The organism is uncultured Sphingomonas sp. (genome assembly GCF_913062585.1).
Classification (GTDB): domain Bacteria; phylum Pseudomonadota; class Alphaproteobacteria; order Sphingomonadales; family Sphingomonadaceae; genus Sphingomonas.
This window is the reverse complement of sequence record NZ_CAJXWX010000001.1, coordinates 1-379476: the sequence shown is the minus strand read 5'-3', so window position 1 is coordinate 379476 and position 379476 is coordinate 1. Positions and strand designations below refer to the sequence as shown.

347 protein-coding genes, 3 tRNA genes, 6 pseudogenes, 2 riboswitches and 1 other annotated feature are annotated in these 379476 nt (G+C 67.5%); of the genes and pseudogenes, 177 read left to right on the top strand and 179 right to left on the bottom strand.

All coding sequences use genetic code 11. The features are described 5' to 3' along the window. Together QZ546_RS01770 and sucC are read right to left on the bottom strand one after the other, a co-directional pair. Positions 1-116: pseudogene (locus QZ546_RS01770) on the bottom strand (electron transfer flavoprotein subunit beta/FixA family protein); the annotation flags it as partial. Positions 117-268: 152 nt separating this feature from the next. Next, positions 269-1468 (bottom strand): ADP-forming succinate--CoA ligase subunit beta, encoded by a 1200-nt coding sequence (gene sucC / locus QZ546_RS01765; RefSeq protein WP_294233692.1) that lies wholly within the window; start codon positions 1466-1468, stop codon positions 269-271. Positions 1469-1645: 177 nt separating this feature from the next. Between sucC and QZ546_RS01760 the strand changes: the two genes are divergently transcribed. Both QZ546_RS01760 and QZ546_RS01755 read left to right on the top strand, forming a co-directional pair. Further along, entirely contained in the window at positions 1646-2194 is a 549-nt protein-coding gene (locus QZ546_RS01760) for a sterol desaturase family protein (RefSeq protein ID WP_294233689.1), read from the top strand. 27 nt (positions 2195-2221) lie between these two features. After that, entirely contained in the window at positions 2222-2554 is a 333-nt protein-coding gene (locus QZ546_RS01755) for a pilus assembly protein PilZ (RefSeq protein WP_294233688.1), read from the top strand. A gap of 15 nt (positions 2555-2569) precedes the next feature. Here QZ546_RS01755 and QZ546_RS01750 read toward each other — a convergent pair whose 3' ends face one another. Together QZ546_RS01750 and QZ546_RS01745 are read right to left on the bottom strand one after the other, a co-directional pair. After that, positions 2570-3022: a hypothetical protein gene (locus QZ546_RS01750; protein WP_294233685.1), complete on the bottom strand. Its 453-nt coding sequence runs from the start codon at positions 3020-3022 to the stop codon at positions 2570-2572. Positions 3023-3088: 66 nt separating this feature from the next. Continuing rightward, entirely contained in the window at positions 3089-4024 is a 936-nt protein-coding gene (locus tag QZ546_RS01745; protein ID WP_294233682.1) for a ribose-phosphate pyrophosphokinase, read from the bottom strand. Between the two features lie 97 nt (positions 4025-4121). On the opposite strand from QZ546_RS01745, the gene gltX reads away from it, so the two are divergent. The 4 genes from gltX to QZ546_RS01725 all read left to right on the top strand — a co-directional run bounded on the left by gltX (position 4122) and on the right by QZ546_RS01725 (position 7207). After that, positions 4122-5447 carry a glutamate--tRNA ligase gene (gene gltX, locus QZ546_RS01740; protein ID WP_294233679.1) on the top strand — a complete coding sequence of 442 codons (1326 nt, stop codon included), beginning with the start codon at positions 4122-4124 and terminating at the stop codon, positions 5445-5447. A gap of 87 nt (positions 5448-5534) precedes the next feature. Next, positions 5535-6431: a tetratricopeptide repeat protein gene (locus tag QZ546_RS01735; protein WP_294233739.1), complete on the top strand. Its 897-nt coding sequence runs from the start codon at positions 5535-5537 to the stop codon at positions 6429-6431. A 6-nt stretch (positions 6432-6437) separates the two neighbouring features. Then, positions 6438-7043, top strand: a complete 606-nt coding sequence (locus QZ546_RS01730) for an LON peptidase substrate-binding domain-containing protein (RefSeq protein WP_294233675.1) — start codon at positions 6438-6440, stop codon at positions 7041-7043. Further along, a complete protein-coding gene (locus QZ546_RS01725; protein WP_230483936.1) occupies positions 7040-7207 on the top strand; it encodes a Trm112 family protein in 168 nt (55 codons plus the stop codon). The genes QZ546_RS01730 and QZ546_RS01725 overlap by 4 nt, the downstream gene beginning before the upstream one ends. A gap of 120 nt (positions 7208-7327) precedes the next feature. On the opposite strand, the gene QZ546_RS01720 is transcribed toward QZ546_RS01725, so the two are convergent. Genes QZ546_RS01720 through QZ546_RS01710 form a run of 3 tightly spaced genes read right to left on the bottom strand, consistent with a single transcriptional unit; the run spans position 7328 to position 9521 of the window. Further along, the gene (locus QZ546_RS01720) at positions 7328-7891 is read right to left on the bottom strand and encodes an MAPEG family protein (protein ID WP_294233668.1); all 564 of its coding nucleotides are present in this window, start codon (positions 7889-7891) and stop codon (positions 7328-7330) included. After that, complete coding sequence (locus QZ546_RS01715; protein ID WP_294233664.1) at positions 7875-8288, bottom strand: VOC family protein; 414 nt, start codon at positions 8286-8288, stop codon at positions 7875-7877. The genes QZ546_RS01720 and QZ546_RS01715 overlap by 17 nt, the downstream gene beginning before the upstream one ends. A gap of 18 nt (positions 8289-8306) precedes the next feature. Then, a complete protein-coding gene (locus QZ546_RS01710; protein ID WP_294233662.1) occupies positions 8307-9521 on the bottom strand; it encodes a UbiH/UbiF/VisC/COQ6 family ubiquinone biosynthesis hydroxylase in 1215 nt (404 codons plus the stop codon). A 138-nt stretch (positions 9522-9659) separates the two neighbouring features. Here QZ546_RS01710 and QZ546_RS01705 point away from each other — a divergent pair, with 138 nt between their 5' ends. Continuing rightward, positions 9660-11975, top strand: coding sequence for a DNA translocase FtsK (locus QZ546_RS01705; RefSeq protein ID WP_294233659.1), 2316 nt, complete (start codon positions 9660-9662; stop codon positions 11973-11975). A 164-nt stretch (positions 11976-12139) separates the two neighbouring features. On the opposite strand, the gene QZ546_RS01700 is transcribed toward QZ546_RS01705, so the two are convergent. The 7 genes from QZ546_RS01700 to QZ546_RS01670 all read right to left on the bottom strand — a co-directional run bounded on the left by QZ546_RS01700 (position 12140) and on the right by QZ546_RS01670 (position 17406). Then, entirely contained in the window at positions 12140-12898 is a 759-nt protein-coding gene (locus tag QZ546_RS01700) for a hypothetical protein (RefSeq protein ID WP_294233656.1), read from the bottom strand. Positions 12899-12959: 61 nt separating this feature from the next. Beyond that, positions 12960-13565, bottom strand: a complete 606-nt coding sequence (locus tag QZ546_RS01695) for a response regulator (RefSeq protein ID WP_294233653.1) — start codon at positions 13563-13565, stop codon at positions 12960-12962. Further along, positions 13565-15142, bottom strand: a complete 1578-nt coding sequence (locus QZ546_RS01690) for an MASE1 domain-containing protein (RefSeq protein ID WP_294233649.1) — start codon at positions 15140-15142, stop codon at positions 13565-13567. The genes QZ546_RS01695 and QZ546_RS01690 overlap by 1 nt, the downstream gene beginning before the upstream one ends. A gap of 135 nt (positions 15143-15277) precedes the next feature. Further along, positions 15278-15901, bottom strand: a complete 624-nt coding sequence (locus QZ546_RS01685; protein ID WP_294233647.1) for a MarC family protein — start codon at positions 15899-15901, stop codon at positions 15278-15280. Positions 15902-15905: 4 nt separating this feature from the next. Next, positions 15906-16796 (bottom strand): bifunctional methylenetetrahydrofolate dehydrogenase/methenyltetrahydrofolate cyclohydrolase FolD, encoded by an 891-nt coding sequence (gene folD / locus QZ546_RS01680; RefSeq protein ID WP_294233644.1) that lies wholly within the window; start codon positions 16794-16796, stop codon positions 15906-15908. Beyond that, the gene (locus QZ546_RS01675) at positions 16793-17095 is read right to left on the bottom strand and encodes a DUF167 family protein (RefSeq protein ID WP_294233641.1); all 303 of its coding nucleotides are present in this window, start codon (positions 17093-17095) and stop codon (positions 16793-16795) included. Before QZ546_RS01675 ends, folD begins: the two co-directional genes overlap by 4 nt. Next, a complete protein-coding gene (locus tag QZ546_RS01670; protein WP_294233639.1) occupies positions 17095-17406 on the bottom strand; it encodes a YggT family protein in 312 nt (103 codons plus the stop codon). The genes QZ546_RS01675 and QZ546_RS01670 overlap by 1 nt, the downstream gene beginning before the upstream one ends. A 130-nt stretch (positions 17407-17536) precedes the next feature. On the opposite strand from QZ546_RS01670, the gene QZ546_RS01665 reads away from it, so the two are divergent. Further along, complete coding sequence (locus tag QZ546_RS01665) at positions 17537-19372, top strand: AsmA family protein (RefSeq protein WP_294233636.1); 1836 nt, start codon at positions 17537-17539, stop codon at positions 19370-19372. Positions 19373-19525: 153 nt separating this feature from the next. Here the strand turns inward: QZ546_RS01665 and QZ546_RS01660 are convergent, their stop codons facing one another. Continuing rightward, positions 19526-20503 carry an NAD(P)H-dependent glycerol-3-phosphate dehydrogenase gene (locus tag QZ546_RS01660; protein WP_294233634.1) on the bottom strand — a complete coding sequence of 326 codons (978 nt, stop codon included), beginning with the start codon at positions 20501-20503 and terminating at the stop codon, positions 19526-19528. Beyond that, positions 20500-21525, bottom strand: coding sequence for a tRNA (adenosine(37)-N6)-threonylcarbamoyltransferase complex transferase subunit TsaD (tsaD, locus tag QZ546_RS01655; RefSeq protein WP_294233631.1), 1026 nt, complete (start codon positions 21523-21525; stop codon positions 20500-20502). Before tsaD ends, QZ546_RS01660 begins: the two co-directional genes overlap by 4 nt. A gap of 66 nt (positions 21526-21591) precedes the next feature. On the opposite strand from tsaD, the gene hemC reads away from it, so the two are divergent. From hemC to QZ546_RS01640, 3 genes are read left to right on the top strand one after another with little or no spacing between them, the layout of a single operon-like run. After that, the gene (gene hemC, locus QZ546_RS01650) at positions 21592-22503 is read left to right on the top strand and encodes a hydroxymethylbilane synthase (protein WP_294233628.1); all 912 of its coding nucleotides are present in this window, start codon (positions 21592-21594) and stop codon (positions 22501-22503) included. Positions 22504-22508: 5 nt separating this feature from the next. Further along, on the top strand, positions 22509-23192 hold the full coding sequence (locus QZ546_RS01645; RefSeq protein WP_294233624.1) for a uroporphyrinogen-III synthase: 684 nt from the start codon (positions 22509-22511) through the stop codon (positions 23190-23192). Next, positions 23189-24145 (top strand): hypothetical protein, encoded by a 957-nt coding sequence (locus tag QZ546_RS01640; RefSeq protein WP_294233621.1) that lies wholly within the window; start codon positions 23189-23191, stop codon positions 24143-24145. The genes QZ546_RS01645 and QZ546_RS01640 overlap by 4 nt, the downstream gene beginning before the upstream one ends. Positions 24146-24167: 22 nt before the next feature. Here QZ546_RS01640 and QZ546_RS01635 read toward each other — a convergent pair whose 3' ends face one another. Beyond that, entirely contained in the window at positions 24168-25937 is a 1770-nt protein-coding gene (locus tag QZ546_RS01635; RefSeq protein ID WP_294233618.1) for an AcrB/AcrD/AcrF family protein, read from the bottom strand. Between the two features lie 74 nt (positions 25938-26011). Between QZ546_RS01635 and QZ546_RS01630 the strand changes: the two genes are divergently transcribed. The 7 genes from QZ546_RS01630 to QZ546_RS01600 all read left to right on the top strand — a co-directional run bounded on the left by QZ546_RS01630 (position 26012) and on the right by QZ546_RS01600 (position 34651). Further along, positions 26012-26440: a GtrA family protein gene (locus QZ546_RS01630; RefSeq protein WP_294233615.1), complete on the top strand. Its 429-nt coding sequence runs from the start codon at positions 26012-26014 to the stop codon at positions 26438-26440. Between the two features lie 4 nt (positions 26441-26444). Then, positions 26445-27173 (top strand): class I SAM-dependent methyltransferase, encoded by a 729-nt coding sequence (locus QZ546_RS01625; protein ID WP_294233612.1) that lies wholly within the window; start codon positions 26445-26447, stop codon positions 27171-27173. A gap of 160 nt (positions 27174-27333) precedes the next feature. Then, positions 27334-28443, top strand: coding sequence for an 8-amino-7-oxononanoate synthase (locus QZ546_RS01620; RefSeq protein ID WP_294233608.1), 1110 nt, complete (start codon positions 27334-27336; stop codon positions 28441-28443). Further along, positions 28440-29060: a dethiobiotin synthase gene (bioD, locus tag QZ546_RS01615; protein ID WP_294233606.1), complete on the top strand. Its 621-nt coding sequence runs from the start codon at positions 28440-28442 to the stop codon at positions 29058-29060. Before QZ546_RS01620 ends, bioD begins: the two co-directional genes overlap by 4 nt. After that, positions 29057-30304, top strand: a complete 1248-nt coding sequence (locus QZ546_RS01610) for an adenosylmethionine--8-amino-7-oxononanoate transaminase (protein ID WP_294233603.1) — start codon at positions 29057-29059, stop codon at positions 30302-30304. The genes bioD and QZ546_RS01610 overlap by 4 nt, the downstream gene beginning before the upstream one ends. Positions 30305-30404: 100 nt before the next feature. After that, complete coding sequence (locus QZ546_RS01605; RefSeq protein WP_294233600.1) at positions 30405-33851, top strand: LamG-like jellyroll fold domain-containing protein; 3447 nt, start codon at positions 30405-30407, stop codon at positions 33849-33851. Then, the gene (locus tag QZ546_RS01600; protein ID WP_294233599.1) at positions 33848-34651 is read left to right on the top strand and encodes an SGNH/GDSL hydrolase family protein; all 804 of its coding nucleotides are present in this window, start codon (positions 33848-33850) and stop codon (positions 34649-34651) included. Before QZ546_RS01605 ends, QZ546_RS01600 begins: the two co-directional genes overlap by 4 nt. Positions 34652-34760: 109 nt before the next feature. On the opposite strand, the gene QZ546_RS01595 is transcribed toward QZ546_RS01600, so the two are convergent. Then, positions 34761-35177 (bottom strand): PaaI family thioesterase, encoded by a 417-nt coding sequence (locus tag QZ546_RS01595; RefSeq protein WP_294233597.1) that lies wholly within the window; start codon positions 35175-35177, stop codon positions 34761-34763. Beyond that, complete coding sequence (locus tag QZ546_RS01590; protein ID WP_294233594.1) at positions 35174-35584, bottom strand: PaaI family thioesterase; 411 nt, start codon at positions 35582-35584, stop codon at positions 35174-35176. The genes QZ546_RS01595 and QZ546_RS01590 overlap by 4 nt, the downstream gene beginning before the upstream one ends. Positions 35585-35644: 60 nt before the next feature. Between QZ546_RS01590 and QZ546_RS01585 the strand changes: the two genes are divergently transcribed. Continuing rightward, positions 35645-36427 carry a crotonase/enoyl-CoA hydratase family protein gene (locus QZ546_RS01585; protein WP_294233591.1) on the top strand — a complete coding sequence of 261 codons (783 nt, stop codon included), beginning with the start codon at positions 35645-35647 and terminating at the stop codon, positions 36425-36427. 217 nt (positions 36428-36644) lie between these two features. Here the strand turns inward: QZ546_RS01585 and QZ546_RS01580 are convergent, their stop codons facing one another. Beyond that, on the bottom strand, positions 36645-37100 hold the full coding sequence (locus tag QZ546_RS01580) for a peptidylprolyl isomerase (RefSeq protein WP_056436311.1): 456 nt from the start codon (positions 37098-37100) through the stop codon (positions 36645-36647). 189 nt (positions 37101-37289) lie between these two features. On the opposite strand from QZ546_RS01580, the gene mgtE reads away from it, so the two are divergent. From mgtE to QZ546_RS01560, 4 genes are all read left to right on the top strand, one after another. After that, complete coding sequence (gene mgtE / locus QZ546_RS01575; RefSeq protein WP_294233736.1) at positions 37290-38645, top strand: magnesium transporter; 1356 nt, start codon at positions 37290-37292, stop codon at positions 38643-38645. A gap of 109 nt (positions 38646-38754) precedes the next feature. After that, on the top strand, positions 38755-39669 hold the full coding sequence (locus QZ546_RS01570) for a sulfite exporter TauE/SafE family protein (protein ID WP_294233585.1): 915 nt from the start codon (positions 38755-38757) through the stop codon (positions 39667-39669). Then, positions 39666-40430, top strand: coding sequence for a TIGR02186 family protein (locus QZ546_RS01565; RefSeq protein ID WP_294233580.1), 765 nt, complete (start codon positions 39666-39668; stop codon positions 40428-40430). Before QZ546_RS01570 ends, QZ546_RS01565 begins: the two co-directional genes overlap by 4 nt. A 72-nt stretch (positions 40431-40502) precedes the next feature. Beyond that, a complete protein-coding gene (locus tag QZ546_RS01560; protein WP_294233577.1) occupies positions 40503-42146 on the top strand; it encodes a DUF87 domain-containing protein in 1644 nt (547 codons plus the stop codon). Positions 42147-42258: 112 nt separating this feature from the next. On the opposite strand, the gene QZ546_RS01555 is transcribed toward QZ546_RS01560, so the two are convergent. Beyond that, the gene (locus QZ546_RS01555) at positions 42259-43731 is read right to left on the bottom strand and encodes a peptidoglycan DD-metalloendopeptidase family protein (protein WP_294233572.1); all 1473 of its coding nucleotides are present in this window, start codon (positions 43729-43731) and stop codon (positions 42259-42261) included. A 224-nt stretch (positions 43732-43955) separates the two neighbouring features. Between QZ546_RS01555 and QZ546_RS01550 the strand changes: the two genes are divergently transcribed. From QZ546_RS01550 to QZ546_RS01525, 6 genes are all read left to right on the top strand, one after another. Next, the gene (locus QZ546_RS01550) at positions 43956-46448 is read left to right on the top strand and encodes a helicase-related protein (RefSeq protein WP_294233569.1); all 2493 of its coding nucleotides are present in this window, start codon (positions 43956-43958) and stop codon (positions 46446-46448) included. Positions 46449-46656: 208 nt separating this feature from the next. Next, positions 46657-46992, top strand: coding sequence for a S4 domain-containing protein (locus QZ546_RS01545; RefSeq protein WP_294233566.1), 336 nt, complete (start codon positions 46657-46659; stop codon positions 46990-46992). A gap of 29 nt (positions 46993-47021) precedes the next feature. After that, positions 47022-47363, top strand: a complete 342-nt coding sequence (gene fdxA, locus QZ546_RS01540; RefSeq protein WP_125959090.1) for a ferredoxin FdxA — start codon at positions 47022-47024, stop codon at positions 47361-47363. A 345-nt stretch (positions 47364-47708) separates the two neighbouring features. Then, a complete protein-coding gene (locus tag QZ546_RS01535; RefSeq protein WP_042486954.1) occupies positions 47709-48242 on the top strand; it encodes a CarD family transcriptional regulator in 534 nt (177 codons plus the stop codon). Positions 48243-48354: 112 nt separating this feature from the next. After that, entirely contained in the window at positions 48355-49098 is a 744-nt protein-coding gene (locus QZ546_RS01530) for a head GIN domain-containing protein (protein ID WP_294233553.1), read from the top strand. Between the two features lie 42 nt (positions 49099-49140). Continuing rightward, positions 49141-49836, top strand: coding sequence for a DUF2807 domain-containing protein (locus tag QZ546_RS01525; protein WP_294233550.1), 696 nt, complete (start codon positions 49141-49143; stop codon positions 49834-49836). Positions 49837-49840: 4 nt separating this feature from the next. Here QZ546_RS01525 and QZ546_RS01520 read toward each other — a convergent pair whose 3' ends face one another. Then, the gene (locus QZ546_RS01520; protein WP_294233546.1) at positions 49841-50788 is read right to left on the bottom strand and encodes an alpha/beta fold hydrolase; all 948 of its coding nucleotides are present in this window, start codon (positions 50786-50788) and stop codon (positions 49841-49843) included. Positions 50789-50908: 120 nt separating this feature from the next. Between QZ546_RS01520 and QZ546_RS01515 the strand changes: the two genes are divergently transcribed. Beyond that, positions 50909-53266, top strand: coding sequence for a membrane-bound PQQ-dependent dehydrogenase, glucose/quinate/shikimate family (locus QZ546_RS01515; protein WP_294233543.1), 2358 nt, complete (start codon positions 50909-50911; stop codon positions 53264-53266). A 175-nt stretch (positions 53267-53441) separates the two neighbouring features. Here the strand turns inward: QZ546_RS01515 and QZ546_RS01510 are convergent, their stop codons facing one another. The 4 genes from QZ546_RS01510 to QZ546_RS01495 form a co-directional block, all read right to left on the bottom strand. After that, positions 53442-54791, bottom strand: a complete 1350-nt coding sequence (locus QZ546_RS01510; RefSeq protein ID WP_294233540.1) for a family 43 glycosylhydrolase — start codon at positions 54789-54791, stop codon at positions 53442-53444. Next, positions 54791-56356 (bottom strand): alpha-L-arabinofuranosidase C-terminal domain-containing protein, encoded by a 1566-nt coding sequence (locus tag QZ546_RS01505; RefSeq protein ID WP_294233537.1) that lies wholly within the window; start codon positions 56354-56356, stop codon positions 54791-54793. The genes QZ546_RS01510 and QZ546_RS01505 overlap by 1 nt, the downstream gene beginning before the upstream one ends. 92 nt (positions 56357-56448) lie before the next feature. Then, positions 56449-57960, bottom strand: a complete 1512-nt coding sequence (locus tag QZ546_RS01500) for a tryptophan halogenase family protein (protein WP_294233534.1) — start codon at positions 57958-57960, stop codon at positions 56449-56451. 81 nt (positions 57961-58041) lie between these two features. Continuing rightward, entirely contained in the window at positions 58042-60855 is a 2814-nt protein-coding gene (locus QZ546_RS01495; protein WP_294233532.1) for a TonB-dependent receptor, read from the bottom strand. Positions 60856-61097: 242 nt separating this feature from the next. On the opposite strand from QZ546_RS01495, the gene QZ546_RS01490 reads away from it, so the two are divergent. Then, positions 61098-62603, top strand: a complete 1506-nt coding sequence (locus QZ546_RS01490; RefSeq protein ID WP_294233529.1) for a glycoside hydrolase — start codon at positions 61098-61100, stop codon at positions 62601-62603. 122 nt (positions 62604-62725) lie between these two features. Here QZ546_RS01490 and QZ546_RS01485 read toward each other — a convergent pair whose 3' ends face one another. From QZ546_RS01485 to QZ546_RS01435, 11 genes are all read right to left on the bottom strand, one after another. Further along, the gene (locus QZ546_RS01485; RefSeq protein ID WP_294233732.1) at positions 62726-63214 is read right to left on the bottom strand and encodes an MmcB family DNA repair protein; all 489 of its coding nucleotides are present in this window, start codon (positions 63212-63214) and stop codon (positions 62726-62728) included. A 58-nt stretch (positions 63215-63272) separates the two neighbouring features. Next, on the bottom strand, positions 63273-63896 hold the full coding sequence (locus tag QZ546_RS01480) for a cell wall hydrolase (protein ID WP_294233525.1): 624 nt from the start codon (positions 63894-63896) through the stop codon (positions 63273-63275). A 192-nt stretch (positions 63897-64088) separates the two neighbouring features. Continuing rightward, a complete protein-coding gene (locus QZ546_RS01475) occupies positions 64089-64415 on the bottom strand; it encodes a DUF1491 family protein (protein WP_294233523.1) in 327 nt (108 codons plus the stop codon). 4 nt (positions 64416-64419) lie between these two features. Continuing rightward, entirely contained in the window at positions 64420-64878 is a 459-nt protein-coding gene (locus tag QZ546_RS01470) for a PaaI family thioesterase (RefSeq protein WP_294233520.1), read from the bottom strand. After that, positions 64862-65332, bottom strand: coding sequence for a PTS sugar transporter subunit IIA (locus QZ546_RS01465; RefSeq protein WP_294233518.1), 471 nt, complete (start codon positions 65330-65332; stop codon positions 64862-64864). Before QZ546_RS01465 ends, QZ546_RS01470 begins: the two co-directional genes overlap by 17 nt. A gap of 65 nt (positions 65333-65397) precedes the next feature. Further along, positions 65398-65988, bottom strand: coding sequence for a ribosome-associated translation inhibitor RaiA (raiA, locus tag QZ546_RS01460; protein WP_294233516.1), 591 nt, complete (start codon positions 65986-65988; stop codon positions 65398-65400). 55 nt (positions 65989-66043) lie between these two features. Beyond that, on the bottom strand, positions 66044-66739 hold the full coding sequence (dnaQ, locus tag QZ546_RS01455) for a DNA polymerase III subunit epsilon (RefSeq protein ID WP_294233513.1): 696 nt from the start codon (positions 66737-66739) through the stop codon (positions 66044-66046). Positions 66740-66746: 7 nt separating this feature from the next. Then, positions 66747-67340, bottom strand: a complete 594-nt coding sequence (gene coaE / locus QZ546_RS01450; RefSeq protein WP_294233509.1) for a dephospho-CoA kinase — start codon at positions 67338-67340, stop codon at positions 66747-66749. Beyond that, the gene (gene aroE / locus QZ546_RS01445) at positions 67337-68149 is read right to left on the bottom strand and encodes a shikimate dehydrogenase (RefSeq protein ID WP_294233506.1); all 813 of its coding nucleotides are present in this window, start codon (positions 68147-68149) and stop codon (positions 67337-67339) included. The genes coaE and aroE overlap by 4 nt, the downstream gene beginning before the upstream one ends. After that, on the bottom strand, positions 68149-68736 hold the full coding sequence (locus tag QZ546_RS01440; protein ID WP_294233503.1) for a nucleoside triphosphate pyrophosphatase: 588 nt from the start codon (positions 68734-68736) through the stop codon (positions 68149-68151). Before QZ546_RS01440 ends, aroE begins: the two co-directional genes overlap by 1 nt. Then, positions 68733-69548, bottom strand: coding sequence for a pyruvate, water dikinase regulatory protein (locus tag QZ546_RS01435; protein WP_294233501.1), 816 nt, complete (start codon positions 69546-69548; stop codon positions 68733-68735). Before QZ546_RS01435 ends, QZ546_RS01440 begins: the two co-directional genes overlap by 4 nt. A 318-nt stretch (positions 69549-69866) precedes the next feature. On the opposite strand from QZ546_RS01435, the gene hemE reads away from it, so the two are divergent. The 3 genes from hemE to rho all read left to right on the top strand — a co-directional run bounded on the left by hemE (position 69867) and on the right by rho (position 72912). Continuing rightward, positions 69867-70889, top strand: a complete 1023-nt coding sequence (gene hemE / locus QZ546_RS01430) for a uroporphyrinogen decarboxylase (protein WP_294233729.1) — start codon at positions 69867-69869, stop codon at positions 70887-70889. Next, positions 70886-71347, top strand: coding sequence for a CopD family protein (locus QZ546_RS01425; protein ID WP_294233498.1), 462 nt, complete (start codon positions 70886-70888; stop codon positions 71345-71347). The genes hemE and QZ546_RS01425 overlap by 4 nt, the downstream gene beginning before the upstream one ends. Positions 71348-71655: 308 nt before the next feature. After that, positions 71656-72912, top strand: coding sequence for a transcription termination factor Rho (rho, locus tag QZ546_RS01420; protein ID WP_042486922.1), 1257 nt, complete (start codon positions 71656-71658; stop codon positions 72910-72912). Positions 72913-73257: 345 nt separating this feature from the next. Here the strand turns inward: rho and QZ546_RS01415 are convergent, their stop codons facing one another. Further along, a complete protein-coding gene (locus QZ546_RS01415; RefSeq protein WP_294233494.1) occupies positions 73258-73746 on the bottom strand; it encodes an outer membrane protein assembly factor BamE in 489 nt (162 codons plus the stop codon). Positions 73747-73890: 144 nt separating this feature from the next. Between QZ546_RS01415 and QZ546_RS01410 the strand changes: the two genes are divergently transcribed. Together QZ546_RS01410 and QZ546_RS01405 are read left to right on the top strand one after the other, a co-directional pair. Then, complete coding sequence (locus tag QZ546_RS01410) at positions 73891-74424, top strand: ubiquinol-cytochrome C chaperone family protein (protein WP_294233491.1); 534 nt, start codon at positions 73891-73893, stop codon at positions 74422-74424. Further along, positions 74421-74945: a DUF177 domain-containing protein gene (locus tag QZ546_RS01405; RefSeq protein WP_294233488.1), complete on the top strand. Its 525-nt coding sequence runs from the start codon at positions 74421-74423 to the stop codon at positions 74943-74945. The genes QZ546_RS01410 and QZ546_RS01405 overlap by 4 nt, the downstream gene beginning before the upstream one ends. Before the next feature lie 272 nt (positions 74946-75217). Here QZ546_RS01405 and QZ546_RS01400 read toward each other — a convergent pair whose 3' ends face one another. Then, positions 75218-75751, bottom strand: coding sequence for a histidine phosphatase family protein (locus QZ546_RS01400; protein WP_294233486.1), 534 nt, complete (start codon positions 75749-75751; stop codon positions 75218-75220). Continuing rightward, entirely contained in the window at positions 75748-78483 is a 2736-nt protein-coding gene (locus QZ546_RS01395; RefSeq protein ID WP_294233483.1) for an ATP-dependent DNA helicase, read from the bottom strand. The genes QZ546_RS01400 and QZ546_RS01395 overlap by 4 nt, the downstream gene beginning before the upstream one ends. 316 nt (positions 78484-78799) lie before the next feature. Here QZ546_RS01395 and QZ546_RS01390 point away from each other — a divergent pair, with 316 nt between their 5' ends. Continuing rightward, a complete protein-coding gene (locus tag QZ546_RS01390) occupies positions 78800-80374 on the top strand; it encodes a lysine--tRNA ligase (protein ID WP_294233481.1) in 1575 nt (524 codons plus the stop codon). 107 nt (positions 80375-80481) lie between these two features. On the opposite strand, the gene QZ546_RS01385 is transcribed toward QZ546_RS01390, so the two are convergent. Further along, a complete protein-coding gene (locus tag QZ546_RS01385) occupies positions 80482-81183 on the bottom strand; it encodes a dienelactone hydrolase family protein (protein ID WP_294233478.1) in 702 nt (233 codons plus the stop codon). Between the two features lie 69 nt (positions 81184-81252). On the opposite strand from QZ546_RS01385, the gene QZ546_RS01380 reads away from it, so the two are divergent. From QZ546_RS01380 to QZ546_RS01355, 6 genes are all read left to right on the top strand, one after another. Next, complete coding sequence (locus tag QZ546_RS01380) at positions 81253-81477, top strand: DUF6489 family protein (protein ID WP_230481610.1); 225 nt, start codon at positions 81253-81255, stop codon at positions 81475-81477. Between the two features lie 8 nt (positions 81478-81485). Beyond that, positions 81486-82772: a tRNA uridine-5-carboxymethylaminomethyl(34) synthesis GTPase MnmE gene (gene mnmE, locus QZ546_RS01375; protein WP_294233468.1), complete on the top strand. Its 1287-nt coding sequence runs from the start codon at positions 81486-81488 to the stop codon at positions 82770-82772. An 82-nt stretch (positions 82773-82854) separates the two neighbouring features. After that, positions 82855-84690 carry a tRNA uridine-5-carboxymethylaminomethyl(34) synthesis enzyme MnmG gene (mnmG, locus tag QZ546_RS01370; protein WP_294233464.1) on the top strand — a complete coding sequence of 612 codons (1836 nt, stop codon included), beginning with the start codon at positions 82855-82857 and terminating at the stop codon, positions 84688-84690. Beyond that, positions 84687-85301: a 16S rRNA (guanine(527)-N(7))-methyltransferase RsmG gene (gene rsmG, locus QZ546_RS01365; RefSeq protein ID WP_294233461.1), complete on the top strand. Its 615-nt coding sequence runs from the start codon at positions 84687-84689 to the stop codon at positions 85299-85301. Before mnmG ends, rsmG begins: the two co-directional genes overlap by 4 nt. After that, entirely contained in the window at positions 85298-86092 is a 795-nt protein-coding gene (locus tag QZ546_RS01360) for an AAA family ATPase (RefSeq protein WP_294233457.1), read from the top strand. Before rsmG ends, QZ546_RS01360 begins: the two co-directional genes overlap by 4 nt. A gap of 8 nt (positions 86093-86100) precedes the next feature. After that, complete coding sequence (locus tag QZ546_RS01355) at positions 86101-87009, top strand: ParB/RepB/Spo0J family partition protein (protein ID WP_294233454.1); 909 nt, start codon at positions 86101-86103, stop codon at positions 87007-87009. A 154-nt stretch (positions 87010-87163) separates the two neighbouring features. Here the strand turns inward: QZ546_RS01355 and holA are convergent, their stop codons facing one another. The 4 genes from holA to QZ546_RS01335 are packed head-to-tail and all read right to left on the bottom strand — an operon-like array spanning position 87164 to position 91673. Further along, complete coding sequence (gene holA / locus QZ546_RS01350; RefSeq protein WP_294233451.1) at positions 87164-88183, bottom strand: DNA polymerase III subunit delta; 1020 nt, start codon at positions 88181-88183, stop codon at positions 87164-87166. A gap of 13 nt (positions 88184-88196) precedes the next feature. Then, positions 88197-88727, bottom strand: coding sequence for an LPS assembly lipoprotein LptE (gene lptE / locus QZ546_RS01345; protein WP_294233446.1), 531 nt, complete (start codon positions 88725-88727; stop codon positions 88197-88199). Beyond that, positions 88724-91225 carry a leucine--tRNA ligase gene (leuS, locus tag QZ546_RS01340; protein WP_294233443.1) on the bottom strand — a complete coding sequence of 834 codons (2502 nt, stop codon included), beginning with the start codon at positions 91223-91225 and terminating at the stop codon, positions 88724-88726. The genes lptE and leuS overlap by 4 nt, the downstream gene beginning before the upstream one ends. Before the next feature lie 13 nt (positions 91226-91238). Next, on the bottom strand, positions 91239-91673 hold the full coding sequence (locus QZ546_RS01335; RefSeq protein ID WP_294233439.1) for a DUF3576 domain-containing protein: 435 nt from the start codon (positions 91671-91673) through the stop codon (positions 91239-91241). Positions 91674-91893: 220 nt separating this feature from the next. On the opposite strand from QZ546_RS01335, the gene QZ546_RS01330 reads away from it, so the two are divergent. Beyond that, a complete protein-coding gene (locus QZ546_RS01330; protein ID WP_294233436.1) occupies positions 91894-92601 on the top strand; it encodes a hypothetical protein in 708 nt (235 codons plus the stop codon). Between the two features lie 237 nt (positions 92602-92838). Here QZ546_RS01330 and QZ546_RS01325 read toward each other — a convergent pair whose 3' ends face one another. Further along, entirely contained in the window at positions 92839-93378 is a 540-nt protein-coding gene (locus QZ546_RS01325) for a thiamine phosphate synthase (RefSeq protein ID WP_294233433.1), read from the bottom strand. A 22-nt stretch (positions 93379-93400) separates the two neighbouring features. Here QZ546_RS01325 and QZ546_RS01320 point away from each other — a divergent pair, with 22 nt between their 5' ends. Beyond that, a complete protein-coding gene (locus QZ546_RS01320) occupies positions 93401-94060 on the top strand; it encodes a YggS family pyridoxal phosphate-dependent enzyme (RefSeq protein WP_294233431.1) in 660 nt (219 codons plus the stop codon). Beyond that, positions 94057-94725 carry an HAD family phosphatase gene (locus QZ546_RS01315; RefSeq protein ID WP_294233428.1) on the top strand — a complete coding sequence of 223 codons (669 nt, stop codon included), beginning with the start codon at positions 94057-94059 and terminating at the stop codon, positions 94723-94725. Before QZ546_RS01320 ends, QZ546_RS01315 begins: the two co-directional genes overlap by 4 nt. A gap of 117 nt (positions 94726-94842) precedes the next feature. Here QZ546_RS01315 and ribA read toward each other — a convergent pair whose 3' ends face one another. From ribA to QZ546_RS01280, 7 genes are all read right to left on the bottom strand, one after another. Beyond that, on the bottom strand, positions 94843-95892 hold the full coding sequence (ribA, locus tag QZ546_RS01310) for a GTP cyclohydrolase II (RefSeq protein ID WP_294233425.1): 1050 nt from the start codon (positions 95890-95892) through the stop codon (positions 94843-94845). Next, the gene (locus QZ546_RS01305) at positions 95889-96671 is read right to left on the bottom strand and encodes an exodeoxyribonuclease III (protein WP_294233422.1); all 783 of its coding nucleotides are present in this window, start codon (positions 96669-96671) and stop codon (positions 95889-95891) included. The genes ribA and QZ546_RS01305 overlap by 4 nt, the downstream gene beginning before the upstream one ends. A gap of 396 nt (positions 96672-97067) precedes the next feature. After that, positions 97068-97700 (bottom strand): outer membrane lipoprotein carrier protein LolA, encoded by a 633-nt coding sequence (locus QZ546_RS01300; protein WP_294233419.1) that lies wholly within the window; start codon positions 97698-97700, stop codon positions 97068-97070. 67 nt (positions 97701-97767) lie between these two features. After that, entirely contained in the window at positions 97768-99171 is a 1404-nt protein-coding gene (locus QZ546_RS01295) for a carbohydrate porin (protein ID WP_294233416.1), read from the bottom strand. 261 nt (positions 99172-99432) lie between these two features. Next, positions 99433-99894 (bottom strand): peptide-methionine (R)-S-oxide reductase MsrB, encoded by a 462-nt coding sequence (gene msrB / locus QZ546_RS01290; protein ID WP_294233414.1) that lies wholly within the window; start codon positions 99892-99894, stop codon positions 99433-99435. Positions 99895-99911: 17 nt separating this feature from the next. After that, the gene (locus tag QZ546_RS01285) at positions 99912-100559 is read right to left on the bottom strand and encodes a DsbA family oxidoreductase (RefSeq protein WP_294233411.1); all 648 of its coding nucleotides are present in this window, start codon (positions 100557-100559) and stop codon (positions 99912-99914) included. Between the two features lie 79 nt (positions 100560-100638). Next, positions 100639-100842: a hypothetical protein gene (locus QZ546_RS01280; RefSeq protein ID WP_294233408.1), complete on the bottom strand. Its 204-nt coding sequence runs from the start codon at positions 100840-100842 to the stop codon at positions 100639-100641. A gap of 191 nt (positions 100843-101033) precedes the next feature. On the opposite strand from QZ546_RS01280, the gene QZ546_RS01275 reads away from it, so the two are divergent. Next, positions 101034-101783, top strand: a complete 750-nt coding sequence (locus QZ546_RS01275) for an SDR family NAD(P)-dependent oxidoreductase (protein ID WP_294233405.1) — start codon at positions 101034-101036, stop codon at positions 101781-101783. Here QZ546_RS01275 and QZ546_RS01270 read toward each other — a convergent pair whose 3' ends face one another. Then, positions 101784-102266 (bottom strand): GNAT family N-acetyltransferase, encoded by a 483-nt coding sequence (locus QZ546_RS01270; protein WP_294233402.1) that lies wholly within the window; start codon positions 102264-102266, stop codon positions 101784-101786. Positions 102267-102363: 97 nt separating this feature from the next. Between QZ546_RS01270 and QZ546_RS01265 the strand changes: the two genes are divergently transcribed. Beyond that, the gene (locus tag QZ546_RS01265) at positions 102364-103077 is read left to right on the top strand and encodes a hypothetical protein (protein WP_294233399.1); all 714 of its coding nucleotides are present in this window, start codon (positions 102364-102366) and stop codon (positions 103075-103077) included. 186 nt (positions 103078-103263) lie between these two features. Here QZ546_RS01265 and QZ546_RS01260 read toward each other — a convergent pair. Next, positions 103264-103338 (bottom strand) — tRNA-Gly (locus QZ546_RS01260). Positions 103339-103469: 131 nt separating this feature from the next. On the opposite strand from QZ546_RS01260, the gene QZ546_RS01255 reads away from it, so the two are divergent. The 4 genes from QZ546_RS01255 to clpS all read left to right on the top strand — a co-directional run bounded on the left by QZ546_RS01255 (position 103470) and on the right by clpS (position 109649). Then, a complete protein-coding gene (locus tag QZ546_RS01255) occupies positions 103470-104243 on the top strand; it encodes a hypothetical protein (protein ID WP_294233396.1) in 774 nt (257 codons plus the stop codon). Beyond that, complete coding sequence (locus QZ546_RS01250) at positions 104134-105687, top strand: DNA polymerase Y family protein (RefSeq protein ID WP_294233393.1); 1554 nt, start codon at positions 104134-104136, stop codon at positions 105685-105687. The genes QZ546_RS01255 and QZ546_RS01250 overlap by 110 nt, the downstream gene beginning before the upstream one ends. A 161-nt stretch (positions 105688-105848) precedes the next feature. Next, on the top strand, positions 105849-109142 hold the full coding sequence (locus QZ546_RS01245) for an error-prone DNA polymerase (protein ID WP_294233390.1): 3294 nt from the start codon (positions 105849-105851) through the stop codon (positions 109140-109142). Positions 109143-109304: 162 nt separating this feature from the next. Then, positions 109305-109649 (top strand): ATP-dependent Clp protease adapter ClpS, encoded by a 345-nt coding sequence (gene clpS / locus QZ546_RS01240; RefSeq protein WP_294233726.1) that lies wholly within the window; start codon positions 109305-109307, stop codon positions 109647-109649. Between the two features lie 41 nt (positions 109650-109690). Here clpS and QZ546_RS01235 read toward each other — a convergent pair whose 3' ends face one another. Continuing rightward, positions 109691-110635, bottom strand: coding sequence for an NAD(P)/FAD-dependent oxidoreductase (locus tag QZ546_RS01235; protein WP_294233388.1), 945 nt, complete (start codon positions 110633-110635; stop codon positions 109691-109693). A 314-nt stretch (positions 110636-110949) separates the two neighbouring features. Between QZ546_RS01235 and katG the strand changes: the two genes are divergently transcribed. Together katG and QZ546_RS01225 are read left to right on the top strand one after the other, a co-directional pair. Beyond that, a complete protein-coding gene (gene katG, locus QZ546_RS01230) occupies positions 110950-113211 on the top strand; it encodes a catalase/peroxidase HPI (RefSeq protein ID WP_294233382.1) in 2262 nt (753 codons plus the stop codon). A 50-nt stretch (positions 113212-113261) separates the two neighbouring features. Beyond that, positions 113262-113618 carry a thiol-disulfide oxidoreductase DCC family protein gene (locus QZ546_RS01225; RefSeq protein WP_294233379.1) on the top strand — a complete coding sequence of 119 codons (357 nt, stop codon included), beginning with the start codon at positions 113262-113264 and terminating at the stop codon, positions 113616-113618. On the opposite strand, the gene QZ546_RS01220 is transcribed toward QZ546_RS01225, so the two are convergent. Continuing rightward, on the bottom strand, positions 113615-114388 hold the full coding sequence (locus QZ546_RS01220) for a Crp/Fnr family transcriptional regulator (protein ID WP_294233377.1): 774 nt from the start codon (positions 114386-114388) through the stop codon (positions 113615-113617). The genes QZ546_RS01225 and QZ546_RS01220 overlap by 4 nt on opposite strands. A gap of 124 nt (positions 114389-114512) precedes the next feature. Here QZ546_RS01220 and murA point away from each other — a divergent pair, with 124 nt between their 5' ends. Next, a complete protein-coding gene (murA, locus tag QZ546_RS01215; protein WP_294233373.1) occupies positions 114513-115793 on the top strand; it encodes a UDP-N-acetylglucosamine 1-carboxyvinyltransferase in 1281 nt (426 codons plus the stop codon). Between the two features lie 142 nt (positions 115794-115935). Here murA and QZ546_RS01210 read toward each other — a convergent pair whose 3' ends face one another. After that, positions 115936-116733, bottom strand: a complete 798-nt coding sequence (locus tag QZ546_RS01210; protein ID WP_294233370.1) for a LytTR family DNA-binding domain-containing protein — start codon at positions 116731-116733, stop codon at positions 115936-115938. 139 nt (positions 116734-116872) lie between these two features. On the opposite strand from QZ546_RS01210, the gene QZ546_RS01205 reads away from it, so the two are divergent. Then, positions 116873-117400 (top strand): DUF2306 domain-containing protein, encoded by a 528-nt coding sequence (locus tag QZ546_RS01205; protein ID WP_294233368.1) that lies wholly within the window; start codon positions 116873-116875, stop codon positions 117398-117400. 147 nt (positions 117401-117547) lie between these two features. Here the strand turns inward: QZ546_RS01205 and QZ546_RS01200 are convergent, their stop codons facing one another. Together QZ546_RS01200 and QZ546_RS01195 are read right to left on the bottom strand one after the other, a co-directional pair. Then, complete coding sequence (locus QZ546_RS01200) at positions 117548-119140, bottom strand: cisplatin damage response ATP-dependent DNA ligase (protein WP_294233366.1); 1593 nt, start codon at positions 119138-119140, stop codon at positions 117548-117550. A gap of 7 nt (positions 119141-119147) precedes the next feature. Continuing rightward, positions 119148-119333: a DUF1328 domain-containing protein gene (locus QZ546_RS01195; protein ID WP_058715250.1), complete on the bottom strand. Its 186-nt coding sequence runs from the start codon at positions 119331-119333 to the stop codon at positions 119148-119150. Between the two features lie 182 nt (positions 119334-119515). Here QZ546_RS01195 and QZ546_RS01190 point away from each other — a divergent pair, with 182 nt between their 5' ends. After that, a complete protein-coding gene (locus QZ546_RS01190) occupies positions 119516-120247 on the top strand; it encodes a Crp/Fnr family transcriptional regulator (protein WP_294233363.1) in 732 nt (243 codons plus the stop codon). A gap of 58 nt (positions 120248-120305) precedes the next feature. Here the strand turns inward: QZ546_RS01190 and QZ546_RS01185 are convergent, their stop codons facing one another. From QZ546_RS01185 to QZ546_RS01175, 3 genes are all read right to left on the bottom strand, one after another. Beyond that, on the bottom strand, positions 120306-120803 hold the full coding sequence (locus QZ546_RS01185) for a DNA starvation/stationary phase protection protein (RefSeq protein WP_294233360.1): 498 nt from the start codon (positions 120801-120803) through the stop codon (positions 120306-120308). Positions 120804-120907: 104 nt separating this feature from the next. Continuing rightward, positions 120908-121477: a hypothetical protein gene (locus tag QZ546_RS01180; RefSeq protein ID WP_294233357.1), complete on the bottom strand. Its 570-nt coding sequence runs from the start codon at positions 121475-121477 to the stop codon at positions 120908-120910. After that, positions 121477-121827, bottom strand: a complete 351-nt coding sequence (locus tag QZ546_RS01175; RefSeq protein WP_294233352.1) for a hypothetical protein — start codon at positions 121825-121827, stop codon at positions 121477-121479. The genes QZ546_RS01180 and QZ546_RS01175 overlap by 1 nt, the downstream gene beginning before the upstream one ends. 194 nt (positions 121828-122021) lie before the next feature. On the opposite strand from QZ546_RS01175, the gene rpmG reads away from it, so the two are divergent. After that, on the top strand, positions 122022-122189 hold the full coding sequence (gene rpmG, locus QZ546_RS01170) for a 50S ribosomal protein L33 (protein WP_294233349.1): 168 nt from the start codon (positions 122022-122024) through the stop codon (positions 122187-122189). Between the two features lie 234 nt (positions 122190-122423). Here the strand turns inward: rpmG and QZ546_RS01165 are convergent, their stop codons facing one another. Continuing rightward, positions 122424-123314: a LysR substrate-binding domain-containing protein gene (locus QZ546_RS01165; protein ID WP_294233346.1), complete on the bottom strand. Its 891-nt coding sequence runs from the start codon at positions 123312-123314 to the stop codon at positions 122424-122426. 261 nt (positions 123315-123575) lie between these two features. Here QZ546_RS01165 and QZ546_RS01160 point away from each other — a divergent pair, with 261 nt between their 5' ends. Both QZ546_RS01160 and QZ546_RS01155 read left to right on the top strand, forming a co-directional pair. After that, a complete protein-coding gene (locus QZ546_RS01160) occupies positions 123576-125867 on the top strand; it encodes a CDC48 family AAA ATPase (RefSeq protein ID WP_294233343.1) in 2292 nt (763 codons plus the stop codon). Positions 125868-126382: 515 nt separating this feature from the next. Next, entirely contained in the window at positions 126383-126997 is a 615-nt protein-coding gene (locus QZ546_RS01155) for a methyltransferase domain-containing protein (protein WP_294233341.1), read from the top strand. A 135-nt stretch (positions 126998-127132) separates the two neighbouring features. On the opposite strand, the gene QZ546_RS01150 is transcribed toward QZ546_RS01155, so the two are convergent. Further along, the gene (locus QZ546_RS01150; protein WP_294233723.1) at positions 127133-128320 is read right to left on the bottom strand and encodes a phosphatidylserine/phosphatidylglycerophosphate/cardiolipin synthase family protein; all 1188 of its coding nucleotides are present in this window, start codon (positions 128318-128320) and stop codon (positions 127133-127135) included. Between the two features lie 148 nt (positions 128321-128468). On the opposite strand from QZ546_RS01150, the gene rpoZ reads away from it, so the two are divergent. Then, a complete protein-coding gene (gene rpoZ, locus QZ546_RS01145; RefSeq protein WP_042486773.1) occupies positions 128469-128813 on the top strand; it encodes a DNA-directed RNA polymerase subunit omega in 345 nt (114 codons plus the stop codon). A 78-nt stretch (positions 128814-128891) separates the two neighbouring features. On the opposite strand, the gene QZ546_RS01140 is transcribed toward rpoZ, so the two are convergent. Continuing rightward, entirely contained in the window at positions 128892-129206 is a 315-nt protein-coding gene (locus tag QZ546_RS01140) for a hypothetical protein (protein ID WP_294233334.1), read from the bottom strand. 58 nt (positions 129207-129264) lie between these two features. After that, positions 129265-129882 (bottom strand): hypothetical protein, encoded by a 618-nt coding sequence (locus QZ546_RS01135; RefSeq protein WP_294233331.1) that lies wholly within the window; start codon positions 129880-129882, stop codon positions 129265-129267. Between the two features lie 33 nt (positions 129883-129915). Between QZ546_RS01135 and QZ546_RS01130 the strand changes: the two genes are divergently transcribed. Beyond that, entirely contained in the window at positions 129916-130944 is a 1029-nt protein-coding gene (locus QZ546_RS01130; protein ID WP_294233328.1) for a hypothetical protein, read from the top strand. A 103-nt stretch (positions 130945-131047) separates the two neighbouring features. Then, a complete protein-coding gene (locus tag QZ546_RS01125) occupies positions 131048-131218 on the top strand; it encodes a hypothetical protein (RefSeq protein WP_294233325.1) in 171 nt (56 codons plus the stop codon). A gap of 196 nt (positions 131219-131414) precedes the next feature. On the opposite strand, the gene QZ546_RS01120 is transcribed toward QZ546_RS01125, so the two are convergent. Then, positions 131415-132812: a M20/M25/M40 family metallo-hydrolase gene (locus QZ546_RS01120; RefSeq protein WP_294233322.1), complete on the bottom strand. Its 1398-nt coding sequence runs from the start codon at positions 132810-132812 to the stop codon at positions 131415-131417. A gap of 146 nt (positions 132813-132958) precedes the next feature. Between QZ546_RS01120 and QZ546_RS01115 the strand changes: the two genes are divergently transcribed. Together QZ546_RS01115 and argB are read left to right on the top strand one after the other, a co-directional pair. Continuing rightward, on the top strand, positions 132959-133612 hold the full coding sequence (locus QZ546_RS01115) for a queuosine precursor transporter (protein ID WP_294233319.1): 654 nt from the start codon (positions 132959-132961) through the stop codon (positions 133610-133612). Positions 133613-133675: 63 nt separating this feature from the next. Further along, positions 133676-134575, top strand: coding sequence for an acetylglutamate kinase (argB, locus tag QZ546_RS01110; protein ID WP_294233317.1), 900 nt, complete (start codon positions 133676-133678; stop codon positions 134573-134575). Positions 134576-134635: 60 nt separating this feature from the next. On the opposite strand, the gene QZ546_RS01105 is transcribed toward argB, so the two are convergent. Beyond that, positions 134636-134797: a DUF1674 domain-containing protein gene (locus tag QZ546_RS01105; protein WP_294233314.1), complete on the bottom strand. Its 162-nt coding sequence runs from the start codon at positions 134795-134797 to the stop codon at positions 134636-134638. A gap of 170 nt (positions 134798-134967) precedes the next feature. Here QZ546_RS01105 and QZ546_RS01100 point away from each other — a divergent pair, with 170 nt between their 5' ends. The 4 genes from QZ546_RS01100 (at position 134968) to purH (ending at position 140541) form a co-directional block, all read left to right on the top strand. Continuing rightward, complete coding sequence (locus tag QZ546_RS01100; protein WP_294233720.1) at positions 134968-136209, top strand: transcription antitermination factor NusB; 1242 nt, start codon at positions 134968-134970, stop codon at positions 136207-136209. Positions 136210-136242: 33 nt separating this feature from the next. Then, positions 136243-136899 (top strand): ribulose-phosphate 3-epimerase, encoded by a 657-nt coding sequence (rpe, locus tag QZ546_RS01095; RefSeq protein WP_294233311.1) that lies wholly within the window; start codon positions 136243-136245, stop codon positions 136897-136899. 17 nt (positions 136900-136916) lie between these two features. Beyond that, the gene (locus QZ546_RS01090) at positions 136917-138659 is read left to right on the top strand and encodes a heparinase II/III family protein (RefSeq protein ID WP_294233715.1); all 1743 of its coding nucleotides are present in this window, start codon (positions 136917-136919) and stop codon (positions 138657-138659) included. Between the two features lie 262 nt (positions 138660-138921). Further along, positions 138922-140541, top strand: a complete 1620-nt coding sequence (gene purH / locus QZ546_RS01085) for a bifunctional phosphoribosylaminoimidazolecarboxamide formyltransferase/IMP cyclohydrolase (RefSeq protein WP_294233310.1) — start codon at positions 138922-138924, stop codon at positions 140539-140541. Between the two features lie 52 nt (positions 140542-140593). On the opposite strand, the gene QZ546_RS01080 is transcribed toward purH, so the two are convergent. Further along, positions 140594-141463 carry a 3-hydroxyacyl-CoA dehydrogenase NAD-binding domain-containing protein gene (locus QZ546_RS01080; protein WP_294233307.1) on the bottom strand — a complete coding sequence of 290 codons (870 nt, stop codon included), beginning with the start codon at positions 141461-141463 and terminating at the stop codon, positions 140594-140596. A 90-nt stretch (positions 141464-141553) separates the two neighbouring features. On the opposite strand from QZ546_RS01080, the gene QZ546_RS01075 reads away from it, so the two are divergent. Further along, positions 141554-142582, top strand: coding sequence for a DUF1176 domain-containing protein (locus tag QZ546_RS01075; protein ID WP_294233305.1), 1029 nt, complete (start codon positions 141554-141556; stop codon positions 142580-142582). A 20-nt stretch (positions 142583-142602) separates the two neighbouring features. Continuing rightward, positions 142603-143223, top strand: a complete 621-nt coding sequence (locus QZ546_RS01070; protein WP_294233302.1) for a YbhB/YbcL family Raf kinase inhibitor-like protein — start codon at positions 142603-142605, stop codon at positions 143221-143223. A gap of 357 nt (positions 143224-143580) precedes the next feature. Here the strand turns inward: QZ546_RS01070 and QZ546_RS01065 are convergent, their stop codons facing one another. After that, positions 143581-144648, bottom strand: coding sequence for a diguanylate cyclase (locus tag QZ546_RS01065; RefSeq protein WP_294233299.1), 1068 nt, complete (start codon positions 144646-144648; stop codon positions 143581-143583). Between the two features lie 22 nt (positions 144649-144670). Next, the gene (locus QZ546_RS01060) at positions 144671-145207 is read right to left on the bottom strand and encodes a peroxiredoxin (RefSeq protein WP_294233297.1); all 537 of its coding nucleotides are present in this window, start codon (positions 145205-145207) and stop codon (positions 144671-144673) included. Between the two features lie 94 nt (positions 145208-145301). Here QZ546_RS01060 and QZ546_RS01055 point away from each other — a divergent pair, with 94 nt between their 5' ends. After that, positions 145302-146123, top strand: coding sequence for an inositol monophosphatase family protein (locus tag QZ546_RS01055; RefSeq protein ID WP_294233294.1), 822 nt, complete (start codon positions 145302-145304; stop codon positions 146121-146123). A 509-nt stretch (positions 146124-146632) separates the two neighbouring features. Here QZ546_RS01055 and QZ546_RS01050 read toward each other — a convergent pair. Continuing rightward, positions 146633-148749 (bottom strand): annotated as a pseudogene (locus QZ546_RS01050) (AsmA family protein). Between the two features lie 166 nt (positions 148750-148915). On the opposite strand from QZ546_RS01050, the gene rpmI reads away from it, so the two are divergent. Then, on the top strand, positions 148916-149119 hold the full coding sequence (gene rpmI, locus QZ546_RS01045; protein ID WP_007406658.1) for a 50S ribosomal protein L35: 204 nt from the start codon (positions 148916-148918) through the stop codon (positions 149117-149119). 21 nt (positions 149120-149140) lie between these two features. Further along, positions 149141-149506 carry a 50S ribosomal protein L20 gene (rplT, locus tag QZ546_RS01040; protein ID WP_042488147.1) on the top strand — a complete coding sequence of 122 codons (366 nt, stop codon included), beginning with the start codon at positions 149141-149143 and terminating at the stop codon, positions 149504-149506. Between the two features lie 220 nt (positions 149507-149726). On the opposite strand, the gene QZ546_RS01035 is transcribed toward rplT, so the two are convergent. The 4 genes from QZ546_RS01035 to QZ546_RS01020 all read right to left on the bottom strand — a co-directional run bounded on the left by QZ546_RS01035 (position 149727) and on the right by QZ546_RS01020 (position 153365). Further along, a complete protein-coding gene (locus tag QZ546_RS01035; protein ID WP_294233291.1) occupies positions 149727-151868 on the bottom strand; it encodes a TonB-dependent siderophore receptor in 2142 nt (713 codons plus the stop codon). 90 nt (positions 151869-151958) lie between these two features. Next, on the bottom strand, positions 151959-152411 hold the full coding sequence (locus QZ546_RS01030) for a nuclear transport factor 2 family protein (RefSeq protein WP_294233288.1): 453 nt from the start codon (positions 152409-152411) through the stop codon (positions 151959-151961). 25 nt (positions 152412-152436) lie between these two features. Beyond that, a complete protein-coding gene (locus QZ546_RS01025) occupies positions 152437-153069 on the bottom strand; it encodes a hypothetical protein (protein WP_294233286.1) in 633 nt (210 codons plus the stop codon). Further along, a complete protein-coding gene (locus tag QZ546_RS01020; RefSeq protein ID WP_294233284.1) occupies positions 153066-153365 on the bottom strand; it encodes a PadR family transcriptional regulator in 300 nt (99 codons plus the stop codon). Before QZ546_RS01020 ends, QZ546_RS01025 begins: the two co-directional genes overlap by 4 nt. Before the next feature lie 94 nt (positions 153366-153459). Here QZ546_RS01020 and QZ546_RS01015 point away from each other — a divergent pair, with 94 nt between their 5' ends. After that, the gene (locus QZ546_RS01015) at positions 153460-154293 is read left to right on the top strand and encodes a hypothetical protein (RefSeq protein ID WP_294233281.1); all 834 of its coding nucleotides are present in this window, start codon (positions 153460-153462) and stop codon (positions 154291-154293) included. 94 nt (positions 154294-154387) lie between these two features. Continuing rightward, on the top strand, positions 154388-154792 hold the full coding sequence (locus QZ546_RS01010) for a DUF1489 domain-containing protein (RefSeq protein ID WP_294233278.1): 405 nt from the start codon (positions 154388-154390) through the stop codon (positions 154790-154792). A gap of 140 nt (positions 154793-154932) precedes the next feature. Here the strand turns inward: QZ546_RS01010 and QZ546_RS01005 are convergent, their stop codons facing one another. Continuing rightward, entirely contained in the window at positions 154933-155547 is a 615-nt protein-coding gene (locus QZ546_RS01005) for an ankyrin repeat domain-containing protein (protein WP_294233274.1), read from the bottom strand. A gap of 81 nt (positions 155548-155628) precedes the next feature. Here QZ546_RS01005 and QZ546_RS01000 point away from each other — a divergent pair, with 81 nt between their 5' ends. From QZ546_RS01000 to QZ546_RS00990, 3 genes are read left to right on the top strand one after another with little or no spacing between them, the layout of a single operon-like run. Next, positions 155629-156231 (top strand): SCO family protein, encoded by a 603-nt coding sequence (locus tag QZ546_RS01000; RefSeq protein ID WP_294233271.1) that lies wholly within the window; start codon positions 155629-155631, stop codon positions 156229-156231. Further along, positions 156231-156659 carry a YcgN family cysteine cluster protein gene (locus QZ546_RS00995; protein WP_294233268.1) on the top strand — a complete coding sequence of 143 codons (429 nt, stop codon included), beginning with the start codon at positions 156231-156233 and terminating at the stop codon, positions 156657-156659. The genes QZ546_RS01000 and QZ546_RS00995 overlap by 1 nt, the downstream gene beginning before the upstream one ends. Further along, a complete protein-coding gene (locus QZ546_RS00990; protein WP_294233265.1) occupies positions 156656-157324 on the top strand; it encodes a M48 family metallopeptidase in 669 nt (222 codons plus the stop codon). Before QZ546_RS00995 ends, QZ546_RS00990 begins: the two co-directional genes overlap by 4 nt. On the opposite strand, the gene QZ546_RS00985 is transcribed toward QZ546_RS00990, so the two are convergent. Beyond that, a complete protein-coding gene (locus tag QZ546_RS00985) occupies positions 157300-159492 on the bottom strand; it encodes a transglycosylase domain-containing protein (RefSeq protein WP_294233262.1) in 2193 nt (730 codons plus the stop codon). The genes QZ546_RS00990 and QZ546_RS00985 overlap by 25 nt on opposite strands. A gap of 197 nt (positions 159493-159689) precedes the next feature. Here QZ546_RS00985 and QZ546_RS00980 point away from each other — a divergent pair, with 197 nt between their 5' ends. Next, a complete protein-coding gene (locus QZ546_RS00980) occupies positions 159690-160280 on the top strand; it encodes a PilZ domain-containing protein (protein WP_294233259.1) in 591 nt (196 codons plus the stop codon). Between the two features lie 67 nt (positions 160281-160347). On the opposite strand, the gene QZ546_RS00975 is transcribed toward QZ546_RS00980, so the two are convergent. Next, positions 160348-160434 (bottom strand) — tRNA-Leu (locus tag QZ546_RS00975). Positions 160435-160573: 139 nt separating this feature from the next. On the opposite strand from QZ546_RS00975, the gene QZ546_RS00970 reads away from it, so the two are divergent. Next, complete coding sequence (locus tag QZ546_RS00970) at positions 160574-161971, top strand: MATE family efflux transporter (protein WP_294233257.1); 1398 nt, start codon at positions 160574-160576, stop codon at positions 161969-161971. A 114-nt stretch (positions 161972-162085) separates the two neighbouring features. Here QZ546_RS00970 and QZ546_RS00965 read toward each other — a convergent pair whose 3' ends face one another. Next, a complete protein-coding gene (locus QZ546_RS00965) occupies positions 162086-162811 on the bottom strand; it encodes a zinc-ribbon domain-containing protein (protein WP_294233254.1) in 726 nt (241 codons plus the stop codon). Positions 162812-162963: 152 nt separating this feature from the next. Here QZ546_RS00965 and ftsE point away from each other — a divergent pair, with 152 nt between their 5' ends. Genes ftsE through QZ546_RS00945 form a run of 4 tightly spaced genes read left to right on the top strand, consistent with a single transcriptional unit; the run spans position 162964 to position 165842 of the window. Beyond that, positions 162964-163713: a cell division ATP-binding protein FtsE gene (ftsE, locus tag QZ546_RS00960; protein ID WP_294233251.1), complete on the top strand. Its 750-nt coding sequence runs from the start codon at positions 162964-162966 to the stop codon at positions 163711-163713. After that, the gene (locus QZ546_RS00955; RefSeq protein WP_294233247.1) at positions 163710-164615 is read left to right on the top strand and encodes an FtsX-like permease family protein; all 906 of its coding nucleotides are present in this window, start codon (positions 163710-163712) and stop codon (positions 164613-164615) included. Before ftsE ends, QZ546_RS00955 begins: the two co-directional genes overlap by 4 nt. Before the next feature lie 58 nt (positions 164616-164673). Next, positions 164674-165150 (top strand): YdcF family protein, encoded by a 477-nt coding sequence (locus QZ546_RS00950; RefSeq protein ID WP_294233713.1) that lies wholly within the window; start codon positions 164674-164676, stop codon positions 165148-165150. Then, on the top strand, positions 165147-165842 hold the full coding sequence (locus QZ546_RS00945; protein WP_294233244.1) for a 1-acyl-sn-glycerol-3-phosphate acyltransferase: 696 nt from the start codon (positions 165147-165149) through the stop codon (positions 165840-165842). The genes QZ546_RS00950 and QZ546_RS00945 overlap by 4 nt, the downstream gene beginning before the upstream one ends. Before the next feature lie 105 nt (positions 165843-165947). Here the strand turns inward: QZ546_RS00945 and QZ546_RS00940 are convergent, their stop codons facing one another. Both QZ546_RS00940 and hisC read right to left on the bottom strand, forming a co-directional pair. Then, positions 165948-166859 (bottom strand): prephenate/arogenate dehydrogenase family protein, encoded by a 912-nt coding sequence (locus QZ546_RS00940; protein WP_294233240.1) that lies wholly within the window; start codon positions 166857-166859, stop codon positions 165948-165950. Continuing rightward, positions 166859-167977 (bottom strand): histidinol-phosphate transaminase, encoded by a 1119-nt coding sequence (gene hisC, locus QZ546_RS00935; protein ID WP_294233237.1) that lies wholly within the window; start codon positions 167975-167977, stop codon positions 166859-166861. Before hisC ends, QZ546_RS00940 begins: the two co-directional genes overlap by 1 nt. 63 nt (positions 167978-168040) lie before the next feature. Between hisC and QZ546_RS00930 the strand changes: the two genes are divergently transcribed. The 3 genes from QZ546_RS00930 to QZ546_RS00920 all read left to right on the top strand — a co-directional run bounded on the left by QZ546_RS00930 (position 168041) and on the right by QZ546_RS00920 (position 170264). Then, positions 168041-169201: a homoserine O-acetyltransferase gene (locus tag QZ546_RS00930; protein ID WP_294233235.1), complete on the top strand. Its 1161-nt coding sequence runs from the start codon at positions 168041-168043 to the stop codon at positions 169199-169201. After that, the gene (gene metW, locus QZ546_RS00925) at positions 169198-169791 is read left to right on the top strand and encodes a methionine biosynthesis protein MetW (RefSeq protein WP_294233232.1); all 594 of its coding nucleotides are present in this window, start codon (positions 169198-169200) and stop codon (positions 169789-169791) included. The genes QZ546_RS00930 and metW overlap by 4 nt, the downstream gene beginning before the upstream one ends. A 68-nt stretch (positions 169792-169859) precedes the next feature. After that, positions 169860-170264 carry a response regulator gene (locus QZ546_RS00920; protein ID WP_294233229.1) on the top strand — a complete coding sequence of 135 codons (405 nt, stop codon included), beginning with the start codon at positions 169860-169862 and terminating at the stop codon, positions 170262-170264. Between the two features lie 33 nt (positions 170265-170297). Here QZ546_RS00920 and QZ546_RS00915 read toward each other — a convergent pair whose 3' ends face one another. The 6 genes from QZ546_RS00915 to QZ546_RS00890 all read right to left on the bottom strand — a co-directional run bounded on the left by QZ546_RS00915 (position 170298) and on the right by QZ546_RS00890 (position 176496). After that, a complete protein-coding gene (locus tag QZ546_RS00915) occupies positions 170298-171899 on the bottom strand; it encodes a PAS domain-containing protein (protein ID WP_294233225.1) in 1602 nt (533 codons plus the stop codon). Between the two features lie 28 nt (positions 171900-171927). After that, positions 171928-172509 carry a single-stranded DNA-binding protein gene (ssb, locus tag QZ546_RS00910; RefSeq protein ID WP_294233222.1) on the bottom strand — a complete coding sequence of 194 codons (582 nt, stop codon included), beginning with the start codon at positions 172507-172509 and terminating at the stop codon, positions 171928-171930. Positions 172510-172529: 20 nt separating this feature from the next. Beyond that, positions 172530-174389 (bottom strand): ferrous iron transporter B, encoded by a 1860-nt coding sequence (locus QZ546_RS00905; RefSeq protein WP_294233220.1) that lies wholly within the window; start codon positions 174387-174389, stop codon positions 172530-172532. 16 nt (positions 174390-174405) lie between these two features. After that, on the bottom strand, positions 174406-174651 hold the full coding sequence (locus QZ546_RS00900) for a FeoA family protein (protein WP_294233711.1): 246 nt from the start codon (positions 174649-174651) through the stop codon (positions 174406-174408). Between the two features lie 229 nt (positions 174652-174880). Beyond that, positions 174881-175555 (bottom strand): COQ9 family protein, encoded by a 675-nt coding sequence (locus tag QZ546_RS00895; protein ID WP_294233215.1) that lies wholly within the window; start codon positions 175553-175555, stop codon positions 174881-174883. A 5-nt stretch (positions 175556-175560) separates the two neighbouring features. Continuing rightward, complete coding sequence (locus QZ546_RS00890) at positions 175561-176496, bottom strand: DMT family transporter (RefSeq protein ID WP_294233213.1); 936 nt, start codon at positions 176494-176496, stop codon at positions 175561-175563. A 101-nt stretch (positions 176497-176597) separates the two neighbouring features. Here QZ546_RS00890 and QZ546_RS00885 point away from each other — a divergent pair, with 101 nt between their 5' ends. Next, the gene (locus tag QZ546_RS00885) at positions 176598-177692 is read left to right on the top strand and encodes an alkene reductase (protein WP_294233210.1); all 1095 of its coding nucleotides are present in this window, start codon (positions 176598-176600) and stop codon (positions 177690-177692) included. Between the two features lie 278 nt (positions 177693-177970). Here the strand turns inward: QZ546_RS00885 and QZ546_RS00880 are convergent, their stop codons facing one another. From QZ546_RS00880 to QZ546_RS00840, 9 genes are all read right to left on the bottom strand, one after another. Next, entirely contained in the window at positions 177971-178411 is a 441-nt protein-coding gene (locus QZ546_RS00880; protein WP_294233207.1) for a hypothetical protein, read from the bottom strand. Continuing rightward, the gene (locus tag QZ546_RS00875) at positions 178408-178956 is read right to left on the bottom strand and encodes a GNAT family N-acetyltransferase (protein WP_294233203.1); all 549 of its coding nucleotides are present in this window, start codon (positions 178954-178956) and stop codon (positions 178408-178410) included. Before QZ546_RS00875 ends, QZ546_RS00880 begins: the two co-directional genes overlap by 4 nt. Continuing rightward, positions 178953-179372 (bottom strand): 6,7-dimethyl-8-ribityllumazine synthase, encoded by a 420-nt coding sequence (ribH, locus tag QZ546_RS00870; protein WP_184106267.1) that lies wholly within the window; start codon positions 179370-179372, stop codon positions 178953-178955. Before ribH ends, QZ546_RS00875 begins: the two co-directional genes overlap by 4 nt. Continuing rightward, entirely contained in the window at positions 179372-180523 is a 1152-nt protein-coding gene (ribB, locus tag QZ546_RS00865) for a 3,4-dihydroxy-2-butanone-4-phosphate synthase (protein ID WP_294233196.1), read from the bottom strand. Before ribB ends, ribH begins: the two co-directional genes overlap by 1 nt. After that, positions 180513-181115, bottom strand: coding sequence for a riboflavin synthase (locus tag QZ546_RS00860; RefSeq protein ID WP_294233193.1), 603 nt, complete (start codon positions 181113-181115; stop codon positions 180513-180515). The genes ribB and QZ546_RS00860 overlap by 11 nt, the downstream gene beginning before the upstream one ends. Position 181116: 1 nt before the next feature. Further along, positions 181117-182058, bottom strand: coding sequence for a bifunctional diaminohydroxyphosphoribosylaminopyrimidine deaminase/5-amino-6-(5-phosphoribosylamino)uracil reductase RibD (gene ribD, locus QZ546_RS00855; RefSeq protein ID WP_294233708.1), 942 nt, complete (start codon positions 182056-182058; stop codon positions 181117-181119). 14 nt (positions 182059-182072) lie between these two features. Further along, positions 182073-182420 (bottom strand): hypothetical protein, encoded by a 348-nt coding sequence (locus QZ546_RS00850; protein WP_294233190.1) that lies wholly within the window; start codon positions 182418-182420, stop codon positions 182073-182075. Positions 182421-182798: 378 nt separating this feature from the next. Next, positions 182799-183677, bottom strand: coding sequence for a phasin family protein (locus QZ546_RS00845; RefSeq protein WP_294233187.1), 879 nt, complete (start codon positions 183675-183677; stop codon positions 182799-182801). A gap of 84 nt (positions 183678-183761) precedes the next feature. Next, on the bottom strand, positions 183762-185489 hold the full coding sequence (locus QZ546_RS00840) for a class I poly(R)-hydroxyalkanoic acid synthase (RefSeq protein WP_294233184.1): 1728 nt from the start codon (positions 185487-185489) through the stop codon (positions 183762-183764). Positions 185490-185610: 121 nt separating this feature from the next. Here QZ546_RS00840 and QZ546_RS00835 point away from each other — a divergent pair, with 121 nt between their 5' ends. Next, a complete protein-coding gene (locus QZ546_RS00835) occupies positions 185611-186822 on the top strand; it encodes an LL-diaminopimelate aminotransferase (RefSeq protein WP_294233182.1) in 1212 nt (403 codons plus the stop codon). A 61-nt stretch (positions 186823-186883) separates the two neighbouring features. Here QZ546_RS00835 and QZ546_RS00830 read toward each other — a convergent pair whose 3' ends face one another. Then, positions 186884-188029 (bottom strand): GGDEF domain-containing protein, encoded by a 1146-nt coding sequence (locus QZ546_RS00830; protein ID WP_294233179.1) that lies wholly within the window; start codon positions 188027-188029, stop codon positions 186884-186886. A gap of 272 nt (positions 188030-188301) precedes the next feature. Between QZ546_RS00830 and pheS the strand changes: the two genes are divergently transcribed. From pheS to QZ546_RS00805, 5 genes are all read left to right on the top strand, one after another. Further along, the gene (gene pheS, locus QZ546_RS00825) at positions 188302-189378 is read left to right on the top strand and encodes a phenylalanine--tRNA ligase subunit alpha (RefSeq protein ID WP_294233705.1); all 1077 of its coding nucleotides are present in this window, start codon (positions 188302-188304) and stop codon (positions 189376-189378) included. After that, complete coding sequence (gene pheT, locus QZ546_RS00820; RefSeq protein ID WP_294233177.1) at positions 189375-191738, top strand: phenylalanine--tRNA ligase subunit beta; 2364 nt, start codon at positions 189375-189377, stop codon at positions 191736-191738. The genes pheS and pheT overlap by 4 nt, the downstream gene beginning before the upstream one ends. Further along, positions 191731-192612: an aldose 1-epimerase family protein gene (locus QZ546_RS00815; protein WP_294233175.1), complete on the top strand. Its 882-nt coding sequence runs from the start codon at positions 191731-191733 to the stop codon at positions 192610-192612. Before pheT ends, QZ546_RS00815 begins: the two co-directional genes overlap by 8 nt. Before the next feature lie 175 nt (positions 192613-192787). After that, a complete protein-coding gene (locus tag QZ546_RS00810) occupies positions 192788-194314 on the top strand; it encodes a peptide chain release factor 3 (protein WP_294233172.1) in 1527 nt (508 codons plus the stop codon). 59 nt (positions 194315-194373) lie between these two features. Further along, complete coding sequence (locus QZ546_RS00805; RefSeq protein ID WP_294233169.1) at positions 194374-194886, top strand: hypothetical protein; 513 nt, start codon at positions 194374-194376, stop codon at positions 194884-194886. Between the two features lie 113 nt (positions 194887-194999). Here the strand turns inward: QZ546_RS00805 and QZ546_RS00800 are convergent, their stop codons facing one another. The 5 genes from QZ546_RS00800 to rpmF all read right to left on the bottom strand — a co-directional run bounded on the left by QZ546_RS00800 (position 195000) and on the right by rpmF (position 197949). Further along, on the bottom strand, positions 195000-195365 hold the full coding sequence (locus tag QZ546_RS00800) for a MerR family transcriptional regulator (protein ID WP_294233166.1): 366 nt from the start codon (positions 195363-195365) through the stop codon (positions 195000-195002). Continuing rightward, entirely contained in the window at positions 195349-195648 is a 300-nt protein-coding gene (locus tag QZ546_RS00795; protein WP_294233163.1) for an integration host factor subunit alpha, read from the bottom strand. The genes QZ546_RS00800 and QZ546_RS00795 overlap by 17 nt, the downstream gene beginning before the upstream one ends. Before the next feature lie 90 nt (positions 195649-195738). Then, positions 195739-196707, bottom strand: a complete 969-nt coding sequence (locus QZ546_RS00790) for a beta-ketoacyl-ACP synthase III (protein WP_294233160.1) — start codon at positions 196705-196707, stop codon at positions 195739-195741. Then, positions 196704-197732: a phosphate acyltransferase PlsX gene (gene plsX / locus QZ546_RS00785; protein WP_294233157.1), complete on the bottom strand. Its 1029-nt coding sequence runs from the start codon at positions 197730-197732 to the stop codon at positions 196704-196706. The genes QZ546_RS00790 and plsX overlap by 4 nt, the downstream gene beginning before the upstream one ends. Positions 197733-197769: 37 nt before the next feature. After that, positions 197770-197949: a 50S ribosomal protein L32 gene (rpmF, locus tag QZ546_RS00780; protein WP_042488281.1), complete on the bottom strand. Its 180-nt coding sequence runs from the start codon at positions 197947-197949 to the stop codon at positions 197770-197772. Between the two features lie 206 nt (positions 197950-198155). Here rpmF and QZ546_RS00775 point away from each other — a divergent pair, with 206 nt between their 5' ends. Together QZ546_RS00775 and QZ546_RS00770 are read left to right on the top strand one after the other, a co-directional pair. Further along, a complete protein-coding gene (locus QZ546_RS00775; protein ID WP_294233154.1) occupies positions 198156-198590 on the top strand; it encodes an MAPEG family protein in 435 nt (144 codons plus the stop codon). Beyond that, complete coding sequence (locus tag QZ546_RS00770) at positions 198590-200230, top strand: M28 family metallopeptidase (protein ID WP_294233152.1); 1641 nt, start codon at positions 198590-198592, stop codon at positions 200228-200230. The genes QZ546_RS00775 and QZ546_RS00770 overlap by 1 nt, the downstream gene beginning before the upstream one ends. 177 nt (positions 200231-200407) lie before the next feature. Here QZ546_RS00770 and QZ546_RS00765 read toward each other — a convergent pair whose 3' ends face one another. Continuing rightward, positions 200408-201082, bottom strand: a complete 675-nt coding sequence (locus QZ546_RS00765; RefSeq protein ID WP_294233150.1) for an MBL fold metallo-hydrolase — start codon at positions 201080-201082, stop codon at positions 200408-200410. A gap of 82 nt (positions 201083-201164) precedes the next feature. Here QZ546_RS00765 and pabB point away from each other — a divergent pair, with 82 nt between their 5' ends. The 3 genes from pabB to msrA all read left to right on the top strand — a co-directional run bounded on the left by pabB (position 201165) and on the right by msrA (position 205366). Further along, positions 201165-202913, top strand: coding sequence for an aminodeoxychorismate synthase component I (gene pabB, locus QZ546_RS00760; protein WP_294233146.1), 1749 nt, complete (start codon positions 201165-201167; stop codon positions 202911-202913). 54 nt (positions 202914-202967) lie between these two features. Then, on the top strand, positions 202968-204167 hold the full coding sequence (locus QZ546_RS00755) for a pyridoxal phosphate-dependent aminotransferase (RefSeq protein WP_294233142.1): 1200 nt from the start codon (positions 202968-202970) through the stop codon (positions 204165-204167). A 533-nt stretch (positions 204168-204700) separates the two neighbouring features. After that, positions 204701-205366: a peptide-methionine (S)-S-oxide reductase MsrA gene (msrA, locus tag QZ546_RS00750; RefSeq protein ID WP_294233139.1), complete on the top strand. Its 666-nt coding sequence runs from the start codon at positions 204701-204703 to the stop codon at positions 205364-205366. A gap of 129 nt (positions 205367-205495) precedes the next feature. Here the strand turns inward: msrA and pdeM are convergent, their stop codons facing one another. Next, a complete protein-coding gene (pdeM, locus tag QZ546_RS00745; protein ID WP_294233136.1) occupies positions 205496-206158 on the bottom strand; it encodes a ligase-associated DNA damage response endonuclease PdeM in 663 nt (220 codons plus the stop codon). Between the two features lie 125 nt (positions 206159-206283). On the opposite strand from pdeM, the gene QZ546_RS00740 reads away from it, so the two are divergent. Continuing rightward, positions 206284-208266, top strand: coding sequence for a potassium transporter Kup (locus QZ546_RS00740; protein ID WP_294233133.1), 1983 nt, complete (start codon positions 206284-206286; stop codon positions 208264-208266). 76 nt (positions 208267-208342) lie between these two features. Here the strand turns inward: QZ546_RS00740 and QZ546_RS00735 are convergent, their stop codons facing one another. Both QZ546_RS00735 and QZ546_RS00730 read right to left on the bottom strand, forming a co-directional pair. Then, positions 208343-208609, bottom strand: a complete 267-nt coding sequence (locus QZ546_RS00735) for a hypothetical protein (RefSeq protein ID WP_294233130.1) — start codon at positions 208607-208609, stop codon at positions 208343-208345. Between the two features lie 201 nt (positions 208610-208810). Further along, entirely contained in the window at positions 208811-210175 is a 1365-nt protein-coding gene (locus QZ546_RS00730; RefSeq protein WP_294233127.1) for a DEAD/DEAH box helicase, read from the bottom strand. 277 nt (positions 210176-210452) lie between these two features. On the opposite strand from QZ546_RS00730, the gene QZ546_RS00725 reads away from it, so the two are divergent. Next, positions 210453-211454 (top strand): fumarylacetoacetate hydrolase family protein, encoded by a 1002-nt coding sequence (locus QZ546_RS00725; RefSeq protein ID WP_294233124.1) that lies wholly within the window; start codon positions 210453-210455, stop codon positions 211452-211454. A gap of 155 nt (positions 211455-211609) precedes the next feature. Here the strand turns inward: QZ546_RS00725 and QZ546_RS00720 are convergent, their stop codons facing one another. After that, positions 211610-211918, bottom strand: a complete 309-nt coding sequence (locus tag QZ546_RS00720; RefSeq protein WP_294233702.1) for a 4a-hydroxytetrahydrobiopterin dehydratase — start codon at positions 211916-211918, stop codon at positions 211610-211612. A gap of 38 nt (positions 211919-211956) precedes the next feature. On the opposite strand from QZ546_RS00720, the gene QZ546_RS00715 reads away from it, so the two are divergent. Genes QZ546_RS00715 through QZ546_RS00700 form a run of 4 tightly spaced genes read left to right on the top strand, consistent with a single transcriptional unit; the run spans position 211957 to position 214337 of the window. Continuing rightward, positions 211957-212364, top strand: a complete 408-nt coding sequence (locus QZ546_RS00715) for a metallopeptidase family protein (RefSeq protein WP_294233122.1) — start codon at positions 211957-211959, stop codon at positions 212362-212364. Continuing rightward, entirely contained in the window at positions 212361-212945 is a 585-nt protein-coding gene (gene ccmA / locus QZ546_RS00710) for a heme ABC exporter ATP-binding protein CcmA (RefSeq protein ID WP_294233120.1), read from the top strand. The genes QZ546_RS00715 and ccmA overlap by 4 nt, the downstream gene beginning before the upstream one ends. Beyond that, positions 212942-213580 (top strand): heme exporter protein CcmB, encoded by a 639-nt coding sequence (locus tag QZ546_RS00705; RefSeq protein WP_294233117.1) that lies wholly within the window; start codon positions 212942-212944, stop codon positions 213578-213580. Before ccmA ends, QZ546_RS00705 begins: the two co-directional genes overlap by 4 nt. A gap of 4 nt (positions 213581-213584) precedes the next feature. After that, on the top strand, positions 213585-214337 hold the full coding sequence (locus QZ546_RS00700; RefSeq protein ID WP_294233115.1) for a methyltransferase: 753 nt from the start codon (positions 213585-213587) through the stop codon (positions 214335-214337). An 85-nt stretch (positions 214338-214422) separates the two neighbouring features. On the opposite strand, the gene QZ546_RS00695 is transcribed toward QZ546_RS00700, so the two are convergent. From QZ546_RS00695 to coxB, 13 genes are all read right to left on the bottom strand, one after another. Continuing rightward, complete coding sequence (locus tag QZ546_RS00695) at positions 214423-215292, bottom strand: class I SAM-dependent methyltransferase (RefSeq protein ID WP_294233112.1); 870 nt, start codon at positions 215290-215292, stop codon at positions 214423-214425. A 9-nt stretch (positions 215293-215301) separates the two neighbouring features. Beyond that, on the bottom strand, positions 215302-216690 hold the full coding sequence (thrC, locus tag QZ546_RS00690; RefSeq protein WP_294233110.1) for a threonine synthase: 1389 nt from the start codon (positions 216688-216690) through the stop codon (positions 215302-215304). A 13-nt stretch (positions 216691-216703) separates the two neighbouring features. Then, positions 216704-217315: an SURF1 family cytochrome oxidase biogenesis protein gene (locus QZ546_RS00685; RefSeq protein ID WP_294233107.1), complete on the bottom strand. Its 612-nt coding sequence runs from the start codon at positions 217313-217315 to the stop codon at positions 216704-216706. Beyond that, the gene (locus QZ546_RS00680) at positions 217312-217719 is read right to left on the bottom strand and encodes a DUF983 domain-containing protein (protein WP_294233104.1); all 408 of its coding nucleotides are present in this window, start codon (positions 217717-217719) and stop codon (positions 217312-217314) included. The genes QZ546_RS00685 and QZ546_RS00680 overlap by 4 nt, the downstream gene beginning before the upstream one ends. Continuing rightward, the gene (locus QZ546_RS00675; RefSeq protein WP_294233101.1) at positions 217712-218623 is read right to left on the bottom strand and encodes a cytochrome c oxidase subunit 3; all 912 of its coding nucleotides are present in this window, start codon (positions 218621-218623) and stop codon (positions 217712-217714) included. Before QZ546_RS00675 ends, QZ546_RS00680 begins: the two co-directional genes overlap by 8 nt. A 39-nt stretch (positions 218624-218662) precedes the next feature. Further along, entirely contained in the window at positions 218663-219202 is a 540-nt protein-coding gene (locus QZ546_RS00670; RefSeq protein ID WP_294233098.1) for a cytochrome c oxidase assembly protein, read from the bottom strand. Continuing rightward, positions 219199-219336: a hypothetical protein gene (locus tag QZ546_RS00665; RefSeq protein ID WP_167345464.1), complete on the bottom strand. Its 138-nt coding sequence runs from the start codon at positions 219334-219336 to the stop codon at positions 219199-219201. The genes QZ546_RS00670 and QZ546_RS00665 overlap by 4 nt, the downstream gene beginning before the upstream one ends. After that, on the bottom strand, positions 219333-220232 hold the full coding sequence (locus tag QZ546_RS00660) for a heme o synthase (protein ID WP_294233087.1): 900 nt from the start codon (positions 220230-220232) through the stop codon (positions 219333-219335). The genes QZ546_RS00665 and QZ546_RS00660 overlap by 4 nt, the downstream gene beginning before the upstream one ends. Positions 220233-220487: 255 nt before the next feature. Next, positions 220488-221552 carry an NAD(P)-dependent alcohol dehydrogenase gene (locus QZ546_RS00655; protein WP_294233084.1) on the bottom strand — a complete coding sequence of 355 codons (1065 nt, stop codon included), beginning with the start codon at positions 221550-221552 and terminating at the stop codon, positions 220488-220490. Between the two features lie 161 nt (positions 221553-221713). Continuing rightward, positions 221714-223132 (bottom strand): DUF1501 domain-containing protein, encoded by a 1419-nt coding sequence (locus QZ546_RS00650; protein ID WP_294233081.1) that lies wholly within the window; start codon positions 223130-223132, stop codon positions 221714-221716. Beyond that, on the bottom strand, positions 223132-224862 hold the full coding sequence (locus QZ546_RS00645; RefSeq protein ID WP_294233078.1) for a DUF1800 domain-containing protein: 1731 nt from the start codon (positions 224860-224862) through the stop codon (positions 223132-223134). The genes QZ546_RS00650 and QZ546_RS00645 overlap by 1 nt, the downstream gene beginning before the upstream one ends. A gap of 204 nt (positions 224863-225066) precedes the next feature. Further along, positions 225067-226740, bottom strand: a complete 1674-nt coding sequence (ctaD, locus tag QZ546_RS00640; RefSeq protein WP_294233076.1) for a cytochrome c oxidase subunit I — start codon at positions 226738-226740, stop codon at positions 225067-225069. Between the two features lie 3 nt (positions 226741-226743). After that, a complete protein-coding gene (gene coxB, locus QZ546_RS00635) occupies positions 226744-227910 on the bottom strand; it encodes a cytochrome c oxidase subunit II (protein WP_294233074.1) in 1167 nt (388 codons plus the stop codon). A gap of 239 nt (positions 227911-228149) precedes the next feature. Here coxB and pyrE point away from each other — a divergent pair, with 239 nt between their 5' ends. From pyrE to QZ546_RS00610, 5 genes are all read left to right on the top strand, one after another. Next, a complete protein-coding gene (pyrE, locus tag QZ546_RS00630; protein ID WP_294233071.1) occupies positions 228150-228734 on the top strand; it encodes an orotate phosphoribosyltransferase in 585 nt (194 codons plus the stop codon). Beyond that, a complete protein-coding gene (locus QZ546_RS00625) occupies positions 228731-229459 on the top strand; it encodes a pyridoxine 5'-phosphate synthase (protein WP_294233068.1) in 729 nt (242 codons plus the stop codon). The genes pyrE and QZ546_RS00625 overlap by 4 nt, the downstream gene beginning before the upstream one ends. A gap of 133 nt (positions 229460-229592) precedes the next feature. Beyond that, complete coding sequence (gene acpS, locus QZ546_RS00620; protein ID WP_294233065.1) at positions 229593-230003, top strand: holo-ACP synthase; 411 nt, start codon at positions 229593-229595, stop codon at positions 230001-230003. After that, on the top strand, positions 230000-230968 hold the full coding sequence (gene lepB, locus QZ546_RS00615) for a signal peptidase I (protein WP_294233062.1): 969 nt from the start codon (positions 230000-230002) through the stop codon (positions 230966-230968). The genes acpS and lepB overlap by 4 nt, the downstream gene beginning before the upstream one ends. Beyond that, complete coding sequence (locus QZ546_RS00610) at positions 230965-232050, top strand: AI-2E family transporter (RefSeq protein ID WP_294233059.1); 1086 nt, start codon at positions 230965-230967, stop codon at positions 232048-232050. Before lepB ends, QZ546_RS00610 begins: the two co-directional genes overlap by 4 nt. On the opposite strand, the gene QZ546_RS00605 is transcribed toward QZ546_RS00610, so the two are convergent. Beyond that, the gene (locus QZ546_RS00605; RefSeq protein WP_294233055.1) at positions 231979-233154 is read right to left on the bottom strand and encodes a glycosyltransferase; all 1176 of its coding nucleotides are present in this window, start codon (positions 233152-233154) and stop codon (positions 231979-231981) included. The two genes, QZ546_RS00610 and QZ546_RS00605, sit on opposite strands and share 72 nt — an antisense overlap. A 210-nt stretch (positions 233155-233364) precedes the next feature. Here QZ546_RS00605 and QZ546_RS00600 point away from each other — a divergent pair, with 210 nt between their 5' ends. From QZ546_RS00600 to QZ546_RS00590, 3 genes are read left to right on the top strand one after another with little or no spacing between them, the layout of a single operon-like run. After that, positions 233365-234309: a hypothetical protein gene (locus QZ546_RS00600; protein WP_294233053.1), complete on the top strand. Its 945-nt coding sequence runs from the start codon at positions 233365-233367 to the stop codon at positions 234307-234309. Next, entirely contained in the window at positions 234306-234836 is a 531-nt protein-coding gene (locus QZ546_RS00595) for a DUF2141 domain-containing protein (RefSeq protein ID WP_294233050.1), read from the top strand. The genes QZ546_RS00600 and QZ546_RS00595 overlap by 4 nt, the downstream gene beginning before the upstream one ends. A 10-nt stretch (positions 234837-234846) precedes the next feature. Continuing rightward, on the top strand, positions 234847-236031 hold the full coding sequence (locus tag QZ546_RS00590; protein ID WP_294233047.1) for a glycosyltransferase: 1185 nt from the start codon (positions 234847-234849) through the stop codon (positions 236029-236031). A 134-nt stretch (positions 236032-236165) separates the two neighbouring features. On the opposite strand, the gene QZ546_RS00585 is transcribed toward QZ546_RS00590, so the two are convergent. The 3 genes from QZ546_RS00585 to ubiG form a co-directional block, all read right to left on the bottom strand. Then, positions 236166-236903, bottom strand: coding sequence for a polysaccharide deacetylase family protein (locus QZ546_RS00585; protein WP_294233044.1), 738 nt, complete (start codon positions 236901-236903; stop codon positions 236166-236168). Continuing rightward, positions 236900-238348, bottom strand: a complete 1449-nt coding sequence (locus QZ546_RS00580) for a hypothetical protein (protein WP_294233042.1) — start codon at positions 238346-238348, stop codon at positions 236900-236902. Before QZ546_RS00580 ends, QZ546_RS00585 begins: the two co-directional genes overlap by 4 nt. 460 nt (positions 238349-238808) lie before the next feature. Beyond that, positions 238809-239546 (bottom strand): bifunctional 2-polyprenyl-6-hydroxyphenol methylase/3-demethylubiquinol 3-O-methyltransferase UbiG, encoded by a 738-nt coding sequence (ubiG, locus tag QZ546_RS00575; protein WP_294233039.1) that lies wholly within the window; start codon positions 239544-239546, stop codon positions 238809-238811. Between the two features lie 54 nt (positions 239547-239600). Here ubiG and QZ546_RS00570 point away from each other — a divergent pair, with 54 nt between their 5' ends. The 3 genes from QZ546_RS00570 (at position 239601) to QZ546_RS00560 (ending at position 243226) form a co-directional block, all read left to right on the top strand. Further along, complete coding sequence (locus tag QZ546_RS00570) at positions 239601-240851, top strand: aspartate kinase (protein WP_294233037.1); 1251 nt, start codon at positions 239601-239603, stop codon at positions 240849-240851. Between the two features lie 350 nt (positions 240852-241201). Then, positions 241202-242188 (top strand): nitronate monooxygenase, encoded by a 987-nt coding sequence (locus tag QZ546_RS00565; protein WP_294233700.1) that lies wholly within the window; start codon positions 241202-241204, stop codon positions 242186-242188. 240 nt (positions 242189-242428) lie between these two features. Continuing rightward, a complete protein-coding gene (locus tag QZ546_RS00560) occupies positions 242429-243226 on the top strand; it encodes a hypothetical protein (protein WP_294233035.1) in 798 nt (265 codons plus the stop codon). Between the two features lie 3 nt (positions 243227-243229). Here the strand turns inward: QZ546_RS00560 and QZ546_RS00555 are convergent, their stop codons facing one another. Continuing rightward, the gene (locus tag QZ546_RS00555; RefSeq protein ID WP_042486613.1) at positions 243230-243436 is read right to left on the bottom strand and encodes a helix-turn-helix domain-containing protein; all 207 of its coding nucleotides are present in this window, start codon (positions 243434-243436) and stop codon (positions 243230-243232) included. Further along, positions 243433-243858, bottom strand: coding sequence for a hypothetical protein (locus QZ546_RS00550; protein WP_294233028.1), 426 nt, complete (start codon positions 243856-243858; stop codon positions 243433-243435). Before QZ546_RS00550 ends, QZ546_RS00555 begins: the two co-directional genes overlap by 4 nt. A gap of 95 nt (positions 243859-243953) precedes the next feature. Here QZ546_RS00550 and QZ546_RS00545 point away from each other — a divergent pair, with 95 nt between their 5' ends. The 7 genes from QZ546_RS00545 to pal all read left to right on the top strand — a co-directional run bounded on the left by QZ546_RS00545 (position 243954) and on the right by pal (position 248993). Next, a complete protein-coding gene (locus tag QZ546_RS00545; RefSeq protein ID WP_294233025.1) occupies positions 243954-244424 on the top strand; it encodes a YbgC/FadM family acyl-CoA thioesterase in 471 nt (156 codons plus the stop codon). Beyond that, on the top strand, positions 244421-245113 hold the full coding sequence (gene tolQ / locus QZ546_RS00540; protein WP_294233023.1) for a protein TolQ: 693 nt from the start codon (positions 244421-244423) through the stop codon (positions 245111-245113). The genes QZ546_RS00545 and tolQ overlap by 4 nt, the downstream gene beginning before the upstream one ends. Positions 245114-245126: 13 nt before the next feature. Next, positions 245127-245585: a protein TolR gene (tolR, locus tag QZ546_RS00535; RefSeq protein WP_294233020.1), complete on the top strand. Its 459-nt coding sequence runs from the start codon at positions 245127-245129 to the stop codon at positions 245583-245585. After that, positions 245585-246589, top strand: a complete 1005-nt coding sequence (locus QZ546_RS00530; protein ID WP_294233018.1) for a cell envelope integrity protein TolA — start codon at positions 245585-245587, stop codon at positions 246587-246589. Before tolR ends, QZ546_RS00530 begins: the two co-directional genes overlap by 1 nt. Before the next feature lie 74 nt (positions 246590-246663). After that, entirely contained in the window at positions 246664-246975 is a 312-nt protein-coding gene (locus QZ546_RS00525; protein ID WP_294233015.1) for a hypothetical protein, read from the top strand. Between the two features lie 11 nt (positions 246976-246986). Continuing rightward, the gene (tolB, locus tag QZ546_RS00520; RefSeq protein ID WP_294233012.1) at positions 246987-248411 is read left to right on the top strand and encodes a Tol-Pal system beta propeller repeat protein TolB; all 1425 of its coding nucleotides are present in this window, start codon (positions 246987-246989) and stop codon (positions 248409-248411) included. 57 nt (positions 248412-248468) lie between these two features. Further along, positions 248469-248993 carry a peptidoglycan-associated lipoprotein Pal gene (pal, locus tag QZ546_RS00515; protein ID WP_294233007.1) on the top strand — a complete coding sequence of 175 codons (525 nt, stop codon included), beginning with the start codon at positions 248469-248471 and terminating at the stop codon, positions 248991-248993. Positions 248994-249268: 275 nt separating this feature from the next. Here pal and QZ546_RS00510 read toward each other — a convergent pair whose 3' ends face one another. The 3 genes from QZ546_RS00510 to QZ546_RS00500 are packed head-to-tail and all read right to left on the bottom strand — an operon-like array spanning position 249269 to position 252285. Further along, a complete protein-coding gene (locus QZ546_RS00510) occupies positions 249269-250129 on the bottom strand; it encodes a S1/P1 nuclease (protein WP_294233004.1) in 861 nt (286 codons plus the stop codon). An 11-nt stretch (positions 250130-250140) separates the two neighbouring features. Beyond that, positions 250141-251067, bottom strand: coding sequence for an isoaspartyl peptidase/L-asparaginase family protein (locus QZ546_RS00505; RefSeq protein WP_294233001.1), 927 nt, complete (start codon positions 251065-251067; stop codon positions 250141-250143). 42 nt (positions 251068-251109) lie between these two features. Further along, entirely contained in the window at positions 251110-252285 is a 1176-nt protein-coding gene (locus QZ546_RS00500; RefSeq protein WP_294232998.1) for an acyltransferase, read from the bottom strand. Positions 252286-252348: 63 nt separating this feature from the next. On the opposite strand from QZ546_RS00500, the gene ispG reads away from it, so the two are divergent. Continuing rightward, positions 252349-253476, top strand: a complete 1128-nt coding sequence (gene ispG, locus QZ546_RS00495) for a flavodoxin-dependent (E)-4-hydroxy-3-methylbut-2-enyl-diphosphate synthase (protein WP_294232995.1) — start codon at positions 252349-252351, stop codon at positions 253474-253476. Positions 253477-253873: 397 nt separating this feature from the next. On the opposite strand, the gene QZ546_RS00490 is transcribed toward ispG, so the two are convergent. Further along, positions 253874-254182, bottom strand: coding sequence for a hypothetical protein (locus QZ546_RS00490; protein WP_294232993.1), 309 nt, complete (start codon positions 254180-254182; stop codon positions 253874-253876). A gap of 90 nt (positions 254183-254272) precedes the next feature. Further along, a riboswitch (cobalamin riboswitch) is annotated at positions 254273-254494 on the top strand. 174 nt (positions 254495-254668) lie between these two features. Between QZ546_RS00490 and QZ546_RS00485 the strand changes: the two genes are divergently transcribed. The 5 genes from QZ546_RS00485 (at position 254669) to QZ546_RS00465 (ending at position 260447) form a co-directional block, all read left to right on the top strand. Then, positions 254669-256831 (top strand): TonB-dependent receptor, encoded by a 2163-nt coding sequence (locus QZ546_RS00485; RefSeq protein ID WP_294232990.1) that lies wholly within the window; start codon positions 254669-254671, stop codon positions 256829-256831. Between the two features lie 19 nt (positions 256832-256850). Further along, entirely contained in the window at positions 256851-258242 is a 1392-nt protein-coding gene (locus QZ546_RS00480) for a hypothetical protein (RefSeq protein WP_294232987.1), read from the top strand. 52 nt (positions 258243-258294) lie between these two features. After that, entirely contained in the window at positions 258295-258966 is a 672-nt protein-coding gene (locus tag QZ546_RS00475; protein ID WP_294232985.1) for a glutathione S-transferase family protein, read from the top strand. Continuing rightward, the gene (locus QZ546_RS00470) at positions 258953-259312 is read left to right on the top strand and encodes a tRNA-binding protein (RefSeq protein ID WP_294232982.1); all 360 of its coding nucleotides are present in this window, start codon (positions 258953-258955) and stop codon (positions 259310-259312) included. The genes QZ546_RS00475 and QZ546_RS00470 overlap by 14 nt, the downstream gene beginning before the upstream one ends. A gap of 208 nt (positions 259313-259520) precedes the next feature. Further along, positions 259521-260447 carry an alpha/beta hydrolase gene (locus QZ546_RS00465; protein ID WP_294232979.1) on the top strand — a complete coding sequence of 309 codons (927 nt, stop codon included), beginning with the start codon at positions 259521-259523 and terminating at the stop codon, positions 260445-260447. Between the two features lie 130 nt (positions 260448-260577). Here the strand turns inward: QZ546_RS00465 and pepN are convergent, their stop codons facing one another. Beyond that, positions 260578-263181, bottom strand: a complete 2604-nt coding sequence (pepN, locus tag QZ546_RS00460; protein WP_294232972.1) for an aminopeptidase N — start codon at positions 263179-263181, stop codon at positions 260578-260580. Positions 263182-263321: 140 nt separating this feature from the next. On the opposite strand from pepN, the gene QZ546_RS00455 reads away from it, so the two are divergent. Both QZ546_RS00455 and QZ546_RS00450 read left to right on the top strand, forming a co-directional pair. Then, positions 263322-265034, top strand: a complete 1713-nt coding sequence (locus QZ546_RS00455; RefSeq protein WP_294232969.1) for a M28 family metallopeptidase — start codon at positions 263322-263324, stop codon at positions 265032-265034. A 342-nt stretch (positions 265035-265376) separates the two neighbouring features. After that, positions 265377-266216 (top strand): NAD(P)-dependent oxidoreductase, encoded by an 840-nt coding sequence (locus tag QZ546_RS00450; protein WP_294232967.1) that lies wholly within the window; start codon positions 265377-265379, stop codon positions 266214-266216. Here QZ546_RS00450 and QZ546_RS00445 read toward each other — a convergent pair. From QZ546_RS00445 to QZ546_RS00425, 5 genes are all read right to left on the bottom strand, one after another. Then, positions 266126-267046: an EamA family transporter gene (locus tag QZ546_RS00445; protein WP_294232963.1), complete on the bottom strand. Its 921-nt coding sequence runs from the start codon at positions 267044-267046 to the stop codon at positions 266126-266128. The two genes, QZ546_RS00450 and QZ546_RS00445, sit on opposite strands and share 91 nt — an antisense overlap. Beyond that, complete coding sequence (locus tag QZ546_RS00440; protein WP_294232960.1) at positions 267043-268044, bottom strand: low specificity L-threonine aldolase; 1002 nt, start codon at positions 268042-268044, stop codon at positions 267043-267045. The genes QZ546_RS00445 and QZ546_RS00440 overlap by 4 nt, the downstream gene beginning before the upstream one ends. 275 nt (positions 268045-268319) lie before the next feature. After that, positions 268320-270437 carry a transglycosylase domain-containing protein gene (locus QZ546_RS00435; protein WP_294232957.1) on the bottom strand — a complete coding sequence of 706 codons (2118 nt, stop codon included), beginning with the start codon at positions 270435-270437 and terminating at the stop codon, positions 268320-268322. A 73-nt stretch (positions 270438-270510) separates the two neighbouring features. Beyond that, positions 270511-271803, bottom strand: a complete 1293-nt coding sequence (locus tag QZ546_RS00430) for a dicarboxylate/amino acid:cation symporter (RefSeq protein WP_294232952.1) — start codon at positions 271801-271803, stop codon at positions 270511-270513. Positions 271804-271892: 89 nt separating this feature from the next. Beyond that, a complete protein-coding gene (locus tag QZ546_RS00425; RefSeq protein WP_294232949.1) occupies positions 271893-272171 on the bottom strand; it encodes a hypothetical protein in 279 nt (92 codons plus the stop codon). A 131-nt stretch (positions 272172-272302) separates the two neighbouring features. Here QZ546_RS00425 and QZ546_RS00420 point away from each other — a divergent pair, with 131 nt between their 5' ends. The 5 genes from QZ546_RS00420 (at position 272303) to QZ546_RS00400 (ending at position 280751) form a co-directional block, all read left to right on the top strand. Then, entirely contained in the window at positions 272303-272977 is a 675-nt protein-coding gene (locus tag QZ546_RS00420) for a response regulator transcription factor (RefSeq protein WP_294233697.1), read from the top strand. Next, positions 272967-274310, top strand: a complete 1344-nt coding sequence (locus QZ546_RS00415) for an ATP-binding protein (protein WP_294232946.1) — start codon at positions 272967-272969, stop codon at positions 274308-274310. The genes QZ546_RS00420 and QZ546_RS00415 overlap by 11 nt, the downstream gene beginning before the upstream one ends. Positions 274311-274743: 433 nt before the next feature. Further along, a complete protein-coding gene (locus QZ546_RS00410; protein ID WP_294232943.1) occupies positions 274744-277977 on the top strand; it encodes an efflux RND transporter permease subunit in 3234 nt (1077 codons plus the stop codon). Further along, positions 277970-279145 carry an efflux RND transporter periplasmic adaptor subunit gene (locus QZ546_RS00405; protein ID WP_294232940.1) on the top strand — a complete coding sequence of 392 codons (1176 nt, stop codon included), beginning with the start codon at positions 277970-277972 and terminating at the stop codon, positions 279143-279145. Before QZ546_RS00410 ends, QZ546_RS00405 begins: the two co-directional genes overlap by 8 nt. A 169-nt stretch (positions 279146-279314) precedes the next feature. Further along, positions 279315-280751, top strand: a complete 1437-nt coding sequence (locus QZ546_RS00400; protein WP_294232937.1) for an efflux transporter outer membrane subunit — start codon at positions 279315-279317, stop codon at positions 280749-280751. A gap of 165 nt (positions 280752-280916) precedes the next feature. On the opposite strand, the gene QZ546_RS00395 is transcribed toward QZ546_RS00400, so the two are convergent. Next, positions 280917-280991: transfer RNA gene (locus QZ546_RS00395), tRNA-Thr, on the bottom strand. A gap of 85 nt (positions 280992-281076) precedes the next feature. Between QZ546_RS00395 and QZ546_RS00390 the strand changes: the two genes are divergently transcribed. Further along, on the top strand, positions 281077-281220 hold the full coding sequence (locus QZ546_RS00390) for a hypothetical protein (protein ID WP_294232934.1): 144 nt from the start codon (positions 281077-281079) through the stop codon (positions 281218-281220). Here the strand turns inward: QZ546_RS00390 and QZ546_RS00385 are convergent. Beyond that, positions 281217-281672, bottom strand: coding sequence for a DUF3429 domain-containing protein (locus QZ546_RS00385; RefSeq protein ID WP_294232931.1), 456 nt, complete (start codon positions 281670-281672; stop codon positions 281217-281219). The genes QZ546_RS00390 and QZ546_RS00385 overlap by 4 nt on opposite strands. 94 nt (positions 281673-281766) lie before the next feature. After that, entirely contained in the window at positions 281767-282765 is a 999-nt protein-coding gene (locus QZ546_RS00380; protein WP_294232928.1) for a YXWGXW repeat-containing protein, read from the bottom strand. A gap of 527 nt (positions 282766-283292) precedes the next feature. Between QZ546_RS00380 and QZ546_RS00375 the strand changes: the two genes are divergently transcribed. Further along, on the top strand, positions 283293-286238 hold the full coding sequence (locus QZ546_RS00375; protein ID WP_294232925.1) for a TonB-dependent receptor: 2946 nt from the start codon (positions 283293-283295) through the stop codon (positions 286236-286238). A 136-nt stretch (positions 286239-286374) separates the two neighbouring features. Here QZ546_RS00375 and QZ546_RS00370 read toward each other — a convergent pair whose 3' ends face one another. Beyond that, positions 286375-289506: a TonB-dependent receptor gene (locus QZ546_RS00370; protein WP_294232923.1), complete on the bottom strand. Its 3132-nt coding sequence runs from the start codon at positions 289504-289506 to the stop codon at positions 286375-286377. A gap of 715 nt (positions 289507-290221) precedes the next feature. Next, positions 290222-292315, bottom strand: a complete 2094-nt coding sequence (locus tag QZ546_RS00365; RefSeq protein ID WP_294232920.1) for an alpha-glucuronidase family glycosyl hydrolase — start codon at positions 292313-292315, stop codon at positions 290222-290224. 192 nt (positions 292316-292507) lie between these two features. Here QZ546_RS00365 and manD point away from each other — a divergent pair, with 192 nt between their 5' ends. From manD to QZ546_RS00345, 4 genes and pseudogenes are all read left to right on the top strand, one after another. Next, positions 292508-293719 (top strand): D-mannonate dehydratase ManD, encoded by a 1212-nt coding sequence (manD, locus tag QZ546_RS00360; RefSeq protein WP_294232915.1) that lies wholly within the window; start codon positions 292508-292510, stop codon positions 293717-293719. A 251-nt stretch (positions 293720-293970) separates the two neighbouring features. Further along, positions 293971-295272: pseudogene (locus QZ546_RS00355) on the top strand (MFS transporter). A gap of 326 nt (positions 295273-295598) precedes the next feature. Next, positions 295599-298343 (top strand): TonB-dependent receptor, encoded by a 2745-nt coding sequence (locus QZ546_RS00350; RefSeq protein WP_294232912.1) that lies wholly within the window; start codon positions 295599-295601, stop codon positions 298341-298343. A 169-nt stretch (positions 298344-298512) separates the two neighbouring features. Next, positions 298513-300702 (top strand): hypothetical protein, encoded by a 2190-nt coding sequence (locus QZ546_RS00345; protein WP_294232909.1) that lies wholly within the window; start codon positions 298513-298515, stop codon positions 300700-300702. Positions 300703-300706: 4 nt separating this feature from the next. Here the strand turns inward: QZ546_RS00345 and QZ546_RS00340 are convergent, their stop codons facing one another. Together QZ546_RS00340 and QZ546_RS00335 are read right to left on the bottom strand one after the other, a co-directional pair. After that, entirely contained in the window at positions 300707-303874 is a 3168-nt protein-coding gene (locus QZ546_RS00340; RefSeq protein WP_294232906.1) for a CusA/CzcA family heavy metal efflux RND transporter, read from the bottom strand. Continuing rightward, the gene (locus QZ546_RS00335; RefSeq protein ID WP_294232903.1) at positions 303871-305121 is read right to left on the bottom strand and encodes a TolC family protein; all 1251 of its coding nucleotides are present in this window, start codon (positions 305119-305121) and stop codon (positions 303871-303873) included. Before QZ546_RS00335 ends, QZ546_RS00340 begins: the two co-directional genes overlap by 4 nt. A gap of 175 nt (positions 305122-305296) precedes the next feature. On the opposite strand from QZ546_RS00335, the gene QZ546_RS00330 reads away from it, so the two are divergent. Genes QZ546_RS00330 through QZ546_RS00320 form a run of 3 tightly spaced genes read left to right on the top strand, consistent with a single transcriptional unit; the run spans position 305297 to position 307588 of the window. Next, positions 305297-305971 (top strand): response regulator transcription factor, encoded by a 675-nt coding sequence (locus QZ546_RS00330; RefSeq protein ID WP_294232899.1) that lies wholly within the window; start codon positions 305297-305299, stop codon positions 305969-305971. Then, entirely contained in the window at positions 305952-307337 is a 1386-nt protein-coding gene (locus tag QZ546_RS00325; protein WP_294232896.1) for a HAMP domain-containing sensor histidine kinase, read from the top strand. The genes QZ546_RS00330 and QZ546_RS00325 overlap by 20 nt, the downstream gene beginning before the upstream one ends. Then, positions 307334-307588, top strand: coding sequence for a hypothetical protein (locus QZ546_RS00320; RefSeq protein ID WP_294232893.1), 255 nt, complete (start codon positions 307334-307336; stop codon positions 307586-307588). The genes QZ546_RS00325 and QZ546_RS00320 overlap by 4 nt, the downstream gene beginning before the upstream one ends. Here QZ546_RS00320 and QZ546_RS00315 read toward each other — a convergent pair. Together QZ546_RS00315 and QZ546_RS00310 are read right to left on the bottom strand one after the other, a co-directional pair. Further along, the gene (locus QZ546_RS00315; RefSeq protein ID WP_294232890.1) at positions 307557-308069 is read right to left on the bottom strand and encodes an isoprenylcysteine carboxylmethyltransferase family protein; all 513 of its coding nucleotides are present in this window, start codon (positions 308067-308069) and stop codon (positions 307557-307559) included. The two genes, QZ546_RS00320 and QZ546_RS00315, sit on opposite strands and share 32 nt — an antisense overlap. Further along, positions 308066-309118, bottom strand: a complete 1053-nt coding sequence (locus QZ546_RS00310) for a type III polyketide synthase (protein ID WP_294232887.1) — start codon at positions 309116-309118, stop codon at positions 308066-308068. The genes QZ546_RS00315 and QZ546_RS00310 overlap by 4 nt, the downstream gene beginning before the upstream one ends. 103 nt (positions 309119-309221) lie before the next feature. On the opposite strand from QZ546_RS00310, the gene QZ546_RS00305 reads away from it, so the two are divergent. Then, positions 309222-310766, top strand: coding sequence for a DHA2 family efflux MFS transporter permease subunit (locus QZ546_RS00305; protein ID WP_294232884.1), 1545 nt, complete (start codon positions 309222-309224; stop codon positions 310764-310766). 10 nt (positions 310767-310776) lie between these two features. Here QZ546_RS00305 and QZ546_RS00300 read toward each other — a convergent pair whose 3' ends face one another. Continuing rightward, positions 310777-312315 carry a GMC family oxidoreductase gene (locus QZ546_RS00300; protein ID WP_294232881.1) on the bottom strand — a complete coding sequence of 513 codons (1539 nt, stop codon included), beginning with the start codon at positions 312313-312315 and terminating at the stop codon, positions 310777-310779. Next, positions 312312-313661: an alpha/beta hydrolase gene (locus QZ546_RS00295; protein ID WP_294232878.1), complete on the bottom strand. Its 1350-nt coding sequence runs from the start codon at positions 313659-313661 to the stop codon at positions 312312-312314. The genes QZ546_RS00300 and QZ546_RS00295 overlap by 4 nt, the downstream gene beginning before the upstream one ends. 195 nt (positions 313662-313856) lie before the next feature. Here QZ546_RS00295 and QZ546_RS00290 point away from each other — a divergent pair, with 195 nt between their 5' ends. Continuing rightward, complete coding sequence (locus QZ546_RS00290) at positions 313857-314426, top strand: DNA starvation/stationary phase protection protein (protein WP_294232876.1); 570 nt, start codon at positions 313857-313859, stop codon at positions 314424-314426. Positions 314427-314455: 29 nt separating this feature from the next. Beyond that, positions 314456-315958, top strand: coding sequence for an FAD-dependent oxidoreductase (locus QZ546_RS00285; RefSeq protein ID WP_294232873.1), 1503 nt, complete (start codon positions 314456-314458; stop codon positions 315956-315958). Between the two features lie 7 nt (positions 315959-315965). Here the strand turns inward: QZ546_RS00285 and QZ546_RS00280 are convergent, their stop codons facing one another. Further along, positions 315966-318128, bottom strand: coding sequence for a penicillin acylase family protein (locus tag QZ546_RS00280; RefSeq protein WP_294232871.1), 2163 nt, complete (start codon positions 318126-318128; stop codon positions 315966-315968). Positions 318129-318242: 114 nt separating this feature from the next. Continuing rightward, positions 318243-318298: a sequence feature (sul1 is cis-regulatory element that is thought to sense ions involved in sulfur or methionine metabolism; They are found in Alphaproteobacteria), on the top strand. Between the two features lie 61 nt (positions 318299-318359). Between QZ546_RS00280 and QZ546_RS00275 the strand changes: the two genes are divergently transcribed. After that, complete coding sequence (locus QZ546_RS00275) at positions 318360-319862, top strand: SulP family inorganic anion transporter (protein WP_294232868.1); 1503 nt, start codon at positions 318360-318362, stop codon at positions 319860-319862. On the opposite strand, the gene QZ546_RS00270 is transcribed toward QZ546_RS00275, so the two are convergent. From QZ546_RS00270 to QZ546_RS00255, 4 genes are all read right to left on the bottom strand, one after another. Further along, positions 319859-322258: a TonB-dependent receptor gene (locus QZ546_RS00270; protein WP_294232866.1), complete on the bottom strand. Its 2400-nt coding sequence runs from the start codon at positions 322256-322258 to the stop codon at positions 319859-319861. The two genes, QZ546_RS00275 and QZ546_RS00270, sit on opposite strands and share 4 nt — an antisense overlap. 173 nt (positions 322259-322431) lie before the next feature. Further along, entirely contained in the window at positions 322432-323922 is a 1491-nt protein-coding gene (locus QZ546_RS00265; protein ID WP_294232861.1) for an efflux transporter outer membrane subunit, read from the bottom strand. A 3-nt stretch (positions 323923-323925) separates the two neighbouring features. After that, a complete protein-coding gene (locus tag QZ546_RS00260) occupies positions 323926-327126 on the bottom strand; it encodes an efflux RND transporter permease subunit (RefSeq protein WP_294232857.1) in 3201 nt (1066 codons plus the stop codon). A 6-nt stretch (positions 327127-327132) separates the two neighbouring features. Further along, the gene (locus QZ546_RS00255) at positions 327133-328326 is read right to left on the bottom strand and encodes an efflux RND transporter periplasmic adaptor subunit (protein WP_294232854.1); all 1194 of its coding nucleotides are present in this window, start codon (positions 328324-328326) and stop codon (positions 327133-327135) included. Between the two features lie 101 nt (positions 328327-328427). On the opposite strand from QZ546_RS00255, the gene QZ546_RS00250 reads away from it, so the two are divergent. Beyond that, positions 328428-329021 carry a TetR/AcrR family transcriptional regulator gene (locus QZ546_RS00250; RefSeq protein ID WP_294232850.1) on the top strand — a complete coding sequence of 198 codons (594 nt, stop codon included), beginning with the start codon at positions 328428-328430 and terminating at the stop codon, positions 329019-329021. A gap of 42 nt (positions 329022-329063) precedes the next feature. Here QZ546_RS00250 and QZ546_RS00245 read toward each other — a convergent pair whose 3' ends face one another. Beyond that, positions 329064-329921, bottom strand: coding sequence for a serine hydrolase (locus QZ546_RS00245; RefSeq protein ID WP_294232847.1), 858 nt, complete (start codon positions 329919-329921; stop codon positions 329064-329066). Positions 329922-330181: 260 nt separating this feature from the next. On the opposite strand from QZ546_RS00245, the gene QZ546_RS00240 reads away from it, so the two are divergent. Then, positions 330182-332017 carry a sodium:proton antiporter gene (locus QZ546_RS00240; protein WP_294232845.1) on the top strand — a complete coding sequence of 612 codons (1836 nt, stop codon included), beginning with the start codon at positions 330182-330184 and terminating at the stop codon, positions 332015-332017. Then, the gene (locus QZ546_RS00235; protein WP_294232842.1) at positions 332014-332640 is read left to right on the top strand and encodes an OmpA family protein; all 627 of its coding nucleotides are present in this window, start codon (positions 332014-332016) and stop codon (positions 332638-332640) included. The genes QZ546_RS00240 and QZ546_RS00235 overlap by 4 nt, the downstream gene beginning before the upstream one ends. Before the next feature lie 63 nt (positions 332641-332703). Here the strand turns inward: QZ546_RS00235 and QZ546_RS00230 are convergent, their stop codons facing one another. After that, positions 332704-333246 (bottom strand): hypothetical protein, encoded by a 543-nt coding sequence (locus tag QZ546_RS00230; RefSeq protein WP_294232838.1) that lies wholly within the window; start codon positions 333244-333246, stop codon positions 332704-332706. Positions 333247-333404: 158 nt separating this feature from the next. Between QZ546_RS00230 and QZ546_RS00225 the strand changes: the two genes are divergently transcribed. Further along, positions 333405-333782 carry a glyoxalase/bleomycin resistance/extradiol dioxygenase family protein gene (locus QZ546_RS00225; protein ID WP_294232835.1) on the top strand — a complete coding sequence of 126 codons (378 nt, stop codon included), beginning with the start codon at positions 333405-333407 and terminating at the stop codon, positions 333780-333782. A gap of 63 nt (positions 333783-333845) precedes the next feature. Here QZ546_RS00225 and QZ546_RS00220 read toward each other — a convergent pair whose 3' ends face one another. Continuing rightward, positions 333846-334766, bottom strand: a complete 921-nt coding sequence (locus QZ546_RS00220; RefSeq protein WP_294232831.1) for a LysR family transcriptional regulator — start codon at positions 334764-334766, stop codon at positions 333846-333848. A gap of 129 nt (positions 334767-334895) precedes the next feature. Between QZ546_RS00220 and QZ546_RS00215 the strand changes: the two genes are divergently transcribed. Then, positions 334896-335609 carry an SDR family oxidoreductase gene (locus QZ546_RS00215; protein WP_294232828.1) on the top strand — a complete coding sequence of 238 codons (714 nt, stop codon included), beginning with the start codon at positions 334896-334898 and terminating at the stop codon, positions 335607-335609. Between the two features lie 256 nt (positions 335610-335865). Here QZ546_RS00215 and QZ546_RS00210 read toward each other — a convergent pair whose 3' ends face one another. Both QZ546_RS00210 and QZ546_RS00205 read right to left on the bottom strand, forming a co-directional pair. After that, positions 335866-336162, bottom strand: coding sequence for a putative quinol monooxygenase (locus QZ546_RS00210; RefSeq protein WP_294232826.1), 297 nt, complete (start codon positions 336160-336162; stop codon positions 335866-335868). 71 nt (positions 336163-336233) lie between these two features. Beyond that, the gene (locus tag QZ546_RS00205; protein ID WP_294232824.1) at positions 336234-337028 is read right to left on the bottom strand and encodes a type 1 glutamine amidotransferase domain-containing protein; all 795 of its coding nucleotides are present in this window, start codon (positions 337026-337028) and stop codon (positions 336234-336236) included. A gap of 113 nt (positions 337029-337141) precedes the next feature. Between QZ546_RS00205 and QZ546_RS00200 the strand changes: the two genes are divergently transcribed. Further along, positions 337142-338056, top strand: coding sequence for a LysR family transcriptional regulator (locus QZ546_RS00200; protein WP_294232822.1), 915 nt, complete (start codon positions 337142-337144; stop codon positions 338054-338056). A 51-nt stretch (positions 338057-338107) separates the two neighbouring features. Here the strand turns inward: QZ546_RS00200 and QZ546_RS00195 are convergent, their stop codons facing one another. Beyond that, positions 338108-338290 (bottom strand): hypothetical protein, encoded by a 183-nt coding sequence (locus QZ546_RS00195; RefSeq protein WP_294232820.1) that lies wholly within the window; start codon positions 338288-338290, stop codon positions 338108-338110. Between the two features lie 119 nt (positions 338291-338409). On the opposite strand from QZ546_RS00195, the gene QZ546_RS00190 reads away from it, so the two are divergent. From QZ546_RS00190 to QZ546_RS00180, 3 genes are all read left to right on the top strand, one after another. Next, positions 338410-338691 (top strand): DUF427 domain-containing protein, encoded by a 282-nt coding sequence (locus QZ546_RS00190; protein WP_294232818.1) that lies wholly within the window; start codon positions 338410-338412, stop codon positions 338689-338691. A gap of 99 nt (positions 338692-338790) precedes the next feature. Then, complete coding sequence (locus tag QZ546_RS00185) at positions 338791-339351, top strand: sigma-70 family RNA polymerase sigma factor (protein ID WP_294232816.1); 561 nt, start codon at positions 338791-338793, stop codon at positions 339349-339351. Further along, complete coding sequence (locus tag QZ546_RS00180; protein ID WP_294232813.1) at positions 339341-340012, top strand: anti-sigma factor; 672 nt, start codon at positions 339341-339343, stop codon at positions 340010-340012. The genes QZ546_RS00185 and QZ546_RS00180 overlap by 11 nt, the downstream gene beginning before the upstream one ends. A gap of 34 nt (positions 340013-340046) precedes the next feature. On the opposite strand, the gene QZ546_RS00175 is transcribed toward QZ546_RS00180, so the two are convergent. Next, positions 340047-340994, bottom strand: coding sequence for an NAD-dependent epimerase/dehydratase family protein (locus QZ546_RS00175; RefSeq protein ID WP_294232810.1), 948 nt, complete (start codon positions 340992-340994; stop codon positions 340047-340049). 88 nt (positions 340995-341082) lie between these two features. Here QZ546_RS00175 and QZ546_RS00170 point away from each other — a divergent pair, with 88 nt between their 5' ends. Further along, positions 341083-341985, top strand: a complete 903-nt coding sequence (locus tag QZ546_RS00170) for a LysR family transcriptional regulator (protein ID WP_294232807.1) — start codon at positions 341083-341085, stop codon at positions 341983-341985. A 12-nt stretch (positions 341986-341997) separates the two neighbouring features. Here QZ546_RS00170 and QZ546_RS00165 read toward each other — a convergent pair whose 3' ends face one another. Next, complete coding sequence (locus QZ546_RS00165; protein WP_294232804.1) at positions 341998-343086, bottom strand: LuxR C-terminal-related transcriptional regulator; 1089 nt, start codon at positions 343084-343086, stop codon at positions 341998-342000. Positions 343087-343218: 132 nt separating this feature from the next. Here QZ546_RS00165 and QZ546_RS00160 point away from each other — a divergent pair, with 132 nt between their 5' ends. From QZ546_RS00160 to QZ546_RS00155, 3 genes and pseudogenes are all read left to right on the top strand, one after another. After that, positions 343219-343791, top strand: coding sequence for a hypothetical protein (locus QZ546_RS00160; protein WP_294232802.1), 573 nt, complete (start codon positions 343219-343221; stop codon positions 343789-343791). Beyond that, a pseudogene (locus tag QZ546_RS17645) lies at positions 343788-344045 on the top strand (alcohol dehydrogenase catalytic domain-containing protein); the annotation flags it as partial. The gene QZ546_RS00160 and the pseudogene QZ546_RS17645, both read left to right, overlap by 4 nt. A gap of 14 nt (positions 344046-344059) precedes the next feature. Continuing rightward, positions 344060-344947: a zinc-binding dehydrogenase gene (locus QZ546_RS00155; protein ID WP_294232799.1), complete on the top strand. Its 888-nt coding sequence runs from the start codon at positions 344060-344062 to the stop codon at positions 344945-344947. A gap of 59 nt (positions 344948-345006) precedes the next feature. Here the strand turns inward: QZ546_RS00155 and QZ546_RS00150 are convergent, their stop codons facing one another. The 3 genes from QZ546_RS00150 to adh all read right to left on the bottom strand — a co-directional run bounded on the left by QZ546_RS00150 (position 345007) and on the right by adh (position 349187). Next, entirely contained in the window at positions 345007-346521 is a 1515-nt protein-coding gene (locus tag QZ546_RS00150; RefSeq protein ID WP_294232796.1) for an acetyl-CoA hydrolase/transferase family protein, read from the bottom strand. Between the two features lie 50 nt (positions 346522-346571). Next, positions 346572-347606, bottom strand: a complete 1035-nt coding sequence (gene adhP / locus QZ546_RS00145) for an alcohol dehydrogenase AdhP (RefSeq protein ID WP_294232793.1) — start codon at positions 347604-347606, stop codon at positions 346572-346574. A gap of 69 nt (positions 347607-347675) precedes the next feature. After that, a complete protein-coding gene (adh, locus tag QZ546_RS00140) occupies positions 347676-349187 on the bottom strand; it encodes an aldehyde dehydrogenase (RefSeq protein WP_294232790.1) in 1512 nt (503 codons plus the stop codon). 187 nt (positions 349188-349374) lie between these two features. Here adh and QZ546_RS00135 point away from each other — a divergent pair, with 187 nt between their 5' ends. Both QZ546_RS00135 and QZ546_RS00130 read left to right on the top strand, forming a co-directional pair. Next, positions 349375-350412 carry a GAF domain-containing protein gene (locus tag QZ546_RS00135; RefSeq protein ID WP_294232787.1) on the top strand — a complete coding sequence of 346 codons (1038 nt, stop codon included), beginning with the start codon at positions 349375-349377 and terminating at the stop codon, positions 350410-350412. Positions 350413-350496: 84 nt separating this feature from the next. Then, entirely contained in the window at positions 350497-351033 is a 537-nt protein-coding gene (locus tag QZ546_RS00130) for a hypothetical protein (protein WP_294232783.1), read from the top strand. Here the strand turns inward: QZ546_RS00130 and QZ546_RS00125 are convergent. The 4 genes from QZ546_RS00125 to QZ546_RS00110 are packed head-to-tail and all read right to left on the bottom strand — an operon-like array spanning position 351030 to position 354651. Beyond that, positions 351030-351740: a Crp/Fnr family transcriptional regulator gene (locus QZ546_RS00125; protein ID WP_294233694.1), complete on the bottom strand. Its 711-nt coding sequence runs from the start codon at positions 351738-351740 to the stop codon at positions 351030-351032. The two genes, QZ546_RS00130 and QZ546_RS00125, sit on opposite strands and share 4 nt — an antisense overlap. A gap of 57 nt (positions 351741-351797) precedes the next feature. Beyond that, a complete protein-coding gene (gene cydX / locus QZ546_RS00120; RefSeq protein WP_294232780.1) occupies positions 351798-351914 on the bottom strand; it encodes a cytochrome bd-I oxidase subunit CydX in 117 nt (38 codons plus the stop codon). A 15-nt stretch (positions 351915-351929) separates the two neighbouring features. Beyond that, the gene (cydB, locus tag QZ546_RS00115) at positions 351930-353069 is read right to left on the bottom strand and encodes a cytochrome d ubiquinol oxidase subunit II (RefSeq protein WP_294232777.1); all 1140 of its coding nucleotides are present in this window, start codon (positions 353067-353069) and stop codon (positions 351930-351932) included. Between the two features lie 13 nt (positions 353070-353082). Beyond that, positions 353083-354651: a cytochrome ubiquinol oxidase subunit I gene (locus tag QZ546_RS00110; RefSeq protein WP_294232774.1), complete on the bottom strand. Its 1569-nt coding sequence runs from the start codon at positions 354649-354651 to the stop codon at positions 353083-353085. Positions 354652-354775: 124 nt separating this feature from the next. Here QZ546_RS00110 and cydD point away from each other — a divergent pair, with 124 nt between their 5' ends. Next, on the top strand, positions 354776-356407 hold the full coding sequence (cydD, locus tag QZ546_RS00105) for a thiol reductant ABC exporter subunit CydD (RefSeq protein ID WP_294232771.1): 1632 nt from the start codon (positions 354776-354778) through the stop codon (positions 356405-356407). Continuing rightward, positions 356404-358002, top strand: a complete 1599-nt coding sequence (locus tag QZ546_RS00100; RefSeq protein WP_294232768.1) for an amino acid ABC transporter ATP-binding/permease protein — start codon at positions 356404-356406, stop codon at positions 358000-358002. The genes cydD and QZ546_RS00100 overlap by 4 nt, the downstream gene beginning before the upstream one ends. Here QZ546_RS00100 and QZ546_RS00095 read toward each other — a convergent pair. Beyond that, positions 357999-358685 carry a Crp/Fnr family transcriptional regulator gene (locus QZ546_RS00095; RefSeq protein ID WP_294232765.1) on the bottom strand — a complete coding sequence of 229 codons (687 nt, stop codon included), beginning with the start codon at positions 358683-358685 and terminating at the stop codon, positions 357999-358001. The genes QZ546_RS00100 and QZ546_RS00095 overlap by 4 nt on opposite strands. Next, positions 358675-359997 (bottom strand): oxygen-independent coproporphyrinogen III oxidase, encoded by a 1323-nt coding sequence (gene hemN / locus QZ546_RS00090; RefSeq protein ID WP_294232762.1) that lies wholly within the window; start codon positions 359995-359997, stop codon positions 358675-358677. The genes QZ546_RS00095 and hemN overlap by 11 nt, the downstream gene beginning before the upstream one ends. Positions 359998-360126: 129 nt before the next feature. Here hemN and QZ546_RS00085 point away from each other — a divergent pair, with 129 nt between their 5' ends. Together QZ546_RS00085 and QZ546_RS00080 are read left to right on the top strand one after the other, a co-directional pair. After that, positions 360127-360828, top strand: a complete 702-nt coding sequence (locus QZ546_RS00085) for an OmpW family outer membrane protein (protein WP_294232759.1) — start codon at positions 360127-360129, stop codon at positions 360826-360828. A gap of 204 nt (positions 360829-361032) precedes the next feature. Continuing rightward, the gene (locus QZ546_RS00080; RefSeq protein WP_294232756.1) at positions 361033-362421 is read left to right on the top strand and encodes a DUF2254 domain-containing protein; all 1389 of its coding nucleotides are present in this window, start codon (positions 361033-361035) and stop codon (positions 362419-362421) included. Here QZ546_RS00080 and nhaA read toward each other — a convergent pair. Beyond that, the gene (nhaA, locus tag QZ546_RS00075; RefSeq protein WP_294232753.1) at positions 362324-363544 is read right to left on the bottom strand and encodes a Na+/H+ antiporter NhaA; all 1221 of its coding nucleotides are present in this window, start codon (positions 363542-363544) and stop codon (positions 362324-362326) included. The two genes, QZ546_RS00080 and nhaA, sit on opposite strands and share 98 nt — an antisense overlap. A gap of 263 nt (positions 363545-363807) precedes the next feature. On the opposite strand from nhaA, the gene QZ546_RS00070 reads away from it, so the two are divergent. Beyond that, entirely contained in the window at positions 363808-364365 is a 558-nt protein-coding gene (locus QZ546_RS00070; protein WP_294232751.1) for a DUF305 domain-containing protein, read from the top strand. Here the strand turns inward: QZ546_RS00070 and QZ546_RS00065 are convergent. Both QZ546_RS00065 and QZ546_RS00060 read right to left on the bottom strand, forming a co-directional pair. Further along, a complete protein-coding gene (locus QZ546_RS00065) occupies positions 364362-364754 on the bottom strand; it encodes a response regulator (RefSeq protein WP_294232749.1) in 393 nt (130 codons plus the stop codon). The two genes, QZ546_RS00070 and QZ546_RS00065, sit on opposite strands and share 4 nt — an antisense overlap. Further along, positions 364744-368325: an ATP-binding protein gene (locus QZ546_RS00060; RefSeq protein ID WP_294232747.1), complete on the bottom strand. Its 3582-nt coding sequence runs from the start codon at positions 368323-368325 to the stop codon at positions 364744-364746. The genes QZ546_RS00065 and QZ546_RS00060 overlap by 11 nt, the downstream gene beginning before the upstream one ends. 882 nt (positions 368326-369207) lie before the next feature. Between QZ546_RS00060 and QZ546_RS00055 the strand changes: the two genes are divergently transcribed. Genes QZ546_RS00055 through QZ546_RS00045 form a run of 3 tightly spaced genes read left to right on the top strand, consistent with a single transcriptional unit; the run spans position 369208 to position 370891 of the window. Further along, positions 369208-369765, top strand: coding sequence for a hypothetical protein (locus QZ546_RS00055; protein WP_294232745.1), 558 nt, complete (start codon positions 369208-369210; stop codon positions 369763-369765). Further along, positions 369747-370478, top strand: a complete 732-nt coding sequence (locus QZ546_RS00050) for a hypothetical protein (RefSeq protein ID WP_294232743.1) — start codon at positions 369747-369749, stop codon at positions 370476-370478. The genes QZ546_RS00055 and QZ546_RS00050 overlap by 19 nt, the downstream gene beginning before the upstream one ends. Further along, positions 370475-370891, top strand: a complete 417-nt coding sequence (locus QZ546_RS00045) for a hypothetical protein (protein ID WP_294232741.1) — start codon at positions 370475-370477, stop codon at positions 370889-370891. The genes QZ546_RS00050 and QZ546_RS00045 overlap by 4 nt, the downstream gene beginning before the upstream one ends. A gap of 157 nt (positions 370892-371048) precedes the next feature. On the opposite strand, the gene QZ546_RS00040 is transcribed toward QZ546_RS00045, so the two are convergent. The 5 genes and pseudogenes from QZ546_RS00040 to QZ546_RS00025 all read right to left on the bottom strand — a co-directional run bounded on the left by QZ546_RS00040 (position 371049) and on the right by QZ546_RS00025 (position 375421). Further along, positions 371049-373028 carry an EAL domain-containing protein gene (locus tag QZ546_RS00040; protein ID WP_294232739.1) on the bottom strand — a complete coding sequence of 660 codons (1980 nt, stop codon included), beginning with the start codon at positions 373026-373028 and terminating at the stop codon, positions 371049-371051. 138 nt (positions 373029-373166) lie between these two features. Then, positions 373167-373448: pseudogene (locus tag QZ546_RS00035) on the bottom strand (IS3 family transposase); the annotation flags it as partial. Between the two features lie 189 nt (positions 373449-373637). Continuing rightward, a pseudogene (locus QZ546_RS17640) lies at positions 373638-373802 on the bottom strand (DUF6538 domain-containing protein); the annotation flags it as partial. Positions 373803-374003: 201 nt separating this feature from the next. Beyond that, the gene (locus tag QZ546_RS00030) at positions 374004-374315 is read right to left on the bottom strand and encodes a hypothetical protein (RefSeq protein ID WP_294232737.1); all 312 of its coding nucleotides are present in this window, start codon (positions 374313-374315) and stop codon (positions 374004-374006) included. Then, on the bottom strand, positions 374312-375421 hold the full coding sequence (locus QZ546_RS00025; RefSeq protein ID WP_294232735.1) for a hypothetical protein: 1110 nt from the start codon (positions 375419-375421) through the stop codon (positions 374312-374314). The genes QZ546_RS00030 and QZ546_RS00025 overlap by 4 nt, the downstream gene beginning before the upstream one ends. A 271-nt stretch (positions 375422-375692) precedes the next feature. Between QZ546_RS00025 and QZ546_RS00020 the strand changes: the two genes are divergently transcribed. The 4 genes from QZ546_RS00020 (at position 375693) to QZ546_RS00005 (ending at position 379337) form a co-directional block, all read left to right on the top strand. Further along, the gene (locus QZ546_RS00020) at positions 375693-377045 is read left to right on the top strand and encodes a nucleotidyltransferase domain-containing protein (RefSeq protein ID WP_294232733.1); all 1353 of its coding nucleotides are present in this window, start codon (positions 375693-375695) and stop codon (positions 377043-377045) included. A gap of 72 nt (positions 377046-377117) precedes the next feature. Continuing rightward, on the top strand, positions 377118-377453 hold the full coding sequence (locus QZ546_RS00015) for a hypothetical protein (RefSeq protein ID WP_294232730.1): 336 nt from the start codon (positions 377118-377120) through the stop codon (positions 377451-377453). A gap of 648 nt (positions 377454-378101) precedes the next feature. Further along, positions 378102-378455, top strand: coding sequence for a hypothetical protein (locus QZ546_RS00010; RefSeq protein ID WP_294232727.1), 354 nt, complete (start codon positions 378102-378104; stop codon positions 378453-378455). 150 nt (positions 378456-378605) lie between these two features. Further along, positions 378606-378687: riboswitch (ZMP/ZTP riboswitch) on the top strand. Positions 378688-378704: 17 nt separating this feature from the next. Continuing rightward, the gene (locus QZ546_RS00005) at positions 378705-379337 is read left to right on the top strand and encodes a LysE family translocator (protein ID WP_294232725.1); all 633 of its coding nucleotides are present in this window, start codon (positions 378705-378707) and stop codon (positions 379335-379337) included. The last annotated feature ends 139 nt before the right edge of the window (positions 379338-379476 follow it).

The window sequence follows — 379476 nt, the reverse complement described above, 5'->3', positions numbered from 1 at the left end:
TCGAACGGGTTCATCGACATCTTCACGTTCGCCAGATCGACGCCCGTCCCGTCCGCCTTCACCCGCGGCTTCACATTGTAATCCAACACCCGCTTCACGGGCACGACGATCTTCATCGCGGTTCCTTCCCGGCTGGATAGCCTATCATGCCGCCGTCTTTGGCGGCGTTGCGATCGCATCGCAAGAGTTCAACCGGACCAACGAGAAAGGGGCCCGGACGTTTCCGCCCGAGCCCCTTCTATCGGTCCGTCAGGGCCGAAGGTGCGGTTTAGGCGACCTTCTGAACCTCGGCGACGATCTTCTTGGCGGCGTCGCCCAGATCGTTGGCGGGGACGATGGCGAGACCCGAATTGGCGAGGATTTCCTTGCCCTTCTCGACATTCGTGCCCTCGAGGCGGACGACCAGCGGAACCTGCAGGTTCACTTCCTTCGCCGCCGCGACGATGCCGTCGGCGATGATGTCGCAGCGCATGATGCCGCCGAAGATGTTGACCAGGATGCCCTTCACGGCGGGATCGCTCAGGATGATCTTGAACGCCGCGGTGACCTTCTCCTTGTTCGCGCCGCCGCCGACGTCGAGGAAGTTGGCCGGGAACATGCCGTTCAGCTTGATGATGTCCATCGTCGCCATGGCGAGGCCGGCGCCGTTGACCATGCAGCCGATGTCACCGTCGAGCTTGATGTAGGCCAGGTCGTACTTCGACGCCTCCAGCTCCATCGCGTCCTCTTCGGTGGTGTCGCGCAGTTCCATCAGGTCCTTGTGACGGAACATGGCGTTGCCGTCGAAGCCGACCTTGGCGTCGAGGACCATCAGCTTGCCGTCCTCGGTGACGGCGAGCGGATTGATCTCGATCTGCTCGGCATCGGTGCCCAGGAAGGCGGCGTACAGCTTCGACGCGACGTTCGCGGCCTGCTTGGCGAGGTCGCCGGTCAGATCCAGCGCGGCGGCGACGGCGCGGCCGTGATGCGGCATGAAGCCGGTCGCGGTGTCGATGTCGATCGAGTGGATCTTCTCGGGCGTGTCATGCGCCACGGTCTCGATGTCCATGCCGCCTTCGGTCGAAGCGACCATCGAGACACGGCCGGTCGCGCGGTTGACGAGCAGCGCGAGGTAGAATTCCTTGGCGATGTCGACGCCATCGGTCACGTACAGGCGGTTGACCTGCTTGCCCGCTTCGCCGGTCTGGATGGTGACCAGCGTGTTGCCCAGCATGTCGGTGGCGGCAGCGCGGACTTCCTCAGCGGTCTTGGCCAGGCGGACACCGCCCTTGGCGTCGGGGCCGAGTTCCTTGAACTTGCCCTTGCCGCGGCCGCCCGCATGGATCTGCGCCTTGACGACGTAGAGCGGTCCGGGGAGCTTGGACGACGCCTCGACGGCCTCCTCGACGGTCATCGCGGCGAAGCCGGCGGGGACGGGCACGCCGAACTTGGCGAGCAATTCCTTGGCCTGATATTCGTGGATGTTCATGCGCTAGCCTTCCGCCTCTCGGGTGGTTCTAGGGAAATTGGTTGCGGCTAAAGCACAGGCGGGCGGACAAATCCAGCCCGAAACACCTTTAATGCAAATGCATCGCAAATGCGATTTATCGCTCGTCGAGTCGTGCGATGACAGCGATGAAGGGAATCGCGAGCAAAATCATCGCATATGCGTTATGACGCCGTCATGCATTGGGCTTTCGGCATTCTCCTGTTCCTCGGCACCGTGATCTTCATGGAGGGATTCGCCTATGCGGCGCATCGCTGGATCATGCATGGGCCGGGCTGGTTCCTGCACGAAAGCCATCACCGCCCGCGCACCGGCAACTGGGAGCTGAACGACCTGTATGCGGCGATCTTCGCGGTGCCGTCCTTCGTGATGATCCTGGGCGGCGCGCAGCTGGGCTGGTGGAGCGGCTTTACCTGGATCGGCGCGGGGATCGCCGCATACGGCGCCATTTATTTTGGCTTTCATGATGTTATCGTCCATCGGCGCCTGCCGAGTCGGTACCTGCCCAAGTCGGATTACATGAAGCGGATCATCCAGGCGCACCGGCTGCACCATGTGGTCGAGACCAAGCATGGTACGGTCAGCTTCGGCTTCCTGGTCGCGCCCCGACCCGAAGCGCTGAAGGCCGAGTTGAAGCGTCGCGCGCATGCCGGGGTCCGTCGCCCGGCCGGCGTTCGGGAAGAGCAAGAGGCGTTGGAGGAAAAGTAACCTTCTCTGGGATACAGGGGGTGCGCTATGGATAAACCGGTCTTCACACCGCCATTCGAGCCGGTCGCCGGCCAGGACCTCCGCCGCTCGATGCGCCATGCGGTGCGGATGCGCGCGCATCTGCGCGACAAGGAGCAGACGCGCTTCGAGATCGACGTGGTCGACCTGTCGCCAGAGGGTTTCCGCGCCGAAACCAGCTTCACGCTATGGCCGGGCACGATCGTCTGGCTGACGGTGCCGGGCCTCGCCCCGCTGGAGGCGGTGATCGCGTGGCGCGACCGGTTCAAATATGGCTGCGCCTTCTCCAAGCCGCTGCATCCGGCCGTGTTCGAGCATATCGTCGGTTTGGGGAATCGCTGAGGGCCTTTCCCGCCCTCAAGGATTGCGTGGCGCGGATTGCGCTGGGCGCTCCTCGATCCACTGGGTATCCGGCTGCGGTGCCGCAGCGTCAGCGTCCCGTTCAACAGGCAGAGCCACGGGCGCACCCGCAAGGATGATCGGTACGACCGGCGGAGCCGGTAACGGCTTCGCATGCGCCTTGACCGCTTTGCCCCCTGTCTGCCGATGCGTTGCGGGCGGACGTTCCACCGCCATCGCAGCCGTAGCGCTCAACCCCAGGGCCATCGCCGCCAGCGCGGGGCGTAATACCGTGTAGCGAACACAGAGATCGCCCTTGTGCGACTCGACCAAGTGCCGCCGCGCCTCGTCCGTCATCGCCGTCAGATCGTGCACGACCTTGTCGCACAGCGTGCATTTGCCCGCCGACACGATGTCATCCAGATCGCCCGGATAGGGACAGGGGCTTTCGATCTTAGGAAACAGGGCCATGCGCACCGAACTCCTACGGCGGCCTGGCGAGTGGCGAAGGCCGTATCCGACCTTCGCCTGATAGCATCAATCGAACAGGCTCGACACGCTCGTTTCGTCCGCGATGCGCTTGATCGCCTCGCCAAGCAGCGGCGCGATCGGCAAGTGGCGGATTTTGCCCGTGGTGCCGATCGACTCGTGGTTGCCGATCGAGTCGGTGATGACCAGCTCGCGCAGTTCCGAGCCATCGACTCGCGCCACCGCACCGCCCGACAGCACGCCGTGGGTGACATAGGCGACCACGTCCTCGGCCCCCGCCTGGCGCAGCGCAGCGGCGGCGTTGCACAGCGTGCCCGCCGAGTCGACGATGTCGTCGATCAGGATGCAGAAGCGCCCCTCGACGTCGCCGATGATGTTCATCACCTCCGACTCGCCGGCGCGCTCGCGACGCTTGTCGACGATGGCGAGCGGCGCGTTGTTGAGGCGCTTGGCGAGCTGGCGCGCGCGGACCACGCCGCCCACGTCGGGCGAGACGACCATGAGGTTGTCGTTCTTGAAGCGCGCCAAGATGTCCGCCGACATGACCGGCGCGGCATAGAGATTGTCGGTCGGGATATCGAAGAAGCCCTGGATCTGACCGGCATGGAGGTCGACCGACAGGACGCGGTCGGCGCCCGCGACGGTGATCAGATTGGCGACCAGCTTGGCCGAGATCGGCGTGCGCGGTCCCGGCTTTCGGTCCTGACGCGCATAGCCGAAATAGGGGATGACGGCGGTGATGCGGCTGGCCGACGCACGCTTCAGCGCGTCGATCATGATCAGCAGTTCCATGAGGTTGTCGTTGACCGGATAGCCGGTCGACTGGATCACGAACACGTCCTCGCCGCGCACATTCTCCTGAATCTCGACGAAGATTTCCTCATCGGCGAAACGGCGCACCAGCGCTTCCGTCAGCGGCACCTCCAGATAGGAGGAGATCGCCTTCGCCAGCGGCAGGTTGGAATTGCCGGTCATCAATTTCATGGTCGTACCCGTCCCCGCAGACAGCTCGTGGTCGCGGCCCCTTTAATCGCGCTGTCACAATAGCGCAAAGGTGATTCCCCGATTATGGGCAGGCACCATGACCGTGACCCGTTTCGCTCCCTCGCCCACCGGGCGGCTGCATGTCGGCAATATCCGCACCGCGCTGCACAACTGGATGTATGCACAGAGCACCGGCGGGCGCTTCCTGCTGCGCATCGACGACACCGATGCCGAGCGGAGTGAGGAACGCTATGTCGCGGCGATCCAGGCGGATCTGGCCTGGCTGGGGCTGAACCCCGATGCCGAGGTGCGCCAGTCCGAGCGTTTTGCGCTGTACGAGGCGCGGTTCGCCGAGCTGGTCGCCGGGGGCCATGTGTACCCCGCCTATGAGAGTGCGCAGGAACTCGACCTGAAGCGCAAGATCCAGCTCGGGCGTGGCCTGCCGCCGGTCTATGACCGTGCGGCACTCGCCCTGACCGACGCGGATCGCGCCAAGCTGGAGGGTGAGGGTGTTCGCCCGCACTGGCGGTTCAAGCTCGACCACGGCGCGGCGATCGAATGGGACGATGCGGTGCGCGGGCCCCAGCGCTTCGATCCCGCGACGATGAGCGATCCGGTGATCCGCCGTGCCGACGGGACATGGCTCTACATGCTCCCCTCGGTCATCGACGATATCGACATGGGCGTGACCCAGGTGGTGCGTGGCGAGGATCATGTTTCCAACACCGCGCTCCAGATTCAGATGTTCCAGGCGCTGGGGGCCGAACTGCCGCGCTTCGCCCATGCCGCGCTCCTGACCGGCAATGAGGGCAAGCTGTCCAAGCGACTCGGCTCGCTGGGCGTCGATCACTTTCGCGAAATCGGCATCGAGCCGCAGGCGGTGCGGGCGCTCCTCGCGCGGATCGGGACCAGCGACCCGGTCGAGCCGGTCGCCGATATGGCCCCGCTGATCGCCGGGTTCGATTTCACGCGCTTCGGCCGTGCGCCTGCGCGCTTCGACGAGGGCGAGCTGGCGCAGTTGAACGCGCGTATCCTCCACCAGACGCCCTATGCGGCGGTCGCCGACCGGCTGCCGACCGGCATGGGCGAAGCGGAATGGGAGGCGGTGCGGCCCAACCTCAACACCGTCGCCGAGGCCGCCGACTGGTGGCAGGTGATCGAGGGGCCGGTCGAGGCGCCCGAACCCGCCGAGGAGGACCGCGCCTATCTGGCGGAGGCCGCCGAGGTCGCAGGCCAGATCGACTGGAGCAGCGACCCATGGCACGCACTGACCGCCGCGCTGAAGGAGGCGACGGGGCGCAAGGGCAAGACGCTCTTCCTGCCGCTACGTCTGGCGCTGACCGGCCGCGCACAGGGGCCGGACATGGCCGCGCTGCTGCCGCTGATCGGGCGCGACCGCACGATCGCGCGGCTGAACGGCTGATTTACGCCGCCACCTTTCATTCGCGCACCCCTTCGCCCACATAGGGCCGAGCAACACGTAAAGGAGCGTCTTTTGGCCACGTTGGGAATGTCGCCCGCCGACAAGGAAGCCGTCACCGCCTTCCGCCGCGATGTCGTCGAGCCGTCGATGACCAAGCTGGTCATCCTCGACTTCTGGGCGGAATGGTGCGGGCCGTGCAAGGCGCTGGGCCCGACGCTGGAGAAGGTGGCGGAGGCCTATGCCGACAAGGGCGTCGTGCTGGCCAAGATCGACACCGACAAGAACCAGTTCATCGCCAACCAATTCCAGATCCGCTCGATCCCGACCGTCTATGCGATGTTCCAGGGGCAGCTGGTCGCCGACCTGACCAGCGCGCGCACCGAAAGCGCGCTGCGCGCGACGCTGGACCAGCTGCTCAAGCAGTTGCCGATCCAGTCGGAGGCGACGGACGCGGCGGCCGAGCTGGAACCGCTGATCACGATGGGCGAGGAAGTGCTGGAGGCCGGTGACGCCGAGCGTGCGGTGTCGATCTTCCAGCAGCTGCTCGACATGGCACCCGAGCATCCGGCCGTGCTGTCGGGCCATATCCGCGCGCTGCTGGGTGCGGGTCGGATCGAGGAAGCGGAAGCCGCAACCGAGGCACTGCCCCAGGGCCTGGCCAACGACCCCGCCATCCACCGCGCGATCGCGGCCGTGACGCTGGCGCGGTCCGCTCCGCCTGCGGCGGACTATGCCGGTCTGGCGGCCGAGGTCGCGGCAAACCCCGACGATCACGAAAAGCGCTTCGCCCTGGCCAATGCGCAGATGGCAGCGGGCGACCGGGACGGGGCGGCGGACAATCTGCTCCACATCGTCGCGGCCGATCGCAGCTGGAACGAGGATGCCGCACGCCAGCAGCTGCTCAAGCTGTTCGAGGTCGTCGGCATGACCGATCCCTGGGTGTCGCAGCAGCGGCGGCGCCTGTCCGCCATCCTGTTCGGATAACGCCCCATGGCGCGGCTCTCGATCTTTCCGCTGGCGGGTGCGATCCTCTTTCCGGGGATGCCCTTGCCGCTGCACATCTTCGAGCCGCGCTACCGGGCGCTCGTCTCCGACGCGATGGCGCGCGATCGGCGGATCGGCATGGTCCAGCCCTCGGGCGAGGGCGATACGCCCAGCCTCTACCAGATGGGCTGTGTCGGCCGCATCGCCGAGGTCGAGGCGATGGAGGATGGCCGCTACAACCTGGTGCTCGAGGGCGTGTCGCTGTTCCGCATCGTCCGCGAGCTGGAGGTGACGACGCCCTTCCGCCAGGTCGAGGCGGAACTGCTGCCGGTGGTGGACGAGGATTTGTTGTCGCTGGGTCGCCGCGCCTCGTTGGAGCAGGAATCGCGCCGCTTCGCCGAGTTGCAGGGCTATGCCGTCGACTGGGACGCGGTCGGGCGGCTGGATGACGAAAGCCTGGTCAACGGCATCGCCCAGATCGCGCCCTTCGACGTAGCGGCGAAACAGGCGCTGCTGGAGGCGGCGGACCTGGAGCAGCGGGCGGAACTGATCATCCAGCTGATGCAATTTTTCGGTCGCCATGACGGCGAGGATCGGGTGACGCTGCAATGAGCCTGGACCCGTGGTTGTTGGAACGGCTGGTGTGCCCGGTCACGCGGACGCCGTTGCGCTACGACGAGGCTGCCCAGGAACTGGTGTCGGAGGCGGCGGGGCTGGCCTATCCGATCCGGGACGGCGTGCCGGTGATGCTGGTCGAGGAAGCGCGGGAAATCTGATTCCCACTCTGCCCCCAACCTCCGTTCGCACTGAGCGAAGTCGAAGTGCACGTTCCGCGCTCACCGCGAAGGTTTCCCGTGGCCTTCGACTTCGCTCAGGCGGAATGGAGGGTGGGTTAGTCAGATGAGTCTGCCGACCAACGCCACCAGCACGATGACCAGCGCCGCCACGCTCGAATAAAAGGTCAGCGCAAACCCGAACGCCCGTGCCGCCGCACCGCGCGCGTAACTTGTCCAGAACAGCGTCCGCCCCACCGAAAACAACGCCGCCAGCGCTGGGATTATCACCCCCGACCCCTCGACCACCCAGGCGAGCGCCAGATAGGCCGGGATCGCCAGCACCACCTGTTCCAGCGTATTGCGCAGCACCGCATTGCCAACCGCGACTCGCGGCGAATCGGGACTGCCGCTCGCCGCCCCGTCGATATCGGCGGGCGAGTCGAAGCGCAGGGCTGCGACATGGCCGATCGCCGCCGCCAGCCACAAAGCGGCGACCGTCGCCGCCGCCACGGCGCGCAGCACCCGGTCGGTCGCGGACAGGGGATGGCCCAGGCTCCAGCTGACCAGCAGGGTCAACAGCACGACCGCCAGCGCGGCGGCCATGCCACGGGCTACGCCGGTCTGGCGGCGGTCGCGGATCGGGTGGCGGACGGGTCGGGTGGGATGGTCAGGCCCAGGGATCATAGCTGCCGAAACTCCAGACATGGCCTTCCGGATCCCGCACGGCATAGCCGCGCCCGCCGTAAGGCTTGTCCTCGGGCTCGGCGATGATCGTCGCACCGGCGGCGCGTGCTTGGTCGGCATGGGCGTCGACATCGGCGACGACCAGATACAGGTCCATCGTCACGCCGCCCGCCTGGCTCGGGGTCTTCGATCCCGCGACGGCGGCATGGGGCGTGAACAACGCGCTCGACACCATCACCATGCGGTCCCGCCACACCAGTTGGGCATGATGGATGATGGCCGGATCGTCGGGATCGGCAAAGACCGCCTGCCGCGCGAAACCGAAGGCGGTGCAGAGAAATTCGATGACGCGCGGGGCATCCTCGTACCGGAGGCAGGGAATGATCTCGTGCCGCATCGAATCGCTCCTGATCGGTTACACCATCACGCCTTGCAACAGGCGGGGCAGCTGCCCGGTCTCGCCGCGCGCCTCGGCCATGAAGCGGTTCTTCAGCGGCGGGATATGGTCGATCGCGCTGATGCCCAGCCGCCGGATGGCGCTGGCGGTCTTGCCGGGCACGCTGAAGATGCGGTTGAAGCCGTCGGTCGCCACCGACACCATCAGCGTGTCGAGCCCGCGCCACTGCTGATAACGCTGGAGCAAGGCGGCATCGCCCAGGTCCATGCCGGTCCGCTTGCCCTCGACAAGCACCTCGACCAGTGCGGCAACGTCTCGGTAGCCCAGGTTCACACCCTGGCCCGCGATCGGGTGGATACCATGCGCCGAATCGCCGACCAGCACCAGCCGCTCAGCCGTCATCGTCGCGGCGCGGTGGAAGCCCAGCGGATAGGCGGAGCGCGGGCTTACATGGGACAGCGTGCCCAGGAATCCGCCCATGCTCTTCTCAGCCTCGGCCAGGAAGGCGCGGTCAGACAGTTTCAGCATGGCATCGCCGTCCCGCCCCGAGACCGACCAGACGATCGCCGAGCGGTGCCCGATCTCGTCATCGGGCAGCGGGAGGAGGGCGAAGGGGCCGCTGGGATAGAAGATCTCGAACGCGATATTCTCGTGCGGGACTTCGTGGTGGAAGGCGCTGATGATCGCCTTATGGTCGTAGGACCAGCGCGCGACCTTGATCCCGGCGGCGTCGCGCGTCGGCGACTGGCGGCCTTCCGCTGCGACCAGCAGCGGCGCGCGGACGGTGGAGCCGTCGCTCAAGGTCGCGGTGACGCCCGCAGGACCCCGCTCGACCGAAATCGCGCGCGTCTGCATCCTGAGGTCGATCAGTGCGGCCTCGTTCGCCGCTTCGTGGATCGCACGGCGGAGCAGCTTGTTCTCGAACATCGTGCCCAGCGCGCCGTCATCGGCGTCGGGGATGAAGTCGAGCTTGCCCGGCTCCAGCCCGTCGCTGACCCGGATATGCCGAATCTCGCAGCCCTTGCCCGCCAGCTTCGCGCCGATGCCGATCGCGTCGAGCATCCGCCAGCTGGCCGAGGCGACCGCCGAGGCGCGCCCGTCGAAGCCGGGGGCCAGGACCACCGCCGGATCGGCGGGATCGACGATGATCGAAGACAGGCCATGCGCGGCCAGACCGACACCCAGAGTCGCGCCGACCAGGCCGCCGCCGAGGATGATGACGTCGCTATTCATGCCCATGCTCCTAGACCTTCCCGGGCCGCCGAACAATGCGGGGATGGCCCCCGCGCCTTGACGTAGGAACCGCCAGAGGGGATGATATTTCCTGGGAATTTTCCCGGTTTTCTACGATATTCCTGAAGGACAAGACCCATGGCCAGCCGCGCGCAGCCGGTTTTATGGCGCGAGACGGTGAAGGCGGGCGCGGTGCGCAGCGGGGCGCTGGTCGCCGCGCTCGTCCTGTTCGCCGCAACGCTGATGCTGGTATTGGCGCTCGCCAGCTACCGGGCGAGCGATCCGGCGCTCAACACCGCCTCGGGCACGGCGCCGGCCAACTGGATGGGCCATCCCGGCGCCTGGATCGCCGATATCGCGCTGACCCTGTTCGGGCCCGCCGTCGCGCTGATCCTGCCGATCGGGCCGATCATCGGCACCCGGCTGTGGCGCGACCGCCCGGCCGGGCGCTGGGTGCGGATGCTGCGCCAGGCGGTGATCGGCGTCGCGATGATGGCCTGCGCGCTGTCCTTCGTATCCGACTCGGCGGTACTGGCGCTGCCCGCCGGTTGGGGCGGGGTGATCGGCCTGTCGGTCGTGAATTTCGTCCGCTGGGTACTGGGCTTTACCGGCCAGGCGGCGGTCGTCACCTGGGGCTCGGCGGCGATCGGGCTGGGCCTGGGCGTAGGCGGCGCGCTGATCTGGGGCCGCAGCCTGGAACTCGACATCGCCGAGCGCGGCCTGGCCCGCCTGCGCCGCCGCCGCGCCGATGCCGAGGATGGCGAGGCGCTGCCCTGGGACGACGAGGATGAGGCGCTGTATGTCGAAGACGAGGAGGATGAGGAGCCGCTGACCCTGGCGCGCAAGGCGGTGCCGGTGCGCGAGGAACGCCCCGCCCCCGTCATCGCCGACCGCCAGATCGCCCCCGCGCCCGCCCGGCCCAAGGCGGCGGCCGACCGCGACGCGCCGTACCAGCTGCCCAGCCTCGACCTGCTGACGCCTGCGCCGCCGACGCCCGCGGGCACGATCGACAAGGCGGGGCTGGAGCGCAATGCGCGCCTGCTGGAGAATGTACTCGACGATTTCCGCGTCCAGGGTGCGATCGTCGAGGTCCGCCCCGGCCCGGTCGTCACCATGTACGAACTGGAGCCTGCGCCCGGCATCAAGGCCAACCGCGTCATCGCGCTGGCCGACGATATCGCGCGCAACATGTCGGCGATCTCGGCGCGCGTCGCGGTGATTCCGGGGCGCAACGTCATCGGCATCGAACTGCCCAACGCCAAGCGCGAGATGGTGTCGCTGTACGAACTCGCCGCGTCGCAGAGCTTTGCCGACCAGGCCGCGCAGCTGCCGATCATCCTGGGCAAGAATATCGCGGGCGATCCCGTCGTCGCCGACCTGGCGCCCATGCCGCACCTGCTGGTCGCGGGGACCACCGGCTCGGGTAAGTCGGTCGGCCTCAACGGCATGATCCTGTCGCTGCTCTATCGCCTGACGCCCGAGCAGTGCCGGATGATCATGATCGACCCCAAGATGCTCGAACTGTCGATGTATGACGACATTCCGCACCTGTTGTCGCCGGTGGTCACCGATCCGGCCAAGGCGGTCCGCGCGCTGAAATGGGCGGTCGAGACGATGGAGGACCGGTACCGCCAGATGTCCTCGGTCGGCGTGCGCAGTCTCGCCAGCTTCAACGACAAGGTCCGCGCGGCCAAGGCCAAGGGCCAGCCGCTCGGCCGCAAGGTCCAGACGGGTTATCATCCCGAGACCGGCCAGCCGGTCTATGAGGAGGAAAAGCTCGAATACGAACCGCTGCCCCAGATCGTCGTGATCGTCGACGAGCTGGCCGACCTGATGATGACGGCGGGCAAGGAAGTCGAATTCCTGATCCAGCGGCTGGCGCAAAAGGCGCGTGCGGCGGGCATCCACCTGATCATGGCGACGCAGCGCCCGTCGGTCGACGTCATCACCGGCGTCATCAAGGCGAATTTGCCGACACGCATCAGCTTCCACGTCACCTCCAAGATCGACAGCCGCACCATCCTGGGCGAGCAGGGCGCCGAGCAGTTGCTGGGGCGCGGCGACATGCTTTACATGCCCGGCGGCAAGGGCATCGTGCGCGTCCATGGCCCCTTCGTCTCGGACGACGAGGTGCACCGGGTGGCCGATCACTGGCGGTCGCAGGGACAGCCCGATTATATCTCCTCCGTCACCGAGGAACCGGCGGAAAGCTTCGCGCTCGACGGTGCGCCCACGGGCGAGGATTCGGCCGAGGACCAACAATATCGCGCGGCGATCCAGCTGGTGTGCGAGAGTCAGAAGGCCTCCACCTCCTGGCTCCAGCGTCAGTTGCGCATCGGCTACAACTCGGCGGCGCGGCTGATCGAGCGGATGGAGACCGACGGCATCGTCGGGCGACCGGACCATGTCGGCCGGCGCGAGGTGCTGCGCGATACCGAAGGGCATCCGATCTAGGCGGACGGCGGAGCGTGCACTTCGACTTCGCTCAGTGCGAGCGGAGGTTGGGATATGCTCCCCTACTCCGCTCGGCCTGAGCGAAGTCGAAGGCCAAGGGACTCCGGCACCCCAATCGCACGGCGTCCATTTCGACTGTGCTCAGGCTGAACCACGCTTTGGGACTATCCCGCCACCGGCTTCAGCGTCGCCGAGTCGATATGCCAGCGCAGCTGGTCCGCGCTCGCACCCGGCACGTCGTTGACCCGCCGCACCACATATTGCCCGGCAAAGCGCTGCTGCCGCCCGTCGTTCAGCTGTGCGTCGACGGTTACGGGGATCGTCGCATAGATGGAGCCCGCCGCCCCTTCGCTGGGCGGCATCGGACCGATCGTCACGCGGGTCGCACGGGTGTCGGCAAAGCCCTTCTGAAAATCGGCGAATCGCTGGCCCGGGCGGCCGTCCGGTCCCCATTGCGTCCAGGCGGTGGCATAGTCGTGTGCGTTGATCGCCGAATAATAACGTCGCACCACGGCCGCCGCCGCCGCATCGCTTTTGGGATCGACCGCGCAGCCGGGCGTGCTCGCCGCCGCGTCGCCGATCAGCGCACAGCTCCGGGCGATCTCGTCCTCGATGATCGCGCAGCTATTGGCCGCGTTGCATGGCGGGTGGGTGGCGGGCGAGACCGAGGTGCAGGTCTTTACCAGCTTCTGCGCCGCCGCTTGGCCACGCTCGGTCGAGCAGGACAATATTCCTTCGGGAGCGGCCGAAACCCGCGGCTTGGACGGTGCGGACGCGGCCGTGTTCGTTTCGGCCATCGCCGTGCCGGAGTCGTTCGTCGACACCGACGTCGCGGACGAATCATTGCGCGACGTGCCCCCGCCCCCACAGGCGGCCAGCGGCAGGAACAGGATGCCAAGCGACAGGGCGCCAAGGGGCTTCACGGGCGATCTCCGACAGATGGGACGGCATCAACGCCGCTGGCCCGATTCAGGCTCCCGGCCGTCAGCGCGACAGGGCGATCAGCTGGGCCACGCTCTGCGTCCGGGTCTTGTGGAATACGGCGGCGCGGTGGTCCTCGATCGTCTTGGGCGACAGGCCGAGCAGCCCGGCCATCGCCTTGTTGCCATGACCCTGGACCATCAGGTCGAACACCTGGCGTTCGCGCGGCGACAGATCGCCCAGCCTTATGGCGGCGGCGCGCGCGGCGGTCGACCAGGCGATCCCCTCCCCCAGCGAGGCGCAGAGCCGATCCTCGTCGATCGGCTTGTCGAGATAGTCGATGCCGCCATGCCGTCGCACCGCATCGACGGCATCCGCCGCACTGGGCCAGGCGGTCATGAACAGGATCGCGACATGCCGGTCGAGCGCGCGCAGCCGTTCGGCAAAGCCGAACCCGTGCCAGTCGCCCATCATCACGTCGCTGACCACCGCATGGGCCGCCTCGCCCGGATAGGCGGCGAGGAGCGCGGCCGGATCGTCGAAGGCGCGGACGACGAAACCCCGCCGCCCCAGCATCCGCGCCACCGCCGCCGCCAGGTCGCTATCGTCGTCCAGGACATGGACGGTGCCGGGTGCGGCGGGTTCGGGAACGGGCAGGCGGTGGGGCATCAGCGGGACTCGATCAGGGGCAGCGACAGGGTGGCGTGGACCAGCGCATCCTCGCGCCGCTCGCGGGTCAGGACGCCGCCATGCGCCTCGACGATGGCGCGTGCGACATGGGTGCCGATGCCCATGCCGCCATCCTTCGGCCCCGCTCGGTCGCGGGGCGCGGGGTTGACGACACGGATCACGGCGCGGTCGCCGGATGCGGTGACGGAGAGCGACACGGTGGTTGGGCCGAGGCCCGAGTCTGGGGCGGCCTGCACCGCCTGGATCGCGTTGCGGACCAGGTTCATCACCGCCTGTGCCAGCTCCACCTCCTGCGCCATCACGGTCCAGCCGGGATCGACCGGCGCAACGGTCAGCGTCACCCCCGCCTCGCGCGCCTCGCCCCGCGCCAGCCCCGCGACCATCTCGACCAGCGTGGCGAGCGCCAGCGGCTGGGGCTCGTCCAACGCGTGACCGCCGAAGCGGCGCAACCGGCGGATCAGGGTGGCGAGATGCTCCGCCTTGCGGTCGATCAGCGCGGCGCCATCGGCAATGGCGTCGCCGCGCGGCGCGGTCAGCGCGCGCAGGTGCCGTGCCTCGATCGCCAGGGTGGAGAGCGGCTGGCTGATCTCATGGATGATCGCCACCGACATGGCGCGCAGCGTCTTCAGCCGCTCGGCCTGGAACAACAGCCGGTCGCGCCGCTCCAGCGAGGCGCGCGCGGCGGCTTGCGCATCGGCGAAGCTGCCCGCCAGATACCCCGCGACGACGATGGTCGCCAGCGCCAGATGCCGCTGCAGCCGCTCGGGCGTGTCCATCGCCCCGGCGGTGTCGGGCAGGACGAGCAGCACGACGATCAGCAGCGCGACCCAAGCCATGGTGCGGCCGAAGCGCAGTCCGATCCAGGCGACGGCGACCAGCACCGGCGCGGGCTGAATCCCCAGATCGGCCTCGCTCAATAATTGGGTCAGACCCAACCCGAGCGCCAGGACCAGCGCCGCCTCGACCAGTGCGGCCGGGCTGGGGCGTGGACGGTGCCAGCGGTCCCGCCCGGTCATCAGGTCGGCGATCCACAATAAGGGCGGCGCGACGAACAGCGCGCCCAGCAGGTCGCCGACCGTGAAGGCGGCCAGCGACAGGATCACGTCGTGGCGATTGGCGACACCGGTCAGCTCCGGACTGGTCAGCGCCTGCGGGACCGAGGCGAGGGCCGCCGCCAGCGGCGCGAGGACACAGGCCAGGCCGAACGGCATCGGCGCGGCGAACAGCCCGGCACGGCGCCGGGCGGCCAGCCAGCGGATCGCCGCCACCGTCGCGCCGTACGCCAGGACGGGACGGACGATCCCCCACAGCACGACCGGCCAGGGCGCGGCATCGAGCAGCGTGGGAAACTGGATCAGGTCGACCAGCACCTCGACCAGGGCAATCATCGGCGTCAGCCGCGCGCCCGACCGCCAGAGCAAGGCAAGCCGCAACCCGGCGGCGGGGAACCACAGCGAATAGAAGCCGCTGCCGCCCCACATCGCGGCCATGCGGTGCGCGACGGCAAAACCGACCGCATAGAGCAGCAAGGCCGCCCCGTCCCGCCGGGTCGGCAAGCCCCTCCGCCAGGCCGAAACGCGGCCGAAGCCCGGGGGAAGCGCGGAGATCATCGCCCGCTGTCCTAGCCGTGTCGGAACGCGACGGCATCCGGGATTTTCCCGGATGGACGGGATCGCTTCGGCGGCGTGGGATCAGCGCAGGCTGACCGTCACGCCGTCGATCACGAACTGCACCGCCAGCGCGGCGAGCAGCACGCCCAGCACGCGGGTGATCACCGCCTCGATTTTCGCGCCCAGCAGCCGCATCAGCGGCCCCGCCGCCAGCAACGCCGCCAGGGTCAGCGCCAGGATCGTCACCATCGCCGCCAGCACCACGATCGAGGCCTGGAGCCCCGAATTGCGGCTCATCAACAGCATGACGGTCGCGATCGAGCCGGGCCCCGCGATCATTGGCATCGCCATGGGGAAGATCGAGACGTCCTCCGCCTCGTGCGGATCGTCGGCGACCTTGGCCGCGCGGTCCTCGCGCCGCTGGGTGCGCTTCTCGAACACCATCTCCAGCGCGATCAGGAACAGCATGATGCCGCCCGCGATGCGGAACGCCGCCATCTCGATGCCCAGGCCGTGCAGCAACGCCTCGCCGAACAGCGCGAAGACGAACAGGATGACCGAGGCGACCATGACCGCGCGGATCGCCATCGCCCGGCGATGCTGCGGCGTCGCGCCCGCCGAGAGGCCCGCATAGATCGGCGCGCAGCCCGGCGGGTCGATCACTACGAAGAAGGTGATCAGCGAGGAGATATAGAGTTCGAGCACCGCCTTACAGCGCCGTCTGGTCGATCGCGACGCCCTCGCGCCGCCCCGCCGAGACGAGCGTGTTGCGCAGCAGGACCGCGATCGTCATCGGCCCGACGCCGCCCGGCACCGGCGTGATCGCACCCGCACGCGTCGCCGCCGCGTCATATTCGACATCGCCGACCAGGCCGGTCTCGGTGCGGTTGATGCCGACGTCGATGACGCTGGCGCCCGGCTTGATCCACTCGCCCTTGACCAGGCCGGGCACGCCCACCGCCGCGACGACGATATCGGCGCGGCCGACCACCTCGGCCAGGTTGCGGGTGCGGCTGTGCGCCACGGTCACGGTGCAGCTCTCGCCGAGCAGCAGCTGCGCCATCGGCTTGCCGACGATGTTGGAGCGGCCGACGACGACGGCGTCCATGCCCGACAGGCTGGGGTGGATGCTCTTCAGCAGCATCAGGCAGCCGAGCGGGGTGCAGGGCACGAAGCCCTCGCTGCCCGTCGCGAGCCGTCCGGCGTTGACGGGGTGGAAGCCGTCGACATCCTTGTCCGGGTCGATCGCCTGGATCACCGCCTGCGCGTCGATCTGGCCCGGCAGCGGCAGCTGGACGAGGATGCCGTCGACGGTCGGATCGGCGTTGAGCTGCTCGACGAGTGCCAGCAGCGTTGCCTGGTCGGTATCGGCGGGCAGGCGATGCTCGATGCTCTCCATGCCCGCCTCGCGCGTCGCCTTGCCCTTGGAGCGGACATAGACGCTGGAGGCGGGGTCCTCGCCGACCAGTACGACCGCCAGGCCCGGCGCGCGGCCTGCCTGTTCGCGGAAGGTCGCAACCTGGGTGGCGATGCGGGTGCGGAGGCCGGCGGCGAACGCCTTGCCGTCGATGATCGTGGCGCTGAAGGTCTTTGGGGTCATGGTGCACCGCCATAAAGCGCCTGCGCGATGCGCGCCAGTATGTGCGGGTCGCCGGCGATATGCAGGCGCTTCAATCGTGCGGTTTCGCCCGCAACGATCGTCACAGCCCGCTTGGGCACGCCGAAATGCTTCGCGACTAGCGGCAACAGCGCCGCATTGGCCGCGCCGTCGACGGGCGGGGCGGACAGGCGCGCGGCAAAGTGGTCCTCCGTCCCGGCGGTCAGCGCATCGCGGCCGCCGCGCGGCGTGACCCGGACCGCGATCCGGATCCCGTCATCGCAGGGACCCCAGGCGGGCATCAGCCGGCGACGACCGCGCCCCCGTACACGGCATTGGCGATCGCGGTGTCGAGGACCTTGTCCAGGATGATGACGGCCAGCAGCACGACCATGGGCGACAGGTCGAGCGCGCCGAAATCGGGCAGGATGCGCCGGATCGGGCGATAGAGCGGATCGGTCATCTTCTGCAGCGCATACCAGACCGAACGGATGAAATCGTTCGACGTGTTGATGACGTTGAAGGCGATCAGCCAGGACAGGATCGCCTGCACGATGATGATCCACCAGACGACATCGAGAAGGATTTTGAGGATCTGAAGGATGAGGATCAACGCCGGACGCTCCTGATGGCCATGGCCCACTATCTAGGGCGCGGCGGCCCCCGGGGCAATAATCGTGCGCGGCGGTCCTGACGCAGGCGGAACGATAGCCAGGGTCGCGCGTCGCCCATTCATGATACAGGTGAAGGGATGGCCGCGCCGGGCGCGCATCGTGGCGGGGCTTCTGATCGGGCTGCCGTTGCTGCTCGTGCTGGTTCTGGCGGTCTTTCCCTGGGGCGTGCTGCGCGGCGCGGTGGTGCGCGAGGCGACCGAGCGGTTCGGGCGGCCGGTGACGATCGGGTCGGTCCACCGGGTCGACGGCATCGGCTTCCACCCGACCATCGCGGTCGAGGGCCTGCGCATTCCCCAGGCCGATTGGGCGGGCAGCGGTGATTTCGCCCGCATCGCACGCGCGGACATCCGCTTCTCGGTCTGGCCGCTGCTGCGCGGCACCTTCGTGCCCGAGGACATCCGCGTCTCCGGCCTGCGCCTGGCCATGGTCCGTGACAAGCAGGGCCGCACCAACTGGTCGCGCCCCGGCGCACCCGAGCAGGGCGGCAGTTCGACCGATCTCCAGGGCCTGACCGTGACCGACGGCGTCGTCAGCTACCGCGACGCCAAGGAGGATCGCGAGGCGGTGATGCGCGTCGCCGCCGACCCGGATCGCGGCGTGCGGGCCGAGGGCGAGGGCAGGATACGCGGCGCGCCCGTCCGCATCGCCTTTACGGGCGCTACCGTGAAGCCCGGCCCTTGGCCCTTCACGGCGACGATCACGGGCGACCGGCTGACCATGAAGGCGGTCGGCATGATGGACCGGCCGCTCGACACCGATGCGATGACGCTGGACCTGAGCGCCCAGGCCGACGACCTGAAGCGGATCGACGCGGTGATCGAGGCCGGGCTGTTCCAGACGCGCCCCGTCGACCTGACCGCGCATGTCCGCCACGATCCGACCCGCTGGACGATCACCGACCTGAAGGGGCGCATCGGCCGCTCCGATCTGGCCGGGCGGCTGACCGTCGACAAGAAGGACGGGCGCACCCTGCTGGACGGTGATGTGACCGCGCGCCAGCTCGATTTCGATGACCTGTCCTCGGCGCAGGGCCGCGCCGAGGCTGCCGCGCTCGAACGGCGGATAGGATCCCGCTTGGTGCCCAACACCCGGATCGACATCGGCAAGATCGACACGACCGATGGCACGATCCGCTTCCGGGTCGGACAGGTGGTGAGCGCGCAAGGGCCCTCGACCATCACCGGCCTGTCGGGGCGGATGACGATGGATCATCAGCGGCTGACCATCGGCAACATCCGGCTGGCCCTGCGCGAAGGGGCGGTCACGGGGCAGGCGGTAATCGACCAGCGCGGCGGCGCGAAAGTGCCGACCCTGTCGCTCGACCTGCGGCTGGGCGGGGCGAGCGTGCTGTCGCTGTCGGGCGAGACGCGGATCACCGGCCGGGTGGCGGCGCGGGCCAGGCTGATCGGCACCGGCGAGACGGTGCGCGCGGCCGTCGGGCGGTCGAACGGGCGCATCGGGCTGGTCGTTGCCAATGGGACGCTGCCCGATCGCTATGCGGTGGCGCTGGGCTTCGATGCGGGCGCGGCCTTCATGGGCGATAGCGGCCGGGCGACTTTGCGCTGCCTGGTGGTGGGCGTGGCCATGCGCGGCGGCACGGGCCGTGCCGATCCGCTGATCCTCGATACCTCGCGCAGTCGGCTGGACGGGACGGGGACCGTGAGTTTTCCCGACGAAAGGCTGGCGCTGCGGCTGACCGGCGCGCCGAAACAGGGCGCGACGCTGCGGCTGGACGGTGCGGCGACGGTCGGGGGGACGCTGGAGAAGCCCGATTTGGTCATCCCGAAACAGGTGAAGTCGGTCGGCAATATCTTCAAATCGATCGGCCGGGCGATCACCGGCGACACCGGGCCCCGGGCGCAGAATGCGGCCTGCGGGGCGCTGGCGCGACAGGTGTTGCGGTAATCCCGGCGCCCCTCCCCACCCTCCGTTCAGCCTGAGCGAAGTCGAAGGCCACGCTGTCACGGCTGCCAAGAGGGCATCTTTGCAGCCGGATCCCCTTGGCCTTCGACTTCGCTCAGGCTGAAAGGGGGAAAGGTCGCGGAACGGGGGGAGGGGTTAGTGTCCTTCCGCCTTGAGCGGCCGCGCCAGCAAGGCCCCGATCACCTCGCCCACCGCCGCACCATCCAGCAAGCGGCACACCGCCTCGCACACCGGCATATCGACCCCCGCCTCGGCCGCCGCCTGGCGCAGCACCGGCGCGGTGAACGCCCCCTCGGCCACCGTCCGCCGATCAGCCAGCAATTCCGCCGCCGACCGCCCCTGCCCCAGCCCGACGCCCAGCGAGAAATTGCGCGACGCGGTCGAGGAACAGGTCAGTACCAGATCGCCCAGCCCCGACAGACCCGCCAGCGTCTCCGCCCGGCCGCCGCGTGCGAGGCCGAAGCGCGTCATCTCCGCAAAGCCGCGCGCGATCAGCGCCGCACGTGCATTCTGGCCCAGCCCCGCGCCCTCGACCACGCCGCAACCGATGGCGAGCACGTTCTTGATCGCGCCGCCAATCTCCGCGCCCGTGACGTCGTCGGTGGCATAGGGCCGGAAATGCGGCGCGGCGATCCGCGCGGACAGGCTCTTGCGCAAGCCCGCATCCTCGCAGGCCAGCGTCACCGCCGTCGGCAGCCCCGCCGCCACCTCATGCGCGAAGGTCGGGCCCGACAGCACCGCGATCGGCGCGTCCGGATGGATCGCGCGCGCGACTTCGCCGACCAGCCGCCGCGTCCCCGCCTCGATCCCCTTGGAGCACAGGACCAGCGGCTTGGTCCCCACCGGCATCGTCGCCAGCACCGCACCCACCGCTTGCGCAGGCGTCACGACCAGCAGCGCATCCATCTCGGCCATCGCCGCCGGATCGCTCACCGCCTCGATGGCGGGCGACAGCGCGATGTTCGGCAGATAGAGGGGGTTGGCATGGGTAGTGTTGATCGCCTCGGCCACCGCCGGGTCGCGCGCCCAGATTCGCACCGGCCGGTCGCCATAGGCCGCCACCTGCGCCAGCGCGGTGCCCCAGGCGCCCGCACCGATCACCCCGATCCTCATGCCTTCACCCCCGCGCCGCGCACGGCCTCCGCCGCCGGGTCGAGCGGCCAGCGCGCCCGCGCTGGCGTATCGAGCGGATCGGTCAGCCCCTCGCGGAACCGCTCGATGCCCGCCCAGGCGATCATCGCGGCATTGTCCGTGCACAGCCACAGCGGCGGCGCGACGAAGCGCAGGCCGTGCTCGGCGGCGAGCGCCTCCAGCGCGCCCCGGATCACGCCATTAGCCGCGACACCGCCCGCGACGACCAAAGCCGTCACCGGCGGCACCTCCGCCAGCGCACGGCGGGTGCGGTCGAGCAGACAGTCGACCACCGCCTGCTGGAAGGAGGCGGCAATGTCCTCGGACCGGTGATGGCCGACCGCGCGCGCCACCGCCGACTTCAGGCCCGCGAAGGAGAAATGCGGCTCGGCCGCGCCCTTCAGCGGGCGGGGCAGTGGCACCGCATAAGGATCGCCGTCCCGCGCCGCCGCCTCGACGCGCGGCCCGCCGGGATAGCCCAGGCCGAGCAGCTTGGCGGTCTTGTCGAACGCCTCGCCCGCCGCATCGTCGATCGTCGTCGCCATCCGGCGATAGCGCCCGACCCCCTCGACCAGCAGCAGCTGGCAATGCCCGCCGGAGACCAGCAGCAGCAGATAGGGATAGGCCAGCTCGCGATCCGACAGACGCGGCGACAGGGCATGGCCTTCCAGATGGTTGACCGCGATCAGCGGCTTGCCCGCCGCATGGGCGAGCGCCTTGCCGGTGACGAGCCCGACCATCACCCCGCCGATCAGCCCGGGCCCCGCCGTCGCGGCGATGGCGTCGACATCGGCCAGCGTCACGCCCGCATCGGCAAAGGCGGCGGCGACCAGCGGCTCCATCGCCTCGACATGCGCGCGCGCGGCGATTTCGGGGACGACGCCGCCGAATGGCGCGTGCGCCGCCTCTTGCCCCAGCAGACGATGCGCCAGCACGCGGCCGTCATCGGTGACGAGCGCGGCGGCCGTCTCGTCGCACGAGGATTCCAGTCCCAGGATCAGCATGGCCCACCCCATAGTCCTTCGCAGGACGGTTGTCGAAGGGGTGCCATTTACGGCAAAGACCGGGCCATGGTTCGTTTCCGGCTCGGTACGCGCGGCTCGCCGCTGGCCCTCACCCAGGCGCATATGGTGCGCGCGGCGCTGGCGGTCGCACAGGGGTGGGACCAGGACGCGGTCCAGATCGTCCCCATCAAGACCACCGGCGACCGGGTACAGGACCGCGCGCTGGCCGAGATCGGCGGCAAGGCGCTGTGGACCAAGGAGCTGGACCGCGCGCTTTACGATGGCGAGATCGACGCCTCGGTCCATTCGATGAAGGATGTCGAGACGATCCGCCCAGACTGGCTGCATATCGCCGCGATGCTGCCGCGTGCCGATGTCCGCGACCGGCTGATCGGGGCGGAGACGATCGCCGAACTGCGTCCCGGCGCGGTGATCGGCACCAGCAGCCCGCGCCGCCGCGCGCAGTTGCTGTCGCATCGCCCCGACCTGACCATCACCTTGCTGCGCGGCAATGTCGACACGCGCCTTGCCGCCGTGGCGAATGGCGATGTCGACGCGACCCTGCTCGCCGCCGCCGGGCTGGACCGGCTGGGCCGCGATGTCGGCCATGCGGTGCCGACCGACCAGATGCTGCCCGCCCCGTCGCAGGGCGCGGTGGGGATCGAGACGCGCGCCGACGACGACGCCGCGACCATGCTGGTCGCCTCGATCGACCATGCCGAGACTCATGCCTGCGTGATGGCCGAGCGCGCGCTGCTCGCCGCCCTGGCCGCCGATTGCCACAGCCCGGTCGCCGCGCTCGCCTCGCTGGCGGGCGAGATGCTGACCCTGCGCGCCGAACTCCTGGCCGAGGACGGATCGGCGCGGGTCGGCGGCTGGGTCGAGGGGGCGCTGGGCGAGGAATTGGGGCCGCGCCTGGCCATCGAACTGCTCGACCGCGCGCCGCCCGAGGTGCGCCGCCTGTTCGCAGGCGGCTGAGCGCCATGGCGGTCGTCGTCGTCCGGCCCGAACCCGGTCATGCCGCGACGATCGCCGCCTTGCGCACCGCCGGGCTGGAGGCCCGCTCGCTACCCTTTTTCGCGACCCGCGCGGTGGACTGGACGCCGCCCGACCCCGCCACCATCGACGCGCTGCTCTTCACCAGTGCGCAAGCGCTGCGGCTGGCCGGACCGGGGCTCGAAACGCTGAGCGCCAGGCCGGTGGTCGCGGTCGGCCCCGCCACCGCCGATGCCGCGCGGGCGGCGGGGCTGTCGGTCGTGCTGACCGGGACCAAGGACGCCGCCGCCGTCGTCGCCCAGGCCCGCGCCATGGGCCTGACCCGGCTGCTCCACCTCGCCGGGCGGGAGCGGGTGGAGACGGGCGCGGCGGTGCGGACCGTCTATGCCGCCGATCCACTGCCGGTATCGGCCGAGGCGGTCGCCACGCTGGCGGGCGACATCGTGCTTCTCCACTCCGCCCGCGCGGCGCGGCGGCTGGCCGAGCTGGTCGATGCGTCCCCCGCCCCGCGCGCATCCATCGCGCTGGTCGCGATCAGCGCCAAGGTCGCCGAGGCGGCGGGGCCGGGCTGGGCCGCGCTCGCCATCGCCAACCTGCCCCGGGACGCCGCGATGGTCGCCGCCGCGCGGGCGTTGACCCGGACAGCCGCCACGGGGATAAGCGGCGCATGAGTGATTTCGCGCCGATCGACCGACCGCCCCCGCGCGGCCCCCGTACGGGCGCCATCATCGCGCTGTTCCTGATCGCCTTCGTCGCGGGCTTGCTGCTGATGGCCTATGCGATGCGCCACTGGTCCTGGTTCGGCGGTACGACCACCCCATCCCATGCCGTGACGGCGGCCAAGACCGGGGGCACGCCCGCCCCCGCCAACGACGCCGCACGGGTGGCCGCCGATCCGGTTTCGCTGGCGACGCGCGAAGCCGCCTTGGCGGCGCAGCTGGCCGCGCTGGAGACGCGGCTGGCGACCATCACCACCGACGCGACGACGGCCGGCACGCAGGCGAACCGGGCCGAATCGATGCTGGTCGCCGCCGCCACCCGGCGCGCGATCGAGCGGGGCCAGCCGCTGGGCTACCTGGAGGAACAGCTGAAGACCCGGTTCGGCGCCACCGCGCCGGGCGCGGTCTCGGTACTGATCGCGACGTCGCGGCAGCCGGTGACGCTGGAGACGCTGCGCAAGGACCTGGACGATCTGGAGCCCCATCTGGTCGTCAACGACAGCGACGGCTGGTGGGAAGGGATGCGCCAGGAACTGGGCCGCCTGATCGTGATCCGCGAGCGGAGCGCACCGTCCTCCGACCCGACCGAGCGGCTGAACCGGGTCCACAAGCTGCTCGACAGCGGCATGGTGGAGGCCGCACGGGCCGAAGTCGCCCGCCTGCCCGGCGCCGCCGCCGCACAGGCCTGGCAGCATGATGCCCAGCGTTATGCCCTGGCCCACCGCGCGCTCGACGTGATCGAGAACAGCGCGCTGATCGCCTCGATAGCGCCGCCGCCGATCGTGACGACACCGATGTCGAGCAGCGCTCCGGCGACGTCGACCGAGGGCCAGACGGCTCAGGGCCCGGCCACACCGGCGACCACCGCCTCCCCGGCTACCCCCGCCTCCGCGCCCACGATCTGACGGCGCGCAGAGGCTGCCCGGATCAACGGATCCGGTACAGCCTGAGCGGCGAGCCGTTGGGCAAGGGTAGCGGGGTCAGCCAGTCCGGCACCCAGCCATGCGCCAGCCGGTCGTAGAATCCGCCCGGCGCCCGCGCGCGGTAATTGGTCGACTCGGCCATGTCGGGGCAGATCAGCAGCAGGGTCGCGCCATGGCGCTTCATGATTGCCCGCGCCTGTGCTTCATTGCCCTGGAAGGCGTGCTGCACGTCCAGGATCGCATCGCCATTGCGGTGATAGGGCCCCGCGATCGCATCGTGATGCGTCGTCACGATCAGCCGCGGCCCCAGATCGACAAAGGTGAAGACGACCGCCTTGGGATAGGCATTGACCCGCGTCAGCACCGAGGTGCGCACGCACTGCCCGGTCGCATGGTTGACCCGGTTGGCATAGGCGGTCGGCTGCGCGGCGGGCAGGTATTTCACGATCCAGGCGGTCGCGATCCCCGTCGGCACCAGCACCGCCAGTACGATCGCGGGCACGCGCAGCAGCGGCGAGCGCAGGCGCAGCAGCCAGGGCAGAACCATCCACAGCAGCGCTGCGATGCCGGGCACCGCCAGCATCTGTGCCGCCGGGGCCGCGCGCGCCTGCCACAACAGCATCAGCCCGGCAAAGACGGTGAACAGCGCCACCGCGCTCCACCCGATGGTCCGCCGCCGCCATGCCGCGACGATCGCCCCGATCGCGCCCAGCACCGGCATGACCGCCATGGGGAGCGCCACGCGCAGAGGATGCTTGAAGATCGGCTTGGCCTCGCGGACATTGTTCAGCCAGTTGCGCTGCAGCTCGGGGCTGACCTGTTCGGGACGGGTCAGGCATTGCGGGAACAGGCTGGCAAAGCCGCCCGCGATCACCGCGCCCGCGACCAGGGCCATGGTCAGCCGCGCGCCCCGCGACGCGGGGTTGACCCGGGCAAGCAGGAACAGCAGCGCCCCCGCCACCACCGTCACCGACAGCCAGACCGGGGTCAGCGCGTCGCAGCGCATCGCGTAATTGGCGTTGGAGGCAAAGGCCGCGAAGCCCGCCGCGCTGCCGCCGCCCAGAGTCAGGGCATAGACCGCCAGCCGCTCGGCCTCGTGGTCGTCCCAGACCCAGCGCAGCGTCAGGATCGCCCCCGCCATTGCCGAATAGGGCAGCATCTCCAGCCCGATCGCCAGCGACACCGCGCTCGCCAGGCCGACCAGCGCGCCGCCGCGCTTCGCCTCCGGATCGCACAGCCCGGCGACGGTGACCGCCAGCATGGCCAGCTGCCACCCGTGATGGTCGATGCGCATCGGCATATACATCAGCAGCGTCGCCTGCGCACACAGCAGCAGCGCGATGCCCAGCGGCCAACTCAGGACGCCGATCAGCCGCCGCATCGTGACCGCCAGCGCGGTCATGGTGATCGACAGCGGGATCAGCGGCGCCAGGCCGCAGGCGAGTCGCTCGGCCCAGGCCGGGGTGGTGAACAGGCGGAAGAACAGGATCAGGCCCGCGATCGGCAGGTCGACGATGCGGCTCCAATGGATGTCGAACCCGACCGGCGGGTTCATCCGATATTGGCGCAGATCATACCAGCCCTGGCCCGCCATCCAGGCGCGCACCTGCATCAGGCGCATATTGTCGTCGGTGTCGCCCAGCGACCACCAGCGGATCTGGCCCCAGCGGTCATACATGTACCAGGCGGCGATCGCGGCCCATGCCACCAGCACCCAGCGTTGCCAGTTCCGGTCGATCTCGCGCTGCAGACGTTCCAAAGACGCTTCCCTCATACCCGCCCGCAGCTTAAGGCGCAGGACTTGGGGCCCGCTCTATCGCGGGCGGCGCAAAGGGCAAGGTCGGGGGTATGGCGACTCTTCAGCACCAGATCGATCGATGGCGGTCCAGTGGCGTGCTGGGCCAGATCATCCGGTTCGGCATTGCGGGCGGGTTGTCGACGGTCGTCTATTCGGCGGTCTATCTGCCGCTGACCGCCTGGGTGCTGCCGCACGACAAGGCAGTCTTTGCGGTGCCGCCAGCCTTTCTGGTCGCGGTGATCGTCGGCTTTTTCCTGCACAGCGCATGGAGCTTTCGCGGGCACGGCACCCGCGATTCCAGCGGCCGGCAGCATCTGAAATTCCTCGTCGTCCAGGGTTTCGGCCTGGCCCTCAACGCGCTGTTCACCTGGCTGACGACCGGTGTCCTGCATCAACAACCCTGGGTCGCGCTGATCCCGGTGGTCACGATCACGCCGATCGCGACCTTCGCGCTCAACCGCCAATGGGTCTTCGGATAAGTTCATGGACCGTATCGTTTACGACCGCATGGCCGCGCACGACTCCACCCATTGGTGGTACCGCGCCCGCCGCGACATCCTGGCCGATTACCTGACCCGCTATGGCAAGCTGCCGGGGGACGCGCGCATCCTGGAGATCGGCTGCGGCACCGGGCACAACCTGCCCATGCTGGCGAGCTTCGGCACGGTCGACGCGATCGAGATCGACCCGGCCGCGCGCGAGATCGCGTCGCAGCGGCTGGGCAAGCCGGTCCAGGCCGCGCCACTGCCCGACCTGCCGGGCATCGAGCGGGGCGCCTATGACCTGATCGCCGTGCTCGACGTGGTCGAGCATATCGAGGACGATGTGGCCGCACTGGCCGCGATGAAGTCCTGCCTGAAGCCGGGCGGTAAGATCCTGATTGCGGTGCCCGCGCATCAGTGGATGTGGTCGGCGCATGACGTGGTGAACCATCACCATCGCCGCTATTCCAAGGGGACGCTGGTGTCGGCGATCCAGAAGGCGGGTCTGGCCCCGCGCAAGCTGACCTATTTCAATTCGCTGCTCTTCCCGCTGGCGGCGGCGGCCCGCATCGCCGGGCGGCTGACGGGGCGCGACGACAGCGACGACTCGCCCCCGCCTGCGCCGCTCAACAAGGCGTTCGAGGCGATCTTCCGGCTGGAGCGGCATCTGGTCGGCCGCGCGCCGATGACGCCGGGGGTGTCGATCGTGACTTTGGCGGAGCCTGTTTGACGGCTGGTGGGGGCGTGGCCTTCGACTTCGCTCAGGCTGAACGGACGTTGTAAAAGAACCAAAGTCCCACACCCCCGTTCAGCCTGAGCGAAGTCGAAGGCCACGGGAATCCCTCACAAATATGGTTCCGCTCGCCCGCCGGTCTGGCTAGGGAAGCCCCATGCTGGACTTTCATCGCGCCGATCTGGCCCGACTGGCCGCGCGGGACCGACTGCGGGTGCTGGCCCCGATGGCGGGTAAGGACTTCGCTTCCAACGATTATCTCGGGCTGGCGAGCCACCCGCGCCTCGCCGCCGCGATCGCCGAGGCCGTCGGCCAAGGCGTCCCCGTCGGCTCGGGCGGATCGCGGCTGCTGCGCGGCAATCACCCGGAGCATGAGGCGCTGGAGGCCGAGGCCGCGGCGTTCTTCGGGGCGGAGGCGAGCCTGTATTTCTCCTCAGGCTATACCGCCAATGTCGCGATCCTGGCGACGCTGCCGCAACGCGGCGACCTGATCGTCCATGACGCGCTGGTCCATGCCAGTATGCATGAGGGGATGAGGCTGTCGCGCGCGCAGAGCGTGGCGGCGGCGCATAACGATCCGGGCGCGGTCGCGCAGGCGATCCGCGCCTGGCGCGACGGCGGCGGCAAGGGCACGCCCTGGATCGCGGTCGAGAGCCTCTATTCGATGGACGGCGACACCGCGCCGCTGGCCGATCTGTACGCGGTGGCCGAGCAGCACGATGCGATGCTGATCGTCGACGAGGCCCATGCCACCGGCGTCTTCGGAACGCGCGGCCAGGGTCTGGCAACGCCCGGCGAGCGGGTCGTCACCCTCCATACCTGCGGCAAGGCGATGGGGTGCGAAGGCGCGCTGGTCGCGGGGCCGGCCATCGTCCGCGACTATCTGGTCAATCGCGGGCGGGGGTTCATCTTCTCGACCGCGCCCTCGCCGCTGATGGCGCGCGGCGTGCGCGAGGCCTTGCGCATCCTGGCCGACGAGCCCGAGCGACGCATCGCGCTCCACGAGCGTATCGCGCTGGCGGGCGAGCAACTGGCGAAGCATGGCGCGCTGGCGCAAGGCACGCCGATCATGCCGCTGATCCTGCGCGACAATGGCCGCACCATGCGCGCGGCCGCGGCGTTGCAGGCACGCAGCTTCGACATACGCGGCATCCGCCCGCCGACCGTGCCGGTGGGTTCGGCGCGGCTGCGGCTGTCGATCACATTGAATGTCGAGGCGGCGGACATCTTCGCGCTCGACCAGGCATTGCAGGAGGTTCTGGCATGAGCGCCGTCATCGTCACCGGCACCGATACCGAGATCGGCAAGACCGTCTTCTCCGCCGCGCTGACCGGTGCGCTGGGCGCGCATTATTGGAAACCCGTCCAGGCGGGCACCGACGAGGACGGGCATGGCGATGCCGAGACGGTGGCGCGGCTCAGCGGCCGTCCGGTCCTGCCCTCGGCCTATCGGTTGAAGACGCCGTGCTCGCCGCATCGCGCCGCCGAGATCGACGGGGTTGAGATCGCGATGGACCGCCTCGCCCTGCCGCAGGTCGACGGGCCCTTGGTCGCCGAGGGGGCGGGGGGCGTGCTGGTGCCCGTGACCCGGCAGCTGCGGTTCGCCGACCTGTTCGCGCATTGGGGCCGCCCGGTGGTGCTGGTCGCGCGAACCGGGCTGGGTACGATCAACCACAGCCTGTTGTCGATCGAGGCGTTGCGTGCGCGCGGCGTGCCGATCCTGGGCGTCGCCTTTGTCGGTGAAGGCGTCGAGGATAGCGAGGCGACGATCGCCGCGATCGGTGGGGTGAAGCGGCTCGGCCGCCTGCCACGCCTTGCCGACCTGACCCGCGAGACGCTGGCCCAGGCCTTCGCCGCCAATTTCGACGTCGCGGATTTCCGATGACCTCGCCGGTCTGGCATCCCTTCACCCAGCATGGCCTGGGCGAGCCGATCCCGATGGTCGCCACCGCCAGCGGCGCGGTGCTGACCACGGTGGATGGGCGGCAGGTGATCGATGCCATCTCCAGCTGGTGGGTGACGACCCACGGCCACAACCATCCGCGCATCAGCGCCGCCATCGCCGAGCAGGCAGGAAAGCTCGATCAGATCATCTTCGCGGGCTGGACCCATGAACCCGCCGAGACGGTCGCCGCCGAGCTGGTGCGGATCACCCCGCCCGACCTGACGCGGGTCTTCTTCTCCGACTCCGGGTCCACGGCGGTCGAGGTCGCGCTGAAGATGGCGCTGGGATATTGGCTCAACCGGGGCGAGCCACGGCACCGCATCCTCGTCCTCGAGCACAGCTATCATGGCGACACGATCGGCGCCATGTCGGTCGGCGCGCGGGGGGTCTATAACCGCGCCTATGCGCCGCTGCTGTTCGACGTCGGCACCATTCCCTTTCCCAGCGATGTGCAGGCCACGCTCGACGCGCTGGAGGCGGAATGCCGGGCAGGCGCGGCGGCGTTCATCGTCGAGCCGTTGGTGCTGGGGGCGGGCGGGATGCTGCTCTACACCCCCGAGACGCTGGCGGCGATGCGCGAGATCTGTACCGCCCACGGGGTACTCTTCATCGCCGACGAGGTGATGACCGGATGGGGCCGCACCGGCACGCTCTTCGCCTGCGACCAGGCGGGGGTGGTGCCCGACATTCTGTGTCTCTCCAAGGGGCTGACCGGCGGTGCGGTGCCGCTGGCGGTGACGCTGGCGACCGAGCCGATCTTTCAGGCGCACTGGTCGGAGAGTGATCGATCGAAACAGTTCTTCCACTCCTCCAGCTACACCGCGAACCCCATCGCCTGCGCGGCGGCGGCGGCCAATCTGGCGATCTGGCGCGAGGAGCCGGTGCAGGCGCGCATCGACGCATTGGCAGCCGCGCAGGCGACGCATCTGGCAGCCATTGCCGGCGAGCCGGCAGTCCACAGCCCCCGCCAGCTGGGCACCATCGCCGCGTTCGAGCTGGGCGCGGGGCAAGACTATCTCTCGGGCCTCGCCCCCCGGCTGCTCGCGCATTTCCGCGAGCGCGACCTGCTCGTCCGGCCGATGGGCAACACCATCTATGTCATGCCGCCTTATTCGATCACTCCGACGCAGCTCGGTAAAGTCTGGAGCGGCATCGGCGAGGCGATCGATCGTTTCGGGGCATAACCCTTATTCCTCCCCTGCAAGGGGAGGAACATATGCCGCGCCCTTTGACTTTACGGCTTTTCATTTGCTTTATCCGGCAGCAATTCAAAAGGGAGCAGGCATGAGCGTGGCGGCGGCAAGAGCGATCGGGGCTCTGGCATCGATGACGGCGCTATGCTGGAGCCTTGGCGTCTCCGCGCAGACCGCGCCCCAGGCGCAACCCGCCACGCCGCTCGGCCCGATCAACGCGGACCTGCCGCCGGGCGGCGATTCCTATACCCGCGCGATCCTCCAGACGCCGGTCGTCGCGTCCAACTGGACGCTGTCCGCCTGGGTGCAGCCCCGAGATGTCGCGGGCAAGGGCACGACGATGCTGATCGGTGGCTTCGGCGATCCCCGGACGGGTCCGCGCCGCTATCTGGCCTTGGTCGACGGCCAGCCCGCGCTCGTCACCGAAGCGGGCGTGGTGCAGGGCGGCGGCGATGCCGATCGCAACAAATGGACCCATATCGCGGCCAGCTATGACGGCAAGGTCGTCCGGCTGTTCGTGAACGGACGGCAGGTGGTGCAGCGCGGCCTGACGCTGGAGCCCGTGATCGGCACCGCGACTTTGGCGCCGCGCAGCTACCAGCCGATCTTTGCGGGCAAGATCATCGACTTCCGCATGGTGCGTGAGGTGGTCGACCCGCTGGCCATCCGCGTCGCCGCGCGCCGCGCACCCGACCCGGCGAAGCTGGCGCTCCAGACCGGCAGCCCCAGTTGGCCCTATCAGACCCGCCAGATGCAGGGCCAGACCGCGCCGCAGGACGCCTGGACCCTGCCCCAGTCCAAGGCCCCGATCCCGACCAGCGGCACCGCCAAGCCCGAGCCGAAGGACCCCGCGCTCGTCTCCACCGCGACCGGCCAATGGGCGGTGAATGGCTGGCGGCTGATCGAGGCGGCGAAGGTCGGCCCCGGCGGCGCGGACCTGTCGCAGGGCAATTTCGACGCGAGCAAATGGTATGCGGCGACCGTGCCGGGCACGGTACTGACCACGCTCGTCGATCGCGGCGTCTATCCCGATCCGGCGGTCGGGCTGAACAACCTGTCGATCCCCGAGACGCTGGCGCGGCAGGATTACTGGTACCGCACCGAGTTCGACACGCCTCCGCAAGCTGCCGGACGGCAGATGTGGCTGACCTTCAACGGCGTGAACTACTCGGCCGAGGTCTGGGTCAATGGTCGGTTGGCGGGGACGATGAAGGGCGCGTTCATTCGCGGCCGCTTCCCCGTGACGCTGGCCGCCGGGCGCAACGCCATTGCCGTGCGCGTCTCGCCGCCGCCGCACCCAGGCCTGGCGCATGAGGAATCGATGACGGCGGGCGTCGGCGAGAATGGCGGCGTCCAGATGCTCGACGGCCCGACCTTCGTCGCGACCGAGGGCTGGGACTGGATCCCCTCGGTCCGCGACCGCAATACCGGGCTGTGGCAAGGCGTGACGCTGGCCGCGACCGGCCCGGCGGTGATCGGCGACCCGCAGGTCGTGACCACGCTGCCCAAGCCCGACAATTCCGTCGCCGATGTCGAGATCGCGGTGCCCGTCACCAATAACGGCCAGGCGCCGGTGACGACGACGATCCGCGCGGTGTTCGACGATGTGGTCGTCGAAAAGCCGGTGACGGTCGCGCCGGGCCAGACGATCCGCGCCGTCCTGTCGCCGTCCGAATTTCCGCAGCTGTCGGTCAAGAACCCGCGCCTGTGGTGGCCGAACGGCTATGGCGACCCGGCGTTGCACAATCTGGCGCTGACGGCGGCGGTCGACGGCGCGCTGTCGGATTCCAAGGCGCTCCGCTTCGGGATGCGGCAGGTGACCTATGACCTGTCGCTGTTCGACGATGACGGCTATCTGGAACGGGTGACGCTGGACCTCAACCGCGTGCGCGGCAGCCAGCGGATCATCGACACCAGCCATAAGGGCATTCGCAAGACGGCGAATGGCTGGGCGATGAGCTTCACGCCCGGCGGCAACCAGTCGGCGGCGGTGGCGAAGCTCACCGACGATCCGCGCCTGGCCCCCTATCTCGTCCTGCGGGTCAATGGCGTGCGCATCGCGGCGCGCGGCGGCAATATCGGCATGGACGACTATATGAAGCGCGTCGACCGCGCGCATCTGGAGCCGTTCTTCCGCCTCCACCGCGACGCACATCTGAACATCATTCGCAACTGGGTGGGCCAGAATACGGAGGAGAGCTTCTTCGACCTGGCCGACGAATATGGCCTGATGGTCCTGTCCGACTTCTGGGAGTCGACCCAGGATTACAATATGGAGGCTGAGGATCCGCAACTCTTCCTCGCCAATGCGACGGACGTCGTCCGCCGGTTCCGCAACCATCCCTCGATCGTCGCCTGGTTCGGCCGGAACGAGGGCGTGCCGCAGCCGATCCTCAACACCGGGCTCGACACCCTGTTGCGCGCCGAGGACGGGACGCGGCTCTATATGCCCTCGTCCAACGCGGTGAACCTGCAGGGCTCGGGGCCGTATAACTGGCGGCCGCCGGTCGAATATTTCACGACCCATGCCAAGGGCTTCTCGGTCGAGGTCGGCACGCCCTCGCTGCCGACGCTGGAGGCGTGGAAGCGCGCCATTCCGGCCGAGGCGGATCGCTGGCCGATCGGCGATGTCTGGGCCTATCACGACTGGCACCAGACCGGGAACGGCGCGGTCAAGAGCTTCACCGATGCGCTGGAAAAGCGTTTCGGCGCGCCGACGGGCCTCGAGGATTTCGAGCGCAAGGCGCAGATGATGGAGTATGAATCCTATCGCGCCATCTTCGAGGGGATGAATGCCGGGCTCTGGACGGAAAACTCCGGCCGGATGCTGTGGATGACGCAGCCCGCCTGGCCGTCCTCGGCCTGGCAGATCTTCTCCTCCGACTATGACACGCACGCCGCCTTTTACGGGGTGAAAAAGGCCGCCGAGCCGATCCATGTCCAGATGAACCTGCCCGACCACCGCGTCGTGCTGGTCAACAACACCCGCGACGCGCTGAAGGGCGTGCAGGTGCGCGCGAAGATCGTCGGGCTGGACGGTCGGAGCGAAGGCGAGCAGGAGGCGAAGGTCGCCGCGAACGGTGAGGCGGTGACGCCGGTCCTTTCGCTGGACCTCGCCTCCGCGATGAAGCGCGGGCCGGTACTCGTCCGGCTGGAGGCGAGCGATGCGGGCGGGCAGCTGCTGTCGACCAACAGCTATTGGCAGGCGGCGGACGACGCGGGCTATCGCGCGCTGACCATGATGGGCGCGGCGACGATCACCGCGAATACCAGCCTGGAGGGCCAGGGCGAGGAGACGACCGCCAATATCACGCTCACCAACAGCGGCTCGGTCCCCGCCATCGAGACCAAGCTGACCGTGATGAACGCCGACGGCACCCAGGTGCTGCCCGCTTATTTCAGCGACAATTACGTCACCCTGCTGCCCGGAGAGACCCGCGTGATCGAGATTCGCTTCCCCAGTGCCAAGGCGAACAAGCCGACCGTCGCGATCCGCGGCTGGAACGTCACCGCCACAAGCGCGGAGCTGCGCCCGTGAGCCGCCTGGCCCTGACCGCACTGGTCGCGCTGACCCTCGCCACGCCCGCCATCGCCCAGACGCAGGCGCCGCAGAAGGAAACCGACGCGCAACGCTGGACCCGCGAATGGGAGGAGCGGTTGCACAACGACTTCGGCTATCTGGCGCGTTATCGCGAGGCGAATGCCGCGCTGACGCCGATACCGGGCAAGCCTCGCATCGTCTTCATGGGCGACTCGATCACCGAGGGCTGGGTCGGCAAGATGCCGCAATTCTTCACCCCCGGCCGGGTGGGGCGCGGGATCAGCGGGCAGACGACGTCGCAAATGCTGCTGCGCTTTCGCCAGGACGTGATCGACCTGAAGCCCGCCGTCGTCCAGATCATGGCGGGCACCAACGACATTGCGGGCAATACCGGCCCGACGACCGACGCGCAGGTCGAGGGCAATATCATGTCGATGGTCGAGCTGGCCCAGGCGCATGGCATCCGGGTGATCCTGGCCTCCATCCCGCCCGCCGATCATTTCGAGTGGAAGCCGGGCCTGCCCACCGCACCACGCATCGCGACGCTGAATGCCTGGTTGAAGGATTATGCCAAACGAGTCGGCGCGACCTATGCCGATTACTGGTCGGTCCTGCATGTCGGCGACGCGCTGAACCCCGCTTATGGCACCGACGGGGTGCATCCCAATGCGGCGGGCTATGCCGCAATGGCGCCGGTCGCCGATGCCGCCATCAAGCGGGCTTTGGCGAAGCCTCAGGACCGATCGGCATTCCATCATTCCTCCCCTGGAAGGGGAGGTGGCAGGCCAAAGGCCTGACGGAGGGGTGTCCCGGTGGCAGCTTGGGACCAAATATCACGACCGGGGACACCCCTCCACCATGCGTCGCATGGTCCCCCTCCCCTTGCAGGGGAGGAATGAGGGCCGCCTATCCACGCAGGACTCGGTAGTTCAGATGGGCGGTCGCGATCGGGCGGTCGCGATCCTCCTGCCAAGCGACCGCCTCGACATTGGCGGTGCGCTGGCCCAGGCGCAGGATGGTGCCGACCGCGTGGGTCGCGTGCTGGTCGCGGCCGGTGCGCAGGTAATCGGTGGTGATCGTCACCGGCTTGATCCGCCCGCCGCCCTCCTGCGCCAGGCGGTGGGTCAGCGCCGCGATCCCGGCGACCTCCAGCAGCCCGGCGATCGCCCCGCCCTGGAGCAGCCCCGGCCAGCCCATGACATGGTCGCCGAACGGCAAGACCAGTTGCGGATGCCCCTCGACCCAGTCGATCGAACAGCCCAGCCACTGCGCATAGGGCGGCAGGACCATCGCCTGGCCGATCGCGGTGCGGGGCGCGCTCATGCTCTCATCCCGATAAAGGTGCCCGCGACATGCGCGACCGGATCGTCGGGATCGCCGTCATGCGCGATGCCCCGGACAAAGGCGACGCTGCGCGTGATCCGATAGCATTCGCCGCGCCCGATCACCGTCCGCTCGGGCAAAGCGGGGCGGAGATAGTCGACGCGCAGGTCGAGCGTCACATGCGCCTCGAACACGCCCCGCTTCAGCCAGACCGCGACGCTGGTCGCCATGTCCATCATCGCGACGATCGGCCCCGACGCGATGACGCCGCTCGCCGGATCGCCGATCAGCCTTGGGTCATAGGGCAGCGCCAGTTCCGCCCAGTCTTCGCCATGCGCCCGGTATCCGATGCCCAGATGCCGCCCATGCCCGCCGCCCAGGCCGCCCATCGCGACGAAGCGTTCCATATCGAACCCCATAGGCCGATGGTCTACACGAGGCGACGAGAAGCGCAAAAGGAGAGCGGCATGGAAGGTCGGGTGACGATCGCGATGACGGAGGGCGTCGCCGATGTCCGGCTGGCGCGTGGCGAAAAGCTGAACGCGATCGACCGCGCGATGTTCGGTGCGCTGGCGGAGGCGATCGACATGCTGCGCGCGCGGGCGGACGTGCGCGCGGTGGTCCTGTCGGGCGAGGGGGACGGATTCTGCTCCGGCCTGGACATGGCGGCGATGGCGGGGGGCGATCTGGCCGGGCTGGACCTGGGCGTCCGCAGCCATGGCCCGGCCAATCTGGTGCAGCAGGTCGCCTGGGGCTGGCGGACGCTGCCGGTGCCGGTGATCGCGGCGGTACACGGTGTGGCGTTCGGCGGGGGGACGCAGATCATGGCGGGCGCCGATATCCGGTTGGCGCATCCCGCCACCCGTTTTGCGATTCGCGAGGTGCATTGGGGGATCGTGCCCGACATGGGCGGCTTTGCGCTGTGGGGCGGGGTGCGGCAGGATGTGCTTCGTGAATGGGTGTATACCGCGCGCGAATTCGGTGCGGCGGAGGCGCAGGCGGCGGGGTTCGTGACGCGGCTTGTCGAAGATCCGCGGGGCGAAGCTTTGGCTTTGGCGCGAAAGATCGCCGGGCGGAGTCCCGATGCGGTGAGAAGCGCCAAGCGATTGTTCGGCGCGATGGGGTGCGAACCGGCGGAAATATTGGCGATGGAGAGCGCCGAGCAACTGGCGCTCATGCGGGGTGCGAACCACCGCGAGGCGGTGCGGGCGAACATGGAGCGGCGTCCGCCCGTATTCCGGGACGTTTGAGGAATGCCAGACCTTTCCCCAGACTCTAGCCCCTCTCCCGGCAGGGGGAGGGGTTGGGGAGGGGCAAGGGCCACGAGGATTGATCTCTGTGAGACCCCGTGCCCTCCCCCATCCCCTCCCGTTTACGGGAGGGGCGTGTTGTTTGGCGGCCGGCAGGAACGACAAAAAAAGGGGAGCCCCTGTCGAGGCTCCCCCCTTCTCTCGGCTATCGCGAAAATTACTCCGCGGTCGCCTTCAAAATCTTGCCCGGGTTACGCGGCGGCTCGCCCTTGGGCAGCGCGTCGACATGCTCCATGCCGCTCTCGACCTGGCCCCAGACCGTGTACTGACGGTCCAGGAAGCGCGCATCGTCGAAGCAGATGAAGAACTGCGAATTGGCCGAGTTCGGATCGTTGGTCCGCGCCATCGAACAGGTGCCACGGACGTGCGGCTCGGCGTTGAACTCCTGCTTCAGATTGGGCTTGTCCGAACCCGACATGCCGGTGCCGGTGGGATCGCCGCCCTGCGCCATGAAGCCGGGGATCACGCGGTGGAACACGACGCCGTCGTAAAAGCCTTCATTGGCAAGCCCGCCGATACGCGCGACATGCTCGGGCGCCAGGTCGGGACGCAGCGTGATGACGACATCGCCGCTCTCGAGCGTCAGGGTCAGCTTGGAAAAAGTCTCGGCCATAAGGGTCTTCCTTCGTTGATGGGCTCGCAGGTAGGCGTTCACGCGCCCGCTGGCAAATGACTCTGCCTCGCTATAGAGGCGTGACAGCACGTTCATGACCGACCGCGGGAGGCCGAGATCAGCGACACCGAACTCCCCGAACTCGAAACCGAGACGCGCCTTTCAGAAAACCCGGCGCCCGAAACCCAGCTGGACGAGGACGACCGGCTGAAGCCCGAATATGTGAGCAGCGTGCTCGACGCGCTGGAGGCGGGCGACGACGAGGGCGCGCGGGCGCTGGTCGAGCCGCTGCACCCCGCCGACATCGCCGACCTGTTCGAGCTGGTCGGCGACGAGGAACGCGTCAACCTGGCCCGCGCGGTCACGGACCTGCTGAACGGCGACGTCTTCGCCGAGATGAACGACTATGTGCGCGAGCAGCTGATCCAGGCGCTCGAACCGCATGAAGTCGCCGACATCGCCTCCGAACTCGATACCGACGACGCCGTCGCCATCATCGAGGACATGGACGAGGACGAGCAGCGCGCGGTGCTGCGTGCGCTCGATCCCGACGACCGCGCCGCGATCGAGGAGGCGCTATCCTTCCCCGAGGAGTCCGCCGGCCGCCTGATGCAGCGCGAGCTGATCGCGGTGCCCGAACATTGGACGGTCGCCCAGACGATCCAGTTCCTGCGCGACGATGACGAGCTGACCACCGATTTCTGGGAAATCTTCGTCGTCGATCCCGGTCACCGGCCGATCGGGACATGCCAGCTGTCCTGGATTCTCCGTGCGCCGGGCGGAATCGCGATCGGCGACGTGATGAAGCGCGAACAGACGCTGATTCCGGTCGACATGGACCAGGAAGAGGTCGCGCTGCGCTTCCAGAAATACGCATTGATCTCGGCCGCCGTCGTGGACGCGAGCGGGCGGCTGGTCGGCATGATCACCGTCGACGACATCGTCCACATCATCCAGCAGGAGGCGGGCGAGGACGTGCTTCGCCTGTCGGGTGCGGGCGAGGGCGACATCAACGAGCCGATCCTCGACAGCTATAAGAGCCGCGTCCGCTGGCTGCTCGCCAACCTGATCACCGCGATGGTCGCCTCCTCGGTGATCGCCGCGTTCGAGGGCACGATCGCGCGGATGGTGGCGCTCGCCACGCTGATGCCGATCGTGGCGGGGGTCGGCGGCAATGCGGGGACCCAGACGCTGGCGGTGACGGTGCGCGCGCTGGCGACCAACCAGCTGACCCGGTCGAACACGGCGCGTGCGATCATGCGCGAGATTCGCGTGGCTATGATGAACGGCATGACGGTCGCGGCGGTGATCGGCGTGGGTGTCAGCCTGGTCTTCGCTAATCCCGCGCTGGGGATGGTGATCGCGGCGGCGATGATGACCAATATCCTGGTCGCGGGGCTTGCGGGCGTACTGGTGCCGGTGACGCTCGACCGGTTCGACGCAGATCCGGCGGTGGCGTCCTCGGTGTTCGTCACGATGACGACCGATTCGATCGGCTTCCTGGCGTTTCTGGGCCTGGCGACGGCGGCGGGGCTGACCGGTTAGGTCCTCGCCGCCAAGCAACGGCGCGGGACGAAGGGCGATCAGGCCCCGACCCGGCGATTTCCAGGCCGTCGACACTGTTCGGAAAGGCTCATGCGGCTATAACGCGGCCGTGGACCTGTATCTTCCGATCGCCAACCTGTCGGTCAACGCGCTCGTCATCATCGCGCTGGGGGCGGGCGTGGGCCTGTTGTCGGGGATGTTCGGGGTCGGCGGCGGGTTTCTGACCACGCCGCTCCTGATCGTTTACGGCATCCCGCCGACCGTCGCCGCCGCCTCCGCCGCCAGCCAGGTGACGGGCGCCAGCGTGTCGGGCGTGTTCGCGCATTTCCGGCGCGGCGGGGTGGATGTGAAGATGGGCGGCGTGCTGGTCGCGGGCGGCGTCGTGGGGTCGTTCGCGGGCGCCTGGATCTTCAAGCTGCTCCAGGCGAGCGGCCAGATCGATACGGTCATCGCCATCGTCTATGTGCTGATGCTCGGCTGGATCGGATCGGTCATGGCGCGTGAGGCGACCAGCGCGATCATCGCGCAGCGCCGTGGCGTACCGCAGCGCGCGGCGCGGCGGCGGCACCATCCGCTGGTCGCGGCCCTGCCCTTCCGCACCCGCTTCTATGCCTCGGGCCTGTATATCTCGCCGCTGGCGCCGCTGATGCTGGGCTTTTTCGTCGGCATCCTGACCATATTGCTGGGCGTGGGCGGCGGGTTCATTCTGGTGCCCGCCATGATCTATATCCTGGGCATGGCGACCAATGTCGTGCTCGGCACCTCGCTGTTCCAGACACTGTTCGTCACCGCCGCCGCGACGATGGTCCATGCGACCACGACCAAGGCGGTCGACATCGTGCTCGCCGGGCTGCTCCTGGTCGGATCGGTGACGGGCGCACAGCTGGGGGCGAAGTTCGCGACCAATGTGAAGCCCGAATATCTGCGCCTCGCGCTCGCCGTCATCGTGCTGCTGGTGGGGCTTCGCATCCTGCTCGGCCTCGTCTGGCGGCCCGAGGAAATCTTCACGGTGCAGCCGCTGTGAAGCGTGCCGCCATCACGCTGGCGCTGTTCTCGCCGCTGCTGATGGCGCAGGCCAAGCCGGTGCTGGTGCCCGACGTATCGCAGCGCGACATCCAGATCGCCTATAGCTTCACCGGCGCCGAACTCCTGCTGTTCGGTGCGATCCTCTACCCCGGCGGCCGCCCGCCGCAGGATGACAAGCCGACCGACATCGTCGTCGTCGTGAAAGGCCCGACCCAGTCGATCCTGATCCGCGAGAAGGAGAAGATCGCCGGTCTCTGGGTCAATGCCGGGCGGCTGCGATACCAGTCGGCGCCGTCCTTCTATGCCATCGCCTCGTCACGGCCCATCGAGCGGATCGTCGACGATCGCACCCGCGCCATCTATGAACTGGGGCTCGACAGCCTGCAGCTCTCGCCTGCCTCCAACGCCCCCGCCGATGTCCAGGCGCGGTTCCAGGCCGGGCTGGTCGACCAGCGTCGCCGCAGCGGCCTGTATGTCGAGGCGCCGCGTGCGGTCGAGATCACCGACGACGTCCTCTACCGCGCGCGCGTGACCATCCCGGCGCGCGTGCCGGTGGGCCGCTTCACCGCCGAGACCTTCCTGATCCGCGACGGTCGCGTGCTGGCGGCGGCGGTGCGCGATATCGACATCCGCAAATCGGGGTTCGAGCGGTTCGTCGCCCGCGCCGCCGACCGCGCCGCCATACCCTATGGCCTGACCGCGGTGGCGCTTTCCATCCTGCTCGGCTGGACCGCCGGGTGGATCGCGCGGCGGGTCTGACGCGCCGATACCGCATCTTAAGGATCGGCGCGCTAGGATGACCGCCTCTCCCCGACCCTACGGTATTTCCTCATGTTCTCGCCCTCTCCTGCCGTCGAAACACATGGTCACGCGCTCGACACGCCCGTCATCGGCTGGCTGCTGGGCATCGGCGGATCGTCGGGACGCATCGTGCTCGACCGCGAAGCGGTGGCCGCGCTGTCCGCCCATCCCGACCCGGTGCTGGCGGCGGCGGGACAGGTGGCGATGCCGGTCAAGATCAAGCGCGACGACCGCTGGATCGTGGGGTCGATCCGCTCGCTGTCGCTCGATCCATCGAGCGATGCCGCCGCGATCGCGACCGAGATCGACCTGATGGGCGAAGGTATGCGCCATGCCGAGACGGGCGATCTTTACGGCTTCCGGCGCGGCGTCACCGCCTATCCGATGCCGGGCGCGACCGTGCATGCGATCACCACGGCCGAGCTGGCGGGCATCCATGGCAATCGCGACATGGCGACGGTCCGGATCGGCACCGTCCACCCGGCGCGCACCGTGCCCGCGACCCTGGCGGTCGACGCGCTGCTGGGCCGGCATTTCGCGATGCTGGGTTCGACCGGCACCGGCAAGTCGACCGCAACGGCGATGATCCTGCACCGCATCTGCGAGCTGGCGCCGCTGGGTCACATCGTGATGATCGACCCGCATGGCGAATATGCCACCGCCTTTCGCGACACGGGCGAGATCCACAATGTCGACAATCTGCGGATGCCCTATTGGCTGATGAATTTCGAGGAGCATTGCGAGATCCTGCTCTCGGCCAGCCCCGCCGATCAGGCGACGGATGCCGATGTGCTCGCCAAATGCCTGCTCGCCGCGCGGATGCGCAGCCGCGCCGCCGCCGACCTGCCGCGCGTCACCGTCGACACGCCCATCCCCTATCTGCTGTCCGACCTGACCAGCCTGCTGACCGCCGAGATGAGCAAGCTGGAGCGGGCGGGCGACACCGGCCCCTATCTGCGGATCAAGTCCAAGATCGAGGAGATCAAGGGCGATCCCCGCTATGCCTTCATGTTCTCGGGCATGTTGGTCGCCGATACCATGGCGTCGTTCCTGGGCCGCATCCTGCGGATGCCCGGCGACGGGCGGCCGATCTCGATCATCGACGTGTCGGGCGTGCCGTCGGACGTGACCAGCGTCGTCGTAGCGATGCTGGCGCGGATGATCTTCGATCATGCCATCTGGTCGCCGCCCGCCGATCGCCGCCCGGTGCTGATGGTCTGCGAAGAGGCGCACCGCTACATCCCGGCCAAGGCGGAACAGGATTCGGCGGTCGGTCGCATCCTGTCGCGCATCGCCAAGGAGGGGCGCAAATATGGCGTCTCGCTGGGCCTCGTCACCCAGCGGCCGTCCGACCTGGCCGAGGGGGTGCTGTCGCAATGCGGCACGATCATCGCGATGCGGTTGAACAACGAGCGCGACCAGGCGATGGTCCGATCGGCCATGCCCGAGGGCGGGCGCGGGCTGCTCGACATCCTTTCGGCGCTGCGCAACCGCGAGGCGATCCTGTGCGGCGAGGGCGTAATGTTCCCGATGCGCGCGAGCTTCGACAATCTGGAAGAGGGCAAGCGCCCCGCCTCCAACGACATGAAGATCACCGGCATCTGGGCCCGCCCGGCCGGCGGCGCGGGGGTGCTGGGCGAAACCGTATCCCGCTGGCGCGCGGCGGGGAAATGATCCCCTTACCAAAGCGCCGTTCAGCCTGAGCGAAGTCGAAGGCCAAGGGGATCACCTGGCCAAGCGCGGAACATGCACTTCGACTTCGCTCAGTGCGAACGGAGGGTGGGATTCAGACGCCCGGCTTCACCGCCAGCAGCGCCTGCACCTCGCGCTTGAAGCTGCGCAGCTTGGCCCCCGACAGCACCGCGACGCTCGACAGGTTCAGGGTGCGCGGGTTCACCACCGCGCCGTTCTTCCACACTTCCCAATGGAGGTGCGGGCCGGTCGACATGCCGGTCGAGCCGACATAGCCGATCACCTGGCCCTGCCGGACATGCGCGCCCGAGCGGACCGCGAAGCGGCTCATATGGCCGTAGCCGCTGGCCAGGCCGCCCGAATGCGCCAGCTTGATGAAATTGCCGTACCCGCCCGAGCGGCCCGCGAACTGGACGACGCCGTCCATGATCGCATGGATCGGCGCACCATAAGGCGCACCGATATCGGTCCCCTTGTGCATCCGCATGAAGCCCAGGATCGGGTGCATCCGCTTGCCATAGGAAGAGGTGATGCGCCCCGCGACCGGCATGGCCATGGCCCCGCGCCGCTCGGTCTGGCCGTTGACGTCGTACCATTGGCCGTCATCGCTGTCGGACAGGCGGGCCAGCTGCGTCTTGCGACCGCCATGGTCCAGCCCGACGAACAGCAGCTTGCCCAGCCGCGTCTCGCCGGTCGCCGCGCGTTCGCGCTCGATGATGAGGTCGAAACTGTCCGAGCGCTTTACGTCGCGGCCCACCGACATATGCGCCGATAGCGCCTTGATATAGCCTTCGACCGCCTTGGCCGGAGCACCCGCCGCGCGGATCGAGCGATAGAGGCTCGACCCGACCAGACCCTGCAGGCGCAGCGGCGTACGGTCGATCGCGATCGGCGCCTGCGTCATCTCCAGCCCCTGCGGCGTGCGGGTCAGGGTGACGGCCAGGTCGAAGCGCGCGCGCAGCTTCAGGCTCTCCAGCGGGCGCGCGACCCGCTGACTGGGGCGCCGCCCCAGCGTCAGCGCGACGCGGGTGCCCGAGGCGATCGCCTCGTCCCCCGCCGCCTGCTCGACCAGATCGGCCGCCGCCCGCGCCTGGTCCCTGGCCACGCCGGCGCGTTGCAGCACGCGCGCCAGCCGGTCGCCCGCACCGACCGTCGCCGACAGTTCGACCATCGGCCGCTCGGGCGCTTCGGCGAGATGCGTAACGAGTTCGTTCGCCGCCATGCGCCGCCCGGTATCGGCGCCCAGCGCCAGCGGCGCGATGGTTTGCGCACGCGCATTCTTCCACACCTCGCCGGTCAGCGGTGCGGGCGAGGCGGCGGGGATGGCGCGGTGAAAGCCCGGCGCCATCGCGATCGTCGCGGCGCACAGCGCCGAACAGGTCGCCAGCCCGCGCCACCAGTCGCGGCTGCCTATCCGGTGGCCCAGATCGGGCACCCAATCGATCTCGTGCGCCGCCTCGCGCCAACGCGCCCAGCGGCCGATGGGCAGGAGCGGCGGATGCGCCGCCGGCGAGCGCGCAGCGGTGCCGCCGGTCAGGATCAGGGCTTCGTCGGTAGCAAGGAACATGGGTTGGGGCGGCGTCCGTGAAATCGTCGATCAGCGTCGCCGATCTCCCCCCCGGCGCACAGGATTTTCGCCTGTCGCCCATAGCCTGCAAAGTCAAAGGGGGCGGCCGCCCGATCACCCCATGCTGCGGCCAGACGTGGCCGGACCGGGCCGAATGTCGCGCATGTCCCGCCATCTTGTTTCAGGCCGTTGCAACCGCGCCGGCAAAGCCCGATGTAGGGGATATGACCAGCCGCGTATCGGGCGCCGTGACGGCCGTTCTCGGGCCGACCAACACCGGCAAGACGCACCTCGCGATCGAGCGTATGTGCGCGCATAGCAGCGGTATCATCGGCTTTCCCCTCCGCCTGCTGGCGCGCGAGGTCTATGACCGGGTCGTCGCGCTGAAGGGCGCGAACCAGGTGGCGCTGGTGACGGGTGAGGAAAAGATCGTTCCCCCCGACGCCCGCTGGTTCCTGTGCACCGCTGAATCCATGCCGGACCGCGACGTGGCCTTCGTCGCGCTGGACGAAGCGCAGCTGGGCGCCGATCCCGAACGCGGTCATGTCTTTACCGATCGGTTGCTCCATGCGCGCGGGCGCGAGGAAACGATGATCCTGGGCTCCGAAGCGCTGAAACCGATGATCCGCGCGCTGGTGCCGGATGCCGAGATCATCGCGCGACCGCGTTTCTCGACCCTGAGCTATGCGGGGGCGAAGAAGATCAGCCGGTTGCCCAAGCGCTCCGCCATCGTCGCCTTCTCGGCGGAGGAGGTCTATGCGGTGGCCGAGATGCTGCGCCGCCTGCGCGGGGGTGCGGCGGTGGTGATGGGGGCGCTGTCCCCGCGCACCCGCAATGCGCAGGTCGAGATGTTCCAGGCGGGCGAGGTCGATTATCTGGTCGCCACCGACGCGATCGGCATGGGGCTGAACATGGATGTCGCGCATGTCGCCTTTGCCGGCCTCCACAAGTTCGACGGGCGCCGCCGCCGTCGCCTGACCGTCGCCGAAATGGCGCAGATTGCGGGCCGCGCCGGGCGGCATCACCGCGACGGCACCTTCGGCGCGCTGGCCGAGGAAGGCCCCGATGCGTTCCTGCCCGAGGAGATGCTGGCGATCGAGGAGCATCGCTTCCCCCGGCTCGACCATCTTTACTGGCGCGACGGCGATCCCGACCTGTCGAGCATCGACGCGCTCATCAAGAGCCTGGAGCGCAAGCCCGAACCCGGCGTGCTGCGCGCCGCGCCGCTCGCCACCGATCTGCAGGTGCTCAAGCGGCTGGCCGACGAGCCCTGGGTCCGCGACCGGGTGCGGCGGCCCGCCATGGTCGCGCGGCTGTGGGCGGCATGCGGCATTCCCGATTTCCGGAAAGTGGGCATTGATCCCCATGCCCGCTTCGTCTCGCGCGTGTTCGGCCATCTGTCCGAGGGACTGGGCCATGTCCCGCACCGGTGGTTCGCCGACGAGATCGCGCGGCTCGACACCATGGCGGGCGATGTCGAGACGCTGGCGGGCCGCCTCTCCGCGATCCGCAGCTGGGCCTATATTGCGCAGCGGCCCGACTGGCTGGCCGATCCCCGCCACTGGGCCGAACGCACGCGCGAGATCGAGGAGCGGCTGTCCGACGGGCTTCACGCCAGCCTGACCCAGCGTTTCGTCGACAAGCGGACCACCGCGCTGATCCGCCGCATCGGCGCGGATGCCGGTGCGCTGCCCGTCACCATCGGCCCGGAAGGCGAGGTGCTGGTCGAGGATCACCCGATCGGGCGGCTGGAGGGGTTCCGCTTCACCGTCGAGGCAGGCGCACGGGCGAACGACAAGCGCCTGCTGCTCGCGGCGGCGGAAAAGCGGCTCGGTGCTGAGCGGTCGCGGCGGGCCGAAGCGCTGATCGCCGCCGGGCATGAGGCGATCCTGCTCGCCGAGGATCGGCTGGTCTGGGAGGGGCATGGTGTCGCCCGGCTGGTCGCGGGACCGTCGCTGGGGCTGCCGGTGGTGCGGCTGGAGCGCGATCTCGACTGTCTGGCGCCGCCGATGCGCGAGCGGGTGAAGGCGCGGCTGGAAAGCTGGGTGGCGCGCTCGCTCGACAAGACCGTGCCCGCGCTTGTCCGGCTGGCGGCGCTGGCGCGTGAGGCCAAGGCGTCGCCGGCGATCCGCGCGGTCGCCGCCGCGCTGGAGGATGCGGGCGGCATCGCGCCGCGCCAGCCGCTGCGCCTGATGATCGACGCGCTGTCGCCCGAGGAGCGGCGGCGGCTGCGCGGCCTGGGCATCACCATCGGCACGCTCGACATCTTCGATCCGCGGCTGCTCAAGCCCGGCGCGGCCGTCTTGCGCCGGACGCTGATGACGCTTTGGGGCCAGAGCCCTGCCCTGCCCCGGCCCGGCGCGACCATCCTGAAGCGCGACGAACCGGGACGCACCGTCGCCTCGGGCTTCCGACCGCTGGGCGATCAGGCGGTGCGCATCGACCTGGTCGAGCGGATCGCGCGGGCGACGCATGACGCGCACGACGGACGGGGGCCCTTCACCCCCGATGCGTCGCTCGCCACCTCGATCGGACTTGAGGCGGCGACGCTCGAGCGGCTGATGGGCGACCTCGGTTTCCGCCGGTTGCGCGGCGGGGAGAACGAACCCACGCGCTGGATCTGGCGCGGCCGGCCCCCCGCCCGTCCGGCCCCACGTGTCGCGGCCAGCCCCGGCAACGCCTTCGCCGCGCTCGCCGACTGGGGCCGCACGCCGTGACCCCATTCCTCCCCATCTTCGATGGGGAGGGGGACCGCCGGGCGTCAGCCCGGTGGTGGAGGGGCGGTGCCCCGCGATTTGCCTCAGGCCGAAAATTTGCGGCCCTGCCCCTCCACCACCGCTTCGCGGCGGTCCCCCTCCCCAAGCACCGCTTGGGGAGGAATATGGCCGTCATCTCATCCTCCCACAGAAAGGACCATCCCGCCCCATGACCACCCGCGCCACCGCCACCGAGTCGATGCGGCTCGACCGTTTCCTCTGGTGGGCGCGGATCGCCAAGTCGCGCGAGACCGCGCAGGCGATGGCATGTGACGGGCATTTCCGCATGGACGGCCGCGCGATCGACCGCGCCCATGCGCCGGTGCGGGTGGGCAGCATCCTGACCTTCGCGCATCATGGCGACGTCCGCGTGCTGCGGGTCGAGTCGCTGCCCGTCCGGCGCGGCCCGCCCGCCGAAGGGCGCGCCTGTTACTGCGATCTGGTCACTTCTCCGGTTAGCCCCAATATGGTTTCGGGCGTTGACGGATCGTCATACGCGGCATAGCAGCACGCGTTCGTACCTTGGGAGTTGTCATGACCTACGTCGTCACCGATGCCTGCATTCGCTGCAAGTATATGGACTGTGTCGAGGTGTGTCCCGTCGACTGCTTCTATGAGGGCGAGAATATGCTCGTCATCAACCCGTCCGAGTGCATCGACTGCGGCGTGTGCGAGCCGGAATGCCCGGCCGAGGCGATCCTGCCCGACACCGAGAGCGGTCTGGAACAGTGGCTGGAGCTGAACAACACCTTCTCCGCCCAGTGGCCCAATGTCACGCGCAAGCTGGACCAGACGCCGCCCGACGCCGATGCGATGAAGGGCGTCGAGAACAAATATGAGCAGTTCTTCAGCCCGGAGCCCGGCAAGGGCGACTAATCGGAAACTCTTCCTCCCCTGCAAGGGGAGGTGGCGGGCCGAAGGCCTGACGGAGGGGTGTCGCCCTCTCGATAACGGGATACCCCTCCACCATGCTTCGCATGGTCCCCCTCCCCTTGCAGGGGAGGAATGTTTCGGTACGGCGCCGAATGGTTCCCGTTACCCTGCACATATGCTGGTAATTTTCTTGCGACCATGCTATATGGTCCGCGACGGGCCTAGCTGTTTTCGCGACCGCCCGCCTTGATGTGTTCGACCCTTCCTTCCCGAGGCCGATGAGAACAGTGGACCTATTTCCGCTCGTCCGGCGCTCGTGCGAAGGCCTTTGATCCGGAAAGGCCCCCAATGGCTGCCAAGGCGCTCCACTTCGACGTCGGTGACTATGTCGTGTATCCCAAGCATGGCGTGGGCCGCGTTATCGAGCTGCAAAAGCAGGAAATCGCAGGGATGCAGCTCGAACTCTATGTGCTGCGGTTCGAAAAGGAGCGCATGACGCTCCGCGTTCCCACCAACAAGGCCGAGTCGGTCGGCATGCGCAAGCTGTCCTCGGACAAGACCATGCGCGAGGCGATGGAAACGCTGAAGGGCAAGCCCAAGGTCAAGCGTACCATGTGGTCGCGCCGTGCCCAGGAATATGAAGCGAAGATCAACTCGGGCGACCTGGTGTCGATCGCCGAAGTGGTCCGCGACCTGTTCCGCGCCGACGACCAGCCCGAGCAAAGCTATTCCGAGCGGCAGATCTTCGAAGCGGCCACCAGCCGCCTCGCCCGCGAACTCGCCGCGATGGAAGAGGTGGACGAGCCCCGCGCCCAGGAGAAGATCCTGGAAATCCTGCGCGCGGCCGCGGCGATCTATAACAAGGAAAAGCCTGCGGCCTGACGCCGTTCGCGATGTCCGAACCGAAAAGGGCGGTCCCGCTGGGGCCGCCCTTTTCATTTGCGCCGCGATGCCCCTTGCGTGTATTGTTGATGCAACACACAGGAGGTTGTCCATGAAGAAGCCCGTCGCCCTGCCCTCGCTGCTGGCCATCGCCTTGCTGGCCGTTCCCACTGCCGCCTGCTCGTTCGAGAGCGACGCGCGCGGGCAGGACATCCCCGCACAGGGCACCGGCGGCGTGCGCAGCTATGCCGTGCGCGACTTTACCGGCGTCGAGGCGAACGGCAGCGATCCGGTCGATATCCGCGTCGGGCGCGACTTCTCGGTGCGGGCCGAGGGTCCGGCCGACGCCCTCGATCAGCTACGTGTCGCACGCGACGGCGACAAGCTGGTGATCGGCCTAAAAAAGGGCGTGCACTGGGGCAAGCGCAGCGGCGTGCGGGTGCTGGTCACGCTGCCGCGCCTGACCGAGGCGGGGGTCAGCGGATCGGGCCGGATGACCATCGACCGGGTCGAGGGCTCCGGTTTCAAGGCGGGTGTCGCGGGTTCGGGCGATCTCGTCATCGCCGCGATGCGGGTGGGCCAGGCGGATCTGGGCATCGCCGGATCGGGTTCGATCAGCGCGACCGGCACCGCCGATGCGCTGAAGGCCGGGATCGCCGGGTCGGGCAGCCTGAACGCCGCGGGTCTCCATGCCAAGAAGGCCAAGGTCGGCGTCACCGGCTCGGGCAATGTGACCGTTCAGGTCGACGGTCCGGCTAAGGTCGGGCTGACCGGGTCGGGCAGCGCCGATCTGGGTCCCCATTCGGTTTGTACGGTGGGAAGGACGGGATCGGGCACGGTGCGCTGCGGCCGCTGATCCGGGTTGCGACGGGGGACGGAGCGCGCGAGGATGGCGGCCATGCTTCGCCGCCACCTCCTGTCGCTGCTCCTTCTTCTCCTGCCCAGCGCCGCTCCGGCTGCCGAGCGCCGGGTCGACCTGAGCAGTTTTCAGAAATTGCGCGTCGAGGGCGGCTTTGTCGTCACCCTGACCACCGCCCCCTCGCCGCGCGGCACGCTGTCGGGCGATGCCGAGGCGCTGCGCCAGGTGGAGACGCGCATCGCCGACGGCACGCTGGTGGTGCGACGGGTGACGGCGGGTGAGCCGTCCCGCCGCACGGCCACGACGCCGTTGACCCTCACCCTCGCCGCGCCGCCGCTCTCGGCCATCACCGTGATCGGCGGGGCGCAGGTGAGCGCGCAGGCCCTACGCGGCGCGGCCATGGCGGTGACGATCACCGGCGGCGGCGATGTCCGGGTCGACCGGGTGGAGGGCGATCAGCTGAACGCGATGCTGCTCGGCACCGCAAGGCTGAGCATCGCGGGCGGGCGCGTCGGCAAGGCGCGGCTGGCGGGCAATGGCGCCATCGCGCTGGCGGCCGAGGGGCTGGAGGCGGGCGACCTGTCCGTGACGCTCGACGGCCCCGGCGAGATTCAGGCGCGGGCCCGCTATAGCGCGACCGTCACCAATGGCGGGGTCGGCCGGGTGACGGTGGCGGGCACCCCCAAATGCCGGATCATGCCGGGCAGCGGGCCGGTCCGCTGCGGCACGCGCTGACCCTCTAACCCGCCCCCAGTCGCCGCGTCAGAAACGCGTCGATCGCGGCAAAGGCATTGGCGCGCACCGGATCGGCCTCGCGCAGGATCTCGTGCGCGCAGTCCTTGCCGAAGGCGACCATTTCACCGCGCGGCAAGCGTGCCGCCACACGCCCGGCGGCACGCGGGTCGACCAGCCGATCGGCCAGCGCCACCAGCATCAGCACCGGCGTCTCGATCCGTGCCAGCGCGGGATCGTCGCGCAGGGCGGCGGTCGCGCGAAACGCCTCCGCCACCCAATGCCAGCTGGGCGAGCCCAGGCACAGATCGGGCCGGGCCTGCCGAAACGCCTGCTGATCGGCGAAGCGCGCCAGGTCGTGAGTCAGTCTCTTCTGGCGCGCGGCGGCCGCCGCCTCGGTCTCCAGCCGCCGCCAGGCGGGACGCAAGGGATCACCCCGTCCCACCTGCCAGCGCGCGAACCGCGCCCCCGCCCATTGCCCGACCGGCGAGCGCAGCGCGAGCATCGGTGCCACCAGCACCACCGCATCGGGCACGATATGGCCCGCCGCCAGTGCCGACAGGGTGACGAACCCGCCCATCGAATGGCCCAGCACGACATGCGGGCCCTCCGCCTCCGCCGCCCAGTCGGTGTAGAAGGCGGACAGATCCTCGGTCAGCCGGTCGAACCGGTCGATATGCCCCGTCCCGTCGCCGGTCAGCCGCCCCGATCCGCCCTGCCCGCGCCAGTCGAAAGCGGTGACGTCCCAGCCTTGGGCACGGAAATTGTCGATCGCATCGCCATATTTCTCGATCATGTCGGCGCGGCCGGTCTGGAACAACAGGCGTCCGCGGCGAGGCACATCCGGCTCGGACGGCCGGTCATAGCGGCGATGGACCCAGCCATCGGGCGCCGTCCAGCGGGACAGAAACGGCGCCAGCCCGGCCTCTTCCGATCGCGATGCCGCCAAAACCATATCGTCCCGACCTCCGTCCGATGGGATTATCATCGTCTGTCAAAAACACAGGCGAACCAAGCCTGCGTTCGCGCGTTCATCTTCCAGCAACTTTTTGTTACAGTCATAGGGGGAACGCCCGTGCTGGGTCGCGTCTTGGCGAAAATTCTGGGCTGGGTATTGGCCCTGCTGGGCGGGTTCTTCGCGGTGGCGGGGGGGTATCTCGCGCTGCTGGGCGGTTCGCCTTATTATGTCCTGACCGGCCTTGCGATGATCCTGTCGGGCGCGCTGATCGGACGCGGCGATCCGCGTGGGCGCTGGCTCTATGTCGCGATATGGGTGGCAACGCTGATCTGGGCGATATGGGAGGTTGGGCTCGATCCGCTCCAGCTGGTCCCGCGCGTCGTGGCGCCGACCGTCCTGCTGATCCTGGTCATCCTGCCCTGGCTGATCGCCACGATGCGCACGCACAGGGCGCGGACCCGTGCCATGCCCGCCGCACTGGGCATCATCGCGCTGATGATGGCGGTGCCTGTGCTGAGGACGCGCCCCGCCGAGGCGCAGGACCCCGCACTGCCGATCGCGGGCCAGCCACCCGTCGGTGACTGGACCGATTATGGTGGCACCCTGTCGGGCCAGCGTTATTCGGCGCTGTCGCAGATCACGCCGGATAATGTCGGCAAGCTGGAACTCGCCTGGACGCAGCGCACCGGCGACCTGCCCGACCGTGCGGAATCGGTCGAGCATAAACGCGAATATCATTCGGAGGCGACGCCGATCCAGATCGGCGACACGCTCTATACCTGCACCCCGCACTCGATCGTCCAGGCGATCGACGCGACGACGGGGCGGACCAAATGGAGCTGGAAGGATCAGGTCAGCCGCCAGGGGAACAGCTATCTCGTCTGTCGCGGGGTCGCTTTCTATCAGGCCCCGGCGGGCACGCCCTGCCCGCGCCGCATCTTCGCGCCGACCTTCGACGCGCGGATGATGGCGCTCGACGCCGATACCGGACAGCCCTGCCCTGGCTTCGGCACCAACGGCGCGATCGACCTGCGCCAGAATATGGGCGTGTCGGGCCCCGCCGATCAGATCAGCACCTCGCCCCCGGTGGTCGCCAATGGCCGGTTGATCGTCGGCGAGCGGATCGTCGACAATGTGAACCGCAACATCCCCAGCGGCGTGGTGCGCGCCTATGATCCGGTCACGGGGGCGGGCATCTGGGCTTGGGACGTGGGTCGCTCGCCCGATGCGATCCCGCCGCTGCCTGCCGGGGAAACCTATACGCGCGGCACGCCCAATGTGTGGGGCGCGATGACCGCCGATCCGGCCAATGGCCTGGTGTATCTCGGCACCGGCAATGCCTCGCCCGATTACTGGATCGGCTGGCGGCGGCCGTTCGACGACCGGTTCGGCACGTCGATCGTCGCGCTGGAAATCGCGACCGGCAAGCTGCGCTGGGTCCGCCAGCTGGTCCACCGGGACATGTGGGACATGGATATTCCCATCGGCCCGTCGCTGTTCGACTATCGCGCGCCCAACGGCCAGACCATCCCCGCGCTGATCCAGACGACGAAGATGGGCCAGGTCTATTTCCTCAACCGCCTGACCGGTGCGCCGATCACCCCGATCGTCGAGCGGCCCGCGCGGCTGGACGGCGCGACGCCGGGGGTGAAGGTGTCGCCGACCCAGCCCTGGTCGGTCGGCCTGCCCTCCTTCACCCCGCCCGCGCCGACCGAGAAGTCGACCTGGGGCGCGACGCCGATCGACCAGCTGTTCTGCCGGATCGACATCCGCCGCGCGCAGGGGACGGGCATCTACCAGCCCACCGGCCTCAAGCCGATCATCGGCCATCCGGCCTTTGACGGCGTCACCGACTGGGGCGGCGCGGCGCTGGATCCGGTGCGGCAGGTCTTCACCGTCAACACGATGGAGATGCCGTTCAAGATCTGGCTGATGCGCCGCGACGACCCGCGCGTGAAGGCCTATATGGCCAAGAAGAAGGGCGGCGAGAATGCGCGCGAGCCCAATCTCCAGACCCAGTATAACACCCCCTATGTCGCGGTGGTCGCTGCCTGGATCGGGGTGTTCGGCGCACCGTGCAACGCCCCGCCCTGGGGCCACCTGACTGCGGTCGATCTGAATACCAAGAAGGTCGTGTGGAAGAAGGTGCTGGGCACCGCGCAGGATACCGGGCTGTTCGGCAGCCATCTGGGCGTGCCGATCAAGACAGGCGTGCCCAATCTGGGCGGCTCGATCATCACCGCCTCGGGCCTGGTGTTCATCGGGGCGACGACCGACCAATATCTGCGGGCCTATGATCTGAAGTCGGGCAAGGTGCTGTGGCGCGCCCGGCTGCCGGCGGGGGCGCAGGCGACGCCGATGACCTATCGCGGGCGCGACGGGCGGCAATATGTCGTCATCACCGCCGGGGGCCATGGGGCGCTGGGGACGCGGTATGGGGATTATACGATGGCATTTGCGCTGCCGAGGGGGTGAGGTCTTTGGCGTCGCTCAGGCTGAGCGACGGTTGATTTAAGCCATAGCTCCACCGCTGGCCGCTCCCCTCCCGTAAACGGGAGGGGATGGGGGAGGGCACGGAGTCTCACCGAGACCAGCCCTCGCGGCCCTCCCCTCCCCAAACCCCTCCCGCCTGCGGGAGGGGCTTACAGAGTTAGAAGATCGACCACTCCAGGATGGCGGGTTCCTTCGCTGTCACCGTCATCCGCAGGAACCGCGCCTTGCCCGGATGGCGCAGGGTAATGGGCGATCCGCTCACCCCCGTCTCCGCTGCGACCTGACGCCAGCTCTTCCCATCCTGCGAAGCCTCGATCCGCAAATCCTGCGGCTGGATCGCGAAGGCCGGACGCACCCGGCTCTCCCGCACGTCCCGTACCGCGCCCAGATCAGCGGTCAGCACCGGCGGCTGCCCCGCCTCCGGTCGCCAGACGGTCGCGTAATCATCGTCCGCCGCCAGCGCATCCGCCCCCTTCCCCATCCAGCGCAAGCCTCGCGTCCGATGCGCGGCAAAGGCCGGGATCACCGGATCATGGCTGGGCACGACCTTCTCCAGCGTCCCGTCCGCCTTCACGGTCAGCGGATCGACCGCCACCTGCCGCAACACCCGCTCAGCGCCCATCACGAAGGGCAGCGCCTGGCGGTGATAGAGGATGTACGACCGCCCCTTGTCGGCGAAGACCGCATGATGCCCCGGGCTGATGATCTGCCGGGCGGCATTGGTTTCCAGCACCGGGCTGTTCGCCGCCTCGGTGAACGGCCCCATCGGCGACGACCCGACCGCATAGCGGACCTTATAGCTGTCCTTGGTCGTATTCCCGTCGCTGTACATCAGCAGGTAACGCCCCTTCTCCTTCACCATGAAGGGGCCTTCGAAATAATGGGCCGGGGTCACGTCTTTTGGCGTGCCGTCGAAATGAACCATGTCGGGCTTCAGCTTCACGACGAAGCAATGCCCATTGACCCAGTTCAGCCCCGATCCCCAATAGAGATAGGCCTGACCATCGGTGTCGATAAACGCCTCGGCGTCGATCATGTGGTACTCAGGCGCAAAATCGCGCGCGATCAGCGGCTTGCCGCCATTGGCATCGGCCCAGGGCCCTGCCGGAGAGGGCGCGGAGCCGACCCACACCTCGCTGCCGACCGAGACATACATGTACCAGCGGCCATTCGCAGCCTTGACCACCGAGGGAGCCCAGACCTTGGCATCGCCCGAGGTCGGGCTGGTCGCCGCCTGCTTGGTCGGCCAGTTGGGCTGCGAGAAGGTCCAGTCGCGGCCATTGTCCGAGGTCCACAGGCCCAGACGGTCATCCCCCCAGGGATCGACCGTGGCGAAGATATACCAACGCCCCCCATCGCGCACGATGGAGGGGTCGGCGAAATAGCCCGGGAGCAGCGGATTGCCCGCCCCCGGACTGTTCCATTGCACATCGCGCCGGGGCGCAGCGGATCCCGCAGCATTGCTGAGCAGAACGGCGGCGAGCAGCGCTCCGGCGCGGGTCTTCATCAGCGCAGGTCCAGCATCACGACCGACTTGGCGGGCACCTGCACGGTCAACATGCCGCCCGACAGCGTCGCGCCGCTGAACGGCTGCGGCGCGATCTGGTTGGGTGCGTCGAACGTGTTGTGCGCGTCCATCGTCGCGCCGGTCAGGATACGACCCGATACCTGCGCGGCGGTCAGCCCGTCCAGCTTGACGGTGACGGTCGCCGGCTGATTGGGATCGACATTGGTCAGGCCGACATGAACCACGCCCGCCTTGTCGCGCACGGCCGAGGCGCTGACCGCCTTCATCACCCACTGGTCCTTATTGTACCAGCGCGACTGGACATCGACCGGCAGGACGGTGGCGTCCTGATAGTCCTTGTACATGTCGAACACCCAATAGGTCGGCGTCTTCACCATGCGCGCGCCATCGACCAGGATCATCGCCTGCAGCACGTTCACCATCTGCGCGATATTGGCACCGCGTACCCGGTCGGCATGGCGTGCAAAGATGTCGAGGTTCAGGCTGGCGACCATCGCGTCGCGCAGGCTGTTCTGCTGATACAGGAAGCCCGGATTGGTGCCCGGTTCGACATCATACCAGGTGCCCCATTCGTCGACGAGCAGCGCGACCCGCTTGCGCGGATCGTACTTGTCCATGATCGCCGAATGCTTGGTCAGCAGCTCTTCCATCTTCAGCGTCTTGGAGAGCGTACGCGCCCAGGCTTCCTCGTCGAAGCCGGTGGCCGCGCCCTTCTTCTCCCAGGTGCCCGGGACGGTGTAGTAATGGACGCCGATGCCGTCGAACGCAGACCCTGCGTCGCGCATCATCACCTCGGTCCAGTTATAGTCCTCGCTGTTGGCGCCGCTGGCGATCTTCATCAGCTTTTCGCCCGCCGGTACCTTCAGGAAGGTCGAATAGCGGCGCGTCACGTCGGCGGCATATTCGGGGCGCATATTGCCGCCGCAACCCCATAGCTCGTTGCCGATGCCGAACATGGCCAGCTTCCACGGGCGGTCGCGGCCGTTCTTGCGACGCTCCTCGGCATAGGTCGATTTGGACGGGAAGGTCATATATTCGACCCACTCGGCCATCTCCGACGGCGCGGCCGAGCCGACATTGCCCGAGACATAGGCCTCGGCGCCGACCAGCTCGGTATAGTTCATGAACTCGTTGGTGCCGAAGCTATTGTCCTCGGTCACGCCGCCCCAGTTGGTGTTGACCTTGGTCAGCCGCTTGGCCTGGGGGCCGACGCCTTCGCGCCAGTGATATTCGTCGGCGAAGCAGCCGCCCGGCCAGCGGATCACCGGCACGCGGATCGCCTTCAGCGCGTCGATGACGTCGCGGCGATAGCCGTTGATGTTGGGGATCTTGCTGCCCTTGCCGACCCAGATGCCCGGATAGATGCCGGTCCCCAGATGCTCGGCGAACTGGCCGAAGATATGTCGGTCATAGATGGCACCCGGACGGTCGGCATGGACCTCGACCGCATCGCCGCCGGTTGCCGGAGTGGTCTGTGCCGTTGCCGTGCCCGCGAACAGCGTGGCGACCGCCGCCGCGAACAGGAATTTCGTTGCCCTTTTCATGGATTCTCCTCTGCCTGATGCGGCATGATGGATTATTGTCCGAGTAAAGAACAGCCCTGATTGCGGGTCCGTCGCGCCCCTCAGGCGGCCCTTCAAATGCCATAGCCCTGTTGCCGGCGGAATGCGTCGTGATCCGGCATCAGCTCCAGCGATTTTCGGGTGACCGTCGCGATATGCGCCAGCCGGGCGGCGGCTTCGTCCATCGGCATAGCCAGTGCCACGGGGTCGAAACCGCGCGGGACAAGCCCCTGCCCGTCCATCACCGCCAGCCAGCTGGTCTTGGTGAACAGCGCCTCGCCCTCGCGGTAGATCCGCCCCGTGGCGCGGTAGCTGTCGATCCGATCCTGCAGCGTCTCGGGCAACGCCATGGTCCGCAGATGCCGCCAATAATCCGTGTCGTCGCGCTCGGTGGCGTGGAAATGCAGGATGATGAAGTCGCGAATATCCGCATATTCCTCGACCATCAGCCGGTTGTAGCGCCTCTGGTCGGCGCTGGCGAAGGCCATGGTCGGCAGCATTTCGAGCAGCCGCGCGATGCCGACCTGGATCAAATGGATGCTGGTCGATTCGAGCGGCTCCAGAAAGCCCCCGGCCAGCCCCAGCGCGATGCAATTCCCCTCCCAGAAGCGGGTGCGTCGGCCGGTGCGGAAGCGTAACGGACGCGGCTCGCCCATCGGCTGGCCGTCCAGCCCGGCCAGCAGGCGTGCCGTCGCCTCATCATCGGACAAATGGGCGGAGGCATAGACAATGCCGTTGCCGGTGCGATGCTGTAGCGGGATGCGCCACTGCCACCCGGCGCCATGCGCGGCGGAGCGGGTATAAGGCGTCAGCGGCCCGCTGCGCGCCGAGGGCACCGCGATCGCGCGGTCATTGGGCAGCCAATGGCCCCAATCCTCGAACCCGACGCCCAGCGTCTCGCCCAGCAACAGCGCGCGGAAACCCGAACAGTCGATGAAAAGGTCGCCCGCGATCCGCGTGCCGTCCTCCAGCGCGATCGCGTCGATCAGCCCGTCATCGCGTCGCTCGACCCGCGCCACCCGCCCCTCATGGCGGACCACCCCCTGCCCCTCGGCCAGGCGGCGCAGGAAGCGAGCATAAAGCCCGGCATCGAAATGATAGGCATAGCCGATATGCCCTAGCGGCGTATTGCCGGGGCGCGGCGTGGTGAAGCGGTTGGCCCGCGCCGCCAGCGTCGCCAGCGCATAGGCGTCGAGCGGCTCGGCCCGCCCCGCCTGGGCCAGGCGCTGCCACACCGCCTCGAACGGGATCGGCCCAAAATCATGGCCATAGGTGCCAAAGGGGTGGAAATAGCGGTGGCCGGTCCGCCGCCAGTCGACGAATTCGATGCCCAGCTTGAAGCTGCCCCTGGTCTCGCGCACGAATTCGCGCTCGTCGATCCCCAGCAGCGCGTTGAAGGCCTGGATCGGCGGGATCGTCGCCTCGCCGACGCCGATCGTGCCGATCGCCTCGGATTCGATCAGGGTGATGGACGGCCCGTGTCGACCCAGCACCCGCGACAGCGCCGCCGCCGCCATCCAACCGGCGGTCCCGCCGCCCAGGATCACGATCCGCCCGATCGGCCGATCGGGGGCTTGGCCGGGCATGCTGTCGTCTCGTTCGATCATCCGTTCGCCATAGCAAAAGCGGCACGGGGACGGCGTCGCCCCCGTGCCGAGTGGGGAACGTCAGTACAGGACGCGGATCGACGCACCGAAGCGCCGGTCGTTGAGCTGATATTGCAGCGGCGCGGAGGGCGTGCCGATATAGAGCACGTTCATCCGGTTGTTCAGATTCACCGCATCGACCGAGACGGCGAGATTCTTGGTCAGGTTCAGGTTGAGCGAGGCGTCGAGCGAGGCATAGGGCCTGGCATATTGCGCCTCGCCATTGGCGCCGCTGCCCGTGGTCGCATCGAGATAGCTCGACCGCCAGTTCCAGGCGACGCGCGCCGTCACCGGGCCCTTTTCGTACAGGCCGATCAGATTGTAGCTGTGCTTGGACAGCTTTTCGAGCGGCAGCGACGAGGGCGCATTGGGGTTGTTGCCCGCGAACGGATTGGCAACGTTCGAGTCGACATAGGTATAGTTCGCCTGGATGCCCAGGCCGCTGAGCAGGCCCGGCAGGAAGTCGAAGAACTGCTGATAGCCGATCTCCGCGCCCTTCACCGTGCCGCTGCCCGAATTGACGACGGTGTTCACGTCATAGGCCCGGCCGCCATAGGTGCCGACGATCCGGCCGCTGGCCAGGAAGCCGTTGATCTTCTTGTAGAAGATACCGCCGGTCAGCGAACCTGCGGGCGCGAAATACCATTCCGCCGTCAGGTCGATATTGTCCGAGTCGATCGGGCTGAGCCGCGGATTGCCCGAACTGGCGCTGGGACGGCCGGTCGCCGGATTGACCTGGTTCGGATTGTTCAGCGTGATGTTGGTCGACAGCTGGTCGAAATTCGGCCGCGCCAGCCCCTTGGAATAGGCGAAGCGCATCTGGAAATCATCGGTCAGCCGGGCGCGCAGGTTCACGCTCGGCAGGACGCGGGTGTACCGGTTCTTCAGCGCCAGCGGCGCGCTGGTGCCGTCGGCGTTGAACTGCGTCCCGTTCGAGGTCAGGTCGGTCCGGACCAGCCGTGCGCCGACGCTGCCGTCGAAGCGGACACCCGCCCCCTCGAATTCGTAATCGGCCATGCCCCAGGCGGTATAGGTCTTCTCGGTCTGGTTGTTCAGGTCGCCGGGGGTGAAGGCGTCCTTCGTCTTCGCACCGAACAGCGCATAGAGCGCCTTGGTCTGCGCCCAGACGCCGTCACCCTGCGGGAAGGCCGGATAGAGGATGCCGCCCTTCACCGTATTGCCGTCGAACCAGTTGGACGACGGCCCCTTCATCGCCAGCTGCGGGAAGCGCGACAGCGGGATCAGCGCGGTGCCGCTGGGCGCGTCCTGGCCCGGTGTCACGCCCTGGTACAAGCCAACACCGTTCCACGTCCCGCGCAGGTCGATGGTGTTGCCCGCATAGCGCGCGCCGCCGCGCAGCTTCTGCAGCACGCCGCCCTCGAAATCATATTCGATGTCATAGGCGAGCGCGAGCGTGTCGGCGTCGTTGCGCTGGAGCGAGTCGGCGATGAACGGCAGCGTGTAATTGGCCGGATTGTTCAGCACCGTCGGATCAGTCACGTCCCAGCGCGGATATTTGCCGCGCAGGTCGAACACCACGGTCGAGGGATGCGGCGCGGTCAGCGCGGTCTGGCCCGACCGGTTGTAGAGCGACAGGACATGGCCGTTGCGGTCGGCATTGTAATAGGACTTCAGATACTGGACGTCGAAGCTCATCTTCGCGTGTTCGGTCGCCTGCCAGCCGACATTGAAGGTATAATTCTGGCTGGCGCTCCACAATTCCTGGTCGAAACGGCCGGTCTCGAAGGTCTGCGGGCTCAGCGCACCGCTGGTCGCATAGCCATCCTTGTTGAAGGTGAAGGTCGCGCCCGGCGCCGCACCGGTACCATAGGACGTGACCTGCCCGGCTGCGTTATACTGGTTCGAGCGGTTGTTATAATCGTAATAATAGGCGCCGGTGCGGTTGAACCAATATTTGGTACCCTGATACTGCGCCGTCACCAGCACATCGTCGCTGGCCTTCCACTGGACGGCGGCCGCAATGCCGAAGCGCCGGCGATCGCCGCTATCGTCATAGATTTCGAAGCCGTAGGGAATACGCGCATTGCTGGGCGCGTTGGCGATCGTGCCCGGCTGCGCTTCGGCAAAGGGCCCCGCAAGCAGGCCGTCCTGGCGATACTGGCTCTTGGAATAGACCGCGTTGACCAGGATGCCGATCTCGCCGATCGCACTGTCATAGCGGTTGCTGTAGAGGCCCGAGATCGAGCCGCCGAACTTGTCGACCCGGTCGTAATAATTGCCGCGTGCGGTCAGCGAGATGACCTGCCCCGCCGCATCGAACGGCTTGCGGGTACGCAGATTGACCGCGCCGCCGATGCCGCCCTCGATGACGTTGGCGGGGGCGTTCTTGTAGACGTCGATGCCCGCGAGCAGTTCGGGCGGAATCCCCTCCAGATCGAAGGCGCGGCCGCCCGAGGCCGAATAGACGGCGCGGCCATCGAGGAAATTCTGCACCTGGGTCAGGCCGCGCACGGTGACGGCGGGCTGGGTCCGATGGTCGAAATCCGTCGCGCCCTCGCCATAACGACGCTGGATCTGCACGCCGGTGATCCGCTGCAGCGCTTCGGTGGTGTTGGCGTCGGGCAGCTTGCCGATGTCCTGCGCCTGGACCGAATCGACGATCTGATCGGCATTGCGCTTGATCGCCTGTGCCGAGCGAAGGCTCTCGCGCACGCCGGTGACGACGATGTCCTGATCGCTGACCGGCGCCTGGGCGGCCTGATCGGCGGTCAAGGCCTGGGTGGATTGGGTCGCGGCCTGAACCTGGGCCATGGCCGGTGCGGTCCACAGCGCGGCCATGGACGTGCCGCACAGCAAAATGGTGCTGATTTTCATCGCTTCATCCCCTCCCTGATGACCCATCCCGTCGTTGCGGGATGCGTCGCTTTATTGTCTGATTAATAGGATAGGGCCGTTTCAGCCGCAACAGAAAAATAGCATCCGGATGTCGTAAACATGACCGTTTCGACAGAAATCAGCCTTAGATACTGATTTGGCAGAGTGTTTTATCGGCGCGCGACCGATGTTGACGCAGCCCCGTCCCCCTGCCCTATAGTCAGACGTAACGGGAGTGATGGATGACGATGCGATCGAATAGACGGACAGGGCGCGCGCGTCGGCTGGCGAGTCTGCTGGCGCTGGGCATGACGGCGATCGGCCTGCCCGCCACCGCGCAAACCGCCTCTCCCGCACCGGTCGACCGCCCCGTCGCGATCACCCTGCGCCCGGCGATCGACCGCCCCACAACCCGATTCGAGGGGTGGGGCACTGCGCTCGCTTGGTTCGCCCATGTCACCGGCGGCTGGCCCGAGGCGGAGCGGACGCGGTTGGCCGACCTGTTTTACGGCCCGGACGGGCTGGGCTGGACGATCGCGCGCTACAATATCGGCGGCGGCAATGCGGCCGACACCCCGCCCTATATGAAGGTCGGGCGCGCCGTGCCGGGATTCTGGCGGCAACCGGCGGGTGCGACGGGCAAGGACTGGTGGCGGCCCGACGACCCCGGCATGTGGGACTGGCGCCAGGACGCCAACCAGCGCTGGTGGCTGGACGCGATCACCGCCCGCGTGAAGCAACCGATCTTCGAAGCGTTTTCCAACTCGCCGCCCTGGTTCATGACGGTCAGCGGCCGCGTATCGGGGGCGGAAAAGGGCAGTGACGACAATCTCCGCCCCGGTCTGGAAACCGCCTTCGCCACCTATCTGGTGCGCGCGACCGAGGAACTCCAGCGGCGGCATCACCTGACCTTCCGCACCCTGTCCCCGGTCAACGAGCCCAACACCAGTTACTGGTTCGCCGCCAACACCCAGGAAGGCGCGCATTGGAGCCCGGCGCGGCAGGCCCAGATGATCGACGCCACCGCCGCTGCGCTGAGGACGAAGGGGCTCTCGACCGTCGTCGCCGCGCCCGACGAAACCGCCTCGCACCTGTTCGTCGAGGATTGGGCCGCCTATCCGCCCGCCACCCGCGCCGCGATCGGCCAGCTCAACGTCCACAGCTATGGCACCGTTCACCAGACGGCGGTGCGCGACATCGCCCGCGCCTCGGGCATCCGGCTGTGGATGAGCGAGAACGACTCGCCCTTGTCGGGCGATCCGGAGGACCTGACCGGCATGGCCACGCCGCTGGCCTTTGCCGAGCATGTCGTGGGCGACCTCAAGCGGCTGGAACCCGCCGCCTGGGTCTTCTGGCAGGCGGTCGAGGATCTGAGCACCCGCAAGGGCGAGAAGGGATCGAACTGGGGCATCGTGAAGGCCGACCTGATGGGCGCGGCGGACCAGCCCCATGCGATCCACGTCACCGGCAAATATTGGGCGATGGCGCAGTTCAGCCGCTATATCCGGCCGGGCGACCGGCTGGTACCAGTGGACGATATGGACACGGTGGGTGCGCTGTCACCGGATGGGCGGCGGCTGGTGCTGGTCCATGTCAATGCGGGTCTGTCCCCGCGTCCGCTGACGGTGGCGGTGCCGGGGCGATGGCAGCGGCGGATGATCCTGACCGATGCGGGGCATCGGGCGATGGAGGTTGCGGGGGATGTCGCGCCGCCTCGGTCGATCGTGACCTTGATTCTGACGCGGTGAGGGTGGGGCGTGGCCTTCGGCTTCGCTCAGGCTGAACGGAAGTTGGTATCGGGCCCCCTACCCTAACCCCGTTCAGCCTGAGCGAAGTCGAAGGCCAAGGGAAACCCTCCCCTCAAAACAAATCACATCCCCGCATCCGGATCGGTCAGCCCGATCATCCGCCGCCCGGCCCGCCGGGCAAAGTTCAGCGTCGCCTTTTTGCGGACATGCGCCGGAAGCGGCACGCTATGCGCCTCCCGCACGATCGCGGCATCATAGCGGTCGGCGACGATGATCCCGGTCCGCTCGGGCAGGAACGCCGCATTCTCCAGCGGCGACCAGTCGAAACCGGCCGGCACCGCCCAATAGAAGCGGTCACAATGCGCCAGATAATCGGGCCATTTGCCGTCGCCCAGCATATCGGCACGCGACACCTTGATCTCGACCACCACCACGCCTCCCCGCGCATCGAGCGCCATCAAGTCGGCGCGGCGGCCACCCTCCAGCGGGACTTCGGATATGGCGATCAGGTCGTGGCGGAGCAGCATCCGGGTCACGCCGCGCGCGACATCGGCGGCGCAGAGGGGCGAGGCCGGGTCCTCGACACACGAAGCGGGCGGCATGTCCAACATACCGCCCACTTAGAACATTTGGCGAACAAAAGCAAAGCCCCGGACGGGGCTCGGTTCGTCAGCGATAGAAGATGTGGTTGCCGATCGCGGCGACCTTCTGGACGCGCACACCCGGGCGGTTGCCCGGCGTGTTGAAATACAGCGCCTTGCCGGCGGTGCTGTCCCAGGCCTGGGCCAGCGCGACCTTGGCGACCGCGACGGCGGTGCGATAGGCGCTGCGCGACGGGCTGACCGCCGGGATCTGGCCGCGACGCACGAAGCTGAACTGGCCGCGCTGCTTGATCACATCGCACACGCCGGTCGGGAAGCGGCCCGACTTGGTGCGGTTCAGGATGACCTGGGCGACGGCGAGCTGGCCGTTCAGCGGCTCACCCTGCGCTTCGAAATAAATGGCACCGGCCAGACAGCGGAGCTCTTCGCTCGACGCAATCTCGTCCTGGTCGGCCACGGCGTCGGCGAGCGACGTATATTCGCCGTCCTCATCACCATCGTCTTCGGAAACTTGGGAAAATTCGGGGAGCGCGGACATGGTGGCCCGGGCGCTCTGGGGAACCATCGCCAGATCGGCGGCGTTGATCCCGGAAGCCGTCATCGCACTGACGGGAGTGGCAGCAGCACCAGCAACATTGGTCGCGAGGCTGGGGGTGCTGGTGGCGAGAAGGCCCGCCAGAGATAGAGCCATGGCCGCAGATGCCGCGACTCGTTTGAAAACCGTCATTCACTCGAACAGACATGCGGTTGGATCACGGACCCGAGCATTGCCCAAAGGCGCTCGTCCGGGCTTCCCCCCGACTGCGTAACCGACCGGATCGCACCCAGCGCGGCACAACGCGAATTTAAGATGGCGCGCTCGTGGCCGATCCGGCCGCGTTCGTCAATGTTGCAGGATCGTTTCAGCGGTGAACCGTTCCGCCGCAGCGCCATCCAGTTCAATCACCCAAAGGTCGGGATCGCGCGCGCGCCGCCGCCGCCAATAGCTTAAAATATCGTTTGCAGGCGTCGAATCGATCAGCACGGTTCGACCGTCGAGGTCCAGGCCCCGCTCCAGCACCCTCGCGGTCCGGTCGGGGCCGATCGCGATCACCAGGATGCCGCCGCCCTGCGCATCGCCCTTGGCCAGCACCATGCCCATGCCGCCGCTATCGTTCATCCGGCGCAGGAGCGCAGAGACCAGCATATGGCTGGGCAGGCGGCCGTCCATGGCCTCAGGCGGTCCGATAACCGGGCAGCCCCGCCAGCGCGATCTGCGAGCGCATGAAGGTGCCGGTGCCCCGCGCGACTTCCTCGCCCTGCGCGTCGATCAGCCGCGCGTCCGCCACGAACACCCGCCGCCGTCCGCTGACCCAGCGTCCCTCGGCCACAACATCCCCCGCCTTCATCGGGCGGGTGAGCAGCAGGTTGAACTGCGTCGTCAGCAGGAAACGGTCGGTGACCAGGCTGTTGCAGGCGTAGAAGGCCGCATCATCGAGCATCTTGAAATAGCTCGTGCCATGCGCCGCGCCCGCCGCGTGATAATGGCGCTCATCGACCCGGAAGCGGATCCGCGCGACGCCCGGTTCGGGAATCTCCAGCGTCGATTCGAACAGCCGGTTGATCGGAGCCTCGGCATAGAGCGCCTCCAGCGCCCGGAAATGCGCGGCTTCGCCCTCAGGCCGCGGCGTCACGCGCCTCGTCCTGGGTCAGCAGCGCCCAGATCGCATCCGGCGAGCCTGCACCGCGCAGCTTGGCGACGAAACCCTTGTCACGCAGTCGCCGCGACACCCGCGCCAGCGCCTTCAGATGCGCCGACCCCGCATCGGCGGGCGAGAACATCGCAAAGACCAGGTCGACCGGCATGTCGTCCACCGCCTGGAAATCCACCGGCTGGGCCAGGCGCGCAAAGACGCCGACGATCTGGTCGAGCCCCGCCACCTTGCCATGCGGAATCGCGACGCCGCCGCCGAAACCGGTCGATCCCAGCTTCTCGCGCTCGGTCAGCACATCGGCCAGCAGCTTGGCATCCTGCCCCGCCGGACCCGACGCGGCACCGGCCAGAGTCTGGAACAGGCTCTTCTTGTTCGCGGCGGTGATACCCGCCAGCACCGTTTCGTGGCGCAACAGATCGCTGAAATCGTTCATGGTCTTATCCGGTGCGCCCCCGCGCGGCCCGCCTATTAGCGGCCCGCGCGGAAGAACGATAGAGTTTATCCGGCCGTGCCGCCCCGTTGCGGTTCGACCCAACCGATGGTTCCGTCACCCCGGCGATAGACCATGTTATACGATCCGGTACCCGAATTCTTGAACAACAGCGCCGCAGTATTGCGCAAATCCAGCATCATGACCGCATCCGACACGCTGGCATCGGGAATATCGACGCGCGTTTCGGCGATGATCAGGGGCGCATCGCCCGCCTCTTCCTCATCGACCGGTTCGGCGAACAGGGTATAGCCCGCATCATAGGCCCCCGCCTCGGCCAGTTCGATCGCCTGGCCCTGGTTGCGGTCCTTCAGGCGGCGCGAATAGCGGCGCAGCTGCTTTTCAATCTTTCCAGCCGCACCGTCAAAGCCGAGATGCGCGTCCTGCGCATCGTGGCGGCCCTTCAACACCAGGCCGCGGGTAACGTGCATCACGATATCGCATTTGAACCCGACATCGTGCGGGCCCTTGCCGAACGTCACCTCGGACGAGATGGCGCGGGCGAAATATTTCTCGGCGATACCCTGAAGCCGGTCCGTCACATGGGTCCGCAGCGCGTCGCCCGTTTCGACCTGATGACCAGAAATCCGGATATCCATCGTCTTCTCCTTGATGCACTCTGATGGGACGGTCCTTTTGGCCTGTCCCGTGGCGTCAACCGGACGCCTCGGCCCCCCAAACTGGATCCTTTATGTCCTTTAGAAACGCCGCATGGGCGGCAAGTTCCGTCTCGCTGGGACGGAAGATGCGCGGCGGACGGACTTTGGCGGGCGCGCGGGCGACGATCACCGGCCCGCTCTCCTCGGCGGTATCGGCAAGCAGACCCAGGCCGATCTGCCGCCCGCCCATCAGCTCGACATAGACCTGCGCCAGCAGCTGCGCGTCGAGCAGCGCGCCGTGCAGCACGCGGTGCGAACGGTCGATGCCATAGCGCGAGCAGAGCGCGTCCAGGGTATGCTTGGCGCCGGGATGCTTGCTGCGCGCGATCGCCAGCGTGTCGACCATCCGCGTCTTCTCATCGACCGGCGGAAAGCCCAGCGCGCCTAGTTCGCCATTGATGAAGCCGAAGTCGAAGGTCGCATTATGCGCGATCAGCGGCGCGTCGCCGATGAAATCCAGAAATTCGGCCACGCCCTCGGCAAAGACCGGCTTGTCCTTCAGGAAGGCATCGGACAGGCCGTGCACCGCCTGCGCCTCGGCAGGCATCGCACGTTCGGGATTGAAATAGGCGTGATAGGTACGACCGGTCTCGACCCGGTTGACCAGTTCGACACAGCCGATTTCGACCAGCCGGTCGCCTTCCGAAAATTTGAACCCTGTCGTTTCGGTGTCGAAAACGATCTCTCTCATGAACAGACTATCGGCCTTCGGAGCCGGTCATGCAAGCGATCAGCGCCCGCACTTTTTCACGCGTTTCGGCCAATGGAATGTCGGTCGCGATGACATGATCGGCGCGCGCGCGCTTCTCTTTATCAGGCAGCTGACGCGTTAGAATTGCGGCAAATTTCTCGCGCGTCATGCCCGGTCTTTTCAACACCCTTGCCTCCTGCACGGCGGGTTCTGCCGAAACGACCAACACCTTATCCACAGTCTTATCACCGCCCGTTTCGAACAAAAGCGGCACGTCCACCACCACCAGCGCAGACTCGGCATGGGCCGCCAGAAAGGCCGTGCGCTCGGCCTGCACCGCGGGATGCACGATCGCCTCAAGTCGGCGCATGGCGGAATCATCGCCCAACACCGCCCGGCCCAAAGCGGCGCGATTCACGCCCTCGGGTCCGGTGGTGCCGGGAAAGGCCGCTTCAATGGCCGCGACCAGCGTTCCACCAGGCCCCTGCAGCCGGTGGACACAGGCATCGGCGTCGAAGACCGCCACGCCCTCGTCACGAAACATCTGCGCGACCGTCGACTTGCCCATGCCGATCGAGCCGGTGAGCCCCAGGACGATCATCCGAGCAGAATGCCGCGCAGCGCCGCATCGCGAGACCGCGGCGGCGCAGCGCCGAAGAACCGCTCGAACGCAACCGCCGCCTGGCCGATCAGCATCTCCAGCCCGTCGATCGTGGCTAGCCCCCTCGCCCGCGCCGCCGCCAGCAGGTTCGTTTCCAGCGGTGCATAGACGATATCGTAAACGACCGCGTCCTCCGGCAAGGCAGACAGGTCGAGGTCGAGCGGCGACTGGCCGGTCATGCCGAGACTGGTCGCGTTGACCACCAAAGCGCTCGGCGGCACGCCCTCGCCGATCGGCAGCGCCTGTCCGTCGAGACCGAAGGCGGAAAGCAGCTCTGCGCCCTTGTCCACATTGCGATTGAACAGCGTGACCGGCCCCGTGCCGATGCCCGCCAGCGCATAGAGCACCGCGCGCGCCGCGCCCCCCGCCCCGATCACCGTCACCGGCTTTCCCGCCAGATCGAAGCGGGCCAGTGGCGCGGCAAAGCCCGCGGCATCGGTGTTGGTTCCGACCAGCGCGCCATCCGCACCGCGAAACGCGGTGTTGGTCGCCCCGATCACGGTCCGCACATCCTCCCGATCCTCGACATGGTCCAAAGCGGCAATCTTATGCGGCACGGTGATGTTGCACCCGCGCCAGTCCGGGTCGGCCTTCCGCTCGGCAAAATAGCCGGGCAGCGCGTGCGGCGCGACATGGGTGGCGCGATACTCCGCCTCGATTCCCAGCGCCTTCAGCCAGAAGCCGTGGATTTTCGGCGATTTGCTATGTCCGATCGGGTCGCCGATCACTTCCGCATAAGGACGCGCCATCAGGCGGGCATCCAGCCGCGTTCGCGCAAATAGCCAAGCACGGGCAGCAGCGGCATCCCCAGGATCGTGAAGTGACTTCCCTCGATCCGCGAGAAGAGCTGCACCCCCGGCCCCTCGATCCGGAAACAACCGACACAGCCGGCGATTTCGGGCCACTCCTGGTCCAGATAGGAATCGATGAAGGCGGGCGAGAGCGGCCGGACATGGAGTTTCGCCCGCTCGACATGGCGCCATACCGGGCGGCCATGCTCGGCGATGACGGCGGCACTCCACAATTCGTGGCTCCCGCCGCTCATCCGGGCGAGATGCTCGGCCGCCTGTTCGCGACTCTCGGGCTTGTCGAGCAAGGTGCCGTCGCTGAGCGCGACGATCGAGTCCGACCCCAGCACCGGCACCGGCCCGGCATTGGCGGACACCTTCACCGCCTTCATCTCGGCCAGCGCATCGGACAGGTCGCGCGGGGAGACGCCCGCCATCGCCGCCTTGACGCCGGCTTCGTCCACCCGCGCGGGCAGCGCCTCATAGGCGACGCCCGCCGCGTCGAGCATCGCCCGGCGCGAGGCGCTTTGCGAGGCGAGGATGATCATGCGGACTTCCTTTGATTCACGAGCGAGATGATCGCGGCCGCCGTCTCCTCGATCGAGCGGCGGGTGACGTCGATCACCGGCCAGTCATTGTCGGCGAACATCCGCCTGGCGAAGGTCAGTTCGCGATTGACCGCCTCCTGCTCGACATAATCGGTGTCGGGCGCCTGGTTCAGCGAGAGCAATCGGTTGCGCCGGATCGCGATCAGCCGGTCGGCGCTGGTCGTCAGCCCGACGACCAGTGGCTTTTTCAGCGTGTAGAGCGACGGGGGCGGGGGGCTTTCGACCACGATCGGGATGTTGGCGGTCTTGTACCCGCGATTGGCGAGATAGATGGAGGTCGGCGTCTTCGACGAACGGCTGACCCCCGCCAGCACGATATCGGCCTCCTCCCATTCCTCCCAGGCGATGCCGTCGTCATGCGCGATGGTGAACTGGATCGCATCGACGCGCGCGAAATAGGCGGCGTCGAGCACATGCTGGCGGCCCGGCCGCATCTTGGCCTGCACCCCCAGCAGCCCCGACAGGGCGGCATTGACCGGATCGAGCGGCGCGACGGTGGGCAGGCCCAGCGCATGGCACCGGCTTTCCAGGATGCGGCGGGTCGCCGGATTGACCAGCGTGTAGATCACCAGCCCGGGATTCTGGGCGATCTCCTGAAGGATGCGCTCCAGATGGCTTTCGGTGCGCACCATCGGCCAGAAGTGCCGGACGGTTTCCACATCGTCATATTGGGCGAGCGCCGCCTTGGCGATGTTCTCCAGCGTTTCGCCCGTGGAATCGGACAGAAGATGCAGGTGGAGCCGCGTCGTCATGACCGGCCTAATGACTCTGTGGATAACATGGGAAGAATCGGTAGCGTAACTTCGCCGACCGGCCAAGCGACCCATGGCCGGTGGATAACGACCGATTCGTCCACAATGAATCTCACAGGCCCGATTCTTTTCCACAGCCTGTGAGTTACGGGGGTCATGAATCCGAATCCCGTTGAATCGGCGATTCCCCATGAGTCAACGTGTTGGCATAATGGGGAGAGCCGCATAATCCCGACAACCAACGTGCCAACCACTTCAACAATCCATCTTTAGAATCTTCTTGAATAGAAGAAGGGGGGTCTCCTGACCGACGTTGCGATCAAAAAACCCCTGCTCGCCGTGCTGAACGGAGAGCGGCAGGCGACTCCGCCCATGTGGCTCATGCGACAGGCCGGACGCTATCTGCCCGAATATCGCGCGCTGCGAGCCGAGAAGGGGGGCTTCCTTGCGCTCGCCACCGATCCGGTCGCCGCGGCCGAGGTGACGGTCCAGCCGATCCGGCGGTTCGGCTTCGACGGCGCGATCCTGTTCTCCGACATCCTGATGGTTCCCTGGGCGCTGGGCCAGCATCTCAGCTTCGGGGCGGGGGAGGGACCGCGTCTGGTGCCGGCACTGGTCGATCACGCACTGAATGCCTTGCAGACCGTCCCTGAGCGCCTCGACCCGGTCTATGCCACCGTGGCGGGGGTGAAGGCGCAATTGCCGTCCCAGACCAGCTTTCTGGGCTTTGCGGGCTCTCCCTGGACGGTCGCGACCTATATGGTGGCGGGGCAGGGGTCCAAGGATCAGGGCGAGACGCGGCGCTTCGCCTATGCCGATCCCGAAGGCTTCGGCGCGATCATCGATGCGATCGTGGCGATGACCATCGACTATCTGGCAGGGCAGGTCGCCAACGGGGTGGAGGCGGTGCAACTCTTCGATAGCTGGGCGGGCTCGCTCTCCCCGGCGCAGTTCGAGCGCTGGGTGATCGCGCCCAATGCCGCGATCGTCGAGGGGGTCCGGGCGCGCTGCCCGGGCGTGCCGGTGATCGGCTTTCCCAAGGGGGCAGGGGGCAAGCTGCCCGCTTATGCGCGTGAGACGGGCGTGGATGCGGTCGGGCTGGACGAGACAGTCGATCCGGTCTGGGCCGACACCTATCTGCCAAAGGGGCTGCCGGTGCAGGGCAATCTCGATCCGCTGGCGCTGATCGCGGGCGGCGGGGCGCTGGACGAGGCGGTGGATCGCATCCTTGCCGCCTTCACCGAGCGGCCGCACATCTTCAACCTGGGCCACGGCATCTTGCCCGACACGCCGATCGCGCATGTCGAGCGGCTGATCGGCCGCGTGAGGAACCAAGCATGATCGGATTGTTGGGAGCCGCCTATGAATGGGTGAAGGCGGCGCATATCATCTTCGTGATCTTCTGGATGGCGGGGCTGTTCATGATGCCGCGCTATCTGGTCTATCATCAGGAGGCGCTGGTCGCGGGCGATGCGGCCGACGCCGCGCGCTGGGTGGAGCGCGAGGGCAAGCTGCGTTCGATTATCCTGACGCCGGCGATGATCGCGGTGTGGGTGCTGGGGCTGTTGCTGGCGGGCTCGCTGGGGCTGTTCTCCGGCGTGCCCGGGCTGGGCTGGCTCCATGCCAAGCTGTTCTTCGTGCTGCTGCTCAGCGGTTATCATGGCTGGATGGTCGGCTATGCGAAGAAGCTGGCGCGGGGAGAGATGAAGCTGACCGGCAAGCAGTTGCGCATGATCAACGAGGTCCCTGCGCTGGCGGCGACGATCATCGTCGTGCTGGTGGTCATCAAGCCGTTTTGACCTCTTCTTTTCCTTCTTAAGCCCCCCCCCGCAGGCGGGAGTAATATCTTTCTCCCCTCCCGCAGGCGGGAGGGGCCGGGGGAGGGAAAAGCCACAAGTGCTGGTCTCGGTGAAACTCCTTACCCTCCCCAAACCCCTCCCGCCTGCGGGAGGGGCTTAAGAAGCCTTTCCCCATTGACTTGGGGTTCCCCGAATCCTAACTCGCAAGGGTACGGCGCGGTCCTCGCGTCGGGTACGCTTCCTTATCGATACGCCTCGTTTCGCCGCGATCCTCGCCGACCGACGCCCTCCGACCAGCCGGACCGACCATGCATCTGAAAGACCTTAAGAAGAAAACGCCCGCCGACCTCGTGCAACTCGCCGAGGAATTGGGTGTCGAGAGCGCGTCGACGCTGCGCAAGCAGGACCTGCTGTTCGCCATCCTGAAGGAACAGGCGGAGAAGGGCGACCAGATCATGGGCCTGGGCACGATCGAGGTGCTGCCCGACGGTTTCGGTTTCCTGCGCTCGCCGGAAGCAAACTATCTGGCCGGGCCCGACGACATCTATGTCTCGCCCAACCAGGTCCGCAAGCATGGCCTGCGCACCGGCGATACGGTCGAGGGTGAGATCCGCGCCCCCAAGGACGGCGAGCGCTATTTCGCGCTGACCAAGCTGACCAGCGTCAATTTCGATGACCCGGAAGCGGTCCGTCACCGCGTCAATTTCGACAACCTCACCCCGCTCTACCCCGAGCAGAAGCTGATCCTCGACCCCGCCGACCCGACCCAGAAGGACAAGTCGGCGCGCGTCATCGACATCGTCAGCCCTCAGGGCAAGGGCCAGCGCACCCTGATCGTCGCCCCCCCGCGCGTGGGTAAGACGGTGATGTTGCAGAACATCGCCAAGGCGATCACCGACAACCATCCCGAAGTCTTTCTGATCGTCCTGCTGATCGACGAGCGTCCGGAAGAAGTCACCGACATGCAGCGCTCGGTGCGCGGCGAGGTCGTCTCCTCGACCTTCGACGAACCGGCGCAGCGCCACGTCCAGGTCGCCGAGATGGTGATCGAAAAGGCCAAGCGCCTGGTCGAGCACAAGAAGGATGTCGTCATCCTGCTCGACTCGATCACCCGTCTGGGCCGCGCCTACAACACGGTCGTGCCGTCGTCGGGCAAGGTGCTGACCGGCGGTGTGGATGCGAACGCGCTCCAGCGGCCCAAGCGCTTCTTCGGCGCGGCGCGCAACATCGAGGAGGGGGGCTCGCTCTCGATCATCGCCACCGCGCTGATCGACACGGGCAGCCGCATGGACGAGGTGATCTTCGAAGAGTTCAAGGGCACCGGCAACTCGGAAATCGTCCTCGACCGCAAGGTGGCGGACAAGCGCATCTTCCCGGCGATGGATGTCGGCAAGTCGGGCACCCGCAAGGAAGAGCTGCTGGTCGAGAAGGACAAGCTGTCCAAGATGTGGGTGCTGCGCCGCATCCTCATGCAGATGGGCACGATCGACTCGATGGAGTTCCTGCTCGACAAGATGAAGAACTCGAAGACCAACGAGGATTTCTTCGACTCGATGAACCAGTAAGGGCGGGGGGGCTTCGGCCCTGCCGACGCTACGGTTTTGATGGGTTCGCCGGCGGGAAATAGGCCCGCTTGCGAACCCATTTTCGTTTTGGGGCGTTAGCAGGCCCGATCCCACCCCCTTTCGGGATCGTGCCGGTCCAAGCACGGCACGGCCGCGTCGTTGCTTAACACGCGACGCGGCCAAACGGGGGGCGGGCGCATTACCGTAAACCCAGCCACCTCAACGTCCGTTCGCACTGGGCGAAGTCGAAGTGCACGCCACATCCCTGGCCAAGAGATTCCCTTGGCCTTCGATTTCGCTCAGGCTGAACGGAGGTGGGGAATGGGAGGAAAGGTCCCCCGGCCCTTACGGCCGGGTACGCCCGCCGCCCATGCCACCGCCCTGGCCAGCCCCGGCGCCCGGTGCGCCGACCGTGCCGATATTGCCGAACAGATCCTGGAAAAAGCCGCGCTGGCGACCCAGGGTCGGGGTGATCTTGCCATAGGGCGAGATGTCGGCGACTTGGTCGATGCCCGCCCGGCGGATCGTGGTGACGTTGCCCGCCGGATCGAAGCTGATCTGCAGCGTGATCTGTGAGGCGGGGCGGGGCAGGGTATAGCCCAGGTTGCGGCTGTCACGGGCGACATAATACCAGTCGCCACCATTGAACTGGCTGGCGATGGTCGGCGTGCCCAGCGTCTGGAGCACCGACTGGCGGTTGTCGACGCCCGGCTGGATCGAGTTGACGAGATCGGTGTCGACCACATAACCCTGATGCGACCGCAGCGGGGTGCACGCGCCCATGGCCAATGCCAGGCCGATCCCAAGGGCGGCGCGGGTGGAAGAAACGCTCATCATCATCTCCGGGCCGGGGGATCGGCCGCACAGGCAAAATTACAGGCGGTCGATCCGCTCGACCGTCACCCCCTCGATATGCCAAGGGAAGGGCGCGCACAAGCATGGCGCGGTGATGATCGTGCAGAGATAGGGGAGGGGCGCATGGCCTTGGGCTGGCTGAAGCGGGGGATGGCGCGCTATTTCGGGCGCGACGGCGACGCGGTGCTGCCGCTGTACAATGCCGTCGTGCTCCGCGCCCGCGAACCGCACTGGTATCTGGACGGCGCGGTGCCTGATACGGTCGATGGCCGGTTCGACATGATCGCCGCCATCCTCTCGCTCGTCCTGATCCGGCTGGAGGCGGAGCCCGAGGGGGGGGCCCCGTCGGCGCGGATCACCGAGCGCTTCGTCACCGACATGGACGGGCAGCTGCGCGAGCTGGGTATCGGCGATATCGTGGTCGGCAAGCATATCGGTCGGATGATGGCGATGCTCGGCGGGCGCCTGAGCGCATATCGCGACGGCCTGGCGGGGGAGGCGAGCACGATGGATGCAGCTTTGGTCCGCAACCTCTATCGCGGCGAGGCGCCGGCGGACCCGAATGCGGTTCCCCATGTTCGGACAGTGCTTCGTACCCTACATGAGCGGTTGGCGGACGTAACGCTGGCCCGCCTGACGCTTGGAGAATTGCCGTGACCCCCGAATGGAGCCGCCCCGAAAAGATCGACACGATCGGCGAGCGCGAAAAGCTGGTGTCGATCGACACCACCGCCGACGAACGCCGCGCCCTGGCCGGGCGGTTCGGGTTGCTGTCGGTCGAGGCGCTGTCCGCCGAACTGGTCGTGCGGCGCGATGCGGCCGGGATCCTGGTGACGGGCAAGGTGCGCGGCGCGGTGGTACAGCCCTGTTCGGTCACGGGCGACCCTGTCCCGGCCAAGGTCGACGAGCCGGTCGCCCTGCGCTTCGTCGAGCCCTTGGGCCACGGTGCGGACGAGGAAATCGAGCTGTCCGAGGATTCGCTCGACACGATCGAGATCGAAGGCGGCACGATCGACCTGGGCGAAGCGGCGGCCGAGACCATGGCCCTGTCGCTCGATCCCTTCCCCCGCAGCCCCGATGCCGCGGCGACGCTGAAGGAAGCGGGCGTCATCAGCGAGGACGAAGCGGGGCCGTTCGGTGCGCTGGCCGGGCTGAAGGCGAAGCTGGAAGGCAAATAACCCATTCCTCCCCAAGCTCGGCTTGGGGAGGGGGACCGCCGGGCGTGAGTCCGGTGATGGTGGGGCACTTACGGCTGATCTTTGTTGCACCACGCACCAAGGGAAAATGTGGAAAACATGCCACCATCCCGGCGAAGGCCGGGATCCAGTTGGGTAAATCTGTCGTAAGCAACTATAATCGCTGCGGAACTGGACCCCGGCCTTCGCCGGGGTGGATATAACCCTGCGGATTGTCGATCTTCGCTAAGACAGCTGGAAAATATGAAACCCAGCTACGGCGCATCCGGCCCCAGCGTCGGGTCCAGATCGCGCGGGCGGACGAACGCCACCAGTGTCGCGCTATGCGCACGCGCGTCCGCCCAGCGGTCGATCAGCAGTGTCATCTGCGCCACTGTCGCGGTCGGATATTTGTCCTCCACCCGCTCGCGCAACGCGCCGTCCAGCGTCAGGTCGAGGACCAGATCCTCCAGCCCCGGATTATGCCCGACCATCAGCACATGGTCGCAATCATCGGACAGCGCATGGACCCGATCCAGCAGGCTGGCGGCGGAGGCGAGATACAGCGTCTTGTCCCATACCGGCTCCAGCTTGCGGCCATAACCGCCCGACACCTCGTCCAGCGTTTCCATCACCCGGATCGCGGGGGAGGCAAGGATATGGTCGAACGTCATGTCCAGCGCTTTGAGATGCTGCCCGATCATCGCTGCGGCGCGCCGTCCCTTGGCATTCAACGGCCGGTCGAAATCGCGCGCGACCGGATCGTCCCAGCTCGACTTGGCATGGCGAAGCAGCGTCAGCGTCTTCATCGGATCGGCGTCTCCGGGGCGGCGGCTGGCAGGATCTTGTCCGACTCATGCCCGATCCCGGCGTCTGAGGAAAGCCGCGCCGCCACCCGCGCGACCGCTTCGTCGAGCGTCACGCGCGAAATCGCCACGCCCGGCGGAAAGGCGTCGAGCAGCCGCGACGGCATCGCGGCCGACAGCAGCACGAACGCCCCGCGATCATCCGCCCGCCGGATCAGCCGCCCGAAGGCCTGCGCCAGCCGCGCGCGCACGATCCGGTCGTCATAGGCGCTGCCGCCCCCCGCCAGCTTGCGGGCGGCATGGAGGACGGTCGGCTTGGGCCAGGGCACGCCCTCCATCACCACCAGCCGCAGCGAGGAGCCCGGCACGTCCACCCCGTCGCGCAACGCATCGGTGCCGAGCAGCGAGGCGGATGGATCGTCGCGGAAGATATCCACAAGCGTGCCGGTGTCGATCGGATCGACATGCTGGGCATGCAGCGCCAGCCCGTCGCGCGCCAGTCGGTCGGCGATCCGGCCATGCACGCCGTGCAACCGCCGGATCGCGGTGAACAGGCCCAGCGTCCCGCCCTTGGCCGCCGCGATCAGCCGGGCATAGGCATTGGCAAGCTGTGGAATATCGCCGCGCTTGACGTCGGTGACGATCAGCACCTCCGCCCGTTCGGGATAATCGAACGGGCTCTCTGCGACGAAATGGGCCGGGCCGCGCGCCAGATGCGGCGCGCCCGTCCGCGCCTCCGCCACGTCCCAGTCGCCCCCGGCGCGCAAGGTCGCCGAGGTGACGAGCGCGCCGTGCGCGGGCTTCAGCACGATCTCGGCAAAGGGGCGGGTCGGGTCGAGCCAGTGGCGATGCAGGCCGATATCATATTCCCGCCCCTCGACCCGGTCGACCGCCAGCCAGTCGACGAAATCGGCATTGACCGGCCCGCCGATCCGCGCGAGCAGCGACAGCCAGGCGGCCACCGTTTCCGCGCGCCACGCGATCGAGGCGATCGCGCCCTCGACCCGCGCCCGCGCCTGCCCGTCGAGCCAGTCGGGCGCCTCCTGCAACACCGCCTCCAGCCGCTGGCCGAGCGTGACCAGCGGCCGCAGCAACGCATCCAGCGCGTGGGCGGCTGGTCCGGCGGCGTCGATCAGCTCGGGCGAGGGATCGGCGAGTTCGGTCTCCAGCCCGTATCCCGCATCGCCCGGCTGCTCGGCGCGCGCAAAGGCGAGCCCACGCACTGCCGCCAACAGGCTCTCGATCGGGCCGAAGGGCTGACCCTCTGCCAGCCGCCCCAGCCAGCCTTCGCTCGCCAAGGCGTGCGCCGCCTGCACCGCATCGCCGATCGCGCGGTTGCCGCCCTCGTCATAGCTGGCTACGTCGGATAGCCGCGCGGCCAGACCCCGGCGACGGCCGCGCGATCCGGCTTCGGGACCGAGGATCCAGCGGCGCAGCTCGATCGTCTCCGCGCCGGTCAGTGCGGTCGCGAACATCGAGTCCGCCGCGTCGAACAGATGATGGCCCTCGTCGAAGACATAGCGGGTCGGCCGCGTCTGCGTCTCGCGCCCGCGCGCGGCGTTGACCATCACCAGCGCATGATTGGCGATGACGATGTCCGCCTGCACCGAGGCCCGCGCGGCGCGCTCGATGAAGCATTTGCGGTAATGCGGGCACCCGGCATAGACGCACTCACCCCGCCGGTCGGTCAGCGCGGCCGATCCGTTGCGGCGGAACAAGGTGGTCAGCCAGCCGGGCAGGTCGCCGCCGACCATGTCGCCATCGGCGGTATAGGCAGCCCAGCGCGCGACCAGCTGCGCCAGCACCGCCGCGCGCCCGGCGAACCCGCCTTGCAGCGCATCCTCCAGGTTCAGCAGGCAAAGGTAATTCTCGCGGCCCTTGCGGGTGACGACACGCTCCTTGCGCAACACGGCATCGGGGAAGATGCGGGCGGTCTCACCGCTCAACTGGCGTTGCAGCGCCTTGGTATAAGTGGAGATCCATACCGCGCCGCCCGCGCGCTCGGCCCAGAGGCTGGCGGGGGCGAGATAGCCGAGTGTCTTGCCGATGCCGGTCCCCGCCTCGGCCAGTACCATGTTTGGCGTGTCCCGCACCGCGCGCGGGGCGAAGGCGGCGGTGACGGCGGCGGCATAGGCACGCTGGCCCGGGCGTTCCTCGGCACCGTCGCCGGTCAGGCGTCGCAGTCGCTCCTCCGAGTCCTGCGGCGGCAGGTCGATGGTGCGCGGGGCGGGGCGGGGGGCGTCCTCTTCCCATTCGGGCAGTGCGCTGAACAGCCAACGCTCGTTGCGGTCGGGCCGGGCCAGGCGCGGTCCGATCAGCGGCGCCCAGGGCCAGCGGAGCCGGGCGAGACTTTGCGCGGCAGTCCAGGCGCCTTCGCGCTCGGGCCAGGCGCCTTCGGGTGTCGCGAGCAGTTTCTCCGTTGCGCGGAGGAGAAAGCTGGCAACCTCGGCATCGCTCTCCGGCGGTTCCATTCCACAGGCGCGGGCGAGGCCATGCGGGGTAGGGACAGCGAACCGGGCGGGACGGAGGAACGCGAACAGCTCGAGGATGTCGAGCCCCGACAGCTCGGCATAGCCCAGCCGCTGTCCGATCAGCGGCGCGTTGAGCAGGATGACGGGGGTTTCGGACGCCAGCCCGATCGCCTCCCCACGTGAGACGGCGCGGGTCTGTCCCCCGGTGGATATCCACACGCCGCTATGGCTGGCGTGCAGGGCGGGGTGGGGGAGCGTGGTCACGCTTTTGATTTGGGGGAGTGGGAACAGGTTGGCAACGGGGTGTGGGGAATTTGGATATGGTCTTGGGCCGAATGGCTTTGTGGCGAGGCCCTCCCCAAACCCCTCCTGCGGGAGGGGCTTACCGCGTGAGGCGCGCCATCCGTTTCAACAACGCACGCCCCTCCCGCCTGCGGGAGGGGATGGGGGAGGAAGCGCCAAACAGGACCCCACCCCTGTTCCACGTGGAACATCACCCCTGTGGATAAAACCGTGAACAACCTAGGGATAACCGCAAAACCCATTGTGCATCACGCCCCGCCTTGCCAGAGGCAAAAGCATGACAGACGAACTCCGCTCCACCGCTCTCGAGTCCAAGGCCTGGCCCTATGAGGAAGCGCGCAAGCTCCTCAAACGCTATCCCGACGGCAAGCCAGGTGGCGAGCCGATCCTGTTCGAAACCGGCTATGGCCCCTCGGGTCTCCCGCATATCGGCACGTTCAACGAAGTGCTGCGCACCACCATGGTCCGCAACGCCTTTCACGCGCTGTCCGACCAGAAGACCCGGCTGATCGCCTTTTCGGACGATATGGACGGCCTGCGCAAGGTGCCGGACAATGTGCCGAACCAGGAGATGCTGCGCGAACATCTCGGCAAGCCGCTGACCCAGGTGCCCGATCCGTTCGAGAAGTTCGACAGCTTCGCCGCGCACAACAACGCGCTGCTGCGGCAGTTTCTCGACCGCTATGGCTTCGATTACGAGTTCGCCTCGTCGACCGAGTATTACACCTCGGGTCGGTTCGACGACGCGCTGCGGCTGGTGCTGAAGCATTTTCAGGGCATTCAGGACGTGATGCTCCCCACGCTGCGGGCCGAGCGTCGTGCCACCTATTCGCCGGTCCTGCCGATCAGTCCCAAGTCGGGCATCGTGCTGCAGGTGCCGGTCGAGGTAATCGACGCCGAGGCTGGCCTGATCGCCTTCGAGGATGAGGGCGAGCGGATCGTCCAGTCGGCGCTGGGCGGCCTGTCCAAGCTGCAGTGGAAGGTGGACTGGGCGATGCGCTGGGTCGCGCTGGGTGTGGATTACGAAATGGCGGGCAAGGACCTGATCGACTCGGTCACCCAGTCGTCCAAGATCGCGCGCGTGCTCGGCGGCCGTCCACCCGAGGGCTTCAATTATGAGATGTTCCTCGACGAGCATGGCGAGAAGATCTCCAAGTCCAAGGGCAACGGCCTCAGCCTCGACCAGTGGCTGACCTATGGGCCGGAGGAGAGCCTGGCCTTTTTCGCTTACCGCGAACCGAAAAAGGCGAAGCAACTGCACATGGGCGTCATCCCGCGCGCCGTGGACGAATATTGGCAGTTCCGCACCAACTACCCGACCCAGTCGCTCAAGGAGCAGCTGGGCAATCCGGTGCATCATATCCATGACGGCAAGCTGCCGCAGGGCGAGTTGCCGGTGACGTTCGGCCTGCTGCTCAACCTGGTCGGGGTGATGGGCGAGGCGAGCAAGGAGCAGGTCTGGGGCTATCTCGCCAATTACGTGCCCGAGGCGTCGGCCGCGAAATATCCCGAGCTGGACCGGCTGATCGACCATGCGCTGGCCTATGCCCGCGACTTCGTCGCCCCGACGCTCCAGCGCCGCGCGCCCGAGCCGCATGAGGCCGAGGCGCTGCGCCAGCTGGATGCGCAGCTTGGCCAGCTCCCGGCGGGGGCGAGTGCTGAGGATATCCAGAACATCGTCTATGAGATCGGCAAGACCGACGCCTTCCCGTCGCTGCGCGACTGGTTCAAGGCGCTGTACGAGACGCTGCTGGGATCGGCGCAGGGTCCGCGCATGGGCAGCTTCATCGCGCTATACGGTGTGGATAACAGCCGCAAACTGATCGCCGAGGCGCTGGCCAAGGCGGCGTAATAACACACCCTCTCCCTTCCGGCGCTTCGCGCCTCCCTCCCTCTCCCAATGGGAGAGGGAAGGGGCCCGCCCGCATGGCGGGTGGGAAGGGTGAGGGTGTTGATTGTTCAGCGGAGATGCTCCGCAAAGAACGCCATGGTACGTTCGTCCGCTAGCTTCGCGGACTCGTCCGACCGACGTTGACCGAACTCGGTCGCAAAGCCGTGATCCTCGCCGGGATAATCGTACAGCGTGACCTTGGGGTGGTCGCCCAGCCCCTCATGCATCCGCGCCTGCGAGTCCTTGTCGACGAAATGATCCTCCTGCGGAATGTGCAGCAGGACCGGCTTGGCGATGGCGTGCTTCTCGCCGAGCAGCCCGTCGATGCCGACGGCATAGTAGCCGACACTGGCATCCACATCGGTGCGCGTCGCGGTCATGAAGGCCAACCGCCCTCCCAGGCAGTAGCCGACCACCCCGACCTTGAAGTCCGCACCATGCTCGGCCCGGATCGCGTGGATCGTCGCCTCGATATCCCGGATGCCGCCGTCCTGGTCGAACTGGCCCATAAGGTCGAGCGCCTGTTGCATCTCGTTGGGGATGTCGGGGTCCAGCTCGATGCCGGGGGCAATCTTGTGGAAGAGATCGGGCGCGACGGCCAGATAGCCTGCCTCCGCCAGCGTATCGCATTTGCGGCGGATACCCGCATTGATGCCGAAGATTTCCTGGATGACGATGATCGCGGCGGTCGGCTGGCCCTCCGGCTCGGCATAATAGGCGTTGAACGGGCCTTCGCCGTGCGGGGCGGCGATGGTCTTCATGGCAGTCATGCGGGTCTCCTGTGGTCGTCGCGACGATAACGCCTTATGCCTCAGTTGGTCGCGTGAGGAGAATTGGCTGTGAAAGTGAATGTGGAAATCGACTGCACGCCCGAAGAGGCGCGCCGCGCCATGGGCCTGCCCGACCTGACGCCGATCCATGAACGCTATGTCCAGATGATGCTCGACACGATGCAGTCCGGCGTAAAGCCCGAGATGATCGAGGCGATGATGCGCAACTGGGCACCGATGGGCGAGGCGAGCATGAGCATGTGGCGCCGGATGTTCGAGGGGCAGAAGGGCTGATCCTTTCGATGACCGACACGATCTTCGCCGTCTCCAGCGGCCAGCCGCCCGCCGCGATTGCGGTGATCCGGGTGAGCGGCCCGGCGGCGTTCACGGCGGCCGAGCGGCTGGGCGGGCCTTTGCCCCAGGCCCGCCGGGCAAGCCTGAGGACGCTGAAGGATGCGGGCGGGGCGGTGCTGGATTCGGCGCTGCTGCTCTGCTTCCCCGGACCGGCGACGGCGACCGGGGAGGATCTGGTCGAGCTGCATTGCCATGGCGGTCGCGCGGTGGTCGCGGCGGTCGAACGCACCTTGGCCGAACATCCGGGTGTTCGCCGCGCCGAGCCCGGCGAGTTTACCCGTCGCGCGTTGCTCAACGGCCGGATCGACCTGGCCGAGGCGGAGGGGCTGGCCGATCTGCTGGAAGCCCAGACCGAGCGGCAGCGCCGTGCGGCGATCAGCGCGGTCGAGGGCCGGGTGAGCCAGGCGGTGCGCGGCTGGATGGACAGGCTGGCGATGCTGTCCGCGATGATCGAGGCGATGCTCGACTTTGCCGAGGAAGATGACGTGCCGCTCGATGAAGCCGGCGTCGCGCGAATCAGGAGCGAGATGCAGGCGCTTGCCCGTGTCATGCTGGAAATGGTCGAGCGGCCGCCAGTGGACAGGCTGCACGACGGGATCCGCGTGGTGCTGGCGGGACCGCCGAATAGCGGCAAGTCGACATTGCTCAACCTGCTGGTCGAGCGGGAGGCGGCGATCGTCTCGCCGATCGCGGGCACGACGCGCGACCGTATCGAGGCGAGCGTGCTGCGCGGCGGGATCGCCTATGTGCTGACCGACACGGCGGGCCTGGCCGAGGACACCGATGACGTGATCGAGGCGATCGGCGTCACCCGCGCGCAGGAGGCGATCGCCCAGGCGGATATTCTGCTGTGGATGGCCGACACCTCACCGCCACGCGCCGATGCGATCTGGCTCCACGCACGGGCCGATCTGCCGGGGCGGGGGGCATTGCCCGAAGGGCGGCGGCTGGCGGTACGTCGCGACGATGGTGCCAGCGTGGCGGCTGTCTGGGATGCGATCGCGGACACCGCCACCACGCTGTTGCCACGCGAAGATGCGATCGGGTTCAAGCGGCACCAGCAGGAACAATGCCGCCGCGCCGCCCATGCACTGATGGCCGCGCCGTCCGACGACATCCTGTTGGTCGCGGAGGAATTGCGGATCGCGCGTCAGGCGCTGGCCGAGGTGCTGGGGGTCAGCGCGACCGAAACGATGCTTGATGCGCTGTTCGGACGCTTTTGCCTCGGCAAGTGAATGTTCCACGTGGAACGTTGAGCAGCCGAAAGGGGCGTGGGATCGCTTTGACGCTGCTCGACCATTCCGGTAGGGCGGGCGCATGTTTGATGTCGTAGTGATCGGTGGTGGTCACGCGGGAACCGAGGCCGCTGCGGCGGCTGCGCGCCGGGGTGCGCGGACGGCCCTTTTGTCTTTTGATCGTCATGGCCTGGGCGCCATGTCCTGCAATCCGGCGATCGGCGGATTGGGGAAGGGCCATATCGTGCGCGAGGTCGACGCCTTTGACGGGCTGATCGGCCGTGCGGCGGACCAGGGCGCGATTCATTACCGGATGCTCAACCGGAGCAAGGGGACGGCCGTGCAGGGGCCACGCGTCCAGGCCGACCGGCGCCGCTATGCCGGGGCGATCCAGGCAATGCTGGCGGCGCAACCCCATTTGACCATCGTGGAGGGTGAGGCCGAGGCGCTGGTCCTTGATGGCAACCGGGTTGCGGGTGTGCAGCTTGGCGACGGTACGATCCTGTCGACGCGCGCGGTGGTGCTGGCGACGGGGACGTTCCTGGGCGGTCGGCTGTTCCGGGGCGAGGAACGGCATCTCGGCGGCCGTATCGGCGAGCGCGCCGCGACCCGCATGGCGGAGCAGCTCCGCGCATTGGGCCTGCCGATGGCGCGGATGAAGACCGGGACGCCGCCGCGTCTCGACGGTCGGACCATCGACTGGGCCAGGCTGGACGAGCAGCCCTCCGACACCGATCCCTGGACCATGTCGCCGATGACGGCGGCGCGACCGCTGCCGCAGATCGCATGCGCGATCACCCGGACGACCGAAGAGACCCATGCGATCATCGCGGCGGCCTTTCACCGCTCGCCGCTGTTCACCGGCGCGATCGAGGCGAACGGGCCGCGCTATTGCCCGTCGATCGAAGACAAGATCAAGCGCTTCGCCGACCGCGACAGCCATCAGATCTTCCTGGAGCCCGAGGGGCTGGACGACCCGCTGGTCTATCCTAACGGCCTGTCGACCTCGCTGCCGACCGATGTGCAAGAGGCGATGATCGCCTCCATGCCGGGGCTGGAGCGGGCGGTCATCACGCTGCCCGGCTATGCGGTGGAGTATGACCATATCGACCCGCGCGCGCTCGATGCCCGGCTGGCGCTGGGCGCGCTGGCGGGGGTGTTTTGTGCCGGGCAGATCAACGGCACCACCGGCTATGAGGAAGCGGCGGGGCAGGGGCTGATTGCCGGGCTGAACGCCGCGGCCCATGCCTGCGATCTCAGCCCGGTCATTCTCGACCGCGCGTCGAGCTATCTGGGCGTGATGATCGACGATCTGGTGTTGCAGGGAGTCACCGAGCCCTATCGGATGTTGACGGCGCGGGCCGAATATCGGCTGTCGCTGCGGGCCGACAATGCCGAGACGCGGCTGGACGGCATCGCCGAGGTGGCGGGCTGCCTGTCGCCGGAGCGGCTGGCGCATCGGCGGCGGCGGCAGGAGCAGCAGGCGGCCTTGCGCGAGCGGCTGTCGACGGTCCGCACCGCCTCCGATCTCGCACGCAGCGGGGCGGCGATCGCCCAGGATGGCGCGCGGCGGACGGCTTATGAGTGGCTGCGCTTCGATGGCGTCACGCTCGCGCATGTCGCGCCCGATGCGGCGGAGGGCTGCGATCCGGCGGTGGTGGCCGAGACGCTGGAGGACGCGCGATATGCGCCCTATGTCGAACGCCAGGCGGAGGAGGTCGCGCGGCTGCGTGCCGACGAACAGATCCTGTTGTCGCCCGAACTCGACTATGCCGCCATTCCCGGCCTGTCGCAGGAAATGATAGACCGGCTGAGCCTCGCCCGGCCTGCCACGCTGGCGGCCGCGTCGCGGATTCGCGGCATTACCCCGGCCGCCCTGTCGGCGGTGCTTCTCCACGCCCGAAAGGTGGCCGCATGACCGAAGACCAAGCTCGCGACTGGGCGGTCCAGCGCTTCGGTGAAGAGGCGGCGGCTAAGATCGACTGGTTCCTCAACCTGGTGATCGTCGAGAACGACCAGCAGAATCTGATCGCGCCCTCGACTATCCCGACCATCTGGGCACGCCATGCGCTCGACTCGTTGCAGCTGATTCCGCTGGCCGATCGCGCCGACGGACAGTGGGTCGACATCGGCACCGGCGGTGGTTTTCCCGGCATGGTCGTCGCTTTGGCATGGCCGGGGCAGGTCGCGCTGGTCGAACCGCGCAAGCGCCGCGCCGATTTCCTGCGCGACTGTGCCGAGACGCTGGGCATCGCCGACCGGGTGACGGTCCACGCCTCCAAGATCGAGGCGGTGCAGTTGAAGGCGGATATTATTTCTGCTCGTGCGGTGGCGACAGTCGAAAATCTTTTGCGCGCCGCCGCCCATTGCGGCAAACCGGACACGCGGTGGTTGCTCCCGCGCGGCCGCCTGGACGAGCGCGAAATCAAGACCCTCAAGCGGCGATGGCGCTTCGTGTTTCACGTGGAACATAGCATCACCTCGGCGGACTCGTCGATCGTGATCCTCGACCGAGTAGGGGCCCGATGATCTGCGTAGCCATTGCGAACCAGAAGGGCGGGGTGGGCAAGACCACCAGCGCCATCAACCTCGCCACCGCCCTGGCGGCGACCGGTCTGCACGTCCTGCTGATCGACCTCGATCCGCAGGGCAATGCCTCGACCGGCCTTGGCATTCCCAACAGCCAGCGGACCTTTTCCAGCTATCACGTCCTGCTGGGCGAGGCGCGGATCGACGATGCGGTGGTGCATACGCAGGTGCCCCGGCTGGACGTGGTGCCTGCGACGGTCGACCTGTCGGGAGCCGAGCTGGAGCTGGTCGATTTCGAGAATCGTACGCACCGGCTCGACCATGCGCTGCGGCGGACGCAGGGTAACTGGGACATTGTCCTGGTCGATTGCCCGCCCTCGCTGGGGCTGTTGACGATCAATGCGATGGTGGCGTCCGACTCGCTGTTCGTGCCGCTGCAATGTGAGTTCTTCGCGCTGGAGGGCTTGTCGCAGCTGCTGACGACGGTCGAGCGGATTCGCGCGCGATTCAATCCGGGCCTCGCCATATTGGGCGTGGCGTTGACGATGTACGACCGGCGCAACCGGCTGACCGATCAGGTGTCGGCCGATGTGCGCGCGGTTTTGGGAGGTGTGGTGTTCGATACGGTGATTCCGCGCAACGTCCGACTGTCGGAGGCGCCCAGCCATGGCCTGCCTGCCTTGATCTATGACCATCGCTGCGTCGGCAGCCAGGCCTATATCGCGCTGGCCCGCGAGCTGATCGCGCGCCTGCCGCTCGGCACGCCCCAGCCGGGGGCTGCGGCGGCATGAGCGGGGAGATGACGGCCAAACGTCCGCGCCCCGGTCTTGGGCGCGGCCTGGGTGCGCTGCTCGGCGACATCGCGCGTGAGGCACCCATACAGCCGGGCGATCAGCCCACGCCGGGCGGGGTGCGGATGCTGCCCGTCGGATCGCTGTCGCCGCACCCGGACCAGCCGCGTCGCCATTTCGAGGAAGCCGCGCTCGACGAACTCGCCGCCTCGATTGCGGCGCGTGGGCTGATCCAGCCGATCGTCGTCCGGCCGCATGGCAAGGATTATCAGATCGTCGCGGGCGAGCGGCGCTGGCGCGCGGCACAGCGGGCACGGCTGCACGAGGTTCCGGTCGTCGTCCGCGACTTCGACGATGCCCAGACGCTCGAAATTGCGCTGATCGAGAATATCCAGCGCCAGGACCTGAACGCCATCGAAGAGGCGCAGGCCTATCAGCGGCTGGCGGGCGAGTTCGGCCATACCCAGGAAGCGCTGGCCAAGATCGTCCACAAGTCGCGCAGCCATGTCGCCAATCTGCTGCGCCTTCTGGAACTGCCCGACACGGTGCAGGCCCAGGTGGTCACCGGTGCACTGTCGATGGGGCATGCCCGTGCGCTGCTGGGTGCGGACGAGGTCGAGTCGCTGGCGGATCAGGTCATTGCGCGTGGGCTGAGCGTGCGTGAAACCGAAAAGCTCACGCGCGAGGCCAAGGGCGGCGGGCGTAAGGGGAGCAACGGCGCCGACAAGGCCCCTCGCAGCGGCGGGCAGGACGCGGCGGATGCCGATATCGCCGCGCTGGAGGGGCAGCTCGCCGATCTGCTCGGCCTGTCGGTGCGGATCGCGCATGGTGAGAAGGGCGGGACTCTGACCCTGAGCTATTCGACGCTCGATCAGCTCGACATGGTGTGCCAGCGGCTGACAGGTGAGGGGATTTGAAAGCGGGACGCCGGTCTGTTTCGCAGACAGGCGCAACTCGCTTTTGATTTTTGAGCGGGCGGGGCATGGGCTTCGACTTCGCTCAGCCTGAACGGGTTTTGGTATTGTGAACCCCAAACCCCGTTCAGCCTGAGCGAAGTCGAAGGTCACGGGGTCATCCCCGCCGCGCAATCCCCTGCGCGATGATCGTCGCCTCGGACTCCGCCAGCACTGCCCCGGCATTGCCCGGCGCCATCACCGCACGCTCGGCGGCCCGAATGCGGGCCAGCGCCCGCGCCAGCATCGCCGGGCTCCAGCGCCGGAGCGCCCGCGTGGTCTTCGCCTCGTCGCGGAAGAAGACGCGGTGGCGTTTCATCACTGCCTCGACCGGCTCGCCCGCATCCATATCCGCGCGCATCTCGGCCAGTGCGACCAGTCGCCGGGCCAGCGCGCGTAGCCATGGGATAGGCGAGGCGCCACCTTCGTCGAGCAGCGCCAGTTCGCCGCCCAGATCACTCACGCGACCCTCGACCACCGCCTCGACCGCATCGCCCATCTCGACCTCGCCCAGATCGGCACCGATCGCGTCCATCGCGGCGTGATCGACTTCGCGCGGACGGTCGGGGGCGGCGTTGAGATAAAGAGCGATCTTTTCCAGTTCGCGCATCATCACCGAGCGATCGGCAGCGGCCGCGTCGACCAGTCGGGCGGGCACGCCAGCGGCCAGTCGCAGTCCCATCTCGCCGCCGATCGTCGTCGCCAGCCGTTCGGCATCGGCGGCGGTGGGCGCGTAGCAGCCAAAGGCCATGGCGCGCGGCGAATCGAGCGCGAGCTTGACGATCTTGGCGGTCGTCTTGACCGTGGGCGCGATGGCGACGACCGGATTGCCCGCCGATTCCGCCTCAAGCAGGGCGGTGAAGGCCGCAAGCCCCTCCTCGCCGACACTCGCGATGCGGATATGGCGCGGGCCGCCGAACAGCGACATGGCGGCGGCTTCGTCGGTCAGGCGGGCGGGATCGCTCTTCAGCGTCGCCGAATCCAGGTCGATCCGTTCGGCCTCCGGGCCCATCGCCTTTGCCAGCAGCCGCGCCAGTTCGCTCGCCCCCGCCTCATCGGGACCGTGGAGCAGATAGAGGCGGATATCGGCGGAGGGGCGGCCCAGCGCCTGGCGAATCTGGTTGGCGCTGGCTTTCAAGACCGGGGCGCCTTCACGGCCGCGCGGGGGCCATCGCCTCGCCGGGACGCGACCGGGCATAGGTGGCGATTCGCGCGACGATCTCGTCCGCGACGATCACCGACAGCCGTTCCAGCGCGGTGTTTTCGGCGGCGATCGTGGCATATTCGGAGCGGACCACGTCGATCCCGGCATCCGATCCGGCGGTGGCGTCGACCAGCACCGCGTTGCTCGTCTGGTCGATCAGCTGATAACGCGCACGCAGGATGCGCCGTTCACGCACCACCGAATCGTCGCTTCGCACGCCAAGCCCGCGAATCTGATCGTCCAGCTTCACGTCCAGCCGGTACCGGGCATTGGTGCCCTTGGTGCCGCCCAGCCGGTCGTTCAGCGCGTTGGTCATCAGCCAGCCCGCCTTCCCCTGAATCGGCGCAACCTCGATCTGCGACAGGGCGCTCGCGACCGGGCCCGAGCCGCCGCCGGCGTAGAGCGGATGCAGCCCGCAGCCGGTAAGAGTCAGCGTCAACGCCAGACCGGCGGCGATGAGGGGAAGGGGGCGGCTCATGCGACGATGTTCACCAGACGGTCGGGCACCACGATCACCTTTTTCGGGGTCGCACCGTCCAGCGCGCGGACGATCTTGTCCGATGCCAGCGCGGTTGCCTCCAACTGATCCTTGGGCATCCCCTTGGCGATGGTCAGCGTGTCGCGCAGCTTGCCGTTGACCTGCACCGCGACGGTGACCTCGTCCTCGACCAGCAGGCTTTCGTCGACCTCCGGCCAGGCGGCGTCGGCGATCAGGCCCTCTTGCCCCATTCCGGCCCAGGCTTCCTCGGCCAGATGCGGGACCATCGGCGCGACCAGCAACATGGTGGTGCGGATCGCCTCGTTGCGCGCGGCCGAGGGCTTGGCCTTTTCGATGGCGTTGACCAGCTCATACAGCTTGGCAACGGCCTTGTTGAAGGCCAGCGCTTCGATGTCCGCCGCGACGCCCGCAATGGTCTGGTGCAGCTTGCGGGAAAGCGCCTTGTCCTCGCCTTCGGCGGCTTCCGAGCCGTCGAACAGGCGCCACAGCCGCTGGACGAAACGCCACGAGCCCTCAATGCCCGATTCCGACCAGGGCAGATCGCGCTCGGGCGGGCTGTCGGACAGCATGAACCAGCGGACCGCGTCCGCGCCGTACTGATCCACAATGGGTTCGGGATCGACGGTGTTCTTCTTGGACTTGGACATCTTCTCGACGCGGCCAACGGTGATCGGCTGTCCGGTCGCGATTTCGATGCCGTCGCGAATCTCGCCGGGGGCCAGCCAGCGGCCGTCCGAAGACTTGTAGCTTTCGTGCGTGACCATGCCTTGCGTGAACAGGCCCGCAAAGGGTTCCGCCACGTCGATCAGGCCGATATGCTTCAGGGCGCGCGTCCAGAAGCGCGCATAGAGCAGATGCAGGATCGCATGTTCGACGCCGCCGATATACTGGCCGACGGGCAGCCACTGCTTCACCACCTCGGGATCGAACGGGCGATCCTTGGGCTGGCTGGCGAAGCGGATGAAATACCAGGACGAATCGACGAAGGTATCGAGCGTGTCGGTCTCGCGCCGGGCGGGCTTGCCGCAGTTCGGGCAGTCGACATGCTTCCACGTCGCATGGCGGTCGAGCGGATTGCCAGGAACGTCGAAAGTGACGTCCTCGGGCAAAGTCACCGGCAGCTGGTCCTTGGGCACCGGCACCGCGCCGCAATCCTCGCAATGGATGATCGGGATCGGCGTGCCCCAGTAACGCTGGCGGCTGACGCCCCAGTCGCGCAGGCGGTAGACGGTCTGGCCCTGGCCCCAGCCTTCGCTTTCGGCGCGGGTGATGACGGCGGCCTTGGCAGCCTCCACATCCAGCCCGTCGAGGAAACGGGAATTCACGATCGCACCCGGACCGGTATAGGCGGTGTCGCCTTCAAAGGTCAGGTCGGTTGTGCTGCCGTCTGAAACGACGCGGCAAACCTCAAGGCCATATTTCCGCGCGAAATCCAAGTCGCGCTGGTCATGAGCGGGTACACCCATGACCGCGCCGGTGCCGTAATCCATTAACACGAAGTTCGCGATATAGACCGGCAATGTCCAACCCGAGTCGAACGGGTGCAGAACCTCGTAACCCGTGTTGAAACCAAGCTTTTCCTGGGTTTCCAGCTCCGCTGCGGTCGTGCCGCCTGCCTTACAACGTTCGATGAACGCAGCGGCTTCGGGATTCCACTGGGCTACTTCGCGCGCGATCGGGTGGTCCGCCGCGATCGCGATGAAGCTCGCCCCGAAGATCGTGTCGGGTCGCGTCGAGTAGACCTCGATGGCTTCGGTCAACGGCGTGAGAGGCGCGAAGCGGAACTGAAGGCCCTTGCTGCGGCCGATCCAGTTCTCCTGCATCAGCTTCACCTTGTCGGGCCAATGCTCGAGCGTCGTCAGACCCTCCAGCAGCTCGTCGGCGAAGTCGGTGATCTTCAGGAACCACTGGTTCAGCTTGCGCTTCTCGACCAGCGCGCCCGAGCGCCAGCCGCGCCCGTCGATCACCTGTTCGTTGGCCAGCACGGTCATGTCGACCGGGTCCCAGTTGACCGCCGATTCCTTGCGATAGACCAGCCCGCCCGCATACAGGTCGAGGAACAGCGCCTGCTCATGCCCGTAATAATCGGGCTCGCAGGTCGCGATCTCGCGCGTCCAGTCGAGCGCGAAGCCCAGCCGCTTCAGTTGCGCCTTCATCGTCGCGATATTGTCGCGGGTCCAGCCGCCCGGATGGACGCCCTTTTCCATCGCGGCATTCTCGGCGGGCATGCCGAACGCGTCCCAGCCCATCGGGTGGAGCACCTCATGCCCGATCATCCGCCGATAGCGGGCCAGCACGTCGCCCATCGTATAGTTGCGGACATGCCCCATATGGATGCGCCCCGAAGGATAGGGAAACATCTCAAGGACATAGCTACGCGGCTTGGTGCTGTGATCGTCGGCGGCGAAGGTGCGCCGCTCTTCCCAGATCCGCTGCCAGGTCGAATCCGATTTCAGGGCGTTGAAACGCGAGGCCATTCTTCTCGTCTTTTTACTTCGTGATCGAGGCACGGCGCAGGTCGCGCGCCTTGGTCAGGATGATGTCTTCCAGCTTCTGGATGGTCGCGGCCTGGACGGGCGCTTCGACCCACTGGCCGCCACGATTGACTTCGCGCAGGGCGGTCACGCGCAGCGCATCGGCGCGCAGATCCTGGTCCAGGATGGTGACGGTCACCTTCATCCGCTCGGTCGGAACCTGCGGATTAATGTACCAGTCGGTCACGATCACGCCGCCGTTCGAATCCGTCTCGGCCAGCGGCATGAAGCTGAGCGTGTCGAGGCTGGCGCGCCACAGATAGGAGTTCACGCCGATCGTGGTGATCTTCGCGGCGGCCAGGTCACCCTGGGGGCGATCCTTCTTGCTGGCACAGGCCCCGAGCGACAGGGCGGCAATAACCGCGAACGCGGTGGCGGTACGGCGAAGCATCGGCATTATCCTGACTGGGAATAAGGGTTGGCTACAGCCTCTACAGGGGCCCCGGCACCCCGGCAAGCACCCCGCGCGCATGGGCGGTTCCCGGTGATTCTGTGGAGGTTGCGCAACAGTCGGACAAGATTCGCGATTGCGACCGTAACAATGGGATCGCTCGCACCCGATTCCATGTTAGGAGCGATCTCGTAAAAGGGTTTCCAAAAAGGGGTGGACCGTGTCGTTCGGGCGTGTGGTGATCGGAATCGCAATCGGGGCGCTTGCCGCCACGACCGCGATGGTCGCGCCCGCCATCGGCGCGGTGGAGCAGATCAGCCGCGCCACCCCCAAGCGCGCCTTCACCCTGATGCGGGGCGGGTTCACCCCGGCGGCGGCCGATCCGCGGCTCGCGGCGATCTTCGCCAAGGGCGGTCTGGATGCGGGCGACCTGCGCTTCACCCCGGCCGAAAGCCAGCGCGGCGCCAATCGCGCGGTGACGGTGGCCCTGCGCGCGCGGACCAGCCGTACCAATGAGGAACGGATCGCGGCCAACACCGCACCGACGGTCGGCCTGGCGCCGGTCGCCTATAATCTGGGCGCTTCGGTGGGTTGGAAGCGGGTCGCGCTGTCGGGTGATATCGCCCGCGTCGACCTGGCCGGGATGCCCGGCAGCCGCGAGACGGCGGACGTCGCGGTCAGCTATACCGCGAATCGCTTTACCGGCCGCGTAAAGGCATCGTCCGATCGCCCGATCGACGGCGCGCCGAAGCTGGTCGACGTGCCCGCCAACTACTCGCTCGACATGGGCGGATCCTATTCGCTGACCCGCAACTTGGATGTGACGGCGGGCGTCCGCTATCGCTCGGACCGCGAGCGTCTGGCGCGGATCGACGACGATCGCCGCAACAGCCAGGCGGTCTATCTGGGCACCGCCTTCCGCTTCTGATTTCCGATTCGGGCGAAGCGGTTTCTTTTTGTATAGGCGGCAATGACGGTCTCGCCGCCGTTCGGCGCTCTCCATGCGTAGCGCGGGCGACACGCTTAGATCGGTGAGCGCATGGTCGTGACCTGTCGGTTGCTGGTCATGGACATAGGCCGCCACTCCGGCGGGAATGGGCGCCGCCGGGGCGACCGACGCCAATGCGATCGTGGAAGACGTTCTGCTTCTCCATTCCCGTGGCCATCATCGCTGCGGTGGATGACGGGGGCCTGACGAAGGGCGCGCCCATGCGTCGATTGCGGCCCAACCATCAAAGCGCCCCCGCAAGCGTCGGAAACGCGCCGCATCCATACCCCCCAACGCGATCAGCGGCAGGCCCAGTCCGCATCCGATCCGCGCGGCGCGCGACGGGCCCAGCGCCGGGGCACCGGGATGCGAGCGGGTAGGGTGGACGGGCGAGACGAAGAGCAGGTCCGCGCCCGCTTTCCACCCCGCCACCGCCTCGGCGCGGTCATGCGCAGGCCAGCTTCGCAAGCCGGTCGTCCGCCCGCGTTTGTGGATGCCGTCGCCCGGCAGGCCCCCGCCCGCGACCAGAAGAATCAAATGCCGCGCCCGGGCGATTCGCCGCACCCGCCGGTGAATCGCCCGGCGCTCGGCAGGGGGCGTCGCATGGTGGCGGAACACCACGCCCGATCCGGGCGGCAAGGCGCTTAGTGCTCGCCATAGCCCGTCGCCCAACCGCTCGTCGGTCATCAGCCATGTCACGGGGTATCGGTCGGCCATTGCGGGCATTATAGCGCGGGGCATGACCGACGACAGCGTTTCCCGCCTCCACACCGTCTCCGCCGAGCTGCAGCGTGCCGCGAAGCTGGGCGATCATGCCATGCCGACCCTGATCGCGGTGTCGAAGACGCACGACGCCGACACGATCCGCCCGCTGCTGGGTGCCGGGCACCGCGTGTTCGGCGAGAATCGCGTGCAGGAGGCGGCGGCCAAATGGCCCGCGCTGCAAGAGGCCTATCCCGGCGTCGAACTGCACCTGATCGGCCAGCTCCAGTCGAACAAGGCGGCGGATGCGGTCGCGCTGTTCGACGTGATCCACACCGTCGACCGCCCCTCGCTGATCGCCGCGCTGGGCGAAGCGATGGCGAAGAGCGGCAAGCGGCCCGACTGTTTCCTGCAGGTCAATATCGGCGAGGAGGACCAGAAGGGCGGCTGCGCCATCGCCGAGGCGCCTGCGATGCTGGCGGCGGCGCGCGAGGCGGGGCTGCCGATCGTCGGGCTGATGGCGATCCCGCCGCACGGGGTGGACGCTGCGCCCTATTTTGCGCTGCTCGCCAAGATGGCGCGCGAGCTGGGCGTCACAAAGCTCAGCATGGGCATGTCCGAGGATTATGAGGTCGCCGCGATGCTGGGGGCCAGCCATGTCCGCGTCGGCAGCGCGCTGTTCGGAGCCCGCGGATGAGCCGTTTCGCTGCACTGTTGTTCGATTTCGACGGCGTCCTGATCGACAGCGAATATGAGGGCAATCGCCACCTCGCCGAATGGCTGACCGCCAACGGCCATCCGCATACGCCGGAGGAGGCGATGCATCATTATATGGGGCTGGCGGGGCAGGACTTTATCGCCGCGATCGAGGGGCGGATCGGCTACACCCTACCGGACGCCTTTTACGAAGCGCGGCGGGTCGAGGATGTGCGCGCAATGGAAGAGGGCGTCGCGGCGATTGCCGGGGCGGTGGATTTCGTCCGTTCGCTCCCCGCAGATTTCCCAAAGGCAGTGGTGTCGTCCAGCCCGACCTTGTGGCTCAACCGGCATTTGCGCCATCTGGGCCTGCGCGAGGCGTTCGGGGAGCATGTCTATAGCGGGCGCGAGCATGTCACGCGCGGCAAGCCCGCACCCGATCTGTACCTGTTCGCCGCCGACCGGCTGGGTGTGGACATCGCCGACTGCGCGATCCTGGAGGACTCCCCCGTCGGTGCGACCGGCGCGGTGGCGAGCGGCGGCTATGTCATCGGTATGTGCATGGGGACGCACTGCGCGGTCGGGCATGACCAAAGGCTGCGCGAGATCGGCGTGGCCGCGATCGCGCAGGATTATGCGGACGTCCGGCGCGAATTGGGGTTCTGACCTCCCGATCCCCAACCTCCGTTCACGCTGAGCGAAGTCGAAGCGCACGTTCTGCGCTGAGCCACAAAGGCCAATCCCGTGGCCTTCGACTTCGCTCAGTGCGAACGGATGTTTGGGTTAAAGCTGATGCCCGGTCCGGTCCCGCTTGGTCGCCAGATAGCGTTCGTTATGCGGATTGGGCGGCAGGCTGTGCGCGACGCGCTCGATCACCCGGACCCCCGCCGCCTCCAGCCCGGCGACCTTGGCCGGATTGTTGGTCAGCAGCCGCACCTGGTCCTGCCGCATCAGGGTCAGCATCCGCGCCGCCACCCCGAAATCGCGCGCGTCGATCGCAAAGCCCAGGCGCGTATTGGCGTCGACCGTGTCGAACCCCTGATCCTGTAGCTGATAGGCGCGCAGCTTGTTGACCAGCCCGATCCCGCGCCCTTCCTGCCGTAGATAGAGCAGGATTCCCCAGCCGGACTCGGCGATGGCATGGATGGCGGCACGAAGCTGCGGCCCGCAATCGCATTTCAGGCTGCCCAGCACATCGCCGGTCAGGCATTCGCTGTGCAGCCGCACCAAAGGCGGCTGGCCGTTCGGCTGGCCGATCAGCAGCGCGACATGCTCGCCCGCCGCATGGGGCGAGCGGAAGGCGACGATCTCCGCATCCTCCGCCCCCGCCACGGGCAGGCGCGCGCGGGTGGCGATGGCCAGCGCCTCGGCATTTTCATGCGCGGCGATGTCGGCCAGGCCGATCGCCGCCTCGACGCCCGTGCCGCCGATGAAGAAGGCGGGCAGCATCCCGGCGATCCGGGCGAACCGGATCGCCGCCGCGGCGACCGCCGGATCGGGCAGGGGGAGCGCGCGGAACGGACCTTTCAGCGGTGTTGCCAGGTCGAATTGTGGATCGGCCAGCGCCGTCGCGGCGGCGAAGTCAATCCAGGGCGCGCGCTCGACCAGCACGGCGGCGTCGGGATCGGCCGCCTCCAACTGGTTGGTCAGCTTCAGCGTCGCGGCGCGACCCGCCGAGATCAGGACCGGCGCGCGGCCCTCCGGATCGAAGGCGGCGAGGCGCAGCGGGTCGGCGGTCTCCACGGCAAGCAGCGGTGTGCCAGCGATCGCGATCGGCCATCCCCGGCGCAGCGCGTCGATCGCGCGCGCCGCCGCTTTGGAATCCGCGCTCAAAAATCGAATTCCGTCATGATCGGAATATGGTCGGAGGGCTTCAGCCAGCTGCGGCACCCCTCGAACACCTGATGCGCCACCGCCTTCTGGGCCACGTCGCGCGTCGCCCACATATGGTCGAGCCGCCGCCCGCGATCCGATGCCGCCCAGTCCTTCGCGCGGTAGCTCCACCAGGTATAGAGCCGCTGCGGCGCGGGGATGAAATGGCGACCCAGATCGACCCAATCGTTCGACGCCTGCAACCTGGCCAGCGTCTCCACCTCGATGGGGGTATGGCTGACCACGTCGAGCAGCTGCTTGTGACTCCACACGTCCGATTCGAGCGGCGCGATGTTGAAGTCGCCGGTCAGGATCGTCGGGCAACCGAGCTGGCCCGACCATTCGATCATGCGACCGAGGAAATCCAGCTTCTGGCCGAATTTCGGGTTCGCCTCGCGATCGGGCACGTCGCCGCCCGCCGGGATATAGACATTCTCCAGTCGTAAGCCGTTCGGCAGGCGGATGCCGACATGGCGCGCCTCGGCATTGGCCTGCCAGTCGAGGCGGTCGTCCTCGGTGATCGGCACCTTCGCCACGATGGCGACGCCGTGGTGCATCCGCTGGCCGTGGATGATGATGTGGTCGTAACCCAGCGCGCGGAACAGCTCGAAGGGGAAATCGTCATCGACCACCTTCGTCTCCTGAAGACACAGCACGTCGGGGGCGGCGTCCTTCAGGAATTGCTCGACGATGGCGGCGCGGAAACGCACCGAGTTGATGTTCCAGGAGGCGATTTTCACGCGAAGCGATGTAGCGGGGGCAGGAGGGTGAGACAAGATTACCCGCGTTATGGAATGGCGCTGCATATCTCCGTACCACCCCGGCGAAGGCCGGGGTCCAGTTGCGGCGGACCATCGGGGGGCGCGGTGTCTTTGCCTCCCACGCGACGTGATGCGCGTCATCAGCGACATGGCGACTGGGCCCCGGCCTTCGCCGGGGTCGAGAAGAAGAGATGCAGAAAAGGAAAGGCCCTCGCTCCGGGGGCATGGAGCGAGGGCCGACCTAGCGTTCGTCACGCAGGCGGGATGAGGGTGCTCGTTCGAGCAACAGGGGGGAATCTCGAAGACCCCTCAGCCGCAAGGCCTTGATAGGGCAGAGAACCTGTCGCTCGGATGAATGAAACGGCCCGCAATCGTTCAGTTTCGCGCCGCCGTCCTCCGGGGATCGTTGAATCGGAACGCCTTGTCGTCCACCGGCACGCCGAACCGCTGGTTCGACAGGCGAATCGTGGTCCGGTTGTTCTGGCTGTCGAGCGCGACCCAGCCCTGCATCATCAGCCCGCCCGGTGCCGAGGCATCGCGCGCGAAGACCAGGGTGATCTTGCCATATTCGGGATGCTTGGGGTCGTTCGCCTCGACCGAGAGCAGGCGCGAATCGGCGCTGGGCACGATCCTGGCATAGCGGCTGATGTCGCGGCTCGGGTCGAGCAGCACGCCCAGCGGCGAGTTCTTGATCGGCCAGCGCTGCACCTGGCGCACCGAATAGTCGATGAAGGTCAGTGCGCCGCCATCGGCGACGATCAGCAGCGGCACACCCTTTTCATATTGGAAGCGGATCTTGCCCGGCTTCTTCATGGTCAGCGTGCCGGTCAGCACCTTGCCGGCGCGGTCGGTCTGGGTGAAATCGGCGGTCATCGTCTGCACCGATTGCAGGTGACGCTGCACCGCCGCCAGGTCGCCACTCGCCTGGGCCAGCGCGGGGACGGGGGCGGCGGCCATCGCCATGGCGGTCGGCGCCAGCAGGGCGGAGGCCACAATCGAACGGATCATCAATACACTCCTTTGGGCACGCCTGTGCTTGCGCGCCGCCTATTGAACGGGTCGTGAATCAGGCGCGTTACAGGGTGAAGGCAGCCTTCAGCCCCAATATGGTGACGTCGTTGGCCTGCGAATAGCCGCCGGGATGGTGGACGAACTGGACGTTGGGCCGCATCTCCAGCCATTCGGCGGGGTGGACGCTGTAATAGACCTCGGCGGCATATTCGGACCCCTGCACGGCGGGTCGGGTCGGATCGAGCCGCTGCCCGTCCGCGACGCGCCCGTTCACATGGGTGCGCGCCATGCCAAAGCCCAGCACATCGCCCGGCACGGCGGGGACCAGCCCCTTGTAGAACAGCCCGGCCGCGATCTGATTGTCGGTCACGCTGGTCGCGCGGTCGGCCTGCGTCGCGTTCAGGAAGACGCTGAGGCCGTTCTCCGCCTTGCCGTCCTTGGTTGCGCCGGTCAGCTGTTGCTGGATATTGATATAGACGCCGTAGCGGCTGCTGCGCTCTAGCGGCGCCAGGCCGGTGATCGCGATCGGACGACGGTTGATGTCCAGGAACACGTCCGGCGCATCCGCCGTCGCGATCCAGCCGCCCAGCTTGTACGAGCCGATCTTGCCCACGGTCGGGTTGCGGATCCAGCCGATCTCGGCGGGCACCAGCACCCCGGTCGCGCCCTTGAAATGGCCGATGAAGAAATCATTGTCGAGGTTGCGCGGATTGATCTCATACACCGCGCCCTGGACATACAGGTCGTCGCGCGGTTCGTAGCGCAGCCGCGCGCCCCATTGGCTGACCGGCCAGTTCTGCCAATAATCGCCGACCAGATTGCCCGGCTGCGCGCCGCAGAAGCTGAGATTCATGAAGTGGCACGAGAAGATGGCGAAATCCTCGCCCGGATTGGTGCGACCCAGCTTCAGCTCGAACCGCTCGCCGATCCGCTGCTCGTACCAGAATTGGGTCAGGCGGAGCGTCTGGCCACGGCCGTAAACCTCCTGCACCTGTTGCAGCGTGCCCAAATTCGCATCGTCGCTGAGGTTGCGACCGCGCCGATAGGTCAGGGTCGCCTGGAACGCGCCGCCCTTCAGTCCGAAGACCTTCTCCAGATCGAACAGCGCGCCCGCATCGAACTGCCCCGTCTCACGGAACAGCGTCTTGCGCCCGCCGGTGACATTGGCCGCACTTTCGGACGCATAGCGCGCGGTGACGGTGATGCCGCGCTCGTTCAGCCGGGTGCGGATCTTGTGCCAGTCGCCGATGATCCCGGGCGGCGGCGTGCGCCGCGTGTCGGCGGTGATCGCCGAGGGCGCGCTGTCGGAGGGGCGCACCGCGCGACGGCGAGTCGGCGGGCGCTGCGTATCGCCGGTGGCGGCATCGGGGGTGACGCGGGCGGCGGTGGGGACGGGATCAGTCGTCTGCTGCGGCGAAAAGGGTGCCGCGAGCAGCAAAGGTGCCCAGCCCCAGATCGTCGCCATCATCTTTTCCCCTGTTTGCCTGGACTTATCGTTGCGAAGGGCAAACGACCGGGCGGGGAAAAGGTGCCGTAAAGGTTAAGGGCGATTCCTCCCCTGTAAGGGGAGGTGGCAGGCCGCAGGCCTGACGGAGGGGTGTCGCCCTCTCTATAGCGAGTGGCAGGCGGATTGCCCCCCGGCAATCCTCAAACCCGCGGGGCGGGTTTTGACCTGCCACTCCCCTCCGCCAGCTTCGCTGGTCCCCCTCCCCTTGCAGGGGAGGAATGTTTACGCCTCGTCGGCCGCGCGGACCTGGTCGACATACTCCCCGTACCCTTCCGCCTCCATATCCCCCAGCGGCACGAAGCGCAGCGAGGCGGAGTTAATGCAGTAGCGCAGGCCGCCGCGATCGCGCGGGCCGTCGGGGAAGACATGGCCCAGATGGCTGTCGCCATGCGCCGAGCGGACTTCGGTGCGAACCATGCCGTGGGTGGTGTCGGTCAGTTCGTTGACATGGGCAGGCTCGATCGGCCGGGTGAAGCTGGGCCAGCCGCAATGCGAATCGAACTTGTCGGCAGAGGCGAACAAGGGCTCGCCCGAGACGATGTCGACATAGAGACCGGGCTCGCGCGTGTGGAGATATTCGCCGGTGCCGGGACGCTCGGTGCCGCTCTGCTGGGTGACGTAATATTGTTCCGGGGTCAGCCGCGACAGGGCTTCCTCGGTCTTGGCATAACGGGTGTCGGCCATGGGATGTCCTTTCTGGCTCAGGCGTCGGCCGTGATCTGGCGCAGCGCCTGTTCGAACGACTCGGGCGGCTGTCCGCCCGAGATGAGATAGCGATTGTCGATCACGATGGCGGGCACCGACTGGATGCCGCGCCCCTGCCACAGCCGCTCCGCCTCGCGCACCTCGGCGGCGTAGCGGTCGGAGGACAGGATTGCGCGCGCCGCGTCGGCGTCCAGCCCGGCGCGGGTGACGGCGGCGAGCAGCACGGCGTGGTCGGAGATGTCCTCTCCCCGCGTAAAATAGCTGTCGAACAGCGCGTGCTTCAGTGCGGCCTGGCCCCCCTCGATCCCGGCCCAGTGGAGCAGGCGATGCGCGTCGAAGCTATTATAGATGCGCGCATCGTCGCCCATCGCCATGGTGAACCCGACCGCGGCGGCGCGTTCGCGGATAGTGGCGCGATTGGCGGCGGACTGTTCGGGCGTCGCGCCATATTTGCGGCCGATATGCTCGACGATATTCTCGCCCTCGGGCGCCATGGCAGGGTTCAGCTCGAAAGGCTGGAAATGGATTTCGGCCTGCACCGCGTCGCCCATCCGCTCCAGCGCGATCTCCAGCCCGCGCAGGCCGATGATGCACCAGGGGCAGGAGATGTCGGAGACGAAATCAATTCGAAGTGGGCGGGGCATGGACGGTCCTGCAAGATACGACGCCAAGGCCGTCGCCCCGCTTATGTGGGGAAAGGCCCCGCGCCCTGCAACCGCACCGCTATCCGCGCAGCCGCACCCAGGATTCGGGGGGACGGGGGCGGAGCGGGTGGCTGGGATAGACCGTCCGTGGGGTGGGATCCCGGCCCTCGGGCGGGGTCGTGATCCCCGGTTCGGGACGGAAATCGCACCAGCCGCCCTGCGCACGGTGAAAGCGGCCGGGCATGGCGGCGACGTTGGGCCGCGATATGGCGCGCTCAGTCATCTTCGAGTCTCCCGCCATCCTTTCTGCCCGAGTATGACCATCGTAAACACCCGGGAAAAGCCCTGGTTTCAACGGGGTGTCGGATGGACGGAACGCAAGGGCGTGGGCACGGCTTGTGCAGCGGACCGCTTTGCAACATGGCCCGGCTCCGGATACCAGCAGCGGGCCAGGTTCGAGAGGGAATTGAGACCATGACCAAGACTGTCCTCGTCACCGGTGCTAGCGCCGGGATCGGTGCGGGCACCGCACGCGCCTTTGTCGCCGCCGGGTGGCGGGTGATCGGCACCGGCCGCCGCGCCGACCGGCTGCAGGCACTGGCCGACGAGCTGGGGGCGGCGTTCCATCCGCTCGCCTTCGACATCACCGACGAGGATGCGCTGGACGCGGCGCTGGCCGGACTGCCGGCGGACTTTGCCGAGATCGACTGGCTGATCAACAATGCGGGCCTCGCGCTCGGCACCAAGCCCGCCCAGGATAGCGACCTTGCCCAGTGGCGGACGATGATCGCGACCAATATCGACGGGCTGATCACCATCACCCACCGGCTGCTGCCCCGCCTGATCGAACGGCGCGGGGGGATCATCAACCTGTCCTCGGTGGCGGCGAACTATCCCTATACCGGCGGCAACGTCTATGGCGGGACCAAGGCGTTCGTGAAGCAATTCTCGCTGAACCTGCGATCGGATCTGCACGGCAAGGGGGTGCGGGTCACTTCGATCGAGCCGGGCATGGTCGAGACCGAGTTCACCACCGTACGGACCGGCGGCGATCAGGCCGCGTCCGACGCGCTTTATGCAGGGTCCGACCCGATGACGGCGCAGGACATTGCCGCGACTTTGCTCTGGGTCGCCGAGCTGCCGCCGCATCTGAACATCAACCGGCTGGAACTGATGCCGGTCAGCCAGTCCTTTGCGGGCTTCCAGGTCGCACGGGCGGGATGATCAGAGCGGTCGGTGCATCACCAGTGCATCGACCATCCCCAGCCCCGGGTGCCGGAACGCCCCCGGTACCCGCCCGACCGTGGCAAAGCCCAGCGCGGTCCACAGATGCACCGCGGCCTCGTTGCTGGCGACCACGAAGTTGAACTGCATCGCGCTGAAACCCTGCGCGCGTGCCTGGTCGAAGGAATGCAGCGCCATCGCCCGCGCGACGCCTTTGCCGCGCGCCGCGGCGGCCGTCATATAGCCCGCATTGGCGACATGATCCCCACCGCCCGCCTGATTGGCGCGGATATAATAGGTGCCCAAGATCGCGCCCGCCTCCTCCGCGACGAAGGTCGTACGATCCCCGGCCAGCCAATAGGCAAGCGCCGCTTCCTCCGACATGGCGGGGTCGAGCGCATAGGTTTCACCTGCGCGGATCACCGGCATCAGGATCGCGGCGATGGCGGCGGCGTCGCCGGGCAGGGCGGGGCGGATGGGCATGGCGGTCTTCCCTTTGCGATGAAGCGGGCAATCCTGAATTTTCCCCGATAGGCCATGCTTCGGCTTCGCTCCTAACCCCCGGGACGGGAGGAACGATATGCCATTTTCACCAGATGACCGCCGCAAGCTGCTAATGAAGGCCGAGCAGGATGTCCGCCGCTGGTGCTGTCCGCGGGAGCAGCGGGTCGACCGGGGACGTCCGCCCGACACGCATTGGCTCTGGCTGTTCCCGGGACAGGTCGGGGAGCAGGATGCACGGCTGTTCCTGTCGACATTTCTGCTGACGAAATTCGTCGTCTGGGACCGGGCGGGGGTGGCGGCGGCGATCATGGCCACATATGCCGCCGAGACCTTCGATCCGTGCGTCGACATACCCAGGCTGGCCGGCGAACTGCCGATCCTGCGCGGGCAGCGGCGGCAATATAGCTCGGCCGCCAGCAAGATCGCGACCTTTGCCCGGCCCCGCGACGAAATCTATATCTGGGACCGGCTGGCCAGCAAGGCGGCGCGCCACCGCGACTGGGTGCGCAACGACCGTGTCGGCACGAAGCATCTCGCAAAGCTCTATGGCGATGCCGTGGGCCATGACTATCCCGCTTTCTGGCGGGCCTGTGCCCAGGCGCGGCGGGAGGAATGCGAAAAGCCCGATTTCCAACAGGCGCGCGACCGGCTCATCGCGGATTTCCGACAGGGCATCGGTGGCGCGGTGATGGCCGATCCCGACCGCATCCCCGATCATTTCATCGAGCGGCGTCTACTCGACAAGCTGATGTTCTGGGAAGGGACGTTGCTGGAAAACCGATTGATCTGAACCGGGTGGAACGGGCCTCGGCCGATCGCCGGGGCCTGTCGCCATGGCAGGTGACGGCGGACGGAAGGCGACCATGGCTTTTGGAGGGCGCGAAATGGTACAGCCATCGCGCTCGATTCCCGCAGGAACCGCGTCGGCTTTCGTCTATCATGTCGCTGCTGGCTGTCGCTCATCGGCGACAGGAACTGGAGCGGGCGAAGGGATTCGAACCCTCGACCCCAACCTTGGCAAGGTTGTGCTCTACCCCTGAGCTACGCCCGCTCTGGCGTTCCGAACCGGCGAACCGGCTGGGGTGAGGCGCGCTAATAGATGGGGGTTTTCGAACCGGCAAGCCCTTTTTTTGAGAAATTTTGCATTGGCGACTCGATCGCGAGAACATTACAAGAACATATATGGAGGAGCCCTTTGCCCTGATTGATCGCCTGCGCGGGGCCGCCGCCGTACAGGCGCGTGGGCAGGGACTGGGGCAGGGGTTGGGCGCGGCGGAGCGGTCAGGGGGGATGCCTCCTCTGGTACCTGCCCAACTGCATGAGATCCATGCGCTTTTACCCGAAGAAGCGGCGAGCGGCGCGGGGCTGGCGGTCGGGTGTCTGCTCGCCGCCAGGGCCTGGCCGGTGCTGTGGCTGCGGACCGAGGCGGCCGAGCGGCAGGGGGGGCGACTCCATGGACCGGGGCTGCTCGCCATGGGGCTCGACCCCGAGGAACTGGTCGTCGTGGTCGTGGCCGACGATGCCGCGCTGCTCCGCGCCGCCGCCGATGGCGCGCGCTGTCCGGGGCTGGGCAGCGTCGTCGCCGAGGGCTGGGGGGCGATGCGCGGGCTGGACCTCACCGCCTCGCGCCGGTTGATGCTGGCCGCCGAAGCCTCGGGCGTGCTGATGATCCTGCTGCGCATCGGGGGGCAGGTGGTGCCCAGCGCCGCCGCGACCCGCTGGTCGGTCGCGCCCGCGCCCTCGCGTGCATTCGCCGCCGAGGCGCCGGGGCCCCCCGCTTATGATCTGGAATTGCTGCGCCGACGGGGAGGGCCCGCGGGCGCCCGGTGGCGCGTGGAGTGGAACCGTGACACGCAAAGCTTCGATCCCGCGCCGCTATCTGGCGCTCGTCTTCCCCTGGTTGCCGATCGAGCGGTTGCGGGCACGCCGCCCGCACCTGTTCGTGGCGCGGGGTGACGCGCCGATCGCCTTCGCCGAATCGGTGGGCGGCGCGATCCGGCTCGCCGCGCTCGATCCGGCGGCGGTGGCGGCGGGGCTGTCGGTCGGGCTGACCCTGGCCGATGCGCGGGCGCGGGTGCCCGAGCTGGAGGTCTATCCACACGACCCCGCCGCCGATGCCGACTGGCTGGAGCGGCTGGCCGAGGGGGCGCGGCGCTATAGTCCGGCGGTGGCGCTGGATCCGCCGCAGGGGCTGGTGCTGGACAGTGCGGGCGCGGACCATCTGTTCGGCGGCGAGCGGCGTCTGGCCGAGGATATCGAGACGCGGATGGCCAGGCGGGGGATCGCCGTGCGGCTGGCCTATGGCGACACGCCCGAGGCGGCGCGGGCCTTGGCGCGTCATGCGGGTGCGCCGGCGCCCGACGAGATGGGAGCGATTCGCCGTCTGCCCGTCGCCGCGCTGGAACTGGACGAGGATGCCTGCGCGGCGCTGGTGGCGGCGGGGCTGAAGTCGGTCGGTGACGTGCTGGCGCGGCCGATGGCGACGATCGCGGCGCGATTCGGGCGTGAGGCGGCGACCGCGCTCCGGCGGCTGACCGGCGAGGAGGACAGCCCGCTGACTCCGCGCGTTACGCTCGCGCCGATCGGGGTGGAGCGCCGCTTCGCCGAGCCGGTGGCGCGGACCGAACATATGCTGGGCGTGCTGGAGGAGCTGGCAGGCGAGGCGGCGCGCGCGCTGGAGGAGCGGCATGAGGGCGGGCGGCGCTGGGACGCGCGGCTGTTCCGCTCCGATGGCGAGGTGCAGGCCTTGCGCGTCGAGACGGGGCAGCCGACCCGCGACCCCGCGGTCCTGCTACGGCTGTTCCGCGAGCGGATCGAGGCGCTGGCCGATCCGCTCGATCCCGGTTTCGGTTACGATCTGATCCGGCTGGACGTGGGGCTGGCCGAGAAGCTGGACGCGGTGCAGCTGCGGCTGGAGGGCGGCGAGGCGAAGGCGGAGGCGGTCGCCGCGCTGATCGACCGGCTGGGCACGCGGCTGGGGCGCGAGCGGGTGCGGCGAATCCATCCGCGCGACAGCCATATGCCCGAACAGGCCGAACTGCTGCTGCCCGCAACCGAGCCGCCGCCCAAGGCCGAATGGACCCGGCCCGAGCCGGGCGAGCCGCCATCGCGACCGATCCACCTGTTCGATCCGCCCCAGCCGATCGAATCGCTCGCCGCCGAGACCCCCGACGGCCCGCCCGCGCGCTTTCGCTGGCGGCGCAAGCTGCACGACGTGGCGCGCGCGGAAGGGCCCGAGCGGATCGCGGGCGAATGGTGGCGCCGCGCCGACATGACGCCGCCGACCCGCGACTATTACCGGGTGGAGGATGTGCGGGGGCGGCGCTTCTGGATCTTCCGCCACGGGCTTTACACGGAGACCGAGCGGCCGCGCTGGTATATGCACGGGCTGTTCGCGTGAGGAGCCCCATTCCATTTCCTCCCCTGCAAGGGGAGGTGGCAGCGCAGAGCGCTGACGGAGGGGTATCCCCGGTGGTGAGGAGGGGTACCCTCGCAACCGGCGACACCCCTCCACCATGCTGCGCATGGTCCCCCTCCCCTTGCAGGGGAGGAAAAGGGTAAATGCCCGACTTCGCCGAACTGGTCGCGGCGACGCATTATTCCTTTCTCGACGGGGCGAGTCCGGCCGAGGATATGATCGCGCGGGCCCATGCGTTGAAGCTGGCTGGCATCGGCATCGTCGACCGCAACACCGTTGCAGGGGTGGTGCGCGCCCTCAAGGCGTGGCGAAAGGGCTGCGCTTCGGCGGCGGAGATCGGCGGACCCCCGCCACCGACCCTGGTCGTCGGCGCACGCCTGGTCTTTGCCGATGGTACGCCCGACATCGTCGCCTATCCGGTCGATCGCATCGGCTGGGGGCGGCTGACCCGGTTGCTGACCTTGGGCAACAAGCGGGCGAGAAAAGGCGGCTGCATCCTAGGGTTGGGCGACCTGCTCCGTCATACCGAGGATCTGCTGCTGATCGCGCTGCCCGAATCTTCCGCGCGGCCCTGCGAGCCGATGGCGGACGCGATGCTGCCGCCCCGGCGCGCCGATCCGGGGCTGGCCGCGACGCTCGACCGGCTGGTAGCGGCGGCTCCGGGGCGGGTGTGGCTGGGGGTGACCATGGCGCGATCGGGGGCGGACCGGCGGCGGTTGATGGCGCGGGCGGCGCTGGCCGAGGCGCGGGGGGTGCCCCTGCTCGCGACCACCGACGCGCTGTTCGCCGAACCAGCCGACCGTCCGGTACAGGATATACTGACCTGTATCCGCGAAGGCCTGACCATCCGCACCGGCGGGCGGCGGCTGGCGGCCAATGCCGAGCGGCACCTGAAACCCGCCGCGGAAATGGCACGGCTGTTCGCCGACCGGCCGGGGGCGGTGGACGAGAGTATCGCGATCCTCGACCGGATCACCTTCCGGCTGGATCATTTATCCTACCACTATCCCGACGAGCCGGTGCCGGAAGGGTGGGACGCGCAGGACTGGCTGGAGGAACTGGTATGGCGTGGGGCGGCCAAGCGTTTCCCTGATGGGGCACCTGACAAGCTGACCGCGACGTTGAAAGACGAGCTCGAGCTCATCCGAGAACGCCGGTACGCGCATTATTTCCTGACCGTGCATGACGTGGTGCGGCACGCGCGGAGCCTGAAACCGCCGATCCTGTGTCAGGGGCGGGGGTCGGCGGCGAATTCGGCGGTCTGCTGGATATTGGGGGTCACCTCGGTCGATCCGACCAAGCATGACCTGCTATTCTCGCGCTTCGTCTCGGCCGAGCGCGGCGAGCCGCCCGATATCGACATCGACTTCGAGCATGAGCGGCGCGAGGAGGTGATACAGTATATCTACAACCGCTATGGCCGCCACCGCGCCGCCATCGCCGCGACCGTCATCCATTACCGCCCGCGCAGCACGGTGCGTGAGGTCGGCCGCGCGCTGGGGCTGAGCGAGGATGTGACGCAGCGTCTGACCAGCACCGTCTGGGGCAGCTTTTCCCAGCGGTTCGAGGAAAAGCGGTTCCACGAAACCGGCTTCTCGCCCGACAATCCCGAGATCGCGCGGCTGCGGACCCTGGTCGACCGGCTGCTGGGAGCGCCTCGGCATCTGTCGCAGCATGTCGGCGGCTTCGTGCTGACGCAAGGGCGGCTCGACGAGACGGTGCCGATCCATAACGGCGCGATGGAGGGGCGGACCTTCATCGAATGGGACAAGGACGATATCGACGAGCTGAAGATCATGAAGGTCGACATATTGGCGCTGGGGATGCTGACCTGCATCCGCAAGGCGTTCGACCTGATGCAAGCGAACGGCCTGCCAAGACCCGATCTCGATACGCTGGCGCAGGACGAGGACGAGCAGGTCTATAAGATGCTGCAAAAGGGCGACAGCATCGGCGTGTTCCAGGTCGAGAGCCGCGCGCAGATCAACATGCTGCCCCGGCTGAAGCCGAAGGAATTTTACGACCTTGTCGTGCAGGTCGCGATCGTCCGGCCGGGGCCGATCGAGGGCGACATGGTCCACCCCTATTTGCGGCGGCGGGCGGGCACGGAGCCGGTCAGCTATCCTTCGCCGAAACACGGTCCGGCGGACGAGCTGTATAAGCTACTCCACAAGACCTATGGCGTTCCGCTGTTCCAGGAACAGGCGATGAAGCTGGCCATCACGGCGGCCGGCTTTACCCCCGACGAAGCCAATGGCTTGCGGCGCGCCATGGCGACCTTTCGCAATGTCGGGACGATCCAGGGTTTCCGCGAGAAGATGGTCGGCGGCATGGTCCGGCGAGGCTATGAACCCGATTTCGCCGAGCGTTGCTTCAAGCAGATCGAGGGGTTCGGCTCTTACGGCTTTCCAGAGAGCCATGCGCTGTCCTTTGCGCGGCTGGTCTATGTCTCGGCCTGGCTGAAACGCCATCAGCCCGCGATCTTCACCTGCGCGCTGCTCAATGCGCAACCCATGGGATTTTACGCGCCCGCCCAGCTCGTCCGCGACGCGCGCGAGAACGGCCAGGTCGAGGTGCGACCGGTCGATGTGAACTTCAGCGGCTGGGACAATCGGCTGGAGCGGCGGGAGGACGGCGCCTTCGCGCTGCGGCTGGGCTTTCGCCAGGTCGACGCCTTTCGCGAGGCCTGGGGCACGGAGATTGCGGACCATGCTCCCTATGAGACGATCGAGTCGGTTGCGATCCGGGCGCGGCTTCCCCGCCGTGCGCTCGACCTGCTGGCGCAGGCCGATGCCTATCGCTCGCTGGGGCGGGGGCGGCGCGAGGGACAGTGGGAGGCGCGGCGGATGAAGTCGGCGCAGCTGCCGCTGTTCGCTGCGATGGAGGCCCCTGAAATGGCCGCCGAACCCGCCGTCACGCTGCCGCCCATGCCATTGTCGGAACAGGTGACGGCGGATTACCGCGCTACGCGGCTGTCGCTGAAAGGCCATCCCATGGCGTTCCTGCGCCGCGAACTGGCGGGCGAGGGCATATTGTCCGCCGCCGACCTCCACCGCCTGGCCGATGGGCGGCGGGCCAAGGTGGCGGGGGTGGTGCTGGTCCGCCAGCGGCCGGGCAAGGGCAATGCGATCTTCGTCACGATCGAGGACGAGACGGGCATCGTCAACGCGCTGCTCTGGGCGCGCGATTTCGAGGCGAACCGGCGCGCGGTGATGGCCTCGCGGCTGATGCTGCTTCACGGCGTCGTCCAGCGTAGCGACGAGGGTGTCGTGCATCTGATGACCGCCGGCGTCGAGGATCGCAGCGCGATGCTGGCCCGGCTGGAGGATGTGCCTGCCGCCCCCACCCGCTCGCACGATCCGCGAGGGAGCCCGGCGCAGCGCGGGGGCCATCCACGCGATGTCCGGCTGCTGCCGCGCTCGCGGGACTTTCATTAAGGGGGGGCGTAAAAGCATTCCTCCCTTTGCAGGGAAGGAATGGAGAAAGGTCTCACCGATTTATACGATCGCCCCATGCCCAAGGGCTTGTGCCGACCCCCCGCCATGCCATATTTTACGACCATGGCCCCGAACAGCGATCTTCTCACCCATCCTTTGGGGATGGCCGGCAATGGGCCCGGTCAGGGCCCGGATCATGGCGATGACGAGGGCACCGGCCTGGGCGTCGCCACCCGGACCCGCGCGCGCACCAAGCAGCCGACGCCGTACCGCGTGCTGATGCTGAACGACGATTACACGCCGATGGAATTCGTCGTGCTGTGCCTGCAGCGGTTTTTCCGCATGAGCATGGACGACGCGACCCGCGTGATGCTGCACGTCCATCAGCGCGGTGTCGGCGTGTGCGGCGTCTTCTCCTACGAAGTCGCCGAGACCAAGGTGGCGCAGGTGATCGACTTCGCCCGTGCCAACCAGCATCCGCTGCAATGCACGCTGGAAAAGGCGTAACGGACTTCTGAACTTTCTCCCCCTTGCGGGAAGGATTTCGTTCAGAGGATAGCCCGGGCCGCCTGACGCCCGGACAGCCACGCGCTTTCGACACGCGGCGCGATCATCCAGTCACCACAGGCCGCCAACCCCGATTCGGGGCGGAAATAAGCACCGATCCCCGCTTTCCCCGACCGGGCATAGCGCCAGCGATGCGCCGTCGCATGCACCGGCGCGGGCAGCGTACCCACCCGTTCCTCCAGCGCCCGCAGCAGCGAGGCGATGACCGACGCGGTGTCGCTTTCCAGATGACGCCGCGACCAGGCGGGCGTCGCGTGAATCGTCCAGGCCTCGGCGCTGTCCCGTCCCGGCTTGGCATTGTTGCGCGCGGCCCAGTCGATCGGACCGGAGTCGATCGGGCCGGCGCTCGACAAGAGATCGGGTGCGGCAATGGCGGTGTCGAACCCCAGCAGCACCGTCCAGCAGGGCTCGGAGCCATGCGCCCCGGCCAGTTCCGCCAGCGCGGGATCGTGGTCCGCGACGAGCGCAGGCAGCTGCTCGGCGGGTATCGCCAGGACGACATGGTCGAACGGGCCTTCGCGCCCGCCGTCATGATCCAGCCACCATGCGCCCTCTTGCCGCACCAGGCCGCGAATATGGGTCGACCAGCGGGGCTGAAGCGGCTCGGCCATATGGCCCGGAATCGCGCTCATGCCCGGTACGCCGACCCAGGCATCGTCCCCCGCCGCCGGCCAGCGCGCGACGATGCCCGCCTGCGCCCAGCACGCCATCTGCGCGACGAAATCGGGATCGCGTGCCGTCAGATACTGGGCGCCATAGTCGAAGGCGAAGGACGGGCCCATCGCCGTCACCCTCTTGCTCGCCATGCGCCCGCCGGGGCGGCGGCCCTTGTCGAACAGCGTGACCCGCCAGCCTGCGTCCGTCAGCCGCTCGGCACAGGACAACCCGGCCATGCCCGCCCCGATAATCGCCGCCGATCCGGCCATAGACCTGTTCCTCCATGCCCGGTCACGGCTTCTGAAGACGTGTAAGCAGGCCCAACGCGCCAATATCTGGACTGATCCAGGCTAATTTTTTTGAAGCCGGCCGGGCTTCGCCAAGGATCGGAGGATAGGATCCGACGTTGACGGTGCGGATGAGCGGCGGATGTCTTCCGCTCCGGGAAAGACGCGGCCGCCGATGTTCATGACATGCATGACATGATTCTGGCACTCACCGATGCACATGGCAGGCAGGATTGCCCGTCATCTTAGTGACTTGTGCGCTGCTTCGATCCGACGAACCCCCGAAAGGCTGGCATATGGAAGACTATAAGACGGTACTCGCGGGCAAGTGCCCGTTCGGCGGCGACCGGATCGGGGGCGCCTTCACCACGCCGCCGACCCTGGCCGAATGGTATCCCAACCGGCTGCGCGTCGAGCAGCTGCACCGCCACGGGCCCCGCGCCAATCCGCTGGGCGACGATTTCGACTATCGCGCCGAATTCGCCAAGATCGACCTCGATGCGCTGAAGGCCGAGATCAAGCGCTTCCTGACCAGCTCGGTCGCATGGTGGCCGTGCGATTATGGCAATTACGGGCCGCAGATGATCCGCATGGCCTGGCACTCGGCGGGCAGCTATCGCATCGCCGACGGGCGCGGTGGTGCGGGCGAGGCGATGCAGCGTTTCGCGCCGATCAACAGCTGGTGGGACAATGGCAATGTCGACAAGTCGCGTCGCCTGCTCTGGCCGATCAAGCAGAAATATGGCGCCGCGCTGTCCTGGGCGGATCTGATCGTCCTGACCGGCAATTGTTCGCTCGAGATCATGGGGCTGCCGACCTATGGTTTCGGCGGCGGGCGCGAGGATGCGTGGGAAGCCGACGACGCGACCTATTGGGGCCCGGAAGTCTTCGACATGACCCAGGTCGATTCGTTCGACGAGATGGTCAATCGCGACAAGCGCTGGCGGGGCCAGAATGGAGACGCGGATTATGACATGGAACAGCCGCTGGCCGCGTCGCACCAGTCGCTCATCTATGTGAACCCTGAAGGGCCCTATGCCAGCGGCGATCCGATGGCCTCGGCGCGCGACATCCGCATCACCTTCACCCGCATGGCGATGAACGACGAGGAGACGGTGGCGCTGATCGCGGGCGGCCATGCCTTTGGCAAGAGCCATGGCATGGTGAAGGCCGACCGTATCGGCGCGCCGCCCGAGATCGCCGCCATCGAGGAGATGGGCCTGGGCTGGCACAATCCCGAGGGCACCGGCAATGCCGAGTTCACGATGACCAACGGCATCGAGGGTAGCTGGACCCAGAACCCGACTCAGTGGGACAACAGCTATCTGGAGAATCTGCTGGGCCTGGAATGGGAACAGACGCGCAGCCCGGCGGGCGCGCTGCAATGGACGCCGGTCGATGCCGACGCGCCGCGCACCCCGGACGCGCATGTCGCGGGCAAGACCCATGCCCTGATGATGATGACCAGCGACATCGCGCTGAAGGTCGATCCCATTTATCGCCCCATCTGCGAGCGGTTCCTGACCGACTTCGACTATTTCACCGAGCAGTTCTCGAAAGCCTGGTACAAGCTGACCCACCGCGACATGGGCCCGCGCGAGCGCTATGTCGGGCCGGAGGTGACGATCGAGCCGGACCTGCTGTGGCAGGACCCGATCCCCGAGCGTGACCATGCGCTGGTCGATACCGCCGATATTGCGACGTTGAAGCAGCGGATTCTGGACAGCGGCCTGTCGGTATCCGACTTGGTCTTCACCGCCTTCTCGGCAGCGGTCACGTACCGGGATAGCGACAAGCGCGGCGGCGCCAATGGTGCGCGCCTGGCGCTTGCCCCGCAAAAGGACTGGGCGGTCAATCGCCGCACCGTGCCCGTCATCGCCAAGCTCCGCGAGATCATGGCCGCGTTCAACGATGCGGCGTCCGGCGGCAAGCGCGTGTCGCTCGCCGACCTGATCGTGCTGGGCGGCACGGCGGCGGTCGAGAAGGCGGCGGCGGATGCGGGCGTGGCCGAGGCGGTCGCCTTCACCGCCGGGCGCCGCGACACCACCGACGAACTGACCGATGCCGACAGCTTCGAATGGCTGAAGCCCGTGGTCGACGGCTTCCGCAACTATGTCGACGATCAGTTCGCGACGATCACCCAGGGCCGTGTCGCGCCCGAGGAACTGTTCCTCGACAAGGCCGCGCTGCTGAAGCTCAGCGCCCCCGAATGGGTGGTGCTGACCGGCGGGCTGCGCGCGCTGGGGGCGAATTGGGACGGCGGCGCGGACGGCGTGTTCACCGACCGGGTGGGCGTGCTGAGCAACGATGTCTTCCGCGTGCTGACCAGCATGGACTATGTCTGGACCAAGCAGGACGCGGGCGGCCTGCGCTTCACGCTGGACGACCGGGACAGCGGCGAGACGCGCTACACCGCGACTCGCAACGACCTGATCTTCGGCGCCAATTCGCAACTGCGCAACATCGCGGAATTCTACGCCGCCGAGGATGGCCATCCCCGCATGGTCCGCGACTTCGTGAAGGTATGGAACAAGGTCATGACGGCGGATCTGTTCTGATGACGGGGGCGGCCCGGTCGCGACCGGGCCGCCCTCCGTCGGAGAAGGGCATGACGACAGTCACCGTCTGGTATGATGCCGCCTGTCCGCTGTGTCGTCGCGAGATCGCGGCGATGCGGCGGCTGGACCGGCGCGGGCGGATCGACTTTGTCGCGATCGGCGACGAAGGATCGGACCAGTGCCCGATCGACCGAGACCGGCTACTCGCCCGGTTCCATGCGCGCGAAGATGGGCGGATGCTGTCGGGCGCGGCAGCCCTTGCCGCGATGTGGCGGGCGATCCCGCTGCTGCGGCCCCTCGGGCTGGCGGCGCGCGCGCCATGGCTATTGGCGCTGCTGGAGCGCGGCTATCGCCGGTTTCTCAACGTCCGGCCCCGGTTGCAGACATGGGCGGGCGGCCGCTCTTAACGCCCCGGCGGCAGCCAGCCGAGGTCCAGCCCTTCGAACCGGTCGATATAGCCCGCCTCGCGCATCAATTGCGCCTCGTCCAGCAGGTGGACCTGCCCACCCTCGCGCTTGATGAGCGCCTCGTCCTCCAGCTGGCGCAGCATCCGGTTCACATGCACGGCAGTCAGGCCGATCGCGTCCCCCATCTCCTCCTGGGTCAGGCCGGGGGCGAAGGACGTGCCGACATCCATGCCGGCCTGGCGCATCTGGCCGCGCAGCGACAGCAGCAGCGTCGCGACCCGCGCCCGTGCCGAGGTGCGGCCCAGGCCCGCCAGCCGGTCGGTGGTGATGACCCGCTCTATCTGGTTCAGGACCAGGATCAGGCTGAGCAGGCGCGGATGCTCCACCGCCAGCGTCGCGATCTGCGCCCGGTCGAACGGACAGACGACCGCGTTCGATACCGCGACCACCGTGTCGGGCGACCGGTCATAGACCAGCGCCGACAGCGCGAAGAGATCGCCGGGAAACAGGAAGCGCACGATCTGGCGGCTGCCATCGTCGAGCAGGACATAGCCCATCAACATGCCCTGCTGTACGACGAACAGGTCTTCGCCGCGCATATGCTCGTCGATCAGGACGGTGCCGCGCCGGATGGCCCTGGGACGCTCCTCGAACCGCGACAGGGCATCGCGCTCGGCCGGGGTCAGCGAAACCCATTTGTCCAGCCGATCCGCAAGCCCGAAATTCGACACCAATACCTCACCCCCCGAGCGGACAAGTGCCTTAGCCATCAAGGGGGATTCCCCGCATTAATGTGTATCAACCGTGTATTTTCTTGGGGAATGGGCGCGGTTTTGGCGGGGGTTGGCCGCGCGACCCTTGGCGGTCGCGCAACGGTCGGCTAGGGCTCCTTGCATGGACCGTATCCTCATTCGCGGCGGCAACCGGCTGTCGGGCCGCCTGAAGATCTCGGGCGCGAAGAACGCCGCGCTCACCCTGATGCCTTGCGCGATCCTGACCGACGAACCGGTCACGCTGCGCAACCTGCCGCGCCTGGCCGATGTCGACGGCTTCGGCCATCTGCTGAACCAGATCGGCGCCTCGACGCGGGTCGAGGGGACGCGGCCGGAGGATTTCGGCCGGGTCATGACGATCCGCGCGGGGCAGCTCTTCTCGACCGAGGCGCCCTACGACATCGTGCGCAAGATGCGCGCGTCGATCCTGGTGCTCGGCCCCATCCTGGCGCGCATGGGCGAGGCGCGGGTGTCGCTGCCCGGCGGCTGTGCGATCGGCAACCGCCCGATCGACCTTCACCTGAAGGCGCTGGAGGCGATCGGCGCGGAGATCGAACTGACCGCCGGTTACGTGAAGGCCAGCGCGCCGGGCGGCCGGCTGTCGGGTGGGCGCTATACCTTCCCGGTGGTGTCGGTCGGCGCGACCGAGAATGCGCTGATGGCCGCCGCGACCGCCAAGGGCACCACGGTGCTGGGCAATGCCGCGCGCGAGCCCGAGATCGTCGACCTGTGCCGCCTGCTGATCGCGATGGGTGCGCGGATCGACGGCATCGGCACCGAAACGCTGACCATCGAGGGCGTCGACCGGCTGCATGGCGCCACCTATTCGGTGATGCCCGACCGGATCGAGGCGGGCAGCTATGCCTGCGCCGCAGCGATCACCGGCGGCGATCTGGAGCTGGTGGGCGCCTGTGCCGACGACATGCGCGCGACGCTCTCCGCCCTGACCGAGGCGGGGGTGACGGTCGAGGAGACGCGCGATTCGGTCCGCGTCACCGCGAATGGCCCGCTCCAGCCGCTGACCCTGTCGACCGCGCCCTATCCGGGCTTCGCGACGGACATGCAGGCGCAATTCATGGCGATGCTCTGCAAGGCCGGGGGCACCAGCACCCTGACCGAGACGATCTTCGAGAATCGCTATATGCATGTGCCCGAGCTGGCGCGCATGGGGGCGGACATCCAGGTCCATGGCCGCACCGCGATGGTGAAGGGCGTCGAGAAGCTGACCGGCGCGCCGGTCATGGCGACCGACCTGCGTGCCTCGATGAGCCTGATCCTGGCCGGTCTGGCGGCGGAGGGCGAGACGTCGGTCGCCCGCGTCTATCACCTCGACCGCGGTTACGAGCGGCTGGAAGAGAAGCTGTCGGCCGTCGGCGCGGATATCGAGCGCGTCGGCGACTGATCCAATCCTCCCCAAGCTATGCTTGGGGAGGGGGACCGCCCGGCAAAGCCGGGTGGTGGAGGGGCGTGATCGCGAGCGGTGACACCCCTCCGTCAGGGCTTCGCCCTGCCACCTCCCCTTGCAGGGGAGGAAAGACGGGTTGCTACCACCAGCCCTCCGCCTCCAGTACCGGCACCATCGCGCGCGATACCCGCGCCTCGACCCCGTTCGACAGGATCAGGCGCAGCCCACGGCCCTCGCGATGCGCCTCGCGAACGGCGGCGCGCGCCACCCACCAGCTGCGATGGACCTGCGCTCCGTCGAACGGCGCGATCTCCTGCACCGCGTCGCGCATCCGCAGGAGGATCAGTTCCGACCCATGGGCGCCGTGGACGCGGAGATAATGGTCCTCCATTTCCAGCGCGAGGATATCGGGGCCGAAGCCGGGCGGTAGCCGGTCCAGCAGGGCCGGGCGGGCAGGGGACGCCGGTTCTGGCGGCGTCGGTTCCGGGTGTGGCGGTGGCGCGACCGGCTCCGCGGCGGCGATGGCGGCCTCGCGCCGTCTTTGCCCGAACCAGAGGAGCAGGCTGGCGATCCCGCCGACCGCCAGCACATTGCCATAGAGCGCAATCGCATCGTCGACGCCGGGGAGGGGCTGGGGCGCGTCCAGATGCCCGATCCACCAGACGACGACGCTCATCGGCACGCTGGCGACCAGCGCCGCCGCCACCCAGCCCGCGACATCGGGCAAATGCAGCCGTTTCGCCGCTGCCAGTGCCGCGATCATCGCGGGGCGGTACAGTGCATAGCCCGCCAGCATCAGCGTGATCCAATAGATCAGCCGCCGCGCGAAGCTGGCCCCGAAGGTCCCGAACGGACCCAGCACCGCAAAGATCAGCCCCAGCGCGATCATCGCGGCGAGCTCGATCAGGATGCGGCGCAGGCTGGGCATGACGATCATGCCTATGGCCAATTCACGCTTCGCGAAACGGCAAATCGCCCCGCCCGCGAAGGGGAGGGGCCGATCCGCGCAAACGCGCTGGCGGATGGATGGCGGCGCGGCAGACAGGCGCCATTCGCCTCAACGGGGACCGATTGTCATGACCAGCCTGCCGCTCGCCGCTCCATCCGCGCGCCATTCCGACCTGTCGCCCCTCTTGCGCGCCGCGATCCTGGCGGGGGGCGGTACGCTCAGCGTCATGGCCCTGGTGGCGCTGGCCAAAGGCGCGCTGGGCCTGTCGCCGACCCTGGCGCGGGCGCATGGCGTGGCGGTGGCGATCCATCTGGCCGCCGTCCTGCCCGCCCTGCCGCTGGGGCTGTATGTGCTGTTTGCGCGCAAGGGGGATGCGCGGCACCGGATGCTGGGGAAGCTCTGGGCCGTGCTGATGGTGGTCGGGGCGCTGTCCGCCCTGGCGTTGCGCGACCTGAACCATGGCCAGTTCAGCCCGATCCATATCTTCGTCCCCGTCACGCTGATCGGCCTGTGGCGCGCGATCGCGGCGGCGCGGGCGGGCCGGATCGCGGCGCATCGGCGGATCATGGTCCTGCTCTATCTGGCAGGACTGATCGGGGCGGGCGCCTTCGCCTTCGCGCCCGGCCGGGTCATGGGGACGTGGCTGTTCGGTTGAGATAGGATCGAAACGCCCTCTATTCCTCCCCTGTAAGGGGAGGGGGACCGTGCGAAGCATGGTGGAGGGGTGTGCCCGCTGGCCGTGATACCCCTCCGTCAGCGCGGCGCGCTGCCACCTCCCCTTACAGGGGAGGAATGAAGTCCATTACGTCACCAGCCGCTTCAGCGTCTCCACCCGGTCGGCCTCGGCGGCAGGCTTGTCGGTGCGGATGCGGGCGATCCGGGGGAAGCGCATCGCGACGCCGGACTTGTGCCGCTTCGATTCGTGGATCGAATCGAACGCGATCTCCAGTACCAGCGTCTTCTCCACCTCGCGCACCGGGCCGAAGCGCTGGAGCGTATGTGCGCGCACGAAACGGTCGAGCTGGCGCAACTCCTCGTCGGTGATGCCCGAATAGGCCTTGCCAACGGGGAGCAACTCGCCCTCCTCGGTCCAGCAGCCGAAGGTATAGTCGCTATAATAGCTCGAACGCCGGCCATTGCCGCGCTGGGCGTACATCATCACGCAATCGGCGGTCAGCGGATCGCGCTTCCACTTATACCACAGGCCGACGCGCCGCCCGCCGCTATAGGGGGAGTCGCGCCGCTTGAGCATAACGCCCTCGATCGCGGCATCGCGGGCGGTGGCGCGCAAGGCTTCGAGCGCGGTGAAGTCCGCCGCCTCGATCACCGCGCTGACGTCGAACCGATCGGGGTCGAGCTTGGCCGCGAACGCCTCCAACCGCTGGCGTCGCTCGGTCCAGGGGAGGGCGCGGACATCCTCCGTCCCGTCGACCAATATGTCATAGAGCCGGACGAAAGCGGGATAATCGGCCAGCATCTTGGCCGACACCGTCTTGCGCCCCAGCCGTTGCTGCAATGCGTTGAAGCTGGCCGCACCCCCGCCATCCTCCAGCGTGCCGCCCTGATGCTCGCCCTTGACCAGCAGTTCGCCGTCCACCGCGCCGACCGCGTCGAAGGCGCTGGCGACATCGGGAAAGGCGTGGGTCACATCGTCGCCGGTGCGGCTGTAGAGCCGGGTCTGCCCCGCGACATGGACGATCTGCACCCGGATACCGTCCCATTTCCACTCGGCGGCATAGTCGGTCAGGTCGACGCGCAGATCCTCCAGCGGATGGGCGAGCATGAAGGGGCGGAAGACCGGCACATCGGCGGGCGTCGGCTGTGCGCCCGTGCCTTCGCCCCAGGCGAAGAGTTCGGCATAAGGCGGCGACAGGCCGTGCCAGACCTCTTCCACCGCCTCGACATCCAGGCCGAAACGCTGTGCAAAGCCGGTCTTGGCGAGGCGGGCGGACAGGCCGATGCGCAGGCCCCCGGTCGCCATCTTCAACAGCGCGAAGCGTTCCTCGGCGGTCATCCGGTCGAGCATGTCGGCCAGCACGGCGGGCGCATCGGAGCGCGACAGATGCCGCAACCGCTCGACCACGGCGCTGACCGACAGCGGTTCGGGATCGAGCGGTCGGTCGGGCGCGGGCCAGAGCAGCGCGACCGTCTCGGCGGTGTCGCCGACATAGTCGCGGCTCATGCGGAACAGCACGGGATCGACCCTCTGTTCGATCAGCGCGCGGATGAGAGCGGGCTTCACGCCGGGCAGGTCGAGATCGCCGGTCAACGCCGCCATCGCCCAACCCCGGTCGGGATCGGGCGTGGCGGCGAGATAATCCGCGACCAGCTTCAGCTTGGCGTTGCGCGAGCGGGTATAGATCAGCGCATCGAGCAACGCGGCAAAGTCGCGCATCTGCGGATCAGTCGATCGCGTTCTTCACCGACTTGCCCGCGACCAGCCCGAGCACCAGGAAGATCACGAACAGCGCGATCGCGATGAAGAAGAGGATCTTGGCGATCCCGACGAACGCGCCGCCGATGCCGCCGAAACCCAGTGCGCCCAGCACCAGTCCGACGACGAGAAACGTGATGGCGAGCTTGAGCATGGGGCAATCCTTCTGACCTGAGAAGGGCTCAACCGGTCAGGCGGGTTGGTGTTCCGGTTACGTATCATATAGAATGCCGCCACTCCCCCATTCTTATCGGCATCATTTCCGACAGCGTGACACAAGGCCGCTCTTGCGCCAGGTCATTGGCGGACGGGACGATGTCATGGAAGAAAGGTACCATGACCTATCCGATCCATCGCTTTCGCGCCTTTTGCAATCTGACCCCCGCCGAGGAAAACATCCTGGAGACCCTGGGCGATGCCGCGATCGTCCGGCGACGTGGCGAGACGTTTCAGCGCGAGGGGGACGTGCTGGGCGGCTTTCACCTGCACATGCGGGGCTGGATCAGCTCCTCGATCGTTTTGCGCAGCGGCAACCGGCTGGTCCAGAAGGTGCACCTGCCCGGCGACATATTGGGCACGCCCAGCATGGTGTTGCCGCGCGCCGCCGATACGCTGACCGCGATTACCGAGGCGGTGACGGCGTTCGTGCCTTATGAACGTTTCGGTCAACTCTTTACCAGCGCGCCGCGCCTGGCCGCGCTGTTCACCGTGGCGGTGCAGATGGAGCGGCTGGTGCTGATGGACTCGCTGGCCGTTACCGGCAATGCCTCGGCACGCGAGCAACTGGCGCGGTTCCTCGTCGACCTTTACGCGCGGCTCAGCCCGATCGGCATGGTGCAGGGCGACAGCTTTCACATACCGCTGACCCAGGAGGTCATGGGTGACCTGCTCGGCTTGACCGCGGTGCATGTGAACCGGACGATCCGGGGCATGGAGGCCGACCGCCTGATCGCGCGCGAGTCGCACCGCATCCATCTGCTGAACCTGCCCGCGCTGCGCGACATCTCGCCGTTGCCGCCCCGCAAGCCACAGTTCGAACCCGCCTGGCTGCCCCCCGCATTGGCGTGACGCACAAAAAGGCCCCGGCGTCGACCGGGGCCTTTTCGTATCGGCTCTGGCGGGCGACTCAGCCCTTGCGGCCAGCCTCGAACAGGAACCAGGCGCGTTCCTCGGCCTGGTCGGTCCATTCGTCGACGATGCCGCTGGTGGCATTGTCCTTGGCCTCTTCGGCGGCGTCCTTGACCGCGCGGAAGCGCTCGACCAGCTTCAGATTGTCGTCGCGCAGTTCCACCAGCATGTCGGCGGCGGACACGAACTCGCGGTCATTGTCGGCGATGGTCTGGCGGCGCGCGATGTCGCCGATCGAACGCAGCGTCAGGTTGCCGGTCTTGCGCACCCGCTCGGCAATGGCGTCGGTCACGCCCAGGATCTGGGTCGCCTGATCGTCGAGCATCAGGTGATAGTCGCGGAAATGCGGGCCCGAGACGTGCCAGTGGAAATTCTTGGTCTTCAGGTACAGCGCATAGCAATCGGCGAGCGCGCCGTTCAGCGCATCGGCAACGCTGGCGGTCGCGTTACGGTTCAGGTCGGTCGGCGTATCGAGCGCCGGGTTGATATCGGACATGGACAGGCTCCCGCTATCTGGAATGGGATCGTTGCGTAAACGATCCGATGCCCCAATGGCTCCCACAGGTCCATGTACAAACCCCGCATTGTCTGATCGCCCCCCTAGATCAGACCTTTTGTCGCCAGGGCGATGACGATAGCCGCCAGGATCATGCCCGTGCCGATGACGATCCGGATCGCGCGCCACGGGATACGCCGCCATTCCCGCTCCCCCAGCAGCAGGGGCGGCAGCAACGCGCCGAGCAGGCCAAGCATCGCGCCGGGCCACGCCGCCCAGGGCAAGGGCGAGCGCGCGGCGGCGGCGGCCACCAGCATCAATCCCGATTCGCCCAGCAGGATCGCCCCGCCGCCCAGCAGGGCGGTGCCGAACGCCCCCAGCCGGGGCCAGCCGAATGGCGATCCGGGCCGGGGCAGCCGGGTGGTCAGCCCGATGCCGACCAGCGCCAGCGCGATCGCCAGGATCAGCGTACGTATCTCGGGCGTGACCTGCGGTGCCAGTTCGACGCCGATCCCGACCGCCACCGCCGCCAGCACGGCTTCGGCCAGCAATACGCCGACCAACACCGGAGCGATCCGGCCGGTCCGCTCCGCCAGCTGCGTGGCAAAGCCGCTCAGCCGCCCGCCCACCTGCGCGAACAGCGTGACGACCAGGACGATCATCAGCGCATCCATCAGCGCGCCAGTCGTTCCGAACAGGCTTCGGCGAAATGGTTCGTGGTCTCGAAATCCTGTCGCTCGCTCGCCACCGCTTCGGTCAGCATCGCCAGCCAGCCATGAAAGGAGCCCATGCCCTTCATCAGGGCGCGATCCATGAAATGGGTGACGGTGACGGCGGAGGCCAGCCCATGGGCATGGGCGATTCGGCGAATCGTCTCCACCCCGCGCAGCAGGTCGGCGGCGGGTGTATAGGGGGCGCGTACGTCGAGCGCGGCGATGCGGACGCATAGCTGGTCGCGGACGTCGCCCAGCGGGGCGGGGAAGGGGGCCGGAGGGCAGGCACCGGCCGATTCGGCTATCTCCATCAGGCGGTTTTCCTCCCTGGCTGCGCCCCCGATCCGGGGGGGATGCGGGTGACACCATAGGGCCGTGCATGTAAAGAGGGGCTTAAATCGGGCGAAATGCTTGACTCATGCGGGTCCATGGGCCATGGGCGGCGCTTATATAGCGGCGGCTCCGGCTGCCGCTTTCGCTTTTTCACGCATACAGGAACCAGGTCATGGCCAAGCCGACCACCGTCAAGATCAAGCTCGTCAGCTCGGCTGATACCGGTTACTTCTACGTCACCAAGAAGAACCCGCGCACCAAGACCGAGAAGCTGAGCTTCAACAAGTATGACCCGGTCGTGCGCAAGCATGTCGAGTTCAAGGAAGCCAAGATCAAGTAAGTCACGGGCGGGCGCCGAATCGCGGCGCCCCGTGAACGACTTGAAGGCGTGAAGCCGCCGTCCGACAAGGGCGCGCGGCTTTTTGTCGTTGGCCTGATGTCCTCCAGCCTGCAACAAGCACGCCCCTCCCGCAGGCGGGAGGGGATGGGGGAGGGGAAAGCCGCAAGTGGTGGGCTCGGTGAGACTCTTTTCCCTCCCCCCGACCCCCTCCCGCCTGCGGGAGGGGGAGAAGGATCACGCCGCTTCCGGATACAGTGTCCGAATCAGCCAGTCGTGGAACAGCTTCACCGATTTCTGCTGCAGCGCGCGCGGGCGGCAGACGAACCAGTGGCTGTACGGGCTGTCGACCTCGATATCGAACAGGCGGACCAGGCGCGGGTCGCGGGCATGTTCGAAATGGCTGGCATGCATGAAGGCGACGCCCAGCCCCTGCGCCACCGCTTCCAGCATCAACCCGCCCGAATCGAAGAAGTCGATCGCCTTGGGCTTGATGTCGGTCAGCCCGGCGACCTGGCACCAGGCGGTGAAGGCATCGGGCATTTCGCGGTGCAGCAAGGCGGTCATGCCGTTCAGCTGTTCCGGGCGGAGCAGCGGATTGGGCCCTTCGAGCAGCCGCTTTGCGCCGATGACGAAGACTTTGTTGCGGTCCAGCCGCTTGGCATAAAGCGACGGATCGATGTCGCGGCCCAGCGCGATGACCGCGTCCAGCCCTTCGCCCAGCCGCGCGATGCCGTGTCCGGCGGTGTCGATGTCGAGATGCAGTTCGGGATGCGCGGCGCGGAGCAGCCCCATATGCGGGAACAGCCGCTGCGAGGCATAGAGCGGCAGCACCCCCAGGCGCAGGCGCAGCACCTCCTGCCCGCTGGTCATCGCCTCCACTGCGTCGGACAATTGGTCGAGCAGCGGGGCGATCTGTTCCATCAGCCGCTGGCCATCCTCATTGGGCACCATCGCCTGGTGTCGCCGGGCGAAGAGCGGCTTGCCGACGAATCGCTCCAGCGTCTGCACCCGGCGGCTGAGCGCGGGCGCGGACAGGGCCAGTTCCTCGGCGGCGGCCTTGATGGAGCCGAGGCGGACGACCTGGACAAATGCTTCGATCGCACCGAGCGGGGGGAGCCTGCGCATGTCGCACCTGTACTCATTGACCTATGGGGCAAGGGATTGCATAAAATGCAATCAAAGCCAAGCTTTTCGCACTTGCAACATAATGTTTCGCACCGCAAAAGGAACGGGCCTTTCAGGCATCCTCTCCTAAAAACTTTTACGGGCTGGTCGTTTCGATCGGCCCTTTTTTTTGCCTCTGCTCGGCCGGCCGGTCTTTCGCGGGCCGGAACCCGCCCCCACGTCCCGCGCTTTCGTGTTCAGACACTTTGCCAAGGGACGATCATGGCCGACAGCGACGCGCCGACCCGCAAGATACAGGTGGCGAACAGCCGCCCCGAGGATTCCGGGCGCGGCCTGGCCCATCTGCCGCGCACCCTGATGGCCACGCTGGGCATCACCGAGGGCGATGTGGTGGAGATCGTCGGCAAGCAGGCGACCCCCGCGCGCGCGGTCGCGCCCTATCCCGAGGACGAGGGGCTCGACCTGCTGCGCATCGACGGGTTGCAGCGGGCCAATGCGGGCGTCGGTTCGGGCGATTTCGTCGAGGTGCGCCGCGTCGAATCGAAACCTGCGACGCGTGTCGTCTTCGCGCCCGCGCAACAGAATCTGCGACTCCAGGGCTCGGCCCAGGCGCTGAAGCGCACCTTCTTCAACCGGCCGCTGTGCCAGGGCGACGTGGTGGCGACGGCGGGGCAGCAACGCGTCACCAACATGCCGCCGGGCGTCGCGCAGTTCATGAACGCGCCGGCTTACGCGCTGCAGGAGATCCGCCTCGCGGTCGTCGCGGCCAGCCCCAAGGGCGTGGTGCATATCGACGAGAATACCGAGGTCGAGCTGCGCCCCGAATATGAGGAACCGCGCGAGGCGCGGCGTGCCGACGTCACCTATGACGATATCGGCGGCATGGCCTCGACCATCGACCAGCTGCGCGAGATGGTCGAGCTTCCCTTGCGCTATCCCGAACTGTTCGAGCGGCTGGGCGTCGAGCCGCCCAAGGGCGTGCTGCTCCATGGGCCGCCCGGCACCGGCAAGACGCGCCTCGCCCGCGCGGTCGCCAATGAATCGGATGCGCAATTCTTCCTGATCAACGGCCCCGAGATCATGGGCTCGGCATACGGCGAGTCGGAACAGCGCCTGCGCGACATTTTCGAGGAAGCGACCAAGTCCGCGCCCTCGATCGTGTTCATCGACGAAATCGACTCGATCGCCCCCAAGCGCGACCGGGTGCAGGGTGAGGCGGAGAAGCGGCTCGTCGCGCAACTGCTGACCCTGATGGACGGGCTGGAGGCGCGCGCGAATCTGGTCATCATCGCCGCCACCAACCGGCCCGAGGCGATCGACGAGGCGCTGCGGCGGCCGGGCCGCTTCGACCGCGAGATCGTGGTCGGCGTGCCCGACGAGCGTGGGCGGCGCGAGATCCTGGGCATCCACACGCGCGGTATGCCGCTGGGCGACAAGGTCGATCTGGCCGAGCTGGCGCGCACGACCTTCGGTTTCGTCGGCGCGGACCTGGCGGCGCTGACCCGCGAGGCGGCGATCGAGGCGGTGCGGCGGATCATGCCGCGCCTGAACCTGGAGGAGCGGACGATTCCGGCCGAGGTGCTCGATACCCTGTCGGTGACGCGCGAGGATTTCCTGGAGGCGCTGAAGCGCGTCCAGCCCTCGGCGATGCGCGAGGTGATGGTGCAGGCCCCGACCGTCCGCTGGGACGATGTCGGCGGGCTCGACACCGCGCAGATGAAGTTGAAGGAAGGGGTCGAACTGCCGCTGAAGGACCCGGATGCCTTCCGGCGACTCGGTATTCGCCCGGCCAAGGGATTTCTGCTCTATGGTCCGCCGGGCACCGGCAAGACGCTGCTCGCCAAGGCGGTGGCGCGCGAGGCGCAGGCCAATTTCATCGCCACCAAGTCCAGCGACCTGTTGTCCAAATGGTATGGCGAGAGCGAGCAGCAGATCACCCGTCTGTTCGCCCGTGCGCGGCAGGTAGCGCCCACGGTGATCTTCATCGACGAACTCGATTCGCTGGTCCCCGCGCGCGGCGGTGGCCTGGGCGAGCCACAGGTGACGGAGCGGGTGGTCAACACCATCCTCGCCGAGATGGATGGGCTGGAGGAGTTGCAGTCGGTCGTCGTGATCGGTGCGACCAACCGGCCCAACCTTGTCGATCCCGCGCTGCTGCGGCCTGGTCGGTTCGACGAGCTGATCTATGTCGGCGTGCCGGACAAGGCGGGGCGGCGGCGCATCCTGGGCATCCAGACCGCCAAGATGCCGCTGGCAGCGGATGTGGACCTGGACGACGTGGCGGCGCGGACCGATCGCTTTACCGGTGCCGATCTGGGCGATGTGGTGCGCCGCGCGGGCCTGATCGCGCTGCGGCGTTCGCTGGGCGCGACCCAGGTCGACATGGCGGCCTTTGACGAGGCGCTGACCGAGGCGCGTGCGAGCGTGACGCCCGAGATGGAGCGCGACTACGAACAGATCGCCGCCCGGCTGAAGCAGGAGGCGGCGGCTATCCAGCCGATCGGATTCATCGCGCCGGGAATGCTGACGCCGAGAGGGGATAAGCAGCCGTAGCGGGTCCTCCTTAAAGCCCCTCCTCCGGGACGGGGGAGGGGTTTGGGGTGGGGGTAGCGCCACAGGCGATAGTCTCTGTGAGACTCCAAACCCTCCCCCATCCCCTCCCGCCTGTGGGAGGGGCGTGCCTGGGGAGAGTGTTGGCATAAGCCGCTATCTCTGCTCCCACCTACAACTCCGCCCCACCTCGGCCACTGCGACCTCATAAGCCGAATACCATTCCGCCCGCGCGCGCTCTCGACGGCACAATATCCGGGTTGCCACGCGGCAAGCCGGTCCATCGCCTTCGTCGCTTCGGTATGGCCTTGCGCGCCACCAACCATGGGCTGCGACACGAAAATCACCGCGATCCGTCCTGGACGGACCAGGACTTTCCCCTGTCGATCAAGTCCGCTTTGCGACGGAATGCGTTTACCCGCCGCAACCCAACAGCTTGAAAGTCGTTCGGCACCTGTGCGACGAGGGGATTTCCCTCGCGCGTCCCTTACGCGGGGATCACGAACGACAGGAACTCGATGCCCAGCTCGACCACCGCCGCGCGCAAGTCCCGCACCGACGCCACAGGTTATCCCTCGCCCGGTCAGATGTTTTTTCAGCAATTTCTGAAGCATCCGGTGATGGTGGGCTCGATCATTCCGTCGTCGGGCAAGCTGATCCGCAAGATGCTGGGGCCGGTCGACTGGGCCAACACCAAGCTGTTCGTGGAATATGGCCCCGGCGTCGGCACCTTCTGCCGCCCGGTCCTGGAGCGCATGGCGCCCGACGCGACGCTGATCGCGATCGATACCAATGCCGATTTCTGCGACTATCTGCGCCACACGATTATCGACTCGCGCTTCAAGGCGGTGAACGGATCGGCGGCGGACGTGCAGAAGATCGTGCGCGACCATGGCTTCGACCATGCCGATTACGTCCTGTCGGGCCTGCCCTTCTCGACCCTGCCGCCCGGCGTAGGTCCGGCGATCGCGCGCGGCACGCATGACGTGCTGCGCCCCGGCGGCGCCTTCCTGGTCTATCAGTTCAGTCCCAAGGTGAAGGACTTCCTGGTTCCGCACTGGGACAATATCGACCACGATATGGAATGGTGGAACGTGCCACCGGCCCAGCTCTATTGGGCGTGGAAGGACTGACGCTAAAATATTCCTCCCCTGCAAGGGGAGGTGGCGCGCGAAGCGCGACGGAGGGGTATCCCGCTATCGAGAGGGGGGACACCCCTCCACCAGCTTCGCTGGTCCCCCTCCCCTTACAGGGGAGGAATCTAATCCCTAATCCCCGTCGGGCGACTCGATCCCGAAATTCAGCCCCCGCGATACCGACGGGTCGATCACCGCGATCAGCAGATAGGCCGCGAATTGCCGCAGCCGCTGGAACCAGCCGGTGTTGCGCTTGTACCAGTCCGGCGTAATCGCCTCCGACCGCGCCACTTCTCCATCGACATAGGCGCGGACATGGGCGGCAAAGGCGGCGTCCTCTATCCGCAGCATCAGCTCCAGATTCACGAACAGGCTGCGCATGTCGAAATTGGCCGATCCGACATGCACGACATCGTCGATCGCATATAATTTGGTGTGCAGCTTGGTGAGCTGATACTCATAGATGCGCACACCTTTTCGCAGCAGGCCCGCATAGGTGAAGCGCGCCGCCGCGATCGTCGCGTCATTGTCCGATTTGCCTGCCGTCACGATTCGCACCGCCGCGTCGCGCCGCCCCGCGCGGTCCAGTCGCCGCAACAGCGAGGGACTCGGGGTGAAATAGGCGGCGATCACGTCGATCCGCTGGCCCCGCCGCATATCGTCGCGCACCGTCCGCGCCCAGGGCGACAGCCGCCGCGTCGGCCCGCCGATCAGCCAGCGCAGCCGCCCGTGCGACTCGCTCCAATGCGCCAGCGCCTTGTTCAGGTCGCGCAACCGCCCCTTGGCATCCTGCGTCCAGGCGAACAGTGCATCGAAATAGCCCGCCATCCGCGCCGCCGCCGGCCCTTCGACCAGCAGGCCCAGGTCGCGCCAGCTCTGGTCGGCGGGGGTGCCGAAATAATCGTCCTCGATGTTGAAGCCGCCGATGATGATCCGGGGCGAAGGCCCCTCGGCATCGGCGAGCGCCAGCTTCTGATGGTTGCGCAGCAGATAGCGGCGGCCGAAGCGCGGCTCGAACCGCGACAGCCGCGCGCCCGTCTCGACCAGCGGGCGGAAGAACGCCTCGTCCGCGCCCGCACCGAAACCGTCGACCACCACGGACACCGTGACCCCGCGGGCGCGCGCGGCGATCATCGCATCGCGCACCCGCCGCCCGGTCGTGTCGTCGGCATAGATATAATAGAGGATGCGCAGGCTGCTCCGCGCACCCTCGATCAGCGCCAGCAGGGCCTCCAGCCGGCGCGGCCCGGTGTCGAGCAGGGTCAGCCTGTGGCCATCGACCGGAAAGACGGGCTGTTCGGGTGGGACGGGTGACGAAATGGCGAACTCCTGACCGCCCGGTGATCCTGACGAAAGCGTAACGGGCGACGTGACATATGCGTTGCACGATGCGCGGCTTTTGACTTGTGCGACCATTGCTGTTAGGTGGCCTGCTTTCATCCCAGCATTATTTGCGAAGGACACACGCATGGCGCGCGTCACCGTCGAGGATTGCGTCGACAAGATTCCCAACCGTTTCGATCTGGTGCTGTTCGCGGCGCAGCGGGCTCGTCAGATTTCGGGCGGGGCCGACCTGACCGTCGATCGCGATCGCGACAAAAACCCGGTCGTGGCTCTGCGCGAGATCGCCGAGGAAACGGTTCGCCCGACCCATCTGGAAGAAGCCGTGGTCAACAGCCTGCAGCGTGTCCAGATCGACGACGAGGACGAGGCGGACGATGTCGGCAGCCTGCAGGCCTCGGCCGAGGCGCTGCGCCTGACCGCCGCCGCCCCGCCGCGCAACCAGAATCTGGGTGCCGATTACGACGGCTGATCCGCCGTCGATCCTTCCCAAAGAAAAGGGCCGGTGCGAACCCCTCGCACCGGCCCTTTTCGCGTTCTGGCAACCGCCTCAATAACCGCGCCAATAGTCCCATCGCGCGGCATGGCGTTCGTGTCGGGCGAAATGCACGTCGCGCCGTGCCTCGTGCCGACGGACGGCGGCGGCATGGGCATAGGCATCGGCGGCGCGGTAATCGCCATAATAGGCGGCGGTGTCCGCCGCGCGCTGGTCGCGCCCGGCCTCATAGGCATGGACCTCGGCACCGCGCGCCGCCTGATGCGCGCGATATTCGTCATAGCGCCAGTCCTGTGCGCTCGCGGCCGTCGCACCCAGCATGGCCCCACCGGCCAGCGCGAGCAGCAATCCCGTCTTGAGCATCTTCATCGCAAAGTCCCTCGAGTCGATCGGCTCCCGTACGGGCGAGACATTGCGAGCCCTATGCTTAACGATAGGTGGCGGTGCCGTTCAGCCAATCGGCAGACACCCGGTCGTGCCGCGGATGGTCCGGAACGAAGCCAATGGCCAGGATCAGCGCGCATAGCGCCACCGCGATGATCAGCCCGACGACCAACTGCTGACGGACCGCACGGTCATGCACGTCGTTTGTGGGATAATAGGCTATGCGGGCGGCCATGACGACGACCAAGTCGGGCATCGCGAACGACAGGATCTCGCCGCGCGATGCGGGGTGGTCGAAGATCGGGGTGAAGAACAGGCCCAGATTGACGATGGTCGCCAGCCCCAAACCCACCCATGGCCATGCTTCACCCGAGGAATCCCAGCCCAGCTTGGCGATGAAGACCAGGCAGGCAGCCGCACAAACGACTCGGTAGCTAGTGTCGAACGGGACGCCGAACACATCCTGCATTTCCATGGCCATGGTCACGAACGCGACGATGCCCACCATGATGAGCACCATCAGGCCCAAGCGCCGCCGGACGGAATAAGGCTTATTCGTTTCCCTATCCGAACTCATGCCTTCAGCGTAACGGCGCAGAGCGCACTGGCAAGAGGATCCCGCGGTGGCGCGTGTATTGACATGGTAATACACGCGCGTCATCCTTCCCTCATTCTGAAACGGGGAGACGAGTCCATGTACAGCGAAAGCGACATTGACGGCGCGGTGGCGGCGGGGGCGATTTCGCCCGATGCCGCGGCGGCGCTGCGGCGGCACGTCGCGACATCCCATGCTGCACCGGCCGTCGACGAGGAGCATTTCCGGCTGCTCACCGGGTTCAACGACATCTTCGTGTCGATCGCGATCGCGCTGCTGCTGGCCGCGCTGGGGCAGATCGGGTTCAGCCTCAGCTATGGTTTGGGCGGCGCGTTCGTCGCGGGCGCGGCATGGATGCTCGCCTTCTACTTCACCGCCAAGCGGCGCATGGCGCTGCCCAGCATCCTGCTGCTGCTCGCCTTTGTCGGTGGCGTCGCGGGTGCGCTGATCGGGACGATCGAGACGCTCTGGCCGCATATCGGCGACACGGCGGGTGCGCTGGCGGCGTCGGGCGTCGGACTGGTCTCGGCGGGGGCGGCCTGGCTACACTGGCGCCGGTTCATGGTGCCGATCACCGTCGCGGCGGGGGCGGCGGCGCTGGTCGCGATGGTGATCGGGCTGTTGATGGCGGCGGTGCCGGGCATCAAGCAGGGCGTATGGCCGATGCTGCTGATCTGCGGGATCGGCGTCTTCGCGCTCGCCATGCGCTGGGACATGTCGGATCCGCAGCGTCAGACCCGGCGTGCCGATGTCGCCTTCTGGCTGCACCTCGCCGCCGCACCCATGATCGCGCATCCGATCTTCCAGATGCTGGGCGTGTTCAACGGCGACATCGGTGCGGGCGTCGCGGTGATCGTGCTGGCGCTCTACCTGGTGTTCGCCGGCATCGCGCTGGCGGTGGACCGGCGCGCACTGCTCGTCTCCAGCCTCGTCTATGTGCTCTACGCGCTCTACTCGCTGTTCCGCAGTGCGGGCGCGGTCGAGCTGGGATCGGCCTTCACCGCCTTCGTCATCGGCTCGGCGCTGCTGACCCTGTCGGCCTTCTGGCAGCCGATGCGGCGGACGGTGGTCGGCTGGCTGGCCCAGCCGATGCGGCTTCGCCTGCCGCCGGTGCACCAGCCGGCGTGAGGCGGGGATCGCCGCTCGTCCGACGGGGCGGGCGGCGGTTACGCCCCGTGGCGATTGAGGAACGACGCCCATGCCGATGGTCGAAATATACGGAAAAGACGAGATGCACGCCCTTTTCGAGGGCGATTTTGCGTTTCTGCCGCGACGGGGCGATACGATCTCGAAGGAGCGGGGCGGCTATTTCGACTATTACACCGTCGTGGAAGTCTGGCATCGCGAGGATGGCGAGACGGGCAGGTTCCGTGCCTGTGTTCGTGTGACGGCGGACGATTAAGGCGGCCTCGGAGAGGGGGAGGGCGAGCCTTCGGCTCGCGCGCTCGGCAAGCGAGCGCACACCCCTCACCCAGCTCCGACTAAGGCCTTTGCTTTCGCAAAGACCAAGTCTGCGCAACCCTCTCCCCTCAAAGAGGGGCGAGGGAGGGATAGGCCGACGGAATGTCGATGGGGCCTAAGAGCGGGCCCCACCGCCCTCAATAGGCATAGGCCTTCACCAGATCGTACAGATAGTCCCGCCCGTCATAGAGCGACGTCACCCGGATGCGCTCGTTCAGGCCGTGGATGCCAGACATGTCCTTTTCGATGAAGATACCCGGCGCGCCGTAAACGGGCATGCCGATCGCCTGGAAGAAGATGCCGTCGGTCGCGCCCGTGGACATCATCGGGACCAGCGGCACGCCGGGAAAGTGCTTGGCCGCCAGCGTCTTCATCGGACCGATGATCTTGGGGTCCAGCTTGGGCGGAATCGCGGTCGGGCGGACCGGCTGGTTGGCGGTGACGGTGATCTTGGGGCCCGCCAGCTCCTTCAGCTTGGCAAGCGTTTCCTCGACCGTCTCACCGGGGAAGATGCGGCAGTTGATATTGGCGGTCGCGCGCTGGGGCAGGGCGTTTTCGGCATGGCCCGCCTTCAGGAGTGTCGCGACGCAGCTGGTGCGCAGGGTCGAGTGCAGCGCCTTGTCCTGGCTGACGATCGCGTCCGCCGCCTTGTCGTTCGGATCGGCGAGCAGCCGGGTGATCGCCGCGCCCAGCTGGCCGCCGACCTTTTGCGCGGTGGCGGCGAAGAAGGCGCGAGTGGTGTCGGTCAGGTGGACGGGGAATTCATAACCCTCCACTGCCTTCAGCGCGTCGGCGAGTTCGTAGATCGCGTTTTCCGGCGTCGGCTGCGAGCTGTGGCCGCCCGGATTGGTCGCGAGGAAGGTATAGTTCTGCGCCGCCTTCTCGCCGACCTGCACCGCCAGCAATTCGCGCTTGCCATTTTCGTCCAGCCGTCCGCCGCCGCCTTCGTTCAGGACGAATTCGGCCGCGATCAGGTCGGGCCTGTTCTGGGCCAGCCACTCCGCGCCGTTGAACGCGGCGGTCGTTTCCTCGCCACAGGTCAGCGCCATCTTGATGGTGCGCTTGGGCGGCGTCTTTTTCAGGCGGATCAGCGTGTCGGCCCAGACCGCGCTCATCGCCTTGTCGTCGACGGTGCCGCGGCCATAGAGGAAGCCGTCCTCCTCGATCAGCTTGAACGGATCGCGGGTCCAGTCCTCGCGCTTGGCCTCGACCACGTCGAGATGGCCGAGGAGCAGCATCGGCTTCAGCGCCTTGTCGGTGCCGGGCAGGATCGCGACGATGCCGCCGTCCTTGGGATGCTCGGGGACCGAGAACAGGGTGATGTCGGCGTCCTTATAGCCCGCCGCCTTCAGCCGCTCGGCGATCTGGGCCGAGGCCTGGGTGCAGCTACCCACCGACAGGCTGGTGTTGGTTTCGACCAGCTGCTTGTAGAGATCGAAGAACGCCTTCTGGTCGGGACGGGTCTGCGCCGCCGCCAGACCCGGCAACAGCGCACAGCTCGCCAGCGCTCCGCCGATCCATTTCGACAACCGCATATGTCGTCCCCCTTATAGTTTCTCGGTGGGGAATAGAGCGTGTTGCGAGGGACGGCGCAAGCGACGGAATTTTCCTCCCCTGGAAGGGGAGGAATGGGTTGCGCCTAAACCTTTGCCCCGGACCGTTTTCGCGCTAGCAGTCTGCGATGGACCATCCCGACGTCGTATCCCGCCCCCGTTTGATCTCGCCCTCGCTGTTCGCGCTGTCGATCTTTTACGGCGGCATGGTGTGTATCGCGGGCGTGCTGGGCAACAAGCAGGTGGCGCTGGGGCCGCTGGCGGTGGAGGCGGGCATCTTCGCCTTCCTGCTGCTGGTCGTGACGTCGAGCGCGGTGGCGGAGCTGCACGGGCCGCAGGTCGCCGGGCGGCTGGTGCGCGTGGGCTTCGTGCCGTTACTCGTCTCGCTGGCGCTGTCCTGGGTCGTGTGGATGCTGCCGCCCTCGCCAGAGATGATCCCGGCCAATCGCGATGCCATCCAGCTGGTGCTGGGCTCGACCTGGCGGATCTGGCTGGGCGGGATCATCGCGTACGGCGTGTCGCAGACGCTGAACGTCACCATCTTCGCCGCGCTCAAGGGCAAGGAGGGCGGCAAGCTCCTCTGGTTGCGCGCGGCGGTGGCCAGCATGCTCAGCCAGATCGTCGACACGCTGCTGTTCGTCACCATCGCCTTTTACGGCGAATTCCCGATCGGCCCGCTGATCGTGGGCCAGATGATCGCCAAGGTCACGCTGTCGGCCGTGCTGGTGCCGCCGCTGATCTATGTGTTCGTGGGGATCGGGCGACGTCTCGACCGGGCCTGAAGTCTGGGGCTGGAACCATATTGATGGTTTTCCCCGCCCCTCGCGCGCGATAATAGGGCCGCCATGACCAACCACGATCCCGACGCCGCCCTGCTCGCCAAGGCCGAGACGCTGACCGAGGCGCTGCCCTATCTGCAGCGCTATGCGGGCAAGACCTTCGTGGTGAAATATGGCGGCCACGCCATGGGCGATCCCGAGCGGCAGCGCGACTTCGCCGAGGATATGGTGCTGCTGAAGGCGGTGGGTATCAACCCCGTCGTCGTGCATGGCGGCGGGCCGCAGATCGGCGCGATGCTCAAGCGGCTGGGCGTCGAGTCGCAGTTCGTCAACGGTCTGCGCGTGACCGACCGCGAAACCGCGCAGATCGCCGAGATGGTGCTGGCCGGGTCCATCAACAAGGAAATCGTCAGCTGGATTTCCGCCGCCGGGGGCCGCGCGGTCGGCATCTCCGGCAAGGACGCCGGGCTGGTTATCGCCGAGAAGATCCAGGGGCGCGAGGCCGATCCGCTCAAGGGTATCGAGCGTCATGTCGATCTGGGCTTTGTCGGCGAGCCGGTCTCGGTCGATCCGCGCCTGATCGAAAGCCTGTGCGCCGACGGCATCATCCCGGTCATCGCGCCGGTCGGCATCGGGCTGGACGGGCATACCTATAACATCAACGCGGACACCATGGCGGGCGCGATCGCCGCACGGCTGGGCGCGTCGCGCTTCTTCCTGCTGACCGACGTCGCAGGCGTGCTGGACAAGCAGGGCGAGTTGATGACCGACCTGAATCCGGCGCGGATCGCGGAATTGCGTGCTGACGGGACGATTTCGGGCGGCATGATCCCCAAGCTGGAGACCTGCGTCTCGGCGGTCGAGGCGGGCGTGGATGCGGCGGTGATCCTGGACGGCCGGGTGCCGCACGGGATGCTGCTGGAAATCTTCACCAAGCAGGGTGCGGGGACGTTAGTCCGCCGGTGATGTTGGTCTGAGGTCGGGGCGTTAGCCTCTCCCGGGACACCACTGCGGCAGGGCGGGCGATCAGAAATCGACCGCCACGCCCTTCAACTCCCAATCGCCATATCGCACCGGGTTCTTGCCGAGCGGATCGTCTTGCGGCTCGGGCTTGGCCTCGGGCTGCGGCACCGGCGGGTTTTCGGACAGATAGGCGGGCGGCTTCACATGGTCGGGGCGCTGGCCCATGGGCGGTCCTTTCGACTAAGGGGCGGATAGATCGCAGCCCATGTCGGGGCTGACAGGAGTTTTGCCAAGTGACACGTCCTCCCCAATCCTCGCGCCCCGGCCGCCCCGATCGTCGCGGAGCGCCCAAGGGCGAGGACCGGCGCGGGCGGCAGCAGCGCCCCACCGAGCCGCTGGGCACCGCCGCGCGCCGCGCCGCCATCCGCCTGCTCGACGCGGTGCTGCGCCGGGGCGAGCCGCTGGAGGCCGCGCTGGCGTCGGCCACCCGGTCGCTGCCGGGCGGTCCCGATCGCGGCTTGGCCCATGCCATCGCGGCGGAGACTTTGCGCCGCCTGCCCGATCTCGACGCACTGATCGACTCGGCGACGAAGCAGCGGCTGCCCGACGATGCCAAGGCGCGCTTTGCCCTTCGGATCGCGCTCGTCCAGGTGCTGGCGCTGGGTACGCCGCCGCATGCGGCCATTTCCACCGTCTTGCCGCTGGTCGATGGCGGCCCGCGCAAGCTGGTCCACGGCGTGTTCAGCACCATCACCAAGAGCGGCGTGCTGCTCCCCGAAATCCCCGCTTTGCCCGATGCGACCGAAGCGCGCTGGGAAGAAAATTGGGGCGAGGAGATGGTCGAGGCCGCCGCCCATGCCATCGCCGCGCCGCCGCCGCTCGACCTGACGCTGGCCGATCCGTCCGCGACCGACGAATGGGCGGAAAAGCTGGGCGGGGTCAGCCTGCTGCCCGGCCATGTCCGCCTGCCGTCTGGCCATTCGGTGATGGAGTTGCAGGGCTTCGACGAAGGCGCCTGGTGGGTGCAGGACCTCGCCGCCTCGATCCCTGCGCGCCTGCTGGGCGAGGGCAAGGGCCATGTGCTCGACCTGTGCGCCGCGCCGGGGGGCAAGACGTTGCAGCTCGCCGCCGCCGGTTGGACCGTCACCGCGATCGACCAGTCCGAGACGCGGCTCGCCCGCCTGACCGAGAATCTGGAGCGCACCAACCAGTCGGCGGACGTCGTCACCGCCGACCTGCGCGAATGGAGCCCGAAGGCGCCGGTCGACGCGATCCTAGTCGATGCGCCATGCAGCGCCAGCGGCATCTTCCGCCGCCACCCGGACGTCCTCTACCGCGTCCGCCCCGCGATCATCGCCGAGATGGCGGAATTGCAGCGCGTGATCCTGGCTCGCGCCGCCGACTGGCTGAAGCCTGGCGGGACCCTGGTCTATGCCACCTGCTCGCTGGAGCCAGAGGAGGGCGAGCGCCAGATCGCGGCGTTCCTGGACCAGCGCCCCGATTATGCGCTGTCGCCGATCACCGGCGAATGGCCGGGGATCACGGAGGAGGGCACGATCCGCACCCTGCCGACGATGCTCGCAAAGGAAGGGCGGCTCGACGGGTTCTTCATCGCGCGGCTGCAACGCAAAGGCTGACTTGGGCGCGATATGACGTTAAGGACGCAGGCCATGCTCCCCGTCCGTATCGCACCCTCCATCCTGTCCGCCGATTTCGCCAAATTGGGTGAGGAAGTCCGTGCCATCGACGCCGCGGGCGCCGACTGGATCCATATCGACGTGATGGACGGGCATTTCGTGCCCAACATCACCATCGGTCCGGCGGTGGTGAAGGCGCTGCGCCCGCACACCGCCAAGCCGTTCGACGTGCATCTGATGATCTCGCCGATCGACGCCTATCTGGACGCCTTTGCCGAGGCGGGGGCGGACACCATCACCGTCCACCCGGAGGCGGGGCCGCACATCCACCGCACGATCCAGCATATCAAGGGGCTGGGCAAGCGCGCCGGCGTGGTCCTGAACCCCGCCACGCCCGCCAAGATGCTGGATTACCTGATCGACATGGTCGACCTGGTCCTGGTGATGAGCGTCAACCCCGGTTTTGGCGGGCAGAGCTTCATCGAGAGCCAGCTCAAGAAGATCGCGGCGATCCGCAAGATGATCGACCATAGCGGTCGCGCGATCGACCTGGAGGTCGATGGCGGCGTCGATGCCACCCATGCCAAGCGCTGTATCGAGGCGGGTGCCGATGCGCTGGTCGCGGGGACGGCCGCGTTCCGGGGTGGCCCAACGCATTACGCCGCCAATATCGCCGCCCTGCGCGGTTGAGCGGGCGGTTGACCGACATGCGCGACCGGATCGGGGCCGAAGAGGCCCGTATCGCCGCCGACAGTATCGAAGAGGGCAAGCGCCTCGTCCGTGTCCAGACCGGTGGCCTGTCGCTCGCCGACCGGCTCAGCGAGCATCTCCACCGGCTGACCTGGCGCACGCCGCTGCATTCGCTGCGGCTGAAGGGGCGGCATCCCATCAAGCTGATGGCGGTGCCCGAGGACCCGATCCTGGGCGATATCGAGCGCGGCCATGCGCTGCTCGGCGGGGTGCTCGACTGGCGCGGCGAGGAGCGGGGCGTCGAGTCGATCGACTTCGCCCGGCCCGACTGGTCGACCGGCTTTGCCGACCATCTGCACAGTTTCGCCTGGCTGCGCGACCTGTCGACCGTCGCGACCCGGCAACAGGGCGCGCCGATCGCCGAATATCTGATGGGCCGCTGGCTCGACGCCTTTGCCGAGACGGTGGATGCGACGGCGTGGCGCGCCGACCTGTGGGGGCGGCGCATCCTGTTCTGGACCGCGCACGCGCCGCTGATCCTGTCGTCCAACGACCTAGTCTATCGTTCGCGCGTGCTCAACACGATGGCGCGCGGCGCGCGCCATCTGGATCGTGGCGCGGACAAGGCCCCGCCGGGCGTCGCGCGGATCGCGGCATGGTGCGGGGTGATCGCGGCCGGGCTCTTGCTGGCGGGGGGCGATCCGCGACAGGCGTTCGGCGAGGCTGGGCTGGCGCGGGCGCTCGATACCGGACTCTTCGCCGATGGCGGTGTCATCGCGCGCAGTCCGGCGGTGCAGCTCGACGCGGTCATGCTGCTGACCATGATGCGCGAGGTGTATGACGCACGCGGGCTGGTCTTCCCGGAGCCGTTCCAGGCACGGTTGCAGAAGATGATCTCCGCGCTGCTCGGCGTCATGCATGGCGATCGCGCGCTGTCGAGCTGGCAGGGCTCCGGCCCCGAGACGCCCGAGCGGATCGCCGCCGTGATCGAGGCATCGGGCGTGCGCACCCGGCCGCTTCGCCAGGCGGGCGACTGGGGCTATCAGCGGCTGGCGGCCGGACATGCGGTGTTGGTCATGGACGCCGCGCCGCCGCCGATCGCCCGCGCGATCGAGGGTGGCTGCGCTTCGACCCTGGCCTTCGAATTTTCGGACGGCGCGCAGCGGATCGTCGTCAATTGCGGCGGCGCGCGCGCGACCGTGGCGCAGGTGCCCGCCAGCCTCGCGCACGGCCTGCGCACCACGGCGGCGCATTCGACGCTGACGCTGGGCGACAGCAACTCCACCGCCATCCATGCCGATGGCACGCTGGGGCGCGGCGTGGCCGAGGTGGAGCTGAGCCGCCAGGAATCGGACGCCGCCAGCCGGATCGAGGCGAGCCATGACGGCTATGTCCGCCGTTATGGCTTCACCCATCGCCGCCAGCTGCTGCTGACCGGCGACGGGCGCGAGCTGCGCGGCGAGGATGCGCTGCTGCCCGAGGGGCGCAAGCGGCAGGCGGGCAGCACCGCCTTCGCGCTGCGCTTCCACCTGGGCGACGGGGTCGAGGCGATGGTGACGGCCGAGAGCGGCCAGGCGATCCTGCGCCTCGACGACGGCGCGCTCTGGCAGTTCCGCTGTCGCGGCGGCGTGCTGGCGATCGAGGAATCGCTGTGGATCGACGGCACCGGACGGCCGGTGGCGACCCAGCAGCTGGTCGTGACCGGCGAAACCCCGGCTGGCGGCGCGCATGTCAGCTGGGCGTTCAAGCGGGCGCTTTAAGGGGGATCGTTCGCGCGGAGGCGCGAATAATCGAATTCCTCCCCTGCAAGGGGAGGTGGCAGGCCGTAGGCCTGACGGAGGGGTGTCCCCTTTTGTGAGGAAACCCCTCCCTCGCCGCCGGTGACACCCCTCCACCAGCTTCGCTGGTCCCCCTCCCCTTGCAGGGGAGGAATCACGCTTCCCCGAATCACATTTTGCGCTTCGGCGAATCGGAGTCTATCGGGGCCGCAAACTCCCCTCAGCATGTAGGATCCGCTGCCCGATGGCCGTTTCGCTCCCCTCCGCTCCTTCCGTCGACCAGGTGCCGGTCCGCCGCGCGCTGTTGTCGGTGTCCGACAAGACCGGCGTCATCGACCTGGCCCGTGCGCTGGCCGGGCGCGGGGTCGATCTGGTCTCGACCGGGGGCACCGCCAAGGCGATCCGCGATGCCGGCCTGCCGGTCCGCGACATCTCCGAAGTCACCAACTTCCCCGAGATGATGGACGGCCGGGTCAAGACGCTGCACCCGATGGTGCATGGCGGCCTGCTCGCGGTGCGCGACGACCCCGCCCATGCCGCCGCGATGACCGAGCATGGCATCGGCGCGATCGACCTGGTGGTCGTCAACCTCTACCCCTTCCAGCAGACCGTCGCGAAGGGCGCCGAGCGGCCCGAGATCATCGAGAATATCGACATCGGCGGCCCGTCCATGGTCCGCTCGGCCGCCAAGAACCACGGCTATGTGTCGATCCTGACCGACCCGGCCGACTATGCCGACTTCCTGGCCGAGCTGGCCGCGAATGACGGCGCCTCGACGCTGAAGACCCGCCAGCGCCTGGCCGCCAAGGCCTTTGCCGCGACCGCCGCCTATGACTCGGCGATCGCCCAGTGGTTCGCCTTTGCCGACCAGGGCGAGGCCTTCCCGGCCACCCTGCCGCTGGCCTTCACCAAGCACCCCGAGACGCTGCGTTACGGCGAGAACCCGCATCAGGTCGCTGCGCTCTATCTGCCGCAGCGGGGCGGGCAGGGCATCGCCCAGGCCGAGCAGCTGCAGGGCAAGGCGCTGAGCTACAACAACCTCAACGACGCCGATGCCGCGCTGGAACTGGTCAGCGAATTCATCGACGGCCCGCCCACGGTCGTCATCGTCAAGCACGCCAACCCCTGCGGCGTGGCGAGCGGCGAGACGCTGCTGGAGGCCTATCAGGCGGCGTTCGCCTGCGACACGGTGTCGGCGTTCGGCGGCATCATCGCCTGCAACCGTCCGCTCGATGCCGAGACGGCGGAAGCGATCTCCGGCATCTTCACCGAGGTGGTGGTGGCGCCCGACGCCAGCGCAGAGGCACGCGCGATCTTCGCCAAGAAGAAGAACCTGCGCCTGCTGCTGTCGGGCGAGCTGCCCAATCCGGCACGCGCGGGGCTGATGATGAAGTCGATCGCGGGCGGCCTGCTGGTCCAGAGCCGCGACAATGGTCGCCTGACCGACGACATGCTGAAGGTGGTGACCAAGCGCGCGCCGACGGAGCAGGAGCTGGCCGATTGCCGCTTCGCCTGGACCGTCGCCAAGCATGTGAAGTCGAACGCGATCGTCTATGCCAAGGGCGGATCGACCGCCGGTGTGGGCGCGGGCCAGATGAACCGTCTGGAATCCGCCCGCATCGCCGCGTGGAAGGCCAAGGACGCCGCCGACAAGGCGGGCTGGGCGGAACCCCGCACCATCGGGTCGGCGGTCGCCTCGGACGCCTTCTTCCCCTTCGCCGACGGCCTGCTGGCGGCGGTCGAGGCGGGCGCCACGGCGGTGATCCAGCCCGGCGGCTCGATCCGCGACGACGAGGTCATTGCGGCGGCGGACGAAGCGGGCCTGGCGATGGTGTTCACGGGCATGCGCCACTTCCGCCATTGATCCCATGCTCCACCGTCCCGGCACAGGTCGGGACGGTGGGGAAGGGCGATCCTTACCGCGTGGGCACGGGCTCCGCGCCGCTATAGTCGTAGAAGCCGCGCTTGGTCTTGCGGCCATACCAGCCCGCCTCGACATATTTGATCAGCAGCGGGGCGGGGCGGAATTTCGGGTCGCCGGTGCCCTCGAACAGCACGCGGGTGATCTCCAGGCAGGTGTCCAGCCCGATGAAATCGGCCAGCGTCAGCGGCCCCATCGGGTGGTTGAGGCCCAGCTGGCACGCCGCGTCGATATCGGGGATCGTCGCCACGCCCTCGCCCAACGCGAAGATCGCCTCGTTGATCATCGGCATCAGCACGCGGTTGACGATGAAGCCCGGCGCGTCATTGGCATGGACCACGCGCTTGCCCAGTTCCTGGGCAAAGCGCTCGACTCTGGCGACCGTCTCGTCCGAGGTGGCGAGGCCGCGGATCAGTTCGATTAGCCCCATGACCGGCACGGGGTTGAAGAAGTGCACGCCGACGAAGCGGCCCGCATCGGGTGCGGCCTGGGCCAGCCGGGTGATCGGGATGGACGAGGTGTTGGTCGCCAGGATCGCGGTATCGGACATCGCCTGGCCGACCTCTGCGAAGATCGCGCGCTTGATGCTCTCGCGCTCGGTCGCCGCCTCGATCACCAGCTCGCACCCGGCCATGGCGGACAGGCTGCCGACCGGCTCGATCCGTGCCAGCAGGGCGTCGGCGTCTTCGCGCGTCGTCTTTTCCTTGGTCACCAGCCGGTCGAGCGCTTTGGCGATTCCCGCCTTGCCCGCCTCGGCGCGTTCGACCGAGACATCGGCGAGCTTGACGACATGGCCCGCCGCCGCCGACACTTGCGCAATGCCCGCACCCATCTGACCGGCACCGATCACGCCCACTGACTTCATCGCCACTCTCCTTGTTCTTCGGAACCTGGTCCGTTGGACCCGGCCCTATCCGTTTCGGAACGCCACTGCCAGCAAAGGGGTTGATCCGCCATGATCCGTACCGCCGTTTTTGCAGCCCTTGTCGGTGCCGCCTTGCCTGCGGCCGCCGCCGCGCCGGACACGCCTGTGCCGGCCAAGTCGAAGCTGTTCCGCGACTGGATCGTGGCTTGCGACAATGGCGGCGCGTGCGAGGCGGCGTCGCTGTCGCCCGAGGAAGGCGCGTTGCAGGATGCCGGGCTGCTCGTCCGCCGCGCCGCAGACGGCACGCTCGCGGTGAAGATCGCGGACATGACCGGCAAGGCGCAGCGCGCGACCGTGCGGATCGACGGCCGTGCGGTCGCCACCGCCGCCCTGCCGCATCAGGCCGAGGCCTGGGTCCGCGGCGCGCCCGCCGAGGCGCTGGTCGCGGCCATGGCCCGCGGGCACCGGGCGGCGATCCTGACGCCCGAGGCAAAGCCGGTGTCGCTGAACGGTGCGGCGGCGGCCTTTCGCTATATGGACGAACGCCAGCGGCGGGCGGGATCGCGCAGCGCGCTCGTCGCCAAAGGGAGCGCCCGCTATCGGCGTGCGGCGCCGGTACTACCCGTGGTGCGGATCCTGACGCCGCCGCCGGGGGCCGCGCCTGCCATCCCCTCTGCCGCACTCAACGATATGCGGCGACGGCTGGACTGCCTGAACAGCTTGGGCAGCCCGGTCAGCGCCGAGGCTTACCGGCTGGACCGGCGATCGACCCTGGTCCTGCTCTCCTGCGGTGCGGGGGCCTATAATTATCTGGTCAAGCCGCTGATCTGGCGTGACGGGCGGTTGAGTCCGGCGCGGTTCGACTATGCCATCCCCTTTGCCGACGGTCCCGAACCCGGTGGAGCGGTGACGCTGGTCAACAGCGAATGGTCACAGGACGGTCGCCTGTCGAGCTGGGGCAAGGGGCGGGGTCTGGGCGACTGCGGCGATCGCCAGAGCTTCGGCTGGGACGGCGAGCGGTTCAGGCTGCTGGAGGCGGCGAGCATGACCGAATGTCGCGGGGCGATCGACACGCTGCCCGTCTGGCGGACCCGCGTCGCGGCAAGCCCGGCGCGATAGGACAACAGAGGAGCGGGCCTATGCTGGAACATCTGCCGGGTTGGTTGGGCAAGGCGCTGAGCGGCTGGCGCGCCGGGGTCGAGGCGATCGCGGTCGTGCGGCCCGATCTGGCGCCCCCCGCCGCGATGCGGCTGGACAGCCCCGCCTTTGGCGATATGGGGCGCTTGCCCGAACGCTTCACCGCCGATGGTATGGGGGTGTCGCCGCCGCTCGTCTGGGGCGATCCGCCCGAGGGGACGGCGATGCTGGCGCTGATCGTCGAGGATGCCGACGCGCCCAGGCCGCAGCCGCTGGTCCATGCGATCCTGTGGAACCTGCCGCCCCGCGCGGGCGATCTGGCCGAAGGGGCTATCGTCGCCGATGGCGCGGGCACGCCGGAGGGTGGCGATGTGGGGCGCAATTCCTATTTCGGCGAAGGCTGGCTGCCGCCCGATCCGCCGCGCGGGCATGGCGAACATCGTTATGTGTTCCAGCTTTTCGCGCTGGACGCGGCCGTCGATATCGGCGGGCAGACGCCGGGACGCAGCGCGATGGTCGAGGCGATGGCGGGGCATGTGCTCGCCGCCGGGGTGCTGACCGGCACCTATTCGCGGGACGAGGAAGCGCCCATCGGCCCGGTCGGTGCCGTGGCGGCGGCCTGATCGCCGTCCGCCGCTCGGCCGGGCTTCAGGATCGGACGGCCCGGCCGGGTCGGAGGTTGAAGGGATTCACGCTCAGGCGACCGGGAAGATCGGCGCGGCGGTGGTGATGGCGACGCTGGCGAAGACGAGCGCGCCGACGAGCGAGACGAGGATCTGGCGGGTCTGGAACGAAGCGAACATGGCAAAACTCCCTGGGTGATCGGCCCGCCAATCATTTGGTGGGCTATGCCAGGAGCGTTGCAGGTCGCATGCCAGTTTTATAAGTAGCTGAAAAACGGTAGTATTATTTTCGCCATAACAAAAAATGGTGAAATCCGCCATATCTCGCTCGGATTTTACGCCATCGGATGGCGTAGATCAGCTGTCCGCAAAAGCGCGATCGCGGCCTTCATTCTTTGCGCGGTAGAGAAGCGCATCGGCGCGCGCGAAGAGCGATTCCTGCGTATCGTCGGGACGAAAGGCGGTGATCCCGGCCGAGAAGGTGATCTCGCCGATCGGCTCGCCCGTCTCGCGCACCCGCATCCGCCGGTCGCGCACCGCGTCGCGGGCCCGCTCGATCAGCGCGGTGGCCTCTTCGGTGGACAGGCCGGTCATCAGCAGCGCGAATTCCTCGCCGCCATGGCGACAGACCAAATGGCCTTTGCCCTCTTCGGCTAGGATATTGCCGATCGACAGCAGCACGCGGTCGCCGACCGCATGGCCCAGTTCGTCGTTGATCCGCTTGAACGCGTCGATGTCGCACAGCGCCAGGTGACAGGGATGCGCGGCCTGGAAACACTGGCCCAGCGCCTCGTTGAAGGCCAGGCGATTGGCCAGGCCGGTCAGCGGATCGCGCCGCGCCGTCGCACGCGCCTCGGCCAGCTTTTCGCGCAGCGATTCCGCCTCGGCGGTCGCTTCGTCCAGGCGGTGCTCGGCGGCATGGACCCGCTCCAGCATCTCGCCGGTCAGCCGGGCGAGCGCGGCCAGCCCGATCGGCTCGCCGCGTGAGATTTCCGCGGCATTGCGCGCCAGGTTGGCGCCGAATTCCGAGGTGTCGGCCTGGATCGCGCGAAGGGCCGCAGCGAAGGCCTCCACATGGCTCTGGGTCTGTTCGGCCAGCGCATCCGTCTGTGCCTCGGGCGGCGGGGCCAAGCTGCGCGGCGCGGCGGGCCGGGCGGGCGCGGCAGGCGCCGGGGAGGGGCGTGACGAGGTCGTCGGACCGCCCAGGCGAACGATGTCGTCGCGATGCAGCCGGACGCCGCCGTCGATCAGCGAGGCGACCGCACGGGCCAGTGGCCCCTTCGGCTCCGTCAGGATCGTATAGACAAAGGCATAATGCGCCGGATCGGGCGCCAGCCGGTGATCGTCCAGAAAACGACCGATCTGATCATAAAGCCGATCGGATACCGTTGCAGCCCCCCGCACGGTCTCGTCCGTCCGCTTCATCGTCATTCCCCCGTCGATTCGATCAGCGACGGGTGTTCAGGTCGCGCACCGCAGCCAGCGTGGTGGCGACATGCTCGGCGGGGTTCATATCGTCATGCACGAAGACGACACGACCGTTCCGGCCGATGACATAGCTGGTGCGCGAGGTGATGTCGCGCCCCTCGATCTGGCGGCCCAGCGCGACGTCGTAATCCTTGACGATGGCGGGACCGGCGCTCGCGACCGGGAACTTGCCCGCGCATTCGGCCTTGGAAAAGGCGGCCAGCTTGTCGACCGGATCGGCCGACATGCCGATCACCCGGGCCCCGGCCGCCTTGAACGCGTCGATCTTCTCGGCAAAGGCGCGCGCCTCGGCGCTGCATCCGCTGGTGAAGGCGGCGGGGAAGAAATAGAGGACGACCGGGCCGTGGCGCAGCTGTTCCTTCAGGTGCAGCGTAAAGACCTTGCCCGCCACCGCGCCGCGCGTCGTAAAGTCCGGGGCAGTCGCGCCGGGTCGCAGCGCCGCCACGGCCGGAACCGCCGCGGCCATCGCAAGGAATACGCCCAACACTGCTCTCATCGCCGGTTTCCTTATAGCAAGATAATTAACGCCTATCTGGTCGTGATGATGGCGTCCATTGCTGATCGCGCCAACCTATCCTATCCGGGTCAATATGTCCGTACATGCCGACGATATTGCCCTGGCGCTCCGGCTGGCCGACGCCGCCGGTGCCGCCATCCGTCCCTATTTCCGCCGCGAGATGGGGCTGGAGATCAAGGAGGACCGTTCGCCGGTGACGCTGGCCGATCGCGAGGCCGAGTCGGCGATGCGCCGCATCCTGGAGGCGGAGCGCTCCGGCGACGGCATCCATGGCGAGGAATATGGCGTAAAGCCGGGCGTGACCGGCCGCCAATGGGTGCTCGACCCGATCGACGGTACGCGCAGCTTCACCGTCGGGCGGCCGATCTTCGGCACGCTGATCGCGCTGGTCGACAATGGCTGGCCGGTGCTGGGCATCATCGACCAGCCGGTCGCGGGCGAGCGCTGGCTGGGCGTCGCCGGGCGCCCGACCCTGTTCAACGGCCAGCCGGCGCGCACCCGGTCGTGCCGCGAGCTGGACGGCGCGACGATCGCGACGACCAGCCCGCATCTGTTCGACGATGACGACGTGCCGCACTTCATGGCGCTGGTCGCGGCGGTCAGCGGCAACAGCCCGCGCCAGGGGCCGGTCTATGGCGGCGACTGCTATAATTACGGCCTGCTGGCGAGCGGCCATATCGACATCGTGTGCGAGTCCGGCCTGAAGCTCCACGACTTCGCCGCTTTGGTCCCGGTGGTCGAGGGGGCGGGCGGGCGCATGTGCGACTGGAACGGCGATCCGCTGACGGCGGACAGCGCAGGCCATGTGCTGGCGATCGGCGACCCGGCGCGTGCGGACGAGGTGCTGGAGGCGCTGCGGAATGTGCCGCATGGGCATGGCCATCACGATCATTGATCGCAAATGACAGGGTGGGGCGCATGAACGCCTCACTAACCTGATTGCAGTCCTTCATGCGCATTGGCATCCTGCACACATGAGCAAGATGGATCGGTTGTGGGCGAGATATTGGGGCATTCGCTATGATCGAAAGGTCGGCCACCGTATGCCCATCCTGTGGCATCTCGCTCTTCGCGGCGACACCAACGCTATGGTCGAATTGAGCAACGAAATGACCAACTTTGGGAGGTTCGCGGATCGGTTCAGTTTGAGCGGTCTCGCGTACGCTGCGTACCGTAGGGGCAATCCTCTAGGTGCGCAGAACCTGGCGATGCATGCATTCAATCGAAACGATCTTCGCGGTTATCGGCATTGGCTCAACAAGGCTTGGCGAGCGGGAGATCGAGAGGCTGGTCGAGAGCTTCGGCGTTTCGAGCTGCGCCTGCCTCATACGAACGCGGCATTGATTCGTCGTAAGCGCCCGCACAGGCGGTCGGACTGGTTATGAAAATACGAGAAATTCGGGATTAAAAAATTCCCAGAAACTTCTTCCGCTGCGCCTTCGCCTCGCCCGGATTGCCGCGCCCGTCCTCGGCCTTGGCGGTCGTCCCGCGCCCGACATCGTCGCGCTTGTCGCCTTTGACCGTCCGCTGGGCACTCGCCCGCGCCCCCGCCAGCACCGGGCCGCAGGCGGCGGCCTTCGCGTCGCCGACATCGACGAACGCCAGCACCCCCGCCAGCGGCGTCGCCACCACCGCCAGCCCCAGGCCAGCCCCGGCGCGCGCCAGCAGGTCGCCGCTGATCGGGTCGATCCCCGGCTTGGCGAAGGTCCCCGTGATGCCAACCGGCGACTGGCCGGAGAACAGGCTGAAGGTCTTGGCATCGGCGCGCACCGCCATGTCTACGCCCTCGTTGCGGAAGCTGAAGCCGCCGCGCCCGGTCACGACATTCTTCGACGTGTCGATCAGGACCGGGTCCGCCGCCCCCACGCCGCCGCGCACGGTGAAGGCGATCAGGCCGCAATTGATCCGCACCGGCTCCTTCAGTTCCTTCTCGAACATCTTCTGGACGAAGGTGCCGATGTCGAGCTCGGCCAGCTGCGCATTCTTGGTCCAGAGCGAGCCCGCAGGCAGGATGAAGGCCATGCGCCCGTTCGACGTCGCCAGCGAGTCGTGGATCGTGTCGCCGCGCCCGGTCAGCTGGACGCGGCCCTTGACCGTGCCGGTCGTCCCCGCCTCCGCCACGCCCCAGCCCGCCAGCAACCGGCCGAGCGGGGTCGGCGACAGGCGGATGTCGTAGCGGACAAGGCTGGGTCGCTGGCGCGTGTCGAACAACAGGTCGGACGATACGTTACCCCGCGCCATCGCGAAGTTCAGCGGCGACAGGGTCAGCTTGCCATGATCGAGTGCCAGCGTAAGCGCGACGTTGGAGATCGGCACCCGGCGCGAGCGTACCGTGCGGATCGTCCATTTCAGGTCGGCATCGAACCGCTGCATCGTCGCCACCGGCAGCGCCGCATCGGGCAGCAACCGCTGCGGCCCGACTCCGGTCGCGGCGGCGGCGGCCATCGCGCCCTTGGTCGCGACGATATCGGGGTTGTAGCCGAAAAGGGCGCGGCATCGACGATGTCGAGCTTGTCGGTCGTCAGCGTCGAATCGAGGTGCAGCCGCGCGCCATGCGTGACGGTCAGCGTGCCCGCCAGGTCGCTGTCGCCGAATGTCCCCTTCATCCGTGTGAAGCGATAGACGTCGCCGTCCTTCACCAACTGGGCATGGAGGTCATAGGTGCGGGTGCGCGGGATGACGACGCCGATCACGTCGAGCAGCGTCGACAGGTCCTTGCCCCGCGCGCGCGTCCGCAACGGCACATTTTCGATATCGGCGATCGAGGGCAGGGTGCCGCTCACATCCACGACATTGCCCGCCGCGCGCATCCGGGCGAGAAGTTCGTTCTTGCCGCGATTGGCGGTGGCGTCGGGCGACAGCAGCTGGGCGTTGACGACGAAGGGCGTGCTCCGGATCACGCCCTTGCCGCGCACGCCGACCGCGCGGCCGATGCGGGCGTCCTGCGACCGGAAATCCGCCAGCGCCAGATCGGCCGTCACCTGCATCCGGGGATCGCGGTAGCGGATCGTGGTGCCGTTCACCACGGCGACGTCGATGCGCGGGAACTCCAGGCGCTTGCCACCCTTCTTCTCGCTGAAGGTCCAGGTGTTGGCGCTATGGTCGGGCGTCCATTCCAGGTCGACCGCGCCGCCCGTCAACTCCAGCCAGGTGAAGCGCCGTCTGCCGAACAGCAGCGACAGTGGTGCGATGCGCGAATCGATTCGGTCGGCGGTGAACAAATTGGGTCGCGTCGCCCAGCCGGGATTGGAGATGGCGATCCTTTCGGCGACGAACTTGATCCGCCACGGCGCGAAGTAGAGCTGAAAATCGCCGCCCACGGTAACGGTCCGGCGGGTCAGCTTGCCCGTGATCGACTCGAAGGGGTGGCGCAGGAACCGGCCCTTGGTGACGAACAGCACCAGCCAGATCGCGGCGATGACGGTCAGCAGGCCGATGGCGATGCGAATCGCCCACCGTCGCCACCCGGCACGGGCAGCGTTCACGTTCGCGGGACTGTCGGCCGCCGGCGCCTGATCCATGGAACCCTCAAGCGCCCGAGTGGAGCGGCGGTTCCCTGATACCTGTCGGTTGCATTCCGCCTCCGCTTCGTCTATGCGGCCCGCTTCCCGAGCGAGGTGTCACGAACGGCCCGGCCATCAGGGCTGCCGCGGCCGTTTCTGCCTTGCTCAAAGCGAAAGGAAAAAAATGCCCAAGCTCAAGACCAAGAGCGGCGTCAAGAAGCGCTTCAAGCTCACCGCGACCGGCAAGCTCAAGCACGGCGTCGCCGGCAAGCGCCACCGCCTGATCAGCCATAACGGCAAGTATATCCGCCAGAACCGCGGCACCTCGGTCCTGTCCGATGCCGACACCAAGACCGTGAAGGCCTGGGCGCCTTACGGCCTGAACTGATTTCTGGAAGGATAGAGAGATATGGCACGCGTCAAGCGGGGCACGACCACCAAGGCGAAGCATAAGCGGATTTTGGATCAGGCGAAGGGCTATTATGGCCGTCGCAAGAACACCATCCGCATCGCACGCCAGGCCGTCGAAAAGGCCGGTCAGTATGCGTATCGCGACCGCAAGGTTAAGAAGCGGACCTTCCGTGGTCTGTGGATCCAGCGCATCAACGCGGGTGTCCGGGCCGAGGGCCTGACCTATTCGCAGTTCATGCACGGCCTGAAGCTGGCGGGCGTCGAACTGGACCGGAAGGTCCTGGCCGACATCGCCATGCACGAGGGCGAGGCCTTCAAGGCGATCGTCGCGCAGGCGAAGGCCGCTCTGCCGCAGGCCGCGTAATTCGCGACTGACGGACTAGCGCCGGAAATCAGAAAAGGGCGTCGGTGGGGTTCCACCGGCGCCCTTTTTATTTGTGCCTATCCCTCCCCTGCAAGGGGAGGTGGCAGGCCGCAGGCCTGACGGAGGGGGCGTGCCGCAAAGGACGTCCCTTGCGGCCATCCCCCTCCACCACCGCTTCGCGGCGGTCCCCCTCCCCTTGCAGGGGAGGAATGGCCGTGCCTCAATACCGGACCGTGATCGTTCCCAGGATCGAGCGCGGCGCACCGTAATAGCCGCCGTCGAAGGTCAGCGCGGTCAGATACTTGGCATTGGTCAGGTTGCGCAGATTCGCCGACAGCGCGATGCGGCGGGTGATGTCGTACTTCGCCATCAGGTCGACCAGCGCATAGCCGTCCTGCCGCACCGAACGGGTCTGGGTATAGATCACGCTCTGATACTGGGCCGATGCGCCGACCTTCAGTGCGGGCAGGGCGGGTGGCGAATAGACGATGTTCAGACGCCCGGTGTTGCGCGGCACGAACAGGCGGGCAGGGTCGCCCTTCTGATCCTCGATCCGCATCAGCGTATAGCCGCCGGTGACCTGCACCCCCTCGGCCAGCCGTCCGCCGACCTCCAGCTCGATCCCCTCCGACTTGGCGTTCACCCCGCGCGAGACGAAGCGGCCATTGACGAAGCCGATGCTCTCGGCAGTGTTGTTCTGGTGGACGCGGAAGATCGCCGCGCTGGCGTTCAGCCGCCCGCCGAACCAGTCGCCCTTGATCCCCGCTTCGATATTCTTGCCGCTGACGGGGGCGAGGATGCGGCCGTCCTCGCCGATCGCGTCCTGCGGATTGAAGATCGTCGTATAGCTGGCATAGGCGCTGAGCGACGGGCTCAGGTCATAGGTGACGCCGGCAAAGGGCGAGAAGCGCGTATTGTCGTAATTGGTGTCGACGCCGTAGGAAAAGCCGATGCTGCGCGCATGGGTGACATTGCCGCCCAGCATCAGCTTCAACGGATCGGCCAGGCTGAGCCGGACCAGGCCATAGGCGGTCTCGCGCCGGGTCTGGGTATTCTGGCTCGACGCGTAATCGGTCGAGAAGGTGGTCGGGAAATTGACCTTGGGGAAGGTCCCCTGGAACAGGTCGGGGAAGGGCAGGGTCAGGCCGACCTGTGAATAATCGTAGGACGATCCCTGCTTGTAATCCTGCGCGCTGCGATTGACGCCGAACATCAGCTGATGCTCGCGCCCGAACAGCGTGAAGGGGCCCGTCGCATAGGCCTCCATGGTCAGGTTGCGCGTCTGCGCGCGGAAGGCGCCCGGATAGCTCTTGATCCCCAGGAACTGGCCGGGATTGGCGGGATCGGGGGCGATGCCATTGGCGGCGCCGCGCACCGGATTGCCATAGACGTAGAACAGCGCGTCCGCCTCGCTGGTCGCGCGACGCACCGCGCTGATCCGCGCGACCCAGTCCCCGGCGAAGTGATGCGTCAGGTCGCCGAAGATCTGCCGGTCGATCACGTTCCAGCCCGCCCATTCGGGCGCGACATTGGTCGATCGCGGCATGTCGATGCGGGTGCCGTCGGTATAGGTCAGCGGCAACGCGCCCCACATCGCGCCGTGGCTCTGATGATCCTGATGCCCGTAACCGCCGCTGAGCACGGTATCGGGGCCCAGATCCGCCTCGACCACGCCGTAGCCGGTCCAGCGCCGCAAGCTGTAGCGATCGAGATAGCTGTCGGCGTCCGACAACGCACCGACGACGCGTGCGCGAACATGACCGTCCTTGGTCAAGGGCGTGCTGACATCCGCGTCCAGGCGCAGACTGTTGAACGAGCCATATTGGACGCTGGCGGTCGCCTGCAGGTCCTTGGTCGGGCGCTTGCGGACGAAGTTGATGACGGCGGACGGGTTGCCGGTCGGCGACAACAGGCCGGGCGCGCCGCGCACCACCTCGATATGGTCATAGATGGCGGTGTCGATCGACCCGGTCTGGATGCCGAAGGCGAAGGGGACGCCGATGCCGTCGATCTGGAAGGTCTGGATGTCGAAGCCGCGCGCCGAATAATAGACGCGGTCCGTCTCGTTCGCCTGCACGTTGATGCCGGGCACCGTCGTCAGCAACTGGTTGACGTCGTTCAGCTGGAAGTCGGTGATCTGCTGGCGGGTGACGATGCTGACCGACTGCGGCGTCTCGCGCAGGGTGAGCGGGATGCGCGTCGCGGTCGTCTGGCCGTCGATCGTATAGTCGTCCTTGCCCTCGGTCCGCTGGCCGGTGACGATGATGTCGTCGCGCGAATTTTGCGGGTCGGCGGCCACAGGCGTGGGCGCAGCAGCGGTGATGGCGGCCGCATTGGCCACCAGCGTCATCAATATCGTCATATACGCGACTCCCTATGAGCCGCTCCTATGGGTGAGCCTCTGTTATTGCAAGTCAGTATCGAAATCAAAGCCCGGATGGCCGACCGAGCCCTAGGGCGCGGGAGGCAGCGCTATGGGGGTGTATTGCACCGACACCAGCTGCCATCCGGCCTTCCCATGATGGGTGACATACAGCACGCGCACCGCGCGTCGCTGGTTCGTACCCGGCAGGGTCAGCGACAGGCGGGCGGATACCAGGGCGGTATCGCCGAGCGATCGTACCGTCATGTCGTCGCGTTCGAACGGCGGCGCGGCCTGTTTCCGGTCGGGGGCGTAAAAGCCCAGCACCCTGTCGCGCGAATCGACCTCGCCGCGCGGCGAGATCTCGACGAAATCGGGGGCCAGCGTCGATGCGAGCGCGGCGGGGGCGAAGTCGCGCCGCGCGGCTTCGAACCGCTCGATCAGGGCCAGCGGGCTCGTGGGCGGCTTCGTCTGCGCGGCGGCGGAAAGCGGCAGGATGGCGGCGGCCAGGCACACCCATCCCGTCCAAAGGCGATGGTTCATGAAAATCTTCCCTGTTGGTCGCGATTTAGGGGACGGCAGGCGAAGCGGACCGCGCCTGCCACGCGGCGAGAATCGGAACGGCCAGCATTTCGGCGGCGAGTGCGACGCCCTGCAGCATCATGCCCCAGGTCGTGGGGTGGATAGCGGCGATACAGGCCAGGAGCCCGGCGACGACCAGCGCCGCGGCGATCATCCCCCGGCGCGCACGGTGCCAGTCGCTGGCGGCGATCCGCCACGCGATCAGGATATGAAGGCCGCCCAGCAGCACCAGGCCGAGCAGGATCGGCGGCGACCAGGTGCGATAGGCGATGGCGATCACGCGCTGGCCCGCATCGCCGGCCTCCAGCGCCGCCAGATAGGGATCGCGGTCCAGCACCCAGCACCGCAGGCCGTGCATCGCGCAGCCCAGATGAAATAGCGCCATCGGCAACAGCACCACGACCGCCACTGCATGGCGGACAAGGAGATGCCACCCGGCGGACGATCCCGTCAGCCGCTGGAGCGCGACCGTGGTGCAGCCCCATGCGAAGCGCAGGCCATGCCCGTCCCGCCCGGCGTGCTCGAACTCCAGCGCCATGGCCTGAGCCCAGCGACGGTCGTGATCGCGCATCAAGGCCAGCGCGACCGCCATGACCATCCGGGCGGCCGGGCGGGTCACGCCCCGATGATCCGCAGGTCGCTCTGCACCGGGATGGCCTGTTCGCGGATATAGGCGACCCCGGCCGCGGTCAGGCGATAGGCGTGGCGCGGCGGGCGACCGGGCTGCTCGGGCTCGCGCCATTCCGCCTCGATCAGGCCGCGCTCGGTCATCCGCATCAGCAGCGGATAGAGTGTGCCCGACTGAAGCCCGGTCTGCTTCATCAGCTCATAGCCATGCCACCATTGCCCGCCCCGCTCGGCCAGCGCTTCCAACAGGGCCAGCAATTGCTTCGACGGGCGGCGGGATCGTGTCATGCTGATAACGTCACATATGTAGAATTATGTGTCAACGGCTGCGACGTCTGTCGGTCTGCCATGCCGTATTGCTGCCGATATTATGGGCGATCCCATGCCGGTCGACAGGATGGAGGATGCCATGTGGGGTCTGATCGGGGCGTTGATGCTGGGCGCCGTCCCACAGGGCGCGACCCCGCCTCCCGTCCTTGCCGAGCCCTGCGCCATGCCCGCCGATTTCCGGCCGCCCGCCACCCATGTCTATCGGCTGAAGGGTGGCGGGACGCTGGTGTTCGTCGCGGTTCTGCATGGCGACAATGGCCCGACGCGGGTGATGCTCCAGGAGGATTTTGCCCGCTACAAACCCGGCGACGTGCTGGTCGAGGGCTTTTCGTCGACCCGCGGCATGGACCCGGCCTATCGCCAACGGATGCTGGGCTATGCCGAGCGGCGGACCGCCGCCGGCCGCCCCGACGAGGTGACGACCGCGATCACGCTGGCGGCGGCGGCAGGGACGGCCGTGTCCGGCTGGGACCTGACGACGGCGGAGGATTATGCGGCGAGCGTTCGCCATGGCTTTGCGATCGAGGACGTGCTCGGCGCGCATCTCCTGCGCCTTCGGATCAACCCTTTTGCCGAAGCGAACGGGACGATCGTCGACGCCGAACGGCGGGAAGCGACCATGGTCACCCCGGTCGAGCGCTTCGATTATGCCGACTGGTATCGCCGCCATTATGGCACCGATTTTGTCGCGGCGAACGGCACGCCCTGCGGCACGGGCATCGGCGCCGACATCGTCCGGTTCGAGACCGCCGAGCGCAATCACCGGCTCGTCACGGTCCTGCAAGCGCATGTCGGACCGGGCAAGATCGTCCTGATCGAGGCGGGCGCCAATCACTGGCTGGCGCTGAAGCCCTGGCTCCGGTCGATATCGGACAGCGCGACGTAAAATGCCCGGTTGTTGGATCTGGCCAGCATCGCTTCCACGGCGACGGATCCGACTCTAGCGATCCGGCCCCTTCGCCCCCACATGCCCCTGCGACATGGCGCTTCATCTGACCAAGGTCGCGTTCGGGGCGGCCAGTATCGATCATCTGGCGGAACGGTTGAAGATCCGAGCGCAGGACGGGCCGGTCTTCCTGACCACGCGCTATCTGCCCAAGCGGCATGAGGAAGTGGCGGGGCAGGGCTCGCTATTCTGGATCCTGAAGCACCAGCTGGTCGCACGCTCGCCGATCCTGTCTTTCGGCGAGGCCGAGGGCGGGCGCTGTGCGATCCATATCGACCCCGAACTGGTGCTGGTCCAGGCGCTGCCACGCCGCGCGCATCAGGGCTGGCGCTATCTGGAGGCGGCGGACGCCCCGCCGGACCTGAGCGGGGCGGCGACGGGCATCGAAGGGATGCCGCCGGTGCTGGTCGGCAAGCTGGTGGAACTGGGGCTGATCTAGGCCAAATTCATTCCTCCCCTGCAAGGGGAGTGGTAGGGCGCAGCCCTGACGGAGGGGGGGGGCGCCCTATCGAGAGCGTGTCACCCCTCCACCATGCTTCGCATGGTCCCCCTCCCCTTGCAGGGGAGGAATAGGGATCGTCAGAATTTCGGCCCCGCCACGGCGGCGCGGGTCTTTTTGGGCGTTTCGACGAACAGCTTGGCGATGGCGATGTTGCGTGCGTCCTGCTGGGCATAGTCGCGCGCGCTGAGCCCTGCGACATTGTCGGGCTGGTCGGGATCGGCGCCGGCGGCCAGCAGGTCGCGGACCATGGCGATATCGTGGCGCTGCACCGCGCGGATCAGCGGGGTCTCGCCGCTGGCATTGCCGATATTGGGATTGGCCTTGGCCGCGGTCAGGATGCGGATCATGTCGGTCTGGCCGCCCGACACCGCCAGCAGCAGCGGGGTATTGCCGCGCCCGTCGCGCAGGTTGGGATCGGCGCCCTTTTGCAGCAGGAAGCGCAAGTACGTCTCGTCGCCGCGCTTGATGACGATGTGCAGCGCGCCCTCGCCGCTGGTCACGTCGCGGGTATTGATGATGCTGGCGCCCGGCTTGTCCAGCATGTTGGTCACCTCATTGCCCTTGGCGTCGCGCACCGCCTGAAGGAATTTGTAGCTTTCGGACTGCATCATCTGGGCCGAAGCCGGGGTGGCGACGGCACCAGTCAGCGCGGAGGCCAGAAGGGCTGCGGCGAACAGGGGGCGAAAGGGCATGAACGGCATTCCTGAATGGGGGCCAGAATGAAGGACCATGGCTTGCAACGGGCGATTTATCACAGCAAGGCTGTCGGCGTCATGACCCGATTATTCCCGTCCTTGCTGGCGCCCCTGGCCCTTGCGGCATCGCTGGGCCTGTCCGGTTGCGGACCCGCCCAGCCGGATGCGCAGGCCCCGCTGGCGGGCGCGAAGATCGGCGGCCCGTTCCAGCTGACCGATGCGAAGGGCCGGACAGTGACGGACCGCGATTTCGCCGGGCGCTACCGCGTGGTCTATTTCGGCTACACCTTCTGCCCCGATGTCTGCCCCACCGACATGCAGGCGATCGCGGCGGGCCTGAAGCTGCTCGACAAAAGTGCGCCCGCCAAGGCCGCGAAGATCGTGCCCCTCTTCATCACCGTCGACCCCGAACGCGACACGGCCGAGGTGGTCGGCCGCTTCGCCGCCGCCTTCGATCCCCGCGTCGTCGGCCTGACGGGCACGCCCGCGCAGATCGGCGCGGTCAAAAAGGCCTATGCCATCTGGTCGGCCAAGGGCGAGCCGGCGCCGGGCGGCGGTTACCTGGTGAACCATAGTCGCCAGGTCTATCTGATGAATCCGCAAGGCAAGCCGCTGGCGCTGGTGCCCGCCGATGAGGGGCCCGAGGCGGTCGCCAAGACGCTGGACCAGTGGGTTCGCTGATGGAGCGTTTCTGGGAAAAGCCGATCGAGAGCCTGGACCGCGCGCAGTGGGAGGCGCTGTGCGACGGTTGCGGCAAATGCTGCATCCACAAGCTGGAGGATGAGGAGACGGGCGAGCTGGTCGCGACCAATGTCGCCTGCCGCCTGCTCGACCGGCGGAGCGGGCAATGCTCCAACTATCGCCATCGCCGCGCCTATGTCTCCGAATGCGTGCGGCTGACCATGGGCAATGTCCGGTCGATCGACTGGCTGCCCACCACCTGCGCCTATCGCCTGCGCGCCGCGAACGAGCCGCTGCCCGACTGGCATTACCTCGTCTGCGGCGACCGCGAGGCCGTCCACCGCGCCGGGCAATCGGTGCGCGGCTGGACGATCAGCGAGGATGATGCGGGCGATTTCGAAAACCATATCGTGGACCGAGAATTGTGATCGACGAAGTCGTCCGCCACCCGACCGCCAAGACCATCCGCCTCAGCGTCGATCCCGCCACCGGCACCGCGCGCCTGGTCGTGCCCAAGCGCGCCGGGCTGAAAAAGGCGCTCGCCTGGGCCGAGGACAAGAAGGACTGGATCGACGCGCAGCGTGCGCGGCTGCCCCAGCCGCGGCCGTTCGTGCCGGGCTGCGAAATCCCATTCGGCGACGTCGCGCTACGGCTCGAATGGGTCGAGGGGCGCGCGCGGGTGATCCAGCGCGAGGGCGACCGGCTGATCGCCTCGGGCCCGCTGGAGACGGTGGGGCGCCGGGTCGAGGCCTGGCTGAAGCGCCAGGCGCTGGAGGTGCTGGCGCGCGAGACAGCGGAGGTCGCGCGGCTCGCGGGCGTCGCGGTGTCGAAGGTCAGCGTCGCCGATCCGAAGGCGCGCTGGGGCAGTTGCGCCTCGACGGGGGCGATCCGCTATAGCTGGCGGCTGATCCTGGCCCCCGATTACGTCCGCCGCGCGACGGTGGCGCATGAGGTCGCGCACCGGGTCCATATGAACCACGCCCCCGCCTTCCACACGCTCGTCGCCGAGCTGCTGGGCGAGGACCCGGCTCCTGCCACCGCCTGGTTGCGGCAGCATGGCGCGGGGCTTCACTGGTTCGGGCGGTCGTCCTGACGCTCGCGGACTGAGCCGCGCGGGGCGGCGCCGGTCCGCCCGTCACGCGGCGCGGCGCCATTGCCGCGCCCGGTCACGCGGTCGATCCAGGCCTGGTCCAGCCGCTGTTGCGGCGCGGGTGCCGGCGGTTGCTGGGGTGCAGGTGCACCCGGTTGCTGCTGGATGGGTGGCGGCGTACCGGGTTCGCGACGGGTCGGGATTTCCACCGTCTCGCTGCCGTCCTCCGGCGCGACCGCCGTGGGCGAGGGCAGCGGATTGCCATCGGCATCGACCGCGCTCACGCCATTGTCGGGCTCGCCGAAATAGCTCTCCTCATCCGGCTCCAGCTGCCATTCGGGCAGGGTGACCTGGGTTTCGAACTGCTCGATCGGGCGGTTGGCGACGGCGACCTTCATATAATCGGCAAAGGCCTTGGCGGGCGCGGTGCCGCCATGCAGCCCGGCGACCGGCTTGCCATTATCGCGGCCCATCCACACGCCGGTGGTGATCCCGCTGGAGAAGCCCAGGAACCAGCCGTCCTTCGAGCTGGTCGTCGTGCCCGTCTTGCCCGCGACCGGACGGCCGATCTGCGCGGCGCGGCCGGTGCCGGTGTTGACCGCGGTCTGCAGCAGGTCGGTCATCTCGGCGGCGATATAGGGGGCGACCAGCACCCGGCTGCGATCGACCTCATGGGTATAGATGGTCTGGCCGTTCGCCGTCACCTTGGTGATGCCATAGGGCGTGACCTTCACGCCCTTGTTGGCGACGCTGGCAAAGGCGCTGACCATGTCGATCACCCGCACCTCCGACGTGCCCAGCACCATCGAGGGATGGGTGTTGACCGGCGTCGTGATGCCGAAACGGCGCGCCATGTCGGCTACCGTCTGGAAACCTACTTCCTGGCCGAGCTTGGCCGCCACCGTATTCAGCGAATAGGCAAAGGCGGTGCGCAGGGACACATTGCCCGAATTGCGCCGCGAATCGTTGCGCGGGGACCAGCCGTCGATGGTGACGGGTTCGTCGACCACCTGGTCCTCGGGCTTATGGCCCGCCTCCAGCGCGGCGAGATAGACGAACAGCTTGAAGGCCGAACCCGGCTGGCGCACCGCCGTGGTCGCACGGTTATAGTTGGTCGAGACATAGTCGAGCCCGCCGACCATCGCGCGCACCGCCCCGTCGCGGTCCAGGCTGACCAGCGCGCCCTGCGTTCCCGGCGGGGCATCGGCGCGGACCGCCGAATCGGCCGCGCGCTGCATATTGAGGTCGAGCGTCGTCCACACGTCGAGCGGCGCGCTCTGCTCGTCGATCAGCGTGTCGAGCTGGGGCAGCGCCCAGTCGGTGAAATAGCGCACCGAATTCTGCTTGGGCTCGGGCGCCAGCTTCAGGGCTTGCGGATTGGCGTCGGCGGCCTGGGCGGCGGTGATGAAGCCGTTGCGCTCCATCTGCTGGATGACCACGCCCGCGCGGCCCACCGCCGCCTCGGCATCGGCGGTCGGCGAATAGTTGGAGGGCGCCTTGACCAGGCCGGCGATCACCGCCGCCTCGGACAGGCTCAGATGCTCGGCGCCATGGCCGAAGAATTTCCGGCTGGCCGCGTCGATGCCGTAGGCGCCGCCGCCATAATAGACCTTGTTCAGATACAACTCGAGGATCTGGTCCTTCGAGAATTTCAGCTCCATCGCCAGCGCCAGGATCGCCTCGCGGAACTTGCGACCGAACTTCTTCTGGTTGTTCAGGAAGATGGTACGCGTGATCTGCTGGGTGATGGTCGAGCCGCCCTGTTTCCAGCGACCCTTCTCCAGGCGCACCTCGACCGACCGGGCGATGCCGATCGGGTCGACGCCCGGATGCTCGCGGAACCGGCGATCCTCGACCGCGATCGTCGCGTCGCGCATGACGATCGGAATCCTGTCATAGGGCAGCCACTCGCCATAGCTCGGCCCGAGCGACACGATCACCGATCCGTCGGCGGCGTGGACGCGGATCATCTGGCCGTTGGGCGAGGATTTCAGCTCGTCGAAGCTGGGCAGCTGCGACTTGGCGACGAAGACCGCGATGGCCAGCGCGCCGACCGCCAGCACGGCCAGGCCGATCAGGATCTGCAGGGTTACGACGATCCGGCGCCGCCAGGGAGAGCGGGGCTTGGAAGAGCGGGGCCGGGAGGACCGGGAGGACGACGCGCGAGGCATGGGACGGCTCGCGAATTACAGGGCTTTGAACATGACCACAAGCGGCCGATGCCGCAGCGCCGCTGACCGCAGGATGAACCGCAGAATGCACCTATGTACGGCGCGGGCGAAGTTGTTCGCCTTTTTTAACCCGATTCGGATATGGCAGGGCAAATGCCGGATTCCACAGGGGGGTGGACTTGGCCGAAGGAATGGGAATGGAACAGGTCGAACAGCAGCATAGCACGCCCGCCGAACGGCGGTCGGGTCGGCGGCATTCGGCTGTCCTGCTGCTGGGCAAGGTGTGCGGCGACCATCCCGGCGTCTGCCTGGTCCACAATATTTCCGCCAGCGGCCTGATGGCGCGATTCGTCGACGTGCCCGCGGTCGGCGATCCGATATGCATCGAGGTACGCGGCCTGCCGCCGCTGGCGGGTACGGTCCGCTGGGTGAAGGGGCAGAAGGCGGGCATCCAGTTCGATTCGGCCCAACCCTATGAACGGATCTTCTCGCACGAGAATGAGGACGGCACGATCCCGCGCCCGCCGCGATTCCCGATCGCGCTGAACGCCGATGTCCGGCTGGGCGACCGCAAATTCACCGCGGCGATGATCGACATCTCGGCGGGCGGCGCCAAGCTGGAGGGGGATGGCGCGATCCAGCCCGGTCTGGCGGGGCATATCGTCGTGCGCCCGCTCGGCACCGCGATCCCGGGCACGATCTGCTGGGTGAAGGACGGCCGCTTCGGCTTCCGCTTCGTCTCGCCGCTGCGCATGGAAACGCTGGCCGCGATCGTCGCGCTGCGCTGAGGCGGCGGCATGGGCCACGAGCGCCGATCGGCGCTCGTCGTCACGATACTGGATTTTCGGAAATATCTGGTGCGGTCGAGAAGACTCGAACTTCCACGGCCTTTCGGCCACAACGACCTCAACGTTGCGCGTCTACCAATTCCGCCACGACCGCACTCGATAGTCACCACCGGCAAGCCGGAGGGCTGGTAGGCGGGTGCCCCTAGCAAAGCGATAGGGGCAGCGCAATGGTCTTTCTCGCCAAAGGGTCGCGGTGGCTTTCGCCCGGGGGCCAACCCGCTTAGGGCAGGGTTATGACGTCTTTCCTCCGCCCCGACCTGTCCGAGGCGCGACGCCTGCTCGCGCTGGCCTGGCCGGTGATGCTGACCAGCCTGAACTGGACGATCCTGCACGTCACCGATGTCGTCGTGGTCGGCCGGGTCGGCGAGCATGAGGTCGCAGCACTCTCGGCCAGCCGGTCGCTGACCTATATTGCGATCGTCACCGGTCTGGCCTGGCTGTCGGGCGTGCTGGTGCGTGCGTCGCGGGCGGACGGGGCGGGGGATTTGCCCGCGACCGGCCAGGCCTTGCGCGACGGCATGGTACTGGGGCTGATGCTGGGCGTCGCCGCCATGCTGATCCTGGGGCTGGGCGGCGCGCAGCTGCTCGCCGGGATCGGGGTGGCGCCCGCCTTGGTCGAACCGGCCGCGCGGGTCGTGGCGGTGATGGCGCTGGGCTATCCGTTCCAGCTTGTGCTGGTTGCCGCCAGTTTCTTTCTGGAGGGGATCAGCCGTCCGCGCCGGGTGACGATGGTCAATCTGTCGATCCTGCCGATCAACGCGCTGCTCGCCTGGGCGCTGGCGGGGGGCGAGCTGGGGTTGCCCGCACTGGGGGCCGTCGGTGCTGCGCTGGCGACGGTCATCGCCTCGGCGATCGGGGCGGTCGCGATGGTGGCGAGCGCGATGCGACTGCCGCGTGGGGGACAGCGCGGCGTCCGGCGGCTGGACCGCGCCGCCTGGGCCCCGACGCTGAAGGGCGCGGCGGCGCTGGCCCGGTTCGGCGTCGTGCCCGCCATCGCCTCGGGGCTGGAACTGGCGGGGTTCGCGGTGCTGATCGCCCTGTCGACCCGGCTGGGCGATGCGACCGCGCATGGTTTCCAGATCGTCTTCTCCGTCCATAACGTGACCTTCGCGCTGGCGCTCGGCCTGGGATCGGCGGCGGGCGTGCGCGCGGGCAATGCGGTGGGCGAGGGCACGGCCTGGGCGGCGGTGCCGCGCACTCTGCTGGCGCTTGCCATGATGGCGCTGATCATGGGGGCGTGCAGCCTGGCGCTATGGAGCCTGCCCCAGACGGTCGTCGGCCTGTTTCCGGCCATGCCCGAGGCGCACCTGGCCGGGATCGCCATGCTGACGATCTGGGCACCGTTCATCCTGTTCGACGGGGTCCAGGTCGTGCTGGTCTATGCGCTGCGCTCGCTGGGCGATCAGGTGGCGGCGGGGATCAACAGCATCATTGCCTATTTCGTGGTGACCGGCGGGCTGGGCTGGTGGCTGGTCGGCGCGGGGTGGGGGGCGGCGGCGCTTGCCTGGGCTTCGGGGCTGGGGATGCTGGTCGCGGCGATGCTGCACGGGGCGCGGTTCGCGATCGTCGCGCGGCGGCTGCGGGATTCCCTTGGCCTTCGACTTCGGCGCGAGCGCCGAAGTTTATCCTAAGCGGCTGGCTTGCCAGCCAGCCGAAGGGCTCAGGCTGAACGGCTGTTGGTATATATGGCCCGGTTCCTTCGCTCCGTTCAGGCTGAGCGAAGTCGAAGCCCACGCGACCCGCTATCAGTTCGCCGCGCCCTCACCCGCAAAGCTCAAATCCAGCCGCTTGGAACTGGGCGGCACGTCCAGCTTGGCCGAGTTGAAGTCGATCGACGCACCGGGGCCCAGCGTCCGCTGCTGCGGCGCGATCGCCCAGGAGAAGACGACGCGCCCCTTGGCGTCCTTCAGCTCGGCGCGCAGATCGGGTACGCGCTGCGTATTGGACGACGGGTTGATGACCTGGCCCGAAATCGCGAACAGCTCCGAGCCGTTCTCCAGCTCGCGCCGCTCGATCGGGTTGGAGCGTAGTTCCAGCGCCGATTCGGTCGTGCCGATGCCCAGCCAGCCGCCGATGCCCGGCATCCCCGTCCACATGATCGCCGCCGTCGCGGCCAGCAGCAACAGGCACGCGGCGACTGCCCCGATGGTCCAGCGGCGCACCGGGTTGCGGCGGGCGCGGAAGGGCGGGCGATGGGCAAAGGCGTCGAACCCGGCATCCTCCTGCGCCAGGATCGGCGGCGCGGGCGGGGGCATGATGACCGGCGGCGGCGGCTCGGCAAAGGCCCCGTCCGGTTCCGCGCCAATCGGGTCCTGCGCCACGGGCGGCAGCGGCAGTTCGGGTTCCGGCTCGGGCGGCGACTGGAACCAGCTGTGCCGGCAATTGGCGCAACGCACGGTCCGTCCCTCCGGCCCGATCGCGCTGTCGGGCACCAGATAGCGGGTGCGGCACTCGGGGCATTCCAGGATCATGCAGGCACTTCAACGGACAGGACAGGTCACAGGCGAACAGACCATCCGGTTCAGGCCCCCCGCCCGTCCAGTAAGCACGCCGCCCCTAGGCGTGGCAAGCGTGAAGCGCGGAACTTGAAGCCGGGGCCGGGCCATGCCAAGGCCCATGGGGCATGGCGAACATCGTCCAGTTCGAGAATGTCGGCCTTCGCTACGGCGCGGGCGAGGAAACCCTGTGCGACGTCAGCTTCACGTTGCGGTCGGGCCAATTCTATTTCCTGACCGGGGCCAGCGGCGCAGGCAAGACCTCGCTGCTGAAGCTCCTCTACCTGTCGCAGCGGCCCAGCCGGGGCATCATCCGCCTGTTCGGCGAGGATGCGGTGATCCTGCCGCGCGACCGGCTGCCCGGCTTTCGGCGGCGGATCGGGGTGGTGTTCCAGGATTTCCGGCTGATCCCGCATCTGTCGGCGGCGGACAATATCGCCCTGCCGCTACGTGTGGCGGGCATGGCCGAATCGGAGATTGCGCGCGCCGTGCGCGAGATGCTGACCTGGATCGGCCTGTCCGAGCGCGCGGGCGCGCGGCCCGCGACCCTGTCGGGTGGCGAGCAGCAGCGGGTGGCGATCGCCCGCTCGGTGATCGCGCGGCCCGAACTGCTGGTCGCGGACGAGCCGACCGGCAATGTCGACCCGGTCATGGCCGAACGCTTGCTGCACCTGTTCAACTCGCTCCACCGGCTGGGCACCACGGTCGTGATGGCGACCCATGACTGGCATCTGATCGAGCGGATCCCGTCGGCGCATCACATGCATCTGGAGCGCGGGCGGCTGGTCGACGCGCAATGGCCCGACCTGCCGCCACCATCCCCGCCACCATCCCCGGCGGCGCCCCCGCGTTCGACCACCGTGCGGAGCGGGCTGTGACGCGGACGCTCACACGGGGCCGCCGCCGGGGCGGTGCGGAATCGCGCGCGCTGGACGATGTCGGCGGCGCGCATGTGATGAGCTGGGTCATCGCGATCATGCTGTTCCTGACCCTGTTGTCCGCCGCCGCCGGCCTGGCCACCGCGCGGGCAGCGGGTGCGCTCGACCGGCAGATGGCGGGGCGGCTGACCGTCCAGATCGTCGAGGGCGAGACGCAGCGCCGCGATGCCGCCGCCGCGCAGGTGCTGCGCGTCCTGCGCGCGCAAGGTGACGTCGCCCGTGCGACCCCGGTGCCGCAGGCCGATCTCGCCCGGATGCTGCAGCCTTGGCTGGGCACCGATGCCGAGGCGGCGGGGCTGCCCGTGCCCGCCCTGATCGACGTCGACCTGACCAGTGATGCTGCCGCCGCGATCGCCCGCGTCACCGTGGCGGTCACCCGCGCAAGCCCCGCCGCACGGGTCGATGCCCATGCCACCTGGCTGGGGCCGGTCGGGCGGCTGCTCGACACCGCCGCCTGGCTGGCGGGCGCGATCATCATCCTGATGCTGGTCGCCACCGGGGCCGTCGTGATGCTGGCCGCGCGTGCCGGGCTGGAGGCGCATCGCGGCACGATCGAGGTCATCCACATGCTCGGCGCGACCGACCGGCAGGTGGCGCGGCTGTTCCAGCGGCGGATCGCGATCGACGCCGGGATCGGCGCGGTGGCGGGCAGCGTGTTTGCGGGGGCCGCCATCCTGCTGATCGCGCGGGAGGTGGGGGCGCTCGATTCGCAGTTGCTCGACGAGATGCGGCTGGGCGTGGCGGACATTGGCCTGCTGGTCGCCGTGCCCTTTGGCTTCGTCCTGCTGGCGGTGGTCGCGGCGCGGCTTGCGGTGCTGCGCCAGATGCGGCGGATGCTGTAACGTGCTGCGGTTGTTCGGCTTGGCGGCACTCGCCTGGTGCCTGGGCTTCGTGGCCTTCATGCTGACCCTGCCGCACCCGCTGGAGAACAATACCACCGATGCGATCGTGGTGCCGACCGGCGGCGCGGGGCGGATCGACCGCGGCATCGCGCTGCTGAAAGCGCATCAGGCCAAGCGGATGCTGGTCACCGGCGTCGCGCCGGGCGTGCGACCGATCGACCTGGCGCGGACCTATCATACCGCGCCTGCCCTGTTTTCCTGCTGCATCGACCTGGGCGGCGAGGCGGTGGACACGCGCTCCAATGCCGAGGAGACGGCGAACTGGGTGCGCCAGCATGGCTATCGCACCGTGCGCCTCGTCACCTCCGACTGGCATTTGCCGCGCGCGCGGATGGAGTTGCGCGCGGCGCTGGGGCGGCAGATCCTGGTGCTGGGCGACGGGGTGCCGTCGGAGCCGCGCATGGGCACGCTGGTCAACGAATATAACAAGCTGATCCTGCGCCGGATCGCGCTTTGGACGGGGATAGGGGCGTGATTCTTCTTCGCAACATCGTGTTCGTGGCGATCTTCTATCCGGTGTCGGCGGTGATGGCGCTGCTGTCGCCGCTGATCGCGGTCGGGGGACGCCACGCGGTGATCCACTGGGCGACGACCTGGACGCGGTTCCACCGGATCTGCACCCGCTGGATCCTGGGGATTCGGGTGCGGGTGGAAGGGACGCGGCCGACCACGCCCGCACTTTATCCCGCCAAGCACCAGGCGATGTTCGAGACGATGGAGCTGCAACGCATCCTGGGCGCCCCCGCCATGGTGCTGAAGCGCGAGCTGGCCAATATTCCGCTCTGGGGCTGGGCGGTGCGCAAGTACGGCGCGATTGTCGTCGACCGATCCGCCTCGGCCAGGGCGATGCGCGGCATGATGCGCGATGCGCAGGTCGCGGTGGGGCAGGGGCGGGCGATCATGATCTTTCCCGAAGGCACGCGGGTAAAGCCGGGTGAGACGCCGCCGCTGAAGCCGGGATTCGCCGGGCTGTACCGGATGCTGAACCTGCCGGTGGTGCCGGTGGCGACCGATTCGGGGCTGGTCTGGCCGCGCAAAGGGCTGAAGCGGCCGGGCGTGGTGACGCTGCGCTTCGGCGAGGTGATCCCGCCGGGCCTACCCCGCGCCGAGGCAGAAGCGCGGGTGCATGCGGCGATGAATGCGCTGGAGAAACTTCCTCCCCTGTAAGGGGAGGTGGCAGTCCGAAGGACTGACGGAGGGGTGTCACGGCCAGCGGGGACACCCCTCCACCAGCTTCGCTGGTCCCCCTCCCCTTGCAGGGGAGGAATGGGTCTATCCCTCGTGATTCCGCCCGAAATCCTCGCGGGCGTCGTCCTGGCCCTGGTCGATGATCGAGCGGCGGATGGCGCGGGTGCGGCTGAACAGGTCGAACAGCTCGTCGCCCTTGCCCCAGCGGATCGCGCGTTGCAGCTGGCTGAGATCCTCGGAGAAGCGCTGGAGCATCTCCAGCACCGCCTCGCGATTGGTCAGGAACACGTCGCGCCACATGGTCGGGTCCGATGCGGCGATGCGGGTGAAGTCGCGGAAACCGCCCGCCGAATATTTGATGACCTCGGACTGGGTCACCTCCTCCAGATCGCTGGCGGTGCCGACAATCGTATAGGCGATCAGGTGCGGCAGATGGCTGGTGACGGCGAGCACCCGGTCGTGATGATCGGGGGCCATCAGTTCGACATCGGCGCCCAGCCGCCGCCAATATTCCGCCACCCGCTCGACGGCGAGTTCGTCCGCGCCCTCTGGCGGCGTGACGATGCACCAGCGCTTCTGGAACAGCGTGGCGAAGCCCGCCTCCGGCCCGCTGCGCTCGGTGCCCGCGACCGGGTGCGCCGGGATGATCGTTGCACCGGGCAGCGCGTCGGTCAGCGCGGCGAGGACCGAGCCCTTGCAACTGCCCACGTCGGAGACGACCGCCTCGGCGGGCAGGTCGTCGGCGAATTCGGCGGCGACCGCGCCCATCGCGCCGACCGGCACGCAGAGGATGACGAAGTCGGCGTCGATCACGCTGGCGCCCGCCGTGTCGGCGACGTCATCGGCCAGATCGAGCGCGCGCACCGTCTCGCGCACCGCCGGATCGGCGTCATAGGCGGTGATCCGCGCGGTCGGCATCGCCTTGCGCGTCGCCCGTGCGACCGAGGAGCCGATCAGGCCGAGCCCGATGATGGTGATCCGCGCGAAGGGCAGCATTATGCCCCCTTCGCCTCAGATTCCACCATGGCACGCAGTGCGGCGACGACGCCCTTCACCTCGTCCTCGGTGCCGATGGTGATGCGCAGCGCCTGGCCGAGGCCCTGGCCCGGCAGCCAGCGGACGATGTAGCCGGCATCCATCAGGCCATGATAGGCGCGCTCGGCGGTCAGCTTGCCCTCGAACAGGACGAGCGAGAAATTCGCCTTGGACGGCACGCAGCGCAGCCCCGCATTGCCGAGCGACGCGATCTGCTCCTCGAACCAGGCGAGCCACGTGGCATTGTGCGCGCGTGACGCCTCGACAAAGGCGCGGTCGCGGATCGCCTCGATCGCGGCATTCTGGCCCGCGATGGTCACGTTGAACGGCGCGCGGATGCGGTGCAGCGCGTCGACGATCGCCGCCGAGGCATAGCCCCAGCCGATCCGCTCGGCGGCCAGCCCGTGGATCTTGGAAAAGGTGCGCGACACCAGCACGTTCGGGGCCTGCTCGGCCAGCGCCAGCCCGCCATCATCCTCGCCGACGTCCAGATATTCGGCATAGGCCTGGTCGAGGACCAAGAGGACATGGGCAGGCAGCCCGGCGTGCAGCCGCGCAATCTCGCCCGCGCCCGCATAGGTGCCGGTCGGGTTGTTGGGATTGGCGACGAAGACGACCTTGGTCTTGTCCGTGACGGCGGCCAGGATCGCGTCGACATCGGTGGCATAGTCGTGATCGGCGACCACCACCGGCTCCGCGCCGACACGGCGGGTCGCGATCTCATAGACCGAGAAGCCGTAGCGGACATGGATGATCTCGTCCCCCGGCCCGGCGAACGCGCCCGCCGCCAGATGCAGGATCTCGTCCGAGCCGGTGCCATAGATGATCCGCGCCGGGTCGAGCCCATGCACCGCGCCGATCGCCTCGCGCAAAGCGGTCGCACTCGCGTCCGGGTAACGCTCCAGCTGGCTGGCGGCGGCGGCAAAGGCGGCGCGCGCCTTTTCGCTCGTGCCCAGCGGATTCTCGTTGGACGAGAGTTTGACGACCTTGCGCCCGTCATCGGTCGTCGCGCGGCCGGGGACATAAGGCGCGATCGCCTTGACCCAGGAGATCGGTTCGGGGGCGGTAAGCTCGGTCATGGGCCCGCCATAGCGGCCTCGCCCTTGCGTTGCCAAGCATCGCGGCCTAGCGGATATCGCTCCATGGCCGCTTCCGTTTCCACGCAATCCCTTGGCGACGACCAGCGTTTCGGTCTGTCGCGGCATGTCGTGCTGCCCGGGCCGCTGCGGCTCGACGGCGGCGGCTTCCTGTCGCCGGTCGAGATCGGCTATGAGACCTATGGCACGCTGAATGCGGACGGCTCCAATGCCATCCTGATCTGCCATGCGCTGACCGGCGACCAGCATGTCGCCTCGCCCCATCCGCGCACCGGCAAGCCCGGCTGGTGGACGCGTCTGGTGGGCGAGGGCAAGCCGATCGACCCGGCGCGGCATTTCATCATCTGCTCGAACGTCATCGGCAGCTGTATGGGATCGTCCGGTCCCGCGACCATCGACCCCTCGACTGCCGAACCCTGGGGGATGCGCTTCCCGGTCATCACCATCCGCGACATGGTGCGCGCGCAGGCCATGCTGCTCGACCATCTGGGCGTCGGCGTGTTGAAGGCGGTGGTCGGCGGCTCGATGGGCGGGATGCAGGCCATCAGTTGGGCCGCGACCCTTCCCGAGCGGGTGCGCGCCTGCGTCATGGTCGCCTCGACCGCGCGGCATTCGGCGCAGAATATCGCGTTCCACGAGGTGGGGCGACAGGCGATCATGGCCGACCCGAAATGGCGCGGCGGCGCCTATTACGAGTCGAACGATCCTCCTGCCGCCGGCCTGGCGGTGGCGCGGATGGCGGCGCACATCACCTATTTGTCGGAAGCCGGGCTGACCGAGAAGTTCGGGCGTCGGCTCCAGGCGCGGCCCGACCGGCCGGACGGGGCCAAGAGCTTCGGCTTCGACGCCGATTTCCAGGTCGAGAGCTATCTCCGGCATCAGGGGCTGAGCTTCGTCGACCGGTTCGATGCGAACTCGTACCTCTACATTACCCGCGCGCTCGATTATTTCGATCTGGCCGAGGAGCATGGCGGGCTGCTCGCCAACGCCTTCCGGGGGACGAAGACCCGCTTCTGCATCGTCAGCTTCGACACCGACTGGCTGTACCCCACTTCCGAGTCGCGCAGCGTCGTGCAGGCGCTGAACGCGGCGGGGGCGGCGGCGAGTTTCGTCGAGCTGTCGAGCCCCTATGGCCATGACGCCTTCCTGCTGGAGGCGCCCGAGATGAACCGGGTGATCGACGGTTTCCTGCGGGCCGAGCCATGAGCGAGGCGTTGCGGCCCGATCTGGCGATCATCGCACGTCATGTCGCGCGCGGCGCGCGTGTGCTCGATATAGGCTGCGGCGACGGGCAGTTGATGGCGGCGCTGCGCGACGAAGCAGGCGTGGACGCGCGCGGGCTGGAGATCGATCCGGCCAATGTCGCCTCGGCCGTCGCGCGCGGGCTGGCGGTGGTGCAGGGCGATGCCGATGTCGACCTGGCGGGCTATCCCGACAAGGGGTTCGACTATGCGATCCTCAGCCAGACGCTGCAGACCGCGCGCGCGCCCGACCAGGTGCTCGACCATCTGCTGCGCATCGGCAATCGCGCCTTCGTGTCCTTTCCCAATTTCGCGCATTGGCGGGTGCGCCTGTCGCTGCTCTGGGGTGGGCGGATGCCGGTGACCAAGCTGCTGCCCGAACAATGGTATGACACGCCCAACATCCACCATGTGACGATCGACGACTTCCGCGCCTTTGTCCGCCAGCGGCGGATCACGGTGGAGGGCAGCTGGTTCCTGTCGCGCGGCCGGCCGACCAGCGCGGCGGCGGCCAATTTCCGGGCTGAACATGCGGTATTTTTGTTACGTCGGTGAAATCATGACATTTGCCGGAACTTTATCTGTATCAAGAATGTTGAGGGCGAAAGTGACGGGAATTTGACATGAGCCAAACCGCCCTGATCGTGGAAGACGAGATTTTCGTGGCCCTCGATCTGGAGCGCATTCTGACCGATGCTGGCTATAATGTCGCCGGAATCGCGGCGGATAGCCGCACCGCCATCGAAACCGCGCCCGGATGCAGCTTTGCCTTTGTCGATGTGAACCTGCGCGACGGTGCGACGGGGCCGGAGATCGCGCATCGACTGGCGCAGGATTTCGGGCTGAAGATCGTGTTCGTCACCGCCAATCCCGCACAGATCGGTACGCATGTCCAGGCGCTGGGCTATATCCGCAAGCCCTTCAGCGAACGTGCGATCCTGGCGGCGGCGGCGATGGCGACCGGGGGAACGATCGGCGCGGTAGAGCAGCCGACCGAATATGTCGTTCCGCTCGGGCTGAGCGCCTGACGGCTCGGCCTCGACGCTACCTCAGCGCAGCTTTTAACGGCAGGGCCCCGTGCCCGCCGGACGGCTGAACGCTGCCAGCGGCACCTGGATCGTCACCACCAGCCCGTCGCGATGCCAGTCGCGCTGCACCGTGCCGCCCAGCTGCCGGACCGCCGACAACTCGACCAGTTGCGAGCCGAACCCGCTATGGTGGGGCACGGCTTCCAGCATGGGGCCACCGCGTTCCCGCCAGCACAACGCGACCATGTCGCCCTCGCGGACGATCGCCAGGTCGACATGCCCCTCGGTCACCGAAAGGGCACCATATTTGGCCGCATTGGTCGCCAGTTCGTGGAACAGCAGCGCGAGCGGGGTCGCGGAGCGGTCGTCGACCGGCACATCGTCGCCCGACAGGCGGATGCGCGCATCGGTATCGCCGCGATAGGGATCGAACAGGTCGGTCAGCAGCCCGTGCAGCGAGTCCTGCCGCGCTTTGGGCCGGGACTGGGGGCTATGCGGCCGGACGAAGTCGTGCGCACGGCCCAGCGCGGTGATCCGGTCGCGCAGGTCGCTGGCGATGCCGGTAAAGCCCGGATGGCTGCGCGCGGCAAAGGCGATCAGGCCGGAGATCACCGCAAAGATGTTCTTGATCCGGTGGCTCAGCTCCTGGCTGACGATTTCGCGCTCTTCCAGCGCCAGTTTCTGCTCATGGATGTCGGTGCAGGTGCCGAACCAGCGCGTGATCCGTCCCTCGCCATCGCGGATTGGCAGCGCGCGGCCCAGCACCCAGCGATAGGTGCCGTCGCGATGCCGCAGGCGATATTCGATCTGATAGGGATCGCCGGTCGCCAGGCTGTGCCGCCACCGGGCCCAGGCGCGGTCCTGGTCGTCGACATGGAACATGCCGTTCCACGCCTCGCCATCGGTCGAGCCGTCGGGCATGCCGGTGAACTCGTACCAGCGGGCATTATAATAGTCGTGGAAGCCGTCGGGCTGGGTCGACCAGACCATTTGCGGCATGGTGTCGGCCAGCGTCCGGAACCGTTGCTCGCTGTCGGCGACGCGCGCCTCGGACGCCTCGACGGTGCGTTCATGCTCTCGCCGCGCGCGGCGGTCCTGCAACCGGCCCATCACGGCGGTCGCCAGCACTTCCAGCCCGCGCTGCTGGAACGGAGTCAGGCCATCGGGGCGTGGCTCGGGAGAAATGACGCAGATCGCGCCCAGCGGTATGGCTTCACGCGAAAGAAGCCGGGCGCCGGCGTAGAAGCGAATATAGGGTGGGCCCTTCACCAGCGAATAATCGGCGAAACGCACATCGCTACGCGCATCGGGGACGACCATGGTCCGGGTCCGGCCGACCATCACATGCGCGCAGAAGGATGTGTCGCGCGGCGTCTGCGCCGCGTCGATGCCGACCGTCGCCAGAAATTGCTGGGTTTCCTCTTCGACTACGCTGACGAGCGCGATCGGCGTGCCGCAAAGTTCGGCGGCGAAGGCGGCCAGATCGTCGAGCTGCCCGCTATCGCGATAGCCCGCCAGATCATAGGCGCGGATGACGGCGGCGCGATCGGCCTCGCGCACGGATGCGGAAGCGGGGGTGTCAGCTACACGCACGCCAGGGCAGGCCGTCGCATCGTCTTCCAGCGTCTTGTCCATCTCCGCCCCTTGAGGAAAACCTGCCCGATCAGAACGGCACGTCGTCGTCCAGATCGTCGGCGAAGCCGCCGCCCTGTCCGAACCCGCCACGGTTGCCGCCGTTCCCATTCTGGCTTCCGCCGCCGCTCTGGTTGCCCGAACCGCCACGGCTGCCGCCGCCAAAGCCGCTCAACCCGCCACCAAAGTCGCCGCCGCCGAAATCATCGCCGCCGCCAAAGTCGCTGCCACCGCGACCGCCGCCGCCGCCCTGGCCGCCGCCGGGGCCGTCGAGCATGGTCAGCACCGAGTTGAAGCCCTGCAGCGTCACCTCGGTCGAGTAGCGGTCGTTACCCTGCTGGTCCTGCCATTTGCGGGTGGTCAGCGCGCCCTCGATATACACTTTCGAGCCCTTGCGCAGGAAGCGCTCTGCGACATTGGCCAGACCTTCGTTGAAGATCTTGACCGTGTGCCACTCGGTCTTTTCCTTGCGCTCGCCGCTGTTGCGGTCCTTCCACGATTCCGACGTGGCGATGCGCAGCTCGACCACCTTGCCGCCATTCTGGAAGGAGCGGCTCTCGGGATCGCGTCCCAGATTGCCGACGAGAATCACCTTGTTGACGCTGCCCGCCATGTATCAGTCCTGTGCTTGTTCTAGAGGCCGGCGAAGACGGCCAGCCAATATGTGATGCCCGCCATGACATAGGCGGTCACGAAGAGATACCCTACCATGAAGGCGGGCCATTTCCACCCATTGGTCTCTCGCCGCGTCACCGCGATGGTGGAAATGCACTGCGGCGCGAAGACGAACCACATCAGGAAGGCGAGCGCGGTGGGCAGCGACCAGTTGCGCTTCAGCTTGTCGGTCATCGCTTTCTGCCCGCCCTCATGCTCGGTATCGTCGATGGCATAGACGGTGCCGATGGCGGCCACCGCGACTTCGCGCGCGGCCATGGCGGGGACGAGGGCAAGGGCGATGTCGCGGTTGAAGCCGATCGGGCGCACCACGACCTCGATCCCGCTCGCGATGCGGCCCGCGATCGAATAATCGACCGGCGAGATGCCCGAGCCTTCCGGCGGCTTGGGGAAGGAGAGGAGCGCCCACAGGATCACGGTGGTCAGCGCGATGGTGGTCCCGGCGCGCTTCAGGAAGATCAGCGCGCGGCTCCACAGGCCGAGCAGTACGTCGCGGATATGCGGCCACTGATATTTGGGCATTTCCATCATGAAGCCCGACGACGCGCCCTTGGTGACGGTGCGGCGGAGCAGCAGCGCGGCGACGAACGCGCCGACGATGCCCATCAGATAGAGGCCTAGTAGCACCAGCCCCTGCAAGCCTACGAACGGCAACACCTGCCGGTCGGGAATGAAGGCGCTGATGATGATGGTATAGACCGGCAGCCGCGCCGAACAGGTCATCAGCGGCGCGATCAATATGGTGGTCAGCCGGTCCTTCTCATCGTCGATCGTCCGCGTCGCCATGATGCCGGGCACCGCACAGGCGAAGGACGAGAGCAGCGGGATGAAGGCGCGGCCCGACAGGCCGACCTGCGCCATCAGCCGGTCCATCAGGAAGGCTGCGCGGACCATGTACCCGGTCGCCTCCAGCACCAGGATGAACAGGAACAGGATCAGGATCAGCGGCAGGAAGACGATGACCGCGCCGACCCCGGCGATCAGGCCGTCGGTGATCAGGCTGCGGAACCAGCCCTCGGGCAGCAGCAGCCCGGCCTGGATCTCCAGCCATTTGAATCCGTCCTCGATCCATTCGACCGGCGTCTGCGACCAGGCGAAGACCGCCTGGAACATGATGAAGAGCAGCGCGATCAGCAGGATGGGGCCGACGATCGGATGCAGTGCGACCGAGTCGAACAAATGGGTCCAGCGGCGGGTCGGGGTCTCGGCCACGGTCGCGGCCGATGCGATCCGGCGGGCGCGGCGTTGCAGGGTGACGATGTCGTCGATCTGGTCGGCGGAGGCGACGGCCTGGGCGCGCTCCTGGGCGACCAGCCGGTCGATCTCGGCCTTGAGGGCGTCCAGGCCGCGACGACGCACCGCGACCGTCGGGATCACCGTCACCCCCAGCTCACGCGCCAGAATATCCGCATCGAGCGTCAGGCCATCGCGCTCGGCCAGGTCGACCATGTTGAGCGCGACCACGACCGGCAGGCCGAGTGCGATCAGCTGCAACGTGAAGCGCAGGTGATTGTCGAGATTGGCCGCATCGACCACCACGACCAGCGCGTCGGGGCGCCGCTCGCCCGCCTGCGATCCCATCACGACGTTGCGCGTGACCTGCTCGTCCAGGCTGCCGGGATCCAGGCTATAGGCGCCGGGCAGGTCGACCAGCTCGACCGGGCGACCGTCGTCGAGCACCAGCCGGCCCGAATGGCGCTCGACCGTGACGCCGGGATAATTGCCGACCTTCTGCCGCGCGCCGGTCAGCGCGTTAAACAGGGCGCTTTTGCCGGCATTGGGATTGCCGACGAGCGCAACCAGCGGTGCGGCGTTCATTATATCCGGATCGGCTTCAGGCGCCCGGCGCGACGCGAATCGAGGCGGCGACCCGGCGACGCAGCGCTACCGTCATCCGACCGATCCGGCAGGCGATCGGCCCGCTGCCCAGGGTCGCGCGGTGCAGCACCTCGACCCCCACGCCTTCGTCGAAGCCCAGTTCGCGCAGACGGCGCGCCTCGGGCAACGCCAGCTGGGCCCAGTCGATCGCGGCCACGGTCGCCGGTTGCCGCCGGGGAAGGGTTTCGAGACTGCTGAGCATCGCCATGGGACATACATAACGCCCGTGCGATTGATTATCAATTACCTGTTGGTGAAATGGGTGACGGGTTTGGGGATTGGGGCGGGGTGAGGGCGTGGGTTTCGACTTCGCTCAGCCTGAACGGAGGATGGTATCCAGACCCATACCCAACCCCGTTCAGCCATTCCTACGCTCCGTTCGGGCTGAGCGAAGTCGAAGCCCAAGGGAAACCTTCAACCCCAAACCCAAATCACACCGCCGGATAACGCAACCGCCCGATAAATCGCGACAGGCTGGGCATATTCTCGCCCCGCTTGGCGATCCCCGCCTTCCACTTTTCGAACCGCATAATCCCCTCGATGCGGCGGGCCAGAAAGGCGCGGGTATCGGCATGATCCTCGCTCTCGTCGTTCAGGAACACCGCGATGGTCGAGGCATAGACCGCGAACAGCGTCGCGCGCTTGGTATAGTGGTTGTAGTCGGTCGCGGTATCGCCCGCCTGCGCCCAGATGGTATCGACCGTCCGCCAGCCGAGTCGCGCGCCGCTCGCGGCGTTTTGCGGCATGGCTAGGATGGTCAGCGCGCGGCGCAGCGCCTCGCGATTGGGGGCCACCGCCGCCAGCCGCGCCTCGACCAGCGCGGTGATGCGCTGGCGGATCTTCATCGCGGCGGCCTGTTCGGCGGGGACGGCCTCGACCATCGCCTGGTCGATCGACGCGAACCAAGCGTCGATCATCGCCACGGTGCCGTCCTTGAACGCGAGCCGCGCGATGTCGCGGTCGACGCCCGCCGCATCCGCCGCCATGTCCCGCGCCTCGTCGCCCCAGCCGTCAAAGGCCGCGTTGGACGCGATCCCCTCGGCCAGAAGGGCGCGTACCTCGTCGAGAGTCAGGTCCTGAACATCGGTCATGGCAGCCTCGGTCATATGCTTCACTCGTTGTCCAACGCGCCCGGTTTGGCAACCGCCTTGGACGATCCGTGCCGGACCAGCACCAGCGCGACCGCCACCATCGCGACGCCCACCAGATCGGGCAGCGCCAGCGTCTCGCCATAGGCCAGCCAGCCGATCGCCGTCGCCACCATCGGCTGGACCAGCAGGGCCAGGCCGACGACCAGCGGGCTCAAAAGCCCCAGCGCATAGATCATCAACCCCTGGCCGATGATCTGGCTCCCCAGCGCCAGCAGGATCAGCGCGCTCCAATGGTCGGGCCATATCCGCTCGCCCAGCAGAATGGCGAAGACGAACAGCGGCACGATGCTGGCCATGGTCGACCAGGCGAGCGCCGGGACCGGCGGCATGTGCTCCCGCACCCGCGCCATCAGGATGAAGTAGAGTGCGTAGAGCACGCCCGCCAGGACGCACATCAGATCGCCGACCAGATGACGCGGATCGACCTGATAGCTGCGCCCCATCAACAGCCCCGCACCCAGCGCCGCCAGGATCAGCGCGATTCCTTGGCTGCGCGAGGGCCAGGCGCGCGCGGCAAGAAAGCCATAGAGCGGGAAGATGAAGGTCGCCGAATTGCCGAACAGCGTGGCGTTGGCCATCGTCGTCTGGCGGATACCGATATGCCAGGTGCCCAGATCGCCCGCAAAGGCGACCCCGCCGACCAGCAGCAGCATCCACAGCCCCGCCTGCCCCTTGCCAGGCATACGCGGTCGCGCGGGACCGATCAGCGCGACGATCGCCAGCACGGGGGCCGCCAGCGTGATCCGCCAAAAGGCCGAGGCGACCGGCCCGGTATCGGCCATCCGCACGAGCAATGGCCCGAAGGCCAGCGCGACATTGGCCAGGATCACCGCCGCGAAGGCCAGCGGCGGCGTTCCGGTCGGTCCGCCCCGGACCGACAGACGATCGCTTTGCATCGGTTCAGTTTTTCTTGGGGGCGTGGACACGGGCATGGGCTCCCTTAACGCCCTATCTGCGTTGCGCCAGGCCGGAAAGGCCGCTGAAGGATTTGATTTTGATGCCAACTCTGTTCGACCCCATCGACCTGGGCGCGATCCACGCCCCCAACCGTATCCTGATGGCGCCGCTGACCCGCGCCCGCGCCACCCGCGACGCGGTGCCGACGCCGATCATGGCGCAATATTACGCCCAGCGTGCCAGCGCGGGCCTGATCATCTCGGAAGCCACCGGCATCAGCCGCGAAGGCCTGGGCTGGCCCTATGCGCCGGGTCTGTGGACCGACGAGCAGGTCGCGGCCTGGAAGCCGGTAACGGAAGCCGTGCACAAGGCGGGCGGCCGGATCGTCGCGCAGCTCTGGCATATGGGCCGCCAGGTCCACAGCTCGGTCACGGGGATGCAGCCGGTGTCCTCCTCCGCCACCCGCACCGAGGGGCAGGCGCATACGTTCGAGGGCAAAAAGGATTTCGAGACGGCGCGCCCGCTGGAACTCTCCGAAATCCCGCGCCTGCTCGACGATTATGAACTGGCGACGCGCAATGCGTTGGCCGCCGGGTTCGACGGGGTGCAGATCCACGCGGCCAACGGCTATCTGATCGACGAATTCCTGCGCGACGGGGCGAACCACCGTGAGGACGAATATGGCGGCAGCCCGGAGAACCGTATCCGCCTGCTCCGCGAGATCGCCGAGCGGGTGATTTCGGTCGCGGGCAAGGAGCGGGTGGCGGTGCGCCTCTCGCCTAATGGCGACAGCCAGGGCGTCGACGACAGCGATCCCGCCTCGGTCTTCGTGCCCGCCGCCAAGATGCTGTCGGACCTGGGCATCGCGTTCCTGGAACTGCGTGAGATCGGGCCGGACGGCACCTATGGCCGCACCGACGTGCCCAAGCTGTCGCCGCAGATCCGCGAGGTGTTCAAGGGGCCGCTGATCCTCAACAGCGATTTCGACAGCCGGGAAAAGGCGCAAGCGGCACTCGACTCGGGCGTGGCGGACGGCATCGCGTTCGGCCGGACCTTCCTGGCGAATCCCGACCTGCCCGAACGGCTGCGCACCGGCGCGGCGCTGAACGAGAGCGACATGAAGACCTGGTACAGCCAGGGGCCGGAGGGGTATATCGACTATCCGACGCTCGCCGAACAGGCCCGCGCGGCGTGATGATGGGGGGCGGGGTATGTCCCCGTCCCTTCCCTATGACGGACCACCCCGGCGAAGGCAGGGGGCCAGTCGCAAAGCGATGTCGAAGGCGCGGGCGGTACCAGGCCACGCGCCGGATGGCACCTGGACCCCGGCCTCCGCCGGGGTGGCGCGTATTTATGCGGAGCTGGAGCCCAAACCCCCGTTCAGCCTGAGCGAAGTCGAAGGCCAAGGGAAACCCTCGCGGCCAGTGCGAACCGTGCGCTTCGACTTCGCTCAGCCTGAACGGAGGTCGGGGACTATCCCGACGAATCCAGCCCGTCGAGGAACAGAGTTGCCTGATTCCGCACCGTCTCCCGCACCTTGGAATTGAAAAGCAGCATCGGCGTGGCCCAGAATATGGGTAGAAACGCCCCGACCACTGCCCAGATCACGATCAGCACCACCAGCCAGATGCCCGCCAGGCGCAGTTTCTGCATCGCACCCGCGTCCAGCGTCAGGGTGCGCGGCCCCTTGGCGTCATAGAAGCTGTCGGTGGCCCAGCTTCCACCACCGTCGAAGCGCAGCGTCTTGGGCAACTGGAATGCGGGCAACGAGAGTCGCGGCTTGCCCTTGTCCGATAGGGCGCGCGGCGTCTCCGAACGCGGCGTCGGCAGGGTCTTGCCCGCCTGGGTGTCGATCACCACCAGCCGCCGACCCCGCTCGACGACGCGAAAGCGGGAGGGCGGCATGTCGGTCATTGGGGGAGGGATTCCCGCCGCGCGCGCCATTGGTCGGCGCTCTGGCCCCAGGCGTCGACGCGGAAGCTCTCCAGCGGGGCGGGTAGGCGGACCGGCCCTTCGTTCACCGCGCCCAGCCGCTGCGCCAGCCGGATCGAACCCGCATTTTCGGGGTCGATGGTATGGATCACATGGTCCCAGCCCAGCACGTCGACCGCATAGTCGATCGCCGCGACCGCGGCCTCATGGGCATAGCCGCGCCCGGCGAACTCCCGCGCCACGCCCCAGGCCACCTCGCGGCCCGGCCAGCCCTCGGGCTGCCAGGGTCCGATCCGCCCGACCCAGCGGCCGGTGTCGCGCTCGATCACCGAGAACATGGCGAAACCGCGCACGCTCCACGCGCCGACCATGGTGCATAGCGATCGCCACGCCGCCCCGCGCGCCTGCACACCGCCCAGGAAGCGCATCGTGTCCTCCTCGGCATGGAAGGCCGCCCACGCCTCGAAATCCTCCGCCGAGGGGAGCCGCAAGGTCAACCGCTCGGTCTGGAGGACGGGGGATGTCACCCGAACCGGCCCTTCAGCGCCAGCATGGCGAGCGCCGCCTTGGCCGCCTCGCCGCCCTTGTTCTTCTCGTCCGGCTTGGCGCGGGTCAGGGCCTGTGCCTCGTTCTCGGTGGTGATGATGCCGTTGCCGATGGGCAGCCCGTCCATGGTCAGCGCCATCAGCCCGCGCGCGCTCTCGTTCGACACGATCTCGAAATGATAGGTCTCGCCGCGGATCACCACGCCGATCGCTACGAAGGCGTCGTAACGCCCCGAATCGGCCGCCATCGCTACCGCGCCGGGAATCTCCAGCGCGCCGGGGACGGTGATCGTCTCATGGCTGTGGCCCGCCTCCTCGATCGCGGCGCGCGCGCCCGACAGGAGCAGGTCGTTCAGATGCTCGTAGAAGCGCGCCTCGACGATCAACACATGCGCCATCAGGCGTCTCCCTCAAAATTTTCGATGCGACGTTCGCCGACGATCGACAGGCCGTACCCGTCGAGCCCGATCAGCGTGTGGTGGGTGTTGGTCAGCAGCACCATGTCCTGCACGCCCAGTTCGGCCAGGATCATCGCGCCGACGCCATAGTCGCGCAGTTCCTCCATGTCGATCTGCACCTCCTCACCCGCCTTCAGGCGGACGGCGGTGGTGAAGGCGTCGGTGCGCGGGCGGTTGATGACGACGATCACGCCCGAGCCTTCTTCGGCGATCATCCGCATCGACTTGGCGAGCAGCGCGCCGCGCGATCCCGCCTCGCCGAACACATCGGCAAAGGGCGACAGCGCATGCATCCGCACCAGCACGGGCTGGGCGGTGTCCAGCTTGCCCTTGACGAGGGCGACCTGCTCGGTGCCCGTCGCCTTGTTGCGATAGGCGCGCGCGGTCCAGGTGCCGCCCCATTCGCTCTCGAACGTGGCCTCGGACTGCAACTCGACCAGATGGTCGTAGCGGCGGCGATAGGCGATCAGGTCGCGGATCGTGCCGATCTTCAGGTTGTGCAACTGCGCGAACGACACCAGGTCGTCCATCCGCGCCATCGTCCCGTCCTCGTTCATGATCTCGCAGATCACGCCCGAGGGGTTGAGGCCGGCCAGCCGCGCGACATCGACCGCCGCCTCGGTATGGCCCGCCCGCACCAGCACACCGCCGTCGCGTGCGACCAGCGGGAAGACATGGCCCGGCGTCACCAGCGCATCGGCACCGTGGTTCGAGTCGATCGCCACCGCGATGGTCCGCGCGCGATCGGCGGCGGAGATGCCGGTGGTCACGCCCTCGCGCGCCTCGATCGAGATGGTGAAGGCCGTCTCGTGCCGCGTCCCGTTCTTCGGGCTCATCAGCGGCAGGCCGAGCGTGTCGACCCGCTCGCGCGTCATGGCGAGGCAGATCAGCCCGCGCCCGTGCCGCGCCATGAAGTTGACCTTCTCCGGCGTCGCCATCTGGGCGGGGATGACGAGGTCGCCCTCATTCTCCCGGTCCTCGTCATCGACCAGGATGAACATACGACCGTTGCGCGCCTCGTCGATGATCTCTTCGGGGCTGGAGAGAAAGCCGCGGCGCAGACCGGCCAGTGCGTCGGGATTAGCGGCCACGATAATGCTCCATGCGCTGCAGATACCGGGCGAGCACGTCGATCTCGATATTGACGCGCTGGCCCTTGGCGATGCCGCCCAACGTGGTGACGGCGGCGGTGTGGGGAATGATGTTCAGGCCGAAGACCGTGCCGTCAGCGCCATCCTCGACGCTGTTGACGGTCAGCGAGACGCCGTCGACCGTCACCGACCCCTTGGTCGCCATGAAGGGGGCCAGATCGGCGGGAACGCGCACGAAGACCCGGTGCGATCCGCCTTCCTCCGCGACCGACACGACGGTGCCGACGCCGTCGACATGGCCGGTGACGATATGCCCGCCCAGCTCGTCGCCCAGCTTCATCGCGCGTTCCAGGTTCAGGCGCTGGCCGCGCGTCCACTGGTCGGCGGTCCGTCCGATCGTCTCGGCGGAGACATCGACCGCGAACCAGCCGGGGCCTTTCTCGACCACGGTCAGGCAGACGCCCGAACAGGCGATCGACGCGCCCAGGTCGATGGTCGCCGTATCATAGGCGGTGGCGATGACGACTCGCGTGTCGCCGCGCGTTTCCACGGCGGTGACGGAGCCGATGTCGGTGACGATCCCGGTAAACATATCAGTCGCGCTCGTAGACCTCCAACCGGTCGCTGCCAAGCATCCGCGAATCGGTGAGTGTCCAGCGGCCATGCGCCTCGGCCAGACGGGCCAGCCCGATGTCGCCCAGCGCCGCGCGTCCCGCGCCGATCAGGATCGGCGCACGGTAGAGCAGCAGCCGGTCGACCAGGTCGGCGGCAAGGAACGTCGATGCGGTTCGCGCGCCGCCCTCGACCATCAGCCGGTCGACGCCCGTCAGCTGGGCGATGGCGGCGGGAGAGGGGATCGTCTCCCAGCCGGGCTCTGGCGTGCGCGACAGGAGGATGCGGCGCGGCGAGCGCGACTCGAGACCGGGCAGGCGCACGTCGAGCCGGGGCGAATCGGCCTCCAGCGTGCCGCGCCCGACCAGGATCGCCTCATGGCGGCTGCGCTCCAAATGGGTATGCGCGCGTGCCTCGGGCCCGGTGATCCAGCGGCTCTCCCCATCGGGCCGCGCGATCCGGCCGTCGAGCGAGGTGGCGAGCTTCAGCGTGACGAAGGGGCGGGCCTTGGCCCGGCGGGTCAGGAAAGCCGCGATCATCGCGCGCGCTTCGTCCTCGCGCACGCCCGTCGTCACCGCGATTCCGGCAACGCGGGCGCGGGCAAAGCCTGCGCCGTCGGTGCGCGGATCGGGGTCGCCCATCGCCGCCACGATCCGCGCGACGCCGGCGGCGATCAGCAGGTCGGTACAGGCGGGGCCGCGTGTCGAGACATGCGCACAGGGCTCCAGCGTGACATAGGCGGTGGCGCCGCGCGATCTTTCGCCGGCTTCCGCCAGCGCCATCGCCTCGGCATGGGGACGGCCGCCCGGCTGGGTCCAGCCACGGCCGACGACCCGGCCGCCCTGCACCAGCACGCAGCCGACATTGGGATTGGGCGCGGTCCGCCCGACGCCGCGATCCGCCAGCGCCAGCGCCACGCCCATCCAGCGATGATCGGTCAGAAGCCCCACTTGGTCAGCGCGTCGTCGACCTTCTTGAACTCGGCCTTGCGCTGATCCTTGGCCGCCTGTTCCTCGGCCAGTTCCTGCTTCTTCTTCACATAGTCGATTTTCTGCTGCGCCCGGATTTGCGCATCGGTGCGGTCGGCAGGCCATTGTTCGACATAGATGATGTTGGGCTTGTACGGCACCGGCACATAATCGTCGCGCGCAAAGGCGTAGATGAAGAAGCCCGTAATCCCCATCGCGATCATCAGGAAGACCAGCTCATAGGGCCGGCGCTGCGCCAGGAAGAATCGCAGGTCGCGGATCGCGCGGACGGGGGAGAAGCGGGCGAAGAACGACATGGGGGGAATGTAGGGGCTGGGGGCGTGGGATGCCAGTAGGGATGGTGTGGTCTCGGTGAGCCCCCTTTCCCTCCCCCATCCCAGTTTCAGGTAAACGATGACCCGCATCGTTTAGGTCATGCCGGGGGCATGACCGACCTGAAACTCGCCTGCGGGAGGGGGGCGTTGCTTGGCGAGTGTCCCACATAAGCAACATGATCATCGCATCTAGCAGCGCATTCAGCAGCGCTGATCGGCGGCCGCTTGGCACGCCCCTCCCGCAAGCGGGAGGGGATGGGGGAGGGAAGGCCCCAGGCAATGCCGCCTCGAATGGCACGAAAAAGGGCGGCCACCGCAGCGACCGCCCCATCGTTTTCCGAAGAAGAAACCGTCAGCGCATTACGCGACGGTCTTCATCTTCTCGGCGGCGACCGCGAAGCGGTTGCTCAGCGGCTGGGCGATCTCGCCCGCCAGCTTCATCATGTGCTCGGTCGAGCGCGAGGTTTCGGCGACCATCGAGTCGAAGGCCGAGCGGGCGAAGTCCGACTGGAGCTTCATGAACTCGGTCGGCGACTTGACCGACGACAGGGTCTGCAGCGTCTGGGTCGCGGTCTCGAACGAGCGCTTGGCGTAATCCGCCGCGCCCTGGCCCAGCGTCTCGGCGCCCTTGGCGGCGATCTTCGACGATTCGACGACCGCTTCGATGTTGTCCTTGCTGAACGCGATCATGTCTTCGAACAGCTTGGCGCTCTTTTCCATGCCGGCCTGGGTGCGGGCCTGGGCGTCGCCGAAAAAGGCCTGGGTCTTGGCGGTCGCGTTCTCGATGGTGCTCTTGGCGTCCATGATAAAGTCCTTGGGCTTTGAGTCCGCCGAAACCGCGGCGGTCGGGGAAGAAATTTCGGGTGCCGCCGCCTGGGGGGCAGCGGGCTTGGGGGCGGGCGCCGGCTTCGGCGGCTCGACCGGCTTGGCCTCGGCCTTCGGCTCGGCGGGGGCCGGCTTGGCCTCGATCTTGGCGGCGGGGGCCTTGGCGACCGGGGCCGGCGCGGGCTTGGCCTCGACCTTCGGCGCTTCGACCGGCGCCGAAGCGACGGGCTTTTCGGCCACGGGCTTCACCGCTGCCTCGACCTTGGGCACGTCAGGCTTGGCGGCGCTCGCCACGACCGGCGGTTTGGCTTCGGAGGGAAGACCGGGAAGCGTCTTGGCCGCGACAGGCTTGGCGGCGCGACGAGGCTTCGCTGCCGCCTTGGCGGCGGGAACGGTCGGCTTGTCCTTTTCCAACAGCACTCTCCCGATTTGTTGCGCTGCACAATAGCGATTCGATTGACCGGAATCAAGCCTATTGTGCAGTGCAGCAATATCGTTTTAGCGCTGTCTGACGTAGCGTCCGGGCGCTTCGTCGATGGCGGGCAGGGCGCCCTGGCCCGGGATGCGGGCACCCTCTGCCGGAACGGTGGCGGAGTCGCGCGCTCGCAGCCACTGGGCCCAGTCGGGCCACCAGCTGCCCTTGGTCTCGGTGGCGCCCGCGACGAACTCGGCCAGCGTGGCGGCGGGCTGGTCGTTGGTCCAATACTGATATTTGCCCGCCGCCGGGGGATTCACCACGCCCGCGATATGCCCCGATCCCGCCAGCACGAAGCGAAGCGGCCCCGTAAAGGCGTCGGTGATCTTCCACACGCTTTCGGGCGGCGCGATATGATCCTCCCGCCCCGCCTGGACATAGGCGGGGGTCGCCACTTTGGTCAGGTCCAGCGCCACGTCGCCGATGCGCATCGCGCCGGGCGTCATCAACAGATTGTCGCGGTAGAGGTCGGTCAGATAGCCGAGATGCCATTTGGCCGGCAGGTTGGTGACGTCGCCGTTCCAGTGGAGCAGGTCGAACGGCACATAGTCGCGCCCCAGCAGATAGTTGTTGGTGACGTAGTTCCAGATCAGGTCGCGCCCGCGCAGCAGGTTGAAGGTCATCGCCAGATAGCGCCCGTCCAGATACCCCTCGGGCGACAGGGCGGCGATCAGCTTCAGCTGCTCGTCATCGACGAAGTGGAGCAGCTCGCCCGCCTTGGAGAAATCGACCTGCGCGGTGAAGAAGGTGGCGCTGGCGACCTTGCCCGCGTCGCCTGTGGCCGAGAGATAGGCGAGCGTCGCGGCCAGTGTCGTCCCCGCCACGCAGTACCCGACGGTGTGGACCGACTCGACGTCGAGCAGCTCGCGCACCGTGTCGATCGCATCGACCTGCGCCGCGACATAATCGTCCCAGGCCACATCCTTCATCGTGGCGTCCGCCGACTTCCACGACACCATGAAGACGCTGAATCCCTGGTCGACCAGCCATTTGATCAGGCTCTTCTCGGGCGCGAGGTCGAGAATGTAGAAACGGTTGATCCAGGGCGGAAAGATCACGATCGGCACCGCCGCCACCTGTTCGGTGGTCGGGCTATAGTGGATCAGCTCGTACAGGTAATTGCGCTTCACCACCTTGCCCGGCGTGGCGGCCAGGTTGCGGCCGACCTCGAACGCCCGCGAATCGCTATGGGTCAGCTGGCCGCGACCCAGATCGGCCAGCATGTTCTGCAGGCCTTTCAGCAGATTCTCGCCGCGCGTCTCGACGATCTTGTCGAGCACTTCGGGGTTGGTCGCGGGAAAATTGGTCGGGCTCATCGCGTCGATGAACCCTTGCGCGGCGAAGCGGATCTGCTCCTTCTGCTTCGGCTCCACGCCCTCCAGCGCATCGACGCCGCGCAGCATATGGTCGGAGATGACCTGATAGCTCTGCCGGATCCAGTCGAAGAGCGGCGACTGCCACTGTTCGGCCTTGAACCGGCGGTCAGGCTTGGGCGGGGGGCTGGGCTCGGCGGCGGGGTCGATGAAGCGTTGCCACAGCTTCATCGAATCGGACCAGAAGTCGCGGACGCGGCCCATCGTGGCGGGGTCGTTGAAGCCGGGCACCACCGGCACCCCCTCGGGCGGGGGCGTCAGCGCGGCCTCCATCATCATCTGCTGCGCACGGCCCATCACCCAGGTCCAATGCTGCAACTCCTCCAGCGTGGGCAGGGCGCCGGTGGAATTGGGGGCGTTCGTCTGGCCGGGGGTCATCCGCATCCTCTCATTCGTCGCGCGCCGTGTTGGCGTCAGGATATTGCGTCATCATGTCGGGTCGCGTCGGGAAACGAAAGCCGCTAAGGTCCGGGTCCCAAATCGTTACACAGAGGGACCCATGTCCGAAGAGTTCTACCGCATCAAGCGCCTGCCGCCCTATGTCATCGCCGAAGTCAACGCGATGCGGGCGGCGGCGCGCGCGGGCGGCGAGGACATTATCGACCTGGGCATGGGCAATCCCGACCTGCCGCCGCCCGACCATGTGCTCGACAAGCTGGTCGAGGTGGCCAAGAAGCCCGACGCGCACGGCTATTCCCAGTCCAAGGGGATTCCCGGCCTGCGCCGCGCCCAGGCCAATTATTATGGCCGCCGCTTCGGCGTCGATCTCGATCCCGAGACCGAGGTGGTCGTCACCATGGGCTCGAAGGAAGGCTTGGCGTCGCTCGCCACCGCGATCACCGCGCCGGGCGACGTGATCCTGGCGCCCAACCCCTCCTATCCGATCCACACCTTCGGCTTCATCATCGCGGGCGCGACGATCCGCGCGGTGCCGACGACGCCGGACGAGGCCTATTTCGAGAGCCTGGAGCGGGCGATGCACTTCACCGTGCCGCGCCCCTCGGTACTGGTGGTCAACTATCCCTCCAACCCGACCGCCGAGACGGTGGACCTGGCCTTTTACGAGCGGCTCGTGGCGTTCGCGAAGAAGCATGAGCTGTGGGTGCTGAGCGACCTCGCCTATTCCGAGCTTTATTATGACGGCAATCCGACGCCTTCGATCCTGCAGGTGAAGGGTGGCAAGGACGTCGCGGTCGAGTTCACCTCGCTGTCCAAGACCTATTCGATGGCGGGCTGGCGAATCGGTTTCGCGGTCGGCAACCGGAAGCTGATCGCGGCGATGACGCGGGTGAAGTCGTATCTGGATTACGGCGCCTTCACGCCGATCCAGGCGGCGGCCTGCGCCGCGCTCAACGGGCCGCAGGATATCGTCGAGAAGAACCGCCAGCTTTACCACAAGCGCCGCGACGTGCTGGTCGAGAGCTTCGGCCGGGCGGGGTGGGATATTCCCAGCCCGAAGGCCTCTATGTTCGCCTGGGCGCCGCTGCCGCCCGCGCTGGCGCATCTGGGAAGCCTGGAATTTTCCAAGCAACTCCTGACCGAGGCCAAGGTCGCGGTCGCGCCGGGCGTCGGTTACGGCGAGAATGGCGAGGGCTTCGTGCGCATCGCGCTGGTCGAGAACGAACAGCGGCTCCGCCAGGCGGCGCGCAACGTCAAGCGTTACCTCCAGTCGATGGGCGTCAACACGCCGGGTTCGACCAAGGCGGGGTGAGGAAACAGGGGCGGTGGCGCGTGCCGCCGTCCCCTGGCTCCGGGACGCCGGTCGGACGCCCTTACGCCGCCTTGGCGGGCAGCCCTCGCGACTGGCGCTGGCGCTTGATCGTGTACATCGCGCCGTCGGCCTGGGCGATCAGCGCGTCCAGCGACGGCGTGACCGGGCCGCGTGCCAGGCCGATGCTCAGCCCCGGATGGCATGGTCCGTCGACCAGCGCCGCGACCGCGCGGTCGAAACGGTCGGACAATCCCGACGCGATCCTGTTCGCCGTCACCTCGTCGCACCCGGGCAGCACGCACAGGAACTCGTCGCCGCCGATCCGGACCAGCATTCCGCGCTCGCCGATCTCGCGCTGCGCCAGATCGGCGAGCAGGCGCAGCACCGTGTCGCCCGCGCCGTGCCCCTGGCTGTCGTTCAGCGCCTTGAACCGGTCGATGTCGATCAGCAGCAGCGTGACCGTTCCCGCCAGCGTGCGTTCGATCTGCCCCAGCCCGAAACGGTTGAGCGCACCGGTCAGGTGATCGCGCCCGGCCTGTCGCGCCAGCGACGCCTGGACCCGCTCTGCGTCGATCAGCAGCAGCGCGAAATGACAGAGCGATACCAGGATGATCGCGATGCCGACGCTCCAATCGGCGGTCCGCTGGGCGACGTCCTGCCAAACGGGGTCGCCCAGCGCGATCAGGACCAGCGCGGTTCGCGCGAGGAACAGCGGGAACGTGGCGGCGAACAACACGCCCATGATCCAGGCGGTGCGCAACCCCTCGGTCCGGGCGATGTGAAAGAGCAGCCATGCGGCGGTGAAGTTGAACAAGGTCCGCGTGCCGCCCAGCACCATGACCGGCAGCCGCACGTCACGGCTCCCGAACAGGAGCAGCACGATGGTCAGGGCGAGCATGCCCAGCAATATCGCGTTGATCGGCAGTGGCGGGCGGCGGCGCGCGAAAATGGTCAGGCCGTGGATGCACAGGCAAAGGCCGAGCAGCAGGATCAGATCGGTCAGGCGTTCGGGCAGCGACAGCCGGGTGCCGTCGAAATGCAGCCCCAGGCCGTTGGTCACGCCGATCAGGACCTTGCCCGCCCCCCACCAATAAGGCCAGCGGCCGGGTTCGCGGCTGGTCATGCCCGGAAAGAAGTGAATCAGGCCGGACAGGATGCTGCCCAGCGCCGCCACGACCTGCAAGCTGACGATATCGAGTATGACCATGGTTCGGGCCCTGCTTCTGCCGGTATGCCTCCCCCGGAGCCGACTGACGCGGCCCTAACTTGGGATAGGTTTCAGTTTTCTTGCATTGCCTGAATAAATTATCCCACGCCCGTTGCTCCGGATGGCGAAATCGGGTTGCGCTTTCCTGAAGGATTGATCCGGGCCGCCCCTAGCCGCTACGGCGATGGCGTACCGCCAACCGGCACGGGCCGCTCCCTTTGGAGCGGGCGCAGCGGCCGACGGAGTGAAGAGTGAGCAACGAAACAGACCATATGCGCGAGCATCTGCTGGCCGCCATCGCCGCCGCGCCCGCGCTGGACGCGCTGGAGACGGTGCGCGTCGATGCGCTGGGCAAGCAGGGCCGCATCACCCAGCTGCTCAAGACGCTGGGCAAGATGAGCCCCGAGGAACGCCAGGTCGAGGGGCCGCGCATCCATGGCCTGCGCGAGGCCGTGACCGAGGCGCTGACCGCGCGCAAGGCCGCGCTGGAGCAGGCGGCGCTCGACGCACGCCTGTCGTCCGAACGGCTGGACATGACCCTGCCGGTCGATACCAGCGGTTTCGGCACCGTCCACCCGGTCAGCCAGGTGATGGACGAACTGGCCGAGATCTTCGCCGATCTGGGCTTCGCGGTGGCGACCGGCCCGGAGGTCGAGACCGACTGGCATAATTTCACCGCGCTCAACATTCCGGAGACGCATCCGGCGCGCGCGATGCACGACACCTTCTATCTGGCCGGTGTCGAGGTGGGCGGCGACGAGCGGACGGTGCGCCGCGTGCTGCGCACCCACACCTCGCCGGTGCAGATCCGCACCATGCTGGACAGCAAGCCGCCGATCCGCATCATCGCGCCGGGCCGCACCTATCGCTCCGACTCGGACGCGACCCACACGCCGATGTTCCACCAGGTCGAGGGGCTGGTGATCGACAAGGGCATCACGCTCGGCCATCTCAAATGGACGCTGGAGACCTTCCTCAAGGCGTTCTTCGAGCGCGACGACATCGTCCTGCGCCTGCGCCCCAGCTATTTCCCCTTCACCGAACCCTCGGCCGAGGTCGATGTCGGCTACACCATCGAAAAGGGCAAGCGCGTCATCGGCGGGTCCGGCGGCGGCTGGATGGAAGTGCTGGGCAGCGGCATGGTCCACCCCAAGGTCATCGCGGCGTGCGGGCTTGATCCGAACGAGTGGCAGGGCTTCGCCTTTGGTTGCGGCATCGATCGCCTCGCCATGCTGAAATACGGGATGGACGATCTGCGCGCCTTCTTCGACGGCGATATCCGCTGGTTGAAGCATTACGGGTTCGCGAGCCTCGACGTACCCACGCTGTCGGGAGGAGTCGGCGCATGAAGTTCACCCTGGGCTGGCTGAAGAGCCATCTGGACACCGACGCCTCGCTCGATGCCATTGTCGAGGGGCTGACCCGTATCGGCCTGGAGGTCGAGAGCGTGCATAATCCGGGCGAGGCGCTGGCCTCGTTCCGCGTCGCGCGCATCCTGTCGGCGGAGCGGCATCCGCAGGCCGACAAGCTTCAGGTGCTGTCGGTCGATGCGGGCGACGGCCCGATGCAGGTCGTGTGCGGCGCGCCCAATGCGCGCGCAGGGCTGGTCGGCGTGTTCGGCGCGCCGGGGGCCTATGTCCCCGGCCTCGACGTGACGTTGAAGGTCGCCGCCATTCGCGGCGTCGAGTCGAACGGCATGATGTGCTCGGCGCGCGAGTTGCAGATCGGCGAGGGCCATGACGGCATCATCGAACTGCCCGAGGATGCGGTGGTGGGCACGTCCTTCCCCGATTATGCGGGCCTGAACGATCCGGTCATCGACGTGTCGATCACGCCGAATCGCCAAGACTGCATGGGGGTCCACGGCATCGCGCGCGATCTCGCCGCCGCAGGGCTGGGCACGCTGATCGCGCCGACCGTGCCGTCGGTCGCGGGCGAGGGCGCTGGTCCCGATGTGCGGATCGAGGATGCCGAGGGCTGCCCGGCCTTCTATGCGCAGGGCGTGTCGGGCCTGACCAATGGCGAGGCCCCCGAATGGATGCGCCAGCGCCTCACCGCGATCGGGCAGAAGCCGATTTCGGCACTGGTCGACATCACCAATTATATGACGGTCGATCTCGGCCGCCCTTTGCACGTCTATGACAAGGCCAAGCTGTCAGGCGGTCTGGTCGCGCGCAAGGCCAGGGACGGCGAGAAGGTCGAGGCGCTGAACGGCAAGACCTACACGCTGTCCGAGGGCATGACCGTCATCGCTGATGAAGCGGCGGTGCACGATATCGGCGGCATCATGGGCGGTGAGCATTCGGGCGTGTCGGAGACGACCACCGATGTCATCATCGAATGCGCCTATTTCGCGCCCGAGGCGATCGCGCGGACCGGCCAGAAGCTGGGCCTGACCTCCGACGCGCGCCAGCGGTTCGAGCGCGGGGTGGACCCGGCGTTCCTGGATGACGGCCTCGCCATCGCGACCTCCCTGGTCCTGCACATCTGCGGAGGCAAGGCGAGCAGCGTGACGCGCGCGGGCCAGCCGCCGGTCGTGGGCAAGACCATTGCCTATGACCCGAATCTGGCGGAAACGCTCGGCGGCCTCGCCGTCGAACCGGCGCGGCAGAAGGCGATCCTCGAGTCGCTGGGCTTCACTGTCACCGCCGACTGGCAGGTCACTGCGCCGAGCTGGCGCCGCGACATTGACGGCCCCGCCGATCTGGTCGAGGAAGTCATCCGCATCGAGGGGATCGACCATGTTCCCCCGGTGGCACTCCCCCGCGCGCCCGGCGTCGCGCGTCCCACCGCCACGCCGCAGCAGAAGCTGGAGCGCCGCGCCCGCCGCGCCGCCGCCGCGCGTGGCCTGGACGAGGCGGTGACGTGGAGCTTCATCAGCGAGGCGCAGGCCGCGCCCTTCGGCGGCGGTGCCTTCACGCTGGCCAACCCGATCAGCGAGGATCTGAAGGTCATGCGGCCCTCGCTCCTCCCCGGCCTGCTCGCCGCGACCGAGCGCAACATCAAGCGCGGCGCGGGCACCGTCCGCCTGTTCGAGATCGGCCGCCGCTATCTAGAAGAGGCCGAGCGGCCGACGCTGGGCGTGGTGCTGGCGGGCGACAAGAGCCCCCGCAACTGGCGCTCGGGCAAGGCGCAGGGCTTCGACGCGTACGACGCCAAGGCCGAGGCGATCGCGCTGCTCGCCCAGGCAGGGGCCCCTGTGGATAATTTGCAGGTGATGGGCGAGGCGGGCGACGCCTGGCATCCCGGCCAGTCGGGCACGCTGCGCCTCGGCCCGAAGACGGTGCTGGCGGCGTTCGGCATGGTCCACCCCTCGGTGCTCAAGGCGTTCGACCTCGACGGCGCGGTGGCGGCGGTGGAGCTGTATCTCGACGCGATCCCGCCCAAGCGCGCGACCGGCTTCATGCGCCCGGCCTATACGCCGCCCGCGCTGCAATCGGTCCGCCGCGACTTCGCCTTCCTGGTGCCCGACACGCTCGCGGCCGACATGCTGATCCGCGCGGTGCGGGGTGCGGACAAGGCCGCGATCACCGCCGCGCGCGTGTTCGACGTGTTCGCCGGACAGGGCGTGCCCGAGGGCCACAAGTCGGTCGCGGTCGAGGTGCTGCTGCAGCCTTCGCAGAAGAGCTTCACCGACGAGGAGCTGAAGGCCATCGCCGACAAGATCGTCGCGGCGGCCGCCAAGCAGGGAGCGCAACTTCGTGGCTAATGAGGAAAACTGGGTCCGCATCGGCAATGGCCATCTGTCGGCGGCGATCAATCCGTTCGGCGCCGAGCTGTCGTCGTTGCAGGACGCCGAGGGTCGCGAGCTGATGACCAATGCGGACCCGGCTTTCTGGACCGGCCGCGCGCCCCTGCTGTTCCCGGTCATCGGCGTGACCCGCGACGGCATCCGCCTGAACGGCCAGCATTATCCGATGGCCAAGCACGGTTTCGCCCGCCATTCGATGTTCGAGCTGGTGACGCATGAGGCCACCCGCGCGGTCTTCTCGCTGGGCGATAGCGAGGCGACACGAACCTCCTATCCCTTCGCCTTCCGGCTGGAGGCGGAGTTCCGGCTGGAAGAGGCGACGCTGGTGATGGAAATCCGCGTCCTCAACCGCGGCGAGGAACCCATGCCTGCCAGCTTCGGCTTCCACCCCGCCTTCGCCTGGCCGCTGCCCTATGGCGAGGCGCGGGCCGACCACCGCATCCTCTTCGAGAAGGACGAGCCCGCCCGCCTGCGCAAGATCGCGCCCGATGGCCTGATCGCCGAGGATCGCCGCGACAGCCCGCTCGACGGCCGGGTGCTGCACCTGGCCGACGACCTGTTCACCGACGACGCGTTGGTCTGGGACCCGGTCGAGAGCCAGTCGCTGACCTACGGCGTCGATAGCGCGCCGCAACTCCGCATCGCCTTCCCCGACACGCCCAAGCTCGGCATATGGACCAAGCCGGGGGCCGCCTATGTCTGTGTCGAGCCCTGGCACGGCATCGCCGACCCCGAAGGGTTCGACGGCGACTTCACCGACAAGCCCGGCGTATTCGTCGTGCCGGTCGGGGGTGAGAAGGTCATGCAGATGACGGTGACGCTGGCGGGGTAAGGACTCCGCCCTTCCTTCCATCCCACCCCGGCCTCCGCCGGGGTGGGGGGCATGTATGACGTTCGGCATGATCGGCCCCCAAAATCCGGGGCCTGTCTTGTGCCACAATTTGCTGTAACAGGCGGATCATCTCGGGCGCTCGGATGCGCCAATTCCCTATTCGACAGAGCCGCCCATGACTTCCCCCCGCCGTACCTTCGCGATCATCTCGCACCCTGACGCCGGCAAGACGACACTGACCGAAAAGCTGCTTTATTTCGGCGGCGCGATCCACTTGGCGGGCGAGGTCAAGGCGCGGGGCCAGAACCGGCGCGCGCGCTCGGACTGGATGAAGATCGAGCAGCAGCGCGGCATCTCGGTCACGTCGTCGGTCATGACGTTCGAGAAGGACGGCGTGACCTTCAACCTGCTCGACACGCCGGGCCACGAGGATTTCTCGGAGGACACGTATCGCACCCTGACCGCGGTCGACTCGGCCGTGATGGTCATCGACGCGGCGCGCGGTATCGAGGCGCAGACGCGCAAACTCTTCGAGGTGTGCCGTCTGCGCTCGGTGCCGATCATCACCTTCGTCAACAAGGTGGATCGCGAGGGCCGTCCGCCCTTCGAGCTGCTCGACGAGATCGCCGACATCCTGGCGCTCGACGTCGCGCCGATGAGCTGGCCGGTCGGCATGGGCGGGCTGTTCGAGGGCATTCTCGACCTGACCACCGGCAAGGTCAGCCGTCCCGAGGGCGACAGCCGCGCATTCCTGGGCAAGGTGGACGAGGCGCCGACCCTGCCCGCCGAGATCGCCGAGGAGGTCGAGCTGGCGCAGGCGGGCTATGCCGCGTTCGATGGCGAGGCGTATCGCAACGGCGACCTGACACCGGTCTATTTCGGCTCCGCGCTGAAGGACTTCGGCGTCGCCGAGCTGATCGACGCGCTCAGCCGCCATGCGCCGCCGCCCCGCCCGCAGCCGGCCGAGCCTGCGCCGGTGTCGCCGGAGAATAAGGAAGTCACCGGCTTCGTGTTCAAGGTGCAGGCGAATATGGACCCGCAGCATCGCGACCGCATCGCGTTCATGCGGCTGTGCTCGGGCACCTTCAAGCGCGGCATGAAGCTGACCCCAACAGGCCATGGCAAGCCGATCGCGGTCCATTCGCCGATCCTGTTCTTCGCGCAGAATCGCGAAGTCGCGGACGAGGCGTTTCCGGGGGACATCATCGGCATCCCCAATCACGGCACGCTCCGTGTGGGCGACACGCTGTCGGAGCGGGCGGACGTGCGCTTCACCGGCCTGCCCAATTTCGCCCCCGAAATCCTGCGCCGCGTCGCCCTGAAGGATCCGACCAAGACCAAGCAGCTGCGCAAGGCCCTGGACGATATGGCCGAGGAGGGCGTGACCCAGGTCTTCTATCCCGAGATCGGGTCGAACTGGATCATCGGCGTCGTCGGGCAGCTCCAGCTCGACGTACTGCTGTCGCGGCTGGATGCGGAATATAAGGTCGCGGCCGGGCTGGAGCCCGCGCCGTTCGACACCGCGCGCTGGATCACCGCCGAGGACCCCGCCGACCTTAAGGCGTTCATGGACCTGAACCGCGCGGCCATGGCCAAGGACCGGGACGACAACCCCGTCTTCCTCGCCAAGAGCGCGTGGGAAGTCGGCTATGTCGCCGATCGCTATCCCAAGGTCCGTTTCCTCGCCACGCGCGAGCGCTGACACGGAACCCCAGGGCCGTTTCGCGGCTTCATGGGGCGATGAACGAACAGGGACACCCCATGGACCGCGCGACGATCGACGCCACCTTCGAGGCCAATGAAAAGCTGATCCGCCGCCGCGCGCTGAAAGCGGGGGCCAAGGCGCTGACCATCGGCACCGAGAGCCTGGCCGAGACGATCGACGCGATCGCCGACGCCTATGGCCTGACCGGCGCGCAGCGCCGCCAGCTGGAGCCCGGCATGGCGATCGAGGCGCAGGAGATTGCGGCCAAGCTGAAGGGCTTTGTCGGTCCGGCGGCGATCCTGGGCGACCTGCGCGGCGGCGCTGGCCTGTTGTCGCAGGCGCGGGCGGCGGGGAAGCTCGCCAAGACCGCGCGGCGCATCGGCAAGGGTGGTCTCGCCGCCGGCCGAATCGCGGCGCGGGGTGGCCGTGCCGCGCGCGCGGTGCCCTGGGCGGCGCTGGGTGTGGCGGCCTGGGGTGTCGGCAATGGCGGATGGTTCTGGTGGCGGGCGCACGCCTATAACCGGGCGTGTCGCGATCTGCTGCTGGGTGAGGTGGTTCAGCCTGCCTGATCGGGGTTCGGGGCGTGGGCTTCGACTTCGCTCAGCCTGAGCGGGTGATGGGAAAAGATCCTATCCCTAAATGCCGTTCAGCCTGAGCGAAGTCGAAGGCCACGCCCCGACGCCTAACGCTCGGCCCGGTCGTCCCAGGCCAGCCCCTCGGCCAGCGAATCGCGAATGGCGCGCAGCATCGCAGCCGGGTCGTTCTTTCCCCGCGACTCGCTCTCCAGAAGCTGCTGGACGCCGCGCACGGTGTAACCCTGCCGGTTGAGCAGCTGGTCGATCCGCCGGATCAGCGCCAGGTCCTCCGGGCGGTAATAGCGGCGATTGCCCGCACGCGTGACCGGCTTCAGCTGGGGAAAGCGGCCTTCCCAGTATCGCAGCACATGCTGCGCCACCCCGGTCTCGTGCGAAACCTCGCCGATGGTGCGTAGCGCACCATCGGCCTTGCCGCCGTCTGATGGACGAGAAGGTCTATCCCGCTGCGACAATACGATCGCGCATCATCTGGCTGGCGCGGAAGGTCAGGACGCGGCGCGGTGCGATCGGCACCTCGATCCCGGTCTTGGGATTGCGGCCGATCCGCTCGCCCTTGTCGCGCAGCACGAAGGTTCCGAAGCCGGAAATCTTGACGTTTTCGCCAAGCGCCAGCGCTTCGCACATTTCGACGAGGATCTGTTCGACGATTTCGGCGGAATCGGACCGGGAAAGGCCCACTTCCTGATGCAGAGATTCGGCAAGGTCAGCGCGCGTCAACGTTCCGGCTTTGGTCATTCCATCCCCCAATGGTGTACAGAGTGGCGATTAACACATCGCCGATTGGGACCGGAAGGGATTTATCTCGGTTAAACTCAATCGATTGTTTCAAAAACGGATGACCGCAGCGCCCCAGGTGAAGCCGCCGCCCATCGCTTCCAGAACGATGACCTGGTTTTCCCGGATGCGCCCGTCGCGCACTGCCGTGTCCAGCGCCAAAGGAACCGAAGCGGCGGAAGTGTTGGCGTGGCGGTCGACCGTCACGACGACCTTCTCCGGCGCCAGGTTCAGTTTGCGTGCGGTCGCATCCAGGATGCGGGCATTGGCCTGATGCGGCACGACCCAGTCGACATCCTGCGCGCTCAGGCCCGCCAGGCCCAGCGACTCCTCCATCACCTGCGCCAGGTTGACGACGGCATGGCGGAACACTTCGCGCCCCTTCATGCGCAGCTTGCCGACGGTACCGGTGGTCGAAGGGCCGCCATCGACATAGAGCAGGCCGTTGTGGCGGCCATCGGCGTGCAGCTTCGTCGCCAGGATGCCGCGACCGGCCGCATCGTCGCTCTCGCGCGCCTCCAGCACCATCGCGCCCGCGCCGTCGCCGAACAGGACGCAGGTGGTGCGATCCTCCCAGTCGAGGATGCGGCTGAACGTCTCGGCGCCGATCACCAGCGCCCGGCGCTGCACGCCCGAGCGCAGCATCGCATCGGCGACCTGCACGGCATAGAGGAAGCCCGAACAGACGGCGGCGACGTCGAACGCGACGCAGTCGTCGATGCCCAGCATCGCCTGCACCTTGGTCGCGGTCGCCGGGAAGGTCTGGTCGGGCGTGGCGGTCGCCAGCACGATCAGGTCGATATCCTGCGCCGACAGCCCGGCGGCGGCGATCGCGGCCTTGGCGGCGTCGGCGGCCAGCGTCGCGGTGGTTTCTTCAGGGCCAGCGATATGGCGGAAGCGGATGCCGGTGCGCTCGACGATCCATTCGTCGGACGTGTCCACCTCTTGCGCCAGTTCCTCGTTCGACACCCGCCGGGTTGGAAGCGCCGAGCCCGTACCCGTGACGATCGAACGAATCATGCGGCATCCTCGAAGTTCAGGAGGTCCTCGGCGATACGCCGGGTCAGGTCGGCGCGCACCATCTTGGCGGCGTTGCCGATCGCGGTGGCGACCCCCAGCTCGTTGGCGCTGCCATGGCTCTTCACCACCACGCCGTTCAGGCCCAGAAAGACCGCGCCGTTATGGTTGTTGGGATCGAGATGGTCGCGCAGCAGCTGGGTGGCGGGGCGCGAGATCAGGAAGCCGATCTTCGACCGGGTCGAGGAGCGGAAGGCGCGCTTCAGCAGGTCGCCGACAAAGCGAGCGGTGCCCTCGGCGGTCTTCAGCGCGATATTGCCGGCAAAGCCGTCGCACACGATCACATCGACATCACCACGGGCGATCTGGTTGCCCTCGATAAAGCCGGTGAAGTTCAGCGGCAGGTGATTTTGTCCGCGCAGCACGGCGGCCGCGTCGCGAATCTCGTCGGTGCCCTTCTGATCCTCGGACCCGATATTGAGCAGCGCGACACGCGGATTATCGAGTTCGAGCAGGATGCGGGCATAGGCCGCGCCCATCACCGCGAACTGGACGAGGTTGCGCGCATCGCACTCGGTATTGGCGCCCAGGTCGAGCATGACGACGTCATTGTCGCCCAGCGTCGGCAGCGGGGCGGCCAGCGCGGGCCGGTCGATGCCGGGCAGGGTGCGAAGCGACAGCTTGGCCATCGCCATCAGCGCGCCGGTATTGCCCGACGACACCATGGCGGCGGCGCGCTTCTGCTTCACCAGGTCGATGGCGATGCCCATCGAGGTGACGCGCGCGCGCCGGATCGCCTGGCTCGGCTTTTCGCTCGAACCGACGATCTCGGGCGCGTGGACGATTTCGGACGCGGCGGACAGGTTGGGATGGGCTTTCAGCCCCTCCGCGATCTGCGCCTCGTCCCCGACCAGGAAAAAGCGCATGCCCTCAAAGCGGCGTCGCGCCCTGGCGACACCGGCCAGCATCACGGCCAGCCCGTCGTCGCCGCCCATCGCATCGACGGCGATCCAGGCGTTATCGGCCATGCGTTCCTCTAACGGTCAATCAGTACGGGTAGAGGGATCAGCCCTCGACCGACACGACCTCACGGCCGTTATAATGGCCGCAGGCGGTGCACAGATTGTGCGGACGCTTCAGCTCGCCGCAGTTCGGGCATTCCTGGAATGCCGCGACGGTCAGCGAGTCGTGGCCACGGCGCATGCCGCGCTTGGAGGGCGAAGTCTTTCTCTTGGGGACGGCCATTGCGGCACCTTATCAATCGAACAATGGGTGGAATACGCCACGGTCAGCACCCATTGCGCGCCCGGATCGAAGGACCCGGCCGCGTGAGCACCCAGCCGGACGCATCGCGAAGCCCCGCGCCTATAGCGAGTTTTGCCGATGTTGCAAGCGTGGCCGCGGAATGGCACTTCCGACCATCGCGCAATTTCCGGAGAAAATGTCCGCTTATGGTCTTGCCTGTCACGCTCAGCATCGCGGCGGCGGCCGCGCTCGTCAATCTGTGGCTCGCGCTGCGAATCGTGGTCGGGCGGGTGCGCGGCAAGATCCTGATCGGTGACGGGGGCGATTCGCGACTCGGGGCGGGTATGCGCGCCCAGGCCAATTTCGTCGAATATGCGCCGTTCGTCCTGATCCTGATGGGGTTGATCGAACTGGCGGGGGGATCGTCCTTCTGGCTGTGGGTGCTGGGCGGCGCCTTCATCCTGGCGCGGATCGGCCATGGCTGGGGCATGATGCGGCCCGCGCCCAATATCGGCCGTGCGGGCGGTGCGATCGGAACCTGGGCCATATCGGCCTTGTTGGCAGGCTGGGCGATCGGCATCGTCTATACCCATCCGGTCGTACCCGTGGCGACCACCACCATTTTAAGGATCGACCGCTGATGATTCGCCTGCCCCTGCTTGCCCTGGCGGCCGCCCTGCTGACCGCCGCCGCGCCCGATCTCATTTCGCCCCCCATCTCGCCTGAGCGACTGTCGGCGGATGTGAAGACGCTGGCCTCCGACTCGTTCGAAGGCCGCGCGCCTGGTACGCCCGGCGAGGCGAAGACGATCGACTGGCTGGTCGCGCAGCTCAAGGCGATGGGCCTGCAACCCGGCGGGCCCGACGGCCAGTGGACGCAAGCCGTGCCGCTGATCCGGACCCAGATCGGGCAGGGGACGATGCAGGCGGGCGCGATGCCGCTGGTCCAGGGGCAGGGCGTCTATGTCTCGACCGTGCGGCCGGTCGACCGGGTGGCGATCAAGGACGCACCCATGGTCTTTGTCGGTTACGGCGTCCATGCGCCCGAGCGGGGCTGGGACGATTTCAAGGGCGTCGACCTGAAGGGCAAGATCGCCGTCTTCCTGGTCAACGATCCCGATTTCGAGGCGGTGGCGGACGACGATGCCAAGGGCAAGTTCGGCGACCGGCGCATGACCTATTATGGCCGCTGGACCTACAAGTACGAGGAAGCCGCGCGGCAGGGCGCGATCGGCGCGCTGATCGTCCATGATACGCCGGGTGCGGGCTATGGCTGGGCGACGGTCACGGCCCCGGCGGGCGAGAATTACGATATCGTGCGCGCCGACCCGACCTCGCGCATCCTGCTTCAGGGCTGGCTGTCGGGCGAGTCGGCGACGAAGCTCTTCGCCGCCGCCGGGCTGGACCTGGCCCAGCAGCGCAAGGCCGCGCGGCGTGCCGATTTCCGTCCGGTGGCGCTCAAGGGACAGGCCTTTTCCGCCGACCTGCCCGTGACGACGGTGCGCGCCGAGAGCCGCAACGTGCTGGCGAAACTGCCCGGCAAGACGCACCCCGACGAGGTCGTGATGTTCGGCGCGCATTGGGATGCCTACGGCAAGGGCAAGGCGGATGCGCAGGGTCGGGTGATCCGCCCCGGCGCGAACGACGATGCGCTGGGCGTGGCGGGCGTGCTGGAGCTGGCACGTGCGTTCAAGGCCGCGCCGCCGACCGACCGCAGCCTGGTCTTCGCACTGTGGACCGGCGAGGAGCGCGGGCTGCTCGGGTCGGAGACCTATGCGGTCAAGCCGGTCTATCCGCTGGCGAAGACGGTCGCGAACCTGACGCTCGACATCCTCCAGACGGCGGGACCGTCGCGGGACGTGATGCTGGTCGGGGATGGGCAGAACGATCTGGAGGACCGGTTGAAGGCCGCCGCTGCCGCCCAAGGGCGCACGGTGACGCCCGAGGCTCTGCCGGAACGCGGGCTGTTCTACCGCGCCGACCATTTCTCGGTGGCGCGACGCGGTGTGCCGACATTGCTGCTGATGGCGATCAGCGGTGCGCCCGATCTGGTCGACGGCGGCCGTCCGGCGGGGCAGAAATGGCTCGACGATTATATGCGCTGCTATCACCAGACCTGCGACGCCTGGGATGCGAACTGGGATTTGCGCGGGGCGGCAGCGGATGTCGATCTGTTCTACCAAATCGGGCGCGACCTGGCCGATGGGCGGGACTGGCCGGAATGGCGTTCGGGCTCGGAGTTCAAGGCGATTCGGGGCGAGTCGGCGTCCGCGCGGCGATAGTCGCCAAGACCGTTCGATAGTCAGAGCGAGCCGCCGCAAATCCTCCCCTGCAAGGGGAGGGGGACCAGCGAAGCTGGTGGAGGGGGGTCACCGCTGGCGTGGACACCCCTCCGTCAGTCTGATGGACTGACACCTCCCCTTCCAGGGGAGGAATGACAAGGGGGCGACGCCCCGACCTCACCCCAGACCCAAGACCCGGTCCGCGACGAACGCATTGCTCTGCCGCTCATGGCCGAAGGTGCTGGGCTGGCCGTGGCCGGGGATGAAGGCGGTGTCGTTGCCCAGCGGCCAGAGCTTCTCGACGATCGAGCGGATCAGCGTATCGTGATCCCCGCCGGGCAGGTCCGACCGCCCGACCGACCCCTGGAACAGCACATCGCCGACCAGCGCGAAATGCGACGGCGCATGGTGGAAGATCACATGGCCGCGCGTATGTCCCGGCGTCTCGTACACGTCGAGCGTCAGGTCGCCGATCGTCACCGTGTCGCCCTCCGACAGCCAGCGGGTCGGCTCCAGCACCTGGGCGGGAATGCCGTAAGCCTGCCCGTCCTCGTCCAGCCGCGCCAGCCAGAAGCGATCCTCTTCCTGCGGCCCTTCGACGGGGACGCCCAGCGCGTCGGACAGCGCCTTGGCCCCGCCCGCATGGTCGATATGGCCATGGGTCAGCAGGATCTTTTCCACCGTCACGCCCGTCTTGGCGATCGCGTCCTGGATACGCGGCAGGTCGCCGCCGGGATCGACCACCGCCGCCTTCATCGTCGCGGTGCACCAGACGATCGAGCAATTCTGCTGGAGCGGGGTCACGGGCACGATCGCGGCGCGCAAGGGCGGGGTCTGGCTGGTCTCGGTCATGCGCCCGGAGATAAGGGCTGGGATAGGATCGGCCAATCGATACTTGCAACCGCCCCTGCACGCCGTGCATGGGTCGTGGTTCATGTCGCCTTCCACCCCTCCTTTCGTCCTGCTCGACGATGCCCGTGACGGGGGGGCGGCGGCGCGTCTCTATACGCGGCCGGTCGACACCGTCGTCGCCCACCGGCTGGAGGAGGTCGCTCCCGCGCTGGAGCGGCTGCGCCGGGCGCGGGGCGAAGGGCTGCACGCGGTCGGTTATCTTGCCTATGAAGCCGGGGCGGCGTTCCAACCCGGCGTGCCCGCGCGTGCCGTCGATGGTCCGCTGCTGTGGTTCGGTTTGTTCGCGGACTATGCCATCGTCGACCCCGGGACGCTGCTGCCCGATCCGGCGGGCGGTTGGGTCGGCGATCTGGTGCCCGAGGTCGACCCCGAGCGCCATGCCGCGCAATTCGCCGCCGTCCAGGCGCTGATCGCGGCGGGCGACCTGTATCAGGTCAACCAGACGTTCCGCGCGGCGGTGCCGGTCGCGGGCGATCCGCTGGCGCTCTATGCGGGTCTGCGGGCGCGGTCCAAGGCGGGCTGGGGCGCAGTCGTCGCGACGGGCGAGACGGTGATCCTGTCGCTGTCGCCCGAGCTGTTCTTCGCGCTGGAGGGCGGCCGCCTGACCGCGAAACCGATGAAGGGCACCGCGCGGCGTGAGAGCGACCTCGCCGCCGACGCCCGTGCGGCGCAGGCTTTGCGCGACGACCCGAAGCAGCGCGCCGAGAATCTGATGATCGTGGACCTGATGCGCAACGACCTGTCGCGCGTCGCACGGGCGGGCAGCGTCGCGGTTCCCGAACTCTTCGCGGTCGAGCCCTATCCGACCGTGCATCAGATGGTGTCGACCGTCACCGCCGATCTGGCCGAGGGGCGCGACGCGGTGGATGTGCTGGCCGCGCTCTTTCCCTGCGGCTCGATCACCGGCGCGCCCAAGATCCGCGCGATGCAGGCGATCGCCGAGATCGAGGATTCGCCGCGCGGCCTCTATACCGGGGCGATCGGACGGTTGGACGCCGATGGCGATGCGATGTTCAACGTCGCGATCCGTACGCTGACCTGGCCGGTCGGCAGCGCTCGGGCGGCGCTGGGCCTGGGGTCGGGCGTGGTCGCCGACTCGGTCGCAGAGGACGAGTGGGACGAGTGCCTGGCCAAGGGCGCATTCCTGGACGGCGGACGGCCCGCCTTCGACCTGATCGAGACCATGGCCTTCGATCCGCTGGAGGGCATCCAGCATCTGGAGGCGCATCTCGCGCGGATGAAGGCAAGTGCGACGGCGCTGGGCTTCCACTTCGACCGCCATCATGCACGCAACGAGTTACAGGCGGCGACCTTCCGCCTGCGCGATGCCCGCCGCGTCCGGTTGCTGCTCGCACGCAGCGGCGCGGTGGTGGTCGAGGTGGGGCCGAGGCCGGAGCCCTTTGACGATGTCGTGCCGGTGCGCGTCGTGCCCTTGCCCGTCTTCCCCGACGATCTACGCCTGCGCCACAAGACCAGCGCGCGCGGCTTCTACGATGCGGCGCGCGCGGAGGCGGGCACGGCCGAGGTGGTGTTCGAGGGCCCGGACGGCAAGCTGACCGAGGGCAGCTATACCTCGCTGTTCGTCGAGCGCGACGGCGTGCTGCTGACCCCGCCATTGGCACAGGGCCTGCTCCCCGGCGTGCTGCGCGGCCATCTGATCGAGAGCGGCCAGGCGGTCGAGGCGGTACTGACCCGCGCCGACCTCCACGACGGATTCTTGCTTGGCAATGCGCTGCGCGGATTGTTTCGTGCACGGATGGTTGCGGATTGAGGCGCTGACCGGCTAAGGGCCACGCGCATTCTCCTGACGCAAAGGTTCCGTTCCATGCAGCCCTCCGCCGCGCTCGGCCGTATCAGCCCGTCCCCCACGCTCGCCATCACCAGCCGCGTGATGGAGCTGAAGCGTGCCGGTGTCGACGTGATCGGGCTGGGCGCGGGCGAGCCCGATTTCGACACGCCGGACTTCGTGAAAGAGGCCGCTATCCAGGCGATCCGCGACGGCAAGACGAAATACACCAATGTCGACGGCACGCCCGAGCTGAAGGCCGCGATCGCCGAGAAGTTCGCACGCGACAACGGCCTGACCTACAAGGCCGATCAGATCAGCGTGAATGTCGGTGGCAAGCACACCCTGTTCAACGCGATGGTCGCGACGATCGACGCGGGCGACGAGGTCGTCATCCCCGCGCCTTACTGGGTCAGCTATCCGGACGTCGTCCAGTTCGCGGGCGGCGTGCCGGTGATCGTCAAGGCGGGGCCGGAACAGGGGTACAAGCTGACCCCGGAAGCGCTCGACGCCGCGATCACGCCCAAGACCAAGTGGGTCATCCTCAACTCGCCGTCCAACCCGACGGGGGCTGGCTATACCGCCGACGAGCTGAAGGCGCTGGGCGAGGTGATCCTGCGCCATCCGCAGGTCTGGGTCTTCGCCGACGATATGTACGAGCATATCGTCTATGACGGCTTCCGCTTCGCCACCATCGCGCAGGTCTGCCCCGAGCTGTACGAGCGCACGCTGACCGTGAACGGCTGTTCCAAGGCCTATGCGATGACCGGCTGGCGCATCGGCTATGCGGGCGGCGCGCCCTGGCTCATCAAGGCGATCGCCAAGCTCCAGTCGCAGTCGACCTCCAACCCCTGTTCGATCGCGCAGGCGGCGGCGACCGCGGCGCTGACCGGCGACCAGGGCTTCCTCGCCGAGCGCAACCTGGCGTTCCAGGGGCGGCGCGACATGGTCGTCTCGATGCTCAACGACATCGAGGGCATGACCTGCCCGACGCCCGAAGGCGCCTTCTATGTCTATCCGTCCTTTGCGCCGCTGATCGGCAAGACCACGCCCTCGGGGCGTCTGATCGACAGCGACGAGGCGTTTGTCGGCTATCTGCTTGACGATGCGAAGGTGGCGGCGGTGCAGGGTGCGGCGTTCGGCCTCTCGCCCGCGATGCGAATCAGCTATGCGACCTCCGATGCGCTGCTGAAGGAAGCGTGCACCCGCATCCAGACGGCCTGTGCCGCGCTGAAATAATTTCCGCCGTTTCTGGTGTGAACGCCAGCAGGTCCGGGCAAGGCCCTGGACCGGCTGGCTTTTTCATAGGCGCCTGTGCGCCGCAGCAATATGGCTTAACTGTGGCATGAACGACACGTCCACGTGCCGTTAATGCAGCGTTTCTATAAACGCCATTGTCGGAACGGCGCCGATCGACCAGATGGCGCCCGGAAGATCGCTCGCCCGACCGGGGAGCGACCCGTTTAGACAGGTGAAGTGAACAATGCGTGCCCTCCTCAAGTCCAGCTTCGTATGGCAGTTCGCCGGCGGGTTTGCGCTTGGCGCCCTGGGTCTCGTGGTCCTTCACCCGGCGGAAGCGCCCAGCCGCTATGGTTCGGCGCCGGTCGAGGCGGTTCGTTAAGGGGAATCCCTTGGCCTTCGACTTCGCTCAGGCTGAACGGAGCGAGGGCATAGCGGCTGATCTCAACATCCGTTCAGGCTGAGCGTAGTCGAAGCCTACGCCCGGACCTCGGCCCCTAGCCGAACCCTAAGACCCACCCCATATCCCGGCGATGCGTAACACCCTCTGCATCGCCCTGGCTGCGACCGCATTCGGAGCGGTCGTCTTGTCATCCCTTCCCGCCAGCGCCGAGCGCGCCGTGCCGCTGCCCAAGGCGGCGCTCGACGTGCCCGCTGCGTCCCGCCCGCAGGTGGCCGTTCTGGCAGGCGGGTGTTTCTGGGGCATGGAAGCGGTGTTCGAGCGGGTGAAAGGCGTGCGCTCGGTAACGGCGGGCTATGCCGGTGGCCGACGCGAGGACGCCAATTACGGCGCCGTCTCGACCGAGCGGACCGGCCATGCCGAGGCGATCCGAATCACCTATGACCCGCGTCAGGTCTCCTACGCCACGTTGTTGCGCGTCTATTTCGCGATCGCGCATGATCCGACCCAGGTCGGCGGCCAGGGCCCCGATCGCGGTCCCAGCTATCGCTCGGCGGTCTTCGCCCAGTCGCCCGAACAGGCCAGGGTCGCACGGGCCTATATCGCGCAGCTGACCCGCGCCCATGCCTTTGGCCGCCCGATCACCACGCGGATCGAGCAGGGAAGCTTCTTCCCGGCCGAGGCGGAGCATCAGAATTTCTACGACCGTAACCCGACGCATCCCTATATCGTGCATTGGGACAAGCCGAAGGTGGCGGGCTTCCGCGCCGGTTTCCCCGATCTCGCGCGGGCGGGGTGATTCATTCCTCCCCTGCAAGGGGAGGGGGACCAGCGAAGCTGGTGGAGGGGTATAACCGCTGATGGTGACACCCCTCCGTCAGCCCTTCGGGCTGCCACCTCCCCTTACAGGGGAGGAATGGAAGGCCTCTCAGGCCGCCACCGGGAAGCGCAGCATTCGGTCGCGCACCGGCACCAGCGCCTCCGCCGACCGGCCGACCGCCTGGATCAAAGCGGGGTGATCGACGTCCAGCCCGCCGGTCAGCGACCCGAAGGCCGGCAGGATCAGCTTGCGCGCGGTGCCGACGAAACAGCGTCGCGCGACCAGCTTGCCGCGCACCCGCAGCCGCAGCTTGGGATGGAAATGCCCCGACAGCTCTGGCCGGGTCTCCGCCGGATCGGCTTCGTGGCGCAGGACCAGGCCCTCGACCACCGCCTCGGCCGTCACCGCACCGCCGCAACGGTCGCGAAGCACTGGATCGTGATTGCCGGTGATCCAGGTCCATTTTGTGGTCCCGGTCAGGGCCAGCAGCATCGCCCGCGCCTCGGGCAGCAGCCGGTCGCACCCCTCTGCATCATGGAAACTATCGCCCAGGCACCAGACCTCGCGCGCGCGCGTCCGGGTGACGATGGCGGTCAGCTCGGTCAGCGTGGCGAGCGAGTCATAGGGCGGCAGCATCTGCCCGCCGCCCGCATACCAGCTGGCCTTCTCCAGATGCAGGTCGGCGACCAGCAAAGCGCCCCGCGCGGGCCAGAACAGCGCGCCCTCGGGCAGTGCGGTAAAGTCGTGGCCGCCGAACGAAAAGGGAACCATTTGCCGTCCATGCGCTTGACGCTGCGCAATATCAAGCGTTTGCAGGGGGTGTTGGAAAGCCCTTGCGTCGGGCGCGCAGAAGCGTAAAGCGCGCCGTCCTTTTGGCACAGGGGGTTCCGGCGGGCATGACGAGCACGGCGACCGATTTGAGAGGCCATCAGGGCCCATCCAGCGACGCTAGCACGGGTGATGAAGCGGGGGCCCACCGGCACCCCGCACTGGCGGCGCTGACCATCGGTGCGATCGGCGTGGTGTTCGGCGATATCGGCACCAGCCCGCTCTATGCCTTTCGTGAGGCGCTGGCCCAGACGGCAGGCGACGGCATCGACCCCGGCGAGATTCTGGGCGTGCTCAGCCTGGCGCTGTGGTCGCTGATCCTGGTCGTCACGATCAAATATGTCGTCTTCCTGATGCGCGCCGACAATCAGGGCGAAGGGGGCGTGCTGGCGCTCGCCGCACTTGCCCGGCGCGCGGCGGGGGTGCGCTCGCGCGTGGCGCTGGTGCTGGGCGCGGCGGGCGCGTCGCTCTTCTATGGCGATGCGATCATCACGCCCGCGCTGTCGGTGCTGTCGGCGATGGAAGGCTTGCGCACCATTCCCGCCGCCGCGTCGATCTTCGACGAGAGCGTCATCCGGATGTGCACCATCGTCATCCTGGTCGCGCTGTTCTTCATCCAGTCGCGGGGCACGGCGCAGGTGTCGAAGCTGTTCGGCCCGATCTGCATCCTGTGGTTCATCGTCATCGGCGGGCTGGGCATCTGGCATATCGCCGACGAACCCTCGATCGCGCGGGTCATCTGGCCGGGCTACGGTGTGAGTTTCCTCATCAGCCACGGCGTCATCGGCCTGTTCGTGCTGGGCGCGGTGTTCCTGACCGTCACGGGTGCCGAGGCGCTGACCGCCGATATGGGCCATTTCGGGCGGCTGCCGATCCGTATCGGCTGGTTCTCGCTGGTCCTGCCTGCGCTGGCGCTCAACTATCTGGGGCAGGGGGCGTTCGCGCTCGCCTCGCTGGAACAGGCGGCGGCGAGCGGCCAGCCCTTCACCAACCAGGACTGGTTCTTCCTGATGGCACCCGAGCCGATGCGCCCCGCGCTGATCGTGCTGGCGGGCCTCGCCACCGTGATCGCGGCGCAGGCGGTCATCACCGGCGCCTTCTCGCTGACCCAGCAGGCGATCCAGCTCGGCCTGCTCCCCCGCCTGCGCGTCCGCCAGACCTCGGCCGATTTCCAGGGGCAGATCTATCTGCCCGCGATCAACTGGCTGCTGCTGTTCGGCGTGCTGGTGCTGGTCATCCAGTTCAAGACGTCCTCCGCCATGGCCGCCGCGTACGGCATCGCGGTGACGGGCACGATGGTGGTGACGACATGCCTGGCCTATCTGGTGGTGCGCCACCGCTGGGGCTGGTCGCGCGGGCTGGCGGCGGCGGCGATCCTGCCCTTCCTGACGCTCGACCTCGTGTTTTTCGGGGCGAACATCCTGCGCGTGATCGAAGGGGGCTGGGTGCCGCTCCTGGTTGGGGCCGGTGTCGGGCTGATCATCCATACCTGGGTGCGCGGGCGCGGCATCGTCTCGGCCTTCGAGAAGCGGCAGGCGATTCCGCTCGCCGATCTGGTCGCCGCGCTCGCCAAGCGGCCGCCGGAGCGGGTGCCGGGCACGGCGGTGTTCCTGACCGCCAACCCCGCTTCGGCGCCGGGCGCGCTGCTCCACAATCTCAAGCACAACAAGATCCTGCACGCGCAGAATCTGGTCGTGACGATCCGCACCGCCGATCGCCCGGTCGTGCCGCCCGAGAAGCGCGCGCATGTCGAGCGGCTGGACGACAGCTTCGCGACCGTCGTGCTGACCTATGGCTTCATGGAAACGCCCGACGTCCCGCGCGACCTGCCGCGCGATTTCGGGGTGCAGACCAATGGCAAGGGGCTCGATCCGATGAAGACCAGCTTCTTCATCGGCCGCAACACGCTGAAGCCCGAGGCGGAAAAGGGCATGCCGCCCTGGCAGGACCGGCTGTTCATGTTCCTGCAGCGCAATGCCAGCGATCCGACCGACTTCCTGCGCATCCCGCCGGGCAAGGTGCTGGAACTGGGCGAGCAGGTCACGGTGTAACCCAATTCCTCCCCAAGCTATGCTTGGGGAGGGGGACCATCCGAAGGATGGTGGAGGGGCAATCCCCTGCCCGAGCCTATAGCGTGACCTTAGGCGGCTTGGCGGCCTCGACCGCGACCCGCACCATCTTTTCCCAGATCGCCGGATCGCCCGCATCGGCCATCGCCTGGTCGGGTTCGCGCAGGGTCCGGAGCACCGCGAGCGCATCCGCCATATGCTCGCGCCAATGCGCGTCGACCAGTTTGGCGGCGGATTCCGAATCGCCCCCCGCATTGGCGCTCAGCCGCTGGCCGCACAGCACGCGCGCGATGCGTTCGGCGGCGGGGGTGTGGGCAATATCCATGGCAACCTCTCCTGATGCGCGGGAATCGTTACGCGCTCAACGCGGGAGAGGGGGAATGGTGCCCTTCCATAGCCTCTCTCCCTGTAGGGGGGGCGGGAAGGGGAAAGAGCCTCGAGGAATAGTCTCTGTGAGACCCTGCCCTCCCCCATCCCCTCCCGCTTGCGGGAGGGGCGTGCCGTTGGAGAGGGCAGGCCTTTATTTTCAGCCCTGCGCGCCGCGACCGGCGCCGCCCGCGCTACCGCCCGGACGACCGCCACGGCCGCGACCACCGCCGCTGCGACGGCGCGGCTGGCGACCCTGGGGTGCACGCGCATCGGTCGCACGCGGGGAATGCGTGGCACGCGGACGCGCCGGATCGCGCGGGCGGTCGACGCGCGGCGCGGGGTCGGCGCCGATCGCCTTCACCCGCTGCGACTTGATCGTCTCGGCGCGCTTCACGAAGTCGGCCGGAAGCGGGACGACGGTGATCTTTTGCCGCGTCAGCTTCTCGATGTCCTTCAGATAGGGCCGTTCATCCTCGGCGCAGAAGGCGATGGCCATGCCCGAGCGCCCCGCGCGCGCGGTGCGGCCGATGCGGTGGACATATTGCTCGGCGACGTTGGGCAGCTCGAAGTTGAAGACATGGCTGACGCCCGGAATGTCGATGCCGCGCGCGGCGATGTCGGTCGCCACCAGCACGCGGGTCTGGCCGGAGCGGAATTCGCCCAGCGCGCGCTCGCGCTGGCCCTGGCTCTTGTTGCCGTGGATCGCGTTGGCGGCGATGCCGTTGCCGGCCAGCAGCTTCACGACGCGGTCGGCGCCATGCTTGGTGCGGGTGAAGACCAGCGCCAGCTCGATCGCGGGATCGGCGAGCAGGATGGTCAGCAGCGCCTGCTTCTCCGCTTGCGTGACGAACGTCACCGACTGGTCGACGCGCTCGGCGGTGGTCGCGACCGGGGTCACGGTCACGGTCGCCGGATTGTCGAGGAACTTGTCGGCCAGGTCGCGGATCGCGGCGGGCATGGTGGCCGAGAAGAACAGGGTCTGACGCTTGCGCGGGATCATCTTCACGATGCGGCGCAGCGCGTGGATGAAGCCCAGGTCGAGCATCTGGTCGGCCTCGTCCAGCACCAGGATCTCGATCATCGACAGGTTCAGGAAGCCCTGCTCCACGAGGTCGATCAGGCGGCCGGGCGTCGCGACGAGGATGTCGACGCCGCGCGACAGGTCTTGGCGGTTCTTGTTCAGGCTGGTGCCGCCGAAGACGGTCGCCACCGCCAGCTTGGAAAACTTGGCATAGCCCTTCGCATTCTCCGTGATCTGGCTGGCCAGTTCGCGCGTGGGGGCGAGGACGAGCATCCGGCAATGGGTGGGCAGGACGCGCTTGTTCGCCTCGACCAGGCGCTGGATCGACGGCAGGACAAAGGCCGCCGTCTTGCCGGTGCCGGTCTGGGCGATGCCCAGCAGGTCGCGGCCTTCCAGCAGCGTCGGGATCGAGTCGCGCTGGATCGGGGTGGGTTCGGAATAGCCCTTGGCTTCGAGCGCGCGGACGAGCGGCTCGGCCAGGCCGAGTTCGGAAAAGGACATGGAATTGCTTTCGATCATGGCGCGCGAGTCACGGAAGGGCCGCGAGGAGCGGCGCCGGGGTTGATGACACCCCGCGTGACAAGGGAAGCCTGAAGACAGGGTCGGGGCGGAGCCGGGACCAGATGGTCCGTTCACGCTGCGAGTGGACGCCTCGACGGGCGTGTATGTGCGCTAACGCTTGCGGAAAGTCAAGTTTCGGGCAGGATCGGTGATGCGATGCGTGACAATCGCGGACGGATGGTTACATCTGATACCAATTCATGAAGAGGAGCCCCGGATGAAACTCGCCAGTCTCAAGGAAGGTCGTGACGGCAAGCTGGTCGTCGTGTCGAGCGATCTCGCCTGGTACGCCGATGCGGGGCATATCGCGCCGACATTGCAGGCCGCGCTCGACGATTGGGAGGGTGTCGCGCCCGCGCTCGCCAATCTGGCGACGGACCTGGATCACGAGGCGATCCCCCGTGTGCGCTTTCACGAGCATGACGCCGCCTCGCCTTTGCCGCGCGCTTATCAGTGGGCAGACGGATCGGCCTATGTGAATCACGTCGCGCTGGTCCGCCAGGCGCGTGGGGCGGAGCTGCCCGAGAGCTTCTGGCATGATCCGCTCATGTATCAGGGTGGCTCGGACGGGTTCCTGGGGCCGCGCGATGCGATCCCGCTGGCCGACGAAGACTGGGGCTGCGACCTGGAGGGCGAGGTCGTCGTCGTCACCGGCGACGTGCCGATGGGGGCGAGCCGCGAGGAGGCGCTGGCGGCGATCCGGCTGGTCGGGTTGACCAACGACGTGTCGCTGCGCGGGCTGATCCCGGGCGAGCTGGCCAAGGGCTTCGGCTTCTTCCAGTCCAAGCCCGCCTCGGCCTTCTCGCCGGTCTTCGTCACGCCGGAGTCGCTCGGCGACTGGTGGCAGGACGGCAAGCTGCACCGGGTGCTGAAGGTCGACCTGAACGGCCAGCCCTTCGGCCGCGCCGATGCGGGGGTGGACATGACCTTCGACTTCGGCACGCTGATCGCCCATGCGGCCAAGACCCGCGCGCTGGGGGCGGGGACGATCATCGGGTCGGGCACCGTGTCCAACCGCGATTCGGACGGCGGCCCGGGCAAGCCGGTCGCCGAGGGCGGGGTGGGCTATAGCTGCCTGGCCGAGCTGCGGATGATCGAGACGATCCGTGGCGGCGCGGCGGTGACGCCCTTCCTGAAGAAGGGCGATACGGTCCGCATCTGGATGGAGGACGACCGCCACCACCCGATCTTCGGCGCGATCGAGCAGACGGTCGGGTAATTCCAAATCCTCCCCATCTGACGATGGGGAGGGGGACCGCCCGGCACAGCCGGGTGGTGGAGGGGTGGCGGCGTCAGCCGCCGTCTGCGACGGCGCCCCTCCACCATGCTGCGCATGGTCCCCCTCCCCAAGCACAGCTTGGGGAGGATAAGGGGTCACTCCACCAGCGCGTCGATCGCTTCGGCCAGGTCGATGTCGCGTGCCGACAGGCCGCCCGCGTCATGGGTGGTCAGTACGATGTCGACCCGGTTCCACACGTTCGACCATTCCGGATGATGGTCCGCCTTTTCCGCCAGCAGCGCGACACGGGTCATGAAGCCGAACGCCTCGTTGAAATCGGCGAAGACGAAACGGCGGCTGATCGCGTCGCGCCCTTCGTCCCAGTCCCAGTCGGGCAGGCCGTCCAGCGCCTCGTCCCGGTCCAGCTCGCTCAGCCGCTCCACCATGCGCGTCCCCTTGGCTATCTTGTTCTTTTGGTCGGCACAGCGGTAAGACGACGCGCATGAGCGAGCAAGACGCGATCGGTGAAGCCCCCGGTGCCGAGGCGATCGAGCGGATCGCCCGCGCCGCGATCGCGCGCCTGCCGCAGGCGTTCCGCGCGCATCTGGGCGATGTCGTGCTGATCGTCGAGGAATTCGCCGATGACGCAACGCTGGCGGCCCTCGGGATCGAGCATCCGCTCGACCTGACCGGCCTGTACCATGGCCGTCCGGTGGGCGAGAAAAGTTCGATGGATTCGGGCGCGCTGCCCGACCGTATCCATCTCTATCGCCGCGCCATATTGGACGAATGGGTGGAGACGGGGGTGCGGCTGGACGATCTGGTCGTGCATGTGACGATCCATGAGATCGGCCATCATTTCGGCCTGTCCGACGACGACATGCACGCGCTGGAAGACGCGGTCGCGTGATTTTGCGCCTGTCCGACGTCGCCTGCGCGCGGGGCGGGCGGCTGTTGTTCGCCCGCTTGTCGCTGTCGCTTTCGGCGGGCGACGCGGCGGTCGTGACCGGCCCCAACGGCATCGGCAAGTCCAGCCTGCTGCGCCTGGCCGCCGGGCTGATCGCGCCGTTCGAGGGGACCGTAGAGCGGAGCCCACGCCTCGCGCTGATGACCGAGGACATCGCGCTCGATCCCGAGCGGCGCCTGGGCGAGGCGCTGACCTTCTGGGCGCGGCTGAACGGTTCGGCCGATGCGCGCGTGGCGGAGGCGTTGGCGACGGTGGGGCTGGCCGAGCTGGCCGAGGTGCCGGTGCGGCTGTTGTCGACCGGCCAGCGCCGCCGGGCCGCCCTCGCGCGGGCGGTGGCGTCGCGGGCGCCGCTCTGGCTGCTGGACGAACCGGGCAGCGGACTGGATGCGGAGGGCGTGGTGATGCTGGAGCGGGTCATCGCGGAGCATCGCGCGGGCGGTGGTGCGGTGCTGCTGACCACGCACCAGCCGCTGGCCGTCCCGGGGGCGCAGATGCTCGCGCTGGACGGGCTGGTCCCGGCATGAGCGTCGCCATGACCCTGATCGCGCGCGACGTGCGGCGCGGCTATGCCGGGGGCGGGGCGGGGCTGGTCTGCGGCTTTTTCCTGCTGGCGGTGGTGCTGTTTCCCTTTGCCATCGGACCCGACCGGGCGGTGCTGGCGCGGGTGGGAGCGGGCGCGATCTGGGTCGCCGCCTTGCTCGCCGCGTTGCTGCCGGTCGAGCGCCTGGTCGCGCCCGATATGGAGTCGGGATGGCTCGACCAGATTCGGGTGCACGGCCTGTCGCTGCCGCTGGTCATGGCCCTGCGCATCGTCGCCCATTGGGTGGCGTTCGCGCCGCCGCTGATGCTGGCGGCCTTGGTCGCGGGCGGGTTGTTCGGGCTGGACAGGGCGGCAATCGGCCGTGTCGAGGCGGCGCTGCTGCTCGGCACGCCCGGGCTGGCGGCCTTGGCGGTGGCGACGGGCGCGCTGACCGCGGGACTGCGCGGGGCAGGGGGGCTGGCCGGGCTGCTGTTGTTGCCGCTCGCGCTGCCGCTGCTGATCTTCGGGGCGGGGGGCGGCGATTTGGGCGCGCTCAAGCTGCTGGCTTCGGTGTCGCTGCTGCTGGTCGCGGGCGCGCCATGGATCGCGGCGGCGGCGATCCGGTCGGTGCGCGACTGAGCCGATGACCGAGCCCATGGCGAATGCGGCGGCGCGGATCGCGCGGGCCTTTGACGCGGCGGCGGCCTATGACGCCCATGCCATCGTCCAGCGACAGGTGGCCGACTGGCTGGCGGAGCGGGTGGTCGCGGTCGCCCCGCCAGCGCCGCGCGTGCTGGAGGTGGGATGCGGCACCGGATTCCTGACGGCGGCGACCCTGCCCCGGCTGGTGCGGCCCGACTGGTTGATGACCGACATCGCGCCCGCCATGCTGGCACGGGGGCTGGCGGCGAATCCCGGGGCGCGGGGGCGGGTCACGGATGGCGAGCATCCCGACCTGCCCGGTGAAGCGCCGTTCGACCTGATCGTCAGCAGCCTGGCGGTGCAGTGGTTCGCCGATCTGGATGCGGGCTTCCAGCGGTTGGCGGCGCTGCTGGCGCCGGGCGGGCGGTTGCTGGTGACGACGCTGGTGCGGGGCACCTTCGCGGCATGGCACGCGGCGCATGAGGCGGAAGGGTTCGTGGCGGGGAGTCCGGTCTATCCACCGGTGGAGTCGCTGGGTTGGCCTGTCGAGGCGCGGACCTTCGAACAGCGGCATGGGACGGCGGCGGAGTTCATGCGCGCGCTCAGGGCGATCGGGGCGGGGACGCCGCGCGAGGGGCATCGGCCGATCCCGCCGGGGGCGATGCGGCGGATTGCGAAGCGGTTCGAGGCTGACGGAGCGGTGGCGACCTATGAGGTGGCACTGATCGAAATCGCCGCCCCCCGTTCGTGCTGAGCGAAGTCGAAGCACACGCCCCGCCGCGATGATCGGGCGTGGCCTTCGACTTCGCTCAGGCGGAACGGTCGTTTGTAAGCAAGGCTTACCGGCTCCACCGCGCCCAGATGGCGGTGGGCAGGGTGAGGCCGCGCGCTTCCTCGCGCACGCCCAGTTCGCCGCACTCGACCTTGCCGGGCAGGTCGCCCATCACCTGACGCATCATCTCGCCGATCGCCATCGCCGACATGCGGACCGCGTACACCGTCAGGAACAGGAAGCGCGAGTCCGCATCCAGCAGCTGGCGGCAGTTCGCGATCAGGCCGGGCAGGTCCTCCTCCAGCCGCCAGACCTCGCCCTCCGGCCCGCGTCCATATTTGGGCGGGTCGAGCAGGATGCCGTCATAGCGCCGCCCGCGTCGTACCTCGCGCGCGACGAACTTGGCGGCATCGTCGATGATCCAGCGGACCGGCGCATCGCCCAGCCCCGACAGCATCGCATTGCCGCGGGCCGCCTCGACCGACTTTTTGGAGGCGTCGACATGCACCATCTTGGCACCCGCGCTCGCCATCGCCAGCGTGCCGACGCCGGTATAGCCGAACAGGTTCATGCATTCCGGCTCGGCCAGCCCGTCGACCTGCTCGCGCATCCAACTCCACACCGGCGCCATGTCGGGGAAGAAGCCGAGATGGCGGAACGGCGTGTTCTGCGCGGTGAAGCGTACTTCGTTCCATTTCAGCGGCCAGCCGTCGCGCGGCACCGGCTCGTTGAAATTCCAGCGGCCGCCGCCATCCTCGTCCGAGCCGGGCACGAACTCGGCCGCCGCGCGCCAGTCGCTGGTCGCCGGGGCCCACATCGCCTGGGGTTCGGGGCGGATGAAGCGGAACCGGCCATAGCGTTCCAGCTTGCGACCATGGCCGGAGTCGACCAGCCCATAATCCGCCCAGGGCTCGCCGATCATCGTTTCGAGTTTCATGGACCCGCGTTAGCGCAAACCATGCCCGTCGATAAAGGCCGTCACCGCGTCGAAGGTGGCGGGCAGGGTGGTGAAGCGCTCCTCGCGCTCGAACAGGTCGCCGACGCGGCGCGGCAGGGCCGGGCGGACGCCGGTCGCGCGCTCGACGGCGTCGGTGAACTTGGCCGGGTGCGCGGTGGCCAGCGTCACCACGGGCGCGCTCGTCTCGGCGGCACGCGCGGCCGATAGCGCGATGGCGGTGTGCGGGTCGAGCACCTGGCCCGTTTCGTCGAACGCCCAGCGCATCGCGCGGCTCATATCGTCCGCATCCACGCGCGTGCTGGTGAAGAGCGGGGCGATGGCCTGGCTCTGCGCATTGGTCAGCCGCATCGCGCCGCTGCCCTCGAACCCCTTCATCTGCGCCGCCAGCGCCGCCCCGTCGCGGCCGTTCGCGTCGAACAGCAGCCGCTCGAAATTCGAGCTGACCTGAATGTCCATCGACGGGGTCGCGGTCGCCTGCACCTGCCCCTTGGAATAGTCGCCCGAGGACAAAGCGCGGTGGAGGATGTCGTTGATATTGGTCGCGACGATCAGCCGCTCGACCGGCAGCCCCATGCGCGCCGCGACATAGCCGGCGAACACGTCGCCGAAATTGCCCGTCGGGACCGAGAAGGCGATCGCCTTGCCCGGCGCGCCCAGCCGGACGGCGGCGTAGAAATAATAGACGACCTGCGCCATCAACCGCGCCCAGTTGATCGAGTTGACCGCCGACAGGGTATGGCGATCGGCAAAGGCGCGGTCGTTGAACATCGCCTTCACCAGCGCCTGGGCGTCGTCGAAATTCCCCTCGACCGCGATATTGTGGACGTTCGGCGCGAGCACGGTCGTCATCTGGCGTCGCTGGATGTCGGTCACGCGGCCTGCGGGGTGCAGCATGAAGATGTCGATATTGGCGCGCCCCGCCACCGCGTCGATCGCCGCCGATCCGGTGTCGCCGCTGGTCGCGCCGACGATGGTCAGCTTGGTGTCGGTGCCGCGCAGGAACCGCTCGAACAGCAGGCCCAGCATCTGGAGCGCCACGTCCTTGAACGCCAGCGTCGGCCCGTGGAACAGCTCCAGCAGCCACTGGTCATGGTCGAGCTGCACCAGCGGCGTGACGGCGGCGTGCGAGAAACGGCCATAGGCGGCGTCGCACAGCTCCTGCAGCTCCTCTGCGGTCAGGCTGTCGCCGACGAACGGCGCCATGATCCGTGCGGCGGTCTGCGCATAGGAGAGGCCCGCGAGCGCTTCGACCTCTTCCGTCGAGAGGCTCGGCCAGGTTTCGGGTACGTAAAGCCCGCCGTCGCTGGCGAGACCGGCCAGGGTCGCGCCCCGGAAATCGAGGATGGGGGCGGAGCCACGGGTACTGAGATAGCGCATGATGCGCTGCGGCTTAACGGCGTATAGCCTTGACGACAACCGTTCGATTGCGCCGAATGACCGCCAAACCATAGATAATTGCGGCAATCCCGGCGAACAGGAACCACTGTATGGCATAAGCGAGATGGTTGTTGGGCACCGCGTCGAGATCGGGGCGGGCATTGGGGGCCAGACCGGCCAGGGGCGTATCCGCGACCAGCAGCATCGCCTGGGGCCGGTGGTCGAAGGCCGCCTGGATCAGCGAGCGGCTGTCGGGCGCATGGGCGATATAGCCGCCGACCCGGCCGCCCGACCAGGCGACGTCCAGCCTGGGATCATGGGTCGTGCCGAGCTGGACCTGTAGCGCGCCCGAACAGGTCGCGATCAGCCGGAACCCGGCCGCGCCTGCGCCCGCGCGGCGGATGGTGATGGGCGGACGGCAATCCGCCACCGTCCGGCGGAAAAGCAGGCTTTCGTCGGGATGATGCGGAAATGCGATCGCCGGCCGCGCCGGATTGGCGGCGAGCTGGGCCAGATAGGCCTGCTTCTGCGGCAACCGGTCGAGCAACTGCCACAGGCCCAGCACGACCATCGCCGCGACCGCGAGCGCGACGACCAGCGTGGGGACGATCGGCACCCGCCTCATGGCTGGTCGTCATCCTCGGGCGTGACGATCACCCCCTCGCGCGCCTCGTTGCGATATTCGGCGGCCATCAGCGCGCCCTTGGCGACCCGCAGGGTGTAGACCACGCCGATCGCGGTCAGCGGCAGCCAGATCATCATGTGCAGCCAGAGCGGCGGGTAGAGGGTCAGCTCGACCAGGATCGCCGCGATGGTGATGACGGTCCCCAGGATCAGGGTCAGGAACGCCGCAGGGCCGTCACCGACGTTGAAGCGGGTGAAGTCCAGCCCGCAGGCGCTGCACCGATCGGCAAAGGTGACGACCTGCGGCGAGAAGAGCGGTCCGGCAAACAAATGGGGCTGGCCGCAACGCGGACACAGCCCCCGGAACCCCGCCTCGGCGATGGTCGGCGGATGATGCTCAGCCACTATGAACCGGCGCGCCCCAGCCACCCCAGACATAGATGGTGACGAACAGGAACAGCCACACCACGTCGACGAAATGCCAGTACCAGGCCGCCGCCTCGAACCCGAAATGCTGGCGCGGGGTAAAGTCGCCGCGATAGGCGCGGATCAGGCAGACGATCAGGAAGATGGTGCCGACGATGACGTGGAAGCCGTGGAACCCGGTCGCCATGAAGAAGGACGCGCCATAGTTGATCCCCTTAAAGGGGAAGGGCGCGTGGATATATTCATAGGCCTGGATCGAGCTGAAGATCAGGCCGAGCACGATGGTCAGCCACAGCCCCTTCAGCACGCCGTCCCGGTCGCCGACGCCCAGCGCACCCCAGAGCCCGCGCTTCTCGCCGCCGCGCTGGTTGTGGATCAGCGCATGGTGCGCCCAGGTGACGGTGGTGCCGCTGGTCAGCAGGATCAGCGTGTTGAGCAGCGGTAGCTTGAAGGCGTCGATCACCTCCAGCCCCTTGGGCGGCCAGGTCGCGGCGATGGCGGTCGCGCCCTCGGCCGCGCGTTCGACCTGGCCGTCGACGAAGCTCATCGCGGTCGGGAAGAGTGAGAAGTCGAAAAAGGCCCAGAACCAGCCGACGAAGAACATCACCTCCGACGCGATGAACAGGATCATGCCGTAGCGGAAGTGAAGTTGCACCACGGGGGTATGGTCGCCATGATGCGCCTCGCGCACCACGTCCGCCCACCAGCTGCCCATACAGAACAGGACGGCGGCGAGCCCGGCGAGGAAGGCCCAGCCGCCGCCCGGCGCCTTGTGCATCCACATGATCGCGCCAGAGGCCATGAGCAGCGCCGACATCGACGTTGCCAGCGGCCAGGGGCTCGGCGGCAGGATGTGATAGTCGTGGTTCTTCGCGCCAGCCATGATCCCGTCCCTTACGCTTTTTGCTATTTTAGGGGCAGGCTAACCCGCTTTCTTCTCCGAATCCACCGGGTAAAATGTGTAGGACAGGGTGATGGTCTCGATGTCCCTGGCGTCCGGATCGTTCAGGATCTTGGGGTCGATGAAGAAGATCACGGGCATCCGCGCGGTCTCGCCGGGTTGCAGCGTCTGCTGGGTGAAGCAGAAACACTGGATCTTGGTGAAATAGCGCCCCGCCTGGTCGGGGGTGACGTTGAAGGTGGCGGTGCCGGTGATCGGGACCTTGGCATGGTTGGTCGCGGTGAAGAACACCATGTCGCGCGCGCCGATATCAACGGTTTCGTGCGGATTCTCGGGCTTGAAGCTCCAGGCGAGGCGCGAGGAGACATTGGCGTCGAAATTGACGGTGACCTGGCGGTGGACGCTGCCGGGCGCGGCCTTGCCGCGCTGGGTCGTGCCCTGATAGCCCGTCACCTGGCAGAACATGCGGTAGAGCGGCACGCTGGCAAAGGCGAGGCCGGTCATGAACACCACGCCGAAGATCGCGAGCGCGACCGTCCGACCCTGGCGCGTCAGTCTCACCCGTGCATCCCCGCGCGGATCTTGGACAGGGTGATGAAGAAGATCAGCACCACCAGAAAACCGAGCAGCAGCGCCATCGCGGTGGCGCGGGCGCGCTGCTTGGCGCGAATGCGATTCGAATCGTCAGGCGTCATGCCCAACGATCCACCACCAGCGCGCCAAAGAGAAGGAAAAGATAGAGGATCGAATATTTGAACAGCCGCTTTTCGGGCTTCATCGCATCGTCCGGCTGGGTGTGCCGGAAGGCGACGATCGCGGCATAGGCGGCGAACAGCGCGGTGCCTGCGCTGGCGATGATACCGTAAATGGCGCCGGTCAGCCCCAGCGGCCAGGGCGCGACGGCGGCGATCGCCATCGGGATGGTGTAGAGCCCGATCTGCGCGCGCGTCACCCGCTCGCCCGCGACGACGGGCAGCATCGGCACGCCCGCATTGGCGTAATCGGTCTTCACGAACAGCGCGAGCGCCCAGAAATGCGGCGGCGTCCACAGGAAGACGAGGCTGAACAGCAACAGGGGCAGCAGCGCGACCTGTCCGGTCGCGGCGGCCCAGCCGATCAGCGGCGGAAACGCCCCCGCCGCGCCACCGATGACGATGTTCTGCGGCGTCCGGCGCTTCAGCCAGACGGTGTAGACCAGCACGTAGAACAGGATCGAGACGGTCAGGATGCCGGCGGCGACGTAATTGACCGCCAGCCCCATCAGGATGACCGAGAAACAGGCCAGGCCGACGCCGAAATGCAGCGCCGACTCGCGGCTCATCCGGCCGGCGGGCAGGGGGCGCTTGGCGGTGCGCTTCATCAGCGCGTCGAGATCCGCCTCATACCATTGGTTCAGCGCCCCCGCCGCGCCCGCGCCCAGCGCGATGCACAGGATCGCGGTGAAGCCGATCACCGGATCGACCCCCACAGGCGCTGCCAGCATCCCGCACAGCCCGGTGAACACGACCAAAGTCATCACCCGCGGCTTGGTGAGCGCCAGAAAGTCGCGCCAGTCGGCGGGGACGAAGACGGAAGAGGGAATGCTGGACATGGGAGCCCCGCATATAGGCGGTGTGGGGTGGGCGGGCAATCGAAGCGTCTTTGCCGGGGCTGGGGGGTGAGGTCAGCCTATGCGGCATTCCCTCCCCCGGGCCCAGTTTCAGGCAAACGATGCCCCGCATCGTTTAGGTCATGCCGGGGGCATGACCGACCTGAAACTCGCCTGCGGGAGGGGAGAAGAAGGGGGATCCGTTTGCCAGAAGCGCACCCCCTCCCGCCTGCGGGAGGGGCGTGGATCCCACAGGCGTCAGCCCTGCTTCAGTGTCGCCATGTCGATGACGAAGCGATACTTCACATCGCTCTTCTGCATCCGGTCATAGGCGGTGTTGACCTGATCCATCGCGATCATCTCGATGTCGGCGGTCAGGCCGTGCTGGTGGCAGAAGTCGAGCATCTCCTGCGTCTCGGCGATGCCGCCGATCAGCGAGCCGGCCAGCGCGCGGCGGCGGAACACCAGATTGCCGACCGAGGGCGACGGATGCGGCGCATCCGGCACGCCGACCAGCGTCATCGTCCCGTCGCGCTTCAGCAGGACGAGGAACTGGTCCAGGTCGTGCGGGGCGGCGACGGTGTTCAGGATGAAGTCGAAGCTATTGGCATGTTCGGCCATCTGATCGGCGTCCTTCGACACGATCAGGCCCTTGGCGCCCAGCCGCTTGGCATCCTCGGCCTTGTTCGGCGAGGTGGAGAAAACATACACCTCCGCACCCATCGCGGCGGCGATCTTCACGCCCATGTGGCCCAGGCCGCCCAGGCCGACGATGCCGACCTTCTGTCCCGGCCCGACCTTCCAATGGTGGAGCGGCGAATAGGTGGTGATCCCGGCGCAGAGCAGCGGCGCGACGGCGGCCAGATCGGACTCGTCATGGTTGATCTTCAGGACGAAGCTTTCCTTGACCACGATATGGTTCGAATAGCCGCCCAGCGTGTGGCCGCCCATCACGGGATCGGGGCCGTTATAGGTGCCGACAAAGCCGGTCCCCTCGCAATATTGCTCCTCGCCGTCATGGCACGAAGGGCAATGGCCGCAGCTGTCGACCATGCAGCCGACGCCGACCAGATCGCCGACCTGGTACTTCGTCACCGCGTCGCCGACGGCGGTCACGCGGCCGACGATCTCATGGCCCGGCACGCACGGATATTGGGTGCCCGCCCATTCGCCCCGCGCCGTGTGCAGGTCGGAGTGGCAGACGCCGCAATAGAGGATGTCGATCGCGACATCGTCCGCCTGACAGTCGCGGCGCTCGAAGGAAAAGGGGGCGAGCGGGGTCTCGGCCGACTGGGCGGCATAACCCTTGGCGGGAGTGGGCATGGAAGCTCCTTCGGGAAATCTGTGAGGCGACCGAATGATCGCAGCATTCAGATGGGTCCTGAGGAGTCGCCATGCCAGACGAACGGAAGCAAAAGTTTTCCGATCGGCGATGATCGGCGAATTGGCCAACTACAATATGTTGTAACGTTACTTGGGCAATATCATCCCAGAAAGCCCTGGTTCCAGGTCGAGGCGTCGTAATTGCCGATATTGGGCAACACGGTGCGCAAACCACTGGAGTCGACCCCGAACCAGCTGGCCAGCGTCGCGGCATATTGATCGACCGACATGGTCGGCAGCAACCGGCCCTGTCCGACATCGTCGCTGGTGCCCGCGCCGACGATCGGGGCCTTGCCATAGAAGCGCTGCCCCTTGACCGCGCCGCCGACGACGAAGTGCATGCTGCCCCAGCCATGGTCCGCGCCGTCGCTGTTGGACACCAGGGTGCGGCCGAAGTCCGATGCGGTGAAGCTCGTCACCTGATTGGCGACGCCCAGCGCGGCGGTGGTGTCGTAAAAGGCCTTCATCGCCGCCGACACCTTGGCCAGCAGCACCGGCTGGGACGCGACCAGCCCGCTATGCAGGTCGAACCCGCCCATCGAGACGAAGAAGACCTGGCGCTTCAGCCCCAGCGTCTGGCTGACCGCGATCATCCGCGCGACCATCTTCAGCTGGTCGGCAAGATTGTTGTTGGCGGGGAAGAGCGGGAAGTTGCTGGCGGGGGCACCGGCCAGCGCGGTGCTGAGCTGTGCCTGGATGTCGAAGGCGCGCTTGCTGATCCGGGCATGTTCGTTCGCCATGGCGAAGCTCGACTGCGCGGTCATCAGCCCGCGCAAGCTGTCCAGCGCGGAGGACGAGCCGTACAGCGTCTTGCTGCCGCCGATCAGCGGGATCGGGCCGCCCGTGCCCACCGCATATTGGATCGCGCTGCGCCCGGTCAGATAGACCGCATTGCCGCTGGCGTTGATGCAGGTCAGCGCGGCGGCGCCGTTGCCGCTTTGGAACACGTCGCCGATCCGCCCGCCCCAGCCGCTGGCGGCGCCCTCCGGGCTGGACGCCTGGAAGAAGCTCTGCTGGTCGTTGTGGCTGAACAACTTGGGCGGCAATTTCGCGGTACCGCTGCTATATTGCGCCTTGGTCGTCGGCTGGATCAGCGTGCCCAGGTTCAGCGCCACCGCCATCTTGCCCGCCGCGAACAGCTGGTTCAGCTCCGGCATGGCCGGCGACAGGGCATAGGCGCGGCCGCCGGGCAGGGCGGCGGCGGGGTTCAGGACGCTGCCGGCCAGGTCGAACCGCTGATAGGCCAGGTTGGGCCGCGCCGCGGCATAGGCGGCATAGCTGCTATCGTCATAGGGGATCAGGGTGTTGGCATAGTCGTTGCCGCCATACAGGAACACGCAGACCATCGCCTTATAGTCGGACGCGGTGGCCGCCGCCGCCTCGCCGATCGCGGCCAGGCTGGTGACGAAGGGGGTGGCGGTGCCGGCCAGGCCGAGCAGCGCGCTGCGCTTCAGGAAAGCGCGCCGGGACTGGTCAAGGGGGGACTGGTCAAGGTGGGACTGGTCTGGGGTCATGCTCATCACCGCAGGGTCAGATAGTCGGGGGAGGCCATGGTCAGCAGGATCGCGATGCCGACCCGGTTGATCGGCCCGTTGGTCGCGGTTGCCGACACGCTGTCCACCGCGGTGCGGATGGTGGCGAGGGTGGTCGCGGAGAGCTGTCCGGCGGCCAGCACCAGGTTCACCTCGTCGACCAGCGCCTGGGTATCGGCGGCCTTGGTCAGGATCGCGGTATAATCGGCCTTCACGTCGCCGGTGCCGTTGGCGATCAGGCCGTACATGTAGTTGACGTAGGCGACGACGCTCTGTTCGTTGGTGATCTGGAACTCGGGCGCGACCAGCCCGGCGCTGGCGATGCTGGTGCCGGGCGGCGTATAGCCGGGGCGGTAGAAGTTGAAGACCGACGGGCTATGCCCCTTGCCCTGTGCCAGTCGGTTCGCGGGGCTGGAGGTGTCGCCGATCGCCCAGGCATTGGAGGGCGAGGTGACGCCGTACGCGCGCGCCCAGCCGGTCATGCGCAGCACCGGCTCGCGCAGCTTGCCCGCATTGGCGTCGGTCGGCACGCCGCGCGCCTCGCTGTCGAGCAGGATCGCGCGGATCACCGCCTTCATGTCGCCGCGCACGCCCTGGCCATTGTCGGCAAAGGCGCTCGCCACCCGGCTGACATAGGCGGGCGAGGGATTGCTGGTGACGAGCCGCTGGATCAGCTGCTTCGCGACGAAGGGCGGCATGTTGGAATGCGCGAAGATGGTGTCGAGCGCGGTCTTGATCGCCGCCATGCCGCCGCCGGTGACGGTCGTGCCCAGAAAGGTCGCCGCGCCGGTCTCGTTGATAGCGGCGTTCATCACCAGCGGCTGGCGATAGCGCGCGGTCGTGGTGCTGTCGCTGGAGGCGGGGGCCAGGCCGGTGAACACGCGCGCCAGGCCGGAGACGTCCGCCTGGGTATAGGTCTCCATCGGCTGGCCGCCATTCATCTTCTGCGTGCCGTCCATGTTCAGCTGGTACAGGCCCAGCGTGAACAGCTGCATCAGTTCGCGGGCGTAATTCTCGTCCGGCTGCTGCCCGGTCGTCGGGTTGCCCTTGCGGTTATTCAGGAAGGTCAGATAGGTCGACATCGCGAAATTGGTGGTGATCGCACCGATGATGTCGCGGTAATTGCCGAAGGCATTGTCGAGCAGCAGGTCGGCATAGGCCGCCATGCTGAACGCGCGCCAGGCGTCGGTGACGCCGTCGATGCTGACCACCAATATGTCGAGCAGCGCGCTGCCGACCCGCTGGCGCAGCTGGTCGGGCTCGACGATCATCTGCCGCCACAGCGTCGCGTCGAACCCGGCCAGGGTGTTGCGATTGGTCGCCGCGTCATAGCCATTGGCGGTCAGCCAGTCCCAATGGCTGGTCGCGCGGGCCATCGCGAACTGGTCGGTCAGCCAGCCCTCATAGCCGCGCGAGACGACCGCATCGATCGCGCTGCGGGTGGCGCCCATGGTCGCCTGGGCCAGGAAGCGGCTGGCCTCCGTCGCGGTCGGCGGGGGCGTGACGACGACGACCGGGGTGGAGCCGCCCGAGGGCGCGCCACCCGTGCTGGCGCTGCCGCTGCCGCCATCGCCGCATGCCGCCAGCGCGAGCAGCGGCAGTATCGTGCTGCCGGTCGCCAGGGCCGGGCCTAGGGGCGCCGCCTCGCTTGCAGGCGCCAGTGCATCGTCTTCGGCGGTCGCCGTCATCGGCGCCGTCGGATCGTCCCACCCCGTCATCTGGATTCATACTCGCTACTGCCGCCCGCCCGACGGCCGGTGCAGAGTGTAACCTATGTGGATAACGAAATATGAATCGGTTCCGCCATTGGTCGCGTTTACGGCGCGTTTGGGCCGATCCGGACCCATTGTGACGATGCTGAAACGAAAAGGGCTCCGAGAGGGGTGCCTCGGAGCCCGATCACGTGGGTATCGGCCGCCGGATCAGTCGATGCGTGGCAGCGTTTCGAACTGGTGATAGGGGGGCGGGCTGGACAGCGTCCATTCCAGCGTGGTCGCGCCTTCGCCCCAGGGATTGTCCCCGGCGGGCTTGCCCGCGATCAGCGACCAGATCAGGTTGACGAAGAAGATCGCCATGCCCGCCGCCATGATCTCATAGCCATGGGTGGCCAGCCGGTTCCACTCGGCAAAGGCGACCGGATAGTCGGGGATACGGCGCGGCATCCCCTGCAGCCCTAGGAAATGCATCGGGAAGAACAGCAGGTTCACGCCGATGAAGAATACCCAGAAGTGCAGCTGGCCGAGCAATTCGCTGTACATCTTCCCCGACATTTTGGGGAACCAGTAATAGAAGCCCGCGAACAGCGCGAACACCGCGCCCAGCGACAGGACATAGTGGAAGTGCGCCACGACATAATAGGTGTCGTGCATGTAATCGTCGATGCCGCCATTGGCCAGCACGACGCCGGTCACGCCGCCGACCGTGAACATGAAGATGAAGCCGATCGCCCAGACCATCGGCGTCTTGAAGCTGAGCGAGCCGCCCCACATGGTCGCGATCCATGAGAAGATCTTGATGCCGGTCGGCACCGCAATGATCATCGTCGCGGCGGTGAAGTACATCTTGGTGTTCACGGACAGGCCGGTGGCGAACATGTGGTGCGCCCACACGACGAAGCCGACCACGCCGATCGCGACCATGGCATAGGCCATGCCGAGATAGCCGAAGACGGGCTTGCGGCTGAACGTCGCGATGATCTGGCTGACGATGCCGAAGCCCGGCAGGATCATGATGTAGACTTCGGGGTGGCCGAAGAACCAGAACAGATGCTGGTACAGGATCGGGTCGCCGCCACCGGCGGGATCGAAGAAGGTCGTGCCGAAATTGCGATCGGTCAGCAACATGGTGATCGCGGCGGCCAGCACCGGCAGCGACAGCAGCAGCAAGAAGGCCGTCACCAGCACCGACCAGACGAACAGCGGCATCTTGTGCAGCGTCATGCCCGGCGCGCGCATGTTGAAGATGGTGGTGATGAAGTTGATCGCCCCCAGGATCGACGAGGCGCCCGCCAGGTGAAGCGACAGGATCGCCATGTCGACGCTCGGCCCCGGCTCGCCAAAGGTCGATAGCGGGGCATAGGCGGTCCAGCCCACACCCGCGCCCGACCCGAAAAAGGGCGAGGCGAGCAGCAGCGTGAAGGCCGGGATCAGCAGCCAGAAGGACACGTTGTTCATGCGCGGGAAGGCCATGTCGGGCGCGCCGATCATGATCGGCACGAACCAGTTGCCGAACCCGCCGATCATCGCGGGCATGACCATGAAGAACACCATGATGAGGCCGTGCGCGGTGATCAGCACGTTCCACAGGTGCAGCGACTGGTCGAGGCTCTGCGCCCCGCCATGCAACATCCCCGCCCAGATACCCAGATACTGGATGCCCGGCTCGCGCAGCTCGGCACGCATCAGGCCGGAGATGCCGCCGCCGATGATGCCCGCGACGATCGCGAAGATCAGATAGAGGGTGCCGATGTCCTTGTGGTTGGTCGACAGGAACCAGCGCGCGAAGAAGCCGGGCTTGTGATCGGCGTCATGGTGCGCGTGGTGGTGATCCTCATGACCGACGAAAGCCGATCCGGGGTGCAGTGCGGTGTCGGTCATGGCTTATTGTCCAGCGTTGCCGGGGCCTGCCGGATTGCCGGTGGCGCCCTGCGCGGAAGTGGGGGAGGTGGCGGGCGTCGCGGCATTGTCCGCCGGGCCGGTCACCGCCTCGGCGGCATTGGCCTGCGCGGCCTCGACGGCGGAGCCCTCGGCGCCCGGCTGCGGGATGACGGCGGCCGATGGCGTGGCCGCACCCGGCATCTTGCCGCCCTTGGCCGCGATCCAGGCGGCGAACTGCGCCGGGCTCACCGCCTGCACCGCGATCGGCATGAAGCCGTGGCGCGCGCCGCACAGTTCGGAACACTGGCCGAAATACAGGCCCGGCTTCTCGATCGTGAAGCTGGTCTCGTTCAATCGGCCGGGTACCGCGTCCAGCTTCATCCAGAAGGCCGGGATCGCCCAGCTGTGGATGACGTCGTTGGAGGTGGTGATCAGGCGGATCGGCACGCCGACCGGCAGGACGATGCGGTTGTCCACCGCCAGCAGGCGCGGGCCGTCCGCATCGGCGCGCGCGCGCTCACCGGGGGCGACCTGATCCTTTTCCTTCAGCATGTTGGCGGTGATCTCGATCCCGCCATGATCCGGATATTGATAGGTCCAATACCATTGGTTGCCGATCGCCTTCAGCGTGACCGCGCCGGCGGGCGCCGGCTTGAACTGCGCCTGGAGCAGGCCGATCGAGGGGACCGCGATCAGGACCAGCACGACGACCGGGCCGAGCGTCCACAGCACCTCGATGAAGGTATTGTGGCTGGTCTTCGAGGCGACCGGGTTGGCGGCGCGGCGATAGCGGAACGCAACCCAGGCGAGCAGCAGCAGGACGAGGACGCAGATCACGGTGATGACCGGGATCAGGATATGGTCGTGCATCCGGTGCGCACGCTCGCCATTGATCGTCACCTGCGGCTGCAGGCCGAAACGGCCCTCGATCGGCATCCCGACCTTGGGGTCGATGGTGGTGACGGGGGCGCCGTCCTGGGCCAGCAGGGGGCTGGTCGGGGCGGCGGTCGCGGGGGCGGCGGCGGTCGTGGGCGCGGTGTTGGCGACTCCGGCCGGTTCGGCGGCGGCCTGCGGGGCGGGCGCCGGGCTGGGTTGCGCGATCGCGGCCCCCGACAGCGCGGCGCATCCCAGCCCGGCGGCGATCGCCAACGCCTTGATCCGTTGCGGCATCCTCATCCTCCGGGGTCCGGACATGCGCTTGACCTCGCTCATCCCGCTCTCGTCTCCCATCCTCCCTCACGGGTCCGCCGGTCGTTCGGTGGCTCCTCACGGGGTCGTCTGTCGTTCTTATCCGGTCGACTATAGCACGGGACCGCGCCCCCTCAACCCTTGAGCGCATATGCCAGATTGCGCGCGGGGCGGGGCGATCCTATGAGGCCCGGTCATCTGACCGATGACGGAGCTGCCCCATGACCGATGAAGACGTCCTTGCCGAGTTCCGCGCCGCCGAGGCGCTGCTCGAAGGGCATTTCATCCTCTCCTCCGGCCTGCGCAGCCCGCGCTATCTGCAATGCGCGCGCGTCCTGATGGACCCGGCGCGCGCCGCCCGGCTGTGCGAGGCGGTCGCCGCGAAGATCCCGGCCGAGATCCGGGCGCAGATCAGCGCCGTCGTCGCCCCCGCCATGGGCGGCGTGATCGTCGGCCACGAAATGGCGCGCGCGCTGGGCGTGCCGGGCATGTTCCTCGAGCGACCGGAGGGAACCTTCCACCTGCGTCGCGGCTTCCGGCTGGAGCAGGGGCAGAAGGTGCTGATGATGGAGGACGTGGTCACGACCGGCCTGTCGAGCCGCGAGGCGATCGCCGCCATCGCGCGCGAAGGGGGCGAGACGATCGCGGCGGCCTCGCTGGTCGACCGTTCGAACGGTTCGGCCGATCTGGGCGTGCCCTTCTTCCCGCTGATCCGGCTGGACGTGCCGAGCTACAGCGCCGACGCGCTGCCGCCGGAACTGGCGGCGATCCCCGCGATCAAGCCGGGGAGCCGCGCGGCGGCATGACCGAGCATCTGCGGCTGGGGGTCAATATCGACCATGTGGCGACGGTGCGGAACGCACGCGGTGCGGGCTATCCCGATCCGGTCAAGGCCGCGCTGATCGCGGCCGAAGCGGGCGCGGACGGCATCACCGCCCATCTGCGCGAGGATCGGCGGCATATCACTGATGCCGATATCGCGCGGCTGTCGGCCGAGCTGACCGTGCCGCTCAACCTGGAGATGGCGGCCACGCAAGAGATGCTCGCCATCGCGCTGAAGCATCGCCCCCACGCTGCGTGCATCGTGCCGGAAAAGCGCGAGGAGCGGACGACCGAAGGCGGTCTCGACGCCGCCGGGCAGCGGGAATGGCTGGCGCCCATGGTGGCGAAGCTGGGCGAGGCGGGCATCCGCGTCTCGCTGTTCATCGAACCCGATCCGCGGCAGATCGAGGCGGCGCTGCACTTGCGCGTGCCGGTCGTCGAGCTGCACACCGGCCGTTATGCCGAACTGGACGGCGAGGCGCGGGCGCAGGAACTGCGGCGCCTGTCGGACGCGGCGGCGCTGGCGGCAAAGAACGGGATCGAGGTTCATGCCGGCCACGGCCTGACTTACGACAATGTCGCGCCGATCGCCGCGATCCCGCAGGTGCGCGAACTGAACATCGGCCATTTCCTGATCGCCGACGCGGTGTTCGTCGGCTTGCCCGAAGTCGTGCGCAAGATGCGCGCCGCGATGGACGTGGCGCGGTGAATCCTCCCCGGCACGGGGAGGGGGACCGCCGCGAAGCGGTGGTGGAGGGGGCTCTCCACCTCGCGAGTCCCTTAGGGCGTTCCCCCTCCACCAGCCTGCGGCTGGTCCCCCTCCCCGTGCCGGGGAGGATCGCATGATCATCGGCCTCGGCTCGGACCTGTGCAATATCGAGCGGATCCAGGCGGCGCTCGACAGGCATGGTGGCCGGTTCGAGGCGCGCTGCTTCACCGATGTCGAGCAGGCCAAGGCGGCCAAGCGCCCCTTCACCCGCGCAGGGACCTATGCCAAGCGCTTCGCCGCCAAGGAGGCCTTTTCCAAGGCGGTCGGCACCGGCTTTTCGCAAGGTGTCTTCATGCGCGACATCGGCGTCGTGAACGCGGCCAGCGGCGCGCCGACCCTGTCTTTGACCGGCGGCGCGCGCGAACGGCTTGACGCGATGACCCCGGCGGGCCACGTCGCCCATATTCACTTGACCATGACCGACGATCACCCCTGGGCGCAGGCCTTTGTCGTGATCGAGGCAAGACCGGAAGTTTCCGCATGAAGGACGCGGTGTTGGACACGAACCCAGGCTCGCCCGCCGACCAGCCGGTGAGCGCGCCGCCGCCGCCCGCGCAGACGCCGCCCGCCAAGAAGAAGGGCACCGACTGGTGGGCGGAGATCAAGGGGCTGTTCTGGCTGCTGCTGATCGTGCTGGGTTTCCACAGCTTCGTCGCCAAGCCCTTCTACATCCCCTCCGAGTCGATGCTGCCGGGGCTTCAGGTCGGCGACCGTCTGGTCGTCAGCAAATTCGCCTATGGCTGGTCGTACGTCTCGCCGACCATCCCCAACCCGTTCGCGATCTTCCGGTCGCTGGTCCTGCGCCAGCCGACCGACAGCTGGAGCTACCAGTTGCCCTTCATCCATGGGCGGCTGTTCGGATCGCTGCCCAAGCGCGGCGACGTGGTGATCGTGACCCCGCCGGGTACGCATGACGATTATATCAAGCGCGTCATCGGCCTGCCCGGCGACCGGCTGGAGGTGCGCGACGGCGTCGTCATCCTGAACGGCAAGCCGGTCGAACGTGGACCGCTGCACTATGTCGACATTCCGGTCGATACCAACAGCCCCTGCACCGACTATGGCGAACAGACCCGTGTCCGCCTGCCCGATGGCCGCCTGGTCTGCCACCTGCCGATCGTGACCGAGACGCTGCCCAATGGCCGCCGCTACGACACGGTCGAGACGGGCTGGAGCCCGGGCGACAATTACGGGCCGATCACGATCCCCGCCGACCATGTCTTTCTGATGGGCGACAATCGCGACCATTCGGCCGACAGCCGCTATTCGCTGCTGGAAAAGGGGCTGGGCGGCGCGGTGCCCTATGAGAATATCGGCGGGCGGGCCGAGTTCGTGACGTTCAGCCTGGACGGCGACACGACGCTCAACCCGCTGACCTGGTGGACCTCGCTGCGTTCCGGCCGCGCGGGCACCTCGCTGCACCCGGTGACGGCGAAGCGGGGATCATGAGCGATCCCGCCCCGCTGACCGACCGTCCGGCGCCGATCGAGTTCCGGGAGGGCTTTGTCCGGCGGGAACTGACGCGCGCGGCGATCTGGCTCGGGCTGATCGCCGCGATGGCTATCACGGTGCTGCTGGTCCAGCCGTTGCTGGTGATCTTTGCCGGGCTGGTCTTTGCGACCCTGCTCGATGGCGGCGTGCGGCTGCTCGGCCGGGTGTTGCCCATCGGGCGTGGCTGGCGGTTGCTGATCGTCGTGCTGGCGGTCGTCGCATTCCTGCTCGGCACCTTCTACCTGACCGGTGTCGAGATGACGCAGCAGGTGACGCAGCTTCGCGCGACGCTGGAGACGCAGGCGGGGCGCGTGACCGGCTGGCTCGCGTCGCAGGGGCTGATGCCCGGCACTTCGGACATCAACGGCCTGCTCAAACAATCGGTGGGCTCGATCGGCAAGCTGACCTCGTGGGTCGGGACCGCCGTGGGTGCGGTCACGACGATGTTTATGATCCTGATCATCGGCCTGTTCCTGGCGATGGACCCCGAAGGCTATGCGCGCGGCCTGCAATGGTTCGTGCCGCGTGCCGCCCGGGCCGAGTTCGCGATCACCCAGGCCCGCGTCATGTCCACGCTGCGCCGCCTGCTCGCCGGGCGTCTGCTGGGCATGGCGGTGGAGGGGGTGCTGACCGGCATCGCGCTGATGATCGGTGGCGTGCCGATGGCGCTGCTGCTGGGCATCATCGCCGGCATCCTGGCCTTCATCCCCAATATCGGGGCGATCATCACCGGCACGCTGATGATCGCGGTCGGCTTTTCCGCCGGGCAGGATGCGGGCTTCTGGGCGGTCGGCACCTATCTGATCGTGCAGACCTTCGACGGCTATGTCGTGGTGCCGATGGTCGCCAAGCGCACCGTCGACCTGCCGCCCGCGCTGACCCTGTCGACCCAGATCATGACGAGCGCGCTGTTCGGCATTTTGGGGCTGGCCCTGGCCGACCCGATGACGGCGATGGCCAAGTCGGCGTTACAGCGCCGGTCGGAGCGGGAGGCTGCCCGCGACGGCGACACCGCCCGCGCCGAAGCCGATCTCGGCTGATCCGGTCGCGATCGGTTCGGGCGGCAGGCCGACGGCCGTCCGGCGCTTGCGCGCGGTGACGACCGAATCGAACAGCGCCAGATAGCGATCCGCCGAGTCCTGCCCCGGTTGCGGCACCGGATCGGGGCGCGACGCGACCGGGTCGAGCCAGTGGCGCAGCGCCGCCGCCAATGCCCGCACATCCTCGCGCGGCACGATGGTGCCCAGCGTCGGATCGGACACGATCTCGTGCACCGCCGGGCTCGAATCGGTGGTGACGACCGGGGTGCCGACCGCCAGCGCCTCGCGCAGCACGCCGGGCACGCCTTCATAGTCGGACGACAGGGCAAGCACCTGCGCGGCGGCCATCGCGGCCGGGGCATTGGCGGAGTGGCCCGGCAGCGACACGCGGTGCGACAGGCCGAGTATCTCGATCTGCGCGGTCAAAGCGGGGCGCAGGCTGCCCTCGCCCAGGATGGTCAGCCCGATATCGTCGGGGAGCTGCGTCATCGCGGTGATCAACCGGTCCCAGCGCTTCTGCGGCTCCAGGCGACCGACGCCCAGGATCCGGCGGCTCGGCGTGGCGGGGCGGTCGGCGGCCATGCCCGGCATCGCGGTGGGCGGATTGGGAATGACCGCGACCGACAGCCCCGTCGCATCCTGCGCGGCGCGTGCGGTGGCGGGGGTCATCGCGACCAGCGCGTCCAGGAACCGGCGATGCCGCCGCAGCCATTGCCGCTGGCCCCAGGCGACCAAGGCCGCCTGGTCGCCGCGATCGACCGCGTTCGACATCTTGGCGACGATCGGCGGACAGGCCGCCGCCAGCCGCAGATGGGACCAGGCCGCCATCGCGGTATAGTGATTGCCGGGGCAGAAAATGATGTCGGGCCGCGCCTGCGCGATCATTTTGGGCAGTGCCGTGCACAATCCGCCATAGCGCTGATGGCCCAGCGTCACCATATCGACGCCGCGCGGCACCCCGTCCTGGAACTGGCCGTCCACATCGCCCAGCACGAGCGTGACGCGCCGCCCCCGGTCGAGCCAGCCCCGCAGCATCCGGCCGAGCGCGGCTTCCACGCCGCCACGCATCGCCAGGGCATAGGTCAGAATGTGATCGGCGGGCATAGGCTCCGAAGGGCTGACAAAAGGATCACATGGACGGCTAATCGGAGCTTGTCGCTCAATTATGTCAGTATCAGCCCTAAGGTGGACACAATCGGCGGACAGAGATGAATTCTTATTCAGGTGCGAGAAAGCAGTGTTGAGGTTAGCGGGCGCCGCCGGCGAACGCCGCCGAGGATTCTCCATAACGTGCAAGATGAACGAGATGATCCCATGACCCCGCAACAGGCCGTGCCTGTCGGACCACAGGCCGGATCGGGCGGCCCGGCGCATGACGTCGCCGCGCTGGAGCCGCTGAAGACGGTCAAGCGCCGCTGGCCCGCCATTGTCGGCGGCCTGCTGACGATCGCCATGGTCGTCGGGCTGGGGCATGAGCTGCTGGGTCGCGGCCTGGTCGGCCTCAGCCACTCGGTGCCGACCAACCCCTTATTCTATGTCGTCTTTTTCGGCCTCTACATGGCGCTGCCGATCGGCGACTATATCATCTTCCGCCGGTTGTGGGGCATTCCCTTCAGCGGCATGGCCGCGCTGATCCGCAAGCGAATCGCCAATGAAGTGGCGTTCAGCTATTCGGGCGAAGCCTATTTCTACGCCTGGGCGCGCGCCAATGCGAAGATGGTCGCGGCCCCCTTCGGCGCGGTCAAGGATGTCGGCATTCTGTCGGCGATCGCGGGCAATGCCATCACGCTCCTGATGATCGGGCTGGCCCTACCGGTCGGTCGCGAACTGCTGACCCATGAGCAGCTGCGGCTGGTCTGGGGCTCGATCGCGATCGTCATGGCGACCTCGCTGCCCTTCCTGATCTTCTCGCGCCGGGTTTTCTCGCTGGATCGCAAGACCCTGTGGTGGGTCTTCATGGTGCATTGCGTGCGCCTGATCGCCAATTCGCTGCTGGTCGCGCTCGCCTGGCATTACGGGATGCCGAGCGTGTCGCTGGGCATGTGGCTGTTCCTGTCGGCGGCGCGCCTCCTTGTCTCGCGCCTGCCGCTGGTGCCCAACAAGGACCTTCTTTTCGCCAATTTCGCGATCCTGTTGATCGGGCAGGATCAGGAACTGAGCGAACTGATCGCGTTCACCGCGGCGCTAACTTTGTTGGTCCATGTCGTGCTGATCGCCGGGTTCGGTGTGGCGGAATTGGTGCGGAGGGTACGGGCATGACCCGCGCGGGTGTGATGATGGCGGTGGTGGCGGTGCTGGGATCGGCGATGATGCCGCAGGCGGCAGGCGCGCAGATCCTGGGCAGCGATGCGGCGGCCTGTGCCAATGGCGGCGGTCCCGCGATCCTGGCGCGGATCGAGGGGCTGAAGGACCGCAAGGGCAATCTGAAGCTGGAACTCTATCCGGCGAATGACGAGGATTTCCTCCAGGACGACGGCGTCCTGGTCCGCGCGGGCAAGACCTTCCGCCGGGTCCAGGTGCCGACGCCGGCCGGCAACGGGCCGATCGCGATGTGCATCCGCGTGCCGCATCCCGGCCGCTATGCCCTGCTGTTCACCCATGACCGCGACGGCAAGAACAAGTTCAACTTCTGGAGCGACGGCGCAGGCTTCCCGGCCAATACCAAGCTGGGCCGCCGCAAGCCGCCGCTCGCCTCCGCGCTGATCGACGTGCCCAACGGCGTGGCGAACACGACCATCCGTGCCCAATATCTGCGGGGGCTGGGCGGTTTCGGCCCGGTGGAGTAAGGAACAGGCGATGCGCATCGTCGACGTCAACGAATTCTACTCGCCCACGGGCGGGGGTGTCCGGACCTATATCGACCGCAAGATGTCGATTCTGGCCGAGATGGGGCATGAGCTGATCGTGCTCGCCCCCGGCACCGAGGACGTGGTCGAGGAGCGCCCCGGCGGCGGCAAAATCATCTATATCAAGGCGCCGCGCCTGATTCTGGATACCAATTACGGCATGTTCTGGGACGGTGCGCCCGTGTGCCGCCTGCTCGACGAGCTGGACCCGGACATCGTCGAGGTTTCTTCGCCCGCCAAGCCCGCCTGGTTCGTCGCCAGCTGGCAGGGGCGCGCGAAGAAGGTCTTCTTCATGCACAACGACAATGTCGGCACCTATCCGGTCCGCTGGCTGGACGGCATCGTCGCGCAGGAGCGGGTGGAGGACTGGTTCAGCTGGTACAGCCGCTACATGAATCGCTTCCTCGACCATTACGACCTGGTGCTGTCCAACGGCCCGGCGCTGGTCAAGCGGCTGGGCAAGCGCGGCGTGCGGGTGGACGAGGGAATCCCGCTGGGCATCGAGCGGCATTTCTTCTCGCCCGACCACCGCGACGAGCGGCTGCGTGCCGCGCTGCTGGCGCAGTGCGCGCTGCCCGAGGATGCGCATCTGCTGCTGGGGCTGGGGCGGCATCACCCGGAAAAGCGCTGGCCGATGGTCATCGACGCGGTCGAGCGGGTGGCCTCGACCCGGCCGGTCGGCCTGATCCTGATCGGCGGCGGTGTCGCCAGCCGGACGCTGGAGAAGCGGATCGCGGGCAGCCCCCATATCCGGCTGTTCCGCCCGGTCTATGACCGCCCGCGCCTGTCGCGGATCATGGCGAGCTGCGACGCGCTGGTGCATGGGTGCGAAACCGAGACGTTCGGGCTGGTCGCTTCCGAGGCGCTGGCCTCGGGCCTGCCGCTGGTGGTGCCCGATTATGGCGGGTGCGCCGAGGTGGCGAGCCCGCTCTTCGCCGAGACCTTCCGCGCGCGCGACGGCGCCGCCTGTGCCGAGGCGATCGAGCGGCTGCTGTCGCGCGACCCGCGCGTCCTGCGCAACGCCGCGCGGGTCGCGGCCGCCAAGGTGTTCAGCGACCGCGACCATGCCGAGGCGCTGATCGCGCGGTATCAGCGGCTGCTCGACGGGGAAATGGGCGAGCGGGCGGCGGCCTGATTCCGCCGCTCCATTCAGCCGGAGCAATCCCAAACCTCCGTTCAGCCTGAGCGAAGTCGAAGGCCACGCTTCAACGCTTGCGGCGAACGATTCCCTTGGCCTTCGACTACGCTCAGGCTGAACGGCAGAGGGGCTTAAGCCGCCAGCAAATCCGCGTAACGCGACGGCGTGTGCGTCTTCGCCAGCCGCGAATAGGTCTTGTCGATACTGTCGAGCAGCGCGGGCACGCCATTGTCGCCGGGATGCACCGCGACCCGCGCTACCGGGGTGGGTCGCAACCCGTGCCGCAATACGGCCGCGGCGGCGAGCGAACTCAGCTGCCGCCCTCGCGAGCGGCTGGCCCAGGTGACGACCGGCCCGCGCGCGATGATCTTGCCATCGGCGGGCGTCCAGACGCGGAAATGATCCTCGGCCAGCCCGAACCCCGCATCGCCCAGCGCCAGCCGCGCCTCGTCCGAATAGAGCCAGGCGGGCGCGATGAAGCCGGTCGCGCGGCGGCCGATAATGTCCTCGATCAGCGCGGTGCCGCGCTGCATCCGCCGCAGCGCCTCGGCGCGGTCCAGGCCGACGAACTCGCCTTCGCCCGCCGTCATGTGCTTGGCCTTCAACGCGGTCTTGGAGTCGGTGTGGACCATGTCGTCCTTGTGCGACCAGCCATGGACGAACATCTCGATCCCCATGTCCGCCCAGTCGCGCAGGCGCGTGGCGAAGGGGGTGCCCGGCGCGATCGGCGCGCTGTTCCAATGGTCGGGGATGACCAGCATGGCCAGGCGCGGGCCGCCGAGATGGCCCGACAGCCGGTCGAACAGCGCATCGACCGCCCCCTCGAACCGGGGGGACACGTCATGGATCGAGGCGAGAAGGCGTTTCATCGCGTGGATTTATAGACGCTGATCGTCTCATTGCCCATCGGCAGTTTCGCCGCCAGCCGGTATCCGTCCGCCATCACCGCCAGGACGCGGGCATGGGCCTCCGCCCGCTCGCCATTATAGGGCGGGCGCATCACGACGACGGCGGGGTGCTGCGAGAGGATGCGGGTGATCTCGCTATCCTGGTCGACGCCGGTGGCGCCGGCCTCGCGCGCGCGGCTGAGATGCGCGGGCACGATCCAGCGCGACAGGGTGCAGCGCTCGGTGGCGACATAGAGCATGGTGCTGCCCGAATAGACGTACAGACAGCCCGGCCCCTTGCCGACCGCCTGGGTGAGCGCGGCGAACTCGGTTGCCTCGCCGCGCTCATGGCGCAGGCTGAACAGCACGATCTGCCCGGCCAGCGCGATGGTCAGCAGCAGCGCGGGCGTGTAGCGGCGTCGCCATGCCGGGCTGCCCAGCATCGCGGCGGCGGCCGTACAGGCGGGCAGCAGGATCGGCAGGCCATAATGGTCGAACCACGGCCGGAACAGCAGCACACCGATCACCGCCGCACCCAGCCAGAAAGCGAGGAAGGTCCGCTCATGGCTGCGCTCCGCCCGCTTGAGGCCCAGCACCGCCAGCGTGACGATCGGCGACAGGATCAGGACCATCTGTCCCAGATTGCCCGCCAGCTCGGTCAGCGGATCGGGGTTGCGGTGAAAGATCGACAGGAAATTGGCGTAGAGGAATGCGTCCCACTGCCCGATCGCGGCATAGACCCCCGCCGCCAGCGCGGTGGGCGCGAGCGACACCACGACCAGCGCGGCACCGTAAAGGACGAGCGCGACCGCCGACCGGCTCCGCCGCCATTCGCTGGCCAGCAGCCACAGGCCGAAGACCATCCCCTCGAACACCGCGGAATATTTGATCTGGAGGACGATGCCGACCAGCGCCATCGCCGCCAGCCCCAGGCTGCGCACCCCCCGCCGATCCGATTCGAGGATAGCCCAGGCTGCGCCCATCATCAGCAGATTGTAGAAGACCGGCGCTTGACCACCCTGGCCGCCCAGCAGGTCGAGCCACAGGATATAGGCGATCCCCGCCGCCGTCGCCTCCGCGCCCCAGCCGAGTCGCGCCGCCATGCGCGCGATCAGCCATCCGGTCGCGACCACGCTGATCAACGCTATCGCCTGATAGGCCCAGATGCCCGCCGGAAAGCCGAATGCGGCGGGCACGGCATAGAGCAGGAACAGCCCGATCGGCTTGCGGTCCCACACATCGACGAACGGCCACGCGCCCTGCCACATGGCGTGGCCGGTGAAGAAGTAGAACTCCTCGTCCACATGGACCACCGGATTGCCGAAGGTCGCCATGCGGGCGAGGATCGCCACGGCGAGCAGGATCAGGAGGCGGTGGGTGCCCAAGGTGGTGGGGCGGTGCAGGGACGGTGTGGGGCGTGAAGACATGGGGCGGATCCAAACGAGCTACGCCCGTCGCAGTGGATCGTGACGAAAGTTAGGCCGGATCGACATTCGGCCATGCCCATTCGTCCCTCTCCCCTCGCAGAGGGGAGAGGGTTGCGCAGACTTGGTCTTTGCGAAAGCAAAGGCTTAGTCGGAGCTGGGTGAGGGGTGGGCGCGCGGGGACCGAGCGCGCGAGCCCGCAGGGCTCGCTCAACCCCTCACCCAAGCTGCGCTAGCCAGCACGCTGGCAAGCTTCGCTAACCCTTTCCCCTGTCCAGGGGAGAGGGAAGGGGCAAGCGTCATGAATGTCGATCGGCCCTGGGCCTTCTGCTCTCACACGCTCCACCCAGGCGAAGGCCGGGGTCCAGTTGCGAGACGGTGGCGAGACTATTGGCGCTTCCCCAACTGGATTCCGGCCTTCGCCGGGATGGTCCGATGGTTTGCAGCAGGGGCTAAACCAATATTACCGCGTCGCGGTCACGAAATAGTCGAGCGCGGTCGAGTCGCTGACCATGAAGCCCTTGGTCGGCGAGAAGCTGAGCCCCCGCACGTCGCGCACCTGCAATCCGGCATCCGTCAGCAGCGCCGACAATTCCTCCGGCGCCAGGAACTTGGACCAGTCATGCGTCCCCTTCGGAATCCTGCCCGTTCCCTCCGCCAGCGTGATCAGCGCCAGTTTCGACAGCGGCGTGCGGTTGGGCGTCGACAGGATCATCAGCCCGCCGGGCGCCAGCGCATCGGCCAGCCCGCGCACGAATCGCGCGGGGTCGGCGACATGCTCGATCACCTCCAGCGAGGTGACGAGGTCGAACGTCTCGCCCGCCAGCCCCTCGACGCTCCCTGCGCGGTAATGGATCTCCAGTCCCGACTGGGCGGCATGGGCGGCGGCGACCGCGACATTCTCCGGCGCGGCGTCAAGCCCCGTCACCTCGGCGCCGAGCCGCGCCAGCGGCTCGCACAGCAGCCCCGCGCCGCAGCCGACGTCGAGTGCGCGCTTGCCCGAAAGCGGCGTGAAGCCCTGCCCATCGGCATCCCAGTGCAGGTCGATCTGCTCGCGGATATAGCGCAGCCGCGGCGGATTCAGCCGGTGCAGCATCGCGCTTGATCCCTTGGGATCCCACCAATCCGCGGCCATCTTTCCGAAATGTGCGGCTTCGGCCCCGATAATGGTAGAATCGTTCAAATGGCTTGCGTTCGTCATGGGGGCTACCTATCAGGACCGCCGTTTTACCCCAAGGAGATTGGCAAAAACCGCATGGCCCGTATCGTGATGAAGTTCGGCGGCACCTCGATGGCCGGAATCGAGCGCATCCGCAACGTGGCGGCGCGGGTCAAACGCGAGGTGGAGGCTGGGCATCAGGTCGCGGTCGTCGTCTCCGCGATGGCGGGCGAGACCGACCGGCTGGTCGGTTTCTGCCGCGAGGCCTCGTCGCTCTACGATCCCCAGGAATATGACGTCGTCGTCTCGGCGGGCGAACAGATCACCAGCGGACTGCTGGCGATCACGCTCCAGGCGATGGGCGTTCCCGCCCGCTCGTGGCTGGGCTGGCAGTTGCCGATCCATACCGACACGGCCTTTGCCAAGGCGCGCATCGGCGAGATCGACACCACCGCGCTCGACGAAAGTCTGGCGGCGGGCGTGGTCGCGGTGATCCCCGGCTTCCAGGGCGTGGCCGAGGGCAATCGGGTCACGACGCTGGGTCGCGGCGGATCGGACACCAGCGCGGTCGCGGTCGCGGCGGCGATGAAGGCGGAGCGGTGCGACATCTATACCGATGTCGACGGCGTCTACACGACGGACCCGCGCATCGTGCCGCGTGCGCGCAAGCTGTCGAAGGTCACCTATGAGGAGATGCTGGAACTCGCCAGCGTCGGCGCCAAGGTGCTCCAGACCCGCTCGGTGGGTCTGGCGATGAAGGAACAGGTGCGCGTGCGGGTGCTCAGCTCGTTCGATGACGCACGGGACGAAGACGGACATCGCGGCACGTTGATCGTGGGCGAAGAGGAAATCGACGATATGGAACGCCAGCTCATCACCGGCATCGCGCATGACAAGAACGAAGCCAAGATCACCCTGACCGCCGTGCCGGATCGCCCCGGTTCGGTGGGCGCAATCTTCGCACCGCTCGCGGATGCGGGGATCAACGTGGACATGATCGTCCAGAACATCGCGCATTCGACCGGCTCGACCGACGTGACCTTCACGGTCCCCTCGGCGGACCTCGCCCGCACCCTGGACGTGCTGGAAAAGGCGAGCGGCGACATCGGTTATGCTAAGATGGTCCACGACACGCGGGTCGCCAAGATCTCGGTCGTCGGCGTCGGTATGCGCAGCCATGCGGGCGTGGCCTCGACCATGTTCCAGACGCTCGGCGCGCGCGGGATCAACATCCTCGCCATCACCACGTCGGAGATCAAGGTCAGCGTACTGATCGAAGAGGATTACACCGAATTGGCGGTGCGTGTCCTGCACACCGCTTACGGCCTGGACGCCGAGGCGGCCTAAAGGCTTCCCCCTCCCTGGGTTCGGCTTGGGGAGGGGGCTCTTGTTCGTGCGAAGCCGCGAAGACGCGAAGCGTCTTCAAGAAGGTTGGTTCGCGCAGAGGCGCGGAGGGCACGGAGGTGGCGTATCCAGCCGCTATTCTTGCCCTCCAATGACGGCCTGTTGCGGCGGAGATTGCGCTGCCGCGCGCGAAACCTCTCTGCGTCCTCTGCGCCTCTGCGCGAACCATTCTTCTTCGCGGCATCGCGGCTTCGCGTGAACCAAATCTTGCCGTCCGCCGCGCTCCACGGCATGGAGCGCCGATGACCGACACCCTCAACACCACCACCGGCGCACAGCGTCTCGCCACCCGCATGGCGCGCGGCGCGGCCTTTCTTGGCGCCGACATGGCGATCATGGCGGGTGCCATGTCCTGGGTGTCGGAGCGCAACCTCGTCTCCGCCATGTCGAACGCGGGCGGCTTCGGCGTGATCGCCTGCGGCGCGATGACCCCCGAACTGCTCGACACGGAAATCGCCGCGACCAAGGCGATGACCACGCGCCCCTTCGGCGTGAACCTGATCACCATGCACCCGCAGCTGTTCGACCTGATCGCGGTGTGCGGCCGTCACGGCGTCGGCCATGTCGTCCTCGCCGGTGGCCTGCCCCCCAAGGGCGCGCTGGAGGCGATCAAGGAGACCGGCGCCAAGGTCATCTGCTTCGCGCCCGCGCTGAGCCTCGCCAAGAAGCTGATCCGCTCGGGCGTCGATGCGCTGGTGATCGAGGGGATGGAGGCGGGCGGCCATATCGGTCCGGTCTCGACCAGCGTGCTGGCGCAGGAAATGCTGCCCGAGATCGCCACCCAGGTCCCCGTCTTCGTCGCGGGTGGCATCGGCCGGGGCGAGGCGATTGCCGCCTATCTCGACATGGGGGCGGCGGGCGTCCAGCTCGGCACGCGCTTCGTCTGCGCGACCGAGTCGATCGCTCACCCGAACTTCAAGAAGGCGTTCATCCGCGCCTCGGCCCGCGACGCGGTGGCGAGCGTGCAGATCGACCCGCGCCTGCCGGTCATCCCGGTTCGCGCGCTCAAGAACGCGGGCGGCGAACTGTTCACCGCCAAGCAGCGCGAAGTCGCCCAGTCGCTGGACGAGGGCAAGGTCGCGATGGCCGAGGCACAGCTCCAGATCGAACATTACTGGGCCGGTGCGCTGCGCCGCGCGGTGATCGAGGGCGATGTCGAGCATGGCTCGGTCATGGCGGGCCAGTCGGTCGGCATGGTCACGAAGGAAGAGCCGATCGCCGACATCCTGGCGCAACTGATGACCGAAGCCGCCGCGGCGCTGGTTGCACGGGCGGCTTGAACATTCCTCCCCTGCAAGGGGAGGGGGACCATCCGAAGGATGGTGGAGGGGTGTCCCCACCGGCCGTGACACCCCTCCGTCAGGGCTTCGCCCTGCCACCTCCCCTTGCAGGGGAGGAATAACGCGACCTCCAACCCTCTGACAAACGCCTCGTTTCATCGCAGGGCTTACGACGTGTTAACCTCGATTCGGCATGACGTCGGGCAACAGCCGGGGGCGGATTTTCCGAGGATCAGGGTCATGGCGAGTGTGCGTATTGTATCAGGGTTGGCGATCGGCCTGGCATTGGCGGGCTGTGCCGCGCGCGAAACCGCCAAGGTCGCGCCGCCGCCGGTGATGGTCCCGGCCCAGCCGCAATATGCCAAGGCGCCGCTGCCGCCCGGGGCGACGCCGGGGATGCGCATCCCGGTCCTGCTGCCCGACGGCAATTACGACACGCCCAACCGCTCGCTGACCAGCGCCGCCACCATCTGGCATCTGCGCTCGGCGCTGAACGTCGCCGCGCTGGCCTGTCGCGGCGCGGATGAGGGGCAGATCGTCACCCGGTACAATACCATGCTGACCGTGCAGCGGATTCCGCTGGCGGCGGCGGAAAAGCGTTATTCGGCCGAATATCAGTCGCAGGGCGGCGACTGGCGCGACCGCTATGACGACGCGATGACGCGGCTCTACAATTTCTTCTCGACCACGCCGGTGCGAAAGGGTTTCTGCGCCGCCGCCGACCAGGTGCTGAGCGACATCAGCACCGGGCCCGCCGACGGGTTCGAGAGCGGCGCGGCGGCCCGGCTGGACCGGCTGAACGCGCCCTTCATCGCTTTCTTCCGCGCCTATGACGCCTGGCGCAACGGCACCATGGTGCCGGTGAAGCAGGGCATCGCCCCGCTGACCATCGCAAGCAGCGCAGCCCCCTCGGTTGCCCCCGTTGCCCCCGCCAGCGGTCCGGTGCTGTCCAGCCAGCCGGTGCCCGCCGCCACGCCCTATACCCGGCCGGTCATCAATCCCCCGTCGCTGAAGGTCGATTCGGCCGCGATCCAGTAAGGATCAGTCGGCGATCCAGAACAGCGATTCGACCGGGCGACCCAACGCCCGCGCGAGCTTGAGCGCGAGCAGGGTCGAGGGTTGGAAGACGCCGTTCTCCACCGTGTTGATCGTCTTGCGGCTGACCCCGATCGCCTCGGCGAGTGCGCCTTGGGTCAGCCCGGCCGCCTCGCGCGCGGCCTTCAGGTCGTTGGCCAGCGTCTCGTTCATCGGCTGGCGCGCAGCTCCAGCGTGGCGAAGGCGATCAGCGCGGCGATCAGTCCGGCGGTGATGGTGATCCTGCCCAGCGCCACCGCACCCAGCGGCTTGGCGGTCGAGACCGTGATCGCCGCCGCCGCCGCGACGATCATGGCCCAGAAACCGGCTTCGAAGCTCGACCGACGATGGTCGCGGGTCGTCTCGTCGTTCATCAATCGGGCGACCGGGCCGCACCCGCTCCAGCGAAACGGCAGGCCGGTCAGGTTCAAGGCGGCGGCTCCGATCATGGCGAACCAGGGGAGAAGCCGCTTGATGTCGTCATGCCCGGTGGCGATCGTCAGGATGGTCGAGGCCAGCAGGCTCAAGGCCAGCAGATAGAAGAGGATCGCCCGAGCACGGCTCTTGCGTTCGGCCTTTTCGACGAGATTTATCACGACCTCCTGTAACCTATAGATTACATGTAACCCGTAGGTGACAGGTGCGCAAGTGCCTTCCTTCCCCCGGACGGATCGGTTAACGGGCAGTCACCATGACGGTGACGGACGACGACCAGCCGAAGGGCGGCCGCTTCGAGGGGCACGAGCATCGCTTTGCGGTGCGCGTCTATTTCGAGGATACCGACCTGTCGGGCGTGGTCTATCACGCCAATTACCTGCGCTATATGGAGCGTGCGCGCTCCGATATGCTGCGCGTGGCCGGGATCGACCAGCGCGCCGCACATGAGGCGGGGCAGGGTGCCTATGCCGTCACCGACATCGCCATCCGCTATGCCGCCTCGGCGCGGCTCGACGACGACCTGGTCGTCGAGTCCAGACTGATCGAGGTCAGTGCGGTTCGCGTCGTCATTCATCAGACAGTCAGGTGCGGCACGGTCAAGCTGACCGAGGCCATGGTCACCGTCGCATGGGTGGGTCCGAACGGCCGCCCGCGTCGGCAGCCCGCCGACTGGATCGCCATCTACCAACGCCTTGTCTGGCAGGGGGACACCCAACACCCATGAATCCCGTCTTCAACATGGATGCCGCCACGCTGTCGCCCGTCGCCCTGTTCATCCACGCCGACTGGGTGGTGAAGATCGTGATGATCGGGCTGCTGCTCGCCAGCATCTGGACCTGGGCGATCATCATCGCCTTTTCGCGCAAGCTGGTGCGCACGAAGAAGGGCATGACCCGGTTCGAGCGCGATTTCTGGAAGGCCGAGGATATCGACGCCTTTCACCGGATGGAGCAGGACAACGAGCTTCCCTCGGCGCGGGTCTTTTCGGCTGGCGTGCAGGAATGGCGGCGCTCGACCGCGGGCGGGCATATCGACCGCGACGGCACGCGCGAGCGGCTGGCCACCGCGATGGGATCGGCGGTCGCGGGCGAGATCGACAAGCTGTCGGACCGGCTGAACGTGCTGGCGACGGTCGGCTCGGTAGCACCCTTTGTCGGGCTGTTCGGCACCGTCTGGGGCATCATGCGCAGCTTCACCGGCATCGCGCAGGCGCAGAACACCTCGCTGGCGGTCGTGGCGCCGGGCATTTCGGAGGCGCTGTTCGCCACCGCCATCGGCCTGTTCGCCGCCATCCCGGCGGTGATCGCCTATAACCGCTTCAGCCACGGCGTGAACCGGGTGGAGGCGTCGCTGAACCGCTTCGCCGACGGCTTCCACACCACGCTCAGCCGCCAGCTCGACCAGGCGCGTTGAAGGGGTAGCGGCGATGGCCATGAACCTTCCCTCCCGCTCCGGCCGGGGCCGCCGCGCGCCGATGGCGGACATCAACGTCACGCCCTTGGTCGACGTGATGCTGGTGCTGCTCATCATCTTCATGGTGACGGCGCCGCTGTTGACCAGCGGCGTGCCGGTGAACCTGCCCGACAGCCGCGCCAAGGCGCTGGACCAGGAGCAGAAGCCCGAACAGATCGCCATCGACCAGCAGGGGCGGATGTTCCTGAACGATGACGAGATCACCGAGGGCGACCTGCCAGCGCGGCTCGATGCGATCGCGGCGCGCAAAGGCCCCGACGGCCAGGTGCCGCAAGTCTATCTGCGCGCCGACCGCGCGCTGGACTATGGCCGGGTAATGCGCGTGATGGGCGAGCTGAACCGCGCCGGGCTGAACCGCGTGTCGCTCGTCACGGTCGAGGGCGGACCGGCAGAGGGGGCGGGCGCCCGCTGATGGAGCGTGGGGAACGGACCGGACTGGCGATCGCGGTCGCGGGACATGTCGTCCTGTTCGGCCTGTTGTCGGTCGGCTTTCTGTCGACGCCGAATCCGGAGAAGCTGAAGGTCACGCCGATCGACATCTCGCTGGTAAAGGATGTCGCGCTGGAGGCCGCCTCCCCGACGCCCAACCAGCAGGCGGCCCAGTCGGTCGCGCCCGAAGAGGGGGCGCCGGAAGATGCCGCGCCGCCCGAGCCGGTCGAGGCTGAACCCGAACCCCAGCCTGCGCCGCCACCCCCGGCGCCGCAGCCGAAACCGCAACCGCAACCCAAGCCCAAGCCGGAGCCGAAACCCGAACCGGCGCCCAAGCCCGAGCCGCGCCCGGTGCCGAAGCCGCAGCCCAAGCCGGTGGAACGGCCGAAACCGCAACCCAAGCCCGCCGCAAAACCCACGCCGCCAAAGCCGGTGCACGAGGCCAAGCCGACGCACACCGCGCCGGCCCGCCCGACCCGGTCGGAGGCCAAGCCCGCGGCGACGCCGAAGCCGACCACCGCAGCGCGCGGAGAGGGCAAGAGCGAGACGGCGCATACGACCCGGCCGCGCGGATCGCATCTGGGCGCGGACTTCCTGAAGGGGCTGTCGGCCGACCCGTCGCCGTCCCGGTCGCAGGCCGCACCCGCGGCGAAGATGGGGGCCGCCGAAGCCGCCAACATCGCCTCGGCGATCAAGCGGCAGGTCCAGCCTTGCGCCAATCGCCAGGTCAATCCCGGCCCGGGCGCCGAGCGCATTCGGGTGAAGATCAACCTGCACATCAATCCGGACGGCAGCCTGGCCGCCGAACCGCGCGTGACCGGGCATAGCGGCGTCGATGGCGACAATGAACGCTATGTCGACCGTGTCGACGCCCTCGCCATTGCGACGTTCAAGGGCTGCTCGCCGCTGCGGGGCCTGCCCAAGGAGCTGTATGACGTTCCCAATGGCTGGCGCAATTTCACGCTGATCTACAAGCTGCCGGGCTGAGGATGATGCTCCCGCCTCTCCTCTGGTCGGCCGCCCAGGCGGGGGCGCCTGCTTCCGAAGCGCAGGCGCAAGCGATGCGGATCGCGACACGGGTCCTGCACCAGGTTCAGCCCTGCGCCGACCAGGTGGTCAATCCCGGCCCCGGCGCGGAACGGATTCGGGTCACGATTCGCCTGCATTATCGTCGCGACGGCATGGTCGCCGGACCGCCGGTGTTCCTGGATCACGCCGGTGTCGACGCGAGCAATGCGGCCTATGCCGCGCGGATCGACGACCAGTTGACGACAATTTTCAGAAACTGTCCATTACGCGACATGCCTCCGGCGCTTTATGACGCGCCCGGCGGCTGGAGCGACTTTACGCTTCGTTTCAGACTCCCGGGTTGAGGACCATGTTTATGCCCCGTTCCCTGCTGACTCTGCCGCTCACGCTCACGCTCACGCTGGCGCTGGCGGCCAGTGCCGTGGGGGCGCAGGACGTGCCCGCGCCCCAGGATCAGGCGGCGGCGCCGGCCCCCGCCGCCGGACAACAGCCCGCAGCAGCGCCTGCGAACGGCCAGGAAGGGCTGGTCGTCGATGTCGAGGGCGGCATCTCCGCGCCGATGCCGATCGCCATCCCGGCGATGCCGACCAGCGCGGTGGAACAGACCCCGGCGGGCACGACCGATGTCGTCGGGCAGGAATTGTCGAAGATCATCACCAACGACCTGCGCAATTCGGGCCTCTTCACCCCCGTGCCGCCTGCGCAGCTGCGCACCGTGTCGTTCCCGGAAGTGACCGCGCCCGCCTTCGACTATTGGAACGGCACCGGCGCGCAGGCGCTGGTCCAGGGCTATGTCCGTGCCAATGGCGACGGGACGCTGACGGTCGGCTGCTATCTCTATGACGTGCTGGCCAAGAGCGAGCTGGCGCGGCAGGGCTTTGTCGTGTCCCCCGGCGACTGGCGGCGCGCGGCGCATAAGTGCGCCGACACCATCTATACCAAGCTGACCGGCGAAGGCCCCTATTTCGACAGCCGCATCGTCTATGTCTCCGAAACCGGGCCAAAGGCGCGGCGGATCAAGCGGCTGGCGATCATGGACCAGGACGGCGCGAACCACCGTTTCCTGACCAACGGCCAGTCGATCGTGCTAACCCCGCGCTTCGCGCCGAACCAGCAGTCGATCGTCTACATGTCCTATGTCGACAAGCGGCCTGCCATCTATGTCTATGACATCGGATCGGGGCGCCAGCGTCTGGTGGTGCAGAACGCCGCGACGACCTTCGCGCCGCGCTTCTCGCCCGATGGCCGCTGGATCCTGTTCTCGATGGCGCAGGCGGGCAATACCGACATCTACCGCGTGTCGGCGCAAGGGGGCACGCCGCAGCGGCTGACCAACGCGCCCGGCATCGACACCGGCGGCAGCTATTCGCCCGATGGCTCCAAGATCGTGTTCGAGAGCGACCGCTCGGGCGGGCAGCAGATTTACGTGATGAACGCCGATGGATCGAACCAGCAGCGGATCAGCTTTGGCGGCGGTCGTTATGCGACCCCGGTCTGGAGCCCGCGCGGCGACCTGATCGCTTTCACCAAGCTGGGCGGCGCGTTTCGCATCGGCATCATGAATCCGTCGGGCGGGGCCGAAAAGCTGCTGACCAACAGCTGGCAGGACGAAGGACCCAGCTGGTCGCCCAATGGCCGGGTCATCACCTTCCAGCGTTCGACGCAGGGCGCGTCGGGCAAGGCGGATGTGTGGATGGTCGACCTGACCGGCGTCAACGAGCGGCGGATTCCGACCCCGCTTGACGGATCGGACCCTGCCTGGGGGCCGTTGCGTCCTTGACGGTACAATGAGGCAAGTTTCGGGGGCGAAACAGAGCAAGAGGGAGTTGCAATTCCGATGAACAAGACCAAGACCACGCTCGTCGTCGCGACCCTAGCGATCGCCATGGCGGGCTGCGCCAAGAAGCGGCCCGAAGTGCTGCCGCCCGCCCCGGTCAGCCAGAATACTGGCGTCGATCCCAATGCGGGCGCGACCACCAATCCGGACGGCGCGGTCGTGCCTGGCTCGGACGCCGATTTCCGTCGCTCGGTGACGTCGAACACGGTCCATTTCGGCACCGACCAGTACGACATCGACCCCGAGGCGCGCGCGATCCTGGACAGCCAGGCGCAGTGGCTGATGCGCTATCCCAATGTCCGCATCACCATCGAGGGGCATTGCGACGAACGCGGCACGCGCGAATACAACCTCGCGCTGGGCGATCGCCGGGCGAATGCCGCCAAGAACTATCTGGCGGCGCGTGGCGTGTCGGCCGACCGCATGAACGTCATCAGCTATGGCAAGGAACGCCCGATCGCGCTGGGTTCGGACGAAGCCGCCTGGGCGCAGAACCGCCGCGCGGTGACGGTGGTGCTGAGCTGACGATCGTCATTCCTCCCCATCTTTGATGGGGAGGGGGACCGCGCCCGAAGGGCGTGGTGGAGGGGCTTAGCCCGTCCGTCCTTGCCCCTCCACCACCGGGCTGACGCCCGGCGGTCCCCCTCCCCAAGCATAGCTTGGGGAGGAATGGGGTGGCGTGCAGCGTCGTCTAGCACACCCTCCGTTCAGCCTGAGCGAAGTCGAAGGCCACGGGACTCGCTTTCGGCAAGGTCCGGGCCGTGCACTTCGACTTCGCTCAGTGCGAACGGATGGCGGGATTATCCGCGAAACGCGTCGTTCAGCAGTTTCGCCAGCCGCAACCCGCCGCGCTTCACCTGCTCGCGTTCGACCGGGGCCATTTCCCGGATCGCGGCTTCGTTCATCGTCATATGCGAAGGCGTCGGCTGGCACGGATCGCCGCCCATCGCGGCGGCATAGGCGCGCTTGGCGATGGCCCAGTTCTCGCGGCTCCAGGCATCCACATCGCCCGCCGATTCGCGCCGGCGCTCGGCCGCCGGATAGGCGCGGACCAGCTTGGGCGGGGTCGAGATCGCCCGCTCGGCCAGCAACCCGTCCCAGATCGAATGCAGGTTCAGGCGCGGCGTCGCATACATGCCGTAATCGACATGGGTGTCGTTGCCGCCCTTATCGCTCTTGTCGCCCGCGTGGAGGGGCTGGTGCAGGTCGCCGACGAAATGCACCAGGAAGGCCAGCGCCATCACCCGCTCCTTCGCGCCCGCGCGCTTGTCCTTCAGGATGGCGAGCTGGCGCGGAATCTGCGCCGATACGCAATCGCCCGTGTCGCAGGCCGGGGGCAGGCGGAAGGGCTGGCAGATGTCGATATTCTGATAGTGCCAGCTATAGGCATAGCCGAAGCGCGACTTGCCGTTTTCGTCCTTCAGCGGCTTGACGCAGTCGGGCCAGACGCTGGCTTCCTCGATCGTACGGACCGGGCAGCTCGGCGTGTCGAGCATGGCCTGCGCTTTCAGGATCTGGCGGATCTTGGCCCGGGCATGGGGCGTGATATTGGCCCAGGCGATGGCCGCGACGGTCTCGTGGCCATATTCCCAATAGGCGGCGGCGGGGGAGGCGAACAGCAGGGCCGCCAGCATTCCCAAGAGGATACGCAAGTGCTTCATGGATACGCCTTTTATCCTTCGTCGGCGTAGATCGCCACCCGGTGTTCGCCTTGGGCCGTGGCGCGGCCGCGATACATGCCCGCCGTCGTCATGCTCCAGGCGATGGTACCGTCGGGTCCGGCGACGATGGTGCCGCCGGTGCCGCGCAGCGCCTTCACCTCGGCCAGCACGGTGTCCGCTGCGGCCTGCACATCCTCGCCGATGAAGCGGCGGCGCGCGGCGATCTCATGGCCGACGCCGACGCGGATGAAGACCTCACCCGACCCGGTACACGACACCGCACAGGCCCGGTCGTCGGCATAGGTTCCCGCGCCCACCAAAGGCGAATCGCCGATCCGGCCCCAGCGCTTGCCCGTCACCCCCCCGGTCGAGGTGGCGGCGGCGACATGGCCTTCCGCGTCGCAGGCGACCGCGCCGACCGTGCCGTATTTCATGTCGCTGTCGAACGCGTCGGCGTTCCGGGACAGGAGTTCGTCCAGCTGGCGGCGACGCTCGTCGGTGTGGAACCAGGCGGGATCGACCTGTTCCAGCCCCTGTTCGACCGCGAACCGGTCCGCGCCCTGGCCCGCCAGCAGGACATGCGGGCTGGCCTCCATGACCTTGCGCGCCAGCGATACCGGGTTGCGGGTGCACGTCACCCCCGCAACCGAGCCCGCGCGCCGGTCGCGCCCGTCCATGATCGCGGCGTCGAGCTCGTTGGTCCCCTCCCGCGTGAAGCAGGCCCCGCGCCCGGCGTTGAAATGCGGATCGTCCTCCAGCACGCGTACCGCCGCCTCGACCGCGTCCAGCGCGCTGCCGCCCGCCGCCAGCACGGCCGAGCCGGCCTTCAGCGCGGCGTCCAGCCCGGCGCGTGCACCCGCATCCTGTTCGGGCGTCAGGACATCGCGGGTGATCCGGCCCGCGCCGCCATGGATGACCAGCGACCAGGAAGCGGACATGGGGGTAACTCCGACAGGGACAGGAAAAGCCCCGCGCCCCTATCAGATCGCGCGCTTGCTGCCATCCCCCAAGGCGGCGGGCCGCAGGCCGATCAGCGGGCGCAGCCACCGGACTTCGCGCCCAACCCGGTAGAAGGTCCAGCATCCCGCCACGGTCGCGGCGACCAGGATCAACGCGTCGAGCCAGAGCGGTAGCCCCGATCGCCGCAGGGCCAGCGCGACCAAGATGATGATCGTCTGATGGATCAGATAGAAGGGAAAGACCGCCTCGGTCAGGGTCCGCCGCCAGGGGTGATCGCGGTTCCAGAAACGCTCGGCGATGCCGATCAGGGCGACGACCGCCGTCCAACCCTGTACGGCCCGCGCGCCCGCGAACAGGATGCCGAAACCCTCCGGCGCGCCGGTCAAACCCGGCCAGCGCCATTCCAGCCCGGCGGCGACCGCATAGCTGGCGAGCGCGATGATCCCAGCGACCGCCCAGCCCCGCCGGAAGCTGTCCAGCACCCGCTCCGACCCCGCCATGCCGAAGCCGAACAGCAGCGCGGGGAAATAGATGGCATGGGCCAGCCAGTCGCCGAGCAACGCATGGGTCTCCGACTGGCCGGGGAAGAAGCGGATGTCGATCAGCAGCAGCGCGATCACCGGCAGCACCACGCCGCCCCAGCCGCCCAGCACCCGGTCGAACAAGGCCTGCGCCGCGCGTGCGAAAGGGTGCCCCACCGCCAGCATCGCTGCCACCGCCATGGTATAGACCCAGAGATAGCCGACGAACCACAGATGGTTCCAGGCGGGCGTCGGCACCACGCCGCCGATCGCGCGAAAACTGGGCCAGTCGTGGATCCAGAAGCGCGCATAGGATCCGGCATAGCCATATTTGCTGACCAGCTCGGCCCAGATTTGCGGCGGCACCAGCACCGTCACGCCGAACGCCAGCGGCACCAGCAGGCGGATGCTGCGCCCCCGCGCGAAGCTGAGGATGGTCGGATGCCGCACCGCCAGCGCCCGCGTCGCATAGCCCGATACGACGAACAGCAGCATCAGCCGCCAGGGATTGCTGGCCAGCATCGGGATGGCGACCCAGGGCAGGCTGGCCAGCTGAACGTGAAAGCCCCAGGGCACGAAGACCATGCCGATATGATAGAGGATCAGGATCGCGAACGCGCCGATACGCAGCCAGTCTAGGCCGTAATGGCGGGGGATGGGAGCGGCGGCGGTCATGGTTGGGCGGTCTGGTACAGCACTGACTTTGAACCGCAACGCGCTGTGCGTATATAAGGGCCCATGTCCATTCGTCCCTGGCGTGACATCGTCCGCCGCCAAAGCCGTCAGATCATGGTGGGCAATGTGCCCGTGGGCGGCGATGCCCCCGTCACCGTGCAGACCATGACCAACACGCCGACCAGCGATCCGGTCGCCACGCTCGACCAGATCCGGCGCTGCGAAGAGGCAGGCGCCGACATCATCCGCGTCTCGTGCCCGGACACCGATTCGACCGCCGCGCTGGCCAAGATCACCAAGGCGGCGCGGGTTCCCATCGTCGCGGACATCCATTTCCACTATAAGCGCGCGCTGGAAGCCGCCGATGCGGGTGCGGCCTGCCTGCGCATCAATCCGGGCAATATCGGATCGTCCGAGCGTGTCGCCGAAGTCGTCCGCGCCGCCAAGGCCAATGGCTGCGCCATTCGCATCGGCGTGAATGCCGGTAGCCTGGAAAAGGACCTGCTCGAAAAATATGGCGAGCCCTGTCCCGAGGCGCTGGTCGAATCGGCGCTCGACCATATCAAGCTGCTCCAGGATCACGATTTCCACGAATATAAGGTCGCGGTGAAGGCGTCCGACGTCTTCCTGGCGGTCGCGGCCTATCAGGGGCTGGCCGAGGCGACCGACTGCCCATTGCATCTGGGCATCACCGAGGCGGGCGGGCTGATCGGCGGGACGGTCAAGTCCTCAATCGGCATCGGATCGCTCCTGTGGTTCGGGATCGGCGACACGATCCGCGTCTCGCTTTCCGCCGAGCCCGAGGAAGAGGTACGCGTCGGCTTCGAGATCCTGAAGGCGCTGGGCATCCGCAATCGCGGCGTGCGCGTCGTGTCCTGCCCCTCCTGCGCGCGCCAGGGCTTCGACGTGATCCGCACCGTGCAGGTGCTGGAGGAGCGGCTCCAGCATATCCGCACGCCCATGTCGCTGTCGGTGCTGGGCTGCGTCGTCAACGGCCCCGGCGAAGCGCGCGAGACGGACATCGGCGTAACCGGCGGCGGCAACGGCAAGCACATGGTCTATCTGTCGGGCCTGACCGATCATACGGTCGAGGATGCCGACATGGTCGACCATATCGTCAAGCTGGTCGAGGCCAAGGCCGCCGAACTGGACGCGGCCGACATCGCCAAGGCGGCGATCGCGGCGGAATAAGCGACGATTTTCTTCCCCTCGCCCCTCGCAGAGGGGAGAGGGTTGCGCAGACTTGGTCTTTGCGAAGCAAAGGCTTGCGGCCGATCGACATTCAGCCAAGAAGGGTGAAATTCCTCCCCTGTAAGGGGAGGGGAACCATGCGCAGCATGGTGGAGGGGTGTCCCCGGTGGCGAGGGTAGGTCCAAATTCTCCAACCGGGACACCCCTCCGTCAGGCCTTCGGCCTGCCACCTCCCCTTACAGGGGAGGAATAGGCTGAATGTCGATCCGGCCTAGTCGGAGCTGGGTGAGGGGTGGGCGCTCGGGAACCGAGCGCGCGAGCTGATGGCTCGCTCGACCCCTCACCCAAGCTTCGCTAACCCTCTCCCCTTTCCAGGGGAGAGGGAGCGAAAAGGTCCTTACGAGCGGCGCTTGCCGGGGCGGCGGGATGTCGGCTCTCCCTCGGGCGGGGCATCCGACTCCACCAGTTCTACCACCTCGAACCGATGGCCGACCCATCCCCTTTGCCGTGCGGCCTCGGCCATGGCGGCGTCGTTGGCCATCGCCGCCTTGCGCGACTTGGCGTGGCCCCAGAACACCTCGGTCCTGCCGCCGCCCAGCTCGGCGACGATCCGCCAATAATGGGTGAAGGGCTGCGCGGTCGGGCCGATCGTCTTGACGTAACCATCGGGCATCGTCGCGGTCAAATAGCGGTTCCTGCGTGCCATGGCGCCCTCCATAGCGCAGGCGCAGGTCGTGCTCACCCCGCTTGACGCGAGCGATCCGTCCCGCCTACCGATGCGGGGCCGGAATGATCCGGCGAACATGATCGCGCCGGTTCCTCCGACAAGGGGGATTAAAAGGGAACGCGGTGAGGGCGAAGGCCCGAATCCGGGGCTGTCCCTGCAACTGTAAGCGGTGAGCGGACATGCACGGATCGGCGGTCACAGGCCGGTCCAGCCACTGGGGTAACCTGGGAAGGCGCATGTTTCCGCGATGACCCGTGAGCCAGGAGACCTGCCGGCGTCAGGTCGCTCACGCCCGGTCCAGGGGATGGTCGAGGCTAGGTCTTTTCCGACGAGCGACGCCATTGGTGGCGGAGGCGCATGGGTGACCGTGACGAAGGAAAGGCGTGCCTTGGGCATGGCGCCCAGCCGTTCGGAAACGAACGGAAGGCCTCGGCTTGTTCGCGACAAGACGCTATGAGCAGTAAAATGATATATCATAACAGATTTGGATGGGCTCCGCTGGGCCTATGGGGTGGCGCGGCGCTTCTGCTGGGCGCGCATGATGCGAAGGCGCAGACCACCGACGGCCCGGGGGCGAACGGCACCGTGCTCGTCGTGGGCCAGCGCGACAGGCAGGCGCTGGACACGCCCAATGGCACGGCCAGCCGCCTGGGCCTGACCCCGCTGGAGACGCCCGCCAGCATCGCCTCGCTGGACGGGGGCACCATCCGCGCGCGGGGCGACCTGTCGATCGTCGAGGCGGAGACGCGCGCGCCGGGCCTGTCGAGCGTCGCCGATCCCGGCAATGGCGGCACCGCGCTCGCCGCGCGGGGCTTTTCCGGACAGGGATCGGTGCTGCAACTGATCGATGGCGTCCGGCTGTTCCCGGCGGCGGGCACGATCACCTTTCCGACCGATTCCTGGATGGTCGAGCGGATCGACGTGCTGAGCGGCCCCGCTTCGGTCCTGTACGGACAGGGCGCGCTGGGCGGTGCGGTCAATGTCGTGATGCGCGCACCCACGGCGCGGACCGAGGGACAGGCCGAGATCGGTTATGGCGCGCAGGACAGTTTTCGCGCGGCCGCCGGAATCGGCGGGCCGCTAGGGCCGACGCTCGGCTACCGGGTCGATGCCAGCTATCGCCGGTCGGACGGCTATGTCGATCGGGGCCATTCGGACAGCGTCGCGCTGTCGGGGACGCTGAGTTGGAAACCCGCGCCGACACTGGCGGTCACGATCCGCGGCGATCATGGCGACCAGCGGTCCATGACCTATTTCGGCACGCCGCTGATCGACGGGCGGCTCGACCTGCGGGTGCGCGACCGCAACTATAATGTCGGCGATGCGCGGATGCGGTTCCGCGACGATCGCGGTTCGCTGCGCATCGACTGGACGCCGAGCAGCGCCGTCAGCCTGTCCAACATCGCCTATGTCCTGACCAGCGACCGCTTCTGGCGCGATCTGGAGAATTACTGCTGGGTGGCCCCCAGCGGCGCCTGCGGCGACGGATCGACCGGCACGCCCGGCACCATCCGGCGGAGCAGCAATTACGGCATCCGCCACGACCTGACCCAATGGGGCGACCAGGCGAGCCTGAACTGGCGCACGGAGCTGGCGCCGGGCGTTGCCAACGCGTTGGTCGTCGGGGTCGATGCCAATCTGGTCCGCTTCACCCATGAGAACGACTTCGGTTCGGTCGAGCAGGTGGATGCGGTCGATCCCTTCGCCTTCGATCCCGGCCGGTTCCTGGACACGCAGGGAATCGCGCCGCGCTATCGCACCCGCACCGTCGCGCTGGCGGTCTTTGCCGAGGATCGGGTGACGCTGGCGTCCAAATGGTCGGTGGTCGGCGGTTTGCGCTATGAGGAGGACCGGGTCCGTCGCTGGACGGTCGGCACGCCCGACGTGCCCGTCTTCGAAAAGACCTTCCGCAACGCCACCTGGCGGGCGGGGATCGTCTATCAGCCCCGCCCGACCCTGTCGCTCTATGCGCAATATGCCACCGGCGTCGATCCGCTGGGCACGCTGACCACCGTGTCCAGCGGGCAGGTGCAGTTCAGCAACGCCAAGGGCCATCAGGTCGAGGCGGGGGCCAAATGGCTGTTCCTGAACGGTCGGGGTAGCGCGACGCTGGCGGCGTACCGCATCGTCAAGACCGGCCTGCTCGCCCAGCGGACCCTGTCGAGCCCGGTCGAACAGGTCGGCCAGCGTTCGGCGCAGGGGGTGGAGGCGTCGGTGGCGCTCGACGTAGTGCGGGGCTTCGGCATCGACGCCAACGGCACGCTGCTGCAGGCGCGGTTCGACGATTTCCGGTCGGGCGGCGTCGATTATAGCGGCCGGACCCCGCCGGACGTGCCCGAGGCGCTGGCCAATCTCTGGCTGCGCTGGGACGCGACGACCAGGCTGCGGGCGAGGGCGGGCCTGCGCTATGTCGGGCGGCGCTTCTCCGACAATGGTGAGGCGTTCCGCATTCCGGGCTATGCCAGCGTGGACACGACCCTGTCCTATGCGTTGAGCCCGCGACTCGCGGTCGACCTGCGGCTCTATAATCTGTTCGACAAGGCCTATGCGATCACCGCTTATGGCGATCAGCAATGGATATTGGGCCGCCCGCGTTCGCTCGACGTGGCGCTTCGTGCCGCGTTCTGACCGGTCATGGGGGAAGGCGGTGCTGCGGCTCGCCTTCCTGACCCATCGCTGGGCGGGGATCGTCGCCTGCCTGTTGTTCGTGATGTGGTTCGCCAGCGGGCTGGTGATGCTCTACGTCCCCTATCCGTCGCTCGGCCCCGCGCAGGGCTGGGCGGCGGCGGAGGCGATCGACTGGGCTCGCGTGCGCTATACGCCGGAAGCTGGCGCGCGGCGGATCACGCTGGAGATGCGGGACGGTGCGCCGGTCTGGCGGATCGAGCGCGCGGAGGGCGATACGCAGATCCTGTCGGCGGCAACGGGCGGGCCGGTCGCGCCGGTCGACGCCGCGCTCGCCCACCGAGTCGCCGCGCGCTTCGGCCCGGTCGGCGAGGTCGCGCCGATCCACGACGATCAATGGACGGTCGCGGGCGGCTTCGACCGGCACCGGCCGCTGTGGAAGGCGACGCTCGCCGATGCGGACGGGACGCAGCTCTATATCTCCAGCCTGACCGGCCAGCCGGTGCAGCGGACGACCGTCACCCAGCGTGTCTGGAACTGGCTGGGTTCGGTGCCGCACTGGATCTACCCGACCGTGCTGCGCCGCGACCGACAGGCCTGGCGGCAGGCGGTGATATGGGTCGCGGGGCCCTGCATCGCGGTTGCGCTGACGGGGATGTGGATCGGTATCCTGCGTATGCGGCCGGGGCGGCGGCGCTATCGTGGGCGAAGGATGACGCCCTATCATGGCTGGATGCTCTGGCATCATGTCAGCGGCCTGCTGGGCGGCGTGATGCTGACCAGCTGGATCGTCAGCGGCTGGCTGTCGGTCGATCCGGGCCACGCCTTTGCCGGAGGCGAGGCGCCGGCGGCGTTGCTTCGAGCCTATGAGGGGAGGGCGGGCGGCCCGCAGGCGCTCGACCGGCTGGCGCGGATCGCGCGCGCCGCGCGCACCGTCGAGTGGAGCGGCGATGGCAGTTTGCAGCGGATCGCGCTCGACCGTTCCTCGCCGCACCCGCGCTGGCTGGACGCGGCGACGCTGGTGCCGGTCGGGCCGGTCGATCCGGTGCGTGCCGCGATGCTGGTGCCGGATGGGCGACGGGGGGCGGCCGAGACGCTGGAGGATCCCGATTTCTACTGGACCGATGCCACGCCGCTGCCGCTGGTTCGCCTGCGCTTCGACGACCCCGCGCGGACCTGGCTCTATGTCGATCCGATGAGCGGCGCGCTGGTCGAGCGGCAGGACCGGGTGCGACGCGCCTATCGCTGGGTCTATACGCTGCTCCATACCTGGGACTGGCCGTTGTTGACCGCGCATCGGCCGGTCTGGCTGTCCTGGATGTGGGCGTGGTCGCTGGCCGGGCTGGCGCTGTCGGTCAGCGGCGTGGTGGTCGGATGGCGTCGCCTGCGTCGTTCCGCGCGCGGCAAAAGATAAAAGGCCGCCATCGGGGTTGGCGTCGCCCGTGCTGCCCGCTTAAGTGGGCAGCATGTGGCAACTCTATCAATTCCCGCTCTGTCCCTTTTCGCGCAAGGTCCGGCTGCTGCTGGGCGAGAAGGGCGTCGGTTACGAGTTGGTCCGTGAATCGCCGTGGCAGCGCCGCGACGAATTTCTCGACATGAACCCCGCCGGACAGACGCCGGTGATGGTCGATGAAGAGCGCGGCGTGCTGCTGATCGACTCGATGGCGATTTCGGAATTTTTCGAGGAGACGGTCGAGAAGTCGGCGATGATCAACGGCACCGCCGTCGGCCGCGCCGAAATCCGGCGGCTGGTGACGTGGTTCGACACGCATTTCTATCAGGACGTGACCGGGCCGCTGCTCCACGAACGCATGGTCAAGCGGGTCGCGCGCACCGGCAGCCCCGATGCCAAGGGCCTGCGCGAGGCGATGAAGGCGGCGGTCGGGCATCTCGACTATACCGATTACCTGCTCGACCATCGCAACTGGCTGGGCGGCGCGACGATGAGCCTGGCCGATCTGGCGGCGGCGGCGCAGATTTCGGTCGCCGACTATCTGGGCGGCATCGACTGGAAGGGGCATGAGCAGACCGCGCGCTGGTATCGCGGACTGAAGAGCCGCCCCTCCTTCCGCCCGCTGCTCTCCGAGCGGATGGAGATGGTCACGCCGCCCTCGCATTACGACAATGTCGACTTCTGACGCGCCCGCCCCGCAGATCGGGATCGACGATTTCCTGGCGGTCGACATCCGCGTCGGCACCGTCATCGCCGCCGAGCCGTTCCCGGAAGCGCGCAAGCCCGCGATCAAGCTGACCATCGACTTCGGCGAGGCGATCGGGGTGAAGCGGTCCTCGGCGCAGATCACGCGGCATTATACGCCCGAGACGCTGGTCGGGCGGCAGGTGGCAGCGGTGGTGAATTTTCCCCCGCGCCAGATCGGGCCGATGATGTCCGAGGTGCTGACCCTGGGCTTTCCCGATGCGGAGGGGCAGGTGGTGTTGATCGCGCCGGATCTGGCGGTGCCTAATGGGGGGCGGTTGTTCTGAGGGGTTTCCCTTGGCCTTCGACTTCGCTCAGGCTGAACGGGGTTTTGTATCCGGTCTCCACTCCCAACCACCGTTCAGGCTGAGCGAAGTCGAAGCCCACACCCGACACATTCGTGTTAGCCTTAACATTCCCCTTGCGCCCCGTTCCCCGAAGCGTACCATCCCCTCCCGACCGTAGGGACATAACCCACGGAGGACAGGAGAGGATATGACAACCAAACGCTGGGCCGGCCACGCGCTGGCCGCTTTGCTAACGCTCTCGGTCGCGGCGCCTGCCATGGCACAGGCCGACCGGATGGCGCCGATCGCCACACCCGCGCAGCCGACCGCGATACCGCTCAACACCGGGCCGCTGCCCGGCGCGACCAACAGGGAAAGCTGGCACAGCCAGTATAACAGCGTCTTCGCCCGCAACGTGACCGAAGCGACGCTGACCCCCTTCCTGCCCGATCCGGCCAAGGCGACCGGCGCGGCGGTGATCGTCGCACCCGGCGGCGGTTTCCGGACGCTGTCGATGCAGAATGAGGGCTGGGACGTGGCCAAGGCGCTGGCCGATCGCGGCATCGCGGCGTTCGTCCTGAAATACCGGCTGAACCAGACCCCCGCCGATATGGGCGAGTTCGAAAAGTCGATGGCGGCGATGTTCTCCAGCGTGGCGCGCCCCGCCGCGCGACCCAGCCCCGAAGACGCGCTGAAGGGCCTCGCGCCCCAGATCGCCGACGCCCGCGCCGCCTTCGCATTGGTCCGGGCCCGGGTGGGGCAGTGGAAGGTCGATCCGAACCGGGTCGGCATGGTCGGTTTCTCGGCGGGCGCGATGCTGACCGTCGCGACGGTGCTCGACGGTCAGGCCAAGCCCGCCTTTATCGGCGACATCTATGGCCCGCTCCAGCCGATGACGGTGCCCGCCGACGCGCCGCCGATGTTCGCCGCGATCGCCGCCGACGATCCGCTGTTCGCGGGCAAGGGCTTCGGCCTGATCGACCAGTGGATGGCGGCGAAGAAGCCGGTCGAGTTCCACCTCTATGGCCAGGGCGGGCACGGCTTCGGCATGTATCCGAAGAAGACCACCAGCACGGGGTGGTTCGATGCCTTTTACCGCTGGATCGCGATGGAAGGGTTTTTGAAGGCCCGGTAAATTCCTCCCCTGCAAGGGGAGGGGGACCGCCGCGAAGCGGTGGTGGAGGGGGCGTGCGGCAAAGGGCATCGCCAGTGGAAAGCCCCCTCCACCGCCCTGCGGGCGGTCCCCCTCCCCGTACCGGGGAGGATTATTCGATGCTTTTCGACGCTTGCTCGAACAAATCCTTCGACAGGCCCGTGGTGCCGACGATGCGGATCAGTTCGGCGCACATCAGGCGCGAGCGCTTGGTGTCGAACCGGCGCCAGCGGCCCAGCGGCGGCAGCAATTTCGCCGCCGTCTGCGGATTGAGCCGGTCCAGCGCGATCAGCTGGTCCGCCAGGAAACGATAGCCCGAACCGTCGGCGGCGTTGAACGCGCGCTGGTTGACCCCGAACGCGCCCAGCAGCGCGCGGGCGCGGTTGGGATTGGCGAGCGTAAAGTCGGGATGCTCGGCCAGCCTGGCGACCACCGCGCCGGTGTCGCCGCGCGACGACAGCGCCTGGGTCTGGAACCATTTGTCGAGGACCAGCGGATTGTCGGCATAGCGCGCATGGAACCGGGCCAGCGCTTCTTCGCGCTCGGGCGCGTCGGAATTGACGAGCGTGGTCAGCGCCGCCTGCCGGTCGGTCATATTGTCCGCCGTCTCGAACTGCGCGAAGGCCAGCGCGGCGGCATCGGCCGCGCCGCTTGCCGCGACATAGCCGAGCGCGACGTTGCGCAGGCGCCGCCGCCCCTTGGCATCGGGCGAATAGACGTAAGCGCCCTGCGCCATCTCGGCATAGACGCGCCGCCACACCGGCTCCAGCGCGCGGCCGAGCTGCCCGCGCAACGCCTCGCGCGCGACATGGATCGCATCGGGATCGACCGTCACCAGCTGGTCGCCGACGAAATTCTCGGACGGCAGCAGCACGGCCTCGGCGAGGAAGGCGGGCTCCAGCCCCTCGGCCTCCAGCGTGCGGGCGACCGCGTCGATCACCGCATCGGCCTTGACCTCGCCGTGGATGGTGCCCGCGACCAAAGTGTCGAGCATCAGCTGCTGCATCGCCTCGTACCGGGCGAAGGGGTCGTCGTCATGCGCCGACAGGAAGGCCAGATCCTCGGCCGTCCGGTCGCTTTCGACCACGATGGGGGCGGAGAAGCCGCGATTGATCGACAGGACGGGGCGCTCGGTAATGGCCTCGAAGGTGATCGTCTCGGCCACCTGGTCGAGCAGGACCAGCGTCTCCTCGGTCAGCGGGCGTCCGGTCTCCGCGCCGAACAGCCGGACCTTCAGCGGCAGCGTCATGGGCTGCTTGACGGTCTGTCCCGGCGTCGCGGGGATATGCTGGGCCAGGCGCAGTTCGGCGCGGCCGCCGCCGGCCTCATGGCTCAGCCCCGCCGAGACGCGCGGCGTGCCCGCCTGGGAATACCAGAGGCGGAATTGCGACAGGTCGATGCCGCCCGCTTCCTCCATGCACGACACGAAATCCTCGCAGGTGGCGGCCGTGCCGTCGAAGCGATCGAAATACAGGTCGGTCGCGGCGCGGAACTTCACCGGACCCAGCATGGTCGCCATCATGCGGATCAGCTCGGCACCCTTGTTGTAGATGGTCGCCGTGTAGAAATTGCTGATCTCGATATAGCTTTCCGGGCGTACCGGATGGGCGAGCGGGCCCGAATCCTCGGGGAACTGGCTGGCGCGCAGCCCGCGCACATCCTCGATCCGCTTGACCGCCGCCGATCCCTGGTCGGCGGAGAAGCACTGGTCGCGATAGACGGTGAAGCCTTCCTTGAGGCTCAACTGGAACCAGTCGCGGCAGGTGATCCGGTTGCCCGACCAATTGTGGAAATATTCATGCGCGACGACCGCGGCGATCGCGTCATAATCGTAATCGGTCGCGGTGTCGGGGTCGGCCAGGATGTAGCGGCTGTTGAAGATGTTCAGCCCCTTATTCTCCATCGCGCCGAAGTTGAAATCGTCGACCGCGACGATGTTGAAGACGTCCAGGTCGTATTCCCGGCCATAGACGCGTTCGTCCCACGCCATGGACAGCTTCAGCGCGTGGAGCGCATGGTCGGTCTTGGCCAGGTCGGCGGCGCGGACCCAGATGCCCAGGCGCACCGCGCGTCCGCTCATCGTCGTGAAGGTCCCGGCATTGACCGCCAGATCGCCCGCCACCAGCGCGAAGAGATAGCAGGGCTTGGGGAAGGGGTCGTGCCACTCCGCCCAGTGCGTGCCGTCGTCATTCGTGCCGCTGGCCACCGGATCGCCATTGGCGAGCAGCACGGGATAGCGCGCCTGGTCGGCGGTCATCCGCACGCGATAGACGCTCAGCACATCGGGCCGGTCGGGGAAGAAGGTGATGCGGCGGAACCCCTCCGCCTCGCACTGGGTACACAGATTGCCGCCCGAGGCGTAGAGGCCCATCAGCTGGGTATTGCGGTCGGGGGCGATGACCACTTCGGTCTCGACGACATGGGTATCGCCGGGCAGGTCGATGACCAGCTGCTCGCCCTCGATCCGCCAGTCGGGGAAGGCGGCGCCGTCGACCTTGACCGACAGCGGCGTCTGGCCCGCGCCGTCGAGCCGCAGCGGTTCGTCATGCGGGCTGTGCCGCGCGACGGTCAGCGCGGCGCGGACGCGGGTCTCGGACGGGTCGAGCGCGAAGTCGAGCGACACCTGCGGCACGGCCCAGGCGGGCGGGCTGTAATCCTCGCGCCGGATGGCGACCGGGGTCATGCTGGGCTGGGCGGCGCTGCGCTGAATGTCCATGGCGGGACTATAACGATCGCCGGCCCGTTCGACCACCATCGTGCCCGACGAAAAACCATGCGCGTGCCCGATGGGCGGGGTTGATCGCGGAATGCGGCGTGATACGCCTGTGCCACACCATATCCCCCGAAAGGTTCTGCATGTCGCGTATGACGGCCCTGCTGCCGCTGCTTCTCCTGTCCACCGCCGCCATCGCGCATGATCACGAATTCGGGCATGATCGGGGCCAGGCCGCGTCGGCCCCGGCCGCGACGCCCGCCCCCCAGCGCAGCGCCGCCGAGCGCAACGCGATCGTCACCGCCCCCCTGCCCGAGGATCAGGCGGCGATGAAGGCGCATGTGATGTTCCTGGCCTCGGACGCGATGGCGGGCCGCGAGGCGGGGACGCGCGACTATGACATCGCCGCGCAATATGTCGCCGCGCAATTCTATGCGGCGGGCCTGCGTCCCGGCGGCGACGAAGGCGGCTATCTGCAAAAGGTGCCGCTGGTCGCCTATAATGTCGCCGACAAGGGCAGCGCGTTGTGGACCCCCGCCGGCGGCCAGCCGCAGGAGCTGGTCTTCGGCGAAGACTTCGTACCCTCGCCCGTGCCCGACAAGCGTGAGAGCAGCGTGTCCGCGCCGGTCGTCTTCGTCGGCTATGGCATCGATGCCGCGCAATATGGTTTGACCGATTACAAGGGCGTCGATGTGCGCGGCAAGATCGTCGCCTTCGTTCCCGGTACGCCCGAGGGGCTGGACGGCGAGGCGCGGGCGTTCTTCGGCTCGGCGGGCAACAAGGCCTCGCTGGCGGCGGCCAGGGGCGCGGTCGGCGCGATCCAGATCGACATGCCGCGCGCCGGGGGGCGGCAGCGGCCCTTCTCGGCGCTGACCCGCTATTATAATGCGCCGCGCGTCACCTGGGCCAATCCGGACGGGACCGCGCACGCGATGACGCCCACGACCCCGGTCCTCGGCACCCTGTCGCAGGCGGGCGCGGCCAAGCTGTTCGGCAAGGGCTGGGAGGCGGTGATGAAGGCCGCCGCCGCGCCCAAGCCCGCCTACAAGCCGCTCATGGCCAAGGGCAGCATGACGGTCGCCGCCAAGACCAGCTTCAAGCCGATGGACAGCAGCAACATCATCGGCCTGATCCCCGGTAGCGACCCGAAGCTGAAGGACGAAGTGGTCGTCCTGTCCGCGCATCTCGACCATATCGGCACCAACGAGGGCGGCGACGGCGACCGGATCAACAATGGCGCGCTCGACAACGCGATCGGCATCGCCAGCCTGATCGAGGAGGCCAAGCGCTTCAAGGCGGCACCCCCGCCCAAGCGCACCGTCATGTTCCTTGCGGTAACGGCCGAGGAAAAGGGGCTGGTCGGCTCCGACTATTTCGCCAACCACCCGACCGTGCCGCTCAAGTCGATCGTCGCCGACGTCAATCTCGACATGCCGATCCTGACCTACAAGTTCGAGGATATGGTGGTGTTCGGCGCGGATCGCTCGACGCTGGGGCCGATCGTGCGCAAGGCGGTGGGGGCGATGGGCCTGCCCGTCTCGCCCGACCCGATGCCGGAAGAAGGCATTTTCGTCCGCTCCGACCATTTCCGCTTCGTGCAGAAGGGCATCCCCTCGGTCTTCCTGTGGCCGGGCCAGAAGGGGCCGGGCAAGGCGGCGGTCGAGGATTTCATGAGCCACCGCTATCACCGCGTGGGCGACGAGATCGACCAGGGCATCGACTGGAGCCAGGGGCCGCGCTTCGTCAGCGTCAACTACGCCATCGCCCGCGAGATCGCCGATGCGCCCGAGCGGCCGGTGTGGAACAAGGGCGATTATTTCGGCACGCTCTATAAGGGGCCGATGGCGGCGAAGTGAGGAGGGTGGGGGAAAGTTTGGCTTTTGCGGCCAAACCTCCCCCATGCCCGTTCAGCCTGAGCGCAGTCGAAGGCCAAGGGATGACCTCGGCCAAGCGGCCCGTCCGGGGCATGCACTTCGACTTCGCTCAGTGCGAACGGAGGTTTAGGCGCGTGGAAGCGAAGTTTGGTGCAGGACGTTCCTATGCAGCCAAGCCACCCCACGCCCGTTCAGCCTGAGCGTAGTCGAAGGCCAAGGGATGGCCTTGGCCAAGCGGCCCGTCCCGGGCGTGCACTTCGACTTCGCTCAGTGCGAACGGAGTTTGGGGTAAATGGCGATCATGATGACGGGTAGCATTAAGGCATGAGTCGTCTCTTCGTCTTCGGTCTGGGCTATGCCGCCGGTCATCTGGCGGCGTTGCTGGAAGGGCGCGGCTGGTCGGTTGCGGGCACGACGCGTGACGGGCGCGGCGGCACGCTCCGCTTCGACGATCGGAAAAGCGTGGAGGCGCAGATCGCCGCTGCCACGCATATCCTGTCCTCGGTCCCGCCCGAGGGCGAGGTCGATCCGGTGCTGGTCGCTTACGGCGAGCAGCTCGCGCGATCGGATGCCTGGATCGGCTATCTCTCCTCGACTGGCGTGTACGGCGATACCGGCGGCGCATGGGTGGACGAGAGCGCCCCGATCGGTTCCGGCCGCCGCGTCGCGCGGGCGGTGGCGGATGCGGACTGGCAGGGCTTAAGCGCGCGGGTGTTCCGCCTGCCCGGCATATACGGCCCCGGCCGCTCGCCGATCGACCGCGTCCGGGCGGGCCGGGCGCACCGGGTCGGGCTGGCGGGCCAGGTGTTCAGCCGGGTGCATATCGCCGATATCGTCTCTGGCGTGATCGCCGGGTTCGACGGTCCGGCGGGGGCCTATAACCTGGCCGACGATTTCCCGTGCGACCAGGATGCGGTCGTGTCCTACGCCGCCGAACTGGCGGGGCTCGCGCCGCCACCGCTGGTCCCGCTGGAAAGCCTGTCGGCGGCGGCGCGGGGCTTTTATGCCGAGAATCGGCGGGTGGCGAACGGCAAGGCCAAGCGGGTGCTGAATTGGCGGCCCCGCTATCCCGATTACCGGTTGGGCCTGCGTGCCTTGAGCGCGATAACCAACCCCACTGCCGTCACCGCGGCGCCCGCCCCCGCCAGCAGCGACCAGCGATAGCCCTCGAACACCGTCGACAGGCTCATGGCGATGACGGGAACGATGACGCTGGAATAGGCCGCCTTGGCTGGGCCGATCGTCCGCAGGACCCGGTAGTAGAGCGGAAAGGCCAGCGCGGAGGCGAAGAGGCCGAGATAGAGGATGCCCAGCACATAGCCGGCGCGCATCTCGAACACCGGCGGGCCGTTCAGGCTAAAGGCGATGATCGCGTCCAGTACCGATCCGATCAGCATCGCGACGCTCAAGGTCGCGTGCATCGGGAAGCGCTTGGCGGTGTTGGTCGCCTGCATGACATTGGCGGTGGAGGCGGACAGGATCGCCACCAGGGTCAGCGCGATGCCGGTCAGCGCGCGGGCGGGCCCGGCGGGATCCACTCGCGCCTCATGCACGAACAGCAGCGCGGCACCCGCCATCGCGACGGCGGAACCGACCAGAAGTTGTCGCCCCATGCGCTGCCCCAGAAAGAGCCGCGCGAACCCCGCATTGGGGATCAGCAGCATCGCGAAGATCACCGCGACCAGGCCGGAGGTGATGTACGCTTCGGCATGATAGACGAAGTTGAAATTGAGGACGAACTGGAACAGTCCGATCCCGGCGGCGAAGAGAAACCCAGTCGTGCCGAGGCGGAAACTTTCCCGCCGGGCGAGTGCGAAGGCGCCCATCGCCAACCCGCCGATCAGGAAGCGATAGCTGACCGACCAGGTGGCGGGGACGACCGAAATCTGGTCGCGGATGACCAGCCAGGTCGATCCCCAGATCAGCGTGACGATCGCAAAGGGGATGAGGACGGCGGCGCGGGTCGAGCGCGGGGCGGTGTCGAACACGCTCATAAGGCAGCGATCGCGTCGGCAAGCGCCGCGACATGGTGGCCGTCACTGTCCCAGGCAGTGACGAGCCGGACCTCACCCTCCGCCCAGTCGTAAAAGTCGAACCCCTGCGCGCGGAGCTTGGCGGCTTCGTCCGGCGTGGCGCGCAGGAAGACCTCATTGGCCTCGACCGGATGAACCAGACGGTTGCCCGCGGCGCCCGCCAGCCGCTCGGCGCACGCATTGGCCAGCGCGCCGTTCGCGATCCACAGATCGTTCTCGACCATCGCCAGCACCTGCGCCGCCAGATAGCGGCCCTTGGACATCAGCAGCCCCGCGCGCTTGCGGCGGCGGCGGGCGGTGTCGGCCAGGCCGGGCTTGAAGAAGACCAGCGCCTCGGCACTCATCGCACCGTTCTTCACGAAGCCGAAGGACAGCGCGTCCACCCCCGCCTGCCAGGTGAGTGCGGCGGGCGTGCAGCCCAGCCGGGCGAGGGCATTGGCGAAGCGCGCGCCGTCCATATGGAAGCCGAGCCCCCGTTCCCTGGCGAGCGTGCCGACCGCGGCGACCTCGTCCGGGTTGTAGACGCGGCCATATTCGGTGGCGTTGGTGATCGAGATCGCATGGGGCTGGACCCGGTGCACGTCGTTGGCGATCGCGTCGATCACGGTCCGGATGGTGTCGGGGGTCAGCTTCGCGCCCTCGCCATCGGCCAGCATCAGCTTGGCGCCGTGGGTATAGAATTCCGGCGCGCCGCCCTCGTCATTCTGGATATGCGAGTCGCGGTGACAGACCACACCGCCATGCGGGGGGCAGAGCGCCGCCAGCGCCAGGCAGTTGGCGGCGGTGCCGGTGGGCACCCACAGCACGTCGACGTCATGGCCGAACAGTTCGGACAACCGCCCATCCAGCGCCTTCGACCAGCGATCGCCGTCATAGGCGGTGTCCATCTGATCGGCACCGGCGATGGCGTCCATCACCTTGGGATGGATACGGGCGGCGTTGTCCGAGAAGAAGCGCATGGCCCACGCGTTTGAGCGAGGCGGTGGATCAGGTCAACACCAATGCCATAAGGTTGGCGTTCACGCTCCCCCTTCCGCAGGCGGGAGGGGGTCGGGGGGAGGGGACCCGGCCAGTGGGCTCGGCTTCGATCGCAACGGGGACACCCCTCCGTCAGGCCTGCGGCCTGCCACCTCCCCTTGCAGGGGAGGAAAGGCGCCATCGGAACGCCCGTTACGTTCCTCCCTCTCGCAGGCGGCGGGGTCTGAGGGGCACCAGCGGGCTGACGCCCTTCGAATTATTCCTCGCCGTCGCGCTCATCCGGCGGACGGCGATCGTCCGGGCCGCGGTCGTCGGGACCGGGGGGCGGGCGTTCGCCGCGGCGGCGGCCGGGGCCGACGGTGATCGACCCGTCCTCGCCGGTGCGCAGGTCGATGCCCAGCCCCTGGATGATGTCGCCCACCGGGTCGCCGGTCGGCATGGCTTCCTCGTCCATGCCATTGGCGATCGCATCGGGATCGACCTCCTGCTGCACCACCGGCGCGGGCACCGGCGGGATGTCGAGCGCCGACTGCATGAAGGCGCGCCAGATGCGCGCAGGCACGCCGCCGCCCGACAGGCCGGGATTGGGGGTATTGTCGTCATTGCCGACCCAGACGCCCACCACCAGATCGCGTGCGAAGCCCATGAACAGCGCGTCGCGCGAATCCTGCGTCGTCCCCGTCTTGCCGAAGGCATCCACGGTCAGGAGCGCCTGCCGCCCGGTGCCCGTCTTGATCGAGGAGGACAGGAGGTCGAGCATCCCGTCATGCACCGCCGAGGCGAAGCCGGTCTTGCGATCGGTCAGCGACTGGTACCAGCCCTTTTCCTTCACGTCGGTCAGCCCGCGTGCGGCCACCGGATAGCTCTCATTGGCGACGGCGGCATAGGCGGCGGTGAGTTCTAGCAGGCTGACGGTCGAGGTGCCCAGCGCGATCGTCGCCTCGTTCGGGATCGGCGTGGTGATCCCCAGATCGCGGGCGGCCTTGATGACCGACTTCACGCCGACCGCCTGGGTCAGTCGCGCGGCGGCAACGTTGGAGGACCGGGCAAAGGCCTGGCGCAGCGTGATCTTACCCAGATAGCGGCCGTCGCTGTTGCGCGGTTTCCACCCGGCGATGTCGACGGGCTCGTCCTCGATCGTCGAATCCGGGGTCATGCCCGAGCGCAAGGCCGCCAGATAGACGAACAGCTTGAAGGCAGAGCCCGGCTGGCGCCGTGCCTGGGTGGCGCGGTTGAACGGGCTCTTGGAATAATCCTTGCCGCCGACCATCGCCACGACCCGGCCATCGGGGCGCATCGCGACCAGCGCGACCTGCGCCTGGTTCAGCCCGGCGCTGCGCACCACGCGCTCGGCGATGCGTTGCAGCCGGGGGTTGAGCGTGGTCCGGACGGTCGCCTCGGTCTTGATCTCGCCCGCCTGGTCGCGCGCTTCGGGCAGCACCCAGTCGGCGAAATAGGTGCCCGAGGGCAAGGTTTCGGGCTGGGAGGCGAGCACCCGCTGCGGCTGGACCGAGGCGGCCTCCCCCTTGGTCAGGAAGCCCGCATCGACCATCGCCGCGACGACCACCGCCTGCCGGGCGCGCGCACCCTTCAGATTGCCGGTGGGGGCCAGGCGCGAGGGCGCCTTGACCAGCCCGGCCAGCATCGCCGCCTGGCCGATGTTCAGCTTGTCGGGCGTTCGGCCGAAATAATGTTTCGACGCGGCGGTGAGGCCATAGACATTGTCGCCGAAATAGACGTTCGACAGATAGCGCGACAGGATCTCGTCCTTGGTCAGCCACGCCTCCAGCCAGAAGGCGATCATCGCCTCGCGGATCTTGCGGCCCGCCGTACGGTCGGAATCGAGGAAAGCGTTCTTCGCCAGCTGCTGGGTGATGGTCGAGCCGCCCTCGCGCACGCCGCCGGAGCCGACATTGTGCCAGGCGGCGCGCAGGATGCCGCGCGGGTCGACGCCCCAGTGCGAATAGAAACGCCGGTCCTCGATCGCCAGGAACGCCTCGCGGACATGCGGGGGCAGCTTGGCGGCATCGACCGGCGCGCCGATGATCGACCCGCGCCGTGCGATCGGCGTGCCGTCATCGGCGGTCAGCGTGATCGAAGGCGGGGTGGGCGGCTGGAGCGAGCGCGACAGCGGCGCCGTGAAGGCCAGCCAGATGATCGCGACGACCAGCAGGATGATGCCCGCGCCCATGCCCCGCATGATCCACCGGCCCCAGCGGATGCGGCGACGCGGGCGGACATCGCCCGGCTCTTCGCCGTCGGGGCCGAAGGACCAGCTCTGCGTTTCGGCATCGTAGAGCGGATAATGGGGGCCGACCGGCTCATAGGGGCGGTCGAGGGGTACACGGTCGGGATTGAACGGATCGGGGCGCATTACAGGGTTCCGGTGGCCGGCCACTCGCGTGTATTACTCCACCAGAACACCGCGCGCAAGCTCATGCACGCGTTTACCCTGTTTGCGCCACGTCCGGCAAGCGGTCCGCGGGCGGCGTCTCGGCGATCAGCCCGGCGCGGTGCGCGACGATGGTCGGCACCAGCGCCTGGCCCGCCACGTTGATCGCGGTGCGCCCCATGTCGAGGATCGGGTCGATGGCCAGCAACAGCCCCGCGCCCTCCAGCGGCAGGCCGAGCGTCGACAGGGTCAGCGTCAGCATGACGACCGCGCCGGTCAGCCCTGCGGTCGCCGCCGAGCCCAGCACCGACACCAGTACGATCAGCACATAATCGCCCGCGTGCAGTGGCAGGCCGTAATATTGCGCGACGAACAGCGCCGAAATGGCCGGGTAGATGGCGGCGCAGCCGTCCATCTTGGTGGTGGCGGCAAAGGGCACCGCAAAGGCCGAATAGGCGCGCGGCACGCCCAGCCGCCGCTCGACCGCATCCTCGGTGACGGGCAGGGTGGCGATCGACGAGCGCGAGACGAAGCCCAGCTGGATCGCGGGCCAGGCGGCGGCGTAGAAACGCTTCGGCGACAGCCCGTTGGCCAGCAGCAGCAGCGGATAGACGACGAACAGGACGAGGCCGAGCCCGATATAGATGGCCAGCGCGAAGCTGCCGAGCGCGGACAGCGACTGCCAGCCATAGCGGACGATGGCATTGCCCAGCAGCGCGCCCGAGCCGATCGGGGTCAGCCGGATGACCCAGGACAGGATACGCCGGAAGATGGCCAGTGCCGAGGCGTTGAACGACAAAAAGCCCTCGCCCTTGTCGCCCACCCGTACGGCGGCGACACCGATCGCGACCGCCATGACGATGATCTGCAGGATGTTGAACGACAGCCCGGTCTTCAGCGCGCCGTTATCACCCGCGCTGGTCGAGGCGGAGAGGCCCAGGATATTGGACGGGATCAGCCCGCGCAGGAAGTCGAGCCAGGACCCAGCGGTGTCGGGCCGCACCGCGCTGCCCGCCGCGACGCCCGCGTGCAGGCCGGGTTGCAGGACGGTGCCCAGCGTCAGCCCGATGCTGACCGCGATCAGCGCGGTGATGGCGAACCAGATGAAGGTGGCGGCGACCAGCCGCGCGGCATTGTTCAGGTCGCGAAGCGCGGCGATCGAGGCGACGATGGCGGTGAACACCAGCGGCACGACCAGCACCTTCAGCAGCTGCACGAAGCTTTCGCCGACGATGCGCAGCGCTTCGGCCAGCCCGGCCATGCCCTGCGACCGGGCCAGCAGGCCGAGCAGCAGGCCTACGGCCATGCCCAGGAACACCTGCGCCCCGAAAGGAAAACGGAATCTCATGACGCTATAGCTAGCGAGCGACCCGAACGATCCCAACCAACTTTTGCATGGGGTGCCGAAGCTCTCCCTTCCAGGCCCGACCGACGCGGTCAGGACGGTGGAAGGGCGTTGAGCGTCCTGTCGCCATCGGCATGGCGGACATGGGATCGTGGCGCCTTGTCGTCCTTCCGCGCCATGTTCCGGTCCTTGCGCGCGTGATGCGCATGGTGACGGCCGGGCTCGTAACAGGGGATCGCCTCGGCCATGGGGGCCGCCACGTCGAAGCAATCCTGCGCCGGATCGGCTGGGGCCTGGGTGGCGAGGGCGGGCAGGGGGATGGCGATAAGGGCGATCGAGGCGGCGATCGACCCCAGACGAATGTGCGGCATGGCGATCCCTTGCGATGGTCACGGGAAACATCCGCCCTTTCGCGCAAAAGCCGGGTGGCACCGACTTAAATGAATTTAACGCAGGCGCACACGCCTTGGCCGACCGGGCGAAGGGACGCTATGCCGGGGCCATGGCTGCGATCCTGGTGATTGAAGACGATGAGGCCACCGCCGCGGCGATCACCGCCGAACTGGTGCGGCATGGGCACGGCGTCGTCCATGCCGGGGACGGCGACACGGGGCTCGACCTCGCCACGCGCGAGGCGTTCGACGCGATCACGCTCGACCGGATGCTGCCCGGGCTCGACGGCCTGTCGCTGGTCGCCCGGTTGCGCGAGCGGCACATCACCATCCCCGTCCTGATGCTGAGCGCGCTGAGCGACGTGGACGAGCGGATCGCGGGCCTGCGCGCCGGCGGCGACGATTATCTGACCAAGCCCTTCGACTTTGCCGAGATGGCGATGCGGGTCGAGGTGCTGCTGCGCCGCCGCGAACAGGCCGAGGCGGTGGTGTTGCGCGGCGGCGGCATTGAGTGCGACCTGGTCCGCCGCACGGTGAAGGTCGATGGCGAGCCGGTGCGGCTGCTCCATATGGAGTTCCGCCTGCTGGAATTCCTGATGCGCAACCCGGGCGAGGTGATGACCCGGCGGATCATCTTCGAGCGGGTCTGGGGCTATTATTTCGATCCCGGTGCCAACCTGATCAGCGTGCACATCGCCCGGTTGCGCAAGAAGATCGACCGGCCGGGCCGCCCGTCGCCCATCCAGACCGTGAAGGGGGAGGGGTATCTGTTCGATGGCGGCTGAACGGCTGCGCTGGCGCGATGTCGTGCGGATCAGCACCTTTCGCCTGTCGGCGATGCTGGGGGCGGTGTTCGTCACCGGGCTGATCGCGATGCTGGGCGTGGTCTATCTCGCCACCGCGCAGGACCTGACCGCGCGCAGCGACCGCATCCTGCACAGCGTCGCCGAACGGCTGCTCCAGGTGCCGGCCGACCAGCTGCCCGACCGAATCCGCGCCGAATTGCTGCGCGACCGGGCGGGGTTCAACTATCTGGCGCTGATCGCGGGCGACGGCAGCTTCGTCACCGGCAATGTCCGTCCCTTGCGCCCCTTGGTCCCCGGCCATCCGGTCGATGTCGAAAGCGGGTCGCGTGGCCCCTTTCGCCTGGTCGCGGTGCGCACGCGCGAAGGCGAGACGTTGCTGGTCGGGCGCGACATCAGCCTGCTTAGAGACCTGCGACGCACGATCCTGGAAACGCTGATCGTCAGCGGCCTGCTGATCCTGCTCTGCGCGGGTGCGGCGGCGATCGGGTTCAGCCGCGCACCGCTCCACCGCGTCCGCGCGCTGCAACGCGCCAGCCGGGAGATCGCCGCTGGCGACTTCTCCGTCCGGATGCCGATCGCCGGGCGGCAGGACGAGCTCGACCAGTTCGCCGCCACGGTCAACGCGACGGTGGCGGAGGTCGGCCGCGTCGTGGCGCAGGTGAAGGGGGTGACGGACGCCATCGCGCACGACCTGCGCACGCCGCTGACCCGGGTACGCGCGACGCTGAACGCCGTCGGCCATGATCCGGGCGATGCGGTGCAGGTCGCCGAGGGGATTCGCCGGGCGACCGCCGATCTCGACCTGGTGCTGGAGCGTTTCGCCGCCTTGCTGCGCATTTCGGAACTGGAGGCCGGGCGCCGCCGCGCCGGATTCCGTAACCTCGACCTGGGGGCGCTTATCGCCCAGGTCAGCGAGCTGTACGAGCCGCTGGCCGAGGACCGCGACATCACCCTGTCGGTCGATGCCCGTCCCCTGCAAATCGAGGGCGACGAGAAGCTGTTGTTCGAGGCGCTGAGCAACCTCCTCGACAATGCGATCAAGTTCGGGCGACCGGGCGGACAGGTGCGCCTCGCGCTGCTGAACGATGCGCGGGGACCGGCGATCGAGGTGCGCGACGACGGCCCCGGCATCCCCCCCGACGAGCGTGACGCGGTGCTGCGCCGGTTCCACCGGGGCGCGGATGCCGCCGGGATACCGGGCAGCGGGCTGGGCCTGAGCGTCGTGGCCGCCATCCTGCACCTCCATGGCTTTCGCCTGCGCCTGTCCGATGCAGGCTCCGGCCTGTGCGTGCGGATCGAGATCGGCGCTTAGGCCGGATCGACATTCATAATGTATTTCCTTTCCCTCTCCCCTGGATAGGGGAGAGGGTTGGCGAAGCTTGCCAGCGTGCTGGCTAGCGCAGCTTGGGTGAGGGGTTGAGCGAGCCTTTGGCTCGCGCGCTCGCCCATGCGAGCGCCCACCCCTCACCCAGCTCCGACTAAGCCTTTGCTACGCAAAGACCAAGTCTGCGCAACCCCCTCCCCTCTGCGAGGGGCGAGGGAAGAATGGGCATCACTGAATGTCGATCGGCCCTGGGGTCGATGGTTCTCCTCCCCTGCAAGAAGGGAAAGCCCCAGTGGTGAAATTCATTTAAGTCGCCTGCGCTCCCGATTGACGCGAAGAGGCTGGCGTCGGCGATCCGGCGCGGCCCCCGCCCCCGATCCCCGCGTCGGCGCCGACACCCCTGACCGACTCCGGGATGCCCATGCTCCAGCTCGTCAAGCTCGCCCTCAGCAAGCCCTATACCTTCGTCGTCCTCGCGATCCTGATCGTACTGGGCGGCGGCATCGCGGCGGTGAAGACGCCGACCGACATCTTTCCCGACATCCGCATCCCCGTGATCGCGGCGGTGTGGACCTATAAGGGGCTGCCCGCCAACGACATGTCGGGGCGCGTGATCTATTATTACGAGCGCTCGCTGTCGGCGACGGTCGGCGATATCGACCATATCGAGAGCCAGTCGCTGCAGGGCGTCGGCATCGTGAAGATCTTCTTCCGCCCGGGCGTCGATATCCGCACGGCGACCGCCCAGGTGACCGCCGCCTCGCAGACGGTGCTGAAGCAGATGCCGCCGGGCATCACCCCGCCGCTGATCCTGAACTATAACGCCTCGACCGTCCCGATCCTGCAACTCGCGCTGTCGGGCAAGGGCTTGTCCGAGCAGAAGATCTACGACCTGGGCCAGAACATGATCCGGCCCGCCTTGGCCTCGGTGCAGGGCTCGGCCATTCCGTCGCCTTATGGCGGCAAGGAGCGGCAGGTGCAGATCGACCTCGATCCCGCCGCGCTCCAGGCGCATGGCCTGTCCGCGACCGACGTCGCCAATGCGCTGGCGCAGCAGAATCAGATCATCCCGTCGGGCACCGCCAAGATCGGTGCCTATGAGTATAATATCCGGCTGAACAACAGCCCCAGCGTCATCGACGACCTGAACGACCTGCCGATCAAGACGGTCGACGGCACCACCCTACTGATGCGCGACGTGGCGCATGTCCGCGACGGGTCGCCGCCGCAGCGCAACGAGGTCCGCGTCGACGGCGCGCGCTCGGTGCTGATGACGGTGCTGAAGAGCGGTTCGGCCTCGACCATCGCGATCGTCGACCAGGTCAAGGCGCTGATGCCCAAGCTGGAGGCGACGCTGCCGCCGGGGCTGAACGTCACGCTGTTGTCCGACCAGTCGGTGTTCGTGAAGGCGGCAGTGTCGGGGGTGATGCGCGAGGGCGTGATCGCCGCCGCGCTGACCAGCCTGATGATCCTGCTGTTCCTGGGCTCTTGGCGCTCGACCGTCATCATCGCCGCCTCGATCCCGCTGGCCATCCTGGCGGCGATCGCCGGCCTGTCGGTGGCCGGGCAGACGCTGAACATCATGACGCTGGGCGGCCTGGCGCTGGCGGTCGGCATCCTGGTCGACGACGCGACCGTCACCATCGAGAATATCAACTGGCACCTGGAACAGGGCAAGCCGGTGCGCGAGGCGATCCTGGACGGGGCGAAGCAGATCGTCGGCCCGGCCTTCGTGTCGCTGCTGTGCATCTGCATCGCCTTCCTGCCGATGTTCTTCCTGCCCGGCGTCGCGGGCTTCCTGTTCGCGCCGATGGCGATGGCGGTGGTGTTCGCGATGATCGCTTCGTTCATCCTGTCGCGCACCCTGGTGCCGACCATGGGCAATTACCTGCTGCGCGATCATGCCGGCCCGCACACCGCCGAGGTGATGGTCGCGCATGACGCGCAGGCCGGACGGCCCGAGAGCCGCAACCCCTTGCGCCGCTTCCAGCATGGCTTCGAGCGGCGGTTCGAGGCGGTGCGCGGCTATTATACCGGCCTCCTCGCCTTCGCGCTGGCGCGGCGGCGGCCGTTCGTCATCGCCTTCATGCTCGTGGTGCTGGCGTCGTTCGCCCTGGTGCCGATGCTGGGCCGCAATTTCTTCCCCACGGTCGATGCGGGGCAGATCAGCCTGCACGTCCGCGCGCCCGTCGGCACCCGGATCGAGGAGACGGCGGCGCTGTTCGACCATATCGAGAACCGCATCCGCCAGACCGTGCCGCCCGAGCAGCTCGACACCATCGTCGACAATATCGGCCTGCCGGTCAGCGGCATCAACCGCGCCTATTCCAACACCGGCGGTGTCGGGCCGCAGGACGGCGACATCCTGATCACGCTGAAGGAAGGGCATTCGCCGACCGCCGGGTTCGTGAAGACGCTGCGCGAGCAACTGCCGCGCGATTTCCCGGGATCGTCCTTCGCCTTCCTGCCCGCCGACATCGTCAGCCAGATCCTGAACTTCGGTTCGCCCGCGCCGATCGACGTGCAGGTCGCGGGGTCGGACGTGAAGGGGAACGAGGCCTATGCGCGCACGCTGATCGCCCGGCTGTCGCGGATTCCGGGACTCGCCGATGTCCGCCTGCAACAGGCGTCCAACTATCCCGAATATGCGGTCGACGTGGACCGTGCACAGGCCAGCCGCCTAGGCATTACCGAGAATGACGTGACGCGCAGCCTGACCGTCAACCTTGCGGGCAGTTCGCAGATCGCGCCGACCTTCTGGCTGAACCCCAAGAACGGCGTGTCCTATCCGATCGTCCTCCAGACCCCGCAATATCGTGCCAGCACCGTCGAGCAGCTCGACAATATGCCGATCAGCGGCAGCATGCCCGGCCATGTCCAGATGCTGCGCGCGCTGAGCACGCTCCACCGCGAGCCCAGCCCGGCCCTCGTCTCCCACTATGCGGTGCAGCCGGTGTTCGACGTCTATGCCACGCCGCAGGGCCGCGATCTGGGCGCCGTCGCCGCCGATATCGACACGGTGCTGGCCCAGACCAAGGGGCAGTTGCCCAAGGGCACGACGGTCGCGATGCGTGGTCAGGTGCAGACGATGAACACCGCCTTCACCGGCCTGATCCTGGGCCTCGCTGGCGCGGTCGTCCTGATCTACCTGCTGATCGTCGTGAACTTCCAGAGCTGGGTCGATCCGCTGGTGATCGTCTCGGCTCTTCCGGCCGCGCTCGCCGGGATCGTGTGGATGCTGTTCGCGACCCACACGCCGCTCAGCGTGCCTGCCCTGACCGGCGCGATCATGTGCATGGGCGTCGCCACCGCCAACAGCGTGCTGGTGGTGAGCTTTGCGCGCGAAAGGCTGGCGGATTGCGGCGATGCGATCCAGGCGGCGATGGAGGCGGGGGCCACCCGCTTCCGCCCGGTCCTGATGACCGCCTTGTCGATGATGATCGGCATGGCCCCCATGGCGCTGGGCCTGGGCGAGGGCGGCGAGCAGAATGCGCCGCTGGGCCGTGCGGTCATCGGTGGCCTGCTCTGCGCGACGCTCGCCACTTTGGTCTTCGTACCCGTCGTCTTCGCCATCGCGCATCGCCGCGAAAAGGCGCCTGCCCCCAAAACCGCCCCCAAAACCGCTATGCCCATCGGAGAAGCCATCCATGCATGACGCCGTCGCGTCCCCCGCCGTGTCGGCCGACACGCCCGCGCCCAAGGGGCTGAAGATCGCCGGGCTGACCGCCGCCGCCATCGCGGTCGGCGTGGTCGGGCTCGGCACCCTGACCCGTGCGCATGACGTGGCGGCGGCGACCAGCTGGTCCAGCGCCAATGCCATCCCGACCGTGCATCTGGTCCCGGTGAAGGGCGGCGCGGCGAGCGACGCGCTCGACCTGCCCGCCACGCTGGAGGCCTGGGAGGCGGCGCGGCTTTTTCCGCGCGTCAGCGGCTATGTGCGCCGCTGGTCGCAGGATATCGGCGCGCGCGTCGCGGCGGGACAGCCGCTGGGTGTGATCGACACGCCCGAGCTGGACGAACAGATCGGCCAGGCTCGCGCTGCGCTCGCCAGCGCCGTTGCGCATGAAAAGCTCGCGCGCAGCACGGCGGCGCGCTGGGCCGACCTGCTGACCAGTGCGTCGGTGTCCAGGCAGGAGGTCGACGAGAAGAATGGCGACCTGGCGGTCAAGGCGGCGGGCGTGGCGGAGGCGCGCGCGGCGCTGTCGCGGCTGGAGGCGATGAAGCGCTATGCCGTCGTCCGCGCGCCCTTTTCGGGCCTGGTGACTGCGCGCAATGCCGAGGTCGGCGATCTGGTCGGGCCCGGCGCGGCGGCGCAGCAGCCGATGTTCGGCGTCGCCGACACCCACCGGATCCGGGTCTATGTCAGCGTGCCGCAATCGCTGTCCGCGACGATCAAGCCGGGCATGACCGCGACGCTGACCGTGCCCGCCTTTCCCGGCCGCACCTTCCCCGCGACGGTGGCGGGGCTGTCGAGCGCGATCGACCCGCAATCGGGCGCCTTCCGCGTCCAACTGCTCGCCGACAATCCCGACGGCGCGCTGAAGCCCGGCGGCTATGCCCAGGCGCGCTTCGACCTGCCGGGCCGGGCGGGGGTGGCGCAGGTGCCGTCGAGCGCGATCCTGTTCGGCGTAGGCGGCGCGCAGGTCGCCACGGTCGATGCGCATGGCCGAATCGCGATGCACAAGGTGCATATCGGCCAGGACAATGGCCCGACCGTGCAGATCCTGTCGGGCGTGTCGCCGGGCGAGCGGATCGTCGACAATCCGCCCGATTCGCTGGCGCAGGGCGAGTTGGTGCGCGTCGGAGCGGACAATCATGGCTGAGGCGGATCAGTATCCAGGCGGCTCGGCCCCTTTTCCTGCCCTGCAAGGGAAGGGGGACCATGCTTCGCATGGTGGTGGGGTGTACCCGGTTGCGAGTCCGGGCCTGGCCTCCCACCGGGACATCCCTCCGTCAGGCCTTCGGCTTGTCACCTCCCCTTGCAGGGGAGGAATGGGACGAGGCGCGATCGGGGCCAGGGCGCTGCGCCGCTGGACGGCGGGGGCGATGCTGTCGCTGCTGGGCGGGTGTTCGATGGCGCCGGCCTATCACCCGCCGGTGATCGCCGCGCCCCCGGCCTTCAAGGAAATGCCGACAACGGGCGATTCGGTGTGGGAGCCCGCCGACGCGCTGCGCGCCGCGCCGCGGGCCGACTGGTGGACCGGCTTCGGCGATCCGACGCTGGACCGGCTGGAGGCGCGGATCGCGGCGGACAATCCGGCGCTGGCGGGGGCGCTGGCGCGGTACGACCTGGCGCGCGCGACGTTGGCGGGTGCGCGGTCGGGGCTGTTCCCGCATGTCGAGCTGACCCCCGGCGTGATCCGCAACCGCCAGTCGGACGAGCGCCCCTTGCGCGGCGGCAGTCAGCCCGATTTCTACACCGCCGCGACGTTGGGCGGCGATGTTTCCTATGAGGCCGATCTGTGGGGCCGGGTGCGCAACTCGGTCGCCTCGGGCCGGGCGCTGGCGGAGGCGAGCCGGGATGACCTGGCCGCGGTGAAGCTGGCCCTACAGGGGCAGTTGGCGAGCGATTTCATCCAGTTGCGCGGGCAGGACCGGCAGCTGGCGCTGCTGGCCCAGACCATCGACGCCTTTGCCAAGGCCGATGCGCTGACCCGCAACCGCTTTCGGGGCGGCATCGCGACCGGCATGGATGTGGGGCGCGCAGGCGCGCTGCTGGGCGAAGCGCGGGCGCAATATGCCGCGCTGGAGGCCATGCGCGCCGTCACCGAACATGCGATCGCCAGCCTGGTCGGCCAGCCCGCCTCGACCTTCGCGATTCCGCGCGGCACCGGCCAGCTGACCATGCCCGCCATTCCGGTCGGCCTGCCCTCGACGCTGCTGGCGCGCCGCCCCGATGTCGCGGCGGCGGAGCGGCGGATGGCGGCGGCCAATGCACGGATCGGCGTGGCCAGGGCCGCCTTCTTCCCGCAGGTCACGCTGGGCGGAACGGGGGGCTTTCAGAGCACGGCGCTGGCCGGACTGGTCGCGGCGCCCAATATCTTCTGGGCGATCGGGCCGGGCGCGATCCTGAACCTGTTCGATGGCGGCAAGCGCCGCGCCGAGGTTGCCGCCGCGCGCGCCGACTGGCAAGCCGCGACCGCCGACTATCGCGGCCGCGCGCTGGGCGCGTTCCAGGATGTCGAGGATGCGCTGGCCCTGCTCCACCATCTGGGCGAGGCGCAGGCCGCGCAGGACCAGGCGGTGGTCTCGGCGACCCAGACCGAACAGATCGCGCTCGACCGCTATATCAAGGGCGCCGCGACCTATCTCGACGTCGCGACCGCCCAGGAAGCAGCGCTGCGCGACCGCCAATCGGCACTGGCGCTGGAGACGCAGCGGCTGGCGGCCAGCGTGGCCCTGGCCCGCGCGCTGGGCGGCGGCGCCTGACACAGGGGTGTCGTGCTCTTGGCGAGCGGGACACCCCTCCTCCTGGCCTCGGAGGGGGAGAAATGACGAATCGCGATCCGACCGGTGCCGATAAAAGGCCCCGGCCAAGCGTTTCGCTTGTCGTCCGGGCCCGGTGCGCCCGAAGGCGAGGATGTCAGAAGAAAATGGTGCTGCCGGTGAGGATTGAACTCACGACCTCAGCCTTACCAAGGATGCGCTCTACCACTGAGCTACGGCAGCACTCGCGTCTCGACGCGGGAAGCGCGCCTAGAGACGATTGGGCGGACATTGTCAAGCGCTTGTTGGAAGGATTATGCGGATCGTCATGGCGAAAGACGAACGCGCGGAGCGGCTGGCGGCGGCGCTCCGGGAGAATCTGAAACGGCGCAAGGCGCAGGCGCGGCAGGCGGATGACGGGGACGCGCCCGCCGCCGTTCCTCCGCGCGATGAAAAGGGCGGAGCGGCTTAGCGCGGGGCGATGAGGCCCAGCAGCAGCGTCAGGCCGCCCAGGCCGGTCGACAGGGCCAATCGCAGTCGCCACCATCCCGGCATCTGCCGCACCGTCCCGCCCAGCCGCGCATCGACCAACGGGGTCAGCAGGATGACGAGCCCGAGAATCGGCAGGGCCCCCGCCAGCGACCCGGTGCCGAGCATCGGCGGCAGCATCACGGCCCAGCCGATCAGGCTGGGCGCGACCGCCGCGAGATAGGGCCCCGTGCGCCCCTCTCCGCGAATCAGCGCCTCCATCCACCACAGGCCGCCCAGGAACGACAGGATCAGCGCGGCATAGACGCCGCCCGCCACCGTCGCGGGCCAGGCGAGCGTCGGATCGGCCAGCGACAGGGCGACGCAGAGCAGCGGCGGCAGCACGCCCGCCGCGCCCAGGATCAGCGGCGGACGGGGCAGGGGGCGGGACGTCATTCATCACCTCACGGCATTCCGGTTGATGCCGAGCGATACGCGGACGGGGCGCAATGGTTCATGCGCCCTGTCACGCGAACGGGGACACCCGGCTTCAGTGGCGTTCGTGATGCTCGGGATGCGGTGCGCGCGGCGCCGATTGCGGCCGGGGCGCGGGGTGGAAGGCGACGCGCGGGGGCGCGTGCGGTGCGGCGCTCCAGTTTCGCATCGGTGGCATCGGATGGCCGCCCATGGGGGGCGGTGGGGCGCCGTGCGGGGCCTGTGGCGCGTGCCAAGCCATGTCGTTGCGTGCAAAGCCCGCCGCGCGGAACTGGGCCGGCTGCGGCGGCATCGCGCCGGGTCCGCCATGACCGCGATGGACGACCGGCATCGGTGCGCCGGCTGCCATGGCCTGGGCGGCAAAGCCGGTGGCCATGGCGGGTCGGGCCACCGGGTATTGGGGTCGTGCACCGCCGAATCCACCGGGCGGCTGATGTGCCGCGATCATCGGCCGCATGGGCGGCATGGGACGGCCGTTCGGCATGACGTGCATCTCGCGCGCCGCCATCGCCTCTTGCGGGGTGGGCCGCACCGCAAGGCCCCCAGGGCCGCCATTATAGCTGACCCGCGTGATGTGGTTCACCACGACATTCTGGCGATAGACGTTCGTCACATGGACATTGGTGATGTTCGTGACGGTCGAATTATAGGTGAAGTGGTTGCCTCGCCAATAGCCGCCCTGGAAACCCATGCCCGTATAGCCGAAGCCATAGGGAACGCCGCCGTAAAAGCCGACATGCGGGCCCCAATATCCGCTATGAAAGATATAGGCGCCGTCCTGCCAGCCCCACCAGGGCGGCGTCCACAACAGGCCGGGGCGCGGCGCCAGCATCCAGACGCCCGGCACCCAATAATAATTGCCCGCCAGATCGTCCCATGCCCAATAGCCCGGCGTCCAGACATAGTCGGGACCGGGCAGCGGCGGCTGCTCATAGACCGGCAGCGGCGGCGGCGCGATGCGGACGCTGATGCCGATCGAGACCTGTGCCGCGGCGGGCGCGGCGGACAACAGGGCGAGCGCGGAAACGCCGACCATCGCAAGAAAACGGGCCATGACACACCTCCTGAACGCTTGCGCAGGAGCGTGCGGTCGATCGGCTGAACGGAAAATTACATGCCGCGGCCATGGACGATTGTTCATGCCCCCATCATGCGGGCCATGGCCATCCCGGCCGATTTCCGCGCTTTCCCGATGGACAAGATGACGGCCTCCGCAACGTCACGACCGGTCATTACGGGTTCGGCTTCGGCGAATGGCCGGACCCGAGCCGATCGGCCCGAAACCGGCCACCCCTGGGGATCGCTAGGCCGGATCGACATTCAGCCATACCCATTCTTCCCTCGCCCCTCTCTGAGGGGAGAGGGAAGGGGCAAGCGTCATGAATGGCGATCGGCACTGGGTTTTTTCCCTGTGGCCGTGAGGGGACCGCGCTACGCCTGGTCCCGCCGGAGTGATGTATCCGGGCAACAGCGCTCCGCCATTATGACCAATCTGTGACCGCTACCCATTGACCGAATATCGTATAATGTAGTTTACCGAAGCGGGAGACATGGAATTTTATTGCTCATGAGGGGGCGGACGTGACGGTTAAGGGTACCTATTGGCGGCGATCGGCCGCTTTGATTGCACTGGCGACCGGTTTGGTGACGGCCAGCGGCGCCTCGGCGCAGAACGCGATCGCCAACACGGCGAACGATGCCCAGGCGGCGGACGACGTGGTCGTCACCGGCACGCGCATCCGCCGCCCCGACCTGACGAGCAACAGCCCGCTCACCACCGTCAACGCCCAGGAACTGACGCTTCAGGGCACCAACAATATCGAGAATGCGCTGAACCGCCTGCCGCAGTTCACCGCCGACGCGAACGAGAATGTGTCGAACGGCTCGAACGGCACCGCGCAGATCAACCTGCGCAATCTCGGCGCCAACCGCGTCCTGACGCTGGTCAACGGCCAGCGCCTGCTGCCGACCCAGGCGTTGGACCTGAACTTCATCCCCTCGGCGATCGTCGAGCGGGTCGATATCGTCACCGGCGGCGCCTCGGCCGTCTATGGCTCGGACGCGGTGTCGGGCGTCGTCAACTTCATCCTGCGCGACAAGCTCGACGGCTTCCGCCTGGATGCGCAGACCAGCATCGCGGACCATAACAACGACAACGGCTTCCTGCGCGGAATCGTGTCGCGCGCCGGGTATCAGACCGCGCCGTCGCACGTCTTCGATGGCGGCAAGCAGGACATCAACGCCTCGTTCGGCAAGACGATGCTCGACGGGCGGCTGAACATCACCGTCTATGGCGGCTATCGCCGTACCGATCCGGTGCTCCAGTCGACGCGCGACGTGTCGGCCTGCGCCCTCAACAGCGCCTCGACGACCTTCAGCTGCGGCGGGTCGAGCAACACGCCGTTCGGCACCTTCACGCCGCTGGGCGGTCCGCTGGCGGGTCAGAAGCTGACCAACAACCGCGACGGGTCGAAGACCTGGGTGCCGTACGACTCCAGCTACACCTACAATTATGCGCCGCTGAACTATTTCCAGCGCAGCGACGACCGGTACAATGCAGGTGCGTTCCTGCACCTGGAACTGTCCAAGGCCGCCGAAATCTATGGCAGCTACATGTATATGGACGACCGCAGCTTCTCGCAGGTCGCGCCGTCGGCCCTATGGTTCGGCCAGACCTATGCCGTGACCTGCAACAACCCGCTGATGAGCACTGCCCAGCAGCAGGCGCTGTGCGGGGCCGCCGCCGGTACGTCCGCGACGCAGAACACGCTGATCGGCTATCGCCTGGGCGGCAGCGGCACCCTGCCGCGTCGCGACGACCTGCAGCATCATTATTACCGCTCGATGGTCGGCGTGCGCGGCGATATCGGCCACGGCTTCAACTATGATTTCAGCGTGCTGCGCTCGTCGGCGCATTACGACGAAATGTACATGAACGACGTCAACGTCGTGAAGGCGCAGAAGGCGCTGCTGGCCGTACCGGACGGCAAGGGCGGCGCGGTCTGCCAGTCGGTGCTGAACGGCACCGACCCGGCCTGTACGCCGATCAACGTCTTCCAGGCGGGCGGCCTGACCGGCCAGCAGGCGCAATATCTCTATGCGCCGACCCGCACCTGGGGCCGCTATGGCCTGAACGTCATCTCGGGCGCGATCACCGGCGACCTGGGCACCTTCGGCATCACCAGCCCCTGGGCCAAGGACGGCGTCAGCATCGTGCTGGGTGGCGAGCATCGGCGCGAGACGCTGTACTTCACCGGCGACGAGGTGGCCAAGCAGGCGGGCACGCAGGACTCGGACGGCATCATCGCGGTCAATGAGGGCTTCGGCGAAATCGAAGTGCCGATCGCGCAGGACTCGGCGATCGGCAAGTCGCTGACCCTGAATGGCGGCTTCCGCTATTCGGCGTACAAGAACGACCAGCGTTCGACCGGCTATTCGTCGAAGTACAACGCCTTCACCTATAAGGGCGAGCTGAGCTGGCAGGTGGTCGAGCCGGTGCGCCTGCGCGCCAGCTTCAACCGCGCCATCCGCGCGCCCAATATCAGCGAGCTGTTCGACAACCTGTCGTTGGGCAACGTCAACGCGGTCGATCCCTGTGCCGGTGCGAAGCCCACCGCGTCGCTCAGCGCCTGTCAGCTGACCGGCGTCACCGCCGCCCAGTATAACAGCCGCCTGGTCATCGAATGCCCGTCCGACCAGTGCACGGGGCAATCGGGTGGCAATCGCAACCTGAAGCCGGAAACGGCCGATACCTATACAGCCGGTATCGTCCTGACGCCGCGTGGTGGCCGCAACCTGTCCTTCTCGGTCGATTACTTCAACATCAAGGTGAAGGACTATATCGCCAGCATCGATACGAACACGATCATCAGCCAGTGCTTCTCGACCGGCAACCCTTATTATTGCGGGCTGTTCCATCGCGATCCGCTGACCGGCTCGATCTTCGGTACCGGCTATGTCACCTCGACCAGGCTCAACACCGGCTATCTGAAGACCTCGGGTCTCGACATCGCCGGCAACGTGATGATCCCGCTGGGTGGCCTGGGCCGTCTCTATGGCGACTTCCTCGGCACCTATCTGTTCCAGCAGGCGAATCAGCCGCTGCCGGGCGGCGACAGCTATGACTGCAAGGGCCTGTTCGGTTATGCCTGCGGTCAGCCGACCCCGGTGTGGCGTCACAACGTGCGCGTGACCTGGAAGCCGGACGCGAAGACCAGCCTGTCGCTCAACTGGCGCTATATCGGCCCGACCAACAATTCGGCGACGTCGAGCAACGGCTTCCTGAACAGTACGTCTTCAGATCCGATCGACGCACACCTGCCAGCGTACAGCTATTTCGACCTGACCGGCGCGGTCGAGGTCAATCGCAACCTGACGCTGCGCATCGGGGCCAACAACCTGCTCGACAAGAGCCCGCCGGCGCTGGCGTCGGGCGTGCTGAACCTGTTCGGCAACGGCAACACCTATCCGGGCGTCTATGACGTGCTGGGTCGCCGGATCTTCGTCGGCGCGACCGTGAAGTTCTGACCCCCGCCGTCCTGACGGGGTGAGGCCGGGGTCCTTCCGCACCGCGCGGGAGGGCCCCGGTTTCGTTTCGGTGCCCAAGAAAAAGGGCCCCGGCATGACACCGGGGCCCCCAGGCTGGGGACAGGAGGGACGTCCCTTAGAAGGTGCCGCGCAGGCCGATCAGGAACTGGCGACCCGGCTTGTACTGGGTGAAGGTCGCGTTCTCGAACTGGAAATAGGAGCGCAGCGTCGCATTGGTCAGGTTGGCGACGTTGACGGTCAGCTGCGGCGCACCCTTCACGCCGAAGATCTTGTCGAGGTCGAACGCCGACGAGAAGTCGTAGGTGGTATAGTCGGTGCCGAACAGCGCGGCGGCCGGGATGCCGTTCTGCGCCGCGCCGCTGTTCTGCGACCCCTGGCGCGACGTGGTCGCCAGGCGCAGCATCACGCCATTCTTCTCGTAATAGGCGGTGATGTTGTAGGTGAAGGGCGCGACGCCGAAGGCGATGGCCGGGCCGTTGCTGGTCTGGTCGACGATCGTGGCATTGGCGTTGAAGCCGAAGCCGGTAATGCCCAGCGACCGGGTCAGGAAGTCGAGCGGCTGTACCCACTGGAATTCCAGGCCGTTGATGGTCAGCTTGTTGGGCACGTTGACCTGCGAGGTGACCTGCACCTGCGCCTGGGTCGGGCCGCCGCGCGAATTGATCGCGATCTGCTGCGTCGGGTTCAGCGTGTCATAGGTGATGCCGTACTGCGCCAGGTTGGAGAAGGGCACGGTCGAGATCGCGGTGGTCGTAAAGCCCTCGAGTGACTTACGGAACGCGTTGAAGCTGATCACGCCCTCGCGGCCGGTATAATATTCGAAGCCGAGGTCGAGATTGGTCGAGAGATAGGGCGCCAGTGCCGGATTGCCGATCGAGGCCTGGTCGGCCGAAGGCGCGCCGAAATTCACGCCCGGCAGCTGGGCCGACGGATCGGGCCGGGTCATCGTCCGCGACCCCGCGACGCGCACCACGGCATGTTCGCCGATGTCATAGGCAAAGGTCGCGGCGGGCAGCCATTCGGAATAGACGTTGCGCGTCTGGGCGATGTTGATGAGGCTGGGATAGCGGCTGCCATCGGGCAGGGTGCCGCCATTCGCCGTCGTGTTGCGCGGATCGGGCAGCGAGACGCGGCCCGAGATCGTCTGGATCGTGTTGACGTAGCGCACGCCGACATTGAAGCGCAGCGTGTTGCCGCCCAGCTCCTGCGATCCGTTGATGGTCGCGAAGGCCGACTTCACGACCTCGCGGATGAACCCTGCGCTGGCGCCGGTGTTCGCGCCGCCATTTTCCGGCGCATTGTCATGATAGAATTGGTAGTTGGTCGCCTTCTGGAAGGCGGGCCAGTTGACCGTCACGAACCCGGCGGGCCCGGGCATCAGATAGCTGGGCGCCGCGCTGTTGGGGACCAGCGAACCGCCATAGCTGACCGGGCCGCTCATGCCCGAGGTATAGCCGGTGCCATAACCCGGATAGGTCGGATAGCCCGCAGGCGCGGCACCCGGCGCGTTCAGCCCGGCGCAGGGCGGCTGCGAGTTGGGCGAGGGGACCGAGACGTTGGGATTGTTGCCGCAGACCGCATTCTGCCAATATTGGCTGTTGTCGAAGCCACGGATCTGACGCGACGTGTTGTCATAGGCGCCGCCGACCTTCAGGTTCAGCGCGGAGTCGCCCCAGGTCAGGTCGCCCCGGAACCCCTTGTTGATGTTGAGGCGGCGTTCGTCCTGCAGGTTGACGCGGCTGCCCGCATACCAGCCGAAATTCTTCGGATCGTTCAGGTCCAGTCCGCTGGTGATCGTCGGGATGCCGCCGGTGTTGGAATAGGTGACGGTGTTGCCCACGCCCAGCGGCGTGGTCATGCCGACGGTCGGGCTTTCGCGGTGGAAGGTCGAGCGGGCGTAATTGCCCTGGAAGTTCAGCTTGAGCTTCTCGTCGATCTGCCATTCGCCGCCCGGATTGACGCTCCACAGGTGCGTCGTCTCGGTATAGGGGCGGAATTCGTCGAAGAACTGGACATTGGCGAAGGTGCCGCCGGTCACGGTGCAGCCCGCGCTGCAATCGGACTTGTCGAAGGTCAGCTTGGTCGGGATCGCCGCGCCATTGCGCACGATCCAGGCCATGTCCTCGCGGATCAGCTCGTTCTTCTTGAAGCCGTACAGGCCGTCGACATAGAGGTGCAGCGCGTCGCTGGGCCGGTATTCGGCGCTGAGGATCGCGTTGATGCGATCGCGGGGCCCGCGAATGTCGGCCACGCGGCCCAGGCGCGGCAGCAGGCCGTTGTCGATCTGCTGGATCGTCGCGCCCGGATTGTTGGCGAGCAGGAACGCGCTGTCGATCGTCGTGCCGGGGACCAGCCCGGCGCCCGCGCCCTGCGGCACGACCGAGGGGATCGTCCAGTTGCCGCCGCCGGTGCTGTTGCAGCCGCTGGTCGCGCCGCACTGTGCTGCGGTCAGCGCGGGGTTGGTATAGCCGATCGTCTCGAACCCGCGCGTCTCGGTGAACAGCCGCTGCGCCGACACGCCGCCCAGGATGCCGAAGGTGTCGTTGCGCCAGCTGCCGATCAGCGAGCCGCGCGCACCGATCCGGGCGTCGGGCGACTGGTTCGACCCCTGGACATTATAGGCCAGGAACGGGCCGCTGCGGTCGAACGGCCGGGCCGAGCGCAGGTCGACATTGCCCGCGGCACCGCCTTCGAGCAGGTCGGCGGTATAGCTCTTGTTCACGGTCAGCTTGGTGAACAGGTCGGTCGGGAAGAAGCTGAGGTCGACCGAGCGGTCGGTGCCCTGCGCGTCGGTCGCGCCCGAGGAGGCGACCGCAATCGGCGCGCCGTTCAGCGTGACGTTGGTGAAGTTCGAGCCGAGCCCTCGAATGGCGACGTTGGTGCCCTCGCCCGTCACGTCGCGGGTGATGGTGACGCCCGGAATGCGGTTGAAGGATTCGGCGATATTGGTGTCGGGGAACTTGCCGATATCCTCGGCGAAGATCGAATCGGTAAAGCCGGTCGATGCGCGCTTGGCGTTGGTCGACTTGGCCAGGCTCGAGCGATAGCCGGTGACGACGATGTCTGCGGTCGACGTGTCCGGCGACTGGCCGGCCTGCGTCTGGTCGGCCGGGGACGTCGGTTCCGGGGCCGCCTGTTCCTGGGGAGGCACCGCCTGGGCGAAGGCGGTGGAGGCGGTCATCGCACCGATGGCCGTCGCACAGAGCAGCGCGATACGGTGCAGACGGACTTGGGGTACGGTCTTCATGTCAAATCCTCTCTGGGATCCGCTGCCGTTCTTCGCGGCTTGGCGGGGGCATTCCGATGATGATGAAAAGCGATCAGGCGACAGATGGGGCGGGGCGGGCACGCGCCATGGTAGCGCCCCCCTGCGGGCGCGCATGTCGGACGCCCCCGTATAAGGAGGCGAGGCCGGGCCGACCCGGATATGCTGCCATGGAAACCATTCCGCTTCCCCTCAAAGCCATCTGACGCGGCTTGCTGATAGCGCTATCGTCAGGCCTATCGGTCAGGAAGTCAAGTCGAATTGGTTAGGCCGGCGTATGCGGATTTTGCATGGAAGCCGGAGGTGCGCCAAAGCGTGCGTGAAAAGGGATTGGCCTGGGCGCCCAAGTCGCTTCGACATTCAGGACCGCTTCTTTTTCCCTCGCCCCTCGCAGAGGGGAGAGGGTTAGCGGAGCTTGCCAGCCTGCTGGCTAGCGCAGCTTGGGTGAGGGGTTGAGCGAGCCTGAAGGCTCGCGCGCTCGCGGAGCGAGCGCACACCCCTCACCCAGCTCCGACTAAGCCTTTGCTCTCGCAAAGACCAAGTCTGCGCAACCCTCTCCCCTTTACGAGGGGCGAGGGAAGAAGGGGTGAATTCTTGGATGCCGATCCGTCCTCGGTGACGGGCAGGTCGATACATTCAGCCTAGATCGGCCCGACCAAAGGGACGTGCGCTGGTCAGGTGCATACCTCCATGCCCCTCAATGCGCCTGCCCCGGCGCATGAGGAAAAGCCTGCGCCTTATACCAGGCCAGGTCATGCTCGGGTGGGCGAACCCCCGCGGGCAGCGGACGGTGGTTGACCGACATCCAGTAGGACAGGCTGGCATCGCGCCACCAGCGCGCCTCCCGCTCCTGTATGGCGAGATAGGTCGCGGTCTTCTGCCACCGCTCGGCGTCGATCTTGCCGCGCAGGGAATCCCATTGCCGCTGCATTTCCGCGACATAGGCGACGCCGCGATCATAATGGGCGACCAACTCCTCCCACAGCGTGCGGCCGTCCTTCATCCGGTAATCCCAGGGCAGATGGTGGAACCAGAGCAGCATCGACTCGGGCGTGGTCTCCGGCCGGGCAAAGGCCTTCGCGACCGGCCGCGCATATTGCGCGACCGCATCGCTGCCCGTGGCGGTCCGGTCGAAGCCGATCCCGGCGGCATCGGCGCGGTGATAATAGACCGGGTTCCATTCGGGCCGCGCCAGCTCGGACACCCAGGGACCGGGGCCATAATGATGGCCGGTCGCCATCAGATGGGCCAGGCCCAGTGCGCCGGTATAGTCGACCACCGCCTCGCGCGATCCCATCATCATCGCGGTCACGGTATCGACCACCTGGCGGTCGGTGCCGAAGGTCTGTTCGGCCCAGTCGCGCGCGATGCGCTCGGCCGACAGGTCGGGGTCCCAGGCCAGGCGGCCGAACGCGTACCAGTTCGCCTGGTTGAAGGTCGAACCGCTCCAGTCGCGATCGCGCCCGATATTGGCGACGCCCGCCATGCCGGACAGGCTGTGATGCTCGGCCTGTCCATCGACCACATCGGCGACGGTCTCGCCCGGCTTCCAGCCCGTCTTGGCGTCCAGCGTTTCGGCGAACAGCGGGCCGAGATAGGCGAGATGGGTCGCGAAGCCGAGATATTCCTTGGTGATCTGAAACTCGATCATCAGCGGCGTGCGGGGCATCGCGCCGAACAGTGGGTGGAAGGGCTCGCGCGGCTGGAAGTCGATCGCGCCGTTCTTCACCTGCACCAGGACATTGTCGGCGAACTTGCCGTCGAGCGGCTTGAACTCGGTATAGGCCTGCTTCGCGCGGTCCTCCGGATCGGTCTCGGCATAGACGAAGGCGCGCCACATCACGATGCCGCCATGCGGCTTCACCGCGGCGGCGAGCATATTGGCGCCGTCCGCATGGCTGGCGCCATAATCGCGTGGGCCGGGCTGGCCTTCGCTGTTCGCCTTGACCAGGAAGCCGCCAAAATCGGGGATGGCGCGGTAGATCTCGTCCGCCTTGGCCTTCCACCAGGCGGCGACCGCCGGATCGCGCGGATCGGCGGTCTTCAGGCCGCCCAGTTCGATGGGCGCGGAGAATTTGACCGACAGATAGACCTTAATACCCCAGGGACGAAACACGTCCGCCAGCGCCGCCGCCTTGGCGATATAGGGCGCGGTCAGGCTGTCGGCCTTGGCATTGACGTTGTTGAGGACGGTGCCGTTGATCCCGATCGAGGCGTTGGCGCGGGCATAGTCGGTATAGCGCGGGTCCTTGAAATCGGGGAGCGTCCACCAGTCCCAGAGCGACTGTCCCGCATAGCCGCGCTCGACCGACCCATCGAGATTGTCCCAATGGTTGAGCACGCGCAGCCTGACCTTGGGGGCCGAGCGGAGGTCCAGGCTCTCCGCCTTGCCCCCCGTCGCCAGATGGCGGAGCAGCGCGAAGGCGCCATACAGCGTGCCGCGATCGCTGTTGCCCGCGACCAGCAGCACCCGCTGGCCCTCCAGCGTGACGTTGCGGACCAGATAGCCTTCGTCGCCCAGCCCGTTAAAGGGCAGCCGCAGCGTACGCAGCGCGGGGGCCTGGGCGGTGGCGACGATGATTGGCGGCGTGCCTGCGGGGAGGCTGTGTCGCAATTCGGTCTCCGCCAGCGCCAGCGTCGCAGATTCGCCTAACCGCTTGACCTGTATCTGTCCGACCGATGGCACGGTCGATCGCAGCCACAGGGCATAGCCATCCTCGGCCAGCGCCGGAAAAGGCAGCAGGCTCAACGATATGGCGAGCGCCGCCCTGAGTGCGTGCCGTGTCTTCATGCGATTCTCTCCCGCTGCGCCGCCGATTGACAAGGCGGCGTCAGGCCATCACGTTACCGCTATCAGACCAATTGGCAAGCCATGGCAATGGCTGTCGAACCGGAGAGGACGTCATGACCCGCGAGCCACGAACCCCGCAGCCCGGCGCGTCGCGACCGGCGGTCTTTCCCGCTTTCGCCTGAAGGATCCGTCATGCCCAAGATCGTTGCCGCCCGCCTGATCGTCACGTCGCCGGGGCGCAATTTCGTCACGCTGAAGATCGAGTGCGACGACGGCACCACCGGCCTGGGCGATGCCACGCTCAACGGCCGCGAACTGGCGGTGGCCAGCTATCTGCAGGATCATGTCATCCACTGCCTGATCGGCCGCGACGCGCACCGGATCGAGGATATCTGGCAGTTCCTCTACAAGGGTGCCTATTGGCGGCGCGGGCCGGTGACGATGACCGCGATCGCGGCGGTCGACATGGCGCTGTGGGACATCAAGGGCAAGATTGCCGGGCTGCCCGTCTATCAGCTGCTCGGCGGCGCCTCGCGCGAGGCGTGTCTGGTCTATTGCCATGCCAATGGCACGACCATCGAGGACACGATCGCTACCGCCATCGCGCACCGGGACGAAGGGTACCGCGCGATCCGCCTGCAATGCGGCGTGCCGGGCCTGGCCTCCACCTATGGTGTTGCCAAGGCGGGCCAGCGCTACGAACCCGCCGATGCCGACCTGCCCAGCGAAAGCGTCTGGTCGACCGAGAAATATCTGCGCGTCGTCCCCGAACTGTTCGCGGCGGCGCGCGAGGCGCTGGGCTGGGACGTGCATCTGCTCCACGACGTGCACCACCGGCTGACCCCGATCGAAGCGGCGCGGCTGGGCAAGGATCTGGAGCCCTATCGCCCCTTCTGGATCGAGGATGCGACTCCGGCGGAAAATCAGGACGCCTTCCGCCTGATCCGCGAGCACACCACCACCCCGCTGGCGGTGGGCGAGGTGTTCAACTCGATCTGGGATACCAAGCATCTGATCGAGAACCAGCTGATCGACTATATCCGCGCCACCGTCGTCCATGCGGGTGGGCTCACCCATTTGCGCCGGATCGCGGGGCTCGCCGACCTGTATCAGGTGCGCACCGGCTGCCACGGCGCGACCGACCTGTCGCCCGTCACCATGGCGGCGGCGCTGCATTTCGGCCTGTCGGTGCCCAATTTCGGCATCCAGGAGCATATGCCGCACACCGAGGAAACCGACGCGGTCTTCCCGCATCATTACCGGTTCGAGGACGGCATGATGCACCCCGGCGATGCGCCCGGGCTGGGCGTCGAGCTGGACGAGGATCTGGCCGCGACCTATCCCTATAAGCGTGCCTATCTGCCGGTGAACCGGCTGGAGGACGGCACATTGTGGAGCTGGTGAGGTGAGCGATCTGGGGCTGATCGACGTTCACGTCATTCCTCCCCTGCAAGGGGAGGTGGCAGGCCATAGACCTGACGGAGGGGTGTCCCGGCCTGAGAGGTGGGTCAACGCTCTCGACCGGCGACACCCCTCCACCATGCTGCGCATGGTCCCCCTCCCCTTGCAGGGGAGGAATAAGCGCTGTGAAGCCTGAATATCCATTGGGCCTAAGCGACGCCGCCGCCACCGCCCCCGAGACCGCCGCACACGGCGTGCCGCCACCGCGCGGGCGGGTGCGCTGGGTCATCTGCGGCCTGCTCTTCGCCGCCGTCGTGCTCAGCTATATCGACCGGCTGGTGCTGGGCGTGCTCAAGCCGCAGCTGTCGGCGCTCTATGGCTGGACCAATAGCGGCTATGGCGACATCACCGGCTATTTCCAGGTCGCTTACGGCCTGGGCTTCCTGCTGTTCGGCTGGCTGATCGACCGGATCGGGCCGCGCGCAGGCTATCTGCTGGCGATGGGGGCGTGGACGGTCGGCCATTTTGCGCAGACCCTGGTCACCTCGACCACCGGCTTCGCACTGGCCCGCATCCCGCTGGCGTTCGGCGAGGCGGGGACCTTTCCATCGGCGCTGGCCGCCGCGTCGCAATGGTTTCCCAAGAAAGAGCGTGCGCTGGCGATCGGCATCTTCAACGCCGGGGCCAATGTCGGCGCGGTCGTGACGCCGCTGCTGATCGGATTCCTGATCGCCGATTTGGTATTGGATTGGCGTTGGGCCTTCCTCATTACCGGGTCTTTCAATCTGGTCTGGCTGACGGCCTGGTGGCGGCTCTATCACCCGCCGCACGCGCATCCGCGCATCACGGTCGAGGAGCGCGCCTGGATCGAGGCGGAGCCGGTCGAGACAAGTGGCCGCGCGGGCTTCCTGACCGTGATGCGCCACCGCGAATCCTGATCCTATATGACCGGGCGCTTCCTGATCGACCCGGTCTGGTGGACCTTCCTGTTCTGGCTGCCCGATTTCTTCCACAGCCGATATGGCTATGACCTGAAGAGCTTCGGGCCGCCGCTGGTCGCCATCTATGTCATGGCGGATGTCGGGGCGATCGTCGGCGGCTGGTATTCGTCGCGGCTGCTCAAGCACGGGATGGAGACGGGGCGGGCACGCAAGCGGGCGATGTTCGCCTGCGCGCTGTTCGCGCTGCCGGTGATGTTCGCGGCGCAGGCGAGCAGCATCTGGATCGCGGTGGCGATGATCGGCCTGGCCTGTGCCGCGCATCAGGGTTTCTCCACCAATCTCTTCGCACTGCCGGGCGACCAGTTCCCCCGCTATGCCCAGGGGACGCTGATCGGACTGGGCGGCTTTTCGGGGGCGGTGGGCGGCTTCATCGCGTCCAAGGCACTGGGCGCGTTGCTCGACCGTGTGGGGAGCTACCAGCCCTTCTTCATCGCCTGCGGCATGGCCTATCTCGTTGCCTTGCTGGTCTTCCACCTGCTCAACCCGCGCTACCGTAGCGTCAGGGTCGGTACGGCCGCGCCGATCTCCGCCGCCTCGGATGCCGCGACTCGGTGAACCGGCCCGGCCGAGTCGGCGGATCGGCGAGGCGATTTTCGATGATCGACAGCGCGGCAGACGGCGGTCCTGTTGCGCTTTTATGATGCCGTGCGCCAGAAAATCCTTTTGTCGCAATCAACTAACGTGTGCGTCGTCTACGGTATAACAAATAAACTTTTTGGTGGGCAATTTGATTTAAATTGGTATGTATTCTCCCTGATCGGGTGGCGGTGGATCACGCAAGAGGGCCCGCTGTTCCGATCACGGCTTGTGCATCGCGCGACAGGCATGCCGGTTTCCTCCAATGGGGGTTTGGAGACCGGGTCAGAGGGGGGAATTTCATCATGCGCTTGCGCAACTATATCCTTGCGACCACCGCCATCGCGACCTGGGCCGGCATGGCCCATGCGCAGACCGCCGCATCCACCACGCCCGCCGAGACGCAGGACGTCAGCGCCGTCGGCCAGGAAAACGACATCGTCGTCCGGGGCATCCGCAAGAGCCTTCAGGACGCGATCGATACCAAGCGCTCGACCAACGCCATCGTCGACGTCATCAGCGCCGAGGATGTCGGCAAGTTTCCCGACACCAATGTCGCGGAATCGCTGTCGCACCTGCCCGGCGTGACCGTCGATCACCAGTTCGGCGAGGGCGAGCAGGTGTCGATCGCGGGCGTCGAGCCTGCGTTGAACCGCGTGCTGATCGACGGCCACGCGATCGCCTCGGCCGACTGGGGCGGCAATCCCGGCGACCGGTCGAGCCGCACCTTCAACTATTCGCTGCTCTCGCCCGAGATCATCAGCCAGGCCGTCGTCTACAAGACGCCCGAGGCGCGGCTGCAGGAAGGCGCGATCGGCGGGACCGTCGACATCGTCACGCGCAAGCCGCTGGACCTGAAGCCGGGCACGCTGACCGCGACCGGCGGTTACGAATATAACGACCGCTCGAACCGCGGCAATTTCCGGGGCTCGGCGCTCTATAGCTGGCACAATGACAGCGACACGTTCGCGGTCCTTGGCTCGATCAATTACGACAAGGAAAATCTCGCGCGCGCCGGTGTCGCGGTCTATGGCTATCTGACCGGCAGCCAGTTCACCACGACCGATGCGTCGGGCCAGACCGTGCTGCAGAATCCCAATGCGAAGATCACCGGCGGCTCGATCAACGACCTGAAGACCGCGCGCCTGCCCGCCTTCCTGGCGCATGAATATTTCCAGCAGACGCGCCAGCGGCTGGGCTTCACCGGCACGATGCAGTTCAAGCCGACGGACAATTTCACCCTGACCGCCAATGCCATCGTGATCCGTGGCAATTACGACAATTTCAGCAATTCCGAATATAGCTACAATGTGCGCGGATCGCAGCTGACGGCGGCGACGATCAGCAACGGCCTGATCACCTCGGCGACCTTCGCCGCGCAGCCCAGCACCAGCAGGACCTGGATGGGCGAGCTGGACACCAATTTCCGCCGCACCCGGATCAAGAACGACAGCTACAGCATGTTGTTCGACTGGGACGTCGATGGGTGGAAGATCACCGGCAATGGCGGCTTTACCCGCGCGACCGGGGGCAAGGACCCCGAATATCTGCTGAACTTCCGCACCCGCCAGGGCTTCACCGTCGGCGCGAACGGCCGCAACACCATGCTGAACTGGGATAATCCGGCCAGCGACGCCACCCAGTGGATCAGCACCTCGCCCGCCGAATCCCGCTTGCGCAACGAACCCGCCGTGTTGGCCGCGACCAACGGCCAGGGCTTTGTCGGTGCGCAGATCGGCGGCATCACCCGCGCCGAGAACACGGTCGACCAGGAGAAGTTCGGCCAGATCGACTTCGCACGCGACCTGGACAGCAATATCCTGAAGACCGTGCGCTTCGGTGTCCGGACCAGCATCCACGACAATCGCCAGACGACCTATGGCGGTGCGACCTTCACCAACAATTTCTTCACCCTGGCCGATCTCGGCTCCTATGTGCTCAGCAGCAGCGTCTATGACGGCCTGTCGACCACCGGCAACGCGACGCCTTATGCGACGCTGACCCAGGAGAATGCGATCAAGGCGCTGAACGCGCCGGGTACGCTGAACATCACCCGTCCGCTCGACACGGGATCGTTCTTCCAGGTGCAGGAGCGGATCGGCACGGCCTATGTCCAGGTCGATTACCAGGCGGGCAAGTTCCGCGGCAATGTCGGCGGCCGCTTCGTGCGCACCCGCGATATCTCGACGTATTATCTGACCTCGGGCGGTCAGACGCGGCTGGTCACGGCGCCGCGCACCGACGATCGTTTCCTGCCCGCCTTCAACATCGCCTATGATGCCGGCCCCAGCGTCGTGATCCGCGGCGCGGCGGCCAAGGTCATCGCACGGCCCCGCTATAGCGACCTGGCCGGTTCGCTCTCGCTCGACGATACGCAGAAGACCGGCGGCGGCGGCAATCCCGACCTGAAGCCCTATGCCGCGACCAATTTCGGCCTGTCGGCGGAATGGTATTTCGCCCCCGCCAGCTATCTGTCGGGCGAGGTCTTCTACCGCGACATCTCCAACTATATCGGCAATGTCGTCGACAACGGCCCCGACGGCACCGGCGTGCCGCTGACCAATGCGGTGACGGGCCAGACCAACCGCTATGCGATCAACCGCCCGGTCAATGGCGGTCAGGCATCGGTCACCGGCTTCTCGCTGACCGGTCAGGCGAACCTGATCTGGGGCTTCGGCATCCAGTCCAACTATACCTTCGCCAGCGGCGAGACCGCCGTCGCGGGTCAGGGCCTGCCCTATCTGTCGCGCAACACCTATAACATCGTGCCGTACTTCGAGTCCGGGCCGTTCCAGGCGCGGCTGAGCTACAATTACCGCTCGAAATATTTCTATGGCTTCGGGCGTCTCCAGTCGTCGAACTTCACCGACTCCTATCGGCAGCTCGACTTCTCGGCCTCGTACAACATCAACGACCATTTCCGCGTGACGGCCAATGCGTCGAACCTGTTGGACGAGACCTATTACCAGTATAGCAGCACGCCGTCGGCCCCGACCGCGCTGTACAAGAACGGGCGCGTCTTCTCGCTGACGGGGACCGCGCGCTTCTAAACACTATCCCCCGAAGGGCGGACCCGATTCCGCCTTTCGCTGGCCCCGGCAGCGATGCCGGGGCCCTTTGTCTTTCCCGCTATGCCCGCCCCGCGCCATAACGCCAAACGATGGAGCCGCGCTTGACCCAGAACCCGCCGATCGCCGCCGCCCGCCACTGGGGCGCCGCATGATCGCGCTCGCCGCCGCGCTGGGCGCGGCCTGCGTCACCGCCGGGGCGGGGGGAGAGGTCGCCGCCGACCTGCTGAACCGCCGGATCGCCGAGCGGGTGCGCGACTGCGGCGCCGTGAAGATCCTCGTCGCGCCCGTGGACGCCGTCCCGCTTGCCCTGCGCCATCGGTGGCAGCGCCCGACCCATTTGGGACGCGAAGGGTTTGCGATCCGGCGCGTCGGCGGCGTCACGGTCGTTACCGCGACGGGAACCCGCGGGCTGGTATACGGCGCGGGCTGGGTGTTGCGGCATCTGGATGTCGCAAGCGGCACGGCGCGCCTGACGCTCAAGGGACCGATCGACCAGGCCCCCGCCTATGCTACGCGGCTAACCCAGATCGGCTATCGGCCCAAGAACAACAGCTACGACGCCTGGACATTGCCGATGTTTCAGCGGCGGATCGAGGATTTCGCGCTGTGGGGTGCGAGCGGCGTGCAGCTGATCGCACCGGTATCGGACGACGACGCCACGGGGCCGCTCTTCCCCGCGCCGCCGCGCGAAACGCTGGCGGGAATTGCGCGGATCACCCACCGGCTGGGCCTGGACGTCGCGCTCTATTATCCCGAGCTGGGCGACTACGAGACGCCGGGGGCGGTGGCGGCCGAAGTTGCCGCGTTCCGGCGGACGCTGGCCGACCTTCCCTATGTCGATGCGCTCTATGTGCCTGGCGGCGATCCAGGCCATACCCGCCCGGCCTTGCTTTTTCCGCTGGTGGCGCAGCAGGCCGCGATCCTGCGGGCGCGCAATCCGGACGCGCCGGTCTATATTTCGTCGCAGGGGTTCGATGCGGCGGGGTTCGAGGCCTTTTATGCCGAGCTGGCGAAACAGCCCGACTGGCTGACCGGCGTCTTTGTCGGGCCGCAGACCCGCGATCCGCTGTCAGTCGAGCGGGCGCGGATCCCGGCGCGATATCCGCTGATCCTCTATCCCGACATCGCGCATACTATGCACGCGCAATTCCCGGTGCCGCGCTGGTGGCCCGAATTCGCGATGACGCAAGGGCGCGAGCCGATCAATCCGCGCCCCGCCGCCTATGCGCATATCTTTTCGCGCTTCGCTCCGCTGACCGCCGGGTTCATCACCTATTCCGAGGGGGTGAATGACGATTTCAACCAGTTCCTCTGGTTCCGGCTGGGATGGGATCCGCATACCGACACCACCGCTTTCGCCGCGCAATATGCCCGCGTCTTCATCGGCGACCCGCGCGCGGCGGCACTGCCGGCGGCGCTGGAGACGAATTGGGTCGGCGACCCTGCGACCAACGCGCGGATCGACGCGACGCTGCGGCTGGCCGATGCCGTGCGCCCGGCCGGTTTCGCCGACTGGCGGTTGGACGCCCTGCGCTACCGTGCCGTCTATGATGCACTGGTTCGTCGCCGGACCATCCTCGCGCGCGCGCACAAGGCGGCGGCGCTGGCGGCGCCGACTGCCGATCAGGCGCGCGCGATCCTGGCCCGTAACGAGGGGCCGGAGATTGCAGGCCTGCTCGCCCGGCTGAACGGCCTGGCCGAGCGGCTGTGGCAGCAGGCGCGTTTGCAGCTCAGCGTCAAACGCTTCGGCGCGTCGAATATCGAGCGGGGCGCCAATCTCGACCGCGCCGATGTCGACCTGATCGGCCGCGCCTGGATCGAGGGGCAGATGGCCAAGGGCTGGCCGATCCCCGATCGCAGCTGTCGGGCCGAGGGCGCGCTCTATGACGATCTCGGCCGCCCCGATGCCGAACCGCATCTGGTGCGGGGGCCCGGTTTCCTGGCCGATCCGCAATTCTTCACCACCGCGATCGACGGCATCGCCGATGCGACGACCGCCGATGGCTGGCTGCCGTCCGAGCTGGACTATGCCGAGACGCTGTATGACAGCCCGTTGCGGCTGCATTATGCGGGCCTCGACCGTCATCGCCGCTACCGCCTGACCGTCACCTATGCGGGCGAGGGCTATACGCTGCCCATCCGGCTGGTCGCCAATGGCCATATCGTGCTGCAGGAGCATTTTGCGCGGACCGCCAATCCCATGCAGGTGACGCTCGCCATTCCGCCCGAGGCGACCGCCGGCGGGACGCTGGACCTGGCCTGGACGCGGCCCCCCGGCATGGGCGGCAGCGGGCGCGGCAAGCAGGTCGCGGAAACCTGGCTGATCCCCGACCCGTGACCCCTTAGGGGGTATCGGGCGCGTCACGGCCCGACCGGCGGCGCTCGATCCAGGCATAGAGGCTGGGCAACAGTACCAGCGTCAGCATCGTCGAGGTGATGATCCCGCCGATGACCACCGTCGCCAGCGGCCGCTGCACCTCCGCGCCCGATCCGGTCGCGATCGCCATCGGCACGAAGCCGATCGAGGCGACCAGCGCGGTCGACAATACGGGGCGCAGCCTGTCATGCGCACCGCGCCGCACCGCCTCTTCCGCAGGCAGCGCCGTGCCCTCGCGCCCGTCGCGAAGCGCGTTGATATGGTCGATCAGCACCAGCCCGTTGAGCATCGCGATACCCGACAGCGCGATGAAGCCGATCGCCGCCGTGATCGAGAAGGGCATTCCCCGGAGCCACAGCGCCAGCACGCCGCCCGTCACCGCGAACGGAATGCCGGTATAGACGATCGCCGCCTCGCGCACGCTGCCGAGTGCGGCATAGACCAATGCGAAGATCAGGATCAGCGCGGCGGGCACGACGATCGCCAGGCGCTTCTGCGCCGCCTCCAGCTGGTGATATTGGCCGCCGAATTCGATGCGATAGCCGGGTGGCAGCTTGACCTGCCCGTCGATCGCCGCCTGCGCACGCTGGACATAGCCCGCCAGATCGCTGGTCGACAGATTGACCATCAGCGCGGCGCGGCGGTTGGTGTCGTCGTGCAGGATCGGCTCGACGATGCGCGTTTCCTTCAGTCGGGCGACCCGCGACAGCGGCACCATGCCATAATCGCCGACGCGCAAGGGCAGCGCCAGGATCACCGCCGGATCGGCGCGCAGCGACTCGGGCATCCGGATCACGATGGCATGGCGGGCGGGGCCGTGCGGGATGAAGCCGACCTCGGCCCCCGCCAGCGCGTCGCGGATCGCGTCGTTGACCGCCTGCGCGCCCAGGTTCAGGCGGATCAGCGCGGCGCGGTCCAGCTCGACAACGATGCTCTTGGGCCGCCCTGCGGTCTCGAACTCGACGCCCTCGGTGCCGGGCAGTTTCTCCAGGATCGCCTTGGCCTGTCCGGCGGCGCGTTCCAGCACGTCGTAATCGTCACCGTAAATCTTGACCGACACGTCGGCGCGCACGCCCTCCAGCATCTCGTTGAAGCGCATTTCGATCGGCTGGGCGAATTCGAAATTCTGGCCCCGATAGACCTGGCGCGCGACCTTTTCGATCCCGGCGATCAGCTCCTGCTTGGTGCGGGGCATCCCGTCGCCGGTCGGCCAGTCCTTCAGCGGCTTGTAGAAGATATAGAGGTCGTTCTGGTTGGGCGGCATCGGATCGGTCGCGACTTCGCTGGTGCCGATGCGCGAGAAGGTGTGGCTGACCTGCGGATAGGCGCGGCGGATGGCGCGCTCGGTCGCCTGCTCGATGGCCAGGCTCTGTTCCAGCGACATGCCGACCGGGCGATAGACCATCGCGGTGATCGCGCCCTCGTCCAGCTGCGGCGTGAATTGCGAACCGAGCGACTTGAAGGCGAAAAAGGTCCCCGCCAGCAGCATCAGCGCGCCCAGGCACAGGATGGCGGGATGGCGCAGCGAGCGTTCCAGCATCGGAGTATAGACCCGCTCGGCGACCGCGACGAAACCCTTGGGCGCATCCTCGCCATGCGCGCGAGGCGGTGCGCGGAGCAGCCAGGCCGACAGCATCGGTACGATGGTGAAGGTCCAGAACAGCCCGGCGACGATCGCCAGCATCACCGCCTGCGCCATCGGTTGGAACAGCTTGCCCTCGACCCCGCCCAGGCTGAGCACCGGCACATAGACGAGCGCGATGATCGCGATGCCGAAAAAGGTCGGTCGCGCGACCATACGCGCGGCATGGGCCACCGTCTCGCGGCGTTCCTCGGGGCTCAGATCCTCGCCCTTTTCGGCGCGGCGCAGCGCGAGCAGGCGCAGGCCGTTCTCGACCACCACGATCGCCCCGTCGACGATCAGACCGAAGTCGAGCGCGCCCAGGCTCATCAGATTGCCCGACAGGCCGATGGCGTGCATCCCGCCGACCGTCACCAGAAAGGCGAGCGGGATGACCAGCGCGACGATCAGCGCGGCGCGCCAATTGCCCATCACCAGCAACAGGACGATCGCGACCAGCAGCGCGCCTTCGCCCAGATTGCGCTCGACCGTGTGGATCGTCTGATCGACCAGGTCGGCGCGGCTATATTGCCGGTCGATCACCATGCCCTTGGGCAGCGCGGCGGCGATGTCGGGCAGCGCGTCCTGGACGCGCAGCGCGGTTTCGCGGCTATTCTGCCCGACCAGCATCATGACCGTGCCCAGCACCGTCTCGCGGCCATTCTGGGTCGCGGTGCCCTGTCGCGGGGCCGAGCCGGTGACGACATCGGCTAGGTCGCGGACCTGAAGCGGCATCACGCCGCCCGCGAACTTGACCGGGATGGCGGCGATCTGCTCGGCGGTCATCACGCGGGCATCGGTGCGCACGGTGAAGCGCTCCGCCCCGCGCCGGATGATGCCGCCGCCCGCATTCTCGACATTCCGGGCGACCGCCGCCGCCAGCTCGCCCGCCGTGACGCCGTGCGCGGTCAGCCGGGTAGGATCGGGGGCGACGACATATTGCTCCTCCAGCCCACCGTTCGAGTTGACATCGGCGACGCCCGCCACCGCGCGCAGCATCGGGCGCACGGTATATTCCTGCGCCTCGTACAGCGCCATCAGCTGAGCTTGCGCATCCAGCCCCGGCGGCGGCGTCTTCCATTCGAGCGTGTAATAGAAGATCTCGCCCAGCCCGGTGGTGATCGGCGCCAGCTGCGGCGTGCTGTCCGGCGGCAACTGGTCGCGCACCGCCGCCAGCCGTTCGGTGACGAGCTGGCGCGCCTTCAGCTGGTCGGTGCCGTCCTTGTAGAGCAACGTCACCTGGGACAGGCCGGTCTTGGTCAGCGAACGCGTCTGGTCCAACCCCGGCTGGCCGCCCATGGCGCGCTCGATGGGCAGCGTCACCAGCCGCTCGATCTCCTCGGGCGCGAGGGCGGGCACCTGGGTGTTGATCTGCACCTGCACGCCCGTGATGTCGGGGATCGCGTCGATCTGGAGGCTGGCGAAGGACCATAGCCCGATCGCCGCGATCAGCGCGGCGACCAGCGCCACGCCCAGCCGGTGGCGGGTGACGAGATCGAGCCAGCGCTTCATCGGGCGAGCGGGGCCCCGCCGTTCAGCGCGCGCAGCTGGAGCAGGGCCTCCAGCGCCTCGCGCCGCGTGTCGAGCACGGCGTTGACCGCCTCGACATAGGATTGCTGGATCTGGGTATAGGTGGTCAGCGGGATGGCGCCGAGGCGGTAGTTGCGGTCGGCATCGGCGGCGGCCTGGGCGAAATGCTGTGGCGAATGGGCGTCCCATTTCGCCAGCGCCTCGCGCTTGGCCTCATATTGCGCGGCCTGGTCGAACACGTCGCGCGCGATCCGGCGCTCGGCATTGATCAGCGTCGCATTGGCCTGGGCCTGCTTGCCCTGTTCGACCGCGACATCGCCCGCCTGCCGGTTCCAGAGCGGAATGCTGGTCGACAGGCGCATCCCGTAATTGGTCTCGCGAATGTCCGAGCGGGCGCGGTCGTAATAGGGGCCGACGCTGACCGTGGGGATGCGGGCTTTACGCGCCAGATCGGCGCGCAGCCCCTGCTGGGCGAATTGCGCGCGCAGCGCCTTCAGCTCGAAATTATTCTCGCTCGCCCGGTCGGCCAGGAGCTGGCCCGAGGGGAGGGCGGGCAGCGACATGTCGGGCCGCACGATGCGGATTCGCGCGGCAAAGGGCGCGCCGCGCAGCTGGTTGAGTTCGTAGAGGATCGAATTGGCCTCGGCATCCGCCGTCGCGGCGGTCCGCTCGGCGCTGATCGCGCTGGCCTGGAGCGAGGCGGCCTCCAGCTGCGGCGAGGGGCCCGCCGGATCGCGTGCGACGATCACGCGGGCCAGCGTGCGCATCCGCCCCGCGACCTCGCGCGCCGCCGCCGCCTTCTCGTCCGCTGCGAACAGGCCATAGCCGAGCGACCGCGCGCGGGCGGCCAGCGTCGCGTCGAACTGCTGCAACCCGATCCGCGCCAGCGCCACCTGCCCGTCGGCGATCGCACGGCGCAGGGCGATCCGTCCGCCAAACTCGATCGGCTGCACGACCGAGGCGGCATAGGTCATCCCCTCGCCGGTGACGGCACCGCTGGTCGGGTCCTGCGCGCGACGCTGGCCGAACTCGACCACCGCTTCCGGGTCGGCCCAGCGCCCCGCCGCCTCGCGCGCGACGCCCGCCGTCTCGATCTGCCGCTGATAGAATTGGCGCTCGGGATTGCCGGCGACGACATTCTGTACCAGCGCGTCGAGCGTCATCGCCTGCTGCGCCGATGCGGGCACGGCGACCACCACCGCCAGTCCTGCCAAAGCCATGATCCGCATATCGTCCTCCCGGCGGTATTCGATCCGCGCGTTAGACGAGTTGTTCGGACGGCGTCGACTAAATCCCGATTTAGGGAATAGTTCGGTGGGTGCGTCCGGTTCTGTTTGTAATGACTATCAATACTAAATCGTAATTTCATTGACGCTGTCGCCGCTGTGTTGCGATCACGGCGCCATGACGCGGATATTGCTGATCGAGGATGATGCGGGCACGGCGGACGAGATTCTGCTGGAGCTGACCGCCGCCGGGCATGCGGCGTGTCACGCCGCCAGCCTGGCGGCGGGGGCGGCGCGGGTGGCGGCCGAGGATTTCGACCTGCTGATCCTCGACCGGCAATTGCCCGATGGCGAGGGGCTGGACCTGCTGTCCCACCTGCGCGGGCAGGGGCGGCGCACGCCCGCACTGGTGCTGAGCGCGCTGGGCAGCCTGGACGACCGGGTCCGGGGGCTGCGCGCAGGGGGCGACGATTATCTGCCCAAGCCCTTCGCGCTGGTCGAGCTGATCGCGCGGGTCGAGGCGCTGCTCCGCCGCCCCAACGACACGCGCGAGACGCGGCTGATCGTGGGGCCGCTCGACCTGGACCTGCTGGCGGGGGAGGCGACGCGCGCCGGGCGTCCGCTCGAACTGTTGCCGCGCGAGTTGAAGCTGCTGGACTATATGGTCCGGCGGCCGGGGCGGATCATCACCCGGTCGATGCTGCTCCAGGATGTCTGGGGCTATAGTTTCGAGCCCAATACCAACGTCGTCGACGTCCATATGGGCCGGTTGCGCCGCAAGGTGGACGGCGAGGGGGAGGCGCCGTTGATCCGCAACGTCCGGGGGCAGGGCTATGTCTTCGATCTTCGCTGACCCGCGCGCGCGGGCGACCTGGCGCTGGGGCGGCGGGCTGGCGGCGATGCTGGTCCTGCAGTCGCTGGCACTGGCGGCGATCTTCTGGGTGCTGGCGGGCGACAATCACCGGCGCGAGATCGAGCATCAGCTGAGCGACGACTGCACCTTCTTCCGCCTGACGCCGGCGGAGGAACGGCCCGAGGAATTGCGCGAGAAACTGGACCGCGATCTCCACCGCGACCTGTTCCTGGCGCTGTTCGATGCGCGGGGGCGGCGGATCGCGGGCAATGTCGCGCGCCTGCCCGGGCACGCGCCCATGTCGGGCTCGTTCGTCGCCACGGTCGCGCCGACCGAGCTGCCCGGCAAGCGCAGCGACGAGGCGCGGGTGCAGATCTGTGCCATGCCCGACGGCACCCGGCTGCTGATCGGGGTCGACCTGGACGACACGGTCGCGGCGATGCGGCTGGTCGGCCAGTCGCTGCTCCTGGGGCTGGTGCCGGGGATCGTGCTGGCGCTGGTCTTCGGCCTGGTCGCCGGGCGGCGGGCGGCGCGGCAGGTCGATGCGGTCCGCCGCCTGACCACATCGATCATGTCGGGCGACCTGTCGCGGCGCCTGCCCGTCGCGCGCGATCCCGACAGTTTCGGCCTGCTCTGCGCCGATATCAACCGGATGCTCGACCGGCTTCAGCTGCTGGTGGCGGATGTGCGCGGGATCGGCGACGATATCGCGCACCAGCTGCGCACGCCGCTGACGCGGTTGCGCGCGCGGATCGAGCGGGGGATGCGCGACGATGCCGATCGCGATGCCTTTATCGCGACCGCCGAGGCGACGCTGGCCGATGTCGATGCGCTGCTGGGCATCGTCGCCGCACTGCTGCGGATCCGCGAGCTGGAGGACCATGCCCGCCGCAGCCGCTTCGCGCCCGTCGATCTCGCCCGGCTGGTCGAGGATGCCTGCGACCTGCATCGCCCCAGTGCCGAAGACCTGGGCATCCGCCTGTCCTATGCGATCCGGCCGGTCCCGCCGGTCGAGGGCGATGCCAGCCTGTTGATCGAGGCGGTGTCGAACCTGATCGACAATGCGATGAAGTTCGGTCCCGCCGGCGGCGCTGTGCACGTCACCCTCGGGATGCAGGGGCGCGACATCATGCTGAGCGTCGCCGATGACGGACGCGGCGTTCCCCCGGCCGAGCAGGCGCTGGTCCTGCAACGCTTTTATCGCGGGCGGGTTGATCAGCCGGGCGTGGGCCTGGGCCTGCCGCTGGTCAAGGCGATCGCCGACCTGCACGGTTTCGGCCTGGCCTTTGCGGCCCAGGGCAGCGCGGTCTCGATCGTCTGTCCCGGAAACGGGGATGCGACACAAGCTATGAGGAACCCAATATGAGAAGCACCGTCCTCGCGATCGGCACGATCCTGTCCGCCCTGACCCTCGGCGCGGGGCCGGTGCGGGCCGAACCCGATCCCGGCAAGAAGGCCTGCGTGGTCGAGGCGCGGCGGCTTTGCCCGATGGAAATGAAGTCCATGAGCCGCAAGAAGGTCGAGGCCTGCATGATCCAGAAGATCGACCAGACCTCGGCCACCTGTCATGCCGCCATGCTGCGGATCAAGGCCGAACGGGAGGCGACGCGGCGCTGAGCCCCAGCGCCCGGTTCTCGGCACCGATCCGGACATAGAGCATCGCCGCGTTCAACAGGGTGAACAGCGCGGCGATGCCGAAAAGGCCGAAGGTCAACGGCAGGACCGCGATCTCGGCGGTGACGACCGCATAATTGGGATGGCGCAGGAACCGGAAAGGCCCGCGCGCGACCAGCGGTTCGCCGGGCAGCACGATGATCCGCGTCGTCCAGCGAGGCCCCAGCGTCGCCAATACCCAGACCCGCATCGCCTGGAGCACGACGAAGACCAGCAGCAGCGGCCAGGACACCGGCCGCCCGCCGACGCTGAGCCACAGGGCGAGCAGCCAGGCAGAGTGCATCAGCACCATGACCGGATAATGGTTCGCGCCATATTCGCGCGCACCCGCCGCCATCAGCCGCGCGGTATTGCGCCGCGCGATGACCAGTTCGCTCAGGCGTTGCAGCGTGACGAACGCCATGATCGCATAGGGCAGGCTCATCGGTCGCACTCCAGCACCAGCGAGGACGCGGTGAAACCCGGCCCCAGCGCGTTCAGCACCGAACGGGGCGGCAGGCCGCGTCGGCGATAGCGGTCCAGCACGAACAGCACGGTCGGTGCGGACATGTTGCCGTGATCGTGCAGCACCGCGCGCTCCTCGACCAGCGCGCCATGATCCAGCGCCAGCGCCTGTTCGAGCGCGTCCAGCACCTTGGCCCCGCCGGGATGGCAGATGAATCGGTCGATATCGGACAGCGCGAAGCCCAGCGCCCCCAGCATCTCGGTCATCGCCTGGTTCATCTCGCGCGCGGCAAAGGCGGGGATGGCGCGGTTGAGCACGACCGCCAGGCCCGTCTCCTCGGTCCGCCAGCCCATGATGTCGAGCGTGTCGTTCCACGTCTTTTCGCCGTGCCCGACGATGCGCGCGAAACCCTCCGCCCCCGCCCGCAGGACGCACGCCGCCGCGCCGTCGCCGAACAGGGCGGTGGAGATCAGGTCGGCCTTGTCGGCATGGTCGGTGCGCAGCGCCAGGCTGCATAGCTCGACCGTCACGACCAGCACGGTCGTCCCCGGCCGTGCCTGCGCCAGGTCGCTCGCCAGCCCCAGGCCGGTGGCACCGCCCGCACAGCCCAGGCCGAAGACCGGCACGCGCCGCACGTCGCTGCGGAACGCCAGATGCGCCATGGCCCGCGCCTCCAGGCTGGGCGTGGCGATCCCGGTCGAGGATATGGTGACGATGGCATCGACATCCTCGGCCCGCAGCCCCGCCTCGTCCAGCGCGCCGCGAGCGGCCGTGACGAACAGGTCGAGCGCGACGTCCAGATAGGCGGCGCTACGCTCTTCGAACGAGCGCGGGCTGCGATACCAGTCGAGCGGCTTCGCCAATTGCCGCTCGGCGATGCCGGCATTGGCGAAGACCGGCGCCAGCCGATCGAAATCGCTGAAGCGATCGCCGATCAATTCCCGCGCGGTGGCCAGGGCCTGATCCTGGGAGATACGATGCGGCGGCGTGCACGTCGCAAGCGAGAGAATGGCAACCGATGAAGACATGCACCGTCCGGGTAGCCGGCGCACCGGCGGAAGTGGATACTGATGCGCAACGATCCGGGGTGTGGCAAGTTTCTCATCCCGCCAAATACGGATGAGGGACGAGATGACTCCAATAACTGCGTCCCCCGAAACCGCCGACTGGCGGGCTTGGCTGGGCTTCACCTTCATGTGCCTGGGCATGTTCATGGCGATCCTGGACGTGCAGATCGTCGCCACCTCGCTGCCCACCATCCAGGCCGCGCTGAACATTCCGCCGGACCGGATGGTGTGGATCCAGACCGCCTATCTGACCGCCGAGATCGTCGCGATCCCGTTGACCGGCTATCTGACCGATGTGCTGGGGATGCGGCGGCTGTTCGTCGGCGCGGTGGGCCTGTTCACGCTGGCCTCGATCGGCTGTGCCTGGAGCGGCGGTTTCGACAGCCTGATCCTGTGGCGGGTGGTGCAGGGATTTTCGGGCGGCACGCTGATCCCCATCGTCTTTTCGGCGGTGTTCCTGCTGTTTCCGGTGCGGGTGCAGGGGCTGGCGACGACGATCGCCGGGGTGGCCGCCGTGCTGGCGCCGACCATCGGCCCGATCGTCGGCGGCTGGGTGACGCAATCCTTTTCCTGGCACTGGCTGTTCCGCATCAACATCGCGCCGGGCATCGTCGCGGCGATCGGCGTCGCCTGGCTGTTGCGGGGGCAGGCGGCGGTGGAGCGACTGGCCACGCGCCGCGCGATCGACCTGATGGCGCTCGCGCTGCTGGCCGCCAGTCTGGTCGCGCTTCAGCTCGGGCTGAAGGATGCGCCGACGCGGGGCTGGGGGGATGCGCGGGTGCTGGCGCTGCTGGCGGTCTTCGCGGTGTGCGGCATCGGCTTTGTCGTCCGTACCTGGCGGGCCAGCACGCCGCTGGTCGAACTCCGCTGTTTCGCCGACCGCAACTTCGCCATCGGTTGCCTGTTCAGCTTCGTGCTGGGGTTCGGGCTGTTCGGTTCGACCTATCTCATGCCCTTCTTCCTGGGGCTGGTGCGCCAGCACGGCGCGCTGCGCATCGGGGAGATCATGCTCGTCACCGGCATCGCCCAGCTGCTGACCGCGCCGATCGCGGTATGGGCCGAGCGGCGGGTCGATCCGCGCTGGCTGACCGCTTTCGGCTTCGGCCTGTTCGCGATCGGGCTGCTGATGAGCATGGGCCAGACCGCGCAGACCGATTTCCACGCGATGATCCTGCCCCAGATCGTGCGCGGCGCCGCGATCATGTTCTGCCTGTTGCCGCCGACCCGCATGGCGCTGGGGCGACTGCCCACCACGCTGGTCGCGGATGGCAGCGGGCTGTTCAACCTGATGCGCAATCTGGGCGGGGCGGTCGGCCTGGCCCTGATCGACACGATGATCTTCAGCCGCGCCGCGACCGAGGGGCGCCATATCGCCAGCCGCTTGCAGGCGGGCGACCTGAACACCGCGCTGAGCATCGGCATCCCCAGGGACGCCTTTCTGGAACAGCGCGGCCAGCCGCTCGACGATTTCGCCGTCGAGATGGTGCGACCGCTGGTCGAGAAGGCCGCCCTGGTACCCGCCGTCAACGCCGCCTGGGCGATGTGCGGCGTGCTGACTGCAATCGTCCTGATCGCGGTGTTCTGGGTACGCCGCACGCCGGTGGAGTGATGCCCCTCCCTTACCCGGAATTGGCCAGGAACCGGTCGGCGGTGCGCAGGGCGAGCGCCATGATGGTCAGCGCCGGATTGGCGGCGAGTGCGCTCGGGAAGACCGAATTGTCGCAGATCAGCAGGTTGGGCACGTCGAAGCTGCGCCCGTCCGCATCGACCACCGCCGCGTCGCCATCCGTGCCCATGCGGCAGGTGCCGATGGTATGGGCCGAACGGTCGACCGCGAAGATGTCGCTGGCCCCCGCCGCCGCCCAGATATCGGTCATGACGCGGCGCGAATGCCGGTCGATCGCGCGCTCATTGGCGTGATAGCTGAAGTCGATCCGCGCCTTGCGCTGGCCGAAGGCGTCGGTTTCCTCCGACAGGGTCAGGCGGTTGCTGGGATGCGGCAGACAGTCGCCGTTGATGCCGATCCCGGCCATATGGTTATAGTCGCGCAGCCGCTCCTGAAGCCGCTTGCCCCACATGCCCGCCCCGCGCGCCAGCCCGGTCGCCAGATTGACCGGCAACACGCCCAGGCTCTGGATCAGATAGCCGCCGACGAAATCCGCGTCCTCGGGGCGCATCATGTCCTCGGTAATCAGCGAGGAGGGATAGCCTCGATTCATCCGCATCACCGGCGCGAACCGGCCCCAGACCTGGGTGGCGACATGCGCCATGAAATTGCGCCCGACCTGGCCGCTGGAATTGGCGATGCCCAGGTTCAGCAGCAGGCGCGGGCTCTCCACCCCGCCCGCGCACAGGAACACCGCACGGCACCGCTGGCGCCGATCCTGGCCGTCCTGGCGATAGACCACGCTGGTGATATGCCCCCGCCCGTCGAATTCGAACGACAGGACACGCGCCTGCGCCCGCACCTCGGCGCCATGCGCGACCGCCAGGGGAAGATAGCTGGTGTCCATGCTGGTCTTGGACGCGTTGCGGCAACCCTGGTGGCAGGTGCCGCAATTCACGCAAGCCTGGCGCTGGCCCCAATGCGGCTGCTCCCGGTCGCGCGAGACCAGGGCGGCGGGCGCGTCGGTGGCGGTGATGCCGGTCGCGGCACAGCCCCGCGCCATCGCATCGGCCGAGGCGTTGCGTGCCACGGGCGGATAGGCATAGGGGCGGCGATCGTCCCAGGGGTAGCGGGCAGGCCCGGACACGCCGGTAAAGGCCTCGACCTCTTCGATATAGGCGGTCAGTTCGGCATGGGGGATCGGCCAGTCGGCACCTTCGCCCGTCAGCGTGCGCAATTGCAGGTCGCGCGGGTCGGGTCGGGGGCAGAAGGCGCCCCAGTGCAGCGTCGATCCGCCGACGCCCATGCCCGAATTGTTCGATCCGAAGGCAGTCGGGTCGGCCCCGCCGCTCAGCCGCTCCTCCATCCAATAGATGTCAGCCGCCATCTCGTCGGCGACATGCTCGTTCGGGGTGAAGGCGCGTCCCGCCTCCAGCGCCACGACCGAGAGGCCCGCTTCGGCCAGCCGCGCGAGGATCGGCGCGCCGCCCGCGCCGGTGCCGATCACCACCGCATCGACGACATCCTGCTCGGCAAAGGGGGCGCGGCTCATGCGGTCGTCTCCGGGGCGTGCTGCCAGTCTTCGATGCGGTCGGCGGCGGTGCGGACATAGCCCTGCTTGCGCGGACCATCGCCACCGACCGCAAAGCCGTCATAGCCGACCGCCGCCATGGCGACGGGCGTGGCCATCCATTGCCGCACGATCTCGGCGCGGACATCCTGGAACCACAGGGTCATCTGTTCGGGCGAGAAATGGAAATCGCCATCGATCCGGATGTCTCCGGCGTCGATCCGCTCCAGCCAGTTCGTCTGCGCGGCCGGGTCCAGCGCGGCGAACCCGCCGGTCAGCGCATCGAGTGTCGCCAGGCCGCGCCGCCACGCCTCGCGATCGGGCGGCAGGTCGGCGAAGCGCCAGCCATCGCCGGGGCCCTCCAGCGCCGCACCGATGCGCCGGGCGAGCGCCTGGTCAGTGCCCTGATCGGGCAGGACCTGGGCGATCAGGGCAGCGACCGTCGCGGTCTCCGCTTCGGTCCAGCCTGACTCGGCATCCATCACCGGACGGGTCCGGGCCAGCATCGCGGCCCGTGTTCGGCGGCTGACCCGTTCCGAGCCCAGCACCCGGGCAAAGTCGCCGGGCAGGATCGACGGCGCGACGGCGGCGACATGCTCGACGATCAGCGCGGCCAGTGCTTCGGGCTGTTCATAAGGGATCAGGTGCGCCGTATTCTCGACCACGCGGACTTTGGCCCGTGGATAATGGGGCAGGTTCCACCGCCGCTGCGCATCTTCGCCCAGATCGCCATCCTCGGCACCCGCGACGATCAGTGCGGGGATGCCGATCGTGCCCGCCGCCGCGCGCCAGTCTTCCAGGCTGCCGCGTTCCAGCCAGGCCTGCCAGGCTTCGGGGGCCGAGCGCTGCACATCGGCGATCGCCTGTTCGCGCAGCGGCGTAGGGAGCCGCTCGGCGGTGTTGGCATCGACAAAGGCCTCGGCGTCCGCACGGTCGATCCGACCGCCCGAGAGCCAGTCCAGCATCTGCGCGCGGCGATCCTCGTCCATCGGCTCGGGCGCGGGCGGGGAGGCGGTGACCAGCACCACGCCGATCACGCCCGCCAGTCCCGCTTCGCCCGCCTGGGCCCGCGCGGCGACCAGCGTCGAGATCTTGCCGCCCATGCTGTGCCCGACCAGGACGCAGGCGGTCAGGCCATGCGCGCGGATCGTGTCGGCCAGATCGTCCGCCATGGCCGCGACACCGGCGTGCCCCGCGCCCGCCCGCTCGCCGAAACCAGGCAAGTCGAGGGCCAGGCTGGGGAGGCCCGGCAGATGACGGCGCACCAGATCCCATTCCCGGCCGCTGGCGCCGAGTGCGTGAAGAAATACCAGTGTCGGTTGGGTCATGCGGCCTCGCCCGAGGAAATTCCCCTGCTGGACGCCGCACCGGCCAGAGCGTTCCGCCGAAAAGGTCATGTACCGGAATTAATTTGGATCAGGATCGGGGCAAATGGGCGATGCCGTGCGATCTACGAATTCATGGAACATCGCGCATCATCATGCGCTTCGGCACCCGAACCTTTTTCTGAACGGAGTGAGACCGTGGCCGATACTGACCAGGCACAGCCGCAATACAAGATCGAATATCGCGAGATTCAGCCGTTCGGCACGCTGAAGCATCTGCCGCTCGGCCTGTCGGACAATGCCCGCAAGCAGAGCGTGTCGATCCTGAATCAGGTGCTGGCCGACACGATGATGCTGCGCGACCTGTACAAGAAGCATCATTGGCAGATGTCGGGCGCGACCTTCTATCAGTTGCACCTGCTGCTCGACACGCATTACGAGAAGCAGGCCGAGCTAGTCGACATGCTCGCCGAGCGAATCCAGGCGCTGGGCGGGATCAGCATCGCGACGCCGCACGATGTGGCGGAAATGACGAAGATCCCGCGCCCGCCGCGCGGTCGCGAGGACGTGCCGACCATGCTCGCCCGCCTGCTGGAAGCGCATCGGATCGTGCTGGAGGAGGCGCATGAAGGCGCCAAGACCGCCGATGAATCGGGCGATGACGGCACCAACGACCTGCTGGTCAGCGACATCATCCGCTCGGGCGAACCGCAGGTGTGGTTCATCGGCGAGCATCTGGCCGCCACCGAATTGCAGCGGGCCGACTAAGCCCAAGAGACAGGCGAAAAGGCGAGGCGATGGCGGAGCGAAATCTGGCGAGCGGCATCGCCTCGACCGAGTTGGAAGAAGGACGGATCGTCGCCGGGGTGCTGGATGGTCAGGATGTCGTCTTGGTCCGGCATCGTGGCAGGGTCTGCGCGCTGTCGGGTATCTGCACCCATCTGAAGGCGCCGCTGGCCGACGGGATCGTCGCGGATGGCACGATCCGCTGTCCATGGCACCATGCCCGCTTCGATTTGGAGACGGGAGAGGCCGTGGGTGCCCCGGCCTTCGCCCCGCTCGACCGCTTCGAGGTGGTCGAGGATGAAGGGCAGGTGCGCATCCAGGGGCCGAAACCGGCTGAGGCGCCTTCCGGGGATTCGGTGCCCGATATCGGCCGGGTGGTCATCATCGGTGCCGGTGCGGCGGGCCATGCGGCGGCCGAGATGTTGGCGCGCCATGGTGCGGGCGCGGCGGTGACGATCCTCGACCAGTCCGAGGACGCGCCTTACGACCGGACCTTCTGTTCCAAGCAATATCTGGCGGGCAAAGCCGGTCGCGCGGACGCCGCTTTACCCGCGCTCGACGTGCCGGTGCGGCTGCGCACGGGGGTGACGGTCTCGGCGATCGACCGCGCGGGCAAGGTTGTCCGGCTCGGTTCGGGCGAGCGGATTGCGTACGACACGCTGATCCTGGCGACCGGCGCGGACGCGGTGCGGCCCGATTTTTACGGTGCGGACCGAAGCGATGTACATGTCATGCGCGAACTGGCCGATGCCGATCGCCTGATCGCGGCAACCGCCCGGGCCGAGCGCGCGGTGGTGGTCGGATCGAGCTATATCGGCCTGGAGGTCGCCGCCTCGCTGATCGCGCGGGGGCTGGCGGTGTCGGTCGTGTCCGACACCGACCTGCCGCTGGAAAAGACCGCCGGACCGGAGGTGGGCGCGATGATCCGCGACCTGCACCAGTCGAAGGGCGTGCGCTTCCATCCCGGTCGCCGCGTCGTCCGTTGGGACGGTCATGTCGCGATGCTCGACGATGGCAGCGAGGTGGCGGGCGACCTGCTGGTCGCCGGGATCGGTGTCGAGCCCAGGGTCGCGCTGGCCGCCGCGGCCGGGCTGACCCTGGCGGACAAGGATGCGGGCGGCGGCGTACAGGTGGACGCGATGCTGCGCACATCGGACCCCGCCATTTACGCCATCGGCGACATCGCCAGCGTGCCCGACCCGCGCCTGGGTCATCCGATCCGCGTCGAGCATTGGGTCGTCGCGCAACGCATGGGCCAGTGGCTGGCCCGGCATCTGCTGGGCCGGGGAGAGGGCGAGTTTGCCGAAGTGCCCTTCTTCTGGTCGGGCCATTACGATCTCAGCCTGCGCTATGTCGGGCATGTCGCATCGCCGGAGGATCGCAGGATCGACGGCGACATGGCCGAAAAGGATTTCGCCGTCACCTTCGCCGAACAGGGGCGCGAGCAGGCGATGCTGACTGCCGGGCGCGATGTCCTGGCGCTGGAATGGGAACATCGCCGGGAGCGCGACTGACGCACCCCTATTCGCCGGGGCGGTAGCGCCGTTCGATATGACCCGCCAGTTCGTCCGGATGGAAATAGACCGGGCGTAGCTGGCCGCTGGCATAACGGTCGATCTGGTCGGCGAAATGGGGCGAGGCGGGGTCGCCGCTCTGTCCGCCTGCCATGACCGCGCGGGCCTCCACCCGCCGACCGAATGCGACCACTGCGACGAAGCTGTTCCCGCTGGTCCCGTAATAACGCTTGGTGCCGGGCCAGGTCTTCGCGCCGAACGAGGCGAGGCTGCCCCATTGCGCCGAGGTGAAGGGGACCGGCGTCGAGGGGCGCGCATCGTCGAAATGCGGCTGGATCGCGTCGTCCACCCGCTGGAAGCGATTGATCGCGCGCCACGGCGTCCGCCAACTGCCGAAGTCGCGCGACAGGCGGGCGACGGCGGCGTCCAGCGCGGCGAGCTTGGTCGCGGCGTCGACGCGGGTGGCGATATAGTCGGGCACGTTCATCCGCGCCGCCTGTGCAAGGCCGCCCACCTCGCGCCAGAGCTGGTCGCCCCAGAAGACCGCCAGGCTGGTCGCGACCGAATCATAACCCCAGCGAAGGTCCCAGCGCGACAGCGTCGCGATCGGCTCGGCCAGGGTGCGCCGACGCGGATCGGTCGGCGGCAGGGCGCGCCATGCGGCGACCAGGCCGGGCAGAAGCCGCGCAAAGGCGGGCAGATAGGAATCATAGGCGGCGGCGCGCAGCCGCTCGGCCGTCCAGTCGCGCTGGCCCGTCAGCAACAGGTCGGCATGTTCGCCGCGCGCATTGCCGCCGGTCTGGTCCATATAGCGCGGATAATCGGCGGCGCGGGGGCTGTCTGGCCCGGCGGCGCTCCATGGCCAGTCATTGGTGTTGTGGACCCAGCCGACACGCGGATTGGCGACGCTGGGCAAGCTGGACAGGGCGTGCAACCCGCGCCAGTCGGTCGCGGGATCGCTGCCGTCGACGGGGCGCGTATAATCGAATCGATCGTCGCGCACCGGCATGAATTGCGGCATCAGGAACGCGATCTCGCCCTTGTCGTCGGCGAACAGCGTGTCGTTGGAGGAATTGGCCTTGCGTTCGGCGACCGCCATATAGCCGGCCAGGTCGGTCGCCTTGGTGCGCAGCCAGCTCTGCTCCAGTGCCGCGACCGGCCGCCACATCAGGGCGGTCGCGATCCAGCGGCCATCCTTCGCCGCGACGATCGGGCCGTGATGCGTCCGCCACGTCACGAATTGCCGCTCGCCCAGGCTGCCATCGCCCTGGCGGAAGCGGATCGTGACGGTGCGCGCGGTGAGGGGGCGTGTCTCCTGCCCGTAGCGATAGGTCCAGCCCCGCGCGGTCCGGCTTACCCGCTCGGCGAACTCATCGACATTGTCGACGGTGGACGAAGTGTGCATCCAGCCCGCATGGGCGTTGAACCCCTGATAGACGAAGAACTGCCCCCAGGTGCTGGCGCCGTAAACGTCCAGCCCCTCGTCGCTTGTCACCTGCGCCTCGGAGCGGAAATAGAAGCTGGTGTGCGGATTGATGAGCAACAGCGCATGGCCGTCGCGCGTCAGCCGGGGCGCGATCGCGATGCCGTTCGACCCCGACGGCTCGCGCGGGGTGATGCCGCGCTCCTCGGGGCTGGGCGGCGTGGGCTGACCATAGAATGTCTTCAGCTCGGACAGCGAAATCCGCTCAATATCGCCGCCGATGCTGCCCTCGGTGAAGCTCAGCGCCATCCAGGGCTCGAACCGGGTCAGTACGCGCGGTTTCACCTGCGGATGCCGGGCGAGGTAGAAATTGAGCCCGTCGGCCCAGGCGTCCATCAAGGCGCGCATCTCGGCGCTGCTGCCGGCATATTGTGCGCGCAGTTCGTCCGGATCGACATAGAGGCGCTGGCGCAGATCGGCCCAGATCGCCGCCTCGCCATCGGCCTCCGCCGTGCGCCCGAGCGCGGTCAGGTAATTGGCCTCGACCCGCGCGAAATCATCCTCCGCCTGGGCATAGGACATGCCGAACACCGCATCGGCGTCGCTGCGCCCCCGGATATGCGGGATGCCCCAATCGTCGCGGGTGATCGTGACCTGCGCCGCCCGCGCCTGCCACCGCGCCGTCTCCGCATCCGGCGCGGCGGCGGCCGATGCCAGCATCATCGCCAGGACGAACGGAGTGCGCATGTACCGGAGAAACCTGTCCATGGGTTCAGTCTAGGGCGGGGAAACGGCGATGGCCAAGCCCGAAGAGAAGATGGGTTGCGTCCCTGGTCGAGCGGCGTTAGCGGGTGGCAACCGTTTGGACCCGGTGAGACTCCGGGTGGCTATTCCGGCCGCCAATCCGCCGGACAACGCAGCTGCATCCGATCTTTACAGCCATAGCGCGCACGGATGCCGTGATTGCGGACTATCATCATGACGTCTTCCCTATCCCATTACCGCGCCGAGTGGTTCGACGGCCTGCACGCCGCGCGGCGTGACATATTGGCCGGCATGGTCGGCACCTTCGCCCTGATCCCCGAGGTGATCGCCTTTTCGTTCGTGGCGGGTATCGACCCGGAGGTCGGGCTGTTCGCCTCCTTCGTCATCGGTATCGTCATCGCCTTTGCCGGAGGGCGGCCCGCGATGATCTCGGGCGCGGCGGGGTCGGTCGCGCTGGTCGCGGCCGCGCTCGTCCATGCGCATGGGCTGCAATATCTGCTGGCCGCGACCATTCTGGCCGGGCTGTTCCAGATCGTCTTCGGGCTGGTGAAGCTCGACGTGCTGATGCGCTTCGTCTCGCGCTCGGTGCGCACCGGCTTCGTCAACGCGCTGGCGATCCTAATCTTCTCGGCGCAGGTGCCGCAGATGGTCGGCGTGACCTGGCACAGCTATGCCATGATCGGCCTGGGCCTGGCGATCATCTATCTGCTGCCCAGGGTCAGTTCGGCGATCCCGTCGCCGCTGATCTGCGTCGTCGTGCTGACCGCCATCAGCATCGCTTTCCCGATGCCGCTCCGGGTCATCGGCGATCTCGGCCGGTTGCCGACGTCACTGCCCTCGCTGGGCCTGCCGCACGTCCCGTTCGACCTGGCGACCCTGCGGATCGTCGCGCCCTATGCGCTGGCGATGGCGGCGGTCGGACTGCTGGAATCGATGATGACCGCGCGGGTGGTCGACGATCTGACCGAATCCACCAGTTCCAAGGCGCGCGAGTGTACCGGGCTGGGGCTGGCCAATGTCGCGGCGGGCCTGTTTGGCGGGATCGCCGGGTGCGGCATGATCGGGCAGACGGTCGGCAATGTGCGCTATGGCGGCCGGGGGCGGCTGTCGACGCTGGTTGCTGGCGTGTTCCTGCTGATCGTCATGGTGCCGCTGCGCCCCTGGGTCGCGCAGGTGCCGGTCGCGGCGCTGGTGGCGATCATGATCATGGTGTCGATCAGCACCTTCTCCTGGAGTTCGCTGCGCGATCTGGGGCGCCACCCCAAGGTGTCGGGCGTGGTCATGCTGGCGACCGTCGCGGTGACGGTGGCGACGCACGACCTGTCGGCCGGGGTCGCGGTCGGCGTGCTATTGAGCGGCGTGTTCTTCGCCTTCAAGGTCACCCGGCTGATGCGCGTCACGGTCGACCATGATCCGGCGACCGACACGCGGCTCTATACCGTGTCGGGCCAGATCTTCTTCGCCAGTGCCGAGATATTCGCCGATCATTTCGACCTGCGCGACACGGCGCGGCAGGCGCGCATCGACCTTACGGCCGCGCATCTGTGGGACATCACGGCGGTGGGGGCGCTGGAGGACGTGGTGTCGACGATGCGCCGCCACGGCATGGTCGTCGAGGTCATCGGCCTCAACGCGGCGAGCGCGATCCTGATGGATCGTCACGCGCCCCTGACGATGGCCGGGACGCCCGAAAGCGTCCCGGCGTCCGTCATTTAAAATCCGCCCGACAGCGTGAAGAAGGCCATGCGGGGCGGCTGGGCATAGGTGTTGAAGGTGCGCGCCGCCGCGCCCACCACCAGCTCATAGACCCCCCGGCGGTCGGTCAGGTTGGTGATGTTGACCGACAGGCGCGTATTGCGCAGCCCCATCCCCAGTCCTTCGGGCAGGGTGTAGCTCGCCTGGAGACCCAGCAGGAAGCGGCCCGGCACCGATTGGTCGTTGGTGTAGGTGGCGAAACGCCGTCCGACATAGTCGCCGATCGCCTGGACCTCGAACGGACCCGAACTGGCGGTGACGACGGTCTTGTTCAGCCAGCGGGCGACGTTGGGCACGTCCTTGCCGGCCGTCGCGATGACGGTCGTGCCGCTGGTGTAGTTCTCGTCATAGCGCGACCGGTTGTACGACAGCGCGTTGTACACCGACAGGCCGCTGCCGAAGCGGAACGTCACCGCGCCGTCGATCCCGTTGGTCTTCACCCCGCCGACATTCTGCAGGATCGAGACGCCGCCGATGACCGAGGCGATGACCGGGGTCGCGCTGATCTGGAGCAGGCGATTGCTGAAATCGACATGATAGGCGCTGACCTGTCCTTCGATCGCGGTCAGCGGGCCGGCATCGACCGTGTGGCGCGAGCGGATGCCCGCTTCATAGGTCCAGGAGCTTTCGGGCTCGGTGCCCGCCTTGATCTGGTCGAACGCCTGCTGGCTGCCGACATTATAGGGCGAGAGCCCCGCCGCGACCGAGGCCTGGAACTGGCGCACATTCTTCTGGATATGGCCGAACAGCTGGTCGTTCGGGGTCATGTCCCAGACCGCGCCGATCGCGGGCAGGAACCATTTGCGCGTATTGAGCCGCCCCTGGGGGAAGCCGGTGGACGATCCGGGCAGCGCGCCGGGCAGCGGCTGGACGGGAATGCGGCCATCGGCGAATTGCAGGCTGGACTTGAAGCCGCCCTCCAGCGTCAGCGTGTCGGTCAGGTGCCAGCGATCCTGGATATGGAACTGGACCAGGTCGTATTTCGTGACCGCCGCATATTGCGTCAGGCGCAGCAGACCGGGATCGGCATATTCATAGGGCGAGGGCGGCTGGTCGCGCGGCACCGCATACCAGCGGCGGAAGATCGTGTTGCGGTTATGCTCATACCATCCGCCCAGGCCGATCTCGTGCGCGCCCGCCTCGATCGCGAGCGCGGCCAGCGCGCCGGCGCGGGCGATGCCATATTCGGTGGTACGCAGCGCATAGCCGGAATTGCCGAACACCTGCTTCAGATCCTGCCCCGGATAATAGGTCCGGAACAAGGCGGGCAGGCCGGCGGCGGCGATCGGCCCGACGATCTGGCCCTGGCCGTCGTCATGATGGTAATAGGGCTGGATCGACAGGGTCACGCCGCTGCCCAGCTTCTGTTCCAGCTTCATATAGGCCAGGTAATCGGTGCGCTGCGCATCGCCATAATAGTTGGTGTAGTTGTTCGGATTGTTTGCGGGCGGCGCGCCGTTGGCATCGACATAGTTCAACGCCGCATTCCAGTTCGGAAACAGCACCGTGCGGTAATAGGGCTCCAGCCCGCCCGCATTGCGCGCGACCGAATCCTGGTTCGGCTCGTCCTTCTGGCTATAGGCGAAATAGGCGGTCAGCCGCGTGGTGGGCGTGGCGTGGACGAACTTCGCATTCGCCTGCCACCCCTTTTGCCGGGCGTCGAACTCCCAGGCGCGGGCGTTCTGGCGGACGCCGGAGACATAGAGGCTGTTGTCCCCGCCCAGGCCGGTGAAGGTGCCGGTATCGAGGCGCAGATAGCTGCGGCTGGCGTCATAGCTGCCAAAGGTCTGGCCGAACCGGACGCCAGCCTTCGCCTCGGGATCGCTGGTATAGGTTTCCAGGCCGCCGCCCAGATTGCTGGCCGATGCGGTGGCCAGGTCCGCCGCGCCTGCGGTCAGGCGCACCCGGGCGACATTCTCGCTGATGACGGCGCGCTGCGGCGACAGGCTGTTGAAATTGCCATAGGACTGGTCGCCCAGCGGCACGCCGTCCAGGGTGAAGCCCAGCTGGTTCTGATTGAAGCCATGGACGAACAGGGCGATATTCTGTTCGTTATTGCCCCAGGGATCGGCGGTTTCGAACTGAACGCCCGGCAGCGTCTGGATGGCCTTCACGGGATTGACGCCCGGCAGGACCTTCTGGATCTCGCTGGCCTCCAGCACGACGGCGGAGCGCGTGGTGCGCTTGCCGGTCACGACGATCCCGTCGCCGGACGAAGCCTCGGCCTGGGCGGTGCCGTCACCCGGCGGCGTGGCGCTCTGCTGCGCCATGGCCTGCGAAGACCAGACAAAGGCGGTGAGGGACGCGGCAATGCACAGCGAGGCACGATGCCACGCGATCAGTTTGGACGATGTCATGGGTTCCTCAAGGTGCCAGCTTTTTCGCGGCTGGCGGTCCCCTAGGCCCGGTATGTGACAGCTTTATGGGAAATCGTTTGCAGGAATAATGCAATCGGCCGGGGCGGGTGTTCCACCCCTTCCCCTAAAAGGGGGAGAGGGGTGGAAACGAAGCCCTCAAGCGGCGGTCCGCCTTAGTTCAGGCCGCCGCCCAGCGAGCGATACAGCTCCACCATGTTGCTCTCGCGGTTGAGGCGCGTGGTGACGAGCAGCTGTTGCGCCGAATAGGCGGTGCGCTGCGAATCGAGCGTCGTCAGGAAGGATTCGACACCCGTCCGGTACCGCGCGTCCGAAATCTTCAGCGCGACGTTTGCCGCCTCCACGCGGGCCGTCTGCGCCGCGATCTGTTCGTCGATGGTGCCGCGCTGGGCCAAGGCATCGGCCACCTCGCGGAACGCCGTCTGGACGGTCTTCTCATAGGTCGAGACCGCGGCCTGCTGCTGCGCCTTCGCGACATCCAGATTGCCGCGCAGTCGTCCGCCGTCGAACAGCGGGAGCGAGACGGACGGCGCGCCCGTATAGGTGAAGCTGCCGCCCGCGAAGAGCCCGCTCAGCGCGGTGCTGATCGTGCCGAGCGTCGCGGTCAGCGAGATGCGCGGGAACATCGCCGCGCGCGCCGCGCCGATATTGGCGTTCTGCGCGATCAGCTGATGCTCGGCCTGCAGCACGTCGGGGCGACGCAGCAACAGGTCGGAGGACAGGCCGACGGGCAGGACCGGCAGGGCGGCGCCCGTGGCGCTCAGTCCCTGTGGCAACAGGTCGTTCACCACGGGGGTGCCGACCAGCAGGTCGAGCGCGTTCTTGTCCTGCGCCACCCGTGTCTTCAGCACGGCGATGTCGTTGCGCGCACCCTGATAGGTCGTCTCGGCCTGCCGCGCCTCGAGTTCCGAGGCGACGCCGATCCGGAACTGCGCGCGGGTCAGCTCCAGCGATTGCGCGAAGGACTTCAGCGACTCCTGCGAGATGCGCAGCTGGTCCTGGTCCGAGGCATAGGTCAGCCAGGCGGTCGCGATCTCGGCGATCAGGCTGATACGCGTCGCGCGCTGCGCTTCCTGGGTCGCGAAATATTGTTCCAGCGCCGCACGGTTGAGATTGCGGACGCGACCGAACAGGTCGAGCTCGAAGGCCGAGAAACCGGCATTGACCGAATAGAATTCGAAATTGCGCGACGATGTCCCGACGCCCGCACCGACGCCACCGGTCCCGGTGCCCGTACCCGTTCCTGCGCCGGTGCCGCCACCGGCCGCGCCGCCGACGGCCCCCGTGGCCCCCTGGATATTGTTCGTATAGGTGCCGGAACCCGACAGGGTCGTCGACGGGACCAGGTCGGCGCGCTGGATGCGATATTGCGCCCGGGCCTGCAGGACATTGGCCGCCGCGACGCGCAGGTCGCGGTTATTCTCCAGCCCCAGCGCGATCGTGCGACGCAGGCGATCGTCGGTGAAGAAGTCCTGCCACCCGATCTTGGTCACGTCGGGCGCGTCGGATGCCGCGGACGGATAGATGCCGTCCTGGGGCAGCGTCGCCGGTACGGCCCCTACGGGCCGCACATATTTGGGGGCGAGATTGCACCCCGCCAGCGTGGTGGCGGCCAGCAGGGCCAGCGCGAATTTGGAACGGATCATGGATCAAACTCCCTGCGGCAGGGACGGCGAAGCCTGCCCGCCACCATTGGGTCCACCGTCGACCTGGTGCCCGTCGCCCTCTGGCTTTTCGGCCTTGTGGCGATCGAACAGTCGCATGACGACGACGAAGAACATCGGCACGAAGAAGATCGCCAGCACGGTCGCGGACAACATGCCGCCCACCACCGCGCGACCGATGGCGTTCTGGCCACCCGCGCCCGCGCCATTGGCGATGGCCAGCGGGAACACGCCGAAGATGAAGGCCAGGCTGGTCATCAGGATCGGTCGCAGGCGCAGCTTGGCCGCTTCGATCGCCGCGTCGAAGGCGCTCAGGCCCTCGCTCATCTTCTCCTCGGCGAACTCGACGATCAGGATCGCATTCTTCGCCGACACGCCGATCGTGGTGATCAGGCCGACCTGCAGATAGATGTCGTTGTTGAGCCCGGTCAGCCACGCCGCCAGCAATGCGCCGACGACGCCCAGCGGCACGACCAGCATCACCGAGATCGGTACCGACCAGCTCTCGTACAGCGCGGCAAGGCAGAGGAAGACGATCAGCAGCGACAGGCCGTAGAGCGCAGGCGCCTGTCCCCCGGACAATTGCTCCTCATAGCTGAGGCCCGTCCAGTCCAGCCGGGTGCCGGGCGGCAGCTTGGCCTGCATTTCCTCCATCGCCTTTAGCGCGGCGCCCGACGACACGCCAGGCGCGGGCTGACCCAGGATCTCCATCGACGGCAGACCGTTATAGCGGGTCAGCTGCATCGGCCCCAGCTTCCAGGACAGGTCGGAGAAGGCGGTGAACGGCGCCATCGTGCCCGTCTCGCCCCGGACATAGAGGTCGCCGACATCCTCGGGTGCCATGCGATAGGCGGCATCGGCCTGGACATAGACGCGCTTCACGCGGCCCCGGTCGATGAAGTCGTTCACATAGGAACCACCCCAGGCGGTCGCGATGGTGCTGTTGACGGTCGACAGATCCAGGCCCAGCGCGCGCGCCTTGTCCTGGTCGACATTGACCTTCAGCTGCGGCGCATCGTCGAGCGCGTTGGGGCGCACGCCGATCAGCGACTTGTTCTGCGACGCCATGCCGAGCAGCTGGTTGCGCGCGGCCAGCAGCCGCTCATGGCCGATACCGGCTTCGTCGACGAGCTGCAGGTCGAAACCCGTGGCATTGCCCAGTTCCTGGACGGCGGGCGGAATGATGGCGAAGATCAGGCCGTCATTGTAGCGCGAGAAGGCGGCCATCGCCCGGCCGATGACGGCCTGCGCCTTGTTCTCGGCGCCGGGGCGGTCCTTCCATTCCTTCATCGGGATGAACGCGATACCGCTGTTCTGGCCCTGACCGGCAAAGCTGAACCCGTTGACGGTGAAGACACCGCGAATGGCGCCGCCCGCATCCTTCAGGAAGTGATCGCGAATCTGGTCCAGGCCCTTCTGGGTCCGGGCCGTGGTCGCGCCGGGCGGTCCCTGGACGAGCGCGATCATCACGCCCTGATCCTCGTCGGGCAGGAAGCCGCTGGGCAGCCGCATGAACAGGAAGGCCATGCCCGCAACGATCAACGCATAGACGATCAGCGAGCGGCCCCAGCGGCGGGCCGTCGATCGCGTGCCCTTTTCATAGCGCGCCTGTCCCCGCTCGAACCGATCGTTGAACCAGCGGAAGAAGCGTGCCAGCGGGCCGTTTCCCTGGCCCTTGTTCGGGTCGTGCGGCTTCAGGATGGTGGCGCAGAGCGCAGGCGTCAGGATCAGCGCGACGGCGACCGACAGCACCATCGCCGAGACGATCGTGATCGAGAACTGGCGATAGATCACGCCCGTCGAGCCGCCGAAGAACGCCATCGGCAGGAAGACGGCGGACAGCACGACGGCGATACCGATCAGCGCGCCGGTGATCTCGTCCATCGACTTGCGCGCCGCCTCCTTGGGCGACAGATGCTCGGTGGTGATCAGGCGCTCGACATTCTCGACGACGACGATCGCGTCGTCGACCAGCAGGCCGATCGCCAGCACCATGCCGAACAGGGTCAGCGTGTTGATCGAATAGCCGAAGGCCGCCAGCACCGCGAACGTCCCCGTCAGCACGACCGGCACCGCGATCGTCGGGATCAGCGTGGCGCGGAAGTTCTGGAGGAAAAGGAACATGACGAGGAAGACGAGCACGACCGCTTCCAGCAGCGTGTGGACGACCTGCTCGATCGACAGCCGGACGAAGGGCGACGTGTCGTAGGGGTAGATCACCTTGACGTCGGGCGGGAACTGCTTGGCCAGTTGGTTCACCCGTGCCTTCACCGCCTCGACCGTGTCGAGCGCATTCGCGCCAGGCGCCAGCTTGATGCCGATGCCCGAGGCGGGCTTGCCGTTCCACTGGGCGGAGAAGGCATAATTCTCGGTGCCGATCTCGACCCGGGCGACGTCGCCCAGCCGGACGATCGACCCGTCCGTGTTGCTCTTCAGGCGGATCTGGGAAAACTGCTCGGGCGTGTTCAGCCGCGACGAGACCGACACGGTCGCGTTCAGCATCTGCTCCTTGGGCGCGGGCTGCGCGCCGATCTGGCCCGCCGAGACCTGCGCGTTCTGGGCGGTGACCGCGTTGGTCACGTCCGCCATGGTCAGCGCATAATTGTTGAGCTTGATCGGATCGACCCAGATGCGCATCGCATATTGCGATCCGAAGAGCTGCGTGTCGCCGACACCGCTCACGCGCGACAGCGGATCGGAGACACGCGACGCGATGATGTCGGCCAGATCATTGTCGTCGTGCTTGCCGTTCTCGGAATAGAGGCCGACGAACAGCAGGAAATTCTGCGTCGCCTTGGCGACGATGATGCCCTGGCGCTGGACCTCCTGCGGCAGGAGCGGGGTCGCCGCCTGCAGCTTGTTCTGGACCTGCACCTGCGCGATGTCGGGATCGGTGCCCTGTTCGAAGGTCAGCGTGATCGTCACGCTGCCCGCCGAGGAGGATGAGGACGAGAAGTAGCGAAGGTGGTCGATCCCCTTCATCTGCTGCTCGATGATCTGGGTGGTGGTGTTCTCCAGCGTCTGGGCGTCGGCGCCCGGATAATTGGCCGTGATCGACACCGCGGGCGGCGCGATCGCCGGGAACTGGGCGATCGGCAGGGTGCGCAGCGAGAGCAGGCCCGCGATGACGACCAGCACCGCCAGCACATAGGCGAAGATCGGGCGATCAATGAAATAGCGTGACATGGCCGGTTACTTCGCCTTTGCCGGGGCCTGGCCCGCTTGCGGCGGCGCGCCGGCGGGCTTGGCGTTGGGATCCCAGGGCTTGCCCTGGACGGGCATGCCGGGGCGCAGCATCATGCCGCCTTCGACGATGATCTTGTCCCCGGTCTTCAGGCCGCTGGTGACGAGCCAGTTGTCGCCGATCGCCCGGCCGGTCTGCAGGGTGCGCATCTCGACCTTGTCGCCCGCGCCGACGACCATCACGGTCGCCTGGCCCTTTTCGTCGCGGCTGACCGCACGCTGCGGCACCAGGAAGGCGTTGGACCGCGTCCCCTCGACCAGCGAGGCGCGCACGAACATGCCGGGCAGCAACAGGCCGTTGGGATTGGGGAACAGCGCGCGGATCACCTGCGAGCCGGTCGTCGGGTCGACGGTGACGTCGGCGAAGCGCAACGTGCCCTGCGGGCCATAGTCGCTGCCGTCCTCCAGCTTCAGCTTGACCGGGGCGTGGCCGTCCCGGGTCAGCTGGCCGCTCATGATCTGCTGGCGCAGCTTCAGCAGCTCGGCACTGGGCTCCTGGATGTCGACATAGATGGGGTCGAGCCGCTGGATGGTCGCCAGCGCGCCCGTCTGCGCGGTCGACACCAGCGCGCCGGTGGTGAAGAGCGACCGGCCGATCCGGCCGCTGATCGGCGCGCGGATGGTGGTGCGGGCAAGGTCGATCTGCGCCGTGCGCAGCGCGGCCTGTTGCGCGGCGACATCGGCACGGGCCTGCGCGGCGCTGGTCTGGGCGTTCTCATATTCCTGGCGGGCGATCGCGTTGATCTTGACCAGTTCGCCGTAACGCCGCGCCAGCGCGGCGCTGGACGCGATGGCCGCCTGGGCCCGGCCCAGGGCGGCGCGGGCGCTGGCGACCTGCGCCTGATACGGTGCCGGATCGATGCGATAGAGCGGCTGGCCTTCGCGGACCATGTCGCCCTCGACGAACAGCCGCTGGATGATCAGGCCGTTGACCTGGGGACGGACATCCGAGGTTTCGAAGGCGGTCGTCCTGCCGGGCAGTTCGCTCGTCAGGGTGACGGGCTGCTCGCTGGCCACCACATAAGCGACCGGTGCCGGTCCCTGGGGCCCCTGCTGTTGCTTGCCGCCGTCACCACCGCAAGCGGCCAGGGCGAGCAAGGCGCCGGATGCCAACACACGACCCATCAGCCGATTGGAAGACATATCATTTCCCGCTTGCTAAATTGTATGAGAGCGATCACTCACAAAATGCGCCGTAGACGCGCTGTCGGCGGACGTCAACCAGCCCAGGAGAGGTTTTAATCGTGTCGAATACCAAGTGCTTGCCTCCCACCCGTGCGGAGCTGCGCCGGGACCATGTCAAGGAGGTGGCGCGTCGCCTGTTCGTGGAAAACGGCTTTCACGCCACGGGTATCGCTGCGATCGCGAAGGAATCCGGGGTCGCGGTCCAGCAATTGTATCGCGACTTCCCGTCCAAGGAGGACATCATCGCGGCCATCGTCGCGGCGGACTGCGAACGGATCGAGGACCAGGATACGCTCAACACGGCGCTGGCGAACAAGGATCGCGACGGTATCATCGCCTGGCTGGTCGGCACGCCGTGCCGCAAGGACGAATCCGGCGACCGCCTGTTCCTGGAAATCGCGGCGGAAGCGGCCCGGAACGACCGGATCAGGGCCATTTTCGTGGATGTTCGCGAACGGGTATCGGGCAATATCAGCCGCGCCTTTGCGGGCCTGATGGGAAGCGACTCGGTCGAGAGCGAGCATCACACCCTGGCCCAGGCCTTCATGGTCATCTCGCTGGGCTCCGTCTGCGCCAGGACGCTGCACCGGGAGAATGTAAAGCCCGCCAGTGACAGGCTCATTGCATGTCTGATCGACGGCGTTCGCGCCTGAGGGGGCGGCCCCGGCGACCTGGCGGTCGGGATCGGGGCGCGCTTATTGCAGGTGCATGAAGAGGGTAAGGGCGTTGCGCTCGACGTCCACGAAACGGTCGTAAATGGCGCGCGCGATCTCGGCGATGCCCAGCTGGCGATCCCGGCCGCCCTTGACGAAGATGGCGATCGCCACGCGGCGTCCGTCGGGCATGGTGATGAAGCCGACATCGTTCGTGACGCCATCGAGCGTCCCCGTCTTGTCCTCGACGCGCGTACCGGCTGGCAATAGCGCGCGGATGCGCCGGGTTCCCGTCGCACAGCGGCTCATCAGCCCGAAAAGCCGATTACGGCTTTCCATCGACAGCAACGGGCCGGTGTTCAGCGCATAGAGCAGCGACACCATCGCATTGGGGGTCGACACGTCCTTGACGTCGGCCAGGTGCCCGCGTTCGCGGAGCAGCTGGGCGATGGTCCGGTCCACGCGAATGCCCCTGATGCCGCTCGACCACAGCCAACGCTGGACGGCGGCGGGGCCACCGACGGCGGCCATCAGCTGGTCGGCTGCGCGATTGTCGCTGCGGACGATCATCAATTCCATGAGACTGCTCGCCGAGCGGCCCGCGACGAGGTCGGACAGGCTGCGTCGGCCGCGATCGACCTCGGCCAGATAGGCGCCCGCGATTGCGATCTTCACGGTGCTCGCCATCGGATAGGCAATGTCGCCATTGACCGAAACGGTCGACCCGTCGCGCAGGTCGAGCGCGGCGATGCCGTAATCGCTGGGCCGCGCCGACACCAGCGCGCTGAGCCTGCGCTCGAGCCCGACCAGCTCGGGCGAACTCGCCATCGCCGGCGCGGGAATCGTCAGGGCGGCGGCAAGGCCGCACAGGAAGAAACGGGAGAAAAAGGGCAGGCGCATGGGTCGCTCTTGTGTCTCCTTCCGCCGCGACGGACCACTGCGGAATCGCAGGGTGCCGCGGTCGGTCCGTGGTTCCGATTGCTGGGCCGAACGCGCTGAATAAAGAGTGAATCTCCGGTACGCCAGTGCCTCTCCGGGCGATTGCCGCACCGCGTGCACGTCATGTGCGGCCCGCCGGGGAATGTTGGGGGATGTCGGGGGCTTGGCGGGCGAAATCGGTCTGCGGTACCCTTCGCAGGTGCGAAAGGTTATACCGCCCTATGGAACAACAAGCTCTCGTCTTTGCGCTGATCGGTGTTCTGGGGATCGGGGCGCAGTGGATCGCATGGCGAACCGGATGGCCCGCCATCGCGCTGATGCTGGCCGCGGGCGTCGTCGCCGGTCCGGTCACCGGCCTCATCAATCCCGAACATATCTTCGGCACGCTGCTCGAACCCATGATCTCGGTGGCCGTCGCGCTGATCCTGTTCGAAGGCGGATTGAGCCTGAATTTCCGGGAATTGCGCAAGACCGAAGGCGCGGTCACGCGCCTGATGATGATCGGCATCCCACTCGGCTGGGTGCTGGGCGCGCTGACATGCTATTATGTCGCGGGGCTGGTCTGGCCGGTCGCGATCCTGTTCGCCGGGATTCTGGTGGTGACCGGTCCGACGGTGGTGATCCCGCTCTTGCGGCAGAGCAATGTGGCGGCGCGCCCGCGGGCGATCCTGAAATGGGAAGCGATCGTCAACGATCCGTTCGGGGCGCTGTGCGCGGTCATCACCTATGAATATCTGCGCCGGGTCGGCGAAGGGGGCACGCTGCTGTCCGTCGTCGCCGCGCTGCTCGGGGCGGCCGTCGTGTCGGGACTGATCGGTTACGGCATGGCGCGTGCGATCGCCTGGGCCTTTCCGCGGGGCCATGTGCCGGAATATCTGAAGGCCCCCGTCCTGCTGGTCGCGGTGATCGGCACCTTCGTCCTCTCCAACCTGATCCAGCAGGAAACCGGGCTGCTCGCCGTGACCGTGATGGGTGTGGCGGTGGCCAATATGCGGCTGGATTCGCTGCGCGACATCCATCCGTTCAAGGAGAATGTCACGGTCCTGCTGATCTCCGGCGTGTTCGTCCTGCTGTCCGCCTCGCTCGATTTCGAGGTGCTGCGCCTGTTCGAGTGGCGTTTCGCCGGGTTCCTCCTGGCGCTCCTGTTCCTGGTCCGCCCGGCGACCGTGCTGATCGCGCTGGCGTTCAGCAAGATCCCCTGGAACGAGCGGCTGCTGATCGCCTGGATCGCGCCGCGCGGTGTCGTCGCGGTCGCGGTATCGGGGCTGTTCGCGCTGCGCCTCGACCAGCTCGGCTATGGCAACGGCAATATCCTGGTCACCCTGTCCTTTGCCGTCGTGGTCGCGACGATCGTCGCCCATGGCTTCAGCATCCGCACCGTGGCGCGCTGGCTGAAGGTGACGGGCGCGACGCAGAAGGGGCTGCTGATCGTCGGCAGCACGCCGTGGAGCATCTCGCTCGCCCGGCAGATCCAGTCGCTGGGCCTGCCGGTGATGATCGCCGATACCAGCTGGCAAAGGCTGTCGGGCGCGCGCCAGGCGGGGATCGAGACCTATCATGGCGAGATCCTGGCCGAGACGACCGAGGAGCGGCTCGACCTCACCCAGTTCCAGGTGCTGGCCGCGACGACCGATAACGAGGCGTATAATGCCCTGATCTGCAATGAATTCGCGCATGGGATCGGCCGCGATTCGGTCTATCAGCTGGGCGGCAGCGGGGATGACGAGGACCATCGCAGCCTGCCCGAAGCCCTTCGAGGACGCGCGATGTTCACGTCCGGGCACGGCGTGGAGGACATCATGCAGCGCGAGGCGGCGGGCTGGACCTTCCGCAAGACGCGGATCAGCGAGCAGTTCCGGTTCGACCATGCCCGCTCGCTCCTGCCCGACGAGGCCGATATGCTGTTCGTCCTGCGCAAGGACGGCCGCATCCGCTTTTTCACCCATGCCGCCCGGCCGGTGCCGCAAAATGGCGATGTCGTGGTGTCCTATGGCCCCTCGCGTCATGGCGATCCGGACGCTAATCATGCCGTTCAAGCCGGAGAGGGTGTCGCATGACGATATCGAAGTGGAACGAGCGGGCCTTGCGCGCCGCTGTGCTGGTGCTGCTCGGTCTGGGCATGACCGCCTGCCATCAGCGGCAGGACGCGGTCGCGAACGACGCGGGCGAGGTTGCAGCCCCGGCCGATAACGTCGCCAATGCGGCGATGCCCGGCAACGATCTGGAGGCGCAGGAAGAGGCCAAGAAGTCGATCATCCGCGCCGATATCGAGCCGTCGCCGACCCCGACGCCGCCCGCCGGCCCCGTCGAGCGGACCATAACCTTCCCGCCCAAGGGCGCGCAACCCGACCAGGCGGGCATGGCCCTGCTCGACGCACTGGTGGCCGATCCGGTGACGGCGCTGGGCGGACCGATCACGATTTGGGGGCACAGCGATTCGAGCGGCTCCGATGCGTCCAACCTGCTCGCGTCGCGCCACCGGGCCGAGGCGGCGCGCGACTATCTCGTCGGGAAAGGGGTGGCGGCGGCGCGGATCACGATCATCCCCCTGGGGGAATCACGTCCCATCGCCCCCAACCGCAAGCTCGACGGCTCGGACGATCCGGAAGGCCGCGCCAGGAATCGGCGGGTCGATATCCGGGTAGACCTGCCCAAGGCCGCGCCGGTCGCCAATCCGTAACCCGGAGCTATGCGGCTCGAAAAGCGCCGCCGGATGCCGATCGGCAGGCTGGCGCAGGGTTTCCTACTCCGGCGGCTGGATGATCGAGGCGATGACGCCATCCCCCTCTGAGGCATAATAGGTGACGGTCTTTCGACCCGGCAGAACCACGTCGATCCGCTGATAGATAACGCCCCGGGGCGGCGGCGTGGATAGATCGACCTTTTTGGCCGACCGATCGAACGGGCAACGATGCGCAAGGGCATCCTCCAGTTGCCGGGCCTTGGCTGTGTCGAGCACCCATTCGATCCGCTTCAACGGGCTATAGGGCGCGTCCTTCACCCAGATCTGGCTGCGCCCGACGGCCGTCCCGCGCCAGACATCATCGGCGCCGCGCGCCAGGACGACGCTATATTCCGTGGTCGCGAGATGTCCGCCGCGTCCATACATCATGACCATCGTCGGCGTGTCAGGCATGGGTTCGCCAAGGGCCTTTCGTAGCGCCTTATGGTCATCCACGGCCGATTGTGTCGGCGATAGGTGATCCGATGCGATGGGCAAACAAGGCCGGGCAGGGGAGGCGGTGCCCGCGGCAGATGCCATGGCCAGAAGCAGCAGCGTCATCATTCAAACAGGATGCTACCGATGCGAGGCGCATACAAGATGCCCGCGCGCCACGCCGCCCATGTTGACAGGCTATGGTCCGTCATGCTCGAACGACAGACGGACACCGCTCCTGACCCGCATGCGCACCGCCGCCCCTGCTCGACAAGAAGGAAAATAGGGTGTCGTCTTCCCTATCCGACCTGACGTTCGGCCGCACTGCACCGAGCATCTGCGTTCGCGACATTCGCGTGGCATATGACTTTTACGCGCGCATTCTGGGCTTCCGAAAGATTTTCGAAAATGGCGATCCGGTCGGCTTCATGGTGCTGAAAAAGGATCGCGCCGAAATCCATCTGAGTCGAAAGCCGGACCACAAGGCCTCGACCACCAATGTGATGCACATGTTCGTGAGCGACGCGGCGGCCCTTTATGCGATTTGCGAAACCGAAGGCGTCCGGATCGTCAAAGGGCTGATGGATAAGGAATATGGTCAGCGCGCCTTCGTGTTCGCCGACCCTGATGGCAACCGGATCGACGTCGGCGAACGTCTCCCCTGATGGCGACCCGTCCGCCCGTTCCCCCAGTGGACGATGTGTTGGGGCAGGACGATCCCACGCCTGTCATGGCCGTTCGACCCAGGCGGGTGTCCTGCATGCCGAGACCAGTATTTGTCGCAACCAGCGATGACCCGGATCGGCATGAAGGCGGGGGTGCCACATGATGCTGATCGCCAGTTCCGGCGTGGCCACGGGCAGATCGAACGTCCGCACGCCATGGGTGATCGTGTTGGCGTCTCGGACACAGGATCGGGGTATCAGCGCGATCAGATCGGATCGGCCTGCAATGGCGAGGGCGTCCAGAAAGCCGGGGACCACCGCCACGACCCTGCGCTGCAAGCCGATAAGGTGCAGGGCGTCGTCGACCGGCCCCGTCCACGCGCCCCGGCGGGACGCGGCAACATGCCCACAGGCGGCGTAACGCGCGGGCGTGATCGGTTCGGCCAATAACGGGTGATCCGGGCGGGCCGCACCGACGAAATGGTCCCGGAAGAGGAGTTGGCTGCGCATCTCCGGCGCGGAACTGCCCGCTGTCCCGATTTCGAGGTCAATCGCTCCGTCGCGTAACGGGGTGGCCGCCTTGTCCGGCTTGGGGGCGAACCTCAGCCGGACATGGGGGGCGGCCTCCATCACGGCGGTGACGATCGCGGGTGCGAAAAGCGCAATGAACCCTTCATTGGCGCGGATCGTGAACACCCGGTCCAGGGATGCCGGATCGATTTCATCCAGGGCCGGCCCCAACACCGCCCGCGCTTCCTGCACGGCCGCATGGACCCGGTCGGCCAGCCGCTCGGCATAAGGCGTCGGCACCAGGCGCCGCCCCGCCTGGACGAGCAGGGGATCACCCGTCGCGGCACGGAGACGCGCCAAGGTCCGGCTCATGGCGGAAACGCTCAGGCCCATCCGCCTGGCGGCGGCCGTGACGCTATGCTCGGCCAGCAGCACGTCGAGCGCGGTCAGGAGATTGAGGTCGAGCTCCCTCATGTCACATCGCATAGCCGCCCGACCGGCCGATCCATAGCCTCTGGTGCAATCGAGCTTTGCATGTCGTGCGTCTGGCGCCTGCCATGGGTCCGCTCATATCGGAGGGGCAACGTCGCAAGGAGCAGCGCCATGGTCAACACGTCCGAACATCCTGCCAAGAGTCTCCTGCTCGTCGGCGCCTCGCGCGGCATAGGCCTCGCCATGGCAAAGGCGTTCGTCGGGAAGGGCTGGCACATCACCGGCACGGTGCGCGAGGATCGTCGATCAACGTTGCATGAGCTGGCGGAGACGCACCCCGATCAGGTCGCGATCGAACGGCTCGACATCACCATTCCCGCCCGGATCGCCGCCCTGCGCGAGACGCTGGCCGATCGCATGTACGACATGCTGTTCGTGAACGCGGGCACCGCCAACCAGGATCAGGACGAAACCATCGCCGAGACGTCGGACGAGGCGTTCGTGCGGGTCATGCTGACCAATGCGCTGGGTGTGATGCGGACCGTCGAAGGGTTACAGGGGCTGGTGCGGCCGACCGGACTGATCGGTGTGATGTCGTCGGGCCAGGGCAGCATCGCGGACAATGTGAAGGGCGGTCACGAAGTCTATCGGGGCAGCAAGGCCGCGCTGAACCAGTATATGCGAAGCTATGCCGCCCGCCACGCCGATGATCGCCGTCCGCTGGTGCTGATGGCGCCGGGCTGGATACGCACGGACCTGGGCGGCCCCGAGGCCAGGTTCAGCCTGGAGGAAGCCATTCCCGATCTGGTTGACACGCTCCTCGCGCAGCAGGGTAGGCCCGGCCTCCGCTTCATCGACCGGCACGGCGACACGGTGCCATGGTGAGGGCAAAGGCGCCTGGTTTGTCGTTCCATCCTCTCGTGCTGCAGCGTCCAGGCGACCGCAAGCGTCGGGTGGCTGACCGGAGCGAGGGGCGGCGACGGTAATCACGACCGGCCGTTCATGTCCGATCCGATCGCCCAAAGGAACCGCCCAAAGGAACAGGGCCATGCCGACGCCAACCGGCAGATACGCCAGGGCCGCGGTCTGCCCCCGGCCGTCCTGCCGGGGGCGCTTCGCGATCAGATCGTCATTTACGGCATCACGTCGCGGAGACCGGGTTCAGCACGAATGCCGAGCGTTCGGCAAGCACCCCGATCCGGGCGAGATAGTTCTGAAAATGGGGCATTGCGCGATGCGCGGCGACGGCCTCGGCGTCCGTATAGAGTTCGTCGAGGATGAAGCGGTTCGGATCGCTCTGGTCCTGCCAGAGATCGTAGCGCAGGTTGCCCGGCTCGGCGCGGCTCGGCGCTAGCATGTCGTCGAGCAGCGCACGCAGCTGGTCAGCGGTGTCGGCATGGGCGGTCAGGACGGCGACGATCTTCACAGGGGCGGGCATGGCTCGATACCTTCTCGATGGGGCGTAGGGGGCGGGGCGCATCCTTAGCGCCCCGCCGGTCATCCGACTATTCACGCCGCCCTGCGGTCGAGGGCCTCGACCAACGCGTCGGCCAGCGCGCGATCCGATGCCGGGTTCTGCCCCGTAATCAGTTCGCGGTCGATGACGATGTTGGAGGCGAAGTGCGTGTCCGTGACCGAAACGTCGCCGCCAGCGGAGCGCAGCGCCGTCTCCATGTCGAAATACAGCTGGCCCTTCAGCAGATGCTCCTCGGCGATCTTCTCCTCGCTCGCCGAGAATACCGTCATCCGATAGCCCGCATAGATCCAGTCGCGGGCCAGCTCCGCCGCCCTGGCATCGTCGCCATCGACGAGCGCCTCGCGAAAGGCCGGCGCGTCATCGAGCGCGGCGACGATGACGACCGGTCCATGACACAGGAGCGCGGTCGGCTTGGCCGCTCTGTGGAAGTGACGAAGGATCGTGCCCGCGTCGCGGTCCTGCATCAGATCGACGACGGGCGCATGGCCGCCCGGCACGAAGACGCCGGCAAAGCCGTCCAGACCGCCATCGATGACCGAGCGCAGCGTGCGGACATCGTTCATCGCGGGATGGTTGGCGAAGAAGTCCTTGGCGCGCGCATAGGCCGCTTCGTCGCCACCGAAATGGTCCACCGCATCGGAGGCCTCGTCGATAGGCGGCTTGGTGCCGTCGGGCGTGGCGAGCACGATGTCGTAACCGGCGTCGAGCAGTGCCAGCGAGGGCACTGCCGTCTCGTTGAGATATTGGCCGACCGCCGCAGCCCCACCGCCGCGCATGTCGATCTGCGTTGCATTCGATCCGAGAACCAGAACCTGACCCTTGCTCATCTGAACCTCCATGTCTGCGGCGTCCGTCGCCGATGGGGGGAAGATGAATCTGATCGACATATTTGAGAAGTTTATCTTCTTGATTTCAGATATACGTCCGACATTATGACTGGATGCGGTACGATCTGAACCTGCTCCCCATCTTCGTCGCGCTCATGGAGGAGCGCAGCGTCACGCGGGCTGCCGAGCGTATGGGCATGACGCAGCCCGCTTTGTCCAACGCCCTCTCGCGTTTGCGGCTGATGCTGCAGGACCAGCTGTTCATCCGCGAGCGATACGGCATCCAGCCCACGCCGATCGCGCTCGAACTCGCGCCGATGATCGCCGAGGCGCTCGCGCAGCTCGACGATGCTGTCCTGGGGCAACAGGCGTTCGACCCTGCCAAGGCGGAACGGCTCTTCACCATTGCGCCGAACGGCTATGTCGAGTTCGTCCTCGTTCCCGCCATCGTGGCGCGCCTGCAGAAGGTGGCGCCTGGCATCAAGCTCCGGCTGACGCCGTATGGGAACGATCTCGCCGAAACCGGTGTCGTCTCCGGGACGACGGCGCTCGTGATCGGCCGCATCGTCGATCCGCCCGACAACCTCGTCGTGCAGCACCTGATGGACGAAGGGCTCGCCTGCGCCGTCCGCGCCGACCATCCGGATATTGGCGAGGCGATGACGCGCGAACAATTCGAGACGATGAAGCACGTCAATATCGTGCCGCCGGGCCGGATGCGGGCCGGCCTGTTCCAGGCGCTCGCGCAGCAGCAGTTGAAGCGCGACGTCGCGATATCGGTGACCAACTTCTTCGCGGTTGCCGAGATGGTGGCGGTGACGGACTATTGCGCCACATTGCCTTCGCTCATCTGCGAGCGGCTGATGCAGGACCGGCGCCTGAAGATCCTGTCCGCCCCCGTCGACCTCGGCAGCTTCCCCGTCGAGATGGCGTGGCACGTACGCTATCGGCACGATCCCGCCCACCGCTGGCTCCGGGCCCTGATCGGCGACGTCGTGAGCGAGATGAAGGGACGGACCGCAGCCTGATTCCCCTCGGCCATTCGGTCGGACGTCGACGACCCCGGACGCCGCGCCGCCTTAGAGGCTGATGTTCCGTTTCCGCATTTCGGTTTCCGCCATCTCGCGCAGGGGCGTCGGATTCCCTGTGGCGAAGATGTCCGCGAGATCGAGCAGGTCTTCGTTGCCGAGCGCGGCCACCGCCGCCTCGATCGCCGCAAGGCGGCCGAGCGAACGCTGCTGTTCGGCGCCCAGGCGCCTCATTCGTGTCTTTAGCATGATGCCCTGCTACCACGATCCGGGATAAAAAATTCCCTCATTCGTTATCGAAGCCTGGGAGCGGATCGTCGCGATCCGACGCTCCGATGCACAGGAGACGCAAAATGGTCGAGGCGCGCTGGAACGGATCGGTTATCGCCAGAAGCGACGACACCGTGGTCGTCGAGGGCAATCACTATTTCCCCGCCGAAGCGGTCGACCCGTCGGTCCTCCGCCCCAGCGACACCCTGTCGATCTGCCCGTGGAAGGGCACGGCCCATTATTACGGGCTGCATGTCGATGGGGCCGATAATGCCGACGCCGCCTGGTACTATCCTGATCCCAAACCCGAGGTGGCGAAAATTCGCGGCCGCATCGCCTTTTGGAAAGGGGTGACCGTCGCCTGACTCCGGTGTCGCGGCGGCTCGGCGGACCGAATGCCGTTATCGGACAGGATCATTTGGTTGCCTGATGAAGGGCGCGTCGGTATCTCATCCGCAGTGACGATGAACCAACCTGACAGTCGGCAGGCGCTTGTCGAAGCCCTGGTCGCCACCGGTCGCGAGGATCGCGCCGCTTTTCGCCGATTATATGCGCTCACCTCCGCGAAGCTTTTTGGCATCTGCGTTCGTATCTGCGGTGAGCGACAAGCGGCGGAGGACGTTCTGCAGGAGGTCTACGCTATCATTTGGCGACGGGCCGGTGCCTATGAACCGGGGCAGGCCAGTCCGTTCGCCTGGCTGGCCACGATCGCCCGCAATCGCGCCATCGATCATCGCCGTGCCTTGGGCCGACGCCCTGCCGCGTCCATCGACACCGTGGCAGAGCCCGCCGCACCGGGCCGCCTGGCCATCGACAGCCTGTTGCTCGACGAGGAGGAGCGCAAACTCCAAGGTTGCATGGATCGCCTGAGCGACACGCAGAGCGACGCCATCCGAACGGCCTTTTTCGAGGGCGTCACCTACGCCGTGCTCGCCGATCGGCGCGGCGTTCCGACAAGCACCATGAAAAGCCGGATCAAGCGCGGCCTCGAGCGGCTCAAGGAGTGTCTCGACGATGACGCCTGACGAGACCGATCTGACCGCAGCGGAATTGGCGCTCGGTGTTCTCGACAGCGACGAGCAGGCCGCGGCTTTGCGTCGGATGCACGAGGATTCCGCATTCGCGCGCGATGTCGCGCTGTGGAAACGGTATCTGGCGGCGTTTTATCTTGAGATCGAACCCGTCGCGCCGAGCGTCGAGGTGGCGCGCAAGATCCTGGCGGTCGGCGACAATGACAACCACCGTACAGGACCTTGGCGCGCGGTTGCGGGCGTCGCCAGCCTGGCGGCGGCGATCCTGCTGACGGTCGTGATCACCCGTCCCGACACGCCACCGGTGGCGCCGACGGTCAGCCGGCCCGCGCCGCTGCTCTTTGCCGTCCTGACCCCGGACCATGCCGCGCCGATCACGGCCTTTTTCGATCCGAGCACCCGCCTGTTGAAGCTGCGCGACGTACCGGCCCCGGCCAGCGGCCGGGACGCGCAGCTATGGGCGATCGGCGGCGACGGGATTCCCCATGCCGCCGGTCTGCTGGATCATGGGCGCGGGGTGCCCCTGAAGATTTCCCCCGGGGTCGCCGTCGCCCGCGGGACCACATTGGCCATCTCCATCGAGCCGAAGGGCGGTTCGCCCAAGGCGACACCGACAGGACCCGTGATCGCGACCGGACAGCTTGCCGAAATTTAAGGGCTCGCCTCGCGTCGCCACGTCTGCGGCGGCCCTAGATGCATCGCAGATCGGTCAGCGTGGTGCACACCGCTTCGAGGAGCGGCGTACGGGGCTCCTCGCCTAGCGTCGCCACCAGCCGGTCATTGGCCATGCGAATCGGCTGCCGCCAGAGATAGCGCATCTCCATCATCTCGCGCGGCGTTGTCGCCACCAGCGCGGCGAGGCGGAGCAGCCACCAGGGCAGCGGACGGATCGGCACGACGGGATCGCCGAGCACGCGGGCGATGGCCTCCACCATCTGGCGCCCGTCATGATCCCAATGCCCCTCCATGTGGAACGAGGCGAAGGCCGGCAGATCCGCGCGCTCCAGCAGCCGGACCATGGTCTCGGCAACGTCGGGAAGATAGGCCCATTGATGGCCGACGCCGCGCGTGCCCGGGTTGCGAATGACCTTGGGACGCGCCCCAGGGGTCACCAAGCCCTGCCCGAACCAGTTGTTCGCGGCACCGGGGCCGAAAAAGTCGCCCGCCCGGACGATCAGCGCGCTGCACTGCCCCTGTTCCGCCGCGATGCGGAGCCGCTGCTCCATCTCCACGCGGATCAGACCTTTCCGCGTCTTCGGCGTCTGTGGTGCGTCCTCGGCAATGTTCGGAAAGACGTTCGGCCCGTAATTATAGACCGTCCCCGGCAGGAGGATGCGGGCGCCGCTGGCGGATGCGGCGCGGATCGTGTGGTCGAGCATCGGCAGGACCAGCCGATCCCAGTCGCGATAGCCCGGCGGGTTGACCGCGTGGACGATGACCCAGGCGCCTTTGGCCGCGGATGCGACCGAAGCCGCATCCATCGCATCCCCCATCACCGCCTCGCATCCGGCGGGCAAGTCGACATCGGCACGGCGGGTCAGCGCCCTGACCGTCCAGCCGCCGGCGATCATGCGCCGCATCACGGCACCGCCGACTCCACCCGTCGCGCCCAGAATCAACGCCGTCTTCTTCATCATTCGCCTCCTCATGTGTCGGGAGGCAAGATGGCGCCGATACGGATGAACGAGAATTGCCGTATCGCGTGCAGCTGCTATACGAAAATAGATGAGCAAGGAACCGAGTTGGGATGTCTATCGCAGCTTTGCCGCGGTGCTGCGGCAAGGTTCGCTATCGGCGGCATCGCGCGCGCTCGGCCTGACCCAGCCCAGCATCGCCCGGCACATCGATGCCCTGGAGCAGGCGACCGGTGCCAAGCTGTTCCTACGCTCGCAGCGGGGTCTGTCCGCCACCGATCACGCATTGGCGCTGCGGCCGCACGCCGAAGCCCTGGTCGCCGCAGCGGAGGCGCTGCGCAGATCCGCCGAGGGCGCGCCGGGGATGCCGGAGGGCACGGTGCGCATCACGGCCAGCCAAGCGGTGGGAACGCATCATCTGCCGGCGATCGTGACCAGCCTTCGGCGCGCGCAGCCCGGGCTGCACTTCGAACTGGCGTTGACCGACGACCTGGACGACCTGCTGCAACGCCGGGCCGACATCGCGATACGGATGGCGCAGCCCGAGCAGAAATCGCTGGTGGCGAAGCGCGTCGGCGCTGTTCGCCTGGGCTTCCACGCGCATCGCAGCTATCTCGAGCAAAGAGGCGTGCCCGACCGGCTCGAGGAGCTGCGCGAACATGACCTGATCGGCTTCGATACCGAGACACCGTTCACCTGCGCGGGCATGCGCCATCTGCCGGGGATGGATCGCGCGATGTTCGCCCTGCGCGTCGATAGCGCGTCGGCCCAGTTCGAAGCCATTCGCGCGGGGTTCGGCATCGGTATTTGCCAGACCGCCGTCGCCAGGCGCGACCCGGATCTTTGCCGCGTGCTGGCAGACGCATTCGACCTGCCCCTGCCGATATGGATCGTGATGCACGAGGACCTGCGACACGGCAGCCGCTACAGGGTCACGTTCGACGCGCTCGTCCAGGCATTCACGGACATTACGCAAGCCGCGCAAGGCGCGTGAGCAGATCGGCCCCTAGACCGGCTTTCGCTGGTGCCCGGCCGATGGCGAAACCCCGGCCGCCAAGGCCAGTTGCAGAAGCTCGGTCAGGCTGGCCGCGTCCAACCGGTGCATCAACTGCGCGCGGTGCAGTTCGACCGTGCGCGGACTGATGCCGAGCGTCTGCGCGATCACTTTGTTGGTCCCCCCGTCCACCAGTCCCAGCAGCACCTCGCGTTCTCGCGGCGTCAGCCTGGCGATCCGGGCCGCCGCGCTCTCGTCGCGGGACGTCGTGCGCGAGGCGCCCTGGCACCCGGTAATCGCGTCCGCCAATGCGGTTTGCAGCGACGCCTTGTCTTCGATGGGAAGGTAATCGACCGCGCCTGCCTTCATGGCGGCGACGGCACGGCTTATATCGGCATTCGCGATGTCGAGCGCGATGGTCGGCAGGCCGATCGACCGCGCGCGCAATTCGCGTGGCACCGAGAGCCCTTCCTCGCGCTTGCGACGCAGATCGAGAAGCACGCATCCCGCAGCAAGGGCGGGGGCAAGGTCCAGAAAGGCCGCCGCGCTGGCGAAGGTCTGCGCGCGATAGCCGAGCGCACGCATCCAGCCGGCCAGCGCGCGTGCGTCCCGTGCCGTGCCGTTCACGATATAGACGTGGCGCATGTCCTCCAGGGTCAGGTCCTCGGCGATGCCGCCGATCTGTATCACCACGCCCGCGCCATCGAGGATCGGGAAGCTGGTGTCGCGCAGCCGGCGCACCGCGCCGTCCAGCGGCCGGACAAGGCGATATTCGAACTGCACCACCTCACCGGCCGCCACCCTGGCGAGCGCATGTTCGACCTGCTGGCGATCCTCGGGATGCACGTCCTGGATCCAGGTTGCGAGACCGTCCGGAGCGTCCTCGCACGGCACCCCCCAGATCCGGGCATAGGCGGCGCTGCGATAGACGATGGTGCCGGCCTCGGGATCGCCGATCCAGATCAGGTTCGTGCTGTTGTCGGCAAAGCTGCGGAGATTCGCCTCGAGGAAGCGGGCATGGTGTGCAAGCGCCTCTTCCGTGGCGAATGCCGGCTCGTCGTCGGTCGGTGCGACCGCCGGTCGTGTTTTTTCGGGTGCCACGCCGGCGTCTCCTCGGTCCTTGCCGGTACAGCCGGCAACTGCTCCCTGATGGGGAGAGTTCCCTAGGCATCGCCCGTATGTGCCTGCGGCGAGGCGAAACCTAGGTCTGGTCCTCCAACCGAGGAGACCGGCATGAAAGCCCTAGTCTGGCACGGCAAGGAGGACAAGATCGAGCGCAAGGGCCCCAGTTCGCTGGCCGGGGCCGACCGGCTCGCCCGCGCGCTCGGCTGGTTCTCGATCGGGCTCGGCGTCACCGAACTCGTGGCCCCCGGTCGCCTCGCCCGCACGCTCGGCCTCGAGGACAAGCAGGGCCTGATCCGGGCCTATGGCGTGCGCGAGCTGGCCAGCGCCATACCGACGCTGTCGATCGACAAGCCCGGCGGGCTGGCGGCGCGGCTCGGCGGTGATGCGCTCGATCTCGGCACGCTGGCGACGGCGCTGCACAAGGACAATCCCAAACGCCGTAACGCCGCGATCGCCACCGCCTTGGTGGCGGGCATCACCCTGCTCGACCTCGTCGCGCTGGCTGGCGTGAAGGCCGCCCATAAGCGCGACGCGAGCAGCGACCGCGACTATTCCGATCGCTCGGGGCTGCCGCGCGGGGCGACCGCGTCACGTGGCTTGGCCCGCAAGGACTTCGACATCCCGCCGGATTATCGCGCGGAGGGAACGGTGGCGGACGCGCTGTCGGTGCTTTCCGCATGAGCGCCGCGGCTGCCGAACCGGCGCTCGATGCCGCGGCGCACGCCGCCGTGACGATCGGGCGACCGGTCGAGGAACTGCGTGCGCTATGGCTCGATCCGGGCACGCAGGCGCAGATCTGGACGCATTTCGCGGAGGTGGTCGCGCGCGACGATCACACCGCCGACTGGCGCGCTGAATTCATGGGCGAGATCGTCGATGTGGGCCGCGCGGTCACGAAGGTGAAGCGGGGCGACCGCGTGGTCGTGCCATCCTTTATCGCCTGCGGCCGGTGCTGGTACTGCCAGCACGATCTCTACTCGCTCTGCGACACCAGCCATCCCAAGCCCGAACTGCAGGAGCCGCTGCTCGGCTATCCGACGGCGGCATCTACGCCTATTCGCACGCCTTTGGCGGCTATGCCGGCAGCCATGCCGAATATGTCCGCGTGCCCTTTGCCGACACCGACTGTTTCGTCGTCCCCGACGGTCTTCCCGACGAGGACGCCCTCTTCATCTCGGACGCGGCCCCGACCGGCTTCATGGGGGCCGACTTCTGCAACATCCAGCGCGGTGACGTGGTCGCGGTCTGGGGCTGCGGCGGGGTCGGCCTGGTGGCGCAGCAAAGCGCGATGCTGCTGGGGGCCGAACGGGTGATCGCGATCGATCAATATCCCGAACCGCTCGCCCAGGCGGCGGCGTTCGGCGCCACCCCGCTCGACTTCACCCAGGTCGACGTGCTCGACGCGCTGAAGGAACTGTCCGGCGGACGCGGTCCCGATGCGTGCATCGACGCGGTGGGCATGGAGGCGAGCGGCACCGGGCTCCAGCACGCCTATGACCGGGTGAAGCAGGCGTTTTATCTCGAGACCGATCGCGGTACGGCGCTCCGCCAGGCGATGCTCGCGGTCCGCAAGGGCGGCACGCTGTCGATCCTCGGGGTCTATGGGCTGATAGACAAGTTTCCGCTCGGTGTGCTGATGAACAAGGGCGTGACCGTGCGAACGGCGCAGCAGCATGGCCAGGCCTATGTGCCCCGCCTTCTTGACCACGCGCTGCGCGGCGAACTCACCCCCGCCGCGCTCGCCACCCATCGCTTCCCGCTCGAGGACAGCGCGAAGGGATATCACATGTTCAAGCACAAGGAGGATGGCTGCCTTCGCGCCGTCTTCATGCCGTGACGGGGCGGCGGAAAGCGTCCGGGCGGTGATCGCGCAGATCCTCCCGACATCGACCATCGTCAAGACGGCAGCATCGTTCCCGTTTCCATATAGCGACGATGCCAGGACAGCGCTTCGGCGGGGAGCGAGGGGGCATGAAGGCCGTAGGAGCCGCCCTCGGCGCGCATTGCATAGTCGGCGAGCATCGGTCGGTAATCGGGATGGGCGCAGCGTTCGATCACGGCCCGTGCCCGCTGGCGCGGGGACAGGCCGCGCAGATCGGCCAGCCCCTGTTCGGTGACGATCACCTGCACATCCTGCATGATGTGATCGACATGCGAGGCCTGCGGCACGATGGCGGAGATCTTGCCGCCCTTGGCGGTCGATGGGGTCATGAAGATCGAGACATAGGCGTTGCGCGCGAAATCGCCCGATCCGCCGATGCCGTTCTGGATGCGCGATCCCATCACCAGCGTCGAGTTGACGTTGCCGTAGATGTCCGCCTCGATCAGGCCGTTCATCGCGATGCACCCCAGGCGGCGGACCAGTTCGGGATGGTTGCTGATCTCCTGCGGGCGCAGGATCATGCGGTCGCGATAGCCGGCCATGTTTGCGTTCAGCCGCGCCGCCGCCTGCGGGCTGAGCGAAAAGGCGGTGGCGGAGGCCATGCGCAGGCGCCCGGCATCGAGCAGGTCGAGCATCCCGTCCTGGATCACCTCGGTATAGGCGGTCATCGGGTCGAACGGCGCGTCGACCAGGCCGGACAGCACCGCATTGGCGATATTGCCCACCCCCGACTGGATCGGCAGCAGGGCAGGGGGCAGGCGTCCGCGCGATACCTCGTGGGCCAGGAATTCGATGACGTGCCCGGCAATGGCGCGCGCGGTGTCGTCGGGCGCGGCGAAGGGCAGGTTGCGGTCGGGCGCGTCCGTCTCGACGATGGCGACGATCTTGTCGGGATCGCAGGCCAGATAGGGCGTGCCGATCCGGTCGTCGGGCCGCACCAGCGGGATCGGCACGCGGTCGGGCGGCAGGCGGGTGCCGTAATAGATGTCGTGCATCCCCTCCAGCGCCGCATCCTGCCAGCGATTGACCTCCAGGATGACGCGGGCCGCGCGGTCTGCCCATGTCTTGTTGTTGCCGACCGAGGAGGAGGGGATGAGCGATCCGTCCGCGCGGATGCCCGATATCTCGATGATCGCGGTGTCGAGCGGGCCCAGCACCCCCTCCCATGCCATCGGCGCGACCTGGCTCAGGTGCATGTCGAGATAGTCGATCTCACCGCGATTGATCTTCTCGCGCGCGACCGGATCGCCGCTATAGGGCAGGCGCTGGGCGATGCCGTCGACCGCCGCCAGCGCGCCGTCCAGTTCGGGGCCGGTCGAGGCGCCGGTCCATAGATTGACGCGGAACGGATGCCCGGCACCATGGGACGCCGCCATGCGCCGCGCCAGCGCCTGGGGCACCATCTTGGGATAGCCGGATCCGGTGAAGCCGCTGGTCGCCACTGTCTCGCCGGGGCGGATCAGGGCGGCGGCGGTGTCGGCATCGGTGATACGCGAACGAAGGGCGGGACAAGCGATACGGTCGGTCATTGTTTCTCCAACGCCGGCGGGCGGGGCCGGAGCCACCGCCCGCCGCGATTTCAGGCCGCCAGGTCGAGGACGATGCGCCCTTCGATCTGGCCCCGGCGCATCCGGTCGAACACCTGGTTGACCTCGGCGAGCGGGGCGGTGGCCACGGTCGCCTTGACCTTGCCGTCGGCGGCGAAGTCGAGCGATTCCTGCAGGTCCAGCCGGGTGCCGACGATCGACCCGCGCACCGTGATGCCGTTCAGCACCAGCCCGAAGATGTTGAGCGGAAAGTCGCCCGGCGGCAGGCCGTTGAGCGCGACGGTGCCGCCCCGCGCCATCATGCCCACGGCCTGCGCAAAGGCCCGCTCGCTGACCGCTGTGACAAGCGCGCCCTGCGCGCCGCCGCCGGTCTCGCGCTTGATCGCCGCTGCCGGGTCCGCCTCGGTCCGTGCGTTGACCGTGACCTTCGCACCCAGCCGCCGGGCGAGGTCCAGCTTGGCGTCGTCGACATCGACCGCCGCGACGTTCAGCCCCATGGCGACGGCATATTGCACCGCCATGTGGCCGAGCCCGCCGATGCCGGAGATGACGACGGTATCGCCCGGCTTGGTATCGGTCATCTTCAGCCCCTTATAGACCGTCACCCCGGCGCACAGCACGGGCGCGATCTCGGTGAAGCCGATATTGGCGGGCAGATGGCCGACGAAATTGGGGTCGGCGATGACATAATCGGCAAAGCCGCCATTGACCGAATAGCCGGTGTTGAGCTGGCTCTCGCACAAGGTTTCCCAGCCGCCCAGGCAATGCACGCAGTGGCCGCAGGCGGTGTAGAGCCAGGGCACGCCGACCCGGTCGCCCTCCTTGATGTGCTTCACGCCCTTGCCCACCGCCGAGACATAGCCGACGCCTTCATGGCCCGGGATGAAGGGCGGGTTGGGCTTGACCGGCCAGTCGCCTTCGGCGGCGTGCAGGTCGGTATGACAGACGCCCGAGGCCTGGATCGCGACCTGGATCAGGCCGTCGCCGACCTCCGGCACGGGCACTTCGTCGATGGTCAGGGGGGCACCGAATTCGCGGACGACCGCCGCTTTCATGGTCTTGGCCATGGATATTCTCCTCTCGAAAGATGATGGAGCGGGGATGGGCGTGACCCGCCATCCCCGCCTTGACGGGGATCAAAAGAAGCCGAGCTTCTTGGCCGAGTAGCTGACCAGCAGATTCTTGGTCTGCTGATAATGGTCGAGCATCATGCGGTGCGTCTCGCGCCCGATGCCGGAGCGCTTGTAGCCGCCGAACGCCGCATGGGCCGGATAGGCGTGGTAGCAGTTGGTCCACACGCGGCCCGCCTGGATCGCCCGGCCCATGCGATAGGCGCGGGTGCCGTCGCGGGTCCACACGCCTGCGCCCAGGCCGTAGAGCGTGTCGTTGGCGATGCGCAGCGCTTCCTCATCATCCTTGAAGGTCGCGACCGAGACGACGGGGCCGAAAATCTCCTCCTGGAATACGCGCATCCGGTTGTTGCCGCTGAGCACGGTCGGCTTGACGTAATAGCCCTCCAGCCCCTCGGGCCGATTGCGCGTGCCGCCGGTCAGCACCTTGGCACCCTCGTCGCGGCCGATGTCGAGATAGCCGAGGATCTTGTCCATCTGCTCCTGCGAGGCCTGCGCCCCGACCATGGTGGCGGGGTCGAGCGGATCGCCCTGGATCATCGCCTCGACCCGCGCGACCGCCTTTTCCATGAAGCGGTCATAGATGGATTCGTGGACCAGGGCGCGGCTGGGACAGGTGCAGACCTCGCCCTGGTTGAGCGCGAACATGGCGAAGCCCTCGATCGCCTTGTCGAGATAATCGTCATCCGCGGCCGCCACGTCGGCGAAGAAGATGTTGGGGCTCTTGCCGCCCAGCTCCAGCGTGACGGGAATCAGGTTCTCGGACGCATAGGACATGATGAGCTGCCCGGTCGTCGTCTCGCCGGTAAAGGCGATCTTGGCGATGCGCGGGTTCTGCGCCAGCGGCTTGCCCGCCTCGACGCCGTAACCGTTGACGATGTTGAGCACGCCATCGGGCAGCAGGTCGCCGATCAGCTCGGCCAGCACCATGATCGAGGCGGGGGTCTGCTCGGCGGGTTTCAGCACCACGCAATTGCCCGCCGCCAGCGCGGGCGCGAGCTTCCAGCAGGCCATCAGCAGCGGGAAGTTCCACGGGATGATCTGCCCCACCACGCCCAGCGGTTCGTGGAAGTGATAGGCGACGGTGTCGTGGTCGATCTCCGAAATACCGCCTTCCTGTGCGCGGATGCAGCCGGCGAAATAGCGGAAATGGTCGATCGCCAGCGGCAGGTCGGCAGCGGTCGTCTCGCGGATCGGCTTGCCATTGTCCCAGGTCTCGGCGGTGGCGAGCAGCGAGAGCTTCTCCTCCATCCGGTCGGCGATGCGGTGGAGGATCAGCGCGCGCTCGGCGACGCTGGTGCGGCCCCAGCCGTCCTTGGCCTTGTGCGCGGCATCGAGCGCCAGCTCGATATCGGCGGCCTGGCTGCGCGCGACCTGGCAGATCACCTGTCCGTCGATGGGGGATCGGTTGTCGAACCAGCGTCCGTCGACCGGATCGACCCAGCGTCCGCCGATGAAATTGGCGTAGCGCTGCTTGAACGGCGCGGTGCGCGCCTTGATGGCTTCCTGGATCGTCATGGAACCTCTCCTTCGTTTCGTATGAAACAATGGCTCCGCCTGTGCCCGTCCAAGGGCAAGCCGATCCGCGACGAAGCACACGGGCAAAGATGGACTTTCTGTGCGGGAGGGGTAGCATGTGTCGCACGGCGCGACGCGAGAAACGGGCCGGTGTCGCAACTTGCGACAGTCGGAGAAGGATGCGGCGATGGACGGCGCCGGGATAGAGCAGGGGCGACGAGCCTATTTCGACGAGGGGCAATTGCCCCTGGAAAGCGTGCGCCAGCCGGTGCTGCGATCCTGGCTGCGATGCACCGATATGGGCCTGTCGCAAGGTAGGCGACGCGATGGTGGCCCGCTGAACGAAAGCGAACTCGGTGCGCTTCGCCAGCGTCGCGAGTCGCTGCGCCGCCTGTGCCGCCCCGAGCTGGAGATGCTCGCCGGCGAGGCGCGCGACACGGGCAGCGTCGTGATCCTGGCCGATGCGGACGGCATGATCCTGGACAGTATCGGCGACACCGGCTTCCTGTCGCGCGCGGCGCAGGTCGCGCTCCGGCCCGGCGTATCCTGGACCGAGGCGAGCACCGGCACCAATGCGATCGGCACCGCCATTGCCGAGCGTCGTCCGATCGCCGTCCACGGCTCGGAGCATTTCTTCGCCGAACATGCGATGCTCAGCTGCGCGGCGACGCCGATCCTCGATCCGCGCGGCGCGATCGTCGGGGCGCTCGACATTTCGGGCCCATCGGCGAGCGGCCATGGTCATGCGCTGGGGCTGATCCGATTGGCGGTCGACCAGATCGAGCATCGGCTGTTCCGCAGCGGCTTCGCCGATTGCCGTGTGCTGCGGATGCATGACGATGCGGCGATGCTGGGCACGGCGCGCGAAGGGATATTGGTGTTCCGCGACGATTGCCTTGTCGCAGCCAATCGACGCGGGCTGTCGCTGGTCGGGCGCAGCTGGGAGGCGCTCGACGATACCGCGCTGGGCGAGGTGCTCGACATGCATGGCCAGGCCGCGCGGGGGCAGCTGCGCCTCGCCAATGGCGGGACGCTGATCGGCGGTTGGGATGCCGAGGCGCGGGGCGGCGGTATCGAACTGTCGGTCGCCCGCCCGCTGGCCGACGACCGGGCGGAGGCGATCGACGCGGCGCTGGCGGCGTATGGCGGCAATGTCTCGGCGGCGGCGCGGCAATTGGGCGTCCATCGCAGCACCATTCACCGGCATCTCGCCCGCCAGCGCTGAACGCCGCCGCCCGGCGCTTTGACCATCGTCAATGCGCGGGGCACCTCCCTTCGTCACCAGGGGGCACGAAGGAGAAGACCCGCAATGGATCGCAACCCGCTTCAAGGCAGCGTCGTACCGTTCGCGCGGCGCTGGCACGTCATCCAGGAAATCGACCTGATCCGCCTGGTCCAGGAGCATCGTCGGCGGCTGGCGCTATGCACGCAGGCGGAGACGATGGCGGACGCCTTGCCCGATCGCCCCGACGGATCGACCATGACGCTGTTCCTGCAAGCGCTCGAAACGCTGGTGGCGCGGGGCGAGCAGGCGGACGGCGTCTATCTGGAGGCGATGCTGTCCAACGGGCGGGCCGATCCGCTCACCGACACGCTCCTCGACCATGTCCGCCACCGGCATGAGGCAGATGCGGCGGCGGCGCGCGAACTGGTCGCGACCTTTGCCGAGGCGGATGCCTTCGCCGCGCCCGAGACGCTCGGCCATATGCTGCGCAGCTTCTTTGCCGGATGCCGCCGCGCGGTCGATTTCGAGCAACTCGTCATCATCGCGCTGGCCGGGCATCGGTTGACCCAGGAGGCGCGCGGCCTGCTCGTCGATGCACTGGCGGACAGTCTGGCGGCTTAAGCCGCTTCGGCCCGTGCCGCCAGCGCCTCGCGGTCGCTGATCGTGATGGCGCGGCCGCCGGGCAGGCCGATCACGCCGCTCTGTTTCATCCGGGTCAGCTGGCGGCTGACCGTTTCGATCGTCATGCCGAGTACATCGGCGATCTGGCCGCGCGTCAGCGGCAGGTCGAAGGTCACCGGCCCGTCACGGCTCGCCCGGCATCCGCTGGCCCCGGCGCGCGCCGCCATGTCGAGCAGGAAGCCCGCCAGCTTCTCCCCCGCCGACTTGCGCGCCAGCACCAGCATCCGCCCGCGCGCCTCGTTCAGCGACTCGAAGGTCCGCTGGAGCAACAGGCGTTCCATCGGCTGGTGATCGTCCAGCACCCGCTCGAAGGCGGCGCGGGGAAAGACGCACAGTTCCGCGTCGGTCAGTGCGGTCAGGGTGAAGTCGACATCGCCCGCATAGGGCTGTCCGAAGAAGTCGGCCGGATAGAGCAGGCCGACCGTCTGTTCGCGGCCATCGGCGGTGGCGGCGACCAGCTTCAGCACGCCCGACAACAGGTTGCCGCAGATCACCGCCTCCTCCCCCGCCCAGGCGATGGTCTGGCCGCGCGTGACCCGGCGGCGCTGGCCGATGGTGTTGAGCGCGATCAACGCACGGTCGTCCAGGCTGCCGCACAGGGCCCGGTCGCGCACCGCGCAGTCGGCACAAACGTCGTTCGGGATCATGGCCTTGCCTGATAGCATGGCCATGATCCCCTGTCGTCGGACCGATTGTCCTATCTGTCAGTGTCTCGGCGACACGTCATCCTCCCGAGGCAGATGGAATTCATGCCACATGCCGTTGAGGATGCCGAAACCGACGGCCAGGCCAAGGCCGAGGACCCAGGAGAAATACCACATGGACGGCGTCCTTTCTTAATAAAAGTCGGGATTGGTGCGCACCGCGTCCGCCGTCACGCGGCCGAACATCACGCGGTAGGCCCAGGCGGTGTAGGCGAGCACGATCGGCAGGAAGACGAGCGTGACGAACAGCATGATGCCCAGCGTCTTCTGCGTGGACGAGGCGTTCCACACCGTCAGGCTGCTATGCGCGTCGATGCTGGAGGGCAGGATGAAGGGGAACATCGAACAGCCGACGGTCGCGATGATTCCGGTGGCGGCCAGCGACGATCCCGCAAAGGCCAGGGCCTCGCGTCCCGCCCGGATCCCGAGCAGCGCCAGCGCGGCGCCGGCAAAGCCGATGATGGGCAGCGCCATCATCCAGGGATAGAGGGCGTAGTTGGTCAGCCACGCACCGCCCGCTTGCTCCGCCGTCATGTGCAGCGGATTGGACGGCCCGGACGGATCGATCGCACCGACGATCCGATAGCCCATGTCGCCCCAGGCCACGAAGGCGAAGCCGATCGCGAACAACAGGATGGAGGCGATCGCTGCCACCGTGCCGAATGCCCGCGCCCGGTCATGGACGGGGCCATGCTCGACCTTGATCGACAGCCACGCCGCGCCGTGCAGCACCAGCATCGCCACCGACAACAAGCCGCAAACCAGGGTGAAGGGCGTGAACAGCCCAAGCAAAGTGCCATCGTAAAAGGCGCGCAGGTCGCCATCGAGGCGGAAGGGCGCGCCGAGCAGGACATTGCCGACCGCGACGCCGAAGACGAGGGCGGGCACCAGTCCCCCGACGAACAGCGCCCAGTCCCAGCGCGTACGCCATGCCGGATCCGGCCGCTTCGAGCGATATTTGAACCCCACCGGCCGCAGGATCAGCGCGGCCAGCACCAGGAACATCGCGAGGTAGAAGCCCGAAAAGCTGACCGCATAGACGAACGGCCAGGCCGCGAAGATCGCGCCGCCGCCCAGGATGAACCAGACCTGGTTTCCCTCCCAGGTCGGCCCGATGGCGTTGATGACCATCCGCCGCTCGGCATCGTCCCGCGCGACGAAAGGCAGCAGGGCGGCAACGCCGAGGTCGAACCCGTCGGTCAGCGCAAAGCCGATCAGCAGCACACCCAGCAGCACCCACCAGATCAGGCGCAACATCTCATAGTCGAACATGTCTCGGCCTCCTTCAGGCGGTGACGGGAATGGCGGCGGGGATGGGGCCGGGGGCGGGCTGGTCGTCCCGCTCCTCCGGCCCGTGCGCGATGGCGGCAAGGATCAGCCGGACCTCTATCACGGCCAGTACGCCATAGAGCGCGGTAAAGCCTGCCAGCGTCGTCCACAGCGCCCCCCGCGACAGCGAGCTGGTCGCCAGGAAGGTCGGCAGCACACCCTCGATCGCCCAGGGCTGGCGCCCCAGCTCGGCGACGACCCAGCCCAGCTCGATCGCGACCCAGGGTAGCGGGATCGCCGCCACCGCGAGGCGGAGGAACCAGCGCGAATCCAGGTGCATCCGCAGCGAGCAAAGGATGAAGGCGGTGGCGAACAGCGCGATCATCGCAAAGCCGATCGCCGCCATGATGCGAAAGCTCCAGAAGAGCAGGCCGACATCGGGCACCGTGTCCCAGGCCGCCGCCTCGATCTGCTTCGGCGTCGCAGCGCGCGGGTCCGCCATCTGGCGCTTGAGCAGCAGGGCATAGCCCAGGTCGCGCTTGTGCGCCTCGAACCGGGCGCGCTGGCCCATGTCCTGCGGGTTCGCCTTCAGGCGCTGGACCGCGTCATAGGCGATCACGCCCGACGCGATTCGCTCCTGCGCCTTCAGCACCAGTTCGGACATGCCGGTGACCGTGCCGTCCAGGCTGCGCGTCGCGATCAGGCCGAGCAGCCACGGAATCTCGACCTTGTAGCGCGTCTCCCGCGCGACCGTGTCGGGATAGCCGAACAGGGTCAGGCCGGAGGGGCCGGGCTCGGTGTGCCAGACCGCCTCGATCGCGGCGAGCTTCATCTTCTGGTTGTCGGTCAGCGCATAGCCGCTCTCGTCGCCTAGCACGACGACCGACAGCGACGAGGCGAGGCCGAACGCCGCCGCGACCGTCATCGACCGGCGTGCAACGGGCAGGAAGCGTCCCTTCAGCAGCCAGAAGGCGGAGACGCCCAGCACCACGACTGACGCACAGACATAGCCCGCGCTCACCGTGTGGACGAACTTGGCCTGGGCGACGGGATTGAACAGCACCGCGCCGAAATCACCGACCTCCATGCGCATCGTGTCGGGATTGAAGCTCGCCCCGACCGGGTTCTGCATCCAGCCATTGGCGACGAGAATCCACAGCGCCGACAGGTTGGTGCCCAGCGCGACCATGAAGGTGACGATCAGATGGCCGAGTTTCGACAGGCGGTCCCAGCCGAAGAACATCAGTCCGACGAAGGTCGCCTCCAGAAAGAACGCCATCAGCCCCTCGATCGCGAGCGGCGCACCGAAGATGTCGCCGACATAATGCGAGAAATAGGACCAGTTCGTGCCGAACTGGAATTCCATGGTCAGGCCCGTGGCGACGCCCAGCACGAAGTTGATGCCGAAGATCTTGCCCCAGAAGCGCGTGGTCACGCGCCATTCCGGGCGGTTGGTCATGACATAGACCGACTCCATGATGACAAGCATCATCGACAGGCCGAGGGTCAGCGGAACGAACAGGAAATGATACAGCGCGGTGGCCGCGAATTGCAGTCGCGACAGGTCTACGACGCCGGGGTCCATAGGATGTCTCCATAAAAGGAGCCGCCCCCCGGCCCCTTGCCGACCGACTCGCTAGGCTTGGCGCGCCGTGCCGACATTGACCGCGGTCAAAGACAGGGGCGGCGGTCGGGGCGACCGTCGCGGCATGACGACGATCGCCGATGCTCCCCCGACGCGTAAGGCCCGCAACCGCTGGTTGAAGCACGCGGCCGGGCGGCGCGACGGCGTGGCGGGCCTGTTGCTGCTCGATACGCTGGCGGCGATCGGCTTTGCGGCAGGTATCGCGGGCGGCGTGACCGCGGTGGCGGGGCAGGGGGCGGTGTTGCCCTGGGCCTTGCTGATGCTCGGCACGGGGGCGTTGCGCGGGGTGTTCGCGACCCTGGCCATGCGGCGGGGCGCGGTGAGGGCGGGGGCAGTCAAGCGGGCGCAACGGCTTCGCGCCGTGGCCGCCACGCTGCGCCGAAAGCCCGGTGTGCCGATCGACAGTGGCCTGCTCGCCAGCCAGGCCGTCGATGCGGTCGAGGCGCTGGACGGCTATGTCGCCCGCTTCCTGCCGGCGCGCCGGGCCGCCGTCATCGCACCGATGCTGGTCCCCGCCGCGACGGCCTGTGCCAGTTGGGTGGCGGCGGTCATTATCGCAGGCACTTTGCTGCCGTTCGTGGCTGCGATGATCCTGGCGGGCGGCGCGGCGGCAGACGAATCGCGTCGGCAATTCGTCGCGCTGCACCGTCTGTCGGCGCGCTTTGCCGACCGGGTGCGCAGCTTGCCGGTCGTGCTGGCCTTCCGGGCCGAGACACGCGAGACCGAGGCGATCGGTGCGGCGGCGCAGGAACTGGCCGAGCGGACCATGCGCGTCCTGCGGGTGGCCTTCCTGTCCTCCGCCGCGCTGGAGTTCTTCGCGGCGCTGTCGGTCGCGCTGGTCGCGGTCTATTGCGGCTTTGCGCTGCTCGGCCTGCTGCCCTTTGCCGCGCCTGAGACGCTGACATTGGGGCGGGCGTTCTTCGTGCTGGCGCTGGCACCCGAATTCTACGCGCCGATGCGCCGCCTCGCCGCCGCCTATCACGACAAGCAGGCGGCGGAGACGGCCGCCGATACGCTCATGCCCTTGGCCGAGCCGGAGCCTATGCCTTCGGTTCGGACTGCGGCCTCGCTGGTCCTGCGCGATGTCGCCATCCACTATCCGGGCAGCGACGCGCCCGCCGTCTCGCAGCTGTCGCTGCGGATCGAGACGGGCGAGACGGTGGCGCTGCTCGGTCCCTCGGGTAGCGGCAAGACCAGCGTCCTGCACCTGCTGCTCGGCCTCGCGCCGCTGTCGGGAGGAACGGTCGAGGCGGGCGGTGTTCCTCTGGTCTCGCTGGCGGGGCAGGCGAGCTGGGCGGGCCAGCATCCCCTGCTGATCGCGGGGACGATCCGCGACAATGTGACGCTCGCCCATCCCCAGGCGGATGAACTGGCGATCCAGCGCGCCGTCGCGGCGGCGGGGCTGGGGCCGATGCTCGCGGCCCGGCCGGGTGGCCTCGACGCGCCGCTCGATGCGCGGGGCAGCGGGCTGTCGGGTGGGGAGCGGCGGCGGATCGCGCTGGCGCGTGCGCTGCTCAACCCCGCGCCCTTCCTGCTGCTCGACGAGCCGACCGCGCATCTGGACGTTGCCGCCGAAGCCGCGCTGATCGCGACCATCGCCCGCGCCGCGAAAGGGCGCACGACGCTCATCGCCACCCACAGTCCCGCGCTGGCCGCCATCGCGACCCGCGTCGTTCATCTGGGACATGCCGCATGACACTTCACAGGCTGATCGCCGCCGAACGCCAGCGGGAACGCCGCCGCTTGCGACAGGCGGGCCTTTGCGCCGCGCTGGTCGCCATCGCCTCGGTCATGTTGCTCGCCTTGTCGGGCTGGTTCCTGACCGCCGCCGCGCTGGCGGGGGGAGCGGGGATCGTCGCGGCGCAGGCGTTCAACTACATGTTGCCTTCCGCTGCGATCCGGTTGCTGGCGATCGTGCGAACCGGCGCACGCTATGGCGAGCGATTGGCGAGCCATGGCGCGGCCTTTGGTGCACTCGCCCGGCTGCGGCCTGCGCTCTACCACGCGCTCACCGTCGCGCCGCCTTCGGTCGCGCTGGCGCTCGGGCGGGGCGAGGCGACGGCGCGGCTGATCGGCGATGTGGATGCCGTGGAATGGCGCTTCGTTCGACTGTCGGGGCCTTGGGGTGTCGCGGCGGCACTGGCGTCGGGTGCGGCGCTGACGCTGCTCGGCGGCTGGCTGGCCATGGTCGCGACGCTGGCTTGTGTCGGGGGATCGCTCGGACTGGCACGGTCTTGGGCGCACCGGCTGGAAGAGCCGGGCCGTGCGGTGCAGCAGGCGATGGGGGCTCTGCGCGAGGAGGTGGCGACGATCGGCGGCGCGGCGGCGGAACTCCGCTGTTTCGCGCTGGAGGATTGGGCCACCGCCCGGATCGCGGCGGCGAGCGACCGGCTGGCCGAGGCGCAGGCGCGGCAGGCGGCGGTGGCGGCGCGGTTCGAGGCTCTGCACGCGATCGGCGTCGCGCTGGCGGCGGCATCGGCGCTGCTCCTGTCGGCGGGGGCTGGCGCACCGATCGCGGCGCTGGCGGCCCTGGCGGCGGCGATGACGGCCGATGCGACCGCGCCGATCCTGCGTGCCATGACCGAGCGTGGAAGGCTTCGCGAGGCGGAAGCGCGGCTGGAAACCCTGTTCGACGCGGTGGACAAGCATCCGGCTGCGGCCGAGGCGGGTGACGCGAGCCTCGTCATCGACGGCACTCCATTCACGCCGGGTAGCCGGATCGCCCTGACGGGAGCATCGGGTTGCGGCAAGACGGTTTTGGTCGAGGGATTGCTGGGGCTGCGTCCGCTTCGGCCCGGCCGGATCATGATCGGTGGACGCGATGCCGCCTCCATCGCCCCTGCGACCCTGCGCGCGACCTTTGCCTGGGCGCCGCAGGATGCGGCGCTGATGGCGGGGACGGTGCGGGACAATCTGCGGCTGGCCGATGACCATGCGAGCGAGGACCGGCTGTGGCAGGCCCTGCGCGACGCCGCGCTCGACACCGTGGTACGGGCTTTGCCCGAGGGGCTCGATAGCTGGTTGGGCGAGGACGGGGCGCGGCTGTCGGGTGGCGAGCGGCGGCGACTGTCCCTGGCGCGCGCCTATCTGGGCGACGCACCCTGGCTGCTGCTCGACGAACCGGGCGAGGGGCTGGATGCAGAGGTCGCTGCGCAGGTGGCGCGGCGAATGGACGCGCGGTTGAAGCGGACCGGGCAGGGGATGATCCTGGTCAGCCACCGGCCTGTACTGTCGGCCTTGTGCGATCGGCAATGGGCGGCCGACGGGGGAAGCCGTCGATCCGCCGCCTAACCTGCGATCTCCGCCAGGCGAACCCGGTCGAGCAGGCGCACGCCCCGCAGGCCGGATAGCGCGATCAGCCCGTCCTGCTGGAACGCGGTCATGTGACGGCTGACCGTCTCGACCGCCAGGCCCAGCGCCTCCGCCATCGCGCCGCGCGACAGCGGTAGGCGAAACGCCTCGTCCTCCACCGCACTCCGCCGCGCCATGTCCAACAGCAACGCGGCGACGCGCGCCTCGGCCCGCGCACGGGCCAGCATCGGCATCCAGCGTCGTACCTCGGCCAGGGTCGCCATCGTCCGGCGCAGCAGCAACCGTCCGGCGGCGGGATGGTGGACGAGCAGCGCCTCCAGCGCCGGACGCGGATAGACGCACAGATCGGCATCGCTCAGCGCCGCGATCGTATCGGCGGAATGTTCGGCAAAGAGCGCGCCGACAAAATCGCCGGGATAGAGCAGCCCGACGATCTGAACGCATCCGTCCGCCTCGACGCGCGACACTTTGAGTACGCCCGAGACGAGATTGGCGCAGTGGCTGGCCGGATCGCCACGCCAGCCAAATGCCTGTCCGGCACTCAACCGACGACGACGACCGATATGATGAAGCGCGGCCAACGCCACGCCGCCCAGCCCGTCGCACAGCGCCATACCGCGCGCGGCACAGGCGGCGCAGCGCGGCGGCAGGTCAGACGGCATGGCTGAAACGCGTATCGTCCTGACTGCGCCAGGCATCGAAGGCGGCGGCAATGCTGCGGGCATAGGGCAGCGCGCCCGCCATCAGGCGCAGGCGATAGCCTTCCCAACGGAGCAGTCCGGCCCGCTCGAACGGGGAAAGCCGGGTCTGAATGGCGTCACGCTCCGGCAGGCCGTCCGTATCCGCCACCCCGTGGCACAGTACCCCCACAATCGCCGCGCCCCGCCGCCGGTCGAGCGGCGTCCGACGGATACCGCGCGCGGTTGCGAACCGGCCCGCACCGATCACCTGGTGCCATTCGCCTGCCTTCTTCGCATTCTGGAGCAGGCGGTCGGGAAATTCGCTGATCGCGCTCGCCCCAAGGCCGATCAGGATGTCGGCGGGGTCGTCGGTGAATCCCTGGAAATTGCGGCGTAGCCTGCCGCTTGCCGCCGCCTGCGCCAGCGGATCGTCCGGTTTCGCGAAGTGATCGAACCCGACCGACTGGTAGCCCGCCGCCGTCAATCGCTCATGCGCCGACGCCGCCTGTGCGAAGCGTGCCGCTGCACCGGGCAGCGCGGTCGCGTCGATCCGGCGCTGGCGTGGGATGAGATGGGGGACATGCGCATAGCCGAAGACCGCCAGCCGTTCGGGCGCGAGAGCGATCGTTTCGTCCAGTGTAGCGCGAAGCGCCGCGTCGGTCTGGCCGGGCAGGCCGTACATCAGGTCGAAGTTGAGCGATCCGACCCCGGCCCCGCGTAACAGCGTGACGGCGCGAAGAATGTCCTCGCGCGGCTGAACGCGTCCGATCGCCGCCTGGAGCGCATGATCGAAGGTCTGCACGCCCAGGCTGACCCGCGCGACGCCGGTCTGTGCTATGACGCTCGCCCAGTTGGGTGCGAAGCCGCGTGGATCGACCTCCAGCGATAGCGGCGCATCCTTGCAGGCAAAGGCGGTGCGGAGATGCGCGACCAGCGCGGCAAAGGCATCGGGCGAAATGGCGTTGGGGCTCCCCCCGCCAAAGGCGATCCGCCCGATCCGTCCGCGCCCGTCCAGCCGGGCGGCGACCCTGTCGATCTCGGCATGCAGCCGCGTCAGATAGGCCGCCAGCCGCGTCGTCCGGTTCGCCGCGCCGGTGTTGCATCCGCAATACCAGCAGATCGCCCGACAATAGGGGATATGCAGATAGAGCGACACGGTTGCGTTCGCATCGACCGCGTCGAGCGCGGCGGCCATGTCGTCATGACCCACCGCGTCGCCGAACTCGGCGGCGGTGGGATAGCTGGTATAGCGCGGCACGGGCCGGGCGAGCAGTTCGGGATGATAGGGCCACATGGCGCATGCTGTGCCCCGCCCGTGCGAACGCGCCTTTGACCGCCGTCAAACCAGCCTTTGTCGATGGTCAAGGCAGCGGGGGCGGCCCGCGCCTAATCGGTCTGCCTGTATCGACACAGGAGACATGAGATGACCGCCATCAGAACCGCCGCCTTCCTGCTCGCGCTCGGCGCGACGGGGATCGGCGCATCGGCTTCGGCCCAGGATCGAACCGACGCACAGCCACGGGTCGGGGTGCGCGCGGGCGACGTCCTGCTCCGCGCCCGTGCCATATTGGTCGCCCCGAACGAACGATCCGGCAGCATCCTCCCCGCCTTTCCCGGCGAGACGGTGAAGATCGACAACCGCATCATGCCCGAGGTCGACGCGACCTATATGGCGACGAACCATCTTGGCTTCGAGCTGATCGCCTCGACCACCAGGCATTCCATCAGCGGGGTGCGCGGCACGACCGGCAGCATCGGCAAGCTCGCCTCCACCTGGGTCCTGCCGCCGACGCTGACCGCCCAATATCATTTTGCGCCGACGCGCCATGTCCGTCCCTATGTCGGTGCAGGCGTCAACTATACGATCTTCTGGAACGAGTCGGCCTCGGGTGGTCTGCAAGCGGCGGTGGGGCCGACCAAGGTCCATCTGAAGGACAGTGTCGGCTGGGCGGCGCAGGCGGGCGTGGATGTGGACATCACCCGCCGGGTCTTCCTGAACCTCGACATCAAATATATCGACATGGATACCACGGCGCGCCTCGACAACGCCGCGCTGGGTCGTCAGCGGGTGAACGTCTCGTTGGATCCGCTGGTGGTCGGCATCGGGTTCGGGATACGCTTGTGAGGCGGAACAGGGTGTATCGGACCTGACCAATCCAGGGTGCCGCTCGAGGCCGATTTCCGTGGTCGGGAATGACGAGGACGGCAGCGTGACCGGGCGTCATTTTATCCCGCGCGCGGCGCAACCGCCGCCGAAATCCGATGTTATCCCGTCGACGCACGAGGTCGTCCTCAATGGCGCGCGAAGGGGTTCTGGGATGGGAGCGGCATGAAGGCTCGGATACTGGGTTGGGCGGGTGCCTTGCGGGAAAGCTATTGGTTCGTGCCGACGCTGATGGCGGTCAGCGCGATTCTGATGGCCTTTGCCATGGTCTATGTGGACAGCCATTTCGGCGCGGCCTGGATGGACGATCTCCCCTGGCTCTATGCCGCCCGGCCGGATGGCGCGCGTGGCCTGTTGTCGGCGGTGGGCGGGTCGATGATCGGGGTCGCCGGTACGACCTTCTCGGTGACGATCGCCGCGGTCGTTTACGCCTCGGGACAATATGGCCCCCGATTGCTCAGCAACTTCATGGGCGATCGCGGCAATCAGGTGACGCTGGGCACCTTCATCGCCACCTTCCTCTATACGATCATCGTCCTGCGCACGATCCGGTCGCCGGGTGAGGATGGAAGCGGGATCGGGGCATTCGTGCCACAACTCGCGCTGCTGGTGGCGTTGCTGCTGGTCCTGACGTCGATCGCGGTCCTGATCTACTTCATCCACCACGTCCCCCAGCAGATCCACATCAACAGCGTCATCGAGCAGATCGGCGGGCGGCTGTTGCGGGAGATTTCCGTCCGCTTTCCCTCCTGTGTCGGTCAGCCCGCCGATGGGCATGGCGACCTGCTTCCGGATGCATTTCGCACCACAGGCGCGAACACGGCCGAGATCGCGGCCAGAGGCGTCGGCTATATCCGTATCGTCGACCATGACAGCCTGCTGGAGATCGCCAGGCGACGGGACATGGTGGTGCGATTGCGGTGTCAGCCGGGTGACTTCGTACATCCCGGCATCGCCCTGGCCAGCGCCCTCCCTGCCGCGAGATTGGATGACGATGCCCGCGCCGACATCGTCCGGGCCATCGGTCTGGGATCGCGGCGCACGCCGATGCAGGACCTGCGCTTCCTGCTCGACGAGCTGGTCGAGATCGCGGCGCGGGCGCTGTCGCCCGGGGTGAACGACCCGTTCACGGCCAGCAGCTGCCTTGACTGGCTGGCGGCGGCGTTCGCCGAGCTGGTCCGGCGGGATGCGCCTTCGCCGCTCCGGCTCGACGATGACGGGGCGCTGCGGCTCGTCGCCTATCCGCAGCGCTTTGCCGATCTGGTCGATCAGGGGTTCGGAGCCCTGGCGCAATATGCCAGCACCGATCGGATCACGGCGGAACGCTTCCTGCTGTCCCTGGGAAGCGTCATGGATGCCTGTACCTCGCCGGATCGTCTGCGCTGTCTGCGCGATCAGGTCGCGGCGTTCCGCGATCTGGCGAAGGAGGAGCTGAAGGGCGCGCCGCGCGACAGCGTCATGGCCTGTGCGGACGCCGTCCTGTCGCGCTCCGGCGCAGGACCAGATAGCCCGCCAGCGCCGACAGGATCGACCCGGCCAGCACGCCGATCTTGACCTCGTCGACGAGCACCTGGTCGGCAAAGGCCAGGCCGCCGATGAACAGGCTCATGGTGAAGCCGATCCCGCAAAGCAGCGCGGTGCCGTAGACCTGTGTCCAGGATGCACCCGATGGGCGACGCGTCCATCCGAACCGCGACGACAGCCAGACCGCACCGAACACGCCGACCTGCTTGCCGAGGAAGAGGCCGGCGGCCACGCCGAGCGGCAAAGGCAGGAGCAGCGTGCCCATGCCGAACCCGGCGAGCGAGACGCCCGCATTGGCGAAGCCGAAGATCGGAACCACGGCGAACGCGACCCAGGGCTGTAGCGCATGTTCGAGGCGATGGAGCGGCGAGTTCTGGGCATCGGGCGCGCCGGGCGACCGGCGGATCGGGATGACGCTGGCCGCCAACACGCCGGCGATGGTCGCATGGATGCCCGACATCCATACCGCGAGCCAGAGCAGCACCGCTCCGACCAGATAGGGCCAGAGCCGCGTCATGCCCAGCCGGTTGAGGACGAAGAGGATGCCCAGGACCAACGCTGCCGCCAGCAGCGCCAGGCCACTGATCTCATGGGTATAGGCGAGCGCGATGACCGCGACGGCGCCCATGTCGTCGACGATCGCCACGGTCGTGAGAAACAGCTTGAGCGACGCCGGTACGCGGCGGCCGAGCAGCGCCATGACGCCGATCGCAAAGGCGATGTCGGTCGCCGAGGGGATCGCCCAGCCGCGCGCCAGTCCCGGTTCCCGCGTCGCGATCGCCAGATAGAGGAGGGCGGGCACCGCCATACCGCTGATGGCGGCGATGGTCGGCAGGGTGCGGTCCGCCCAGGTCGACAAATGACCGTCGACCAGCTCGCGCTTGATCTCCAGCCCGACCAGCAGGAAGAACAGGGACATCAACGCGTCGTCGATCCAGTGCAGCACCGACAAGGGACCGATATGGTGATGCAGGACCGCAAAATAGTCGGGGCCGAGCGGGCTGTTGGCGACGATCATGGCCAGCGCCGCCGCCGCCATCAGGACGATGCCGCCAGCAGCCTCGCTATGCAGGAAGGACCGGATCGCGGATTTCGGACGCAGTTTCCTGACCAGCGCCTGCACAGGCCCGGTGCCGCCATGATCCATGCTCATCGTTCGGTTTCCCCGTGTTGCGGCGACAACGCATGAATGCGGCTCCGGTTCTGGCGCATCTTCCATCGACGGGGCGCCGAAAACCAGCAAATCCCTAACCTCGATCGGGCAGTTCGCCATGAACAAAGCGATCGCCGTCAGGTTGTTGTATCGGCTGTATTTGATGATCGGAGACGCCACTTGGCCTCCACGATCGCCCAGGGTGCCGACACGAATCCATCGTCCCCGGTCGCTCAATCGCCCCAGGGTCGGAGTGGCATGTCATGAGCTATGCCCGGTTCGCCGCGATGATCGCGACCTCGACGGTCGTGATGTTCGGGCTGATGTATCTGAACACCTATGCGGCAAGCCATCTGATGTTCAGCCAGACGCGAATGTGGATGGCGGCCGTGATGGGCGCGGTGATGGCGGTCATCATGATCGGATTCATGTGGCGCATGTATCCCCGGCGCGGCGTCAATATCGGCGTCGTCATCGGCGCCGTGGCGGTCTTCGGCGGGGCGCTATGGCTGGTCCGTAGCCAGGAGACGGTCGACGACCTGGCCTATATGAAGGCGATGATCCCGCATCATTCGATCGCGATCATGACCAGCGAACGCGCCCGTATCCGCGATCCGCGCGTGCGCCTGATCGCCGACCGCATCATCGACGCACAGATTCGCGAGATCGCCGAAATGAAGCGGGAGATCGCCCGGCTCGAGCGCCGGCCGGTTCCGGGCGATGCGCGGGATATTCCATCCTATCGCGATCGCGGCGCACCGCCCCCACCGGGGGAAACCGACGCCGCCGCCGGAATCGATACGACGGCGCCGGTACGTTAGCGCGTCATGTCCTCGATCGTCCGCATCAACCGGGCGGGGTCGAACGGCTTGGACAGAAAGGCGCTATGGGTCGGCAACGCGCTCTGGGGCAGGCTCACCCGACCGGAGACCAGCAATAGCAGCGTCGGCGGATAGCGTTCCCGAATATAATGGGCCAGGCGCAGCCCATCCATCGACCCGGGCATGTCGATGTCGGTCAGAACCACGCGAATGCTGCTATGCTGCGCGAGAATGGCGATGGCCTGGTCGGCATTGCCCGCCTCATGCACGCAATAGCCTTCGTCCTCGAAAAAATCGACGAGTTCGAAACGAATGATCGCTTCATCCTCGACGATGAGGATGCTGTTCATGTCGATCGGCTTGCTCTGACCCACGTTCTTATCCGTCAACCTTGCCCGCATCCTCGAGCGGGCAATCCAAAGTGAATTCGACGCCGTCCGCCGGATAGCGGATATGCGCATCGGCGTGGAAATAGGCCCGCAGCGAGCGTTCGATCATGATCGAACCGAATCCGCGTCGCGTCGGTGCGTGCACCTCCGGACCTTCCCGTTCCTTCCAGCGCAGACTGAAACGCGGGCCGTCCGCCTCGGCTCCATCCGTTACGCCCCAAGAAAGATCGATATATCCGGTACTTGTCGACAGGGCGCCATATTTGGCTGCATTGGTCGCGAGTTCGTGAAGGGCAAGGGCCAGCGCGAGCGTGACTTGCGGGTTCAGGATGATGCGCGGGCCGGCTATCCGGATGCGCTCCCCCACGCCGCCATGCGGGGCGAGCGCCTGCTGGACCAGCCGGGTCAGGTCGGCGGACTCCCACGAACTGGCGGTCAGGACGTTCGTCGCCTCGCCCAGGGCGGACAGGCGCGCCGCCAGGGCGCGGGCGGCCGAGCCCGTATCCTCGGCCTGGCGAAGCGTTTGCGACGCGACCGACTGCACGACGGTCAGGACGTTCTTCAACCGATGGCCCAGTTCCTGGTTGAGCAGCTTCTGCTGTTCCTCGGCCCGCTTGCGTTCGCGGAAATCGCGCGAAACCGTGCCATAGCCGATCTGTTCGCCATCGCTGTCGAATACCGGGAAGACGGTATAGAGGATCGGGATCAGCTCGCCGGTCCGGAAATGGCGGACCAGGCGTTCCCCGCTCCATGCGCCATCGCGAACGGCGGCCGTCAGCACGTCCCGCGCGACGATCTCCGCCTCCTCTGGCGGGAAGAAGTCGGAGATGCTGACGCGGCCCAGCTCCCTGCGATCCAGTCCGACGAGCGCGAGGGCGGCGTCGTTCAGGAAGAAGACGCTGCCGTCCATCCGCGCCATGCCGATGAAATCGGCGCTGTTTTCAATGATGCGAACGAGCTGTCGACGCTCTTCCTCATTCTCGCGGGTCGCCGTGATGTCGCGGGACACGGACAGGATCCGCTCGGGCTTGCCGTCCGGCCCCAGGATCGGGCTGACGGCGACGTCCCACCAGCGGGGGCTGCCCGCAAAGGTCCTGGCGAAGCCGATGAAGCTGCGCGCCTTGCCCGCGCGCGCCACGGCGATGGCGGCCTTTGCTTCTTCCTGGCCGAGGCCATGCCAGAAGTCCGGCCAGGGACAGCCCGCGACCTCGTTGAAGTCGTCGATCTCCATGAGCTGCTGGCCGCCCTCCGACATGAAGGTCAGGTGGCCATCGAGGTCGAGCACCTTGATGCAGTCGGTCGAACTGGCGAGCACGCCCATCAGAAACGCCTCGCGATCGGCGAGCCGGCGGTTGGCTTCCCGCAAGGCCGCCGCATTCTCCCCGCGCAGCTTGAAGAGGCGCAACGCACCATCGACCTTGGCCAGCAGCTCGCGCGTGGCGAAGGGTTTGACCAGATAGTCGTCGGCGCCCGCCTCGATTCCTTCGATCGCGGCTTCTTCGCCGGCGCGGGCCGAGAGCAGGATGATGGGCAGGTCGGCCGTGTCCGGGTCGGAGCGGAGCCGCTTGATCAGCCCGAAACCGTCGAGGCGCGGCATCATCACGTCCGACAGGATGAGATTGGGGGCGATGGCGCGGGCGCGCGCCGCCGCTTCCTCACCGTCCCCGACCGCTTCGACCGTGTAGCCCGCCTCCCGCAACAGCCGCTCGACATAGCCTCGCATGTCCGCATTGTCGTCGGCCAGCAGGATCGTGCCGCCACGGGCGGGCGTAGGCGTGAGCGTGGGCGTCGATGGCGGGGCGCCTGGTCCGGCGTCGTCGCGATTGTCCCCGGGCAGCCAGCGCAACGCCTCCGACACGAAGGCGGCCGCGCCCGTCGCCGTCGATGGCGGCTGGGCCGCGCCCGGCGTCATATCCGCCGGAACATGGTCGCGCCCGAAGGGGATGGTCACGTGGAAGGTCGTGCCCTGGCCCGGCTGGCTGCTGACCCCGACCGAACCGCCGTGGAGCTGGGCAAGGTCCTTGACCAGCGCCAGCCCGATGCCGGTGCCTTCATGCGTACGCCCCGCCTGCCCCTCGATACGGTGAAAGCGCTCGAAGACCCGCGACAATTCCTGTTCCGGAATGCCGACGCCCGTATCGCTGACCTCCAGGCGCGCCGCGTCGCCGTCCGCGCGAAGCCGAACGGTCACGCCGCCCGACAGCGTATATTTGAACGCGTTGGAGAGGAGGTTGAGGACGATCTTCTCCCACATCTCGCGGTCGATCCAGACCGGTCGATCGAGCGATGGCGTGTCGATCGTGTAGGTGAGCCCCGCCTTGTCCATCGCGGACCGGAAGGTGGAGGCCAGGTCGGTGGTATAGACGCCAAGGTCCGAAGCCTCGAACGTCGCGCGGACGCGTCCCGCCTCGATCCGGCTGAAGTCGAGCAGCGTGTTGACCAGCCGGAGCAGCCGCTGCCCGTTGCGCTGGACCAGCGCCAGGTCCTCGCGGTCCCGCCCGTCGGCGCGGGCCAGCAGCTCCTCCACCGGACCCAGCATCAGGGTCAAAGGCGTGCGGAACTCGTGACTGGCGTTGGAGAAGAACGCGGTCTTGGCCCGGTCAAGCTCGGCCAGCTTTTCCGCGCGGCGGCGCTCCTCGACATAGGCCTCCGCATTGGTCGCCGCGATCGCGATATGCGCGGCGACCCGCTCGAACAGCGTGCGATATTCGTCGTCCAGCCGGCGGCGCGGGCTGAGCCCGGCGACCAGGAAGCCGAAGGGCGCATCGGCCCGGCTGCTGAGGATCGGCACGACCAGGGCCTGCTCGACCGGCTCGGGCCAGGGCGTGCCCGGCAGCCGGTCGCCAAAACGCGCGGCCAGTCCCTCGACCGCAACCGGCAGCCCGCTGCGCAGCGCCTCGTCGAACGGCCAGATCGCGTCGCCATCGGCCGGGATGCGTTCGGGCGCCAGATCGTCGCCCTCGATATTCCCCGCCTTGCCGACAAGACGCAGCGCGCCGCTGTCGTCGCGCAGATAGGTCAGGAAGAACGGCGCTTCTTCCGGCAGTCGGGCCATGCGTTCGGCGGCCACGCGCCCGGCATCCTCAGGCGAACGGGTGTGGGACGTCGCTTCGGACACTTCCCGCAACAGCCGTTCGCGGCGCTCCGCCAGCACGCGATAGGTGGTTTCGGTGACGGCGGTGAAGACGCCTTCCACCTGCCCGCCATCGCCCCGCACCGGCGAGTAGCTATAATAGAAATAGCATTCCTCGACATAACCGAAGCGGTTGAGGGGCAGCAGTTGATCCTCGGACCAGGTGGCGACGCCGTCCGTCATCACCTGATCGAACATCGGCCCGATAATGTCCCAGATTTCGGTCCATACCTCATAACCCGGGCGGCCGAGTGCCCAGGGATGCTTTTGTCCCGGCACCGGGGACCAGGCGTCGTTGTAGATCAGCGCGCGGGTCTCGCCCCAAGAGAGGACCATCGGGAAGCGCGAGCCGAGAATGATGCTGACCGCCGAGCGCAACGCCGTCGACCAGCCCTTGATCGGGCCGAACGGCGTCCTGGTCCAATCCTTCTCTCGCATCAGCCGAGCCATTTCGCCCGGGAAATCGAGAAAGGCCGTGCTGCTGTCGTGAGGTTCGGGCAAGGGCGGCGTTTGTGTCATCGGGTTGGACGGACGGCGAATGCCGTTTGCCAGCGTTAACCGACCGCTATGGGCTTGGGAAGAGGTTCCGAAACGGCCGGGCTTTCTTGGGCCGGATCGACATTCAGCCATGCCCATTCTTCCCTCGCCCCTCGCAGAGGGGAGAGGGTTGCGCAGACTTGGTCTTTGCGTAGCAAAGGCTTAGTCGGAGCTGGGTGAGGGGTGGGCGCTCGCCTCGGCGAGCGCGCGAGCCTTCAGGCTCGCTCGCCCCCTCACCCAAGCTGCGCTAGCCAGCAAAGCTGGCAAGCTCCGCTAACCCTCTCCCCTGTCCAGGGGAGAGGGAAAGAAGGAGCGAACCGAATGTCGATCCGGCCTAGGGGCCGGACCGATGGATTCAGGCTCCGTGAGGAGACAGGCATGAGCGTCCGTCGTGGCAGATGCGCACCGACGCCCCGTCGCACTTCTTCATGATCGCGGGTCAGGTGAGCGACGACACCGGCGCGGTCGCGCTCTTCGGCGATCTGCCCGAACGGTCCATGCCCCCGGCGAAGCCCGTCCGAAACGGGCGATACATAAAAGCGGCACAAATCTGGGCCAGAATCCCGCACGGGCGCTTTTGCCTCCGGGGCATCGAGTGGATCGTGTGCGGGATCAGCCAGTCTCAAGGGGATGTCCCAGCCGACGCTCTAACGCATGCTATCTGCCGGCCCATTTCGCCAAGAGCCATTTGTGGCATGCCAGCACGCTGCTGTTCGGCTTTTTCCTGACCGAAATCTGTGCGCTGGATAGCCGGGCGATGGGTGCGATCATGGCGGGGTCGCTGTGGCATCCGGGCTGGCCGGTCTGAGCGTCGCGACGATCGCGCCGCCGCTGCTGATCCGTGAGCATAGCGTTGCGGCCTGGCTGTCATGGGCCGGGTGCCTGACGCTCTTCGTATGCGGCACGGCCTGGTCGCTTCGCGGTCGGCGGGAGGACGATCATCGCGCGCCGCCAGACCCCGTTCTCGAACGTGACGCGCGCATCGCCATGCCCATCCTTCTGGCGATATTGGCGCTGATGATGATCCTCGGCACGAGCTTTCGTGCCCTCGAACCCTATTGTGCCGCCTATTCCGGGACGGGTGGGGTGCTGCTCACCGGGGGCGCGGTCGGGGGCATTTTCAGTCCGCCGATCTGGGCCCTGTATCAGGAACCGCGTCAGCAGCTCGACATGGAGGCGCGCGTCGCGCTGCGCGAGGGCGTCGAGCTGGTCGACCAGGTGCAGAACCTGACCAAGGCGCCGTTCATCGTCCGCCAGGGCGTGCTGCGCGACTATGTGAATTATTATTTCCCGGTCGGGCGCACCTTCTGGCTGGGCCTGTCGTGGAAGCCGAAATGGTGAGCGGGGCAGGCTGGGCCCTGCTCTGCGGGGCATTGCTGTCCGCTGCCCCGGCTTTGGCTGCGAGCCCACAGGGGGCGGGCGATGCGGTGCAGATCGTGCTCAAATTCGTGAAGCATGGATCGCCGGATAGTCCGGTTGCGCGGTTCGATGCGGCCTCCTGTCCGGCCTGTGAGCCCGTGACCACGCCGCTGTTCAACGCGGACAATCCGCGCGAGACCGTGGTGGCGCTGCGCGTGCCGCGACGGCGGTCGCTGGAACTGGCGTTCGATGGACCGAGCCAGACCGTGCGGCGCGAAATCCTGTCGGGCGGCGACGTGCCGTTCCGATCGGTGCCGCACGGGATCGTGGTGCAGTTACCGCCGGTCGCGGCCGACGCGATCACGGCTGCCGAGGTCGCGATGCATATCGTCGAGCCGGGCATGGTGCTGCGCTTCGAACATGCCGACCCGGCACGTCGCGCCGGCGCCTATGCGACCGGCCCATTTCCCGATCGGCAACGCCGCGCGACGCTTGGGCTTTGGCGAGGAAGTCGAGCGCGACGGGTTGGGCCGCATCCAGATCATGGGCTTCGACACCAACGCCCCGCATGGTCATGGCGATGCGCCCCCCGCACGTCCATATACACCTGCGCTGGCCCGGTGATACGGGCACGCAGATCGGCCATTATCATATCGGCCCGGATGGGCTGCTCACCGAGAATATCGTCGGCGTGAAGGGCCTGGACGCGCCGCAGCGCCGGTTCGGACGCGGCGAGACCTTCACCACGATCGCGCCCGACGGACGCGCCCTCTACAGCCACCGGATCACGCCGCAAGGATGGCTGGAGATCGCCCGGCCCGGCGGGCGGTCCTGCCTGATACGGCCCGATGGCGGTGCCGGTTTCGACGCGGGGGCGCAGGTCCTCTGCGGCGAGGAACCGGCGACCCGTATCGCCGTGACCGACGATGTTCGCGGCGTTCTGACGGTCCTTACGGGGCCGCTGACTGAGATATTCCGCTACGACCCGGATACGGGCGCCTTGCTGTCCCCCGCCATCGCGCCCGCGCCGCCCCCATCGGTCTTCGTCGCCGAGCCAGATGCCGAAACCCGATTGGTACCGCGTACCGATCCACGAACCCTTCGATAAGGACCGTTTCATGGGATTTCGCCTGTCCAGCCTCATCGGCCTCGCATGGCCTGTCTGGCGGTTTCGACCGCCCATGCGGCGACTTATAATAGGGACGCGATCGGCAATCTGTCGAAGAACGCCCGCACCGACATGACGCTGGTCGGCGCCCATCTGGTCACCTGGTGCGAAGATAATCCAGCAAGTCAGATTCAGGCACAGGCCGGGCCAGGTAATAACCTTGGAAGAGATGCCCGCCCAATCTCTGTATCATCATATAGTCCTCGCGCGTCTCGATGCCTTCGACCACGACCTCGAGATCGAACTTGTGGCCATAATCGATGATGGCGCTGACCAGATGCTGGTCCTCGGGCGACCGGGTGATGTTGGATACGAAGCTTCGATCGATCTTGATGCGATCGACACGGCGATGGCGAAGCGCTCCAAGCGATGAATAGCCCACGCCGAAATCATCCAGGCTGATCGTCACGCCCGCCTTGGAGAGCGATTGTATCTTGTGCTGTATGGCCTTGGCCTCGAAGGCGGTTTCTTCGGTGATTTCGACGTCCAGCAAGGGCGGCGCAAGGCCAAGCGCCTCGAAATGGTCGAGGATGATGGTGTCGACCGACAGTTGCGCCATCTCCCGCGGCGATATGTTGATCGCAACCTTGATCTCCTTCAGGTCGGCTTGGTGCAGGGCCTCCAGAAGTTGACTGGCACGGTGCAGCACGAAACGGAGAAGGGGTTCGGCATGTCCGTTGATCGCGGCCAGGCGAACGAGGTTTTCCGGGGAGATCCAGCCATGCTGCGGATGCCGCCAGCGCAGCAGGGCTTCGATCGTGTTCGGCAAGGTCTGGCCGAGCGCGAAGATGGGCTGGAACCAGACATCCAGGGATCCGTCTTCGAGATGGCGCGGTAGGTCGCGTTCAAGGTCGCGGCGCATCTCCAGTCGCTCGCGCAGATCATTGTCGAAGACGTGATAGCGGTTACGCCCTCCATTCTTGGCGGCGTAAAGGGCCTCGTCGGCACAGGCCAGGATGTCGGTCAGGTCCGCTTGGAGGCCCATGACGATCCCGATGCTGGCCCCCAGCGCGCCCGTATCGACACCGTCCATATGGATCGACATGGCACCGATGATGGCCTGCGCGAGGTCGGTCGCCGCTTGAAATGCCATGACGGGGAAGAAGATGGCGAATTCGTCGCCGCCCATGCGAGCGAGAAGGCTTTCGCCGCTGGCCTGAGCCTGAAGGCGCCTCGCGGCCTCTATCAGCACCTGGTCGCCCTTGCGGTGGCCATAGACGTCGTTGACGGCCTTGAAGCCGTCAAGGTCGATGAACATCAGGCAATAGGCATCCTGCCCGCCCTTCATATGCGCTTCGACTTCGGTGATAAAACCCGGTCGGTTGAGCAAGCCCGTCAGGTCGTCATGCGTTGCGCGATACCGCATGATGTCGATGATCTGTAGCGAATGATCATGCGCCGCGGATAGTGCGGCGGCGTTCGTCGTGGCCTCGTTCTTGGCGCGGCTGAGCGCTTTGAAGGTCCTTTCGGCGCGAATGGAACTGCGGGAGAGCGCGGCCATGTAAACGATCGTGGTGAAGGCGATGCAGGCCCGCTCGAACCCTCCGGCCACGGACAGGCAAATGACGACGGATGCGAGCGCCGGCAGGATGAAGCATAGGGGCGTGCGGGCGTCCGGCGTGCCATGGGTGACGGCACCCGCGGTGACGCCGCACACGACCGTCAGGTAGAAGAGCGCCTGCGGCGCAGTATAGCCGGCGCACAGGATCGGAACCCCGGCCCACACTATTCCCGAAAGCAGGGCCCCGGCCCAGATCAGATATCGCTGCACGGCGATCGATCGCAGCGGCGACCGCCGGCAGGAAGCATGTCCCATGTCCGGCGCCGGCAGATAGCAAAGATACAGGCGCACGAGGTTCACGGTGAGCGAGGCGACGAACCAGGCGATGCCGTAGAGCGCGAGGTCGCTCCTGATCGCGACCAGAAGGTTGATCACGCCGAGCATCATATTGACCGGTATGGCGACCCGGACGCAGCTCTTGATCTCGGCAATCTGGTCCAGAACGATCTGCGCGGACAGCGCGTCCGGGACTTCCGCCACAGGGCGATCAAATTGCGTGCGGTGGGAGGAGAGCATGGGCAATCACCGTGACGAACTCGGAACAGGTCCTTCGTTTCGCATGCGTAAGGTGTATGCTGTGCTAATGGGCGCCGAAACCATGCGAAATATTCTGGGCCGCTGCCGGTCTGATGGACGCCGGGATACGCTTCTTGAGGCTATCCCAGCCTGGCGCTCGAATGCGATAGGGCTGAGATAGCCCAGGGTCGCGTCCCTGCGGATGGGATTGTAGAAACGCTCGATATAATCGGCGCATGGGCGACGCGCCGACACGTTGGCCGCGACCACCGACTTTTCACCATGATCCTTGGGCGGACCATGCCCGCGCCGTCTGGCGCGCAATCCCTGCTGGCGCTTCAGCCGCTCGACGCGATGCGGGCCGCAATCCCCAGCGTCAGCCAGCACGTCATGCCAGACCCGTCTCGTGCCATAAGCGCGCGTCTGAACTTCCTTCATTGCATCAATGCTCTCAGGTTGATGAAAACACCTTATCTCGGTGTCCATCAAACCGGCGGCAGGCCAGTTGTAGGGTTCCATTGCCTCTGCAAGCGCTACCGGAGGTTGGAAAGGCTTCGCGTGGCTTTCCTCCGATGCTTTCGAGGCGTCGCCATCCATCGCTTTATCAAACGCGATCAAACACGCGGGTATGAGCCTTTTGGCTTCGCTTCGGTCTTTAGTCCCTAACGATCGCACCCATTCGCGTTTTCCACTGAACCGCTGCCTTTGGGCTAGCGGGATCGAACGCCGGAAATAATAGGTGCCGCCATCACGCCTAAGCAGGTACGCGCTCATCCTTGCCTCGCTACGATTGTAGCAGACAGTCGTTACAAGCAGTGATTTTCGCAAAACCTAAGCCTGTTCAATGACTTAGGGTGGATGGTGCCCCACAGGGGACAAAACTGGGCACTCAGATCATTGGGAAATTTCGATCGGTCGCCGGTGTTAGAGATGGACGAGGCCATGATCACGCTGTTTTGAAACTCCAGCCGGCGCTCAGTCCCTCGCGTCGCGCAGCGCTTCCAACTCGGCCAGTCTCTCAGGATTGTCGGCTGCAAGCGCCTCTTCAAGATAGAAACCATGCGCGATATTGCGCACCACCTCCTGCGCCTCGCCACTATATCCCTCCGCTACAACTGGAAACGCATCCACCAGTTCGCGAAGAAACCCCTTGTCCAGTTCTTCGAGATGGCCGGCAAGAGCCTCCATCATCTTCACGGCGGTATCGGGGTCTAACTCATCCTCGTCGGTAAGCTCGAGGAACACGACATACTCCGCGATAATGCTCGCAACCTGCATAGCGATCATGGCTTGACTACCTTCACGTGGATATTGGTGACTTTCATCTTCTTGAATAATCTCAGTGCCTTGGCTTTCTGAGCAGGAGTAGGAACCTCCCATAATCCGATCAGGCGATGTTCTGCCAGCACCTGCGACTGACGCAAGATTTGGGCCCGCGCCCGCAGCCTATCAACGACAGACCATTTCCGGTCGATCATGTAATCGCCCTGAATGCCGTCGAACTTGACTGGCCGCTTCGAACCGTCCGCCATAGTTCGCATCAGCGTCGGCGCCCGACCGGGCTGGGCACCCGTCGCAGCGTCGTTGTAAGCCTTCCAGGGCTTTTCCGACTTGGTCGTCTCCGTCACCCAACCGATCTGCGGCGGATCATAGGTTGTGCGCGGCCTCGCCATGCGTAGTCGGCGCAATGCGGCCGCCTTCGAGAGCGCCGCCCCCGGCGCTGCCGCCAGCGCAACGTTCCCGGCAGCTGTCCCCGTTACACGACCGATATCCCGCGCCGACGCATTGGCGACGGCGCTTGCCGCACGCGAAGCCTGTATACGGGCGGGCGTATCTTCGGCAGCGATCGCAGCATCGATCATACCCGCGATACCGCGACCGGCGTTGCGAACGGTGGTCACCGGATTCGTCGTCAGCGCAGCGCGGACTCCTGCCACCGTTTCTGTCCCAACGCCGTAAAGTCCTTCGCCTACGCCACCGACGAATTCGGTGACAGGGTTCGGCTGGTTGCCGAGCCGCGATCCCTCAACGGGCTTTGGCTTTACTTTGGGTGACGCACGATTCACCGGCCGCTGGCCATTTCCCGCCGCCGTTTCAGCATCTGACGTTCCGGCCTTTGGCAATGCCGAAGTCCTCGACTTGCTACGATCCCATAAAACAGGGGCGCGATCAGAACTGGTCGGAGCCCGGCGTTTCTCACTGCTAACTGCGTCAGTCCCGCTCGCACCATAATGGCGTCCCGCGCCAGCAAAGGTGAACCGGCCGTCTTCCGGATCGTGCCACGGATTGAATTTGAGTTCGAGACCGTCAGGACTGAGCGCAGTAGGCAGCTTGCCGGTTCGCAGCCACCATGAAAAAGCGCTCGATTGCTTGCCGCCAGAGGTTTTGATCATGCTACCCCGCCTTAACATTGCAAAGAGAACATATAGTGAACAATTTGCAAAAAGTCAAGCCGATACGGGGCAACTCCACACGCTGGTGCCGCCCTTTGTTCTCTATGAGGTGCAATTTCTAGACAGTGGTGCCCCACAAAGGCCGAAGACGGGCACTCAGATCATTGGATAATTTGCGTCAGCCGTCGCGAAGCGGAGGGATAAGTGATGGGAGACAGTGAGCCTTCATTGTGGCAGTCACGGACGACAAACTGATAACCAAGAGCGTTAAATGGGCATCTCATTTGATCGCGACCGGCGGATTGCAGGCTACCGGACGTCGACCTTCAAGAACGCTTTGACAGGTTATCTTCGTACGAAGAGCCCGGCCAGCCTGATCGATCTCAAAAGCGTCTTTCCTCACCGACGGGACGGCGCGATCGTTTTTGAAGAGTGCCTCGATCGCGGCTTGATCGATCATACCTCCGGGGAAGTTACTGAGGCTGGACTGACGCTCGTCAGATCGAAGGTGGTAGCACGAACTCCGCTGGCAAAGGCAAAAAGGGTGCTCGATGAATTTCTTGAACGGGTAGATCAGCTCAATAATGATCGGGAAGCCATCAGCAGGGTAGACGAAGTTTGGCTGTTCGGAAGTTTGATGAGAGAGGAAGCTGCGGTCGGCGACATTGATCTTGCCATTGCACGTTCAAGCTCGGACCGTTTTCCAAATCTCGATGCGCAGGTGTGTCAGGCCGAGGCGCTTTTAGCAAACATCCCTGATGCGCCGTCCCGTTGGAGATGGCCGTGGGACCGGGTCGATTGGCTTTATGGAAGAGCCGTCTTCGGCTCTCGTCGGCATCCTCTGTTGGCCGGTGCGAAGGACGGAATGGACGACCTGGCTTCGCTCGGAGTACCCTGCAAGCTGATATACGATCGTACGAGGGGCGGTCGCGTGGATGACCCGATCTTGCCCCTCCATCCACAATCTAATGGGCGGCTAAATACCATCGACCCTCTACCCGTAATGCCTGATCTAACCGCAGCGCACCTCCGGCCAATGGATGCCAGGTGGGTGGCGGGCTACGACAGCTGGGGGACTGTCTCGCCTTACTGTATTTTTCGAGGCTGGACCGACGAGTGCAGGCAATTGTTTCCGGAATACCCTCGGACGTTGCGGATCGCCGTGTCGGGCGATGATCTCAGGAATTTTCCTTGGCTACCCAAGACAATCAAGCGACCCGGGCTTGATGGTCGATCAGCGGTTGCAATCGTCAGTGCTACCGAATTCTGGGGGACATGCGTTACATTGCACAGGTCGATCCAAGACATATCGGGTGAAGCGGTGCTGAAAGCCAGCTTCAGCGATCTTCTCCTGCACAGGAGCAGAAAGTATATCGATCTTGCGACTCTTCCTGAAATGGTCGCAGCTGTGTCGCTGATATTGGCGGTAGACGCCGAGCGGATACTCCGCCGAGCCATCGACCGCGATATGGCCGCGAAGGTTACCATTCAGATTTCCGCTGGCGACCTCCCGGAAGACATGGTTCACTACTTTGTAGAAGGGATCGAGGAAAAGCTTGTGAAACGCTCAGTCGCCATCGAGCCGGCGGGCGTTCCTTCATCAGTTAACATTGAGCTAAACTGATTTTGCGGAGCGATATGGACCAACCACGGCCTGCTTCTGAATCCAATCGTTTCCAACGGAGGCTCGCTCAACATGGACATCGAAGCGATCTGCTGGCCGAACTATGACCGGCCCGCGATGCAAACCATCTCGGTCGTTGGGAAAGCCGAAGACGGCCGGCTATTATGTACATTGGATTGCCTCCGATGGGCCGAAGCTTCTTTTGATATCACTCGGGCTAATAACCTCGCTGCGGCTTTCGACGAGCATAGTGCGTTTGCCTATGGACTTGCCGAAGATATCCGGAAGCGAAGGCGAGCGATGATGAATCGTCATGGTGAAGCCGAGCCTTTCGTGTCGGGCTTCATCGGCATCATCACGATCCGAACTGAGCCTGAAGCTGCCGGCGGTCGGCTCGGCCTTGAGTGAATACGCTATCTTAAGCGGATGCACGCCGGCATGGCGTGGTATGCAGGGTTACAGGCAGCGCCCTACGACCTCGAGCACGGCAGCGCCGCGTACCGCAGCATGCGCCGACGACTGACTTCGTACTATACATCCGATGTGACACTGGGGTTCGAAGAAGACGCCCCGCGCTCGTCTCCTGGGCTCATGACGGCGTTCTGGGATCAAGAATGACGCCAACGCAGACGGCGGAGCCGTTCGCAAGGCCGCTCGTTCTCAGACAGTCCTCTATGGGAACGAAAAAAAGGGCGCGTTTCCACCATTTTTGGGAGTGGTGCACCCAATCGGACGAAATTGGGCACTCAGATTGTTGGGAAATTTCGGTGCCAAGAGGCTGATTTGAAATGATGCGCCTGTTCTGAGCTGATCGACGAAGCAAAGGGAATCAGGCGGCTTTGGACCACCGCGCCGTTTTGGTGAGCGTTCATATTAATACGCTACTCGCGATGCTCCCCAGTCAGCGGACCCCAGCATGTCAGATTTGACGCCGCCTTCGCGCCTTGCTTTGGCGCATCATCGCCAGACAAGGCCGAGCCCGACTGAAATGTGAGTCGGCTGCTAGTATTATACAATTTTTACTTCGCGGAGGGTATTTTAAAGCTGGAGGTAAATATGCAAGTTTTCAAAGCCCTTATCGGAAACAGGTTTCATACGAGCGAAGTGTATGTCGCCGCCGCCGACAGAGAGAAGGCATGTGCCGCCATTGAGCGCCACCTTTTTTCTGAAAATTGGCAAGCTATTGAGCATCAGGAGTTGGAGTGGTCGAATGAACTGGAAGGTAGCCGTAAAGCTACCGCTGAGGATCATTGTTACGAGCTGATGCGAGACAGCGTTGAAGCTGAAACGGAACCGGCGGAAGCCGATGAATTGAAAAATCACTCTTTCTATGGGCCTTTGCTGCAGGACCCTGAATCGGTGAATACCTCAAGTGGACAGACGTGGGGAAACGGCGAGAATTGGGAGTGATACATCCAGCAGATATCGACCGTCAGCCAACGGGATGGTCGGTTGGGAATGGCTCTTCGTTCTCCAAAGTCGAGAATGGTGAGAAAACCACGCCCGATGCCGTCGCAGATTGATGATCTTTACACATCCCATCGGTTGTCGTTATCTTCCAGAACCTCGCGCAACTGACGCTGAGAGATGGGGCACCATCGGGAAGCGCGAGGGGCATCGGCCGCGCGTCTGGGCATCCTTTCGGTATGGAGAAAGCAGATGCCTCAACTTGCCAGCTTGCTCACCTTCGCCGCCATCGCGCTGGGTATGGTTCTGACGCCAGGGCCGAACATGGTCTATCTCATATCGCGGTCGATCTGTCAGGGCAGGACCGCCGGCTTGATCTCGCTTGGCGGCGTCGCGCTTGGCTTCGTATTCTACATGCTCTGCGCGGCTTTCGGGATCACGGCGCTCGTACTGGCGGTGCCCTATGCCTATGACACCATCCGTATCGTTGGCGCCCTCTACCTGCTTTGGCTCGCATGGCAGGCCGTGCGTCCCGGCGGGCGCTCACCGTTTCAGGTGAAGGACCTGCCGGCGGACAGTCCGGGCAAGCTGTTCCTCATGGGCTTCCTGACCAACCTGCTGAACCCAAAGATCGCGGTCATGTACCTGTCGCTGCTGCCGCAATTCATCAATCCGGCGAACGGCAGCATCTTGGGGCAGGCTCTGGTTCTCGGGACAGTGCAGATCGCCATCAGCGTTTTCGTCAACGCGATGATCGCAATCTCGGCGGCCTCGATCGCTATGTTCCTCACGCAACGTCCTACCTTCGCGCTGGTCCAGCGTTGGGTGATGGGCACCGTCCTTGCCGGCTTGGCGGTCAGAATGGCCACCGAAGCGCGCCGATAGTCCAGACTATCCCCGCCGAGTGCCAGCTTAGGGTCAGGACCCATTGATATGAGGCGCGCGATCTGATTCAGGCTCCGAGAGGAGACTGGAATGAGCGACCTGTTTTGGCTGACGGACGATCAGATGGAACGGCTTCGGC

Excerpts from the sequence above, each read along its gene's own strand:
- QZ546_RS00500 (WP_294232998.1), bottom strand. The coding sequence starts at position 252,285 with ATGACCGCCGCCGCTCCCATCCCCCGCCATTACGGCCTAGACTGGCTG.
- QZ546_RS01730 (WP_294233675.1), top strand. The coding sequence starts at position 6,438 with ATGGCGCGGCTCTCGATCTTTCCGCTGGCGGGTGCGATCCTCTTTCCG.
- QZ546_RS00350 (WP_294232912.1), top strand. The coding sequence starts at position 295,599 with ATGCGCTTGCGCAACTATATCCTTGCGACCACCGCCATCGCGACCTGG.
- QZ546_RS00700 (WP_294233115.1), top strand. The coding sequence starts at position 213,585 with ATGACCGAGCCCATGGCGAATGCGGCGGCGCGGATCGCGCGGGCCTTT.
- rho (WP_042486922.1), top strand. The coding sequence starts at position 71,656 with ATGCATCTGAAAGACCTTAAGAAGAAAACGCCCGCCGACCTCGTGCAA.
- QZ546_RS00205 (WP_294232824.1), bottom strand. The coding sequence starts at position 337,028 with ATGAGCAAGGGTCAGGTTCTGGTTCTCGGATCGAATGCAACGCAGATC.
- QZ546_RS00645 (WP_294233078.1), bottom strand. The coding sequence starts at position 224,862 with ATGACGGGGTGGGACGATCCGACGGCGCCGATGACGGCGACCGCCGAA.
- QZ546_RS01550 (WP_294233569.1), top strand. The coding sequence starts at position 43,956 with ATGACCAGCCGCGTATCGGGCGCCGTGACGGCCGTTCTCGGGCCGACC.
- QZ546_RS00725 (WP_294233124.1), top strand. The coding sequence starts at position 210,453 with ATGAAACTCGCCAGTCTCAAGGAAGGTCGTGACGGCAAGCTGGTCGTC.
- acpS (WP_294233065.1), top strand. The coding sequence starts at position 229,593 with ATGATCATCGGCCTCGGCTCGGACCTGTGCAATATCGAGCGGATCCAG.
- QZ546_RS00570 (WP_294233037.1), top strand. The coding sequence starts at position 239,601 with ATGGCCCGTATCGTGATGAAGTTCGGCGGCACCTCGATGGCCGGAATC.
- QZ546_RS01390 (WP_294233481.1), top strand. The coding sequence starts at position 78,800 with ATGACAGACGAACTCCGCTCCACCGCTCTCGAGTCCAAGGCCTGGCCC.
- QZ546_RS01225 (WP_294233379.1), top strand. The coding sequence starts at position 113,262 with ATGACGACAGTCACCGTCTGGTATGATGCCGCCTGTCCGCTGTGTCGT.
- QZ546_RS00695 (WP_294233112.1), bottom strand. The coding sequence starts at position 215,292 with ATGAAACTCGAAACGATGATCGGCGAGCCCTGGGCGGATTATGGGCTG.
- QZ546_RS00275 (WP_294232868.1), top strand. The coding sequence starts at position 318,360 with ATGACGTCTTCCCTATCCCATTACCGCGCCGAGTGGTTCGACGGCCTG.
- QZ546_RS00390 (WP_294232934.1), top strand. The coding sequence starts at position 281,077 with ATGGCGAAAGACGAACGCGCGGAGCGGCTGGCGGCGGCGCTCCGGGAG.
- pal (WP_294233007.1), top strand. The coding sequence starts at position 248,469 with ATGAACAAGACCAAGACCACGCTCGTCGTCGCGACCCTAGCGATCGCC.
- QZ546_RS00455 (WP_294232969.1), top strand. The coding sequence starts at position 263,322 with ATGTCGCGTATGACGGCCCTGCTGCCGCTGCTTCTCCTGTCCACCGCC.
- QZ546_RS00370 (WP_294232923.1), bottom strand. The coding sequence starts at position 289,506 with ATGAAGACCGTACCCCAAGTCCGTCTGCACCGTATCGCGCTGCTCTGT.
- QZ546_RS00005 (WP_294232725.1), top strand. The coding sequence starts at position 378,705 with ATGCCTCAACTTGCCAGCTTGCTCACCTTCGCCGCCATCGCGCTGGGT.
- QZ546_RS00330 (WP_294232899.1), top strand. The coding sequence starts at position 305,297 with ATGACGCGGATATTGCTGATCGAGGATGATGCGGGCACGGCGGACGAG.
- QZ546_RS00530 (WP_294233018.1), top strand. The coding sequence starts at position 245,585 with ATGGAGCGTGGGGAACGGACCGGACTGGCGATCGCGGTCGCGGGACAT.
- QZ546_RS00415 (WP_294232946.1), top strand. The coding sequence starts at position 272,967 with ATGGCGGCTGAACGGCTGCGCTGGCGCGATGTCGTGCGGATCAGCACC.
- sucC (WP_294233692.1), bottom strand. The coding sequence starts at position 1,468 with ATGAACATCCACGAATATCAGGCCAAGGAATTGCTCGCCAAGTTCGGC.
- rpmI (WP_007406658.1), top strand. The coding sequence starts at position 148,916 with ATGCCCAAGCTCAAGACCAAGAGCGGCGTCAAGAAGCGCTTCAAGCTC.
- QZ546_RS00880 (WP_294233207.1), bottom strand. The coding sequence starts at position 178,411 with ATGACCGACATGCCGCCCTCCCGCTTTCGCGTCGTCGAGCGGGGTCGG.
- QZ546_RS01505 (WP_294233537.1), bottom strand. The coding sequence starts at position 56,356 with ATGAAAAGGGCAACGAAATTCCTGTTCGCGGCGGCGGTCGCCACGCTG.
- QZ546_RS01315 (WP_294233428.1), top strand. The coding sequence starts at position 94,057 with ATGAGCCGTTTCGCTGCACTGTTGTTCGATTTCGACGGCGTCCTGATC.
- QZ546_RS00600 (WP_294233053.1), top strand. The coding sequence starts at position 233,365 with ATGACCCCGCAACAGGCCGTGCCTGTCGGACCACAGGCCGGATCGGGC.
- rpoZ (WP_042486773.1), top strand. The coding sequence starts at position 128,469 with ATGGCGCGCGTCACCGTCGAGGATTGCGTCGACAAGATTCCCAACCGT.
- QZ546_RS00405 (WP_294232940.1), top strand. The coding sequence starts at position 277,970 with ATGCATGACGCCGTCGCGTCCCCCGCCGTGTCGGCCGACACGCCCGCG.
- QZ546_RS01055 (WP_294233294.1), top strand. The coding sequence starts at position 145,302 with ATGTCCGTACATGCCGACGATATTGCCCTGGCGCTCCGGCTGGCCGAC.
- QZ546_RS00430 (WP_294232952.1), bottom strand. The coding sequence starts at position 271,803 with ATGAGATTCCGTTTTCCTTTCGGGGCGCAGGTGTTCCTGGGCATGGCC.
- tolQ (WP_294233023.1), top strand. The coding sequence starts at position 244,421 with ATGAATCCCGTCTTCAACATGGATGCCGCCACGCTGTCGCCCGTCGCC.
- QZ546_RS01625 (WP_294233612.1), top strand. The coding sequence starts at position 26,445 with ATGGACCGTATCGTTTACGACCGCATGGCCGCGCACGACTCCACCCAT.
- QZ546_RS00885 (WP_294233210.1), top strand. The coding sequence starts at position 176,598 with ATGCCAACTCTGTTCGACCCCATCGACCTGGGCGCGATCCACGCCCCC.
- ftsE (WP_294233251.1), top strand. The coding sequence starts at position 162,964 with ATGGCGAACATCGTCCAGTTCGAGAATGTCGGCCTTCGCTACGGCGCG.
- QZ546_RS00335 (WP_294232903.1), bottom strand. The coding sequence starts at position 305,121 with ATGCGGATCATGGCTTTGGCAGGACTGGCGGTGGTGGTCGCCGTGCCC.
- QZ546_RS00905 (WP_294233220.1), bottom strand. The coding sequence starts at position 174,389 with ATGAACGCCGCACCGCTGGTTGCGCTCGTCGGCAATCCCAATGCCGGC.
- QZ546_RS00995 (WP_294233268.1), top strand. The coding sequence starts at position 156,231 with ATGGAGCGTTTCTGGGAAAAGCCGATCGAGAGCCTGGACCGCGCGCAG.
- QZ546_RS01070 (WP_294233302.1), top strand. The coding sequence starts at position 142,603 with ATGCTGGAACATCTGCCGGGTTGGTTGGGCAAGGCGCTGAGCGGCTGG.
- QZ546_RS00255 (WP_294232854.1), bottom strand. The coding sequence starts at position 328,326 with ATGTCTTCCAATCGGCTGATGGGTCGTGTGTTGGCATCCGGCGCCTTG.
- QZ546_RS01425 (WP_294233498.1), top strand. The coding sequence starts at position 70,886 with ATGATCGGATTGTTGGGAGCCGCCTATGAATGGGTGAAGGCGGCGCAT.
- leuS (WP_294233443.1), bottom strand. The coding sequence starts at position 91,225 with ATGGCCTCGCGTTTCAACGCCCTGAAATCGGATTCGACCTGGCAGCGG.
- QZ546_RS00320 (WP_294232893.1), top strand. The coding sequence starts at position 307,334 with ATGAGAAGCACCGTCCTCGCGATCGGCACGATCCTGTCCGCCCTGACC.
- QZ546_RS00130 (WP_294232783.1), top strand. The coding sequence starts at position 350,497 with ATGGATCGCAACCCGCTTCAAGGCAGCGTCGTACCGTTCGCGCGGCGC.
- QZ546_RS00085 (WP_294232759.1), top strand. The coding sequence starts at position 360,127 with ATGACCGCCATCAGAACCGCCGCCTTCCTGCTCGCGCTCGGCGCGACG.
- QZ546_RS00440 (WP_294232960.1), bottom strand. The coding sequence starts at position 268,044 with ATGCGCTTCTTCTCGGACAACGCCGCCCGTATCCATCCCAAGGTGATG.
- QZ546_RS00900 (WP_294233711.1), bottom strand. The coding sequence starts at position 174,651 with ATGCTCAGCAGTCTCGAAACCCTTCCCCGGCGGCAACCGGCGACCGTG.
- QZ546_RS01580 (WP_056436311.1), bottom strand. The coding sequence starts at position 37,100 with ATGGCCGAGACTTTTTCCAAGCTGACCCTGACGCTCGAGAGCGGCGAT.
- gltX (WP_294233679.1), top strand. The coding sequence starts at position 4,122 with ATGACCGTGACCCGTTTCGCTCCCTCGCCCACCGGGCGGCTGCATGTC.
- hisC (WP_294233237.1), bottom strand. The coding sequence starts at position 167,977 with ATGACCGAGCTTACCGCCCCCGAACCGATCTCCTGGGTCAAGGCGATC.
- QZ546_RS00240 (WP_294232845.1), top strand. The coding sequence starts at position 330,182 with ATGGAACAACAAGCTCTCGTCTTTGCGCTGATCGGTGTTCTGGGGATC.
- QZ546_RS00200 (WP_294232822.1), top strand. The coding sequence starts at position 337,142 with ATGCGGTACGATCTGAACCTGCTCCCCATCTTCGTCGCGCTCATGGAG.
- QZ546_RS00210 (WP_294232826.1), bottom strand. The coding sequence starts at position 336,162 with ATGCCCGCCCCTGTGAAGATCGTCGCCGTCCTGACCGCCCATGCCGAC.
- QZ546_RS01695 (WP_294233653.1), bottom strand. The coding sequence starts at position 13,565 with ATGCCCCACCGCCTGCCCGTTCCCGAACCCGCCGCACCCGGCACCGTC.
- QZ546_RS00160 (WP_294232802.1), top strand. The coding sequence starts at position 343,219 with ATGAAAGCCCTAGTCTGGCACGGCAAGGAGGACAAGATCGAGCGCAAG.
- msrA (WP_294233139.1), top strand. The coding sequence starts at position 204,701 with ATGCGTAACACCCTCTGCATCGCCCTGGCTGCGACCGCATTCGGAGCG.
- QZ546_RS01635 (WP_294233618.1), bottom strand. The coding sequence starts at position 25,937 with ATGAGGGAAGCGTCTTTGGAACGTCTGCAGCGCGAGATCGACCGGAAC.
- QZ546_RS01020 (WP_294233284.1), bottom strand. The coding sequence starts at position 153,365 with ATGACACGATCCCGCCGCCCGTCGAAGCAATTGCTGGCCCTGTTGGAA.
- QZ546_RS00150 (WP_294232796.1), bottom strand. The coding sequence starts at position 346,521 with ATGACCGACCGTATCGCTTGTCCCGCCCTTCGTTCGCGTATCACCGAT.
- QZ546_RS01335 (WP_294233439.1), bottom strand. The coding sequence starts at position 91,673 with ATGCTTCGCCGTACCGCCACCGCGTTCGCGGTTATTGCCGCCCTGTCG.
- QZ546_RS00675 (WP_294233101.1), bottom strand. The coding sequence starts at position 218,623 with ATGGCTGGCGCGAAGAACCACGACTATCACATCCTGCCGCCGAGCCCC.
- QZ546_RS01475 (WP_294233523.1), bottom strand. The coding sequence starts at position 64,415 with ATGGACGGCCGCCTGCCCAGCCATATGCTGGTCTCTGCGCTCCTGCGC.
- QZ546_RS01015 (WP_294233281.1), top strand. The coding sequence starts at position 153,460 with ATGCCGGTCGACAGGATGGAGGATGCCATGTGGGGTCTGATCGGGGCG.
- QZ546_RS00770 (WP_294233152.1), top strand. The coding sequence starts at position 198,590 with ATGATTCGCCTGCCCCTGCTTGCCCTGGCGGCCGCCCTGCTGACCGCC.
- QZ546_RS01520 (WP_294233546.1), bottom strand. The coding sequence starts at position 50,788 with ATGGTTTTGGCGGCATCGCGATCGGAAGAGGCCGGGCTGGCGCCGTTT.
- QZ546_RS00595 (WP_294233050.1), top strand. The coding sequence starts at position 234,306 with ATGACCCGCGCGGGTGTGATGATGGCGGTGGTGGCGGTGCTGGGATCG.
- QZ546_RS00435 (WP_294232957.1), bottom strand. The coding sequence starts at position 270,437 with ATGCGCCCCGATCCGTTCAATCCCGACCGTGTACCCCTCGACCGCCCC.
- QZ546_RS00485 (WP_294232990.1), top strand. The coding sequence starts at position 254,669 with ATGATATATCATAACAGATTTGGATGGGCTCCGCTGGGCCTATGGGGT.
- metW (WP_294233232.1), top strand. The coding sequence starts at position 169,198 with ATGAGCGAGGCGTTGCGGCCCGATCTGGCGATCATCGCACGTCATGTC.
- QZ546_RS00580 (WP_294233042.1), bottom strand. The coding sequence starts at position 238,348 with ATGTCTTCACGCCCCACACCGTCCCTGCACCGCCCCACCACCTTGGGC.
- QZ546_RS00365 (WP_294232920.1), bottom strand. The coding sequence starts at position 292,315 with ATGAAGACACGGCACGCACTCAGGGCGGCGCTCGCCATATCGTTGAGC.
- dnaQ (WP_294233513.1), bottom strand. The coding sequence starts at position 66,739 with ATGAGAGAGATCGTTTTCGACACCGAAACGACAGGGTTCAAATTTTCG.
- QZ546_RS00310 (WP_294232887.1), bottom strand. The coding sequence starts at position 309,118 with ATGTCTTCATCGGTTGCCATTCTCTCGCTTGCGACGTGCACGCCGCCG.
- QZ546_RS00060 (WP_294232747.1), bottom strand. The coding sequence starts at position 368,325 with ATGCGAGAGAAGGATTGGACCAGGACGCCGTTCGGCCCGATCAAGGGC.
- QZ546_RS00175 (WP_294232810.1), bottom strand. The coding sequence starts at position 340,994 with ATGATGAAGAAGACGGCGTTGATTCTGGGCGCGACGGGTGGAGTCGGC.
- purH (WP_294233310.1), top strand. The coding sequence starts at position 138,922 with ATGGCCGTTTCGCTCCCCTCCGCTCCTTCCGTCGACCAGGTGCCGGTC.
- QZ546_RS01435 (WP_294233501.1), bottom strand. The coding sequence starts at position 69,548 with ATGACGACGCGGCTCCACCTGCATCTTCTGTCCGATTCCACGGGCGAA.
- QZ546_RS00380 (WP_294232928.1), bottom strand. The coding sequence starts at position 282,765 with ATGGCCCGTTTTCTTGCGATGGTCGGCGTTTCCGCGCTCGCCCTGTTG.
- murA (WP_294233373.1), top strand. The coding sequence starts at position 114,513 with ATGGACCGTATCCTCATTCGCGGCGGCAACCGGCTGTCGGGCCGCCTG.
- QZ546_RS00505 (WP_294233001.1), bottom strand. The coding sequence starts at position 251,067 with ATGTCCGCTTCCTGGTCGCTGGTCATCCATGGCGGCGCGGGCCGGATC.
- QZ546_RS01060 (WP_294233297.1), bottom strand. The coding sequence starts at position 145,207 with ATGAGAGCAGTGTTGGGCGTATTCCTTGCGATGGCCGCGGCGGTTCCG.
- QZ546_RS00235 (WP_294232842.1), top strand. The coding sequence starts at position 332,014 with ATGACGATATCGAAGTGGAACGAGCGGGCCTTGCGCGCCGCTGTGCTG.
- QZ546_RS01030 (WP_294233288.1), bottom strand. The coding sequence starts at position 152,411 with ATGAACCATCGCCTTTGGACGGGATGGGTGTGCCTGGCCGCCGCCATC.
- aroE (WP_294233506.1), bottom strand. The coding sequence starts at position 68,149 with ATGGCGCGTCCTTATGCGGAAGTGATCGGCGACCCGATCGGACATAGC.
- QZ546_RS01080 (WP_294233307.1), bottom strand. The coding sequence starts at position 141,463 with ATGAAGTCAGTGGGCGTGATCGGTGCCGGTCAGATGGGTGCGGGCATT.
- QZ546_RS00565 (WP_294233700.1), top strand. The coding sequence starts at position 241,202 with ATGGCGCGCGGCGCGGCCTTTCTTGGCGCCGACATGGCGATCATGGCG.
- QZ546_RS01705 (WP_294233659.1), top strand. The coding sequence starts at position 9,660 with ATGGCCAGCCGCGCGCAGCCGGTTTTATGGCGCGAGACGGTGAAGGCG.
- tolR (WP_294233020.1), top strand. The coding sequence starts at position 245,127 with ATGGCCATGAACCTTCCCTCCCGCTCCGGCCGGGGCCGCCGCGCGCCG.
- argB (WP_294233317.1), top strand. The coding sequence starts at position 133,676 with ATGACCAACCACGATCCCGACGCCGCCCTGCTCGCCAAGGCCGAGACG.
- QZ546_RS00915 (WP_294233225.1), bottom strand. The coding sequence starts at position 171,899 with ATGGACAAGACGCTGGAAGACGATGCGACGGCCTGCCCTGGCGTGCGT.
- thrC (WP_294233110.1), bottom strand. The coding sequence starts at position 216,690 with ATGCGCTATCTCAGTACCCGTGGCTCCGCCCCCATCCTCGATTTCCGG.
- QZ546_RS01745 (WP_294233682.1), bottom strand. The coding sequence starts at position 4,024 with ATGAAATTGATGACCGGCAATTCCAACCTGCCGCTGGCGAAGGCGATC.
- QZ546_RS01105 (WP_294233314.1), bottom strand. The coding sequence starts at position 134,797 with ATGGGCCAGCGCCCCGACCATGTGAAGCCGCCCGCCTATCTGTCCGAA.
- QZ546_RS01560 (WP_294233577.1), top strand. The coding sequence starts at position 40,503 with ATGTTCTCGCCCTCTCCTGCCGTCGAAACACATGGTCACGCGCTCGAC.
- QZ546_RS01190 (WP_294233363.1), top strand. The coding sequence starts at position 119,516 with ATGACCTATCCGATCCATCGCTTTCGCGCCTTTTGCAATCTGACCCCC.
- QZ546_RS01275 (WP_294233405.1), top strand. The coding sequence starts at position 101,034 with ATGACCAAGACTGTCCTCGTCACCGGTGCTAGCGCCGGGATCGGTGCG.
- QZ546_RS01595 (WP_294233597.1), bottom strand. The coding sequence starts at position 35,177 with ATGAGCGCGCCCCGCACCGCGATCGGCCAGGCGATGGTCCTGCCGCCC.
- QZ546_RS00245 (WP_294232847.1), bottom strand. The coding sequence starts at position 329,921 with ATGCGCCTGCCCTTTTTCTCCCGTTTCTTCCTGTGCGGCCTTGCCGCC.
- QZ546_RS00545 (WP_294233025.1), top strand. The coding sequence starts at position 243,954 with ATGACGGTGACGGACGACGACCAGCCGAAGGGCGGCCGCTTCGAGGGG.
- QZ546_RS00385 (WP_294232931.1), bottom strand. The coding sequence starts at position 281,672 with ATGACGTCCCGCCCCCTGCCCCGTCCGCCGCTGATCCTGGGCGCGGCG.
- QZ546_RS01255 (WP_294233396.1), top strand. The coding sequence starts at position 103,470 with ATGGAGGAGCCCTTTGCCCTGATTGATCGCCTGCGCGGGGCCGCCGCC.
- QZ546_RS00985 (WP_294233262.1), bottom strand. The coding sequence starts at position 159,492 with ATGCCTCGCGCGTCGTCCTCCCGGTCCTCCCGGCCCCGCTCTTCCAAG.
- cydB (WP_294232777.1), bottom strand. The coding sequence starts at position 353,069 with ATGTTCGACTATGAGATGTTGCGCCTGATCTGGTGGGTGCTGCTGGGT.
- QZ546_RS01180 (WP_294233357.1), bottom strand. The coding sequence starts at position 121,477 with ATGGATGCGCTGATGATCGTCCTGGTCGTCACGCTGTTCGCGCAGGTG.
- QZ546_RS01480 (WP_294233525.1), bottom strand. The coding sequence starts at position 63,896 with ATGGCTCTATCTCTGGCGGGCCTTCTCGCCACCAGCACCCCCAGCCTC.
- katG (WP_294233382.1), top strand. The coding sequence starts at position 110,950 with ATGGAAGACTATAAGACGGTACTCGCGGGCAAGTGCCCGTTCGGCGGC.
- QZ546_RS01200 (WP_294233366.1), bottom strand. The coding sequence starts at position 119,140 with ATGCGCGACTTTGCCGCGTTGCTCGATGCGCTGATCTATACCCGCTCG.
- QZ546_RS00830 (WP_294233179.1), bottom strand. The coding sequence starts at position 188,029 with ATGGTCATACTCGATATCGTCAGCTTGCAGGTCGTGGCGGCGCTGGGC.
- ribD (WP_294233708.1), bottom strand. The coding sequence starts at position 182,058 with ATGGGCGTGGCGCTGGCGCTGGCGGATCGCGGCGTCGGGCGGACCGCG.
- QZ546_RS01235 (WP_294233388.1), bottom strand. The coding sequence starts at position 110,635 with ATGGCCGGATCGGCGGCGATTATCGGGGCGGGCATGGCCGGGTTGTCC.
- QZ546_RS01620 (WP_294233608.1), top strand. The coding sequence starts at position 27,334 with ATGCTGGACTTTCATCGCGCCGATCTGGCCCGACTGGCCGCGCGGGAC.
- QZ546_RS00475 (WP_294232985.1), top strand. The coding sequence starts at position 258,295 with ATGTGGCAACTCTATCAATTCCCGCTCTGTCCCTTTTCGCGCAAGGTC.
- adhP (WP_294232793.1), bottom strand. The coding sequence starts at position 347,606 with ATGGCCAAGACCATGAAAGCGGCGGTCGTCCGCGAATTCGGTGCCCCC.
- QZ546_RS01090 (WP_294233715.1), top strand. The coding sequence starts at position 136,917 with ATGCGCGACCGGATCGGGGCCGAAGAGGCCCGTATCGCCGCCGACAGT.
- QZ546_RS01115 (WP_294233319.1), top strand. The coding sequence starts at position 132,959 with ATGGACCATCCCGACGTCGTATCCCGCCCCCGTTTGATCTCGCCCTCG.
- QZ546_RS01075 (WP_294233305.1), top strand. The coding sequence starts at position 141,554 with ATGATCCGTACCGCCGTTTTTGCAGCCCTTGTCGGTGCCGCCTTGCCT.
- QZ546_RS01285 (WP_294233411.1), bottom strand. The coding sequence starts at position 100,559 with ATGCCCCGCCCACTTCGAATTGATTTCGTCTCCGACATCTCCTGCCCC.
- QZ546_RS00850 (WP_294233190.1), bottom strand. The coding sequence starts at position 182,420 with ATGTCGTTCTTCGCCCGCTTCTCCCCCGTCCGCGCGATCCGCGACCTG.
- tsaD (WP_294233631.1), bottom strand. The coding sequence starts at position 21,525 with ATGCTGATCCTGGGACTGGAATCCTCGTGCGACGAGACGGCCGCCGCG.
- QZ546_RS01120 (WP_294233322.1), bottom strand. The coding sequence starts at position 132,812 with ATGCGGTTGTCGAAATGGATCGGCGGAGCGCTGGCGAGCTGTGCGCTG.
- QZ546_RS00020 (WP_294232733.1), top strand. The coding sequence starts at position 375,693 with ATGGGCATCTCATTTGATCGCGACCGGCGGATTGCAGGCTACCGGACG.
- rpmF (WP_042488281.1), bottom strand. The coding sequence starts at position 197,949 with ATGGCCGTCCCCAAGAGAAAGACTTCGCCCTCCAAGCGCGGCATGCGC.
- QZ546_RS00655 (WP_294233084.1), bottom strand. The coding sequence starts at position 221,552 with ATGCCCACTCCCGCCAAGGGTTATGCCGCCCAGTCGGCCGAGACCCCG.
- QZ546_RS00775 (WP_294233154.1), top strand. The coding sequence starts at position 198,156 with ATGGTCTTGCCTGTCACGCTCAGCATCGCGGCGGCGGCCGCGCTCGTC.
- msrB (WP_294233414.1), bottom strand. The coding sequence starts at position 99,894 with ATGGCCGACACCCGTTATGCCAAGACCGAGGAAGCCCTGTCGCGGCTG.
- QZ546_RS01675 (WP_294233641.1), bottom strand. The coding sequence starts at position 17,095 with ATGCCCGCCTGGGGTCCCTGCGATGACGGGATCCGGATCGCGGTCCGG.
- QZ546_RS00325 (WP_294232896.1), top strand. The coding sequence starts at position 305,952 with ATGTCTTCGATCTTCGCTGACCCGCGCGCGCGGGCGACCTGGCGCTGG.
- QZ546_RS01720 (WP_294233668.1), bottom strand. The coding sequence starts at position 7,891 with ATGATCCCTGGGCCTGACCATCCCACCCGACCCGTCCGCCACCCGATC.
- bioD (WP_294233606.1), top strand. The coding sequence starts at position 28,440 with ATGAGCGCCGTCATCGTCACCGGCACCGATACCGAGATCGGCAAGACC.
- QZ546_RS01710 (WP_294233662.1), bottom strand. The coding sequence starts at position 9,521 with ATGAATAGCGACGTCATCATCCTCGGCGGCGGCCTGGTCGGCGCGACT.
- QZ546_RS01270 (WP_294233402.1), bottom strand. The coding sequence starts at position 102,266 with ATGCCCATCCGCCCCGCCCTGCCCGGCGACGCCGCCGCCATCGCCGCG.
- plsX (WP_294233157.1), bottom strand. The coding sequence starts at position 197,732 with ATGGCCGATAACGCCTGGATCGCCGTCGATGCGATGGGCGGCGACGAC.
- QZ546_RS01205 (WP_294233368.1), top strand. The coding sequence starts at position 116,873 with ATGACCAGCCTGCCGCTCGCCGCTCCATCCGCGCGCCATTCCGACCTG.
- ribH (WP_184106267.1), bottom strand. The coding sequence starts at position 179,372 with ATGGCGCATGTGTTGATCGTCGAGGCGCGCTTCTACGAGCATCTGAAC.
- QZ546_RS01160 (WP_294233343.1), top strand. The coding sequence starts at position 123,576 with ATGGCCGACAGCGACGCGCCGACCCGCAAGATACAGGTGGCGAACAGC.
- rsmG (WP_294233461.1), top strand. The coding sequence starts at position 84,687 with ATGACCGAAGACCAAGCTCGCGACTGGGCGGTCCAGCGCTTCGGTGAA.
- QZ546_RS01265 (WP_294233399.1), top strand. The coding sequence starts at position 102,364 with ATGCCATTTTCACCAGATGACCGCCGCAAGCTGCTAATGAAGGCCGAG.
- QZ546_RS01210 (WP_294233370.1), bottom strand. The coding sequence starts at position 116,733 with ATGATCGTCATGCCCAGCCTGCGCCGCATCCTGATCGAGCTCGCCGCG.
- QZ546_RS01280 (WP_294233408.1), bottom strand. The coding sequence starts at position 100,842 with ATGACTGAGCGCGCCATATCGCGGCCCAACGTCGCCGCCATGCCCGGC.
- QZ546_RS00170 (WP_294232807.1), top strand. The coding sequence starts at position 341,083 with ATGAGCAAGGAACCGAGTTGGGATGTCTATCGCAGCTTTGCCGCGGTG.
- QZ546_RS01495 (WP_294233532.1), bottom strand. The coding sequence starts at position 60,855 with ATGAAAATCAGCACCATTTTGCTGTGCGGCACGTCCATGGCCGCGCTG.
- QZ546_RS01185 (WP_294233360.1), bottom strand. The coding sequence starts at position 120,803 with ATGTCCGATATCAACCCGGCGCTCGATACGCCGACCGACCTGAACCGT.
- QZ546_RS01735 (WP_294233739.1), top strand. The coding sequence starts at position 5,535 with ATGTCGCCCGCCGACAAGGAAGCCGTCACCGCCTTCCGCCGCGATGTC.
- cydX (WP_294232780.1), bottom strand. The coding sequence starts at position 351,914 with ATGTGGTATTTCTCCTGGGTCCTCGGCCTTGGCCTGGCCGTCGGTTTC.
- QZ546_RS00765 (WP_294233150.1), bottom strand. The coding sequence starts at position 201,082 with ATGACCGAGACCAGCCAGACCCCGCCCTTGCGCGCCGCGATCGTGCCC.
- ubiG (WP_294233039.1), bottom strand. The coding sequence starts at position 239,546 with ATGACGAACGCAAGCCATTTGAACGATTCTACCATTATCGGGGCCGAA.
- QZ546_RS00920 (WP_294233229.1), top strand. The coding sequence starts at position 169,860 with ATGAGCCAAACCGCCCTGATCGTGGAAGACGAGATTTTCGTGGCCCTC.
- QZ546_RS00525 (WP_294233015.1), top strand. The coding sequence starts at position 246,664 with ATGCGGATCGCGACACGGGTCCTGCACCAGGTTCAGCCCTGCGCCGAC.
- QZ546_RS00555 (WP_042486613.1), bottom strand. The coding sequence starts at position 243,436 with ATGAACGAGACGCTGGCCAACGACCTGAAGGCCGCGCGCGAGGCGGCC.
- rpmG (WP_294233349.1), top strand. The coding sequence starts at position 122,022 with ATGGCCAAGCCGACCACCGTCAAGATCAAGCTCGTCAGCTCGGCTGAT.
- QZ546_RS00450 (WP_294232967.1), top strand. The coding sequence starts at position 265,377 with ATGAGTCGTCTCTTCGTCTTCGGTCTGGGCTATGCCGCCGGTCATCTG.
- QZ546_RS01590 (WP_294233594.1), bottom strand. The coding sequence starts at position 35,584 with ATGGAACGCTTCGTCGCGATGGGCGGCCTGGGCGGCGGGCATGGGCGG.
- QZ546_RS00110 (WP_294232774.1), bottom strand. The coding sequence starts at position 354,651 with ATGGACCCCGGCGTCGTAGACCTGTCGCGACTGCAATTCGCGGCCACC.
- QZ546_RS00080 (WP_294232756.1), top strand. The coding sequence starts at position 361,033 with ATGAAGGCTCGGATACTGGGTTGGGCGGGTGCCTTGCGGGAAAGCTAT.
- QZ546_RS00705 (WP_294233117.1), top strand. The coding sequence starts at position 212,942 with ATGAGCGTCGCCATGACCCTGATCGCGCGCGACGTGCGGCGCGGCTAT.
- mnmG (WP_294233464.1), top strand. The coding sequence starts at position 82,855 with ATGTTTGATGTCGTAGTGATCGGTGGTGGTCACGCGGGAACCGAGGCC.
- QZ546_RS00810 (WP_294233172.1), top strand. The coding sequence starts at position 192,788 with ATGACTTCCCCCCGCCGTACCTTCGCGATCATCTCGCACCCTGACGCC.
- QZ546_RS01130 (WP_294233328.1), top strand. The coding sequence starts at position 129,916 with ATGTACAGCGAAAGCGACATTGACGGCGCGGTGGCGGCGGGGGCGATT.
- QZ546_RS00465 (WP_294232979.1), top strand. The coding sequence starts at position 259,521 with ATGACAACCAAACGCTGGGCCGGCCACGCGCTGGCCGCTTTGCTAACG.
- cydD (WP_294232771.1), top strand. The coding sequence starts at position 354,776 with ATGACGACGATCGCCGATGCTCCCCCGACGCGTAAGGCCCGCAACCGC.
- pheT (WP_294233177.1), top strand. The coding sequence starts at position 189,375 with ATGAAGTTCACCCTGGGCTGGCTGAAGAGCCATCTGGACACCGACGCC.
- QZ546_RS01585 (WP_294233591.1), top strand. The coding sequence starts at position 35,645 with ATGGAAGGTCGGGTGACGATCGCGATGACGGAGGGCGTCGCCGATGTC.
- folD (WP_294233644.1), bottom strand. The coding sequence starts at position 16,796 with ATGACCCCAAAGACCTTCAGCGCCACGATCATCGACGGCAAGGCGTTC.
- QZ546_RS01630 (WP_294233615.1), top strand. The coding sequence starts at position 26,012 with ATGGCGACTCTTCAGCACCAGATCGATCGATGGCGGTCCAGTGGCGTG.
- QZ546_RS01530 (WP_294233553.1), top strand. The coding sequence starts at position 48,355 with ATGAAGAAGCCCGTCGCCCTGCCCTCGCTGCTGGCCATCGCCTTGCTG.
- QZ546_RS00965 (WP_294233254.1), bottom strand. The coding sequence starts at position 162,811 with ATGATCCTGGAATGCCCCGAGTGCCGCACCCGCTATCTGGTGCCCGAC.
- QZ546_RS00400 (WP_294232937.1), top strand. The coding sequence starts at position 279,315 with ATGGGACGAGGCGCGATCGGGGCCAGGGCGCTGCGCCGCTGGACGGCG.
- QZ546_RS00300 (WP_294232881.1), bottom strand. The coding sequence starts at position 312,315 with ATGAGCCGCGCCCCCTTTGCCGAGCAGGATGTCGTCGATGCGGTGGTG.
- pepN (WP_294232972.1), bottom strand. The coding sequence starts at position 263,181 with ATGGACATTCAGCGCAGCGCCGCCCAGCCCAGCATGACCCCGGTCGCC.
- QZ546_RS01355 (WP_294233454.1), top strand. The coding sequence starts at position 86,101 with ATGACGGCCAAACGTCCGCGCCCCGGTCTTGGGCGCGGCCTGGGTGCG.
- QZ546_RS00010 (WP_294232727.1), top strand. The coding sequence starts at position 378,102 with ATGCAAGTTTTCAAAGCCCTTATCGGAAACAGGTTTCATACGAGCGAA.
- QZ546_RS00025 (WP_294232735.1), bottom strand. The coding sequence starts at position 375,421 with ATGATCAAAACCTCTGGCGGCAAGCAATCGAGCGCTTTTTCATGGTGG.
- QZ546_RS01165 (WP_294233346.1), bottom strand. The coding sequence starts at position 123,314 with ATGCGCAGGCTCCCCCCGCTCGGTGCGATCGAAGCATTTGTCCAGGTC.
- QZ546_RS01360 (WP_294233457.1), top strand. The coding sequence starts at position 85,298 with ATGATCTGCGTAGCCATTGCGAACCAGAAGGGCGGGGTGGGCAAGACC.
- QZ546_RS00805 (WP_294233169.1), top strand. The coding sequence starts at position 194,374 with ATGGACCGCGCGACGATCGACGCCACCTTCGAGGCCAATGAAAAGCTG.
- QZ546_RS01605 (WP_294233600.1), top strand. The coding sequence starts at position 30,405 with ATGAGCGTGGCGGCGGCAAGAGCGATCGGGGCTCTGGCATCGATGACG.
- QZ546_RS00715 (WP_294233122.1), top strand. The coding sequence starts at position 211,957 with ATGAGCGAGCAAGACGCGATCGGTGAAGCCCCCGGTGCCGAGGCGATC.
- QZ546_RS00895 (WP_294233215.1), bottom strand. The coding sequence starts at position 175,555 with ATGACCGAGGCTGCCATGACCGATGTTCAGGACCTGACTCTCGACGAG.
- QZ546_RS00315 (WP_294232890.1), bottom strand. The coding sequence starts at position 308,069 with ATGAGCCTGCCCTATGCGATCATGGCGTTCGTCACGCTGCAACGCCTG.
- QZ546_RS00730 (WP_294233127.1), bottom strand. The coding sequence starts at position 210,175 with ATGTCCTTTTCCGAACTCGGCCTGGCCGAGCCGCTCGTCCGCGCGCTC.
- QZ546_RS00280 (WP_294232871.1), bottom strand. The coding sequence starts at position 318,128 with ATGCGCACTCCGTTCGTCCTGGCGATGATGCTGGCATCGGCCGCCGCC.
- QZ546_RS01065 (WP_294233299.1), bottom strand. The coding sequence starts at position 144,648 with ATGAAGCGGACGGACGAGACCGTGCGGGGGGCTGCAACGGTATCCGAT.
- QZ546_RS01640 (WP_294233621.1), top strand. The coding sequence starts at position 23,189 with ATGAGTGATTTCGCGCCGATCGACCGACCGCCCCCGCGCGGCCCCCGT.
- QZ546_RS01035 (WP_294233291.1), bottom strand. The coding sequence starts at position 151,868 with ATGACGATATTGATGACGCTGGTGGCCAATGCGGCCGCCATCACCGCT.
- QZ546_RS00660 (WP_294233087.1), bottom strand. The coding sequence starts at position 220,232 with ATGTCCAGCATTCCCTCTTCCGTCTTCGTCCCCGCCGACTGGCGCGAC.
- QZ546_RS00605 (WP_294233055.1), bottom strand. The coding sequence starts at position 233,154 with ATGCCCGCCGATCACATTCTGACCTATGCCCTGGCGATGCGTGGCGGC.
- QZ546_RS00970 (WP_294233257.1), top strand. The coding sequence starts at position 160,574 with ATGACGTCTTTCCTCCGCCCCGACCTGTCCGAGGCGCGACGCCTGCTC.
- QZ546_RS00790 (WP_294233160.1), bottom strand. The coding sequence starts at position 196,707 with ATGATTCGTTCGATCGTCACGGGTACGGGCTCGGCGCTTCCAACCCGG.
- QZ546_RS01245 (WP_294233390.1), top strand. The coding sequence starts at position 105,849 with ATGCCCGACTTCGCCGAACTGGTCGCGGCGACGCATTATTCCTTTCTC.
- clpS (WP_294233726.1), top strand. The coding sequence starts at position 109,305 with ATGGCCGGCAATGGGCCCGGTCAGGGCCCGGATCATGGCGATGACGAG.
- QZ546_RS00340 (WP_294232906.1), bottom strand. The coding sequence starts at position 303,874 with ATGAAGCGCTGGCTCGATCTCGTCACCCGCCACCGGCTGGGCGTGGCG.
- QZ546_RS00265 (WP_294232861.1), bottom strand. The coding sequence starts at position 323,922 with ATGATCCGTTCCAAATTCGCGCTGGCCCTGCTGGCCGCCACCACGCTG.
- ispG (WP_294232995.1), top strand. The coding sequence starts at position 252,349 with ATGTCCATTCGTCCCTGGCGTGACATCGTCCGCCGCCAAAGCCGTCAG.
- QZ546_RS00510 (WP_294233004.1), bottom strand. The coding sequence starts at position 250,129 with ATGAAGCACTTGCGTATCCTCTTGGGAATGCTGGCGGCCCTGCTGTTC.
- QZ546_RS00740 (WP_294233133.1), top strand. The coding sequence starts at position 206,284 with ATGACGAGCACGGCGACCGATTTGAGAGGCCATCAGGGCCCATCCAGC.
- QZ546_RS01660 (WP_294233634.1), bottom strand. The coding sequence starts at position 20,503 with ATGAGGATCGGGGTGATCGGTGCGGGCGCCTGGGGCACCGCGCTGGCG.
- tolB (WP_294233012.1), top strand. The coding sequence starts at position 246,987 with ATGCCCCGTTCCCTGCTGACTCTGCCGCTCACGCTCACGCTCACGCTG.
- QZ546_RS00420 (WP_294233697.1), top strand. The coding sequence starts at position 272,303 with ATGGCTGCGATCCTGGTGATTGAAGACGATGAGGCCACCGCCGCGGCG.
- QZ546_RS01005 (WP_294233274.1), bottom strand. The coding sequence starts at position 155,547 with ATGCCCTTTCGCCCCCTGTTCGCCGCAGCCCTTCTGGCCTCCGCGCTG.
- hemC (WP_294233628.1), top strand. The coding sequence starts at position 21,592 with ATGGTTCGTTTCCGGCTCGGTACGCGCGGCTCGCCGCTGGCCCTCACC.
- mnmE (WP_294233468.1), top strand. The coding sequence starts at position 81,486 with ATGACCGACACGATCTTCGCCGTCTCCAGCGGCCAGCCGCCCGCCGCG.
- QZ546_RS01125 (WP_294233325.1), top strand. The coding sequence starts at position 131,048 with ATGCACGCCCTTTTCGAGGGCGATTTTGCGTTTCTGCCGCGACGGGGC.
- nhaA (WP_294232753.1), bottom strand. The coding sequence starts at position 363,544 with ATGAGCATGGATCATGGCGGCACCGGGCCTGTGCAGGCGCTGGTCAGG.
- QZ546_RS01510 (WP_294233540.1), bottom strand. The coding sequence starts at position 54,791 with ATGAAGACCCGCGCCGGAGCGCTGCTCGCCGCCGTTCTGCTCAGCAAT.
- QZ546_RS00230 (WP_294232838.1), bottom strand. The coding sequence starts at position 333,246 with ATGATGACGCTGCTGCTTCTGGCCATGGCATCTGCCGCGGGCACCGCC.
- QZ546_RS01300 (WP_294233419.1), bottom strand. The coding sequence starts at position 97,700 with ATGATCCGTTCGATTGTGGCCTCCGCCCTGCTGGCGCCGACCGCCATG.
- QZ546_RS00410 (WP_294232943.1), top strand. The coding sequence starts at position 274,744 with ATGCTCCAGCTCGTCAAGCTCGCCCTCAGCAAGCCCTATACCTTCGTC.
- QZ546_RS00220 (WP_294232831.1), bottom strand. The coding sequence starts at position 334,766 with ATGAGGGAGCTCGACCTCAATCTCCTGACCGCGCTCGACGTGCTGCTG.
- QZ546_RS00425 (WP_294232949.1), bottom strand. The coding sequence starts at position 272,171 with ATGCCGCACATTCGTCTGGGGTCGATCGCCGCCTCGATCGCCCTTATC.
- rpe (WP_294233311.1), top strand. The coding sequence starts at position 136,243 with ATGCTCCCCGTCCGTATCGCACCCTCCATCCTGTCCGCCGATTTCGCC.
- QZ546_RS00190 (WP_294232818.1), top strand. The coding sequence starts at position 338,410 with ATGGTCGAGGCGCGCTGGAACGGATCGGTTATCGCCAGAAGCGACGAC.
- QZ546_RS00940 (WP_294233240.1), bottom strand. The coding sequence starts at position 166,859 with ATGCTGCCCTTCGCGCGGATCACCATCATCGGGCTCGGCCTGATCGGC.
- QZ546_RS00295 (WP_294232878.1), bottom strand. The coding sequence starts at position 313,661 with ATGACCCAACCGACACTGGTATTTCTTCACGCACTCGGCGCCAGCGGC.
- lepB (WP_294233062.1), top strand. The coding sequence starts at position 230,000 with ATGAAGGACGCGGTGTTGGACACGAACCCAGGCTCGCCCGCCGACCAG.
- coaE (WP_294233509.1), bottom strand. The coding sequence starts at position 67,340 with ATGATCGTCCTGGGGCTCACCGGCTCGATCGGCATGGGCAAGTCGACG.
- QZ546_RS01410 (WP_294233491.1), top strand. The coding sequence starts at position 73,891 with ATGGCCTTGGGCTGGCTGAAGCGGGGGATGGCGCGCTATTTCGGGCGC.
- QZ546_RS00585 (WP_294233044.1), bottom strand. The coding sequence starts at position 236,903 with ATGAAACGCCTTCTCGCCTCGATCCATGACGTGTCCCCCCGGTTCGAG.
- raiA (WP_294233516.1), bottom strand. The coding sequence starts at position 65,988 with ATGGATATCCGGATTTCTGGTCATCAGGTCGAAACGGGCGACGCGCTG.
- QZ546_RS01155 (WP_294233341.1), top strand. The coding sequence starts at position 126,383 with ATGCCCAGCTCGACCACCGCCGCGCGCAAGTCCCGCACCGACGCCACA.
- QZ546_RS01385 (WP_294233478.1), bottom strand. The coding sequence starts at position 81,183 with ATGACTGCCATGAAGACCATCGCCGCCCCGCACGGCGAAGGCCCGTTC.
- QZ546_RS01220 (WP_294233377.1), bottom strand. The coding sequence starts at position 114,388 with ATGGCTAAGGCACTTGTCCGCTCGGGGGGTGAGGTATTGGTGTCGAAT.
- QZ546_RS01555 (WP_294233572.1), bottom strand. The coding sequence starts at position 43,731 with ATGTTCCTTGCTACCGACGAAGCCCTGATCCTGACCGGCGGCACCGCT.
- QZ546_RS00470 (WP_294232982.1), top strand. The coding sequence starts at position 258,953 with ATGTCGACTTCTGACGCGCCCGCCCCGCAGATCGGGATCGACGATTTC.
- QZ546_RS00755 (WP_294233142.1), top strand. The coding sequence starts at position 202,968 with ATGCAGCCCTCCGCCGCGCTCGGCCGTATCAGCCCGTCCCCCACGCTC.
- QZ546_RS00835 (WP_294233182.1), top strand. The coding sequence starts at position 185,611 with ATGTCCGAAGAGTTCTACCGCATCAAGCGCCTGCCGCCCTATGTCATC.
- QZ546_RS00490 (WP_294232993.1), bottom strand. The coding sequence starts at position 254,182 with ATGGCACGCAGGAACCGCTATTTGACCGCGACGATGCCCGATGGTTAC.
- QZ546_RS00305 (WP_294232884.1), top strand. The coding sequence starts at position 309,222 with ATGACTCCAATAACTGCGTCCCCCGAAACCGCCGACTGGCGGGCTTGG.
- QZ546_RS01000 (WP_294233271.1), top strand. The coding sequence starts at position 155,629 with ATGACCCGATTATTCCCGTCCTTGCTGGCGCCCCTGGCCCTTGCGGCA.
- QZ546_RS00890 (WP_294233213.1), bottom strand. The coding sequence starts at position 176,496 with ATGCAAAGCGATCGTCTGTCGGTCCGGGGCGGACCGACCGGAACGCCG.
- QZ546_RS00840 (WP_294233184.1), bottom strand. The coding sequence starts at position 185,489 with ATGACCCCCGGCCAGACGAACGCCCCCAATTCCACCGGCGCCCTGCCC.
- QZ546_RS00625 (WP_294233068.1), top strand. The coding sequence starts at position 228,731 with ATGACCGAGCATCTGCGGCTGGGGGTCAATATCGACCATGTGGCGACG.
- QZ546_RS01760 (WP_294233689.1), top strand. The coding sequence starts at position 1,646 with ATGCGTTATGACGCCGTCATGCATTGGGCTTTCGGCATTCTCCTGTTC.
- QZ546_RS01140 (WP_294233334.1), bottom strand. The coding sequence starts at position 129,206 with ATGAAGATGCTCAAGACGGGATTGCTGCTCGCGCTGGCCGGTGGGGCC.
- QZ546_RS00795 (WP_294233163.1), bottom strand. The coding sequence starts at position 195,648 with ATGACCAAAGCCGGAACGTTGACGCGCGCTGACCTTGCCGAATCTCTG.
- QZ546_RS00100 (WP_294232768.1), top strand. The coding sequence starts at position 356,404 with ATGACACTTCACAGGCTGATCGCCGCCGAACGCCAGCGGGAACGCCGC.
- QZ546_RS00590 (WP_294233047.1), top strand. The coding sequence starts at position 234,847 with ATGCGCATCGTCGACGTCAACGAATTCTACTCGCCCACGGGCGGGGGT.
- hemN (WP_294232762.1), bottom strand. The coding sequence starts at position 359,997 with ATGTGGCCCTATCATCCCGAACTGCTCGCCCGGCCCGTGCCGCGCTAT.
- QZ546_RS01465 (WP_294233518.1), bottom strand. The coding sequence starts at position 65,332 with ATGAACGATTTCAGCGATCTGTTGCGCCACGAAACGGTGCTGGCGGGT.
- QZ546_RS00445 (WP_294232963.1), bottom strand. The coding sequence starts at position 267,046 with ATGAGCGTGTTCGACACCGCCCCGCGCTCGACCCGCGCCGCCGTCCTC.
- QZ546_RS00195 (WP_294232820.1), bottom strand. The coding sequence starts at position 338,290 with ATGAGGCGCCTGGGCGCCGAACAGCAGCGTTCGCTCGGCCGCCTTGCG.
- QZ546_RS00285 (WP_294232873.1), top strand. The coding sequence starts at position 314,456 with ATGGCGGAGCGAAATCTGGCGAGCGGCATCGCCTCGACCGAGTTGGAA.
- QZ546_RS00930 (WP_294233235.1), top strand. The coding sequence starts at position 168,041 with ATGGCCGCTTCCGTTTCCACGCAATCCCTTGGCGACGACCAGCGTTTC.
- QZ546_RS00185 (WP_294232816.1), top strand. The coding sequence starts at position 338,791 with ATGAACCAACCTGACAGTCGGCAGGCGCTTGTCGAAGCCCTGGTCGCC.
- QZ546_RS00215 (WP_294232828.1), top strand. The coding sequence starts at position 334,896 with ATGGTCAACACGTCCGAACATCCTGCCAAGAGTCTCCTGCTCGTCGGC.
- QZ546_RS01725 (WP_230483936.1), top strand. The coding sequence starts at position 7,040 with ATGAGCCTGGACCCGTGGTTGTTGGAACGGCTGGTGTGCCCGGTCACG.
- QZ546_RS01610 (WP_294233603.1), top strand. The coding sequence starts at position 29,057 with ATGACCTCGCCGGTCTGGCATCCCTTCACCCAGCATGGCCTGGGCGAG.
- QZ546_RS00980 (WP_294233259.1), top strand. The coding sequence starts at position 159,690 with ATGGAACAGGTCGAACAGCAGCATAGCACGCCCGCCGAACGGCGGTCG.
- QZ546_RS01535 (WP_042486954.1), top strand. The coding sequence starts at position 47,709 with ATGGCTGCCAAGGCGCTCCACTTCGACGTCGGTGACTATGTCGTGTAT.
- QZ546_RS00015 (WP_294232730.1), top strand. The coding sequence starts at position 377,118 with ATGGACATCGAAGCGATCTGCTGGCCGAACTATGACCGGCCCGCGATG.
- QZ546_RS00180 (WP_294232813.1), top strand. The coding sequence starts at position 339,341 with ATGACGCCTGACGAGACCGATCTGACCGCAGCGGAATTGGCGCTCGGT.
- pdeM (WP_294233136.1), bottom strand. The coding sequence starts at position 206,158 with ATGGTTCCCTTTTCGTTCGGCGGCCACGACTTTACCGCACTGCCCGAG.
- QZ546_RS01645 (WP_294233624.1), top strand. The coding sequence starts at position 22,509 with ATGGCGGTCGTCGTCGTCCGGCCCGAACCCGGTCATGCCGCGACGATC.
- coxB (WP_294233074.1), bottom strand. The coding sequence starts at position 227,910 with ATGCCGCAACGGATCAAGGCGTTGGCGATCGCCGCCGGGCTGGGATGC.
- QZ546_RS01175 (WP_294233352.1), bottom strand. The coding sequence starts at position 121,827 with ATGGAGATAGCCGAATCGGCCGGTGCCTGCCCTCCGGCCCCCTTCCCC.
- QZ546_RS01490 (WP_294233529.1), top strand. The coding sequence starts at position 61,098 with ATGACGATGCGATCGAATAGACGGACAGGGCGCGCGCGTCGGCTGGCG.
- pyrE (WP_294233071.1), top strand. The coding sequence starts at position 228,150 with ATGACCGATGAAGACGTCCTTGCCGAGTTCCGCGCCGCCGAGGCGCTG.
- QZ546_RS00950 (WP_294233713.1), top strand. The coding sequence starts at position 164,674 with ATGCTGACCCTGCCGCACCCGCTGGAGAACAATACCACCGATGCGATC.
- pheS (WP_294233705.1), top strand. The coding sequence starts at position 188,302 with ATGCGCGAGCATCTGCTGGCCGCCATCGCCGCCGCGCCCGCGCTGGAC.
- QZ546_RS00610 (WP_294233059.1), top strand. The coding sequence starts at position 230,965 with ATGAGCGATCCCGCCCCGCTGACCGACCGTCCGGCGCCGATCGAGTTC.
- QZ546_RS01400 (WP_294233486.1), bottom strand. The coding sequence starts at position 75,751 with ATGAAGACGCTGACGCTGCTTCGCCATGCCAAGTCGAGCTGGGACGAT.
- adh (WP_294232790.1), bottom strand. The coding sequence starts at position 349,187 with ATGACGATCCAGGAAGCCATCAAGGCGCGCACCGCGCCGTTCAAGCAG.
- fdxA (WP_125959090.1), top strand. The coding sequence starts at position 47,022 with ATGACCTACGTCGTCACCGATGCCTGCATTCGCTGCAAGTATATGGAC.
- QZ546_RS00345 (WP_294232909.1), top strand. The coding sequence starts at position 298,513 with ATGATCGCGCTCGCCGCCGCGCTGGGCGCGGCCTGCGTCACCGCCGGG.
- QZ546_RS01755 (WP_294233688.1), top strand. The coding sequence starts at position 2,222 with ATGGATAAACCGGTCTTCACACCGCCATTCGAGCCGGTCGCCGGCCAG.
- QZ546_RS01135 (WP_294233331.1), bottom strand. The coding sequence starts at position 129,882 with ATGACGCGCGTGTATTACCATGTCAATACACGCGCCACCGCGGGATCC.
- QZ546_RS01500 (WP_294233534.1), bottom strand. The coding sequence starts at position 57,960 with ATGCCCGGCCAAGCCCCCGATCGGCCGATCGGGCGGATCGTGATCCTG.
- QZ546_RS00560 (WP_294233035.1), top strand. The coding sequence starts at position 242,429 with ATGGCGAGTGTGCGTATTGTATCAGGGTTGGCGATCGGCCTGGCATTG.
- QZ546_RS00125 (WP_294233694.1), bottom strand. The coding sequence starts at position 351,740 with ATGATCCCGAACGACGTTTGTGCCGACTGCGCGGTGCGCGACCGGGCC.
- QZ546_RS01325 (WP_294233433.1), bottom strand. The coding sequence starts at position 93,378 with ATGGCCGACCGATACCCCGTGACATGGCTGATGACCGACGAGCGGTTG.
- pabB (WP_294233146.1), top strand. The coding sequence starts at position 201,165 with ATGTCGCCTTCCACCCCTCCTTTCGTCCTGCTCGACGATGCCCGTGAC.
- QZ546_RS00030 (WP_294232737.1), bottom strand. The coding sequence starts at position 374,315 with ATGATCGCTATGCAGGTTGCGAGCATTATCGCGGAGTATGTCGTGTTC.
- QZ546_RS01440 (WP_294233503.1), bottom strand. The coding sequence starts at position 68,736 with ATGATCATCCTCGCCTCGCAAAGCGCCTCGCGCCGGGCGATGCTCGAC.
- QZ546_RS00270 (WP_294232866.1), bottom strand. The coding sequence starts at position 322,258 with ATGACATCGTCCAAACTGATCGCGTGGCATCGTGCCTCGCTGTGCATT.
- ssb (WP_294233222.1), bottom strand. The coding sequence starts at position 172,509 with ATGGCGGGCAGCGTCAACAAGGTGATTCTCGTCGGCAATCTGGGACGC.
- QZ546_RS01545 (WP_294233566.1), top strand. The coding sequence starts at position 46,657 with ATGACCACCCGCGCCACCGCCACCGAGTCGATGCGGCTCGACCGTTTC.
- QZ546_RS00685 (WP_294233107.1), bottom strand. The coding sequence starts at position 217,315 with ATGAGGCGGGTGCCGATCGTCCCCACGCTGGTCGTCGCGCTCGCGGTC.
- QZ546_RS00650 (WP_294233081.1), bottom strand. The coding sequence starts at position 223,132 with ATGAGCATGACCCCAGACCAGTCCCACCTTGACCAGTCCCCCCTTGAC.
- QZ546_RS00735 (WP_294233130.1), bottom strand. The coding sequence starts at position 208,609 with ATGGATATTGCCCACACCCCCGCCGCCGAACGCATCGCGCGCGTGCTG.
- QZ546_RS00135 (WP_294232787.1), top strand. The coding sequence starts at position 349,375 with ATGGACGGCGCCGGGATAGAGCAGGGGCGACGAGCCTATTTCGACGAG.
- QZ546_RS01295 (WP_294233416.1), bottom strand. The coding sequence starts at position 99,171 with ATGATGGCGACGATCTGGGGCTGGGCACCTTTGCTGCTCGCGGCACCC.
- QZ546_RS01525 (WP_294233550.1), top strand. The coding sequence starts at position 49,141 with ATGCTTCGCCGCCACCTCCTGTCGCTGCTCCTTCTTCTCCTGCCCAGC.
- QZ546_RS01750 (WP_294233685.1), bottom strand. The coding sequence starts at position 3,022 with ATGGCCCTGTTTCCTAAGATCGAAAGCCCCTGTCCCTATCCGGGCGAT.
- ctaD (WP_294233076.1), bottom strand. The coding sequence starts at position 226,740 with ATGACCGACACCGCACTGCACCCCGGATCGGCTTTCGTCGGTCATGAG.
- lptE (WP_294233446.1), bottom strand. The coding sequence starts at position 88,727 with ATGAGCCGCCCCCTTCCCCTCATCGCCGCCGGTCTGGCGTTGACGCTG.
- rplT (WP_042488147.1), top strand. The coding sequence starts at position 149,141 with ATGGCACGCGTCAAGCGGGGCACGACCACCAAGGCGAAGCATAAGCGG.
- QZ546_RS00860 (WP_294233193.1), bottom strand. The coding sequence starts at position 181,115 with ATGTTTACCGGGATCGTCACCGACATCGGCTCCGTCACCGCCGTGGAA.
- QZ546_RS00260 (WP_294232857.1), bottom strand. The coding sequence starts at position 327,126 with ATGTCACGCTATTTCATTGATCGCCCGATCTTCGCCTATGTGCTGGCG.
- QZ546_RS00095 (WP_294232765.1), bottom strand. The coding sequence starts at position 358,685 with ATGCCGTCTGACCTGCCGCCGCGCTGCGCCGCCTGTGCCGCGCGCGGT.
- QZ546_RS00070 (WP_294232751.1), top strand. The coding sequence starts at position 363,808 with ATGAGCTATGCCCGGTTCGCCGCGATGATCGCGACCTCGACGGTCGTG.
- QZ546_RS00665 (WP_167345464.1), bottom strand. The coding sequence starts at position 219,336 with ATGACGCCTGACGATTCGAATCGCATTCGCGCCAAGCAGCGCGCCCGC.
- QZ546_RS01485 (WP_294233732.1), bottom strand. The coding sequence starts at position 63,214 with ATGTTGGACATGCCGCCCGCTTCGTGTGTCGAGGACCCGGCCTCGCCC.
- QZ546_RS01415 (WP_294233494.1), bottom strand. The coding sequence starts at position 73,746 with ATGAGCGTTTCTTCCACCCGCGCCGCCCTTGGGATCGGCCTGGCATTG.
- QZ546_RS01715 (WP_294233664.1), bottom strand. The coding sequence starts at position 8,288 with ATGCGGCACGAGATCATTCCCTGCCTCCGGTACGAGGATGCCCCGCGC.
- QZ546_RS01195 (WP_058715250.1), bottom strand. The coding sequence starts at position 119,333 with ATGCTCAAGCTCGCCATCACGTTTCTCGTCGTCGGACTGGTGCTGGGC.
- QZ546_RS01010 (WP_294233278.1), top strand. The coding sequence starts at position 154,388 with ATGGCGCTTCATCTGACCAAGGTCGCGTTCGGGGCGGCCAGTATCGAT.
- QZ546_RS00040 (WP_294232739.1), bottom strand. The coding sequence starts at position 373,028 with ATGCTCTCCTCCCACCGCACGCAATTTGATCGCCCTGTGGCGGAAGTC.
- manD (WP_294232915.1), top strand. The coding sequence starts at position 292,508 with ATGCCCAAGATCGTTGCCGCCCGCCTGATCGTCACGTCGCCGGGGCGC.
- QZ546_RS01320 (WP_294233431.1), top strand. The coding sequence starts at position 93,401 with ATGACCGACGACAGCGTTTCCCGCCTCCACACCGTCTCCGCCGAGCTG.